This window comes from Aestuariibius insulae, from assembly GCF_040783535.2.
Classification (GTDB): Bacteria; Pseudomonadota; Alphaproteobacteria; order Rhodobacterales; family Rhodobacteraceae; genus Aestuariibius; species Aestuariibius insulae.
The window spans coordinates 113,752-567,184 of the sequence record NZ_JBFONW020000002.1 but is presented as its reverse complement, the minus strand read 5'-3'; the positions used below and the strand labels follow the sequence as shown (position 1 = coordinate 567,184).

The following is a 453,433-nucleotide window of genomic DNA, read 5'->3' as shown; positions in this document are numbered from 1 at the left end:
TCAAGGCCTGGGCGGACCAGGAGCCGGACTGGCGCTGCGATCTGCTCGTGCGCGGCAACCAGCGGATCGGTCAGCTCGTCAGCACGATCTGCGCCGCTGGCCGGGCCCGCGACACGTTCATAGGCACCAAGTCAGGCGTCGTGCGCGAGACCGCCGGACAGCCGGTCGAGGCTCTGCTGACCCCGCGCAACACAAGGGGCGGGTTCCGCGTCGAACATCGCAAGGTGGATGACTTCCATGCGCTGCGGGTCAAGGCTGTCTCGGAGCGGCTCGAATGGCAGGAAGACGAGATCATCGTCTATCGCGATGGCTACAGCTTCGAGACCGCCTCCAAGTTCCTCGACCTGTCCCTGATCGGCACGGTGATCGGGGAGAGTGAAGAGAACGCGGGCAACGCCTGGAAGCTGGCCCGTTACTTCATGGCCGAGCTGCTGCTGCGGCCCGAAGAGATCCAGATCCCGGTCGATCTCCATCACCTCGCCTTGCGCATCGGATCGAAGTTCCGCTTCCAGCACGATGTCCGGCTGAACGGCGTCGGCTCAGGCCGCATTCTGGAGATCGCGTCCGAGGGCGCCAGCACCCGGCTGACGCTCGACGAGGCGCTCGAGACCCCGGCAGGCGACTATCGGCTCTCGGTGTGGAATACCGTCTCCGAGCTGGTCACGGCGACGGCGGTGCAAGACCGCCCGCCGACATCAGTCAACGATTGGTGGCCTTATGATGTCGTCGAAGAATTAGCGATCGATGCGAATATTGCTCGGGGCGGCACGTGGTCTGTTCCGTCCAATAAGCAGTCCGCAAGCTACGTTTTGCAGATCCAGTCGGTTGAGATGCCTTCTGTTCCACTTTCCGAATGTCTTGCCGAGGTGGGAGGATTTGGGAGCGGTTTTGCAGTTTTTGTGGACGGCGATCTATTGGTCGCCCAAGCCGGTCAGGGAACCGAGCCAGGCGCGACTGGTCAGGCGCGCATAGAATTCGACTACTCGGCGTTCCGCGGGCATTCGGTTGACCTGACCGTCGAGATCGATACCGATCTCAATAGCCTGAGGCTTTGGATCGGCCGTCGTCTTGTTGCGTCCGAACTTGCTATCGGCGGTTCATATCTAGGCGGCAAGTGGACGGCAGGTAACGTCGGGCATTATCTTTCTGGTTTCACATCTTCAATGGTAGCGGGTGCTCCCAGGAACGACTGGACCGGACAAGCTGGTGATCTTCTAATCTACACCGAAGCAAAGGTCCCCGATCCTGTTCGCGGACCTGTTTGGATCTGCGACCGCGATATTTCCGGCGATATCGAGCCCTGCGATCTGACGGTCATCGAGCGCGTTGAGGACGCCGAACGCGATCTGATCGTCACCCGGATCGTGCCGGAGGCGGACGGCCAGGCAACCCTCTACGCGGTCGATGCGGCCCCGGAGATTCTGCAGGCCGATCAGGGCCCGATCCCGACCTATGATCCAGATATCAATACCGATCTGATCGGGCTGGAGGCTGGGCCGTCTTTCCCGAAGGTGCTGGCCGTCCGCTCGAACCTCGCCACTGCGGTCGTGCGGCGCGCCACTGCCGTTCCGCTGCCCCGGATCGGCGTCGCGACCCGTCCGCCCACGGCGCAGATCGGACGGGCGGTTTCCGCGCAAATCCGGTGGCGCAAGGTCGGAGATGGTCCCTGGGCGACCTCGGCCATCTTGCCCTGGGCGCCGGAGATCTTCACCGATCCCGTCCAGGAAGGGGCGTCCTACGAGGCCGAGATCCAGTTTCTCGACGATCAGGGACGGACGCGCGGCTTCGTGCCGGCCGGGATCTTAGAGGCCAGCGTGGCGCCGCTCTTCATCTTCCCTCCGTCAGGCTGGACCGCGAAGGCCGGGATCGACACCGTGACGCTGCAGGGCACTGCCTCGATCAACGAGGATTTTGCCGAGTTCCGGGCCTATGCGCTGACGGCGGCGGGCCAGCCGGAGGTCTTCGTCGCGGCCAGCGCCGCTCCGGTCATCGTTCTGCGCCCTGATCCCGCAATCGGCGCGACGGGCTATGTGATCCGCGAAGCGCTCAACACCGGCGCTCTGAGCGATCCAACACCGTTCCTGCCGGCTGTGCCAAACGGCGTGGCCGAAAGCGATCTGGTCAATCCGCTGCGCGACAAGATCGAGGACGCCCGTACAACGGCGGATACGGCCATCGCCGAGATTGATGTTGTCGAAGAGAACATCAAGGACGTGCTCAGCCTTGGCGCGGTTACGACGCCAGATGGCGAAATCATCGAACTTAAGATCGTACGATATACCGATCCGACGGGCGCCACGAGTGCCGCTCTGCAATTCGACGGGCAGCTCATCATCGACGGGACGGTCGGGGCGAGCGCCCTCGTCGTGTCGGATTTCAGCGGCAATCTGGTGCGCGATGCGCCGTTTTTCAGCGGCGACGTTCGGCCTTGGGATGTCCGATCCGCTCAGATCGAGCTTGTCGAAGGGCAGATCGGTGATGGCTATCCCGACAAGCATGTCCTGCGCTTTCCGGTCAATCCATCGAATCTGCGCGTCATCGTAGAGCCTTCCACGCCCTGCGAAGCCGGGGCTTTTTACTCTGTTCGGTTCCCGCTCTTTTGCGCCGGCTCCTGCCGTCTGTTGGTGTCCTTCCAGTTCAAAAAGGCGACCGGGGGAACATTTGCCACGAGGCTGGTCGGACCGAGCGCAGGGTCCTTCCCGGCCTGGACTGTCTTCGAGGGTCAGGTTCAAGCCCCGGCGGAAGCGGTTAGCATGCGGATCGATATCGTTCGAGCCGCTCACCCGGATGATGACGGCGAGGCTTTCTTCGGGCGCGCGATCGTGCGGCGCAAATCGACTGCAAATACGGTGATCCTGCCCGGGTCAATTACGACCGATCTTCTCGATGTGCAGGATCTTTCGGTCGAGCAGCTCGCAGTCTTTGGTGGCTCGCTGCAGTCGGACAATTTTCAGCCGCTGCCGAACTTGCGAGGCTTCCAGATCAATCGCGATGGCACCGCCTTTTTCGGCAGCGACGTGAGCATTCGAGGAGCGCTCAAGCGATCGGCCTTTGCAGGCGGCGAGCTGACCGTCCCGATCGAACCTCTCGATATCGAGTTCATCGATCAAAGCACGACGGACTTCCGCTTCAAGCGACCCGGTCTGGTCGATCTCTACGTGGTCGGAGGCGGAGGGAGCGGCGGTGCGGCTGTCGCGGATCTTGGTGTCAGGCAGGGGGTCGCGGGCGGCGGATCGGCAGGCGGCTGCGTTCGTCAATACATTATCGAGGCGAACACGACCGACACCTACATAGTGACCATCGGAGCCGGGGGTGCCGCTGTCTCGCAAAGCGGCAACGGCGCGACCTTCGGTCAGAATGGCAATCGAAGCCGGTTCCAGGGCGCTGGCCTCGATCTTATCGCAAATGGCGGCCGGGGCGGACGAGCGGCCACCTCGCAGAGCCTTCCGGTCGAGGTGAGCGGCGTCAGCGGGGGCACGGCGTCCGGTGGCGATGGCAATTTCCGGGGCGGCGACGCCGGCGGCGCGCTGTGCACGGTGGACGGCGATCTTGGAGCCGCGTCCAGCGGCGGCGCCTTGAGCTTCAACTTGCTCAACGCGGTTGCTGCCAGCCCGGGCGCGGTCAACGGGGCCGGAGATGACGGCAAGCCGATACCGGACATTCTCGATGGCGTTCAGAGCAGCCCGATCCCGTTCCTGCGCATGGGCGATGGCTACAACTTCCAAGGCGGCGATGCCCGCTTGCAGCGCAATGGCAGCAGCGTGACCAAAGGGGGCAACGGACGGCTCGGAACGGGCGGCGGAGGTGCAGTTGCGAATGGCGATAGCGGCGTCGCCGCCCAAGCCGAAAGCGGCGAAGGCGGGCGCGGCTTCGTCATCATCTTCTATCGCGGCGGGCTCGATCTGGCGGGAGGGAGCTGATGGCGGTCTATCGGCTCGACGGTCCGGACGGCAGTGCCCTCGAGGACAGGATGATCTGCGCTCCGGAGGAGATCGGCAAGTTCGAGATCGAAGGGCGCAGGGCGGTCCTGCTGCAAGACACCGGCAAGTCGGACACGGAGGCGCTCGACGATCTGCGGCGCCAGCGGGATCGGCTGCTGGCCGCAAGCGACTGGATAGAGTTCTGCGCCACGCTGCCGGCCGATCGGCGTCTGGACTGGCGCTGCTATCGTCAGCAGCTGCGGGACCTGCCGCAGACCGTTAAGACCCCGCATGATCCGGATTGGCCGGTGGTTAGGGCAGGGCGCCCGCAGACGGTCGTCGCGATAGGCGCCTGGCGCCGTGTGGCCTCCGCCCATCGCCGAGCTTTCCTGCAGGCGCTCACCCTCTATCCCGCGCCGGATGTCGGTACCGCGCCCTCGGACCAAACGCTGGCAGAGCTGTTGACCACGCTCATGCCAGCGCAGGAGGCCGTTCTGCGCGCGCTGGAGGACATCACGGTCTTCCAGCGCAGCCATAGCGACATGTCGGCCTTCGCCGCCGCCACGGGCCTGGACGATATGGCAATGGACGCTCTCTTCGCGCTGGCGATCGGCATCGAGGCCGAGCAGGTGAGCGACGCGGAAGAGGCCGACGACTTTCTGACCCTTTGGACCGAGGCAGGGCCGATATGACGGATGAAGAACGCGAGATGCTCGTCGAGGTGCATGAGCAGATGGGGGTTCTGATGCGCGATCTCTATGGCGTGCCGGAGGGCTCACCCGAAGATGTCCGCCCGCTGATCTATGAGATGCGGACGGTCGTGCGGGCGTTCCAGCGGGCGTCCTGGGTGACGCGGCTGCTGATCTGGCTTCTGCCGACCCTTGCCGGTCTCGGCGTCGCCATCCGCGAGATCACCAAATGGTTCGGCGGGCGGGGCTCGTGATGCAGTTCTTCAGACGATCCGCCTGGGACACGAAGGACGTTATCGCCGCCATCGTCGCTGTCGTTATGATCTTATATCTCGCCTCGCCCCTCTGGCCCTTCATGCAGGTGCAGCGGGTCGCCGTGGCGTTCCCATCGGTGTCCCTGACCCGAACCGTCACGCTGCCAATGCATATGCAGTTCACCGATCAGGTTGAGACGATCGACGGCCGACAAGTCGAGGACTGCGATGCCTCGGGCAGGGCGTTCTATGAAGCGCGGGGCAATCGTCCGGTCATCTTCGATCTGGCCTGCGAGACGCTGCCGTCTGGCAGCTACTTCTACACGCCTTGCTGGGTGCCGGCCGTCCTCAGTTTCGTCATGCGCCCGAGCTGCTCAGATCCGATCCCGTTCGACGTCCCATCGGCCGAACCGCTCGGCTGATCCACACCGCACCCCGATCCTATTCACCGGCCCGCCTCGCGCGGGCTTTTTTTGTTGGAGGAGAGCTATGGAACTGACGTTCAAAACTGCGATGGAGGTCGCATTCCACGAGGGGCTTGTCCGGCAGGCCTATAGGGACAGCGTCGGCGTCTGGACCTGGAGCGTCGGACTGACGAGCCAGACCGGGCACAATGTCCGGCGCTATATCGACAATCCGCAACCGTTGCGCCGCTGTCTCGAGGTCTTCGCCTGGGCGCTCGACAACTATGCCGAGGCCGTACGTGCCGAGTTCAAGGGGCACGATCTGACCGAGACTCAGTTCGCCGCCGCGCTGAGCTTCCACTGGAATACCGGATCCATCCGCTCGGCGTCCTGGCCGGATCACTGGAAGGCCGGAGAGGTCGAACAGGCCCGCAAAAGCTTCATGCTTTGGAACAAGCCGGCGGAGATCATCAAGAGGCGCGAAACGGAGGCGGATCTCTTCTTCGACGGCATCTGGGCCGGAGACGGCACCATGACAGAGTATACCCGGCTGACCGCCCGCCATACGCCCGTCTGGTCCTCCGCCAAGCGGATCACGATCGAGCCGATCCTGCGCGCTCTGCTCGGCGACCCGGCCGAACCCATCCCCGGCGAGACCAGCCTCTCGGACCGCGAGAAGCTCGACGCCATCCGCGACATCGTCGCGATCTGAACCACCCCCACCCCCAACCATCGAACCTAGAAAGGACTCCAGCAATGGATACTCTAAACGCGATCCTATCCTCCGAGGCCGTGATCACGGCAATCGCAACAGTCTTCGCGGCCCTCCTGACGCTCTTCATCAACCGCGCGGCCGGCGCCATCGAGGCCGCCTCCGGGATCCAGATTGAGAAGGGCCACCGCGAGGCTTTGCACGAAGCGATCCAGACCAGCGTCGAATCCGCTCTGCGCTACGGGCCGGACATGGCCCTGGCCAATCTGCGGGCCCATGTCGTGCACCATCTGAAGGAAAGCGTGCCGGACGCCTTGACGGCACTGACACCTGGAGATGGTGTCATTGATCGACTGATCGAGCGCTACGCGAACGAGGCGTTTGGCAAGCTGCAGACTGAACCAAGATAAAACCGCCCATCGCCCAGGTCGGGGTTAAGTCACTTCGAGCTGGGCCGTCGCCTGGCTTTATTATGGACGCGTCACGCTGTCTGATCCCGTCAGCACCATTCGTGCCGTCGTCCAGCCCATTGCACAGCGAGTCCTTCGGAGATGAGGACCTCCGCGACGGTTTGACCGTTGCGCAGCCTCAGACGCACTAGCGGCCGCCCGTAGCCACCCGTTCGGCCGCTATCTTCGACCGCTACGACGTCTCTCAGCAGTTCCTCCATTCGCCGTGTCGCGCTCTCTGCCAAGTCACGCTCAGACCGACAATCGGCGCGATGCCCACGCTCGGGCGCATCAATCGCCTCAAGCCGTAGATTGGCGCCGGTGGGCAGGCATTCAACGGTGTCGCCATCAACGGTCCCAAGGACGAGCGGCAAGGCGCAGAATGAGAGAAGCATGGCACAAGCCTTCCGAAATGTTTGTTAGCCGACGAATAATTCAGGCGCAGAACTAGCGCTCTAAGACCCTCAACGAAAAACCTTTCGATCGCCTAAAGCGGCGCTCGAAATTGACCCCAAAGGGGGCAGGTGCTGCGCCAACAGCACCCACCACGCAGCCAAACTTCAGACCGACTGCGCCGACGTTCCTGAAAGAACACGCCGCCCATTCCGCGTCAGGTGCAGGAGGGCGGTCTGATTCTGGAATTCCCATGACGAAAATGAGGCAAGTACCAGCGGCCAAACCTGTCGCCCCGTGGCTCGGCGGCAAGAAAATGCTCTCTAACCTGATCATCGAGAAGATCGACGCGATCGATCATGCCACCTATGTTGAGCCGTTCGTCGGCATGGGGGGAGTGTTTCTCAGGCGTACCTGGAAGCCGAAATGTGAGGTCGCCAATGACATCAACGGCGAGATTACCAACCTCTTCCGCATCCTCCAGCGGCACTATCCGCAGCTCATCGAGGTGATGCGGTTTCAGATCACGTCCCGAGCTGAGTTCGAACGTCTCCGGAAATGCGATCCCAGCACGCTGACCGATCTAGAGCGCGCCGCCCGCTTCCTATACTTGCAGCGGCTGGCTTTCGGGGGGCAGCTCGGCGGCGTCTTCGGCGTTGCGCCCGATCGCCCCTCCCGATTTAGCCTGTCGCGTTTGGAGCCGCTACTGGAGGCCGCGCACGCCCGGCTCGAGGACGTGATATTCGAAAATCTCGATTGGCGGGCCATCCTCGAGCGGTACGACGGGCGCAAAACCCTGTTCTACATCGATCCGCCATACTGGGGGCATGAGGCGGACTACGGCCGTGGGCTATTTGATAAAAGGGATATCCGGGAGATGGCGGACAGGCTGTCCAAGATCGACGGCACCTTCCTGCTCTCGATGAACGACACGCCTGAGGTACGGCGCCTGTTCGATGGGTTTCACTTCGAGGAGGCGAGGTTGACCTATACCATATCGAAACACGAGGCGAAGGCCGCGCCGGAACTGATTGTCTGCAACCGGGAGATCAGCGTCGGTCTGCTTTGACGCCCTAATGGCTTTCCAGTTGCTGCCGTGCCACTTCCGCGAAAAACGCGGATCGGTCATCGGCAACGGAATCGATCTGGTGGTTTTCGCTGGTGACAGAAACGTATGAGTTTTGGATCACTATTATCGGGTAGACAGGGCTTGAACCATTCCGCCCTCGAAGCTGGTAGACAGTTTGATGAAGCGCTTAAAGTCTTCGCGGAAGATGCAATCGTCGCCTCTCGCACCAAGCAAGCACCTGTCAAGTTTTATCGCGATTTCGTTCAGCTGGCCAAATTCCGAGATAAGATTCGTGTCGCCAATGCCAAGCTGTTCCATACCAACAATGAACGGCACTTTTGCTTCGCTGAATTGCCTATAGGCCGCCCGGTAGTCTGCTAGGTTTTCTGGTGTAGCGGACTGATCCGCTGGCATTCTGCTCACCGTAGCCCTGAGATAGGCCAATGATGCACTGAAGTCAGCCAAGTGGTCGTAACTAGTCTCCAAAAGCACACGCTGTCGGTCGCGGACCGCTTGTGAAGCGGAATACCAGCTTTCGATAGAGAATCCGATTATTCCAACGAAAACAAATGTCACAAATCCTTTGAAGACAACCAAGCAGTACTCTGAACTCATTAGCGCCTCCCTTCCTGATCGCGAGTTTATCAGAGATTCTAGCTCTTCTCACATTACCAGACTGGACTGGAATTTTTACAGATACTCCTTGCCAATACCTTCCGGTGAAAACGGTCCTCCCTGATCAGTATCAGTTGCTTTTCGCGATATAGGCGTAACCTTTCGCCTCGGCCTCGGGGCCAGTCATGCCGAACCCGCTGGCCTCGGTCGCCACCCAATCCATTGCGTCGTGCAGATCGGCGAAGGTAGCTTTGCGCTCCATGAAGTATGCGACGCTCTTTTTCATGTCAGTTCCTCTGCCTCGCTTTCGATGACAAAGATATAAGACCAATGTTTCACACGCACAAGTACGAAACGTACGAAACATATATTGACGCGTACGAAACAGATGCATAGCTTGCGGCGTATGAAACTGTCGTGCCACATATCGTCGAATGAAGATCGGCTACGGATACAAGCGAAAGACGCGCGCCTTGGAGGCAGTAGGGGCAGAGCGGGTTTATCTCGACGGAGAAAAAACGAACCGGGAAGAGCGACGGCATCTCTTTCGAGATCTACGGAGCGGGGACACGCTCGTCTTGCTTGCAATATCGGACCTCGGCGCTGGAAAAGGACTTCGAAACATGCGGTCTGAATTGAATGAACGCGGTGTCTCGATCGAGGTGGCTGAGGTCGCGATAGAACAGCCGCGGAAACCTACCGGTCGTCCGTCGTCTTGGCAACCGTCTGAGGATGAAGACGACCGGATCAGGTCGATGTGGGCCAACGTGTCTGTTGACGGCGGCTACGTGCTCGACATCGCATGTTCAGCGATGGGCGAGGACAAGAGCGACCGAAGGGCCCGTGAGCGTGTCCGTCAGCGGCTGCTACGGAGATATGGCTCTCGGAGGTAGCCCGCTTGAACGGCTGTCTTGCGGGGCTTTGCTGCCATCTATCCCCTAGCTCTGAAAGACCGCAGTCGGCCCAAAGCGTACACGATCCTTGCATACCCTGAAACACACGGCTCCCCCAAGGCGCGCGGGAAACGGACTCTTGCTTCAGGCGCAAGATGTGCAAGCTTAAAAGGCCATCGCGGAAATTTAGTTTGCACTATTTAGCAAGCCTACGACATTGCCCGTGCCCGGACCTCGCCGATAAAATCACCGACAGACCAAAGCCAGCTGCGCTGCGCCTCGGTGTAGCTGCCGTGAACAGGGGAGGGGACCACGAGCTGAAGGCTGGACGCCTCCATCTGATCTGTCTGCGGCTCCGAAATCCCCGGCTCCAGTGTCAGAAGGTGCTTGCGGCTGATCTTCTCGGCTTCCGCCAGAACCTGCCGCCAGCGGTCCTTGCAGGTCGATTTGGCTCCCAGCATCGTCAGACGGACGTCCCCATCGGCCGGAGCCGCCTGATAGGTCTCCAGATCGGGGAACAGGAAATCCGGCTTGTGTTTGTGTTCCGTGATCGCGCCCCGGACATGCCGGATGTCGTGCGCTCTGAGAACAGCGGCCATGTGGTTCTCCAGTGAATGCCCCATGCGGGATTTACGCCGGTTCTGGACACTCAGGGAAAAACTGATGAAGCCGTCCACGTCCGTGCCGTCCGCATTCGTGAACCCCGCCTCGATCCGCGAGGACACGACCCGGCGCTCCAGCCGCCGGAACAGGGCTTCTTCATGGTCCAGCCACGCGATGAGCGCGGCGTCCGGGTCATCCTCGGCGCGCACCTCGGGCAGGGTGAGGCGGGCCAGATCGGAAAACGCGGCCGTCTTCGGAAATGTTGTGCCGAACTTCTCAATGATACTGTCCAGCTTGTCGGCTTCGGGTTCTTCAAACTCGACGCCGATCTCGTCCAGAATGAAGCGTGCAGCAAAGTCCAGCTCCGGGTCTTCGTCGGAAAAACCTCGCGAGATGAATTCTTCGCCTTCAGGGCGCAGCCCAAATAACCAGAGAAGCTGTTGCTCACTTGTGGACCCTTCGGGGGCCACAATGAACCACAGGACATTGCCGTGGTCTTTTGCAAGGAACAGTGTGTCTCCGGCCTTCATAGCCTCTGTTATGGGATTTGAGGGATAATAGAGACGCCATTCGGCTGCACGGGGTTTATTGAGCCTTGTGTCATAGTGAGTGAACCAGCTCTCTTCACTGATACCGTCCTGATCACCACCCAGCCAGACATAAATGGCCGGTGATTTATGATGGGGTTCGGTGCCGAGAAAATCCTTCATAGCCTTCGTCGTATTTACTTCATGCTGATTTGATTTTTTTGGCTCTGCATCGACAGCAGATAGGCGTTTAACTCCGACGCCTTTAAAATAGTCAGACAGTTGCCCGCGCTTCATCGCCCTTTAACTCCATTGTTTTTAAATCTGATTTCAACCATATGGCGCATTGATCGACAACGCTGTCGAAGGGCAGGCGGGTCTTTCCCTTCAGCGCGCATTCCCAGACTGTGCCGATGCGCCAGCCCGCGGCCGCCAGCGCCTCGCACTGGTGCCGGTCGCGCTCGATGTTCGCACCGATCTTCTCGCGCCAGAAGTCCTCGCGGCTTTTCGGCCAGCGAAACAGGTGGCAGTCATGGCCGTGCCAGAAACACCCATGCACGAAGATCACCGCGTTGCGGCTGGTGAATACGAGGTCCGGCTTGCCGGGAAGGTCCTTACGATGCAGACGGAAGCGGAATCCGCGTCCGTGAAGCGCAGACCGGATCGCCAGCTCTGGCTTGGTGTTCTTCCCTTTGACAGCGGCCATCATCCGGCTTCGGACGGCGGCGGAAACAGTGTCGGCTGGCATTACGCGTTCGCCAGTGAGGCCTCCGGCATTTCCGGATGCTCGGCTGGCATTTCGCTGGCGGCGTAGGCGCGCCTCTCGTCCAGTGGAAGCTGTGCCTGGATGTTTCCGGGCACGTCCCGGCCGTCCAGCTCCATCGCTTCGGCGATCCGCGTCTGCATGAGCTGCGCGACGGCGTTCACCACCGGCACGACAACGGCATTGCCGAACTGGCGGTAGGCCTGTGTATCGGAGACGGGAATTTTCCACTCGGTCTGCCTGGGCTTCTCGAACCCCATCAGGCGGGCGCACTCACGCGGCGTAAGGCGGCGCGGGCGGTTGCCCTCCTGCTCGATCAGTATCTCGGAGCCGTCCTTGTAGTAGCGAGCCGACAGGGTGCGGGCCACATCGTTGGGGCCGAACAACGAGAAACCGAACCCGTTTCCGGCGCTGCGGTGTTTCTCCTTGTAGCCCTGAAGGTACGTCCACATGTGTTCGGTCAGCGTGTATTTCGGATCGACTGTCTTATCGAGGATCGAGCCGAGGGTAGGGCTGTCGCCTTCCGGTACGGCAAGCTGGTCGAAGTCGAACTCGATGCTGTGGTCCTTGAAGCCGACAATGAAGATGCGCTCGCGCTTCTGCGGCACCCAGGGTGTCGAGCTGATAACCTTGTGGAATACCCGGTAGCCCAGCTCCTTCTCCAGAACATGGATGATGGTAGCGAAGGTCTTGCCGCCATCGTGGCGCTCAAGATTCTTCACGTTCTCCAGCAGAAAGGCCGGGGGCCGGTGATGGTCGATGATTTTGGCCAGATCGTAGAACAGCGTGCCCTGCGTGTCGCAAAAGAAACCATGCGGACGGCCAAGGGCGTTCTTCTTGCTGACGCCCGCAATCGAGAACGGCTGGCACGGAAACCCGGCCAGAAGAATGTCATGGTCCGGGATTGTCTCCGGCGCATCCGCGTAGGGCCGCACATCTTCCGCGAAGACATGTTCGCTGTCGGCAGGCTCGGGGAAGTTGGCGCTGTAGGTCTCCCGGCTGAACCGGTCCCACTCGGCCGTGAACACGCAGCGCCCGCCGATGGCCTCGAACGGAAGGCGCAGGCCCCCGATCCCGGCGAAAAGGTCGATGAACCGGAACCCAGTGGGCCGTTCGCCGGTGCAGCGCGCATCGGCCGTCTGGCGCAGCTTCTCCAGCCGGAGCTGGTCGATCCGCTTGCCTTCGCCCTTCATATTGCGCCGGATCGTCCGGTCACTCACGCCCAGAAGTTCCGCCGCCGTGTCGATGTCGAGACCGGCGCGCTCCATAAGCTCTGCGAATTCTGTCCGTGGATGTGCGTTCATCTGCCTGCCTCTGCTCCGTGTCTGTTATTGACAACATGTCATAATCTGTCCCAGCGTCCTTTAGAAGCCTGTTTCTGACATTTGTTCGTATTTTGTTCTGATATCGCGTAATCGATCCGACGCTACAAGTGTTTGGTACCGGCTGAGTTGAGCTTGTCGCTAGCCTTCAAGCCGTGTGAAGGATATGTGTTGATAAGAGGCAGCAAATAGATGACGAGCAATGAAACTATAGATCTCAGAACAGCGGCTTCGCTTGACAGGCAAACCTTGATCAAGGCGACCGCCCTTCTCATGACTGTGGCGGCAAAGGATAACGCAGAAGTGCGTCGGGAGATCATCGGGTTGATTAACGCCGACGGTGAACTGGACGCTTGGAAAGACGCATTTGAAGCATACCCCGATGTTATGTGATGATTGCTTCGACGAAATTTTCGCAACGCTTGTTACGTAGTGTCTCTCGTCTCTACTAGTCTGAGAAGCCGCCATTTATGCGTCTTGCCGCATGAGGTGCTCTGGGCTCATGCCGGTCATTGGGGCCACCGCAGCATCCCCGTTAGGACAGCGGTTCATATTCCTCGAGGACGGCCCAGAGCCGACTTCTGTCGTATGTGCAGCGACAGGCCGCTCCCCATCCAAAAGAAGATGCTCGAGTGCCTCCAACCAAATGTCAGCTTCGCGACACTGCTTTTGTCGTTTGGTTGCTCCGCTGCCAATGCCTAAGGCTGTCGTTGTCTTTGTCTTTATCCTCGACTTGGACACGTAGAGGCGCAACTGCACCAGATCAGCCACAAAGACTGCTTGAGTCGCAGCTTGAGGGGGGGAAAGATGCTTGCAGTTGCAACTCATGGTTTTTTTTAGAATGAAATAGTTGGTGTGTGCATTAAGAAAGGGCTCGCGATTGTTTTTTCCGATTTGTTATTTGGGATATGGTGAGGGTTAGATGATCCGATTTCGGCGGGTTACCCTTCGGCCGCTCAATGCCTGGCTTGTAAATCAGCATCTATCTAGAATGCATAAGCGCTACGAATTGCGTGTATGGCGGGAAGTGAGCGCAAACCTCGCTCCCGTGCGTGATGAATTGATTGAATATTGCCAAGAGGCACTGGACGACGCCCGTGTCCGAATCCGCAAGGGTTTCGAGGATAGTCTCTCGCCCTTTGCTGATCCGCCTGACGATCCAGCCGCGCACTATCCGGCCATGCTCAACCGCATCACGCTGCAGGGCTATCTGGGGGAAACTTTGGCAGGCCTCGCTGTCGAACACTTTGGCGCCTTCAACAGGACTGACTGGCAAATTCCGGCATTCCTGTTTCGCTTCCACGATACCGAGTTCCAGCATCTCGATCTGATTAATGAGCGTCTGCTAGTGGGCGACGCCCATGATCCCGACGCGGTGGCGGAGCGCAGACCGGGCAGGACCGGTGACGACGCACTAGCCTTTCGTCTCAACGATGATGGCAAGATCACACACATTTTGTCGCTCGAGGCGAAGTGTCTGGTCAGGAGCAACACCGACGTCATGACTGACGCGCACGCAAAGCTCTCCGCAGGCCAGCGGCGTCCGAGCGGCGTCCGCGAGTTGATTACTCTCCTTTCCGAATACGAGACCGAGGAGGCCCAAGCCTGGGTCGAACGTCTGCTTGAATTCTATCACAAGGGGTACGAAACAGCGAAGAGGAGCGACGGGCTTGCCTATACTGTCGGCCATTCACCAAAAAAGCCGGCCACGCGCATTGGCTGGCTACCTGTTGACGCACCACATACGGCCTACACGGCAACCCGCAGATTCGACGCGATGGAATTCCAGCTCGAGGACCTCAATGGTCTTGTCGACATGCTTTACAGGGGGGAATGATGCCAAGTGAGGCTGTCACAGAAATTGCCCAGTCAATCCGGGAAACGCTCGCCGGATCGGCCCTCTCGCCGCTTCAGGCGAAGCTCTACAGCCAGCGTACCCGGCGTGACATGGGTGCCGATGGCCTTCCCTCATTCAGCGTTGCGGAGCTGACTGCACGGCTCGATGAGGCGTGTCTTCTGCTTGAAGTCGGCTGGCTCGAACGGTCCGGCGGTGACAGCCGCTTATGGCCGCAGGCCGTGAAGCGTGCGGCCGAGGTGCTCGAATGGATTTCGCATGCATCGCTCAAGCCTCCCGAAGCGCCGATCCATCTCCTATCGGCAGCCGCCTATCAGGTGGCTGGGTATCCTGCGATGGCGCTTGGGCAATTGCGGGCCATGCCGGCAGGCGAGCCATATTCCGCAATCCTGCGCGAATTTCTACGCGGGGACTTCGATGCGGCACTGACCGCGGTCCAAGATTTCTGGAAAGTGCAGCATGAGTTTGGGCCGGAAGAGGTGCTGCGCCCAGAAGTTATGGAGATAGATGGAACCAGCGCCACCCTGGTCGACCTTGAAGTCTCCACCGTGCGTCATGTCGTCATGTGCATTGGTACGATCTGCTCTTACCTGCGTACGGGTGAATCTGCCCTTGCCGAACGCGCGGTCACCAAGCTCGACGCGCTCGCCCACAGCTATTTGCACAGCCGTGATCCCTATTCCTATCTCCTCGCACGCCTGTGCGCAGGGGCTGCGCATGACTTCATTGGTGCTAGCCTTTGGCCGCATATCGAACGGCTGGCCGACGACATGAATTCCAGTACCCGGGCGGCGTTGACGCAATTTGCTCGCGCCGCCTTTGCCAATCGCAGGGCGCTGGTGTGGCCTGCGCAGCGCGAAGGTATCGATCGGCTCGCCGCAAACGACAGCTTCGTGCTCTGCACACCAACCGGCTCGGGAAAGACAACAATCGCAACGCTTGGGGCTGTGCAGGGCCTGTTCGCACCACGGGCCAATCCTCTCGCGCCCGAGAACCTCATCCTCTACCTAGTACCCTCACGCGCATTGGCCGCCGAAGTCGAGACACGCTTTGCTGAGGATTTGCGAGGCATTGCAGCCGAACCAGTCGTCGTGACAGGCCTTTATGGGGGCACTGACTGGGGCCCGACTGACGCTTGGGTGCAAATAGACCAACCGACGGTCGTAATTTGTACGTTTGAGAAGGCCGATGCGTTGCTACGCTACCTTGGCACCTTGTTCTTGGACCGCGTGCGTCTCATCGTGATCGACGAGGCTCATATGGTCGAGCAGGACCCGAGCCGCGCCGACGCCGTAGCCGATGGCACCTCGCGAGCCCTGCGGCTGGAACAGTTGAGCGCCCGCCTTTTAAGAGCACAGGACGACAAGGGCTTTCGCATCATTGCGCTTTCGGCCGTAGCGGCCAAGGCAGCGCCGGCCATTGCCTCTTGGTTGTCGACCGACACCGATGGCGGACCGATCAGTTCGACCTATCGCAGCACGCGTCAGATGCTTGGCCGCCTTGAAGTCACCTCCTCGGGTCAGTTCGACATCCGCTATGATCTAATGGACGGGCGAACCCTCGAATTTGAGGATGAGCGAACCGACGACCGACCCTATATCCCACGACCATTCCCTCGTGTGCCTGGCGGTGTGAACAAAGACTTGGGCGTCGAGAAATCCTTGCGTGGTCCTACCTTGTGGGCGGCACTCCATCTCGCGGCTGAGCGTCCCGACGGCACCAAGCCAACCGTGATGATCTCACTGACTCAGTTCGTCAGTGCATTCGCCGAAAGCTGCGCCGACCTGATTGAAACGTGGTTCGAAGATGGCGAGGAGCTTCCCAACTACTGGTCGGTCGCTGCCGACGATCTGCAATGGCAGAGCTGCCTCGCGGCCGCCAAAGACTATTTCACCAAAAAGTCCTTTGAATATCGCCTGCTCGTACACGGCATTGCGGTCCATCATGGCCGAATGCCGGGACTGTTGGCGCGGCGCCTGAAAGTGGCCATCGACCGGGGCAATGTCCGCGTCGTCATCGCTACATCGACTCTGTCGGAAGGCGTCAATATTCCGGTAAACACCCTGTTGATCCCAAGTGTCCACCGCTCAAACAGCGTGTTCACAGTGAACGAATTCTCCAACCTGATCGGTCGGGCCGGACGCCCAGGCGTCGCGACGGAAGGCAGTGCCCTCGTCGTACTGCCCGAGCGCGAGTATCACTGGCGGGGTAGGACGCGCGAACCGGCGTGGAACCGCACGTGGGTGGGCTATGAGCAGCTGGTTGATGAGCTGAAAGAAGCCACTGAGCTGGCATCCGGCGGCGACCTGTCGGTCGAGGAAGGCACTGCTAATAGTGCACTTGTCATCCTACTCACCAAATTGCGTGACGCCTGGGAGGATTTGAGCGGCAGCGACGATGACGACGAGTTTGCTGAATGGCTCGAAACAACCGCAGTGGTGGACAATGACGGCGCCGATGAGGCTAGTGAGACCCTGCTTGACACACTTGATAGCCTGCTTGTCGCTGCCGTCCAGGAAATCGAGCAGCTACGGGTTTCCGGATTAACCGCCGCCGATCTTGAGACCGAATTGACCGCCCTGTGGCGTCGGACATACGCACATGTTGCGGCCGATGAAGAAGATCGCCTTGCGCACACTTGGCTCGGACGCGGGCGCGCGATCACCAGCCTCTACCCGGACCCCGTCCGCCGCCGCCAGCTCTACAAGACCAGTCTCCCACCGCGGTCGGGCTCGATCTTGCTCGACCGCATCGAGGAGATCCGTGCTTTGCTGCAGGCTGGCAGCGATTATGCGGATCGGACGGCCGAAGAACAGTTTCAGTTCATTCGCTCGGTGGTCGCGCTGTTGAGCGAAGTCCCAGCGTTCAGGATTTCAACCAAGCTTGGCAGCATGAAAAAACCGTTCACCGACTGGGAGAAGCTGCTGCGTTGGTGGCTGTTCAAATCTAGCCTGCCTCGTCAACCCAAGCCGAAGGAGCTAGCGCCGTGGTTCGCGTTCGTCGCGGAAAGCTTCATTTATCGCGGCAATTGGGGACTGGGCAGTCTGGTCGGCGTTCTTATGGATCGCGGCGACGCCGACGGGCCGGTCGATGCACTAACGATGGATGATTGGCCACGCAGCGGTTTGCCTTGGATTGGTTTCTGGCTCAAAGAACTCGTCAATTGGGGGACTCTTGATCCCGTCGCGGCATTCCTGCTCGCCCGCGGCAACGCGAAAGACCGTGTGCAGGCCGAGGCTGACGCGCACGACTATTATGCCCAGCTAGACGAGGATACCGATCCGAACGACAAGCTCGATCCGCGGCGTATTCGCGATTGGCTTGAAACGCGCCGACAACCGGCACCCCGGCGAGCGGCAACCGCCAAGATCGAACTCGACGTCCTGCTTGAACGACCTGCCCGCGATTATCGCGCCAACACGCTGAACGTCTTGCCATTGGAAAACGACGGAAGTCTCAGTTGGATTGATCCCGCTGGTTATGTCGTCGCGCAGTGCGTGCAGCCGGACGATTGGGACGATCAGCACGTGCGCTACAGGTTTGAGCTAACGGTCGGTACATGCAAAGTGGTCGGCGAACCTTATCAGCCTCATCTTCGCCCGAAAGGCTAGGGAAGGGCACTTCGGCGAAAACCTTCATGGGAACCCAATCAGTTTGACCGGCCGTAGAACCCACGTCCGGTTTCAGCTTGAGCATGTCGACAGCTCTTCAAACAGAGGACGACCCCAAACCGGGCATTCGCACATACTGCAGCGAAAGTCGGCTTTCCGCCGGTGCCTGATCAGGAGCCTGCAAAGCTCAACGTTATTGAGTGAACTCATGCAACAAAGGTGAGAACTAAAGAACCTCACATAAGCCGGGTGTCCAGAAGCTGCCTTCCATCGAACGTTAACCACCAGCCTAGACGACCTCGCTCGGCAAATCCTTCGTCGGCAAGGTCGATTAGGATCTCCATCTCATGCTCATCGTCTGTCGTGTAACTAAGCCATCTCTCGTTTGCGTCTTTGAGCCTCATTAAAATTCTTAGCTCAAAGTCGCCGTCTAACTCATACATAACCTACCCCTGTGCTGGAGTGTTTACCTTTTGTTCTCGTTGCGAGTCAAGTCGTTCTACGTAGCTACTCAGGCGGCTTCTAGGCCTTTCAGCTACGAAGTGCGCACTGGTTCATTGAACCTGTTTGAACTGCGATCCCTTGGAGAACCGGCGAAAAAGTCTTGAATGAAAAGAGTGTGTTGGACCAAATATCAATTGCTTGACTGTTCCTTGCTCTGTTTACACCGAAGATGTCGGCGGTTCGAGCCCGTCATCGCCCACCATGATATTAAGAGCTTACCGGACAATCCTGAAGTTCCTATCGGTTCGACGAGCCGACGGGAGCGTTGATGTATCCGCAAAGATCGAAGCCCGATATCTCGGGAGACCATACAGCAGAGTAGCCTCCCTAATACGTGCACCATCTCGACTGATGAGCCCATAGATTGCGGAAAATCCAAGAATGACCTAATCCTGCTTTGCGGGATTGAGCCCGCATAAACACAAGCAACGTCTCTATTTTCAAACCAGCACCGACTTCCTTCCCCACAGTTTTTCCCGGAGAGTTCCTTTGAAATATGCCCTTTTACCTATGCGGGCCCCGTTTTTCGCGACAGTCATCTCGGTCATCCCAAGCGTCTCAACAGCGCAGGATTTCATCTGGGATATCACGCCTAGAGATAGGGCGGTGGTCGGAGGCTCTGGTGTTCTCGATCAGGGAGAGACGCCGAACTTCCAATCGCCCGATGGCCAGTCAGGACAAGTCTTTCCCGGTGGCGAGGGTATCGCCTTCACCGCGCGCGGAGAGGACGAGAATGTCGTGACTGTCCAGAATGAGGTGTCCGTGGCGGGTCTGCGGTTCGAGGTGGACGGCTACCAACTGACAGGCGACGGCCAAGCCAGCCTGGAGCTTGGTGAGGGCCCGGCCGACCTGATCCTGAACAACGGCTCTGGGGTCGCCATCGACGTTAGCCTTTCGGGTGAGATGAATGTTGTCGGCGATGGCACCCTGTCGCTTTCAGGAGACCAGTTCGAACTCGGCAGTTTGGTCGTTGGAAACGACGCGACGCTTCTATCCTCTGCGAACGGCAACACCGATGTCACCAACTTCGGTGAGACAAGCAATCAAGGGACGATCGGAAATCTGACCAATTTCGGTGTGTTCACGAACACCCCTGAAGGCCTCATCGCCGGTGAGGCCTTTAATGACGGAGGTCAAATGGATCTGGCAGGCACGATCGGGGGATCGCTCGTGAATGGCTCCAACGGCACGATCGAAGTGACGTCTGATCTGTTCATTCGCGAAGATTTTCTCAACGGTTCAGGATCTGCCCTAATCTCTGGCGGGGAAACTGAGGTTTTCGGCAGCGTCGTCAACGGAGACATTTTTGGCATCGCCGCCGGAGCGGAGTTGATTGCCTCGTCGACGACAAACGAAATTGGTGGCCGCCTCTTCATTGACGGTGTGCTGCAAAGCGAAACTGCGCTGCAAGCCGGATCGACAACGGAGCTCTCGGGCGCCATCGTCGGAAATGTTACGAATGACGGTCTTCTCATTGCCGGACCTCGCGCTGAAATCGAGGGGAGCCTTGCAAATGCAGGCAGTGTCACGCTTGCCAGTGGTCGCGCAGGCGACAGCCTGGCCATCAGCGGTGATCTTACCGGGAACGGATCCTATACCCTTGATTTAGATCTCAGCGGCGCGGGAAATGGCGACCGTATCGTCGTCGAAGGCGAGACAGTGGGTGAGGTGAACCTCACGTTCAACATAGTCGCGCAGCCGGACACCGCCGGACAGCAGAGAATCCTTGTTTTCGATATCGATGAGACGGCAGAGAACGATTTCACCTTCTCTTCCTCCGGGCTTCCGGCAAGCAACGGAACGAGCGTCTACTCGCTAGTAGAAGAGGGCGACCTCTTCGTGCTCGGTCAGGTCAGCCCCGGCGTGACGTCGATCGCGGCCAACCTTGTCCTGACCCAGTCACTGATCGGGGCCATCGTGAACCGACCGACAAGCCCTTTCGTTGTAGGACTGGGATACGAAGATCCCGATCCCTGCGGCGCCGGTGTCTGGACCCGATTTCAGGGCGGTCAGGCGGATGCCTCACCTGACGGATCCAATGGCGTCAGTCAGGTCCAAAGCACGGTGAGCGCCGACTATACTGGCTATCAGGCAGGCGGAGATTTCGCATGTTTCCGCAATCCTGAGGGCTGGGATCTGGCCTTTGGTGTGATCGGCGGGATCAATGACGGCACGATCGAGCAGCCGGTTTTCGGTATCGATCCGATGGACCCCGAGAGGATGAGCACGACGCTGACAAGCAATACGACAACAGACTTTTCGCAAAGCTATCTCGGCATCTATGGAACGGCCACGTCCGGTCGTCTGTCCGCCGATTTGCAAGTCCGGGCGGAACATACCGAGTTCGATATCACCAACGAAGGTGTCGACGGGCTTGATGGGATCGGGATCGACAAAGTTCGGCTCACCTCGGATGCCACGACAGTTAGCGGAGCGGTCAGCTACGCCTTTCCAGTCGGAGAAACGGCTTTTGCCATCATTCCCACGGCGGGCATGGCAATCACTCGCGGAACGTCGGGCAGTATCGATTTTGACGACGGGTCCCGCCTTGATATCGGAGATTTCAAAAGCGAAGTGGGTTTTGCCGGAGTGACCGGGTCGTGGAGCCGTGTCGATGAGGACGGCCAAGGTGCCTTAAGCACCTTTGTGACGTCGACCTATTATAACGACTTCTCCGATCCGGTTGTCTCTCGCTTCACATCGTCCACGGGGGAGCGGACGCGGATTGAGAACGATACGCTTGGCTCTTACGGCGAGCTGAGCGCGGGCCTGAGCTATCTGAGGTTGGCCGCACCGGACAATGCTGCGGGCGTCAAACAATATGCAGGCAGCGTCCGGGCCGATGCTCGCTTTGGCGATCAAATCGACAGTTGGGGGCTGACCGCTCAGATGCGTATCCAGTTCTAGGGCCTCTGGCTATCTTCGGATCTGGATCGGCGGGTCGGATGTCCTTTAGGTGAAGGTGCGTCACCGACGGCGATGCCTACCGCCATGATCCTTCGACGCTACGTCAATCACCCGAAAAACAAGGGTTTGGATCCAGCGTACCGGATTTACGGGACAGACAAGACGTTGAAGGACCCGGTATGTCTTCCTTACCTTTGATGGACAGGGTGGGGCAGGCGATGGGCCTTTCGATTATGACCGGCAGCGAGATTGAAGCGTATCTGGAGGATCATCTGGAAGCGCGGATGTCCCGCATGAAGGATCGCATTCGCGCGTTGCCGACCGAGACAGCAGCATCAGTCGCCTTGCAATTTGCGTCGGAGCTAACTGAATTCGCCGCTTACGAGCTGGCTGGTCGTTGCCCTAGCACAACCCTTTCGCGTCTTATCCTGACATCCGCCGAGCTTGAGCGGACGGCCGAAGATCCCAGTTTCAATCCCCATCCGAGCAGAGAAACCGACCCCTCAAGAGGTCTCCTTTAAGAGCGAGCCCTGACGGACTATCTGACTGGCAGCAGTTAGTCCGTCAGGAGCCTCGCCATGAGCTGGAACCCCGCCCTCGATCCTCATTGTCCGACCGGAAACGAAGTCGACGCGATCGAGACTGTCATCGTGCCGCGCGCCCGCGACCTGGGCGGCTTCGAAGTTCGCCGGGCCTTGCCGTCTCCGAGGCGCCAGATGGTTGGACCGTTCATCTTCTTCGATCAGATGGGGCCGGCCGAACTTGTGACGGGCGAGGGGATCGACGTGCGGCCGCATCCTCATATCGGTTTGGCGACAGTGACCTATCTTCATCGCGGCAAGATCCATCATCGCGACAGTCTTGGGACCGATCAGTGGATCGAGCCGGGCGCGATGAACCTGATGATCGCAGGCCACGGCATTACCCATTCCGAGCGGATGGATGGCCCTGCGCGAAAAGAACCTTCCTCTCTGTTCGGGATCCAGACCTGGCTCGCGGTTCCCAAGGACCACGAGGATCGAGAGGCCGCCTTTCTTCACGCGACGAAGGACGAGCTTCCGCTCCTTGAGGGAGAGGGGAAGGAGGTCCGCGTGATCCTCGGACGGGCCTATGGCGCTGATGCTGGCGTCGAGACGCCGTCAGAGACGTTCTATGTCGATGCACGCCTGGACGCTGGAGCAGGATTACCGCTCCCGGACGATCAGGAGGATCGCGGGGTCTACGTTCTAGAAGGGTCGGTCGAGGTTGCGGGCGATGTCTTCGAGGCTGGCCGCATGATCGTGTTTCGACCGGGCGACCGGGTGTCGTTGAAAGCGGGTGATGCAGGCGCGCGGATTATGGTGCTTGGGGGTGCGACCTTGGAGGGACCGCGATATATCTGGTGGAACTTCGTGGCCTCGTCGAAAGAGCGGATCGAAGCGGCCAAAGAAGCTTGGCGGGGTGAAGATTGGGCCCATGGCCGGTTCCAGCTGCCGCCTGGCGATGCCGACGAATTTATCCCTCTGCCCGACCGGAAAGGCCCCTGAGGTTTCATCACGTCTTTGGGCGTTTTTAGCGATATTTGACGTGTGATCGCGCTTGACGGGGTAGGGGGCCTCGGTTAGGTCCACCGTCACGTTACGGCACAGGTTGCCGCAGCGTGCAGCGGGCGGTTGTAGCTCAGTTGGTTAGAGTACCGGCCTGTCACGCCGGGGGTCGCGGGTTCGAGCCCCGTCAACCGCGCCACCGCTGCCATATAAGGGCGATCAAAGCCCACCCTGCGCGGTTGTAGCTCAGTTGGTTAGAGTACCGGCCTGTCACGCCGGGGGTCGCGGGTTCGAGCCCCGTCAACCGCGCCACTTCTCCCTTACCGAAATTGAACCAAACGGAGCGGGTGCGCCGCACGTCATTTATAATCGCGCCAGTGGCGAACGCGCCGCGATCCAGCATATGAAAAAAGCCGGGATCAGAGATCCCGGCTTTGCGTGTTTCGGACGTGAGGACTGCTTTAGAACAGGGTTGTGAGATGCTGGAGCAGCGGGGTCATCGCGATACCGGCGATCAAACCGACAAGGCTGCCTGTCGCAAGGCCGATCCGCTCGAACCGGGTCTTTGCGGGACCTACCAGCATGCCGCCAAGGGCATGCAGCATACCCAGAAGGCTGAGAACAAAGAGCGTCAGCAGAATATAGGTTCCCTGGGCGGCATACGGCGCCAAGGTTGTATTCGCCTTCATGAGGAACGTGACCGTTTCGCTTTGGGAGACGATGTAGGACGACCCGAAGAGCCAGCCGCTGCCGAAGACGAAAGAGGCGAGGCCCATCAGGCGGCTGCTTTCTTCTGCCGACTCTTCGATGCGCTCTACCTGGCCGACGTGGTCGTCGTGGCGGGAGGCCGCCATGGCAAGTGTTTCGCTCGCTCCGAAGGGTTTCGGGTCTGCCATCTTATCAAGACGATCGAAAAAATCAGCCATGTCCGTGTCCTCTGCTTGGTGTCCTGAGTTTGGTATGAGAGGCGTCTTGGGCAACAGAAGGTCGGGATCAGGGAAATTCCGGGCAAGCGCGGTCACGCCGTCGTCACAAATAAGGCGTTGTCGCAGTTGCAGAAAAAGTAGGTCATCCCCCGACTGATTGTCATAGGGTATCAGGAGGCCTTTTTCTGAGACAAGGCAGAGAGGATCCGGGCCCAGCTTCTGATCCCTTTATGAAAGCTGTCCATATCGTATTTCTCGTTCGGCGAATGGATCTGATTGTCGTTACGTGCAAACCCGGCCAGGAGAGCATCCATCCCCAGATAGTCCCGGAAGTAGCCGGCGATCGGAATCGAGCCGCCGGCACCGACAAAGGCGGCTTCGTTCGGCCATTCGTCGGACAGAGCTTGCCGGGCGGCCTCAAAGGCGGGATCGCTGGTCGACATGATGCTGGCGGGCGATGCCCCGTGGTCATGGAAGGCGGCCGTGCAGTCCGGAGGCAGGGCCTCCGTCACCATTTGCCGGAACGCCGTCCGAATAACATGCGGGTCCTGTTGTCCGACAAGGCGGAAGCTGACCTTGGCGGTCGCCTGAGAGGGCAGAACCGTTTTGAAACCATCGCCCGTATATCCTGAATTGAGACCGTTGATCTCGCAGGTCGGGCGAGACCAAATCATCTCAAGCGCTGTTCGATCCTGCTCGCCTGCAGGATGACTGAGCCCAACCTCGGACAGAAACGCGTCTGCGTTGAAGTCAAGCTTTGACCACTGCTCCGCAAGAGCCGGATCCAGCTCGGGCACGCTGTCATAGAACCCCGGAACGGTGACACGGCCGGTTTCGTCATGCAGGCTGGCGAGGATCTTGCAAAGGATGCGGGCCGGATTGGCCGCCGCTCCGCCATAGGCGCCGGAGTGAAGATCTCGGGATGGACCCGTGACGACGATCTCCTCGCCCAGAAGACCGCGCAACATCGTGGTGATGGCCGGGGTCTCTTTGTTGAACATCGTCGTATCACAGATCAGGGCAAGATCTGCGCGCAGCTCGTCGGCATTGTCCTTGAGGAAGGGGATTAGAAACGGCGATCCTGACTCTTCTTCACCTTCGAATAGCAGGGTCAGCTGGCACGGAAGCGCGCCATGCACGGCAACCCAGGCGCGACAGGCTTCGACGAACGTCATCAGCTGTCCCTTGTCGTCGGACGCACCACGTCCGCGGATCATATCATCTTCTATAATCGGCTCGAACGGATCGTGGGACCAAAGCTCGAGGGGATCGACGGGTTGCACGTCGTAGTGACCGTAAAAGAGCAGATGCGGTCCACCATCGCCGCCATGCCCGACAACCATCGGATGCCCTTCAGTCGGACGGGGAGACGCCTCGATTCCGAGAGTTTGGAGATCCGTTGCAAGCCAGGCTGCTGCGTCCGCGCATTTCTCGGCATAGGCGGGGTCGGTTGAAATCGAAGGGATGCGCAGGAAGGTCTGCAATCGGTCCAGCGCGGCAGGAAGGTCGGCGTCGATACGGTCAAGAACGGGCGTCAGCATGTCGGGAGGTCCTCTTTTCGGCAGCGGCGAGCGTAACGCTGCGTCGGCTGGTGTCCAGAGCGCGCCATGGCGTCCAATTGTAGCGTGTTGCCCTGCTGATTGTCGGCCTATATCTCGTCTGGAGGAAAACGAGGGATCGGTTTGAATTACGGGATACATCTCGATACGGCGATCGGGCGGCTGCACGACGAGGGCCGGTACAGGACCTTTATCGACATCGAGCGGCGGAAGGGCCATTTCCCCCATGCCACATGGCGCAGACCCGATGGAACAAGCCGTCCTGTGACCGTCTGGTGCGGCAATGATTATCTGGGAATGGGGCAGCATCCGGACGTCCTGAGCGCGATGCACGAGGCGCTCGATGCAACCGGGGCCGGATCTGGCGGGACGCGCAATATCAGCGGCACGACCGTCTATCACAAGGAGCTCGAGGCGGAGCTTGCGGATCTTCACGCCAAGGACGCCGCGCTTCTTTTCACGTCGGCCTATATCGCCAATGACGCAACCCTTTCGACCCTGCCGAAGCTCTTTCCGGGTCTGGTGATCCTCTCGGACGAGTTGAACCATGCGTCGATGATCGAAGGCATCCGCCGCAACGGCGGAGCAAAGCGGATCTTCCGGCACAACGATCTGGATCATCTTCGCAGTCTTCTGGAGGAGCTGCCAGAGGAAACACCGAAACTGATTGCGTTCGAATCGATCTATTCCATGGATGGCGATTTCGCTCCGATCGAGGCGATCTGCGATCTGGCCGACGAATTCGGAGCGCTGACTTACATAGATGAGGTTCATGCTGTCGGCATGTACGGCCCGCGCGGGGCGGGGGTGGCCGAGCGGGACGGTCTGATGCAGCGTATCGACATCATCAACGGAACTCTCGCGAAGGCCTATGGCGTGATGGGCGGCTATATCGCGACGAGCGCGAAAATGGCGGATGCAATCCGTTCTTATGCGCCGGGCTTTATCTTCACGACTTCACTTCCCCCAGTGGTCGCCGCGGGTGCGACAGCCAGCGTTCGGCATCTCAAGACGGATCAGGCTCTGCGCGATCTGCATCAGCAGCAAGCGGCCATTCTCAAGCTGAGGTTGAAGGGGTTGGGCCTGCCACTGATCGATCACGGATCGCATATTGTACCTGTGATCGTGGGAGATCCGGTCCACACCAAGATGCTGTCGGATATGCTGCTGACCGATAACGGGATCTACGTGCAGCCGATCAATTTTCCGACCGTTCCGCGCGGGACCGAGCGGCTTCGCTTCACCCCGTCGCCTGTCCATGGCCCGCTTGAGATTGAGGCGCTCGTCAAGGCTCTTGATGCACTCTGGTCGCATTGTGCGCTAAATCGCGCCGAACTGGCGGGTTGAATTGCCATCTCTGTATGCAACGTTTTTTGTGCTATGTTAGTTAGATAACGGGACGACCCTCTGATCGAATCGACAGAAACAGGTCGAACCGGGGCAGGCACGAGACGGAAAACAAAGATGATGGGGCGCGGCAGCAAACGCGACAGCAGCGATGCTGACACTGATATCAAGGGCTTTGACGCCTTTGATTTGCGTCTTGGCGACCTTATGCGCGGGGAACGGGCCACGCTTGGCAAGTCGCTTCTCGATGTGCAGCGGGAGCTTCGGATTAAGGCAGCTTACATCGCCGCGATCGAGAATTCGGATCCTTCGGCCTTTGATACTCCAGGATTTATCGCCGGTTATGTGCGCTCCTATGCGCGCTATCTGGGCATGGATCCCGAAGAGGCGTTCAACACGTTTTGCGCGGAAAGTGGCTTTACCACAGCCCATGGTATGTCGAGCGCTGCCTCGACGATCAAGTCAACACGAGGCGTGACGCCGGTGTCATCGGGCGCTGGCGCGGATATGTTTGCGTCTCCCTCGATGCCGTATCTTCCGGCCAGCGACCGGATGCTCAGCCGCATTGAGCCTGGAGCGATCGGGTCCGTTCTGGTGCTGCTCGCGATCATTGGCGGCTTGGGATACGGGGGCTGGACGGTTCTGCAGGAGGTGCAGCGGGTCCAGCTTGCCCCTGTGGAGCAACCACCGACTGTGATTGCGGAAATCGATCCGTTGGCCGGTCAGCCCGATGTGGCCGAAGATGTCACCAGCGCGGCGTTCGGTGCACCGAGTTCGGAAGCGCTGGACCGGCTCTACCGGCCCGAGGCCCTGGATGTTCCTCGCCTGGTGCCGCGGGATGGTCCGATCTCGACTATTGATCCTCGGATGACAGGAACCTTCGTGCCGCCCGAAAGCAGTCCGGAGCCGATGACGACAACCGCAGCGGCCGATCCGATCGGTCCCCCCCTTGCCCCAGCCGCGCTTGCCGAAATGCAGGGACCACCTGTAGCGCAGGTGACCGAAGATCCCATTCCGGGCGTGCGGATCGTTGCTGTTCGGGATGTCTGGATGCGGGTGAGCGCTGCGGACGGATCGGTCCTTCATGAAGCGATGATGCGGTCCGGCGACGAATATTCGGTTCCGATGACCGAGACTCCCTCTGTTTTGCGGACCGGGAATGCTGGTGCGACATATTTCATGGTGAACGGCGAGGCTGTCGGCCCCGTTGGAGCACCCGGAGACGTTGTCAGCGGGATTTCCCTTGCCGCGGATGCCTTGCAAAGCGGGTATGAAGTTGCCGATCTGGAAGCTGATCCCGATCTTGCGGAATACCTCGTTGCGGAACGCCAGGACACGGAAGCGTCGTCGCAATAGAGGTCTGGGCCGTTGCGGCCCCGTGTTCTGCAGACTATCTCTATTGCGAAGATAGCCGCGAAAGGCCGCTTTCCTATGTCGCTCAACTCCATTCGTCCGTGGCGCAATATCTACCGCCGGGAAAGCCGCCAGATCATGGTTGGCAATGTACCGGTCGGAGGGGATGCCCCGATTTCTGTGCAGACGATGACGAACACCGTTACGACGGACATCCCGGGTACTATTGCTCAGGTTCAGGCGGCGGCGGAAGCAGGGGCGGATATCGTTCGGATTTCAGTACCGGATGAAGATAGCTCGAAAGCTCTTAAGGAAATCTGTCGCGAGAGCCCGGTGCCCATCGTTGCCGACATTCATTTTCACTATCGCCGGGGGATCGAGGCCGCCGAAGCGGGCGCGGCGTGTCTTCGGATCAATCCCGGAAATATCGGCAGTCCCGCGCGTGTGAAGGAAGTGATCCAAGCCGCGCGCGATCATGGATGTTCGATGCGGATTGGCGTAAACGGCGGATCTCTCGAGAAGCATCTGCTTGAAAAGTATGGAGAACCTTGTCCCGAGGCGATGATCGAAAGCGGGATGGATCATATCAAGATTCTCGAGGACAACGACTTTCACGAGTTCAAGATCAGCGTCAAAGCCTCGGACGTTTTTCTTGCAGCAGCGGCCTATCAGGGCATCGCGGAGGCGACGGACAAGCCGATCCATCTGGGGATCACCGAGGCCGGAGGGCTAGTCTCTGGGACGATTAAGAGCGCGATCGGCCTTGGCAATCTGCTGTGGATGGGGATCGGCGACACGATCCGGGTAAGCCTGTCGGCCGATCCGGTCGAGGAGGTGAAGGTCGGCTACGAGATCCTGAAAAGCCTCGGACTGCGGCATCGGGGAGTAAATATCATCTCCTGTCCCTCCTGCGCGCGGCAGGGGTTCGACGTCATCAAAACCGTGGAAACATTGGAAAAACGGCTTGAGCATATCAAGACACCCATGAGCCTGAGTATCATTGGCTGCGTGGTGAACGGGCCGGGCGAGGCGTTGATGACCGATGTCGGATTCACTGGCGGCGGAGCCGGGTCTGGTATGGTCTATTTGGCGGGCAAGGCGAGCCACAAGATGTCCAACGATCAGATGGTCGAGCATATCGTTGAGGAGGTCGAAAAGAAGGCCGCCTTGATCGAAGCGGAAGCTGCGGCGAGCGATAAGGCGGCAGAGTAGACGCAGGTCTTAACAGGATCTAAATGCGTCATGCGGTAAGAAGTGCGCTCAAGCCCCGAAAGATCGCTGAATCACAATTAACACAGAGGTTTTCGGCAAATCGGACCTTCGGTATCCGGTCGGTATTGCGTCGGTATCCGGTCGGTGGATTTTTCGACACAGCGGGGCTAAGGGATCGAACGATCCGGTTCCAAGGCAACAGCGTAGACAATGGCTGTCTGAGCGGATGATTGTTCAGTCCATAGATCGGTTGGGACAGGGGCCAGGATACTGGGTGAAAGACGCCGATGTGCTCCTATAGAATGATGTCGCGCGGCGCGTTGATCGATGATGTCCGGCGCGGAGCGGGCACAGGGATGTCGTCCCCCAAGGACACGATCAGATCGTCGCTGCCGCGAAGGGAACGGCGGGTGAGCGGCGCTTGGTCGGAGCCATAGAGCAGAGGATCGAAAAGCCGCAGGGCGGGAAAGGCGAGACCGGTCAGAACCTCGATCGTCGTCAGGCGGACCTGCTCGAGCTGCGGCTCGAACGGGAGGGGGTTCGGATCGTCGTAATCGCGCTGCCATGTCAGGAACCCGGCGGCGCGCATGATCCCGTCAGCCTCGACCGCAATGATCTTCCAGAAGCCCGCCGGAATGCGGATCGGCTCTTCTCCCTCGGCATTGACGATCTGGGGATCGGCCTCGGTGAAGACCGGGCCGGTGAAGATGCAGGCGCGCTGCTCGCCGCTGTCCACGCGGGCCAGCATCCAGTCCTCGATCCGGCCCCAGGAGGCGCTGTGCAGCGTTTCGTGCTGGGGAGTGATGTTGGAGTAGTAGTCACTTTCAAGCTCGGCCCGGGCCGCCTGTTCGGGATCGCCCCAGGAGACGCTCTTTCGGCGGACGAGATGGCCGCGATCCCAGGGATTGTTCCGATAGCCGCGATCTGTGTCGATCTGAAGCGAGGCCGGTTCGATCTTGGGATCAAAGCGGTAGTCGCGCTCGGTCTGCTGGGCCGGTTGGAGCGCGGCTCCATCGATATTGTGTGCAGTGCAGGCGGCCAGACCGCGCTTTTGGTTGAAGAGGAGCGACATGCGGCTGTGGTCGATGAACCGCTGCTCGTAAGCCGCCGAGAGAACGGCATCCGATGGGAGAGGGAGCGGAAGGGTCTGTCCGGCGATGAAGTCAGGATCGTAGGGCATGGCGTCCTCGCCGCGTCAGATCTTGCGACGGGTCCCGGCGCGACGGCCGGGATGTTCTCTGCCCGCTCAAGTCGCGGGCCGGTGGGGCGGGGGGGCAGAATTTTCTAGAAAATTCTGTCTTGCAAAATCTTCTAGAAGATTTTGGCACCTGGCCCTACCCCTCGGCGCGGATCTCGTCGACCATCTGCTGCATCGCCGCGAGGGGCGCATAGCCGCGCAGCATGCGGTTCTCCATCACGAAGCTGGGCGTACCGGTCAGGCCCATTGCCTGGGCCAGCTCGCGGTTTTCGGTGATGATGCGCGAGACTTCGTCGCTGTTCATCCGGGCCAGCACCTCCTCGGTCTCGATCCCGAGCGTGTTGCCGAGCCGGGTCAGAGCGGGCTCTGTCACGTCGCCGCGCATGGTCATCAGCGCGTCCGAGACCTGTTTGTAGGCCTCGTCGCCTGCCACCAGACGCGTCGCGATGGCAAACCGGGAGGCGAGAACGGAGGCCTCCCCGAGGATCGGGAATTCCTTGACCACGATGCGGATATTGGGGTCGTCCTCGATCAGGGCGGCCACCTCGGGATGGGCGCGTTTGCAGTAGCCGCAGCGGTAGTCCAGAAATTCGACGATCGTGATATCGGGCTCCTCCGCGCCGCCGGACCAGCTATCGGGATCGTTGAAGAGCGAGTCCCGATTGGCGGCGATCAGATCGACATCGCGGGCGGCCTGCGCCTCGGCCTCGCGATCCTCGAGGACCTGCATCGCCTCGACCAGGACCTGCGGGTTTTCCAGCAGGTAGTCGCGGATCTGGGCGTTGAAGGCGGCCTTGTCCGCGTCGCTCATCTGCGTGAGATCGAGAGCCATCGCGGGAGCGGCGGTGGCAAGAAGGGCTGCGAGGGTCAGGGCGCGCATTGGCGAACCTCTCCTATGTCAGGGCTGGGATCTATTTGGCGGCTCTTAGCATGTCTTGGGCGCGTTGCCACGAGGCGGATCCGCGCGGCAGCAGGCCCGAGGCGCGTTCGGCATGGAGCGCGGCATCCTGCAAGCGTCCGCTCAGGGCGTAGCGTTCGGCGGTCACGAGCGAGGCCATGCCGTTGTTGCCCGCCTTGGCATAGGCCTGACCGAGATCGCGCAGGATGCGAGGATCCTCTCCGTCCCGGGCGCGGGCGCGTTCGAGCGCGTCGAGCGCCTGTCCCGGCTGGCCTGCGGCCAGAAGCGCCCGGCCGTAACCGCCGAGGATCAGCGCGTTGTTCGGGGCGAGCCGGACGGCTTGGCCATAGGCGGAGACGGCGGCGGCGGGCTGACGGCTTTCGAGGAAGATCTGGCCGCGCAGCTCGTGGGCGAAGGGATCGGTTGGCGCCATTGCGATCAGTTGATCGGCCAGCGCGAAGGCGCGGCGCGGATCGGGTTTGAGATGCTGGGCCACGGCGCGGCGCATGACGCCGATCTGGCTGTTGTCGTTGCGCGCCCGCCGGAGCGTCCAGGAGGAGTTGCGGGTGAAGGCCGAGAGTTTGCCTTGCGCGCGGGCAAACCAGTATTGCGCTGTCGGATCGGGCGCGCTGCGCGGCACGGAGGCGGCAAAGCCCGCCATGGCGCGGTGCCGGTCGCGGGTCAGCGGATGGGTCCGGGTATAGGCATCCTGGCGGCTGACCGAGAGCGCCTCCTGACCGCGGAAGATATCGAGCACTTCGACCGCTGCTTGCGGGTCGATCCCGGCGCGGACCATGTAGCGCACGCCCGCCTGATCGGCGGAGCTTTCCTCGGCCCGTGTATGGGCAAAGAAGGAGCGGCGCGCGGCCTCGGCCGTGCCTGCGGCGAGCGGGCCTGCCGCCTCGCCATTACCCGAGACGGCGGCGGCCGCGGCCAGAAGGATGCCGAGCCGGGCGGCGCGGGAGGCGGCGCGGACGTTCTGGGTGCGGCGGGCCATATGGCCATTGGCGATATGGGCGGCCTCGTGGGCCATGACGGCCTGAAGTTGCGCGGCGCTTTCCAGCTTCAGGATGAGGCCGGAATGGAGAAACATCGTCTGGCTGTCGGTGACGAAGGCGTTCAGCGAGCTGTCGCCGATCACCAGGATGCGGATCTGCGAGGCGCTGAGGCCTGCGGCGGACAGGACCGGTTTGGCCAGTTCCTTGAGCGCATATTCGATTTCGGCGTCGCGAATCAGGCTTTGCGCGCGGGCATGCGGCGCGGCGAGCAGGAGGGCGGCGAAGGCCAGCGCGATCAGGCGAAACATGGGGGAGATCTCCATCGGGGGCGCGGCGATTGACGGCGCGTCCCTTGGTTGAAAGAAGGCGTTTCGGGGCGAGAATAGGAGAGTGGGCATGCGGAACTCAAGGCGCTCCTGCGTCGATGGCTTCATCGTGATGGACGTGATGGAAACGGCGAGAGCGGCCGAAGCGGAAGGGCGGCACATCGTGCATATGGAGATCGGCCAGCCGGGAACCGGTGCGCCTGCGGGCGCGCGGGCGGCCTTGGCCGAGGCTTTGGAGGCGGGGCCGCTGGGATATACGGTCGGTCTGGGCCAGCCGGAGCTGAGAGCGCGGATCGCGCAGCTTTACGCCGAGTGGTACGGGGTATCGCTGGATCCCGGACGGGTTGTCGTGACGGCGGGCGCTTCGGGGGCGTTCATCCTGGCCTTTTCCGCCTTGTTCGATAATGGCGCGCGGGTCGGGCTGGGCACGCCTTGCTATCCGTCCTACCGGCAGATCCTGACGGCGATGGGGCTGGATCCGGTGTCTTTGCCTACGGGTCTGGAGACGCGGTATCAGCCGGTGCCGGATCAGGTGACGGAGGATCTGGACGGGCTGATCGTCGCCTCGCCTGCCAATCCGACGGGGACCATGCTGGACCGGGAGGCGATGGCGGCCTTGATCGAGGCCTGCACGGCGCGGGGGGTGTCGCTGATTTCGGACGAGATCTATCACGGGCTGCACCATGACGAGCGCGCGGTAAGTGCACTGGAGCTGACCGATGAGATCTATGTCATCAACTCGTTCTCGAAATATTTCTCGATGACCGGATGGCGGATCGGTTGGATGGTCGTGCCGGAGGATCATGTTCGCGTCGTCGAGCGGCTTGCGCAGAACCTCTTCATCTGCGCGCCCCATGCCAGTCAGGTGGCGGCGCTTGCGGCGTTGGAGTGCCGGGAAGAGCTTGAGGGGCACAAAGACGTCTATGCGCGCAACCGGAGTGTTCTTCTTGCGGCGTTGCAGGGAATCGGGCTGACGCGGTTCGCGCCGCCGGATGGCGGCTTTTACATTTACGCCGACGTGTCGGACTGGACGACGGATTCGCTGGCCCTCAGCGAGGAGATCCTGCGCGAGGCCGGGGTCGCGGTGACGCCGGGGTTGGATTTTGATCCCGATCGGGGCGGATCCTTCCTGAGGCTGTCCTATGCCGGGCCCGAGGCCGAGATCGCGGTCGGTGCGGAGCGGCTGGCGGCGTTTTTCAAGGCGCGGCGACCGGATTGAGCGCCTGCGGCGCACGACATGTTTTATCCGCCGGTGGCTGTGGCGGCGCCTCTTTGCCGGGCAGGGCGCCTCTGGTGCCTTCGGACCCTCCGGGGGAGGTATTTCTGGCAAGATGAGGAGGGGCGGACCTCCTGATGTCGGGGCTTTGCGCGAGGGGGCGCGTTCTGGCATAAGAGCGGCCTGAGAGCAGGGCGCGAGATCCTGCGGATATGAGGCAATCGATGCGGCTGGTCTGGGTGATGGCGGGTCTCTTTTACGTCTGGAGCGCTGCGCTTCGGGCCGATGGACCGGTGCGCCTTGAGGGCAGCCTTTCGGGTGTGGACGATCTTTGGCGCGGGGTGGAGGTAACGCTGGTGCTGGACCGGGCCGTGCCCTGGTCCGTCGTCGAGGCCGAGAATGGCCGATTGCTTGTGCGGATCGAGGGTCTGGAGCCAAGCGGGCCCCTGGGATCTCGCCGGATTGCGATGGTGCCGGACGGGGTGCTGGTGACGCTGGATGCTCCGCACCGGGTGGAGACGGCTGAGATGAAAGTGTCAGGCGGCGCGGCGCGGATCCGGATCGTTCTGCGGCCCGGGGCGGATGAGGGCGTTGCCGAGGCCGGAGGCGAGGATGCCGCCGGGTTGGTGGTGGCGATCGATCCAGGCCATGGCGGTCGCGATCCGGGCGCAGAGCGGGACGGGGTGCGCGAGGCCGATCTGATGCTGTCGCTGGCGCGGATGCTGGCCGACGAATTGCGGGCGCGCGGGATCGAGGCGGTGCTGGTGCGGCCGGGAGACATCACGCGATCTTTGCCGTCGCGGATCACGCAGGCAAGGGCTGCGGGCGCGGGGCTTTTGGTGTCGCTTCATGCCGATGCGCTGGACGGGGGCGGGGCATCCGGGGCCAGTGTCTATACGCTGAGCGAGAGCGGCGGCACGCGGGCCGATGCGCTGATGGCGCAGCGCCATTCGCGAGGCGATCTGATTTCCGGTCTGGATCTGGACGGGCAGGGCGACCGCGTCGCGATCGCTTTAATGGAGCTGACCCGGCGGGATGCGCTGGCGCGGAGCGAGGCCCTAGCTGGTCTTCTCGCGCGGCAGATGGACGCGGGCGGGGTGCCGATGAACTCCCGGCCCGTGCGGCAGGCCGATCTGGGGGTGCTGAAAGCCGCCGATATGCCGTCGGTTCTGGTCGAGGCGGGGTTCCTGTCGGATGCGGGCGATCGGGCACGGCTGGTCACGCCGGACGGCCAGCGCCAATTGGCAATCGCCCTGGCGGAAGGGATCGCGCGTTGGGCTGGAGATCCGGGCCACTGACATCTCTGCCGCAGGTGGCGGGAACCGGCCCGGGCGCGCGGCATCGTGTTTTGACCCGGCGGGCGCGCTGGGGTAAGACGCAGAAAACCAACATAGCAGTCTACAGGACACCGCAAATCGTGCTCCGTTTCATCTTCTCTACCATCGGCGGGATCTTTTCCTTCGTCGCGCTTGGCGTGCTCATGGCCGGTATCGGGCTGGGCGGTTTGTTCTGGGCGTTCAGCCGGGATCTGCCTTCGACGGATATGCTGGCCTCCTATTCGCCCAAGACGATCAGCCGGATCTATTCGGGCGAAGGGCGGATCATCGACGAGTTTGCGGTCGAGCGGCGGCTTTTCGCACCTGCCGAGGAGATCCCGGATCTGGTCAAGCACGCCTTCATCTCGGCGGAAGACAAGCGGTTCTACGATCATGCCGGTTACGATTTGGAAGGGATCGCGGCGGCGTTGCGCGATGCGGTGCGCAGCCGGGGCGAGGATGTGCGCGGGGCCTCGACGATCACGCAGCAGGTGATGAAGAACTTCCTGCTGGACGGATCACGGTCGATCGAGCGCAAGATCAAGGAGATCATCCTGGCCGCGCGGATCGAGGAGACGCTGCCGAAATCGCGAATCCTGGAGCTATATCTCAACGAGATTTTTCTGGGCCAGAACTCGTTCGGGGTGGCGGCGGCGGCGCAGACCTATTTTAACAAGTCGCTGGCCGAGCTGAACCTAGAAGAAGCGGCCTATCTCGCGATCCTTCCGAAAGCGCCGTCGAACTACCATCCCGTACGCCAGAAAGAGCGGGCCCTCGGGCGCCGGGCCTTCGTTCTGCGCGAAATGTGGGAGAACGGCTATATCACGCGCGAAGACTACGAGGTTGCCCGCGAGGCGCCGCTTAGGACGGTGCAGTCGGGGGATTTCGAGAGCTTCAAGGGCGATCTGCCGGAGCGGGATTACTTCACCGACGAGATCCGGCGGCAGCTGAGCCAGAACTTCGGTCAGGAGGAGTTCTTTTCGGGAGGCCTCGCGATCCGGGCGACAATCGATCCGGAGATGCAGGTCGAGGCGGCGACGGCCCTGCGCCGGGCGCTGGAGCTTTACGATCGCGGAACGAGCATCTGGCGCGGGACGGGCAAGACGATCCCCGAAGAGCAGCTGGGAGAGTGGCAGGCGGCGCTGAGCGAGGTGGATCTCGCCCGCGATATCGTGCTGGAGAATCCGTGGTATCCGGCGGTCGTGCTCGATGTGGCCGAGAACAGCCTGACCGTCGGGGTTGAAGGCCAGAGCGAGACCGGGACCGTGCCACGCGAGGACATCAAGTGGATAAAGGGCGATTTCTTCGAGAATTTCGCTCGCGGCGATGTCATTCACGTGCGGCAGGTCACGAGCGATGGCGCGTTTCAGAACTGGTCCGTGCGGCAGGTGCCCGAGGTGCAGGGCGGGTTCATGGCGATGGACGTCAATACCGGCCGGGTGATCGCGATGCAGGGCGGGTTCTCTTACCAGCATTCGGTCTTTAACCGGGCGACGCAGGCCAAGCGGCAGCCGGGATCGGCCTTCAAGCCGTTCGTCTATGCGGCCGCTTTGGACAGCGGGTACACACCGGCGACGATTGTCGTGGACGCTCCGATCGAGGTGGAGATCCCGGGCGGCGGGGTTTGGCGTCCGAAGAACGCGTCGAACAAGTTCTACGGGCCGACGCCCCTGCGGACAGGGATCGAGCAGTCGCGGAACCTGATGACGATCCGGCTGGCCCAGGAGATCGGAATGGGCGTCGTGGCCGACTATGCCGAGCGGTTCGGGGTTTACAAAAACATGGATGGCTTTCTGTCGAGCGCCCTGGGCTCGGAAGAGACGACGGTGTTCAATATGGTCGCGGCCTACGCGATGTTCGCCAATGGTGGAGAGCGAGTGGAGCCGACGCTCGTGGACCGGGTGCAGGATCGTTATGGCAACACGATCTATCGCCATGACCGGCGGACCTGCCGCGATTGCGATAATCCCGCTTTGCCTGCGGGGCAGGCTCCGACGATCGTCTCGAACCGGGACCGGGTGATGAACGACATCACGGCCTATCAGTTGACGTCGATGCTGGAAGGTGTGGTGCAGCGCGGCACGGCACGCAGTGCGGTGAACCTGTCGGTGCCGGTGGCAGGCAAGACCGGAACCACGAATGACGAGAAGGATGCGTGGTTCGTGGGCTTTACGTCAAACATCGCGGCGGGCTGCTATATCGGCTTTGATAATCCGCGCCCGATGGGTCGCGGTGCAGGCGGCGGGCGGCTATGTGCGCCGGTCTTCAACGAGTTCATGAAGGCGGCGACGGCGAAATATGGTGGCGAGAAGTTCCGGGTGCCCGAGGGCTGCGAGTTCATCAAGATCGACCGTTATACCGGATCGCGCCTTCCGGCGAGCGCGAGTGGCGGCAACGTGGTGGCCGAGTGCTTCCGGGGCGGGATCGATCCGGCCTTCGGGATCACCTTCGACGGCGGCTTCGTGATGGCAGCCGATGTGCCGCTTTTCGAAGAGGCAGGCGGCAGTGCGCGTCAGGTCACGACCTCGACCGGGCAGTCGGTCACAGTGGCGCCGAAGGCCAATTTCGGAACGCTCAGCTCGGGCGGGCTTTACTGACCGCAGGCGATTTGACCGCTCCGCGGGGGCGGTCTATCACACCGGTCTAGCCCTTCCCGAGGACCAGCCAAGATGCGCGCCGAGACACAATCGATCATTGCCGATATCGAGAAATCCCTGACGTTGTTGCGCCAGCGGATGGATCATGAGACGGCGGCGCACCGGCTTGAGGAATTCAACGCGCGCACCGAGGATCCGACGCTCTGGGACGATCCGGCGGCGGCGCAGAAGCTGATGCGCGACCGGCAGATGCTGGTCGATGCGATCGAGACGGAGCAGTCCATCGCGCAGGATCTGTCGGACAATATCGAGCTGATCGAGCTGGGCGAGATGGAGGACGATGCGGGCGTCGTCACCGAGGCCGAGGAGGCGCTGGCGGCGTTGCGCGAGAAGGCCGCGCAGAAGGAGCTGGAGGCGCTGCTCGACGGGGAGGCGGATGGCAACGACACCTTCCTTGAGATCAATGCGGGCGCGGGCGGCACGGAAAGCTGCGACTGGGCGTCGATGCTGGCGCGGATGTATGTCCGCTGGGCCGAAAAGCATGGCTACAAGGTCGAGCTGCAATCGGAAAGCTCGGGCGACGAGGCCGGGATCAAATCGGCGGCCTACAAGATTTCAGGACCCAATGCCTATGGCTGGCTGAAATCGGAAAGCGGGGTACACCGGCTGGTGCGGATCTCTCCGTTCGATAGCGCGGCCAAGCGGCACACGTCTTTCAGTTCGGTCTGGGTCTATCCGGTGGTGGACGACAATATCGAGATCGAGGTTAATCCGGCGGATATCCGGCTGGACACCTACCGGTCGTCCGGGGCGGGCGGGCAGCACGTGAACACGACGGATTCCGCCGTTCGGATCACGCATATTCCGACCGGGATCGTGGTGACGAGTTCTGAGAAATCGCAGCACCAGAACCGGGACATCGCGATGAAGGCGCTGAAATCGCGGCTCTATCAGCTAGAGCTGGACCGCCGGAATGCGGCGATCAACGAGGCGCATGAGAACAAGGGCGATGCGGGCTGGGGCAACCAGATCCGGTCCTATGTGCTGCAGCCCTACCAGATGGTGAAGGATCTGCGGACGAACCACGAGACGTCGGACACCAAGGGCGTTCTGGACGGAGATCTCGACAAGTTCATGGCCGCGACGCTGGCGATGGATGTGGCTGGGAAGTCCCGGGCCGAGGCGGCTGAGGGGTAGGGGGTTGAGTGGCGGTTGGGTCGCTTGTCACGTTCTTTATAGGACCCGTTGTGTGACCGCTGTGGGAATATCTGGCTTGAGCCCGAATCTACTTCCTCCACAAGCTATTCTTCTATCGTCTCGGCTGTCACGTTAGAAATTTCGTGGCGAAACTTCGATGATGAAAGCATATGGAAGATGGAACCCTCTAAGAGCAAATCAAAACTCCTTCGCGACATAAGGAATGCATTTGGCCAAGACAAACCTCCTAGTCGTCCTAAAAGCTGGGAAGATCTGACACATGACATTAGCTCAGCAAATTACTCGGAAGCGATTGAAGAAACTTATCGGTTCTGGTGGAAAAGCTGGTCTGAATTGGAGATGGCCGATTTTGACAAGTGTACATATTTATTTTCGTTCTTGCCAAAAGAACATGTTCCCTATTTTCTTGGCGCTCTTATGGAACTTTCTTTGAAGGAAGAGCCGTACTTTGATAACCTCCTAGAATTTTTTACTCTGTTCGATCCTTCTATTGCTAAAGGAAGCGAAAAGGAGCAGTTTCTGGCATTTAATAAACGCCAAATTGACCCTTTAGAAGAAAAACATCTGCGCATAATCTTTGCCTTTTTACAGTTTTTGGCGGCATCTGGACTAGAAGATGAACGCTCAGACTACATGCAAAAATTTCTTCTTGAGCAATTAGACTAGGATGCTTCGTCAATGCAAATGAGACATGTGAATATGGATTTCTGGAACAAAATTTCTCGGTGATTGAACGGCGGCTAAGTCTGCGCAACCGCCATCAAGCAAAGTTGGTTGGAGATTTCCTCTCATAAGTGGCGAGACGCTTAGCAGTTTAGATAGAGATCGATAACGATCAAACGGCTGATGCGATGCGCCTTGATCTGGATCATTGCTGCTCTGCCTTATCCTGAAGAGGATGAGGCATGACCGCCACGTCCTCTGCCCCCGCTGCCCGGTTGCCCGAGATCGGACGGCTCACCCTGCACGAGCTTTGGGCGTCGCTGGGTCAGGGCCTGCGCGATTTCTGGGCGGCTCCGCAATACGGGCTCTTTTTCAGCGCGGTTTACGTGCTGGGCGGGTTCGCGATGATCTGGCTGGGGGCGGGGCATGTGGCCTGGATCTTGGCGACGTCGCTGGGGTTTCCACTGATTGCGCCCTTTGCTGCCGTTGGGCTTTACGAGGTGAGCCGGAGGCTGGAGGCGCGGGAGGCGCTCGACTGGCCGGGGATCCTGGGCGTCGTCTGGGCCGAGCGCGGGCGGCAGATCCCGTGGCTGGGCGCGCTGATCGTGATTTATTTTCTGTTCTGGACGTTTCTGGCGCATATGATCTTTGCGCTGGTGATGGGGCCGTCGGCGCTGACCAATATCACCTCGTCGGTCGAGATATTCCTGACGCCGCGGGGGCTGACCCTGATCGCGATCGAGGTGATCGTCGGCGGAGTGCTGGCCTTCCTGCTATTTGCTCTGACGGTGGTGAGCTTGCCGCTGGTTCTGGACCGGGAGGTGGATTTCGTGACCGCGATGCTGCTGAGCCTGTCCTGCGTGCGGCAAAACCTTTGGGTCATGCTGGTCTGGGCTGCGATCATTGCGAGCCTCAGCTTTGTCGGGCTGGCGACGGCGTTTCTGGGACTGATGATCGTGCTACCGGTGCTGGGTCATGCCAGCTGGCATGTCTATCGGCGGGCGCTTTACGTACCGGTCTGAGCGGGCCTGGTCTGCGCGATGCCGATCCACGCGACGGCGGCAGCAATGGCCGAGAGCGCGGCGGTGATCCAGGCGATGGCGGCGAAAGCGGCGTTGGTGGCCGCCCCGTGGCCCGGTGCGTCGCTGGTGGCGCCGAAGCTGTCCGGGCCGTCATAGACACCTGCCGCGACCGCGCCCATCGCGGCAACGGCGATGAGGCCAGCCATGCGGCTGAGTGCGTTGTTGATGCCCGAGGTGGCGCCGGTGGTCTCATCGGTCGCGCTGGCCATGACGGCGGTCGAGAGCGGGCCGACGACAAGCGCCATGCCGAAGCCCATGAGACAGTTGAGAGGGAGGGTGACGGTCCAGAACGCCTCCCACGGGGCAGAGATGGCGTGGCCCGCGAAAGCGATGGCGACGAGGGCCGAGCCGGTGGCGATGAGCGGCCCGGGGCCGCGTTTGTCGGCTTGCGCGCCGACCCAGCCAGAGAGAAGGCCGATGAAGACCGAGAGTGGGGCGAAGGCGAGGGAGGCTTCGAGTTCGGAGTAGCCCCAGCCTGCGATGACGGTCATCGGCTGGTAGAAGAGGACCGCGCCGAGCGCGAAATAAAGGCAGAAGGTGGCGAGGTTCGCGGCTGAGAATTGGCGGTCGGAGAATAGGCCGAGCGGCATCATCGGATGTTTGGCGCGGCGTTCCTGCAGGATGAAGAGCATAAGGGCGAAGATGGCCCCGGTGCCCAGAAGGGCGGGGGAGGGGCCGGTCGCGCTTTGCAAAGTGGTAAGCGCCCAGGCGCCGAGGCCGAGGCCGAGGCTCGCGAAGGCCGCACCAAGCCAGTCGAGACGGTCGGAGCTGCTGGGGCGATCCTTGTTGATCTTGGTCATGAGGACCCAGATCAGGAAGGCTCCGAAGGGCAGGTTTATGGCGAAGACGATGCGCCAGGCTGCCTCGCCGCCGAACGAGAGGAGCGCGCCACCCAGAAGCGGGCCGAGCGCGGTGGTCAGCGCCGACGAGGCCGCCCAATAGCCGATAGCCTTGCCGCGTTCGTTGGATGGGTAGGCCTTGGCTATGAGCGCGAGCGATCCGGGGACAAGGAAGGCCGCACCGATCCCCTTTAGCGCGCGGCCCGCGATCAGAATCTCGGGTGAGGGGGCGAGCGCGCAGATCACCGAGGCAATCAGAAAGACGATCAGGCCCGAGGTGAAGACGCGGACCAGCCCGAACCGGTCGCCTGCCGCGCCGCCGACGAGGATCAGCGCGGAGAGCGGCAGCATATAGCCGTTCGAGATCCATGTGGCCTGCGCCAGCGTCGCGCCCAAATCCTCGCGCATGGCGGGCAGAGCGATGGAGACAATCGAGCCGTCAATGAAGCCTAGCGCGGAGGCAAGGATCGCCGCGGTCAGGATCCACGGACGCGCCTGCGGATCGCAGAAGGACGGATCGTGCGGGGTCGTCACGGCGGTGTCGGTCATGGGGCCTCGCTTCGGGCAATGGTAGCGGGCGTGGCTTCGAAGCAGGTGCGGCCTTCGGCCGGGAAGTCTGCGATGTCGCGAGTGAGGGGCGTGAAGCCGAGCGCGAGGAGAACGGCGCGGGAGGCGTCGTTGCCGGGGAGCGCGCGGGCCAGGACGGTGTCGATCTGCATCTCGGTTTCGGCGAGGGCGACGGCCTGCCGGGCGGCATGGCGGGCGAGGCCGCGTCCGGTGCGGGATCGGCAGATGCGGTAGCCCAGTTTGGGCAGGCGAGGGAGCGTCATCGGCAGATTGACCCGGCCGACAATTCGCGGTCCGTCGTGGACGAGACCGAACCAGCCCTGACCCCGGGCCGCCTCGTCCAGCAGGCTTGTGATCGCCTTAGTCAGCCCGGCCTCGGTCAGGTATCCATCGGGGCGGGGGCCAACCCATTTGGCGAAGAAATCGGCGTTGCGCTGTTCGAAGTCGAGTAGGGCCGCGTGATCGTCCATGGTCAAGGGCGCGACGCGGATCCCGCAATGCAAAACGGGCGCCGGAGGAAGATCCGGCACCCGTTTGCTGTCTGTCATATGCCTTGGCCGTCAGGCTTTGGGTTCTTCGGCTTTCTTGGCCGCGGAGGCCTGAAGCGGGTCGTCCTGACGCTGGACCGAGCCCTCGAAATGAGCGCCGCTTTCGATGGCGATCGTCTTGTGGATGATGTCACCCTCGACGCGTGCGGTGGCGGTCAGGCGGACCTTCAGACCGCGTACGCGGCCGACGATGCGGCCGTTGACGACCACGTCGTCGGCCATCACTTCGCCTTTGACGGTGGCGCCTTCGCCGACGGTCAGAAGATGCGCGCGAATGTCGCCTTCGACCTGGCCTTCGACCTGGATATCGCCGGAGGTCTTGATGTTGCCCTTGATGTGCAGATCGCCCGATAGGGTCGATGCAGGCGGTTTTGCCTTGGGCGTCGAGGATTTGTAATCAGGCGCCGGGGCGCTGCTGCCGCTGGAGGCAGGCGCCTTGGAGGCGTCGCCCTTGGCTGGCTGTGACGGTTGATCTCCGGTCTTTGCGCCCGGTTCGTTGATCTTGCTTTTAGAAAACATCTCGTCCCGCTTTTATATAGATCATGGGGTTTACAGGTCTGCCACCGACACGAACCTCGTAGTGCAAATGGGTCCCGGTCGACCTTCCGGAGTTCCCCATATCACCGATCCGTTCGCCGCGCGAGACCCTTTGTCCCGGCTGCACCCGGATACGGCTAAGATGCGCGTACCGCGTCTCGATCCCGAACTCGTGCTGGATCTTGACCAGCCGGCCATAGCCCGAGGCCCAGCCTGCCGAGATCACGACGCCGTCGGCGGTCGAATAGATCGGTGTGCCATGCGGACCGGCAAAATCGGTGCCGTTGTGCATCCGGCCCCAGCGCGGACCGAAGCCGCTGGTAAAGCGGAAAGCGGATTTGACAGGTGTATCGAAAGGCGCGCGTTCGGCGGCGATGCGGTAGAGATTGATCCGGTCCATCTTGGAGAGGATCCCGTTGGCGCGGGCGGCATCGGCGTCGTAGCTCGACCCGCTGGTCGAGAACTGGACCGGCGTCAGGGGCCCGCCCTGACCGGAATAGCCGCGGCGCACCTGATTGATAAGGTTGTCGGGGTCCATGCCAGCGGCCTTGAACATCTCGTCGAGCGGCTCGACCGAGACGAGCATCGCCTCTTCGAGCTGGCGGAAGATCTGGTCGTTCTTCTCGTGCAGAAGTTCCAGCTCCAGCTCGACCTCCGCGGCGCGTTCGATGGCAAATTCTGCATCTTCGGCGATCATATCCCGCTCTGCCGCGGTGCTGGCCAAGGCAGAGGACAGCAGATCGACGGTGCCGGTCATTTCGGTGGAGGCGGGGCCAGAGGGCGTACCGTTTTCGGCATTGGCCATCAGTTCCTGGCTTTGAATACGGGCCTGATTGCGCTCGCGCGAGGTGCGGCGAAGCGTGGCCTGAATGACCTCGATCCCGGTCTCGAGCTCCTTGCGGCGCTCTTCGGATTGCAGAAGCTCGGACTGCATAAGCGAGATCTGGGCGAGGGCATCGTCAAACCGGTCCTGCGCGGCGACCGCTTCTTCGGCGCTGGCATCGCGCTCGGAGGACATGGCGTTGAGCCGCTCCTCGTACACGCGCTGATCGCGGACGGCCTGGGCGCGGAAGTTGCCCGACCCGATCGAGTCCATCAGCAGGACGGCAGTCGCGAAGATCGACCATCCAACGACGAAGGCGCTGCCCGAGATGGCCAGCAGCTGGCTGGACGGTTTGAGCCGGATGAACCGGGTTTCGGTGTCCGTTCTGAGAAACAGCCGCCGTTCGGGCAGCATCTTTTCCAGTGAAAGATTAAGTCGGTCGATCAGTTTCCTGCGCACGCGCCGCCCTTTGCATTTGCCTGTCCCAAATATCCATGACCTTTCCCGGCCATCGTCTTTTTCGCATGCGTTTGCCCACATACGTTAGCCAATCGGATATCGTCTGAGGGGCATATCTGCAAGAAATTTGCGCAAAAACTGTGGCAGGTTGCCACAATGCGATTCATGTCAGCAACAATCTGCCGATGATTGACGGGCCCGGGTGTCAGGCGCGGTCGGACAGTGGCCAGTAGAAGTCGGGCGGCAAACCGGCTTCGGCGCGTTTTTCCTCATTAAACGGGGCCTTTGTGCCGCCGGGAAAGTAGCGGCGGACAAGAGCGTGAAAGGTGCCCTTAGGCTCAAGGTCGTGGCGTCCGCAGAGGAAGTGAAACCACTTCGATCCGTAGGCCACATGGTGAACTTCCTCAGCGTAAATCACCTCGAGTGCCTTAATTGTGTCATGATCTTTGGCGCGGCGGAAAATCTCGATCATGCCGGGCGTCACATCGAGGCCGCGCGCCTCCAGCACCATCGGCACGACGGCGAGCCGCGCCATGATATCCTCCACGGTATCCTCGGCGGCACGCCACATCCCGGCATGGGCGGGCAAGGCGCCATAATGGCTGCCGAGCGCCTCGAGCCGGTCGCAGATCAGGTTGAAATGCTTGGCTTCCTCGCAAGCGGCGCGGACCCAGTCGTCGAAAAAGCCGATGGGCATCGACATGTCGGGGAACCGCGCGATCAGGTCCCAGTGCAGATCGAGGGCGTTCAGCTCGATATGCGCGATCGCGTGCAGGATGGCGATCCGCCCCTCGGGCGTTCCGGGTTTGCGGCGCGGTACGTCGCGGGGATCGAGAAGCTCCGGCGCCTCGGGCCGCGCAGGACGCAGAGGCGGGTCTGCCCGGCCAAGCGCGACCTCCGTCTCCGCCTCCCGCGCAGTTTGCCAAGCCGCACCATGGCTCAGGGACAGAGCGGTCTTTGCGCGCCCGTCGGCCATGGTGAGGACCTGAACGGCCATCTCGCGCAGCGTGATCATAAGATTCTCATCTTGCCGAACAATACCTCGGGGATCCAAGGGGCAGCGCCCCTTGGCCGCGCGCCGGAGGCGCAAAAGCATCATATGCGCCGCAGGCGCGCATTTCGGTCACAGCGCCTTGACTGCTTCGAGCACTGCTTCGGCATGTTCCGACACCTTCACCTTGCGCCACTCTTCACTCAGCACACCCTCCGCGTCGATCAGGAACGTCGAACGCTCGATGCCCATATAGGTCTTGCCGTACATGCTCTTTTCCTTCCAAACGCCGTAGCGCTCGCAGACGTCGCTCTCTTCGTCCGACAGAAGTGCGACCTTCAATCCATGCTTGTCGCGGAACTTGTCGTGCTTTTTGACGCTATCCTTACTCACCCCGAGGATCACGGCGCCTGCCGCCTCGAACTCGCCCAGATGCTCCGAAAAGGCGATGGCCTGCTTGGTGCAGCCCGAGGTGTCGTCTTTGGGATAGAAGTAAAGGACCACCTTTTGTCCGCGAAAATCGCTCAACGACACCTCCTCTCCACCATCGCGGGGCAGGGTGAAATCGGGAGCGGCAGAACCGGTCTGTGGGATATCGGTCACGGGGGATCATCTCCTTGTTATCGCATGTCCGCCCGGGTGCGGTCATATGTCAGAATCGTTCTAGTCCGCCACGCGTGAAAAGAAAGCCATCCGGCAAGCCTGCCCCAGAGACACCATTACCCAGAGAGGCATCCATCAGGTCCTATTCCGAATTCGAGGCCGACAAGGCGGCAAAGCGGGATCCGGCATCGGAGCGGTCCGAGGCGGAGCCTGTCCCCTTGCCCGCGCAGGATCAACCGGCGAAGGCCGCCCCGCTGCCGCGCAGGCGATCGCGCGCGCCTGAACGGGCCGAGCAGGTGCATCGCTGGTGCCTTCGGCCGCTTCGGATCTGTCTGAGGGTCTCGCTTTTGGTTTTGGGCCTGCCGGTCGCGTTCGCCATCGCTGCCACGGTCTTGCTTCTGGGCCAGGAGATCCGCGCGCCCACCTGGGTCAAGGATGCGGTCTCGGAACGGGCGTCTGAGGTTTTAGGCAGCGGCAGCCTAGATTTCGGCAGTATATACGTGACGATAGCGCGCGATCTTCATCCGACTGTTCGGCTGTCGGATGTCACGCTGACCGATGGTGACGGGCAACAGCTGGCGCGGCTGCAATCGCTCGAAGCAGGCGTCAGCCCGCGCGGGATCCTACTGGAAAGCGCGGCACTTGTTCAGACGCTCGATCTGATCGGAGCGGAGTTTCAGCTGCGCCGTGCGCCCGAAGGCGATCTGGCCGTGAGTTTCGACAATCTGCAGGGCACCGCTTCGCAGACGCGAAGTTTGCCGGATCTTCTGGATAGCCTCGATGCGGTGCTGGACGCGCGCGCGCTGTCTGCCCTGACCGAGATCAATGTTCGCGGCGTGGTCATCAACTATCTGGACGAGCGGTCCGACCGCAGGTGGCTCGTCGATAACGGGCGGATCGATGTCGATCTGACGGAAGGGCGGCGGCTCTCGGCGGATCTGGCGCTTTTGTCGGGGCGTTCCTTCGCCAGCACGTTGCGGCTGACGCTGACCCGTCCGCGCGGCGCGCGGCAGACCGATGTCGCCCTGGCCGTGGACCGTATCCCGGCCGTCGATCTGGCAAGTCAGTCTCCGGCCTTGTCTTTTCTGTCGGTGATAGATGCCCCGATCACCGGAGCGGTTCGCGCGTCGCTCAGCCCGGCCGGTGAGGTCGAGGATGTCAGCGGAACGCTGGAGATCGGCGCAGGCGCTCTTGCCCCGGGGGCAGCGACGCCGATCCGGTTCGATGCGGCCAAGACGTATCTGCGGTTTGATCCTGCGGCAGGCCGGATCGAGTTCGACCAGATCGAGGTCACCTCCGAATGGGGCGATATCGATGCGACGGGAACGGCCCTTTTGAAGGATTTCGAGAACGGTCTGCCGAAGACGTTTCTCACGCAGATCAATCTTGGCGGGCTGAATGCCAATCCGGCGGGTCTGTTCGCGGATCCGGTCCGGATCTCGAGCGGGGTCGCCGATCTGCGCCTGTCGCTCGATCCGTTCCGGCTGGAGCTGGGGCAAATGACGCTGGTGGGACCAGCGGGCACGGCTCGCGCCTCCGGAGATGTCACGGCGGACGGGACGGGATGGGCTGTGGCGGTCGATGCCGAGGTCGAAGCGACGCAGACCGAGACCGTCAAGGCGCTGTGGCCCCCCGCGTTCAAACCCGGCACGCGGCGCTGGATCGTCAACAATATCGAAGCGGGAACGCTGACCGATGTCTCCGCAGGATTGCGGCTGCGTCAGTCCGAACCGCTGCGCTATGCGGTGAGCGCGCGGCTGTCGGATGCCAGGGTCCGTGTCGTCAAGGGGCTGCCTCCGGTCGAGGAGGGGGAAGGTTTCCTCACGCTTCAGGAGGACGGATTGCAGGTCGCTGTCGATGCAGGCGTTATTCGGCCTCCCGAGGGAGGCGTTCTGTCGGTGGCAGGATCGACCTTCGCGATCCCCGACATGCGGCTCAAGCCTGCCCCCGCGACGGCTATTCTGCGCACCGATGGCCCCCTGACGGCAACGCTGTCGCTGCTCGATCAGCCGCCGCTGGGCTTTCTTGCGAAGGCCGGACGCCCGGTTGCCCTTGGCGAAGGCCGGGCCCGGGCCGAGACCCGGCTGGATCTTCCGATCAAGAAGGGACTGACGATCGACGATGTTTCCTTCGCGACGACGGCCACGGTCGAGGATGTCTCGTCGGGTGTTCTGGTGCCCAACCGGATCATCACAGCCGAACGGTTGTCGGTCGATGCGGATAGGGGCGGTCTGGAGGTCAGCGGGCCTGTGCGGATCGATGGGGCCGCCGCCACGCTCACCTACGCGCAGCCTTTTACTTCCGGCGGGGTCCCGTCGGTCGAAGGGCAGCTCGCCCTGTCGCAACAGACGCTCGATGCGTTCGGGATCGGCCTGCCGCGCGGCACGCTTGGCGGGCTGGGGCAGGGGCAGGTGCGGCTGGATCTGCCGAAAGGCGCGGCGCCCCGGTTCCGGCTGACCTCGGATCTGGCGGGCCTGCGATTATCCGTGCCACCTTTGGGCTGGACCAAATCGCCCGGACAGACGGGCCGGTTCGAGATTTCCGGCACGCTGGCGTCGACGCCTGTCATTGACGGGCTGTCGCTGACCGCGCCGGGCCTCGATGCGGCGGGAACGCTGACACTGTCAGGCGGCGGGCTGGAGCGGTTGAGCCTTTCGCGGCTGCGTGCGGGAGGGTGGCTTGACGCGCCGGTGACGCTGACCGGGCGCGGCGCAGGGCGTGCGCCTGCGGTGACGATCCGGGGCGGGTCGCTGGATCTGCGCAACCTGCCTCAATTCGGCGCCTCAAGCGGCAGTGGCGGCGCGCCGATCACCGCGGCTCTCGACCGGCTGACGGTTACGAATACGATTGCTCTGCGAGACTTCCGGGCCGAGCTGGACAGTACTGGCGGGCTGTCGGGACGGTTCAGCGGCAAGGTTAACGGCAGCGCGGACGTGACCGGAACGCTCGGGCCGCGCAACGGCGGCACGGCGGTCCGGATCCGGTCGGACAATGCGGGCAAGGTTCTGCGGGCGGCGCAGCTGGCACCGGGCGCACGGAAGGGGTCGCTCGATCTGGTGCTCGTGCCGACGGGCGCGCGCGGGAGCTATGATGGTCAGCTTGCCATCAATGAGATCCGGCTGCGGGATGCACCCTCGGTCGCGGCTTTGGTCGATGCGATTTCCGTAATCGGGCTGATCCAGCAGCTCGATGGCAATGGGCTCCTTTTTTCGGAGGTCCGCTCGCGGTTTCGCCTGACGCCGAACCAGCTGATCGTAGCGGAGGCGTCGGCCATTGGGCCGTCGCTCGGCGTGTCGCTGGACGGCGTCTATGGGCTGGCGAACAAGCAGATGAACTTTCAGGGCGTGGCCTCTCCGTTTTATCTGGTGAACGGGATCGGGGCGGCGTTGACCCGGCGGGGCGAGGGGCTTTTTGGGATGAACTTCAACCTGGCGGGCACCCCGGCGCAGCCGCAGGTATCTGTCAATCCGCTTTCGGCGTTGACGCCCGGCATGTTCCGCGAGATTTTCCGGCGCCCAGCCCCGGATTTGACCCAGTGAAGCTAAGCGATTTTGATTTCGACCTTCCCGATGACCTGATCGCCACCCGCCCCGCTAAGCCCCGCTCTTCGGCGCGGCTGCTGCTGGCAGAGGGCGGCGGGATCGCGGATCGCGTGGTGTCTGATTTGCCACAGATTCTGCGGCCTGGGGATCGGTTGGTGCTGAACGATACCAAGGTGATCCCGGCACGGCTGTCCGGGGTTCGGGCGCGAGACAGCGCTCAGGGGCCGGTGGAGGCGCGGATCGAGGTGACGCTGCTTGCGCCTGCCGCCGACGGGAGTTGGACGGCGCTGGTCAAGCCTTTGAAGAAGGTCCGGGACGGGGAGGTGATCCGGTTTACCGAGGCTTTGTCGGCTGAGGTTGACGGGCGATCGGAAGGGCAGGCGCGGCTGCGGTTCTCGCTGAACGGGGACGATTTCGACGCCGCTTTGGCAGAAGCGGGCGCCATGCCGCTGCCGCCTTACATCGCCGCCAAGCGGCCAGCGGATGCGCAGGACCGGACGGATTATCAGACGGTCTGGGCCGCCCGGCAGGGGGCGGTGGCTGCGCCGACCGCATCGCTGCATTTCGACGACGCGCTGTTGGACGCGCTAAGGGAGCGGGGCGTGGAGTTCACCCATGTGACGCTGCATGTGGGGGCAGGAACGTTCCTGCCGGTGAAAGTGGACGATATCGCCGATCATAAGATGCATGCCGAATGGGGCGAGGTCAGTGCGGAGGCCGCCGCCCAGATTGAGGCGACCCGCGCGGCTGGCGGCCGGATCCTTCCTGTGGGCACGACGGCGCTGCGCCTGATCGAGACGGCGGGGCAGGGCGGGACCTTGCGTCCGTGGATAGGCGAGACCGATATTTTCATCACGCCTGGCTTTGAGTTTCGGATCACAGACGGGCTGATGACGAACTTTCACCTGCCGAAGTCGACGCTGATGATGCTGGTCTCGGCGCTGATGGGTCCTGACCGGATCCGGGCGATCTATGCCCATGCGATCGCCGAGCGCTACCGGTTCTTCAGCTATGGGGATGCGTCGCTGTTGTTGCCGTAGGGTGGAGGGTGACGCAAGTACTGCATGGCACAGTTACTGCTATGCGGAACTTTGTCACCATTCACATTGTCAACGCAAAGGGCCGCTTCCTTTTTTGTTAGCACGAGCATCCAGTGCTATGAAATAGTCATCCGACTAGGCTAGCTTTCGCGCATGGATCGTTTGAACTTACGGTTTCGACAGGCGCAAGCTGCATTTGACCTGAATTGGTTGCTGCAAGCTCAAGACGATATGGTGCTTGTTCAATTCGGCGGACAAGACTTTCCAAGGATCGTCCGGAAACAGTCGTGTCGTTTTGAGGATGAGGCTGACGCAAAGTGTTTTGAACAGCTTGCTGCCATAGCTTTAGACTCCCTAGAGGGAGCAGACATCGCAGTTGCCATGATCTTAGCCAATGATCTTCAAAAAGGTCGTTGGAACGGCCACACAAGAGATTTTGCCGATATCGCGGTAGAGAGAATTCGCGCCTCATCTCGGCCTTTGTGCTCGGCAATATTGCGCGGTTTGGACGCTCTCGACGACCTCTCTTATGATCGTAAGCCAATTGAGTACTTCTTGCACAATGAAACCAGACTAACACGCAAAAGAGAACAAATACTGCCTAAATTATGTGAGATTGCTCGGACAATGGACGAGCCGACGCAACAGAGCATTGCTGCTGCGGATTACGGTCATGATACCGATCAGCACCTACAAGCTTTGAAGGATGTGTTATCCTCGGAAACATGTCTGTTCCAGAAAGATGAGCTCTGGTATCCAAGCGAAGTTGTCGAACTCGTATCGCACGTGCAATCAACGCCTGGCTTTGTGCCTTGCACTGCATTGCTTTTGGCAAATGCGATACAAGGTAGAGACAACGTTGGCTGGTTTGAGTTTCGTTGGAGCAACTTGGCGACTGATTACAACGACCTTCCCAAAAGCACTCGCGCCCCGATTTTAGCAGGACTTCGATTTTTGTATGAGTCTGGCGAAGATTTTACGACCTATTCCAAAGCTAAGAACTACCACCCCGCTATTTCGCGCGAAGGCTTGATTGACTTTGTAGAATTGCCGGATGACGCGTTTTAGCCCCTCTGAAAGCGGCCATTCGTTTGCAATGTAGCATCCGTCATTTTGGGCTCGATTCCAGACCTTCGCCGTCTTCGACTTGTAGGCCTTTCGACAGGCGGGATATTAGATCTGAGAAAATAGGTTCCCCCTAGACCAGCGCTTCGAAGAGGCGGGCGACGGCTTCGGCTCCAGGGTCGTTGTGGCCGGCGAGTTTTTCTTCGGAGATGTAGCTGGCGCGGCCGGCCTTGGCGCGGGTGATTGTGGCGGTGTGGTCGGCTCCGGCGCGGGCGGCTTTGGCGGCGGCGGGCAGGTCCTCTTGCAGCGCCTCGAGGGCGGGGTCGAGGGCGTCGATCATCGTGCGGTCGCCCGGCTGCGCGCCGCCCACCTGCATGATGCGCTCGAGCCCGGCCTTGAGCGCGCCGACCGCGTCGCGACCGCTGGCGGAGGCGTCTCCGGCGGCGGTGAAGAAGATGGCGAGCAGAACACCCGAAGAGCCGCCCATCGTCTGGCTGAGTTCGAGGCCGATGGCGCGGTAAAGCTGCGTCAGATCTGCCAGCGGCATCCGGTCCAGTGCATCCTTGAGCGCCCGTGCGGCGGTGGAGAGCGTGCTGCCCGTGTCGCCGTCGCCGGATTTGGCGTCGAGCGCGTTCAGATCGGCCTCCTGCGCGATCAGGATATCGCAGCACCGTTCGATGAAGGCGCGGGTTTCGGCATTCTGTGACGGCATCGGCTGAATGGGAGAGAGACCGTCGGGCAGGGGAAGGATCTTTGGCTCTTTGACCGGCATGCATCCCGGCCAGGCTTGCGGTGCGACGTCTGCGGTGAGCTGGACCTCGGTTCCATCCAAAGGCAAAAGGGACACAGAAAATCCGCGCATATCGAGCGAGGTCATCAAAGGAGCAGGCCCGACCATCATGGTGATCCGGTCTCCGAGAGCGCTTTGCGTGAGTTCCTGGGCGAGGATGGACATCTCGAGAGGGGTGGCGCCGCCGAGGTTGTTGAGAAGCGCCACATGCGGGCCTGCGCCGACCTTGGGGGCGAGTTTGTCGACCACCTGCGCCATCGCGTCCTTGGCGGTTGTAAACTCGACCTGCTCGACGCCCGGCTCGCCGTGGATACCGAGGCCTAGCTCGGCCTTCCCTTTGGGGATGCGCGCTTCCCTTTCGGAGCCGGGAACGGTGCATGTGTCGAGCGACATGCCGATGGAGACAACTTTGTCGATCACATTCTGCGCAGCTTTGGCGATGGTTTCCAGATCGGCGCCGTCCTCTGCCATGGCGCCTGCGATCTTGTGGACGAAGAGCGTGCCAGCGACGCCGCGCGCCTGCGGCAGATCGGGCAAGGCGATGTCGTCATCGACGACGACCATCTCGACCTTGAGACCGAAGGCGCGGGCGCGCTCGGCTGCCAGCCCGAAGTTCAGGCGGTCGCCGGTATAGTTCTTGACGATCAGGAGGCAGCCCGCCTTGCCGGTCACCGCGAGGATGCCCGCCAGCACCGCATCAACCGAAGGCGAAGCGAAGACATCGCCGCAGACCGCCGCCGTCAGCATGCCGCGCCCGACGAAGCCTGCATGGGAGGGCTCGTGCCCCGAGCCGCCGCCTGAGACGAGCGCGACCTTGGAGCGGTCCCAGTCAGAGCGGACGACCACCTTGATATGTGGATAGCCGTCGACCCGGGCGAGGCTCTCTCCGCCCGCGCGCAGCATCCCGTCGATGGCTTCGGTGACCAACGTCTCGCGGCTGTTGATGAACTGGGTCATGGGGGATCTCCTTCAGGCGATGCGGGTACCGGCGGCATCGAAGTAAAGCGCATCGCGCGGTTGGATCGCGACAGTCTCTCCGCCCTTCAGGGGCGTATGCGGATCGGTCAGCGTGATGATGTCGTGCCCGTCGAGGGTCAGGTGCAGACGGGTCTGATCGCCCAGATGCTCGACCCGCACGACCTGCGAGGGTTTGCCCGCGCCATGTTCGATATGTTCGGGCCGGAGCCCGATCGTGGCGGCTCCAGAGGGGGCGCCGCCGAACATTTCCGCAGGCAGCGTGTTGATCCGAGGCAGGCCGAGGCGGCTGGCGACATAAAGGCTGACCGGGTTCTCGTAGATCTCGCGCGGGGTGCCGAATTGTACCAGCCGCCCGTTGTCCAGAACGCCGATCTGGGTGGCCATCGTCATCGCCTCAATCTGGTCGTGGGTGACATAGAGCAGCGTCGCGCCCAGGTCCGCCTGGATGCGCTTGAGCTCGATCCGAAGATCGCTGCGCAGCTTGGCGTCGAGCGAGCTGAGCGGCTCGTCCATCAGGTAGACCTGCGGATCGCGCACCAGCGCACGGCCGATCGAGACGCGCTGCATCTCGCCGCCCGAAAGCGCGGTGGCCTTGTTGTCGAGCTTGTGCGGGATGCGCAGGACCTCGGCGATCTCGGTGACCTTTCGCGCAATCTCGTCCTCGGGGGTCCTGAGGATCGGGGATTTTAAGGGAAAGGCGAGATTTTCCCGGACCGTGAGATGCGGATAGAGCGAGTATTGCTGGAAGACCATCGCCACGTCGCGCTGCGCCGGGGTGAGGTTGGTCACGAGCTGGCCGCCGATGCGGATATCGCCTGCATCGGCCTTTTCAAGGCCCGAAATTAGGCGCAGGGTGGTGGTCTTACCCGCGCCAGTGGGGCCGAGCAGGACGACGAAGGAGCCGTCGGCCACGGTCATGGTCAGATCTTCGACGCCGATCTCGCGGCCGAAGCGTTTGCTCACGCCGGTCAGCTGCACCTCAGCCATGGGCAAGCACTCCCTCGTTGAGGTCCGAGCGCAGTGCGCGCCCGCTTTGCCGATCAAAAAGGGTGATGGTCGCCGGATTGAAGCCGAGGCCGACGCGCTCGCCGACGCGCGCGGGCTGGCCCGACGGGGTGCGCGCTTTGATTTGTCCATCGGGCGTGTCCAGCGTCACGATCTGCGTGGTGCCCAGATATTCAGTCGCCAGCACCTCGCCGCGATAGTCCGAGCTATCGGTCAGCTCCACATGTTCGGGGCGCACGCCGAAGACGAGATCGCCATCCTTGGGCTCGCGCAGTTGCGGCATGCCAAAGCGGTGGCCCGAGAGCGTGACTTCCGTTGCGCCTGCCTCGAGAGACCCGTGAAAGCGTAGGAAATTCATCGGCGGCGAGCCGATGAACTCAGCGACGAACATTGTGGCGGGCTTGTCGTAGATGTCCTGCGGCGTGCCGAACTGCTCGATCACGCCGTGGTTCATTACCACGATCTTGTCGCCCATCTGCATCGCTTCGAGCTGGTCGTGGGTCACGTAAACAGTCGTCGCCCCCATTCGGTCATGCAGCGCGCGCAGCTCTTCGGCCATATGTTCGCGAAATTCGGCGTCAAGCGCGCCGAGCGGCTCGTCCATCATGAAGGCCTTTGGATCGCGCACGATGGCGCGGCCCAGGGCAACCCGCTGCCGATCCCCGCCCGAGAGCCCGCCGACAGGGCGGTTCAGGATATCCTCGATCCCCAGGATCCGCGCGACCTCGGCAACCTTCTCCTTGACGCGGGCCTTGGGCATACCCTGACTGATGAGGGGGTAGGACATGTTCTTGCGCACATTCATATGCGGATAGAGAGCGAACATCTGGAACACGAAGGCGATGTCGCGCTCACTCGCTGGTTTGCGGCCCACCTCTTCGCCGTCAATATAGATCTCGCCCGAGGTCGGCAGCTCGAGCCCCGCGATCATCCGCAGCGTCGTCGTCTTACCGCAGCCCGAGGGACCGAGCAGCATGAAGAATTCCCCATCCTCGATGGTGAAGGAGGAGGCTTTGACGGCGTTGAAATCGCCGAAATCCTTGCGCAGGTCCTTTATGACGATCTCAGCCATGCTCTAGTCCGGGAAATGGCTGACGATCAGGAACATCACGGTTCCGGTCAGGATGACGATGAAGGAATAGGTATAGGCCCAGAGAAAAAAGGGCTGCATCAGCATTACGACGCCCACGGCGATGAGGATTGAGGCCAGCATCTCCCACGGGCCGCGCACGAAAATTCGCGCGGCGGGATGGACGGGGCGGTCCGCCTTCTTCTGAGCCTCTGTCAGGCTGCGATCGGGATCGAAGGGAGAGGTCATGCCGGATCCTTCATCTTGTTCTAAATATGCAAGTCGACGGTTGTCATTTGCGCACCGCCCCGAAGGTGATGCCGCGAAGGAGATGCTTGCGCAGGAAGATGGTGAAGATCATGACCGGCAGCAGGAACAGCGTGGCGCCCGCGGCCACGGCGGGCCAGTCCTGGCCGCCGACGCCGATGATCGTAGGGATGAAGGGCGGCGCGGTCTGGGCTGTGCCTGATGTCAGCAGGACTGCGAAGGCATATTCGTTCCAGGCGAAGATCAGGCAGAAGATCGCGGTCGAGGCGATGCCCGTGGCCGCCTGTGGAAGCACGACTTTGTAGAAGGCCTGAAAGCGCGTGTAGCCGTCGATCAGGGCCGCTTCCTCGTATTCGCGCGGGATCTCGTCGATGAAGCCTTTCAGCAGCCAGACGGCGAGGCTGATATTGACCGCCGTATAGAGCAGGATCATCCCCAGATGGGTGTCCGATAGGCCAAGCTGGCGGAACATCAGGAAGATCGGAATCGCGACCGCAATGGGCGGCATCATCCGGGTGGAGAGGATGAAAAAGAGCAGATCATCGGCGAGCGGAACCCGGAAGCGGCTGAACGCATAGGCGGCTAGCGTGCCCAGAAAGACGCTCAGGAAAGTCGAGCCGAAGCCGATGATGACGGAGTTCAGGAACCGCTCGCCGTAGCGGGAGGGGCCTGCGATCACCATGCCCCGGTCTCGCACGATCTCTTCGTACCAGGTTTCGGGCGGGGGAAGGGCGGCCAGCGCCTCGTCCCCGATCCGGGTGCGGGTCGTGAAGAGGTTTACGTAGCCTTCGAGCGAAGGTTCGAAGAGGACCTTTGGCGGATAGCTGATCGCATCGGCAGGCGTCTTGAAGCCGGTGGCCACGATCCAGATGAGCGGCAGGAGGGTGATGATCGCGTAGGTGACGACGAGCACGCCGGCGATCCATTTATGGCGGGCAGGCGGTTCGGTGATCGAGTAGCTGCTCATCTCTCTTTCACCTTGTTCAGCGCTTTGACGTAGATCGAGGCCAGCCCGAACACCGTCACGAAAAGGATGATCGCATAGGCCGAGGCGTAGCCCGTTCGCCATTTCTCGAAGGCTTCGCGTTTGAGGTTGATCGAGGTCAGCTCGGTCACCGATCCCGGGCCACCGCCGGTCAGCTGCACGACTAGATCGAACATCTTGAAGTTCTCGATCCCGCGGAAAAGAACGGCCAACATCAGGAAGGGCAAGACCATCGGGACCGTGATCGTCCAGAACTGGCGCCACTTGCTGGCGCGGTCGATCTCGGCCGCCTCGTAAATGTAGTCGGGGATCGATCTGAGCCCGGCGAGACAGATCAGCATGACGAAGGGCGTCCACATCCATGTGTCGACGATGACGATGGACCATGGGGCCAGATTGACTGAGCCGATCATCTCGAAGCTTGAAGCGGGAATGCCGGTGAAGAACTCTACGATATAGTTAAAAAGCCCGATCTGCGGCTGGTAGAGGAAGGTCCAGAAGTTGCCGACCACGGCGGGCGAGAGCATCATCGGCAGGACGATGATCGTGGTCCATAAATCGTTGCCCTTGAACTTCTTGTTGATCAGATAGGCCAGAGTGAAGCCGATGAGGACCTGAAGGACGATCGTCCAGATCAGGAAATGCGCCGTCGCCTGCATCGTCAGCCAGATGTCGCTGTCCGTCAGGATCCGCTCGTAATTCCTCAGGCCCACCCACTCGACCTCGCGGTTCGGTCGGTTGGCGCGGAAATTGGTGAAGCTCAGCCGGATCGTCCAGATCAGAGGGAAGATATTCACCGCCAGAAGCAGAAAGATCGTCGGCGCAACGAAAATCCAAGCGATGGCCCGATCGCTGAGCCCACGGACCCGGCGGGCGACCGACGGCGGTGTGGCCCGGGCGGCGCGATCTATCGGGGTTTCGGTCATCTCGGGATCCGTTTGTCGAAGGGCAAGAGCTGCCCCGGGCTTGACCCGGGGCCTCTTCGTTCAAGTCATGTCAGGCGGCGAAGGGGGAGAGGCCCCGGATCAGGTCCGGGGCGCCTCCGGTCTGTGCGATCAGAGCTTGCCTTCATCCTCGAAGGTTTCGGTCCAATCCTCGATCAGCTTGTCGAGCGCCTCCTGCGCGGTGCCCTGATCGGCCACGATGTAGTCGTGCAGCCGCTTTTGCATCGCCAGAAGCAGCTCGGCATAGGCCGGTTCCTGCCAGAAGTCCTGAACGCTCTCCATCGCGACGAGGAAATCGGCGGCGAAGGGCGCGCTATCGACAAAGGTGTCGCTGCCAAGGACCGCGTTATGGGCCGAGTAACCGCCCAGATCCCACCATTGCTGCTGGATCTCAGGCTGCGCGAACCACTTGATGTATTCGAGCGCCGCCTCCTGCTTGTCGGAATAGGCGACGACCGAAATCCCTTGACCGCCGAGTGTCGAGGCCGGCTGGTTCTGCGGCGGATTGACGAAGAAGCCGATCTTGTCGCCGCCCACATCGGGATCGGCATAAAGGCCCGGGAAGAAGGCGAACCAGTTCATCGCCATCGCGACCTGACCGGATTTGAACGCGTCCAGCCCTTGCTCCATATAGCTGTCGGTATAGCCCGGCGGTGTCGCGGTTTGGTAGAAGGTCTTGTAGAATTCCAGCGCTTCGACTGCCTCGGGCGAGTTCACCGCGCCCTCCATATCGTAGGTGCCCGGCTCGTTCTCGTATTTGAACCCCCAGGCATAAAGCGCGCCGGTCGCGCCCATCGTGATCCCTTCGGAGCCACGCTCGGTAAAGATCGCGGCGCCATATCGGGTCTGCCCGTCGATCTCGCGGCCTTGGAAGAACTGGGCGATCTGGAGCATCTCCTGCTGGCTTTCAGGCTCGCGCAGGTCCTGGCCGGTCGCCTCCTTGTAGGCGGCCATGATGTCCGGATCTTCGAACCAGTCGCGGCGATAGAACCAGCCGTTGGCGTCGCCCATCGCGGGCAGGGCGTAATAGTTCTCGGATCCCTTGGGCCAGGTCGAATAGGCATAGACGGTCGCGGGCGCGAAATCGTCCATCGAGATCCCTTCGGAATTGAAGAAATCGTTCAGCTTGACGTAATGGCCGCTCTCGGCGCCGCCGCCGATCCACTGGCTGTCGCCGATCAGCAGATCGCAAAGCTGGCCGCCGGAGTTAAGCTCGTTGAGCATGCGGTCCGCGAAGTTGGGCCAGGGGACGAATTCGAAGTTCATCGTATGACCTGACGTCTCCTCGAACTGTTTGGAGAGCTCGACCAGAGCGTTGGCCGGATCCCATGCCGCCCAGCACAGCGTCAGGTCCTCTGCTGCGGCTCCGCTGGCCGCGGTTGTGGCGAGCGCGGTGGCCGCCATCAGTCTTGTGGATAATTTCATTGTAACTCCTCCCTGGTGTCACGGCCCGGGTCCAACCATGCCTCCTCGCATGTGCCAGCCCGGATTGATCAGATCGTATTTGAGCGGTGTCCCTTCCGTAAAGACATTTTTTGAGGAACGTACCTCATTTTTATCGGCGAGGAAATAACAGTTTCAAACTTTCCTTCTACGCCAGGTGCTTACGCTCATAAGGCGAGGTTGACCCACGCGCCATTTCGCTTCGAGGAGCGCACGCAGGCATCGACGAAAGCGACACCTTCGAGCCCCTCGGCAATGCCAGGAAAGACCACATCCGCATCCAGCTTTGTTCCCGATTGCCGCGCTCGAAGCGCGGCAGCGGCCTCGGAATAGAGGTTGGCGAAGCCTTCGAGATAGCCCTCGGGATGGCCTGCAGGAATTCGCGTAACCCGGCCCGCTGCTGCGCCCGTTCCGGCACCGGCGCGGGTCAAAAGCCGCACCGGCTCTCCGAAGGGGGCGTGCCGCAGGACATTCGGCGTCTCCTGCGCCCATTCGAGCCCGCCTGTCTCGCCGTAGACCCGAAGCCGAAGCGCGTTTTCGTTGCCGGGCGCCACCTGCGAGCACCAGAGCATGCCGCGTGCGCCGCCCTCGTAACGAAGCATGACATGGGCATTGTCGTCGAGCTGCCGGCCCGAGACGAAGCTTTGCAGATCGGCGGCGAGCGCTTCGAGCTTCAGGCCTGTCACGAAGCCTGCCAGGTTGAAGGCATGGGTGCCGATATCCCCGGTCGATCCGCCTGCGCCCGATCGGGCGGGATCGGTGCGCCAGGAGGCCTGCTTCTGGCCGGTTTCCTCGGTCGCTTCGGTCAGCCAGTCCTGCGGATATTCCACTTGCACGACCCGAACCGCCCCGATCTCACCCGCCGCGACCATCTCGCGGGCCTGCCGGACCATCGGATAGCCGGTGTAGTTGTGGGTCAGAACGAAGAGCGCATCCGAAGCCTCTGCCGTCTTGGCGAGCTTCTTGGCGTCGGGCAGGGTGGATGTCAGCGGCTTGTCGCAGATCACATGGATGCCGCGCTTGAGGAACTCGCGCGCCACGGCCGCGTGCATGTGATTGGGCGTGACGATGGCCACAGCCTCGATCCCGCTTTTCAGCCGCGCCTCGCGCTTGGCCATCTCCGCGAAATCGCCATAGACCCTGTCTTTGTTCAGACCCAGATCGGCGCCCGAAGCGCGCGATTTCTCCTCGGTCGACGAAAAGCATCCAGCCACCAACTCGAACTGATCGTCGATCCGGCTGGCAATCCGGTGCACGCCGCCGATAAACGCATCGCGCCCGCCTCCCACCATCCCAAGTCTGATCCGATCCGCGCCCTGTCGTTCCATAACCTATTCCTTCATCTGGCCAAAAGTACTCCGGGGGTCCGGGGGCTGGCCCCCGGTCCCGTCCGATCAATCTAGGCCCAGCATTCGCCGGTTGGCCGCGTCATCGGTGTTCGCGCCCGCGAAATCGTCAAAGGCCGTCTCTGTCACGCGGATGATATGGTCGCGCACGAAGGCTGCGCCTTCCCGCGCGCCGTCCTCGGGATGTTTGAGCGCGCATTCCCATTCGACCACGGCCCAGCCCTCGAAATCGTATTGCGCCAGTTTCGAGAAGACGGCGCCGAAATCCACGTGACCGTCCCCCAGTGACCGGAAGCGGCCCGCGCGGTCGACCCAGGATTGGTAGCCGCCATAGACGCCTTGCCTGCCGGTGGGGTTCAGTTCGGCATCCTTGACGTGAAACATGCCGATCCGCTCGTGGTAGATGTCGATATTGTCGAGATAATCGAGCGCCTGCAGCACGTAGTGGGACGGATCGTAGAGCATCTTCGCGCGGGCATGATTGTCCACGCGCTCGAGGAACATTTCGTAGCTGACACCGTCATGCAGATCCTCTCCGGGATGGATCTCGTAGCAGATATCGACGCCGTGCTCCTCGGCATGATCGAGGATCGGGCGCCAGCGCGTCGCCAGCTCGTCGAAGGCCATCTCGACCAGACCGGCGGGGCGCTGCGGCCACGGATAGACGTAGGGCCAGGCGAGCGCGCCGGAGAAGGTCGCATGGGCCGTGATCCCCAGATTGCGGGAGGCGGTGATCGCCTTCTTGACCTGATCGACGGCCCATTCCTGCCGGGCCTTGGGATTGCCGCGCACAGTCTCGGCGGCGAAGCCATCGAAGGCCATGTCATAGGCTGGATGGGCGGCGACAAGCTGCCCCTGCAAATGGGTGGACAGCTCCGTTACGGTCAGGCCCGCTTCGGCGGAGACGCCTTTGAATTCGTCGCAATAGTCCTTGGACGACGCGGCTTTCTCCAGATCGAAGAGCCGCCCGTCCCAGCTGGGCACCTGCACCCCGGCATAGCCGCACTCGGCGGCCCATTTGGTGATCGCCTCCCAGCTGTTGAACGGCGCCTCGTCGCCTGCGAATTGCGCCAAAAACAGCGCCGGCCCTTGCATGGTCTTCATTTCCGTCCTCCCTTGCGCCCTGTTCTCAGGGCAAATTCTCCCGGATCACAATGTCGATCCGGATCGTCTCCTGTGCTTCGAAAATCTCGGTTCCGTCGCATTTGGCGCGCAGCACGCGCAGGGCGCTGCGCACAAGATGTCCGACATTCTGGGCGATGACCGCATCGATATGGCCCTCGATCAGACCCGTTCGGGTCAATGGCGTCAGGTCATGGGCGATCATCACAAGATCTTTGGCCCGGCCAGAGGCGCGGATGGCCTCGATCAGCGGATCGCCGGTCGTGCCCATCGAATAGATGCCTGCGAGCTTCGGATGGGCGGCGATCGCGGCGGTGACGACGGTGCGGATGCGGGCGGGATCATCATGGGTTTCGATGGTGGGCAGAACGGAAAGGGTCGGGAAACCCTCGGACAGGACAGCGTCGAAGCCGAGCCGCCGTTCGATGCTGTCGCGTGCCAGCATGGAGGGGGTGACGACCAGGATATCGGCTTTGGCATCACTCAGGAACCGGCCCATCAGCGTGCCCGCGGTCCGGCCCGCCTTCAGGCTGTTGATCCCGACGAAATGGTCGCGATCCGAGTTGGGCAGGTCCGAGACGAAGGCGACGACGGCAATCCCCTTTGCCTTGAGACGGGCGATGGCATCGCGCAGTTGCGGTGTCTCAGGGGCCATGACGGCGAGGCCGTCGACGGTTTCAGGATCAAGCCGGTCGAGCACACCCGCGATACCGTGGGCGTCGCCGGTCGGGATGACAACATGGCGGGCTGTGATGCGGTCGGCCTGCTGCGCTTCGGTGGCTTCCGAAAGAGCGTTGGAGAGAGCCTTGACAAAAGGATCATCGCTGCCGGGCAGAGCGAAGACAAAGCGGTACTGTCGCTGGCGTGCCAAATTGGCTGCATGGGTGTCGCGCACATAGCCCAGCTTGTGGACGGCGGCTTTGACCCGCGTGACCGTCTGATCGCGGACCCCGGAGCGTGCGTTGAGCACCCGGTCGACGGTGGCCAGGCTGACCCCGGCTTCCTTGGCGATATCGTGAACCGTGGGCTTCGTCACATCGTCCTCCCAGACAGGGGAACGGTAGGCGACGGATCTGAGGTACGTCAATCATCTGGCGTTAGAGTGCGATGACTGGCGCCTGACGGGTGGATGTCGTAAGCGCGCCAGAATGGATTATCCTGCGCTTAGATTGAAACCGAAGGTCGATCCCCGTCCGCTGCGTCGGGGTTTCCCGTGGGTCTATGGCTCGGATCTTGTGATGGACCGGCGCGCGAAGGGACGGGTCCCGGGATCGCTTGCCGTGCTGGAGGACGGAGACCGCAAGCCCATCGGGCTGGTCGCGGTCAATCCGCAAAGCAAGATCACCGCGCGGCTGCTGGACCGCGATCCAGAGGCTGTGGTGGATCGAGTTTGGCTTGTCGCTCGGTTGGAGCGGTCGCTGTCTTTGCGGCGTCATCTTTACGACGCGCCCTATTACCGCTTGGTTCATGCGGAGGCGGATGGTCTGCCCGGTGTCGTGATCGACCGGTTTGGCGCGCTTTGCGTGGTGCAGCCCAATGCAGCCTGGGCCGAGGTGCTGATCGAGGAGTTGGCGCAAGCCGTCATGGATGTGACGGGCTGCGCGACCGTGTTGAAGAACGCGAGCGGGCGGGCAAGGAGCCTCGAAGGGCTTGACGATGTCTCGGGCGCCTTGATTGGCGAGACGCCCACTGGTCCCGTACCGGTTCCGATGAATGACGCAACCTATCTGGCGGATCTTGTCGGCGGGCAGAAGACCGGGATCTTCTACGATCAGCGTCCGAACCATGCTTTCGTCGCCGGTCTTTGCGATGGGGCGCGGGTGCTGGACGTCTTCTCACATGTCGGCGGCTTTGCCCTGGCGGCACTCGCGGCGGGCGCGCAGGAGGCTTTGGCGGTGGACGGATCAGCCCCGGCGCTGGAGCTGGCCGCTGGTGGGGCCAAGGCAATGGGGGTGCAGGACCGGTTCGCGACGCGGCAGGGCGATGCGTTCGAAATGCTCGCCGCATTGGATAAGGACGGTGAGCGGTTCGATGTGGTTATTTGCGATCCGCCTGCTTTTGCGCCTGCAAAACCTGCACTGGATGCGGGGTTAAGGGCGTATGAGAAAGTCGCGCGTCTGGCCGCTCCGCTGGTGAGGGAGGGCGGATATCTTTGCCTGTGTTCCTGCTCCCATGCCGTCGATCTGACGGCGTTCCGGACCGCTTCAATCCGGGGGGTCGGGCGGGCGCGGCGATCTTCGGCTTTGATCCATACCGGGTTTGCCGGGCCGGATCATCCGGTGCATCCGCAGCTTGCGGCGACGGGATATCTCAAGGCGCTGGTCTTTCGTCTGTGAAGGTTCTTCTTGATGCCTGCGTTCTTTATCCGACGGTCATGCGGGAGGTGCTGCTCGGGATCGCGGCGGAGGGGCTTTATCAGCCGTTCTGGTCGGCGCGGATCCTCGAGGAATGGGCACGTGCCGCCGAGCGGGAGGGGCTGGAGGCTCGGGCGGAGATCGCGATCCTGCGGGACCGCTGGTCCGGAGCAGAGCTGCCACCGGCACCGGGGCTCGAGGCGCGGTTATGGTTGCCGGATGAGAACGATATCCACGTTCTGGCGGTGGCAGTGGGCGGATCGGTCGATGCGATCATGACGATGAACGCTAAGGATTTTCCGCGCGGAACACTCGGAGAAGAGGGTCTGATGCGGATCGATCCGGATGGGTTCCTGCTACGGATGCTGGATGAGGACGAGGCCGCTGCGCACCGCGCCGCCGCGCGCGTTCTGGCACAGGCGCGGCGGCTCTCTGGAGAGCCGTGGGAGATGCGCGCGCTGATGAAGAAGGCGCGGCTCCCTCGGTTTGGCAAAGCGTTGGCGGCAGCTTAGGCCGGGAGCCATTTGGCCTCGTTGGCCTCGATCGCGGCGATCCGCTCATCGGTCTTGGGATGGCTGAGAAGCCAGGCGGGCATCGCGCCGCGGACGCCCATCAGGGTCTCGAGCTTGCGGAAGAGAGATTTCTGCGGCCCCGTTCCAAGGCCCGATTTCATCAGGAGTGCCGAGGCATAGGCATCCGCCTCGTATTCGTCCGAGCGGGAGAGGCGTGCGGCCAGCAAGGCGGTGATCGCGTTGGCGATCCACGGACCGATAAAGGGAATGAAGCGGCCGATCACCATGACGAGGACGGCACGCAGCGCGTTTTGGCCGGAAAAGTCGATCATCCGGCGGCGGGAATGGCCCAAGGCGACATGGCCGAGTTCATGTGCGATGACCGACGCCATCTCCTCGGCCGTGACCTCTCCGTTGCGGTATTTGCGGAAGAAGCCTCGGGTGATGAAGATCCGCCCGTCGGGTGCGGCCAGGCCGTTGACGGGATCGATTTCGTAGATGTGGACGCGGATGCGGGGCAGATCGAGCGCGTCAGCCATCCGGTCGGTGAGGCGGGAGAGCACCGGATCGGCAAGCTCGGTCGAGCGCTGATCCAGCTCGCGCTGAGTGCGCCAGACAGAAAAGCGGTACATCGCAAGGCCGTAGGCGACGACAAGCAGGATCGGCAGGATCTTTATCATGCGTGAAATATGGGGGCGGATCCGGAGAAGGAAAAGGGGAACTTCGCCGCAGCATCCCGGCTTGGCCTTTGGACCACGGCAGGAGCAAGCGAGATGCAGACATTCGGTACAGCGATCCTCGATGCGGCGGTGATGGTTGCGGTTCTTGTCATTCTGACGCGGCTGGCCGGGCTGAGATCATTTTCGAAGATGTCTGGCTTCGATTTCGCGATCACTGTCGCGATGGGATCGGTGCTGGCCAGTGTCGTCGTCTCGGGCTCGACGGGGATTTGGGCGGGAACGTCGGCGCTCATCGCGCTTTTTGCGGTGCAGTGGGTTGTTGCACGGGCGCGGGTGACCTCTGAGCGGGTGCGCAAGACCCTGGATAACGCGCCGCTTTTGATCATGGACGGCGATACCATGCTTGAGGAGAACATGCGGACCGCCGAGATTAGCCGCGGCGATCTGCTTGCGAAGTTGAGGGAGGCCAACGTCACCCAGCTGGCCCAGGTGCGTGCGGTCGTGTTCGAGCAGACAGGAGATGTCAGCGTTCTTCACCGCTCGGACGGAGATCTTGATGAGGTTCTTCTGGAGGGTGTCAGGCGGGAAGTGTGACCCTACGGCAATAGTTCAAATTGTTGGAACTTTTGCGGGAACGGCAATGTCTTCTTCTGGTTGAGCCAGCAACCGGGCGGAGAAGATCCGGCGGCGATGAGGTGAGTGAGCATGGCAAATTCAGAGAAGACAGCAGAATTCCTGGCCACGTTGAATGCGGCCTATCCTGTTTGCGAGAGCAAGAGCATTGATATCGAGCGGCTTCTGATCCGGCTCGCGGCAAGAGAGAAATGTCGCGAAAAGAGAGCGGAAGCGGCCTAGACCGCGTTTGCAGGCGCCCTGTCAACGACCCAAAAGGCGCATTCCGCGGTCAAGCCCTTCGAGGGTCATGGGCACCATGCGGTCCGCTCCGAAGATCTGCTGAACCATTCCGATGGACGGGGTGTAGGGCCAATAGCGCTCCTCGAGCGGATTGATCCAGAGGCTTCCGGACCATTGGTCGCGGGCCCGTTCCAGCCAGACCTGACCGGATTCCGCATTCCAGTGTTCGCTCGCTCCGCCGGGCATAGCGATTTCGTAAGGTGACATCGAAGCGTCGCCGACGAAGATGCATTTGTAGTCGGGGCCATAGGTTCGCAGGATCTCGTGCGTAGAGGTCTGGTCGTTCCAGCGGCGGCGATTGTCACGCCAGACGCCTTCGTAAAGACAGTTGTGAAAGTAGAAATGTTCGAAATGCTTGAACTCGGCCTTAGCGGCGGAAAAGAGCTCTGACGCGACCTTGGCATGGGGGTCCATCGAGCCGCCGATATCCACGAAAAGCAAGACTTTGACCGCGTTGCGGCGTTCGGGACGGGTCTGGACGTCAAGGTAGCCATGCTCGGCCGTGGCGCGGATGGTGCCGTTGAGATCAAGCTCCTCGTTCGCGCCGTCCCGCGCCCAGCGGCGCAGGCGTTTGAGTGCGACCTTGATGTTGCGGGTGCCCAGTTCGACCGTGTCGTCGAGATTGCGGAACTCGCGCTTGTCCCAGACCTTCACGGCGCGCTGGTGGCGGCTTTCCTTCTGGCCGATGCGCACGCCTTCGGGATTGTAGCCGTAGGCGCCGAAGGGCGACGTCCCGGCGGTGCCGATCCATTTGGAGCCGCCCTGATGGCGGCCCTCCTGCTCTTTCAGGCGCTCCTTGAGTGTCTCCATCAGCTTGTCGAATCCGCCGAGCGCCTCGATCTCGGCTTTCTCGGCATCGGTGAGGTGCTTTTCGGCCATCTTCTCGAGCCAGTCGGCTGGCAGATCGACCGCGGTCAGGACCTGATCGACGCTGATCTGCGACAGACCCTCGAAGGCAGAGGCGAAGGCGCGGTCGAACTTGTCGATATTGCGCTCGTCCTTCACGAGGCAGGTGCGGGCGAGGTAGTAGAACGCGTCGATATCGTAGGTCGCGAGGTTCTTCGACATCGCCTCGAGAAAGGTCAGATGCTCGCGCAGGGAGACGGGAACCCCCGTCTCGCGCAAGGTCTGAAAGAAGGGCAGGAACATCAGGTCAGGCTGCGCTCGACGATGATCAGCACGAAGAGGCCCACGAGGCCGATGATGATGGCGTAGACGCAAGCATATTGGATAATATCGGCCCGTTTTCCGCCGCGACGGGCTGCGACAGCTCCGCCGATCAGGGCTCCGAGGACAAGACCCGTGAGGGGAAAGATCATGGCACTGACTTTCTAACCGGGCGTCAGGTCGCTGATCGCTGTCAGGCGGGCCCGGACCGCCTCGGATCGGCCGAAGCCGTAGCGCGCCCAGGCAAGACTGTCCAGACGGGTGGCGGCGGCCTGGGGCCTTCGGCCGGCGAGATCCTCGGCCTCGGCCTGAAACATTAGAAGCGTAGAGAGAAGCGCCGCGTTTTCGTGGCTGCGGGCGATGGGGATTGCCTCTGATGTGATGGCCAAGGTGCGCTGCGCATCGCCGGATCTGAGCGCGAGAGCGGCCAGTTGCACGCCGACATGGGCTTTCTGCACGGCAGTCTCGGGTGCAGCGTAGCTGATCGCCGCCCGTTCGAAGGAGCGGCGCGCAGCCTCGGGGGAGGTCGCGAGCTGGAGCCGGCCGAGGACGTAATAGGAAAAGCCGCGGCGGGGACCGGTCCATCCGGCCTGGGTTGCGAGCGTAACAGCGTCTTGGGCGGCAGCGAGCCTACGAGGGCGGCCGCCTTCATCGCGCAGGGCACTTTCGATGCGGCCTTTCCACGCGCGGGATGGCTTGATGCGCTGATTTGCGGGAATGCCAGCGCCGCGCGGATTGAGACGGCGCAGCAGGGCGGGAAGACGGCGCGCGACATCATCGCGGATCATGCCGTTCGCAAGCTCCGGCGCGTAGATTGCGCGCAGCACGAGCATGTCGAACCCGGTCAGAACGGCATGCATGTTGTCATCGTTGAAGACGCTGTCGGGCAGACGGTAGAGATCGTTGAGCGGACCGAGCGCCTGGGCCATCTCTTCGTGCAGGCAGTCGCGGATCTCTTGCGGGGAGACGTCCGAGGGGACGAAGATGGCCGCGCGGCTGCGCGCGCGAAGCTGGGTCCAGTCGGTCCGGGCCGTGTTGCGGTGGGTGCGGAATTCGTCCCAGCTTGAGACGCCCGGGACAACGAAGCAGGCGGCATTCGGCACGGCGCGCTGGAGCCGTGTTTTCGGCATCGTCTCGATCGTGATGCTGGCTGTTCCGGTCGTCGGGCGGATGTCGAGCCGGGCTTCGGTTCTTAGCCGTGCGATCAAGCGGTCGAGATCGGGACCCAGCGTTGGCGGTGAGGCACCGATCACACGAACGGTGATCGGGCCGTCAAAGCGAGTGAGGCGCGGCACTGTACGCCCGGATTCCAACTCGAAGACCAGATCGAGGATGTCGCGGGCGATATCCTCGTTGGACCGGGTCACCGGGGGAGGTGCCTGCCGGGCAAAGGTTTTCATCGCGGGAAGAGAGCCGAGATCGGGCTGGACAGCGGCGCGGGTCGCTGTTCCGCCAAGCGGTGCGCAGGCGACGGTTGCGGCCAAACAGACCGATGCGATAGCTGCGCGTATAGGTGTCATCGGGCGGATCGCTGATATTTGAGGAAGGGAGTCAGTTCGCCTATGCGGTCGTAGAGGCGCCTGGCGGAGGTGTTTGAGTCCTGGGTGAACCAGTAGACGGAAGGCGCGCCCGCAGCGTCCGCTTGCTCGTAAACCGCTTCGATCAGGGCACGGCCGATGCCTTGGCCGCGCATGTGCGGGTCCGCATAGAGATCCTGCAGGTAGCAGACATTCTCGATCTTCCAGCCGTGCCGGTGGAACAAGTAGTGTGCAATGCCGACTGCTTCGCCGTCGTGGCAGGCGATGAGGCCACTATAGTCCTGAGGGTCATCACCAAGCAGACGCGCGAAGGTTGTGTCGTAGACGGCTCGCGGAACGGTCGTTTCATAAAACTCCAGGTAAGCCGTCCAGAGCCGATCCCAGTCGCTGCGATCAGCCGGTGCGAGCGGACGGATTACGAGGCCCGGATGTGCCGACATGAACGTGCCTTTTTCGTTTGCAACCGGTTCACCTAAACAGAAAGCGGCTGTTTGGCGGGATGGCTTTGTGCCGTTTTGTGCCGCTTTTTTGGGGAAGCGTTGCGGAAACGAATCAACTTGTCAGCGTTGGCCGCGCGCGATGAAGGCGAGGCGTTCAAAGAGATGCACGTCCTGTTCATTCTTCAGGAGCGCGCCGTGCAGTTTGGGCAGAGCGGAGGCGCCGTCGCGTTTGAGATCGTCCGCCGTCAGATCCTCGGCAAGGAGCAGTTTGAGCCAGTCGAGAACCTCGGAGGTCGAGGGCTTTTTCTTGAGGCCTTGCGTGTCGCGGATCTCGTAGAACTGAGTAAGCGCGGTGGTGAGCAGGGCGTTCTTGATACCGGGGTGATGGACTTCGACGATCTGCTTGAGCGTTGCCATGTCCGGAAAGCGGATGAAGTGAAAGAAGCAGCGGCGCAGGAAGGCGTCGGGCAGCTCTTTTTCGTTGTTGGAAGTGATGATGACGATGGGCCGGTGTCTGGCACGGATCGTCTCTCCGGTCTCGTAGACGTGGAATTCCATCCGGTCGAGTTCCTGAAGAAGGTCGTTCGGGAACTCGATATCGGCCTTGTCGACCTCATCAATGAGAAGGACGGTCCGTTGATCGGCGGCAAAGGCCTGCCAAAGCTTGCCCTTCTTGATGTAGTTCGCGACATCCTCGACCTTGGGATCGCCCAGCTGACTGTCGCGCAGGCGGCTGACAGCGTCGTATTCGTAAAGGCCCTGCTGCGCCTTGGTGGTCGATTTGATATGCCATTCGATCATCGGCAGACCCAGCGACGCGGAGACCTGCCGGGCCAGTTCGGTCTTGCCTGTGCCCGGCTCGCCCTTAACAAGAAGCGGGCGTTCAAGCGTCACCGCAGCGTTGACGGCGACGGTGAGGTCTTCGGTCGCGATGTATTGGTCGGTGGACTGAAACTGCATCGGGGCGGGCTTTCCTCGTTTGGAATTGGGGGCACCGTATCAGAGCGCCCGGGCGCTTCAACCGCTTGCGGACACACTGATTTGAGGGCGTGACAGTCCTTTGAAATGGGACTACACGGGCGCCAGTTTCGGAAGGGGAGCGTATGTCTGACAACGGGAGAGTGGCGGACATCGCAATAGCCAGGGGAGCCAGGATGAAAGCCGAGGTATTCTTGCCAGATGATTACCGGCCTGCTGAGAGCGAGCCATTCATGAACGAGCGACAGCTCGAATATTTCCGACGCAAGCTGCAAAACTGGAGAGGGGAGCTTTTGTCCGATAGCCGCGATACGATCAGCGGCCTTCAGGATAGCACGCGCAATATTCCCGATGTCGCGGACCGCGCGAGCGAGGAAACCGACCGGGCGCTGGAGCTTCGGACGCGGGATCGCCAGCGCAAGTTGGTTGCGAAGATCGACGCGGCGTTGCGGCGGATCGATGAGGGCGAATACGGCTATTGCGACATGACGGGCGAGCCGATTTCGCTAAAGCGTCTGGACGCGCGCCCCATCGCGACCATGAGCCTTGAGGCACAAGAACGTCACGAGCGGCGGGAGCGTGTTCATCGCGACGATTGATGCGGGACGGGCGGGCGGTGTCTGCCGCCCGTTGCTCAAAACCAGCCGGATCTAGAAAAGATAGTAACGGCTGGTGACGTGGGACAGGACTTCGTGGCTGCGCCAGTCCACGCGGTAGATCTCGTCTTCGATCTCCATGTAGATCCAGCCATCCTCGACCGGTTCGAGGCCGACATATTCCACATTGAAGACCATGTTGTATTCGCCGCGTTCCAAGACCACGCCGGGAACGACGGGAAGCGGTTTTTGCATCGCTTTGGGGACGACCGCGCAACGCGCACCGGTAGAGGACGTCGAACACAGGCCCGCACCGACCGGCGACGCGGTCCAGAGAAACATGGCAGCAACAGCAGCACCTGACAGAGCACGCAGCAGAATCATCGATCTTATCCTCGAGACGGCAGTCTATCACAGGAATGTGTCGACGTCGCGAGAGGTTCCATCGCGGTAGAGAAAAGAATTCCGATCATGCGACCAGTTCGACCCAGACCGGAACGTGGTCGGACGGCTTGTCCCGTGCGCGATACTCGGCGTCGATATCGCAGGCGGTCATCAGGTCCGCGCATTGAGGGGTCATCAAGACATGATCGATCCGGATGCCATCGTTTCGATCATAGGCGCCGGCTTGATAATCCCAGAACGAGTAGAGACCCGGCTGCGGATGGCGCGCGCGGATCGCCTCGGTGAAGCCGAGGTGTAGGATCCGGCGCCACGCGGTCCGGCTTTCCATGCGAAAGAGCGCGTCTTCTCGCCAGGCATCGGCGCGGGCGGCGTCTTCGGGCTGGGGAATGATGTTGTAGTCGCCTGCCATGAGCGCGGGCATTTCATCCGCGAGCAGCTCTATGGCGCGGGCCTTAAGGCGCTGCATCCAGGCGAGCTTGTAGTCGTATTTCGGCCCGGGAGCGGGGTTGCCGTTAGGCAGGTAGAGACCGCAAAGGCGGATTGCGGTTTCTCCGACGACCGTTGCTTCGATCCAGCGGGCCTGTTCGTCGGTCTCGTCGCCGGGCAGGCCGCGTACGACATCCTCGAGCGGGAGTCTCGACAGGATCGCGACGCCGTTGAAGCCCTTCTGGCCATGGGTTTCGACCGAATAGCCGAGATCCTCGATCTGCTCGCGGGGAAAGCCTTCATCGACGGATTTGATCTCTTGCAGGAGAGCGATGTCTGGCTGCGTTTCGGTCAACCAATCAAGCAGAGCAGGAAGACGAGCCTTGATGCCGTTGATATTGTAGGTCGCGATTTTCATGCGCGGAGCATGGCCCACGCGCCAGGAGCTCACAAGGCGCTATTACATTGAAAAGGATGTGCCGCAGCCGCAGCTTGAACTGGCGTTGGGGTTGTCGATGATGAAGCGCGCGCCGATCAGCTCTTCTGTGAAGTCGATCTTGGCATCGGTCAGGAAGGGCAGGGAGATGCTGTCGATCACGACGCGTTCGCCGGCCTCCTCGAGGATCAGATCGTCCTCTTTGGGCTCGTCCAGCGTGATCTCGTACTGAAAGCCCGAGCATCCGCCGCCTTCGACCGCGACGCGCAGGGCCTTTCCTTCGGCTGCGGCACCGATTTCAGCGAGGCGTTCGAAAGCGCGGGGCGTGACTTTGGGAGGGAGCGTGAGCATCGCGGGGCCTTGGGCTTTGTTTCGTGTTACAATATAGGCAGAGCAGTTCGGTGCCACAAGACGAGGCGATGCCATGATGGCCCCCTATGCCTGCGATCCCAGCCAGAGTCGGGGGCGGCTTTATCCCGAGGAGGAGAGCGATTTTCGCTCTTGCTTTCAACGGGATCGGGACCGGATCATCCATTCGGGTGCGTTCCGGAGGCTCAAGCACAAGACGCAGGTCTTCGTGGAGCATGAGGGTGATCATTTTCGCACGCGGTTGACCCATTCGATCGAGGTCGCGCAGGTGGCGCGGACGATTGCGGGCGCTCTGGGTCTAAACGGCGAGCTGACCGAGGCGGTCGCGCTGGCGCACGATCTGGGGCACACGCCGTTCGGGCATACGGGCGAGGATGCGCTGAACGCATTAATGGAGCCTTATGGCGGTTTTGATCATAATGCTCAGGCGGTGCGGATCGTCACGTCTTTGGAGCGCTCCTACGCGCGGTTCGACGGGCTGAACCTGACGTGGGAGACGCTGGAGGGGATCGCCAAGCATAATGGGCCGGTTCTGCCGCCTCTGCCGGTGGCTTTGGCCGATTATGCGGCGCGTGACGATCTGGAACTGACGACCCATGCGAGCGGGGAGGCCCAGGTGGCGGCCTTGTCCGATGATATCGCGTATAATAACCACGATCTGCATGATGGAGTGCGGGCGGGGCTATTCTCGGACGAGGATATCGCTGAGCTGCCCGTTGTGGGTGCAGCTTATGCCGAAGTGGACCGGCGCTATCCCGGGCTGGAGCGGCGGAGGCGGCGGCACGAGGCGCTGCGCAAGGTGTTCGGGGCCATGGTCAGCGACGTGGTTGCGGTCTCGCGGGCGGCGTTGGAGCAATCCGGGGCGCAGACGCCCGAGGATATTCGCGGTCTGGGGCGGCAGATCATCCGGTTCTCGGACGGGATGTGGGCCGATATTGAGGTCATCCGGGCGTTTCTTTTTGAACGGATGTACCGGGCGCCGGACGTGACGCGGATGCGGGCGGATGTCACGCGGGTGGTCGAGGATCTCTTTCCGATGTTTCTGCGGGATCCGACGCTGTTGCCCAAGGCCTGGCGGGCCGATGTGCTCGCGGTCGAGGACGAGACGGCTTTGGCGCGCATTGTGGCCGATTATATCGCAGGGATGACCGATCGGTTCGCGCTTGAGACGCATGAGAGGCTTTTTGGCTGAGGTTGCCGCTGGCATCCGCCTTAGAGCCGCGTTAATCGCGGGGTCATGAACGTATTTGCAGATATTCGTGCGCTTGTCATCGAAGCGCTTGAGACGCTGGCGGCAAGCGGCACGCTTCCGGGTGGTTTGGCCTATGACAACGTGGCTGTCGAGCCGCCGCGCGATGCGGGTCATGGCGATATGGCGACGAATGCCGCGATGGTACTGGCCAAGCCTGCCGGGATGAAGCCGCGCGATATCGCGGACGCATTGGCTCCGCTGCTGTCCGGGGATGACCGGATCTCTGACGCGAGCGTGGCGGGTCCGGGGTTCTTGAATATGCGGCTGGCCGATAGGGTCTGGCAGAATGTGGTGCGGGGAGTGCTGACGAACCCCGGTTACGGCCGGTCCGATGCGGGGCAGGGGCGGAAGGTGAACGTCGAATATGTCTCGGCCAACCCGACGGGTCCTTTGCATGTGGGCCACACGCGGGGCGCGGTCTTTGGCGATGCGCTGGCGTCGCTTCTGGATTACGCAGGCTATGAGGTCACGCGGGAATACTACATCAATGATGGCGGCGCGCAGGTCGATGTGCTCGCCCGGTCGGTTTACCTCCGGTATCTGGAGGCGCATGGGCAGGAGGTTGCATTCGAGGACGGGACCTATCCGGGTGAGTATCTTAAGGATGTCGGGCAGGCGCTGAAGGACAAGGTCGGCGATCAGTTCGTCGACAAGGGCGAGCAGTACTGGCTTGAAGAAGTGCGGGAGTTCGCCACCGAAGCCATGATAACGATGATCCGCGAGGATCTGGCTGCGATCGGCGTCGAGATGGATGTGTTTTACAGCGAGAAGTCGCTGTACGGGACAGGCCAGATCGAGGCGGCGATTGCCGATCTTGAGAGCAAGGACCTGATCTATCGCGGCACGCTGGAGCCGCCCAAGGGCAAGGTGCCCGAGGATTGGGAGCCGCGGGAGCAGATGCTGTTCCGGTCGACCGCGCATGGCGACGACGTGGATCGGCCGATCCAGAAGTCGGATGGCTCCTGGACCTATTTCGCGCCCGATATCGCCTATCACTACGACAAGATCTCGCGCGGCTACGATGCGCTGATCGATGTGTTCGGGGCCGATCATGGGGGCTATGTGAAGCGGATGAAGGCAGCGGTTTCAGCGCTGTCGGACGGGAAGGTGCCGGTCGATATCAAGCTGTGCCAGCTTGTGCGGCTCTTCAAGGATGGCGCGCCGTTCAAGATGAGCAAGCGGGCGGGTACGTTCATCACCCTGCGGGATGTCGTGAACGAGGTCGGCGCGGATGTGACGCGGTTCACGATGCTGACGCGCAAAAACGATGCGCCGCTCGATTTCGATTTCGCGAAGGCGGTCGAGCAGTCGAAGGACAATCCGGTTTTCTACGTCCAGTACGCTCATGCGCGGGTGCAGTCGGTTCTGCGCAAGGCGGAGATCGATGTAAGCGATGCCGCATTGGCCGATGCGGATCTGGGCAAGCTGGATCACGAGGCCGAGTTGGATCTGGCGCGGAAGATTGCCGAATGGCCACGGTTGGTCGAGATTGCCTCACGGACCAACGAGCCGCATAGGATCGCCTTCTATCTCTATGATTTGGCTGGTGTTTTCCACAGTCTGTGGAATCGCGGCAACGACGAGCCGTCCCTGAGATTCCTGCAAGAGGGCGATGAGGCCACAAGTCGGGCCAAAATCGCGCTTGCCCGCGCCACGGCGGTTGTCATTGCACAGGGCCTCGGTATCCTTGGTGTCACTCCTGCGGACGAGATGCGCTGAAGCGTACGGGACGCCGCCAGGACGAGGCAGTGTGACAAGGACCGGCGGAACCAGCCGCCGTGGTGAGATAAATGGCAGTTCAGACGATGACCGATGGGGCAGGGCTCCCGATTGGGGCGGGCCGGGTGGCGAATGTCGCGGGCGCGGTGATGTCCCTTGCGCTGATGATCGGCGTGGCGGTGTGGGGATATAAGCTTTTCGTGCGCGACGTGACCGGGATCCCGGTGGTCCGGGCGGTTGACGGGCCCATGCGTCAGGCTCCGGACAACCCGGGGGGCACGATTGCCTCGCATCAGGGCCTTGCGGTGAACGAGATTGCGGCCGTCGGTGTCGCCTCTGGTCCTCAGGATGCGTTGATGCTTGCGCCGGGGGCGCTTGATCTGTCGGGAGAGGATATCCCAAGCGAAGAATTGACGCCTGTCGTCGAGACCGCTGAGGTCGCGGAGCCGAGCGATGGGCCTGCGACGGGCCTGACCGCTCCGATGATCGTTGAAGCCTATGGACTGGAAGAAGCCGAGGTCCCTTCGGCTGTCGAAACCGCCGCTACTCAATCTGTGGCAGCTGTCGATCCGATCCAGGCCGTTCTCGAAGCTGTCGTTCTAGACGTGCCGGCCAGCATGATCGTGCCTGCCAGTGTGCCGGGTGTCGTACGCTCCGAACGCCCGAGAATGCGGCCTGCCGGTGCGCGTCTTCGTCCGGCGCGGGCAGAGGCTCCTTCGGCCGCGGCACCGGTCAGCGCGGACGCGGTTCCTGTCGGGGCTCATCTGATCCAGCTTGGCGCCTATGACAGCGAAGCTGTCGCCAAGAGCGAATGGACCCGGTTGTCGGGCCGGTTCTCGGATTATCTGACGGTAAAGTCTCCCGTTATTCAGGAAGCCGAGCGAGGGGGGCGGACGTTCTATCGCCTTCGTGCAGCGGGCTTTGAAGATATGAGCGATGCCAGACGGTTGTGCTCGGCCCTTAAGGCGGCGGGCGCGGACTGTATTCCGGTCGTTGCCCGGTAGATATGGGGCAAAGCGCCTTTATCACCGGTTGCGCCGGGCCGGGTCTTGGACCAGATGAAGCCAGCCTTTTTCGGGAGGCGGATCCCTGGGGGTTTATCCTTTTCGCGCGGAATATCGAGACACCGGATCAGGTTCGGCGTCTGGTCGGCGATCTGAGAGACGCGGTCGGGCGGAAGGCGCCGGTTCTGATCGATCAGGAGGGCGGGCGGGTCCAGCGATTGGGACCGCCGGTTTGGCGTCAATATCTGCCCGCTTTGGATCAGGTGCAGCAGACGGGCGGATCAATTCGCGCGATGTATCTGCGGCAGCGGCTGATCTCTCAGGAGTTGTTCGATCTGGGGATCGACGTCAATTGCGTCCCGTGTCTCGATCTTTTGATGGAGGACGCGCATCCGGTTATGGCGAACCGCCTCCTTGGGCGAGATGAGAGCGAGATCATCCCGCTGGCGCGCGCAATCATCGACGGGGGCCGGGATGGCGGTGTTCGGTCGGTCATCAAGCACCTGCCGGGCTATGGGCGCGCGACAGTCGACAGCCATAAGGATCTGCCCAGGGTCGATACGCCCTTGAGCCTGCTGAAAGAGACCGATTTCCAACCGTTTCTGCCCTTTGCCGACGAGGCGATGGGGATGACGGCGCATATCCTGTTCACGGATGTCGATGCGGAGCGTCCGGTGACGCAATCGCAGGCAGGGATCCGGCTGATCCGGGAAGAGATCGGCTTTGGGGGGCTCCTGATGACCGACGATATCTCGATGGAGGCCCTGTCGGGAGATGTCGCGGAGCGGGCGAGGCGATCGCTCGAGGCGGGATGCGATATGGCGTTGCACTGCAACGGCGCCTTCGGCGAGATCGAGATGGTCGCCGCGACTTGCGGACCGATGGGCGCGGAGGCGCAGCAGCGCGCGGATGCGGCGCTGGCAGAACCTCTGGTGCCGGTTGAGGATGACATCCCGGCGCTTTTGGCAGAATATGAGATGCTGTTGAAAGGCGTCTGATTTGGCCGAACCTGAAAGCAATGTGATCTCCGTTCAGGATCGGCTGGCTGCCGAGGCCCTGATCGTGGACGTCGACGGCTACGAAGGGCCGCTCGATTTGCTGCTGACGATGAGCCGGACGCAGAAGGTTGATCTTCGCCAGATCAGCGTTCTGGCGCTGGCGCAGCAATACCTCGCCTTTATCGAGACGGCGCGGGATCTGAGGATCGAGCTGGCCGCCGATTATCTGGTGATGGCCGCTTGGCTCGCCTTTCTGAAGTCGCGTCTGCTTTTGCCGCCTGACCCCGAAGAGGAGGGACCATCGGGTGAGGAACTGGCAGCCCATCTGGCCTTTCAGCTCGAGCGTCTTCAGGCGATGCGTGATGCCGCAGCCAAGCTGATGGCGCGCGATCAGCTGGGGCGGGATTTCTTTGCACGCGGGATCACCGAGGATGTCACGCGCGTGCGGCGCGTCACCTATACCGCCACGCTGATCGATCTGATGCAGGGCTATGCCCGGATCCGAACCAAGGACGAGTTCCGGCCCTTCGTGATGGACCGTGATGCGGTTCTGACCATGGAAGAGGCGTTGGCGCGGATGCGGCCCTTGATCGGCTTTGCGGGCGAGTGGACCGATATCGTCAGCTACCTGCCCGAAGGCTGGGAGATGGATCCGGCCAAGCGGCGGTCGGCGACGGCAGCGACCTTTGCAGCCTCGCTTGAGTTGGCGAAGGAAGGGCGGCTTGAGATCCGCCAGAGCGATACGTTCGCGCCCATCGAAATCCGGAGGCGGGATGGCAGAGACAGCTGAAGAGAGCCTTTTTGAGGCGCCGCCGATGGGCGAGCAGGAGCGGATGGTCGAGGCGATCCTCTTCGCCTCTGCCGAGCCGGTCACGATCCGGGAGCTGGCAGGGCGGATGCCCCATGGATGCCAGCCGACCGAAGCGCTTGTGCATTTGCGCAAGCGCTATGAGGGACGCGGCGTCGCGTTGATGAAGATCGGCGATGCCTGGGCGTTTCGAACAGCGGCGGATCTTGGGTTTCTGATGCAAAAAGAGACGGTCGAGACGCGCAAGCTGTCTCGTGCGGCGATCGAGACGCTGGCTATCGTGGCCTATCATCAGCCGGTCACCCGTGCGGAGATCGAGGAGATCCGCGGGGTCAGCGTCTCGCGCGGGACGATCGATCAGTTGATCGAGCTGGAATGGATCCGGTTCGGCCGACGCCGGATGACGCCGGGGCGGCCCGTGACATTCATCGTGACGGAAGCATTCCTCGATCACTTCGGGCTTGAGAATGCACGCGATCTTCCTGGCTTGCAGGAATTGCGTGCGGCGGGCCTTCTTGAGAACAGGCCGCCCCCGGATGCGGCGCAGCCGGGCGATGAGGAAGAAGACGAGGATCAGACGGATATGTTCGAGGACGAGGCTTAGATCGGATGAAAGCCGCCGGTTCTGTCGGCGCTCGCTCGCATCTCTTCATCCACGCTTTACTTATGTCGGGTATAGGAGGCGGTCATGAACGCAAATCGATTGGTCAACATGCTGGTGCGGCGTCTCGTGAACAGGGGCATCAATCGCGGCATCGGATATGCCGCGCGTCGGGGCAAGGCGCCGGGTCAGATGACGTCAGATGAACGGACGCGGGCGCAATCGTCCCAAAAGATGGGCAAGCGAGCGCGTCAGGCATTGCGTTTGGGACGGCGGTTCACGCGGTTCTAAACTGTTTGGCGAGCTTGAGGCCCTGGCCTTGATAGTTCGATTTGATGCCCTGACCGTAAAGCTGCTCGGGCAGTTCTGACATTTCCTCATAGATCAACCGGCCAACGATCTGTCCGTGTTCAAGCGCGAACGGGGCTTCGTGACAGCGCACTTCGAGCACGCCGCGAGAGCCTTGGCCTCCGGCGGATGCATGTCCGAAGCCCGGATCGAAAAAGCCCGCGTAATGGACGCGGAACTCTCCGACCATGGCGAGATAGGGGGCCATTTCGGCCGCATAGGTTGGTGGGATCGTGACGGCCTCGCGGCTGACAAGGATATAGAATGCGCCCGGGTCAAGGATAATGCGACCGTTTTGGGCGGTCACCGGCTCCCAGAACTCGGCGGCGTCGTAATGGTCGATCCGATTAAGATCGATGACCCCGGTATGCGGTTTTGCGCGATATCCGACAACGTCGCCACCCGACAGATCGACGGAGAATCCAAGACCATCGTTGATGACCGGGTCCGTATCGACAAGGGGCGTCGTTTTGTGAAGGGCTTTGAGCGCGTCGTCATCAAGCACGGTTTCCCCATCGCGAAACCGGATCTGGTTCAGTCGCTGTCCCGATCTGATCAGAACCGAGAACGAGCGCGGACAGATCTCGGCATAGAGCGGGCCCTTGTAGCCGGGCGGGATCCGGTCGAACTCAACCCCTCCGTCCGAGATGGCCCGGGTCAGAAGGTCGAGCCGTCCGGTTGAGCTTTTGGCATTCGCGACGGCCTGGATCGACAGCGGAAGGTTGAGGCTTTCCAGAAGGGGGACAAGATAGACGCAGCCCTTTTCCAAGACGGCGCCGTCCGTCAGGTCGATCCGGTGCATCTCGAATTCGGACAGACGATCCGAGATCGCGCGGCCTTCACCGGCCAGAAAACTGGCGCGGATCCGGTAGGCGGTGTCTCCGAGGCGTAGATCGAGGCTTGCGGGCTGGATCTGACCGTCGTCGAGCGGCGTGGCCGGTGCGATCGCTCCGGTATCGACAAGCGTCGAGATCTGTTGGCTGGGTAGGACACCGGGCATGGGCAGGACCTTCTGAAACACGAAACGCCCGGGCCTAGACGGCGACGGGCGTTTTCATATTGGTCGGGCTAGCAGGACTCGAACCTGCGACCTTCCGTCCCCCAGACGGACGCGCTACCAGGCTGCGCCATAGCCCGACTTGAGCGCCTTCATACTGGTTTGCGAAGCGGGGGCAAGCGCGAAAGGGCAGCATGTCAGCCGGACGCAAGCCGTGCGGAGATCTCGCGCAGGCCGGACAGATGCGGCGCGATCGCAGAGCGGTTTGCCTTCAAAGACGCGCGAGGTGTGGTCGCGAGTGTGGTCAGCAGACCGGAAGTTGCCTCGATATCGGCTTCGAGCGGATCGTCCGGAATGCTTGCGCCTAGAGGTTCAAGCTTTGCGGGGGCAGGTGTCTGTGGTTCGGCGGGGGTCGCCTCATCGGCGGGCTCATTCATGAAGGCAAAGAGCGGGCCGTAATCGATTGGCTCTTCCGTGGCAGGTGCGTCTGGTTCGATGACTGCCGGCGGATCCGCGACTTCGGGATCTGAATGGGTCTGCAGTGGAGCCTCGGACGCGGGAGCGGAGGGCGGCACTGCTTCTTTGGCGGGCTTTTCGACGGCTTTATCGATGGGCTTGGCACCATCAGCCTTCGCGCGCTTGGGGCGTTCGATCTGCGGCGCCTCTCCGACTGTCGGGTCGGCACCGAAAGCCGAGACGTGGCGCACGCCTTTGGTTTTGAGCAAGTCCTGCACGGCCTTGATCGTCATGCCGTCCTCGTGGAGCAGCTTTTGGATCCCGCTCAGCAGAACCATATCGGCCGGGCGATAATAGCGGCGGCCGCCCGCGCGTTTGACCGGCTTTATCTGGCTGAACTTGCTTTCCCAAAAGCGCAGCACATGCGCCGGAGCGTCAAGCCAGTCTGAAACTTCGCTGATCGTTCGAAAGGCGTCGCGAGCCTTGGGCATTCAATTCAGCTCTTGTTGCCTGTGGCGACCCGGTCCTTCATCAAATGGGAGGGCCGGAAGGTCAGAACGCGGCGGGGATGGATCGGAACCTCCTCGCCAGTCTTTGGATTGCGACCGACGCGGGCCGCCTTTTCGCGGACGGAAAAGGTGCCAAAGGACGAGATCTTGACGCTTTCACCGCGCACAAGCGCGTCAGACATATGAGTGAGCACGCTTTCGACAAGCTGGGCGCTGTCATTGCGCGACAGACCGACCTCGTTGAAGACAGCCTCGCTGAGATCCATGCGAGTAAGTGTCTTTTCGCCCATACCGTTTCCTCCTGCGGCCCTGACACCGGACCATGAAGGTTCGGTTTTTCCGAGTCAATCTCAACAACTTAGAAGAGGGTATTCGCGCGCAGACCTGCCGTAGAACCAGTTTGCTTGCCCCGCAGGTCGTTCAGACTCACCACCGCAGGACGACGGCGCCCCATGCGAGACCACCGCCGATTGCCTCCGTGACGATGATGTCACCCTGCTTAATGCGACCGTCCTGAACGGCGATCGACAAGGCAAGAGGGATCGATGCGGCAGAGGTGTTTCCGTGGTCGGCGACCGTTGTGACGACCTGCTCCATCGGGGTGCCGAGCTTCTTGGCCGTCGCCTGAATGATACGGATATTCGCCTGATGCGGGACGACCCAAGTGATATCGTCATGTGCCAGCTTCGCCTTCGCAAGAGCGGCTTCGGCGGTGGCGGCCAGCTTTTCGACAGCGTGCCGGAACACTTCCTTGCCCTGCATGCGCAGGTGGCCGGTCGTTTGGGTGGACACGCCGCCATCGACATAAAGCAGATCGCGATAGGTGCCGTCGGAATGCAGGTCAGTGGCGAGAATGCCGCGATCGCTCGTTTCTCCGGAGCTTTCCATGGCTTCAAGCAGCAGCGCACCGGCGCCGTCGCCGAAGAGAACGCAGGTGCCGCGATCGGTCCAGTCCATGATGCGCGAAAACGTCTCGGCGCCGATCACCATAACGCGGTTCGCCTGGCCTGACACGATCAACGCATCGGCCTGGGCGAGCCCGTAGACGAAACCCGCGCAGACCGCTTGCACATCGTAGGCAAAGCCTCGCGTCATGCCGAGCGCGCTTTGCACCATTGTGGCAGCAGAGGGGAAAGTCAGATCTGGCGTCGAAGTTGCAACGACGATCGCATCGATGTCGTCGGGTTCGAGGCCTGCCATATCGAGGGCCTGCCGTGCCGCCTGGGTGGCCATCTGCGACGTCGTCTCGCCTTCAGCGGCGAAATGGCGCCGCTCGATCCCGGATCTGGCGCGGATCCACTCGTCTGTGGTGTCCAGAAAGCCCTCGAAATGGCTGTTGGGCACGACGCGTTCAGGAAGGTAGTGGCCTATGCCAACCGGGACGGCGCGTCGGATCATGAAGAATTTGCCTTTGCCGTCTCGTCGATCGCGACCGCGGTGGCTTGCGCCACGCGCGCGGCCAGTCGGTCCGAGAATCCAGACTGGCCCAATTGATAGGCAAGATAAAGGGCAGAGCCGACGCCGGTGGCATCCGCCGATCCGTGGCTTTTCACGACCGTCCCATTCAGGCCAAGAAAGACACCGCCATTGACCCGGCGGGGATCGACACGTTTGCGAAACCGCTGAAGCGATGTGTAGGCCAGAAGGGCTGCGATGCGCGACAGCGGTGTCTTCTTGAAGGCTTCCTTCAGGAGCTGACCGATCAGGTTTGCGGTGCCTTCGCCGGTCTTGAGCGCGACATTGCCGGTAAAGCCGTCGGTGACGATGACATCGACGTTCTTGGAGGGGATATCACCGCCTTCGATAAAGCCCACATAATCAAATTCACCTTGCGGTGCCGCGCGCGCGATCATGTCGTTGGCGATCTTAAGTTCGGCGCGGCCCTTATGCTCTTCGGTGCCCACGTTCAGAAGGCCGACGCGAGGCCGCTGGATGTCCATGCCGTTGCGGGCATAGCTGGCGCCCATCAGGGCAAAGGTCAGAAGATCCTCGTGGTCCGCCCGAATATCAGCGCCGACATCCAGCATCACGTTGAAGCCGCCTTTGTTCAGCGACGGCCAGAGACAGGCGATGGCAGGGCGATTCACACCTTCCGCCTTGCGCAGTCGGACCATCGAAACGGCCATGAGCGCGCCGGTATTGCCGCAAGAGACGCAGACGGAGGCTTCGCCGTCGCGCACCGCCTCGATCGCGGCCCACATGGAGGTGCCTTTGCCGTGGCGCATGACCTGGGACGGCTTGTCCTTCATCTTGACGACACCGTCGGAGTGCCGGATCTCGACCTTGTCCTCGATCTTTCGCTTGGCGACCTGTTTTTCCAGCTGGGTCTTATCGCCGTGCAAAAGAACACGGGCGTCGGGATTGCGCTTTAGAAAACGCGCAAGGCCCGCAACAACCGTTGCAGGCCCGTTGTCACCGCCCATGGCGTCAACAGAAAGAGAGAAGGGAGCTGATGTGAAGCTGCCGTCTTGCATCGCCGGCCCGCCCAGAGCGGGCTTACGCCGCGTCTTCGTCGATGTCTATCTCATCGATCATGGAGACGACTTCCCGCTCGGCGTAGTGGCCGCAGGAGGGACAGACGTGGTGCGGGCGCTTGAGCTCGCCGCAATTGGAACATTCGTTCGGATTGGAACCCGACAATGCGTGATGGGACCGGCGCTGGTTGCGGCGCGCCTTGGAAATCTTGTTCTGAGGGACAGCCATGTCTCAACCTCGGGATGGGCAGGGCATTCGGCCCCGGCGTTTCTATTCTGGTCCAGCGAAATGAGGCGACAGAAAGCCGCCTGTTCGGGAGGCCGCGAACATACTGCGTTTCCGCCTCCGCGCAACCCTTTTTCGGAGGCAATGTGAGGCTGCTTATTTATCGTTATTTTTCAGCTGCTCGCGTAGGTCAGACAGACCCGCAAAGGGACGTGCATCCTCGTCTCGCATTGCCTGTTTGCCCGGTTCGGTAAAGGCGGCCTGACCGGTTTCGGCGCCCTCCTTACGAGGAAAGGGCGGGATCGCGAGCGCCAGGGCCTCGAGAATGATCGCGAAGACGTCGATTCGATCCGATAGCGGCTCGAGCGTGTCATCCTCTGGCATCTCAATCTCGGCGTTTGCCGCATCGGGCAAATCGGGCATGTGACGCGTGAATGTGCGCTCGATTGACTCGTCGATCCGTGTGGTCACGGGATCGAGGCTGATGCCGCAAGGCTGGACGATGGTCGCTCCGAGATCTCCGCTGAGTTGCCAGTCTGATCCCGCGACAGGTGTCAGTTGCCCGTCGAAGGTCAGCTTTTTCAGCGCGCTCAACCCCAGCTTTTCGGCGATAGCCGTCCGTGCCTCGGCCGTCGGAACCAGATCGATCCGGGTCGCGCGATTGGCGGGGAGATCGACAATGCGCAGAACATGCTCCGGCAATGACATGAGGGCATCCTTCTTGAACAGGCGGGCAAGCTTGATGTAGGGCAGATAAAGAGTTGGAACGAGCACGACAAGCGCACGTCCGGCGAAGATGATGCGCGAGAGGACGAGAATGAGCAGGGTCCGAAAGGCTGTGAGTGCGCTCACGCTGGTGATGGCAGCGCTGATATTAGCGGGGTGCGTGGCGCAGTTCCGCAATCATGGCTATGCACCGACAGACGCGGAACTTGGCGAGATCCTCATCGGCCTCGATACTCGCGACAGTGTGATCGACACGTTCGGCCCGCCGACAACGGGCGGCGTGCTGCAGGACAGTGCCGTTTATTACGTGGCCTCGCGCTGGCGCTACTACGGCGCGTTCGAGCCGCAGATCATCGACCGGCAGCTTGTTGCGTTTTCCTTTGATCCCGATGGCGTCGTCTCAAACGTGGAGCGGTTCACGCTTCAGGACGGGCGTGTCGTCGCGCTTTCGCGGCGCGTAACCAATAGCGGCGTGACCGATACTGGTTTCATTCGCCAGCTTCTGGGCAATCTGGGCCGGCTCGACAACACGGCGCTTTTCGGGAACTAATCCTCGGCTTCGAAGTCTAGAGCGACGCCGTTGATACAGTATCGCAGCCCGGTCGGCTGCGGCCCGTCCGGGAAGACATGGCCGAGATGTCCGTTGCACCGATTGCAGTGAACTTCCGTCCGGCGCATAAAAAACGAGCGATCTTCCTTCTCGCCAACATTTTCGCCGTCGATCGGCGCGAAGAAGCTGGGCCAACCTGTTCCGCTCTCGAATTTGGTCTCCGACTCAAAGAGCGGCAGCCCGCAGCCCTTGCAAAAAAAGGTTCCGGCCTCTTTCGGGAAGTCGTCATGGGTGCCTGCACGCTCTGTCCCGTGCTTGCGCAGAACGCGAAATGCCTCGGCGGACAGTTGCTCTTTCCACTCAGCTTCGGATTTTTCTATTTTATCCATGATCGTCATGATCCTTTGATACGTTCAGATCCTATGTAGCGGTGCGATGATGGCCGCCAAGATGGTGCAAGCGCGATGACACTCCTCAGACGGGGGCGGTTCACGGCCCGCCTCGCTGAAACGTCAGACGACCTGAAGCGGGCTCAGTCCCTGCGGCACCGCGCGTTCTTTGGCTGTGAGGGCCGGGATGCTGATGCCTATGACGAAAGATGCCAGCACGTGCTTGTCGAGGATGAGGGCGCTCTTGTCTGCTGTTTCCGGGTTCTGGGCCTGAAGGGCGGGTCTGAGATCGGAACGAGCTATTCCGCACAGTTCTACGATCTGAGCGCGCTTGAGGGGTTCGAGCGCCCGGTGATCGAGATGGGCCGTTTCTGCGTGGCATCCGAGGTGCGCGATCCCGATGTGTTGCGGGTGGCCTGGGGTGCGATGACGCGGCTGGTGGATGAGGGGGAATACGGGCTCTTGATCGGGTGCTCGTCCTTCAAGGGCACCGATCCCGCGCCCTATGCCGATACGTTCGGTCTGCTGGCGGGACGGCACGTGGCGCCAAAGCGCTGGCGTCCGGGGCGGAGCGCGCGGCAGGTCGTATCGCTGGGGAAGGCGCTGTTACCGGGCCGGGTTGGGGCCGCGACGCGGGCTATGCCTCCATTGCTCCGCACCTATCTGCGGATGGGCGGCTGGGTGAGCGATCATGCGGTGATCGACCGGGCCATGGGCACGCTTCATGTCTTTACCGGGGTCGAGGTCGACCGAGTGCCTCGGCATCGCGCCCGGGCGCTCAGGGCGATTGCTGGCTGAGATCGGTTGAACCTCGGCTGCTTGCGCTTTAGCTGACGCGGCATGGCGCGCGCACCTCTTCTTCAATTGTCGGACATCTCGCTCACTTTTGGAGGCGATCCGGTCTTCTCCGGCCTCGACGCGGTTGTGCAGCCAGGAGACCGCGTCGCGCTGGTGGGGCGGAATGGATCGGGGAAGTCTACTCTTCTCAAGGTGATGGCAGGTCTTGTTGAAGTCGATAGCGGTCAGGTCACCGTCCCGCCTGGAACGAGCGTCGGATATATGGAGCAAGAGCCGACGATGGACGGCTTTGCGACGCTTGGCGATTATGCGGCAAGCGGTCTGGACCCTGGGGAAGCCTACCGGGTCGAGATGGTGGCGGAGGGGTTGAAGTTCGATCCGTCCGGTAGCGTCAGCACCGCGAGCGGCGGAGAACGGCGGCGCGCGGCTTTGGCCAAGCTAATGGCCGAGGCGCCTGATCTTATGCTTCTGGACGAGCCGACCAACCATCTTGATATCGAGGCGATCGCCTGGCTGGAAGCGGAGTTGAAGGGCGCGCGCGCAGCCTTTGTTCTGATCTCCCACGACCGGGCGTTTCTGCGCGAGCTGACACGCGCAACCCTTTGGATCGACAGGGGATCCGTGCGCCGACAGGAGGATGGCTTTGCCGCCTTTGAGGCTTGGCGGGACAAGGTCTGGGAGGACGAGGATACCCAACGGCACAAGCTGGATCGAAAGATTAAAGCGGAAGCTCGTTGGGCGGTCGAGGGTATCTCTGCGCGGCGCAAGCGTAATCAGGGCCGTGTGAGGGCCTTGGGTGAGCTGCGGCAAGAGCGGGCGGATATGATCCGCCGTCAGGGGCCAGCCGCGATGGCGCTTGAGGCCGGACCAAAGAGCGGCAAGCGCGTGATCGAGGCGCGGGATCTGTCCAAGACGCTTGGCGGCAAGACGATTGTGACCGACTTCTCTCTACGGATCGGACGTGGCGACAGGGTCGCCTTTATCGGGCCGAACGGTGTCGGTAAGACGAGCCTTCTCAAGATGTTGCTGGGTGATCTGAAGCTTGATTCCGGGGAGGTTGTGCAAGGAACGAACCTTGAAATCGCCGTCTTCGATCAGACCCGCGATCAGCTTGATCCGGATATGTCGCTTTGGGAAAGCCTGACCGGCGACAAAGAGATGCGCGTGGCCGGTGCCGCCGATCAGGTGATGGTGCGCGGGCAGCCCAAGCATGTCGTAGGATACCTCAAGGAGTTCCTGTTCTCGGATGCGCAGGCGCGGGCACCGGTTCGGTCCCTGTCCGGCGGCGAGAAGGCGCGGCTTCTTCTGGCCAAGATCATGGCGCAGCAAAGTAACCTGCTGGTTCTCGACGAGCCGACCAATGATCTGGACGTAGAGACGCTGGATCTGTTGCAGGAACTGATCGGGGACTATGACGGCACGGTTCTGTTGGTTTCACACGACAGGGATTTTCTAGATCGGGTCGCGACGACGACCATCGCTATGGAGGGGAACGGGAGGGCCACTGTCTATGCGGGCGGCTGGACCGATTACATCGCCCAGCGTGGACCATCCGGCGGGGCGCAGGCCGCGACCCAGCGCAAGGGAGCAGAAAAGGCCAAACCTGCAGCGCAGGAAGACGCAAACGGGCTCAGCTTTACTGAACGCCACCGGCTTGAGGCCTTGCCTGCAGAGATCGAAAGGCTGGAGGCGGAGATTGCAAAGCTTGAAGGACTTTTGGGTGATCCCGAACTTTACACTCGCGAGCCGGTCAAGTTTGCCAAGGCGACAGAGGCACTGGTCGAGCGGCAAGGCCGTCTTGAGACCGCGGAAACCGATTGGCTTGAATTGAGCGAGCGGAGTGAGTGAGCGGGACAGAACCCCTCACCGCATCCTGAGCGCTCCATCAAGGCGGATCGTTGTGCCGTTCAGATAGTCGCATTCGATGATGAACCGGACCAGAGCGGCAAACTCCGCTGGATCACCGAGCCGTTCGGGAAAGGTCACATCCTTTGCCAGCTCGGTCATTACCTCGTCTCCGAGACCTTCGAGCATCGGAGTGCGAAAAATGCCCGGAGCGATGGCCATCACGCGGATCTTTGCCCTTGCCAGATCGCGGGCCATCGGGAGCGATAGTCCTGCAATGCCAGCTTTCGAAGCGGCATAGGCAGCCTGACCCTTTTGGCCGTCGAAGGCCGCGATGGAAGCTGTGTTGACGATAACGCCGCCACCGGCCGCCTCGATATGCGGCGCGGCGAGACGGGCGATGTTGAAGCTGCCCTTGAGGTTGATATCGATCGTGCGCGCGAACGTATCGAGCCTGTGTGGCCCCTCTTTACCCAGTGTCTTTTCCGCAGTCGCGATCCCGGCGCAATTTACGGCGACGTTCAGGCCGCCCATCGCCTGGGCAGCATTGTGGATCGCCGACGTGGACGAGGCCTCACTGGTGACGTCTGTTTCTTGAAAATGCGCGCCAAGCTCCCGGGCGGTGTCGGCCCCTGCGGGATCGCGGTCCAGGATAGTGACCTCGCCGCCTGCCGCGATCAGAGCTTTCGCCGTTGCCGCGCCAAGGCCGGATGCGCCGCCGGTGACAACGGCTCTGATGTTCTTCAGGTCCATCGCGCTGTCTTAGTCGCTCGAGAGCATATCGTCGATGCCTGCAGTCGCGCTTGTCTTCGTCAGCGCGCTGAAGTCTCCATCCAGCATCCCCTGGGCTGCCTCCATCATCGTATGTTGCATGGCGCGCGCGAGAGCCGCGCCGATCGACAGGCGCGCGATCCCGATATCGCCATAGGCTGAGCGAGTCTCTTTCGCGAAGTGGCCCGCGACAAGCGCATTCACAGGCGCTTTGACTGAGGCGGTCAGTCTGGCGAGCGCAGCCATATCAGCTGGCAGCGGCGCATAGAGGCAGTCGGCCCCTGCTGTCTCGAACGCCTGGAGGCGGGCCGTGGCTTCGGCCTCGTCATAGACGCCAATCATCAGGCCGTCAGCCCGCGCTGTCAGAACAAAGTCCCTTGGCAGGGCGCGAGCGGCGGAGGCGGCCGCGCGAATACGTTCGACCGCGAGGGTCTGGTCATAGGCCTTGCCGTCAATCAGTGCGACATCTTCGATGCAAATCCCGGCCAGCCCCGCTTCGGCGGCGAGGCGGACGGTTTCGGCGCAGGTCTCGGGCGCGTCGCCAAAGCCGTTCTCGAAATCGCCCTGTACGGGCAGGGGGGTGGCCGACACGATCTCTTCGGCATGGGCAAGCGCCTCGTCGCGCGTGACATGTCCGCCATCGGGGCGGCCCAGGACGTAGGCATGTGCGGCCGAAGAGGTGGCGAGCGCTTTGACCCCGAGGTGGGCCATGACCCGCGCCGTCCCCTTGTCCCAGACATTGACCATCAAAAACGGGGCGCCGGGTGTGTGAAGCGCGCGAAAGGTGGAGCCGGTATCATGGGGCATGGGATGGCCTTTGCTGTTGGGTCTGGCTCTGCTTAATGCGGCCGGGTCATCTGGCGCGGCCCGGATCTTGCGCAAAGCGGTGGCGGTACGTCAGGACTGTGCCGCGCGCGCCTAACCTTTTCCAGAGGTCGTGCTGTCTGCCATCAGATATCGCGGACCGGGTCCCAGGGTGCGTGCGGTATCGGCTGGATTGTGAAGGCCGCAGCGATCCAGTGACAGGCATCCGCAGCCGATGCAGCCGTCGAGCGTGTCGCTCAGGCGTTCGAGCCCGGCGATGCGGTCGTCGATCTCGGTGCGGAACTCCTTGGACATGCGGCTCCAGTCCGCGCGTGTCGGCGGGCGCCCATCGGGCAGAGTTTTCAGAAGGGCTGCAATCCGCGCAAGAGAAAAGCCAAGCTCCTGCGCGATCATCACGAAGGAGAGCTTGCGAATATCCGAGCGATCATAGCGCCTGTGGCCGCCGTGATTGCGCACCGGCGCGACAAGGCCCTTGGTCTCGTAAAAGCGGATCGCGGAGACGGCCAGACCGGTGCGATCCGCCAGATCGCCGATGGTGAGGCCTTGGGACGGGCGGGACATGGCTCTTGATCTCAACTTTGGTTGAGAAATTATCAATGATTCTCCAGACAGAGAATAGGAGAAAGACAATGGCATCCTTGGAACATGTAAATGTGACGGTCGTCGATCCTGCGCAAACGGCAGAGATGCTGTGTGATCTTTTCGGGTGGAAGATTCGGTGGCAAGGCGACGCGATGATGGGGGGACACACCAAACATGTGGGCGACGAGGAGAGTTATCTCGCGATCTATAGTCCCGGTGATCCGTCCAATGCCGAGGAGTTGTCTTATGGGACGCGCGGCGGGCTCAATCATATCGGCGTGGTGGTCGGCGATCTTGATGCGGTGGAAGAGAAGGTGAAAGCGCGCGGCTACAAACCCGAAAACCACGGGGACTACGAGCCGGGCAAGCGCTTTTACTTCACGGAGGAGAACGGGATCGAGATCGAGGTGGTCAGCTACGCCTGAGCCTTTTGGGTTTGCGACACCGACCGGTCCGCGGTAAGGATGCCTCATGAACGGCATCTGCATCATCTGCTGCATTATCCGCTGACATCCGTCGCGGGCCGCTCTTTCACGTTTTCCTTGATCGTTTGAGTTGCTAAGCCCGCGGCCACCCGCGCGTGAGGACGACCCATGACGATCCGGCTTTGGAACACCAAGACCAAGACCAAGGAGGTGCTTGCCCCCTTGGATCCTCAGAACGTGCGTATGTATGTCTGCGGGCCGACCGTTTATGACCGGGCGCATCTGGGAAATGCGCGGCCGGTTCTCGTCTTCGATGTGCTCTACCGGTTGCTTCGGCATGAATACGGGGCGGATCACGTCACCTATGTGCGCAACTTCACGGATGTGGATGACAAGATCAACGCGACCGCTCTGGCTCGCAAGGAAGCCGGTGCGGAAGGCACATTGGAAGAGCTGGTCCGCGAGCGGTCCGACGAGACGATCCGCTGGTATCACGAGGACATGGACGCGCTGGGCGCCCTTCGTCCGGATCATGAGCCGCGCGCGACCGAGTTCATCCCGCAGATGATTGCGATGATCGGGGATCTGATCGAGAAAGGGCATGCTTATGAGGCGGAGGGACACGTCCTTTTTGCTGTAGAGAGCTATTCCGACTATGGATCGCTGTCAGGCCGCGCGGTCGAGGACATGATCGCGGGCGCGCGGGTCGAGGTGGCTCCGTACAAGCGCAATCCGATGGACTTCGTACTTTGGAAGCCATCCGATGACGAGCTTCCGGGATGGGACTCACCCTGGGGCCGGGGCCGGCCCGGTTGGCATATCGAATGCTCGGCGATGGCGCATGAGCTGCTCGGGGAGAGCTTCGATATCCATGGCGGCGGGATTGACCTGCAATTCCCGCACCACGAGAACGAGATCGCTCAATCGCATTGCGCCGGGCACGGCTTTGCGAAGATCTGGATGCATAACGAGATGCTGCAGGTCGAAGGCAAGAAGATGTCCAAATCGCTGGGCAACTTTTTCACGGTGCGGGATCTGTTGGAGCAAGGGGTGCCGGGAGAGGTCATCCGCTTCGTGATGCTGTCGACGCATTACCGCAAGCCGATGGACTGGACGGAGAAGAAGCGGGAGGAGGCGGAGGCTACGCTCAAAAAGTGGCGTATGGCTGTTCGAGATGTAGAAATCGATATGACTGCTGAGCAAGCAAGCGATGCTTTGTCAGATGATCTTAATATTTCTGAAGTTATAGCTCGGATGCACAGCCTTTTCGCTCAACAAGAGTTTGAGGCATTGAAAGCGACTGGTTGTCTACTCGGATTACTACAAAAAGATCTTGAATCTAATGAGAAGACTACTGATGTCCTTCGAGATACAATAGCTCAGTCGGTAGAGCAGATCTTAACTAAGCGCTTTGAGGCAAAAAAAATAGGAAATTTCTCGCGCGCTGATGAGATTCGAAATCAACTAAAGCTTTATGGACTTGCGCTCCGGGATGCCCCTGAAGGGACAGAATGGGAACCTGATTTTAGTAGTGTGGAAATTAATCTTTCGAAAATCTCTCGAAAAGACGGAAACAAATTTTTTTCAGACCTAAAAAATAATACAAGAATTGAGCAAGAAATTCTAAATTCATTATCTAAGATAGGTCTTATTGGTCAACCTATCTTAGATAGTGGACACCAACCTGATGCGCTTATCCAAGACTTGTTGATTGAGGTTAAAAAAATAGGAGAGAGAGCATATGTTCATTATGTTCTTGTTCCTTTACTGGAAGAAATGATCGAAACTAGCGATGACTAAACAGCGCCTCTACCTCTACGACACCACGTTGCGGGACGGGCAGCAGACCCATGGGGTTCAGTTCTCCACGGCGGAGAAGCAGCGGATCGCGCGGGCGCTCGATGATTTGGGGATTGACTATATCGAGGGCGGTTGGCCCGGCGCGAACCCGACCGACAGCGCATTCTTCGAGGCCGCGCCAAAGGGCCGCGCCACGCTGACGGCGTTCGGAATGACGAAGCGGGCCGGGCGGTCGGCTCAGAACGATGATGTGCTGGCGGCGGTTCTCAATGCCGGAACGAAAGGCATTTGTCTGGTCGGGAAGGCGCATGACGTCCATGTCCGCGACGCGCTGGGCGTGTCGGGCGAGGATAATCTGGAGAACATCCGCGCCTCGGTTGCGCATCTCGTGGCGAGCGGGCGGGAGGCTCTGTTCGATGCGGAGCATTTCTTTGACGGGCTACGCTCGGATGCAGGCTATGCGATAGCCGCCTGCAAGGCGGCTTACGAGGCAGGGGCGCGTTGGGTCGTGCTTTGCGATACAAATGGCGGGGCGTTACCCGCCGAGATCGCCGCCGGAGTGCGTGCCGTGATCGATGCGGGGATCCCCGGGGATCACGTCGGAATTCACACCCATGACGATACCGGACAGGCCGTCGCCAATTCGCTTGCGGCGGTCGAAGCAGGCGCGCGGCAGATCCAAGGAACGCTCAACGGGCTCGGAGAGCGCTGCGGGAATGCCAACCTAACGACGTTGATTCCGACGCTGCTGCTGAAGGAGCGCTATGCGGATCGGTACGAGATCGGCGTCGGACGCTCTGCTTTGCGGGATCTCACGCGGGTGTCGCGGATGCTCGATGATATCCTGAACCGGATTTCGATGCGGCAGGCGCCTTATGTCGGGGCCTCTGCCTTTGCGCACAAGGCCGGGCTGCATGCCAGCGCGATCGCCAAAGATCCGGCGCTCTATGAGCATATCGCACCCGAGGCCGTCGGGAATACGCGCCTCGTTCCGATGTCCAATCAGGCGGGCCGTTCCAACCTTCGCACGCGCCTGAAGGCGGCCGGGATCGAGGTTGAGGCGGATGATCCTGCGCTGGGGCGGATCCTCGAGGCGGTCAAGGACCGGGAGGCGCGCGGTTACTCCTACGATACCGCTCAGGCCTCGTTCGAGCTGCTGGCTCGTGCTGAACTGGGAGAGTTGCCAGAGTTTTTCGAGGTCAAGCGCTACCGCGTGACCGTCGAGCGGCGCAAGAACAAGTATGACCGGATGGTGTCTCTTTCCGAAGCCGTCGTTGTCGTGAAGGTCGGCGATGCCAAGATGTTGTCGGTCAGCGAAAGCATGGACGAGACCGGCAGCGACCGCGGGCCCGTCAACGCTTTGGCCAAGGCACTCGCCAAAGATCTGGGGCCCTACCAGGCACTGGTCGAGGATATTCGGCTTGTCGACTTCAAAGTTCGGATCATGGATGGCGGCACGGATGCTGTGACCCGCGTTGTGATTGACAGCGAGGATGCCGAAGGACGCCGCTGGTCCACAGTCGGGGTCAGCGCGAATATCGTCGATGCCAGCTTCGAGGCGCTTCTCGACGCGGTGCGCTGGAAGCTGGTCCGGGACAGCCGATGAGCGTTGCGGCCTGCGCGGCCTTGGTCGAACGCGGCGATCCGGACCGGTTCCGGGCGGCGATGGTGGTGCCTGTGGCTGCGCGCGATGTGCTCTTTCCGCTCTATGCCTTTAATCTCGAGGTAGCTCGGGCGCCGTGGGTCACCCAAGAGCCGATGATCGCCGAGATGCGGCTGCAGTGGTGGCGCGACGTCCTGCAAGAGCTGGCTGGCGACGGGACAGCGCGGCGTCACGAGGTCGTAGATGCGATGGGGTTTATCGACGGTCCGGCGGCGGATCTGCTGGAGGCGCTGATCGATGCGCGCCGGTGGGACATCGAGAAGGCCGCCTTTAAGGATGCTGCTGCGTTCGACGCCTATATCCAGTCTACAGCTGGAAATCTAATGTGGACAGCGGCGCGCTCTTTCGGGGCGCCGGGCGAGACGGAGGGTGATGTTCGGCGGGTTGCCTTCGCCTCCGGTCTGGCGCGGTTTTTGCAGGCCGTCCCGGATCTGGAGGCGGCAGGCCGGATCCCCCTTGTGGATGGCCGGGCCGAGGCGATCGCGGCTCTGGCGGATCGGGCGCTGACCAATATGCCGCCCTTGCGCCGGGTCATGAGGCAGGTCGGAACACCTGCGCGTGCAGCCATTCTCGAGGCATGGCAGGCGCCTGCGCTTCTGGGGCAGGTTCGCGCTCGGCCCGGTTTGGTCAGTGAGGGCTGGATGGGACTATCGCCCTTCGGATCGAGCTTGCGCCTGATGCGATTGGGTTTTTCCTAGGATCTGCCGGTGAGCAGTCAGCTTGCCCGTCTGGGCTGCATCATCAACCAGATAAGCGCGCCGCCTGCGAGCACCAGAAACGGACCCATGGCGATATTGACGGCGCTCCAGCCCTCGGTGGCGGTTCCGCCAGAGCAATTCATCAGCCCGCCAGACGCCAGCGAGGCGATCGTGACGCAACCGAAGACAAGTCCGTCATTGAGGCCTTGGACCCGGCCGCGTTCGTGCGGCGCATGGGCGGCGGCGAGTATTGATGTCGCCCCGATGAAGCCGAAGTTCCATCCCAGTCCCAGAAGGACGAGGGCCGCAAAGAAGTTGGTAAGCTCGACGCCGGACAGGCCGACGACCCCTGCCGCGGCGAGGATCACAAGACCGGTCGCCACGATCTTGGTCGCTCCGAAACGTGCGATCAGATGACCGGTAAAGAAACTGGGCGCGAACATCGCGATGACATGGGCGGTCACGATGTCGGAGGCATCATTCACGGAAAAGCCGCATCCGACGACAGCCAAGGGTGTGGAGGTCATGACCAGGTTCATCAGCGCATAGCTGACCATTGCGCAAATCACTGCGACTGCGATGCGCGGTGTCTTCAAAAGCTCGAGACGGGACCGGGAGACGGGGCTCGAGGAAGTGACCGTCGGGGGCTTTGGAATGTCGAGAAAGAAGAACAGCGTCATGCCGATCAGGTTGATCGCGATGGCCACAAGATATGTGCCAAAGTACGGCACCGCCGTTAGATCGGCCGTCACCTTCACCAGTTGCGGGCCGATCAGTGCAGAGATCAGTCCGCCGGCCATAACATAGGAAATCGCTTTGGGGCGGAAGGCTTCGGAGGCGGTATCGGTCGCCGCAAAGCGGTAGAAGCCCTGCGCGGACATGTAGATCCCGGTGAGATAGGATCCGGCAAGAAAGATCCAGAAATCCGCGATCGAAAGGCCGTAGGCCGCGATGGCCGAGCCCAGTAGACCTCCGGCTCCGCCGATCAGGAAGCCGGGGCGCCGTCCAAACCGTTGCATGACCTGCGCGAGCCACGGCGCGGTCGTCATCGATCCGAAGACTATCATCGAAATCGGGAGAGTCGCGAGGCAAGGATTGGGAGACAGCGCCTGTCCTGCCAGACCGCCGACGACGAAGATCATCGTGATCTGACTGCCAAGAAACGCCTGAGCGGCGACCAGAACGGCAACGTTCCGTTTCGCGCGCTGATCGTCGATCTGGCTGTCGATGTCGGTCTGGGCGATGCTCATGGATGCATCGCTACGCCTGTCGCGGGGTCAGGGCAAGACGTCGATGAGATGCGCGAAGGATCCCGAAACACGGCCTTGGATTAGCCCCATCGCGGGACACTTCGTTCCTTCTGCATCCGTCGCATCGAAGAGGGGTGTGCCCTTGGCAGAGAGTGTTGTCGCATAGTGGAATTCATGCGCGCTGAATTGACCCTTGAAGGGGCCAGCCTGCGCCGAGACACGGCGATAGCCCAGATGAAGACGCCGTTCGGCGAAGCTTGTTCTGAGCTTGAGATGACCGGCCATCCGATGCGATGTGCCCCTTGCATCCGTAAGGGTCTCTCCGAGTACCATGTAGCCACCGCATTCGCCGTAGATCTCAGCGGTGCAAGATCTGAGGCTGTCCATGAAGGTTGCATTACCGGCAAGTCTGCCGGCATGGAGTTCGGGGTATCCGCCCGGAAGGATGACAATATCTGCCTCCGGGACGGCGTCGTTTGCCAGGGGGGAGAAGGGTCGGATCTCCGCGCCTGCGGAGCGCCAGTCAGAGAGCAGATGGGGATAGGCGAAGGCGAAGGCCTTGTCGCCCGCCATCGCGATGATCTGGCCTGGTGGAGGAAAACGGTTTGCCGCAGTGGCCGGGCGCGGCGCGGCGCGGGTCATCGCAGTGCCAAGCGCATCAAGGTCGATATGTGCTTCGACAAGATCAGCGGTAGCCTCAATGAACCGGTCGAGATCGGCCCGCTCGCCTGCCTGGACAAGGCCCAGATGACGGGACGGGTGGGCGAGGTCTGCCCTGCGGGGGATTGATCCGAGAACGGGGACAGGAAGCGTCGCGAGCGCCTGTCTTAGCAGTGCATCGTGGCGCGGGCTGCCGACGCGGTTCAGGACGATGCCTGCAAACCGAAGTGAGGGATCATGATTCAGAAATCCTTGCACCAAAGCCGCTACGGATTGTGACATCCTGCCAGCATCAACGACCAAGAGGACAGGCAGGCCGAGGAGCCGTGCTAGGTCTGAACTGGATCCGCGCCCATCCGGAGGCGCGCCGTCAAAAAGACCCATGGCACCTTCTACGATCAGCGTGTCCTCTCCGGCTGCCAGTGACCGGATGCGGCTCTCGGACATCGCCCAGGTATCGAGGTTCAGGCAGGGGGCGCCACAGGCTGCTTCGTGGAAGCGCGGATCGATGTAGTCGGGACCGGATTTAGCGCCGCTAATCTTCTCTCCTCGTCGCGCATAGGCCCGCAGGAGCCCTAGGGTCACTGTCGTCTTGCCGCTCCCGGAGGCGGGAGCGGTGACAATCAGGCTGGACATTGGCTTGGGCGGCTCACGCGCTTTCTGCCGCCTCGCCGCGGCCCAGCGGATCAAGATTACGCGGCGCGTCTTCGGCCAGCAGGCTTTGCCAGTCGAGCACTTGCCGCATGAGAACAGCGCGTCCGATGCAGATAATCGCCGGCGGCTCGAGCGCGGCCTCTGCAATAGCGCGGGGAGCGTCGCTCAACGTGGTTTCAAGAACGGTCTGCGTTAGGGTCGTGGCCGTTGTAACCACGGCCACCGGATCATCCGGCGGGCGTCCTCCGGCAATCAGCTGGTCCGCGATCTGCGCGATGTGTTTCATGCCCATATAAATCACGATCGTGCCTGCGCCTTGCGCGATCGCCCGCCAGTCGAGCGATGAGGGGGTCTGCCCGGATTGGTCATGACCTGTGACGAAGGTCACTGACTGGTTCACGTCGCGGTGTGTGACGGGGATGCCTGCATAGGCGAGCCCTCCGATCCCGGCGGAGATGCCCGGGATGATCCGGATCGGGATGCCGTGCTGCACCAACGTCTGAGCTTCCTCGCCGCCCCGCCCGAAGACGAAAGGATCGCCTCCCTTAAGGCGGAGCACGCGTTTGCCGTCGCGCGCAAACTGCACGAGGCGAAGGGAAATATCGCGCTGCTTGGCGGAGGGTTTGCCGCCGCGTTTCCCGGCATAGACAGCTTCGGCCTGAGGTGCCCAATCGAGGATCGCCGGTTCGACCAAAGCGTCGTAGACGACGACATCGGCCTGCCGCAGAGCATTGAGCGCGTGCAGCGTTAGAAGCCCCGGATCGCCGGGGCCAGCGCCGCAGAGCCAAACCCAGCCAGGATCAAGCGTTGGCCAATCGTAGGACGGAAGCGAGTCGGTCATGGGATCGTTATGACAAGCCTTTCCCGCCCGGGGAATAGCCGTGATTGCGCGGCGCGCAACGCTCCCTATAGTCGCGGCCCATGAGCCGCATACCCCAGGGAGAGCTGCGCCGGGGTTGGACCACCGGAGCCTGCGCGACAGCCGCCGTGAAGGCGGCTCTGGATGCGCTCTGGGGGGATGGATTTCCCAAGGAGGTCGGGATCGTGCTGCCGAAAGGCGAGACGCCGGTTTTTGCCTTGGCCCATCAGGCCGCAGGGCCGGGTTGGGCTGAAGTCGGGATCACAAAGGATGCGGGGGACGATCCAGATGTCACCCACGGAGCGCTTATCATCGCACGGGTCGAGGCGTCGCGCAGGGGAGTGCAGTTTCACGCAGGAGATGGCGTCGGACAGGTCACCAAGCCAGGTCTTCCCATCGTGGTGGGAGAGCCCGCTATCAATCCGGTTCCACGTCAGATGATGATCCGGGCCGTGGAAGAACAGGCTGCAAGATACGGATGTGCAAGCGATATCCATATCACGATCAGCGTTCCAGGCGGTCAGGCGCTTGCGCTCAAAACCTGGAACCCGAGACTGGGAATTGAGGGTGGCATCTCGATCCTAGGGACGACTGGAGTCGTACGTCCGTTCTCCTGCGCGGCTTGGATCGCTTCGATCCATCGCGGGATCGATGTCGCGCGCGCCGATGGTCTGGCCCATGTCGCGGGCTGCACGGGGGCGACAAGTGAGACTGCGGTTCAGTCGCTTTACGGCCTGCCGGATCATGCGATGCTTGATATGGGCGATTTCTTCGGCGGGATGGCAAAGTATCTTAAGCGAAACCCGGTAGAGCGGCTGACGGTCGGAGGGGGAATCGCGAAGCTGACAAAGCTGGCGCAGGGGGCCGTGGACTTGCATTCCGCGCGCAGCCAGGTGGATTTTGAAAGACTGGCGGTTGATCTTGGAGAGGACCGTGTGAAGCAGGCCAACACCGTTCTGGACGCATTGGATCTGGTAGGGCCGCCCTTGGCCGAGTGGGTCGCGACGCGGGCGTATGATCGGGTGGTGAAGGCCGTGGGCCGTCAGGTCGCAGCAGATGTGGTCGTGGTCGACCGGGCGGGGACAATCCTCGCACAGGCGGGCGCATGAAGGTTCTGTTGCTTGCAGGAACAGCAGAAGCCCGGGAGCTGGCTTCAAAGATGACCGAGGCCGGGATCGAAGGTGTCGCGTCGCTGGCCGGGGCCGTGCGCAGACCGGCGATGCAGGAGATGCCGACGCGGATCGGCGGCTTTGGCGGGGAAGCGGCGTTTGCCCGCTATCTCGAGGTCGAGGGGATGACGGCCGTAATTGACGCGACCCATCCTTTCGCGGCCCGGATTTCGGAACGGACCGAGCGTGTATGTGCGGAGCGCGGGATCCCGTATCTGCAGCTCTTGCGACCGCCCTGGGCGCCCTCGGAGGGGGACCGGTGGCACGATGTGAACTGCGAAGAAGAGGTCGCGGATCTGGTGCCGACCGGTGCGACGGTCTTTCTGGCCACGGGTCGCCAGACGCTCGAGCGGTTCGAGGGATTGGCCGGACAGGAAGTGATCGCGCGGCAGATCGATCCGCCGGACGGACCCTTTCCTTTTGCCGGAGGGCGGTTCCTAGTCGGGCGTCCGCCCTTTGCGGTGGAGGACGAAATGCGATTGTTTCGCAAACTCGGAGTGGACTGGCTGGTGGTAAAGAATGCAGGGGGTGAGCCGAGCCGGTCCAAGCTCGATGCGGCGCGGGCGTTGGGGATACCGGTGGCGATGATCGCGCGGCCACCTCAGCCGCCTGGAGACAAGGTTGAGACGGTGCAAGGCGCGATGGCGTGGTTGAGAGAGATCGAGCGTGAGTAGTGCCGGCACGGGCGCCTGCGCTCCTGCGGAGCGACACCCGCCCGCCCGGCCGCGCCCCGGGGCGTTCGAATGAGCGTTGGCCGCATCATCGAAGGGCCGGAGTGCATCGCGGACGGCAGCGCCGCGTTGGCGGTAAGCGATCCGCGTCTTGCAGACGCTTTGGACCGGTTCAGCCCGCTTCCGCTTCGGCGGCGGCCGGACGGATTTGCCTCGCTTCTTAGCATGATCGTGAGCCAGCAAGTCTCTGTCGCATCGGCGCGGGCGATCTGGGGGCGAATGCAGGATGCGAAACTCACCGGGCCGCGTAAGATTATGTGGGCGAGCGACGAGGACCTGCGTAAGGCGGGGCTGAGCCGTCAGAAGGTCCGCTATGCCCGCGCTCTGGCCGACGCGCGGATCGATTTCCGGGCGCTGCGCGAGGCACCGACCGATGAGGTGATTGCGGTGCTGACCGAGGTGCCGGGGATCGGTGTCTGGACGGCGGAAATCTATGCAATGTTTTCCCTGGGACGCGCGGATGTCTTCGCGCCGGGGGATCTGGCCTTGCAGGAAGGGGCGCGGATGCTCCTTGGGCTCGATGAGCGGCCCAAGGAGAAGGAGTTGCGTGCGATTGCCGAAGCCTGGAGCCCGTGGCGGTCTGTTGCGGCCCGGCTGCTCTGGGCGTACTACGCGGCGGAACTCAGGCGAGAGGGGACGATGTGACAAGAGCACTGGAGGCGGGCCGACGGGAGCCCCTGTCGGGCGAGATGCGGTCCATGGTCGTCTTCCTCCATGGTTATGGTGCCAATGGGGCTGACCTTCTGGGGCTCGCGGACCCGCTGGCCGAGCACATGCCCGATACCGCCTTTATCGCGCCTGATGCGCCGGAGGCCTGTGCGGGTGCGCCGATGGGGTTTCAGTGGTTTCCAATCCCCTGGATCGACGGCTCGTCTGAAGAGGAAAGCCGGTCCGGGATGATGCGGGCGGCGGAGGATCTAAATGCGTTTCTTGATGGCATCATGGTCGACGAGGATCTGCTGCCCGAGCAGGTCATGCTCTTCGGGTTCAGCCAGGGGACGATGATGAGCCTCCATGTCGCGCCGCGCCGGGAGGATCCGGTTGCCGGGCTGGTGGCGTTTTCGGGCCGCCTTCTGGGTCCCGAGCTCCTGGTGGACGAGGTCGTCTCGCGCCCTCCGGTTCTGCTAGTGCATGGCGATCAGGACGATGTTGTGCCGCCCGCCTCCCTGCCGGAGGCTGCCGAAGCTTTACAGGGTGCGGGGTGGCGCGAGGTTTATGCCCATGTGATGAAGGGGACCGGGCACGGGATCGCGCCGGATGGACTGAACGTGGCATTGGCCTTCATGCGGGAACGCCTGGGATATAACTGAGCTGCGCGGCTTGCCTCGCGAGCGCAAATGGCTTGTGGGGAAGGCTGTGGATACTCCCCGCGCTGTCTGTCATTGTTCGGTGACGTGGACGCGGTATCGGTCCCGTGACTGGCGCGAGATGTAGTGGGCCTTGCCCGAATCGAACCGCCATATATAGTTCTTCCAAAGGGGTGATGCAGGTCATGCAGATCGCCCCGATCAAGAAACGACGGGCCGAGGAGCAGTCGGGTATGGACGGTGATTTCAGGACGAGTTTCGTCCGTGAACCCAGCAATCTGAGACATCACCCCGCTTTGGTGCTCAACGCGGATTACAGGCCGCTGTCCTATTATCCGCTGTCGCTCTGGCCGTGGCAGGAGGCGATCAAGGCGGCGTGGCTCGACCGGGTCGATATCGTTGCTGAATATGACGAGGTGGTGCGCAGCCCCTCGACCCAGATCCGAATACCCTCGGTCGTTGTTTTGAAGGATTACGTCAAACCTCAGAAGCGCGTGGCCTTCACGCGCTTCAATCTTTTTCTGAGGGACGAATTCTGCTGCCAATATTGCGGGGCGACCGGCGATCTGACCTTCGATCACGTGATTCCGCGGGCGCGGGGCGGTGTGACGAGCTGGGAAAACGTTGTGGCAGCTTGTTCGAAATGCAACCTGCGCAAAGGCTCGCGCAGTCTGAGCCAGTCAGGCATGAACCTGCGCAAGCCGCCGCGGCAGCCCGCCTCCGAGCAGTTGCGTAATCTGGGGCGCAAATTTCCGCCGAACCATCTGCATGATAGCTGGGTCGATTTCCTCTATTGGGATGCCGAGCTGGACGCGTGATTGGTGCTGTTCTGACGCCTTTATCCTAACAAACCGTTTTGCCTGCGCACCGATGGCGCTAGACTTCTTGCGCATGGGCTGGCGGCATGGCCTCAAACGCGTATGTTTGCGCTAACGAAGAGAAGTGATTCAGGGGCAGCTCATGGTTTCGCGTGTCATTCCGGTCGATGATTTCGATCTCGTGATCTTTGGCGGCTCGGGCGATCTGGCCAAGCGCAAGATCCTTCCTGGCCTTTACCGGCGGTTCGTGGCCGGGCAAATGCCCGAGACGGCGCGGATCATCGGGGCGGCGCGCAGCGATTATTCCGACGACGATTACCGACAGGTCGCGCGGGAGGCTGTCGAGGAACATGTCAGCGAGGTCGACCAAGAGGTGCTGTCGGCGTTTCTGGGCCAGATCCACTATCTCGCGATCGATGCGAAAGGCGATAAGGGCTGGTCCGAGCTGCGCGATCTGATCCGGTTCGAGGTGATTAACGCCTTCTACTTCTCTGTCGCGCCTAGTCTTTTCGGAGATCTGGCAGAGCGTCTGCATTCCAACAAAATCGCCGACAAGAACAGCAGGGTCGTCGTCGAAAAACCCTTTGGGCGGGATCTGGAAACGGCGCAGGCGCTGAACGAGACGCTGGCCGCGCATTTCAAGGAGCGGCAGATTTACCGGATCGATCACTACCTTGGAAAGGAGACGGTCCAGAACCTGATGGCCGTGCGGTTCGGCAATGTCCTTTTCGAGCCGCTGTGGAAGACCCATTACATCGATCATATCCAGATCACCGTCGCCGAGGAGATCGGCGTCGAAGGGCGAGGCGAGTATTACGACAAGTCCGGCGCGATGCGGGATATGGTCCAGAACCATATGATGCAGCTTTTGTGCCTGATCGCGATGGAGCCGCCGAGTGTTTTTGGATCCGATGCTGTACGGGATGAAAAGCTTAAGGTTATCAGGGCATTGCAGCCCGTTTCGAACCACGAGATCGTGCGCGGCCAGTATGATGGCGGCGAGGGTTTGACCAGCTATCGGGAGGATGTGGACAACCCGCGCAGCCACACCGAAAGCTTCATCGCGCTCAAGGTGCATTGCGCCAACTGGCGCTGGGCGGGCGTGCCGTTTTACCTGCGGACGGGCAAACGGCTCAAGGCGCGTAGTTCCGAGATCACGGTGGTCTTCAAGGATCTGGCGCATTCGATCTTTGAAGGGGACGAGGCGCGGCATCGGAACATCCTGTCGATCCGCTTGCAGCCGAATGAAGGGATGGATTTGCAAGTGACGATCAAGGAGCCGGGACCCGGGGGGATGCGGCTGATCGATGTGCCGCTCGATATGACCTTTGCCGATGCGCTCGGTCCGGATAACGACGAGATTCCAGATGCTTACGAGCGGCTCATCATGGATGTGATTCGCGGTAACCAGACGTTGTTCATGCGCGGCGACGAGGTCGAGGCGGCCTGGGCCTGGACCGATCCGATCATCGAGGGCTGGCAGGAGCGCGGAGACGTGCCCAAACCCTATGACAGCTGTTCGGCCGGACCGGAGGATGCGATGATGTTGATGCATCGCGACGGACGGCGTTGGCGTGATATCAAGGGATAACCCTTGTCTGAGTAGGGCCGGTTTAGAGGTCACATCTTGAAAGAGGGTTAACGCCGCGCGCGAACGCGGTGCAGCGCAGGAGAGCCGCCATGGAATTCATCGAGTATCCCGATGTCGAGATGATGATGATCGATCTTGCCAACAAGATCGCGGGAGAGCTGAAGACCTGCCTTCTGGAACACGATTGGGCGTCCTTTGCCGTGCCGGGTGGGACGACGCCGGGTCCGATCTTCGATGTGCTCTGTGCGGCGGATCTGGACTGGAGCCGGGTCCATGTGATGCTGACCGACGAGCGCTGGGTGCCCGAGAGCAGCGAGCGCTCGAACACGCGCCTGATCCGGGAGCGGCTTTTGACCGGGCGGGCGGCTGCCGCGACGCTTGTGCCGCTTTATCGCGATGTGCCGGAACCGGAGGATGCGCTGGCTGATCTGGAGGCTGGCTTGGCCAAGGAGCTGCCGATTTCCGTCATGTTGCTGGGGATGGGGGCGGATATGCATACCGCATCGCTCTTTCCCGGGGCTGACCGGCTGGAAGAGGGATTGACGGGTGATGCGCTGCTGCTGCCAATGCGCGCACCGGGCGCACCCGAGCCGCGCGTGACGATGACGGCGAAGGTGCTCAAAGGCGCGATGAGCCGGCATATCGTCATCACCGGAGATGAGAAGCGCGCGGCGCTGGAGAGCGCACGGGGAATGGCGCCTGAGCAGGCTCCGGTGGCGGCGGTTCTTGCTGGCACGATGGTGCATTGGGCGAGAGATTAGCCCTTTTCATAATGGCTTAGGACAGGAGAGATCCGATGTGGGAAGCACTCAGGGCGCATCATAGGGATGTGGCGGATCGGCGGATCGAGGCGCTTTTCGATGGCGAGCGAGCAGAGGATTTCTCGGCTGTTCTGAGTGCGGGCGATGGGGATCTGCTGCTCGATTATTCGAAGACGAATATCGATGGGGCAGGACGCGCCGCTCTGATCGATCTGGTTGAGTTGGTCGGCCTTGCCGAGCGGCGGGCGGCGATGTTCGGCGGCGCGACCATCAACGAGACTGAAGGGAGGGCCGTTCTGCATACGGCTTTGCGCAACCTTGATGGCGGGCCGGTTGAGGTCGATGGACGCGACGTGATGCCGGGGGTGCTCGAGACGCTGGAGCGGATGGAGCGCTTCGCAAGCGACGTTCGGGAGGGGCGGTTCACGGCTTCGGGCGGCGCGATTACGGATGTCATCAATATCGGGATCGGCGGCTCGGATCTGGGGCCAGCGATGGCTGTCCGTGCGCTGGGGCCCTATCACGACGGGCCGCGCTGCCACTTTGTCTCTAACGTGGACGGCGCTGATATTGCTGGTGTTTTGCGCGTTTGCGATCCGAAGAGGACGCTGGTGATCGTCGCCTCGAAGACGTTCACGACCATCGAGACGATGACGAACGCGCGCACCGCGAAGGCCTGGATAGGCGAGGCGGTGAAGGATCCGGCGGCGCAGTTCGCAGCCCTGTCGACTTCGCAGGAGAAGACGGAAGCCTTTGGAATTGCAAGCGAACGTGTCTTCGGGTTCGAGGATTGGGTTGGCGGGCGCTATAGCGTTTGGGGGCCGATCGGTCTGAGCCTGATGATCGCGATCGGGCCCGAGGCGTTCCGTGCCTTTCTGCGGGGCGGGCAGGCGATGGACCGGCATTTTCAGGCGGCGGAGTGGGGGAAGAACCTTCCGGTTCTGCTGGCTCTGGTGGGGCTCTGGCACAACCAGATCTGCGGTCATGCGACCCGTGCGGTCCTGCCTTACGATGACCGGCTGGCCCGATTTCCTGCCTATCTTCAACAACTTGAGATGGAAAGCAACGGCAAGCGCGTCTCGATGGACGGCAAGCCGCTGGAGGTAGAGAGCGGATCCGTCGTTTGGGGGGAGCCGGGGACGAACGGGCAGCACGCGTTTTACCAGCTGATCCATCAGGGCACGCGGGTGGTGCCGTGTGAATTTATGATTGCAGCTCAAGGACATGAGCCGGAATTGCGGCACCAGCACGAGCTTTTGATTGCCAATTGCCTCGCGCAGTCCGAGGCCCTGATGACAGGGCGGACGTTGGAGGAGGCGAAGGAGAAACTGGCGGGCCGGTTCGAGGGGGAAGAGCTGGAGCGGCAGGCGGCGCATCGGGTCTTTCCGGGCAACCGTCCTTCGGTAACGATTGCCTATCCGAAGCTGACGCCGTTTGTGCTGGGACAGCTCATAGCCCTTTATGAACACAGGGTTTTTGTCGAAGGCGTGGTGCTGGGGATCAACTCGTTCGACCAATGGGGCGTGGAGCTGGGCAAGGAGCTGGCGACGGCTTTGGGGCCGATTGTCTCCGGCGAGGAAAGCGCGGACGGCAAGGACGGATCGACGGCGGGGCTGGTCCGGTTTCTGCGGGCTCAGGCGGAGTAGAGGCCGAGGTTAACGGCGACCCAGAGGCCGAAACGGCGGTTCGGTATCCGGTCGGTATTACGTCGGTATCTGATCGGTGGATTTTCGGCACGACCTTCGGTTAACGGACCGCACGGAAGGCGCGGCCCGGCAACGGCATGCATCCGGTCTGCCATCAGCCCTGGGCTGCGCCGTCGCGGGTGATCAGGGTCTGGCGGATCTCGTCCGACAGCGGGCGCTTGGTGCCGTCCTGTTCGAGGAGGACCAGAACCGCCGAAGAGGTGCAGCGCAGCGTGCCGCCCGAGAAGATCGCGTAGTCCATCGTGAAGGAGGTGCGGCGCATGGCGCGGGTGCGGCCGGTGACGACATAGTCTTCCTCGAGCAGCATCTCGGCGAGGTAGTCCGCCTCGACCCGGCGCAGGACGATGCGCGGATCGTCCGGGCCGTAGTTGGAGATGCCGTAGTCGCGGAAGTAGTGGATCCGGAACGTTTCAAGCCAGCGCAGATAGGCGGTGTTGTTGATATGGGCGAGGGCGTCCAGCTCTCCGAACCGGGTGCGGTCGGCGCGCCCGTAGCGCCAGGGCTCGGGGATCCCGAGCGCGCGCAGGGCCGGTTCGTCCAGAGGAGTGAGATAGGGGATATCAGTCAAATTGAGCGCCTCCGGCGCATTTCCATTTTTTGGCCGCCCCGCTGCGGAGCGGTGTCAGGGCAGGCATACCGGGCTGGAAGGGTGATGCAAGAGGGCAAGCCTGCCGCGCGGTGTCGGGAAAATGGCGCAGTGCCTTTGAAGAGCCGCGAAAACATCGAAATAAAGAGCAGACTTTGACATGGGTTGTCGCTAGATGCGCATCAATCACTGGGACGGGGCAGGACGATGATAGCGATCTGGATCAACTACGTGGCAGCGGCTTTGCTGGCCTATATCGTGCTTTTGAACCTTCGCCATGGATCGATCCCGAACTGGGGCGTGCTGGCGCTGGTGGGGCTTTTCGTGGTGAAGGTCATCGCCGGCTGGGGCGATTTCGTTCTGTGGCATCAGCTTGTCTTTGCGGCCTGCGCCCTTGCACTGGGTCTGGCCTTCTACGCGACCGAAGGGTTCGGCGGAGGCGTTGTGAAGCTGATGTTCGGCGCCTCGCTTTTCATGCCGCCCGCGCAATGGGCCTGGATGCTCTTTGCCTTCGTCGCCCTGACCATTCTGGTGACGGTCCTGTCGGTTCTTGTGCGCCGGACCATCGGAAACGAAGAGAGCAGCTGGGCTGTTCTGCAGGGAAAGATCGTGCCGATGGCAGTGCCCATCGCGATCACGGCCTGGATCGGAATCTTCGTCTTCTGATCCGTGCCGCGCTGTCAGATAATGGCGCCGCGCACCTTGGCTGAGACCCATTCGGAGATGACAACGGCGGCCAGGATCACCAGCAGGATGAGAGAGACCTGCGGCCAGGCCAATGTGTTGAGCGAGGCCTGAAGCTGCAGGCCAATACCGCCTGCACCCACGAGGCCAAGCACGGTGGACTCGCGGATATTGATGTCCCAGCGAAAGACCGCGATCCCGGCAAAGGCCGGCATGATCTGAGGGACGATCCCGTAGACCATGACCTGCCAGCGCGAGGCGCCCGTTGCGGTCACGGCCTCGACCTGGCTTTGATCGATCTCCTCGATCGCCTCGTAGAGCAGCTTGGCGCAAAATCCGATGGAGCGGATGGCGATAGCGATGATGCCTGCAAAAACGCCCGGTCCAATGATCGCGATCAGAAGAAGCGCCCATATCAGGGAGTTGATCGACCGGGTCGAGACGATGATCAAAAGCGCGATTGGCCGGATGAAGAGGGCCGAGGGCGTCGTGTTTCGCGCGGCCAGGAAGGCCGTGGGGACGGCGAGGATCAGTGCTCCGATCGTGCCGAGGGTCGCGATGTTGAGCGTGTCCCAGATCGGCTCCCACAAGTTGTCGATATAGGACCAGCGCGGCGGCGTGGCCCGGCCGAGAATGTCGCCCGCGATGCGCGGGGCGTCCCAGACGAAGAACCAGGTCGTCGCCTCGGAGATGCGCGACCAGCACCAGAGGAAGATCGCGATGCCGAGAAACCACATGAACCAGCGGGTGAGCGTCTCGCGTCTGTTGCGCAGGCGCCAGACGGGGCCGTCAGAGCTGTCGATGACCGGCATTACTGCACCCGCGCGCGGATCACGCCGCTGATATATTCAAGCGCCATCACGATTGCGATGATCAGCAGCAGAATGGCCGCTGCCGTGTCGTATTCGTAGCGGTCGAAAGCGGTGTTGAGCGTGGCTCCGATCCCGCCTGCGCCGACAAGGCCGAGAATCGCGCTTTCGCGGAAATTGATGTCGATCCGGTAGATCGACAGGCCGATCAGGCGCGGGATGATCTGCGGTTTGACGCCGTAGTCGATCCATTGCGACCAGCGCGCGCCGGTAGCGCGGATCGCCTCGGCCTGCGAGCGGTCCATGCTTTCGATATCCTCGGCCAGAAGTTTCGAAAGGAACCCGATGGTCGCGAAGGAGAGGGTCAGAAAGCCCGCGAGCGGGCCGAAGCCGAAGATCGCGACCAGCAGGATCGCGACGATGATCTCTTGCAGGGCGCGGGAAACGGCAATGATCCCGCGGCAGATCAGATAGACCGGGAGAGGCGCGATGTTGCGCGCGGCGCCGAGAGCGATGGGGATCGAGATGATGATGCCGACGACCGAGGAGGCGACGGTCATCACGATGCTTTCCAACATCCCGTTCCAGATCGCGTCGGAGCGGCTGATGAAATCGGGCTGGGTGAAGGCAAGAACGAAGGCGGCGCCTCGGTCCAGCCCTTCATAGACGCGGGTCCAGCTGACCTCGACGCTGGAGATGGCGGCGATCAGATAGGCGACAAAGCCGATGAGCAGCGCCCAGCGCAGCCAGGCGCGCTGGATGACCGGCGGGCGCCGCCAGCGCGTGCCGAGCAGGTCGTCAAGCTCGCGGTGCGTTTCGCCTTCGGCATAGGCGCTCATTCGGCGGCCTCGACCGCGTCGTCTTCGTCGACCTTCTCGATGGTCGCTTCCCAGTCTTCCTCTCCGTAGATTTCGGTGAGCTTTTCGGGGGTGAGGCCATCGGGCGGGCCGTCATAGACGATTTCTCCGAAGCGCAGACCGATGACCCGGGCGACGAACCTCTGGGCCAGCGCGACGTCATGGATGTTGATGATCGCGGCCAGACCGCGTTCGGCGCAGAGCTCGCAGATGAGCCGCATGATCTGGCGCGAGGTCTTGGGGTCGAGCGAGGCGGTGGGTTCGTCCACCAGCAAAAGGGCCGGATCCTGGATCAGAGCGCGGCAGATGCCGACGCGCTGGCGCTGGCCGCCCGAGAGCTGATCAGCACGTTTGTCGGCCATGTGCAGTAGGCCGACGCGGTCGAGGAGGCGAAAGGCTTCGTCCACGTCCTTTTGCGGAAAGCGCCGGGTGAGCGCCCGCCAGAAGCCGACATAGCCGAGGCGGCCCGACAGGACGTTCTCCATCACCGTCAGCCGCTCGACGAGGGCGTATTCCTGAAAGATCATGCCCATGCGCCGCCGCTCGCGCCGTAGGGCGGCGGGGCGCAGGGTGGTTAGGTTCGTCGTTTCAAGCATGACGGAGCCGGAGGTCGGCTCGACCAGACGGTTGATGCAGCGGATGAGGGTGGATTTGCCGGCGCCGGACGGACCGATCAGAGCGATGACCTGTCCGGGCGGCACATCGAGCGTCACCGCTTTCAAGGCCTTGTCGCCCGTCTTGTAGGTCTTGGTCAGGGCGTCGAGCCTTAGCATGGGCGATCCTTGCATGGTCTGTGCGGGCGGCCGTCGCGGACCGCCGCCCGTCTTGTCGTCAGGGCGAAAGGGCTGGTCGCCCCGCCGTCAGGAGCAGGTGTAGGAGACGCCGTTGGCCTCGTCGATCTGGCGGATCACCGACCAGAACTCCTGATAGGTCATCTCCAGGAACTGGGCTTCGCCGTTCTTTTCGAACTCTTCCTGAAGCGAGGTGCCTTCCCATTCGAAGGAGAAGAAGGCATCGCGGATCTGCTGCTGCAGCTCGGGGGTCAGGTTATAGGCCGTGCCGTAGCCCGTCGTCGGGAAGGTCTGGGATTTGTAGATCGAGATCAGCTGATCCTCGGTGACGACCTCGCGCTCGAGCATTCGGGCCAGGACCGAATTGGCGATGGCGGCGGCGGGATAGTCCTTGTTGGCCACGCCCAGGATCGAATTGTCGTGCTTGCCCGAGAAGACCGGCTCGAAATCCTCGCCCGCGGTCATGTCGAATTCGGAGGCAAGGATCGCCGACGGCGCCTTGAAGCCCGAATTGGACGTCTCGGAGGTGAAGGCGAGCTGTCCGCCGCGAATATCCTCGACCGCTTCGATGCCCGATTCCGGATGGGTCAGGATCTCCATCTCGTAGCCGAAGGAGCCATCCTCGCCAGCCATGATGGTGAAGGGCCGGAAGCCCGCGCAGTTAACGGCCAGAGGGTTGGAGCCGGTATTGAAGCCCGCGATATGCAGGCGGCCCGACCGCATCGCCTCGATCTGGGCGGCGTTGTTCTGGACGGGAAAGAACACGACGTCCTTGCCGGTCGCCTCTTCGAGATGGGTCAGGAAATCGGCCCATGCGGTCTCGTAGACGGCCGGATCCTCGACCGGCGTATAGGCAAAGATCAGGGTGTCCGGATCGATCTGGTCGGCCGGATCGGTGGGGATGTCTGCGATCAGGTCTCCATCGGCGTCGCAATAGCGATCGTCGAGATCCCCGCGCGGGCAATCCTGCGCCATGGCCGGTAGTCCGGTAAGTGCGAAGGCGCCAAGAGCCGCCGCTCCGATGAGGTGTGATTTCAACATATCTCTTCTCCCTAGACAGGTGCGGACGGGCCGCGTGCCCGCATTTGTCAGCGGGTCTCCGTGGGCGCATCTGACCCTTTATCGCGCCGGTGGCCAACCCTTTTTTGCCGCTGCAAAGCAGCATGGGAAACGGCTTGAATGGGCGGGGGTCGCCGGATCTCGGCGCGCCTTTCTTTCGGCTCTGCCGGGGAAGGCGGCTTGACGCTGTGGCAAGCGCCCGTTTTTCGCCCATTCGCACCGTTGCGTCACCTGCCCGATAGACCCGGGGGGCGGTCCTGTTCTACGCTTTGCGCAGGCCAATCCGGCCCATCCCTGTCATGCAAGGAGCCTTCCGATGATCCTCACCCGCAGAACCTTCCTTGCCGGAACCGGCGGCCTTCTTGCCCTTCATCCCTTTTCAGTGAGCGCGCAAGCGAACCAGGCGCATCTGAGGATCATGGAGACGACGGACATTCATGTGCATGTCTTCCCCTACGATTATTACGGGGACCGCGAGGTCGACACGGTCGGCCTTGCCCGGACCGCGAGCCTGATCGAGGAAATCCGCGCCGAGGCGACCAATTCGATGGTTTTTGACAACGGCGATTTCCTTCAGGGCAATCCGATGGGGGACTACATCGCCTACGAGCGGGGCATGAAGGAGGGGGATCTGCATCCGGTGATCGAGGCGCTCAACACGCTGGGGATCGACGCCTCGACGCTTGGCAATCACGAATTCAATTACGGTCTGGATTTCCTGATGAAATCTCTGGCCGGATCGAATTACCCGGTCGTCACCGCCAATGTTCTGAAGACGCGCGGCGCGACGCCTCTCGAAGACGACACGCTGGTGCCGCCCTATGCGATTCTCGACCGCGAGATCACGGATGGCGCGGGAGAGACCCATCCGATCCGAGTCGGTCTGATCGGATTTGTCCCGCCTCAGATCATGAGCTGGGATCGCAAGCATCTGGACGGCAATGTCGAGGTGCGCGACATCCTCGAGGCGGCGCGGGCCTATGTGCCGCAGATGCGCGAGGAGGGCGCGGATCTGGTGATCGCGCTGAGCCATTCGGGCATCGGCGCCGAGGGGCATGAGGATATGATGGAGAATGCCGCGATCCCGCTGGCCGGGGTCGAGGGGATCGACGCGATCCTGACCGGGCATTCGCATCTGGTCTTTCCCGGTCCCGATTATGCCGATTGGCCGGGGCTGGATAACGAGGCCGGAACGATAGGCGGCATCCCCGGTGTCATGGCCGGGTTCTGGGGCAGCCATATGGGGCTGATCGATCTGATGCTCGAGCGGGATGGCGATGGCTGGCGGGTCGCCTCCCATGATGTGGAGGCGCGCCCGATTTTCGAGCGCGGCGAGGATCGGTCGGTCACCGCACTGACCCAGAGTGACGAGGAGATCCTTGCCAGCGTCCAGCAGGAGCATGACGAGACGCTGGCCTATATCCGGCGCGCTGTCGGCAAGACGGACGCGCCGCTTCACTCCTATTTTGCCCTCGTCGCGGACGATCCGTCGGTGCAGATCGTCTCGAACGCGCAGACCTGGTACATCGCGCAGATGATGCAAGGGACCGAGCACGAGGGCCTGCCGATCCTGTCGGCGGCCGCTCCGTTTAAGGCCGGAGGGCGCGGGGGGCCGGAATATTATACCGACGTTCCGGCGGGCGATGTCGCGATCAAAAACGTGGCGGATCTGTACCTTTATCCCAATACCGTTCGCGCGGTCCGGATCACCGGGGCGCAGGTGAAGGACTGGCTGGAGCGATCGGCGGGCGCGTTCAACCGGATCGAGGCGGGCGCGGAGGATGCGCCGCTTCTGAATGCGGATTTCCCGTCCTACAACTTCGATATCATGGACGGCGTGACCTACCGGATCGATCTGAGCCAGCCGTCGAAATTCGACCGGGAGGGCGAGGTCATCAATCCGGAGGCCAGCCGGATCGTCGATCTGCGCTATCAGGGAGAGCCGATCGATCCCGCTCAGGAGTTCATCGTCGCCACGAACAATTACCGCGCCTCTGGCGGCGGCAGTTTCCCCGGAACCGGCGATACGGTCGTCTTCGAGGGACCTGATACGAACCGAGACGTGATCGTGCGCTACATTGTCGAGCAGGGGACGATCAGCCCGTCCGCCGATGCCAACTGGACCTTTGCGCCGATGGACGGCACCACGGCCGTCTTCGCGACCGGCCCGGCGGGGGCGCAGTACGCCGAGACCATCGAAGGCGTGGAGATCGAACCGGCGGGAGAGACCGAGGACGGCTTCGCGCTGTTCCGTTTGAGGTTGTGACGGGACGGGATAGGCTTTTCGTTGGCCCTGTTGTCGCTGTTTCGTGAAGAGCTTTACTCGGGCATCTTGGTAACCGCCTCTTTCCGGTCGATCCCCCTTTGGCGCAGCTCAAGGGGTCTGCATGGCAACCTGTGGGGGAGGGAGCCGCGCGCCTTGCTTTTGCGCCCGGTCCGATTCGTCTCCGGGAGATCGCGGTGAATGAGGGGAAGCCACTGCGGGGAAATTATTGATAGAGTGTTAATGCCGCCTGAAAAATGGGCGAATTAATTAATTTGAAGATCAATCTATGGAAATTGGTTCTTTCTGGCTCGAGGGAATGCTTTTTCGAGGGTCTTATTCTGTATTTTCAGAAGTCATACAGGTTGCCCAACCTCTTAACAAGTCGAGGTTTTTCGGTGTTCGGGCTGACTGCCTCTTTAATGTTCGTTAATCAGAATATTAACGAAAAAATTAAAACGGAAAATATGACATAGATTTGACGTTTTCTACTTGAGATTGGGTAATCGCCTGACAAGGATGCGGCATTGGTTGGAAGGGCTTTTGCTGGGATCTTCTGCGTCTTGTTATCTTCGGGCTTGTTTCGTGGCGGCTGGCGTTGCGGATCAGTGCTGGTCCGGGATGCGTTGCGGGACGTCTGAAACCTTCGCCCTTTCCGCGATTTCTAGTTGGGATTGAGCTGTTCGCTTGGATGCCTTCGGGAGTGGGGACGGGCGGGCTGCGTCCCGGTTTGGGCCGGGTCTTTGGAGTTCCATCCGTAGAGTAGGGCGAGGGGCTGTTGCCCCGGTGTGCCGGGCCGTCTTGCGGGCCGTCCGGATGGAGTGATGGAATGCAACGTATCATTATCGATTTCGAAGATCTTCGGGCAGGGGACATTGTCGGAGGTCAATTCAGCGCCGATGGCGTGACGATCCGGTCGGCCTCGGCCGAGCACCCGCCGATGGTCTTTGACAGCGACAATCCGACCGGCGGAGACCGGGACCTCGCGACGGATGAAAACGGGAATATCCTGATCCTGTCGGAAGACGGGGATCGCTGCGATCCGGACGACAATGCGGGGGGCGGGACCTTTGTCTTCGAATTCGACGCGCCGGTCCATGTCGAACGCCTGGACGTGATCGATATCGAAGGCGCCGGAAACGAGGTTCGGCTCTTTGATGCGGATGGCGTTCTGATTGCCAAACTGCCGTTGCCCGTGACCGGAAATGGCGGGGTCGGAACGCTAGAGATCGATGTGGACGGTGTCGCCCGGATGGATGTGGTGATGACCGGATCGGGCGCGATCGACAATGTGGGCTACCGTTTGCCGGATCCGGACGGGATCGTGTCGGGGACCGAAGGTGATGACCTCATCGACCGGGGCTATGACGGGGATTCAGACGGCGACCGGGTCGACAATGGCGACGCGATCCTGCTCGGTCATGGCCCTCATGACGATATGATCGAGGCGGGCGCGGGCCACGATACGGTCCATAGCGGCGCGGGTGCGGACCGTGTGGATGCGGGGTCGGGCGATGACACGGTGTATGGCGGGCGCGGCGATGACGTGCTCGATGGCGGAACCGGAGAGGACACGATCCGCGGCAATCAGGGCGATGACACGATCATCGGCGGCGCGGGCGCGGACACGCTGATCGGCGGGCGCGGCAGCGATACGTTCATCGGCGGCACGCGCGGCGATGTCGTTCGCGGCGGAGAGGACCGGGACGGATCGGATATCGACGTGCTGAATCTGAGCGATGTCGATTACGAGCGGATCGAATACACCTCGGACGACCGGGAATCGGGGCGCGTCATCTTTAGCGACGGGTCTGATCTGGTCTTCACCGGGATCGAGAAGATCACGCATTGCTTCACACCAGGCGCGCGGATCGCCACGTCCCGGGGCGAGCGGCGGATCGAGGATCTGAGGGAAGGCGACAAGATCGTCACGCGCGACAATGGTCTTCAGGAGATCCGCTGGATCGGGAGCACCCGGGTCGAGCGGCTGGATCTTGAGGCAAAGGCGCATCTGCGGCCGATTCTGATCAAGGCGGGCGCCTTGGGAGGCGGCTTGCCCGAGCGCGATATGATGGTCAGTCCGAACCACCGGATGCTGATGCAGGGCGCGGATATCCAGCTTTATTTTCAGGATGACGAGGTTCTCGTCGCGGCTAAACACCTGATCGGAGAGCGCGGGATCCGGCGGGTCTCGACCCCTGCGATCAACTATATCCACTTCATGTTCGACCGGCACGAGGTCGTGCTGTCCGATGGCGCCTGGACCGAGAGCTTTCAGCCGGGAACCCAGACGCTGGAGGCGATGGGCTCCGAGCAGCAACAGGAGATCTACGAGCTGTTTCCGGAGCTTGCGACGGATGAGGGCCGCGAGAGCTATTGCGCTGCGCGCCAGCTTCTCAGGGGCTATGAGGCGGAGCTTTTGCTGGGGTAGATGCTGCGGGAGTACGGCAAAGGGAAGGGGCCGCGATGGCCCCTTTCTCTACCGGGTCCTCGAGGCGCGCCAGTCGGCCCAGTCTTCGGGCGTGTCGAGATCCAGCCGGGCGCGATTGCCGGGGAGCGGGACAAGGACGGTTCGGTCCGTATGTCGTTTCAGGACGGGCTGGCCGCCTGTATCGCCTGTCAGCAGCTGGAATTCGGGGAATAGCTGTGCGGCGATTAGGATCGGATGGCCGGGATGCCGGTCCTGCGTCGCGCCGCGCCATATGAGGGCGTCCGACTCAAGCGTTTGAGCGGTGAGAACCGTCTCGATGTCGCTGGCGGTGATCTCAGGCAGATCGGCGAGGAGGAGAAGGGCCGCCGACGTGTCTTCGGGCAAGGCGCTGATGATGTTGCGCAATGTTCCGGACAGACCCTCGGCGCTGTCCGAGCAGGGAATTCGTGTTACCGGGTGATCGGCCAGCAAGGCGCTGCGGGCATGGTTCAAATCGGGCAGGGCGACGAATACGGGGTGCCCTGTGGCCAATGCCGCGTCGGTCTGGCGCAGGAGGAGGGGCCTGCCATCGATCCGCTCGAGCAGCTTGTCGCGCCCGCGCATCCGGGTGGAGGCTCCGGCGGCCAGAAGCAGGATCGGGATCGTCTTGGTCATGGCTATCACGCCCGCATGCGCGATCCATCGGGGTCGAAGAGCGGCTCGGTCAGCATGACGGCGGGGCGCATCTGGCCGAGGATCTCGATCTCGGCGGTCAGGCCGGGTTTGGCGGTCTCGGTCGGCACAAGGCCCAAGGCGACCGAGGTATCGCTGTGATGCGAGTATCCGCCCGATGTGCAGAAGCCCTGCACGCGGCCATCGATCCAGATCGGCTCATCGGCAACGACATCCGCGCCGTCGGCTTCGACCTTGAACGGAACGAGGATGCGCTTGGCCCCGTCAGAGCGCTCGCGTTCGGCAGCATCGCGGCCAATGAAGGCGGTGTTCTTCTTGAACGAGATGAACCGGTCGAGCCCGGTTTCCGCGGCGGTATAGTCGGGGGAATATTCGCGCAGCCAGGAGCCGAAAAACTTGTCGAGCCTGAGCGACATCATCGCCCGCATGCCGAACGGTGTGATGTCCATGGACTGTCCGGCCTCCCAAAGCGTGCTCCAGAGGGCGCGCTGTGAGGTGGGGTCGCAGTAGATCTCGTAGCCCAGATCGCCGGTATAGCTGACGCGCTGGACATGGGTGTCGGCCATCCCAACGGTCAGGCGGCGCACATCCATGAACCGCATGTCCGAGATGTCCGTCCGGGTGCAGGCGGAAAGCAGGTCGCGGGCGCGGGGGCCTGCAATCTGAAAGCCGTTCAGGTGATCGGAGATGTTCTGGATTTCGACGCCGTCCGTCTGGTTGGCCTTAAACCAGCGCCAGTGCATCCCTTGAGCGCCGTAGGACGCGGTCAGATGGAAGGTCGTCTCGTCCAGGCAGGAGACGGTGAAATCCCCGAAAAGGCGGCCTTCGGGCGAGAGCATCGGCGTCAGGGACACCCGGCCCGGCTGCGGGATATGGCCCGCGAAGATGCGGTCGAGCCATGCGCGCGCCTCTGGACCAGTGACGCGGTATTTGCCGAAATTCTGAATCTCGTTGATGCCGACGCTGCCCCGGACGGCCTTGACCTCGCGCCGGATCGCGTCCCAGGCGTTCGAGCGGCGGAAGGTCGGATCCTCGAAGGTCGGCTCGTCCCCTTGAGCGAAATAGTTCGGGACTTCGAGCCCGTATTGCGCGCCGAAGACCGCGCCAAGACCTTTGAGGATGTCGTACATCGGCGTGGTGCGGAAGGGGCGGGCGGCGGGCAGTTCCTCGTTGGGGTAGGAGACGGAGAAGCGGCGCTGGTAGTTCTCGATCACCTTCGGGACGGTATAGCCCGGCGTCGTCCAGTCGCCGAAGCGCGCCACATCGAGCGCCATGACGTTCCGCTCCGGCTCTCCCTCGATCATCCACTGGGCAAGCGTCAGACCGACGCCGCCGCCTTGCGAGAAGCCTGCCATGACGGCGCAGGCGGACCAGTAATTCCGGACGCCCGGGACGGGACCGACAAGTGGATTGCCATCGGGGGCGAAAGTGAAGGGGCCGTGGATCACCGATTTGATGCCTGCGGTTTCGAGGATTGGGAAGCGGTTATAGGCGAAGGCGATGCTGTCCTCGATCTTTTCGAACTGGTCGTTCAGCAGCTCGTGGCCGAAATCCCAGGGCGTTTTGTCGACGGACCATGGCTCGCAGGGCTGCTCGTAAAAGCCGATGCACAGGCCCTTGCCCTCTTGCCGTAGGTAGCTCTCGCCGCCCGGATCGATGATATGCGACACCTCGGTGTCGCGGGCGGCCAGTTCGGGGATCTCTTCGGTGATGAGATATTGGTGCGCCATCGGCAGCAGCGGCAAATAGAGCCCCGCCATCGCGCCGACCTCGCGCGCCCAGAGCCCGCCGGCATTGACCACGTGTTCGGTATGGATCGTCCCTTTCTCGGTGACGATGTCCCAGGTGCCGTCGGGGCGCTGGTTCGTCTCGAGCACGCGGTTGTGCAGGACGATTTCGGCGCCGCCCATCTTGGCGGCCTTGGCATAGGCCTGCGTCGTGCCGGACGGGTCGAGATGGCCGTCGAGCGGATCGTAGAGGCCGCCGAGGATGCCGTCGATATTTACCAGCTCGGCGCGCTCTTTGATCTCGGCGGGGGTCAGGATCTCGGTATCGAGGCCCATATAGCGGTGCTTGGCGCGTTCAGCTTTGAGCATGTCGAGCCGCTCTGGCGTGTCCGCCAGAGTGATGCCGCCGACATGGTGCAGGCCGCAGGAGACGCCGGTGAGTTCCTCGAGTTCACGGTAAAGGCCGATCGTGTATCCTTGCAGGGCGGCCATGTTGGTGTCGCCGTTGAGCGTGTGAAAGCCGCCCGCCGCGTGCCAAGTCGAACCCGATGTCAGCTCGGACCGTTCGATCAGCATGACGTCTGACCAGCCAAGCTTGGTCAGGTGATAGAGGACGGAGCATCCGACGACGCCGCCGCCGATCACGACAACGCGGGTGGTGGTTTTCATGGTGGCGGCTCCCCTTGCTGGTCCTTGCCCGACCCTAGGCGCGCAAAAGAGCGCTGAACATGTCTGATTGCGACATGAAGGGAGTCAGACGGACCTCGCCGGAGATTTGCGCGTTAATAGCGATGGACAGATTAATAACGTTACCGCGCACGCTTTTGCGTCTTGCGATTACCTACTGGCGCAAGCTTTGGGTTCGAACGGGTCTCATGGGGCTGCTGGCGCTTGCCGTCATCGCGTTTACGCAGGTGATCGAGCCCTTTATTCCCGACGCTCTGGCCACTTACGTTTCGGGGGATGCGGCGGACCGGCTGCTTGATCTGATCGCCAATGCGATGCTGGCGGCGACGATCTTTTCGCTGACGGTAATGGTCAGCGTTTTTCGGTCCTCGGCCTCGCAATGGACGCCCCGGATCCACCGGCTCATCATGCAGGATCCAACGACGCAGAATACGCTGTCGACCTTTATCGGGGCCTATGTCTATGCGCTGACCGGGATCGTCCTGCGGGAGCTGCATGTCTTCACCGACGATCAGGCATTCGTTCTGTTCGCGACGACTGTTCTGGTGCTGATCCTGATCGTCTATTCGCTGGTGCGCTGGACGCTGCATCTGCAGACCTTCGGTAGCCTCATCGCCTCGACCCGGCAGGTGGAGAATATCACCTGCCAGCAGTTCGAAGAGCGGCTGTCGATGCCGTGCCTCGGAGCCCATGCGCTGACCGAGGAGACCGAGATCCCCGAGGATGCGGTCGTCATCAAGTCGGACCAGACAGGATACATCCAACATATCTACGAAGAGGCGCTCGACGCGGCGGCAGAGCGGCATGGGTTCCATATCTACCTCACGCGGGAGATCGGATCCTTCGTCGTCGAGGGGCAGGAGATCGCTCTGGTGGCCGATCAGGGCGACCGCGACGAGGATCTTGAGGATGACAGGGACATCGCGGAGGTCGTCGGAGCGCATATCGTACGCGGGGATGTGCGGACCTACAATCAGGATCCGCGGTTCGGGCTGATGGTTCTGGGCGAGATCGCGTCCAAGGCGCTGTCGCCGGGGATCAACGATCCAGGCACGGCGATTGACGTCATTACCCGGCTGACGCGGCTCCTGATCGGATACCATGACGAGCGCAACAGCGAGGAAGCGCCGCAATACAAGCGGCTTTGGGTGCCTCCCTTGTCACCAGTAGAGCTGATCGAGGATGGGTTCGGATCGCTCGCGCGGGATGGATCGGCGATGATCGAGGTGCAGCAGAGGCTGCAGAAATCCCTGCAAGCCTTGATGGATCATCCGGACGAGCGAATGTCCAACGCCGCGTTCGAGGCGGCCCAGGTGGAGTTCGAGCGGGCGACGGAGGGTATGGAGTTCGCGCCTGACAAGACACGTTTGCGGGACGTAACCGATACGCGCGTGATCGAGGCGGTGGAGCGGCAGGATACCGCTCCGAGCCTGGTCAAGGAATGATGCGCGTATACTTGGTGCCCTCGAGCGTCGCGCCCGCGCGCAGACCGGTCTGGGCGAAGACGACAGCGATGACCGGGGCCGTCGTTGTCGTCGTTTCGGCGCGCAGCATCTCGGCCTGATCGGCGAAGGCATATTCGACATCCGCTCCGGCGGCCCAGCCGGGGGCGCGGCGGAAGTTGTAAAGCGCCTCATCCGTCATGAAGAACAGGACATGGGCGTATTGCTGCGCTCCGATCTGCAAACCGGCGGAGGCCGAGAGAGCGGAATAGTAGTCCACTGTCGTGTCCTGCACCCGCAAGGCGCCGCGTCCGTAGGCGCCGCCAAAGCCAAGCCCGGCTTCCGTCACGACAGGCATGACCAGGATTCCGCTGGATTTTTCAGCGATCTGCCGGGTCGAGGGGTATTCGCGGTACATGAAGGACAGCGTGCTGTCGGTGCGGGCGTCGATGACGTTGGAGCCCGAGCTTCCGATGCCGTTGCCGCAGGCGGCCAGGACGGTGGTTGCAGCCAGGGCGCCCGCTAGGACGCCGCGACGGGTAAAGGTATGCATAAGTCTGCTCTCTGCCAGTGGGTGCCGATCTTGATGATCGATCTGAGCCTACCATAACCTGTATTTCCAAGCCTGTCGATGCCTATGGGTAGGGGCGCGCGCACGGTTTTGCGAGGTCCGTGCGGTCTTGGCGCTATTCGGCCGGTTGCTGCGAGGGGCCGGGTTGGGATACGGGGCAGGAATGGAGTTGACCGACACGCACCGGGCCTGTCTTGAGGAGGTCCTCACCTGGCGCCGGGATGTCCGGCATTTCCGGACGGATCCGGTCCCGGACGAGGTGATGGGCCGGATCGAAGCGTCGGTCGCGCGTGCGCCATCGGTCGGGAACGCCCAGCCCTGGCGGTTCGTACGGGTCCGGAGCGAGGCGGCGCGAAGACGGGTTCTGGCGTCGTTCGAGGCCTGCAATCGCGCGGCGGCAGACGGCTACGACGGCGCGGCGCGGGCGGCCTATGCCGAGCTCAAGCTGGCGGGGCTGCGCGAAGCGCCGGTGCATCTTGCGGTGTTCACCGATCCCGAACCTGTCGAAGGGCGCGGGCTCGGGCGGCAGACGATGCCCGAGATGCTGACCTATTCGACGGTGATGGCAATCCATACGCTCTGGCTGACCGCGCGGGCCGAGGGTGTCGGTGTGGGCTGGGTGTCGATCCTCGATCCCGAGGCGGTGCGCGAGGCTTTGGATGTGCCTGCAGGCTGGCAGCTTACGGGCTACTTGTGCCTTGGATGGCCGGAAGAGCCCAGCGCGGTGCCCGAGCTCGAGACGCGCGGATGGCAGGCGCGGAGGCCGCCGGTCTGGCTGGATCGCTGAGCGGCTCCGGCGCGCTGGCGAGCCAGTTGAGGAAGATGCGGCGGAAGCGGTTCGGATCCTCGAGAAAGGGCAGATGGCCGGTATTCATCAAAAGCGCGTGGCCGTTCGGAAGTCCCTTGATGAGGCCAAGCTGATGGGCCGGCGGAACGACCGGATCCTGCGTGCCGATCACGCAAAGCGCCGGATGATCGATTTCGGCCAGCGTCTCGCGAATGCTGCGCCGCGCAAGCCAAAGCGCCATCAAACGCAGCGTCTCGGGGGGAACGGCGGCAAGCTCTCCGCGCATCCGGTAGGGCAGGAGGCTATCGGTGGCGGCAGGAGCAAAGACAGCCTCCATCCCGCGGCGGAAGCGGTGGGGATCCGTCAGCCAGTAGCGGCACATCCAGCCGAAGGTGAGCGGGCCAAGGATGGGCAGGCTGCTGATGCCGATCGACAGGCGGCGCGTGCCGTCCAGATCACCGGAGACGAGCGCTCCGATCAGGCACATGTCGCGCACCAGATCGGGATGCCGCCGCGCCAGAAGAAGCGAAATGAAGCCGCCGGTCGAATGCCCAACAAGGCGCACGGGGCAGTCCCCGAAGAGGCCGCGAAGGGTGTCGGCATAGCTATCAATGAAGCTGTCACCGGCAAGCGCCTCCCTGACGCCTTGCACCGTGTCGAGCGAGCTGTGCCCGGGCAAAGGCAGGGCAACCATTGGCGCGGAGAGCTCCGGCAGACCGTCGATCAGAGGATCCCAGATCGCGCTGGTCTCAAAAAGACCGTGAAGAAAAACGAGAGGCGTGCCTTCGCCATCCTGACGGTACCATTTGAGGGGAATATCGGGCTGCATGGGCGTCGTCTTGCGTATTTATTCGTATGAGGACTAACGCAAGACCGGACGGAATAGTTCAACGCCTGTTACAGGCAAACCAGGCAACAGGTCCCGGATCGGGTCGTGGACGCGGTCGAATCAAGAGGCGAGAGCCCGTGCCGCATCGATTGCGAAATAGGTGAGGATCCCGTCGCAGCCCGCGCGTTTGAAGGCGGTCAGGCTTTCGAGCATGACCGCCTCCCGGTCGAGCCAGCCGTTTTGGGCGGCGGCTTCGATCATCGCGTATTCGCCGCTGACCTGATAGGCGAAGGTCGGGGCTCCGAACGTGTCTTTGGCCCGCCTGCAGATATCGAGATAGGGCATGCCGGGCTTGACCATGATCATATCCGCGCCCTCCGATAGATCGCGCGCGATCAGGCGCAGCGCCTCGTCGGAATTGCCGGGGTTCATCTGATAGGTCTTCTTATCGCCCACAAGGCGGGCGGAGGCGCCGACCGCATCGCGGAAGGGGCCGTAGAAGGCCGAGGCATACTTGGCGGCGTAACTCAGGATCGTGACGTGGCGATGCCCTTCGGCCTCGAGCGCCTGGCGCATGGCGCCGATGCGGCCGTCCATCATGTCTGACGGGCCGAGGATATCGGCGCCTGCCTCGGCCTGCGCCAGCGACATCTTGACAAGCGCCTCGACGCTTTCGTCGTTCAGGATCTCGCCGTCCACGACAAAGCCGTCATGGCCGTTGACGTTATAGGGATCGAGCGCAACATCGGTCATCACGGCGATCTCCGGGACCGCGTTCTTGATCGCGCGGATGGTGCGGTTGACCAGGTTGTCCGGATCCCACGCCATGGCGCAGTCTTCGGTCTTCAGCTCCTGTTCGGTATAAGGAAAGAGGCAGATCGCGGGAATGCCGAGGGCCTGCGCCTCCTTTGCGGCCTGAACAATCCGGTCGGGTGTCAGGCGCGATACGCCCGGCATCGACGGGATCGGATCTTCGGCGTCCTTCCCCTCCATCACGAAGACCGGCCAGATGAAATCGGCGGGGCTCAGCGTGGTTTCCTGCGTCAGGTTTCGCAAGGCGGCCGTCCGCTTGAGCCTGCGAAACCGGGCGGCGGGGAAGGGGGCGGAGAGGGGCTGCATGGAGGACCTCGGAAGCTTTTGCGTGTCCTCTTTGCCTGACACGCGGCGGGCGTGCGCTCAAGGGGGTGGCGGTGGATCGGGGGCGCGGCTAGGGTCGCGCCGAGTTCCGCTGATCCAGGACGTCTGTTGTCTATTTATGAAATGATGGTCGAGCTGATCGACCTGCGCTCCTTCTCGAACCTGTGGTACTGGATCGCGCTAGCAGTCGTGTGGTCGAGCGCCAGCCATTGGATCATGGGCATTCCCTATGATCTGGTCCTGCGCGCGCGGCGGCAGAACCCGCAAAGCTACAGCGATCTGATGGATCTGGTGCGGATCAACACCAACCGCATCTACACGATCGTCGATATGGCGGGGCTTTGGCTGCTGGGCTTTGCCACCTTTGCCCTGTCGTCGCTGGCGGTTCTGGCCTTTCTCTTTTGGGTCGAGTTTGCGCAGGCCGTTTTCTTGATCGCCTTCCCGATCAGTTTCGTGGCGCTTCTGACGCTGCACACGGCCGAGATCATCCGCCGCGATCATCCCGAGGGAGAGGCTCTTTTCTCGCTTCTCGCGCGGCACCGGTTCTTTGTGCAGCTGATCGGTGTGGTCGCGCTTTTCGTGACCGCGATGTTCGGGATGTATCAGAACCTGTCGATCGGGCCGTTTGGCTGATGGGGCGTTGACTCCGCGCCGCTGCGGGGTAGGTGAGCGGCCATGTCCGATCCGTCCAAACTCACCGTCTCCGGCGCGCCGGAAGGCTTTGACGCCCGCCTGATCCTCAGGGAGCTGGAGCGCGGGCCGGTCTGCCACGTTGCGCGGGACGACAAGCGGCTTGAGGCGATGCGCTCGGCGCTGGCGTTCTTTGCGCCGAAGGTGCCGGTCGTGGTGTTTCCGGCCTGGGACTGCCTGCCTTTCGACCGGGTCTCGCCGAATTCGGACATCTCGGCAGCGCGCATGGCGACGCTGGCGGCGCTGGCGCATGGGATGCCGGAGCGGTTCGTGCTGCTGACCACGATGACAGCGGCGACGCAGAAGGTGCCTGCGCGCGAGGTGCTGAAGGAAGCGTCTTTCAAGGCGCGTGTCGGCGGGCGCGTGGACGAGGCGGCGCTCAAGGCGTTTCTGGTGCGGATGGGGTTCGTGCAGGCGCCGACGGTGACCGAGCCCGGCGATTACGCCGTACGCGGCGGGATCATCGACGTCTATCCTCCGGGAGAGACGGGGCCGGTGCGGCTCGATCTTTTCGGAGACGTTCTGGACGGGGCGCGGCGGTTCGATCCGGCGACGCAGCGGACGGTGGAGAAGCTTGAGGTCGTGGAGCTGGCGCCGGTCAGCGAGGTGATCCTCGACGAGGCAGCAATCACACGGTTCCGCCAGACCTACCGGATTGAGTTCGGCGCGGCGGGCACGGATGATCCGCTTTACGAGGCGGTGAGCGCGGGGCGCAAGCACCAAGGGGTCGAGCATTGGCTAGGCTTTTTCCACGAGCGGCTGGAGACCCTGTTCGATTACCTGCCCGGCGCGGTGGTGACACTGGACGATCAGGTGACGCCGTCGCGGCTGGCACGGTGGGAGCAGATCGAGGATCAATACGAGACGCGCAAGGCCGCGATGACGCAGCGGGGGATGGGGTCGGTCTACAAGCCCGCGCCGCCAGCGCTGCTCTATCTGGATGATGCGGCCTGGGAGGCGGCGGTGGGGGGGCACCGGCGGCTTCAGTTCGCGCCGCTGCCGCAGGCGACGGGGCCTGGCGTGATCGATGCGGGCGGGCGGATCGGGCGCAACTTCTCGCCCGAGCGGCAGCAGGAAAGCATCAGCCTTTTCGGAGCCTTGGCCTCGCATCTTAAAGAAAAGCTGGCCGAGGGGCCGGTCGTTGTCGCCTCCTATTCGGAAGGCGCGCGAGAGCGGCTGACGGGTCTGATCGAGGATGAGGGCGTGGCCGAGGCGATCCCGGTGCGCGACTTCAAGGGGGTCGAAAAACGCGGGCTGCATCTGGCGGTCTGGGCGCTTGAGCATGGGTTTGAAAGTCCGGACCTGACGGTGATTTCCGAACAGGACGTCCTCGGCGACCGGCTGATCCGGCAGACCAAACGCAAGAGGCGGGCCGAGAACTTCCTGACCGAAGCGCAAAGCCTGACGCCGGGCGATCTGGTCGTGCATGTCGATCATGGGGTCGGACGCTACAAGGGGCTGGAGGTTGTGACCGCGCTCGGCGCGGCGCATGAATGTCTGCTGCTGGAATATGCAGAGCAGTCAAAGCTTTACCTGCCCGTCGAGAATATCGAGCTGCTGTCGAAATTCGGCCATGAGGAAGGCCTGCTCGACAAGCTGGGCGGCGGCGCGTGGCAGGCCAAAAAGGCCAAGCTGAAAGAGCGGATCCGGCAGATCGCCGATCGTCTGATCCGGGTGGCGGCCGAGCGGGCGCTGAGGACCGCGCCGGTCATGGAGCCGCAGGAGGGGCTTTGGGATCAGTTCTGCGCGCGCTTCCCGTACGAGGAAACCGACGATCAGTTGTCGGCGATCGAGGACGTGCTGACCGACATGGCCAGCGGCCATCCGATGGACCGGCTGATCTGCGGCGATGTGGGCTTTGGCAAAACCGAGGTCGCGATGCGCGCGGCCTTTATCGCGGCGATGTCGGGGGTGCAGGTTGCGGTGATCGCGCCGACGACGCTTTTGGCGCGGCAGCACTATAATAGTTTTGCTGAACGGTTCCGAGGCTTTCCCATTCAGGTCCGGCCCCTGTCGCGGTTCGTCTCGCAGCGCGATGCGCAGCTGACGCGCGAGGGGATCTCGCGCGGGACGGCCGATATCGTGGTCGGCACGCATGCGCTTTTGGCGAAGTCGATCAAGTTCAAGAACCTCGGCCTTCTCGTTGTGGATGAAGAACAAAAATTCGGCGTCACGCACAAGGAGCGGCTGAAATCGCTGCGCACGGATGTCCATGTGCTGACGCTGACGGCGACGCCGATCCCTCGCACGCTGCAGATGTCGCTGAGCGGGGTGCGCGAGCTAAGCATCATCGGCACGCCGCCCGTCGACCGGCTGGCGATCCGCACCTATGTCAGCGAATTCGATGCGGTGACGATCCGCGAGGCGCTGCTGCGCGAGCATTACCGGGGCGGGCAGAGCTTCTACGTCGTTCCGCGCATCAGCGATCTGCCCGAGATTGAGGAGTTCCTGAAAGAGCAGCTGCCGGAACTGAGCTATGTCGTGGCGCATGGCCAGATGGCGGCCGGAGAGCTCGATGATCGGATGAACGCCTTTTACGACGGCAAGTTCGATGTGCTGCTGGCGACGACGATCGTCGAATCGGGTCTCGATATTCCGACCGCGAACACGATGGTCGTGCATCGCGCCGACATGTTCGGTCTGGCGCAGCTTTACCAGATCCGGGGGCGCGTGGGACGCTCCAAGACGCGTGCCTATGCGTATCTGACGACGAAACCGCGCGTGAAGCTGACGCCGCAGGCCGAAAAGCGGCTGCGGGTGCTGGGATCGCTCGACACGCTGGGGGCAGGCTTCACGCTGGCCTCGCAGGATCTGGATATTCGCGGGGCGGGCAACCTTCTGGGCGAAGAGCAGTCCGGGCAAATGCGCGAGGTGGGCTACGAGCTTTACCAGCAGATGCTTGAAGAGCAGATCGCCAAGATCAAGTCGGGCGAGGCGGAGGGGATCGTCGATGACGGGCAATGGGCGCCGTCGATCAATTTGGGCGTGCCGGTCCTGATCCCGGACGAATATGTGCCTGATCTTGATGTGCGGCTGGGCCTCTATCGCCGCTTGAGCGAGCTGACAACCAAGGTCGAGCTGGAAGGCTTTGCCGCCGAGCTGATCGACCGTTTCGGCAAGCTGCCCAAGGAGGTGAATACCCTCCTGCTGGTCGTGCGCATCAAGGCGATGTGCAAGCGCGCCGGGATCGCCAAGCTGGATGCGGGGCCGAAAGGGGCGACGATCCAATTCCATAACGACAAGTTCGCCTCTCCCGAAGGACTGGTGGAGTTCATCGGCGATCAACGCGGACAGGCCAAGGTCAAGGACAACAAGATCGTCGTGCGCCGCGACTGGAAGACGGAAGCCGACAAGATCAAGGGCGCCTTTGCCGTCGCCCGCGACCTGGCGGAGAAGGCGGGCGCGATCAAAGCCAAGACGCCCGCCGAATAGCGCGGAACCCGGCGCGTCCGGACCGGTTGAGCCGGTAGGACTTTCGCCCGGGGCATTTGATGTTTGGCACGATTGATTACCGCGATGTGTTTTATGCGGTCTTCGGGCTCGCCCTTCTGGGGCTGACGCTGCAGCCGACTTTGTCGCGCTACCGCATCGTGAACATGCCGCTGCTTTACGTCATGATCGGCACCGCGATCGGTCTGATCGGGCTTCCCGTGATCGATCCGCGTGTCGGCGGCCTGTCCACCGCGATCATCGAACATACGTCCGAGCTGATCGTCATCATCTCGCTGGCCGGGGCGGGTCTGGCCATCGACACGAAGGGCAGTTGGCGCAACTGGAACGCGACCTTCCGGCTCTTGATCGTGGCAATGCCGCTGACGATCCTCGCCATCGCGCTTTTGGGGATCTACACGCTGGGGCTGCCGATCGCGGCGGCGCTGCTGCTGGCCGCCTCGCTCGCGCCGACCGATCCGGTGCTGGCGCGGTCCGTTCAGGTCAGCCCGCCGGGGCAGGAAGAGGACCCGATGGAGGTGTCGCTGACCGCCGAGGCGGGGCTGAATGACGGGCTGGCCTTTCCTTTCGTTTATCTGGCAATCACCACGGCCACTCTGGGCTGGTACAGCATCGATGAATGGGGGCTGGAATGGCTCGGCTTCGATTTCGTCTACCGCGTCGCGGCGGGCTGGATCGTGGGGTATCTTTGCGGGATAGCGATGTCGCGGATCGTTTTCAGCGGCATGGGTGACGCCAATAGTGGCGGCTGGAACGCGATCGTCATGGTTCTGGCGTCAACGCTGATCAGCTATGGCGTGACCGAGGGTGTGGACGGCTACGGGTTCCTCGCCGTCTTTGCCTGCGCACGGGCCGGGCGAGACCGGTCGCGGGGCACCGATATGGAGAATTACGAGAAGTTCGTCCATCACGGCGCCGATCAGCTGGAATCCATCCTTCTGGCGCTGCTTCTGCTCTGGCTGGGCACGTTCGTCGGGTCGGGCGCGCTGGCGGGGCTGCGCTGGATCGAGGTCGCCTTTGCGCTCGGGCTGATCTTTCTGCTGCGGCCCACTACGGGCTTTCTGTCGCTGCTGGGCCTCAAATGCGAGAATATGGCCCGGCGCAACGTGGCTTTCTTTGGCGTGCGCGGGATGGGTTCGATCTTCTACATCGCCTACGCCCAGAACCACGCGGACTTTACGGACATCGATACGGTCTGGCGGATCGCCGTGCTGGTGATCGTGCTGTCGATCCTGATCCACGGTTATGCGGCCAATTTGGTGCTGAACAAGGCCGAGGAGGAAGAGGAGCATCCCTATCGCGAAGAGGAAAAGGCGTGAGAGACGGAAGCCTAATTTTTGAGAGTGCGGGACCCGCAGTGGCAGCAACGATGCCGAGGCTTGGAAAGATCGGCACAGTCGTTCCGATTTTGCCAAGGGCAGGTGTCGAACCGAGGCTGTCATAGCCAGCCATGGGTAGGGTGATGATAGGGCGTGGATCCGGCTTTAGTCCTTGACGAAGCGAAAGAAGATCCTGCCCAGACCGGCAATGCCAAGGAGCGTCGTCAGCAGATTGGAAAGCCTCTCGCGGTTCATGAGGCGGCGGCGTGCTGCTCCTTTATGTCGGCGATGACCTGCGCCCAAAGCTCGGGCGGCTGCGCGCCGGGGACGGCATGTTTGCCGCCGACGATAAAGGTCGGAACCGAATTCACCCCCATCTCGCGGGCCTTGGCGTCCCGCTCGCGGATACAATCGAGATCGGCATCGGAGGCGAGCAGGCGGTGGATCGTGGCCGCGTCGAGGCCGATGGCATCGGCGATATCGGCTAGCGTATCGGCATCCCCGATATCGCGACCGTTCTGGAAATACGCCTTGAAGAGCGCGTCAACGGCAGCGTTCTGCTTGCTCTCGATCCCGGCCCAGTGGATCAGCCGATGCGCATCGAGCGTGTTGGGTGTGCGGGTGATCCCGTCCAGATCCATCTCCACCCCGATGTCGCGGGCGTGATCCGCGATCCGGCCATAGACCTTGTCCGCCCCGTCCTTGCCGCCGAACTTTGCTTCGAGATAGGCGCGCCGATCTACGCCTTCGCGCAGCATGTCGGGGTTGAGCTGGAAGGGATGCCACTGGATCGCAAAGGGGTGATCGGGCGCGTCTGCCAGCGCGCGATCAAGCTGGGTCTTGCCGATAAAACACCAGGGGCAGATCGGGTCGGACAGGATATCAAGCTGGACGGGTTCGGTCATATTGGTCTTTCGAATTGATCGCGCAGCTGGCGGCGCAGGAGTTTCCCGTTCGCGCCGCGTGGAAGCGCCTCGAGACGGCGATAGAGACGGGGTTGTTTGTATCTGGCCAGACGCCCGGCTGCAAAACGGTTCAGCTCGTCCTCGGCGATATCCCCCGCGGCGCTGTAGATGGCGGCGATAATGGTGGTGCTGTCCGTCACGGGAACCTCGATGGCGGCGATATCGGTGATCTGCGGATGGCCGGAGAGCGCGGCCTCGACCTCGAGCGGGGAGACGCGCACACCGCCCGCATTCATCATGTCGTCGTCGCGGCCAAGATAGGCGATGGCGCCGTCCGGCTGCCGCTCTCCCAGATCGCCGGTGAGGAACCAGTCGCCGTCAAAGCGGCCGGCGGTCTCTTCTGGGGCGTTCAGGTAACCCAGCATGAGGCCGGGATCGGAGCGGTGGATGGCGATCGTGCCGGGATTTGCCTCGGCGCCGCCGGAGCGCAGCGTCACGCGGCGGCCAGGCTGGGGGTAGCCCGACGTGCCCGGCGGAGCAGGGCGGTCCGGGGAGCCGGAGAGGAAGGTGGAGCATTCGGACATGCCGAACGCCTCATGGACCTTCGTGCCTGTCGCCTCCTCCCATGCAGCGCGGACCGGATCCGGGAGCTTTTCTCCGGCGGAAAGGCCATGGCGCAGGTGCGGTAGATCGAGCGGCCCGGCCTCGCGCAGGAAGCGCCGATAGATGCCGGGTGCGGCGGCAAAGATCGTGGTCTCATGCCGCTTGAGAAGGAGCGGCAGGAGGCTGGCCTCCGTTCCCTCCTGAGGGACCAGCGCGGTTGCACCGATCGTCCAAGGATCGAGAAGGCCGGTGCCGAGCGTATAGGTCCAGTTGAAGGCGCCCGCATGGAGTAGCCGGTCCTCAGATCTCAGGCCATACCAGCCCTGATGCATCATCTGACGGGCCAGGATCGCGCGGTGGGCGTGGATGACGCCGCGCGGTTTGCCCGACGTGCCGGAGGTGTAGACGATATAGGCGGCCTGCTCGGGGTCGCCCATCGCATAAGGGGCGGCGGGCAGGCTCTGCCAATCTCTAAGCACGCTTAGATCGTATGTGGGAGTACCGCCGTCCGGGATAGGGCAGCTGCCGTCGGTCAGGATGGCGGCGGGCTCTAGATCGCGGGCGAGCGCCGTCATCTCGGGCCGGGTCAGTGCGGTGGAGGTCGGGACGGGGATCAGGCCCGCCGCAATGGCACCGAGATAGGCGACGGGGAAATCGGCGCTGTTTCCAAGGCGCAGAAGGACGCGGTCGCCTTGGTTCAGGCCGCTTTGCAGAAGGCCAGTGGCTGTGCCGCGCACGGCCGCTTCTAGGCGAGCATAGGACCAGCATTCAGCTTTTGCGGGCCCCAGAATGGCGAGCGCAGTCTTATCCGGGCAATCCCCAGCATTCGCGAGCACATACTGGGAAAGATTGAACGGGCTGGACATGGCACCGGGCTACGCCAGTCCGGTGCAGGGGTTCAAGAGCCTGCTATTGAGCGGCGTGCTGCGTCGCGGTCAGATAGGTGGTGCCGAGGCGATCCTCGATCATTTCCCCGGCTTCCTCTTCGGTCAGATCGTGCAGACCGGCCATGCGCGCAGCGAACCGGTCCGCATCGCCGTCGGCGGCCTTGACGTGGGTGGGACGCAGATGAGGAAAGGCCGGATGCAGCACTTGCATGGCAAGATCGGGGTCTCCTGCAATATCGCTCCAGGTCATCATCGGTCGTCTCCTCGGTCGTGGATTGGTCTGTCAGCCCGCCTTGCGGTCCATCGGGGGTTCGGGGATGCGATCGTCGCCGAAATCAGCATCAGCGCTGTAGACGTCTTCGCCCACTGGAATATTCTTGGCGCTGTCGAAGATCCGTTCGTTGTCGCGGGTCGGATCCATCTTGGCATCCGCCGGTTCTTCGCCTTCGGCCCAACCGCGCGCCTCGTCACGGGCGCCCTGCACGCTTTGCGAGGTCGCGATGGCGAGATATTCGGCAAAGCGGTCCAGATCGCCGTCGGTCGCCAGCACCTCGTCCTCATCAAGGCCGGGCCAGCGGGTCAGGACGCGCGGCGTGTAGGCGGCCCAGTTCTTTTCGACGGTCGTCCAGTCCATCCCGGTCTCCTTTGACATTCGATATTGAACGTCCCGGACGCGGGAGCGGTTCCGCCTAATCGTCCAGAAGGCGCGGAAGCACGATCGCGGCCACGAGGACCGCGAGGATCTGGACGAGGATATAGGCCGGAATATGGGCCGGGTTAATGCCCGCGAACGTATCGGACAAGCCGCGCGCGATGGTCACGGCAGGGTTCGCGAAACTGGTCGAGGCGGTGAACCAATAGGCGCCGGTGATATAGAGCGCGACAAGGACCGGAACGGCGTCGGGCCGGGCTTTGAGCCCGCCGAAGATCACAAGGAGCAGCCCGAACGTCGCGATCAGCTCGGATGCCCAGAGAGCGGGACCGGTACGGGCCGTGGTCGAGAACTGCCATATGGGCAGATCGAACATAAGATGCGCAGCCCAGACGCCGAGGAGGCCCGCCGCGATCTGCACGGCGACGTAAGCAGCGGCCAGACCCGGCGTGATCTCCTTGCGGATCAGGAAGGCAAGCGTGACGGCGGGATTGAAATGCGCGCCCGAGATGGGCCCGAGCGTCAGAATGATGACATAGAGGATGCAGCCCGTCGCGATGGCATTGGCCAGGAGCGCGATGGCGACGTTTCCGCCTGCCAGCGTTTCGCCCATGATGCCCGATCCGACGACGCCGATCAGCAGGAACGCGGTGCCGAGCGCCTCGGCGGAGAGTTTGCGGATCATGATGCGCCTCACGTCAGCCGGTCTGGCCGATGCGGGTCAAAAGCGCACGAAGCTCTGCCGCGTCAAGGGTTTCGATGGGCTGGGCAAGCAGGGCCTCTGCGCGGTGCTTGAGGCGAGCATAGGCCGTTCCGAAGGCGCCTGGCCAGTCGTCCTCCGGCGCGGCGGCGGGATCCTCGACCCCCCAATGGGCGCGGACGGGTGCGCCAGGCCAGATCGGACAGGTCTCGCCTGCGGCCGATCCGCAGACGGTGATGACGGCCTCCATCTCGGGCGCGTCCTCAGCCGCGAATTCGTCCCAGCTTTTTGAGCGCAGATGGGCGGTCTCGTAGCCTTGCTCCTCCAGCAGCTTGAGCGAGTAGGGATGGACCGCGCCCGCCGGGTCGGAGCCTGCAGAATAGGCCGTCACGCGCCCATCCGACAGATCATTCAGCAGCGCTTCGAGGAGGATCGACCGGGCGGAGTTGCCGGTGCAGAGGACGAGGATGTTCATGAGGGTCGATCGCTAGGGGAGATTTGTAACGCTTTCATGTCGGCCGCGCCGGGTGCAGAGATTTTTCGGGCGACGGTGGCCAGGATAGGCCGGTGGTCGGAGGGATGCGGATGGGCCGCCTCGGACGGGGGCAGCAGCGCGATGTCAAGATCGCCGGTATGCGCGATACGGTCGAGCGGCAGAAGAGGCCGCCGGGCCGGAAAGGTCTTCTCCGGCGTCAACAAAGTATAGCCGCGCGTGACGCGCCCCAGACCTGCCTTGCCGGACCATTCGTTGAAATCGCCGATCAAGATGGTCGGACGCGAGGGTAGGGCGGCGACCGCCTCCTTGATGGCGTCGATCTGCGCACGGCGGGACCGGCGCAGAAGGCCCAGATGAACACCGACGATGCGAAGCGGCCCGTCCGGCGCCTCGACATCGACGGTCACGGCGCCGCGCGGCTCCAGACCGGGCAGATCGAAGCGGTGGACCCCCAAGACGGGAAAGGAAGGCTTGGCCAGCATGGCGATCCCGTGCCAGCCAAGGCTTTCGCCATTCTCGGCGACGGGCAGCGGATGCAGGCCGGTCAGCGCCTCGATCTGGTCAAGCGGCAATGCAGAGGGACGGGCTCCCAGACGGTGATCGGCCTCCTGCAGGACGACGAGATCCGCCTGCAACGCATGGATCGCACGAAGCACGCGGGCCGGATCGCGCTTGAGATCCGTGCCAAGACCGGCGCGGATATTGTAGCTGGCCAGACGAAGGGGCTTTGCAGTTTCGGCGCGCATGACGGATATATACAGTATCCGAAGCCGATGAAGAGGCTTAACCCGTGCCCACAGATCGTCCCGCCATCGTCGCCAAGGTCCTGCAAGGCGCGCTTGTCGTCTCGGCGCTGGCTGGCGCGTTTGTCGGTCTTTGGTCGCTGGTCTTCGTCGCGCTGGCCGCGCTGGCGCTGACCTACCTGCCGCATTACGTCGCCCATCTGACAGGTGTCCGGCTGCCGCGCAGTTTCCTGTCGGCCATTGTCTTTTTCATCTTCGCGACCGTCTTTCTGGGAGAGGCCTTCGATTTCTATGAGCGTTACTGGTGGTGGGACATCGCGCTCCACTTCGGTTCGGCGGTGTCATTCGGGATGTTCGGGTTTCTCTTCATCTTCATGCTCTTCGAAGGCGACCGATACGCAGCGCCGCCGTTAGCTATCGCGTTCCTGAGCTTTTGCGTCGCCATGTCGGTCGGCGCGATCTGGGAAATCTTCGAATTCGCGATGGACCAGATCTTTGGCCTGAACATGCAAAAATCGGGCCTGATCGATACGATGTACGACCTGATCGTCGACATGGCCGGAGCGACCCTCGGCGCGACAGCCGGGTTCCTTTACCTCAAGGGACAGCAAATGGGCGGTCTGGGCGGTGCGCTCGAGGACTTCGTGCGCCTCAACAAACGCCTCTTCGCCAAAATCCGCGACCGCTAGGATCCGGCGTGGCGGCAGGGCCGCACTCGCGCAAAAGTCGAACCCCGTCTCAACCAATCACCGCTGAGGCTATGGCCTTCAAGGATCCGCACGGGCATCCAGCATCCGGCGGGGCGGATTTGAGAGCTGGATAGACATTTGTTTGAGACCTTTAGCATCGCCGTGCTTGCCCTTAGCGACACCGAACTGACGCTCCTGACCTTCGCGCTTCTTTTCGCTGGAAGCCTGATCGGTATACTCCTTCTGGACAACGGAGATCACCTTCGCCGGGGACCTTACTTTGCGTGGTACGGCTTTCTGACCTTCGCAATTGCCGGGGTGTCCTTTCTCTTTGTGTTCACGATCGACGCAGTCGTCGCGCAGCTTATCTGGGCTCTTTTCCTTCTTGCGGGGATCTGGCTTCTCATCGCCGGCGCCGTTCTTGGCCGTATGAGTGCGGCGCGTGCGCGCGATATGGGATGGAGCCGGTGGACCGGTCTCCTTTCGCTCGTGCCGCTTATCTGCCTGGTCTTGTTGTTCACGAAATCATCGGACCCGGACAGCGATGATCCTCACCTGCTTGCCGGGGTGCCCGGAGGGCTGATCGGCGTCGCGTTCTTCGGGATGGCGCGCGCGGCGGTTCCCTATAGCGAGACGCTGGCACTGAAGCGCGAGACACAGATGCCGCTCAGCGCGGCGGAGGAGGCGATCTATTTCGACTTTCACATCAGGACTTCGGGGATAGACACCTATCTTCAGAACATCGCCGATCAGGCGGTTCTTCCTGTCCAGGTCGATGAGGTCACGACATTAGCACAGATCGAAACCTCCGGGCATGTGATGACGCGGCTCTATCTGCTCGAGAAGGAAGAGACCGACATCGAGATGACCGATGACTGGGCTGCGGACACCGTAGAATATCTATGCGGTCACGCGTTCTTTTCCGCTTTGCTCGATGCAGGGGCCGTCATTCGCGAACGTTTCGCCTACGAGGACGGCGCTCCGATCGGTTTGATCGAGGTCTCAACCCAGGACTGCGCGAAACCTGTCTAAGCTAGAAGGCCGCCTTACCTACGCCGACCGCTGCGGATCCTGTGACCTTGACGGCCGTCGTTCCCGCCTTGGTCACGACCCTTGCGGGTGTGCAGGCGGTCAGCCAGACGAGCAAAAGGAGGAGGGCGCTAGTTCTCCTCATACCACCAGACATCGGGTTGCCAGCTGGTGCTGTCGCCGTAGATCGGGAGCGTCTCGGGGAACTTCAGCTCCTTGGCATGCGCGATGCGGCTGACATTGTACTGGTAGATCGGGATTACGTAGCGGCCCGCCATCAGCACCCGGTCGAGCGCCTTGGTGGAGGCGCGGAAATCCTCTTGGCTCTCTGAGTTCAGGAGCCGGTCGATCAGCGCGTCCACCACGGGATCCTTGACGCCGGCGGAGTTGCGGCCGCCCGGAGTCTCGGCCTCTTCGGAGCCGAAATAGAGGTACTGCTCGTTGCCGGGAGACAGCGACAGATCGCGCCGGTAGAACGTCATGTCGTATTCAAAGGCCGCCGTCCGCTCGGTATATTGCGCGGAATCGATCATGCTCACCGTCACATCCATGCCAAGCCGCTGAAGCGCTTCGACATAGATGTCGATGATCGAGGTGTTCTCCATATCGCCTTGCCGGAAAAGGATCTCGAAGGCGAAGGGCTCGCCTGCCTCGTTCTTGAGCGCGCCGTCCTGGATGGTCCATCCGGCCTCCTCCAGCCGCGCGAGAGCTTCGCGGGTGCCCGCCCGATTGCGTTCCGAGCCGTCTGAGACGGGCAGCGAATAGCCCTCCAGCGTGCCGGGCAAAAGCTGATCTGCGAAGGGGTCGAGGAACTCGGCGACACGCCCTTCGGCAGGCCCATGCTCCATCCCGAGGATCGAGTTCGAGAAATACGAGGTGATGCGGGGCTGCTCGCCGCCGGTAATCGTCTCGTTGATGAACTCGTAATTGAAGGCCACGATCATCGCATCGCGCACCCGCCAGTCGTCGAAGGGCGCCTTGCGGGTATTCATGACATAGCCTGTCATGCCCGAGGGCCGCTGATGCGGGATCACCGATTTAATGACGTCGCCGCTGTCGATGGCCGGGAAGTCGTACTGGCTGTCCCATTTGGCGACGTTGAACTCGCGATTTGAGTTGAGGATGCCCGCCTTGAACGCCTCGAACTGGGCAGTGCCGTCGCCGAAGAACTCGATCCGAATCTCATCAAGGTTATGGGTGCCGCGCCGGAACGGCAGATCGTTGCCCCAGTAATCGGGATCGCGCTTCAGTGACAGAACCCGCCCGGGCACCACCTCGTCGACCACATAAGGCGCCGTCGTGATCGGGATGACATCCACACCGCTGCGGGTGAAATCGGTGTCGTCCCACTGCGCCTTCTTGAGGATCGGACGCAGGCCCGTGATCAGCGCTAGCTCGCGGTTCTCCTCGTTGAAAGTAAAGCGCACGGACCGCTCGCCGGTCTGCTCCATGCTCTCGACCTTGGTCCAGAAATTGAGGTAACGCGGATGGCCCTCGGTGCCGAGCGTCTCGTAGCTCCACATCACGTCCTCGACCGTCACCGGAGAGCCGTCGGAAAAGCGCGCCTCCTCGCGCAGGGTGAATTCGACCCATTCGCGATTCGGCCCCGTCTCAATCGTCTCGGCCAGAAGACCGTAAAGCGTGAAGGGCTCGTCCCAAGAGCGGCCCATCAGGCTTTCCACCGCGAGAAAGCGAAGCTGCCAGGGGACAGTGCCGCGCCGGATATAGGGGTTGAGGCTGTCGAAGCTGCTGACCTCGCCAGTGACGATTCGCCCGCCGGTCGGTGCATCGGGGTTCACGTAGGGCAGAGACACGAAATCTGGGGGCAAAGCAGGCTCCCCATACATAGCGATAGCGTGGCTTGGCTCGGCGGCGGCGAGGTGAGGGAGTGACGTTAAGGAAAGAGCAAGACCGGCAGCACGGACGAGAGAATAAAATTTCGATGCCATCGCCCGGTGGCCTCCCCTTATTTCGTTCGGTTTTGCGACGACCCTAGACGGGCATCCCAACCTTTTCAAACTTTTAGCTTGGAAGCGGGCGGCGGATTGCTTATAAAGATGTCACTGCTCGATAGGTTTCTTGCCTGTATGAAACCTGCCTCAATAACTTAGCGCCCGCTTCGTGCGGGCGTTTTTTTTGGCGGTGGGAAAACGGGTGGCCGACCACAGCTCAGAGAACCGTGGCCTGCTCTTCGACGTCAAAAAGGGTAGACTAAGAAGTCGGGAGCCTCGGAGAAATGATCGACGGTCAAATCGTCCAGATCCGCCTTGGACAGACGGGCTGTGTAGTCTCCGCTTGTATCGGTCCAGACAATGTCCTCTCCAGACTGGATCGCGTTCGTCATAAAGAGGTCGTATTGCTCCTCGGCGGTTAGTTCTGATCGGCCACGAAGTGTGATCAGATCCTCGGTGGGGTCAAAATCGGTCACCGTCACGTTCCCGGCCGCAAAATCATTGTAGAACTGGAATGTATCCGAACCAGATCCTCCCGTCAGACTGCTTTGTTCGGCGTCAGTTCCGAAGAGATTTAAGGCGGCAAGGGTGTCGTTTCCACTTCCTCCAAAAAGCTCGCCCTTTCCATCAAGATTAGCAATCAGGTCATCCCCTTCATCGCCATAAAGAAGATTGTTCCCGCATCGTCTATGATGACATCTTCGCCTTTGCCCCCGCGAAGAATGTCGTCTCCGAGACCGCCGTCTAATAGATCATTTCCGTCTCCGGCATAGATCCGGTCATTCCCGCTATCCCCGAAAAGGCGATCCGCTCCATCGTTTCCCCAAATCCGGTCATCTCCACGTCCTCCGCGAATAAGGTCATCGCCGGTCTTGCCACCGATGCGATCGTTACCTTCTTCGCCTACGATCCAATCGTTGCCAGCGCCCCCAGCAATCCGGTCGTCTCCGGCACCTCCGTTAAGACTGTCGTCACCATCCTGACCATAGAGTTCGTCGTCACCAGCTCCTCCGAGTATAGTATCATCTCCGGTATTTCCCATGAGAACGTCATCATCTTCTCCGCCGAAGATAAGATCATCGCCGGCGCCCCCGCCGATGAAGTCACTGCCCGCCCCGCCTTCGATCCTGTCCCTACCGCCGCCACCGCGCAGATCGTCATTCCCGTCACCGCCGTAGATCAGATCCGAGCCGTCGCCGGCATGAACGAGATCATCGCCATCACCTGCGTAGATCGTCGTCTCGCCCCTCTCAATTCGGATGACGTCATCCCCGGCACCGCTCTCGATGGTACCTACCAAGGTTGAGATATTTATTTGGTCGTCACCTGCGCCAGTTGTGATGTCGTCTATGAAGCTCGGTGAAACGGACACGATGTTGTAATCGGCATCCGTAGACCCAAGAAACCCACCATACGCGATCTGCAGAACGAGGTCAGAACCGAGCGACTGTATCCCGCCGAACGCATCGAAGCCGAACCACTCCGGATCAAAGACAATGAGGTCTTCGACCGGCAAGGACAGATCCGTATATTGCTGCGCGATATCTGGAAGGGATGGGCGGTTTGGATCCAGTGCGAACAGGGCGATCCCTGTGATCGTTCCGGATTTCGGCAGTCCATCTTCATCGTAAACGATATCGATACCTGTAACTCGTACTCCGTGAGGGAAGGGTATCCCGGGTAACGAGAGTTCGTTCGTGAAACCTGTTGATGTCGCGTCAATAATCATGTCGTGTCTCCTGAGAAATAAGGTCCGTCAACAATCGGAAATGGGAAAATCGATTCTACCTAGGCGTGAGTGTCTGCGTTTGGCGGGAAGATGGAAGGTACCCGAGCCGAGTCTCTCGGCAATACTTCAAATGCTTGCCTCTACGAAACCCGCCTCAATACCCTAACGCCCGCGTCGTGCGGGCTTTTTTTCAGGCGTGCGGCGAAGTGGGCTCCGCCGCAACGCGATGGAGCTTTGAGTTCAGAAGAGTTCGTCTCGGCCGAAGTCTTCCATGAAATTATCGATGCTGAGATCGTCCAGATCGAGATTTTCGATGCGGGCCGTGGAATTGCCGGTGGTGTCGGTCCAGACCACATCGTCCCCGTCCTGAACGGCCCCCGCCAGAAAGAGGTCGAACTGTTCCTGAGCGGTCGTGTCCTCGCGCTGGACTGTATTCAGGATATCCTCTTCCACGTTGAAATCGACTACGACTGCGTTGGCATTATAGATACCTTCGTAGAACTGGAAGACATCGGCACCGGCACCGCCCTTGAGGCTGTCGGGAGCGTCGCCTTCGGAGTAGAAGTCGACAGCGACAAGCACGTCATCCCCGGGACCGCCTTTGAGGATGTCCGTGCCGCCGCCGCTTGCAAGGGTATCCCGACCGCCTCCTCCGATGAGAATATCGATTCCGTCGCCGCCGATGAGGGTGTCGCGCCCCTCTCCGCCGTTTAGTCGGTTGTTGCCATCGCCGCCTTCGCTGTCGAAGTTGCGTACGATGAGAAAATCATTGCCCGCACCGCCATAGAGTTGATCGTTTCCGGCTCCTGCGAGCATGAAGTCGTCGCCATTCTGGCCATAGAGCCTATCGTTGCCTAATCCCCCCTCCATGCGGTCATCTCCGACATTGCCCATGAGCGTATCGTTTCCCTCTCCGCCCACGAGAAAATCATTGCCGGCGCCACCGCCTACGAAATCGTCACCCAACCCGCCGAAGATCTGGTCTGCTCCGTCATTGCCGCGCAGATCGTCATTTCCGTCTTCTCCGTAGATGATGTCATCGCCCCTGCCACCAAAGACGCGATCGCCACCATCACCGGTTCGGATCGTATCGTTGCCAGATCCGGTTCGAACCGTGTCATCACCAGCACCTGTTTCAATGTCTTGTGGAAAGAAAGTGCGAGTGTCGATCAGTGTGACATCAGGCGCGTCATATCCAAGATCGGAGAGGACTGTCTGGAGCTGGAGGAAAAAGCCAGGGGTGTACCAGTCTGAACCGAGAAAGCTCAGATCCTCGATATCGACGCTGATGTTGGAGTAGCGTGCGGTATCGTTCGGCCCGTTAACGTCCCCGGAATTCGGTGCCGAGAACGATTCGTCGAAAACGGCGATTGTGGTAACGGTGCCCGAAATCGGGAGGCCCGCCTTGTCATAGACGATGTCAGTCCCGACCACCCTGACGCCGGTCAAGACTTCAGCGCCTGGCATGGACGTAACGTTGATAAAGCCCGTCGGTGTTGCATTGATAATCATGTGTCGTCTCCAGAGAAATGAAGGTCCGCAAACAATCGGGAGTGAAAAATCGAGTCTACCTGCGGGTGATCATCAGAACTTGATCAGGAGATGAAAGACCCTCGGGTGACTTTCTTCCGGGCGCTGCAAATTTGCCAAGCGAGGGACCCGCTCGCCAGGAGCGGGTCAGTCAGGGCGGGAAAGTGGCGGATCGGGCGTGACTTTCCCTGCCCGGTCGCGGCAAATGCCCCATATTCAAGCGTCAGGGCAGATCAAGGAGCGCCGCAATGAACCTCAAGGGAAAGACCGCAATCATCACCGGGTCCAATTCGGGGATCGGGCTGGGGGTCGCGCGGGAGCTGGCGAAGGCGGGGGCCGATGTCGTGCTGAACTCCTATACCGACAATGACGAGGATCACGCGCTGGCCAAGGAGATTTCGGACCAGACCGGAACGAAGGCGCGGTATATCCAAGCGGATCTGTCGAACGGGGACAAGGCGCGCGGGCTGGTCGAGGAGGCGGGGCGCTGCGATATCCTGATCAACAATGCGGGTATCCAGCATGTCGCCCCGATCGAAGAGTTTCCGGCGGCCAAATGGGATGCGATCATCGCGATCATGCTCTCCTCGGCCTTTCACACGGCGGCGGTCGCTTTGCCGATGATGCGCGAGGCGGGCTGGGGACGCGTGATCAACATCGCCTCGGCGCATGGTCTGACAGCCTCGCCCTATAAATCGGCCTATGTCAGCGCCAAGCACGGCGTCGTGGGCATGACCAAGGTCATCGCGCTGGAGACGGCCGAAGAGCCGATCACGGCCAATGCAATCTGCCCCGGCTACGTGATGACGCCGCTGGTCGAGAGCCAGATCCCCGACACGATGGAGCAATACGGCATGGACCGGGAGACCGCGATCCGCGAGGTCCTGCTCAAGCGGCAGCCGTCCAAGGAATTCGCCACCACCGAGCAGCTGGGCGGGGTCGCGCAGTTCCTCTGTTCGGACGCCGCCGCCCAGATCACCGGCACGACGATCAGTGTCGACGGCGGCTGGACGGCGCTCTAGCGCCTATTCGGCGGCGGTTGCAGCCTGCATCGGTTGGCCGATGCCCTGCGCAGTCAGGAAGGTTCGGATCTGATCGCGCGCGACCTCGGCCACGGGGAGCGTCTCGCCCAGATCGTGGAAGGTCATGGCAGTCACCGTGCCCGCGCCTGCTTCTTTGTCGGCGGGGCGGCGCCAGTCGGAATCGAGGTGATCGGACAGATGCGTGGTCGCGACCAGCTCTCCACTTCGGTAGTGGCGCAGGACGGGGTGAATGAACGGATCGGGCTCGCCCCCATAGGCGGTATGGGCGCGTTTGACATGGGTGGGCGTCGTGCCGAAATTGCCGAATTCCAGCGTCACCATCAGAAAATCGCGGGCAAGCGCGCCGTCCCGAACCCAGTCGACAGGCACGTCACGATAATGCGTGCCCGCCTCGGCTCCATCCGTCACGATCACATCGCCGAGAAAGCCGGGCTGCAAGAACATACCCGACGAAAGACTGATCCGGTCGATGATCGTGTCGATCAGGGCAGCCTCGTTCAGAGGCACACGGCTTGAGGGATAGGGCGTCCCGTTCACACGGCCCGCAATGAACTGCGTGAGCGCCGCGATATTGTGCCGGAAGCCGTGGACAAAGCCGGACATCGTCTTCTTGAAGTCGCGGCTTTGCATGACCGTCCCGGCGAACCAGAGGTTCTCCGCCGTCTCCGCCTCCCATTGCGCGGTCATCTTCGGGAATTTGCCGAAATGCTGCATGTCGGGCCGGATCGCCTCGTCAAAGATCTCCGCATCGAAGCGGAAGCCGGTGCAGCACAGGATGTGATCGTAATCGAGGACGATCTCGTGACCCTCGGCCGCCGTCATCTTCGCGCGCACCGTAAAGACATCGCCGTTTTTCTCGATCCGCATGGGTTCGGCATCGACGACGGCGTTCTGCGATTTCAGCTGATAGGTGTCGATGAAGTTGTTGTTCACCGCGCGGACATGGCCCACGAAATGGGTGTTCCAGGCGAACTTGATGGGATTGGGGCTCATCACGTGGATCGAGGCGGCATGTTCGATCAGCTGCTCGGCCGTCTCGAAAGCAGAGTTGCCCTTGCCCAGAATCAACACGCGCTTGCCGTTATAGCGGCTCCCGTCCTTGTCGAAGGTCATGTAATTGTCGGTTAGTTCGATCCCTTCGACCTCCGGCAGCCACGGCTTGGTGACGCCGGAGGCGACGATCACATGTTCCGACCTGAAGGCGCGGCCATCGGCGCAGGTCACGGTAAAGATCCCGTCCGCCTTAGAGATGCGGCTCACATCGGCATTGAAGGTGATGTTGCCTTCAAGCTGTTCGGCAAACCGCTCGAGGTATTCGACGTAAGTGTCTGCTTTGGGGAAGTATTTCGTCGTGAAGTCACCGACATTCAGACCTTCGTCGTTCAGCAGCGTATTCCAGTCATAGCGCAACCGCGCCTCGGGATCGGCAAGGCCGGTATGGACCTTGTTGATCGAGATGAAATTGCGGTGGCGCGGGAACTGGCGGAAGAACCCGCTCACAGCGTCTCCGCGTTCCAGAAGCTGCACGGAAAGGCCCTGTTTCCTCAGCAGGTAGCCTGCCTGAAGGCCCGCGGGGCCCGTTCCGACGACGATGCAATTCACCAATTTGCTCAAGATACGCTCCGATCCCTGTCTATCCCCGACAGTGTCCGGCGGGGTCTGCCAAAAGAAAAGAAACAACTGCAAGTTGTCAATTCCACGAAATGGGGAACGGAGCGGTCAAATGCGCGCAGGTCTTTTGCCCGGCCGGGTGGTCTTAATGCTGCGCGCGCTATATTGCACTGCAGCATGACGCATCCCCTGAAAATAAATCTGGCCCTGCAGGGCGGGGGTGCGCATGGCGCCTTCACCTGGGGCGTGCTCGACCGCATCCTCGCCGATGACGATATCGAAATCGCCGCCATCTCCGGCACCTCCGCCGGGGCGCTGAACGGGGCCGCTGTCAAATCGGGCATGATCTCTGGCGGCAAGGCGGGGGCGCGCGAAAATCTCGACTGGCTCTGGAGCAAGGTCGGCGCGGTCACCGATGACGTTTTGACGGCGTGGATCTCCTCGGTTTCTCCGACCTCGGCGGTGATGGCGCGTGCGCTTGAGACGACACCGGCCTATCAGGCGATGGATATGGCGATGCGGTTCTTCACGCCCTACACGTTGCCTGCCTTCGTCGACAATCCGCTGCGTCCGATCGTGGAAAAGTTCAGCTACGACAAGGTCTGCGCCACAGACGGCCCGGAGCTGTTTGTCTGCGCGACGAACGTGCGAACGGGCAAGATCCGCGTCTTTCAGGGCGAGGAGATCTCTCCCGATGCGATCCTCGCTTCGGCCTGCCTGCCGACGGTCTTCAAGGCGGTGGAGTTCGAGGATCCCCGCACTGGCCAGATCGAGGCGTTCTGGGATGGCGGCTATACCGGCAATCCCGCGCTCTTCCCACTCTACGAGCCGCATCTGCCCGATGATCTGGTGGTGGTGAACATCAATCCCATCGTGCGGGAAGAGGTGCCGCGCAATGCGCAGGCGATCCAGAACCGCATCAACGAGGTCAGCTTCAACACATCGCTTCTGCGAGAGCTGCGCGCCATCGACTTCGTCCGCCGCCTGATCGAAAGCGGCAAGATCGAGGACGGTCAGATGAAGCAGGTTCTGGTTCATATGATCGCCGATGATGCCTTGATGAACGACCTGAACGTGGCGACCAAGCTGATCCCGCAGCCCGCCATCCTCGCCCGGCTCAAATCGGCGGGGCAGGCGGCGGCGGACCGGTTCCTGACCGATCACAAGGCCGATCTGGGTCGGCAGAGTTCCGTCGATCTCAGGGCGATGTTCGATTGACCTTTGGGCCGGGATCGCGACAAGGTCGGCCCTGAGAGTGGCAGGACCCAAAGGAGACGACGATCCATGTCGCGACTAGCCGTTACCCTACTAAGCCTCGCCGTCCTGGCGGGATGCAACACCGTTCAGGGCGTGGGCCAGGATATCCAACGCAGCGGACAGGCGATCCAGCGGGCCGCCAACTAGGCCAGACCCGCAAGCAGCTTCGCCGCCAGCGCCCACATGACAAGGCCGATCCCGATATCGAGGATCCTCCAGGCGCGCGCCGATTGCAGCAGCGGCGCGAGAAGTCGCGCGCCGTAGCCCAGCGAGAAAAAGAACACGAAAGACGCCGTGACCGCTCCGATGCCGTAGGCCAGCCGCGGGCCGCCTTCGGCAAAGCCCAGCGAGATCGCCCCAACAAGGCCCAGCGTGTCGAGATAGACATGGGGATTGAGCCAGGTAAAGGCCGCGCCCGTTGCCAGCGTTTTCCACAAGCCCGCCGACTGCCCGGCTAGCGTCATCTCGTAATCGCCGATCCAGGCCGCGCGAAACCGCAGCGCGCCGTACGCCAGCAGGAACAGCGCGCCTCCAATCGCCATGATCCGGGGCAGGGCGGGGATCGCCTCGGTGATCGTGCTGAAGCCCGCGACCCCTGCAGTGATAAGCAGCGCATCCGACGTCGCGCAGAGCAGGCACAGCCAGAAAACATGCGTCCGAAGCAGGCCTTGTCGCAGCACAAATGCGTTCTGCGCGCCAATGGCCAGGATCAGCGAAAACCCCGTGACAAAGCCCGTGGCCGCCGCCGCGATCATCCGGAGGCAGGCACCGGATCGAGCAACTCGCGATCCCCGTTCGGATAGACCAGCCCGGCCGAGATCACGAGCTTTGCCGCATCCTCGACCGACATATCCAGCTCCACCACATCCTCGGTCGGCAGGAACAGCAAAAAGCCCGAGGTGGGGTTCGGCGTCGTCGGCACGAAGACCGACGTCATCTCATAGCCGCCCGCCTTGGCGCGCACCTCGCCCTTGGTCGTGGTCGAGATGAACCCGACCGCCCAGATGCCGCGGCGGGGATATTCGATCAGGCAGGCTTTCTCGAAGCTCGATTCGGTTTGGGCAAAGACCGTCTCGGCGATCTGCTTGACGCCGTTATAGATCGAGCGAACGACCGGCGTGCGCTGGACCAGACGCTCGGCCGAGCGGATGATCGACCGCCCGATCAGACCCTTGGCCATCCATCCGATGATGATCGTGAAGAGCAGGAAGACGATGACCCCAACGCCCCGAATCGAGGCGCGGTCGTCCACATCGACCTCGGGGCCAAGCCAGCGGCGCAACAGGATATCGGGCTGATAGCCGTCCGGGATCAGCGGCAGAACGAAGCCGTCGACCCAGCCGATCACCGTCCAGATCAGCCAGATGGTCAGGCCGATGGGCGCGATCACGACAAGACCGGCAAGAAAGTTGGCTCTGAGCCGGCCCAGGAACGTCGTGCGACGCTCCGGAGGTGGATCTGGCGTGAAAGGTTGTGTCATCGGACCGGTCTCGGCTCCCCGCGTTGCCGCCTATCTAGGCGAGCGAACCGCCCGGGACAACTGCACTTTCTGCTTTCCGCGTCTTGGTTTGCAGTTCTAGTGCAATCTCTGCCGCAAGACGCGCATTGTTGAGCACAAGCGCGATATTCGCCTCGAGAGAGCGCCCCTCCGTCAGCTCGAAAATGCGCTGCAGCAGGAAGGGTGTAACCGATTTGCCGCTGATGCCCTGCGCCTCGGCCTCGGCCTCGGCCAGCGCCTGCGAGATGATCGGATCGATCACCTCGCGCGGGATCTCGGTGGAGGCGGGGATCGGGTTCGCCACAAGCTGCCCCCCCGGCAGGCCAAGCGCCTGGCGGGCCAGATGCATCTGCGCGATCTCGGCGGCACTGTCGGCGCGCAGCGGCGCGGGCAGGCCGCTGTCCCGCGACCAGAAGGCGGGCAGGGCGTCTTGCCCGTAGGCAATAACGGGCACCCCGTTCGTCTCCAGCACTTCAAGCGTCTTGGGCAGATCGAGGATCGCCTTCGCGCCCGCCCCCACGACCGTGACAGGTGTCTGGGCCAGTTCGGTCAGATCGGCGGAGATGTCGAAACTCTGCTCCGCGCCGCGATGCACCCCGCCGATCCCGCCGGTCGCGAAAACTGCGATCCCGGCATGGGCGGCGGCAATCATCGTGGCCGAAACTGTGGTCGCCCCGGTGCCGCCGCGCGCCATGCAGGCGGCGAGATCCGCGCGCGACAGCTTGGCCACATCGCGCGCCTGCGCCAGCGCCTCCAGTTCGGGATCTGTCAGCCCGATCTTCAGCCGTCCGTCCATCACCGCGATCGTGGCAGGCACGGCGCCTGTCTTGTGGATCTGATCCTCGACCCGGCGCGCGGTCTCGACATTCTGCGGATAGGGCATCCCATGAGTGATAATCGTGCTTTCCAGCGCGACCACGGCGTCCCGATCCGGCACGATCCCCGGGGCCAGATCGACGGCGATCATAGGTCTTCTCCCGACACATAGCGGGCGGCGGCCTGCAGCGCTTGCGCCAGTGCATCCGTGCCGGTCGCACCGCCCAGCTCGGCCACGATATGCGCAGCCATCAGTGTATCTCCCGCCCCGGTAATGCGCTTGGCCAGAACGGCGGGCGGCGTGGCGCGAACGACGCCGTGCGGGCTCGACTTCGCGGCGGCACGGGCCCCATCGGTGACAAGGATCCGCGCGCCGGTCCCGCGAGCCAGCGCAGCCAGCGCCTCATTCGCGTCGGCCGCCTCGACACCCGACAGCGCATTGGCCTCTTCGAGGTTCAGATAAAGCGTTGCATGATCGCAGCCCAGAAAAGGCTTCAACCGGTGGATCTTGCCCGGCGAGGCAGGTGCGACTCTCAAATCGGCCTTTGCAAAGGCAGGATGCTCCGCGATCTGTGCCAGAAGCGAGGCTTTGAGATTGCCGTCCAGCGCGATGATCCCGGAATAAGGCGCAGCTTGCGTGGCGATAGGGCCTTTGACCAGCGGCGCAAGGATCGCATCGCCCGCTTCCTCGAGCGAATGGGCGTCAGCGATGGCGGCCGTCAGCTCTCCAGCCGCTTCGATGGCCATATAGGTGTCGGTGGGCTTGTCCGAGCGGTGGATGTGATCGGTGACCATCCCCAGCTCCCGCGCCCTTTGCACCAGCGCGTCCCCCGCATAGTCGCGCCCCAAAGCCGTCAGCAGAACCGGCGTCATCTTCAGCCTGGCCAGCGTCATCGCGATATTCATTGCCACCCCGCCCGGAAGCCGGGTGATGCGCCCGGGCCTGTCAGCGCCGAGCGGCATGGCGTCAGGATTTCGCCCGATCACGTCCCACAGGACCGATCCGATACAGATGATCTCGCTCATGAACGCCTCTTCGCCCGGCTGGCTGCCCCGTGCAAGGTCAGGACGGATCTGTCCCCGGAACGGCAAAGGTCAGCGACGCCCAGAGCGTCTCCCAGACCGCATCGGGGTTGGCGGCAAGCGCCGCTTCCAAGGGCTCGCGCAGGATCACCGCATCGGCCAGATAGCTGTGCCCCGGCCTGACCGGCAGCAACGCCACGCCTTCTGTATCGGTGCGGTGCAGCGTGATATCGACCGCGCCGTCCGGCGCCTTCTCGAACAGTTCGACCTGCGCATCGGGTCGCGGATCGCCGAGATAGAGCACCCGCACCGGCAGAACACCATCGAGCGGCGCGGTATAGGGATTGGCAAGCGCAACGATCTCGGTCTCGAGCCCCGATGGCGCATCCTCCCCGCCTCCATCGCCGACGGCGATCAGAGTGCGGGCATAGCGCGTGTAGCTTTCGACGAAATCCTGCTTGGGCAGATCGCGCGAATTGTGCAGCGCCGTGATCCCCGCGAAATCCTTATGCTCGGCAAAGGACAGGAACTTGTCGAACGTCTCGTAACGCACCTTGGCGGGCATCGAGACATAGGCCAGCGCGACCAGACCATCCTCCGCGTTATCCAGCTGCGCGGCGGGCATATCGCCTGGACGCCCGCCCAGCGGGTCGGTCCCGTTCCCCGCCGTGACCTCGAAGCGCTGGAACCTTTGTGGAAAAAAAGCGAACCGGGTGCCTTCGAATTCCTCTCCGTTGACGATATGAGCGGCAAGGGGATCGCCGGTCGCGACTTGATAGTCGACCGGTTCGATCCAGAATTCATGGGCGCTGGCCAGACCAGCCGGACACAAAGCGAGAAGGGCGGCAAGAATGCGCATGGGGATCTCCGATTTGACCAAGGCGAAGGTGGCTGCATGGCGGCTGGTGTCAACCGCTCTGTTGATCTGGATCGCCCTGTCCCGCGCCGCTTTTGCCCATGAGGTCTTTCCCAGCGTCGCCGATCTGTCCGTGGAGGACGGCGTCGCCACGATCGAGACGCGCCTCAACCTCGAAGCGATTCTGGCGGGCGTGGATCTCGACGGGCTCGAGGATACCGATGCCGCCGAAAATGCGGCCGACTACGACGCGCTCCACGCGCTGGACCCCGCCGCTTTGGAAGAGCGTCTGCGCGCCGCCTGGCCCAGTATTGCAGACAACATCACGATCACCAGCGGCGGTGCCCCGCTCGAGCCACGGCTGGAGGGTGTCGAGATCCCTCAGGTCGATAGTCCCGAGGAAACCCGGCTCTCAATGCTCACGATGACAGCGGATCTCCCCGAAGGCGCGCAATCGGTCAGCGTCGGCTGGGCGCGGGAATACGGCACACTCGTTCTGCGGCAGCAGGGGGTCGAGAACCCGGCTACCGAAACCCTGACCGGTGGCGAGATCTCTCCTCCCATCGCGCTGGAAGGCGGCGGTGCCGCCAGCGGAGGCTCCACCTTCCTCGAGTATATTTGGGTCGGCTTCGAGCATATCATCCCGCTCGGTCTCGATCATATCCTCTTCGTTCTCGGCCTTTTCTTCCTCGCCGCCCGCATCCGCCCTTTGATCTGGCAGGTCACGGCCTTCACGCTCGCTCACACGATCACCCTCGCAATGGCCGCCCTCGGGATCGTCCGCATCTCGCCTGACATCGTCGAGCCGCTCATCGCCGCCTCGATCGTCTATGTCGCGGTTGAGAATATCTTTGCCCGGGGCCTCACCCCGTGGCGGCCCGCGGTCATCTTCGGCTTCGGTCTGCTGCACGGTCTGGGGTTCGCCAGCGTGCTGGGCGAGTTCGGGCTGCCCGAAGGCGCCTTCATTCCCGCCCTGATCGGCTTCAACGTGGGTGTCGAGATCGGCCAGCTTGTGGTCATCGCTGTCGCCTTCGCGATCTCGATCCCGGCGCTGCGCGCTTCGCGGATTGCGGGGATGGAGACAGGGATCGTCGCGGGCTACATCGCCTTCGCCTTCCTGTGCTGCGCAGGCCTCGTGATCGGCGCGGATCCGATGCCCGAGTTCATGCAGGTCTACGTGCTGCCCTTCCTGCTGCCGCTTGCGGTCCTCGGCTTTCTCTGCGCCACCTGCGTCGCCGCCGCATCCGTCGGCACCGAAGCCTACCGCCAATTCGTCAGCATCCCGGCCTCCGCCGCGATCGCACTGGTCGGCATCTGGTGGGTCATCGAACGGACGCTGCTTTAGGAGGGGTCAGTTGGCTTGCAAAATCTGCGCCGGGTTAATGTAATCCCGCTCAAAAAAGTCTCTCCAAAGCGCCTCAATCGCGCCGTCAGCCGATAATCGATCAAATGCCTGCCGGACCTTCTCCTCTGTCTCGGACGCGTCCGCTGGAACGACGATCCAAACCGGAGCTATGAAAAGCTGATCTATTGAGATGGCGACTTCATATCCGGCGCCGATGAACTGATCTGCGACATAGGAGCTCGTCAGGACGTGATCGATCCCTTCGGGTGACGGAAGGCCCAGATGGAGAAGCGCATCGATATCAGTGGAGAACTCGACAAAGGTCACGTCAGTCCCTTCCAAGTCCGACCCGGGCACAAGGGCAACCTGACCGGTCAGGATCGCGGTTTTGTAGATGCATCCCCGACAGACCCCGATCCGATCGCCTGCAATCGGAAGCGCAGTGGCATTATCCTCCTCCGCCGGATCGTCTGGCTCACCCTTCGCCGAAACAAGAACGATCGTGTCATAGTAATAGGGACCAATGAATCGAAACCGCGTCTCTCGAGTAGGATCCCGAGACATCGAGGCGACGGCGAAGTCCCAGTCGTCCTGCCATTCCCCGCTTTGAATTGTGTTAAAATCGGTGGCGGCAAAGGTCAGATCTTCCCCGATCTCGTCAGCAATTACTCTGGCAACGGCCACGTCGAACCCATCGGGTTCACCGTTGCTTAGATAGGACAGCGGTTCGTAGTCGCTGTCGAACGGCACACCAAGGGGATCTGCAACGAGAGGCCCGGCCAGCAGGCAAGCGATCAGCGCGCTATTCCGGATCATCGGTATAGGCATCTACACTTTCATGGGACCAGTCTTTGAGAAGTGTAATGAAAGAGCCGAAGTAAAAGCCGATGATCAGTCCGCCCCAGTTTTGCAGCACATCAGGAATCGAGAAACCCGATTTGAAGATCGGCATGAGCGCCACGACGAAGATGACGCAAAGCGCGATAAGCGAACTTACGATTACGGCGGCATAAACCACGAAGCGTTTGGTCGCTTGGTCCAACCCGATATTAGCAGCACGAACCCTTTGGCGGCGCCTAGGAACACTTGTCATCTCTAAATTCCCTCTTCAATGCTACGTGCAAATTCATAAAGCTCAAAAATTCGAGCATCTGCATCCGATGTTGAAAGACGCAGACGGCTCTCGACGCGATCTCCCGCCTCGACATAGGCAGCCCAAAGCCCTTTCAGAAAAGGATCTGTCTGGATTGAGGCACGTAAAACCTCCTTCGGGCGACCGTCGCCGTAGCGGGTAACCCGTTCCAGACAATCCGCCCAATCCATGAAAAGCCGCCGCTGCGCCGTCCACGACATGCTAATCGCCTCGGCATGCCTTAATCCATTGGCAGAATTTTCCGCAGTTGATATGCAATCCTCATTGGCAGCATGAAGACCTGCTAGCGTCTGATACACTCTGACGACCGGCAGATCTGCATCAATATCAGATGAAAAATCGATACTTCTCAACATCTCGGTTCCAACTTGGATCGCGACATCGAGAACCTGGCCATGGTTGCCGTAGGGCCGGCGCAGGTTTTGGCTAAGAGACAGCGTCTCCAGAAGCTCGAGGTTTATGATCCACTTTTCCCGGTCGGTAAGGGCGGAAAACCCATCAAGCTCATTGAGATCATTGGATCCTGCGGGACTTCTGACCAAAGGGATGTCGTCGTAACTGAGGTTTGACCTCACCACTTTGAGATAGGCCAGATAATTGTCCAGCCTGGGATCATAGGTAATTGCTGTTTCCGCAGCGGATATAGCGCGTTGGAACGTCCTTTCATCAAGACTGCCATCACGAAGAGCTTTGCTGATTTCACTGCGGTAGAGACGGGCAAGGGATTCCGTCCGGTCCAGCTCAACAGTAAGGGGAAGGGGTCCTCCGAAATAGGACCTGTCTAGCCGTTTGACGATAAAGCTTTCCCCTCTTGGAAAGAAGACGGTTTCTCCGTCAATTCCAAGAGCTTCGATTTCAAAATGGGCGAAATCATCGATAAGGGAGGCATCGCCAAAGGACTCGTAGAAGTTATATCCAGTCCGGTCAGAACCCGGTAAATCTCCCAGTTTTCCATTAGGTGTTATCTTATCAATCCAGTCGTTACTCGTAAGCGAGGGCTTGTTTTGTGACACCGCGAGGTCGATACTTACTCTAGGAGCTTCAAATTGAGGTTCGTTGTACCCAAAATGCGCGATGCTTAACCTAAGATTAAATTTGTCATCGAGATTTTGGGCCTGTGCCGAATTAACTCCCGTCAGGACCGCCCCCGCGATCCAGATTGCTGGCCAGTTCATGGTCGGCACCCGCAGCCCGAGACTGTTCCGTCGCTATCCAACGTCTCCGCGCAACAGCTGCGACCTTCGGAAGCTTCACAGCAATAGACGGTTTGGTTTTTGTCCTTGATCGGCTGGCAGATGGGCGATCCATCATAAGCGGCGCCAAGATAAGTCGAAATAATCGAAATAAAAAATTGAATACTCACCGGTAAACCCTCCTCCGGCATGACACAAAAAAGTACAAAAGATTCAACTTGAGGCAGAAACTTAACAGATTTCTTCTATTCGAGCAAGGTTGGGCTGACGTGAGGTCTTTACTTGCAACTCCGATGTGATTGGCCTAAGGCGCGCACACTTCACAGGCGAAGGCGGGCTGATGGGAGAGACATCCCCTGACGTCCACCGGTTGGGCAACCGCCCTGATCCTTCGTCTCAGGTTCAAACCGGAAAGGTAAACAGACATGGCTCTTCCAGAGTTTTCCATGCGCCAGCTCCTTGAAGCAGGCGTTCACTTCGGCCACCAGACCCAGCGCTGGAACCCGCGTATGGAGCCCTATATCTACGGCTCGCGCAACGGCATCCACATCATGGACCTCACCCAGACGGTCCCGCTTCTCGATCAGGCGCTCGGCGCGATCCGCGACACCGTTTCGCGCGGCGGCCGCGTTCTGTTCGTCGGCACCAAACGTCAGGCGCAGCGGTCCATCGCCGAAGCGGCCGAGAAATCGGCGCAATACTACATGAACCACCGCTGGCTCGGCGGCACGCTGACCAACTGGCAGACCGTGTCGAAATCGATCAGCCGTCTCAAGCAGATCGACGAGGCGATGGAGCAGGGCTCCGACGGTCTCACCAAGAAAGAGCGCCTAGGCATGGAGCGGGACCAGGCCAAGCTTCAGGCGTCGCTCGGCGGGATCCGCGAAATGGGCGGCGTGCCCGATCTTCTTTTCGTCATCGACGTCAATAAAGAAGATCTCGCCATCGCCGAAGCCAACAAGCTGGGCATCCCGGTCGTCGCCATCGTCGACACCAACTGCTCGCCCGATGGCGTCGACTACATCATCCCCGGCAACGACGACGCGGCCCGGGCCATTGCGCTCTACTGCGATCTGGCCTCGCGCGCGGCGCTCGACGGCATGACCGCCCAGATGGGCGCGGCCGGTATCGATGTCGGCGAAATGGTCGAAGCCTCCGAAGAGCTGGTGGAGGAAGCCGATCCCGCTTTCGAGCCGGCCGATGCGCCCGCCAAAGAGGTGACCCAGCAGCCGATCTCGGACGAGGCCGTCCGCGATGACGCCGCCCAGCCCGAGGCGCCGCTCGACATCGAAAACAGCGAGCCCGGCGAAAAGGTCTAAACCGCCGCTCGTTATACGACTGTTACCGGACGGGCGCATGTCCCGTCCGGACCCAACTTCAGGAGAGAGACATATGGCAATCACCGCTGCACAGGTGAAAGAGCTCCGCGACTCCACGGGCGCGGGCATGATGGATGCCAAAAAGGCGCTGACCGAAACGGATGGCGACATGGAGGCGGCTGTTGACTGGCTGCGCACCAAGGGCCTTGCCAAGGCTGCCAAGAAATCCGGACGCACCGCCGCCGAGGGCCTCGTGGCCGTCAGCGTCGAAGACGGCAAAGGCGTCGCGGTCGAGGTGAACTCCGAAACCGATTTCGTCGCCAAGAATGCCGACTTCCAAGAGATGGTCAGCCAGATCACCAACGTCGCCCGCACCGTCGGCTCTGTCGAGGCGCTGAACGAAGCCGAAATCGGCGGCAAGCAGGTCTCTGCCATCATCACCGACAAGATCGCCACCATCGGCGAAAATATGTCCGTGCGCCGCATGCAGGTGCTCGAAGGCGAGACGGTTGTCTCCTACGTCCACAACGCCGCGGCCCCCGACATGGGCAAGATCGGCGTTCTTGTCGCGCTCAAAGGCGACAATGCCGCCTTCGGCAAGCAGGTCGCGATGCATATCGCCGCTGTGAACCCGGCGTCGCTGAGCGAGGCGGATCTTGATCCGGCGGTGGTCGAGAAGGAAAAGCAGGTCCAGATGGACATCGCCCGCGAAAGCGGCAAGCCCGAGCAGGTCATCGAGAAGATGATCGTCGGTCGCATGAAGAAATACATGGCCGAGGTCACGCTGGTGAACCAGCAATTCGTGGTCAACCCCGATCTAACCGTCGCCAAGGCTGCCGAAGAGGCGGGCGTCGAGGTCACCGGATTTGTCCGGCTCGAGGTCGGCGAAGGCATCGAAAAGGTCGAGGAAGACTTCGCCGCCGAAGTCGCCAAGGCCGCACAGGGCTAAGCCGTTTCAAGACTCAACGTAAAAAGCCGCCCGGTTCGCGCCGGGCGGCGTTTTCATGCGCTCCGCTGAAAAGAGGCGTCGTCCTCCGCCGCCTCCAGCAGATCGCCCGGCTGGCAGGCCAGAACGCCGCAGATCTTGGCCAGCGTCTCGAACCGGATCCCCTTCACCTTGCCTGATTTCAGCAGGCTCAGGTTCTGCTCGCTGATCCCGATCTCCTCGGCCAGCGCGCGCGACGTCATCTTGCGCCGCGCCAACATCACATCAAGCCGCACGATGATCTGCATCAGACAAAGGTCCGGTTTTCGTCCGAGAGCCGCGTCGCTTCGCTCATGACCCAGCCGATCAGTGTGACGAACCCGCCCGCGAACAGAAAGCCCAGCTCCGCATCCGACAGCCCGATGGAAAGCGTCCGCTCTCCGGCGGGGTTGGACCAGGTCAGGATGAGGATCTGCACCGTGCGCACGACAATCTGACTGACCGCCAGCGCGAGCAGGCCCAGCCCGATCCGGTGCAAGTGCCGGACAGTTTCAGGCACAAAGATGCGCGCCTCGCGATAGGCCGCAAGAAGGCAGCGCAGCTGGTCTAGGATCAGCATAATAATGATGAACGGGATCGCCCCGGCCAGCCGAACCATGGCGAGCTGGGTGTTCGAAAGCGGATCGGCGATCTGAAGGCCCGGAAATTCCGACGCGAGCGTATCGCCGGAGAACCCGCTGCTCGCGACAGCAAGGATCGCAACGAGCGGAAGCAGGACAAGGGCAGGGATCGTCGCCCAGTACAGCCAGGTCGACAGGCGGGCGATGCGGGTTTGAGCTTGCATGGGGAACCTCGATATGAATTATATGTTTATCGTAAAACATTAAACATACGTAGATCAAGGTGAAATATGCGCATTCCTCTCTTCGCTATAGCATTGGCCCTCTCCGCCTGCACGTCCGTCGTCCGCTCTACGGTGGCCGAACTTGAAACCCGCTCCCCGGTCGACACCGATCCTGCCGCGATGACCATCGTCGCAGACCTGCCGCCGGGACTGGGGATCGCCGAAGGCAGCCCGACCTTGCGGCTATCCGCTCTCCGGTCCGATACGGGCGCGCAGACCGAAGGGGTCTTCGTGCTGGCACGCGGCGGCGCCCCGGGGGCCGAGACATTTCGCGTCGCACCCGCCGATCTAGACCGCTTCCGCAGGCTGCAAGCGCAGATCAAGGATTGGAAGGCCGAGGCGGCATCAGAAACAAAAGGACAGCTCAACATGGGGGTCAAAGGCTGCCGCATCGGCGCAGGCCCGGTGCCCAGCGCGTCCCTCTCGATCGCGATGCAACTGGAAGAGGACGGCCCTGTCCTGCCGCTGATCCGTCCGACCCCGATCAAACGGGTCCTGCGGATCACCGGGGTCGAGGAGCTGCCGGATTGCTAGTCCGCGTCGGGCTCCACCGGCTTGAAGGTCAGCGTGAACTCCGCCCCACCCTCAGGGTGGGTGCGGGCTGCCAGCCGCCCGCTTAGCCGCTGGGTATAGACCTGACAGATCTTCATCCCAAGCCCGCGCGACAGCGTAGGATCGAACCCACCTGTCAGGCCAGGGCCGTAATCGCGCACCTGCAACACCAGATCGGCCCCCGCATCGCGCAGGGTGACATCGATCCGCGCCGATCCGTCGGCCTCGCCATGCTTGACCGCATTGCCGACCAGCTCGGTGGTCACAAGACCCAAGGCAATCGCCATATCGGCCGGTACGATGCGATCGGCGATATCCTCGCAGCGTATCTCTCCCGTGCCTTCGGTGATGGCGATGGTCAGATCCCGGCACAAAACGCGCAGATATTCGCTTAGCGAGATCTCCCGCATCCCGCGCGACAGATGCAGCTGATCGTGAAGCCGCCCGATCGTCGCGATCCTGTTGGCCGCGTCCGTGACAGCCGCGCGCGCCGCGCCATCCTCCAGATCGCGCAGCTGAAGCCGCAGAACGCCCGACACGAGGGCAAAGCTGTTCTTCACCCGGTGATCGATCTCGGCGGCCAGCAGATCCTGCTGCGCCAGCAGCCGGTCCTTTTCCTGCAACTCGCGCGTCAGACGCTCCGCGTAGGATTGAAGCTGCAGATCCCGCTCCGACAGCGAATTGGCATAGCGGATCTGCGGCGTGATATCGCGCGAGACGGCAAGGATGCGCTGCATCGCGCCATCGGGCCCCGAAACCGGCGTCACGGTCACATGCCACCAGCGATCGGTCATCCGCGCGGTCGGGCAAAACGCCTCGAACCGGGTGGTCAGCCCCAGACGCGCATCCTCGACGGCGGTCTCAAGCTGCTGGCGTGCCTCTTTCGGCCAAAGCGAAGTCCATAGTTGCCCGTCGATGGCATCGAAATCATCGATCTCCATCGCGGCCATGCCGTTTGCGTTCATAAAGGACAGCGTCCCGTCAAGCTCGATCAGCTTGATACAATCGGCAGAGCTGTCCAGCACGGACAGCGCGAAAGCGGCCGCCTGACTGTCCAGAAGGTCAAGAGCCCGGCGATTTGGATCAAGGCGCGTGGTGTCGTTCATCGTGGAGGTCATGCAAGCCTCCCTGCACAGGGCGAGATATAGAAAGACGTCTTGACCTATAGGGGGGCCGAGCCCTCTGACCCAAGACAATTAGTCTTCGATATGTGAACAAATCCTTAATAACTAAACTAGATCTGTTCGGTCAGAGGTGAAAACTCCCGCAATCGCGTCAATCGTGACCTTGCATCGCCCGGGGCGGCATCGTTTGATAGCGCTATCCGTTGGAGGAGAACGTCCCATGTCAACTTCCAGACCCGCGCCTGATGCGGTCGTTGACCTTTTCATCATCGGCGGCGGGATCAACGGCTGCGGCATCGCGCGGGATGCGGCGGGGCGGGGCCTGACCGTCCGCCTGGCCGAGATGAACGATCTGGCCTCCGGCACCTCCTCGGCCTCGACCAAGCTCTTTCACGGAGGCCTGCGCTATCTGGAATATTTCGAGGTCCGCCTCGTCCGCGAGGCCCTGATCGAACGGGAGATCCTGCTCAAGGCGATGCCGCATATCTCCTGGCCCATGCGCTTCGTGCTGCCCTATCACAAGGACATGCGTTTCGAAGGCGAGACGCCGACCTCCAAGCTGCTCAATACCGTGATGCCTTGGATGAAAGGCCGCCGCCCGGCCTGGCTGATCCGGCTGGGTCTGGCGATGTATGACAGCCTGGGCGGGCGCAAGATCCTGCCCGCCACGCGCACACTGGACCTGCGCAGCGCCCCCGAGGGCGCCCCGCTCGAGGACCGGTTCGAAAAGGCCTACGAATATTCCGATTGCTGGATCGAGGATTCCCGTCTCGTCGTTCTGAACGCCCGCGATGCCGAGGCGCGCGGGGCTGAGATTCTGACCCGCACCAAGGTCCTGTCGGCCCGCCGCACCGACGATCTGTGGGAGATCGAAACCGAAGCGGACGGCAAGACCCGCACCCACCGCGCCCGGATGCTCGTCAATGCGGGCGGCCCCTGGGTCGGCGATATCATTCAGCAGAAGGTCCGCCTGAACACCCAGGAAGGCGTCCGCCTTGTGCGCGGCAGCCATATCGTGACCAAGAAACTTTACGATCACGACAAGTGCTACTTCTTCCAGGGCGAGGATGGGCGGATCATCTTCGCAATCCCCTACGAGACCGACTTCACCCTGATCGGCACGACCGATGCCGATCACGAGGATCCCTCCATCAAACCCGTCGCGACGCCGGAAGAGATCGAGTATCTCTGCGCCTTCGCCAACGGCTATTTCAAGCAGGACATCACGCCCGAGGATGTCGTCTGGACCTATTCGGGTGTCCGGCCCCTTTACGATGACGGCGCCTCCAGCGCGACGGCGGCAACCCGGGATTATACGCTCAAGGTCGACACAAGCGGCGGCGTGCCGATGCTGAATATCTTCGGCGGCAAGATCACCACCTATCGCCGCCTTGCCGAAAGCGCGCTCGAGAAGATCGGCGCGCATTTCCCTCACACCCCCGGCCCGTGGACGGCAGGGCTTCCGCTTCCGGGAGGGGACTTTCCTGTCAAGGATGTGGACCGCCTGATCTCCGAGCTTGAGGCGCAGTACCCCTTCCTCGACCGCCGCTGGGCCCGCCGCCTGATCCGCGCCTATGGCACCGATGCCCGGCTCATCCTGGACGACGCCAAGACCGAAGACGACCTCGGCAAAGCGTTCGGAGGCACCCTGACCGAACGCGAGGTCGAGTGGCTGATGAAACGCGAATATGCGGAGACTGCCGAGGATGTGCTCTGGCGCCGCTCCAAACTGGGTCTGCGCCTCTCGAAAGACGAGGCCAAAGCGCTGGACACATGGATGACCAAAGCGCGCAAATCGCGCCGGTCTCTCGCTGCCGAATAACCGAACAGGCGGCTAGGAAATCTCCTGCTTTCCGTGCAGCAGCGCGTGGATATGGCTCGCCGAGCCGGTCAGCGCCGCGTAATCGTCCTCGATCAGCGAGACCGAGAAATTGTGCATGAAGCCCGCGAACCGGCCCTTGTCGCGGAACGCGTCGGCAAACCCGTATTCATTCAGGAACGGCCCGAAGGCGCGCGCCACGCCCCCCACCAGATAAACGCCGCCGAAGGGCAGGTGGATCAGCGACAGATTGCCCGCCACGGTGCCGAAGATCTTCGTAAAAACCCGGGCCGCATCGGCGGCGCGCCCATTCTTGTCCTGCGCGCACTCGTCCATGATGTCCTTGGCGCGCGCCTCCTTGGGATCGCCCGCCTCGTGGCCAAGCCAAGAATAGACCCGCTCCAGACCCCGGCCCGAAACGACATCCTCGACCGCTGGAAATCCATGCGCGGACGAGACGAAATTGCACAGCCGCAGCTCGGCCTCCGTGCGGATCGGCAGATTAGCATGGCCCGCCTCTGCCGGGGGAACGACGCGGCCTTCCTCGACATCATAGACCGGCGCCACGTTGAACCCCGTTCCGATGCCGATCACCAGCTTGGCGGCGTTGGGATTGTCCTGCCCTGACCCCTCAACGATGCGGTGCAGGTTCTCCTCGCGGATATAGCCCAGAGCATGCCCCTGCGCCTGAAGATCGTTGAGGATCGCGACCGTCTCGGACTTCGTCGCCCGCGCGATCGTGTCCTTGTCCATCGTCCAGTCAAGATTGGTCATCGTCGCGCGCCCGTCCCGCACAGGACCGGCCACCGCGACGCAAGCGGCGTCGGGATCGACCTCGGCCTCGTCGATATACTGGCGCAGGACGCTTTCGAGCCCCGGATAATCGGCATTGGAAAACCGCCGGATCGACCCGTCCCGGACCTTATGCCCATCGGCGAGGGCCACGCGCGTATTCGTTCCACCGATATCGGCAACGAGGCTAAGGGAAGTCTGGGACATGAAGCCTCCGAAACTGCGCCGCGATCAGCGGGACAGGGCGTCTTTGAGCGCGTGATAGGATGCTTTGGGGGTGCGCTTCAAGCTGTCCCAGTCCACATGGACCAGACCGAAGCGCTTGTCATAGCCCAGCGCCCATTCGTAATTGTCGAGCAGCGACCAGACGAAATAGCCCTTGAGCGGCACGCCCCCCGCCATCGCCTCGCGCGCCTTAGCCAGATGCTGGTCCAGATAGTCGATCCGCACATCGTCCGCGACCGCCCCATCCACCAGCTCGTCGGCATTCGCCATCCCGTTCTCGGTCACGTAAAGCGGCAGATCGCCGGTATACTCCTTGGCGGTGCGCAGCAGAAAATCATGCAGCCCCTGCGGATAGATCTCCCAGTCCATCAGCGTCTTGGGCAAAGGCCCCTCCACCTCTTTGAGCGACGGCCACGGCCCGTCCGTGGGCGCGATCAGCTTGCGGGTGTAGTAATTCAGCCCGCACCAATCGACCGGCGTGCCGATCACATCTAAATCGTCCTCCCACCCCTCGGGCAAATGCGCCCCCAGCCCGTCCAGCACCGTCTGCGGATATTCCTTGAGAAAGATCCCGCCGGTATAGAACCGGTTGTAATAGCCGTCATAGCGCTCTGCGGCGGCGGCGGCTTCTGCGCTGTCATCGGCAGGCGCGGCCCACTCGAAATTGCAGACCGCCCCCAGATTGCCCATGCCGAGGCCCCGCATCGCCTGAATGGCCGTCCCATGCGCCAGCAGGACATGATGCATCGCGCGGGCCGTGGCGCGGATATCGCGCAGACCCGGCGCGTGATGGCCTTCGAAATGGCTCATCCAGGCGACACACCACGGCTCGTTGATCGGCGCGACACCGGCCATACGGTCGCCGATCCGGCCCATGATCACCTCCGCAAACTCCCCGAACCGGGCGGCGATATCGCGGTTGGTCCAGCCCCCCTGATCGGCCAAAGCGGACGGCAGCTCCCAGTGATAAAGCGTCGCCCAGGGCTGGAGCCCCCGCGCCAGCATCGCATCGGTCAGCCGGTCGTAGAAATCGAGACCCTCGGGATTGGGCGTCTTGCCGTCCGGCATCACCCGCGCCCAGCTGGTCGAGAACCGGTAGGCATCGAACCCCGCCGCCGCCAGCAGATCCAGATCCTCCTCGTAGCGGTGATAGTGATCGCAGGCCCGCACGCCGTTTTCGGCCCGCACCACATTGCCCGGCGTCGCGGCAAACGTATCCCAATGGGTGGTCCCGGCACCGCCGAATCCGTGCCCTTCGATCTGGTAGGCCGAGGTCGCCGATCCAAAGACGAATCCGTCCGGAAAAGCGCTGCGAGGGGGGAGGTTCGACATGCTGGCGCCCTTTGCGACCGGATTTTCCGTTAGCGCTATCTTAGTTCAGGAAAAAATTAGGGTCAAAGCGGCCTTTTTTATAAAAGATGCTGCGCCTGCAAAGGGTTTGGCCCTGCATGGCCGGTTGACTCGGTCTATCGAGACTGCAACCCTCATTGCGTCTATGGGGGCGTGACACGACAGTTTCCGAGTGCGCCTGACAGTTGGAATCGCGGCACCTGAATGTTTGCGATCAAATGGGAGGATTATATGAAAACGACCTATCTGGCCGGTGTGGCCGCTTTGTCTCTGAGCGCGGGCATGACCCATGCGGCGGGCCATCTGGAGTTCGCTCCGGGTGACGGCGACTTCAACTGGGACAGCTACACCGCCTTCGCCGACGCCAATGATCTGAGCGGTCAGACGATCACCGTCACCGGTCCCTGGACCGGGCTCGACGCCGAGAACGTCGAAAAGGTTCTCGCCTATTTCGCAGAAGCGACCGGGGCGACCGTCAACTATTCGGGCTCCGACAGCTTCGAGCAGGATATTGTTATTTCCGCCCGTGCAGGATCGGCGCCCAACGTCGCCGTCTTCCCCCAGCCGGGCCTCGCCGCCGACATGGCCTCCCAGGGTCTTCTGACACCTCTGGCCGACGGCACGTCCGAGTGGATCGCCGAAAACTACGCGGCCGGCCAATCCTGGGTCGATCTGGCCACCTATGCAGGCCAAGACGGCGCCGAAAGCCTCTACGGCTTCTTCTACAAGGTCGATGTGAAATCTCTGGTCTGGTACAACCCCGAAGCCTTCGACGAAGCGGGCTACGACATCCCCGAGACGATGGAAGAGCTTAAGGCCCTGACCGACCAGATCGTCGAGGATGGCGGCACCCCGTGGTGCATCGGCCTGGGATCTGGCGCCGCGACAGGCTGGCCCGCGACCGACTGGGTCGAGGATATGATGCTGCGCACCCAATCGCCCGAGGTCTATGACCAATGGGTCGCCAACGAGATCCCGTTCAACGATCCCGCGGTTGTCGCCGCGATCGAGGAATTCGGGTATTTCGCCAAGAACGACGACTATGTGAACGGCGGCGCCTCCGCAGTGGCCAATACCGACTTCCGCGACAGCCCGACGGGTCTCTTCTCGATCCCGCCGGAATGCTACATGCACCGCCAGGCCTCGTTCATCCCGACCTTCTTCCCGGAAGACAGCGAATCCGACTTTTTCTACTTCCCGGCATACGCAGAGCAGGATCTGGGTCAGCCGGTTCTGGGTGCAGGCACGCTCTGGGCGATCACCAATGACAGCGACGCCTCGCATGCACTGATCGAGTATCTCCAGACGCCGATCGCGCACGAGACCTGGATGGCGCTGTCGGGCTTCCTGACACCCCATAGCGGCGTGAACACCGATCTCTACGCGACCGACACCAACAAGGCGCTCGGCGACGTTCTTTTGAACGCCACGACCTTCCGCTTTGATGGATCGGACCTGATGCCCGGAGAGATCGGGGCAGGGGCCTTCTGGACCGGCATGGTCGACTACGTGACCGGCACCGATGCCGAAACCGTGGCGACCGGGATCCAGGACCGCTGGAGCTCGATGAACTAAAGACAGATCCCGGCCTTCTCTTCAGGGGAGGCCGGGACACCCGCATTCCGGAGGAGAATGCGCGCCAAGAACAGGACGCCCCGGACCAACCGGAGCGCCAGCCAACATCCCGGGAGGAGCCCCCATGTCACCAATCGTGCAGGGTCTGATCACCATCATCGTCGGCGTGGGCGGGTGTGTGGGTTATTTCTTTCTCTCCAACCTCGTCCTCGACAAAGTGATCTTCCCGCCCCGGGGCGACGATGCGGGCCGCAACATCAACCGCGCCAACATGGTCCGGCCCTGGCTCTTTCTCTTTCCCGCGCTCTTCGCGCTCGGCCTCTACCTCGTCTATCCGGTGATCGGCTCTTTCGTGCGCTCGCTCTACAACCGCTCGGGCGACGAATTCATCGGCTTTGGTAACTACACGACCATGTTCGCCGAAGAGGGCTTTCAGACCGCGTTCTTCAACAACTTCCTCTGGGTGATCTTCGTGCCCGCCGCCTCGACCTTCCTGGGTCTGCTGGTGGCGCAGCTCACCGACCGGCTGAGCTGGGGGAACATCGCCAAATCGCTGATCTTCATGCCGATGGCGATCTCTTTCGTGGGTGCCTCGCTGATCTGGAAATTCGTCTATGCCAACGATCCCGATGTCGGCATCATCAACGCGATCCGCTTCGCCCTTGGCGCGTCCGAGCCGCTGGACGTCCTGCAGCTGTCCTTCTGGAACAACTTTTTCCTGATGGTCATCCTCGTCTGGATCCAGACCGGCTTTGCCATGGTCATCCTCTCGGCCGCCCTGCGCGGCATCCCCGAAGAAACGGTCGAGGCCGCGATCATCGACGGCGCGAACCCGTTTCAGGTCTTCTTCAAGATCAAGGTCCCGCAGATCATGGGCACCATCGTGGTGGTCTGGACGACGATTACGATCCTAGTGCTCAAGGTCTTCGACATCGTCTACGCCATGACCGGCGGCAATTTCGATACCGAGATTCTGCCCAGTTACATGATGGATTACATGTTCCGCGACGACGGGCGCGCCACCGCGGTCGCCTTCGTCATCATGATTATCGTTCTGCCCGTGATGATCTGGAACATCCAGAACGCCCGCAAGGAGATGCGCTGAGATGGACAATATCGCCGGCACCAAATCCTCGCTCTCCATCGTCACCAACCTGTCGGTGGGGTTCCTGGTCCTCCTCTGGCTGATCCCCACGATCGGTCTGCTGGTCTCGTCCTTCCGCGACCGCGACCAGATCACCGAAAGCGGCTGGTGGCGTTCCTTCTCGGCGGTCGAACAGACCTTCCGCATCCGCGCCGACACCGAAGACGTCCGCCGCGAGGGCGATCTTTACGTGATCGAAGGCAACATCTTCGCCGCCGACGAATTCACCGAGATCGAGGGCAACCAGCTCGACACGATCGCAGGCTTCGGCGGCACCTCCCGCGATCCGCAAGGCACCGAGCCGGGCGAGACGGCAGAGCTTTCCCGCGACCGGACCCTCACGGTGCAGGAGAATGGCGACTACCGCTACTCCTCCCCTGAAGAGATCGACCGCGAGCCATCGATCTACTTCGCGGCCCAGACCCCTCCGGATTTCAGTCTCGAGAATTACGAGACGATCATGAATTCCGACAATATGGACCGCGCGTTCATCAACACGCTGACGGTCACGATCCCGGCCACGATCATCCCGATCCTGATCGCCGCCTTCGCGGCCTATGCGCTCGCCTGGATGGACTTCAAGGGCAGGGGGCTGCTGATCGCGCTCGTCGTGGGCCTTCTCGTCGTCCCGCTACAACTGGCGCTGGTGCCTATGCTCACGCTGCACAACCAGATCGGCATCGGGCAGAGCTATATCGGCATTTGGCTCGCCCATACCGGCTTTGGCCTGCCGCTCGCGATCTATCTGCTTCGAAACTACATGGTCGGCTTGCCGCGAGACATAATCGAAAGCGCCAAGGTCGATGGCGCCACGGATTTTCAGGTCTTCACCAAGATCGTCCTGCCGCTCAGCTTTCCGGCGCTCGCCTCATTCGCGATCTTTCAGTTCCTCTGGACGTGGAATGACCTGCTCGTGGCCAAAGTCTTCTTGCCCTCGAACTCCGAATCCTGGGTCATGACCGTGAAGATCGCCGATGATCTGCTCGGATCGCGCGGGGGCGACTGGGGCATCCTTGCCGCCGCCGCCTTCATCTCGATTGCCGTGCCGCTCATCGTGTTCTTCACCATGCAACGTTATCTCGTCCGCGGCCTGCTCGCGGGATCGGTGAAATAGGATAAAGCTCGAATGAACACGATGGAGCAGCCCGTCAGGGCCGGCATGCAGGTCGACAAGGATTGGTGGCGCGGCGCCGTCATCTACCAGATCTACCCGCGCAGCTATCAGGACAGCAACGGCGACGGCATCGGGGACCTTCTGGGCATCGTCCAGCGGCTGCCCTATATCGCCTCGCTCGGCGTCGACGCGATCTGGATCTCGCCGTTCTTCACCTCGCCGATGAAGGATTTCGGCTACGATGTCAGCGATTATTGCGACGTCGATCCGATGTTCGGCACACTCGCCGATTTCGACGCGGTGATCGAAACCGCCCACCGCTTCGGCATCAAGGTGATGATCGACCTGGTCCTCTCGCATACCTCTGACCAGCATCCCTGGTTCGAGGAAAGCCGCCAGAGCACCGACAACCCCCGCGCCGACTGGTATGTCTGGTCAGACCCCGACCCCGACGGCACGCCCCCTAACAACTGGCTGTCGATCTTCGGCGGCCCCGCGTGGCAATGGGATGCCCGGCGCGAGCAGTACTACCTGCACAATTTCCTCGTCAGCCAACCCGATCTCAACTTCCACAACGAAGAGGTGCAGACCGCGCTTCTGGCCTCCACCCGGTTCTGGCTGGATCGCGGCGTCGACGGCTTCCGGCTCGATACGATCAACTTCTACTATGCCGACAAGGACCTGCGGGATAATCCGCCCTTACCGCCCGAAAAGCGCAACGCCAATATCGCGCCCTCGGTGAACCCCTACAATCACCAGGACCACGTCTATTCCAAGAACCGGCCCGAAAACCTCGATTTCCTGCGCAAGTTCCGCGCGCTGCTCGATGAATACCCCGCCATCGCTGCCGTTGGTGAAGTGGGCGACGCCCAGCGCGGTCTCGAGCTGCTCGGCCAATACACTGCGGGCGATCAGTTCGTACAGATGTGCTACGCTTTCGAATTCCTCGCCAAGGACGAGCTGACCGCGACCCGCATCGCCGAGGTCTTCGGAGAGCTGGACCACGTCGCGCAAGAAGGCTGGGCCTGCTGGGCCTTCTCGAACCACGACGTTATCCGCCACACGACCCGCTGGAACCTCACGCCCGCCGCGCACCGGCTCTATATGACGATGCTGATGTGCCTGCGCGGCTCCGCCTGCCTCTATCAGGGCGAAGAGCTGGGCCTGCCCGAGGCCGATGTCGCCTTCGAGGATCTGCAGGACCCCTACGGCATCGAGTTCTGGCCCGAATACAAAGGCCGCGACGGCTGCCGCACGCCCATGGTCTGGGAATCCTCGAACCAGAATGGCGGCTTCACGAATGGCGATCCCTGGCTGCCGATCAGCCACGATCACCTCAACCGCGCCGTCGCCTTCCAGGAGGACGATCCCGGCTCGATGCTGCACCACTACCGGCGGGCCATCTCGTTTCGCAAGGCGCACAAGGCCCTGACCAAGGGCACCCATGAAGGCGTCTTCTCCTATGGCGATATCCTGCAATTCACGCGCACCCACGAGGATCAGACGATCTTCTGCGCCTTCAATCTCAGCGACACACCGTCCGTCCACGGCATGCCCGCGGGCGACTGGATGACCATAGGAGCCGAGCTGGGAGGCGCGGCTCCGTCGCCGGATCACAGACTGCATCTGGGGCCCTGGCAGCCCTGCTTCGCGCTCAAGCGCGACACATAAGACCACGAACGGGAGGAACCGATGGCCGATCTCAAGCTCACCGATGTCGCCAAGACCTATGGCGGCACGGTCGACGTGCTCAAGGACATCAATCTCGACATCAAACAGGGGGAGTTGATCGTCTTTGTCGGCCCCTCCGGCTGCGGCAAGTCCACGCTCCTGCGCATGATCGCAGGGCTCGAACAGATCACCGGCGGCGAGCTGCAGATCGACGGGCAGGTGGTCAACAACGTGCCCCCCGCCCAGCGCGGCATTGCGATGGTGTTCCAAAGCTACGCGCTCTATCCGCACATGACCGTGCGCGACAACATGACCTTCGCGCTCAAACTGGCCAAGAAGTCGAAAGAGGAGATCGACGCCGCCGTCAACAACGCGGCCCGCATCCTCCAGCTGGAGCCCTATCTCGACCGCCTGCCCAAGGCGCTTTCAGGCGGCCAGCGCCAGCGGGTCGCCATCGGGCGCTCCATCGTGCGCGACCCCAAGGTCTACCTCTTTGACGAGCCGCTCTCGAACCTCGACGCCGCCCTGCGCGTCGCCACCCGGATCGAGATCGCCCAGCTCAAGGAGAGCATGCCCGAAAGCACGATGATCTACGTCACCCACGACCAGGTCGAGGCGATGACACTGGCGACCCGCATCGTGGTTCTGGCCAACAAGGGCATCGCCCAGGTCGGCTCTCCACTCGACCTCTACGAACGTCCCGAGAACGAATTCGTCGCCCAGTTCATCGGCTCTCCCGCCATGAACCTGCTCGCCGGAGAGATCGTCAGCACCGGAGAGGTAACCGGCGTCACCGTCCATGACGGGCAGGGGACGATCATGACCAATATCCCGACGGTGGACAGCGATATGGGCCAGCAGGTCAATGTCGGCATCCGCCCCGAGGATATGATCGAAGCCGAGGGCGACACCTACGCCTTCTCCGGCAAGGTCGACATCGTCGAGGCCCTGGGCGAGGTCACGCAGCTCTACTTCGAGGCGCCCAAATCCGATACCGACACTGATACGGTCATCGCCAAGCTGCCGGGCATCCACACCCAGATGCGCGGGCAAGAGATCCACCTGACGGCCCGCCCCGAAAAGGTGCATCTCTTCGCCAATGGCCGCTCGCTGCTCTATCGCTAGGCGATGCCCGCCCCGCGCAACCGTCTGAAATCCGCCCTCGCCGAAGGCCGCATCCAGCACGGGCTCTGGCTGGGTCTGGGCAGCCCGACCGTGGCCGAACTTGCAGGCGGCGCGGGCTTCGACTGGTGCCTGATCGACGCCGAACACGGGCCCAATACCGTGCCCACGATCCTGCCGCAGCTTCAGGCGCTCGCCGCGCAGGATTGCCCCGCCGTGGTCCGCGTGCCGACCGGAGAAGACTGGATCCTCAAGCAGATTCTCGATCTGGGCTGCCAGACCGTGCTCGTCCCTCTCGTGCATGGCGCGGATGAGGCCCGCAAAGCCGCCGCCGCCGTCCGCTATCCGCCCCAAGGCGTACGCGGCATGGGCGCAGCGCTCGCCCGCGCCTCCGATTACAGCCGCATCACCGATTACGTGGCGACAGCCAATGACCAGATCTGCCTCATCGTGCAGGCCGAAAGCCGCGCCGCGATCGAGGCGATCGACGACATCGCCGCCACGGACGGCGTCGATGCCGTCTTCATCGGCCCCGCCGATCTCTCTGCCGATATGGGCTATCCCGGAGAGCCCGAGGCTCCCGAGGTCGAAGAGGCGATCGATCACGCCATCGCCCGCATCACCGCAGCCGGAAAGGCCGCCGGCATCATCACCTTCGATCCGAACCGCTTCGCGGAATACGAAGGAAAGGGCGTGACATTCTTGGGCGTCGGCGGCGACACCACGATCCTGTCGTCGGCCCTTCAGGCCCTCAGGGGACAGATCGGCTAGAGCGGCCAAATTCTTCTAGAAGAATTTGCACCCCAGAATTTTCTAGAAAATTCTGCTCTTCAAAACCTTCTTGAAGGTTTTGGCCCCTCAGCACACGATCCGCAACGCTGCGCCCGAACAGCTGATCACCACATGCTGGCCGCACTCGACCATGTGAAATCCCCGCCGGCGCACCTCAAGCTCGAGCGCATCCATGCCGACCTCCCGAAAGACGTCCCGCTTGGAGCGCTTCACCACGCCCCCGCTCAGCGCCGCCTGGCTTCGAAAGATCTGATCGAGCCAATCCCGGCCCACGGGTTTGAGATAAGTCTGCCGCATGACCTTTCGTTACGGCAGGACGGTTAACCGAACCCTAAGCGCGCCTGCGCCGCCGCCCGTCCCGCCGTCCGCCACCCGCCGCTGCCGCCTGCGCGGCTTCGGGAAAGGGCACGCCTTCATCGACCTTATCGAGCACCCGCGAAAACCCGATCCAGGTCCCGCCGCCCGCATCGTGGTTCATCAGGTAGTTGGCCGCGCGCACCGCCTCCATCTCGACGGCCCGTACCGGGTTCATGATCGCGCTCGTCATGCCCGCCCCGATCGCCATCGTCAGGAAGGCCGAGTTGATCCCGTGCCGATGCGGCAGCCCGAACGAGATGTTCGACGCCCCGCAGGTCGTATTCACCTTCAGCTCGTCGCGCAGCCGCTTGACCAGCGAAAAGACCTGCAAGCCAGCGGTGCCCATCGCGCCAACCGGCATGACCAGCGGGTCGACCACGATATCATGGGCCGGAATGCCGAAATCGGCTGCCCGCTCCACGATCTTCTTGGCGACGGCAAAGCGCACATCGGGATCCTCGCTGATCCCGGTATCGTCGTTCGAGATCGCCACCACCGGCACGTTGTATTTCTTGACCAGCGGCAGGATCGCCTCCAGCCGCTCCTCTTCACCCGTCACCGAATTGAGCAGCGGACGCCCCTCGCTCATCTCCAGCCCCGCCTCAAGCGCTCCCGGCACACTGCTATCAATGCAGAGCGGCACATCCACAACGCCCTGAACCAGTTCGATCAACTGCTTCATCAGCGGCGGCTCGACAAAGTTGTTGTCCGCATAGCGCGGATCCTCGGCCATCTTGTTCTTGAAGACAGCGCCCGAATTGATGTCCAGCATCGTCGCCCCGCAGGCGACCTGCTCCACCGCGTCCTTCTCCACGGTCGAGAAATCCCCGAGCTCAAGCTGCGCGGCCAGCGCCTTGCGCCCCGTCGGATTGATCCGCTCGCCGATCACGCAGAACGGTTCGTCGAACCCGATGATGGCGGTCTTGGTCTTGGACTCGACGACGGTTCTGGTCATAGGGCACTCGCTGTTGCAGCGGTCTCGGCCGCGCCATGGACCCGGGCCCAATCGGCGCTCGCCGTGATCCCGCCAAGGGGGAAAAGGTGAAGGTGCGTGATCGCGAAATCCGGATGGGCGGCACGGTGGGCGGCCAATTCGCTGACGAAGTCGATGGGCTCATAAGGGGTCAGCAGCTTGGTGACATCCATCGCCCGCTTTTGCAGAACCGACAGGGACGGCCCAACGCCGCAGGCAATCGCGAACTTGATCAGCGTCTGCAGCTTGGCCGGTCCCGCCACGCCGATATGCACCGGCAGATCGATCCCGGCGGCGCGCAAGCCCGTCGCCCAGGCAATCACCGGACCCGCCTCGAAACAGAACTGCGTCGTGATCGCCATCTCGGCATCCGTGCGCTCCGAGAACGCCTGCTTCCAGCGCAGCGCCTCGGACACCGCCGCATCTCCGCCACCCGGATCGATATCCCGATTGCCTTCGGGATGGCCCGCTACATGCAGCCGTTTGAACCCGGCGCGGTCAAAGCAGCCGCTCTCCAGAAGCTCCATCGAATTGTCGAAATCGCCCGCGGGCGCACCGATCCCGCCGGCCAGAACCAGCGCCTGATCGACGCCGGCCTCGCCCTGATAGCGGGCGATCCAACCCTCGAGCGTGGCGCGGTCCTTGATGATCCGCGCCGGAAAATGCGGCATCACCTCAAAGCCCTCGCCCGCGATCCGCTTGGCCGTCCCGACCATATCCTCGATCGGCGTGCCTTCGAGATGCGCGATATAAACCCGGGTGCCCTGAGGCAGCAGTCCGGCAAAGCTTTCGATCTTGGCCGCCGTGCGCGGCATCACTTCGATCGAAAAGCCCTTGATGAACTCCGGCAGCTCGGGCTGCACCGGGGCAGGGCGCTCCACATCGGTCTTCCTGAACTTCAAAAATGCCATGCGGATCCCTTTCGCATCGGTCTCATGAGGCAGCCCATCCGTCGCCGTCGATCAGCGCCTTGATCCGGCCCGTATCGTAATGGGCCTCGATCCGCGCCGCCGCATCCTCCACGGTAAGCGGAGCGTCCCCGGGCAGATCCACCGGTCCCTTGCGCCATTCGGCGAGATACGCATCCGTGCCCGCCGCCCCGCTTTTCATCGCGGCGCGGTCAATCGCCTGTTCGAACCGCTCGGGCAGAGGCACCTTCGCCGCCCGCCGTCCCGATCCCGCGATGACCTGCGCCGGTATGTCGCGCCAGTAGACAACGGTGATCTCGCTCATGATTCCCTTCCTCTGGTTTCCTAGTCCTATCCGCTGAACCGGGCGCGCCGTGGCCCGATATCGACACGCCACCGAGGCAGAGCGACCTTTGCCCGCTCCGGCATGCCAGCGCGGCCTGCAAAGATCCACCTTGCGGCAGATGAAAGTCTCTCATGACGATCCTGAGCCGGTCAGCTTTCAGGCCGCGACGGCTTGATCGAACGGCGCGAGTGACATAGTCTTAATTTAACTTGAAATGGAGGGCGCGACGATGGCGCCCAGGCGTCCCGACAGCGCGGGCGCATTCCCGAAACCGGTCGAGAGCCCCGCGCCGAAACAACCTGACCCGAACGCCCTCTACGCGGCGCTCGATCTGGGAACGAATAGCTGCCGCATGCTGATTGCCCATCCCAAGGGCAGCCAGTTTCATGTCGTGGACAGCTTCTCCAAAAATGTGCAACTGGGATCGGGGCTCGAGAATTCGGGCCGCCTCAGCCGTGCCTCCATGGGCCGCACGATCAACGCGATCCGTATCTGCCGCCAGAAGCTCAACCGCCACAAGGTCAGCCGGATGCGCCTTGTCGCGACCGAGGCCTGCCGCCGGGCCGCCAATTCTGCCCAGTTCATCGATCAGGTCCGGCGCGAAACCGGCCTGACGCTCGACATCATCGAACCCGAGGAGGAGGCGCGCCTGGCCGTCATCTCCTGCGCGCCGCTCGTCTCCACCAAGACCGAGCAGCTGCTCGTCGTCGATATCGGCGGCGGCTCGACCGAACTGGTCTGGATCGACCTGACCAAGGTTCCCAAACCCGACCGCCCCCGCGCGATCATGCGGCTCCATTCCGGCTTCCGGCAGGATCCGGGGCCCTTTCCGGCGGCCAAGGTCGTCGACTGGATCTCCGTCCCCTTGGGCGTCGCCACGCTGCGCGATCAGTTCGCCGATGTGGAGGACGACACAGGCCGCTTCGCCCTGATGAGCTGGTTTTTCGAGGAAAAGCTCGCCGATTTCGCCCCCTACGCCTCCGAGCAGGTGCGCGAGGGCTTCCAGATCATCGGCACCTCCGGCACGGTCACGACCGTCGCCGCCTCCCATCTCGGCCTGCGCCGCTATGACCGGACCAAGGTCGACGGGCTGCGCATGACCTCTGACCAGATCGACACGGTGATCTCCAACTACATCTCCATGGGCCCCGCGGGCCGCCGCGCCGATCCGCGCATCGGACGCGACCGCCAGGCGCTTATCATGTCGGGCGCCGCGATCCTGCAAGCGCTCATGCGGCTCTGGCCCACCGACCGGATGTCCGTCGCCGACCGAGGCCTGCGCGAAGGTCTGCTCTATGCCCAGATGTCCGCCGACGGCGTGCTCGAGGACGGCCCCTACTAGTCCCGCACCAGCAGGTAGGCTCCGGCCCCGATCATCAGCCCGCCCGACGCGCCCTTGAGTGGCCGCTCCAGCGCAAACCGCCGCGCCAGCCCCGACGCGCGCCCCGCACCAAGCGCATAGGCCACCTTCACCCCGCCCACGGCCAGGACCGTGATCGCCACGAGGATCCACACATCCGCCGCCGTCAACGCCGTCAGATCCAGAAAGGCGGGCAGCAAACTGGCATAGAAAAAGATCGCCTTCAGATCCCCAAGCGTCAAAAGAAGACCCGACCCAAAGCTCGCCACCAATCCCCGCGCCCGCACCGGAGGAGGGACTACCGCCGCCGTCTCCCTCAGGCTCCGCAAAAGCCCGATCCCGAACCAGATCAAATACCCCGCCGCAAGGTATTTCAAAACCGCAAAGACCGCCCCCATCTGCTCCGCCAAAGCCGTCATCCCCAACACCGCCAGCAGGACAAACACCAGATCCCCCGCCACAACCCCGAGCGCCGCCGCCACCCCGCTCCGAACCCCTTTAGAGCCCGACTGAGCCACCACCAGCAACACGCTCGAACTCGGCAAAGCCGCGAGGGCGATCATGACGCCGAAGAGAGCCAGCACGCTTGCGAATGTCATTATCTCATCCTCCAACCGGCTGTCATGATCGCTTGCGAATGCCCCGTATCCTGTATCGCACCGTCCGCGATCGTCAGGCGAAGGCTCGCGACAAATCCGGACACGAACTTTACCTGATCTCGGCAAACACGCCAGTCAAGCTGCGTAAACCAGCGCGGTCCTCCGCCATGTCGCATCCCCTTTTTCACTTTTCTCTTTAAGGCGAATCTAGGAAAAGAAAGAAGGACTTCGCCGTGTATATGACCTTGGGTCAATCCGCCGAAGAATGTGTTGGTATCAGATGCGTCGTGATCTCGGTCTATCGCTCGCATTTTGTGTAGGAGTACGATCGAATGCCCAAGCTATTGCACCTTCAGTGCAGCGTCGCTCTCGCCTGTCTTGCCCTTTCCCCGCTTAACCCGACAACCCCTGCTGCAATCGCCAGCAGCATCCAGGTGTCTCCGGAGTCGGTTGGCACACAGATCGATGTCGCCGGTCGCCAGCGCATGTTGTCCCAGCGGATGGCGAAGTCCTTTTGCTACGCGGTCTCGGGGATCGACGAGGATCGGAGTATCGCAACCCTCGATGCAGCGCGGGACCTGTATCGACGCTCCCATGTCGCGCTTCGCCGTGGCGATGCCGAACTTGGTCTCTTTGAAGAGAATGACCCCAAGGTAAACGATGTCTGGAGCGCGGTGGATCTGCGCTGGATCAGAACCGACGCCGCGATCAACGACGCTCTCGCAGCCGAAAGCGTGACCGACGAAATGATGGCTGTTGTTGTCAAAGAAACCGGATCGATGCTCGGCCTGAACAACGATTTGGTCACAGAACTCAGAACCGCATATACGCGATATATCGGATCTTCGGACGGCTTTCAGAATACGCTGCTGATCGATTTTTATGGCCGTCAGCGCATGTTGTCGCAAAAGTTGGCAAAAGAGGTTTGCGTCGTCGCCCAGGGATACGATGTCCCGGATGCGCGCGACGCTCTGATCGAGACCCTGGAGATCTTTGAAACCTCGCTGACCGCCTTCATCGACGGGATGCAGGCCGCAGGGATCCCACCAGCCCCCACGTCTCAGATCCGCGACCAGCTCTTGACCGCCAAAAGCCATTGGGATCCAGCCAAACCTGTGGTCGAGGCCGTTCTGGCCGAAACCGACGTGCCTGACGAGGATCTTGCCAGGTTCGACGCCTCGATGGACGAGTTTCTCGTCGAAATGAACAAAGCGGTAGGGATGCTTGTCGACCATACAGCCTTAAGCGACCAGTGATCCCGGCGCGTCGGGCAGGATCACTTTAGCGTATTGCCAGAACCGCCAACTTTCCGATCCGGTTGATTACCAGCGTCGAGCAGTCTCGGATCAAAGACAATCCCGTGTAAATCGACGAACCGCAAGAGCTTCGACTTGAATCAGCAGAGAAGCTCGAAAAGCCTAGCAACTTTCCAATGTGTAACCGTAAAGGTCTGCTAGGAGCCCTAACTGACAGATGCTGCGGGTCGCATGAATGTCCGCATCGGAATGTATTGATCTATCGGCCGGATGCGGCGGTCGAACGGAGAACCGCAGAACAATGATTTGCGATTTTCTCCGCGGCTTCCTCCGGATTTAACTTGGTAACGTTCAATCGAAGAGTGTTAGGTAAGTCACCGCCGCGCAGCGGCTCTGATGAAGCGTGATTGCGTCGCGCGACCTCTGCACCCTGCAGCTTTCCTTTGCCCTTCCGCTCTGGTGACTGAATTCGCTTCATGTTTTCCTCTAAGTCGCAGGCGATGTGAACCACCACTAATGGCGGACGTTGGATGCTTCGCTCCTCGAACCTTTGCCATTCTTCTATGGCCCATTCCGTCTCGCCAGTCAGGACTGTGGTGAAGATTACTGGGATATCGGAGGGCAAGGCTGCAATGAGGTCGTCCGCTATTTCTTGGACGCGTCGCGCTGTTTCTCGAAATTCAGGAGTACGAAATTCTGTCAAGGCGAATGCGAGGTTGTAGAGTGTGTGTATATCGACAAGGCGCGCCCTCAAGCGCTTTACAAGTTCTCGCCCGATGGTCAGTTTACCAACGCCAGGATAGCCGTTCAGAACAATAATCATTTATCAAATGTACTGCTTGTTTTGGGATTTGGCCATTTAACAAAAGCGGCCTTTGGAGCAGCAGCAGCGAAAGCTCACTAAGTCCAATCGCCCGCCCCCTCACGAAATCGACTGGATCGCGGTAAACCCCTCAAACACCGGAGCCCCTTCATAAAGCTTTTTGCTTTGCCCAGCATCTTTATGTGCCGCGCGGAAGGCCTCGCTCTTGGTCCAGCCGGCGAAGTGATCCTCGCTCTCCCAGACGGTGTGCGAGGAATACAGGATCCGCCCATCCGTCTCGGGACCCTTGAGCATGTGGAACTCGACAAAGCCCGGGAGACCCTTGAGGTGACTGTCGCGGCCCAGCCACAGGTCCTCGAACGCCTCGGCATTGTCTGACGGGACGGTAAAGCGGTTCATGGCGATATACATCTAGCGGCCTCCAAGCCTATGGGGTCGGCGCCGTCCGCTACCATCCGGCATGGAGCGCAGTTCAGCGGTTCCGATCGATACCCGCCTAAAATAGTCGGAAAAGGAGGGTTTGGAAATAGCCCTACTCGGCGTCGCCGCCATGCCCCTCTCGCCATCCCGCCTCAACTCGCCTATCTCTGCCCCATGGCCAACAAACCAACCAAGAACAGCTCCGGACGCGGGCAGCGGGATCTTAAGACCAAGGTCAAGACCGCCCGCGGGCGCAAGCTCTCCTCGACGCTGTGGCTTCAGCGGCAGCTCAACGATCCGTATGTCAAACGCGCCAATGCCGAAGGCTACCGGGGCAGGGCGGCCTACAAGATCCTCGAACTGGACGACAAGGTCGGCTTCCTCATCCCCGGCGCGCGCGTCGTCGATCTGGGCTGCGCGCCCGGCGGCTGGTGCCAGGTTGCCGTCCGCCGCGTCAACGCGCTTGGCGAGAGGCCCAAGAAGCCGCAAGGCACCGTCCTCGGCATCGATCTGCAAGAGGTCGAGCCAATCCCCGGCGCCGAGATCCACCAGCTCGATTTCATGGAAGACGACGCCGACCAGAAGGTGAAAGACTGGCTCAACGGACAAGCCGATGTCGTCATGTCCGACATGGCTGCCTCCGCCTCGGGACACAAGCAGACCGACCACATGCGCATCATCGCGCTCTGCGAGGCGGCCGCCTATTTCGCCTTCGACACGCTCACCGAAGGCGGCACCTTCGTCGCCAAGGTTCTGGCAGGCGGCGCCGAAGGCGACCTGCAGAAACTGCTCAAGCAGAAGTTCACCAAGGTCGCCAATATCAAGCCGCCCGCCTCGCGCTCGGACAGCTCGGAAAAGTTCGTGGTGGCCACCGGATTCCGCGGCTAACCTCCCGCCAAAGACAGGGAGGCTTCCACATGACCCACATCCTCGCCATCGACCAGGGTACCACCTCGTCGCGCGCCATCCTCTTTAATGAGACCCGCCAGGTCAAAGCCATGGCGCAGGAGGAGTTCCCCCAGCATTTCCCCCGCTCCGGCTGGGTCGAACACGATCCCGCCGATATCTGGTCCACCACCGCCTCCACCTGCCGCGGCGCCATCGAACGCGCCGGGATTGGCCCCGAGGACATCGCCGCCATCGGCATCACCAACCAGCGCGAGACCACGCTCGTCTGGGACCGCGAGACCGGCCAGCCGATCCACAACGCGATCGTCTGGCAGGACCGCCGCACCTCCGCCTTCTGCGACGAGCTGCGCGAGGAGGGCTTCGAGCCCCAGATCACCCACCGCACCGGCCTGCTCGCCGATCCCTACTTCTCCGGCACCAAGGCCCGTTACATCCTGAAAAATGTGGACGGCGCCCTGCAAAAGGCCAAGGACGGCAAGCTCGCCTTCGGCACGGTCGACAGCTACCTCATCTGGAAGCTCACCGGCGGCGCCTCCCACGTCACCGACGCCACCAATGCCGCCCGCACCATGCTCTACAACATCCGCGAGGGCCGCTGGGACGCCACGATCTGCGAGCGCCTCGGCATCCCGCTCTCCATGCTGCCCGAGGTCAAGGACAGCGCCGCCCGCTTCGGCACCACCCGCGCCGATCTCTTCGGGCGTGAGATCCCGATCCTCGGCGTCGCGGGCGATCAGCAGGCCGCCACCCTCGGCCAGGCCTGTTTCAAACCCGGCATGCTCAAATCCACCTACGGCACCGGCTGCTTCGCGCTCCTCAACACCGGGGGCACCCTCGTCGCCAGCCAGAACCGCCTGCTCGGCACCATCGCCTACCAGCTCAACGGCAAACCCACCTATGCCCTCGAAGGCGCCATCTTCATCGCCGGCGCCGTTGTCCAGTGGCTCCGCGACGGGCTCAGGATCATCCGCGACGCCGCCGAGACCCAGCCGCTCGCCGAGACCGCCGACCGGACCCAGGAGCTCTACCTCGTCCCCGCCTTCACCGGCCTCGGCGCGCCCTACTGGGATGCCGAGGCGCGCGGGGCCATCTACGGGCTCACCCGCAATTCCGGCCCGGCCGAGCTGGCCCGCGCCGCCCTCGAAAGCGTCGGCTTCCAGACCCGCGACCTGCTCGAGGCGATGCAGGCCGACTGGCAGACCGATGGCGGCCCCGAGGTCCTGCGCGTCGACGGAGGCATGACGGCCTCCGACTGGACCATGCAGTTCCTCGCCGACATCACCGGAGCTCCCGCCGACCGCCCCGTCATCCGCGAAACGACTGCCTTGGGAGCGGCCTGGCTCGCCGGCATGCAAGCGGACCTCTACCCTGGCCCCGACGCCTTCGCCGAGCAATGGCAACAAGACAAACGCTTCGAGCCCGCCATGGACGAGGCCACAAGAGAGCGCCGCTACGCCGGCTGGAAAGACGCGGTAGGGCGGACGCTGACGGAGCGCGCGCCCTAACCCGGACCCACCCCGCGCCGCTGGCTACGTCAACTGCCCTCGGACCCGCCTCCCGAGCACCACCCCCGCCGAGCCCTGACCCCAGCCCACATCCCGAAACCGCCTTGGCTGCGCCGCGACCCCAGCCCATCTCCCCACGCCGCCCCGGCCTTGAGCCGGGGCCTCGATTTCAATGCGCGTTTCTTGATATTTAGTAGCAGCAGCGCAATCCTTGAGTCAGACGTGTTTTTCAAGGATATCAAAAACTATCGAGAATCGATCAAAATCAGCAGCGGTACCATTTTCACATAGCCAGTTGCAAAGGTTCCTCTTTTCATCTTTGTTAACTGACCACTCTTCAAGAGTTCTAGATTCTACCCCACGAATGGTAGTGCTTGAAGCAGCTGCGTGGTCAATAAATTCCACCCTGTGCTGCCGAGCCTTCCTTATTGTTTCTGTAGTAAAAAGATTCTCAATTCCTTTATCTATAATGGACTCCTGCTTCGGGATTGTTTTTTGCAGGGCTCGTCCAGATCTATTATTCTTGTAATTTACGTCGCAATCATATAATAATAAGACGGTTTGAGCTATATTTGTCCATCTTTCGTGCTGCATGTTTTTCCATATCTTATCTAGACCCTTAAAGCCATTACCATCCAAAATTTCGAACTTTTCTAAAACCTCAGTCTTATTAAGCCGCTCAGCTGCCTTTTTTATGTAATCGATATCTATCGCGCCTTCAACGATAAGAAGAGGTTGAGTGGCTTCTGAGATTCTTCTATTGAAATCTACCTCGAAGCGTTTTGTTCTAGATAGATATTGGAATGCCTTATCGAATTGAGAAAATCGCTCAACACCAATTTTTCTTCCACTAGGAAAATCAACCAACGTAAAGTTATCTTCACCGAAAAGTTTGTCCATGCCGAGGGGAAACAATGGCGAATGAGCTGACACGATGAACTGAATCTTTGGAAAGAGACTTATAAGATTTGGAAGAATGTCATGTTGAAGGTCTGCGTGAAGGTGCGCATCTACCTCATCAATCACCACAATGCCTTGCATATCATGCATAGATTTAGGGATGCCGCTTCCATCGGCGTAGCGTAATATTGTCGCAAAGATCCCAAATAACATCGATTGTCCAGAAGAAAACGCGTCTAAGCTTGGTAGTAGTACCTCATCACGATCGACTACCATTAACTTCCTAGTGCCAGCATATCTTCCAGTCCGAACCAGCCTCGCATTTGGTCTACCAAGTATCTTCCCTAGGAGAGAATTTATATTGGATAATGCGACGTAATTCCGAGTGGCCCTTCTTATTGCAATAGCTTGCTCGTTGGGCTCCATAAACATTGCAGCACTATCAATCATCTGATCAAATAGTACATCAACGAGCCAAGGGCGAATCTCATTAAGGCTTGATTGAACTAAGATAGGCTGTCGAAGAAGATTCTCATATCGATCAACAAAAAGAGAATCGTCTATTTTCTCATTATTAATAGACCAGTACGGCGATTCCGCTCTATTTGTTGGAAAGCTTACATAGCAGCCATCCCAGAATATCCTCTCAATTTCGTCTTCTGCACCATTAACAATTTTATGGCTGCCTTCCTTTGTCCAGTTAGGAGCTTGCGGAAAATCTATAAGTTTTTCCTGAATATCATCTTTCTCGAGCTGGCCGCATTTGCTCAAGTACGTTAAGTGATGTGTGCCTTCTTCAAATCGAATAAGGGCTAATTCATACTGGCTACCTGTCCGAACAGTTGCGCTGCCAATTACGCGATACCATACATGACCTCCGCGATCATTCCTAGGTGCGACATCAATAAATTTTTTGACTGCAATTTCAATTAGGGCATCAGTCATGAAGGCTAAAAAGTTAGACTTTCCTGATCCATTGACTCCAACAATTACCATCGGCTTTGGTGCGCCGGTGTTATTAAATTCGAATGCCAAGTTTAGATCTGCTAGTGGGCCACTGTTGATGATGAGAGTGTTTTTGACGTACATTTTGGACCCTAGCTCGTTTTCATCTAAAAATGTTTAGTACATTGCGGGCTTGCAACGGAAGGAAGTTTGGCATCTTACTAACGTCTTGGCCTAGACACGCCCCGAAGAAGCCTCCCATCAGCCAGAGACAGGCATCTCCGACGATTCCTACCGAAAGAATCGACCCCTCGGCACCCCAAACCGCAACATCCCCAAACCCACAACAAACCCACCTCACCCACACCCATTGTCCACAGCTCACACCCCCCGAAGCAACGGGCGGAGCCTTAACCTCCCCAACTTGCGTGAATCCACCGACCAGATACTGACGCGATACCGACCGGATACCGCACCCCCGATTTCGCCCGTTAACCAGAGCTGTCCGGGCCGTCCTCTCAGATCAGCCCCATCGCCAGACGCGCCGCGCCGACCGACGCTTCCGTCTGCTCCGCGCGCAGCACCGGACGCCCCAGGACCCGCGCCCGCATCTCGGTCCAGACCGGGTTCGCCGCCCCGCCGCCCGCCGTGAAAACGCGCGCCACAGAGGGCCCGCCGAGCCGTTCGATCGCGCCATAGCACTCTGCCTCGATCCGCGCGATCCCCTCGAAAATCCCTTTCAGGAACAAGGCGTTATCCTCAGGCCGGGGCGTCATCCGAGGCGCCAGATCCGGATCGTTCACCGGAAACCGCTCCCCTGGCGCCGTCAGCGGATAGTAATCCAGACCGCTCTGCGTCCCCGAATCGATCTGCTTGCTCAGCGCCGCGATCTCCTCCGGCGTGAAGTGCTCCAAAAGCACCCCTCCGCCCGTATTCGACGCCCCGCCGACCAGCCACATCTCGCCCAGCCGGTGCGAATAAAGCCCCAGCTCCGCCGCCTCAATTCGCTTTGAAGTCAACACCTTAACCACCAAAGTGGTCCCCAGAGACGTCACCCCGTCCCCCACATCCCGCGCTCCCGACGCAAGGAATGCGGCGATGCTGTCGGTTGTCCCCGCATGGAACATCAGCTCCGGCGACAACCCGAACCGCGCCGCAACCTCCTGATCTATAAGCGAAACCTCGGCGCCCGCCGGATGAACCTCGGGCAGCATCTCTGCCGAAATCCCCAGCTCCGAGAACCAGTCCGGCCAGCACTCGCCCTCCACATCATAGCCGGTCTTCAGCGCATTGTTCTGATCCGAGATCCCGCCCTTGCGCGTCAGCTGCGCCAGAACGAAATCCGCCTGATGCATCAACCACTTAGCGCCCTCGGCTTGTCCATGAAGCCGCAAGAACCTGGCCAGGGCAGACGCGCTTCCACGCCCGATATGCCCCTCCGGAGCCACTGCGGCAATCTGCCCCGCTTCAGCGTCAAACCCTTTGGAATTATACAACAATCCCTGCGTCACCGGCGCCAGATCTGCACCCGTTAGCACTATACTCCCCGACGTGCCATCAATCGCAGCCCGCCGAATCGCCCGCGGATCAACCCCCTCCTCACGCAACCCCGCAACCTGCCGCTCCAGACACTGCGCCACAGCGGCCCACCAATCTTCGGCCCGGACCTCATCACCAGCTCGCGCCACATGCGCCGCTCGCGCGGTCGACACCACGCGCGCCTGATCGTCCAGGACGGCCGTGCGCACGCCTGAGGTGCCGATATCGATGCCCAAGGCATAGCTCATGCCGGTCCCCGCGCGGCCAATGCCTGCCGGTACTTTTCGGCATCCCAGTCGAGCAATTCCGCCTCAGCCTCAGCTCCGATCGGAGAGACCGCCCAAGCCGGATCCAGCCGCGCCAGAACATCCGCAAGACAGATCAGCATGGCCCGCTGCGACGACGTCGCATCCTTGCGCAGCGCCACGCCTTGCCCCTTCAGAACGGCAACCGGCGCGTCCGCCATCGGCGCGCGGGGCAGGCCTGGTCCCAGAAACACCACGTGATCGGGATAAAGCGAGCCGGAACAGGCCAGATCGCGCAGCCGCGCCTCCAGCGCCAGCCGTCCCACCTCCGGCACCCAGATGAACTCATCTGGAGGTGCCGCAACAGGCATGTCCGCTGTCATCCCAAGGGCAGGGCGCGTCAATCGCCGTTCGACCTCGTCCATCAGATCGGCCACCTCGCCGGGCTCCGATCCGCAGCAGATCAGACCGTGATTGCCCAGAACGATGACCTGCGTCTCGGCGCTGACGGTCTGTGCAATCTGCGCAGTCAGCGGCAGGCCGGGTTTGGCATAGGGCACAAAGGCGACGGGCAAATCCCTCAGAAGATCCCGTGCGATCTGCAGCCCGTCCGGCGAGATCGCATGCGCAATCGTCGCCACCGAATGGGTATGGGCCACGACATCCCAGTCGAGCATCGCATGAAACGTCGTCTCGATCGAGGGTCGCAGACCGGTCTGCCCGATCACCGCCGCCTTGCAGGTGCCGTCACCGGCGCCGTGCGCCTCGGCCAAGGCTGCTGCCCGGTTCACCGGGACGAAGACGTCGCGCTCGAGCGCTTGGCCCAGCTCCATCCCTGAGGCTTTGATCCACATCACCTCCCCGATCTTGATCGAGGTGTTCCCCCCGGGGCCCTGAATGCGCAGAGGGTCGGCTCCCCATTTCGCGGAATAGGACACAAAATCGGAAGGAAGCGCGCCCGCCGTCATGCAACCACCTCGATCATGTAATCGGGCGGAGGATACCCGCTTTCAGCCACAAGCAGATCGAGATCGCCGAGCGGATCATCGGACCGAAACGACGCCGCATGGAGCCCGCCCAGCACCAGAGCAGACTGCCAGCCCGCGCCGGTTGCGCCCGCGATATCGTGTTCCAGCGAGTCGCCGACCATAAGGATCCGCCTCGGTGGACAGTCCAGCACCCGCTCGAGCGCACTATAGACCGGACGATGGGGTTTTCCGTAAAAGACGACCTCGCCGCCACGCTCGCGATAGTCATGCGCAACCGCACCGGGAGAGGGGACAATCCGCCCGTCGGCCCGAGGCGAACCTCGATCGGGGTTCGAGCAGTAAAGCGTCAGCCCTGACTGCCGTGCCTTGTCGATCTTGCGCTGCTGAGCGATCGTCGCCCCATCTTCGGGAAGGCCCATCAGCAGAACCGCGTCGGCCTCTTCAACGCGGTCGGTCAGGGTCAATCGCAGGCCTTCGGCCCATCGCTCCGCATCGCCATCCGATCCAGTAATAGCCAGAACCTTCTCGGCCTCGATCCGCCCGGCCTCGAAATCCTGCCACAACGCCTCGCCAGAGGTCATCACTGCCATAAACAGCGCAGGCGGATAGCCCATCGCCTCCATCCGCGCGGCGTTCAGATCCGCGCGCTTTCCCGAATTCGACAGCACCGCCAAGGGCAGATCTAACTTCGCCAACGCGTCCGGCACACCCAGATAGGGCGCGCTGCCATCATGCAGCACGCCCCATTGATCCAGAACGATCGCATCGATCTGATCGGTGATCTCGGACAGGCTGCGGATCAGCCGTGTCATCAGGCGTCTAGCGCGGCTCGTCGGGCTTGGGCGCCTCGAGACCGGCCAAATATCCCTCGACCTCCTCCGGGGCCAGCGCAGACGCCGTCTTATCCGATGTCCCGGCCGGCATATCCCCGAAATAGAAGGCAAAGCCCGGGATATGCTTGCGCCGCTCGCGCAGCTTCATGCCCTCGAACGGATAGACCTCGTGATCGCCGCAAGCCTTGTCGTGACAGGCGAGGATGTAATCCGCCCGCTTGTCAATCTCCTCGACCGACTGCCAGCCATCGACCGAATTGACGAACCGCGCTGGCACCCAGTAGCGCCACTTCTCTTCCTCGTTGGGCTCAAGGTTGCGCGCCTGAAAGATCGCGTCCCCCGCCACCACGATATCACCCGCCGAGGTCGTCACCGTCACGGCCATATGCCCGACCGAATGGCCCGGCGTGTGGAACATGGTGATGCCCGGGAAGACCTCCGTCTCCTCGTCGATCAGCTCGAAGGCGCAGCCCGCATAGGCCGGCTCGATCCCGAGGATCGGGCTTTCGTAGGTGCGATAGTAAAGGGGCAGGGGATTGTAGGCCATCACCATCTCCTTGCGCGGCGCGATGTAGCGCGCGTTCGGAAATTCGCGCATATTCTGCACGTGGTCCCAATGCAGATGCGTGAAGATGATCGCGTCGATCTCCTCGGGCTGCACGCCCAGCTTCTCGGGCAGGTGCTTATGCACTTCGGTGCAGCCGCGCTTTTCGCATTTATGGTGGTACTTGGTGGCGCGCGGCTCGTCGCACAGGCCCGTATCGATCAGGATTTTATGCTCGCCGGTATCGACGTAATAGCAATAACAGGGGTTCCAGATCTTCTGGCCCGCCGGGCCCTTCCAGAAAATATAGGTACCAAGGTCGGCCTCGAGCCAGCCAGTATTGATCGGATAAATCTTGGTGTCAGCGATTCCCATCGAGGGCCCTCCAGGTCAATTCCCGGAGATTTGTATACAGAAAATACCCTCTGTCTACAGTGAAACCGCTACAGGCCCAAAATTGCGGGGTCAGCCCCTCAATTCGCCGCCAGAACTCGCAGAAAGCTCGCCGCCATATGCTGGCGCATACCTTCGGCGGCGATGTTGGAGTTGGCGGAAAAGATCTTTTCGAGCAGATCGTCATGGCTCTCGGCAGAGGCAACCAGATCCCCGGCATCCGCGAACTTCTTGGCGCGGAACGGACCGGTCCGGCGCCGGAAATCCGCCGCGATCTCGAAGATGTAGGGGTTTTCGATCGCACGATAGATGGAAAGGTGGAACTCCTCGTTCGCGCGCAGATAGCGGGGCAGGTCGCCCGCCTCTGCCGCCGCCTTGCATTCGGCCTGCGCCACCTCGATCTGCGAGCGCGCCAAAAGCGTCAGCCGTTGCGAGGCAAGCCTTGCACATAAGGCTTCTATCTCGTGCATGGCCTCGAACATCTGGGCCAGTTCCTCGCGGGAATACTGCGCGACCCGCATCCCGCGACCCTCGCCGCTTTCCAGAACGCCCTGCGCTGCAAGTCGGCTCAGCGCCTCGCGGATCGGGGTACGAGAGACGCCGAACCGCTCGGCCAGCCGGGTCTCGTCCAGCCGCTCTCCCGCGGCGATCCCGCCTGCCGCGATCTCCTCGAGCAAGGCGGCCTCGACACGGTGCGCGGCCGATCCGCGCGGCGGTTTTTCTGACCCGTCCACCAGTCATTCCTTCCAAGATCAGCCTTACCCATATCAGCAGAACCGGCGGAAACCAAATGTAATCCACCTTTATGGATATTTTGCGTTGCTTTTGCATACAAACTATGCGCTCTTTTCGCGAGACGTGAGGGAGACAGGGGATCTATGCCCGAGATCAGGCTGGAAAATCTGCGCAAGGATTATGGCGCGGTCACTGTGATCGAGGATCTCAACCTCTCGATGGAGGATGGAGAATTCACGGTCCTTGTCGGCCCCTCGGGCTGCGGTAAATCCACGACCCTGCGCATGATCGCGGGGCTCGAGGTGGTCACCGAGGGCCGCATCATGATCGGCGACCGCGACGTCTCCCGGCTCGAGCCGAAAGAGCGGGACCTGGCGATGGTCTTTCAGGACTACGCGCTCTATCCCCATATGAACGTTGCAAAAAACATGTCCTTCGCGCTGCGCCTCGCACGCTATCACAAGGACGAGATCCACAAGCGCGTCAGCGAAACCGCCGAGATCCTCGGCCTGACCGACCACCTTCAGCGCAAACCGGCGGAGCTCTCGGGCGGCCAGCGCCAGCGCGTTGCCATGGGCCGCGCTCTCGTGCGCGATGCGGGCACGTTCCTCTTTGACGAGCCGCTTTCGAACCTCGACGCCAAGCTGCGCGGCCAGATGCGCGGCGAGCTGGCGTTGATGTCCCAGCGCATCAACAAGAACATGATCTACGTCACCCACGACCAGGTCGAGGCGATGACACTCGGCGACCGCATCGTGGTGATGAAATTCGGCAAGATCATGCAGGCCGGCACCCCCGAAGAGCTGTACCGCAAGCCGCAGAACAAGTTCGTCGCGGGCTTCATCGGCTCGCCGCCGATGAACTTTCTTCCCGCAGAGCTGCGCGATCACGGCGGCACGCTCCATGTCGAAGGGCAGGGGTTCTCTGTTCCGCTTTCGGCAGAACGTAGCGCGAGCCTGAAAAGCTATACCAACCAGAACGTCCATCTGGGCGTGCGCCCCAGCGGCTTTGTCGAATCCGATGCGCCCGGCGCCATCGAAATGCCGATTGTCCTATCGGAATATATCGGCGCGCAATCCGTTCTTATCTCCGAACTCGGCGGCCAGCAGGTCACGATCGAGCTCAATTCGCTCGAACCCGTCCGCATCGGAGAGACCCGTCACTTCACGATCGAACGCGAGGAACTGCACCTCTTCGATCCACAAACCGAGGCCGCGCTGTGACGCGTCTCACGCCAAAACCATCTGGGAGGATGACATGACTTTGACCTTCAAAACCTGCGCGGCCGCCCTGGCCGCCAGCGTCTCGCTCGGCTCTATCGCCGCGGCCCAGGACGTGCCCGCGCCCTATCAGCCCTATGCCGGAACCACGCTCGTCGTGAACTTCCCGGCCCACCCGCATTACAACGCGGCGATGAAGGTGCTGCCCGAATTTACCGAACAGACCGGCATCGAGGTCGAGGTCGACCAGCTGCAATATCTCAAAATGCGCGAGCGCCAGACGCTGGAGCTGACTAAGGACGAGGGCGATTACGACCTCATCTCCTACGTCGTCTTCTCCAAGGCTGACTATGTCTTTGCCGACCAGCTGGAGAATCTGGCTCGCTACTTCATGAACCCCAAACTGGCCGATCCGAACTATGATGCGGCCGACCTCATCGACGGCTACGTCCAGAATATCGGCGTCGCGGGCGGTCAGAAGGGCTATCTGCCGGGACCGACCGGATCGCTTTACGGCATCCCCTTCGGCTCCGAGACCTCCGTTCTGGGCTACCGCACGGACATCTTCGAAAAGCACGGGCTCGAAGTGCCCGAGACCTATGACGCGCTTCTGGAACTGGCCTGCCAGATCCCCGAGCTTGAGCCGGGCATGGGCGGTCTCGCCTCCCGCGCGGCCTCGGGTCACCAGGCGAGCCACGCCTTCCTTTTGCACCTGAACCCTCTGGGCGGCGGCATCTTCGATGACGCCTGGGAGCCGATCGTCAACAACGAAGCAGGCGTCGAGGCGGCTAACGCGCTGAAATCCATCGTCGATTGCGGCATCGAAGGCAGCCAGACCTTCGGCCCGTCCGAAGCTGCCGCGGCCTTCGCGCAAGGGGACTACGCCATGTTCCTCGACAGCATCGCCTTCGCCGCGACATTCGAGGACGAGACCAACAGCCAAGTCGTCGGCAATGTCGGCTGGGCGCTCCACCCCGAAGGCGTCAAGCGCGCCTCCCAGACCGGCGGCTTCGGCATCGCCATCCCCAAGAACGCCCAGAACAAGGAAGCGGCGTTTCTCCTGATGCAGTGGCTGACCTCGAAAGAGGCCGACCTGATGATCGCTATGGAAGGCGGCAACCCCTCGCGCTTCTCGACCTACGAGAACGCAGAGCTGAATGCCAAATATCCCTACGCGGCGACCTTCGGCGAAGCGCTGCAATATGCCGACCCCGACTGGCGCCCGATCATCCCCACCTGGGGCAAGATCAACGCCGATCTGGGCACCACGCTCAGCCAGATCATCACCGAGGATCTGGACGTGCAAGAAGGCCTTGACGGCGTCGCCGAACGCAGCCGCGCCATCATGGACGAGGCTGGCTACTACACCTGGAACTAAACCAAACGGGCAGGGCGGCCTCGTCGCCCTGCCATCCCCCGCCTGCCTGATGGGATGCCCATGAAAACCGCGCTCGCCAACCGGATGACGCCCTACCTCTTCCTGGCGCCCGCCGGGATCGTCCTGGTGGCGGCGCTTCTCTATCCGATCGGCTACATGATCTATGCGAGCTTTCTGGACTGGAACCCTAGCCAGCGCATCGGAGAGGCCGACTGGGTCGGTCTGCGCAACTACGTCAACCTTCTGGGCGACGCCGCCTTCCGCGAAAGCTTCGGGGTCACGATCAAATTCGCCGCCATCGTCGTCACGCTCGAGATGGTCCTCGGCGTCGGCCTCGCGCTCCTGCTCGACCGCAACCTGCGCGGCATGTCGATCCTGCGCACGCTCTTCATTCTGCCGATGATGATCGCCCCCATCGTGGTGGGCCTGATGTGGCGCTACATGTACCACCCCACCGTCGGCATCTTTAACCGCACGCTCGAAAACATCGGCCTGAGCTCGGTTCCCTGGCTCTCGGACGGGGGCTGGGCCTTCACATCGATCATCATCGCCGATGTCTGGCAGTGGACGCCCTTCATCTTCATCCTCTCGCTCGCCGCGCTGCAATCGCTGCCGCAATCGGCGATCGAAGCCAGCCGCATCGACGGGGCAAGCCCGTGGCAGACGATCCTCTACGTCAAGCTGCCGCTGATGATGCCCGTCCTGATCGTCACAGCCCTCCTGCGCCTGATCGACGCCTTCAAGGTGCTCGAGGTGATCCTCGTTCTGACGAATGGCGGCCCGGGTTTGTCGACCGAGATCCTGTCGCTCCGCATCGCCCGAACGGCCTCCGAATTCCGCGAGCTTGGCGTGGCCGCAGCCATGTCGAACTTCCTGCTTATCCTGCTGCTGGTCCTGACCGTGGCGATGTATCTCTACGGCAAGGCGGCCGAGCTGCGCGCGGCCCGCCTGCGCGCCGCCGCCGAGGAGGCCGCATGACCCAGGACCGCCAGAACCCCGCCTTCTACGCGCTGCTGACCGTGCTGATCCTCATGGCGATCGGCCCGATCCTGATGATGCTCATCACGTCGCTCAAGCTGAACGTGGACATCATGTCGGACACGTCGGGCCTGATCTTCATGCCGACGATCCGCAATTACGAAACCGCGCTCTGCGACATGCTCTGGTACGAGCCGGCCCATGTCGACCGCTGCGATCCGACCTTCGGCCGCGCGCTCGTCAATTCGCTGATCATCTCGATCATCTCGACCGCGCTGACGCTTATCATCGGCACGATGGCCGCCTATGCGCTGGTCCGCTTCCGCTTTATGGGCCGCGATACCGTATCGCTCACGACGCTGATGATGCGCATGGTCCCGCCCGCCGTCCTGCTCGTCCCGGTCTTCGGGATCTGGACCTTCCAGTTCGGCATCGACGGAACGCGCGCCGGGATCATCCTGATCTATGTCGCAATGAACCTGCCATTCGTGATCTGGATCTTACAGAGTTTCATTGTACAGGTGCCGATCCAGTTGGAAGAGGCCGCGCGCATGGATGGCGCCGGCCCCTTCCAGGTCTTCTTCCTCGTCGTCCTGCCGCTCATCAAGCCGGGATTGGCTGCCGCCTCGATCTTCACCTTCCGCATCGCCTGGAACGAGTTCCTGCTGGCCAACGCGCTTGCCGATCGCAGCACCCGCACGGTGCCCGTGACCATCGTCAACAGCCTGACCGAGTTCGAGATCGACTGGGGCGTGATCATGGCGACAGGCATGCTGCTCGCGATCCCGCCGATCCTCTTCACGCTCGTCGCCTCGCGCCAGATCATCACCGGAATGACCGCAGGAGCGGTCAAGGGCTGATGAGCGTTCTGCTGCTGGCCACCTATGATACCAAGCTGGAAGAGGCCGAGTATCTCATGGATGCGCTCACGGCCCTCGGCGTGCCGACAGAGCGCTGCGATATCTCGCTTAGGGCCGAGGGAGAGCATTGGTCCGGCGACGACAAGATCGCCGCGATGGAGCGTGCCGCGGCAGGCGCGCTCGACTGGATCCAGACCGCCCCACAGGAGGGCCGCCGCATGATCGCGGCCATCGGTGGCGGCACCGGCGGGCAGATTGCCCTTCGTGTCCTGCGCGAGATGCCCATCGAAATGCCGAAGGTCCTTGTCTCCACGCTGCCCTTCGATCCGCGTTACGCGCTGGCCGACAATGCAATCATCCTCGTGCCCACCATGGCCGATCTGTCGGGCCTCAATGCCACGGTGCGCCAGGCGCTCGACCGGGCCGCTGCCATCCTGCGCGGTCTCTACGATGCCAGCCTGCCCACCGGTCCCGCCAGCATCCAGCCCTCCATCGGCATCACCGCCCTCGGCGTCACCGGTCCGGGCACGGATGTTCTCATCAAGGATCTTCAAGCCGCCGGGGAAGAGCCGACCGTCTTTCATGCCAACGGCTTTGGCGGTGCGGCCTTCGCTCGGTGGTGCGGGGCAGGGGCCTTCAAGGCCGTCATCGACTACACCCCGCACGAGCTGACCCGCCTCCACGTGGCGGGCGTCCATACCGCCATGCCAACGCGTTTCACCGCCTATAAGGACCTGCCGCGCGTGATCCTGACCGGCGGCGTGAACTTCATCGGCGTGGGAGAGCCGCATCTGATGCCCGACGCCTATCGCGCCCGGCCCCACTATAGCCACTCGCCGCTTTTCACCCATGTCAAATGCACCGCCGACGAGGCGGTCCATTGCGCCACGATCCTCGCCGCGGCCCTGTCGGAAGGCACCGGCCCGCGCCGGGTCGTCATCCCCATGGGCGGCTTCTCTCACGAGGACCGCCCCGGCGGCGCTCTCGAGGATGCCGATCTGCGCCGCATCTTCGCCGATACGCTCGATGCCGCCCTCGGCGATCCCGTCGAACGGATCGACGCTCATATCAACGATCCCGCCTGCGCCCATCACGCGGCACAGGCCCTGTCCGATCTCATGGCAAAGGAACCCGCATGACCGCTCTCGACCCCAACGATATCGAAGCCAAGAAGGACGCCCTCATCTGGTCCGCCCGCCGCTGCTTCGATCTTGGCCTTCAGACCAATGCGGGCGGTAATCTCTCGATCCGGCTCAGCGGGGCGGATGCCATCGTCATCAAGCCCTCTGGCGTCGGCTTTGCCGAATGCACCCGCGACAATCTTCAGGTCGTGCATCTGGATGGCACGATCGAGCCGTCCTCCTTCAAGCCGTCCAAGGATCTCGACTTCCATCTCGATCTCTACCGGATCCGGCCCGACATCAACGCCATCGTCCATTGTCACAGCCCCTGGGCGACCGGCTTTGCCAGCGCGGGTCTCGAAATCCCCTGCCTGACCGTCCAGACTATTGAAAAGATCGGACGCATGCCTCTGATCCCGCTCTCCGCCAATGGCGGCCCTCAGACCGAGGTCGAGATCAGCCCGGTCTTCAAGGACCCTTCCATCCGCGCCGCCGTCCTCGCCAATCACGGCACCATCGGGGTGGGGCCGACACTCACCAAGGCGCAGTATCTGGCCGAGATCATCGAAGAGACCGCGCATATCGCTTTCGTCCGTGACACGCTCATGGCCGCCCACGGCAAGACCCAGGCCGACCTGCCGCAATACGGCACCGCTGCCGAAGCGCGCGCAGGCTGAACCCCGTTGCGCGGGGCTTTCGGCGTGCGCTGTGTTAATGCGGGGTCATGCCGAAAATCCACCGACCAGATACCGACGTAATACCGACGGGATACCGAACTGCCAAAATGTCGCAGCTCGGCCCCGTTAACGTCTAGGCCACTGGCAGGGCGCATCCTGCGACATCGCGCAGTTCGTCCGCAGCTGCGGCGCCGGTCGAGCGGATCTAATTGTGATGGGTAAACAATGCCTTATGGCGGAGAGACAGGGATTCGAACCCTGGGTGGGCTTGCACCCACAACGGTTTTCGAGACCGCCCCGTTCGACCACTCCGGCACCTCTCCGCGAAGGATCGTGCCGCGCGGCATAAAAGAGCAACCCCTAAGGTGCAACCGATTCTTGCCGACCCCTTTCACGTCTGCGTTTGAAACATTGGCTAACCGCCCGCAATCCCTTACATATCTGGCCAACACGCTCCCAAGGAGATTGCCATGATCCGCCATTTGACAGCTCTTGCCTTCGCATTCGGCACATCCACCGCCGCCTCTGCCCAATCGGTTCAGATGCAGCTCTACGAGATGCTCGACCTGCCGCAAGTCGTTGAAATCGCTCGCCTCGAAGGGCTCGACGTGGCCGAGGATATGGGCGAAACCCTCTTCGCAGGTGGCCCCAGCACCAGCTGGGACGCCCAGGTCGGCCGCATCTACACCCTCGATCCCATGATCGAAACCGTCCGCACCAATTTCACCGAGAACCTGTCCGACGAAGACGCGCAGATCCTCCTTGATTTCTTCGCCTCAGAGCCGGGCCAGACCATCGTCTCACTCGAGCTTGGAGCCCGCCGCGCGATGCTTGATGACGAGATCGAGGAGGCCAGCAAAAACGCGGCATCCGAGATGGCTGCCGAAAATGGCGAGATATATCAGTTAGTTGACCAGTTCATCTCGACCAATGATTTGATCGACAGCAATGTGGCGGGCGCGCTCAATTCCAGCCTCGCCTTCTTCCGCGGCCTTGCCGACGGCGGGGATCCCTCCGCCATGATGGGCGAGCAGGAAATGCTCGCTTCCGTCTGGAGCCAGGAGGGCGAGATCCGTGCCGACATGACCGAATGGATCTATTCCTTCCTCCTGATGGCGTACCAACCGCTCGAGGAAGAGGATCTCGAAGCCTATATCGCGCTCAGCGAAACCGACGCCGGATCTGCCCTCAATGGCGCGATCTTTGCCGCCTTCGAACCGCTCTTCGAACAGACATCTTATGCCCTGGGACGTGCTGCGGCGCAGGCCATCACAAGTCAGGATATCTGACCCGCGAACGGGGCTTGACAGACCCATCCCTTGCCCCGATAAGCCGCAGGGCCTCGCAAAGCGGGGCCTTTCGCGTTTTGCGATATGATCAACGAACGCCCTAGAACGGGCGCGCTGTCCGAGGGTGATCCAATCAGGATCGCGAATACCGCTCAAAGCGGAACCCGAGAGACGCGGGATATGAAGGAAAAATAGATGTTTGCGGTTCTCAAAACCGGCGGCAAGCAATATCGGGTTTCCAGCGGCGACGTGCTTCGCGTGGAAAAGATTGCTGCCGATGCGGGCGAAAAAGTGCAGTTCAATGATGTTCTCATGATCGGCTCCACGATCGGCACTCCCCTCGTTAAAGGTGCTGGCGTGCAGGCTGAGGTGATCGAGCAGATCAAGGGCGAGAAGGTCATCCACTTCGTCAAGCGCCGCCGGAAGCATGGCTCCAAGCGCACCAAGGGCCATCGCCAGCAGCTCACGCTTTTGCGCGTTACCGATCTGCTCGAGAACGGCGCCGACAAGTCCGGCGTCAAGGCCGCGATCGGTGCCGGCATTGCAGGCTGGACTGGCGTGAAGTCCGACAAGGGCGATTACGCGGGCAACCGCGGCGAGCAGTCCGAGATGAAAGCGCGTGTCGCGACCGGCAAGGCCAAGGAAAAGGTCGCGGCCAAGACCGAGACCGCCGAAGCTGGCCCGACTTCCAAGCCTGGTAACCTGCTGACTGAAGCGCGCGACGGCAAGGCCGATGATCTCAAGAAGATCTCCGGCGTCGGCCCCGCTTTGGAGAAGAAGCTGCACGCCAATGGCGTCTTCCACTTCGACCAGATCATGGCCTGGGGCCCTGAAGAGGTCGCTTATATGGATGATCAGCTGTCCTTCAAAGGACGCATCGAACGTGATAACTGGATCGCGCAGGCAACCGAATACGCCGCCGCATCCAAAGACTGAGGATAAAGACCAATGGCACATAAAAAAGCAGGCGGTAGCTCCCGTAACGGCCGCGACTCCGCAGGTCGGCGTCTTGGCGTCAAGAAGTTCGGCGGCGAATCCGTGGTTCCCGGCAACATCATCATGCGTCAGCGCGGCACCAAGATGTGGCCGGGCGAGGGCGTCGGCATGGGCCGCGATCATACGATCTTTGCGACCGTGGAGGGCAACGTGTCCTTCGCCAAAGGTCTAAAGGGTCGCACCTTCATTTCCGTCCTTCCAGCCCAGGAGGCCGCGGAATAAGCCGAAACCATAAGGTTTAGACAAAACCAGGGATCGGCTCACCAAGGGCCGGTCCTTTTCTTTTTCTGACATAGAAAAATCAGGGTCCGGTCCATCAAAGCGCAAGAAACTGCGCATCAATCCAAGAGGAATGAATGGACTAGTACAATGACTGTCACCGGACGCGATCTGATCGACCTCGGCTTCGAGCAGGGCAAGGCCCTTGCTGGCGCTCTGGCTTACGTGAATGCCAACGGGATCGAGGGCGATGCCCTCGTCGCATGGGCGGCTGCCAACAAGCCCGCGCCCCGCATCGTCCTGCAGGATGCCCCCGCAATCCGCTTCAACCTCGAGGCGGAGACCGAGCTGGAGCAGGAGAATGTCGACAAGGTCCGGCAGAGCATGGACGTGCTGATGCGCACGCCCACCTTGCGTGCAGGCGCCGTTATGCCCGATGCCTGTCCGGCCGGACCTGATGGGACGATCCCCGTCGGCGGTGTCGTCGCGGCCCAGAACGCGATCCATCCCGGGATGCATTCGGCCGACATCTGCTGTTCGGTGATGATCACCGAATTTGAAAATGCTGAGCCGAAGGACATTCTCGACGCGGTCCATCAGGCAACACATTTCGGCCCTGGCGGCCGCCCGAATGGCATGCGCTACACGATGTCGCCCGATCTCTACGACGCCTTCCGGGCGAACGGGTATCTGCGCGACAAGAAGATCCTTCAGGCCGCTCAGGAGCATCTGGGCACGCAAGGCGACGGAAACCATTTCGCCTTCGTTGGCCGCTCCAAGGCGAACGGAACGACCTGTCTCGTCACGCATCACGGCTCTCGCGGGCCGGGGGCGGGTCTCTACAAGCTTGGCATGAAAGACGCCGAGCGCTTCCGCAAGGAGCTGTCGACAGGCGTGCTTAAGCAGAACGCCTGGATCCCGGCGGACAGTCCCGAAGGCGAGGCTTATTGGGACGCCCTCCAGCTGATCCGTAAGTGGACGAAGGCCAACCATAACTGCTTGCACGCGGCCACCGCGCGGATTGCGAATGCCGATATGAAAGATCGGTTTTGGAACGAACACAACTTCGTCTTCCGCAAAGGCGATCTCTACTGGCACGCCAAAGGCGCGACCCCGATCGATGACGAGATGCTGCCCGATACCGGCGGCATTCAGATCGTGCCGCTGAACATGGCAGAGCCGGTTCTGCTGATCCGGTCCAATCCGACCGAGGTGAACCTCGGCTTCGCGCCCCATGGGGCAGGGCGGAACTACTCCCGTTCCGCGCATAAGCGTGCCATGGGCGGGCGAACCGAGGCGGAGATCTTCGCCGAGGAAACAAACGGCCTCGACGTGCGCTTCTACAGCGGCAATGTCGACATCTCCGAATTGCCCTCGGCCTACAAGCCTGCGGCAACCGTGCGCGATCAGATGGCCCGCTACAAGCTGGCCGATGTTGTCGACGAGATCGAACCCTACGGCTCAATCATGGCGGGCGACTGGGAGCGGGACGCGCCGTGGCGCAAGAAGGCCCAGGCCAAGCACGCGGCCCGGGCGCGGCTCGAAGACGAGGCAAGAAGGCGGTGAGCGTCGCGCTCACCCCTTTGATGGTGTTCGCGGCCTCTCAGGTCGCGACACCCGGTCCCGCCAATATGATTCTTCTGGCCACCGGCGCGCGCTTCGGCCTGCGCCGGGCGGTGCCGTTCGTGGCCGGTGTGGCCTTGGGCAAGCAGCTGATCATCTGGCCCGCAGGTTTTGGCCTGCTGGCTTTGGCTGAGCAGGCGCCGTTTGTCTTCGCAGCGCTCAAATGGGCGTCGCTGGCCTATATCCTCTGGCTCGCCTGGCGAATTGCGGGAACGCGCCTGAGCCCCGGGCAGGCAGATGACGCGCCACCTAGCTTCATCGCGGGTCTGATCGTCCATCCCCTGAACCCGAAGGCATGGGCAATGATCATAGGCATTTTCACGAACTTTATCCCGCAAGGCACAACGCCTCTGCTAGGAACCGCCGTGGTAGCCGCTGCGCTTCTGATCGTTCAATTGATCTTCCATCCGCTCTGGACCTTCGCTGGAGAAACCGTCGCGCGGGTCATCGCGGGCCGCCCCGCCGAGCGATGGCTGATGGCTGCCCTTGCCCTTCTGACGCTGGCCAGCGTCGTCTACGCCCTGATCGGGAGTGTGTGATATGACTGTTCTTCTGAGTACCCCCGCCCAAGCAACCATCGAAACCGATCGCCTGACGCTGCGGCCCCTACGCGCCAGCGATGCCGGGCTGATCGATCTGCATGCGGGTGATGCACGTGTCGCCAATATGACGACTTCGATCCCGCACCCCCTTCCTCCGGGCGCCACGGCAGCCTTGCTGGCCCGCGCCAGGGCAGAGGACCGGGTCGAGGATGTCTGGGCGCTTGATGGCAGCCGCCGCGGTCATGCGGAGCTTCTAGGCCTCATCGGCCTGACCCGGCTTGACCGTGACCAGTCCGAGATCGGCTATTGGATCGCGCCTGCCTTCTGGAAGACCGGCTATGCCAGCGAGGCGGTGCGCGCCCTGATCGCGGGAAATCCGCATCAGAACACGCATATCTTCGGCTCTGTCTTTCAGGACAATCCGGCCTCGGCCCGCGTTCTGATGCAGGCCGGTTTCGACTATCTGGGCGACGCAGAGGCGTTCTCGGTGGCGCGCAACACCCTTGTGCCGACCTGGACCTACAGTCGAAAGCTGGACCCGTGACGCCCGTCCTGCGGACGCCCCGGCTCAAGCTGCGGCCTCTGCGGCATTCGGATGCGGAACGGATCAAGGAGCTGATCGGAGAGTATGAGGTGGTCCGCTGGCTCTCCCGGCCGCCTTATCCCTATGCGCTCTCCGATGCGCAGGAGTTTCTCGACGCCGTTGTCACAGAAGATGGATCGGGTTTTGTTTGGGCGATTGAGAGAGACGGTCGCCTCATCGGAACGATTGCGACGAATGAGGGTCTTGGCTATTGGCTCGCGCGCGAGGCTTGGGGACAAGGGATTGCCACCGAGGCCGGAGATGCGGTCGTGGATGCCTATTTCGACCTGACCGAGGAGGAAGATCTCTCATCGAGCTATATGGCGGGCAATGCGGCATCGGCGAATGTCCTGGCCAAGCTCGGGTTTCTCGAGACCGGACCCAAGACTCTCGAAAGCCGGGTTTTTGGGAAAAAGGTGGAGGGGCGCGCCCTGACGCTAAGCCGCGCCCGCTGGCAGGCACGGCGCGCCTTCCGGATCGAGACCGACCGCCTGGTCATTCGCGAAATCCACGATGCCGATTGGCCGGATCTGGTGCGAATTGGTGGCGATGCCCGTGTTGCGCCTATGCTAGCCAGCGTCATGACCCCGTGGCCTGAAGTGCAATGTCGCCGCTGGATCGCCGCCGGGCGATATCACGGACGGCCCGGTTTTCGCGCAACGGTCCTGACAAAGGACGCGCGGGTCATCGGCTGTTTTGGCTTCGGCAAGTCTCCGGAAGTTGAGCATCAGTCCTGCGCCTACTTCATCAATCCACATTACTGGGGCCAAGGCTATGCGACCGAAGGCATGCGGGCATTCCTTAGCTTCTGCTTCGGGCAGTTCGAGATCGATCTTATCGAGGCGGATCATTTCGATGACAATCCGGCCTCTGGCGTCGTTATGAACCGCCTCGGTTTCGAGAAACACCGCCATCTGGACGAACGCTGGTCAGCGGCACGGCTTGAGCCTTCGCCCGCAACCGAGTACCGCCTGACGCGGACAGCATTCGAGGCGCTCACATGAAATTTCTCGACCTCGCCAAGGTCTATATTCGATCCGGCTCGGGCGGGGCGGGCTCCGTCTCGTTCCGGCGCGAGAAATACATCGAATATGGTGGCCCCGATGGCGGTGATGGCGGTCGTGGCGGCGACGTCGTGGTTGAGGCGGTCGATGGTCTGAACACGCTTATCGATTTCCGCTACCAGCAGCATTTCTTTGCCAAGAACGGGCAGCACGGGATGGGCCAGAACCGCACCGGCCGCTCGGGCGAGGATATTGTGCTGAAAGTGCCCGTCGGGACCGAGGTGTTGGACGAGGACGAGGAAACGGTCATCGCCGATCTGACCGAAGTAGGCCAGCGCGTAAAGATCGCGACGGGCGGCAATGGCGGTTTCGGCAATCTCCATTTCAAAAGCTCCACCAACCAGGCGCCCCGCCGCGCCAATCCCGGCCAGCCGGGGATCGAGCGGACGATCTGGCTGCGGCTCAAGCTGATCGCGGATGCGGGCCTTCTTGGCCTGCCCAATGCGGGCAAGTCGACCTTTCTCGCCGCCACCTCAAATGCTCGGCCCAAGATCGCGGATTATCCTTTTACCACGATGCACCCGAACCTGGGCGTCGTCGGGGTCGACGGGAAGGAATTCGTGATTGCCGATATCCCCGGCCTCATCGAGGGCGCGTCCGAGGGGAAAGGCATCGGCGACCGCTTCCTCGGTCATGTGGAACGCTGCGCGGTCCTTCTGCATCTCCTCGACGGCACGTCCGAGACCATCGCCGACGACTACCAGACGATTATTACCGAGCTCGAGAACTATGGCGGCGATCTTGCGGCCAAGCCCCGCATAACTGCGCTTAATAAAATCGACGCTCTCGACGACGAAGAGCGGGAGGCTGCGCGCTTTGCCCTCGAAAAAGCGTCAGGCAGGCGCGTTTATCTCATGTCGGGCGTCAGCAAGGAAGGCGTTCAGAACGTCCTGCGCGTTCTTCAGGCCGAGATCGCGGAAGGTCGACAGGCCGAACAGGCCCCCGCCGAGGATGAGCCTTGGCGTCCCTGAACATCCGGGAGGCGCGCCGCTTGGTCGTCAAGATCGGATCGGCCTTGCTCGTGGATCAGGCAGCGGGACTGCGCCGCGACTGGCTGAACTCCCTGGCCGAAGACATCGCCGCGATCCGCAGCCGGGGCACCGATGTGATTGTCGTCTCGTCAGGCTCCATTGCCCTGGGCCGCCGCCTGCTGGAGCTCTCGCCCACCGATCTTGCGCTCGAACAATCCCAGGCCGCTGCTGCCGTCGGCCAGATCCACCTTGCACGCGCGTATGAAGAGGCGCTGGCGCCACACGGCATCAGAACGGGTCAAGTCCTTGTAACCCTGGAGGATTCGCAAGACCGCCGCCGTTATCTCAACACCCGCGCAACGCTCGAGCAGCTTCTCAAGCTGGGCGTCACCCCTATCGTGAACGAGAATGACACCATTGCCACCGACGAGATCCGGTATGGCGACAATGACAGGCTTGCCGCTCAGGTTGCCGTCACGGTCGGCGCCGATCAGCTGGTGCTCCTTTCGGATGTGGACGGCCTCTATACATCGAACCCTTCGATCGATCCCGAGGCCACGCATATCCCCGTCGTCGACCGGATCACGCCCGAGATCGAAGCGATGGCAGGCGATGCTATCTCGGGGCTGTCAAAAGGCGGAATGCGGACCAAGCTGATGGCCGCCCGCATGGCATCGGACGGTGGATGCGCCATGGCCATCGCTTTAGGAAGCCACGACAACCCTTTGCGGCAGATAGAAAATAATAACCGCGCCACCTGGTTTCTCGCGCAGACCGATCCACAAGCCGCGCGCAAAAGCTGGATTGCCGCGATGAAATCCAAAGGCGCTGTCGCCGTCGATGACGGAGCACAGCGCGCCCTGCGCAATGGCAAAAGCCTTCTTCCTGCTGGCGTCACCAATGTCACCGGATCCTTTGGAAGGGGCGACCCTGTCGCGATCCAAGGCGCGGACGGCGCATCGCTTGGCGTCGGCCTCAGCCGCTATACCAGCGTCGAGGCGGCCGCGATCAAGGGCTTGCAGACCCGTGACCTTCCGGCGGTTTTGGGATACGACGCACGGGCCGCTCTGATCCACCGCGACGACATGGTTCTGCAATGATAACCTGGGCCGCTCTGGCCAGATGAGGATGCGATGAAGGATTTTTCGGATATTCACGAGATGATGGCCGATCTGGGCGCGCGGGCCAAGGCTGCGGCAACTGAGCTCGCCATGGCTTCCTCCGAACGCAAATATGCTGCCCTGCTGGGCGCGGCTGAGGCCGTCTGGACGCGCCGCGACGCGATCCTCGACGCCAATGCCGAGGATATGGAATTCGGGCGCGAAAAAGGTCTGACACCCGCGATGCTCGACCGGCTCGAGCTGAATGAAGACCGTCTGCGCGGCATCGTAGACAGCCTGCGCGCTATCGCCGAACAGGCCGATCCGGTCGGCGCGATCATCGCCGAATGGGAGCAGCCCACCGGCCTCAAGATCAAGCGGATCCGAACCCCCCTCGGCGTGATCGGTGTCATTTACGAAAGCCGGCCCAATGTCACTGCCGATGCGGGGGCGCTTTGCCTCAAAGCGGGCAACGCTGTCATTTTGCGAGGCGGATCAGAGAGTTACCATAGCTCCAAGGCGCTGCACGCCTGTCTGGTCGAGGGTTTGAAAAGCGCAGGCCTGCCTGCGGATGCGATCCAGCTTGTCCCGACCCGCGACAGGGCGGCGGTCAGCGAGATGCTGGGCATGGTCGAGACGATCGACGTGATCGTCCCTCGCGGCGGCAAAGGACTGGTGGGTCTGGTCCAGCGCGAGGCGCGAGTGCCGGTCTTCGCCCATCTCGAGGGGATCTGTCACACCTATGTCGGCAAGACCGCAAAGCCCGACATGGCCCGCGACATCATTCTCAACGCCAAGACACGCCGAACGGGGATTTGCGGTGCGATGGAATGCCTGCTCATCGATTGGCGGTTCTATACCGAGCACGGACCATTCCTTGTCGAGGCTCTGCTTGAGTCAGGGGTCGAAGTGCGCGCTGCTGGCGAGCTCGCCAAGATCGAAGGGACGATACCCGCGCAAGACGATGACTTCGGCCAGGAATTCCTCGACATGATCGTCGCGGTCAAGCTTGTGGACGGGCTGGAGGAGGCCATCACCCATATTCGCCGCTACGGATCGAACCACACCGATTGCATCCTCAGCGAGGATCCGGTTGCCGTCGAGACTTTCTTCAACAGCCTCGACAGCGCCATCCTGATGCACAACGCCTCCACCCAGTTCGCCGATGGCGGCGAGTTCGGGATGGGGGCAGAGATTGGCATCGCCACCGGCAAGATGCATGCGCGTGGCCCTGTCGGAGCCGAGCAGCTTTGCAGCTTCAAATACGTCGTCTCTGGGAACGGTGCGATCCGGGCCTAAAGCAGGGCCCGGATGCGCGTCTCTGTATGTTCGAGGTGAAGCCGTCTTCCGCTCTCGCGGATCAGACCCGGCAAAAGCGCGAACTGGACCTGAGAGGCGGGAATATCCATGATGCCTTTCGGCGCAGCCAGCGATGACCAGAGCGCCGTGTCGTATTTCAGCTTCTTCGCCTCAGCCTCGATCCGCCATCCTCCATCCCGTTGGACGACCGATACGGATCCGCCAAGAGGCATCGCGCTTTCAAAGCAAAGCAAAAGAAGGAAGATCAGCCGAACCTCTTCCCGGGACAGATCCGCCTCCGACTGCCAACGATATTTGAGCCGTCCGGATTTCTCGAGGATTGCGAGAGTCTCTGACGCTTCGGGCGCGCCGATCCTCTGCTCCTTCGAAGCTGCCCCGAATGCGATGCGGAAGAACCGGATCCTCGCATTCGCATTCTCGACGCTTTCCCGGATCAGGGCGATTTCCGGCGTCTCACCCTGACCCGACATCTCGAGCAGTTCGACGCCGTTTAGGATCGCGCCGACCGGACTGACCAGATCATGACAGATCCTCGAGCCCACAAGCGCGACAAGGCTGGACGGAATGCTTTGCGAAGTGTCAGACATGGATGGCAGCAACCGAGGACAGATCGATGACGGGCATCACATCTATAATGGAGCCGGGCATGCTTGTCCGGCATCCCGATCGCCCCGACTGGGGAACGGGACAGGTGCAATCGAATATCGACGGCAAGGTCACGGTCAACTTTCCGGACCTCGGCAAAACCGTGATCGATGGGGACAGGGTGTCACTGGAAATCGTATTCTCTCCTTAGCTTCAAAGAATTCTTGCACAAACACAACTCAGAGTAGCGGTGCCGCCCCCCCTGTCAATTGGCGACTATAGGTAAAGCAGCGGATCCAGTTGCCATCGGGTCCGCCGCATTCTAGAAGGCGGCGCCTTTAGGATCATGAACGGACCGGGAGCGAGAATGGCGGCGACAACGCCTCACTTCGAGACGCGCTTTGCCACGACGTCGGAGGAGGTCGAGGCGGCCCAGCGGCTTCGCTACGACGTCTTCGTGACCGAACTGGGCGGCGACGGGCCGCTGGTCGATCACGACAGGCGGCTTGAACGCGACATCTACGATCCCTCCTTTCGGCATCTCCTGCTCTTTGACCGGGCCCGCGCCGAGGACGATCAGGTCGTGGGCGTCTACCGGATCATGACACCCGACGGTGCGCAGGCCGCCGGGCAGTTCTATTGCGACGATGAATACGATCTCGCCCCGCTTCGGACCTCGGGCCGCAAATTGCTCGAGCTGGGGCGGTCCTGTGTTCATCCCGATTATCGCGGTGGATCCGCCCTGTATGAACTCTGGAGTGCGCTGGCCGATTTCGTTCTCGAAGCCGAGATAGAGATCCTTTTCGGCGTCGCCAGCTTTCACGGAACGGATCCCGCCGCCCTTGCACAGCCACTCTCCTTCCTCCACCACCGACATCTCGCGCCCGAAGCCCTGCGTGTCACCGCCAAGCCAAGCGGCTTTCAGCGAATGGATCTCCTCCCCAGGGAGGCAGTCGACCGCAAGACGGCGCTCCTCCAGATGCCGTCGCTGATCAAGGCCTATCTGAGGCTGGGTGGCCGGGTCGGACTGGGAGCCTATATCGACCAGGATTTCAACACGACCGACATCTGCCTCATCATGGATACTGAAGCGATGAACGCGCGGCAAAGGGCGCTCTATATCAAAGAAAGCGCTGAATGACGCAGGCGTGGTATTCCGAAACCACACCGCCCGAGATCCCGAGCCCCGGCCTGACCGGCTGGCTTCGGATCGTGCCACGCGCAGCCGTCCTGCTCGTTATCCTCTCGGTGGGGCTTGCTCTCCTTGTGCTGTTAAGGCTGATCGAACGCCCGCTGAATGGTCTGCGCCGCCCCGTCACGCCCTACATCACCCAAGGGGTGTGCCGCCTGTCACTCCTGATCATTGGCCTGCGTCTGATGGTTCATGACCGATCAAAGGGCTCGTGCGGGACGATCGTGGCGAACCATGCCTCCTGGCTCGATATCTTTGTGCTCAATGCCGTTCACCGGGTCTATTTCGTCTCGAAATCCGAGGTTGCGAACTGGCCCTTCATTGGATGGCTCGCCCGCGCCACTGGGACGGTGTTCATCGACCGAGATCGCAAGACAGCGGCGCGGCAAAGGGATCAGCTCAGGGAAAGGCTGGAGGCCGGTCATCAGCTTGTCCTCTTCGCCGAAGGCACCTCAACCGATGGCCGCCGGGTCCTGCCGTTCAAATCTAGCCTCTTCGACGCTTTCCTGACTTCAGGGCGCAGAGCCGAGATCGTGCCGACCTCTGTCGTCTACCGCCCGCATCACAAGGTCGATGACAGGCTTTACGGCTGGTGGGGCGATATGGAGTTTGGAAGCCATCTGCTTCGGATCCTCGCCATGCCGCACAAAGGGCGGGTCGATGTCGTCCTGCACCCGCCTATTATCATCGACGAGATGGCCGACCGAAAGACCCTGGCTCGCACGGCCGAAACCGCCGTACGACACGGGCTCGAGGAATACCTGACCTAGCCGATTGCCTTGTGAAGAGTGCGCAAGGCCGCAAGCGGATCGTCCTGCTCCCAAACCTCTGGTCCCAGGGCGAAGAAGTCCACGAAAGGCGACAGCCGCGCGATATGATCCTCGGTGAGACCGCCCTCAGCGACGACGGGAAGTTCGATCATTTGCGACCACCACTGAAACAGGTCGTCTTCGGCTTGAATTCCATCACCCAGCGGTGCATCCCCGACCGGCCCGAACGAGATGTAATCGGCCCCGCGTTCTCCCGCGCTCATCCCGTCATGGCTGGAGGCGTGGCAATAGGCGCCGACGATGGCATCCGCGTGCAGCGTCTTGCGCACAGCGATCACCGACCGCGCCCCGTCTGTCAAATGAACGCCGTCCAGCCCCAGCCGCTCGGCCAGAACCACATGCCGATCCAGAACAAGAGCGATGTCGCGGGTATGAAGCTCTTCGCGCAGCGCATCCGCCGTGCGCGAGATGCGATCCTCGTCTTCCGTCGCCAACGACAGCCGCATGCAGGCGACGGGAATCTCGTCCAGGCAGGCTTTGAGATCCTTTAGAAACCGCGACAGCTCAAGAACCGGAGGCGTGATGAGATAAAGCTGAGGCTGCTGAACGGGATCCGGCATCGCGGGCGTGTCACTTTCTTGCGAATTGGCCTGTCGTAACGAAGGGTTGCGAACAAGCCAAGGCCTGCTTAGAGGCAGCGATCATGCCAACCTCGTCCCCGCAGCCCGCCTTTGTCCTGATCCGCCCGCAGATGGGCGAGAATATCGGCGCGGCCGCGCGCGGCATGTGGAATTTCGGCCTCGACCGGATGCGTGTCGTCGCTCCGCGAGATGGCTGGCCCAACAGCAAGGCGGTGGCGATGGCCAGCGGCGCCGGGCGGCTTCTCGATGACGCGCAGCTGGTTCAGACCACGGCCGAGGCTGTCTCCGATTGTCATTGGGTTCTGGCGACGACAGCCCGCCCGCGCGGTCTGACAAAGACCGTACTGACGCCCGAACGCGCGATGACCGAAGCGCGCGACAGGATCGCAGCGGGAGAGCGTGTGGCAATCATGTTCGGCCCCGAGCGGGCGGGGATGGAAAACGACGACATCGCGCGCGCCAATGCCATCGTCTCGGTTCCGGTCAACCCTGACTTCGCCTCGCTCAACCTCGCGCAATGCGTATTGCTGATGGCCTATGAGTGGCGCCGCCAGACCGCCGAAATAATCCACGAGCAGACCGAGGCTGCAGGCGACTGGGCCTCCCAGGTCGAGATCGAGGCGCTGGCCTCCCATTACGAGGATCGCCTTGAGACCGCCCGGTTTTTCTTTCCCGACACCAAGGCCGAGGGAATGAAGACCAATCTGCGCAACCTCTGGAGCAGGATGCCGCTCACCCGGGCTGACGTTCAGATCCTGCATGGTATCCTGCGTCAAATGGTGCGTTGGAAAGAGCGAGACGATTGACTTGCTGCTTTTGGAGGCGAGGCCTAGGTACGGGTGAACAAACGTTAAGTAGAGCAGCATGGCGAAGAACCGCAGTATTTTCGAAGATGTCGGCGAGACGCCCAAGGCAGACGTCGCGGCACCCCAGCCCGGACTGATCGACAAAGAGCAGGACAGGGGCCGCGGCGCGATCCGCATCTGGCTCTTCGTCCTCTTTGCCCTCGTCGTCCTGATGATCGCCGTGGGCGGGCTGACCCGCCTGACCGATAGCGGCCTCTCGATCACCGAATGGGCGCCGGTCACCGGCGCGGTCCCACCGCTTTCGGCGGAAGACTGGGCCTCAGAGTTCGACAGATATCGCCAGATTCCTGAATATCAGGAGCAGAACCGCGGCATGTCGCTGGCCGAATTCAAGGTCATCTATTGGTGGGAATGGGGCCACCGACAGCTTGGCCGCTTCATCGGGCTGGTCTGGGCCATAGGCTTCGTCGGGTTTCTCGTCACTAAACGCATGCCAAAAGGCTGGACCAGCAGACTGTTGCTGCTTGGCGCGCTTGGCGGTCTGCAAGGCGCCATCGGCTGGTGGATGGTGTCTTCGGGACTTGAAGAAGGGATGCTCGATGTCGCCTCCTACCGGCTCGCGACCCATCTGGGGCTGGCCTTCCTGATCCTGGGGCTCATCGGCTGGTACGCCTTCCGCCTGGGCCGGTCCCAGCGGGATCTTTTTCAGGCAAGACGCGCGCGCGAAAGCGGGCTTTTCGCGCTGGCGGGCGGACTTGTCGCGCTGGCCTTTCTACAGATCCTTCTGGGCGCGCTCGTGGCCGGGATCGATGCGGGCCGCAACTACACCGACTGGCCCCTGATGGCCGGCGGCTTTCTTCCGCCTCAACCGTTTGAGCTGACGCCTATCTGGCGGAACTTCTTCGAAAATGACGGCCTCGTTCAGTTCATGCACCGGATCAGTGGCTATGTTCTGTTCCTTGCGGGTCTTTTGATCTTTTGGCGGGCCCAGCGGTCCCCCTATGTCGCTACCCGGCGCGCCTTTGCAGCAATGGTGGCCCTCATGGTCGTTCAGATGCTGCTCGGTATCGTGACTGTCATGTATTCCGCCCCATGGCAGCTTGCCATCCTTCACCAGTTCGCAGCGGTTATCCTCTGGATCCTGATCCTCAGGGCGCGGTTCCTTGCGGGCTATCCTCCGGAACAATCCGTGCGAGGTGCGATCCAATGAGCAGTTTCGAGAATTTGATGGCCTTCCAGCGCGAGACTGAGGCGCTAGCGCAGATCGCGGGCCGTCTGGGCTGGGACCAGGAAACCGTCATGCCGCGCGGCGCGTCCGAGCAACGCGCCGAGGAGATGGCCGCCATAGACAGCGTCCTTCATGCAAGACGCACCGATCCCAAGGTTGCCAACTGGCTGGAGACCGCAGAGGCCCAGACCTCTGTCGAGCAGGCTCAGCTCAGAGAGATCCGCCGCGCCTTTGACCGCTACACCAAGGTTCCGCCCGACCTGTCGGCCGAGATCGCCCGCACGACCAGTCGCGCGCAAGGGATCTGGGCGGCCGCGAGAGCTGAGGAAGATGTCTCCGCCTTCCTCCCGACGCTCAAGACCGTGGTCGATCTCAAGCGGCAAGAAGGGGCGGCGCTTGCGGGTGGCGGTGCGGTCTACGATGCGATGCTCGACGACTACGAGCCCGGGGCGACCGCCCAGATGCTCGAGCAGATGTTTGGCGCGCTCAGACCGCGTCTTGTGGATCTTAGGGACCGCATCTTCGAGGCCGCGCCTGGCCCCGAACTGACCGGCACTTTCGTCGAAGAGGATCAGCTCGCGCTCTCGACAAGGCTGGCCGAGGTCTTTGGATACGACTTCCAGCGCGGCCGCATCGACAAGGCGGTGCATCCGTTCTCATCAGGATCCGGCGATGACGTGCGCATCACCACGCGCACGAATGCCACCGACCCGTTCAACTGTTTTTACTCGACGATCCACGAGGTCGGTCACGCCGCGTATGAGCAGGGGATCGATCCGGCATATGCGATGACCCCGCTGGGCCGCGGGGCGTCTATGGGTGTGCATGAAAGCCAAAGCCGGATCTACGAAAACCAGCTTGGGCGCAGCCAGGCCTTCACCGGATGGCTCTACGGGCAGATGACGGACCGCTTCGGCTCCCTGTCGATCAGTGGCCCCGAGGCGTTCTATGCCGCCTCCAACCGCGTGCATCGCGGCTATATCCGGACCGAGGCAGATGAGGTGCAGTACAATCTGCATGTCCTTTTGCGCTTTGATCTGGAACATCGCCTTATGACCGGCGATTTGGCTGTCGAGGATCTGGAAGCCGCATGGAACGACCGGTTCGAGGCCGATTTCGGTTTCGCGGTCGACAAGCCGTCAAACGGCGTCTTGCAGGATGTACATTGGTCGGTCGGGCTCTTTGGTTATTTTCCGACCTATACGCTGGGCAATGTCTATGCCGGATCGCTGCACCGGGCCTTGCGAGAGGCGGTGCCTGATCTAGACGACCGGATGGCCCAGGGCGATCTGAGCGCCGCAACAAGCTGGCTACGCGGAGCCGTCCAGCAGCACGGCGCGCTGATGCTGCCGCGCGAGGTCATTGCCCAAGCGACGGGCACCGCACCCAGCGAAGCGCCGCTTCTGGACTATCTGGAAGAGAAGTTCAGCGCGCTTTACGGGCTTTGATCGAAAGGAGCAGCTGACGCTGCACGTGACTCTTTGCGCTCGCCGCGCGGGCGTGAGGGACGCTGTCCCTCACACTCCCTGGGATATTTGAGGAGGCAAAGAGATCAGGCCCAGTCCGGCGGGCGTTTTTCGAGAAAGGCTGTGATCCCTTCTTCGGTCCGCGCATCGAGCATGTTCTTTGTCATGACCTGAGCCGCATGATCATAGGCCTTCTCGACGGTCATCTGCGCCTGATCATAGAAGGTTCGCTTGCCGATCCGAAGCGCTGAGGTGAGTTTCGCGGCGAGTGTCTCGGCCAGATCCTTTGTGGTCGCCTCGAGATCCTCAGCGGAAACACTGTGATTGATAAGGCCGATTCGGCAGGCCTCGTCAGCGGAGATGAATTGACCTGTGGTGAGCATCTCGAAGGCCTTCTTTCGACCGATAGCGCGGGTCAATGCCACCATCGGTGTCGAACAGAAAAGGCCGATATTGACGCCGTTTACGCCAAAGCGCGTGTCGTTTGTTGCCACTGCCAGATCGCAGGTCGCTACGAGTTGGCAGCCGGCAGCTGTTGCAATCCCGTGGACTTGGGCGATCACCGGTTGGGGCAGGGATTGCAGACCCATCATAACCTTGGCGCAGCGATTAAAGAGGTCACGAAAGGCCGCTGCCCCGCCATCGGCGCTTTGTCTCTTGGCCTGCATTTCCTTCAGGTCATGGCCCGCACAAAAGGCCTTGCCGGCGCCGGAAAGAATGACAACGCGCGGCTCGTGATCCAGCGCCAGGCTGTCGATCTGATCCTGGAATGCCTCCAGCATGTCATCGGACAAGGCGTTCAGCCGTTCAGGGGCCGTCATTGTTAGATGAGCGATCCCGCCCTGATCGCGCCGTTCGAGCAATGCCATCTTGTCCTCCCGTCAATGCTGCGAAACTCTAGGACGCGCAAAGGATCGGGGGAAGAGCGATGACAATCCGGATGGACAAGGCCGCTTTGACGGAGTTTCTGAAGACGGCCTTTCCGCAGGTTCATGGGGATTTCCAAATTGACGCTGTGAGGTCAAATAGCGTGACCGTGCGGCTTCTGACCGCCGAGCGGCATCTGAGACCCGGCGGGACGGTGTCCGGGCCGAGTATGTTTGCCTTGGCCGATGTGTCGATCTATCTGGCGATCCTGTCGCGGATCGGGCCTCGGGCACTCGCTGTCACCACCAATTGCACGATCGACTTCATGCGCAAGCCGGCCGCGGCGGCGGAGATGATCTGCGAAGCGCGCCTTCTAAAGCTGGGGCGGGTTCTGGCGGTCGGGGATGCGATGCTATTCAGCGACGGGATGACGGAGCCCGTTGCACGGGCAGGGCTGACCTATTCGATCCCTCCCGGAGCTGCGATATAGTGGGGTATATTAATACCTAATTCGTAAGTGATTGTTCTAGCGTATAATTCTGGGCCCGTGGGTACTTGACCCGCATCTTGGCATGTCTATAACCCTCCCATCTTATACCAGGGGCCAGAGGGCCCATCGATACGGGTGACCTTATGAAAACCTACACAGCCACTCCCGGCGATATCGACAAGAAATGGATCCTGATCGATGCTGAAGGCGTCGTTTTGGGCCGTCTTGCTTCGATTGTTGCCATGCGCCTTCGGGGCAAGCACAAGGCGACGTTCACGCCCCATATGGATATGGGCGACAATGTCATCGTCATCAACGCGGACAAGGTCCAGCTGACCGGAAAAAAGCGTGATAAACCAAACTATTGGCACACCGGCTATCCGGGCGGGATCAAGAGCCGGACGACCGGACAGATCCTTGATGGCGCACATCCCGAGCGGGTCGTCATGCAGGCGGTCAAGCGGATGCTTCCGGGCAACAGCCTGAGCCGTAAGCAATTGACAAACCTGCGTGTTTTCGCGGGCTCCGAGCATTCGCATGATGCACAAAACCCCGAGGTTCTTGACGTGAAGTCGATGAACTCCAAAAACACGCGGGAGGGTTAACCATGGCTGAGCAGGTGACCACACTAGACGAACTGGCCAAGGCCGTGACCGAAGATATTGGAGGAGTTCAGGGGGTTGCGCCTGAAACTTCAACCCCTCGCGAGCCGGTGCGGGACGAGCTGGGACGCTCTTACGCCACGGGCAAACGTAAAGACGCCGTCGCACGCGTCTGGATCAAGCCGGGCTCCGGCAAGGTCAGCGTCAACGGCAAGGAGATGGACAAGTATTTTGCCCGTCCCGTTCTGCAGATGATCCTGCGCCAGCCGTTCTCGGTGGCTGGTGTCGACGGTCAGTTCGACGTGATGGCGACCGTCAAGGGCGGCGGTCTTTCGGGTCAGGCGGGCGCCGTAAAGCACGGAATATCCAAGGCTTTGCAGCTTTATGATCCCTCGTTGCGCGGCGCTCTCAAGGCCGCCGGGTTCCTCACACGCGACAGCCGCGTGGTGGAGCGCAAGAAGTACGGTAAGGCGAAGGCGCGCAAGAGCTTCCAGTTCTCGAAGCGCTGATCGAGCCTTCGTTTCGGACAGGAAAGGCCGTCCTTCGGGGCGGCCTTTTGCATCTGGCGGGTTTATCTTCGTTATCAAAATCCGCAGGGTTTTTAACCAACCTTTCTGTGCGGTATCCGGTCGGTATCGCGTCGGTATTTAATCGGTCTCAATTGTGGCATGCCGGGTGACTGTTCATCATCCAAAGGCCAATGGCCGCGCCTGAGTGGAATTATTGTCGGTTCAAAGACAAACGGGACGTAGCGGCCTACCGCCTCTGACTGAGATATTGAGCCAGACTGGAGCCTAGTCGATCAGGTTCTCGGCGATCCGCTTATTGAAATCCTCGGTCGTGTTGCCGGACGGATAGGGGGTCGTTGGGACCGGAACCTTCAGGAAAGTACAAAGCGGCTCCCAGCCGGAGCCGACGGGGTAGACCAAAAGGCGCTCTGGCGGGATCTCGTCGATGATGGCAGCGTTATGGGCCTCGAAGACGGATTTGGCGTGGTCCGGATCGTGGACACGCCCGTCGAAGACGCGGTCGAACATAGTCTCGCACCACTGGGCGATATCATTGCGATGCGGCGGGCTGTGCTGCCCTTTTTGGGCGACGAAGGGCAGGATCGTTTTGGTGAGGCTTTTGTACCAGCTATCGGCGTCCCGCAGGCTGAGGATAACCTTGGCCTCGGGGAAGGCCGCCGTGATCTCCCGCCAGTAGGTCGCGCCGGGCCAGTCGGCCTGAGACTGAAAATCCTCGAAGATCGCGGGCCAGTCGGGCTCAGCTCCGTCCTGAATGGCGCGCCATGGGTCGATGAGATCGGCACGGGCGCGGATCTCGACCATGTGGTGGCACGGGCCGAAGCCCAGCTCGATCAGGGCGAGGCGCAGGCTCTCGGTGCCGGTGCGGCCCATGCCGGGGCAGATGATGGAGAGAGGCATTATTCTTCCTATAGACTTGCCATATCAAAGGCTGTATGTAACCTTAGGGTTACATGTATATTCTTTCAAAAGTATCATAGCCGATGCGGAGGTTTTCAAGATGTCAGAAGCACGTGCACTGATTGCCATCGTTTCGGCGATAATGCTTGTCCTGTTTTTTCTAATGAGTGTCGGCGAAGTTAGCGCGCTGTCGGCATTCGGCATCCAAGGGCGAACGCCAAAGACAGAGATTTTAGAAGCGGCTATCTTTATTTCTCTTTTCTTCCTTTTAAGATTTTTCTCGCAGGATCTTATAGAGGCTTCTAACTCAGAAGAGGCGATTGAATCTAACAAAGATAAAAAGTTTGACGAAGATGAGTTCCAAAACGATCTTTTTTGGAATATTTTTTATCGAGGTCTTTTTTCTCTCTTATTGCTCCGCTCGATCTTTCTTGAGCATTTTGGAGAGAATACGCTATCTAGACATTTTTTAAACTTTTCGTCTGAGGGGAATATATCAACTATAATTATTTTGATTTTCTTTTTGATCTATGTAATCCTTCATAATCTTGATCTACTTCCCTCCTTTCTTAGAATTCCAATGAGAAAATTTATGGGGTTTAAGCATGACGCTCCATACCGGGGTGATGAGCGCCTTGTTGCAAGTCAATTGTCTGCAACCACCCTTTCGTTAAATATCTCAGCTTGTATTGTCATTGCATTGATTATATTCGAAGAGGCAGGTCTTTCTCAGGCTCCTCTCTGGGCTTATGCTCTCTTTATTGCATTTGTTTTCAGGTTTTTTCGGGATCTTCTTATATACCAAATGGAGCGGCAAGGCTGATTTGAACGAATGAAACTGAGAAATAACCTCAGGAAGATTCGTCTGGAACAGAATATTACGCAGCAGAAATTGGCGGACGCCGTCGGGGTTTCGCGAAAAACGATAAATACAATAGAAAATTCAGTGTTTATTCCCTCAACGATTATCTCATTGAAGATATCGCGAGTCCTTGGCTCAAGTGTGGAAGACATTTTCTTTTTAGATGAATAATCCGTCCTCAATTTTTTTCTGTCCATACTCGAGAATGGACAGATAAACGCACGCCTTTACAGGCTGCTTGCGCTTTCCTCACTCATCCGGCGGAATAAGCCCCAGCCCCCGCAAATAGACCCCGATCCCCGTCTCGAGCAGGTCTTCGGGCGGGAAGGGGGAGCGGGTGCCGGGGGAGCCTCGGGCGAAGAGCTCGACGACGCCGTGGGACATGGCCCAGATATGGGCGGAGAACATCTCGGGCGGGGGGCGCTTTTCGGCCGGAATGTGCTCGGACAGCTGCGCGGCGGCGCGGTTCAGGATGGCGCTGCTGCGCCCGGCGGCGGCGGCCAGCTCGGGCGTGCGCTGGACCGAGATGCCGGATTCGAACATCGCCATGTAATGGCCCGGGAACTTGCGCGCGAAGGCGAGATAGGCGCGGCCCGTCGCCTCGAAGGCGGCGAGGGCAGAGGGCTGGCCGTCCGCGTAGGCGTGCTCCATCAGGTCGGCGAAGATCGCGTAGCCCTGGCGGGCGCCCTCGGCTATCAGGTCTTCGCGGCCCGCGAAATGCCGGTAGACGGCGGCGGGGGTGACGCCTGCGCGTTTGGCGGCCTCCGACAGGGTGAAGCCGGTCGGGCCCTTCTCCTCGACCAGCTGGAGGGCGGCTTCGACGAGGGCGGATTTGAGGTTGCCGTGGTGATAGCCGCGTTTAGGCATGCAGCGCCGCGTGCCAGAGGTCCGGGCCGCCGGTGATCTGGCTGTCGATCGGGTGGACGACGCTGTCATCGCGGCCGTCATAAGGGATCTGCGACAGGATCGCGCGCAGGACCTGAACGCGGGCGCGGCGCTTGTCATCGGCGCGGATGACGGTCCAGGGGGCGGCCTCGGTATGGGTGCGGTCGAGCGTCTCGCCGATGGATTGCGTGTAGCGGTCGTAAAGCGGCAGGCCTTTAACATCGATGCCCGAGAGCTTCCATTGCTTGAGCGGATCACCCTCGCGGTCGAGCATGCGGCGCAGCTGTTCGGCGCGGCCCACGGTTAGCCAGATCTTGAAGAGGTGAATGCCGTCCTCGACCAGCATCTGCTCGAACGGGACGACCTGATCGAAGAAAAGGGCGCGCTCATCGGGGGTGCAGAAGCCGAAGACATCCTCGACCACGCCGCGATTGTACCAGGAGCGGTCAAAGAGCGTGATCTCTCCGGCGGCGGGCAGGTGTTGAATGTAGCGCTGGAAGTACCACTGGCCCGCCTCGCGCTCGGAGGGTTTGGGGAGGGCGGCGGTGTGGACGCCGCGGGCGTTAAGGTTCTCGCGGAAGCGCTTGATATTGCCGCCCTTTCCGGCAGCGTCCCGTCCTTCGAAGATGGCGCAGATGCGGGCGCCGCTGGAGCGGGTCCAGGATTGCAGCTTGACCAGCTCGATTTGGAGGGCTGCCATCGCGTCCTCGTAAGCGTCCTTGTTCCAGCGGGTCTCGTAGGGGAATTCGGGGTCGAGGACGGCGTTCTTCTTGGCGTCCTTGATCTGCTCGCGCACCCAGGCGGGGGCGTCGGTCCGGGCATAGTCGCTGATCGCGCCGTCAAAGGGGAGGGACATGTTGCGGCCTTTCACTTCGGGCCTACACATATGGCGATGTCAGGGGCTTAGCGCAATCCGGCGCGTGAGGCGGCGCGGTCGATGGCGGCGATCACCTCGTCCGGGGCGACGTGGTGGGGCATATGGCCGACACCGTCGATGAGGCGCAGCTGCGCGCCTTCGATCTGCTCGTAAAGTCGGACGGAGTGGATTTCGGGCGGGACGATCGGGTCTTCGGCGCCGTGCAGGATCTCGACCGGCATGTCGATGGTCGGATAAAGCGGGGACATCTCGACCACGTCGGCCTTGAGCGTGTTCACCTGGCGGGCATTGGCGCGCAGCGTGCTGCGACGGATTGACAGGTCCGCGCCGACGAAATCGAGATAACCCTCGGGGACCGGGTTCGGCTGAAAGATCGCCTCCACGATGCCGGGCAAAAGCCGGTCGCGCGGGGCATAGGCTGCGACAAGCGGCGGGATGACCGCGCCGCCGAGGGAGGAGCCGTTGATCTTGTAGAGCGGACCCAGATCGCCGGGCCAGGGGTTCGTCGCGCCCGAGACGATGACGAGAGCGGAAGGATGATCGGGGAATTCCAGCGCCCAGGCCAGCGCGACGGCCCCGCCATAGGAATGGCCCAGAACGATGGGATCCTCGACGCCAAGCGCATCGGTCGCGGCCTTGAGCATCCGGGCCTGCTCGCGCGGGCTTTCGGCATCGGCGAGGAAGGCCTCGTTATAGCGCGGATCGGCGCGGTCGCTCCAACCCAGCCCGGGCCGGTCAAGCACGATGACGCGGTAGCGATCCGCAAGGCGTTGCGCAAAATCGAAGGTGAAATCGCGGGTATTGCCCGAGGCGCCGTGGATCAGCACCAGATCGGGGCCGCGCCCGCCGACGACCGCATGGACCTGGCGACCGCCGCCGACATCGATGAGCTGCCCGCCTGGCGGAAAGCTGATGGCGGCGCGCGCTTCCTTGCGGTCGGCGATGCGGTCGGTGATGGCGGCGCATCCCGTCAGGGCGAGCAGGGAGGACAGCGCGAGGGTCAGGGCCAATTTCATATCCGGGTCAGCTGCCGATCAGGGTCATGTCAAAGTGGGTGGTCTGGTATATCTCGTTGATCCAGTTGCCATATAGAAGATGCGCGTGGCTTCTCCACCGGTTGAGCGGCGCCCTCGCGGGATCGTCATCCGGGAAGTAGTTGAGCGGCGTCTGGATCTGCTGGCCTGCGACCTGCGATTGCGCCAGATCGCGGTCGTATTCCTGCTTGAGCGTGCCGCTGTCATACTCGAAATGGTTGAGGATATAGATCGCGCGATGGGCCGGATCCTCGATCAGGCAGGGGCCGGTCTCGTTGCTGCCCAGAAGCTGCGTGACGCCTGCGGGCAGATCCTTTGCGCGGATTTCGGTCCAACGCGAGACGGGGACGACGCAATCATCCGAGAAGCCGCGCAGATAGGGCGAGTTCGGCGCAAGATTGGCATGCCGGAAGCAGCCGAAGAGCTTGGCGTCCAGCATATGCTTGGGCACGCTGTGGAAATGGTTGAGCATCGCCATCCCGCCCCAGCAGACCCCGAAGGTGGAATGCACGTTGGTCTGCGTCCAGTCCATCACCTCGGTCAGCTCGTCCCAATAGGTGACCTCTTCGAAGGGGAGGTGTTCGATCGGCGCGCCGGTGATGATGAGGCCGTCAAATTTCTCGCCCCTGACGTCCTGAAAGGGGCGATAGAATTCGGCCATATGCTCGGAGGCGGTGTTGCGCGTCTGGTGTTCGGACATGCGGATGAGGCTGAACTTGATCTGCAGCGGAGTCGCCCCGATCAGACGCGCGAACTGCGTTTCGGTCTGGATCTTCTTGGGCATCAGATTGAGCAGCCCGATCCGAAGCGGGCGGATATCCTGCCGCGCCGCCTGATCTTCGGCCATGACCATGACGCCTTCCTCGGTCAGGACGTCGAAGGCAGGCAGGGAGGCAGGCAATGTGATCGGCATGGAACGTCTCCGGTGGTCGGAACGTCCGAGATAGGCGGGATGGGGGGGATGCTCAAGGTGGGGGGAAGCGGCAGAAGATTGGAAGATTTGCTGTAGTTAGCAAGTTGCATGACTGTTAGTCATCAAGAGCCTCATTGAAGATCCTAACAAGATCATGCTTCTTTCCAATTTCAGTTCTACAATCAAAGGCCGGTACGCCACCTTCAGGCTTGAGGTGCCAGTCCCACTTCTCGATAAGCCAGTCAATTTTTCGGAAGACAGCAGGTTTATCAACAATTCTACGGTGTGCCTCTTCTAGTTTCTCTTTAATATTCTTTGCGCGAACCTCTGTAAGGAAAGGTCTTTCCGTTTTCGAATCATGCGCGGCCCAGATGAAGGGAGCGAGTGACCAAACACCATCGCTATCACGAATAAGGAATCTATCTTCCTTGCTGCTTTCCGCACTCTGATCAAAAAATTGAACAGCGCTTTCGCTCAGCGCGATCCTTGGAAAAACCGCGAGCTTACTCTCAACCTCATACGCCTCGACAATCGCGGGTCCCCAAGGTGCCGTTTTTTTTCTTGAAATCTGACCATGAGACATTCCGCCTCGTATCCAAACCCCAATTTCCATTAGGCTAAGTGTCAGCTTAGCCAGCTCGATTGTTAGCTTTGAAACAGCAGATGGCTCAGGAGAAACAGAAATTACGATGCAATCCGAGAAGATATGACTGTGATATCCGTCTATGCTTGGTTCGGGGCACACACGATCCGGACCATGCAAACCCATATTTTCAATTCTAGTCAAAGCTTTATCAACACGCTCCGCCATTTCTCCAGCGGGAGAACGTTTTGCTTCAGAAATCATGTCAGCAAAACCGAGTATGTCTATGAATATCACAAAGCGTTCTTCGAAGACCGAACTCATACTTTTCCTCTCAAGCACAATAGGCGATCAGTCATCAAAGCTCCCGCCTTACAATCGCCCCCGACACCAACTCCTCCAAATCCTCCGGCCCCCGCACCCGCGCCACGTCATCCGCGCTGACCGTCACGCCCCATTTCGCCATGGCCTCGTAGCGGGGCTGGCGGTCTTTGATGACGCGGGCATAGGCCCAACGGATGAACGCGTCGGGGTCGACGGTGGCCTCGCGGGCTCCGGTTTCGGCCAGATAGGTGCGCCAGGAGGCTTCGAGTTCGTGCGGGCGGTAGTAGATCGGTTTGGGGGCGGCGTCGAAGCGGGTGATCAGCTCTTCGGTATGGGCGTCGCTGCCCTTGATCCAGACGGGGAGCATGTGGGCGCTGAGCGCGGTCATCACGGGATCGGCGGGGTCCGCCGGGTCGACGACCTCGCAGATGGAGCCTCCGCTATCGCAGACGAAATGGGGGTAGCCGTAAAGCTGCTCGGCGCGGTCGATGAAGGGGACGGTGTCGAGGAGCGCTGCGATCTCGGCTTCGCGGTGAGCGTTCTGGCGGCGGCGGTATTCGTCCCAGTCTAGCCCGCCCTTGGCCGGATCGCCCGGTTTGCCCAGCCAGGCGGAAAGGGGGGCGAGGTTCGAGAAGGTGATGTTGGAGGCGATGTAGATCGAGTCCGTGCGCAGTAGCTCGGCCAGGAAGGGGACCTGCATCGCATGCGCCTTGGCGTTGTCGGCGATGCGCTCGCCCAGGTAGCGGGTGCCGATGCGGTAGTCGACGGAGTAGTGGAACCACTTCCCCGTGCGGCGGAGCATGTCCGAGATGTGGGTCTTGCCGAGGCCCGACATCCCGAAGAGCAGGATACGCTTTTGCGGGGCGTCGTGCCAGGCCTGTGCGGTGTCGTAGAGCATGTCCCGGTTAGCGCGAGAGAGGGCGGTTTTGTCAATAGGCTCCGGGTCTTGGGCGGGCTGTGGGGCGTTTGCGGAACAGGCGCCCGTCGAGGATCAGAAGGCCGAGGGCGAGGAGGGCGAAGCCGAGATAGGCTTGCGGCGGGAGGGTTTCGTCGCGCACGATGGCGCCGAGGGTGATGGCGACGGGCGCGATCAGGAGGGTGCAGAGCAGCAGGTTACCGCTGCCTGCTGAGCTGAGGATGCGGTAGTAAAGGAGATAGGCGCCTGCGGTGGCGATGACGGCGTAATAGGCGATGGCGGTCCATGTGTCCGGCTGGAGCGCGAGGGAGATGGGACCCTCGACCAGCCATGCCGCGGGCAGGGTCACGAGCGTCGATCCGGTGAGCATCCCGGCGGCGGCGACCTCGGGGCGCAAGCCGGAAAGGGTCAGGCGCGCCCAGACGCTGGCGGCGGCGTAGCTGATCGTGCCGCCGATGATGGCCAGCTGCGCGAGCGAGCGGATGTCGAAATTCACTAGGTTGCCCAGACCGATGGCGGTCGCGACACCGAGAAAGCCGATGGTCACGCCGAGGGCGCGGCGCGGCGTCAGTCGCTCGTCCCGGAAGGCGATAGCAGCCGCGAGCACGCCGAAGATCGCGGTCGAGGCGTTGAGGATCGAGGTCAGGCCGGTTTCGATATGGAGCTGTCCCCAGGCCATCAGGCCGAACGGGATCACGTTATTGAGTAGTCCCATGACGAAGAAGGCGCCCCAGATCCGTGGGTCGCGGGGCAGGGCGTCGCGGCGCAGTGCGATGTAGATCCAGAGGACCAGCATAGCCCAGAAGGTCCGGTGGGCGACGGAGGTCAGCGGACCGACCTCATCAAGCGCGATACGGATCGACAGGAACGAGCCGCCCCAGATCAGGGCGAGCAAGGCAAGCTGGATCCAGGCGCCGGTGGAGAGGGTCTTTTGGTCGGTCATGCCCGCAGCCTACGGGGCAGGCGGGCCGAGAGCGATCCGAAACATGCGCATGAAAACGGGCGGCCCCTAAAAAAGGGCTGCCCGTCTGTTCGTTCGCAAGACGGCTTAGAAGCGGAAGCCGATATTCAGGCCGACCGCTACGGCGGAGTTGTCCGAGAAATCGGTATTGGAGCTGTCTTCCGCATCGCCAAGATTGACGAATTCGACACCACCCGTGAGCTTGATATCCTCGTAGTTATATGTGCCGCCGAAGCCAACGCTCGTCAGACCATCCGTCGGGGCAAGGCGGGAAGCTTCCTCGCCATTGCCGGGCTCATGTTTCACGCGGACAAAGGCCGAGAAGTCCTCGGTCAATCTGCGACCGACACCGAGCGTATATTCCATCGCATCGTCATCGATGCCCGTGACGCGGCCACCGGTCGCGTTGAGATAGGCGTCGGGCTGGACTTCCCAAACGGACCATTCCGACCAGCGGATCGTGCCGAACAGCAGCGTGTCCTGTGCAATGCCGGTCTGGAAATCGAGAGCGATGGTTTGCGGCATCTCGATCTCGGTCGTGGTATCGTCGTCGCTCAGATCAGGACGACCGGCGAAAACTTCTTTGGTGTCGAATTCGTATTCAAGGCTGGATTCGTAAGTCAGCGCGACACGAAGTGCGATCTCCGGGCGTTCGTAGGCGACGCCTGCGACATAGCCGACCGCTCCGTCACGCTCGGTTCTGGCCGTGTAAGTGACGTCCGTGGGGCTCAGGGCCGTTCCGCCAAGGCGGGTCGCCTCCGCTCCAAGCTCCTGCGCTGTGGCGAGATCGCCCGCCGCCGCAGCGGCCTGAGCCTCGGCCTGCAGTTCTTGCGCGCGGTTTCCGGCAGCGCCGCGGACGAGGATGTCTGGGATCATGATGTCAGGCTGGGATTCGACGTAACGCAGGCCGCCATAGACCGAGAAATTCGAATTCAGAGCATAGCGCAGCAGAACGGCGGCCTGACGGCTTTTCCACTCTGCCTCGAGGCCGGTGTAGACGCCTTGCGAATACTGCGCGTCCGCGCCGTAGGGCCGGTTCAGGAAGAAGCCAAGGCTTAGCTGATCGTTCAACTGGTTCTTGTAGGCCAGACCGACAGAGAAGTAGTCGTTCGACATATCGCCCGTGCTATCGGATCCGCCAAGAGCGGCGAGATCATCGTCATAATCACCGGTTACATCGGTGGACACCGTGGACCACTGCAGTTCGAGATAGTCACCCGGCTCGTACATTGTCGAATAGGAAAGGCGGTTGCGCTCGATCCCTGCCGCACTGACGGCGGAGGCCGTCATCATGAGTGCTGCGCCGACCGTGAATACTCGTTTCATGTGGGTGTCCCTGTCCTGAAAGTGCCCTGCGATTGAGCACCACCATAGGGATGCGGCATTTTAACGGTCAATTGTGACGCCAAGTCACGCTTATTACCCGAAAGCCCTGTCACATTTTAGCAATATTACCCGCCCGATTTCCGGCGCTCGCCCTCAGATTGAGCAAATTCGCACATATGATGATGGCGGCGCCGGCGAGGACGGCCAGCTCGAGCGCTTCGCCATAGACGGCCCAACCCACGACGGCGATCAGCGGAAGCCGGGCGAAATCCATCGGCATTACGATGGTTGCGAGGGCGAGCGTCAGGGCTGTCGTCAGGCATAGATGCGCGCATAGACCCGCGATCCCGATCAGGACCAACCAGGGTCCGGTTTGCAGATCCGGCAGGGCGATGTCCCCGTCATAGCCCGCGCAGACCAGGCCAAAGACGACCTGCGTTGCAGTCAGGTAAACCAGGATCTCGGTCAGGCTTTGGGTCCGCGTCAGCTTGCGCGTCAAAAGGTTGGTGATCGCGAAAAAGATCGCCGCACCCGCGGCTGCGAGCGTTCCGATATCGAGAGTGCTGGCAGACGGGCGCGTGACCAGCAGGATCCCGGCAAAGCCGATGGCGCCCGCCAGCAGGTTCATCGCGGTGAGGCGTTCGCGCAAGATCAGCGGCGTCAGCAGCATCGCCCAGATCGGCGAGGTGAATTCCAGCGCAAAGACCTGCGCGAGCGGGATCAGGGCGATGGCCGCGAACCAAAGGTTCTGGCCGGTGAAGTGAAAGACGTTCCGCACCAGATGCGCCCCCGCCTTGGAGGTGCCGACCGTCGCGATGGATCCTGTGAGGGTTGCGATGACAAGGACGATCGGCAGACCCGTCAGGCTTCTGTAGAGCATGATTTCGAACGTATCGAGAATCCCGCCCAGCTGCCGTCCGGCAATGGCCATCGTCGTGAAGGACAGGATGGCGCCGACCATCCAGAACGCCGCTTTGATCGTCGGGGACATGGCCGCGCGGTCAGTCGGACCAGAGGCAGCAGGCCGGCATCGACATCGGCCCGTCCATCGTCGGCACCCGCACCTCGAGCCGGACCGGCAGTGTCGCGCTTAGCGTGCGGCAGCGCCGGGTCTCGATCGTCACATCGAAGGCGGATCTGGCGGTGATCAGGCTGTGATCGGACCGCGTCGCCACCGGGGGAAGTGGCGGATCCAACGTGAAGGTGCCGTCGCCCAGATAATCGAAGGCGACCTCGCTTCCGTTCTCGATCGTCAGGCTGAAGCCAGGATCCGAGCCATGGCAGAGCAGTTTGCGCGCCTCGGCTGTTTGCGGCCACGCAACAAGAGCCGCGAGCCCGGCAAGGATCGCGGTCCGCACGGCAATGAACAGATAGCGCGGCGCGTGGCGCAGCATGACCCCTCCCCAGATGGCCAGATGATGGATACCGGTCGCCTCTCCCGTATCCGTCCTTGCCGATACTGCCTGCCTGCCGCTGGGGCAATAGGTCGATCCGGGGTCAGCCGAACTTTGCCGCCCTCAACCGCGATTTCGGCGCGCTCGAACTGGCCGGTGCGCAGAAGATCCGCGCCATCCGGGGAAGGCGCAACTCACGGATCGTTACAGATCATCGATCGTCAGCGTCACGCGGTCTCCGGCGAACCAGCTATGCCCGTATTCCACAGGCACGCCGTCCGGATCGACGTTGATCCCAACGGTTCTGAGGATCGGATCGCCCTCGGTGACCCGCAGATGCAGCGCCTGAGTGGCATCTGCGGCCGTTGCCGTCAGCCGGGTGGAGGCGCGGGTGTAATCCTCGACCCCGTGCCGGGCCAGCGCGCTCGTGACCGAACGGGTCTCTTCGAGCGCGGCAAGAAGACCGGGAAAGCGCGCCGCTGGAAAGACGCTGCGAAAGACCGCGATGGGCTGGCTGTCCGCGAGCGACAGCCCCTCATAGGCATGGACCTCGGCCTCTTTGGGCAGCTCCAGCGCTTCACGCTCGCTCGGGCCGGCGAGGCGCGTTTCCATGTTCAGAATCTCCTTGGCTGGGATACGGCCCGCGGCGGCGAGGTTCTGGTGAAAGCGCATACGCCGCCCGATCGGATACTCCGTTGGCACCTGCGCCACGAAGACGCCCGCGCCGCGCCGCGCGTGGACGAGGCCGTCCTCCGCCATGGATTTAAGCGCGTGGCGCACCGTATGCCGGTTCACCCCGAACCGGGATGCGAGTTTCACTTCGGTCGGCAGCTTGTCTCCGGATCTGTAGTGACCGTCCGCGATCTCCTGCATCAGCACGGCGGCAATCGATTTCCAGATCGGCGTTCGGGTCATGGTATTGTGAGACCTGTCTCGAGATAAGGATGGACGGGCAGATCGCATGGATCTATTGTTTGTCTAGTTGTATAGATAACTCGGGAATGTGTCTAGATGACCCCAGAACCCCATCCCATGAGCGCCGGACGCTTGATCGCTGTCGTGGGCCCATCGGGTGTGGGCAAGGACACTGTGATGGAGGCGCTTTGCCGCGCCGAGCCGCGCCTGTCTCTGGTTCGCCGCATGATCACCCGGCCTGAAGAGGCGGGCGGCGAGCGGTTCAACGGCATCGATGAAGAGACATTCCGCATGATGGAGCGGGCAGGGGAGTTTGCCCTGTCCTGGGGCGCGCATGGCCTTTTCTACGGCGTCCCCCGCATGATCGAGGCGGATCTTGCGCGCGGCGCGCATCTTTTGGTCAATCTCTCGCGGGGCGTCCTGGGCGAGGCGAGGTCTCGCTTTCCGGATCTCGAGATCCTGACCCTGACGGCCAGTCGCGCCGTTCTGGAAGAGCGGCTGATCGCCCGGGGCCGCGAGAGCTGGGCCGGGGTCGCCAGTCGCCTGGACCGGCCCCAACCGATACCGCCGGAGGGCGCCGTTCTCATCGACAATTCAGGGCCGCTGGACAAGACGGTTCGCATGGCGCTGGAGCAGCTCTATCCGGTCAGCTCGACCCGGCTCAGCTCATGAAACAGTCCGTCCTCCGATGCCTCGCCCATGACTGCCAGAGCGCCGATCCGGTAGGGCTTCGCCAGATGGGGCGCGATCAGCGGCTCGACGCGACGAAGCAAATCCGCACATTCCGAAGGGGCCAAACGACCACTGAGCGTCAAATGAAAATTGAAATCATCGAAGATGTAAGGATAGCCCCAGTCGAGCATCTGCTTGTCCTGCCGGGGGCTCAGCCCCGCCTTGCGGCGCCGGGCGATATCGCCATCCGTCAGCGGGGCCCGGAACGGATCGAACTGCCGCACGACATCGGCGGCCAGCGCGGCCAGCTCGCGGCTCTCCGTCTTGGGTCGAAGCGCCAGAAATCCGTGATCCACGCTCAGCTCCAGCCCGTCCAGCACCACCGCCGCACGATCCCGCGCGAACCCCTCGAGTGCCGCCTCGAGCGCCGCGCGGTTCTGTCCGTCTACCATGCGAAACGGAGCCTTGACGGTGCCGTGAAATCCGTATTTGCGCGGTGTCGCGGTCACCCCCGCGACATCAATCCCGTCCAGATCCAGATGGTCCATGGCGCGCCCGGCCCGGCTGTCCCATCCCAGCCAGCGGGCCGCGAACTCGAACAGATCTCCCGGAGGCGGCGTGTAGAAAATCGTATATCTGGCAAACACTTGACCCCTCCGATCCTGCCCATTCCTGCCAAAGGCGCGTGACAGATCCATGACATATGACCTCGTTCTCTCAAATGCCAAACTCGTCCTGCCGGGCGAGATTTTCCAAGGCAGCCTGCGCGTGGCCGATGGCGTCATCGCCGATATCTCCCCCGGCTCGTCCCGGACCCCGGGGGCGGTGGATTGCGAAGGTGACTACATCTGCCCCGGCCTGATCGAGCTGCATACCGACAACCTCGAGCGGCACATCACGCCGCGCCCCAATGTCGACTGGCCGCACCGCGCTGCGATCCTCGCCCATGACCGAGAGCTGGCAGGCACCGGTATCACGACCGTCTTTGACGCCATCCGCGTCGGATCGATCCTGTCGAACCAGAAGCGGCGCTACGGCAAATATGCCCGCCAGATGGCCAACGAGATCCTCGAGATGCGCGCGGCGGGTGCCCTCAAGATCAGCCACCACCTTCATCTCAGGGCCGAGATCTGTTCCGAGACGCTGACCGAGGAGCTGGACGAATTCGGCGAGGCCGACCGGATCGGCATCGTCTCGATGATGGATCACACCCCCGGACAGCGCCAGTTCCGCGATATCCAGAAGTTCGAGGATTACGTCTGCGGCAAGCACAACTACGACCGGGCGGAATTCGGCGACTATGTCGATTTCCTCTATACGCTTCAGAACAAATACGGCGCCGCCCATGAAGCCGCGACCGTGGCCGCCGCCAGCCGCTTCGGCGCCACGCTGGCCAGCCATGACGACACGACGCCCGAACAGGTCCGCGTCAGCAAGGACCATGGCGTGACCATCGCCGAATTTCCGACCACGATCGAAGCGGCACAAGCCTGCCGTGAGGCGGGCATCGCCACAATCCTCGGCACGCCCAACCTCGTGCGCGGCGGCTCTCATTCGGGCAATGTCGCGGCCAAGGATCTGGCCGAAATCGACCGGCTCGACATCCTGTCTTCGGATTACGTGCCCGCCTCGCTGCTGCTCGGGGCGACGATGTTGGGAGAGATCTGGGGCGATCTGCCCAGGGGCATCGCGACCGTGACGTCGACCCCTGCGCGGTCCGTCGGCCTGACCGACCGCGGAGAGCTTGTGCCAGGCCAGCGCGCAGATCTCGCCCGCTTTGCCATCGCGAGCGGCACCTCCATCGTGAAATCCGTCTGGTCGGCAGGCAGGCAGGTCGCCTGATCCTACTCCGCCGGGGTCTCCACCGGGGGGATATCGATCACCGTCACGCTTTGCCGGTCATGATCGTCGATCACGAGGCGCACCAGATCGCCCGTCTCGCAATAGCGGATTGTCACGCGCTCCAGCGGGATCTCACCGCTTTGGGCCGCGCCCGCGGGGCAGGGGTCCGTGCTCTCGTCGGCTAGACCAGGTCCCGGCATCAAGGCCAGCATCAGAAGGAGCGCCCGCATCTCACTGCCCCTCCTTGCGCTGCTCGATCGTGTAGCCGCCGCCCTGATCGGTCGGCCCGCTATAGGACATCGAAAAGCTGTGCCCGTCACCGACCTGCGTGATCGTGACCGCATAGCCGTTGCCGGTCTGCGTCAGATCCACGCTGTTGCCGTTCCCGGTCTGCGTGATCTTGGCGGTCAGCTGATAGCCCGATTGCTCCATCCGGATCTCGTTCTCGTCGCCGTCCTGCTGGAATGTCGCGGTCAGACCGGTTCCGCCCTCGACGCTATGGCTCGAGGCGATCACGTTGCGATCACCGCTTTGCTGCGCCTTCAGCCCGATCGTGTTGCCGGGGCCGTCCAGCGCGATCTCGACCTCTCCGGCCTCGCCCTGCTGCGCGACGGTCGCGGTGCGGCCCGTGCCCTTGCCCGAGACGGTGACGATGGCGGAATTGTCCGACCCGCCGCTTTGATCGACGTCGACAGTGTCAGTCCCGTTCTGGGGATCGCCGTTGCTCAGCTCCAGCCGCGCGGTATTTCCTGACGAGCCCTGATCGATTGCGGCGACGATCCCGCCGGAGGTCTGCACGATCTCGGCCGAATTGCCCTGCGCTCCCTCGCTTGAGGAGATCTGCGCCTTGCTCGCCGGGCCGGATCCACTTTGCTGGATAACCCCTCGATTACCCGATCCGTTCTGCGAGATCTGCGCTTCCAGCGTCTGCCCGTCCTGAGCGATCTCGCCGCTATTGCTCGTGCCGGGCTGGGTGATCGTGGCCTTGTGCCCTGCGCCGCCTTCATCGCCGCTTTGCTCGATCCGGGCAGAGTTCTCCTGCTGCGATTGATCGATATCCGCGACGTTGAGCCCGCGCGCGCCGGTCTGGATGATCTCGGCGCTATTGGCTTCGGTGCCCGCCACGGATTGGTCGATCCCGGCCTCGTTGCTGCCGCCATTGCCGCTTTGATCGAGCGTAGCGGTGTTCTTCGTGCCGTTCTGATCCACATCCGAGATATGCCCGCCCGTGCCGCCTTGCGTGACGTCGGCCTCGTTTTCAGAGCCGTCCTGAGCGACATTTGATTTCTGGGCCACACCGGTCTGATCGAGCATCGCTGCATTCTGAACGCCGGGCTGCGCGACATTGGCGACATGTCCGGTGCCGCCGCTCTCGCGCCTCTGCGTGACCTCGGCGCTGTTGGCATTGCCGCTTTGATCGACATCGGCGGTATCGGTGCCGGAACTGGCCGAGATGGATTGATCGACCTTCGCCTGATTGTCCTTGCTGCCATCGGTCGATTGATCGATTGCACCGGTGCTGCCGCCACCGGATCCTGCCTGCACGACCTCCGCGCGCTGGTTCTGGCCGGTCTGGTCGATATCGGCCTTGTTGGAGCCGCCATCCCCGCTTTGCGAGATGATCGCCTGAACCCCGCTCGAGCTCTCGCCTTCCTGCGCGATCTGGGCGTTGTTGCCGCCGCCGGTCCCGTCTTGCGTCGCCTCGGCGCTGTTGCCCGCGCCCTTTTGATTGACCGTCGCGATATTGCCTTCGCCCTCGGTGCTCTCATCGATCTGGCGCAGGGTCACGCTGTGCCCGCTGCCCGCCTGGGTGGCAGTCGCCGAATGCTGCCCGCCCGCGCCGTCCTGCACGATATCGACGCTTTGCCGGTCGCCGGTCACATCCACATCCGCCGCGTTCGGTTCGGATCCTGACTGGATCACCCGGCCTGACCGCTCCTTGCCCGCCTTGGCCGAATAGGAGGCTTTGTGCCCCGTCCCGCTTTGGCTGACATGGCCGGTATCGCGTACGCCATCGGCCAGCGTGACCTCGGCGATCAGCCGCTTCCCCGTCTGGGCGATCTGGCTTTCCTGTTCGTTGCCGTAGAGCGTGTGCGTCTGCTTGTTGCCGTCCGGGGCAGGGCTCAGCGGATCGTCGGGGGCGATCGCGCCACCCTCGACCTGATTGCCGGTCTGACGCCCGATGGCCCGGTTGCCGACGCCGTTCTGCTCGACCAGGGCGACGCTGCCATCGCCGCGCTGATCGATGTAAAGGATCCCATCCTCGGCCATCGCGCCGTTCTCGCCTTGCAGGATTCGCACCATGGATCCGTTCGCGCCGCCTTCGGGATCGGTCTGATTCAACGACGCCTCGTTGTTGCGCCCGACCTGATCGACCGTCGCGGTCGAGGCCCTGCCGTCCTGATAGATCCCGGGCGCCTGGGGCGCGAGATCGAGCGTCGTTCCGTCAAACATCTCGAAGCTGTCCGCCCCGTCGATGGCGCGGAGCGGCCGGTTCTCCGCCCCTTCCTGCCGCACCCAGGCGGTGCTGGTCTGGCGCGTTTCGTCATCCGCTTGAACGACCGGAAACTCGTCCTGCGCAGCAAGCGTCGCGGGCCAGAGCGCGGCCCAGGCGGTGGTGAGCAAAAGCGTCTGTCTCATGGCGGTCCTCAATGGTCCCGGCGCTCTTCGCCGAGCGTCAGGTTCTTGACCGGATCGTCGACCTGGCTGGCCCAGAAATCCGTGCAAAATTGCTCGAACTTGCGGCCCAAAGCCATCGCCTCGCGCGCATCGTTCCAGCCGTCATCGGCGGCCGACAGATCCTCCTTGGCGTCCTCGTCTTCGTCCTCATCCTCCTCGTCCTCAGAGGCCCCATTTTCCTCGGATTTGGACGCCTTCTTCTCCTTCTTCTTCTTTTTCTTGGAGGTCTGCTCGTCCTGCTCCTCCTCTTCTTCCTCCTCCTCGCGTTCCTGATCCTCGCCCTTCTCATCCGGCTGCACCTGCTCGGGCGCGGGGCCCAGAAGGCTCTCGATCCGGTCGTATTCTTCAAGCCGGCGCGCATGCCGCTCCTTCTGCTGGCGCGCCAGGTCGATCACATCGGTCGGCGCCACGATCCCGGCGAAGTAAAGCTTAAGCATCCCAGGATCATTCATCGGCTCACGTAGCCAGGTGCGCAAAGCTGCCTCTCCGGCAGGGGTGATCGTGTAGGAGGTGCGGGGCCGCCCGTAGGTCCGCTCTGCCTGTTCGTAAAGCAGCCCCGCCGCCGCGAGCCGCGCGGATTCGGCAAAGAACGGATCGCGGTCCTGATCGGCGTAGCTGTCGGCGTCGTGCTGGCGCACGGAGGCCACCATGTAGATCGTCAAAAGCAGGATGCAGGCGACGATGAGGATAAGGATAAGCATCTTCGACAGTCTCCTAGGTCAGTGTTGAAAGGGGGGCGATCAACCCGCTGATGCTGGGCTCCGAGAAGGTCCGCATCAGCCACGGCCAGACCAGCGCGACGACGATCCAGCCCAGCAGAAGCGCCAGCAGAAGAAGGGCGATGAAGCCCTGGTTCTTGATCTTCATGTCGCGACCTCCTTGAGGTATTTCTCCTGTTCGGTGGCCGCCCGATCCGTGTTCACGCGCCAGTCCTCGGCAATGTCGTTCCAGAACTCGAGGCAGGCCCGCTCGAACCGGATCCCGACCCGCGCAGCGGCCAGCGCGTAGCGCCATTCGGGCCGGTTCACGAGAAGCTGTTCGAGCCGTTCGTATTCCGCCAGCCGCGAGCGGTGGATCGTGCTGCGCTGCGACACCGTCTTGTGCGCATCAAAGGGCCCGACGAGCCCCGCGAACTGGTTTTCCAGAAACCCCGGATCATTCGTCGGCTCGCGCAGCCAGGCGCGCAGACCGGCCTCCCCGGCGGGGGTGACGGTATAGGTATGCTCTTCGTCGCCATCCCGGTCGCGCTGCGAAAAGAGCAGGCCCGCAGAAACCAGCTCGTCCGGTTCGGCATAGAAGGGCGCGCGGTCCTGGTCGAAATAGTTTTTGGCGTCGAACCGTCTGAGAGCGGCGACAAGCACGCTCACCAGAAGGATCACGAAGCCGACGATTAGAACAAGATCAAGCATGGGAAAGCTCTCCTTTCATCGATAAATCAACCATCTGCAGCCCGCGGCGCATCCTGCCGCGCGGCCTCTTCCCTGCCGGTGACATTTGAGGCAGGCGTTGCCTCAGGCGCGGGCGCCTCGCCCGAGACCAGTGCCGCCAGCGCCTCGTCCATCGTGTCGCGCATCACCACGCGGTCGCCATGGACGATCACGACCTTTTTCAGCTCCGGCAGACTGGACAGTTGCGCGCCAAGAAGCTGCGAGACCGACGATTTGTCCGCCTGTACGAAAAGCGGCTGCACGTAGATCACAGCGTCTCCCAACGGCAGGGTCAGCAGCTTGCCGCGCGAGACGCGCGACCCCGACTGCATGCGAAGCGTCGTCCAGGCCGAGATCCGCACGTCCTGATCGATCCGCGCCTGCGCCTGCGAGGGGCCCAGAACGGTGGTCGTCGGCGGGAAGGCGTAGGAGACCAGATCGCCCAGCCGGTTCCCGTCGCTGAAGCCCGCCAGATACCCGGTCAGAACGTTCCTGCGGTCGGGGCTGAACGGCTGGACGATGACGAATTCCTCGTTCTCCTCCTCGGGCAGCTGCATATGCATCCAGTAAGGGCGCATATCGGCGCGGCGCCCTTCATGGTTCGGCTCCTCGCGCTCGCGCCGGTCCGAGATGAAGGCGGCATCGGGCGGGATGCGCCAGGCGGCCTCGCGCGAATAGAAGGCCTCTGGCGTCTGCATGTGATAGTCGGACCAGATGACCGCCTGAACGCGGAACAGATCATGCGGATAGCGGAAATGGCGCTGCAGCCCTTCGCTGGCCTCCTCCATCGGCTTGAACGTGTCCGGAAAGACCTTCTGCCAGACCTGAAGGACCTTGTCCTCGGGGTCGACGACGTAAAAATCGACGCTGCCATGATAGGCGTCTACGACCGCCTTGACGCTGCCACGGATATAGTTTGCGGTTCCCGACAACCCAGCTTCGGAGCGGATGAATTCTTCGGGGATCAGCGTGCTGCCGCCTTGCTTGGGCTGCGTGACCTGCGTCAGATCGGTCAGGTTCACGCGCCGTGAATAGGGCATCATGTCCGAGACCGTGTAGACGTCGATGATCCAGTGAATGCGCCCGTCGACCGCGACGGGATAGGGGTTTCGGTCGACCTGCATGTAAGGCACCAGCCGCTGCACCCGGTCGCGGATCTCGCGGTGCATCATCACCTTGTTGTCGCTGTCCAGCAGCAGCGTCAGAGCGAGCCGCAGATCCCAGAACCGGATAGCGAAGACAAAGCGGTGCAGCAGGTGGCGCATGACGATGCCGCCATCGCCGCTGTAATTGTTGAACAGAAACCCGACCTGATCTCGCGGGCACTCTTCGGGGGAGGCATCGGCCCCGGTGCCCGCCGGACGGGCCGTATCGAAAAGCGTGTTCGACTGGCTGGGATCGTCGATGAAGTCGGTCGGGCAATCGCGCTGATTGCCGGAGCTTTGGTTTGGGCGGTCCGGGGCGTTCTGTCCGTCGGGTCCGCTCCTCGGCTGACTGGCCGGATCGAGCGGGCGGTTCAGCTCCAGCGTATCGGTATCGACAAAGGAATAGTCGGGCGAGCGCTCTCCGTAATAGATCCGCGGATTGGCAACCGCGATCTCCTCGACCCCCGCAGTCGGCAGATCGCGGGTCAGGAAATGCGGCATCCCGGCTTCGGTCGCGCGGCTCACATCCGCAGAGACCAGCCCGTGGCCATGGGTGTAGATCATCTTCTGCGCCTGCCAGCGGCGCGAATTGTCGGGCAGGCGGCTGACATTGACCTCGCGTGCGGCGATCATCACCGGGCGAACCTCGCCGTCGATCTCGTAGCGGTCGACATCGACATCAGGGAATTCGTAATAGGTTCTAAGCGACTGCAATTCCTCGAAATTGATCTGCAGCGTCTCGGGATCCCAAAGCCGGATCCGGTCCAGCGTGGCTTGATAGGTCTCGAGCGTCTCGGGCGTCATCGCGGCATTGCCCGGAGTGGTCCGGCGCGTCACCGCATCAAGCCCGAACCCGTAGCGCGTGAACTCCAGATGCTTCTCGATATAGGAGGATTCCCGCTCCAGCTCCTGCGGCTCGACGATCAGCAGCTGATAGATCTTGGGATAGAACCGCGCCGCCGCCAAACCGATCAGGAACAGCCAGATCAGCGCGATCGTCGGCAGGATCCATCCCGGTTTGCGGATATTGATCTGAAAAAGGACAAAGCCTGTCACCACGCCCGTCGCCACGAATTTGTAGGCGACAAGGCTGGCATTGGCATCCGTAAAGCCAAGACCGGTGATCACGCCGCGTTCCGAATAGCTTAGAAGGTGAAGTTCGAGTATCAGGCCCCATCCCAGCATCACGATCAGCATCAGCAAAAGCAGCGAGAAGTGGATATTCACCTGGCCCGGGATCTTTGCGCCCGGCGCCTGAGGGCGCAGTCCTCCGAAAAGGTAGCTGGTGATCGCCGTCAGCAGCAGAACGACCAGAAGTCCGATGAAGGCCCAGCGATTGACGAGCGTGTAGAAGGGCAGATCGAACATGAAATAGCTCAGATCCCGCCCGAACTGCGGATCGACCCGGCCCCAGCTCTCTCCATGCGACCAGAGCAGGTAGGTGTCCCAATGAACATGGGTCTGCAGGGCGATGAACAAACCGCAGAACAGAGCGATTGAGATCGTGAGAGCCTTCCAGAAGGGCGACAGGGCTCGGCGCCAGCGGTCAACCCGCGTCTCGTCCGACGAAATAACCCGATCCGCCGGGGCCAGCTTGCGCGCCAGTGTCATGTTCGCGCCGACGAAAAGCGTCATCAGGACAAGCGGGAACATCCCCATCCAGAACATCGTCTTGAAAAGCGTCAGCAGCACGTCGAGATAGCCGATCGCCTCGTACCAGAGCACTTCGGTATAGGCCCAGACCGACAGCAGGATCGCGAGGATCAGCAGGATGAAGCAGATGACATAGATCAGCACCTGCTTGTTGAGCGCGCCCAGGATCAGCATGACCGCGCCCTTGGCCATTAAGGTGTTGGATGTGCTCATGTCAGCCTCGGAGGTCTGCCGGTGAGCGCGCGCCGGGCTTCCTTGGCCGCAGCGCGGATCGCTCTCTGGTCGGTTTCATCTGCAAGAGCGCGGATGCTCGTGCGCTGCACCCGCTCGATCTGTTCGGTCAGGGCCTGCTTGTGCCGCTCGTTCTCGGTGGCGCGCGCCACATTGGTCAGCATCCGCAGCAGGGCCTTCATCACCGACCGGTCCGACGGCGCCGCCTCGCAGATCGGCGCCACGGCATCATCGAGATAGGCGGCGAAATCCATGCCCGGGACGATCACGCGGGTCGTGCCGTCCTCATCCGCGAAGGCACGGATCCCGACCTCGCGCTTGATCAGCTCCACCAGCACCGATTCCAGCGACTGCATCGCCATGCAGGCCGTCGTCGGATCGTTCACCGCCGGCGACAGGGCCCGCAGCGCGATGTCGACAAGCTGGGTGATCCCGAAACCGAAATCGTCCTGAAACGTCCGCTCATGCCCGACCTGAAACACCGATCTGAGATCCGGGCGGATGTCCTTTTCGATATCAGGCAGCTCCTCCTCCGGATCGCAGGTCCAGATCCAGCCGAAGGGCGTGCCGCTCGAGATGCCGTCGCCATTATGGGTGGTAAAGCAGATCACGACGTCATGCGTGTGCGCCAGATCGACCAGATCCGTGCCGTCGATCCGCTGGACCGTGCCGACCTCCTCGGACCGGATCGGAAGCGCGCGAGGCGGGATCTCGGGCGGTTCCATCATCATCTTACTGTCGGTTTGCCGCTCCATCACGCGGTGGAGCGATTCCAGCGTTTGAACCTCGATATCGCGCAAGATCTTTTCGACCCGCATCGCGTGGATGATGTGATGGATGAAGTGGATGAACGCGCCGACGCAGCAGATCACGAGGAAAAAGCAGATCGTCACTGCAAGGTTCGGCACGTGATCGTTATCTGCCGCGATCGAGCGGATGATCGCCAGCGAATAGACGAAGGTGAAGATGAAAACGCCCAGCACCAATTGCGTGGTCACATCCCGCAGGAACTGCGCGGGCAGGCGGGGCGAATATTGCGATCCCGCGACCTGCAGGACGACCACCATGATCGAGAAAACCAGCGTCGCCACGGTCAGAGAGCTTGAGGCGACCATCTGCACCATATCGCGCGCCCCGGTCGGCCCGCTGGTGGTCAAAAGCCCCCCGATCCGGAACGGCGTCGTGTATTCGACTGTGCTGACATACCAGGCCGTCCCGATCGCGCCGATCGCGGACATGGCGGGGATGATCCAGAACGCATTGAGCAGGAAGACCCGGATCTTGCCCAGCAACGTGGGGATATTGATGTTGTTTCCGTTCATTCGGCAGGCTCCGCATGGCGCAGCGCCTGAGGACGCTGCTTGGGACCGTTGCTGATGACAGCAAGGGTGGAGGACCGGCCCGGACGGACGCGGCTCGAATAGCCAAGATCAGTGCGGATCGCCCGTTCGAAATCGAAGAGCCGCAGCACGTAAGGCAGCCATTCGCGGTAGTTCTCGTAGGTCTCCGGCGCGAGCGGATCGATCTCGACCCCGGTGGCGCGGGACGTCTCGTCGCAATCGCGCAGGAACATTTCGACCCAGGTATCGGGCACGCCCAGATGCGGGCTTTGGGCCGCACGAAACTGCTTGTAGGACACCGGTTTGGCCGTGGTCCGAAGATGGACCGGCACGTAGCGGTCCTGCAGATCCTCGACCAGCTCATCAAGGCCGACCTCAAGCGCCTTGAGGTTCGGGCTGGTCCGCGCGCGATGCCCCTCCGGCAGGCACCAGCGCAGGGCTGTCACGATCCGCCGCAGCGCAAACAGCGTGTGCGGCACGCCGCGATAGATGCGGATGGGCCGGAAGTAGTACAGCACCGGATAGCGCCGTAGCCCCTCATGCAGCGTCGAGACGCCATCGTTGATTTGGCGCAGCCAATGCTCCAGCTCGCGCGGCTCTCCAGCCTCGAAATGCCAGGACAGCGCATCGAGCGGACGGTCGGGATCGGGGATCCGGTTGCGCAGGAGCGAGGCGAATTTGTTGTAGGCCATCACAGCGCCATGAACGCTCAGAAAATAGGTGATCGTGAAGGTCAGAACCAGATTTCCGAGGATCGCCTCAAGCGCGACAGTCAGCGAATAGGGCATGTTCGACGGGCTGACCTCGACAAAGCCGATGGTCGACAGTGTCACCCAGCTTAGCCGGAAGGCGCCCTGCAAACTGGGCTGCGATCCGCCTCCGGTGATCAGATCCTGATGCGACAGCCCGCCGAAATAGACCAGCGTGAACCCCAGCACGATGCCGAAGATCCAGACCCCGATAATCAGCGGAATCATCAGCGGCGCGGCAAGCGCCAGCATCTGCGGCCGCGCCACGGGCGGCATGATCCGCGAAAAATGCCGCCAGCCCCACCAGAAGATCCGGTAGATGCGGCTCGACACGACGCTCAGACCATTCGCGTCCAGAACGGTCAGAAAAATGTCGAGGAGGATGATGCCTAAAAGCAAAATTCCGGCAAGCGAGATCAGCAAGACGCACCTCCTATCAAGAGCGTGGTTCAGGCAGAACAGATCAACTCGTAAAAACGGGAAACGAACACTCACCATGCCGTTCCCGCAGCGCCAGGGCGCGAGGGAACGGTCAACACCTACGTCAGAATGACCGACGATGACGGCAAGCGGTGAGAGGTCACCACCTGAAGGAGAGATCAGACACAAATCTATGTCTGCCTTTCCTGCGTTAATAATTAACAGTCTGTGGATAAGTTCCTAAAATGATTCAGAAATAAGAGGATATCCGCCACCCTTCTGTGGGTAACTGGCCTGTTAACCTTTATTAACATACTCAACTCAAAGTAAAATATTCTGCCTACTTTCCTGGCGATATGCATGAAAAAAGCGCGCCTTCAAAAGGCGCGCTTTCCATTTCTGACCGGCGGTTGGCCGGGTGTCTTATGACTTACGCAAAGAAGAAGAAGTCCTGCAGCACCAGCTCTGAATCGGTGCTTTCGAACGAGATGACCGCGTCCAGACCGCGCTGCTCGATCACGGCATCGGAGAACGTGATATCTCCGTTCTGAAGCGCCTCGAACGTGTCGGTGCTCGACAGCTCGAGCCGGTCGAACCCGTCGATCAGAAGCAGCTCGTCCTGACCGTTTTCGAAGTCGGTGATGACATCCTGGCCGCTGTCGGCGGTGAAGAAAAAGATGTCCGAGCCGCCATCGCCGGTGAACGTGTCGTTGCCCGCGCCGCCGTTGAACTGGTCGGCACCCGCGCCGCCGCGCAGCATGTCGTTGCCGTCGCCGCCCACGAGGATATCGCTGCCCGCGCCACCATAGAGCTCGTCGTTCTGGCTGCCGCCGCGCAGCTCGTCCTGGCCTTCGCCGCCGCGCAGGATGTCGTCCCCGCCATCGCCGTAAAGCACATCTCCCGAGCCGCCGCCGCGGATCTCGTCAGCCTGACCACCGCCGCGGATCTCATCGGCACCGCCACCGCCGAAGATCGTGTCTTCGCCGCCATTGCCGTTCAGAACATCGGCGCTCTGGCCGCCGCGAATAATGTCGTTCCCGTCGCCGCCATCGATCCGGTCGGTGCCGCTGTCTCCAAAGAGGATATCATTCCCGCTGCCGCCGTTGATCGTGTCATTCCCGGCGCCTCCGCGGATCTCGTCATCGCCTCCGCGCCCCTTCAGAAAATCGGCGCCCGCCAGACCCAGGATGAGATCTGCGCCACCGGCGCCATCAAGGTTATCGGAACCGCCATTACCGCGCGCTTCATCGTCACCATCACCACCTGTCCAGAAGTCATCCATATCGGTGCCTTCGAACATCATGCTCATCATCTGGGTCATATTCATGAGATTGGTCCTTTGTTTTGGGCCCTTTGGCCCCCCTCCGGGGCAAGAGCCGTCTTGACGGATGCGACATCGCATCCTCGGCAGAAAAAGCGACGGCCCCGCACCCATCGTTCCCAAAAAGGTTAACGGGTGGCAGATATCCGCTCAGGTAGAGCGTCAGATGCGCTGTTTCACTCTGCGCGAGAGAGGCCGTGCCGCGAAATATCCCAAACTGCCAAGGCGATGCCCGGCGCCCGGTCGCATCAACAGACATGATGCCGCAGGAGCGGCCGCCGATCAGCGCGCGCAAAAAACTTCGGACAGTCGCCAAGGATCGCCATAGGCTCTGCGTCAAAGTCTCAATAGCAATAGATCTGACAAGGACAGGACGCCCCATGCGCCTCACGACCACAGCCCGCCGCCGCGCCGTCGCCACGCTTATCGCCGCCTTGCTTTCCAGCACCGCGCTCGCCCAGACCGAGGGGCCCGACGTGGCCAATGTCGATCTCGGCCAGTCGGGCGTCGCGCTTTACACGCTCACCCAGACCAACCCCGGAGAGGACGTCTCAATTACCGTGCCGCGGGCCCATGCCGACGACGTTCTGGCGTCCCTGATCGTGCGCGATCCCGTCGGCCGCGTCATCGGCATCACCACCGCCACGCCCGCCGATCTGCCCGAAAGCCTGCGCGGCACCCCCTTCGCGGGCGGTCTGCCCTCGGGCATCACCGCGCTGTTGCGGGCGATGACCGGCAAATCCGTGACCATCACCACGGCGACCGAAGAGGTCACGGGCATCGTTCTGGGCCTGTCCGAACGGAAGGAAGTGCAGGGCGAGACGACGATCACCCATCCCGCCGTCCTCCTCCAGCAAGAGAGCGGCGCGCTGACCGAGCTGATCCTGCGCCCCGGCGCCTCGGTTTCCATCGACCCCGAGATGGGCGATCCGCTGCGCGCCGCCGCAGGCACGATCAATACCGGCGAGGCGGTCAAGACCTTCGATCTTGCGCTCGACAGCGACGCCCCCCGCGAGATCGAGCTGTCCTACGTCACTGAAGCGCCCGCCTGGAAGAACTCTTGGCGTCTGCTGCTCGAGGAGGGGCGCCTGCAGGGCTGGGCCGCCGTCGAAAACGTCTCGGGTCAGGACTGGACCGATATCGATCTGACACTCAGCACCGGCAGCCCGGTCGCCTATAGCCGCGATCTGCTGACGCCTTTGCGGATTGGCCGCCTCGATCCGCCGAACCTGCTCGCAGACCGCCCAAATGTGCGGCTCGATACGGGATTTGCAGCGCCTGCGCCTCGGCAGAGGACCGGAGTAGCCCTCTCTGGCAGTGCGGAGATGGGCATCTTTTCCGGGTTTACCGGGGCAGATATCGCCGTCGAAGAAACAATGATCATGGCTCCGCCCGCCCGCGCGGCCACCGAACTGCGCGGTATCGGTAATGTCCGCTACGCCGTCCCCGAACCCGTTGACCTTGAGGCGGGGCGCACCGCGAACCTTCTCTATATCGACCTCGAGATCGATCCGCAGATCCGCGCGCTCTATCAGCCCGGCCAATCCGACCAGATCCTTCTGGCGGTGGAGCTTAGCGCCGATCAAGCGCTCGCCCCTGGCCTCGTCTCCGTCCGTGATGCCAACGGCTTTGTCGGCGATGCGCCCTTCGCGGGCCTTGCCTCTGGCCAGACGCGGTTCCTGCCCTATGCTTCTGCGCCCAACGCCACCGTGGTCCGCGACGAGGCTGATACGGGCACCCGGATCGATTTCCGGGCGGTCGACGGCATCCTGCGGGTCGAGGTCCGCACCCAGCGCCAGACCCGCTATACCGCGACTGTCCCGGAGGGAGTTGAGATCTTCGCGGTCGAGCATCCCAAAAGCAGCGGACGCTTCATCGAGGCCAATGGCGAGTATGAGGAAAACGCAGGCTTCATCCGCATCTCCCGCGAGGTCGAGGAGGGCGCGGCGGATATCTCGGTGACCGAAGAGACCCGCCTGCTTCAGCAATTCTCGCTCGACTCGAACGGCTTGCGCAACGCGCTCTCCATCACCGCAATCGGCAGCGCCGAGATTGAGGAGGCTGACCGCGCGGTCCTCACCGAGGCCAGCACGATCATGGAACGGATCGAGGAGGCGCAGCAGCGTCTGGGCGATCTGACCGCCGATTACGAGCGGCTGACCGATGAGCAGCAGCGCCTGCGCGACAATCTCCGCGCCGTCCAGCTGGCCGAACTGCGCCGCCGTTACGAGACCGGTCTGATCGAAACCGAGGACGAGATCGAAACGACGCTCGATGCGCTCGACACGGTCCGAAACGAGCTTCGCGAGGCCGAAGCCGAGCTGGGCGACGTCCTTCGCAGATTCTCCTGACGAAAAGGATCCCCGGCCCGCGCAGAAGGCGGGCCGGGGATCCGACTTCAAATCGACGTCCCAGCCCGCCTTGCGCCCCGGCTTTTCGATTCGCGCAAGTCTGGAAAAGCCGACTTTGCGCCAATTCCCCTGCAATCTATGATTAGAACTGCCCGGTTTTTTTAGGGGCAATAGTTCTGAGTGCTTTTTTGTGTGAGGTTTTTTATGTCGATTAATCGAAAGGCGGGCTCTTTTGCCGCCCGCGTCTCTGCTGCCGAATTCGCACGCGATCGGGAGCATCCCTGTCACAAGGCCAATGGTGACGAAGTCACCTATTCCGGCGCCCATTTCCCGATGAGCTTCACGAAAGGTCTGTCGCACGATCCCGATACCGGGCTCGTTAAATATCCCCAGCATTTCATCGCGTTTCGAACTGCGATTAATGACGGTCATATCGATGCGTTCAACACACGGGTGCCCGTTCCGCCTTTCTCCGGGCAAACGGCCTTTGGCCGCCGCCAGTGGGAGGCGCCGACCGCCGGGATCACCTACGATCTGGAAGGACCCGACGCGCAATCGGTCACGATGGCCCCGGCGCCCGAGCTTGGATCCGACGAACTGGCCTTCGAGATGGCAGAGGTCTACGAGCTGGCCCTCCTGCGGGACGAGCCTTTTCATGCCTTCGATGCGGATGGCGGCAGTGCCGCGCTGACGCAGGCGCGCGACAGGCTCAACAGCTACAGCTACGCGGCCGCCGGGTTCCCCAACCGGCCCCGAAAGACCGATGAGGCGGGCCTTCTGGATCGCGACACGATTTTCCGCGGCTCCTCTCCGGGTGTCGAAGTCGGGCCCTATGTCTCGCAGTTCCTGCTGATCGGAAACCATATCGACGGTATCGCGAATATCGATGACGGGCAGATCCTTTACGGGGTGCAGCGCATCGATCAGCGGGTTCCGGTCGCCGCAGAGGGCGACGACTACATGCAGACCTGGTCGGACTGGCTGACCGTGCAGAACGGCGCGGATGTGCGCGGGCCGGGCGATCCGGGGCAATCCTTCGTTCCGGGCGCCACGCGATTCATCCAGACCCCGCGCGATCTGGCCACCTATGTGCATTTCGATGCGCTTTATCAGGCCTATCTGAACGCCTGCCTGATCCTTCTGGCCACGAATGCGCCGCGCGATCCGGGCTTCGCGCATCTCGCGGGGGGCCGCAACAGCTTCCCCTCCAGCATCTATAATGCCGGTGCGGATGTGGACGTGAACGGGGACGCGATTGCGATGGCGGGCTTTCAGCCCAATGCGGGAGGCTTTGCCCTGTACGGCGGACCGCATATCCTGTCGATGGTCACAGAGGTGGCGACACGCGCGCTCAAGGCGGCCCGCTATCAGAAGTTCAACCTGCATCTTCGCCTGCGGCCGGAAGCCCTTGCCGCGCGGATGTCGACCAACCACATGCCCGATGCCGCCTTCCCGCAGCTGGGCGGACGGTTCGGCGAGATGCGGGCGGGCATTCAGCCCACCGTCGATGCGATCAACGCATATAATGGCAATGACGACGCGCTCCTGCCGATGGCCTTCGCCGAAGGCTCACCGATGCATCCGTCCTATGCGGCGGGGCACGCGACCGTTGCGGGTGCCTGCGTGACGGTGCTCAAAGCGTTCTTCGACACCGGCGCGGTGTTCGTCACGAACGCAGATGGCGACAGCGCCGCGACCGGGTTCCGCCATGCGACGGCCGAAGATGTCCCGGTCGCCTACGAGGCCTTCAACAACGGCGCGGACCTGCGCCCGGTGCCCCATCCCCTCGCGGCGCCGCTGACCCTCGAAGGAGAGCTCAACAAGCTGGCGGCCAATATCTCGATCGGGCGCAACATGGCCGGGGTCCACTACTTCTCGGACTATTACGACAGCCTGCGCATGGGCGAGGCGATTGCCATCGGAATGCTCGAAGAGCAGGCCTTGTGCTATCCGACCGACCCCTTCGTTCTGTCGGTCCGGACCTTCGACGGCGACACCGTCCCTATCGGCGCCCGCTAGATCGCGCCTTGCCCGGAGCGCGGGACCTCCCCCGCGCTCCACCCATCACTCGCGCATCCATCCCCCCGCGAATGAGACATCCTCGCCCCCCGCAATCGCCCGCGCCCGCTCCAGCTCCGCAACAAGGGCCCGGGACCGCAGCTGTCCCATCCGCACCCCCGCCTCGGGCCAGAACGCCCGCACGACAAGGGTGCCGTCCGCCCGCTTTGCATCAATCCGCCCGATGACCCGGTCGCCTTGCAGCACCGGGAAGACGTAGTACCCATATTGCCGCTTGGCCTCGGGGACGAAGATCTCGATCCGGTAGTGAAAGCCGAAAAGACGCTCCGCCCGCGCCCGGTCGCGCAAGGCCGGATCGAACGGCGACAGAAGGCGCACCCGCGATGACGGCTCGGGCAGGTCCGCTGCACTCTCCAGGATAGACTCGGTCGTAAAGCTGCGGCGGACCGAGCCGTCCGCCATCACGATCTCCGCCTCCAGGATCCGGCCCGAAGCCGCCGCCTCGGCGCACCAGGCCTTGGCCTGCGGGCGCGGGACGATGTCGAAGAAGGCGGCCAGCTCCCCGCTCGTGGCAAAGCCCAACCGCTCTAGCGCCTCGGACATGGCCCAGTCGATGATCTCCGCATCGCTCCTGCGGCTGTTGAGATGCTCGGCCGGGATCACCCGCTCCGCCAGATCGTAATATTTGCGAAAGCCCTTGCGGTGACAGATCGCCAGCCGCCCCGAACGCCAGAGAAATTCCAGCGCCGTTTTGGACGGATGCCAATCCCACCATCCGGTCGAGGATGCCTGCGTCTCGCCGCCAAGATCCGCCGACGACACCGCACCGTGATCCGAGATAGAGCGCAGGACCGTGTCGATCTCTCCGTCCCATCCAGCGCGGCGCGTCTGCGACCAGCGCGCCCGCATAACGGCCTCATCGCGCGCGAATTTCAGGCGCCACATCGGATAGAACGGCATCGGAATGATCGACGCATCATGCGTCCAATGCTCAAAGGCCGTGCGGCGGGCCGAAACGAGGCGCTCCAGCGCCGCCGGGCGGTATCGACCGCGACGCGACCACAAGATCAGATCATGGGCGCGCGCCAGGGTGTTGACGCTGTCCACCTGAACGAAGCCCAGAGCGTGCAGCACATCCTCCAGATCCGCGCCGCGTCCCGGTCCCGATCCGGACCGCAGCAAAAGATGCCGGTCCAGGAACAGACGTCTTGCGCGAGTATTGTCGAGAACCGGGCGTGTCATGGCTCGCCCATGTTGCGCGGACAAGGGCCGCTTTCAATCCCCGTCAGGGGAGGAAAGGGCAGGGCAGTGATGCTCCGGCCCGGAGGCCTCCGTCCAGGAGACGGTGGAGAGCCGATCCCGCTCCAGCTGGCGCCGCTCGGCCCGCGACAGCGCCGCCAGAGCGTAATTGGGTCCAAGCCCCTGGCGCCGCGCCCGGTCCCAAAGCCGCGCGCAGGAGCGGGCCGACCACGGCAGCGCCGCCTGCGCCATCCAGCGCCGCAACTCGGGGGCCAGCGCATCGTAAGAGCGCATCGGATCGCCCGAGCGCGCCCGGCGGCGCAGGCTCGTAGCGCCAAGGTTGCGGCTCATGTCGCGTCCTCCGGCAACCGAACAAGGCGCGGGGCAACGGCCCCTTGGGCAGCCCGCATCAGCCCCGCAGCCTCAGCCGGCCAATGCCTGCTGCGCGGCCTCGTCGGCGCGCCGCCAGGCCGGGAAAGGGTCGGGATAGTCCGGCAGGTCCCCCGGCCCAGACGCGGCCAGCGCGGGCACAAGGCAGGTATCGAGCCGCGCTTTCAGATGCGGCCAGTCGATCCCCGCCCCGATAAACACGATCTCCTGACGCCGGTCGCCCCAGGGCTCCTGCCAATGGGCGGTCATATAGGCCCGTGCGCTGTCATGATCGGGGCGGCGCGCCTCCGGAACCGTGGCCCACCACTGACCCAGCGGGGTGATCGAGGACAGCGCCCCGGCGAGCGAGAATTCAGCCACCCAATCGGGCCTGCTGGCAATCCAGAAATGCCCCTTGGCCCGGATCACGCCCGGCAGATCGCCGGTCAGAACCGCGAGGATCTTTTCGGGAATGAACGGCTGGCGCGCCCGGTAGACGAAACTCGCCACGCCGTATTCCTCGGTTTCGGGGACGTGATCAGCAAAGCCGTAAAGCTCCTTGGCCCACATCGGATGCTCATGCGCACGCTCGAAGTCGAACAGCCCGGTGCCCATGATCGCCTCGGCCGGGGCGGCCGACTGGTCCGTCTCGATGATGCGCGCATCGGAATTGAGCGCGCGAATGATCTTGCGGGCGGCGTCGACCTTCTCCGGCCCGGCATCGGAGACCTTGTTCAGCACCACCACATCTGCAAATTCGATCTGGTCGGTCAGCAGATGCACCAGCGTCCGCTCGTCCTCCTCGCCCTCTGGTCCGGTCAAGGATTCGCCCCGGTCGCGCAGGAAATCATGGCTGGAATAGTCCTGCAGCAGATTGACCGCATCGACGACCGTCACCATCGTATCGAGCCGTGCGACATCCGACAGGCTGTCGCCGACCTCATCGCGGAAGTCGAACGTGGCAGCCACGGGAAGGGGCTCTGAAATGCCGGTGGATTCGATCAGCAGGTAATCGAACCGCCCCTCGGCGGCGAGCTTGCGGACTTCGGCCAGCAAATCGTCCCGCAACGTGCAGCAGATGCAGCCGTTCGACATCTCGACAAGTGTCTCGTCGGTGCGGCTCAGCTCCGATCCGGCGCGCACCAGGTCGGCATCGATATTCACCTCCGACATGTCGTTCACGATCACCGCGACGCGGCGGCCTTCGCGGTTGTTCAGCACGCGGTTCAACAGCGTCGTCTTGCCTGCGCCAAGAAAGCCGGACAGGACGGTGACGGGCAGGCGGGAATCGGTCATGGGGCCTCGCGGGTTCGATTATATCAGGTAACTACGCCAGTTGCTCGACATAGGCAATCGGTGAAGTTACCTTACCGGCAGGAGATCACCGATGAAGCGCAACAGCCGACTGTCCCTTGCCTTGCATTCGCTGGGCCATATGGCGGGCGATCCCGAACGGACCCGCACCTCGGCCGATATCGCGGCCCATGCGGGCACCAATCCGGTCGTCGTCAAACGCGTTCTGGGCCGATTGCGCGCCGCTGGTCTCCTGATTGCCGAAAGGGGCCATGCGGGCGGCTGGCGGCTCGCGCGGCCACCTCATGAGATTACGCTGGCGGATGTCTATCTGGCGCTGGACGAACGTCTCGCCCCCGCCGCCGAAGAGGCAGCGCCCCGCTGCGCGGTCGAGCACGCGCTCGAGCAACGCATGGCAAGCCTGATGGACGAGGCCGAAAGCGCTTTGATCTCCCGCCTTCGGACACTGACAATCGCGGCGGCGCGCGAGCCGGTCGAGTAGCCCGCAGGCTTTATCCGGACCGGCGCGTGAGAATGGCTGGTCCGGGATGTTCGCCTTTCGCCATAGGCGTCGCTTCCCTCATCCGCTCCCGGCAAGCAGCGTAGCGTTGCCACCTGCGGCCGTCGTATCGGTGCAGACATGCCGCTCCAGAATGAACGGAGCGGTCTCATCCGGCGATGTCACAAGCGGCAGGATCGGCCCCCCGCGCGCGGCCAGTGCCTGGCGGATCGCCCGCAAACTCGCCTCATCTGCGAAAGAGGCGACCAGTGCGATCCCGCCCAGATGCTGCAGATCCTCCGGCGCGAGCCGCCCGTCCAGTGCGCCCTGACCCGAGGCTCCGTGCGCGACCGTAACCGCCACGCAGCCATGGGCCATCGCGCTCTCCCTCTGTCGCGCCGCATCCTCCACCGTCGGCCCCAGACATAGTGCGATCCCGCGCGGGTAGCGCCTCAGACGATTGCTCTCCCCGGTTGGCCCGGGCATCCACTCTTCGGCGGTCCAGTTGGCGGGAGGCGACACCGCATCGACCAGGGCCTGCACCGCAGGCAAAGGCACCGCCTCTCCTTCCGGCACCGCCCCATCCGCGCGCGGCGCGCCGTAGAACCGTGCCACATAATCCGGCCCGCCCGCCTTCGGCCCGGTCCCCGAAAGCCCTTCCCCCCCAAAGGGTTGCGAGCCCACAACCGCCCCAATCTGGTTGCGGTTCACATACGAATTGCCCGCCTCGATCCGCTCCGTCACCCGCGCCGCTCGCGCCGTGATCCGCGTATGCAGCCCAAAGGTCAGTCCGAACCCCCGCGCGTTGATCGCATCGACCACCGCGTCGATCTCGCCCCCGCCGAAGCTCGCCACATGCAGCACCGGCCCGAAGACCTCACGCGCCACATCGGAGATCCCGCCCACGCGCACCAGCGCCGGCGCGAACAGATGCCCCGCACCCGCTACAGGCCCCTGCGCGATCAGCCGACCCTCGGCCCGGGCAGCCTCGACATAGGCGGTGAACCCGTCCCGCACGCCTGCATCGATCACCGGCCCCACATCGGTCGCCAGCTCCCAAGGATCGCCGACCGCAAGCTCCGCCATCGCGCCCTGAAGCATCGTCAGGAACGGCTCCGCGACATCCTCCTGCACATAAAGCACCCGGCAGGCCGAACACCGCTGTCCCGCCGACTGAAACGCCGAGGCGACGACATCGCGCACCGCCTGTTCGGGCAGGGCGGTCGAATCCACGATCATCGCGTTGATCCCGCCGGTCTCTGCGATCAGCGGCGCGCCCGGGTCCAGGGCCTCCGCCATCGCCCGGTGGATCGCCTGCGCCGTCTCGGTCGAGCCAGTGAAGCACACCCCATCCACCCGCCGATCCGAGGTCAGCGCCGCCCCCACATCGCCCGCACCGGGGAGCAGCTGCAAAGCCTCGGGCGGCACGCCTGCCTCGTGCAGCAGCCCCACCGCCAAAGCCGCGATCAAAGGCGTCTCTTCGGCGGGCTTGGCGATCACGGAGTTGCCAGCAGCCAAAGCCGCCGCGATCTGCCCGGTAAAGATCGCCAGCGGGAAATTCCACGGGCTGATGCAGGCGAACACCCCGCGCGGCGCCCCCTCCCGCGCCTCGCCGGCATAGTAGCGCAGGAAATCCACCGCCTCGCGCAACTCCGACACCGCGTCGGGCAGCGTCTTGCCCGCCTCCTGCGCCAGCAGCGCAAAGATCTCCCCGAACCGTGCCTCATAAAGATCCGACGCCCGGCGCAGCACCTCCGCCCGCTCCGCCACCGGCGCATCCCAGACGCGGGCGGCCGCTAAAGCCGCCTCGACATCCGCAGGGCTCGCCAGCGTCACCGTTCCGACCGCACCGCTCCCGGTCGGCGACACCGCTTCGATCACCTCACCGCCAGAGCCTTCGGCCGCCACGATCGGCCCAACCTTCCACCGTGCCCCCCGAAACGGCGCGCGCGCCGCCTCGATCCCGGCCAGCGCCACCGGATCGGTCAGATCCCAGCCCCGGCTGTTGCTGCGCGGCGCGAACAGGGCAGGGGGCGAGACCACGCTTGTCACCGGCGCTTCGGCATCCTCGAACGGATCGGCCGCCACCCGCTCGGGCGGCACGCGTTCGTCCACCACCTGATTGACGAAGGAGGAATTCGCCCCGTTTTCAAGCAGCCGCCGCACCAGATAGGCCAGAAGCTCCCGGTGCCGCCCGACGGGCGCATAGATCCGGCACCGCGTCCCGCGCTTGCGCTTGACCGCCGCATGCAGCGCCTCGCCCATGCCGTGCAGCCGCTGGAATTCAAAACTCCGCAGATCCTCCGCCATATGCAGGATCGCCGCGACCGTATGCGCGTTATGCGTCGCGAATTGAGGATAGATCCGGTCCGTCATCCCCAGCAGCTGCCGCGCCACGGCGATATAGCTCACATCGGTCGCTGATTTGCGGGTGAAGACCGGGAACCCGTCCAGCCCCTCGACCTGCGCCAGCTTGATCTCCGCATCCCAATAGGCGCCCTTGACCAGCCGCACCATGATCGACCGATCCAGCCCCTCGGCCAGCGCATAAAGCCAGTCCACCACATAGGGCGCGCGCTTGCCGTAGCCCTGCACGACCACGCCGAATCCGTCCCATCCGGCGAGGCTCTCGTCGCCCAGGACCGCCGCGATCACGTCGAGCGACAAATCCAGCCGGTCCGCCTCCTCTGCATCGATATTCAGACCCATCCCGGCCGCCTTGGCCTGCTGCGCCAGATCCAGAACGCGCGGCACGAGCTCTTTCAGCACCCGCGCGCGCTGGCTTTCCTCATAACGCGGATGCAGCGCTGACAGCTTGATCGAGATCCCGGGATTATCCCGCGTATCCTGCGCCTTGCAGCGCTTCGTTAAAGCAGATATCGCCCCTTGATAGGACGCAAAGAACGCATCCGCATCCGCCGCCGTCATCGCCGCTTCGCCCAGCATGTCGTAGGAATAGGTGAAGCCGTCCCGCTCCAGTTTCTCCGCCCGCTCCGCCGCCTCGTCGATGGTCTGCCCCAGCACGAACTGCCGTCCCATCTCGCGCATCGCTCGCGTCACGGCGGCCCGTACCAGCGGCTCTCCCAGCCGCCGCGCCGCCGAACGCAGCAGGCCGCCCGCCTCGTCCTTGCTCAGGATCCGCCCCGTCAGGGCCAGACCCAGTGTCGAGGCATTGACCAGCATCGATCCCGAATGGCCGAAATGCTCGATCCACTCGCCAGGCCCGATCTTGTCCTCGATCAGCGCATCGACCGTCTCGGCATCGGGCACGCGCAGCAGCGCTTCGGCCAGACACATCAGCGCCAGACCCTCATCGGTCGAAAGACCGTATTCCGCCAGAAAGACCTCCATCAGACCCGGCCGCGCGTGATCGCGCAGATCGCGCACCAGCGATGCGGCATCGGCGACGATCTCGAGCCGATCCGCCTCGGGCAGCGCGGCCTGCTCCGACAGCCACCGGACCTGCTTCGCTTCGGGCGCCCGGATATGCGCGCGGATCTCGGCTCTCAATGCGGTCAGGTCGGGGGCAGGGGGGTCAGCTTGAACATTCATCGGGCGGCCTCCTCGAATTGGACGCGGCCAGATTAGCAGAAAAAGGCAGGGCAAGGCGTCCAACTTGCGGCGTCCGGCTTGCCATTTCGCCTGAATATCAGCAGGAGATCGGATCAAACGGACCGGAGACCGCCCATGAACGCTCCAATCGACCCGATCGACCAGCGCATCATCGACGCGCTCGCCCACGACGGCCGGATGTCCATCGCCGCACTCGCCGCCGAGGCGGGCCTGACGAAGACCCCGACCCAGACCCGTCTAAGACGCCTGCGCGAGGAGGGCTACATCCTCGGTTTCCGCGCTATCCTCGATCCATCAAAGCTGGGCCGTGATCACGTCGCCTTCGTGGAGGTCAAACTCGACAAGACCGGAGAGAACGCGCTTGCTGCCTTCAACGCCGCCGTCCGCAAGATTCCCGAGATCGAGACCTGCCATCTGATTGCTGGCGCCTTCGATTATCTGCTCAAGGTCCGCACCCGGGATATCCGCGCTTACCGCACCGTCCTCGGCGAACGCATCTCGTCGTTGCCGCATGTCGGAAGCACGTCGACCCATGTGGCGATGCAAGCCGTGAAGGACGAGATTCTCTGATCGCAAAAAAGCGTTGCATCGCGGTTCTGTCGTGCTCCGCGTTAACCAGGGGCGCAACGCAAATCCACCGACAGGATACCGACGCAATACCGACCGGATACCGACATGCCGATTTGTCGCAGTTCGCCGTCATTAACCATGGGGGAGGGCGGACGGTACCGGCCCGGGAAGAACCGGCACCGCCCTTGAAAATCGGACACATCCGGGGAGGGACATCCGATCAAATCCAGCCGGTCGGCCAGCGGGAAAAATACCGCCACCGATCCGACCGCCGGTCACCCGACTAGAGCCGTAGAGCCCTGAAATTGCAGGGGTTCAGCCCAATGTTCCAGGCCTTAGGCCACCACTCGCGGAACATGGGCAAAGTCGCATTTAACGTGGCGTCACGAAAGTGAGGGAAACCTTACCTCGCAATTCCGTCCACCGGGTCCAGAACGAACATCTGGTTCTGAAACGCCGCCTTCAGCACCGCCTGCGCCGTCGTCTCCACATCCAAAGCATCCCGCGCCAATCTCAGGTGTTTCTCCACAGTCGCCGCCGTCAATCCGAGCAGAAGGGCGATGTCTTGCGTCGTCTTTCCATCGCCGACCCACTGCAAAACCTCGCGCTGGCGGCGGGTGAGGGGGCGGGAGCCGACATAGGGAAGTGTGAGCAATTTCAAATGCATAACGTTATTCATGATAACGATGTCCTTGCCGTGCTCGGTCCAGGTCTGATCGATCTCCTCTTGCGACAGACCCTCCTGGCCAGTCAGGGCAATCCCGCCCTTTGACCGCTCGACAACCGACTTGAAACTGATCGTATATCCGGTCCGAACGCCCATCTTATGGTTGTAATCGATTACGCGGCGCTCGCTGGCCGTCAGATTGCCCGTGCGGACCATCTCGTCCATCCAGCGCCAGCTGCACGCGCCTTCGTTCTCCAGCGCCCATTGCACCATAGGCCCATGAAAATAATGGCCTTCGTCGATGAAAGTGGTCATGTAGTCGGTGCTGTGGTTGGTCAGTAGCACCATATCCTGCGGATCACCCAAAGAGGTGCTCGTGCGGTAGCGAGTATAGCCGTAGATCAGCCGGTCAAATCCGTACTCTGCCATCCTGTCGCAGTGAATATCCCAAAGGGTTTCAACGGTTTGAGCGTTGGTGGCGTCGCGGAGATATTCTCTTAAGCTCATGATTTCTCAACAAAAGATAAAAGCGCATCTATAGCCAGAATATACGAGAGCTCTCCGAAGCCTGCAATCTGTCCAATTGTGACAGGTGCAATCATAGATTGATGGCGAAACGGCTCTCTGGCGTGGATGTTCGAGAGGTGAACCTCAACAACCGGCACGTTTATCGACCCGATCGCATCGCGCAGGGCCACGGATGTATGAGTAAGGGCTCCGGCATTGAAAGCGATGCCTTTATAGCGTCCTTCGGCCTGGTGAAGAGTGTCGATCAGAACGCCTTCGTGGTTCGACTGAACGCAGTCAAAATCCGTCCCGCGCGACTTCGCATGATCGCGGCAAGCAGCTTCGATCTCGGCGAGGGTCCGAGAGCCATAGACATCAGGCTCGCGATGACCGAGGCGATTCAGGTTCGGACCATTCAGAAGAAGAAGATCGGGCATAACAACATCCTTGCTCGGCAAAGGGTTATCGGCACTATGGTAGGGATGTCGAGGCTAGATCGGCAGGGTTGATCGGCTTAGGCTTTATCCCATAATCATTATTATGTTAAGTAAGCTAGGGTCGCTGAAGAGGCAGCGGAGGAAACCAGTCTGGCACTGTCCCATCCGCGGCGCGGTGTTCCATTGCGTAGATCCATGATGTTGGGCTGGCCCAATCCCACGGCACAGATGTCAGATCGACTGTTGGGTCTGTGAATTGCTGCATGGGACGACCGTTCAGTGACACCTGAACATCAGCATAGACAGCAACATCGCCGTGGCCACCCTCAGCCCAGATCTCCTCAAGCTGCTGAGCGAACATATACGTGATATCCGGCCTTGCGAGGACATTTCTGGCCTGCCTTCGGCTCATGAGTTTGTAGGGATCTGCGATCCACTCTTCACCAGATGGCGCAACGATCCTGAATGTGCCTTCGCTGACGCGTGCATAGATCCGCATACGCCATGAAAATCTGTGTCCATCGCCTGTCCATCCGACGAGATTATTGAAGAAGATCTGACGCTGAGGAACATAGATCTGAACGGCAAACCAAAGCGTTAGAGCCATGAGACCGATTGTACTCAGCCGGAAGCCGGTACGTTCTTCGCTCGGTATCGAGGTGACTTGGCCCTCGCCGTCGCGGGATTTTCCAGTCACGCGCCGCCAGAGCTGCTCCGGCCAGTCGGGTGCGAAGAAGATCGTCGTCAAAGCCAAGGTAATCCAAGGGAAAATCCCAATATTGAAGAGCTGCGCGTTTGACCAGTGAAAGAAGGCGTAGACCAAGAAGATTGCGAGGCGCGTTCGCTTCCAGAGAAGCAATGGCGCACCGATGATGTGAAGCGCCACCGTTCCCCAGGACGCCACGATGAAAGCCCACTCGTATTGGAATAGAAATCCAAAAAAAACATCGTCACCACGGTCGCTTAGCCACAGACGTAAAGGTTCTCCCCGCAGCCAGTCATCGGTGATCTTGACGATGCCAGCATAGATCAGGATGATCTCGGTCTGCGTCTTCAGAACGGTGAGCGGCCATCTGGGGATGAGGGTGCTTTTAACGCGGGGGAACAACCAGGCATCGATCGAAAAGGCGCGGTTGGCAGGCATGAATGCCAAGAGGATCCCGTAGAGGATCACCATATAGTTGTGATTGAGGTATTGAGCCCGGTCGAGCAGGAAGAAATAGGCAAATATCACTGTCAGAAGGACAATCGAGACACGGTAGAACAAACCCGCGGCGACCATCACTCCGAAGAGCCCTACCCCGCCCCACAGGATATGGATCCACGGCTCCGGAAGAGGCTGAGCGAAGGGAACGAACGGAAAGGTGAACTCGGTGATAACGTAGTAACGCTCGATCCGCTCGTAGTTGACGTAGCGCCACCAATCCCATGCCAGGATCAGACCGAATGCGATCCGGACAACCACCAGTGACTGGATGCTGATGGGTGTTTCGAGATAGGCGCGCAAACGCTCTAATCTTGTGGATTGAGAGGCCATGTGCGCTCCTCGATCTTTCGTATTGGATTTTTCCGTCCCGATTGCCTCTTTCATTTCCCAAACTGCGAAGCATCGCAAGCGGCCTCTGGGATGGGCGCGCCAGGTGTCGGAGGATTAATCTCAGGCGAGGACTTGCATCACGCGAAGGTTCCTCGGACAAATCGCCGAAAGCTTTGGGAAAGATCGCCAGATGACACTCGTAAAGAACGTGCCTTGGGATGAACTGACGCTCGGGATGGAGGCGCAGGTCCGCCGCCTTTGCGTTGCTGATGATCTTTACGTCTTTGCGCATGCCAGCGGCAATCTCAATCCGATGCACCTGCCAAAAGAGGATGGCGACGGCGACGGGGTGCCCGAAGCTGTCGCGCCGTCCTTATGGATCGGTGCGCTGATCTCGTCGGTGCTTGGCAATCAGCTTCCGGGGCCAGGCACGCTTTACCGGGCGCAGAACCTGCGCTTTCTCGACAGAGCAGAGGCCGGGGATGAGCTGATCGCATGCGTTCGCTGCGTGGAGAAAGGGCCGGACCGCATGGCGCGGTTCGAGACTTGGGTCGACCGGGCCGACGGAACGCGCATTTGCGAGGGTGAAGCTGAGGTGACCGCTCCTGAACGCGCAATGAGCTATGCGCCGCATGAAGTGCCGGGCCTGCTTGTCCAGCGGCATGTGCATTTCGATCGGCTGCTTGAACAGGCAGAGCCCCTACCCCCGATCCCGACCGCCGTCGTCGCGCCTGAAGGTGCAAAGTCACTTGGAGGTGCGATCCTGGGCGCGCGCCACACCTTGATCGATCCGATCCTGATCGGGTCGGCCGAAAAAATCGCGGCTGCGGCCAAGGAGCTGGGCGAGGATATCTCCCGGTTCGAAATCATCGACGAAAGCGATCACAAGAAGGCTGCCAGACGCGCAACCCAACTGGTTCACGAGGGACGCGCTCGCGCGCTTATGAAAGGCCATCTGCATACCGATGAGCTGCTGCGTGCGATCGTGAACAAGGAGACAGGCCTAAGAACGGGCAGACGGCTGAGCCATGTCTTTGTAATGGACGTTCCGGGGATCGATCATCTTCTGATGGTGACCGATGCGGCGATCAATATCATGCCGGATCTGAAAACGAAGGTGGATATCGTTCAGAATGCGATCGATTTGGCTCGATCCCTTGGGAACGAGGTTCCAAAGGTTGGTATTCTCTCTGCTGTCGAAATCGTCAATCCGGCGATACCATCGACGCTCGATGCAGCCGTTCTGTCAAAGATGGCGGAGCGAGGACAGATCGTCGGCGGCATTGTCGACGGACCGCTTGCGATGGACAACGCGGTCAGTCTAGAGGCCGCGAAAACGAAAGGGATCAAGGGATTAGTGGCAGGACGGGCCGAGATCCTAGTGGTGCCGAACATGGAAGCGGGCAACATGCTGGCCAAGGAACTGACCTATGTCGCACATGCGGAAGCGGCGGGTCTTGTGATGGGAGCCTCGGTGCCGGTCATTCTGAACAGCAGATCCGATGACGATGACGCACGCCTGGCCTCCTGCGCGGTGGCCGCGCTTTATAACGCGTCCCTTGGCAGATGACTGATCTTATTCTCGTTCTGAATGCAGGATCGTCCTCGCTTAAATTTGCTGTCTATACGGCAATGCCGGACATAGAGGAGGTTCTGGACGGTCAGGTTCACTCGCTCGGAGCTGAGGCCGAGCTTGAACTGCGTCAGGCTGGCGATACCGAGACGACGCATCTGGGCCAGGCCGATCACTCTGCGGCCTTGCATGCCATCCTCGATGTTCTGTCGTCTGTTCTGGAGCGAGGCAGAATCTCGGCAATCGGGCACCGCGTCGTCCATGGAGGGGCGCATTTTTCGGCGCCCGTCGAGCTGACGTCAGATGTCCTTGCAGAGCTTGAGGATCTCGTGCCCCTCGCTCCGCTACACCAGCCGCATAATCTCGCGACGATCCACGCATCAATCGAAGCTTTTCCTGACGCGCTGCAGGTTGGATGCTTCGACACGGCCTTTCATCGCACTCAACCCTGGGTTAACGATACCTATGCCCTGCCCCGTGAGTACTACGACGAAGGTGTTCGGCGGTATGGGTTTCATGGATTGAGCTACGACTTCATTTCGAGCGCGTTGCAGAAAATAGCCCCGGACATCGCTTCAGGGCGGGCCATTATTGCGCATCTTGGCAATGGAGCGTCGATGTGCGCGCTAAAGGACGGCCGCAGTGTCGGATCAACCATGGGATTTTCGGCGCTTGAGGGCCTTCCCATGGGTACGAGGAGCGGGCAGATTGATCCCGGCGTCCTCCTCTACCTCATGGACGAGAAATGTATGTCGGGCGAGGAGATTTCAGAACTTCTCTACAAGGAAAGCGGCCTTAAGGGGCTTTCAGGATCAAGCGGCGATATGCGGACGCTCGAGAGGTCAAAGGATCCCTTGTCTGACAAAGCCATCGATTACTTCTGTCACCGTATTCAAAGAGAAATCGGATCTCTGATGGTCGATTTAGGCGGCCTCGATGGTCTTATCTTTACAGGCGGCATCGGAGAGAACTCTGCTCTTGTCAGAGCGCGGGTTTGCGACGGGTTATCCTGGCTTGGTATCGATATCGATCAGAGCAGAAACGCGAAACACGAGACCGATATCGGGACCGGTCGGGTGAGGGTCCTGCGTATTGCCACGGATGAAGAGCGTGTGATCGCTCAAGCGACATTCAATCTGCTCTGAGCGCGGCTTGCGTGCGCCTGTCGCTTGGGGGTATAGCGGCCCATGTCTCCATGGCCCATAAGCGCATGACCTCAACTCCCCATCAACGTATTGAAACGCCCGCCGTATCCTTTGTTATTCCTGCCCTTAACGAAGCAGGTGCGGTTCCGCAGTTGATCGATGGATTGCGAACAACGGCCGGTGAAGCGTTCAGCTTTGAGATCCTGATCGTCGACGATGGCTCTAATGACGATACGGTCGATCTTGTCCTGCAGGAGCGCGAATCTGATCCCCGGATCCGGCTACTCAAGAATCGAGAAAATGCAGGGCAGAGTGCAGCCGTCCATAACGGAACCCTCCACGCCAAAGCGCCTATCGTCTGCACCTTGGACGGAGATGGACAAAATCCTCCGGAGGACGTCCTGAGCGTCTGCGCGCCGCTATTGGCGGCGGGTAGATCCAAGCAGCTTGGGCTTGTCGCTGGCCAACGCGTTGCGAGGCAAGACACGCTTTCGAAACGGTTGGCATCCCGATTTGCGAATGGTCTACGCTCGCGTCTTCTCAAAGACAGCACGCGAGACACCGGTTGCGGTTTGAAGGCGTTCCGGCGGGATGCTTTCCTGTCGCTTCCGTATTTCAATCACATGCATCGCTACCTCCCGGCTCTCTTCCAAGCGGCTGGCTGGGAGATCCGTCTTGTCGACGTGAGCCATCAGGCACGACTGGCCGGAAGTTCAAAATATTCCAACCTTCAAAGAGGTTTAGTTGGCATCGTTGATCTATTCGGGGTCATGTGGCTCTTGCGCCGCCGTAAACTTGCCGAAGCCGATGAGGTCTTGACTGCCCATGAGATGCAGGCGCGCTGATGCAGGCTCTTTATGATTTTTTGGATGTGGATAGTGCCGTCGAATTCTGGTGGGTCATGTTCGGCCTGTCGGGGCAGCTTCTCTTCATGTCCCGCTTTATCGTTCAATGGATCGCATCGGAGCGGGTCGGAAAATCCGTGATGCCGATTGCCTTTTGGTATTTCTCGATCAGCGGCGGGATCGTCCTCTTTTGCTATGCAGTCTACAGGCAGGATCCGGTCTTCATCCTCGGACAATCCATGGGGCTTATCATCTATCTCAGAAATCTATGGCTGATCCGATCCGAGCGGAAAAGAGATGTCGCGGGATAAGGGCTGGGTCGGACCGGCCCTTCTTTTAATTTTGCTGGTGACCGGAGCTCGAATCGTGACGCTCTGGTTTGCGGAAGCTGACCTGTTTGTCGATGAGGCCCAGTATTGGTTCTGGGGTCAGAATCTTGACTTTGGATACTATTCCAAGCCGCCGATGATTGCCTGGGTTATTCGTGCCGCCACGGAGCTTGCGGGAAGCGATGCGCCATTCTGGGTGAGGGTCCCTGCCCCGCTCCTTCATGGTCTGACGGCGTTCCTGATCGGGGCGCTTTGTGCGCGTCTTGCCGACAGAACAGTCGCCATCTGGGCCGTTGCTACCTACCTGACCTTACCTATCGTTGCTGTTGGCTCCGTTCTGATATCGACGGATACTGTGATGGCGCCGTTCCTCGTCGGAGCGTTTCTGGCCTATTTCCGGGTCCTACGAGATGGCGGTGCCGGATGGGCCTTTGTCGCAGGGATGCTTTTTGGTCTTGCAATGATGGGGAAATATGCAGGCTTCTACGGCCTGCTCGGGATCTGTCTTGCAGCTGTCTTTGTCAAAGCGGCCCGGCCCGGATGGGCGAATATGTCGATCGTTCTGGGGGCGTCGGTTCTTTTTCTAGGTCCGAACATCTGGTGGAATTTTGCCAATGATCTCACGACGGTCGAACACACGCTCGATAACGTGAGCTGGGTACGGAAAAGCGATCCTCTTTCTATCGATGTCGGTGGCCTTCTCCTCTTTCTCGGCGGACAGCTGATTGCCTTTGGGCCGATTCTTTTCATCGCGCTGATTGGCGCGGCTTTGACAGAGAAAGGATGGCGTTCCGGGTGGCTGGTCTGGCTGTCCCTTCCCGTTCTTCTTGTCGTTTGCGCTCAGGCCCTGCTGGCCGAAGCCTACGGCAACTGGGCGTTCGTTGCCTATCTGGCGGGAACGGCCCTGGTTGTGATGTGGCTTTTGGACCGCGCCCCGGCTTTGCTTGGTCTGTCCGTCGCTTTAAATGCGTTGTTGGCGAGCTTCATCGCGCTGGCGCCCGTCTTTCCCGATGCCTTGGCGTTTGGGGACCGTCCAAGCCTTATGGCACGGTATATGGGCCGGGACGAATTGAGCCGCAGCATATTGGATTTGGCAGACCAAGAGGGTGTCGAAGCGGTTGTCGCATCCAATCGCGATATTTTGGCGGATCTTTTCTATACCGGTCGGGATCAGACTATCGATATCTATTCATATGACGATGGCGGCCGCCCTGATCATTTCTACGAACAGAACTACGCGGCCCCAGCCGAGCTTGGAGCTCATATTCGGATCGGGAAGAGAGATCCCGGTTGCGGCTCTCAGCTTGCGGATTTGTCGCCCGAGGATGGCGCCTATGCAGGCGATAGCGTTCTCGCATTCTTGTGCGAGTGACCTGAACTCTTTCAGGCTTTAACCGAGCGCGTATCCCGCGCCGCGAACCGTTCGGAGAGGATCTGATCTGCCGTTTTGCATCAGGGCTTTTCTCAATCGGCCAACATGGACATCGACGGTTCTGGTATCGACATAGATATCCTTTCCCCAAACGCGGTCGAGCAAAAGGTCTCGTGACCAGACCCGGCCCGGCTTTTCCATGAGGGTTGCCAGAAGGCGAAACTCCGTCGGGCCCAATTTGATCTGTTCGGAGCCCCGGCTTACGCGGTGGGTTTCGGCATCCAGGGTGATATCCTCGAATTCGAGTATTTGCCCTACCGTCGCCGGTCTGACGCGGCGCATCTGGGTGCGTACGCGTGCCATGAGTTCGACCACGGAGTATGGTTTGACCACGTAGTCATCCGCACCCGTCTCGAGACCGCGGACTTTGTCCACCTCTTCGGACCGTGCCGATAACATAATGATTGGGATCGACCGGGTCTCGGGCCTTTGTTTCATCCGGCGGCAGATCTCGATGCCGGAGACATTCGGCAGCATCCAGTCGAGGACAATGACATCCGGGTTCTCTTCCTCGATCAGAAGCAAAGCTTCCTCTCCGTCCTCCGCCTTGCGAACGGCAAAGCCTTCGGCCTCGAGATTATAGGCGAGAACCTCGCGCTGTGCCGGTTCGTCTTCGACAACCAGAACCTGAGGCTGCGGACCGCTCATGGCACTTCAGCCTCGGTAGCGAAGGGAGTTTGGTCGTCCTTCGGTCTCGCGTCCTCTGGGAGTTCGCCGGTCACGAGATAGATGACCTGTTCGCAAATGTTGGTGACGTGATCGCCCATCCGCTCCACGTTCTTTGCAATGAAATGGAGGTGCATGCAGGGAGTGATGTTGCGCGGATCCTCCATCATGAAGGTCAGGAACTCGCGGAACAGAGCGTTGTACATCTGATCCACGTCCAGATCGCGTGCACGAACATCTTCCGCCAAGCTCGCATCTCTTCGAACGAATGCGTCCAGAGCATCCTTGAGCATCCCCTGAACTTCTTTCGCCATGCGGCGGAGGCCAGCCTCCGATCCGTCCATACGCGGCATCTCGGCCAGGACCGAGGTCCTTTTGGCCATGTTCTTCGCGTAGTCCCCTACCCGCTCGAGATTGCCGTTGATTTTCAGAACCGAGAGGATCATCCGCAGATCGGTTGCGACCGGCGCTCTTTTGGCGATTGTCGTGGCTGCGATCTCGTTGATCTGCTCTTCGAGCGCGTCGATCCGTTTGTCGTTCTTGCGGACCTCTTCCGCCAATTCAACGTCTCGCGTTTCCAAAGACCGGGCTCCATCGAGAATGGCAACCTCGACAAGGCCGCCCATCTTCATGATCAGAGCCAAGATCTGTTCGAGATCCCGATCGAAGGCGCTTGCGATATGCTGGCCGGTATCTGAGTTTGACATGACCTGCGTCCTCAACCGATTTTGCCGGAGATGTAGCTCTCCGTGCGATTGTCTTTGGGTCTGTTGAAAATCGTATCCGTATCGTCATATTCGACGAGATAACCAAGATGGAAGAAGGCCGTTTTCTGACTGACGCGGGCGGCCTGCTGCATCGAGTGCGTTACGATCACCAACGAGTAATTCTGGCGCAGCTCATCGATCAGTTCCTCGACCTGCGCGGTGGCGATCGGATCGAGAGCCGAACAGGGCTCGTCCATCAGGAGAATCTCTGGCTCTGTCGCGACGGCGCGGGCAATGCAAAGCCGCTGCTGCTGGCCTCCTGATAGACCTGTACCGGGCGCATCCAGGCGGTCTTTGACCTCGTCCCAGATTGCGCCACGGCGCAGCGCCTTTTCAACGATGTCATCAAGATCTGCCTTGTTCTTGGCCAGACCGTGGATCTTCGGTCCGTAGGCAACGTTGTCGTAGATCGATTTTGGAAAGGGGTTCGGTTTCTGAAAGACCATCCCGACTTTGGCACGGAGTTGGACGGGATCGACCTTCTTGTCGTAGATATCCTCACCATCGATCCGGATGTCGCCCTCGAACCGCGCAATATCAATTGTGTCATTCATCCGGTTGATACATCTAAGAAAAGTAGACTTGCCGCAGCCCGATGGCCCGATAAATGCGGTCACGGTCTTGTCTTGAATATCGACGTCGACATCTTTGATGGCGTGGTTGTCGGCATAGTAGACCTGCACATTGCGGGCAGAGATCTTGGTGTCGTTTTGCGTGCTCATGGCACTGGTCATAACATGCATGTCTTCCAAGGGATAATCCTCCTACCAGCGGCGTTCAAAGCGGCGGCGGAGGAAGATCGCCACGGCGTTCATGAAGACGAGAAAGACAAGGAGCGTTATGATTGCTCCTGAAGCGCGTTCGACAAACGCTGGATCCGCGCGCTGGGTGAAGTTGTAGACCTGAACCGGGAGCGCGGTTGCCGGGTCAGTAAAGCCTTCCAGCCCCAAGTCAGGATATTCGCGCACGAAGGCAACCATACCGATCAGCAAAAGCGGCGCTGTTTCGCCCAACGCCTGCGCAAGACCTATGATCGTCCCTGTCAGGATACCAGGCGCCGCAAGCGGCAGGACATGATGGAATACGGTCTGCATCTTCGAAGCGCCCACGCCTAGGGCAGCGTCCCTGATCGAAGGTGGGACCGACTTTAGTGCAGCACGAGTTGCAATGATGATCGTTGGGAGCGTCATCAGTGTGAGGACCAAACCGCCGACCAAAGGAGAGGATTGCGGCAGACCAGCGAAGTTGATGAAAATGGCAAGCCCCAGGATACCGTAGACAATGGACGGAACGGCGGCGAGGTTGGCGATATTCACCTCGATGATGTCGGTGAACCTGTTCTTGGGCGCGAACTCCTCGAGATAGATCGAGGCAGCGACGCCGATTGGTAGTGCCAACACCAGCACGACGATCATCATGTAAAGCGACCCGATGATCGCAACACCAAGCCCGGCCGCTTCGGGCCGGTTTTCCGAGGCGTCCGGGTTGGTGAGGAAGTCCCAGTTGAACCGCTTTTCGATGACGTCGTTTTCGACGAGCAGATTTGTGAGAATGAGCTGATCCGGCGTCACGTTTGAATCACGTGTCGCACTTTCCATCGAGACGCGGTCCTTCAGAAATCCATCGATCCGACCGTTTGCGAGAAGATTGAACGTCACACTCTCGCCGATGAGATCCTGATTGCTTCTGACGAAATCGAGAAAGGTCGCAGGAGCCTCGCCCGATATCATCCGACCGATATCCGCATCAGGCATATCCACCGGGCGGAGGTTCAACGCGTCGACCTCTGCGAGGAGGGCCTGCTCGAGTATGGGTTTGACAGTGAACGTCGTGATCGAGTCCAGTTGCCCATCTCCGTCCTTATCTAGCGCCTCTGCAGATAAGGGGACATCGATCGTGATAAACGCCTGCTGAAAGGACGAGAGGCCATTCAGCAGGATGGATGTCAGAAGAAGTACAAGAGCCGCGAATGCTATGCCTATGGCGCCAAGACCATAGGCCTTAAAGCGGGCCTCGGCGGCGTTCCGGCGCTTTGTTCGCTTGTCTTCGGTGAGCAGTGATCCCCTGCTCTCGGGCGCCGATGATGCGGTGTCGGTCATTCATACTGCTCCCGGTATTTGCGCACGATCACGAGAGCGATGACGTTCAGGCCAAGCGTCATTACGAAGAGCGTCAGGCCAAGCGCGAATGCAACCAGCGTCTCAGGCGAGGCGAAATCGGTGTCCCCTGTCAGCTGGCTGACGATCTTGACCGTCACGGTGGTCATCGCTTCGAACGGATTGAGCGAGAGCCTTGCAGCCGCGCCCGCCCCGAGAACCACAATCATCGTCTCGCCGATTGCCCGGGACGCGGCAAGAAGGATCGCCCCGACGATACCAGGCAGGGCAGCCGGTATGATCACCTGCCGGATCGTTTCGGATTGGGTCGCACCCAACCCCAAAGATCCATCGCGCAAGGATTGCGGGACGGCGTTGATGATATCGTCCGACAAGGAGGATACGAATGGAATGAGCATGATCCCCATCACCAAACCGGCCGTCAGCACAGAGGAAGCGCTGTCGCCGAAACCGGTTGGCTGCGCAAAGTAGTCGCGGAGAAACGGGCCGACAGTCACGAGCGCAAAGAGGCCATATACGATTGTGGGAATACCCGCGAGGATCTCAATCGCCGGCTTTGCGATCGATCTAAGTCGTGGCCCTGCGTATTCCGACAGATAGATCGCAGCAAAGAGCCCGACTGGAACCGCGACGAGCAAAGCGATGAAAGAGATGTAAAGAGTGCCCCACAACAGGGGGAGGATCCCAAGATCGGAGTTGCCGCGAAAGTTGGGCGACCACGTCGCTGAGAAAAAGAAATCTGTCCAGCTATATTGCCGGAAAAAGTTGATCGTCTCGAACAGCAAGGAGAGGATGATGCCGACTGTCGTCAGGATCGCAATGGTCGACGCAAAGATCAGGATCCCCCTGACCGTTGTCTCAACTGTATTTCGCGCTCTGAAATCTCTGTCGGTCCGTAGATAGGCAAATGTCAAACCGCTAGCTGCGAGGGTCAGAACGACCAACGTCATGATCAAGTTGTACCGCGCATCAAGCAACCGATACTGCTGAGCGGCGGTCAAGGTGGTCTCTGTCACGTTTGAACCAAGAGCGACGCCGACTTCTCCCAACAGGTCGCGGACGTTTGTAAGCTCGACCCGCATATCGCGAGCTGTCTCTTCGGTCATCTGACCTTCGTCGACCGCCGTTGTCAGTCCATCGGCAACCCGCCTGATATCGCTCATCATCAATGTACGCGATGAACCCGCCGAAATGGCATCGTCGGAAATGGAGCGCGAGACAGCGGTATTGATGAGGATTGGCTGTAGAACAAGCCAAACGATCATCAATAGGAAGGCTGGGATGCACGCGAAGATGAACGCGTTGGAGCCGTAGTAGAATGGAAGGGAGTGTAGGTTTCTCGCATCGCCATCGGCCGACAGAAGCGCCCTGCGCCGAACGACGAAGAAGCCAGCGATCCCGATGGCGAGAAGGACCAGAACAAGGGTCGGTGTGGACATCAAGGCGCCTCGGATCCGGTCAAATCTGCGTCGTCATCGTCGTTTGGAGCTGGGCGGATGCGTCAGACGCGTCCGCCCAGTTAAGTCTTACATCGATTCCGACATTGTCGTCTCGCTGTCGATCTTGCCTTGGGTCTCGGCTAGTTCCGGATCAGCGACCAGCCCATATTGAGCAAGAGGTCCGGACGGTCCTGCAATCTCGTCCGATACGAAGAAGGCCGCGAATTCCTTCAGGCCGGGGATCACGCCGATATGGGCCTTTTTGATATAGAAGTAGAGCGGGCGAGACACCGGATAGTCGCCGGCAGCAATGGTTTCAGTCGTCGGCTCGACGCCGCCCATGGTCGCGACTTTCAGCTTGTCGGTGTTGTTCTCGTAGAATGCGAGACCGAACACGCCGACGCCGTTCGGGTTGCTGTCGATCCGAGCGAGTGTCTCAGTATAGTCGCCATCAATATCGACGGCGACGCCGTCAGAGCGGACTGCCATGCAAGCTTCTTCGGTTGCATCTTCGTCGCCGCCATTGATCTCCATGATCTGTTCCATCGCGCCGCTGTCTTCGCAGCCCTGCAGGATCACCTGCTCTTCGAAGACTTCGCGTGTGCCGTGCTTGGTTCCCGGAATGAAGGCGATGATTTCCGCATCGGGCAAACTGTCGTCGATCTGGCTCCAGTTCGCGTTCGGGTTCGCAACCATCGCGCCGTCCTGAGGGATCTCGGCGGCCATCGCCCGATACCACTGCGCGGGCTGGAATTCGGTGAAGGCGGGACCATCGGTTTGGCTGGCAAAGACGATACCGTCATAGCCGATGCGAACTTCGATGATGTCGGTCACGCCCGATGCGGCGCATACCTCAATCTCGCCTTCGCGGATCGGCCGGGACGCGTTCGCGATATCGATCGTGTTTTCACCGACACCTTCACAGAAGCGCTTGAGACCCGCGGAGGAGCCACCTGATTCAACGACCGGAGTGGGGAAGTCGAAGTTCTCGCCAAATGCCTCGGCGACGATCGAGGCGTAAGGTAGCACAGTCGAGGATCCAGCGATCTGGACATTCTCGCGCGATTGAGCAGAGGCCATAGTGGCACACGCAACAATCGCCAGCGACGAAACGGTAAGCTTCGTGAAGGACATGAAGAACTCCTGTTGTGTCAGATTGCGGCTAGGCAGTTAGCCGTCAGATCGTGGAATAGGTCTGCGCAGATTCTCTTTTGTGACAGTATTGTAAGAGTTTTATGACAGGCGGTCGCTCTTGATCCTCAAGGTGTTACTGGCAGGATAATAGAGAACTGACTGCCCTTGCCTTTCTCACTCTTGATGCGAAGTCGGCCCCTGTGTCTGTTCACGATATGCTTGACGATAGCCAATCCAAGCCCCGTTCCGCCAAGTGCACGGGAGCGATGGCTGTCGGCACGGTAGAAGCGCTCTGTCAGACGGGGAATGTGAAACGACGGGATCCCCTCGCCATCGTCAATCACATCGACCCGGACGCCCGGCCCCAATAGGACCGATTCCTCATCTGACACCGAAAGTCGTACCGTTACGTGTCCGCAATCCTTCCCGTATTTGACGGCGTTCTCGATCAGATTTGTGAAAACCTGTCTTAGTTGATCCGTGTCTCCGGGTATCATCATCTGCTCGTCAGGCAGCAACATGTTGATGGTGCTATCCCGTGCGCGAGCGACCGGCTCAAGAGCTGCAGCGGACGATCTGACAACTGAGCACAAGTCGACAGTTTCGGTTGGCCGGAGACGTTCGTCCTGCTCCACCCGGCTTAAGGACAAAAGATCCTCGACCAGCCGCGACATACGGCTCGCTTCCTTCTCCATTATACCCAGGAATTTTCTCTGAGCTTGAGGATCGTCCTTTGCGGCCCCTCCGAGCGTCTCGATAAAGCCGAGGAGAGCTGTGAGTGGAGTTCGCAATTCATGACTGACATTCGCCACGAAATCGCGGCGCATTTGCCCGGCGGTCTCCATCGCCGTCACATCTTCGAAGGTCAGCACGATCGAGAGTCGATCCTTCGCGGAGGTCGGCGCGACAGAAACGGCCCATGTGGTATCCCGCCCGGCCTCACCACCAAGATAGCGCGAAGCCGTGGGTTTGCGGTCCTTGAAAGTCTGTTCAATGGCATCGAGAAGTGCCGGTTGGCGCAACGCGGTGATGTAATGTCGTCCGATTTCGACCGAACCAAGAAGCTTCATCGCGGGATCGTTAGCGACTACGATCCGCTCATCATCACCGATGATAACGACAGGGAGGGGAATAGCCTCCGCAAAGCCCATCAATGTATCCATCGAGAACACAGTCCTGTCGCGATGCGTCGTGGCGTCGCATCAGATTGTACAGCTCGCCTCTCTATAGGTGAGGGGCATGTTTCAGCTATTTGTATTGCCCCGCTTACGCCATATCGTAGCCGCGGGGTTCAAGCAGAAAGATGAAACCGCTGTTTAACTGGAGTTTGCGCGACGTGTCCGACACTCAAGATCCCCCCGTCATGCTCGTCATTGGGGACATGAACAGGTGGCGCCGTGATGGCCGGCGACTTCCTGAGGCGTCTGGAATTCATTTCGTGGGTTTCCAAGCGCTAGACGAGGCGTGCCTTGAGGAAAAGCAGCCAGATATTGTGCTATCTGGACTGCTTGGCCCCGGCTTTGATGTGATCGATGTTGCGACAAAGCTTGAGATGTTTGAGTTCACAGGTCGCTACCGCGCTCTTTGCGACGATGTTCCGTCAGTCGACATAATTGTCACCGAGGTTCGCCAGCAGGTTCCCGGCATTGATTTCGACATCCTCGTTCTCAACGACGATCTCCGGGTCAGAGAACAAGCCTAAACGCTTGCATCGATCGCTGCCGACAGTTCTTCGATCAGGAGGTCGGGATCTTCGATTCCGACCGAGACCCGAAAGAACCCCTCCGAAATTCCAAGAGCGGCTCGCTCGCTTTCGCTAAGGGCGCGGTGAGAGGAGCTTGGCGGATGGGACAGCGTGGTTCCGATATCGCCGAGGGTTGGGGCAAAGGCGATGTTCGGCGCGGCTTTGGTCAGTGCGTTGGCCTGAGTCCTGCCTCCATCGATGATGAAACTTACCATATTTCCCCCCTGCCCCTTCAGCAGCTTCTCAGCTCTGTCGAAGTCAGGATGATCAGGCCGACCCGGATAGAGAACTTTCGTGACATGGCGATGTCCTGCCAATGCATCGGCGAGCCGCGCCGCATTCTCCTGAGCGCGATCGAAGCGCAATTCGAAAGAGTGAAGACCGCGCTCTGCAAGCCAGCAATCAAAAGGGCTCGGCGTCAGCCCAAACGTGGCCCAGATGCCTTCGATTGCCTCCAGCCGTTCGGGATCCTTCGCGGCGACGTAGCCGAGCGTCACATCCGAATGCCCCGCCAGCAGCTTTGTCACAGAATGGACGACCACATCCGCGCCATACTCGAAAGGCCTGAAGCTTCGCGGCGTTGTGAACGTATTGTCGACGATCAGCAGTGCGCCGATGTCTTTTGCAAGTTGCGAGATCCCAGAGATATCTGCAATTCTTAATGTCGGGTTCGAGACCACTTCGATGAGGATTGCTTTGGTATTGGGTTTTACCGCCGCCCTCATCGCCTGAGCATCGGTCGGATCGGCAAGACCGGTTTCAATCCCGAGCGCTGGCAGTTCCTGCGCCATCATCCTCAAGCAGCGTCCGTATAGTTGATTGCCGCCTAGCACATGGTCGCCAGCCTTCACGCAACCTAGGAGGGCACCCGTGATAGCAGCCATGCCGGATCCAAAAATCAGACCGCCTTCGGCTCCTTCCAGCATATCAATCTTGTGCGCCAAGACGTCGGCATTGGGATGCCCCTCTCTGGCATATACGTATCCCGGGGCCGTTCCGTCGTACTGCGCGTCAATCGCATCCGGAGAGGCGCTCCGGTAGACGACCGATGGCATGAGCGGCGTCACCAGAGGGACTGAACTCGAATGAGGAACAGGCGTTCGGCGGACAATAGACTGCTTTTTCCTCATTCGATGACCTCGAGTTTCTGCCGGAACAAACGCATTCGTTCCTGATAGTGAAGAGCCGAGGCTTTGAGCGCCTGAATAGCTTGATCGTCGAGAGAGCGAATGATCTTTCCAGGTGCGCCCAGAACAAGCGAGCCATCCGCGATTTCCTTTCCCTCCGTAATCAACGCACCAGCGCCGATGAGGCAATTCTGACCGATCCGGGCACCATTCAGGATCGTCGCGCCCATGCCGACGAGGCTGTTCGGCCCGATCACGCACCCGTGCAACATCGCCTTGTGCCCGATGGTACATCCCGGACCGATCTCGATGGGAAAGCCCATATCCGTGTGAAGAACGCAGTTTTCCTGAATATTTGTGCCTGCTCCAACGTGGATCAGTTCGTTATCCCCCCGCAAGGTCGACCCGAACCAGACCGAGACGTCCTTCTCAAGTTGGACATCCCCGATGACATTGGCATCCGGTGCAATCCAGACGTCTTCCACAATCTGGGGACGCTTGTCTCCTAGGGCGTAAACGGTCAAGCCGACTCCTCCTCGAACTGGGACTGGAGATCTCGAACATGAGCGAGAAGATCCGGTTGCTGGCTTCGTCTTAGCCGTTCGGCACTGACGATCGTCTCCAACTTCTGCTGCGTCAGATCCAGATCGTCGTTTATGAGAACGTAATCGTAGCCGTCCCAATGGCTTATCTCGTCCCAGCTTTTCTGCATCCGTTTGGCGATAACGTCCGCGCTGTCCTGTCCCCGAGCGATCAGTCGTCGCCGCAGCTCTTCAATTGATGGCGGTAGCACGAAGATGGACAGAACATGCTGGTTCAGCGCTGAGTTCGCAATCTGTTGAGCGCCCTGCCAGTCAATGTCGAAAATGACGTCTCGACCGTTGTTGATTGCCTCTTCAACGGGCGCCTTCGGGGATCCATAAAAGTTGCCGAAGACATGCGCATGTTCAAGCATCTGACCGTCGCTCACAAGCTTGCGAAAGGCGGTATCATCGATGAAATGGTAGTCCCGCCCATCCATTTCCCGAGGGCGCGGATTACGAGTGGTCGCGGAGATCGAGAAGGTCAGGGAAGGGTCCCATTCCCGCAGACGTTTGGTGAGCGTCGATTTTCCTGCCCCGGACGGCGATGACAAAACGATCAGAAGTCCGCGTCTAGCCATTCTCTATTCCACATTCTGGATTTGCTCACGCATCTGCTCGATAGCTGCCTTGAGATCAAGGCCGACTTGCGTCAGCGAGGTCCTGTTCGACTTCGAGCAAAGCGTGTTGGCTTCGCGGTTGAATTCCTGCATCAGGAAATCGAGCTTTCGACCGACAGGACCGGACATTTCAAGCAAATCTTCGACAGCCTTCACGTGGGCATCCAGGCGATCAAGCTCCTCGGTAATATCCCCTTTGATGGCCAGAAGTGCAGCTTCCTGAGCCAGTCGATCAGGGTCGACGACATCGCTCGCGCTCATCACCCTTTGCAGGGCATCCTGTAGGATCTGTCGGCTGGTGTCTCGACTGTCATCGGCAATTCGCCTCGCCTCAAGAATGTAGGCTTTCATCTGTTCTGCTTGATCTGCGATCACCCCTTTAAGGGCTGCACCCTCACGAGCCCGCATCTCGAGAAAGCTATCCAGAAGAGGTGACAGGCTGCTTAGGATAGCATCAGTATCAGCTTCGATGGCGCTTTCCTGGTCGTCCACGACGAGGACGCCTCGTCGTGATAGTAACTCAACGGGGTCGATGGGTGCGACAGGCAGCCCGGCCTTCTCCAGTCGCTTAGATACATCGGATGCGTGCGAAATAAGCACGTCCAATGCGGGGTCGTTCAGCCGTGTCGGCTCAACATTGACAAGGCGCGAGACTTTCAATGAAAGCGAGATCGATCCGCGATGAAGCCGAGACGCGACGTATTTTCGCGCGGCGGGATCGAGAACCTCCAGACCGTCCGGAAAGCGTAACCGCAGATCGAGCCCTTTCGCGTTGACGCCTCGCAACTCCCAAGACCATTCGAGATGCGATGTCTCATCTCGGTGCGTCGCATAGGCCGTCATAGAATGGATCACTGAACGAAAGACTCCCCGTTGGTGTCATTGAGGTATCGGCAAAATCGGGAGGACCGCAAGTCTGCTCCGATTAACCACTTGATGCAAAAACAGGAGAAATTTTAGACAAACCGGGACATATTAACGCTTGAGTAAGGATTTGGGACGCACCTTCGGCATGTCGAACATCGGGGGTCGGGCCTCGTACAAAGTGTTTCGACGGTAAGGGACGATATCATGAACCATGCTAAATCCTCCGCGACAAATGTCGTGGACCTCGAGCGTTATCGCGATCCAGACTCATTGCCGGTTCTCAATCAGATCGAGGAATACTGGAGCAGTCTTCGCACCGGAAGCCACCTTCCACAGCGGAGTGACATCGATCCGCGGGAATTAGGTGGGGCTCTTGAATCCTCGTTCATTCTGGAGCGGATCGCCCCCGGGGTCGGCCGGTTTCGCGTTGCCGGGCAGAAAGTCTGGTCCATTATTGGAATGGAAGTCAGAGGCATGCCTCTCACGAGCCTTTTCGATACGAGCTCCAGAAGTCCGATTTCCGCCTATTTCGAGGATGTGTTGCGCGGCCCGTCAAAGGCAGTTCTTCCGATCAAGGCAGTTCCTCTACGACGCGGCCGCTCCGTATCGATGAAGATGCTATTGCTTCCGCTTCAGGGCGAGAATGGGACTGCGGATCGGATTTTAGGCGGGCTTGAGCCATGTCAGGCCGTCCCGCAAGCCCCTCATCGTCTTAGGTTGAGCAGTGGTAAAGTGACATGTGATCTAATTGAAGACGGTCGGTATATCTCAATCGAGCACCGCGGCTTTGCGGAGGATCGTTCGGAATTCACACCTTCGGCGTCTCAGTCGGAAACCGACACGCCGAAGTTGAGATTGGTCTGAGTTCAGAAGATGCCTGAGTCAGGATCCGGTCAGTGCCAATCTGGTATTGCGCGAAGCTGAAAGCTCTTCTGCTACCAAAAAGGCGAGTTCGAGTGACTGGGACGCATTCAACCGTGGATCACAGGCCGTATGATAGCGGTCGGATAGATCCTCGTCCGAAACAGCCCTGACACCGCCCGTGCATTCAGTGACGTCCTGTCCTGTCATCTCGAAATGAACGCCTCCCGGGATGGTGCCCTCGGATGTATGAACGGAGAAAAACTCTTGAACTTCTCTCAACACGCTTTCGAACGGGCGGGTTTTATACCCGGATGCGGATTTGATCGTGTTGCCATGCATCGGGTCACACGACCAGACGACGTTGGCACCTTCCTCCTCGACCGCCTTGATCAGACGGGGAAGATGATCGCCGACCGATCCTGCCCCGAACCGAGCAATCAGTGTGAGTCGGCCGGCCTCATTCTTCGGATTGAGCGTTGCCAGCAGTTGCTTGAGATCATCCGTCGTCATGGACGGTCCGCATTTCAACCCGATCGGGTTCATTACGCCCCTGGCGAATTCCACATGGGCGCCATCGGGCTGCCGGGTCCGATCTCCGATCCAGATCATATGGCCTGACCCAGCAAGCCACTGACCTGAAGTGCTGTCCACACGCGTTAAAGCTTCCTCGTATTCGAGCAGGAGCGCTTCGTGGGAGGTATAGAATTCGACAGTCGACAGCTCGCTATTGGTCTCCGCCGAAAGGCCAGCAGAGGCCATGAAATCCAGCGTATCCTGAATGCGCGACGCCATCTCGCGATAGCGGCCGGCTTCTTCACCATCGGTAAAGCCGAGCGTCCAGGAGTGAACCCGGTGTACGTCCGCAAAACCGCCTGTCGAAAAGGCCCTCAGCAGGTTGAGCGAAGCCGCAGCTTGAGTATAGGCCCGCAACATTTTGTCAGGGTTGGGGATTCGGGCTTCTGACGTGAACGGCAGCTCGTTGATGATATCGCCTCGGTAGCTGGGAAGCTCGGTCCCATCCTTGACCTCCGTCGGTGCCGAGCGGGGTTTGGCAAATTGCCCGGCCATCCGTCCGATCTTTACCACCGGCACTTTGGCGCCATAGGTCAGAACCATCGCCATCTGAAGCATGACTTTGAATGTATCGCGAATATTATCCGCGGAGAATTCGGCGAAGCTCTCAGCACAATCGCCGCCCTGCAGAAGGAACGCGTCTCCCCGGCTGGCGGCAGCGAGCCTTTGGCGAAGCGTACGCGCCTCTCCTGCAAAAACGAGCGGAGGATAGGTCGACAGACGTGCTTCAACAGCGGCCAGAGCCTGTGCATCCGTGTAATCGGGCATCTGCACCCTGGGTTTCTTGCGCCAGTCGCTCTTGTGCCAATCTGCCATCGGCCCTCCCCTTCAAGATACATAACGGTTTCGACATGTCGGTATATCTCGCACTGAGAGGTATTCCAACGCGGAAAAAACGACACCACCTGCTCGTTTCACTTGTGGATTTTTTCAAAAGCAGGTCAGGCTGCCCTGCGAGACACTTTAAGTAGGATAAGGACGATGGCCGGACCGATTGCCGCCGGGGTCGTTTTCGACCCGCCCACCCCGAAACGGTTCGTATTCGTTCTCTTCGAGGGCTTCTCCCTTTTGTCCTTCGCCTCGGCGCTGGATTGCATCAGAATAGCAAACCGGGTCTCCCAGAAGGACCTGTATCAGTGGATTTTTCTGACTGAGGAAGGAGCCGGTATCCGATGCTCGGCAGGCACTGAAATCCTGGCAGATGATGAGCTTATCGAGCTGAGCCGCGACGATGTCGTGATCCTGTGCGGCGGGGTCAACATACAAAATGCGACGACCAAGAAGATCCTGAGCTGGCTCAGGAGAGAGGCCCGGCGCGGCATCACTATCGCCGGGTTGTGTACCGCCGCTTATGCAATGGCGCAGGCCGGGCTGCTGAACCGGCGAAGGGCCACGATTCATTGGGAAAATCAGGACAGCTTCACCGAAGAGTTCGAGGATGTGACGCTGACCAAGTCGGTTTTTGTCGTCGACGACAATCGGTATACGACCGCCGGGGGAACGGCGTCCATCGACCTGATGCTGAAGCTGATTGCGGAAGATCACGGAGAGGATCTTGCCGCATCCGTTGCCGATCAGCTTATCTATTCATCCATTCGAACGGATCAGGACACCCAAAGGCTTTCCGTTCCAACACGGATCGGCGTGCGGCATCCGAAGCTGAGCCGCGTGATCCAGATGATGGAAGCCAATATCGAAGAGCCGATCAGTCCTTCGATCCTGGCGCGCGATGTCGGCATGTCGACCCGTCAGCTTGAGCGGCTCTTTCGGCGCTACCTGAACCGATCGCCCAAACGATATTACATGGATCTGAGGCTGCAAAAGGCGCGTAACCTGCTGATGCAAACCGACATGAGCGTGATTAATGTCGCGCTTGCCTGCGGATTTGCCTCCCCATCGCATTTCTCGAAATGTTACCGGGCGCATTACGAGATCACCCCTTATCGGGAACGGGGCGCGCAGGCAGGTCGGCTTTCGATTTGAAAGGTTGGCCCCTAAAGAATCGGATGTAAAAGCAAGCATTCGTTGATGCTTTTCATTTGTAGACCGTCTGCTTAATCTCCATTCCATAAATAACACCTCAGACAGGGAGACGAGGGATGAAGCGGATACTACTGGGAAGCGCGGCAAGCGTTCTGGTGGCCGGTGCGGCATTGGCTGAAGGTCATGCTGAGGAGGTCAAACTCGGGATCATTCTGGGCTACACGGGGCCGATTGAATCCTTGGCCGGCCACATGGCGGACGGAGCCGAAGAGGCGATGTCGGAAGTGACTGAAAGCGGGCTTCTCCTGGGCGGCGCCACGGTGACGCCCGTCCGTGCCGATACCGGCTGCATCGACAATGCTCTGGCCACCTCGAACACGGAACGTCTTATCGCGGAAGGGATTTCCGGGATCGTCGGCGGTGACTGCTCTGGCGTGACGGGTGCGATGCTGCAGAATGTAGCAATCCCCAACGGGATGGTAATGGTTTCACCATCGGCCACCTCCCCTGCCCTGACGACGGTCGAGGATAACGATCTTTTCTTCCGCACCGCTCCGTCCGATGCGCGTGAGGGCGAAGTTATGACCGAAGTGTTAATGGATCGCGGGATCGAAAGCGTTGCGTTAACCTATACGAACAACGACTACGGCAAAGGCTTGGCCGATGCCTTCCAGACCGCCTTTGAAGCGGCGGGTGGCGAGGTGACCATTTCAACGGCGCACGAGGACGGAAAGGCCGATTATTCAGCTGAGGTCGGTGCGCTGTCGGCGGCGGGTGGTGATATCCTCGTTGTGGCTGGTTATCTTGATCAGGGCGGTCTTGGGATCATTCGGGCGGCGCTGGATACCGGGGCTTACGATCAGTTTGTTCTGCCCGGCGGTATGGTCGGTGACAGCATCGTCGAGAATGTTGGAGCAGATCTTAACGGCTCGTTCGGTCAGATCGCAGGGTCCGGCGGTGATGGCGCGGCGAAGATGACGGAGCTTGGTGAAGCTGGCGGCTATGACGGCACGTCGCCTTATACGCCCGAAAGCTATGATGCGGCGGCGCTGATCATGTTGGCCATGCAGGCTGCAGGTTCGATGGATCCGGCGGATTACGGCCCCATGATCACCTCTGTTGCCAATGCGCCGGGCGAAGAAATCTATCCCGGAGAGTTGGCGAAGGCGTTGCAAATCCTCGCAGATGGCGGCGAGATCGACTATGTTGGCGGCTCTGCCGTGGAACTGATCGGACCGGGTGAAAGCGCGGGCACTTATCGCGAGATCGAGGTCAAGGACGGCGCGATCGAGACTGTCGGCTTCCGCTGATCAAAGGCGAAATACCATCGAGGCAGCCCGGGGATCTCCGGGCTGTTTCAGTGTGATAGGGACTATTTGTCAAGTATGATCACTGTTGAGACCCTCGTGAAAAGCTTTGGCGGTTTCAAAGCCGTCGACGGGGCATCCCTGACCATTGCCGAGGGGTCAATCACCGGATTGATTGGGCCTAACGGCGCCGGAAAAACCACACTTTTCAATGTGATCGCGGGCAATCTGAAACCGACTAGCGGACGCGTTTTGATGCAGGGTGAGGACATCACTGGGCTGCCGCCGCATGAATTGTTTCACAAGGGGCTGCTCAGGACGTTCCAGATCGCCCATGAGTTCAGCTCGATGAGCGTGCGCGAGAACCTGATGATGGTGCCTGCCGCGCAGACCGGAGAGACGATCTGGAAGGCGTGGCTGAGCCGGGGCCGGATCCGTGAGGAAGAGCGTGCTCTGGCGCAAAAGGCTGATGAAGTGCTTGATTTCCTGACGATTTCTCATCTTGCGGAGGAGAAGGCGGGCAACCTATCAGGCGGGCAGAAAAAGCTGTTGGAGCTGGGCCGGACGATGATGGTCGATGCCCGGATTGTCTTTCTGGACGAGGTCGGAGCGGGGGTGAACCGAACGCTTCTGGGAACGATTTCCGATGCGATTCAACGGCTTAACCGGGAGCGTGGATATACGTTTTGCGTGATCGAACACGATATGGATTTCATCGGAAAGCTCTGCGATCCGGTTATCGTTATGGCCGAGGGGCATGTGCTGGCCGAGGGCAAGGCGTCTGAGATCATGCAGAACGAGGACGTGATCGAGGCCTATCTGGGCACCGGGCTCAAGAACAAGGTGGCGGCTCAGGCATGAAAAACGGGGGTTCGGTATCCGGTCGGTATTACGTCTGTATTCCGTCGGTGCGAATAAGGCAGAAATGTGGCGCTGTAGCCGTTGAAATGTTGAAGCGCTCCAGTCGCCGACCCGCGATCTGCAAGACCGCTGAGGGGTATGATCCATCCTCCTCACGACTTGTGCGGAACTGACATGACTGGAGACGAGGCGGAGCCGATGCTGATCGGCGATATGATGACGGGCGGCTATGGCAAAGGCGCCGATATCCTTCACGAGTGCACAATCGCCGTCGATGCCGGGCAGATCGCGGTGATCGTTGGTCCGAATGGCGCGGGCAAATCGACGGCGATGAAGGCTGTCTTCGGGATGCTGACCGTCCGGGAGGGGGCGGTTCGGCTGGACGGCGAGGATATCACCGCGCTGACGCCGCAGGACCGGGTCGCCAAAGGCATGGCTTTCGTGCCGCAGACCTCGAATATCTTCACCTCGATGACGGTCGAGGAAAACCTTGAGATGGGTGCCTTCCTGCGCCGGGACGGGATCGCGCAGACGATGGAGCAGATCTATGAGCTGTTCCCCATCCTACGGGAGAAACGACGGCAGGCGGCGGGCGAGCTGTCCGGCGGGCAGCGCCAGCAGGTTGCGGTGGGCCGGGCGCTGATGACAGAGCCGCGGGTCTTGATGCTGGACGAGCCAACGGCGGGTGTGTCGCCGATCGTGATGGACGAGCTGTTCGACCGGATTATCGAGGTGGCGCGCACCGGGATCTCGATCCTGATGGTCGAACAGAATGCGCGGCAGGCGCTGGAGATTGCGGATAAGGGATATGTGCTAGTGCAAGGGCGGAACGCTTATACCGGCACAGGGGCGGAGTTGATGGCCGATGACGAGGTCAGACGGAGTTTTTTGGGTGGGTGAGACGCTTTGGAATGCCGGGTTGCTTGCGGCACTTGTTTCATGTGCGGGTGCGGCGTCCGCGCTGACCTGTACTTTCGAAGACGGAGGAGTGGTTGAAGTCTCCGATGCATCAGGTGAGGGGGGTTTGAGTAATGATCCGTCGCTCGATGCTTTGAAACGTGGAGATAGGCTCTCTGTCATGCACAGCATGAATATCTCTGAACTAACCCCCGTCACTGCACAAAGCGCGTATGTGTCAGAACGAATGTTTCGAGGGCACTTTACCGTCGTTACCGTTGAGAGGCTTGGCCCACCTGATTTCGACGAGGATCGTGGATATCGAGCACTGAGGACGGTCTTTGGACTGAAGTCCGAGACCGGACCCACTTCCAACTCTGTCAAAGGATATTGTAAAGATTGACCAAGTCTGTCCGATACTCCGTAGTCCGCCTTAAAGCATTGCCTTCCTTGTTCTTCACGCGGGAACATCGGGTTCAGATCTTCGCAATGAGCTCGTGGCCGCAGTCGAGCTGCGCAGTTTTTCTTAAGGTGCGGGCATGACGGACATTCTCAACGCGCTCGTCGTTTTGGCGAATTTCGTCCTGATCCCGGCGACGGCCTATGGCGCTCAGCTGGCGCTTGGTGCGCTGGGGGTCACGCTGATCTATGGGATCCTGCGGTTTTCGAATTTCGCCCATGGCGACACGATGGCGTTCGGGGCAATGGTCACGATCCTGGGGACCTGGGGGCTGCAATCGGCCGGCATCACGGGTGGGCCGCTGCCGACCGCTTTGATTGCGTTGCCGCTGGGGATCGCTGCAACAGTACTGCTGCTTCTGGCAACGGACCGGTTCGTCTACCGATTTCACCGGGCGGCGGGATCGCCTCCGACAATGTTCGTGATTGTCTCGTTGGGCGTGACCTTCGTGATGAACGCGATCGTGCGGTTCATCATCGGCGTGGACGACCAGCGGTTCGCCGACGGGGAGCGGTTCGTCATCAGGGCACGCGAGTTCCGCGAGATGACAGGGCTGGATGAAGGACTTGCGATCAAGACGACGCAGGTTCTGACGCTCGTGGTTGCGGCGATCTGCGTGGCGGCTTTGTTCTGGTTCCTGCAGAAGACGCGAACCGGCAAGTCAATGCGAGCCTATTCGGACAATGAGGATTTGGCGCTGCTGTCGGGGATCAATCCCGAGAGGGTCGTGCGGGTCACCTGGCTGATCGTGGCGGTGCTGGCGACAGTGGCGGGAGTGCTCTATGGGCTGGACAAGTCGTTCAAGCCCTTCACCTATTTCCAGCTGCTCCTCCCGATCTTTGCCGCCGCCATCGTAGGCGGGCTGGGCAATCCAGTTGGTGCGATCCTTGGCGGGTTCGTTATCGCCTTTGCCGAAGTGACGATCACCTATCCTCTTAAGAAAGTGCTCGGCTATCTGATGCCCGAGAGCCTTGAGCCGGACGGATTGGTGCAGCTTCTGTCGACCGACTACAAATTCGCGGTGAGCTTTGTGATCCTGATCGTGGTTCTGCTGATCAAGCCGACGGGCCTCATGAAGGGGCAGACGGCATGAGGGGCGTGGGGCTTTATCTGCTGGTCGGAGCGTTGATCGTCGGGACCGGCTTGATGCAGGGCTGGAACACGGCGCTGCTGATCCTGAATATGGGGCTCGTCTCGGCGATCATGGCGCTTGGGGTGAACCTTCAATGGGGGATCGCAGGGCTCTTCAATATCGGCGTGATGGGATTCGTGGCTTTGGGCGGTCTGGCGGCGGTGATCGTCTCGATGCCGCCAACGACAGAGGCCTGGGCGGCTGGGGGCTGGCAGATTGTGGGCGGACTTGCCATGGGCGCGGCAACGGTCGTTGCTGCGGTGTTCGTTTGGAAACGGGCGCCTGCGCAGTGGAGGATCTGGGGAACGGTGGCCGTGGTGATCGCGGGGTTCGTCCTTTACCGGCAAGTGATGCCGGGCGGAATGGCGGCGGTGGAGGCCGTGAACCCGGCGGGAACGGGGTATCTGGGCGGTCTGGGGCTGCCGGTTCTTATAGCCTGGCCTGCGGGCGGGCTGCTGGCAGCCGGGGCGGCCTGGATCATCGGCAAGACGGCGCTGGGGCTGCGGGCGGATTACCTGGCCATCGCGACGCTTGGGATCGCAGAGATCATCATTGCTGTGCTCAAGAACGAGGACTGGTTGAGCCGGGGCGTCAAGAACGTCATCGGAATTCCGAGGCCTGTGCCATACGAGGTCGAATTACAGGCCAATCCCGACTTCGTGGCGACTGCGGAAGGCTTTGGGCTGACGCCGATCCTGGCCTCCTCCCTTTGGGTCAAGCTGAGCTATACGATGCTCTTTGCGGCGGTCCTGATCGTTTTGCTCGTGCTGGCGCAGGCGGCGCTGAAATCGCCCTGGGGCCGGATGATGCGGGCGATCCGCGACAACGAAGTCGCTGCCGAGGCGATGGGGAAGGACGTGAAGGGGCGGCATCTGCAAATCTTCATCCTCGGCTCGGCTATTTGCGGACTGGCGGGCGCGATGATGACGACGCTGGACGGGCAGTTGACCCCAGGGACCTATCAGCCGCTCAGGTTTACCTTTCTGATCTGGGTGATGGTGATCGTCGGTGGCTCGGGGAATAACTTCGGAGCGGTGCTGGGCGGCATCCTGATCTGGTGGCTTTGGGTTCAGGTGGAACCGATTGGGGGCTGGCTTCTAAGTGTCGTCAGCGCCGGATTGCCCGACGGAAGCCTCGTTCAGGAGCGATTGCTCGCTGGAGCGCCGCATATGCGATATCTTACGATGGGACTTGTTCTGATCTTCGTGCTGAGATTTGCACCCAGGGGCCTGATCCCGGAGCGTTGACCGGGCTGGTCCGGAAGGGGGCGCTGCCCCCTTGCCTCCGGCGGAGGTATTTAGGGCAAGATGAGGATATATGCCCCATCTTGCCCGGGGAGAGCGGTCGCGAAGTGCCATCGTCCTCACCTTGCACGGCCATCGGCTCCTCAGCCTGTTCCGTGATTTAACGTTCGGGTATTAATCTTAATAAGTTCTTACCTCATCTTGCTGAAAATACCTCGGGGTCTGGGGTGGCGCCCCAGTCAGATCGAAAAAGCGGCGAGCGGACAGGTTATGAAGTCCAGATCGACTGGGCGCCGACAAAAGATGAAATGCGGCGCAGCCGCTCCTTTAGATCAATCGGGCTTGCGCAACCGCTCGATCAGGGAGGATGTGTCCCATCGGCCGCCATCCATGCGTTGGACGTCCTTGTAGAACTGATCGACTAGCGCCGTGACCGGGAGCGAGGCACCGAGTTCATCCGCCGCGTCCAAGCAAATCCCGAGATCCTTGCGCATCCAGTCGACCGCAAAGCCATGATCGAACTTACCGTCCAGCATTGTCTCGTGCCGATTTACCATTTGCCAACTGCCAGCGGCGCCCTGGGAGATGACTTCAACCACTGCGCGGCCGTCAAGGCCGGCGACCTCTGCAAACGCCAACGCTTCGGAGAGGCCTTGGACCAGACCGGCTATCGCGATCTGGTTGCACATCTTCGTCATCTGCCCTGCGCCGCTGGGACCAAGGCGTCGGCAGATCTTTGCATAGGTCCCTATGATAGCTTCTGCGCGGTCATAGGCCCCTTGGTCGCCTCCACACATGACCGAAAGCTGCGCGGTCTCCGCCCCAGCCTGCCCGCCCGAGATCGGGGCGTCGACAAAGCTGATCTGTCGTTCATCGGCCGCAGCATAAAGCTCACGCGTGACGGCTGCCGAAACCGTGGTGTGATCGACAAAGACCGTTCCCGGAGACATCGCACTGAAGGCGCCAGTCTCGCCTAGGCAGACCGAGCGCAGATCGTCGTCGTTTCCAACGCAGGCCATGACGAAATCCTTGCCCTTGGCGGCGTCGGCCGGGCTGTGCGCCATCTCTCCCTCATGCGCCTTCGTCCAATCGAGCGCTTTCTCTGTCGTTCGGTTGTAAACGGTGACCTCGTGACCGGCAGCCGCAAGATGGCCCGCCATAGGGGCGCCCATGACGCCAAGTCCCAGAAATGCGATGCGTGCCATGCGGTTGCTCCTTGCTCCGTCCGAAATTAGAAAGCGACCCTATCGGCCCCGCTCTTGCGGTCAACCGCCTGTCTAATCAATCAAAGGTCCTGCCCATGGTCACGCTTTTCCGCTGGCTTCTACGTTTTGCCACCGGTCTGGTCGTCCTGGCGGTCGGAGCGCTCGCGCTGGTCTACTTCTTCGCCTCCCGGTCCCTTCCCGATTACAGCGCGGATCTGGAGGTGGCGGGGATCGGAGCTGAGGTCGAGATCGTTCGCGACAACGCGAATGTGCCGCATATCTTCGGCGCCTCGGATGCGGATGTGTTCTTTGCACTAGGCTTTGCCCATGCGCAGGACCGGCTTTGGCAGATGACGATGCTGCGGCGCACCGCGCAGGGGCGTCTGAGCGAGCTCTTCGGAGAGCGGACGTTCGAGATCGACAATCTGCTGCGACGGCTTGATCTTTACCGCATTTCAGTGGCTTCGGTCGAAGATCAAAGCCCCGAGACGCGCGATATGCTGAGCGCCTATGCCGCTGGGGTGAATGCCTGGATCGGCGAGGTCAATGCAGGCGCAAGAGGTCGCGGCGCGCCGGAGATGTGGCTTTTCAGCCATCCGATTTCGCCCTGGCAGGACGCGGATAGCATCGCCATCATCAAGCTGATGGCCCTGCAGTTGGCCAGCCATGGCAGCCATGAGGTTCTGCGGGCGCGCACTCAGCTTTTGGTGCCGCCGGAACGGCTCCACGATATTCTTCCTGAAATGCCTGGCGACGGGATTGTCGCAGCCCCGCCCCCGCCGGAGAGAACGGACTGGATGACGTCCCTGCCCCGCTACGCAGCCGCCGCTTCGGATCCTGTCGATGCCTTGTCTCCTGTTCGGCCCTTGGAGCTGGCGGGCGCCTCGAATGCCTGGACAGCCGCGCCTGACCGATCGGCGGCGGGGGCGACCCTTCTTGCAAACGATCCTCACCTTCAGCTGACGGCGCCGTCCTTCTGGTTCCTGGCGCGGCTCGAGCTCGAGACGGGCGGGGTCATCGGAGGCACTATCCCCGGCGTTCCGGTCGTTCTGAGCGGCCGCAGCGCGAACCTGGGCTGGGGTCTGACGACAAGTTATCTCGACGATCAGGATCTGTATATCGAACGGCTCAATCCCGATAATCCGAACGAATATCTCACCCCCGACGGGTTCAAGCCCTTCGTCACCCGCGACAGCATCGTCCAGATAAAGGATGCTCCGGCGCGCACTTTGCGGTTGCGTTGGACGGAGAACGGACCCGTTCTGCCTGCGGAGACCTACGATAGCGGTCTCGTGACGCCTGAAGGGCATGTGATGTCGATGGCCTGGACAGCTTTGTCGCCGGACGACACGTCGCTGACCGCCGCCCGCCGTTTGATGTCGGCTCGAAGCGTCGAGGACGGCGTGGCGGCGTCTGAGCTTTATATTGCGCCGTCCCAAAATCTCACCCTGTCGGATCCGGGCGGCATCGCGCTCAAGACCATCGGGATCATGCCGCGGCGGCGCGAGGATCATCAAAGCCAGGGCCGGATTCCGTCCCGGGGCTGGCTGGAGCAGAACCGGTGGGACGGGATGCTTGACTACGCCGATGCCCCGGAATTCGTCGATCCCGAGGAGGGGATTCTCGGGAATACCAACAACATGGTCGTGAACCGTCCGTTTCCCAACCATATCAGCTTTCGGTACGGCGATACGCAGAGGGTTAATCGCTGGTCCCGTTTGATGCAGATGCGGCGGGTTCATACGCGCGAGAGCTTTATCGAGGCGCAGCTGGATACGGTCAGCTTCACCGCGCGGTCGCTGCTTCCGCTGATCGGGGCGGATTTGTGGTTTACAGGAGATGCCGCACCAGACGGAACGCCCGAGCGCATGCGCCAGAGGGCGCTTGAGCTTTTGGGCAACTGGAACGGCGAGATGAACGAGCATTTGCCTGAGCCGCTGCTCTATGCGGCCTGGATCCGGTTCCTGCAGGAGCGGCTGATCCGGGACGAGCTGGGCCCTGTCGCGCGCGAATACACGCATGTTCAGCCGCTTTTCATCGAGCGGGTCTTTCGCGACACCGGAGGTGCATCGGCCTGGTGCGATGTCGTGCAATCCGCGCGGGTCGAGACCTGCCCGGAGATCGCGCGGCAGGCGCTCGACGATGCGCTGATTTGGGTTGGCGAGACCTATGGCACCTCGCTGGAGAGCCTGCGCTGGGGGGATGCGCATACCGCGACGCACGACCACCCGGTTTTGGGTGAGACGCCGATCCTACGGTGGTTCGTTAATATCCGGCAAAGCACTTCGGGCGGGGACAATACGCTGCTGCGCGGCCGGACGGCGGGGAGCGGCGAGCATCCGTTCTACAATGTGCATGGGGCGGGGTATCGGGGGGTTTATGACTTTGCCGATCCCGACAGTTCGGTCTTTATCATCTCAACCGGGCAGTCGGGGCATCCGCTGAGCCGCCATTACGACGATCTCGGGGAGCTTTGGCGCCGGGGCGAATATATCCCGATGTCGCTCGACCCGGATCTGGCGCGGGCCGCATCGGTGGGAACGACGATTTTACGGCCCGTCGCGGATGATCGTTAGCAGATTGTTAACACTTCTCGCGTAACCCGAGCTGACCAGTTGTTCGGGTTTTGTTCAGTGCGCATCTTGATCTTTCTCCTAGCTGTCCGCACGCCGTTCGAGGCTGTCTGGAAAGGCCTCTTTTTCTTTATGCAGATCAACGGGGTGGCGCTGCTTGTTGAGATCACGCTGCATGGTCCGTTCTACATGCCGATCTGGAAACGGTCCTTACTGACGCTGACCGCGTCGCTGCCGTTTATCATCCTCGCATTCTACGTGATCACCTATCTCGACAAGCTTCAAAGAGAGATGAAGGTGATCGCAGCGACCGATATGCTGACGGAGCTGCCCAATCGACGCTCGTTTTTCAAGAAGGTGGAAAAGGCGTTCGAGGCGAACCGCAGCGGCGTGCTGTTCATCATCGATGCGGATCATTTCAAGGCGATCAACGACACGCATGGACACCAGATCGGGGACGATGCGCTGGTTGCGATTGCGGACCGGCTTAGATCCGTTTTGCGAAAGACCGATGTCGTGGGCCGGATCGGCGGGGAGGAATTCGCGCTGTTTCTGCCCGGTCTTTCCGCGATCGAAGCCTCTGGCATTGGAGAGCGTCTGACCGACCCGATTTATGTCACTCACGGGGACGAGGCGCACCCCATTCAGGTCACGCTGTCGATCGGCGGCGTGCAAAAGACGCCCGATGTCTCGTTCACGGATGTGATGCACCGGGCCGATCTGGCGCTTTACAGGGCCAAGGAAGAAGGACGCGCGCAACTCGCGATGTGGGATGCGGGTCTGTTGAGGGCCGCCAATCAGGACGAGTTTGCACCGGCGGCCATGGAGCGGATCGCCTAGAGCGTGTCGAAGCGGTCTTTCTGGCGCTGGGTCCAGCGCACATCGATATCCCAACCCGCTTCGCCTGCCCGTTCTTCAAGCACGACGCCCTCTTCGTGAAGCCAAGCCAGCGCCCGGCCTTCCGGATAGGTCAGATGCAAAGTTTCAGCCATCTCGGGTGCCCGCAACTTAGCGGAGATATCGGAAAGCAGCGCATCCAGTCCTTCGCCGGTGACGGCCGACAGGAGAGCGACATCTTCGGAGCGCTCTGCTCGGGTTTCGAGAATGGCGCGATCTTCGGCATCCAGCAGATCGATCTTGTTCCAAACCTCGATCTGCGGGGTGCCCTCGGCGATGCCGAGACTAGAGAGAATGCCTGCGACATCCCTTGCCTGCGCCTCTGTTTCGTCGTGGCTAATATCGCGGACATGCAGGATGAGATCGGCGGCGGTGACCTCTTCGAGAGTGGCGCGGAAGGCGGCGACAAGCTCGGTCGGCAGGTCAGAGATGAAGCCTACCGTGTCAGAAAGGATCACCTCGTCCGAGTTGGGCAGCTCGATCCGGCGCATGGTGGGGTCGAGCGTGGCAAAGAGCATGTCCTTGGCCATCACCTCGGCCCCTGTCAGCCGGTTGAAGAGCGTGGATTTGCCTGCATTCGTGTAACCGACAAGGGCAACGATCGGGAACGGCACCTTGGCGCGGGCGGCGCGGTGCAGCGCGCGGGTCTTTTCGACCTTGGCCAGCTGCTTGCGCAGGCGACCCAGCTGATCATCGATGGCGCGGCGGTCCGCCTCGATCTGGGTTTCGCCGGGGCCGCCGACGAAACCGAGGCCGCCGCGCTGGCGTTCAAGATGGGTCCACGCGCGAACAAGACGGGTGCGTTGATAGGAGAGCGCGGCCATTTCGACCTGCAGGACACCTTCGCGGGTGCGGGCGCGATCCGAGAAGATCTCGAGGATGAGGCCCGTCCGGTCGAGGAGTTTGACCTTCCATTCGCGTTCTAGATTGCGCTGCTGGACCGGGCTCACGGGGCCGTCGATCAGGACAAGCTCTGCCTCGGCGTCATAGAGAGCCTGCTTGAGCTCTTCGATCTTGCCGGTCCCGAAAAGCAGGCCGGGATGGGGTTTGGGCAGGCGCACGACTTCGGCCCCGGCCACGACGAGATCGGGCAAGGCGGCCGCGAGCGCAACGGCCTCTTCAAGCGCGGGTCCCGGGGGACGCCTGCGCTCATCGGTTCGGATATCGGGATGGAGTACGACGGCCCGGGTGGGCTGCGCGCGTCTGTCCCTTGGATCTTCCGTCAGGACCTATTCTTCCCCGTCATAGAGGTTGATTGGCTGGGAGGGCATGATCGTGGAGATTGCATGTTTATAGACGAGCTGGGACTGCCCGTCCCGGCGCAAAAGCACGCAAAAGTTGTCGAACCATGTGATCACTCCCTGAAGTTTCACCCCGTTGATCAGGAAGATGGTGACCGGGACCTTAACCTTCCTGACATGGTTCAAAAACGCGTCCTGCAGGTTCTGTTTATCACTCGCCATGTCTGAAAAACCCCCGTTTTATTCAGTCTTTTGCTCTTGCGGGCCGCGGATCGGCCGAACGTCGACAACTCGGGCACTATGTCGTGGGGTCAAATGAGATTCCAGCCAAAAAAGCAAATGCTATCCGCATGTTGGAGCGGATAGTCACGCCCGCCAGACCTGAGGGTTCAGGAGCGCTATGATCGCAAGGGTTTCGAGCCGTCCAAGCACCATGGCGACGGCGAGCACGATCTTGGCCGGATCGGGTATGCCGGTATAGGAAATCGGGACCTCTCCGGCGACAGAGGCGAGCGGGCCAGTGGTCGAGAGGGCCGAAACGGTGAGGACGAGAGCGGTTTCGAATTGCACTCCGAAGAGAGATAGCGCGATCATCACGGCGGCGACCGAGAGAGCGAAAAGCATGAAGAAGATCCACGCGATATAGGCGCCCTGCCGCCGGATGCGGCGGCCTGTGACCCCTGCCCCGCCGATGGAGGACGGGTGCACCAGGCGGTCGATCTCGCGGCGGCCATGGCGCAAAAGCGCGTAGATCCGCAGGAGCTTTACGCCGCCTGCGGTGGTCGCGACGCCGCCGCCGATCAGGGCGAGGCCGACGAGGATGAGGCCCGGCGTTTCCAGCCCGGACCAGAACCGGGCGGTATCCCAGGAGGCGCTTTCAAAACCGGTCGTCGTCAGGAAGGACAGGACGGTGAACAGACTGCCCCAAAGCGCCTGGAGTGCTGCGACGAAGCCCCCTTGGGTGACGCCTTCGATCGAGCCAAGCCAGTGGCGCAAGAAGAGGACTGTCGGGAGGAGAAGAACAAGGCCCATGCCGAGCCGGAATTCAGGGTCCTGAAAGACGGGGGTCTGATCCTCACCCAGCAGGCCGCGACTGAAGGTCAGCCGGGACAGGGCAAAGATCATGAAGCAGAAGATCGCGATCTCTCCCGGAAGGCCTGCTTCGGCGCGGATCAGGCCGCCGGTGGGGGAGATGCCAGAGGTCGCGAGCGTGGACATGGCGTGGCAAATCGCGACGAGCGGGCGTTCTCCGGACAGAAGAAGCGAGATGCAGAGCGCGAGGGTCAGCAGACCGTAGATCGGGGCGAGCTTGATGGAATAACGGGTCAGGCGCTCGGACGGGTCGGCGATGCGGGCGATCTGCTCGTAGCGGCGGGCGCCCTCGCCCACTTCGGCAGTGGCGCGGATCTCGAATCCGCCGAGATTCATCGGGGCGAAGATGGCAATGGCGGTGCTCCAGATCAGAAAGCCGCCGAGCCAGCCGACGAGCGCGCGCCAGAGGTGCAGGGACGGCGGTAGGCGGCCGGGCGCGTCGTAGAGCGTCGCGCCCGTCGTGGTGATCGAGGAGACCATTTCGAACCACGCATTGAGAAAGCGCGTGTTTCCAAGGGCTTCGTAGAAAGGGACCGCCAGAAAGACCGGCAGTGCGATGAACGCCGCCAGAAGCGACAGAAGCTGTGAGCGCGCCACATTAGGGGGCGCATAGTTCGACATGGCGACGCCGATTAGGCTTGTCAGGAGCCCCAGAAGGATCGCCGCATAGAGAAAGCTGCGGGAGGTGTCGTAGTCGCGCAAGCCATAGGCATGGATCGCGGGGATCATCATGGCGATCGCCGCCAACCCCATCAGGAGCACAAAGAACGGCAGGCGGAGCATGCGTTGCATCGGCGTCAGAAGAAGTCGATCGAGACCTGAAGCAGGCGCTCGACCTCGGGGACGTCAGCGGCCATGGCGAAGATCGCGATGACGTCGCCTTCGTCAATGCGGGTGGATCCGGTCGGTTTAACGAAGGTCTCGCCTTTCATAACCCCGCCGACAAGCACGCCTTCGGGGAAGTCCACGTCGCGCAGGCGCTGGCCGGAGATGGGCGAGGTCGAAAGAACCTGCGCCTCGAGCAGTTCGGCCTCGGCATCACCGATGGAGTAGACGGCACGCACACGGCCATGGCGGATATGGCGCAGGATCGAGCTGACGGTGGTGGCGCGGGGGTTGATATAGGCGTCGATCTCGAGCTGGGACATGAGCGGGATCAGCGTCGGATCATTGATCAACGCGATGGTCATCGGGCAGCCCTGCCCTTTGGCGCGCACGGCAGTCAGAAGGTTCGTCTTGTCGTCATCGGTCACGCAGAGGACTGCGTCGGCCTTTTTGATATTGGCCTCGTCCAGCAGCGCCACGTCGAGGCCGTCGCCGTTGAGCACGATGGTTCGTTCGAGCGCGTCGGCGGCGAGTTCGGCGCAGCGGCGGTTTTTCTCGATCACCTTGGCGCGGATACGATCCTCGCGGCCCTCAAGCGCGCGGGCGACGGCGAGGCCGACATTGCCGCCGCCGATAATGAGGATACGCTCCTGCTTGCGCTGGGTCTTGCCGAAGATCTCGAGCGTGCGCGAGACATCGCGGCTGTCGGTGAAGATGTAGCAGTCGTCGCCTTCGAAGATCTGATCGCCCGCCTCCGGAGCGAAGAGGCGCCCTTTGCGGCGGATGCCGACGACCACGGCGCGCAGGGTCGAGAAGAGATCGGTCAGCTGGCGCAGCGGCGTGTTGGTAACGGGGCAATCGGGATCGATGGTGATCCCCATGAGCGTCGCCTGGCCCTCGAAGAAGCTTTCGGTGTCGAAGGCGGCGGGGGCTGCGAGACGTTGCAAGGCAGCCTCGGCCACCTCCTTTTCCGGGGAGATGACCACGTCGATGGGCATGTGATCGCGTCGATAGAGGTCGGAATAGATGGCCGTTAGATAGCTTTGCGCGCGCAGGCGGGCGATCTTGCGCGGGATGGCGAAGACCGAATGGGCGACCTGGCAGGTCACCATATTGACCTCGTCCGAATGGGTCGCGGCGATGATCATATCGGCGTCGCGGGCCCCGGCCCGGTCGAGGATATCGGGATAGCTGGCGAACCCGGCAATGCCCTGCACGTCGAGCGTATCGGTCGCGCGACGGACGAGGTCGGCGTTGTTGTCGACCACCGTGACGTCGTTTTGTTCACTGGCGAGATGGCGGGCGATCTGCCAGCCGACCTGTCCGGCGCCGCAGATGATAACTTTCATGAACGCTCCCGAGGCGGCACCGTTCGACCGTGGTGCCAGAGCGGGCCTGCCGGGTCAATCATCGCCGTCCTCGCCGTCAAGGAAGCGGATCAGCCGCTCGGTGAAGGCTTCGGGCTGTTCGCGCATCGGCCAGTGACCGGTTTCCATTAGGTGCAATCTGCTGTTCGGAACCAAGGTCACCGCCTCTTTGGCGTGGCGCACCGGCACGATGCGGTCACGGGTGCCGTGGATGAAAAGGGTCGGTTGCCGGATTTCGGGGAGCCTGCGAATGAGCGAGCCGGTGAGTTCGGTCGGGGTGATTTCGCGCGCGAAAAAGGCGTCGGCGCTGCGGCGCTGGCCCTGATCGCGAGCAACATCCTGAACGGCTGCGATCGTGTCGGGGGTGACGCGGGCGGGATCAGCGTAGCTGGCGCCCAGGCCGATACGTGTGAGGAACGGGCTGGCGGCGGCGGCCTGATAGATAAGCCCGGCGGCTGGAGAGCGGGAAACGGCCCAGGCTAGTTCGTGAAATGGGGCTTTGTCCATCAGGCCGTAAGCGCAGACCGGAACGAGTTTGCGCACCTTTTCCGGCGCATCGAGCGCAAGCCTGAGGGCAGCTCCGCCGCCCATGGAGACACCGGAGATGTCGCATTGCTCCACGCCGATCTCATCGAGAAAAGCGATGAGCCAGCGGGTCAGGTCAGCCAGATCGTAGGGGCCGTCGAAGCCTTCGCTTTCGCCGTAGCCGGGTAGATCGGGGACGATCACCCGGCGGGTCTTGGCGAGGATCGGGAATGTCAGCCGCCATGTCAGTTCGGCATGATCGAAACCCGCGCCGTGGAGCAAGACGAGCGGAACGCCACCCTCGCCCTGATCGACATATCCGACCCGGCGTCCGTCTACTTCGCAAAAGTGGTCGGCGAAGGGCATCTAGCTTTCGACATGGGCGACGCGGGCGCCGGCCTTGTTGGAGGTGACGACGCCAAGGGACTTGAGTTTGCGGTGAAGGGCCGAGCGCTCCATTCCCACAAAAGAGGCGGTGCGGCTGATATTGCCGCCAAAGCGGTTGATCTGGGTGAGCAGGTATTCCCGCTCAAAGAGCTCACGGGCTTCGCGCAGCGGCAGGGTCGCCAGGCTGCCGGAAAGCACGACGCGGTCCTCATCGGGCGCGCGTTCTTCGGTGGAGGGAAGCTCTTTGGCCGTGATATCGCCGCCATTTTCGCCAAGGATCAGAACACGTTCGACGATGTTCTTGAGCTGCCGGACGTTGCCGGGCCAGACCATGGTTTGAAGAAGCGCACGAGCGTCTTCGGCCAGGGGGCGTTGCGGCAGGCCTTGGGTCGTGTTGAACCAATCGACAAAATGCTCCGCCAGCAGTGGAATATCCTCGCGCCGGTCCTCGAGGGCCGGAACATGGATCGGCACGACATTGAGACGGTGGTAGAGTTCCTGGCGGAAGCGGCCTGCATCAATCTCGGATGGCAAGTCCTTGGTCGTGCTGGAAATAACGCGCAGATCGACGCGGACCTGTTCGGAGCCGCCAACGCGTTGAAATTGCTGTTCGACCAAGACGCGCAGGATCTTGGACTGGGTGCCGGAGGGCATGTCGGCGATTTCGTCGAAATAGAGCACGCCTCCGTTCGCCTCTTCGAGGAGACCCTTCTCGATGCCGCGTTCGGGGCTTTCGCGGCCAAAGAGCACCTCTTCCATCCGGTCGGGTTCGATGGAAGCGGAATTGACCGAGATGAAGGGCTCGGTCGCGCGCAGGGAGTTGTTATGGATATAGCGGGCCGCGATTTCCTTGCCCGTACCGGCAGCACCAGTGAGCATAACGCGGCCGTTGGACTTGGTGACCTTGTCGAGCTGGGATCTCAGAGCCTTGAACGCAGCGCTTTCGCCCAGCATTTCGGCGGCATGCGTCTCTCCGCGCTTGAGCTCGACATTTTCGCGGCGCAGGCGGGAAGTTTCCATCGCGCGGCGTATGACTACGAGAAGCTGGTCGATGTTGAAGGGCTTTTCGATGAAGTCGTAGGCGCCTTGCTTGATCGCGGCGACAGCAATCTCGATATTGCCGTGGCCCGATATGATGACGATCGGGATGCCGGGGTGGTCGCGCTTGACCGATTTAAGGATATCGATCCCGTCCATGTCGCTGTCCTTGAGCCAGATGTCGAGGATCATCAGCGCGGGCGGTTCTTTGTCGATTTCCGCCATACATTCGTTCGATGTGCCGGCCAGACGCGTTGAATAGCCTTCGTCGATCAGGATCTCGGAAATCAGCTCGCGGATATCCCGCTCGTCGTCGGTAATCAGGATGTCGCCCATACTTTGTCCTCACTCTGCTCTATCTGGGGGATGTCGGGGATCAGCGGGAGACGAATGGTCGCCCGCGCCCCGGGGCGGTCGGAGCCGCCGAATTGGGGGGCGTCGCTGAGCGTCAGCTGGCCCCCGTGTTCTTCGATGATTTTCTTGACGATGGAGAGGCCAAGGCCGGTACCCTTGTCGCGGGTGGTCACGTAGGGTTCGAACAGGCGGGCGCGGTCCTCCGGAAGGCCGGTGCCGTTGTCGTCTATCGTGAGTGTCGCGGTGTCGTCTTCGCGCGTGAAGGCGATGCGGATCTCAGGGCGGTAGCCGTCAGGCGCGCCTTTTTTCTCCAGGGTTTCAATGGCTTCCCCGGCATTCTTTATAAGATTGGTGAGCGCCTGGGAGATCATTGTGGCGTCGATCTGGGCAAAGGCCTCGGGATCGGTGATCTGCAGATCAAAGGTGACGCCTGGCTGCCCGGATTCCTGCAAGGTGACGGCGTCGCGGAGGATCTTAACCACGTCGTGGCGCGCGCGGTCGGGTTCGGGCATGCGGGCGAATTTGGAAAACTCGTCAACGATGCGGCGCAGATCGCCGGTCTGGCGAACGATGACGTCGGTCATCTGGTCGAGCTTGTCCGCATCTTCACCGGCCGAGGCGCGGAACTTGCGTTTGATGCGCTCGGCCGAAAGCTGGATTGGGGTGAGCGGGTTTTTGATCTCGTGTGCAATGCGGCGGGCCACGTCGCCCCAGGCGGCCATGCGCTGGGCGCTGACCAGATCGGTGACGTCGTCGAAGGCCACAACGAAGCCTTCCAGCCTGCGATCCTCGGAGCGCCGCTTGCCCATTCGGACAAGCAGCGTTTCCTGCATGCCGCGCCGTGTCAGATTGATCTGGTCCTGCGCCACCTCGACGCCTTTGCGGCGGACTTTGGCAAAGAGCGGCGCGAATTCGGGGACAGCATCTGCCAGCGACATGGCTTCCTGCGCGGTCCCCACGCCCAGCAGGCTTTCAGCGGATCGGTTCACGAAAGCGACGCGCCCTTTTGCATCAAGACCGACGACGCCAGAGGTAACGGAGGACAGCACGCTATCGAAGAGGCGCCCGCGCTCCTCAATCTGGCGGGTATTCTCCAAAAGGGCTTCTCGCTGCCCTTTGAGCTGGGTCGTCATCTGATTGAAGAGACGACCGAGCATCGCGATCTCGTCGTCGCCCTCTTCTTCCCGGACGCGGACGTTCAGATCGCCGCCGCCGACGCGCTGCGCGGCGCTGGCCAGGCGACCCACCGGGCGCGAGAGGCGTTCAGCGAACCAGAGGCCGAGCCATGTGGCCGCAAGAATCAGAAGAGCGGCAAAGCCGAGATAGAGAAGACCGAACTGGAAAAGAAGCGCGCCGCGATCCGATTCGAGCTGGCGGTATTCGGCAACGGTTTCACGCGTCTCATCGACCAGCTTGAGGATGTTCCCGTCCACGTCGCGGCTGATGTAGAGGTAGCTCTGGCCGAGCGATCTAAGGGGGACGAGCGCACGAAATTCATTGTTGTCCCAGTCCTCTATGATGATGCCGCCTTGCGCGCGCGCTTCGGCCAGCTGTTCGGGCGTTGGGGGTTCGTAATAGAAGAGGTACGATCCTTCGCCGCGAAAGCGGATGGCGGCATTCTCGTCGATGACGAAAGCTTCGCTGAGGCCGCGCTGGATGCGGCCTTGATAGGTTTCAAGGAACTGACGGAACTGGCCCGCAGTGAGATTCTGCTGCGATCTTAGCTCTTCATCCAAGGCGAGGACGAGCCGGATGGCATCTTCGCGAAGGCCCGCCCGTTGCTCTTGTTCATAGGCTTCGGCGGCAGCGCGGGAATTGCTGAGAACGAGGCTGACGCGGTCGGAGAACCAGCCCTCGAGGCCGATCGTGATGGTGACGACGGAGAAGACCGCGACAAGCACGGTCGGGATGAGAGCTACGACAGCGAAGACACCCGTCAGCCTGAGATGAAGACGGGATCCCGCCGAACGCGCCCGGCGGGCGGCAACCATGCGCACCACACGCCGCGTTAGAAGCGCTGTGATAACAAGGACATAGATGAGATCGGCCAGTAGGATGATAAGCAAGCCATCCCGGGACACACCTGGATCGAGCGGATAGAAGACGGAGAATGTCAGGACCGCGAGGATCGGACCCAAGAGGATAAAACCGAGCGTCAACACGGTCTGGACGGAGCGCCGGCGCCGCCACCGGTTGAACCCGGTCAGTGAAAATCCCTGTAGGGCGCGTTGCACGCGTCTTGCCCGCTTTCCTCGATGGGAGCCATTGCCCCCGGTGCCGCCGATCTGTGGCTTCGGAGAGACATGCTTCCCGTGCCACTTTGCTGTTGCGGTTTTACATCAACTTACGGCGCCGTGTCACGCGGATATCGAGGTCTGTGATCTTCTTTCTGAGGGTATTTCGGTTAATTCCGAGCAGATCGGCGCATTTCGCCTGATTTCCGCCGGTTGCATCAAGAGCAATTTCGAGGAGCGGAAGCTCTACCTCGCGCAAAATCCGCTGGTAAAGGCCGGGTGGCGGCAGCACTCCGCCATGCAGATCGAAGTAGCGCCGCAAATGGCGCGCGACGGAGGCGGAGAGCTTTTCGCTGTCGCCGCTGCGCAGCGGCTCCATCGCGGGCTGCGAGCCGAGAACGGCCTCGACCTCGGTGCGGGTGATCTCTCCTTCAGTGGCGGTCACGACAAGGCGGCGCACGGCGTTTTCAAGCTGGCGGACATTGCCGGGCCAGCTGTAGCGGCGCATCAGCGTCAGCGCATCGGAGGACAGAGTGCGCGGTGCTGAGCGGTCTTTTTCGGCACGGGCCAGAAAGTGATCGGCAAGAAGCGGGATATCGTCGACGCGTTCGCGCAAGGACGGTACCTCGATCGTCACGCCGCCGAGACGGTAGAAGAGATCCTGTCGGAAGCGGCCTTCCTCCATGCGGTCCATCAGGTCGGTCTGCGATGTTGCCATGATCCGAGGCGCGCTGTCGCCTAACGCATCGAGCATGCGCACGATGCGTGCCTGCGCCTCGTCGTCGAGATCGCTCACCTCATCAAAGAGGACCGAGCCACCCTTGGCGCGGGCCATCAGCGATGAGGGGCCGTCCGCCCCTTCCAGATCCACGCCCGACACGGTGATGAACGGCATCGAGCGACGGTCCGAGAAGTCGTGAATGGCGCGGGCGATTAAGGATTTGCCGGTTCCGCTTTCGCCGGTGATCAGAACCGCAAGGTCGGTATTCATCACGCGTGCCACGAGACGGTAAAGAGCCTGCATGGCAGGGGTGCGGCCCACGAGGGGGAGGTCCTGAGAGTCGTTCGGCGCAGGCTCTGCGCGCGGGGGCGTGGCGACGCGCTTGACCTCGAGCGCGCGGGCGGCGCGTTTCATCAGATCGGGCAGATCGAAGGGTTTGGGCAGGTAGTCGTAGGCTTCGGCCTCGGCCGCCTGAATGGCCGTCATGATCGTGTTCTGGGCCGAAATGACGATGACAGGCAGGCCCGGGCGCGCCTCGGAGATCTTGGGGAGCTGGTCGAGCCCGTTGCCGTCGGGCATGACCACGTCCGAGATAACGAGATCGCCCTTCCCTTCATCCACCCACCGCATGAGCGTGACCAGAGAGGAGGTCGCATGCACCTTGCAGCCCGCGCGGGTCAGCGCCTGGGTGAGAACGGTGCGGATCGTGCGGTCGTCGTCGGCGACAAGGACAGTTCCGTCCATGGGGATTCCTCCTAGGGAGTGGCGCCCGGCGGGGCGAGTGGCAATGCGATACGAAAGACGGTGCGTCCGGGATGGCTGTCGACGCTGATCCAGCCGCCGTGATCGGCGATGATCTTGGAGACGAGCGCGAGCCCGAGGCCTGTCCCGTTCTCTTTTCCGGAGACGAAGGGGTCGAAGATGTTCTCGGCAATCTCGGCGGGAAGTCCCGGGCCATCGTCGATGATCTCGATCTGGAGCGGCAGCTTGGCCGAGGAACCGTCGGGTTTGCGCATCCGAAGCGACATGTCAAAATAGGTGTGGAGACGGATCTTCCCGCCTTCAGGCTGAGCTTCGGAGGCGTTCTTGAGAAGGTTGAGAAAGACCTGAAGCAGCATGTCTCCATCGGCCCAGGTGGAGGGTAGCGACGGGTCGTAATCCTCGATCAGCATCATATGCGAGGCGAACCCGACGATGGCGGAGCGTCGGGCGCGGTCGAGAACGTCATGAATGTTGACCACGGTGCAAGCTGGCGGTCTGAGATTGCCGAATTGCTCGACCTGATCGAGCAGCTTCACGATGCGCCGGCTTTCCGTGACGATTAGATCGGTCAGCTCGCGGTCTTCAGGCTCCAGGTTCATTGAGAGGAGCTGCGCCGCGCCGGTGATGCCTGCGAGGGGATTCTTGATCTCGTGGGCGAGCATTTCAGACATGCCGATGGCCGTCTTGACGGAGGTTGTGGCCGAAGTGCGACCCGACAGGAACGACGTCACCTCGCGTGGGGCAAAGAGCACCAGCATTTGTCCGTCGGAGTTCTGCAAGGGCGCGATCCGAATGTTGCAGAGCATCGCCTCACGCTGCGGCGCGCCCACATCGATGTCGTTGATATGAAGTGAGGCGAGGTTGTCGCGGGCGCGGGCCATCGGCTCGGAAAGATCGGTTTTGACGTAAAGCTGCGCCCAGACGGGGCGGCCCTTGAGACCCTTGCGGGACTGGTTGAAGAAATCCTCGGCCGCGGCATTGATATCGACGATGATATCCTCGCGATCGACGACGATCCCCGGGACCGGCAAGGATGACCAAAGATCCTCTGCGATCATGCCGCGACCTCTTTGGTCTGATGCAGGGCGTCGGGCAGATCGCGCAGAACAGCGGCGGGATCGGTTTCTGTCAGCACAGCGCGACGGAGCGGGGCGGGCGTGGCGGCCTGATCCATGTACCATCCCAGATGTTTGCGGGCGACCCGGCGCCCCAGCGTGCTGCCGTAGAACGACAGCATATCCTCGTAATGGGAGGCGACCATATCGACGAGCGCGGCGCCTTGCGGGATCGCGGGCGCGGGTTCGTTATTGAGGGCCGCCGAGATCTGGGCGATCAGCCAGGGGCGGCCCTGCGCGCCGCGTCCGACCATGACGCCGGCGGCCCCGGACGCGTCGAGGGCGCGGCGTGCCGACGCCGCCCCATCGATATCGCCATTGGCCAGAACGGGGATCTGCACCGCCTCGCGGACGGCGCGGATCGCAGGCCAGTTGGCGCGGCCCTTGTAGAACTGGCATCGCGTGCGGCCATGGATCGTGATCATCGCGATCCCGGCGGCCTCGGCCCGGCGGGCCAGGTCCGGGGCGTTGAGCGTCGCGTCATCCCAGCCGAGCCGGGTCTTGAGCGTGACCGGGATCGAGACCGCGCTGACGACAGCGTCGATCAGGCCGAGTGCATGGTCGAGATCGCGCATCAGGGCCGATCCTGAATAGCCGTTCGTGACCTTCTTGGCCGGGCAACCCATGTTGATATCGATAAGGCGGGCCCCCTGCCCTTCGACCATGCGGGCGGCCTCGGCCATCCAATGCGCCTCGCGGCCAGCCAGCTGTACGGCGGTCGTCTGCCCGCCCAGATCCAGCTCGGCCCGTTCGCGGGTGCCGGGTCTGGCCTGCACCATCTCTTGGCTCGCGACCATCTCGGAGACGACCAGATCGGCGCCAAAGCGGCTGACCAGCCGCCGGAACGGCAGATCGGTGATCCCCGCAAGCGGAGCGAGGGCCACGAACGGACCCTTGGTTGTATCTGCCACTCGAATGGTCAGGTGCCTAATCCCTAAGCGCTTTCGCCCGGATGTATCGCGGGGGGGATCCGCCAGCAACGCGTGGGACCGACCTCGCTTTTGGAAAAGTATATATGCCTAAATTTTAGGCGAACCAGCGCCGATGCGCCGGATGTTTGCACGTCTGGATTTCCCGCCTTAGACAGCGGACATGACTTCGACCGCCTCTCCCGTCACGGCAGCTGTGCTCGTCGCCGCCGGCCGGGGACTCCGCGCGGGAGGCGGCGTGCCCAAGCAGTGGCGATTGCTTGGGGATCGTCCGGTGGCGGCGCATTCGGCGCAGCTTTTAGCAGATCACCCGCGCTTGTCGCGTGTCGTTCTTGTGGTGCATCCGGACGATCTGGAGGCAGCGCCCTGGGCGACGGATCTGGGGCTTGAGATCGTGCCGGGTGGAGACAGCCGGAGCGCATCGGTGCGCGCGGGCCTCGAGGCGCTGGAGGGTCAGGCGCAGAATGTGCTGATCCATGATGCGGCGCGGCCCGGGCTGACGGCCGAGATTGTCGATGCGGTGATCGATGCGCTTGAAACGGCGCCAGGGGCGGCGCCTGCCTTGGCGGTGACGGATGCGCTTTGGCGCGGGACCGAAGGCCGGGTTGCGGGAGTTCAGGCGCGAGACGGGCTTTGGCGCGCACAGACCCCACAGGGCTTTCACTTGGAGGCGATTCTGGCCGCGCATCGCGCAGCGACGACACAGGCGGCAGACGATGTGGAGGTCGCCCTCGCGTCAGGTCTTGAAGTTGCGATTGTGCCGGGGGATGAGCGCAACCGAAAGATCACCGAGGCCGCCGATTTCGAGCTGGCCCGGCAATTGATGGGATCCGGAATGGATATCCGCACGGGCAACGGCTTTGACGTTCACAGGTTCGGCGACGGCGACCGGGTGGTTCTTTGCGGCGTCGCAGTGCCTCATGCGCGCGGGCTGGCGGGGCATTCGGACGCCGATGTCGGCCTGCATGCTTTGAGCGATGCGATCTACGGGGCGCTGGCCGCAGGCGATATCGGTCAGCATTTCCCGCCATCGGATCCGACCTGGAAGGGTGCGGAGAGCCGGATTTTCCTCAGCCATGCGGCCGATCTTGCGCGCGAACGCGGGTTTGCGATCACGCATCTGGATTGCACGCTGATTTGCGAGCAGCCCAAGATTGGACCCCATGCAGAGACGATGCGCGGGCGCGTGGCCGAGATTGCGGGGATCGACATGGAACGGGTCAGCGTGAAGGCGACGACCTCGGAACGGCTTGGGTTCACCGGGCGCGAGGAAGGGATCGCGGCGCTGGCCACCGCGACACTGGTGGCCGGATGATCCGCATGATCGCCACTGTCGGAGGAGCCGGGTATCTCAGACCCGCGCCGGGGACCTGGGGTTCGCTGGTCGCTCTGCCTTTGGCGGCGCTCCTTTACGCAATTACCGGACCCTGGGGCGTTCTGATTGGCGCGATCGTGGCCTTTGGGTTGGGTCTTTGGGCAACCGGCGAGATGACCAAAGGGATGACGGATCACGACCCGTCGGAGATTGTCATTGACGAGCTGGTCGGGCAGTGGATCGCTGTGCTGCCGATTTTGTTCGGAGCAGCCGCTGCCGGGGCGCCTGCTATGGCGCTTTGGCCGGGATGGATCGCGGCCTTCGCGTTGTTCCGGTTGTTCGACATCTGGAAGCCCGGTCCCGTTGGATGGGCGGACCGGCGCGGAGACGCGCTTGGCGTGATGATGGATGATGTGATCGCGGGTGTGTTTGCCGCGATCGGAGTGACGATCCTCGCGGGGATCTGGCATGGGATGGTTTTATGAAGGAAATCGAAGCGTTGCGGGCAGAGGTCGTTCAGCTGGCCAAGGAGAAGAATGTCTGCGTGACGACAGCAGAAAGCTGCACAGGAGGGCTGCTCTCGGGGGCGATCACGGCGGTTCCAGGAAGCTCCGCCGTGTTCCGGACGGGGTTTGTGACCTATTCGAATGCAGCCAAGTCGGATCTGCTCGGGGTCAAGGCCGAGCTCATCAAGCAGATGGGCGCAGTGTCCGAAGAGGTCGCCGAAGCGATGGCGGTGCGGGCGCGCTATTTGACCGAGGCCGATATCGCGATCTCAACGACAGGGATCGCAGGTCCGGGCGGATCGGAGCACAAGCCTGAGGGGCGAGTCTGCTTTGGCATTGCCGCGCCCGCGGGAACTGGCACGGAAACGGTGGAATTCGGCGCTGTCGGGCGGGCCGAAGTGCGGCTGCGGTCTGTGGAGCATGCGCTTACCCGGTTGCGCGAGGTCCTTCAGGCGATCTGAGGATTGCCGTCAGGGCATCGAGATCGAGTTCCGTCGCCGACGTGATGGACCATAGGACGCTTGCTTTCGCCTCTCCGATAAGAGCTTCGGCCTTAGCGCGGACGTCTGCCTGGCGCTGCTCGAGCGGGCGTAAGGTCAGCAGGTCGTGCCGGGCTTCGAGAGTTCCGATGCGAAGATCTGCCTCGGTTTCGGAAAGAGTGTCATCGCCCGTCACCTCGACTCGATCGCGCAAGGCGACGAGATTTGGAGCTTGGATGATCTCAGGCTCGAAGGCGTCTAGCCCTGCCAGATCATGGCCCGTCAGCGCCATGGCAACTGTAAGCGTGAGGCTGAACTTGGCTTCCAGCCGGGTCTGCGGGCAAGCGATGTTGCAGACGGTCAGCCAGCGAGGATGAACGGATAGCTTGATTGGCTCCGCTTCGGGGATGGGGGCGTCCTTTGAAAGCGCGCGAGCCGCTTCGATCGGCGCATGCGTGCCGTGGCAACAGGCATAGAGTTTGTGACTGACTGTCTCGAAGCGCCAGAGCGATCCAAGGGCCTCGAGGGCGGATGGATTGGCCTCGCCGTGATGGGTGGGGCCGAAGCCTTGATCGGTCTCCAGCGCGTTGGAATGGGCGGTCAAGCCAGCTTTGGCCATGAGCGCGGCCTCGACTCCGGCGGAGGCCGCCTGCCCCCCCTGCAGCGGTTTGGCCATCGTTCCGAACTGCGCCTTGAGGCCGGCCGCGCGACTTGCGGCATGGCCTAGCGCCCAGCGGGTCCGTGTCTCGTCCAGTTTGAGAAGCCGAGCGACAGCGAGCGCGGCGCCGAATGTGCCGGAGGTGGCGGTCTGGTGAAATCCGGCCTGGTAATGCGCGCGGCCGAGCCACTCGCCAATGCGGATGGAGGCTTCAGCTCCGATTAGCGCAGCCTCGAGCGCCTCGGTGCCGGTCGCGTTGGTGTGTTCGGCCACGGCGAGCGTTGCGGGGATGATGACGGCGCTGGGATGACCGATATGGCCGAAATGTGTGTCGTCGAAGTCGAGCGCGTGAGACGTCGTGCCGTTGACGAGCGCGGCGGCCCGGGGGCTGACCTGACCGCCGCCGAGGATCGAGGCGCGCCCTTGGGTCCGCTCCTGCCCGGTCAAATCGCGCAGCTGCCGCGCGACAGGCTCGTCGATGCCGGCAAGGCCGACAACGGCCCAATCAAACAGCGAGAGCCGCAGGATCGAAAGGGCCGCCTCGGTCGGCGTGCTTTCAAGTGTGAACCGGACCAGCTGATCGGTGACACCCTGCCCAGATGCAGTGGTCACGCCTGTCCGTAAAGCTTGTGGGCGCGGCGTTCGAAGGCGCGGACCACGCGCTGCATCGCTTCGTTGAAGAAGATGCCAGCTGCGCCTTGTAAAAGCCTATTCTTGAATTCGAAATCCACGTCAAAGCTGACCTCGCAGCCTTTTTCAGCCTCGCGAAACTTCCAGGTCGATTCGAGATAACGAAAGGGACCGTCGATATATTCGGTGTCGATCTGCTTTCTTTCAGGCCAGAGCGTCACCTTGGAGCCGAACCGTTCGCGGAAGACTTTGAAGGAGATGACCAGATCGGCCAGCATGACCTCGTGATCCCCTTTGTCCTCGGTCGAGCGGATCCGCGCGGCGGCGGTCCAGGGCAAAAATTCCGGGTAGTCGCCGACATCGGCGACCAGATCGTACATCTGTTCAGGCGTATAGGGCAGAACGCGCGTCTCTGAATGGCTGGGCATGGGCGGCCTTGTCGGTGGTCAAAGGATAGTCCTTTTGTCATAGAGTGATGGCCTGCGAATCCAAGGGGCGGGACGGACCGACCGATGCCAGAGACAAACTATGCCATCGATCAGATGATCTCGGCCAAGGAGATCGCGGCGCGGGTCGAGGCCCTGGCGGGCGAGATCAATGCGGAGTTCAAAGGGACAGATCAGCTGGTCGTTGTTGGGCTTTTGCGAGGGTCCTTTGTGTTCATCGCGGATCTTGTGCGCGAGCTGGCGTTGCCGGTTGAGGTCGATTTCCTCGAAGCCTCGTCTTATGGAGATGCGATGGAAACGAGCCGGGAAGTGCGTATTCTCAAGGATTTGCGGGGCGCTATTGAAGGCCGGGACGTGCTTGTCGTTGAGGATATCGTCGATACCGGGTTCACACTGCACCATGTTTGCGGATTGCTGGAAAGCCGCAATCCCGCGCGGCTCAAGACCATCGCCTTGCTCGACAAGCCATCGCGCCGGGAGGTCGAGATTACGGCGGACTGGACCGGATTCGAGATCCCCGACGAGTTCGTCGTTGGCTACGGGATCGATTATGCGCAGCGGGATCGCAATCTGCCATTCATCGGCAAGGTTCGGCTCTGATGGATCCGCGATGGCTCATGTCGGCCAAACGGTGGGTGCAAAATCCGCCATCCCGCAAGAAGGTCTATGCGGTGCTTGGCATCATCGCCTTTTGCGCCTGCCTTTATGGACTTGAACAGGCCGGCGCTTTGCCGGACTGGATGCAGGCCGAACGCGGCGCGCGTATTCCGCGCTAGCCGAGCGCCTTCAGACGTGCCTCGCGCAGGCGGGCGAAATCCTCCCCGGCGTGGTAGCTTGACCGGGTGAGCGGTGTGGCGGAGACCATTAGGAACCCCTTTCCATAGGCCGCTTTCTCATAAGCTGCGAACTCTTCTGGCGTCACGAATCGGTCGACGGCATGGTGCTTGGGCGTCGGTTGCAGATATTGGCCAATGGTCAGGAAATCGATATCGGCGGCGCGCATGTCATCCATCACCTGCATGACCGCCTGACGGTCCTCGCCGAGGCCGACCATGATGCCGGATTTGGTGAACATGCTCGGGTCCAATTCCTTGACGCGCTGGAGGAGCCGCAGGGAATGGAAGTAGCGCGCGCCGGGGCGGACCTCGGGATAGAGACCTGGGACGGTTTCGAGGTTGTGGTTGAAGACATCCGGTTTCGCCTCGACAACGACTTCGAGGGCTTCAGGAGCGCATTTGATGAAATCCGGCGTCAGGATCTCGATCGTGGTGCCGGGCGATTGGCGGCGAATGGCGCGGATGGTCTGGGCGAAATGCTCTGCGCCGCCATCCTCGACATCGTCGCGGTCGACGGAGGTGACGACGACGTGGTTCAGGCCCAGCTTTTTGACCGCATCGGCGACGCGGCCCGGTTCGAACACATCGAGCGCCTCGGGCGGCTTGCCGGTGGCAATGTTGCAGAAGGTACAGGCCCGCGTGCAGACCTCGCCCATGATCATCATGGTCGCATGGCCTTGGCTCCAGCATTCGCCAACATTGGGGCAGCCTGCTTCTTCGCAGACAGTGACGAGGCGATGCTCGCGCATGATATCTCGGGTCGCCTTGTAGCCTTCGGATGTCGGTGCCTTGACGCGAATCCAGTCCGGCTTTTTGGGCTGCGCCGCATCGGGGCGCCGCTGCTTTTCCGGATGCCGCTGGGCGGGAATGGTCAAATCGCGGGGCGCCATGGGAGATCCTTTTGTCACCTAGCTTCTATCTAGCCAGACTTGGCTTTTTTGCCAATGCCGCCCGCGGGACCCTGGCATACCTTTCTTGCATGAGAGATCAGCTCCGCTCCTGCATCGGCCATCAATCCGGCGAGATCGGCGGCCCACTCTGTCGCGGAGCTTCCAGTCCGATAGACCAGTGCGATCCTGCGCGACGGCTGAGGTTTGCGGAACCGCAGAACCATGAGGTCGGGCGCGGCTGCCAATTCGGTGCGTAGCGCCAGTTCGGGCAAAAGTGTCAGGCCGAAGCCGCCCGCGACCAGACCGCAAAGGGTCGAAAGAGAGGATGCGCCCAGATCGACCTGCCGTCTTGAGGGGAGCTTGCAGATCTCAAGGGCCTGATCGGCAAGGCAATGGCCTTCATCCAGCAACAAAAGCCGATCGGGATCGATAGCAGTTGGACGTAAAGCCTCGGCTCTGGCTCCCCATCCTGACAGTGCCGCCCGAGATCCCGCCAATACGAAGTGATCTTCGAGGATATCCGTTGCAGCCAATCCAGGCTCAGCGACTGGGAGAGCCAGAACCGCTGCGTCGAGCTGACCGCGCCTTAAGGCATGAATGAGAGCATCGGTCTGCGCTTCGCGGATGCGGATATCGAGCGTCAGATCTCTCGCTCGCAGGAGTGCAAGTGCGGGCGGGAGAAGGTATGGCGCGATTGTCGGGATCATGCCGATCTGGAGCCGTCCGGCGAGGCCGTTGCGCCAGCGGACGGCCTGTTCAAGATCGCCCACTTCGGCCAGAATGCGGCGGGACCGGTCCAGAACGTCCTGCCCTGCGCGCGTGAGGCGAATTTCGCGCGGCATCCGCTCTACGAGATCGACGCCGAGAAAGACCTCCAGTTCCTTGATCTGAGTCGACAAAGCGGGCTGACTGACATGCACCTTATCGGCGGCGCGACCAAAATGGCCGGCCTCGGCCAAGGCAGTGAAGTAACGCAATTGCTTGAGAGAAAGAGCCATAAGAAAAGGTTATCGCAACTAGAGGAAAATGCAACTTTCCTTTATCCTCCCGCTATGGGATTTTTACTTAGATCGATTCTAGAATTCTTAGGTTGAGGAGAGGCTCATATGACTGACAAACCCATCCTGACAACAACTGGTGGAGCACCGGTTCCGTCCAATGACACGTCGAAGACAGCCGGACCGCGGGGTCCTGTCCTTCTTGAGGATTATCAGCTGATCGAGAAGCTTGCGCATCAGAACCGCGAGCGGATCCCCGAGCGGGTTGTTCACGCGAAAGGATGGGGTGCGCAAGGCATATTTAAGGTCACGCATGACATCTCGAAATACAGTTGTGCGAAGATCTTCTCGAAGGTTGGCAATAGCTGCGACGTCCTGTCCCGCTGGTCCACAGTTGCGGGCGAGTCGGGCGCGGCCGATACCGAACGCGACGTGCGGGGCTTTTCGCTGAAGTTCTACACAGAGGACGGCAACTGGGACATGGTCGGGAACAATACCCCGATCTTTTTCGTGCGGGACGCCTACAAGTTCCCCGATTTCATCCGTACCCAGAAGAGGCATCCCAAGACCAACCTTCGCTCGCCGGAAGCGATGTTCGATTTCTGGGCGGCGCAACCGGAATCGGTTCATCAGGTCACGATCCTGATGTCTGATCGCGGCATTCCGACAAATCCGATGCATATGAACGGTTATGGATCGCATACGTTTTCCATGTGGAATGCAGATGGAGAACGGTTCTGGGTGAAGTTCCACTTCAAAACCCAGCAAGGGCACAAGCACTACACCAATGCCGAGGCGGAGGCTCTGATCGGGAAGACCCGCGAGAGCTATCAGGAAGATCTTTTCAACGCGATCGACCGCGGAGATTTCCCGAAATGGACGATGTTTATTCAGGTCATGCCAGAGGCAGAGGCCGGTCAGCAGTCCTACAATCCATTCGATCTGACTAAGGTCTGGCCGCATGAGGACTATCCGCTGATCGAAGTGGGTGAAGTCGAGATGAACAAGAACCCTGAGAACTATTTCCAGATGATTGAGAACGCGGCCTACAGCCCCTCGAACGTCGTTCCGGGGATCGGCTACAGCCCGGATAAGATGCTGCAGGCGCGGGTGTGGTCCTATGCCGATGCGCACCGCTATCGTCTTGGCACCCACTATGAAGCGTTGCCCGCCAACGCGCCCCATGCCGCGAATGTCCAGCACTATCACAAAGACGGCCCGATGCGGTTCTTCACGAATGATTTTGGCAATGCCGATGCATATTATGAGCCAAATCAGTACGGCGGCCCGGTTGCTGATCCTTCAGTGATGGAACCGCCGCTCAAGATCGATGCCGATGCTTTCCGCTATCCTCAGGAGGTCACGGACGAAGATTTCGTTCAGGCGCGTGAATTGTACCTGAATGTCCTCGAGGAGGATGAGAAGGAGCGGATGTACGAGAACTATGCCGCTGCGATGGGCCCCTGCTCGAAGGACGTGAAGGAGCGCTGGTATGCCGTTCTGGAGCGCGTTCATCCCGACTACGCCGCTGGGGTTCGCGCCGCAAACGATCGGCTCGATACCGATGTAAATGCTGTGCCGATTACGGATGACACACAGATCGAAGCGGCCGAGTAAGCTTCCTTGATGGCGGGCGTTGATATCGCCCGCCACCCAACCGGTTATCTCTGTCCGTATTTCATCGTTTCGTCTGATCGACGTTTGGAATGGACATCGTTTTTCGCCAGATCATCCAATCATCTGAGCGCTTTCGCCTGCCTCGGCGTAGTGCAGCTTGAGACGCTGTAGCGCGATCCGAAGTACGACTTTACCGGAGCGCGCAGACCATCCCATACGGCGCTCTGCCTCCTCCATGCCTTCCATCATGCAGCAGCATCGCAGGACGACGTCGCCGAGACCGGGTCCAAGATCTTCGAGCGCGGAGCGGACCCTGCGGCGGGCTGCCAAGCTGGCGTTTTCACCTTGAGCGGGATCGGTCCCCTCTTTCTTACCCAGGATGGCTTGATCGAGTCCTTCCGCCCCGGACTGGCCAAGCTGCGCGAGTTCGTAGTCCTCCCGAAGACGTTCTCCCGTCCGGACGAGATCTTCACCAAGAAACGGCTTGCCATCCTTATCGCGTCGGCGGGACAGGCCGACCAGTGGACTTTCGAGTGGGATCTGCCGACTTCTATGCGGTTTCCTTTCGCTTGCGCCCTCAAACTCGACCGCAGCGTCTTCGAACCCCTGGGCGCGGTTCTCTTTTTCCGCCAGCTGTTTGCGATAACCCTGCCGGCCGGTGGGCGTGATTTGATACCGCGACACGCGAGCTGCCGAGTCGTGACCTCCAGAGACGGCGATCCAGTCTTTCAACGCCAGGGATTCGGCCACACTGCGGTCCACAATCGCTGTGCGTTGGGTCATTCCCTTGGCCGTCTCCTTTAGGACGACAGCCTTCTCCATCTCACGGGCGACAGCGAGGACGGCACCGCTGTCGCAGAGCGTGCGTAGAACGGTCATTTCCTCCTGCACAAGCTTCTGGGCCTCGGCTGCGTCGTTGGTCTCAACCGACAACTCAAAGCGGTTTGCTGCGCTTCTGGCGGATTTGACCCGTTCCAGATGCTGCTTGCCAAGCTTGCGCAGCGCATCGTCGATCAATGGGTCATCGCGGCGGGTCTCGAAGCGTCTGATTTGCCGCAAGACGGTCGACGCATGACAGCCTGCATCACGTGCAAGCGCACGGATCGACTGGCCGTTTTCGGTATGACACAGATAGTGCCGGGCTGCGTCTGGCACCCATGCCGGAAAGTATGACGGATCATTCGTCAATGCAGCAGAAGTCATTGTAGTCTCCCATCCCCCTACACTCGCCCGATGCCCCCACCGGATCCCCGCGACTGCAGTAGCTCAACTGAAAATTGTATCTCTTTAGAACGGTTAACAAAGCGTTCATGAATGCAGACTGGTGGCCAAAGTATAAACAATTCTGAACCGACCGTTCTCTGCTCATCGCGGGCGCAACGGGGGGTCGGACCATGCGAGAGTGGATCCGTTCAACGATCGCAATAGGGGACCAGAATGCTTGATATACTGACGATGATCCGGGGACTTAAACGACCGGCTCTGATTGTCCGGGCCGCGCGATGCGGTGTCGATTGCTATGCACGCAACATCGACTTGCGTCGTTTGCTCGGTGTGGATGTGGTGCCCTCGCCCGGCGAGGCATTAATGGATCTGATGGAGATAGAGCGGGATCTGAACGACCTACGGCGCGGCGCGGATGCATCCTACGGCGTAGCGGCGCATGTCGACGTTCTGATCGCGATCATGGGCGAGGCTCGCCTGCTTCAGGGCAGCGCAGAGGGTTGAGGATCAGTGCTCGGATCGGAGAACCGCTTTGCGATCCTCGACGAAGGCAACGAGGCGCGCTTCAATCTCGGGATCAAGAGGTGGAGGTGTGTAGGCGTTGAGCAGCGTCTGGACCCGGGTCGCTGCCAGACTTCTGGTATCGGGTGCCCCATCTTCGGCCCAGGTCTCGTAAGGACGGTGGTCAAAAAGATCGCTGCGCCAGAACGCATCCTGGAAGTGAGCCTGAGTGTGAGCGCAGCCAAGATAGTGGCCGCCTGGTCCGACTTCGCGGATGGCATCCATCGCCTGCGCCTCTTCGTCGGCCGAGACGCCTGCGGCCAGTTTGTGAAGGGCTCCAAGCTGGTCGGCGTCCATAACGAACTTCTCGAAAGACGCGACGAGGCCGCCTTCGAGCCATCCGCAAGAATGCAGCATGAAGTTCACGCCTCCCATCAGCGCGGCATTCAATGTGTTCGCGCTTTCGTAAGCCGCTTGAGCGTCGGGCAGTTTGGATCCGCAGAGCCCGCCGCCGGATCGGAAGGGCAGGTTCATACGGCGGGCCAGCTGCCCTGCCCCGCAAAGGATCTGCGTGGCCTCTGGCGTGCCGAAGGTTGGCGCGCCGCTGTTCATGTCGATCGATGTAACGAAGGTGCCGAAGATCACGGGCGCGCCCGGGCGGACAAGCTGGGAATAGGCGATGCCCGCCATAACCTCTGCCAAGACCTGCGTGAGTGTTCCTACGACGCTGACCGGGGCCATCGCCCCGCCGACGATGAAGGGGGAGATGATGCAGGCTTGATTGGCCGCGGCATAAACCTCGAGGGCGCCCATCATCGTGGCGTCGAAAGTAAGTGGGGAATTGATATTAATGAGAGAGGTCAGCGCCGTCCGGTCGTTCAGCCCGCCAAAGAGGATATCGCATAGATCAACGCTGTCCTGAGCCCGCGATGGATCGGTCACGGATCCCATGAAGGGTTTGTCCGACAGCGTCGCATGGGCCATCAACATATCCAGATGACGTTCGTTCACAGCGATATCGGTCGGCTCGCAGACCGTGCCGCCGGAGTGATGGAGCCATTTCGACATATAGGCCAATTTCACGAAGGTGCGGAAATCCTCCATCTGTGCATATCGCCGCTCTCCCGTGGCATCGCGCACGAAAGGCGGGCCATAGACCGGCGCCATAACGAACCCATCGCCGCCGATTTCCACGTTTCGTTCCGGATTGCGGGCGATCTGGGTAAAGCGCTCGGGCGCGGTTGCGCATAGTTTGCGCGCAAGGCCCTTGGGAAGCCGCACCCGTTCTCCATCGACGGAGGCGCCAGCCGCGCGCCATCGCTCGAGAGCTGCCGGGTTGTCGGCGAAGGTCACTCCGATCTCTTCGAGGACCGTGTCCGCATTGGCCTCGATAAGATCGAGCGTTTGCGCAGAAAGCATCTCGTTCAGCGGGATTTGCCTTTGAGGGACGGGTGCTGCCTCGATCCGGATGCCGCTTCGGGCGGCACGGCGTGCGGCGCCTCCTCCACTGCGTCGTTTGAGTGCCTGGCTCATTTAACCGTCTCCCCTCGTCCAAGCCAAGGCTAAGCAGCGGGATGCTTAAATGACCGGGGGTTTGCGGCGGTTCGCGCGCGAAAGCGACATCTTCCTCGCTTCTCTTCGATTTGCGGGCCATTCAGAAAGTTGGATGTCTCGGAGCTGTCCTGATTGCACGACTGCCGCCCCGCCTCTATGAGGCATCATGTCCAGATCAGAGCACCAGCGCCTTCTTATCATCGATTTCGGCAGCCAAGTGACGCAGCTTATTGCGCGCCGCCTGCGAGAGCTGAATATCTACTGCGAAATTCATCCTTTTCACGACGTGACCGCCGCATTTCTGAAAGCGTTCGAGCCGCGGGCGGTGATCCTCTCTGGCGGGCCCGCCAGCGTCACCGATAAGGATGCGCCTCGCCCCCCTTCGGAGGTCTTCGATCTTGGCGTTCCGGTCCTGGGCATCTGCTATGGCCAGCAGGTCATGATGGACATGCTGGGCGGTCGGGTGGAACGCGGAGATGGCACAGCGGAGTTTGGCCGAGCTTATGTGACGCCGATGGAGGACCGGATCGATCTGCTGACGGGCTGGTTTCTGGATACGCGCGAACAGGTTTGGATGTCTCATGGAGATCACGTGTCGGAGATCGCGCCCGGATTTGAGGTCTATGGCACGTCGCCAAACGCGCCTTACGCGATCACCGCTGACCTAAGCCGCAATTTCTTTGCGGTGCAGTTCCATCCGGAAGTCCATCATACGCCGAACGGTCGAACGCTTTATGAGAACTTTGTCCGTCTGGCGGGTTTCACCGGCGATTGGACGATGGCCGGTTATCGCGACGAGGCAATTGCCCGGATCCGAGAGCGGGTCGGTGATGCGAAGGTCATCTGCGGTCTGTCAGGCGGGGTAGATTCATCGGTTGCCGCCGTTTTGATCCATGAGGCAATCGGCGATCAACTGACCTGCGTGTTCGTCGACCACGGTTTGTTGCGCCAGAACGAGGCCGACGAGGTCGTGGCGATGTTCCGAGATCACTACAACATGCCGCTTATCCATGCGGACGAGAGCGATCTTTTCCTGGGAGAGCTTGATGGCGTGTCCGATCCGGAAACCAAAAGGAAAATTATTGGGCGTCTCTTCATCGACGTTTTTCAAAAGCACGCAACCGAGGTTGGCGGAGCGGAATTCTTGGCGCAGGGAACGCTTTATCCGGATGTCATTGAAAGTGTGAGTGTCTCGGGCGGACCGTCCGTTACAATCAAATCGCATCATAACGTCGGCGGGCTGCCAGAAAAGATGGGGCTCAAGCTGGTTGAGCCATTGCGTGATCTCTTTAAGGACGAGGTACGGGCACTTGGGCGGGAGCTCGGCCTGCCCGACAGCTTTATTGAGCGGCACCCCTTTCCAGGGCCGGGCCTTGCCATTCGGTGCCCCGGGGAAATCACCCGCGAGAAGCTTTCGATCCTGCGGCGGGCGGATGCGGTCTATATAGATCAGATCCGAAAACACGGTCTTTATGACGAAATCTGGCAGGCCTTCGTCGCGATCCTTCCCGTGCGGACCGTTGGGGTTATGGGAGATGGCCGTACCTATGATTTTGCCTGCGCCTTGCGGGCGGTCACCTCGGTCGACGGCATGACGGCGGACTACTACCCGTTCAGTCATGAGTTTCTTGGCGAGACGGCGACCCGGATCATCAATGAGGTCCCTGGGATCAACAGGGTGACATATGACATCACGTCCAAGCCGCCCGGCACGATTGAGTGGGAATGATATCGCGAGGCGGCAGCATTGTCTGAACTTCCTTCGACCATAGTAGGACATGAGTTTTTTTGCGCCGGCGCAAACGCGGCCTTGCCGCGGGTAAGGTCGTCATGTCAGCCTAGCTCCATATTTGACACGGAGCTTTTCGATGACCCGCTTTCTTGCTTTCTGGCTTTCGACTCTCTTCCTCCTCGTCTCGAGCAGTCTTCTTAAAGCCGAAAGTCCGGTGCCGGATGTGCGTGCCGTCTATGATCGCGGTGTTGATCTGGTCGGGCGGGATCTCGCGAATATCTTCGACACGACCCTGGAGGCCTGCGAAGCGGCTTGCACCGCGGATGCAGAGTGCACCGCCTTCACGTTCAATCGCCGGTCCAATGCCTGTTTCCCCAAAAGCGACGTCATCGATGCCGTTCCCTACGAGGGAGCTGTTTCGGGGCGAATGATAAAGGCCTCCCCCGAGGTTCTGGCCAATTTGGATGCCCGCGTCGCGGAGTTGTCCTTTCTCCAGCCGGGAGATCTGGAAGGTGCGCGGAGCTTTGTGAGCGGCTTGAGCTGGCCGCTTCGACGGTCGAGCGCTCAGCAAAGGGCTGCCGCGCTGACGGCGTTGCGGACGGATCAGGCTGAGGCTTGGCTTTCCTTTGCGCGAGCGGCGAACCGTACCGGAAGCGATATCAAAAGCGCCGTCTTGCCGGCGACGATTGTCGCTTATCTGCGCGCTGGCTCGCCTGAAAGCCGTCGCGAGATCCTTGTCCTCATGGCGTCGGTTCTCGAAGATCGCGGGCGCGGGCGCGATATGATCCCTGCCCTGCGCCTTGCACAAAGCATCACGTTTACCCAGCCAACCGAGAACGAGCTTGATCTCGCAATCGGGAAATACGGCTTTCGTGTCGCCGATACGCAGGTCGAGAGCGATACGGCAACGCCCCGGATCTGCGTGGTCTTCAACGAGGATCTTATTCGGGCGGGAACGGACTATACCCCTTTTGTGCAGTTGCCCGAACCGAACTTGGTCGTGTCGGTGAACGACGGTCAACTTTGCGTCGATGGTGTTTCGCATGGAGGGCGCTACCGTGTGGTTTTGCGGGAGGGTCTGCCTGCTGCCAGCGGGGAGACGCTGGTGCGACCGGTCGAGCTTGCCCTTTATGTGAGGGACCGTAGTCCCTCCGTGCGCTTTCTAAGTCGAGCCTACGTTTTGCCGCGGATGGACGACGTCGCGATCCCGATCGAGACCGTGAACGCAGACGAGATCAATCTGACGCTTCGGCGGGTCGATGATCGCAATATCATCCGTGCAATGCAGGATGGTCTTCTTGGACGTCCGGTTTCAGCCCAACCGGACAGCTATCTCTCGGACCGGATCGGCGTGGATGTGTGGTCGGGGACGGCGGCGGTCGAGATGGATCTCAATCGCGATATCCTCACGCGGATCCCATTTGGTGAAGCGCTCGAGACCGAGCCTGCGGGTCTCTATGTCCTCACAGCATCGACCATTGATGCGAGCGAGGAGGATCTTGCTGCAACCCAGTGGTTCGTTCTGTCCGATCTTGGCGTTGCGACCTATCTGGGCAATGACGGCCTGACCGTGATGGTCCGTTCTCTTGCTACCGCGAAGACTGTAGAAGCGGCGCGTGTCACGCTGATTTCGCAAAGCAACTCGGTGCTTCGCTCGGTCGAGACCGATGCGGATGGTGTGGCCCGTTTTGCAAACGGTCTGACACGGGGGGTGGGAGGCAATGCCCCCGCTCTGGTCACTGTCGAGCGAGGCAATGACCTGACCTACCTGTCGCTTTCGGAGGCGGCGTTTGATCTATCGGATCGCGGAGTCGAAGGACGCGAGCCGAGCCCGCCGATCGATGTCTTTGTCGCGACCGACCGGGGTGCCTATAGGGCGGGTGATACAATCCATGTGACCGCACTCATGCGGGACGAGACGACCAAAGCGCTTCCTGGTATCCCGCTCACTGCGATCCTGACCCGCCCAGATGGCGTGGAATATTCGCGCGTGACGGCAACCGAGGATGCCGCGGGCGGTCACGTTTTTGGCCTGCCCGTCGCGAGCACCGCGCCACGCGGGACGTGGCGGATCGATTTTCTTGCGGATGAGGATGCACCACCACTGGCCCGCGCGACCGTCCTGGTCGAAGATTTCCTGCCGGAGCGGATCGATTTTGAGATGAGCCTGCCCGACCGGGTTCGGATCGGCGACGTCCCGGAGCTGAAGATCGAGGCGCGCTATCTTTTCGGCGCACCGGGAGCGGATCTTGGCATCGAGGGTGACGTCCTTTTGCGACCGACCGAACGTCTTGAGGGCTATCCCGGATATCGGTTCGGACAGTATGACGCTGCCTTCGATGCACAGTTGAGCTATCTTGAGGGTGCAAAGACTAACTCCGCCGGGATCGCCACGCTTCCTGTTGAGCTACCCGATGTCGGCGCATCGCAGCCACTGGAGATGCGCGTAACTGCGCGGGTCACCGAAGGGTCCGGCAGGCCAGTCGAGCGGCAGGAGATCGTACAGGTTCTGCCTGATCAGGTCATGATCGGTATCCAGCCGCTCTTCGACGATGTGATCGAAGAGGAAACGGAGGCCCGGTTCGATCTCATCGCCCTCACTCCGGATTTGCAGGCTGCGGATATCGATGTTCAATGGTCCATCAACAAGGTGATGACGCGCTATCAGTGGTATTCCCTGAATGGGCGTTGGAATTGGGATCCGGTGACAACCCGAACCCGCGTTGCGAGCGGGCGTGCAACCTTGGGCAGTCTGCCGATCCAGATCGGCGGCGTTGTCGATTGGGGCCAGCACGAGATTGTGGTCGAGGCAATCGGTGATAGCTACAGCATGGCCTCGAGCGACTTTTATGCCGGCTGGTATGCTCCCGCGTCGGCTGGCGATACGCCGGATCTGCTGCAGGCCTCACTCGATGCGGAAAGATATGCCATTGGCGATACGGCGAAGTTCCGCATCGTGCCGCGATATGCCGGAACAGCTGTGGTGACCGTCATGTCGGATCGCGTCATCTCGATGACGAGTGTCGACGTGGACGAAGGCGAGACGATCATCGACCTTCCCGTTACCGAAGAATGGGGGGCTGGCGCCTATGTAAGCGCGTCGGTCATCCGTCCGATGGATGCGGCGGCAAAGCGAAACCCCGCCCGAGCGCTTGGCTTGGGCTATGCCGCGATAGAGCCTGGCGCCAAGGCCCTGGCCGTGTCGTTGACAGCGCCAGATGTGATGGAGCCGCGCGGTCCGCTCGAAATCGGTATCAATATCGATGGGATCGCAGAGGGAGAGACCGCCTACGTCACGCTTGCAGCCGTGGATCTGGGGATCCTGAACCTGACGCGGTTCGAGGCACCCGACCCGCAGGAGCATTATTTTGGACAGCGCAAACTGGGTGTGGAGCTCAGGGATATGTATGGGCGTCTGATTGACGGTCTGAATGGAGGGATGGGAACCGTAAGATCCGGGGGCGACGCGATGTCCCAAGCTGGTCTGCAAAGTCCGCCGCCCACCGAGGATCTGGTCACTTTTTTCAAGGGGCCTGTCGTAATTGATAGCAATGGGCAGGCCAGCGTTAGCTTCGATCTTCCGGCATTCAATGGCACGATCCGTCTTATGGCGGTTGCCTGGACGCCAACAGGGGTTGGGCAGGCTCAGCACGATGTGCTGGTTCGCGATCCGGTTGTGGTGACGGCTAGTGTTCCACATTTTCTCGCGCCGGGTGACGAGAGCAGAATGCTGCTTGAAATCGTCCATGCCGAAGGACCCCATGGAGAGATGGGCCTTGCAGTTGATGCGATGGGTGTCGCCCTCGGCGATGATCTTCCTGGCACCTTCTTGCTTGAAGAGAAAGGCACGCAAGTCTTCGAGATTCCGATTACAGCTCTCGATCCCGGCACACACGAACTGACCGTGACGCTTACAACGCCCGAGAACCGCGTTCTCACGAAGACGATCCGTATGCCTGTGGTCGTTAATGATCCGGAAGTCAGCCGGATCAGCCGATTTACCTTGGCTGCCGGACAAACGTTTACCTTTGACGACGAGGTCTTCGCCGGACTGGCAACTGGAACCGGCAAGGCAACGCTGTCGGTCGGACCGCTCGCGAGGTTCGACGCCCCCGGTCTTCTGAATGCGCTCGATCGATATCCCTATGGATGTACAGAGCAGATCACGTCTCGCGCGATGCCCCTTTTGTACCTGGACCGTGTTGCAACGACGATGGGGCTTGCGACACGCGATCAGATCGAAGTCCGGATTCAAGAGGCAATTGCCGAGGTGACGGCCAATCAGGCCGCGAACGGATCCTTCGGTCTTTGGAGGCCCTCCCGCGGGGATCTGTGGCTCGATGCCTATGTTACGGATTTTCTGTCTCGCGCCCGGACCGCCGGTCACGAGGTGCCAGATGTCGCATTCCGCAATGCGATCGATAATCTACGCAATTCGGTAAACTACTATCCCGACTTCGACAGCGGCGGCCAAGATCTGGCTTATGCGCTGATGGTACTAGCGCGTGAGGGGAACGCGTCTGTCGGGGATCTGAGATATTATGCGGATCAGAAGGTCGCAGCGTTTGGCTCGCCTCTTGCCGTTGCGCAACTTGGTGCGGCGCTTGCGCAATACGGGGACCAGCCCCGGGCGGATCTGCTGTTCGGACGAGCGGGCGCCCAGATTGAACGCGAAATCGCCAGACAGGAGCGCCGCGACTGGCGGAGCGATTACGGAACGGTTCGGCGAGATACTGCTGCGGTTCTGACCCTCGCGGTAGAGGCGGGAACCCTTGCGGTCGATCGCGATGTGATGACCAACAGGATCGGTCTTTCGACTGCTCGCGCTTCCACTCAGGAGGCGGTCTGGACCCTCTTAGCGGCGAATGCTCTGGCCGATACGCTCAGCGCGACCGCGATCACAGTTGACGGTGAGGTTCCTGACGGGCCTATCGTGCAACTGCGCGACGATCAGACCCAGGAAGATCCGGTGCTGATTTCGAACACCGGGCCAGAATCGACTGAGCTGACTGTCACAACCTTCGGTGTGCCCGTTGAGCCCGAGCCGGCAGGCGGAAACGGCTACTCCATTGACCGCGCTTACACGACGCTCGATGGGCAGCAGGTGGATCTTTCGGATGTGGAAGTCGGCACGCGACTGGTTACCATACTAACCATTCAACCGTTTGGACGGCAGGAAGCACGTTTAATGATCGACGATTCCCTGCCCGCCGGTTTCGAGATCGATAATCCGAACCTACTGCGCGGCGGAGATATTGAGGCGCTGGACTGGCTCGATCTGACCTCCGCGCGAAACACAGAGTTCCGCACGGACAGGTTCCTTGCGGCGGTTGATTGGAGATCCGACAAACGTTTCCAGCTTGCCTATATCGTGCGCGCTGTCTCACCCGGAGAGTTTCATCACCCCGCCTCGTCGGTCGAGGATATGTACCGGCCGCAAATGCGCGCGCGCACTGCGGCAGGCCGGGTAACCATCCTGCCGTGAGACGGTGGATCTTCAGCCTGGCGATCGCCCTGTTTGCGATCGCCGCCGTACGCGATGGGCTGGATCGGTGGATCGACGCCACGGTGCTGCCGCCGCTTGAGGCATCGTCAAGCGTTGAGGTTCTGGATCGGGAGGGGCAGCTTCTGCGAGCCTATACGATGCAGGATGGGCGGTGGCGTTTGCCGGTTCGGTTAGAAGACGTCGATTCGGGTTATCTCGAGATGCTGATCCGATACGAAGACAAACGGTTTTACGCTCATCAGGGAGTGGATCCGATTGCGATGCTTCGATCCGGCGTTCTTGCTCTGCGCCATCGAGAGATCACCTCTGGCGGCTCGACGTTGACCATGCAGGTGGCCCGGCTTCTCGAGGATGGCAGCACCGGGCGATGGGAGGGAAAGCTCCGACAGATCCGCGTCGCCTTGGCGCTCGAGCGGGTGATGAGCAAGGATGAGATCCTGACGCTCTATCTGAACCATGCCCCGTTCGGTGGAAACATCGAGGGGGTACGCGCCGCGTCTCGTGCCTATTTCGACAAACCGCCCAAACGGCTGACCGTTGCGCAGTCGGCCTTGCTCGTCGCGCTTCCGCAATCGCCCGAGGCGCGCCGTCCGGACCGCGCCGCCCTTTCGGCAACACACGCCCGCGATGCGGTCCTTTCTCGCCTGCACGATGCTGGTCTTCTTGATGAAAGCGCATTGGCCGAAGGCATCCGCCTGCCCGTTGACGGGGTGCGGCATCCTTTTCCGACGATCGCGCCCCATCTTTCCGATCGGGCGATTGGAGAGGATACCCATGCGCAAAAGCATCATTTGACGATAGACAGGGATTTTCAGATTAGTCTCGAAGCGCTTGCGTCCCAAGCCGTGACGGGGCGGTCCGATCGGGTGCAGGTTGCCATTCTGGCGATGGATCACCAGAGTGGACATGTGCTGGGTCATGTCGGTTCGGCGGCCTATCGGGCTGATGGACGCTCCGGTTTCATTGATCTGGCGATGGCCGTACGATCTCCTGGATCCACCCTGAAGCCTCTAACCTACGGTTTAGGATTTGATCAGGGCTTAATCCATCCGGAGACGTTGATCGCGGATCGCCCAACGGACTTCGATGGATATCGGCCGCAGAATTTCGACGGTCGTTATCGAGGAGAACTGCGGGTTCGGAAGGCCCTGCAACACTCGTTAAACATTCCCGCCGTTGCAGTGACGCATGCGATGGGTCCACAACATCTGACGGCCGGTCTGAGGCGCGCCGGTGCCGATGCGGTCGTTCCGGGTGGAGAGCCGGGCTTGGCTGTAGCGCTTGGCGGTGTCGGGCTGAGCCTCACGGACCTTGTTCGGCTTTATGGAGCGATTGGCAATGAAGGTCGGGCTGTCGATCTGCGCTGGCGTGACGAGCCTACTCCAGGCTTTATCGCTCACCGGGTTCTGAAGCGGGCGTCGGCTTGGCAGATCTCAGATATTCTGCTTGATGTGCCGCGACCCGTCGGAGTGCGGTCTGCCGGGATCGCCTACAAGACAGGAACCTCTTACGGGCATCGCGATGCTTGGGCGATCGGATTTGACGGCCGGCACGTGGTCGGTGTCTGGATGGGGCGCGCCGATGGAACGCCGGTACCCGGCGCGTTTGGAGGAGATCTCGCGGCGCCGGTTCTTTTCGCGGCATTTGCGCGCCTTAAACCGAGCGTCGATCCGATTGCTGCGGCGCCCCCCGAAACGCTCACAGTCGAAACATCACAACTGCCACAGCATCTTCGGCGCTTCGACGGCTCGCATCATCTAAGGTCAAGCGGCCCGGCTATTTCGTTTCCTCCAAATGGAGCAATCGTGGATGGCGATTTCCTGATAGCTAAGGTGGAGGGTGGTCAGGCGCCTTATGTCTGGCTGGCGGATGGACGACCTGTCGGGCGCACCCACCGGAACCAGTTCGAAATCGATCAGCGTGAAGAAGGGTTTTTGTCGCTGACAGTTATCGATGCCGCTGGTCGGACAGATGGATCCAGGATCCAGTTTCGATAGGCGATTATCTCATCTGCACGAACCCCGTTGTGAACGGGAGTATCCGTGTTCCCACGACGGCCGCGATGGCTCCAATTAACGACTCCCTTTCGCTTGCGCAGAAAGCAATTGCTGCATCTGCAAAATCAACGCATTATCTGTCCATGCCTGACAGACTTTCGATCATCGTTGTCGAACCGGATCGTCATCGCGCGCTCATGATTGTCGATAGCCTTCGTGAGGCTGGAGATAATGATATCCACGTCATTTCCGAGATCTCCAGTCTGCCACGCAGGATATCGGAGCTGTCTCCAGACGTGGTGATAGTTGATCTAACCAACCCAACACGGGACATGCTGGAAGAGCTGACGCTTGCATCCTCTCCGCTTGAACGGCCTGTCGCGATGTTTGTGGATCAAAGCGATGACAGTTTGACAAAGGCGGCGATTGAAGCAGGCGTGTCGGCATATGTCGTAGATGATCTGCGCCCTGATCGGCTCAAACCTATCATCTCGGCCGCGATTACGCGATTCAACATGTTCCGCCGAATGCGTGAGGAATTGGCCGAGACGAAACGCGCTCTTGAAGAGCGCAAGGTGATCGATCGGGCCAAAGGGCTTTTGATGAAGGCCCGAGATATCAGCGAGGATGAAGCCTACGCAATCCTACGCAAATCAGCCATGGATAAGGGCAAGAAGATCCCGGAGATCGCCGCCGCTCTTGTGACTGCTATGGATTTGCTCTCGTGACCCTTACGCGGCTCTCCATCGCCTTTATTCCGCTCACGGATGCCGCCCCGATCATTGCTGCCGAGGAGATGGGCTTTGCCCGTGAGGAAGGGCTCGCCTTCAATCTGGTTCGTGCGCCGTCGTGGTCTTCATTGCGTGATATGTTGACGTTCGGCAGCGTCGAAGCGGCACATCTTCTCTCGCCTGTCCCCGTCGCCATGGCACTTGGGCTTGGGGGGGTTGCTTCGCCAATCTCTGCGCTGATGGTCCTGTCGATGAACGGCACAGTCATAGGCGTCAGCCGCCCGCTCGCAGACGCGATGGCACAGGGTGGACATGACTTCGATTTCAAGAACACCGCGCGCGCGGGCAAGGCCATTATAGCGGCATCGAAGGGACGGCTTCGCATTGGCGTGCCCTTTCCGTTCTCGATGCAGGCCGAGTTACTCTATTACTGGCTATCAGCTTCGGGCCTGCCTGCGCCGCAAGGTGTCGAGATCAGGACGGTTCCCCCTCCCCTTATGGCAGACGCTCTTGCAGCTGATGAAATCGACGCATTTTGTGTCGGAGAGCCTTGGGGCTCCAAAAGCGTCGAGGCTGGCTCAGGCGAACTTCTTCTACCTGGGCGGGCGATCTGGTCGGCGGCGCCGGAGAAGGTTCTTGCGGTACGCACTGACTGGGCTCATTCCGAGCCCGGTCTTTCGGCTCGCCTGATGCGTGCGGTCTGGAAAGCCTGCCGTTGGCTTGGAACCGGAGGCGGTGAGACCACGGCGGCCGAAATGCTTGCCCGTCCCGCCTATCTTGATTTGGATGCGTATATCATCGATCGCGCGCTCACCGGGCGCCTTACGATCAATGCACGCGGAGACACGCGCGATTGCGCTGGCTTCGTCGAGTTCTATCACGGTGCTGCGAATTTCCCGTGGAAGAGCCAAGGCGCTTGGATCGCCCGCCAGATGGCGGCCCGGCTTGGCCTGGACCGGGACGGAGTGAGCGACCCGGCCCGCGCTGTGTTCCGAACCGATCTTTACCGGCGCGCTTTGGCAGGAGCAGGTGCAGTATTGCCTGGCGCCTCCGAAAAAATTGAGGGGGGAATCGCCGAAGGAACCGCCGTCGCCGCTCAAAGCGGCCGTCTTCTCCTTGGTGAAAACCGGTTCTTCGACGGTCGAGTTTTTGATCCAGTCACATCAGACTGACTAAAATTAGGGCATTCACTGCCCTCAAAGGTGCCGCAGCGCAGAAATTTATCAGGGCAGACGCGGAGACGCTTGCACTTCCGCGGCGTGCCTTCTCAAATTCAGAGTAGAGAGCAACGGCGTTCTCCTTTCCATACCCATTACAGGGCAGACCGAGCAAAGCCGCTCGACCCTTCCGACGCCAATCAGGCGCAGGATGGTCAGGCGGCTTTTTTGTTGTTGCGCTACGGCGCGATCCAGCCAGGGGAACAGACCCAATGAGATATCTATTGAGCGCCGCATTCGCGGTTGTCACAGGCACCAGCGCCTCTGCGCAGATGCTCGAGCTTGAAAAGGACGAGCTGACCTTCGGCTTCATCAAACTGACCGACATGGCTCCGCTGGCCGTGGCGTACGAGCAGGGCTATTTTCTCGACGAAGGCCTTTTCGTGACGCTTGAGGCGCAGGCGAACTGGAAGGTCCTGCTTGACGGCGTCATCGACGGCCAACTTGATGGCGCGCATATGCTGGCCGGACAGCCGTTGGCTGCCACGATCGGCTTCGGCACCGAGGCGCATATAATTACGCCTTTCTCAATGGATCTGAATGGCAACGGTATCACCGTTTCCAATGAGGTCTGGGCGATGATGAAGCCGAGCATCCCGACGATGGAAGATGGCCGCCCACAACACCCGATTTCCGCCGAAGCATTGGTACCAGTGGTCGAGCAGTTCAACTCGGAGGGCAAGTCCTTCAACATGGGCATGGTCTTCCCGGTCTCGACCCACAATTACGAGCTGCGCTACTGGCTTGCTGCTGGTGGTCTGCATCCCGGGTTTTACAGTCCCCAGGACATCACCGGTCAAATCGGCGCCGATGTGCTCCTTTCAGTAACACCACCACCGCAGATGCCAGCCACGCTCGAGGCTGGCACGATCCACGGCTATTGTGTGGGCGAGCCCTGGAACCAGCAGGCCGTCTTCAAGGGGATCGGCGTGCCGGTTATCACCGATTACCAGATCTGGAAGAACAATCCCGAAAAGGTCTTCGGCATCACGGCAGAGTTCGCTGAGGAGTACCCCAATACCACGCTTGCGGTGACCAAGGCGCTGATCCGTGCTGCGATCTGGCTGGACGAGAATGACAATGCCAATCGCGAGGACGCGGTCGAGATGCTGTCCCGGCCCGAATATGTGGGCGCCGATGCCGAGGTGATTGCCAATTCCATGACCGGCACCTTCGAGTTCGAGAAGGGAGACGTTCGCGAGATCCCGGACTTCAATGTCTTCTTCCGCTACAACGCCACCTATCCGTTCTATTCGGACGCCGTCTGGTATCTCACGCAGATGCGCCGCTGGGGCCAGATCGCCGAGCCTAAATCCGACGCTTGGTACAATGAGGTTGCCCGCGATGTATACAAGCCGGAGATCTACCTCGAAGCCGCGCGTCTTTTGGTTGACGAAGGCCTCGCCAACGAAGCCGACTTCCCTTGGGACAGCGACGGCTACAAGGCCGCCACGCCGTCCGAGGATATCATCGACGGCATCCCCTATGATGGCCGGAGTCCCAACGCTTATCTCGACAGTCTGCCGATCGGGCTGAAGGGCGAGCAAATCGTCGTCGGTTCCGAAGTTCAGGGCTAGGCATCGCGATCCGGCCGCCTTGCGCCCTCTCGCGGGGCGGCCGAACCAACCGCACGGATTGCATCACAGGCAGGGCAAACCATGACCGCAATTGACCCCAATATTCTAGATGAGCAGGCCCGCGACGCCCGTCGTGCTATCTGGTTCACCCGCATAAACAAGGCTGACAAGTGGTTTACCGTGCTCGGCCTCGGATGGCTCACACCGGTCTTCAAGGCCGCCGCCGGTGACAATCCCAAAGCCCAGGTCGGAGAAATCTGGCGCCTTCTTGGGGTCCCTCTCGTGGCTATCGTAGGGTTCCTCTCTCTTTGGGCTATTCTCGCCCCGCAGGTCCAGACCTCCCTGGGGGCCGTCCCCGGTCCTATGCAGGTCTGGGAGCAGGCCGTGAATCTTCACGAAGATGCCGTCAGAAAAGGCGAAAGCCGCGAGAGATTTCAAGAGCAGGTTGTCACGCTCAATGAACGGCGCGTGGCCAATGGTCAGGAGCCGGTCGAACGGGCCTATACGGGCGCACCGACCTATTACCAGCAGATCAGGACCTCTATCGCGACCGTCTTCTTCGGCTTTCTCATCGCGACGGTGGTGGCTGTGCCATTGGGGATCGCAGCCGGTCTTTCAAGAACAGCAAATGCCGCCCTCAATCCGCTGATCCAGATTTTCAAACCGGTCAGCCCTCTCGCTTGGCTGCCGATCGTCACCATGATCGTCTCGGCGGTCTACGCAACCAATGACGGGCTCTTCGCCAAATCCTTCCTGATCTCTGCTATCACCGTCACGCTCTGCTCGCTCTGGCCGACGCTAATCAACACTGCGCTCGGGGTGGCCAGTATCGACAAGGACCTCGTCAACGTCTCCAAGGTCCTAAAGATGGGCACATGGACCAAGATCACCAAGCTGGTCCTGCCCTCTGCCCTGCCGCTGATCTTCACCGGCCTGCGCCTGTCGCTGGGGGTCGGCTGGATGGTCCTGATCGCCGCCGAGATGCTGGCGCAGAACCCCGGTCTGGGCAAATTCGTCTGGGACGAGTTCCAGAACGGCTCCAGCCAGTCGCTCGCCAAGATCATGGTCGCGGTTCTGACCATCGGCGTGATCGGCTTCCTCCTCGACCGGCTCATGTACGCGATCCAGGCCGCCTTCACCTTCACGAACCACAGGTGACCCGCGCTCAAGCCGCGAAACGGTAGCGCAGAAAGGGAAATGTCATGAGCCTCCTGAAACTGGACAGCGTCTCGAAAAGCTACGGCCATGGCACCGGCCGCACCGATGTCCTCACAAGCATCGACCTCGAAGTTGCGGAAGGCGAATTCCTCGTCCTCCTCGGCTTCTCCGGCACCGGCAAGACGACGCTGATCAACTTGCTCGCCGGGCTCGAAACCCCGACCACCGGACGCGTCACGTTCAAGGGCGCGCCCGTCACCGGCCCGGGCCCAGAGCGCGGCGTGATCTTCCAAAGTTACTCGCTCATGCCGTGGCTGACGGTCAGTGGAAATGTCGGTCTGGCCGTCGACACAATCTTCCCCGGCCTCTCCCGCAAGGAGCGTGCCGAGAAGGTCGCCCATTACGTCCAGATGGTTGGCCTCTCCCACGCCGCTACCCGCCGCCCGGCAGAGCTCTCGGGCGGCATGCGTCAGCGAGTAAATGTTGCGCGTGCTCTGGCGATGAACCCCGAGGTCCTGCTTCTCGACGAGCCGCTCTCGGCGCTCGACGCGCTCACCCGGGCCAATCTCGCCTCCGAGATCGAGAGCATCTGGGAGGCCGACAAGAAGACCTGCGTTCTCATCACCAACGATGTGGACGAGGCGATCCTGCTGGCCGACCGGATCATCGCAATCAACCCGGACGGCTCTCTGGGCGAAGAGTTCAAGGTCACCATCCCGCGACCGCGTGACCGCAGCGCCATGAACCATGACGAGACATTCAAGACGCTACGCGGCGACGTCACGAAATACCTCATGGATGTCGGCATCGAGGCCAAGGTCGAAGGCACACGCATTCTGCCCAGCGTCACGCCCATCCACGGGATCCCCACAGCCGTGGCGGACGCGCAAAAAGGCATGATCGAGACCCGCTTTCTCGATTTCAGCCAGCTTCACAAGGTCTATCCAACGCCCAAGGGCCCGCTCACCGTGGTCGAGGATTTTGACCTCAAGATCGACCGGGGCGAATTCATCTCCCTTATCGGCCATTCGGGCTGCGGCAAGTCCACGGTGCTGACCATGGCGGCCGGTTTGAACGACATCTCCAAGGGCGCCATCAAGCTGGATGGCCGCCACGTGGAAGGCGCCGATCCCGAACGCGCCGTGGTCTTCCAGTCGCCGTCGCTCTTCCCATGGCTCACCGCCAAGGAGAACGTGGCCGTGGGCGTGGACCGCGTCTATCCCCGCGCCTCCCGCCAGGAACGGCAGGATGTCGTCGAATACTACCTCGAACGGGTGGGGCTGGCCGACGCAATGGACAAGCCCGCCCTCGATCTGTCGAACGGCATGAAACAGCGCGTCGGCATCGCCCGCGCCTTCGCCCTCTCGCCCAAGCTGCTCCTGCTGGACGAACCCTTCGGCATGCTCGACAGCCTCACCCGCTGGGAGCTTCAGGAGGTCCTGATGGAGGTCTGGTCCCGCACCAAGGTCACGGCGATCTGCGTCACCCATGACGTGGATGAGGCGATCCTGCTGGCCGACCGTGTGGTGATGATGACGAACGGACCGCAGGCCACGATTGGCAAGATCACCAAGGTCGACCTGCCGCGCCCCCGGACCCGCAAGGCGCTCCTCGAGCATCCCGACTACTACGCATACCGGCAGGAGGTGCTCGATTTCCTCGAAGAATATGAAAACGGTGCAACTCCCAAACCGAAACCCAGTCAGACCGCAATCGCGGCGGAGTAGACCCAATGGAAACGCACCAGATCGCCCTCGTCAAAGACAGCTTCGAGAAAGTCGTCCCAATCGCCGATACCGCAGCCGAGATCTTCTATGCAGACCTCTTCGAAACCTCCCCAGAGGTGAAACCCTACTTCGCAAATTCCGATATGCGCGCACAGGGCCAAAAGCTCATGACAACCCTCGGTGTCGTCGTGCGCAGCCTCGATAACCTGCCAGCCGTCCTGCCCGCGGCCCGCGACCTCGCCATTCGCCATGTCGGGTATGGCGTGCAAGCGGAAGACTACGGCAAGGTCGGCGCTTCACTGCTTCGGACCCTCGAAAAGGGGCTGAGAGAGGCCTTCACCCCAGACGTCAAAACCGCCTGGACCGAAACCTATAGCGCCTTGTCTGGCGTTATGATCGACGCCGCCTACGGCCCTAAGGAGACCGCACCATGACCCAGAAACTCGTCATAATCGGCGCTGGCATGGCCGCAGGCCGCCTCGTCGAAAATCTCACCGACATGTCCTCAAGCAGCGAAGCGATAGGACAAGATAAAAACGCCGGTTGGGACATCACCCTCTTCAATGCCGAACCGCGCGGCACCTATAACCGCATCATGCTCTCTCCGGTCCTGTCCGGAGAGAAGACCTATGACGACATCGTCACCCACGACGCTCCGTTCTACCAAGAGCACGGCGTCACCTGCCGCTTCGGCGAGCGTGTCGATGGCATCGACCGCAGCGCAAAGATTGTCCGCGCACCGGGCGGCAACGTGCCCTATGACAAGCTCATCATCGCCACAGGTTCGAACCCCTTCATCATTCCCCTTCCCGGCCACGATTTGGACGGGGTGATCGCCTACCGCGACCTCGAGGATACCGAGCGGATGATGGCGCTTGTAGGCGGCACCAAAGCGGTCGTCATCGGCGGCGGCCTTCTCGGGCTTGAGGCTGCGGCGGGGATGCATACGCGCGGCATCGACGTGACCGTCGTGCACCTGATGGGCCACCTCATGGAGCGGCAGCTTGACGAGGCCGCAGGCTACCTGCTCCGCAAGGAGCTTGTCGGACGCGGCATCAATGTCCTCGTCTCAACCAACTCAAAAGAGATCCTCGGACGGGACGGCAAAGTCACCGCCCTGCGGCTCGAGAACGGCACCGAGATCCCCTGTGATCTGCTGGTCATGGCCGTCGGCATCCGACCCTCCACCGCGCTCGCCGCAGAGGCCGGCCTGGCCACGGGAAAAGGCATCCATGTCGACGACCAGATGATCACCAGCGACGAAGATATCCTCGCCATCGGCGAATGCGTCGAACATGAGGGGCAAATCTTCGGCCTTGTCGCGCCGCTTTATGATCAGGCAAAAGTCGCCGCTGCCACGCTGACAAGCAAACCCGCCGCCTTCGAGAACCGCGAGACAGCAACAAAGCTCAAGGTCACCGGCTGCGATCTTTTCTCGGCGGGCGACTTCGCAGAAGGCGAGGACCGAGAGGACATCGTCTTTCGCGACCCGGCGCGCGGCGTCTACAAGCGCCTCGTTCTGCACGAAAGCCGCGTTATCGGCGCGGTCATGTACGGCGACACCGCCGATGGCGGCTGGTTTCACGGCCTGATCAAGAACAAGACCGACATCACCGACATGCGCGAGACGCTCATCTTCGGGCCTGCCTATCAAGGGGGGGCCGCGCTGGACCCTATGGCGGCCGTTGCAGCCTTACCGGCTGACGCAGAAATCTGCGGCTGCAACGGCGTGTGTAAAGGTCAGATCGTTGAAGCTATCGAAGACGGCGCAGGATCGCTCGACGCGGTGCGCGCGACGACCAAGGCGTCCGGGTCCTGCGGGACCTGTACGGGGCTGGTGGAGCAGCTTCTTTCTGTGACACTGGGGGACGAGTTCAAGCTGCCCACCGCCCAACCTGTCTGCGGCTGCACGGACCTCACTCACGAGGATGTCCGGCGGCTTATCAAATCGCGCGAGCTCAAAAGCCAGGCCGCCGTCTGGCAAGAGCTTGGCTGGACCACGCCAAATGGCTGCCATGTCTGCCGCCCCGCGATCAACTACTACCTGCTCGCCGACTGGCCGGTGGAATATCAGGACGACCCGCAATCGCGCTTCGTCAACGAACGCAAGCACGCCAACATCCAAAAAGACGGCACCTTCTCGGTCGTCCCGCGCATGTGGGGCGGTCTGACCAATGCGCAGGAACTGCGCGCCATCGCCGATGCCGCCGACAAATACAACGTGCCGACCGTCAAGGTGACCGGCGGTCAGCGCATCGACCTTCTAGGCGTTCGTGGAGAAGACCTGCCCGCTATGTGGGCCGATCTGGGCCGCGCCGGGCTTGTCTCGGGCCATGCCTATGCCAAGGGCCTGCGCACCGTGAAAACTTGCGTCGGCACCGATCACTGCCGGTTCGGCACCCAGAATTCGACCGGCCTCGGCGTCCGGCTCGAGAAAAAGCTCTGGGGCTCCTGGACGCCGCACAAGGTCAAGATGGGCGTCTCCGGCTGCCCCCGCAACTGCGCCGAGGCGACCTGCAAGGATGTTGGCATCGTCTGCGTCGACAGCGGTTTCGAGATCGGCGTCGGCGGCGCGGCAGGCATGGATCTGAGGGAGATCCAGCCGCTGGTCAAAGTCGCCACCGAAGCCGAAGCCATGGAGTGGACCATCGCCTTCGTCCAGATCTACCGCGAAAACGCCAAATATCTCGACCGGCCCTATAAATGGATCGCAAAGGTCGGCCTCGATTGGGTGCAGGAGCGCCTCGCCGACGAGGCCGAACGCGCCCGGCTCATCGCAGCCTTCGAGCTTAGCCAAACGATCTACCAAAAAGATCCCTGGGCCGAACGCGCCCGCGCCGAGGAAGCGCATAAATTCGCGCCTCTCGCCGATCTCACGCTGGAGGCCGCGGAATGAGCTGGATCGATATCGGCGCGCTCGGCGACATCCCCATCCGGGGTGCGCGCAAGGTCAAGACCCGCGCGGGCTGCATCGCCATCTTCCGCACCGATGAGACGACCATCTTCGCGACCTCCAGCACCTGCCCGCACAAGGGTGGCCCCCTCGAAGAAGGCATCGTCCACGGCACAAGCGTGACCTGCCCGCTTCACAACTGGGTCTTCGATCTGGAAACCGGCGAGGCGCAAGGCCCGGACGACGGCCGGATCGCCACCTACCCCGCCAAGGTCGAGGAGGGCCGCATCCTGATCGACGCCGCCCTGCTCGGCCAGAAAGCCGCCTGATGGACGGCGCGAGCCACCCGTCGGTACGCTCCACCTGCCCCTATTGCGGCGTCGGCTGCGGCGTAAAACTGCGTGCGGACGGCGCAGGCGGGCTCAGCGTCAAGGGCGACCCCGATCATCCAGCCAATCGCGGGCGGCTCTGCTCCAAAGGCCACGCGCTCGGCCAGACCGTGGGTCTCGAGGACCGCCTCCTGACCCCGCACGTCCACGGCACCAAAGCCAGCTGGGACGAGGCCCTCACGCTGGTGGCCCAGCGCTTCTCGGACACCATCGCCAAACATGGCCCGGACAGCGTCGCCTTCTACGTCTCCGGACAGCTTCTGACCGAGGATTACTACGTCGCCAACAAGCTGATGAAGGGCTTCATCGGCTCGGCCAATATCGACACCAATTCGCGTCTCTGCATGGCCTCGACCGTCGCGGGCCACAAGCGCGCCTTCGGCACCGATACGGTCCCCGGAACCTACGAGGATCTCGAGCAGGCCGATCTCGTCGTTCTCACCGGCTCCAACCTCGCCTGGTGCCATCCGGTCCTCTACCAACGGCTCGCCGCCGCCCGCAAAGAGCGCGGCACCAAGATCGTCGTCATCGACCCCCGCCGCACCGCGACCTGCGACATCGCCGATCTGCATCTCAAGCTAAAACTCGGCACCGACGTCGCGCTCTTCAACGGCCTCCTCGCGCATCTCGGCAAAACCGGTGCGCTCGACGCCCAATTCCTCAAGACCCACACCTCCGGCATCGACGAGGCCATCACCGCAGCCTCCGCAGACGACCCCGCAACGACGGGTCTCGACCCAGCCGACATCGCCCGCTTTTACGCCATGTTCGCGGCAACCGAGCGCACCGTTACCGTGTTCAGCCAAGGCGTGAACCAGTCGACCAGTGGCACCGACAAGGTGAACGCGATCCTCAACTGCCACCTTGCCACAGGCCGCATCGGCAAGCCCGGCATGGGCCCTTTCAGCGTCACCGGCCAGCCCAATGCGATGGGCGGACGCGAGACCGGCGGCCTCTCCAACATGCTCGCCGTTCATCTCGATCTCGAAACGGCAGAGCACCGCACGGCCGTCCAGACGTTCTGGTCCGCGCCCCGCATCGCCAAACGCCCCGGGCTCAAGGCGGTCGACATGTTTCAGGCGGTCGCTGAGGGCCGGATCAAGGCGCTCTGGATCGCCTGCACCAACCCCGCCGTCTCGATGCCCGACGCAGATGCCGTGCGCGCGGCGATCAAAGGCTGCGACTTCACCGTCGTCTCCGACATCACCGGCCAAACCGACACCGCGCGCCTTGCCCATGTCCTGCTGCCCGCCACCGGCTGGGGCGAGAAGGACGGCACCGTCACTAATTCCGACCGGACCATCAGCCGCCAGCGCGCCGCCCTGCCCGCGCCGGGCCTCGCCCGCCCCGACTGGGCCATCTTCACCGAGGTCGGTCGCCGCATGGGCTGGCAAGACGCTTTCGACTACGCCGCCCCGTCCGAGATCTTTCGCGAGCATGCCGCGCTCTCCGGCATCGCCGCACGACTGGGCCGCGACTTCGACATCTCGGGCCTCGCCGATCTGACCGACGCCGATTACGACGCGCTCGCCCCGACGCGCTGGCCTGTCACCGCCGCGCGTGCAGGCGGACGGTTCTTTGGTGACGGGCGGTTTTTCACCCCGGATGGCCGCGCCCGGATCCTACCGGTCCGCCAGCGCGCCCCCGCCGCCAAGCGCACGGCCCGCTATCCCTTCCGCCTCAATACCGGGCGCACCCGCGACCAATGGCATACGATGACGCGCACAGGCCTCGCGTCGCGTCTCGCGCGTCACCTCGCCGAGCCCTTCCTGCAACTCCACCCACAGGACGCCACCGCGCTCAACCTGCACCCAGCCGACATCGCCCAGGTCCAAAGCCCGCACGGCACCGCCCTCCTGCGCGTTCTCATCAGCGACGACGCTACCCTCGGCGCGCCCTTCGCCCCGATACATTGGACCGGCGAAACAGCGCCCGCCGCCCGGATCGACACGCTGATCGCACCGGCCTGCGACCCCATCTCGGGCCAACCTGAAAGCAAGGCCAGCGTCATCGCGATCGAGCGTTTCGACGCCGCTTGGTACGGTTTTGCCGTCGCCGCCAACAAGCCAAACCCGGATGCCGCCTACTGGGCGCGGGTCCGCACCGATCTCGGTTGGCGGCTAGAGCTGGCAGGAGCCACCCCCGAGACCGACTGGCCTGCCCTCGCCTGCCGCCTCTTCGGCCTTCAAAGCGATCCTCAGATCCTCACCGACAGGGCAAGCGGCCTCTCCCGTCTCGCCTTTGCCGATCCTCATGGCCGCCTGACCGCCGCCCTCTTCGTTTCGCCAGAGCCTGTCGCCGTCGCCCGCGATTACGTCGCCGGGCTGATCGGCCAGCCCCTCGGCAGCGTTCTGGCCGCCCGCCCCAGCGGCGCCTCCCCCGATCCCGGACCGACGATCTGCTCGTGCATGGGGGTCGGCGCCAACACGCTTCTGGCGGCAGCTAGTGAATGCGGAACCGATCTGGACAGGGTCTGCGCCGCCACTGGCGCAGGCCAGACCTGCGGCTCTTGCCGCTCTGAAATCACCAGCCTTATCAGCCGCTTCGCCCTGCGCGACGCCGCCGAATAGCGAGGGACCGCAAATGAAATCCTTTCCCATGTTCATTCGCACCACCGGCCGCCGCGTGGTCATTGCCGGGGGCGGCGAACAGGCGGCCCAGAAAGCCCGCCTGATCCTCAAGACCGACGCCCAGATTGTCCTCGCCGCACCCGAACTTGACGCCGAGCTGCGCGGCCTCGTTGCTCAGAACCGGGCCACCCACGACGCCTGCCCCATCGCTCCGGAGACCTTCGCGGGCAGCGCGCTCACCTTTATCGCCACAGGATGCGCCGGAGCCGATGCCGCGCTCCATGCGCTTGCCAAGGCGGGCGGCGCGACTGTCAATGTCGTCGACCGGCCCGAACTTTGCGACGCTACTACGCCCTCTATCGTGGACCGCGACCCCGTCGTCGTCGCCATCGGGACGGAAGGAACCGCCCCGGTGCTTGGCCGTACGCTGAAAACGCGGATTGAAACGCTCCTGCCGCCCCGCATCGGCGGGCTTGCCGCCTTGGCCGGACGGCTGCGCGGCGCCGTGGCCGAGCAACTGCCGGAAAACACCCGCCGCGCCTTCTGGGCCTGGGTCTTTGGCGGCGCGCCGACGCAGCTTCATCGTGCGGGAGCAGAAGCCGACGCAGCCGAACTTATCAAATCCGCAATCGCAATGCGGCGCGTGCCCGAGGATGCGGGCAAGGGTCATATCTCGCTTGTCGGGGCTGGCCCAGGCGCGCGCGATCTCTTGACGCTCCGGGCTGTTGAGCGTCTGCAGGAGGCAGACATCATCTACTACGATCGCCTTGTTGATCCGGATGTGCTGGAACTGGCCCGGCGCGATGCGGAACGTGTCTTCGTCGGCAAAGAGGTAGGTGCCTCGAAATGGCCTCAGGACCGGATCTGCTCCCTCATCATTGCTGAAGCCCGCAAAGGTCGCCGCGTTGTTCGGCTGAAGTCAGGTGATCCGTCGATCTTTGGTCGTGCGACCGAAGAGATGGAGGCTGCCCGCGCGACTGGTATCCCTGTCGAAATCGTCCCGGGCATCACTGCGGCAAGCGCTGCTGCCGCAAGTCTCTCCCGGAGCCTTACGGAGCGCGGCGAGACCGACACGGTTGTCATCGCAACGGGGGCCTGTCGCCCAGGCGATCCGGCCCCCGATTGGGCCGAGCACATGCGGCCCGGCACAACGCTTGCGATTTATATGGGCGTGCGCACCGCAGGCACGATCTCGAAAGCTCTTAGGGATCGCGGAGCTCACTGCGATACCCCTGTCGACATTGCCTGCGATGTATCCCTGCCAACTGAGCATCTCATAGAATGCAAACTGAAAGACCTTGAAAGCGCCTTGAAAGATCATTCGGTCACCGGCAGGTCTCTTATCCTTGCGCGCTTCCCAAAGATGGCAGTCGCAAAGCGCGCAAAAGCTGCATAGCTCTGAAGCCCGCTGCCTAGTCGATGAGCCCACTTGAGAGTTCGTAGCGAGACAAGCTACGTCTATGAGCTGCCATCTTAGTGGTATATTCTTTCCGCGATGTATCTGGCCATCTGCGCAAGTTTTCGACCAATCGGATTGAGAAGAGGCGAGAAGACGCGCATGCCTCCTATCTGTATGGTTTTTCTTTTGTTATATTATAAGATACATCCAGAGCATGTAGGGAGATGTTCGATTGAGGAAGCAGGCTGTCGTTCGGCAAGATGATGTTTTGACCCTTTTGAAGGATGGCAAGACGCCAATGACTGCCTATCAAATCCTTGAAAAGCTTCAGATGCATGAGCCCGGCATTGCGCCGCCGACAGTCTATCGCGCCCTCTCTGCCCTGACCGATCAGGGCCGCGTTCATCGGCTTGAGTCTAGTAGGGCTTTCGTGTGTTGCCAATGTCATCATGAGGATGGTGTTCCGGTTCTTGCCGTCTGCGGAGATTGCGGATCGGTCGAAGAACATGACGGAGGTGAGCTTGTGGCGAAACTTCAAGAACTCACGAGGAAAAGTGCCTTTCGGGCTGATCGACATATTGTCGAAATTCGAGGGCAATGTGCGAGTTGCAGAGATTGATCATCTACATAAATGCAGTCTGGATCCCATGAAAAAACATACCCTTACCGCCATCGTCTTTTTCGCAACCAGCCCAGTTCTGGCCGAAGACACACGTCAACTCGATGCTCATGAACACGGCACCAGCACCTTCGACATGGCGATCGATGGCAGCACCGTTACTGTAGACTTCCATGCACCCGGCGCGGACATAGTCGGCTTTGAATATGCCGCCGAGAGTGACGCGGATCTTGCTGCAATTGAGACGACGCTCGAAACGCTCAAGACACCGCTTGATCTGTTTGTCTTTCCAAGTTCAGCAGCTTGTACCGTGACGGAAGCTCGCGTTGATTTGGAGAGCGAACACGACGACCATGAAGATCATGGACACGATCACGATCATGACGCGCATGATCATGCAGATGCAGATCACGAAGCGCATGCTGAGGAAGCCGGTCATACCGAATTTCATGCCAGTTACGTGTTCGATTGTGAGAACTCTTCTGCACTGACAGAGATTGACTTTGCCTTCTTTGAGGTCTTCCCAAATGCGAAGGAGGTGAATGTGCAGCTTATTACGGCGTCAGGCGCGCAAGCTTACAATGTGGAATCTGCCGAACCCCAGCTCAGTCTCGGGCGCCAGGACGTGTGACCGAAACGGTACTGAAGCTGTCAGACGTCGCCTATCAGTGGAAGGGTTCGGGCGGCTTTTCCATTGAGGTGCCTCGCTTAGAGGCAAATAAGGGTGAGACGATTTTACTACTAGGTCGAAGCGGGTCGGGAAAGTCGACGCTTCTGTCATTGATCTGTGGTATTGTTTTACCAAGCAGTGGCAGCATAGAGATTGCGGAGACTGAGTTGACAGCTTTGTCTCGTGGAGCACGGGACCGGCTTCGCGCAGAGTATATCGGGGTCATTTTTCAGCAGTTCAATCTGCTCCCTTTTGGAAGCGTGATGGACAATATCTTGTTGCCCCTTCGTTTCGCCCCAGAGCGTCGAAAACGAGCGGGTAACATCGCAAACGAAGCTTTGCGATTTTGCTCTGCACTTGGTCTCCCTGACGGCATCGAACATTTATCAGCGGAAAAGCTTAGTGTCGGTCAGCAGCAGCGTGTTGCTGTCGCACGCGCTTTGATTGGCTACCCTCCCTTGATTGTCGCCGATGAACCAACATCTGCGCTTGATGTTGATAGTCAGGCTGGCTTCCTGGATCTGCTATTTCAACAGATCAAGGAACACGGCACCTCTCTTTTGATGGTAAGCCACGATCCTCGTCTAGGTGAGTTTTTCGACCGCGTTATTAACATGGAAGATATTGCCAAAGTCGGGCGGGTGCCCGCGTGATTGCAAGGCTTGCTCTTGCCTCTCTTATTGCTCGGTCAATGACTGTGGGAATGACTATTCTTGCCATTGCTCTTTCAGTTGCCCTGTTTCTGGGTGTCGAAAAGGTACGCACTGGCGCGAAGGCGAGCTTTGCCGATACGATATCGGGAACCGATCTGATCGTTGGCGCAAGATCCGGATCGGTTCAGCTTTTGCTTTATTCTGTCTTCCGAATTGGCAATGCCACAAATAATGTGACGTGGCAAAGCTATCAAGACATCGCATCTCGGCGCGAAGTTGACTGGATCGTTCCGATTTCCTTAGGTGATAGTCACAGGCAATTTCGCGTCATGGGTACGGATCCGGCCTTTTTTGAGCATTACAAGTATCGGCAGGGCAGATCGCTCGCTTTTGCTCAAGGGAAGATCATGGAGGATCTTTTCGATACTGTCATCGGAGCCGAAGTGGCCGCGACTTTGAACTACAGTATCGGAGATCCGATTGTAGTCGCCCATGGTCTGGCCTCGTTTACTGAACACAAGGATCAGCCGTTTCAGATTTCCGGAATTCTTGAGAGAACCGGGACACCGGTAGATCGAACGTTGATCGTAAGTCTGGAGGCCATAGAAGCTATTCACGTTGACTGGCGAAGCGGATCCCAAATTCCAGGCCAATCCACACCAGTTGATGTCATTCGACAAATGGATTTAACGCCAAAAGCTGTGACAGCAGCTCTGGTCGGCGTCGAGAGCCCGCTACAGACCTTTGCGCTCCAGCGAAGCATAAATGAGTACCCTGAGGAGCCCTTGCTGGCGATCTTGCCAGGTGTTGCACTGCAAGAACTCTGGAGCATTGTGGGGATTGCCGAAACAGCGCTTCTTGCTGTCTCGGCCATGGTGGTTGTCACGGCGCTTATCGGAATGATGGCAACGATTTTTTCCAGCCTGAATGAGCGACGGCGCGAGATGGCAATCTTTAGGGCTATGGGCGCGCGCCCCCGCACTATTATGAGTATGCTTGTTTTTGAAGCGATGATGACAGCGGCTATCGGCGCTCTTCTTGGTCTGGGGTTTCTCTATATCGGACTGATAATCGCGCAACCTCTTGTCGACCAAGCCTTCGGTCTTTGGCTGCCGATAGAAGCACCTGGGAGCTACGAGATTGTAGCGATCCTCGCAGTAATCTTCGCTGGCGCAATCGTGAGCCTCGCTCCTGCGCTTAGGGCCTACAGAATGTCCGTCGCTGATGGCATGATGGTAAAGAACTGATGACTGGAGCGAAGTACCCCGGATGCCGACTCGCAGAACCCTTTTAACACTACTCTCTGCCTCGTTTATGACGCCAAGCTTGGTGCGTGCGGCAAGCCCGCGAGAGATCATGTGGGAGGACCTAATCCCGCCCGGTGTGCCCTATTCCGAAATCATCGGTGAAGGCGAGCTTGACGAGATCAATGATACCTGGAACCCGATTTATGATGCGAATGGGGTGAAGTTGAACGAAGAGCTGGATGGGGCCTACATCAAGATGCCAGGATTCATCATTCCGCTGGATCTCAGTTCTGAAGGCGTAACCGATTTTATGCTAGTTCCGTATATTGGGGCTTGTATCCATGTTCCTCCCCCCCCCGCAAATCAGCTTGTCCTCGCTCATACGGAGCAGCCTTGGCCGGGAGATCGATTATGGGACGCGGTATGGGTGATCGGCACGATGCGGACCCAGCTTCAGTCAACGGACCTGGGTCAGACGGGCTATGCGATCACAGCTGATGAGATGGAAATTTATGAATGGTAGGATCGGCTACGATCACCATTTGGATCCTGGGCTTTCGATAAAGGTTAAAGTCTTCGATGCGTCAGGCTCAAGATTTGCTATATAGTGCGAGATCTTTGCGAGATAAGCGGATCTTCGATAGCTACTGCGCGATTAATGTGTCTGAAATCAAGATATCGACAAAAGTCCTGAGATGATCTGATCGGGAGCCAAGACCTTGCACGCAGTTCGCTCAAGCAAGTGGCGCACCCGAGAGGATTCGAACCTCTGGCCTCTGCCTTCGGAGGGCAGCGCTCTATCCAGCTGAGCTACGGGTGCACTCGCATCGCTATATGGGATAGAGCCAAAGTCGACAATCGCAAATTCAAGACGACGCCCTATACCCGGCCAATCCGGTTAGGCGAAAAGCTCGTGGCAAAGCTCCAGCGCTTCCACCAGGACATCGACTTCTTCTCGGGTGTTGTAGAGACCAAAGCTTGCTCTGCAGGTTGCTGGAACCCCGAGGTGATCCATCAAAGGCTGAGCGCAGTGATGTCCAGCCCGAACTGCGATCCCCTTCTTGTCAAGAACCGTCGAGATATCATGCGCATGAGCCGCACCATCAAGTGTGAAGGAGAAGATCGCGCCCTTGTCAGGTGTCGTTCCTTGAACGTTTAGCCAGTTGAGGCCAGAGAGCCTCTCTGTCGCGTAGTCCCGAAGGTTGTCCTCGTGGGCCGCGATCCGGTCCATTCCAAGAGATGTCATGTAATCAAGCGCTACGCCAAACCCGATTGTCTGAACGATGCCTGGAGTGCCCGCTTCGAACTTCATCGGCGGATCATTCCAGCTCACGTCTTCTTTTGTCACCTCGTGAATCATATCGCCGCCGCCCATGAAGGGCTGCATTTCGTCCTGCCGCTCTTTGCGAATGTAAATTGCGCCGGATCCGGAGGGACCGTAGAGCTTGTGGCCTGTAATTGCATAGAAATCGCAGCCAAGATCTGTCACATCGACCTTATGATGGACGGCCGCCTGCGAACCGTCGACCAATACAGGGACACCCTTTTCTCTTGCGCCATCGCAAATCGCCTTCACGTCGACCTTGGTGCCTAGAACATTCGACAGATGAGAAATAGCGATCAATTTTGTGCGCGGCGTAATGGCATCTAGGACCCTTTGTGGATCAAGTGCTCCGGCCGCATCCACGTCCACCCAAACCAACTTCACGCCGTTCCGCTCTCGAAGCAGATGCCAAGGTACTATATTCGCATGATGCTCCATAACGGTGAGAATGATCTCATCGCCCGTCTTCATCCGCGGGGCAGCCCAACCATACGAGATGAGATTGATGGCCTCGGTCGTTCCAGTAGTGAGTACGATCTCTACTTCGGAAGGTGCATTCAGGAATCTGGCAATCTTTCCCCGGACCGCCTCATAATTTTCGGTCGCGAGATTTGAGAGGTAGTGCAAACCGCGATGCACATTGGAATATTCCATCGAATACGCAGTGTTGATAGCGTCGATCACAACCTGCGGTTTCTGAGCGGATGCGCCATTATCGAGATAGACAAGCGGCTTGTCATTCACCATCCGGCTCAGGATAGGGAAGTCTGCTCGGATCGCTTCAACGTCGTAACTCATGGGGCCCCTCCGGGAACAGAAACCCCTATCAGGGTCAAAATAAAGCCAAGTCCAAGCGCCATGCCGACGAAGGCAAGGATCAATAAGACACCTGCCTGCGCCAAACTCTGAAATCCATGTAGGACATTCACGAAATTAACCATGACCCAGATTGCCACGCCCATAGCGAGCACGGTGATCCCGCTCGCCAGGGTTGGCGTAACCAAGGCAATTGGAAGCTGCAACATCTGAAGAACAGTCGTGAAGAACTGGAACCAGACAACAAGTGTCAGGGCTGCGGCAAAGCCGCCAGATCCTCCCATCGCAAGACCAAGATAGTAGATTACAAAAGCCAGCGCGATTGTCACTGATGCAACGATGACCCCCATGACCATTGGACCAGCTGCGATCATTCCCTCTTGGGATGTAACCGGGAGAACCAATTGCCAAACGGCAACCGCAAGCACACTCAAGACAGCGACAAGCGCCAGAGCTGTCCAAATCGCCTCGCCGGAAAGACGTAGGTCAATCAGCCGTCGCGCCGCGTACGATGGTCTTATAACCGTTTCTCGTAGGAGCTGTCCTACAACAGGCGAGCTTAGCAGCATTAGATGGTAGCCTCCTGCGTTTCAGCCTCGACTAGTCCCGACAACCAGATCCAAGCGAGACCCAACAACCAGATAAAGCCGGTCAGTGAGGCTTGTGGGCCGGGTCCAATAAGTCCCATCGTCAAACCATAAAGCAGGGCCGCTGGGGTGGCGGCTAGAAGCGCCCAGAACAATGCAAGACGTGCGGAGAACCAATTTCCACGACCGCCGAGCATCCTTGCGGCGATGTGCGACAAACCGGCAAGGCCATAGAATGCAAGCGGCCAGATGATGAGCCATGCCATGAACTCGTATGCGACCAGTCTATCTAGATCGATGCTATCCAAATGGGCGGTCCTCGCGAGGCGGGGGAGCTGCGCGATAAAGATCAAGAAGCAACTGATCATGAGGTAGGCGATCGCCCTGTCTTCCCGATGTCCACGGGCAAGAAGGCCCCGGACGATTGTCCGAGGCGATCTCCAGCTTCTGAATATATCGCGGAAGACAGACACTAGCTGCTACGACGGGCGAGCCAAGATTCGAGGCGGAAACGCAGATCGTCTGCGAGGGCCTCATCCTCGATTTCATCCAGCGCTTCCGCCAGGAAAGCCAAGGTTAGGAGATCGGTTGCCTTTGCCGTCTCAATGCCTCGTGAACGAAGATAAAACAACGCCTCTTCATCAATCGCTCCAGAGGTCGATCCGTGGGAACAAATGACGTCATCTGCATAGATTTCGAGTTCTGGCTTAGCCAGAAACTGGCTGTCGCCGTCTAGTAGAAGCGATTGACTAATCTGGTAGCCATCCGTCTTTTGAGCGCCTTCCTTAACTAGAATCTTGCCCTGAAAGACACCAACCGCCCCATTTCGCAGAACTTTCTTGAAAACCTGGCGGCTCTCGCAGTTGACAGCATCATGAGTGATGAAAATGGTGTCGTCGTGATGAAAATCGTTGCCATCACCGACTGCAGCGCCAGCGACATGTGCAATCGCGTCGTCACCGGTCAGTTCGATCACGCATTCGTTTCGCGTCAGCACTCCATTCGCCGTTAACGTGAAAGACTTGAAAGAGCTCTTCGTCCCAAGACGCGCGAACATGCCTGTAATGGCGCGACGCTCATGATCTCGACCCTGTGCACGCACATGGTGAAACTTGCCGCTATCGGCGATATCGGCTTCCATCACCTTGTTAAACCGGGCGGCGGCTGGACCGGTTTCCAGGATGGTAAGCTCTGCTCCTTCCTCAACCTTGACGACATGATGCAGAATTGCGTCTGACTGCTTGTTCTTATGGTGATAGATCAAATTGATCGGCTTTGAGACCTGACCTGTCGCTCGTATCACGATACCGTCGGTAGCAAAGGCCGTATTGAGCGCCGCCAGAGGCCGCTCGACCGGGGACTGACCGCGAGCTTCAAGAACGCCGTAGAGATCCTTCGCCCAATGGATGTCATGGTTAAAGACATCTGATAGCCGAAGAATTTCTAAATTCTCCATCTCGAGCGGGTCCGAAGCGTCGGCGTCAAAAACCCCGTCGACAAACACAACCTTAAGACGATCGATCTCTCCAAAGACGGCTGTCTCATCCGTTTCGAGGAGAGCCGCGGGTTTAACAGACATATCTACCAACGAAGCTGGATCACTGAACTTCCAGTATTCATCGCGTTTATGTGGAAGGCCCATATCTAAAACCCTGTCGCGCGCGGCAGAGCGGCTTTGGTTGGCCCAGACCGAGCCATTCTCGAACTTGAGGCCCGAAAGACGTGTCTGGGTCGTCGATTGCTTCAATTCACGCAAAGCCTGCATCACGCACTCTCCGCTAGAAGATCGCCGTAGCCATTGTTTTCAACCTCGAGCGCAAGCTCGGGACCACCGCTTTGCACGATCCGACCATCTGCCATGATGTGCACGACATCAGGTTTGATATGGTCAAGAAGTCTTTGATAATGAGTGATAACCAGGAAAGAGCGACCTGCATCCCGAAGCGCATTGACCCCGTCCGACACAAGCTTCATCGCATCGACATCGAGCCCGGAATCTGTCTCGTCGAGAATACACATCTTTGGCTCTAGAACCGCCATCTGCAGGATCTCGTTGCGCTTCTTTTCTCCCCCGGAAAAGCCAACATTGACCGGTCGTTTGAGCATATCGGCGTCGATCTTCAACGCTTTGGCCTTCTCGCGGATCAGCTTCAGAAAATCGGCTGCCGATACCTCGTCTTCCCCGCGGGCGGCTCGCTGTGAATTTACCGCTGTGCGCAGGAAGGTCATGTTCCCGACGCCTGGGATTTCCACCGGGTATTGAAAGGCGAGGAACAGACCAGCTGCAGCCCGCTCCTCCGGCTCCATTTCAAGGACATCCTCGCCGTCTAGCGTGGCAGATCCCGCCGTAACCTCATAGCCATCGCGGCCGGATAAAACGTAGCTGAGCGTAGACTTACCCGATCCATTCGGACCCATGATCGCGTGGACTTTGCCCGGCTCTATCTCGAGATCGACGCCCTTGAGGATTTGCTTCTCCTCCTCTTCAAGTCGAACGTGAAGGTCCTTGATCGTCAGCATAGTGCTCTCCTGCTTGTCATCGAACGGCGTCGCGCCAAAAGAAATCGCTCCGCATACGGACTGGGATCCGTGCAGAGCGTGTTGTGTTGGATATAGGGGAATGCCGCGGATGCGGCGAGGGTCAAAGCCGGTAGGTCAGCGATCCCAGAACCAGCGTGCCAGGCTCCGCGCTTGCCTTCACGCTGCTCACCCATTCGGGAGAAAAGACTTGAAGGAAGACGTCCGGCGCAAGCCAGACCGCGTTGTGCAAGGCGGCCGCGCCCAGAATGACGGTTCCGGCCTGCATCAAAAGGGACAGAAACCCACGCCGCCCAAACATCATCCGCACGGTCAGAAGCAAGAAGAGCGGGAAAGCCACCACAATGATGGGCATATAACCCGCCGCGTAGGCCAAGACATCTTCGGGTGCGTAAATTTCCGCCTGAAAAAGCGCGTAACGCGCGATCAGAAGAACCGCGACTCCGACGATGACGGACCGAACGAAAGACGGCGGAGACGGCATCGACTTCTTCGCTCCGGCCTTCTTGGTGACGGTGAAGCCGGTATTGGGATCTTTCCAACGACGATTTCGACCACTCTCGATGCGCTTCATGCGCTTTGCAAAAACTTTCTGCTGAGTTGCAAAGGTGGTTGATGTCATGATGCGCCCGTCCGTCGACCTGTCTCGTACCGATTAATCCGCGGTCGTGGCGAAAAAGGGGCAGCGACAAGGCGCACGCACGGCAGCGCGTCACGCGATTACGGTGGTCGGCTGAACTGGCGAGGATCACAAGGTCACTCCCGTCTAACCCGGACCGCCGTCCCGGAGGCAGAGACCATTAGCATGTTATTGATAACCTCGTAATCGAGATCCACGCCCACGACCGCATTCGCGCCTTTTTCAGCTGCACGCTCTTCAAGCTCGCGCATTGCCGTATCGCGCGCCTCCCCCAGGGATCGCTCATACGCGCCTGAGCGGCCTCCGACGATATCGGTGATCTGGGCAAAGACATCGCGAAAGACATTCGCACCAAGAATAGCCTCTCCAACCACCACGCCGTGATAAGATAGAATGGTTTGACCTTCGATTGATGGTGTCGTTGTTACAATCATCGCATCATCTTCCTCATGCTCCTCGGGCCGCTGTGCCGGGATCACAGTTGAACCGCACCAGCTTCGATAAGCCTTGCAGCCATAGGGCCAACCGCGAGACCAACAAAGAAGCTGGCCAAGATGCGCCAACGGCGTGGGCTTCCCCTGCCAACAAGGGCAAGCAGGATACCACTTAGCAACATCACAACGATTAGCAGAGCGGTCAGCGCCAAAAAACCGAGTGATCCAAGAAAGATTGGACTTTCAAATGGGGTGCCGCCATTGGCCTCAGCGATTGCGTCATAATGGAGGTTTAGGAAAGCCAAGACTGAAGAAAAAACGCCTCCCCAAACGAAACCTATAACAATCGGGTTCATGACAGATCTCCGTCTGCTTTCAAGACCTGACACTGATGCCGCCGCTGGGCTGCATCAATGTAGCGCTCCGCTTGTTTGGACTACCCGACCGAGCCTTCCAATGAGATGGCAACCAACTGCTGCGCTTCCATTGCGAACTCCATGGGAAGAGCCTGAAGGACCTCCTTGCAGAACCCGTTCACCACCAGCGCCACGGCCTCTTCCTCATCCATTCCTCGTGACCGGCAATAGAACAGTTGGTCGTCATCCACTTTGGATGTCGTCGCCTCGTGCTCCACCCGGCTCGAGTTATTCTTCACTTCGATATAGGGAACCGTATGCGCCCCGCATTTGTCTCCGATCAACAGACTATCGCATTGGGTATAATTGCGAGAGCTTTTCGCCTTCGGATGCATCGAGACGAGCCCGCGATATGTATTCTGGGCCTTGCCCGCGCTGATCCCTTTGGAGACAATCCTGGATTTCGTATTTTTGCCCAAATGAACCATCTTCGTACCGGTATCGGCCTGCTGCATGTTGTTAGTGATTGCGATTGAGTAGAACTCACCTTGGCTGTCATCACCCCGCAGAATGCAGGATGGATATTTCCAGGTCACGGCCGAACCGGTCTCGACCTGCGTCCACATCACCTTAGAGCGCGCTCCACGGCAGTCGGCGCGCTTGGTTACGAAATTGTATATGCCACCCCGTCCCTCTTCATCGCCTGGATACCAGTTCTGGACAGTGGAGTACTTGATCTCGGCGTCGTCCAAAGCCACGAGTTCAACACAAGCGGCGTGCAATTGCGCAGTGTCGCGTTGGGGCGCGGTGCACCCTTCAAGGTAAGACACGTAAGAGCCCTTATCCGCGATGATCAGCGTTCGTTCGAACTGTCCGGTATTCTCGGCATTAATCCGGAAATACGTCGATAGCTCCATTGGGCATTTCACGCCTGGCGGGATATAGACAAAGGATCCATCCGAGAAGACAGCAGCGTTGAGCGTGGCGTAATAATTGTCGGACTGCGGGATGACACTGCCCAGATACTGCTTGACCAACTCCGGGTATTCTCGAACCGCTTCGCTTATCGAACAGAAGATTACACCCGCTTTCTTCAGCTCGGCCTGGAAGGTCGTGCCTACTGATACGCTATCAAAGACCGCATCCACGGCGACCTTTCGGTCCTCAGGCGCAGGCTCCACGCCGGCCAGGATCGCCTGTTCTTTGAGAGGGATCCCAAGCTTGGCATAGGTCTCCAGGAGCTTTGGGTCCACTTCGTCCAAAGACTTGGGCTTGACCTCCATGCTCTTGGGGCGTGCGTAATAGTACTGATCCTGAAAATCGATCTTCGGATAATGAACCATTGCCCATTCCGGCTCGTCCAGCTTAACCCAGCGCCGATAAGCCTCAAGACGCCAGTCCAGCATCCATTCGGGCTCTTCATTCTTCTCCGAGATCAGACGGACGATATCCTCGTTCAGCCCCTTGGGAGCGAACTCCATTTCAATCTCTGTCTCCCAGCCGTGCTTGTACGCACCCGAAAGCTTGGCGACCGCATCCACGGTATCTTGATCGACACCTTCTTTGACATCCACATCCATGATCGCCATTTCGTTCTCCTCTCAGGCCGCCTTTGACCTGTGCTTCTCGTATCCCCCGATCCACGCCTGCGCGAACCGCATAACATCCTCTTCGGTCGTCGTTGGACCTAGCGACACGCGTATCGCGCTCGCGGCTTCGGCCTCATCATATCCCATGGCTTGCAATACCCGGCTCGCCTTCACTTTTCCGGACGAACACGCCGATCCCGCACTAATTGCAAACCCGGCAAGATCCATTGTCATCACCTGGGTCTCTCCGCGCCAACCGGGCGCGATGAGACAGGTTGTGTTCGGTAGCCGCTCCACATCCCGTCCTATAAAAATAGTACCGGGTATGCGGGCCTCAATAGTAGTTTCTAGAATATTTCTAAGTTTCGCGACCCGGTCCCATACCCCCGCCTCAAGATCTTGCACTGCCGCGTTGGCGGCAGCTCCAAATCCAGCGATGCCGACCACATTCTCGGTTCCAGACCGCCGCCCCATCTCTTGACCGCCACCGCGAATGACGGCCTTAGCATCGTCCCCGGTGAAGTTGATGAGCGCTCCAACTCCCTTGGGACCGCCAAGTTTATGTGCAGATAAGATCACATAGGACGGACGCGCGCGTTCCGGGTAGTTGACTGGAACCTTACCGGCCATTTGCGTGATGTCGCAGACGACCGAGTAGGGGACCGTCCCTGCACGAGCCGCATTGACTTTGTTATTGGAGGTGACTTCGCCGTTATGCGCCATCAAGCCGGTCTCGCTGTTTGCGGCCGAGATGGCAACCAAGGCAACTGGATTTCGATCAGCCGACCACTCTGGTCCAGCCAACCCCGCGATCCAATTAAGAAATTCAGAGATACCAGACGTATTCCATGTTCCGTCCGCGCGGTGAAAGGCCGGAAGCACGGTCTCGCTCCAAACTTCGAGGCAGTCGTGCTCAGTCGGCAAAGCAGCAAACACGCCGCCATGAAGGTCCTTTTGCGCGACGGCCAAAGCCGCTGCCTCGGTCGCCGAACTTGTAAAGACCACCTGGGTCGCCTCGCACCCGACGAGTTCCGCCACCTGCCGGCGCGCAAGCTCGACAATCGCCTTCGCCGTCCGCCCTTCAGCATGCACAGATGACGGATTGCCCACTGCCTCCATGGCCACGATCATTGCCTCCCGCGCCTCTGGCCGCAAAGGCGCCGTCGCATTCCAGTCAAGATAGACCCGTTCCCTCACGTCCTATTCTCACTTTGCGAGAAATACCTCGGGGAGGATGAGGGGCAGCGCCCCTCATGCCCGCGCGGCGAGCGCAAAAGCATCTGATGCGCCGAAGGCGCTCCGATAAAGTCAGCCATCGACCACTTCCAGAAGAGCTGGAACAGCAGGGCATGGTGTCAACTCGTTCGCGACGACGTCTGACAGACGCGTCTGGTGCAAGAACACATAGACATGCGCGGACAGCCCCTCCCACAGACGGTTTGTAAGAGACTGTGCTTTGGATCCCGAGGCGGCACCGGAGGCGCCAGCACCCTTATGCATCGCACTTACGGTCTCATCCACTGCGCCTAGGATATCGACAACACGGATCTCGGATGGCCCCTTTGCCAAACGGTATCCACCACCTGGTCCGCGCACGCTTTCGACCAAACCGGCTTTGCGCAATTTGACGAAAAGCTGCTCAAGGTAGGGGAGGGAAATGTCCTGTCCTTTCGCGATCTCTCCAAGCGAAACCAATTGACCATTCGGACGGATTGCCAGATCCGTCAGAGCCACCATCGCATATCGTCCCTTGGTGCTGAGCTTCATTCTACCAAAACCCCAAATCGTCCCACAAAATCGGCGCATATTGACGTGCGCCCACCCCGCCATTAACTCGATGCAGCCTAGGCAGGGCAGACCGCTTCTTAGAACCGTTCTAAAGAACCTGAGTGAAGTCGTCAATAATCGCCCTGCCCGGCTCCACACGCGAAGGACGCCCATGCCCGAAGTCATCTTTCCCGGCCCCGAAGGCCGCCTCGAAGGCCGCTATCATCCGCAAAAGGACCGCGACGCGCCGATCGCCATTGTACTGCATCCTCATCCGCAATTCGGCGGAACGATGAATAACCGCGTTGTCTACAACCTGCACTACGCCTTTCATAAAATGGGCTTTACAGTCCTGCGTTTCAATTTTCGCGGGGTCGGCCGGTCGCAGGGCGAATACGATCAGGGTGTCGGCGAGCTCTCGGATGCCGCTTCGGCTCTCGACTACCTGCAGTCGATGAACAACAATTCAAAACATTGCTGGGTCGCGGGATTTTCCTTTGGAGCATGGATCGGGATGCAGCTTCTGATGCGCCGCCCCGAGATCACGGGCTTTATCTCGGTCTCTCCGCCGGCCAACATGTACGACTTCTCGTTCCTGGCGCCTTGTCCATCCTCCGGCCTGATCCTGTCAGGCACTGCGGACCGGGTCGCGCCGCCGCAGGACACCCATGCGCTTGTGGGTAAGCTGCACGAACAGAAAGGCATCACGATTACCCATACCGAGGTCGAGGGTGCGGGTCATTTCTTCGAAGATCCTCATATGGACCCTATGATTGACACAGTGACCGACTACGTCACGCGGCGATTGACGGAAACGACACGGTAGTCACATGGGTATTCTCGAGGATATCGCAGACGATCTGGCTATCAGGTCGCTTATGGCGTCAGAGGAGTCTGACGAGGAAAAGCTCGTGGATGAAATCACAAAGCTTCTCGGCGCCTCGTCACAGACGCTCGAGGAAGCCTACAAGACGTCCATTCGCGTCCGCCGGGCCGAATTGCGGGTTCGGACCATGCTTGGCGATCCCGGCATGTTGCCTTCCGGGGGGGCGGTCGTTGTCGCAGGCACATCCGCTCCCGCGCAGGCAGGCTTGCCGACGATGTCCAACTTTGGCGGAGCGCCGACCTGGCCCGAAGAGATCACGCTCGAAGGAACGCATGTCAAACTTGTTCCGCTATCTGTCGGTCATGCCGAAGGCCTTGCAGAGGCGATCAAGGATGGAGAGCTAAACAAGCTATCTTACACGACGATCCCGGAACCTGAGGACGTCGAGGAAGAGATCGCCCGCCGCCTCACACTACAGCGCAAGGGGAAGATGCTCCCCTTTACGCTGATGACACCGGACGACCGGCCAGCGGGTATGACCACTTATCTCAATATTGAAGAAGAAAATGCCCGCCTCGAGATCGGGGCCACCTTCATCCGGAAGTCCTTGCAGAGGACGGCTTTGAACACCGAGGCTAAAAAACTCCTTCTCTCTCATGCTTTTGAGGATCTCGACTGCATCGCGGTTGAACTTCGAACGGATCGCCGGAATCGGCAGAGTCGCTCGGCGATTGAGCGGCTCGGCGCGCGCCTTGACGGTATTTTACGCGCTCACATGAAGATGCCCGACGGCTCTCTGCGCGACTCCGCGGTTTATTCGATCACAGCCAGCGAATGGCCGACGATCAAAAGCCACCTTGAGGAAATGCTCGCCGAAAAGACCGACGCCTGATCAGGTCATTCGAGAATCAAGGGATTGCCTGTCACACGTGGCTCGGGCAATTCGTCATCCATTGCCTGTTCCCCTGCTGTATCGAGCTGAATGTCCTCGGGTTCCTCCGCTAAAGGATCTGTACTCAGGTTACCCGTGCAGGCGGCCAGCAGCACAGTGGAGAACACCACAATCACTCTCATGATGTCGCTCCTTTTACATGCCTGGCTGCAATTTCCGCGACACGGTGACCAAGATGCTCGGCGGTTGCCAAATCTGAGGCCATTGGCTCTTCCTCAGGCGGCACGTTCCCGGCCTGCGCGCCTGCCCCCATGTAAAACCCCAGGCGGTTCAAATTGCCTGCATCATCGCTCGGATGCTCCGGCTTACCGGGCGGCAAACCAAGGCTGACCCAGATCATCGAGTGCTGGCAGGCAAGTGTAACCATCCGGATCAAAGCGCCTGACTTGTCTCCGTGAAGGCTTGACGAACAGGAGAATCCGGCAGCCAGTTTGTCTTTCCACTTGCCATCAAACCAGACCTTGGAAGTTGCATCAGCAAAGCTCTCGAATATGCCAGAGACGCTGCCCATATAGGTCGGCGATCCGAAGATAATCGCGTCTGCTTTCTCCAAGGTCTCCCATGGCCCGCTTTCGCTATCCGTCAGATCGTCCGCCTTTAGCAAATCGACAGTTGCCCCGCCTGATAGCGCGCCGGCCTGAACGGCCTCTGCCTGCTTCTTCGTATGTCCGTATCCGGAATGATAGACGATAGCGACATGTGCCATGATAGCTCCTTAGATTGGGTAGTCGGGCGTTATCCATTCGTTCATGAACGTCGTCGCAGCCAGTTGGCTCCATCACGCTTTCTCTTTCGCCCTCATGACCCTGTATCGTCATCTTGCGTATACTGCGGCATACCGTCTTTCCCTGCTGAACGAGATACGCTAGACGGCGCCAACGCCACCGCAAAAAGGGGACGGAACCCATGTCCAAGATCAAAGTAGACAACCCTGTCGTCGAGCTCGACGGCGATGAGATGACCCGCATCATCTGGAATTTCATCAAGAAAAAGCTGATTCTGCCGTATCTTGATGTTGATCTGCTTTACTACGATCTCGGCATGGAAGAGCGGGATCGCACGGACGATCAGATCACCATCGATGCAGCCGAGAAGATCAAGGAAGTCGGCGTTGGCGTAAAATGCGCCACGATCACTCCTGACGAAGCGCGGGTCGAAGAGTTCGGCCTCAAAAAGATGTGGCGGTCGCCCAATGGCACGATCCGGAACATCCTCGGCGGCGTGGTTTTTCGGGCTCCGATCATCTGCAAGAACGTTCCGCGCCTCGTTCCCGGCTGGACGCAGCCCATCGTGATTGGCCGTCACGCATTCGGCGATCAATATCGTGCGACCGACATGCTCTTTCCTGGTAAAGGAACGCTGTCGATGAAGTTCGTGGGCGAAGACGGCGAAGTGATCGAGCACGAGGTCTTCAAAGCCCCCTCCTCCGGAGTTTATATGGGGATGTATAACCTGGACGACAGCATCCACGACTTTGCACGCGCGTCGTTGAACTATGGTCTGAACCTTGGATGGCCCGTTTACCTCTCGACAAAGAACACAATCCTCAAAGCCTATGACGGGCGCTTCAAAGACATCTTCCAGAAGGTCTACGAAGAAGAATTCGAGGACAAATTCAAGACGGCGGGGATCACCTACGAGCACCGCTTGATCGACGATATGGTTGCGGCGGCCATGAAATGGTCCGGCGGCTTCGTCTGGGCTTGCAAGAACTACGACGGCGATGTGCAGTCCGATACCGTGGCACAGGGCTTTGGCTCGCTCGGCCTGATGACCTCGCAGCTGATGACGCCCGATGGCAAGATCGTGGAAGCCGAAGCCGCTCACGGTACCGTGACCCGCCACTACCGCCAGCACCAAAAGGGAGAGGCAACTTCGACCAACTCAATCGCCTCGATCTATGCTTGGACCGGCGGGCTCAAGCACCGCGCCAAACTCGATGATAACGCCCAGCTTCAGACCTTCGCTGAAACTCTGGAAAAGGTTATCGTCGATACGGTCGAAAGCGGATATATGACGAAGGATCTCGCTCTTCTTGTCGGTCCAGACCAGAAGTGGCTTACGACTGAAGGCTTCCTCGAGAAGATCGACGAAAACCTCAACAAAGCGATGTAGAGCGCTGACTTCGCGCTCTAACCATGAATGAAAGAGACCGGCGGCCTTGGGAACCCAAGGCGGCCGATCTGACTTGCTCCTGACAAGGAGTAACGATGACCGACTTTTTCGATCAAATCTGGGCTTTTCTTCCTGGCCCTATGCGTACCCAACTTGAAGGCTACGTTACAGGTTTTTGGAAGGTCCTGCCTCAAATCGTGATGGCCCTGATCTTTTTGATCGTTGTCTGGCTCATCGCAAAGCTGGTTCGATGGGCGATACCGCGTTTGATGGCACGCGCCCGGTTCCGCCGCGCCCTGATCGACGTCGCTGTCATGGTTGCAACTGTAGCGATTTGGCTCTTCGGGGTCCTTATCGCAGCAACCATCGCGTTCCCGACCATCACTGTAGGCAAGATCTTTACGGCCGCAGGGGTCGGCGGCCTCGCCATCGCTTTTGCGGCGAAGGACACGCTTGAGAATTTCTTTGCCGGCCTCATGCTTTTGATCCGCGAGCCATTCTCGAAGGGGGACTTCATTGATTGCGAAGGCTTTGAAGGCCAGGTCGAGGATATCACCATACGCGAAACCCATGTGCGCCAGACGGACGGTCAGGTTGTTGTCGCTCCCAACTCGATGTTCTTCAAGAACCCGGTCACCATCCTGACGGCTGGCGAATTGCGCCGTACGACCGTCATCTGCGGTGTCGCCTACGGTGAAGACGTGGATAAGGCTCGCACGATTATCGAAGATGCCGTGAAAGCTGTGGATAGTGTTCGCGATGATATCAAGGATGTCCAAATCTTCGCACAGGAGTTCGGCGCGTCCTCTATCAATTTTGAGGTGACCTGGTGGACTGGATCTACCCCGCTTGATATCCGCCAGAGCCGCGACGCAGTCGTTTCTGCCGTAAAACGAGCGCTCGATGATGCCGGAATTGAAATTCCGTTCCCTTACCGAACGCTCACGTTTAAAGAGCCTCTTCCCATCCGAACCGCGCCGGGTGAGCAGATGCCGCAAGCTGCCGAATGAGATCTATTCCATGCACGCGGCAACGCTTTCGCCCACAGAAACGAGAAGATCTGCATAGAGATCTAGTCCGGGGGTAAGCGTTCTTCCGATTGGATCCACAGTCACGATCTTTAGGTCAGTGCCTTCTGTAACCGTCTCAACCATGGCCATCGATGTTTCCTGGTCGACTAGCAGACAAGCAACATCGTCTCTTGCGGCGGCCTCGCGCAGCTCGCGAATTTCATCGGATGTTGGTGCGATGTCTTCGCTATCGCTCAAACCGCCTGCAAAAGAGAGACCATACGCATTTTCAAAGTACTGAAGATTGTCGTGGCCGACCATGATCTTTAAGTCAGATGCTCCGATCATGACCTGTACTTCTGCATCGACCTCAGTAATCCGGCTTTTGGCACGCTCGAGGTTCGTTTGATAGATTTCAGCATTCTCGGGATCTAACGACGAAAGCTCTTCCGTGATCGTGTTAAGCCAAGAGATGGCATTTGCTGGATCAAGCCAACCGTGAGGATCTACTCCTTCATGTGAATGATCGTGGTCTCCATGATGGGTCCGGCTCTCGAGGACGAGATCTCCCTCGCGTCCCCCGAGGCTTCGAACAGTGGCGTTAGAGGCGACATTTGTCAGCGCGTCAGACAGCCACGGTGTAAGGTCCGGCCCGATCCAGAATACCAGATCTGCATCTTGCAAGGCATTTGCCTGAGCGGGTGTGAGCGCGGCGTGATGAACGTCCTGCGATCCTTCTAGCAATAGTTCCGGTGTTGTAACCCCATTTGTAACCATAGCCACAAGGGATTGAACCGGTGCGATATCCGTAACGATTCGTGGAGTATCCGCGGCTGCATTCCCCGCAAACGCACACAAAATTAGACCCAACCGGTTCATCAGACTTGCTCCATGTTATGATATAACATAGCGTCCGTATCTTCTCGTTCCCGACCGGGCAAGCCAAATGTCGCAACTCAGTTTTGTAGAACACGATCATCGCAATTGTATTGCATCGGGGCTTACGGTGGCTGAACATCTTTGTTTGAAGAAAGATATTTGGCTCACTCCTATCCGGCGGCGAGTGTTCGAGATTCTACTGACCGAGCATAGAGCGCTTGGGGCCTACGAGATCCTCGAACAACTCACGAAAGATGGCCTTTCCGCCAAGCCACCTACAGCTTATCGGGCGTTGGACTTTCTGACACGCCATGGACTGGCACATAGAGTCGAGCGCCTGAATGCCTATATCGCGTGTCCGTCCCCCGATAAACGGCACGACCCTGCCTTCTTAATCTGTACAGATTGCGATCATGTGGCGGAGACTACTGTTCCGCCAGGAGTAGTCGGAATTGCTGAAGGGACGGGTTTCGATATCAAGAAGACCGTCATAGAAGCGACTGGCCTCTGCCCTAAGTGCCGGACGTCTTAACCATGAGCATCATTGCCGCTGAAAATATCACGATCCGTCATGGCGCGCGCATTGTGTTGAAAGATGTGAGCATGTCGATCAGCGAACGTGAGATCGTTACTATCGTTGGTCCGAATGGTTCTGGGAAAACAACACTCCTACGCGCATTGATTGGATCGCAACCTTTGACGCAAGGGAGCATTCGACGGGCATCCAATCTTCGTACTGGCTATGTTCCGCAAGGTCTTCATGTCGATCCGGCTCTCCCCATCACCGTTGCGCGGTTTTTGTCCTTGCCTCGTCGTCATGATGCCGGGACAATAAAGGAAGTTCTTTCTCAGTCGGGCGCAGATGGTCTTCAGAATCGCGCCCTTTCCGAACTTTCCGGAGGGCAACTTCAGCGTGTTTTGCTCGCGCGCGCGCTCCTAGGCCGTCCGCAACTCCTACTTCTGGACGAGCCCACAACCGGCCTCGATCAACCGGGATCTGCTGCATTTTACCGTCGGATCGAAAGCCTGCGGCAAGAGATTGGATGCGCCGTCTTACTTGTGAGCCACGAACTCCATGTCGTGATGAGCGCCTCAGATCGCGTGATTTGTTTGAATGGGCATGTCTGCTGCGAGGGGCAACCTGATGCCGTGGCATCTGCGCCAGAGTACAGAGCGCTTTTCGGCAGCGGCACCGGTGGTGCTTTAGCTCTCTATCGTCACGATCATGATCATTTTCACGACCATTCCCAACACTAGGATGCTCGATGACTTTCTAATCCGCGCCTTCCTCGCAGGGATTGGCACAGCGCTTGTCGCCGCGCCGCTTGGCTGCTTTGTCGTCTGGCGTCGAATGGCTTATTTCAGCGATGCGACGGCCCATTCCGCCATGCTTGGCATTGCAATCGCCGTTGCTCTTCAGGTCAGCCCCGCCTGGGGCGCGTTGTTGACCGCTCTTGCAATCGCTATGGCGCTTACCGTCTTTTCAGGACGCACAATCGCTTCGGATACAGTTCTTGGGGTTTTCGCTCATGGCGCGCTTGCCGCAGGAATAATCGCCACCACGCTTCTGCCTGGCCGTCGCATTGATCTCGAGGCGCTTCTATTCGGCGATATTCTTACTGTTTCGCGTTTCGATCTGGCGTTGATCTGGATAGGCGCGGCTTTGGTTCTTCCTTTCTTCGTTTGGCGCTGGAATGCACTTTTGACCGCGACCCTTGATCCTGATCTGGCCAGGGCGTCGGGACTTCGTCCGGAAAGAGAACAGATGGGTCTGACCTTCGCGCTTGCTGTAGTCATTGCGATCTCGATCGAGGTGATTGGTGTCCTGCTGATCGGGGCACTTCTCGTCATACCTGCCGCAGCTGCGCGGCCCCTCGTCAAAACGCCAGAGCAGATGGTTTTGGGCGCTTTTGCAATCGGGCTTGTCTCTATTGTCGGAGGCCTCCAGATTGCGGCAATTCAGAATTTTCCGGCAGGCCCCACAATAGTCTGCACAGCCTTGATTTGCTTCATTCTAACAGCCCTCATGGCGCGCCTTTCACAGAAATGAACACGGCGCTTGCGCTAGGGAGCCTTTGCGTCCTTGCGTCAGCGGACTAGGCTAGCGCGGGAAACAGCTACCGGAGATCTCGTCATGCCACTCAATAATACTGAAGACCGCTATGGCAGCATCTCGAAGCTCTTTCATTGGTCGGTCATGCTGCTGATTTTTACGCTGATCCCATTGGGCATCTTTGCCAATCGGCTGGCCCATGCCGCCGAGACCGATCCAGCGGCCTACGGTCGTCAAGCTGCGTTTTGGTTTTCGCTCCATAAAACACTTGGCGTTACGTTACTCGCGCTCGCAATTTTACGAATTCTGTGGACGTTGACACAGACCAAACCAGCCCCGCTCCATTCCGAGCGAAAGGTCGAAACCTTTCTTGCCGGAACAGTTCATTGGCTTCTCTACGCTTCTCTCATTCTTGTCCCGTTGGCAGGCTGGGTTAGCCACGCGGCCTCCGCCGGTTTTGCTCCGATTTGGTGGCCCGCTGGCCAAGGGCTTCCGCTTGTTCCGCAATCCACCGCCGTCAAGGAGATTGCAGGCAACCTTCACATCATCTTTGAGAGGGTCTTGGTGATCGCCCTTTTTCTCCACATCGCAGGGGCTCTGAAGCATCACTTCATCGACAAGGACGCAACGCTGCGCCGGATGTGGTTCGGAAAAATCGAGGTGCCTGATCTATCTCTATCCCGTCACATATCGAGGCGTAGTACCGGTCTAGCCGCTGTCGCGGTCTATCTCATCGCGCTCGGCGTTGGCGCAGGAATGGGGCTTTATAGAGTCGAAGCCGCACCTGTCAGCGCAGTCGCGACACCCAGCGAAGCATCACGCACCAATGGACAAGGCAACTGGCAAGTACAAGGCGGCGCGATCAACATAACCGTCCAGCAATTCGGATCTCCGGTCGAAGGACAGTTCGGCGAATGGTCGGCCGAGATTGACTTCGACGAAACGACTGGAAGCGGAACGGTTGAGGTCGATATCGACATCTCCTCCCTATCCCTTGGATCCGTGACAGATCAGGCAATGGGGCCATCCTATTTCGACGCTCAGGCGCATCCAGAAGCCACCTTTAGAGCTGATATTTCCCCGGCCGAGACAGACAACGCCTATCTTGCCAACGGGACGTTGACCCTGAAAGGAAGCGAGATACCAACCTCCCTGCCCTTCACATTGATAATCGATGGCGACACCGCGCAGATGGAAGGCTCTCTAACGCTTGACCGACGTGAGTTCAGTATAGGCGGAGATGATCCTGATCCCGGGTATGAAGTTCCAGTTGTCATCACACTGACAGCGCAACGCGGCGCTACCTGAGCCAAAGAAAAAGCCGCCTCGCGATAAGACGGCTTCTTCGATTTCAAAAGATGGATGGGTTACTCGGCTTTTTCCGCCTCAAGTGAGATAATCACTTCGACCTCATCACTGACAGCAGGGGCAAACGCACCAACGCCAAAGGCTTCGCGGCTCAACGTCGTCGTCGCATCAAAGCCGAGCCAAGGCTTTTCGGCCATCGGGTTCACATCCGCTTTGTTGAGTGTCGTGGCCAGAACGACCTCGTTCGTGATCCCGTTCATCGTCAGGTTACCAGTGATGTCAGCAGTGTCGTCGCCGGTCACAGTAATCGATGTGCTCTCGAAAGAGACCATATCATTTCCGCTTTCCGCTTGAGCCGAGGCGTTAAAGAAATCCTCGCTCATAAAGTGTTGGTCGCGCTGCTCCCATCCTGTGAACATCATCGTCACCGGCATCGAAACGTTGACGCTTGAGTTCTCGGGATTTTCCTCATCGAACATGATTTCGCCCTCGAAACCTGAGAACATGCCGTAGGTCGTCGAGAAACCGAGATGGTTGTAGCTGAAAACAACCTGACTATGGCTCGAGTCGAGTGTGTAGGCCTCGGGCTCAGCAAAGGCGGGTGACGTGAATACCAGCGTAGCGGCGGCAGCCAAAGCGGTGCGGATCATGAAGAACTCCTTTCAGGAAGCTGGGGCAATGTCATAGATGTGATGTCGGTCAATTCTCTGACAAGGCAAACCCCCGGATGCGCGCATAACATGTTCGTCAAAGCACACCGCTCTGCCGATGTCTGCCCGGCTTCAGGGCTTCAAACCGGGCAGCTCGCCTTACGCTTTATTCGTAGCGATGCTCAATTGTGATCGGAGGTTCGTCGCCAACAGTGATTTCGCGGGCGTAAAGTTCCGGACGCGGCAGAAGATCATCGTCCATAATGCCTGTAACCGTCACCTGCTCTCCGACGTCAGCGGGAACCCAGTTGGGGCCGACATAGACCCGCAGACTGCCAGTGGAGTCCCGGATCCGAAACTCATCAGTATCCATGACACGGTCAACTGTGCCTTGGACCGTCACAGTCTGCCCTCGCTTTACATCCTCGATCGAGGTGATGTCGCTCGCGGCAAAAGTGGCGATTGGCAGAGAACACAGTGCAAGAGTTGAAACGAGACGGAGGTGCATGGTGATGAGATCCTTCTCTAATGAGTTGCAATACTTTATAGATGGGATCTGTATTGTCTGACAAAAGATGTCAGAAATCTATTCTCTAGCGATATAGCGCAGTTGGGCGAAAACGCGCCTAGCTCAAAGGAAAGCTGCCCTTAAAACGACAATCCTCCCCGCTTGCGTGAGCAAAGCGGAGAGGACGTCTCACGAACCTGTTCCGCTTCCCCACGGAACGATCCGGAGATCCCGCCTTTAAGCGGCTACTCGCAGCTGCGCGCGTTCAGCTTTACGGGCCCGGGCCCAGCCGCCCATGAGGTCCGCACCAATCCGATCGCGCAATTCTGCGAGGTGATATTCCTGGCCCGACGCAACGAGAAGCGTCTGGTTCGTGTTCCGATACCGCATTAACAGCCGCACTTGACCATCCCGCCGTTCGGAGCGGTCAATAAAGACTTGGCTCATCGCGCAAAACCCGTAGCGATCTGCAACTGTTGAGCTCCCTCGTTTCGTCCGTAGAACTTCGCGGATTTCGGAATTCACGACGTCGATCTGAAGTTCGGGCAGAGATCCGCGCGTGGCGAAGTAAAAGAGGAATGCCGCGATGGATGCCAGCATCAGGGAAGCCCCGACCTTCATAACCGCCATCTCCGCACCAAGAGCGGAACCGGGTACTGTCCAAAGTCCGATAGCTGCAACGGCCAGACTAAGCCCTATGAGTGAAGCGATGGACTGTACGATATGGGCGACGACAGGAGCGGCATCAATTGAGCGGATGGTATAGCCCCACTCCTTTTCCAAGACCGTGAACCCTGACATGACAGCCGGGTCTGGTGTCATATTGATGGTCTGTTCGGGATTTCCGAATGCAGGCAGGGCAGTCATGGCTTCCGCTCCTTGATGGGTCGTTCTTCATACACCGTGGCAACAGAGGTCGGAGTTTACGGTGGCGGAAACATGACGGCTGCGAGGTATTAAGGGGCCTCTTTCGGGACCGCATCGCCACAGGAGGGGCAAAGTCACGACGGGGTTGCGCGCTTCGCGATCTTGGCTATAAGCGCATCTTCTTCCGCGAGATTTCTTTGCTGCGCAGTCTCTCGTGGGTTCGGGAGCGGAAGTTATCATCCCCGACCCTTTGAAATGCGCTTGAAAAACGGAACACTGCTCATGCCTCTTTACGAGCATGTCTTCATTGCGCGTCAGGATTTGTCCAACACGCAAGCTGAAGGCCTCATTGAACATTTCGGGACCGTCCTCGCGGATAACGGCGGCAAGGTCGTCGAAAATGAATACTGGGGCGTCAAGACGATGGCCTACAAGATCAACAAGAACCGCAAAGGGCACTACGCCTTCCTGCGATCGGACGCGCCGGCGCCCGCCGTTCAGGAGATGGAGCGTCTGATGCGCCTGCATGACGATGTTATGCGTGTTCTGACGATTAAGGTCGACGAACATGACGAAGGCCCCTCGATCCAGATGCAAAAGCGTGACGAGCGTGACAGCCGCCGCCGCGACCGTGACCGCTAAGGGAGACTGAACAGATGGCTACGAAACCTTTCTTCCGCCGCCGTAAGTCCGACCCGTTCGAGGGCGATAACGCTCCGACGATCGACTATAAGGACACGAAGCTTCTGCAGCGCTACATCTCGGAGCGCGGCAAAATCGTGCCCTCCCGCATCACCGCCGTTGGCGCCAAGAACCAGCGCAGGCTCGCCCAGGCCATCAAGCGCGCCCGGTTCCTCGCCTTGCTGCCATACGCTGTAAAGTAAGGACAGATCATGGATATCATCCTACTCGAACGCGTCGCCAAGCTTGGCCAGATGGGCGAAGTCGTCACTGTCAAGGAAGGCTACGCACGCAACTTTCTTCTGCCGCAGGGCAAGGCTCTTCGTGCCAACGAGGCGAACATCAAGCGCTTTGAGAGCGACAAGGCCCAACTTGAGGCGACCAACCTCGAGACCAAGAAAGAAGCCGAAAGCCTCGCCGCCAAGCTCGATGGTGAGACGTTCATCGTGATCCGCTCTGCCTCGGACAGCGGCGCGCTCTATGGCTCCGTTTCAACCCGGGACGCGGCCGATGCCGCGACCGAAGCGGGCTTTTCTGTCGATCGTAAGCAGGTCGCCCTGAACGCTCCGATCAAGGAGCTTGGCATTCACGATGTTCTCGTGAACCTTCACCCCGAGGTTGATGCGACGATCAAGCTGAACGTTGCCCGTTCTGCCGAAGAAGCCGAGCTTCAAGCGCAGGGCAAATCGATCCAGGAGCTGGCCGCCGAAGAGGAAGCCGCTGCGGAATTCGAGATCGAGCAGCTTTTTGACGATATCGGAGCAGCCCAGCTTGATGAGCTTGAGACCGAGGTCGAACAGCAGACGGACCAGCCCGCTGTTCTTGAGAAGTCAGAACTCGATGAGAAACTCGAGGATTAACCTCCTAACACTCTGTTAGAAAACGAAAAGGCGCGCCAACAAGGCGCGCCTTTTTTTGCGACAGAATACTCGCATACTCTTAAAAAGACGGCGCGCACTCATACCAGATAGTCCGCAAGGGATCACCCAATCACCATTCAACATGCGCCGCTTGTTTGGCCGTAACAGTGGCCGAACACGCTAAAATCGTTACCTTCCAAAAAACCGTTACCGTTCCGTAAACACTGCGGTAGCACCATACTAGGCTACTAATTCGCCTACCCACTCATCCGATCCTACCGATGGCCGTTAAACTCTCCTGACCATACGTAAACATTAACCTAGGATGAGCGGGATTGCGCGTGAATACTCCGTCAATCGAATGGCAAATTCTGACGAAAGAGCGTCAAAGGTCCGTTTGATCCAAGAAAATCAGGGCCAAGTCGCATCTACCTAGTGCAGTTGGAAAAATGCATTCGCACCCTTCGAGCGAAGTTCCACAGCGCCCTCTTGCTTTGAACAAACTGCATGGCGTGACACCATGCGGGGTGCCCCTACCCTCGCGTCCACAGAGTTATCGTAAAAGAAAAGGCCGCCCAGACAGGCGGCCTTTCAAATCGCAAGAAGGGAAAGGCTTACGCCTCGTCTTCTGCTTCCATCTCCTCGACAGCTTTCTGAAGGTCCTCTTTCGAGACTTCCTTCTCCGTCACTTTTGCTCCCTCAAAGATATGGTCCACCACCTTGTCCTCGAAAAGTGGTGCACGAAGCTGCTGTTGCATTTGCGGATTGTTCTGAACAAATTCGAAGAACTGACGCTCCTGACCGGGATATTGACGCGCTTGGTTCATCACCGCTTGCGTCATCTCGGCGTCGGATACTTCCACCTTGGCCTTCTGCCCTACATCGGCAAGGAAAAGTCCCAGCTTCACGCGGCGCTCTGCCAGCTCTTTGTGTTCGTCGGTCGCTTCGATCTCCGGATGGTCGTGCCCTTCGACTTCGGGATTCTCCTCATGCCACAGCTGATGCGCGATCTGTCCAGCTTCGGCATCAACGAGTGACGGCGGAAGCTCGAACGAAACCTTCTCGTCAAGCACATCGAGCAGTTTACGTTTGGATACGGCTCGCGCCGCGCCTTGGTACTCAGCTTCAAGCCGCTCCGAGATCTGCGCCTTGAGCGAGACCAAATCCTCTGCGCCGAACTGCTTGGCCAACTCATCGTTGATTTCGGCAGCTTTAGGCGCCTTGACCTCTTTTACGGTTACGTCGAACACGACCGCCTGCCCGGCGAGGTCGGCAGCTTGGTAATCCTCGGGAAACGAGAGCTCGACCGCCTTCTCCTCGCCTGTTTTCAAGCCGATAAGCTGTTCCTCGAAGCCGGGAATGAATGAATTTGATCCAAGCACGAGGGGATAGTCCTCAGCAGTTCCGCCCTCAAAAGGCTCACCGTCCTTCTTCCCGACAAAGTCGATTACAACCTGATCGCCATCCTTGGCTTTAGAGCCCTTCTTACGAGCCTCGAAGTTCTGTGCCGTCTCGGCCAGATTCGCGAGTGCCTCGTCTAAGGAAGTGTCATCAGCCTTCACAACCATGCGCTCGATCTCGATATCCGAGAAATCCAGCTCCGGAACATCGGGAAGCGCCTCATAAGACAGGGCGACCTCGACATCGTCGCCCTCCTTCCAGTCTTCATTGGTCATCTCGACCTTCGGCTGCATCGCAGGGCGATCGCCGCTATCCTCGAAATGCTTGGACATGGCGCCATCGATGCTCTCCTGCATCGCCTCGCCCATCAGACGCTGGCCGAACTGCTTTTTCAGCAGCGCCATAGGCACCTTACCCTTCCGAAACCCCTTCATCTCGATCGTCGGCTGGGCCTCTTCCAGCTTTTCATTCACTTTCGCGTCGAGCTCGCCTGCGGTCACGGTGATCGCATAGCCGCGCTTGAGGCCGTCATTGAGGGTCTCGGTGACCTGCATCTTTGTTCCTTTTCGTTGTCTTGGTGCGGATGAAGGGACTCGAACCCCCACGCCGTGAGGCGCCAGAACCTAAATCTGGTGCGTCTACCAATTCCGCCACATCCGCATGTCGCTAGAGGCCAGCCCCAACAGGGCAAGCCCGAATTGCGGGGTATCTAACAAAGCAGACTGCCGGATGCGAGTGTCTTTTCGGTGGGAATGGCAGAAAAGACTCACTTCAAAACTTCCTCATCCAGAGGCCTCAATCCTGACCAGATCTCTAATAAAGTGAAAGTCGTAGGCAGTAGACAGGAAACGCCATGAATCCGAAAACGGACAGGCTCCAAAGCAGTCAAAACGCGCCCTTCCCCAGCGGTGCAGAAACGAAACTCGAAGACGGTCTTCTTGAAGGAGCCATCGTGCTCACTGTCGACGGGGCGATTCCCGTCGAGGATTTGGCCCCCGGCGATCGTATCCTAACCCTTGACGGCGGCACCGCCACGCTGGTCGACATCGAGGTGACCGAGATCGAAAAGCCCGCGCTCGCCGTGTCGAACGAGGCACTTGGCAAGGGCAAGCCCGAAGGCGACATTCTTTTGGCGGCCGATGCCAGGATCAGTCTGGGCGACTGGCGAACCAAAGCGCTCTTTGGGACGCAAGACACGACGATTTGCGCCAGTCGGATCGCCGACGGCGAACAGATCCGCAAGCTGTCACCCATGCGCTGGCGTATGTTCAACCTCCGCTTCACCGCAGATGAGATCATTTATGCGGACGGTCTTGAGGTAACGGCTCCGTCGGTCGCCTAACTTATACACGCGACATCGCCTCGACCGAGGCGATGTCGACCTTCCCACCTTCCTCAGTCTTGACGCATCGTAACGTCGCGATGCGCTCCCTCTAGCTTTCTGCATCGCAGCGCGATAGGAGGCCGCCAACTCTCCTCTTTTTTCCGATTATCAAGGCGCCCCATGGATCTCCGCAACGTTGCGATTATTGCTCATGTCGACCACGGCAAAACCACCCTTGTCGACGAACTTCTCAAGCAGTCCGGGGCCTTCCGCGAGAATCAGGCTGTGGCCGAGCGCGCTATGGACAGTAATGATCTCGAACGCGAACGCGGCATTACCATTCTCGCAAAGGCGACATCGGTCGAATGGAACGGCACGCGCATAAATATCGTCGACACACCCGGTCACGCCGATTTCGGCGGCGAGGTGGAGCGTATCCTCTCCATGGTTGACGGCGTGGTCTTGCTGGTTGATGCAGCCGAAGGTCCGATGCCACAAACCAAGTTCGTAACCTCGAAGGCCCTCGCCCTCGGCCTGCGTCCGATCGTCGTGCTCAACAAGGTCGACAAGCCAGATGCCGAACCGGACCGTGCGCTGGATGAAGTTTTTGACCTTTTCGCCAATCTTGGCGCTGATGACGACCAACTTGATTTTCCGACACTCTACGCGTCGGGACGTGCGGGCTGGGCCGATGACAGTCTTGAGGGTCCGCGTAAGGACCTGACCGCGCTGTTCGATCTAATCGTGGCCCACATCCCTGCGCCCCGCCAGCAAGCCGCTCAGAATGAACCTTTCCGAATGCTGGCCACAACCCTCGGTTCTGATCCCTTCATCGGTCGCCTGCTGACGGGGCGTGTAGAAAGTGGAACGCTCAAGGCAGGGGCGACCGTAAAGGCTCTGTCACGCACCGGGGACAAGATCGAACAGTTCCGCGTGACCAAGATCCTGGCCTTCCGCGGTCTTGCCCAAACCCCTATCGACGAAGCGCAGGCCGGAGACATCGTCTCTCTTGCGGGCATGACCAAGGCGACGGTTGCTGACACAATCTGCGATCCATCTATCGACGTGCCGCTCCCCGCCCAGCCCATCGATCCGCCGACCATTACCGTCAGCTTCGGTATCAATGACAGCCCGCTCGCGGGTCGCGACGGCAAGAAGGTTCAGTCCCGCGTCATTCGCGAACGCCTGATGAAAGAGGCGGAGTCGAACGTTGCCATCAAGGTCACCGACACACCCGGCGGCGAGGCCTTCGAAGTCGCGGGCCGCGGCGAGCTTCAGATGGGCGTTCTGATCGAAAATATGCGCCGCGAAGGCTTCGAGCTCTCGATCTCACGCCCTCAGGTCCTGTTCCGGGAAGAAAACGGCGCCCAGCTCGAACCGATCGAGGAAGTTACGATCGACGTCGACGACGAATATTCCGGTGCGGTAATTGAAAAGCTCACCGGTCCCCGCAAGGGGGATCTGGTGGAGATGAAGCAGCAAGGCGGTAAGACCCGCATCATTGCCCATGTCCCCTCACGCGGCCTGATCGGCTATCACGGCGAATTCCTGACCGATACGCGTGGCTCCGGCGTGTTGAACCGTGTCTTCCACGACTGGGCGCCGCATAAGGGTTCAATTCCCGGCCGTCGCCAGGGTGTTCTGATCTCGATGGAGAATGGCACTTCGGTCGCCTATGCGCTTTGGAATCTTGAAGATCGCGGTAAGATGTTCATCGGCGCGCAAGAGCCAATCTATACCGGAATGATCATCGGCGAGCATAGCCGCGACAACGATCTCGAGGTAAACCCGCTCAAAGGCAAGAAGCTGACCAATGTCCGCGCCTCGGGCACGGACGAGGCCGTTCGTTTGACCACGCCGATCACAATGAGCCTGGAACAGGCCATCGCCTATATCGACGATGATGAACTTGTCGAGGTCACGCCGAATGCGATCCGCCTGCGCAAGCGCCATCTTGATCCGCATGAGCGCAAGCGTGCCGCGCGAGCTGCAAGCTAAACTACATCTAAGGTAGTCCGGTATTCCGGACTATTCGACCGCAACGAGAAGAGCCAAAGTCTCTCCACGTCCGATGTTGGACGCGTTTGTACCAGTGGAGAAACCCAATGGCTTCTTTTGTTCAAGACTTTCAGATCATCCGCGAAACCCCTCTTCTGATCGGCGACGGCGCCCCTGCCGGCGACCGCGAAGAGCGCGAGATTCCCTTTAATATGCATGACATCCAGACCAATCAGCCTTGCATCCTGCATTTCGAGGTACGCGGTCTGGTCGTTGCAACCGAGAACCCGGTTGTCGAGATAAACAATCGCAAAGTCGGAGAGATCGACCGCTTCCATCTCCGCAGCAAGGGAAGTGATGGAGAGAACCATTTCTGGCTCCACCAAAGCCTTATCGTTCCGGCCAGCCGCGTCATCAACGGACGCAACACGCTTGAGATAACGGCTCCCGGCTGGCGCGACTCCAACACAAGCGATCGCTATGATGATTTCCAGATCCGGAACATCGTGATCTTCTACCGCACTCACCTCGCGGCCCAGACGATCAGCGCCTAAACTCAACGCTCTGGCGGCACCTCTGCGGCCAGAGCGCCCTCGCTTTAGAGGACGGTGGGCGGGGCGATGCGGGCATCGCCCACGAGCGTCGTCCCTGCCGTCCCTCAGTCGTCGGTCTCGACCACCACAATCTCGCGCTCCGACGCCGCCCGCGCCCATCCGAGCGCTTCTTGATACCGTGGATCGTTATAGGCGGCCATTGCCGCCTCGACCGATGGGAACCGCGCCACGACATTGCGCGCGCGGCCCTGCCCTTCAAGCTGCTCTACCCGTCCGCCGCGTGCAATGAACGTCCCGCCGTGGTCGGGGATCACCTCCGATGCAACCTTTATATATTTCCTGTAGGTGTCCGCATCGGTCACATCGACCCGCGCGATCCATAACGCCGCCATTTCTTAGCCCTCCACAGCTTCCCCAGCGACGATCCGCTCTGCCGCCGCGATCGCTTCAGCCGACCGGCTGACATCCTTGCCACCTCCCTGCGCCAGATCCGGGCGCCCGCCGCCGCCCTTTCCGCCCAGCTCGGCAACGGCCGCGCGCACCAGGTCCACCGCCGAAAGCTGCCCGGTCAGATCCGACGTCACACCGGCGGCGACGGCAGCTTTTCCACCGCTATCGGCGATCAGCAGAACCGCACCCGAGCCGATCTGTGCTTTGTATTCATCCACGAGGGCAGGCAGGTCTTTTCCTGTTACGCCATCCATAACCTGCCCGCGGAAGGAGACACCTCCGATATCCTTCGGTGCAGGCGCTTCGACAGCGCCGCCTGACATTGCAAGCTGCCGCCGCAGTTGTGCAACCTCGGACGTCAACGCCTTGCGCTCATCGAGCAACGTTTTCACCCGCTCCGGCACGTCGCTGGCCTGCGCCTTCAGCGCCAGCGCGGTCTCGGCCAGCCGCCGGTCCTGATCGGCCAGGTAAACGCGCGCCGCCTCCCCGGTCAGCGCCTCCACGCGCCGAACGCCCGAGGACGACGCGCTATCGCCCAGCATTACGAAAAGCCCGATCTCGCCCGTCCGCCCGACATGCGTGCCCCCGCACAGCTCGATCGAATAGCTCTGGCCGTCCACGCCCTTGTCAGAGCCGCCAAGCGTGCCCATCGACACGACCCGAACCTCATCGCCATATTTCTCGCCAAAGAGCGCCTGCGCCCCAAGATCGCGCGCCTCGTCCGGGGTCATCAGCCGCGTCTCGACCGGCGTGTTCTGCCGGATCATCGCATTCACCTCGGTCTCGACCTCTGCGATCTCGCCCAGCGTCAACGCCGTTCCATGGCTGAAATCGAACCGCAGCCTGTCCGGCGCGTTTAGCGACCCCCGCTGCGCCACATGATCCCCAAGCTGCCGCCGCAGCGCCTCGTTCAGCAGATGCGTCGCCGAATGGGTGCCGCAGACATCCGCCCGGCGCGCGCTATCAACCGTCAGCGTCACCGTATCGCCCACAGAGAGGGCGCCCCCGACCTTGCCGTGATGCACGAACACCCCATTCGCATGGTTCTGCACATCCGCAATCTGCACGGCCACACCCGACCCGCTCGTCATTAGGCCGGTATCGCCAACCTGACCGCCCGCTTCGGCGTAAAACGGCGTCTGGTTGACGACGATGGCCACCGTCTTGCCCGCGCCCGCGCTCTCGACCTGCGCACCATCCTTGACGAGCGCCTGCACCACAGCCTCGGCAGTCAGCGTCTGATAGCCCAGAAATTCCGTCGGGCCCGCGGCATCACGCACATCGAACCACACGCTTTCATCCGCAGCCGCGCCCGTGCCCTTCCATCCGGCCCGCGCCTGCGCTTTCTGCGCGGCCATCGCCGTCTCGAACCCCTCCACATCGACCTCGCGCCCCTGCTCGCGCAGCGCATCCTGCGTCAGATCCAAAGGAAACCCGTAGGTATCATAAAGCTTGAACGCCGCCGCACCCGGCAAGGTCGCCCCGTCCGGCAAGTCGCTCAATTCGTCTTCCAGCAACCTCAAGCCGCGCTCGAGCGTCTGGCGAAATCGCGTTTCTTCTGCCTTGAGCGTTTCTTCGATGACCGTTTGCGCCTGCCCCAGTTCTGGATAGGCGGCCCCCATGAGTCGGACAAGGTCCGGCACCAAGCGATGCATGAGCGGGTCAGCCGCTCCAAGCAGATGCGCATGGCGCATCGCCCGACGCATGATGCGACGCAGGACATAGCCACGTCCCTCATTGGACGGCATGACACCTTCGGCAAGCAAAAATGATGTAGAGCGCAGATGATCCGCTATCACCCGATGATGGCTGATATACGCCTCGCTGATATCCGTGCTTGTGGCATGGGCCGAGGCGTCGACTAACGCTCGCATCAGATCGGTTTCGAAAACGTTGTTCGTTCCCTGCAAGAGCGACGAGATGCGCTCGAGTCCCATCCCCGTATCGATCGACTGATTGGGCAACTCGGTTCGGCTGCCGTCCTCGAACTGCTCGTATTGCATGAAAACGAGGTTCCAGATCTCGATAAAGCGGTCGCCATCCTCCTCTCTTGATCCTGGAGGGCCGCCCCAGATTTGATCGCCATGGTCAAAGAAGATCTCGGATGACGGCCCACACGGCCCCGTTGGACCCATCATCCAGAAATTATCGTCTGTTGCGATCCGGATAATCCGATCGTCCGGAAGACCCGCCACCTTCTTCCAAAGATCCGCCGCTTCGTCGTCAGTATGATAGACGGTCACCAGCAGCTTTTCTGCCGGGATTTCAAGCTCCTTAGTTAAGACCTCCCAAGCATAGGGAATAGCGGTTTCCTTGAAGTAATCCCCAAATGAGAAATTCCCGAGCATCTCAAAGAATGTCAGATGCCGCGCCGTGTAGCCCACATTGTCGAGGTCATTGTGCTTGCCGCCCGCACGCACGCATTTCTGCGAGGTCGTCGCACGTTTGTAATCCCGTGTCTCGGCGCCGGTGAATAGATTTTTGAACTGCACCATGCCCGAATTTGCGAACATCAATGTGGGATCGTTGCGCGGCACAAGCGGAGAAGAGGGAACCACCGCGTGATCCTGCGCCTCGAAATAGCCTAGAAATGTGCTACGGATATCGTTCAGCGACGGCATATGGACGGTCTCGCACGAAATGGAAAAAATGAGCTTGCACGGAATAGCCACCCCCAGGCCTTTCGTAAAGGCGGCAGGACGGGCAGCCCGTCAAACCAGGTAAGTCATTCCTACAAGAAAGGAACTCCGTTGGACATTTTGATCTCGGTCGGTCTGCCCCTTGGCCTTGCCTTCATCATGTTTTCGCTTGGCGTGGGGCTGACTGTCGGTGACTTTGTCCGGGTCAGCCAAAGGCCTGGCGCCTTTTTTGTCGGCGGGCTCAATCAGATGATCCTGCTGCCGCTGATTGCGTTTTTCTGCATTCGTCTTTTCGTTCTCACCGACGAGCTGGCCGTAGGTGTCATGATCCTGTCGGCTTGCCCCGGAGGAGTGACCAGCAACATCATTACCCGGCTGGCCAAAGGCGATGTCGCCCTTTCGGTCTCACTCACCGCTGTTATCAGCTTAGCCAGCGTGGTGACGGTCCCGCTCATTCTTGCCTTTGCGCTCTCGACATTCATGGGGGCCGATGCGCCGCCGGTGAACATCGCGGCAACGGCGCTCACGATGTTTGCATTGACCGTCGTTCCGGTTCTGCTCGGTCTGAGTGCGCGCCACATTGCTCCAACGCAGATTGTTAAAGCGGAACCTTATCTGGCGCGGGCCGCCACGATTCTCTTCGTTCTGATCATCTCTTCGGCACTTGCCGCAAGCTGGTCGCTCTTTGTCGCGAACATTCCTCGTCTTGGACCCGTCCTTGTGCTTCTCCTTACGCTTCTCACGGCAATCGGATTCGCTCTTCCCCGATTTGCGGGGCGAACGAAAACCGAGGCGAAGACGATCTCGATCGAGACCGGGGTTCAGAATGGCACTCTTGGTATCGCTATCGCGAGCCTTCTCATAGGCGAAGAGGCCGGGTTCAGTGCTTACGCACTTCCGTCTGCCGTTTATGGTATTGTGATGTATCTCATCATCGTCCCGGTCATTCTCGTCTATCGCCGGATGGACTAGGACGCCGCTGAAGGCTTGGTCGACGCTCGAGATGCGTCGCTCCTCGATCGCGCGTTGAGCTGAACGTTCCCTAAACCAGCCAGATCATCGATTGCCCAATCCCGCGTCGTAAAACTAGAAAGAGGCAGCCCGTCGGCCGCCCCTTCCGGCAATATTCTCCGCATCCTTGTCAGTTTGCGTCGGCCCTTTCGGGAGTTGGCCATCTCCAATCGGTTAACCCTCGATTAGGGCGTCATCCTCATTTCGCTCACCTGGCGGCACGTCGAAATCCAGCCCATGAGCTGCGCGGATCTTATCTTCGATCGCCAGCGCAATCTGACTATTCTCTTTTAAGAATGTCTTGGCGTTCTCTCGCCCCTGCCCGATCCGCTCATCACCATAGCTGAACCAAGCTCCCGACTTCTCGACGACACCGGCTTTAACCCCAAGATCGAGCAATTCGCCCATCTTCGAAATGCCTTCGCCGTACATGATGTCGAATTCGACCTGCTTGAAAGGCGGCGCCACCTTGTTCTTGACGACCTTTACACGCGTCGCGTTGCCGACCACCTCGTCACGATCCTTGAGGGCCCCGATCCGGCGAATATCCAGACGCACCGAGCTATAGAATTTCAGCGCATTTCCACCTGTCGTTGTCTCCGGGCTACCGAACATGACGCCAATCTTCATCCGAATCTGGTTGATGAACACAACGGTGCAATTCGTGCGGTGGATCGACCCGGTCAGTTTGCGCATGGCCTGGCTCATCAGGCGGGCATGAACACCCACGCTGCTATCGCCCATATCGCCTTCAAGCTCGGATTTCGGGGTCAGCGCAGCGACCGAGTCGACGACAATCATGCTGACCGCACCGGACCGCACGAGAGTATCGACGATTTCGAGCGCCTGTTCACCCGTGTCAGGCTGAGAAATCAGCAGTTCATCAAGATTGACACCGAGCTTACGCGCATATTGCGGATCCAACGCATGCTCTGCATCCACAAATGCGCAAACACCGCCCTTCTTTTGTTCCTCAGCAACACAATGCAGGGTCAGTGTCGTCTTGCCTGACGATTCAGGACCATAGATTTCGACGATCCGCCCCTTCGGAACACCGCCAATCCCCAAAGCAATATCGAGACCGAGCGATCCTGTGGACGTCGCTTCAATCTCCTGAATGGCGTTGCCGTCGCCGAGCTTCATGATCGAGCCTTTGCCGAACTGCCGCTCGATCTGTGCAAGTGCGGAATCCAACGCCTTTTGCTTGTCCGCGCTCTTTTTGTCCGTCATTTGAAGGAGGTCCGCTACTGCCATGTCCTGTTTCCTTATTTCACGCTGTCGGTGGACCGACAATCGCTGGTTTGTTCTGCTCTTGTTCTGCTGCTTATGAGAACAAAAGAAGATCATATCAAGCGAAAATCCACGCCTTCCAGTTTCCGAGCTTTTGGTTAAAGACTTCTTACCTGGAGCTAGTAGATCCACCCTCTGTGAAGGAGACTTCGCCAAATGCTTGTTTTTTGGGAACAAAACCTTGTTCTTCTTGCGGTCCCAAAGACCGGATCAACGGCGCTGATGTCCGGGTTGCGAAAGCATGTGACGATGATGGTCACGAACCCGCCCCATCTCAAACATGCACCATTCTATCGCTACCAGCGGTTCCTCCATCCCTACTTCAAACAGGCGGGTGGCAAAACAATGGAGACAGCAGCTGTAATCCGTCATCCGGTGGACTGGCTGAGCAGCTGGTATCGCTATCGCTATCGAGATGATCTCGTAGGCAAGAAAAACAGTACTCGAGGAATCAGCTTCGATGAATTTGTTCTTGAATACGCTAAAACAGAGGATCGAAAGCCTTTCGCACAGGTCGGATCACAATATCAATTCGTACGAAATAGCGAAGATGAAGTCGGCGTGACATTTCTTTTCCAGTACGAGGACCAATCTCGCTTCCTGTCCTTCCTGAAACGCCGCTTAGACACAGAGATCGAGCTGCCGATCAAGAATGTGTCCCCCAAGTTGGACCTCTCGCTCTCAACTGAGGTGGAGGCGGAGCTTCGTCGGGCCAGGCCAGAGGAGTTCACGACCTGGGAAACTGCAGGTCTCTCCTCTGACGAAGAGTAGGCAATTCAGCAGAGCTGCTGTTCTACCGTAACCGTCAGATCGTTGAGCGAGAACGGTTTTGGCAAGAAGACTGAGTGTGGAATTGCCTCATTGGCATCGCTAAACGCGTCTTCTGCGTAACCAGATACAAAAACAACTCGCGTTCTGGGGCGTGTCTTCAGTGCTTCCCGCACCCAACTGGGTCCATCAAGGCCGGGCATTATTACATCGCTGACAAAGACGTCGACACGCAGCTCTGGATCCGACAACATCTCCAATGCCGTTTCCGCGCAATCAGCCTCAAGCACGGTATAGCCGCGCATTCGCAGCGCGCGGGAGGCAAAGGCCCGAACGGGCGCCTCATCCTCAACTAATAATACGACACCATCAGTCGCCATACCCATAGGAGGCAGCGTGAGTTCCGGCGCGGGATTACTCTTCGGCGCAGGCTTATCATAGGCCGGCAAGAGCATAGTGAAGGTTGTTCCTCCGCCCGCAGGGGAATCCACAAAGATAAATCCACCGGTTTGCTTCACAATGCCGTAGACCGTCGACAGGCCAAGCCCAGTCCCCTCTCCTACTCTTTTCGTGGTGTAGAAGGGCTCGAAGATCTTCGGCAATTTCTCGGGCGCTATCCCGGTGCCTTCATCATGAACTTTCACCGCGACATAGTTCCCAACCGGAACAATCGCGCGATCTCGTTCGAGAGGTGTTGCGAGGGTTACACTCTCGGTCTCAATGCGGATCTCACCACCATTTGCCATCGCGTCCCGCGCGTTGACAACAAGGTTCATCATGACCTGCTCCAATTGCCTTTTGTCAGCACGGATCGGCTGGAGCCCAGGGTCATGGCTGAGCGAGAGCCTAATCCGCTCCCCCACCAGCCTGTTGAGAAGATGTGTCAGATCCGACATCGTGTCGCGGATATCCAGAACCTCGAGCCGCAAGTTCTGTTTGCGAGAGAATGCCAAGAGCTGCCCCACGAGGCTTGCTGCTCGGTTGGCATTTTGATTGATCTGGATGAGGTCGCCGTAGTCTGGGTCGCCCTGATCGTGACGCAACAGAAGAAGATCGCAATGTCCTGAAATCGCAGTCAGAAGATTGTTGAAATCATGTGCCACGCCACCCGCAAGCTGGCCGATCGCTTGCATCTTTTGACTCTGAACGAACTGTGCCTCTAGCGTCTTTAGCTCGGTTACGTCTTTCATAACGGCGATAAGAACCGTTTCGCCTAGCTCAACCATAGGGCTCAATGCCACCTGGACGAAGGTTTCCGCTTCGTCGCAGCTTGCCCGCAGAAATTCCGTCTGGTTCGCACCCTGTCCGCGAGCTGCCTGCTCCACCCAGTCTTGCAATGGACGACCGAGGCCCTCGACCAGATCGGAAAACCGCATGCCCGAAGATATCTCGCTACGCAGGAGAGTTCGGGCCTCCCGGTTCGATGCAAGAACCAGACCTGTCGTATCCAACTTCAGAAGCGGCACGGGCAACGCTTCTATCCCCGCCCAATCGGATGGCCCGCTATCGGACTTAGAGACTTCGATGATATGGACGTCCTGTCCTCCATCATCCCGATCATTTAAGGCGATAACACAAGGGACATGTCCGCTTGGTGTCCGGATCGCGTTCAACCGCCCATGCGCCAGCGGCATGTCCGCAAAAACACGATTAGGACTATACGTAGGGTTTGGGAAACGACTCTTCATCGCTGCATTCACATGGATGATATCGCCTGCCGAATTAAGACGGAGCGCCGGCAGAGCTCCCTCTTCCTGTGCGGTACGGGACAACTGTCGCGAATCTGTTAAGCGCCAGAGTAAACCGGCCTCCCCTGCACGGTGGACACTCAACCGTGCAGACCCGTCCTGCGTCATGATTTCTTCGACGGCATTGCCATCGGCTCGCGCTCGGCTTTGCAACTGGAACAGGCTGGCTGCTGGATCTGCGAAAAAGGAACTGAACGCGTCGAGTAGCGTTTTCTGGCCCTCAGCGCCGAAAAGCATCTGCGCTGCCGCGTTTCGATAGACGACCGTCGTATGCGCATCAGTGACGATACACGGAGCTGGATCGGCCTCGGCGATCTGCGCGGCGGAGGTAACTAGATCCTTCTGCCGTAACTTGTTTCTCCGATCTCGGAGGAGAAACCAGAGGCCAAGAAAGCAGGTCAATGCCCCGACACCAATCAACGTAAGTGCCGCCGCGGGATCCGACATAAGGACAGCTCCCAGCAGAAGGGTGATCCCGGCAGCTAGGGCAAACGATACCATCGAGTTACGCGAATTCGTCTGACCAGCAATAGAAGAAAGATCTTGGGACACGGGGGCACTCCACTCACAAAACAACGGTGCCCTGTTTGCCCCCAAACCTGACGATCCGCCTTACACAACCAAGCATGAACCGCTTAGTTAAATCACGCAACCGCCGGTTCTGCCTCCCCCAAAATAGCGAGGTAGAAGCCGTCGCCTTTGGATGACGGTTCAAAATAATGCTCTTCTCGCAACACAAACGAAGGATTGCGAGATAGAAAGGCGGCAATCTGCGCTCCGTTCTCTTCAGCGAAGATTGAACAGGTTGCGTAGGCCAACGTCCCTCCCGGCGCCGTCAGATCAGCTGCCTCATCAAGAATATTCGCTTGTGTCGATACCAGCTCAGCCAATTGTTCCGGCGTTAGCGTCCACTTGCCTTCGGGATTGCGCCTCCACGATCCACTGCCAGAACAGGGAACGTCGCAAACCACGGTGTCAAATTTTCCGATAACGTCATTCACGACGGTCACTTCGACCCCCGCCCGTTTAGCTCGCGAGGGCAGATCAACCATACGGCCCGGCGCTATATCATGGGCGAAAAATGATGCCTCCACTCGGGCGGCCATTGCCAAGGTCTTGCCCCCTCCGCCCGCGCAGAAATCAAGGATCCGCCCACCCTCGGGTATCGGAACCAAATCGCTTAGAGCTTGCGAAGAGGCGTCCTGTAATTCGATCAGCCCATCTAGATAGGCAGCGGACTGCTTCAAACGGCGCGCATTTCCAACCACTTCGAGAGCGTTCATGACCTTCTGATGAGGCACTGCCTGAACCCCGTCATCCGCCAACATACGTATCGCATCCTCCGGGCTTCCCGCTCGCCGATTGACCCGAGCGAAAACCGGTGCCCTCTGTCTTAGAACGGACCAGACCGCGTCGCGTCGTGACGGTTCGATCTTGTCGTAAACCCAATCAGGCACATCCGCCTGAACGGCCGGGGAAAGCGCCTCCCATGGAGCGCCGAACTCTTCGGGTGATACTGGCGCCGGTGCGTATCCTTGACCGCTAAAAACAGCACCCAGATCAACCCCATCTTGGCGCATCAAACCGATCAAGAGCCCACGACAGGTACAGGCTCCGCCCATCGCAGCAGCAGACCGCCGCCGCCGTAAAACCGAGAAAACCAAATCGCGGATTGCAGCACGATCCTTTGATCCGGCAAAGCGGCTCCTTCTCGTCCAGCCGATCAAAGCTCGATCTGCTGTCTCGCCTGCCAGAATTCGATCAATGATCTCGATCGCCGCTGCAACATGCGCGCCGGGCGTCATCTACATTGCTCGATAATTCGGTGCCTCACGCGTGATCTGAACATCATGGACATGGCTTTCCCGAAGGCCGGCACCCGTAATTTTCACAAACTGGCACCGGGTCCGCATATCCTCAACCGTTGCGCATCCGGTATAGCCCATCGCCGCGCGCAAGCCGCCAACGAGCTGATGGATCACGGCACCGGCAGATCCTTTGTAAGGCACCTGCCCTTCGATCCCTTCTGGCACAAGCTTGTCACTCGCTGCATCTTTCTGGAAGTACCGGTCTGCGGACCCCCGCGCCATGGCGCCCAGCGATCCCATTCCGCGATACGATTTGAAGGATCGTCCCTGATAGAGAATAACTTCCCCAGGACTTTCATCGGTTCCTGCGATCATCGATCCGACCATCGCGCAGGACGCTCCAGCGGCAATTGCTTTTGCAAAATCACCAGAGAATTTAATTCCCCCATCCGCAATCACAGGGATTTCACCCGCGCCACGAGCGGCATCGATAATCGCAGTGAGCTGAGGAACACCCACACCCGCGACCATTCGCGTCGTGCAGATTGATCCAGGTCCGATCCCGACTTTTACCGCATCAGCGCCCGCGTCAATTAGGGCCCGTGCACCCTCCTCCGTAGCGACGTTTCCAGCGACGACTTGTACCTCGTTGGAAAGTCGTTTGGCGCGCTCCACTGCCCGTGCCACACCCTCCGAGTGACCATGAGCGGTATCGATCACGATCATATCGACCCCTGCATCGACCAGAGCCTCCGACCGCTCGAACCCGGCATCCCCGACCGTGGTCGCGGCGGCAACGCGCAGGCGCCCTAGTCCATCCTTGCATGCGACCGGGTTCAGGACCGCCTGCTCGCTATCCTTGAGCGTCAAAAGCCCAGTGAGCTTACCAGCGCCATCCACGACCAGAAGTTTCTCGATCCGACGTGCCTTCATCAAGGATCGAGCTTCGTCCAGATCTGCCGGCTCGTGAAGCATCGCCAAATTGTTCGATGTCATCATCGCCGAAACCGGTGTTGCATCGTCCTCAGCGAACCGCATATCGCGATTGGTCACGATCCCGACAACTTTTCCATCGCCGTTGACCACTGGAAATCCAGTGACGCGATACCGCTCCTGCAGCGCCTTCGCATCTGCCAAAGTTTGATCGGCACGCAACGTGATCGGATTGTAGACGATCCCACTGACGAACCGTTTCACACGCCTGACTTCTCGGGCCTGCACGTCGATATCCAGGTTACGATGGATGACACCTATTCCACCGGACTGCGCCATGGCGATTGCCATACGGCCTTCCGTCACTGTGTCCATCGCCGAGGAGAGAAGAGGGATGTTCATGCTGATGTCCCGGGTCACCCGCGTACGAGTATCCGCCGTCGCCGGCAAAACCGACGATGCCGCGGGCACCAGTAGGACATCATCAAAGGTAAGCGCCTCACGAATCTCCATGCTCTGTCTCCCGGCATGCTACGTTTGGCGCGTCCCTATCTCACGAATACCTGCTGCCGGAAAGGGGGATCGGAAGCTCTCGCCATATAATCCACAATCTGACAATCTGGACGCGCTACCTTCGACAAGATGCACCTGCTAGACAGAACGCTGTTGTAGACCGGTCCGCATAACACTTGCCATCTTCAGCGGGGTGCTAAACGCACCCACCGCCTGTCTCTAACTCGCAGAAGAAAACGCCGGGTCTTGCTTCATCCCATGCACCTTCTTCACCCGGGAGGATATGTCTCGCACCTAATGTCGCGCCCCTCTAGCCTCCGTTCTCCCAACACGGCATAGATCAGCACATGACCGACCCTCTTGTTATCTTCACTCCATCTGGAAAGCGTGGCCATGTTGCCGCCGGTACGACCGTCCTTGACGCGGCTCGCCAGCTTGGCGTCGATCTAGATAGCGTTTGCGGAGGGCGCGGCATTTGTTCGAAATGCCAGGTTCAACCCGGTATAGGTTCGTTCCCGAAACACGGTATTGCCGTCGCGGACGATGCCCTGTCGGACGTCAACGCAGTCGAACAGCGCTATGACGAAAAACGCGGCCTAAAACCGGGCCGCCGCCTCGGATGTCAGGCCTGCATTCAGTCTGACGTTCTGCTCGACGTTCCTCCAGAAAGCCAGTTGCATAAGCAGGTCGTACGAAAAGCGGCAACACAGAAGGACATCCGGCTCGATCCGGCGATTCGGCTTGTTTATGTGGAAGTCGCGCAACCGGACATGCATGATCCGTCCGGCGACCTAGAGCGCTTGAAATCCGCACTTCAAGATCAATGGCAGATTGAGGACCTTCGAATTGATCTGACCCTTCTCAAAACGCTCCAGACAACTTTGCGGAAAGGCAATTGGACCGTTACCGCAGCTCTCTATCAGACCGAGGGCCCGCCTCGCCTCGTTGCCCTTTGGCCAGGTCTCTACGAGGGCCCGGTTGCAGGAATTGCTATTGATCTGGGCTCTACCACGATAGCCGGTCATCTATGCGATCTACGCTCCGGCAGCGTTCTAGCTTCATCAGGTTTGATGAATCCTCAGATCCGGTTTGGCGAAGATCTCATGTCTCGTGTCAGCTACGCAATGATGACGGAGAACGGCGCAGACGAGATGACCCGTGCTGTCCGGGAAGGCCTTGGCGATCTCGTTCGTGCCTTAGCGGCAGAAGTAGGCATTCCGCCCGAGGTCATCCTCGACGTCACTTTGGTCTGCAATCCCGTCATGCATCACCTTCTGCTGGGGATCGACCCGTATGAGCTGGGTCAAGCTCCTTTCGCTCTTGCCACCGCCGATGCGCTTACCCTTACCGGAGGCGATCTCGATCTGCCAACAGCTCCGACTGCTGGTGTTTATATTCTCCCTTGTATCGCGGGCCATGTGGGTGCGGATGCGGCTGCAGTTGCACTCTCCGAAGCACCGGATCAGGCCCAAGAACTCACGCTGATCGTTGACGTCGGCACGAATGCGGAAATTCTGCTTGGCCACAAGGGACGGGTTCTTGCGTGTTCCTCGCCCACTGGCCCTGCCTTCGAAGGAGCGCAGATCTCTGGCGGTCAACGCGCGGCGCCGGGTGCAATCGAGCGGGTCGAGATTGACACAGCCAGTAAGAAGCCTCGCTTCCAAGTCATCGGATCGGAGCTTTGGTCGACTGATCCAGCGTTCGATCACCCCGTGACCGGTATTTGCGGCTCCGGCATTATCGAAGTCATTGCCGAAATGCGTAGGGTCGGACTTCTCGACGCCTCCGGTCTCATCGGTAGCCGTGAGCGAACCGGCTCGGACCAGATCCTGCCAGACGGACGGACCCATGCATTCCTTCTTCATGACGGAGAGCCGCAGATCATCATTACGAACAGCGATATTCGTGCGATCCAAATGGCCAAGGCTGCTCTTTATGCTGGCGCACGTTTGCTCATGAATAAGTTCGAGACCGACACCGTGGATCGGATCGTGCTCGCTGGTGCCTTTGGCGCACACATTTCTCCCGAACATGCACTCATCCTTGGCATGATCCCCGACACCGATCCCTCCAAAATCACGTCGGCTGGCAATGCAGCTGGCACAGGTGCTCGAATTGCCCTTCTTGATAAATCCTCTCGTCCAAAAATAGAGCGTCTGGTCCGTCAGATCGAGAAGATCGAAACAGCGATCGAACCCCGTTTTCAGGAACACTTTGTTGCGGCCTCCGCAATTCCGAATTCGGCCGATTCGTTCGCTCTCACAAGAGCTCGCGTTGCCCTGCCCGAACCTCGCTTTCAAGCTGGAGGAGATCGGTCCCGTCGGCAAAGAAGAGCCCGAAACTCGTCATCCCAATAAGAGAGCTCAAATAGACTAACGAGCTGATTGCCACTATCAGCGTACTCTATCTGATCGGCACCGTCTGGGCGAAGACGACCTGAGATCCGACTTATCTTATAGGTGAATGCTCACTGTGCCTGTCTCTGTATCCTCAGCAGCAATTCGCAGTGAAATGGCCGAAGCTATCGCTGATAAAGACAGACACACTGCTATGTTGAATGATGCAAATGGCGGAGCGGAAGGGATTCGAACCCTCGAGACGGTTTCCCGCCTACACACTTTCCAGGCGTGCGCCTTCGACCACTCGGCCACCGCTCCGCTGGAGGGTGTAGCAGCGTTCTTTGAGAGGATACAAGCCGGACTTGGCGTCCTGTTTCGTCTTTACTCGTCCCTGCTCATGTCCCGTTCGACCGTCTTTGCAGAGAGATGACTAGTCCGAGGCGGATGTCAGCGTTTCGGGATTGCGGATCCACAGATCGCGCTGCGCGAAGGGGATTTCTATCGCTTCTTCCGCAAATCTGCGCGCAATTTCATGGCAGAGGTCGGACTGGACGCTCAGGAGCCAGTTTACGTCCCGAAGAATGGCCCTAATCTCAAAATCGAGGGAGTCAGCTCCAAAACCGCGCATGAGAATAGCGGGAGGCGGATTCAGGATCACCATTGGATGAGCTTCGGCAATCTCGCGAAGGACAGCTTCCACCTTTTTCGTGTCAGTCCCATAGGCTACCCCGACCGGAATGATAACACGTCCAACATTGTTTCCATGCGTGAAGTTCGTAACCGTACCGGACACGAGATCAGCGTTAGGCACGATCACATCCGTTCGATCAAAGGTCTCAATTCGTGTTGACCGGACCGAGATCCGCCGAACATAACCCATTTGAGTGCCGACCTGAATCCAATCGCCTTCGCTGATTGGCCGTTCGATCAGAAGGATTATTCCTGAAACGAAGTTGGAAACGACAGTTTGCAGACCGAACCCGATTCCAACGGAAAGAGCTCCCGCGACAATGGCGATATTTGATAGATCGATACCGGCGCTTGTGATTGCGACGAGAGCGGCAAGAAAAATCCCCACATATCCGGTTCCGGCGACGATGGCATTGGAGCCACCGATATCGAGCCTCGTTCTGGGAAGGACAGTTGTGCGTAACGCACTTTGAAGCAGGCGAGTTGCAGCGTAGCCAATTCCGAAGACGACCGCGAACCAAAGAAAATCGCTTGGACGGATGCGGGTCTCTCCAAGCGCGAAACCTTCCCTGATTTGCGCCCAGAGTTCGGTTAGATCAGCGATCCGCGCACCCCAGATCAGAGCGAAGATCGGCAGGCAGCCAAGTACAATCAAGAACCCTATCAGGACGGGCATAAGCGCATCGCGGGCGCCATTATCTGCTCCAGTTACGAGGGCGTAAACATCATAGACAAGGCGGATCAGAACGACGAGAAGGCCGACCAACGCAAGCGACAGGACGGTTGGCGGAAGGATTGCATCCGCTGCAGTTCCATAACCGAGACCGGCTAAAACGGGTGCAATAACCGCGATCGCCATCGCAGCACGTCCGATGAACCGTTTGATGCTGTCACGCAGATTTCCCTCGGACGGCTCCTCCTCGGACGTGGAGGCTTGGCGCGAGAGCTGGACGATGATCTGACCAATCCGGAACAGAATGACGCCGATCATGACCAGAAGAGGAAATTGCAGAACGGCAACCGTTTCCGGCGAAAAGTCGGCTCGATCCGCCATGATAGCCAAGGTGCCAGCACCGAAAAGAAGCAGTGATAGAATGAGTAGATAGCTGCGCATTTCCCGCGTCTGCGGACGGGTCATCTCGAACGCGGGCTGCTCAGAAGGATCAAGTGGGCGCTTTGGGAAAAGAGCGTTGCTGAACCACCGCGCGATGATGATTAGAAATCCCAAGGCCGGGATCTCATCAATCAGTGCCGCTCCTCGAGGGCCGAATAATGACATGGCCTCAAGCGCGTTGGTAACGGCAAATAATCCTGCCATCGGAAGAATGATCTGCCCTAAGGAAAGTACAAACCGCCAGACGCCGCGCCCGCGTGAGCTGCGCGCCACAACGAGACCGGCAAGCCTCTCCATCCAAATCCTCCCGCGCATTAGGAGAACAAGGGCTGCCGCAAGATATGCGAAGGTCAGTGGAAGCCTGTCGCGAAACAACTGCCGCGTTGCCGGTGCTGCAAGCGAAGCACGGACTTCTGACGCGATGCCAGATAGATAACTACCGAGAGCACCAAACGCCTCCGGCCAGTGAACCGGGTTAAGCGGGGAAGGCCCAACTTCAAGCAGGGCTTCGGTCTGACGATCGCGGATGATGCTATCGATTTCGCCGATAAGACCGTCTGCTCGAATGAATGCTTCCTCAGCCTCGATGACGGGGCGCCTGAGCGAGACAAGCTGACGTTCTAGATCGTTGCGGCGGGCCGCCACATCTTCTGGCTCGGTTTCTCCGTCCGCCGGTGCGGGGCCGAGAGCGCGAATTTGACTTCTAACCGTATCGATCCGCGCAGCATTCGTGCTCTGCGCCTGAAGAAAGAGATCCCTTTGCCGTGCCAGCTCGGCGCGCAACGTCTCGAGCGCGGTCGTCGACGCCTCGTCTTCTTGAATGATCGCTTCGGCTTCCGCGGCAGTGCTATCCCAGCTCGCAAGCAGATCGACATCGTCGCCGTCCTGAGCCCAAGCCAAGCTGCCTGAAAAATGAAGAACGACGCAGAAAAGCGTCAGAAGCCGTCTCATGCGTCCTCAAAGACCTCTGGCAAAGCCGAAGGCCCTTGATCGAGCCAGTCAGGCACCGGAAGACCTTTGTTGCGCAGGAATTCTGGGTTGTAGACCTTAGATTGATAGCGGGTTCCGTAATCGCACAAGATCGTCACGATTCGGTGCCCCGGGCCCATCTCGCGGGCCATGCGCATTGCGCCAGCTACGTTCACACCGGATGAGCCGCCGAGGCAAATACCCTCTTCTCGCAGCAGATCAAAGATAACTGGCAATGCCTCAGCGTCGGAAATACGAAAGCTCATATCGGGAGTGAACCCTTCAAGGTTAGCCGTTATACGCCCCTGCCCGATCCCTTCAGAGATCGAAGACCCGTCAGACTTTAGCTCTCCCTCCGTGTAAAAACTATGAAGTGCAGCCCCATCAGGATCAGCGAGGCCAATTTTGACGCCCTTTGGCTGAAGAAGCGAGGCGACACCCGCGAGCGTGCCACCAGACCCGACGGCACAGATGAATCCGTCGACCTGACCATTGGTCTGCTCCCAGATTTCGGGCGCGGTTGTTTCGATATGGGCCTGGCGATTGGCTGTGTTGTCAAATTGGTTGGCCCAAATCGCGCCGTTAGGCTCGCGTTTCGCCAGCTCCTTCGCCAAGCGACCAGAATATCGAACATAGTTATTGGGGTTGCGATAAGGCGCGGCGGGAACTTGCACAAGTTCGGCCCCCGCAAGCCGTATCATGTCCTTTTTCTCTTGGCTTTGGGTCTCCGGAATAACGATTACAGTCTTGAAGCCCATCGAAGCGCCGACAAGCGCGAGGCCGATTCCTGTATTTCCTGCCGTGCCTTCAACTATCGTTCCGCCAGGTTTGAGTTCGCCGCGCGCGACGGCATCCTTGATGATATAAAGCGCAGCGCGATCTTTGACCGACTGGCCAGGATTCATGAATTCGGCCTTCCCGTAGATATCGCAGCCGGTCGCCTCAGAAGGTCCGTTTAGACGAATAAGAGGCGTGTTTCCGATGGCTGCAGCGAGGTCAGGAAGCAAGGTCATGTCGGTGCCTTTCGCGATATGCACTCCGGTGTAGGCGGCGGCCCCGTGTTCTTCAAGCCGAGGCTTGAAGCCGCGCCCGATGCCGCGCCAGCCAGAGCAGCATCATCGCAAGCGGAGCGACCCGGATCTCTCCTTGATCAAGCTTGTCCAACGCATCATCCGTTGAAAGAACGTGAACGCGAATATCCTCGCCCTCCTCGGCCAATCCACCCGTCCAACTATCAAGCTTTTCCAGCGTGCAGTGCCCGAGAAAACAGTGAAAGAAGTCGCTTGATCCGCCTGGAGATGGATAGACTTGTGCAATTGGTACGAGGTCCGTCAGTTCGATGCCGGCTTCTTCGCGCGCCTCTCTGTGGGCGGTTTCCTGTGGATCTTCGGCTGGGTCTACTAGACCGGCAATCGGCTCCAGAAGCCACGGATTGGGGTCGATGCGAGCGATGGGTCCAACGCGCACCTGGTCTATCAAGATCAACCTGTCATTGACCGGGTCCTAGGGAAGGACGAGGGCCGCGTCGAAGCCAACAAAAACCTCTCTGGTGATCTCATCAGATAAAGTCCCTCGGACTGTCTCATGCCGGAATCTATACTCATCGAGCCGATAAAACCCCAAATGTCGGTTGGTCCTGATCAATGGCCCAAGCATACGGCCAGACTGTTGCGAAGACCTTTGTCCGAGATAAGCCGACCAGGCGCGAGCGCGGATCGTTGAAAACCGTTTCTTCAGCTCATCGGACGAGATCTTATCGCGAAGTTCCATAACCTCCCGCGCAGCATGAACCGTGGTTTCTCCCCACATTTCCACCCATTCGTTCAGCGACCATGTTTCAGAAGAAGCCAATTCGGGTCCGGCAGGCCGGTAGACGCAGGCCGCGGCAGATCCTGTATCGGCCACAACGTCCACATCTTCGATCCGGTAGTCAAAAAGCGCTTCGTAGAAGTCGAGAGCCTGCCGCTGCGCAGTAGTCAGGTTGTAACAGAGGGCTCCCAAGGCTCGCGCCCCGGGCTGAGTCATAAGGATAGGATGAGCCTCGCCTGAAGCAGGCTGGACCGCGTGATCGACGAATTCACAGTCAACAAGACGATAGTGATCGCTGCCGATGATCACCTCCAGAAGCGGGCGATATCTCAGCGTTCCAAAAAGGAAGAGAGGTTTAGGGGAAGCGGCTGCCAATAGCTTCGGTCACCAGGCCAGCGATGAGACATCCAACAATGGCAGGAATGATGTATTCCGAAATCAGCATCGGTTGAGCGTATTCCATCATCTGTTCAAAAACCGCAACGACAGCCTCGGTCGCGTTATCGTAGCGAAGGCGAAGGGATTCATGGTACATATCCGTTCCGCTGTGGACAAAAAGTGCCCAGAAGATGATCGTGACAAGCGTGGTCAGACCGTAGCTTATGGCGGCAGTCAAACCTCCACCGGCCCGTTTGCCGGCGACGACCCAGCCCATGACAACTCCGATGAACGTGTTGATTGGTATCATCGCACCCGGCGCGGCACCTTCCGGCAGAAGCGGAACGTAAAGAACGGATAGGTAATATGCCAAGGCACCAAAGCAGATGGCTCCGGTAAGACGGCCAGCGGTAGGCATCGGACTGCTCCCCTCGTCGACGACTGCCCAATTCGGTAAACCTGAACTTTGACCGAAATCTGTTGAAAATCAGGCGGAGCGGGTCAGTGTGATCTGTGTCACATCGCAATTACCGCTATGAAAGGTCGCTGCGCAAGAGCAGAGATAAAAGTTCCACATGCGCCGAAAGCGCCCGTCGAACCCCATATCAGCGATCTGATCCCAGCGTTCGTTGAACGTATCGTGCCAGCGGCGCAGCGTCTGACTGTAACTTTCTCCAAACTCGACCGAGTGAGCGAGCTTGAGACCGGCAGCCTCGACCTGATCAAGAAGCGCACCCCGAGACGGGAGCATTCCGCCCGGGAAGATATACTTCTGCACAAAATCAACACCTTTGCGATACACCTCCCAACGGGCATCTTGAACAGTGATGATCTGCAGCGTCGCGCGGCCGCCGGGCTTAAGACAATCGTTCACTTTGCTGAAATAGGTCGGCCAGTACTTTTCCCCGACGGCTTCGAACATCTCGATTGACGCGATACCATCGTACTTCCCCTGCTCGTCGCGATAGTCCTGCATTCGAATTTCAACTTGATCCTCCAAGCCAGCCTTTCGAATACGATCGCGTGAGAAATCGTACTGTTCCTTGCTGATAGTCAGCCCGGTAACTTTAAGGCCACGTTCGGCGGCCGCGTATTCCGCAAAGCCCCCCCAACCGCATCCGATCTCGAGGACATGATCGCCCGGCTGCGCCCCCATCTCGTCGACCATCGAGACATATTTTGCCCGCTGCGCGGCTTCGAGGCTTTCCTGACCGGTGTCGAATTTCGCCGACGAATACGTCATCGTCGGATCCAGCCAAAGCGAATAAAAGTCGTTTCCAAGATCGTAATGGCGGCTGATGTTCTTCTTTGCCTGCCTCTTTGTATTGGAGTTCAGCCAGAAGCGGATCTGCTCAACTGCCCGTGCGATCCGTTGTCCCGGAAAGCCGTCATAGACGTCATCTCCCGCCGCATGCACCAAGTCTTGAAACGCAAGCAGATCTGGCGTGGACCACCACTCATCCAGATAGGCTTCGCAAAAGCCAAGATCCCCATCCCGGATCGTCCTCGCGAAAAGCTCGCGATTGTGGACCGTAAATTCAGCAATCGGTCCCGGCGCTTCGCCTTCGATGCGGAACCTGCGACCGTCTTCCAGCACGATATCAAGACGCCCCTTCTTGAGCGTCTTCAGGACGTCGAAGACAAGCCCGAAGTATCGTGGCAGGTCTCGCTGCCCGCGCGTTGTGGTCAAAATCATTACTGCTCCCTTGGACGTCTTTGACCTGCTTTTCGCTATGAACAGGTCTTGCTCTTTTCATAACGACCCGTGCATCAAAAGTCGCGATTTTCATAGGCATTCAATGCACGTTTGCGCCCGTCTTCCGCCGTGACGATAGGATCAGGATACGGGTCGGACGCACTCATAGACCATTGCTCTGGAATAGCATGAAAGTAGTCGAGAGCGGTCTGTGGTGGATCACCCTGTTCTTCGGCGATCCAGGCAGACACATAAGCGCGATCCTTGTCGAACTTATCGAGCTGGGTAACCGGGTTGAAAACACGGAAATAAGGGGTCGCGTCTGGACCCGAACCTGCCGACCACTGCCAGCCAAGCGCATTTGAAGCCGGATCCCAGTCGATAAGGTGCTCTTCGAACCAGTCGAGACCGATCTTCCAGTGACACAGCAGATGTTTTGTCAGGTATGAGGCGACAATCATTCGAGCACGATTGTGCATCCTGCCGGTCACGTACATTTCACGCATTGCCGCATCGACGAACCGGATTCCGGTGCGTCCTTGCTTCCAAGCCTTAACTTCCCTGAGGCGCTCATCGGTTTTCCATGGGAAGGCCCCCCACTCCTCACGCCAGCTGCTGTGAACGATATGGGGTGTGTGATGGATGAGGTGATAGGCAAACTCGCGCCAGACCAGCTCTTTCAGCCAGGTTTCGGCGCCTGCCTTGCCCTCTTGTCGCGCCTGCATTCCAGCGTGCCAGCAGCTGCGCGGAGAGATCTCTCCGTAGGCGAGGTTCTCGCTTAGGTTCGATGTCCCGTTTTGTGCGGGGAGATTGCGGGCCTCAGCGTAGTTCGAAATACCATTTACGATGAAGGCGCCTAGGCGCGAAGCGGCCGCGCTTTCCCCAACCATGCAATGGGAGCGCACGATATCTGCGCCTCTTTGCATATCAGCGGACATCTCCCAGCTCGCTAGGATTTCGCTCGACGGCCAAGTCTGCGGCGCGGGTATTCGTGAAGGCGTAGGGAGCGTGCTGCCAATCTCCGTGTCTTTGACCGCGCGCCACATGGGAGAGTAGACTTTATAGAACCCCCCGGACTTTGTTTCGACCTGCCATGGCTCGAACAACAGATGGCCTGAGAAGCTCCGGGCGTCGATCCCATCCTGTTTGAGCGCCTCCTTCACCTTGATATCGCGAGCCTTCGAAGCGGGATCGTAGAGGCGTGACCAGTAGACGGCACCTGCATCCGTTTCTTTGATCAGATCCCGCAAGCACTGAAGAGCCTCGCCGCGTCTAAATATGAGGCGTGACGCCTTGCTCTCGAGACTTTTGTTCAGGACCTTCAGGCCAAGCCCCAATCGGAAGCGCGGGGCCGCCCCCTGCCCTTCAGCAACCTCGTCGTACAAGAAAATCGGTATGACAGGCCGGCCGCTTTCGCAGGCGGCTGTCAATGCAGGGTGGTCGCCGAGACGCAGGTCCCGGCGAAACCACGTCAAAACAGGTTTTTTGTCGGTCATTCAGATCCTCAGCGAACGCGTCGCCGAACACCTAGTGCGAGACAAGGCGCGTCAACCGGTGCCACGCCTTTCGCTGACCAGACCTTTGAAGATCGCGTAACACATGACAAGTAGAACCAGCGTGAACGGCAACCCTGTCGAGATGACCATAGATTGAAGCGACTTCAATCCGCCCACGGAAAGAAGCAGAACGATCGCGACCGCTCCTTCGAAAATGCACCAGAACACACGCTGTGCCACCGGAGCATCAATCTTGCCACCTGCGGTAATCGTATCGATGACGAGCGATCCGCTATCGGAGGAGGTCACGAAAAAGACGATGACCAGAACGATGCCGATGAACGAGGTAATTTGCGCAAGCGGTAGCTGATCGAGCATCTTGAAGAGCTGGAGCGGTAGATCGGCATCTTGCGCAGCCGTGTATCCGTCATTCGCAACCTGAAGGATTGCCGTTCCACCGAAGACGCTCATCCAGAGAACGCAGACCAGACTTGGGATCAGCAGCACACAGGTGACGAATTCGCGGACTGTCCGGCCCCGGCTGACGCGGGCGATGAACATGCCGACAAAAGGCGACCAGCTGATCCACCAGGCCCAGTAGAACGAGGTCCAACCCTGACTGAAGTTCACATCCTCACGCCCAATCGGATTGGAAAGAGCCGGAAGATACTGAACGTAAGCGACAAGCGAGTCCCAGAAGATCGCCAACAAGGCGAGGGTCGGGCCAACGAGCAGAACGAAAAAGAGGAGCAGGAAAGCGAGCCCCATATTTAACTCTGACAGGACCTTCACCCCGCCGTCGAGACCGCGAACGACAGACACCAGAGCGACAGCCGTAATCACAGAAATCAGGATGACCTCCGTTGTCGGACCTGTAGGGATACCAAAAAGTTCGTTCAGGCCTGCATTTGCCTGCGTCGCACCGAAGCCAAGCGAAGTTGCAAGTCCGAAGAGCGTCGCAAAGACAGCGAGCGTATCAATGATGTGACCCGGCCAGCCCCAGACGCGGTCGCCAAGAAGCGGATAGAACGCAGACCGGATCGTCAGCGGCAGACCCTTGTTGTAAGTGAATAGCGCCAACGCGAGAGCCACGATCGCATAGATCGCCCACGGGTGCAGACCCCAGTGAAAAATCGTAGCAGCCATGCCAAGACGCATGGCCTCAGCCTGATTATCCGCGGCGCCGGCCAGTGGAGACCAGTCCGTACGCAAGCCCGCTTCATCTACCGCGGCTCCACCCATCGCCGTGGAGAAATGGCTCATCGGCTCGGACACACCATAGAACATCAGCCCGATGCCCATGCCCGCGGCAAAGAGCATCGCGAACCAGCCAAGATAGGTGTAATCGGGTGTCGCCGCCGCGCCCCCGAGGCGCACGCTGCCCCAAGGTGTCACGATTAAGAAAAGGCAGAACAAAACGAAGATGTTCGCCGAACCCAGGAAAAACCAGTCAAACCCCTTCGTGACGCTATCGAAAAGCCATGTGAAAAGCGCCCCAGACTGCTCTGGCAAGGCTAGTGTGTAGAACACAAAAGCCACGATTGAGACACCAGAGATCAGGAAGACCGGATTGTGAATGTCGAAGCCGAACGGGCCGACGCTTCCTTCCACATTGTCCTGCCCGATCTCGTAGTCGGTTTCGACCAGCAGTGCAGTATCTGTCGGTGGCGGTATCCCTTGGTCGGTAGCGTCGGTCATCGAGATCTCCCTTTATTGGCACCGAGCGTCGTCTTACCCGGGCAGGATGGCTTCTCTTGCGGAAGCCTCTGGGCGCAGTATCGGGCAGCTTAACAGAAGGGTGGAGAGCGCGATACCGCCTAAACCGGACAAAAGCGACAGCTCAGATCTCAACGACGACACGCCCCTTTACCTGACCTTTCAGGATATCAGCCCCCAATGCGGGCAGGTCTTCCAGCGTGGCTGGCTGAATCATTGCTTCGAGTTTCTCCATCGCCAGGTCGGTTGCGATCCGCTCCCATGCGCGCAGGCGGTTCTCGTAAGGCTGCATGACGCTGTCGATCCCTAGAAGGTTGACCCCTCTCAAGAGAAACGGGATCACCGTCGCGGGCAACTGTGGACCGCCCGCCAGTCCCACGGCAGCGACACTTGCACCATAACGCATTTGTCCCAGAACCCGGGCCAGCATTGTGCCGCCCACCGCATCGATGCAGCCGGACCAATTTTCGCTTTCAAGCGGGCGTTTAGTGGTCTCGTTCAGCTCGTCCCGCGCGACGATCTGGTTTGCCCCGAGATCCTTGAGGTAATCCGCATTGTCCGGGCGCCCGGTGACGGCAGCAACCTTGTAGCCCAGATTGGCCAAGATAGCGGTCGCGACAGAGCCGACACCGCCGGAGGCGCCCGTAACCAGAACCGGCTCAGGGCCATCAGGGGTCAGGCCGTGATCCTCGAGCGCTATTACCGCCAGCATTGCAGTAAACCCGGCTGTTCCAACCGCCATCGCCTGACGGGTCGTTAGCCCGTTCGGGAGCGGAACCAACCAGTCGGCCTTAACGCTGGCCTTCTCTGCGTAACCGCCCCAATGAGCCTCGCCGACGCGCCAGCCTGTCAACACCACCTTGTCGCCTGCGGAGTATCTGTCATCAGACGAGTGTTCGACCGTCCCTGCGAAATCAATGCCCGGCACATGCGGGTAATTGCGGACGAGGCCTCCGCCCGTCCCTATGCACAGACCATCTTTGTAATTCACGGTTGAGTATTCGACCTGCACGGTCACATCGCCCTCGGGAAGGCGGCTTTCGCCGATCTGCTGGACGGAGGCAGAGGTTTTGCCGTCGTCGTCTTTCTCTACGATCAGTGCTTTCATAGGTCTCTCTCCCTCAGATCCAGAATTCATCGCGAATGCTCGCCTCGCGCGGGCCGTCTTGCGTGTGAGCGGTGAGCGTGGTGCCGGGCGTCCAGTGGGTCATCCGAACCATCCCTATCGCGATACCCGTGCCGAAGTCCGGCGAGACGGCTGCCGAGGTGACCTGCCCAACACGTTCATCTCCCGCCGTCAGCGGCCAGACCCGATCGCAAGGCGGTAGCTCGCCCTTGATCTCGATCGGGCGGATCTGGCGGGACGGGCCATCCTTCGCAACCCTAAGCAGCGCGTCGCGCCCGACACAGCCAATGGCCGTCTGGGTTGAACAGAACCGGCCAAGACCACATTCGTGCGGCGTATTTTCCCGCGTCATGTCATTGCCGTAGCTCAGAAGACCACCTTCGATCCGTTCGATCCCATTCGGGCAACCGGCACGTACGTTTAGATCCCGGCCCGCTTCCATAAGAGCATTCCAAAGAGGCATGCCCAGATCGGAGCCTTCGACATAAACTTCAAAGCCGCCCTGCTTGGAGTAACCGGATCGGGCGACGGGGATCTGGCGGCCTTGGAAGTTGAACATACCAAAGCGAAAAAAGCGAATATCCCGGACCGCATCGCCAAAAATCCGCGCCATAAGATCGTCTGCCTTCGGCCCCTGCACTGCGAGCGGGGAGACGTCAGGTTCATCGACCAACACGTCGAGCCGGTAGCCATAGGCGATGCCCTTTACCCAGTAGAGCAGATCGCTGTCGGCCACCGAGATCCAGTAGCGATCATCAGCCAGCATCAGACCGACCGGATCATTCAGCATGCCGCCCGTCTCGTCGACCATCGGCAGATAATAACACATTCCGGGAAGCATCCCGCGCAAATCGCGTGGGGTCAGCATCTGCATCAGTTTGCCTGCATCGGGTCCACGCAATTCCACCTGACGTTCGACGGCAACATCCCAGATCTGAACGTTCTCTTTAAGGTGCCGATAATCCTCCTCAACGCTTTCGAAGACAGTCGGGAGAAGCATGTGATTATAGACGGTATATGCCTTAATTTCCGCGGCCTCGACGCCTTCAGAGAACGGCGTCCGCCGCAACCGGCGCGAGGGAGAAAGAAGCGCCATGGTCAGTCGCCGTCAGGCATGAAGGGCAGATCTGTGACGTAGCCCTCATCACCGGAAGCCGTCAGCATCGCGTGGATCTGCCCCCGATGATGGGCTTGGTGATTAAAGATCTGAACGACGCAAAGAGCCTTGGTGCGCGTAATCTCTCGCCCGATCGAGCCGGAATACCACGTCAAATCGCCCTCGAGATCGTGATCCGAAAGTTTTGCGGCCCATCGCTTAATGCGCTGATCCATCGCGTCCCGGGCGGGAAGCCAATCTGACAGGTGCCCGGTCAGGCGCAGGCTGTCGGCAATACTACCGGCGGGCCGCTCGCCCCCGTCAAATCGGGCGACCCAGACGCCATCGGCCCAGAGCAGATGATTGATCGTTGCAAAGATCGACCCGAAAAACGCTCCGCGGTCACGTCCAAGCTCTCCGGGCGGCAAACCCCCAAGCGCGTCGACCAACTGCTTGTTCTGCCACGCATTATAGGCAGCCATCGTCCGGCAATACTCAGCCCCGATCAAGGCTTGGGTCCTTGCCAGGAGATCGGGCAGATCTCGGCGGAGAGACCGCCGAAGTCCCAGACGCGGCCATAGTCCCGCACTCTGGATTTCAGACCCTTGGCCGCGATGATGTCGGGCCCCATCCAGTATTTCGAATTCGAGATCATCACGGGGTGATCGGCGTCCTTGCCCGCGATCATCTCGATCTCCCCCTGGATCTTGCGGCCAATATAAAGCCCGCGTTTGTTTCCTTCTCGGACGATCTCGACCTTTTCGCGCTCGGCCCCGATGATTTCCGAAACAAGCATCGTAAAGAGGCCTGTCGTACCTCCCGCAGCACCCGAGAAGATCTTGAGCAGACCGTTATAGGCCTTCTGGGACGCCCGCTCATCGACATAGGCGGCCACCTTCCAGTTGCCCTCGGCCATCCGGCCTGGGATGTCGACAAGGAGACCGACGTTGAGACCAGCTAGGCTTTCACCCTCGAAATGACCCTCGTCGATCGCGATAGCCATCCAGGCATGGCACGTGCCCTCGGTGGGGGGATGGGCGCCGAGTGAGACCACACAGGGACAAAAGACGGTGCAGGAGCAGTTGAGGAAAAGCTCTCCCTCGATTTTCCAATCCGTGGGCTGCAGCTTGCGGCGCTTCGGGTTGTCCATCCGCTGATCGATCCGCTGGCTCACCGGGAGCTTATCAGCAGGAGTTCTTTGTTTGTCAGCCATCAGCCTCTCTCTCACTCAAAAGACCACTACGGCAAGGCCCGCCGCGATCAAGACGCCTCCCAGCGGCTTTGTCACGTAGCGACCGATCTGCGGCAGCTTTTCAAGAACCATGAACATCGTCGCGAGCCCCATCCACAAGAGGCTCATAACGCCTCCGACAAATCCCAGCATCATGAAAGCCCAGCAACATCCAACGCAAAAGAGCCCCAGCGCAAGTCCCATGCGCAAGCCGCCGACCGCCCCTGGCCGCCAATGACCAAGAAAAAATGTCATCGGAGCATGGCAAACGCCGTGGCAGATCTCTTTTGTGCGGGAAAACTGAAAAGCGCCTGCAAACACAAGCAGACTGGCGGCAAACCATTTCTGTTGCGCAATGCCAAGCCCGTCGATCCATCCGATACTGATCAGCACAACCTGCACGGCCGAGATAGCAGCAGCGCCCGCGATCCAGATCGCCATGTATCCGACCAGAAGAGCGCTCCAGCCAGCTCGGCTGCCATTCGCACTTCTGATGAGATCCTCATAGGCCTTCAGCGTCGGCACCATTGTTGGCAGCATCATCGCGGCCATCATGATCGACCACATCGGAAAAAGCGCGCCGAACGCCGTCATCGGCATCATGTTCGGACCAACCGGCCGCCCAATCCAGTCGACGCCGCTCATCCGGGCGGACATGAACATTAAAACCCAAGCCAATAGAATGGCGGCAAAAAAGACGACCCAGCTGACTGTTCGCCGGATCCAGTGGGAGGACGTGTCTATGGTCTGCATCGCATCTCGTTCCTGATCGCATCACCGTTATCGGAGCGATGCGCGCTGACAAGAGGTTTCAGCGGGCAGTCTTACCTGAATGACACCATGCGGGCATTAAGGCGGGGCATCTTGCCCTCCTTCGAGAAAGAGATACCTCTGGCCCTGACGGGCAAGGATTGGAGCCGACGATGGAGATGATCAACTACCTGCTGGCATTGCTCAGCATCGGGTTTGGGATCCTTGGCTGGCTCGCGCCTGCTTACACAATGGATGTTGTTGATCTGTCCGACGGCGGCTCGACGATGGGCCGGTCCGAAGTGCGCGCCGCGTCCGGCGCTCTTTTCGTCGGGGTTGGTGTGGGTGCGCTGATTCTAGGCACACCAGCAGCCTACATGATGATCGGATTTGCCTGGGGGGGCGGCGCTGTCGGACGGGCGACTTCGCTGATCCTCGACGGGACCACAAAGAAGAAGTGGGTTTTCTTTGCAGTGGAAGCTGCCGTCTTCGTCGTTGCCGTCTGGAACAATATCTAGACGATCTAATCAAACCAGCCCTTTTCAGCACAGGTCCAACGGCCTATATGTCTTCTGTCCTTCGGGACTATGGACATAAACGCGCTCGTAATAAGCGGATCGGACCCGGGGGCGGTACCCGGCGGCTCCACCAATATCCTTCATTTGGGGATCATGGGGCCGAAACAGGATCGACGAACGTCTAAAGGGGTTTGCTTTGTCCCGGTGAGTTACCACCGTTATCGGTACATTTAAGCTAGTTGCAAATGACAACAAAGCTCCGATGGCCCTCGCAGCGTAAGCTGTGCGGAATATCGAAATCCTAAGTCCTAAGGCTTTGCAGCTTTAGGCGGGGTTCGCAGGCACCTGGCAACAGAAGCCTGCACTTTCACCGATATATTTTTCTCAAGAGCGCAGCTTAACCGTCTGTTAAGGTTAATGAACGCATTTTTCGAAGTCCTCCCTTGAAGACTTGGTTAGGGCGCGCTCGATGAACGATCATACCCCATCAGTCTTAATTTTCGATGAAGCAGTTTTTCTTGACAGCAACGGGACACTTTGCGACCCCTGCGCTTGGGGTTTGACGCGACATCACCCCGTCAGGCGGGACGCCCAAGGGTCGCATCCGTGGTGTTGTGCCAAAAGGATGTCTTTCATGTCCCCTCTCTCGCCTTCCCGTCTTGCCGATCTAATCGCAGGCGGCGCTAGTATCACCATTCTAGATCTTTGCCTGCCGGAAGATTTCGCTCTTGATCCGCGCCTCATTCCAACCTCCGTTCGGATGGATTGGACAGCTCTGGAGGCCAGCGGCCGGGTCATCACCGTTTGTCAGCGTGGGCTGAAGATCAGCCAAGGAGCAGCAGCGCTTCTTTGCGCTCGCGGAGCCGATGCAACGTTCCTGGACAGTGGAGCCATTGGCTGGGCAGCAAGCGGCCTTCCCATGATACCAGTTGAAAACTTACCACAAAGCGGCCTTTGGACCGTTGCGGATGGTCCGATAGCCGATATCGCAGACTGGATCTTGCAAGGCTTTCTGCACGGGCAAACTCTTTTGCGCGTCGAAGCTGAGGTGGCCGAAACCGTGGCCGAACGATGGGACGCTCCGTTGATCGAAGATCTTCCATCATTCCTAGACGCTATTGGACTGGCAACGCCCGCCCTGCTCCACGTGGTCGACGCTGCGCAGAATGACTGCGCCCCACTTTCACTTGGGCGCCTCATAAAGGCAGGGGATCCGTCACGGGTTCTCGATGCGGCCTATCGTGCCCTTCGATCGGGGGGAGACCTGTAATGGGCGCGAAACCAAGCCTTGGCGACATCACCCGGGTCGGCCTTCGTATCGGACTTCTGTCCTTCGGCGGGCCAACTGCCCAAATCGCGTTGATGCACAAGGAGTTGGTCGAAGACCGCTCGTGGCTGACCGAAGACCAATTCCTGCGGGCGCTGTCCTTTTGCATGCTCTTACCAGGGCCTGAGGCTATGCAGCTCGCGACTTATGCTGGCTGGCGCATCAAGGGGATCCCGGGTGGCTTGATTGCCGGTGGGCTGTTTGTGCTTCCCGGTGCGGCAGTCATCATGGCTCTGGCGCTGCTCTATGCCGAGTTAGGCGATGTGCCACTCGTGCAGGCAGCCTTCCTCGGGATTAAGGCGGCTGTTGTCGTCATCGTAGCGCAAGCGCTGCTCAAGATCGGAAGAAAGGCTCTCACAGGACGGTTGCAGCGCGCGGTAGCAGTCCTGGCATTTGTCGCACTCTTCGTCTTTGCTTTTCCCTTTCCCCTTATCATCCTCGTCGCTGGCGCACTCGGAGCTGCAACGGCCACCGACACACAAACCACCCAGGTCGGTCCGGTCCCGATCCGGCGCGCCCTGTCGGTGTTCGCTATAGGTGGCTTGATCTGGGTAGCGCCTCTGGGTCTCGCAGCCCTTATGGGTGCGGATCTTCTGGTCAGTGCCTGGATGTTTTTCTCGAAGCTGGCCATCGTGACCTTTGGGGGGGCCTATGCCGTGCTTGCCTATATGACGCAGGAAGTGGTTCAAAATCTCGGCTGGCTTACCACCGAAGAGATGATCGACGCCTTGGGCCTGGCAGAAACGACACCCGGCCCCCTTATTCTCGTCACCCAGTTCGTTGGAGCACTCGCCGGACTCAAGGAGGGCGGCGTATCGACCGCATTCGCGATGGCTGCGATTACACTTTGGGCCACCTTCGTACCTTGCTTTATCTGGATCTTTGCAGGCGCTCCCTACATCGACTGGTTGGCGGGCCGACCTCGCCTTACCGGCGCTTTGAGCATGATCACGGCAGCGGTTGTCGGAGTAATCGCCAATCTTTCCTTGTGGTTCGCCATTCATGTCCTTTTCGCACGCACAGTGATCCTCGAGGCTGGACCGATCCGGACGCTCTTGCCTGAATGGCCCAGCTTTGATCCCGCCGCCTTCGTTCTGATCATGCTCGCCGTAGTTTTCCTGCTGCGGTTGAAATGGTCGATCCCGGTTACTTTGGCCGCGATGGCAGGCGTTGGGGTCATCATCGGCGTTGTCTGACGGCCCTCTTCCATCCGATCCCGAATCCCCTATGCTTGATACAACTGTACGAGGAGCTGCCCCTCCCATGTCTCGCCGGATCGACTATGGAAACCTAATGCACCGCGCCATGCGCGGTCTGATTCAGCAGGTTCTGGAGAATGTGGCTGCCGAAGGGCTTCCAGGAAATCACCACTTTTTCATAACCTTCGACACCATGCATCCCGATGTCGAAATCGCCGATTGGCTGTCAGATCGCTATCCCGGCGAGATGACGGTTGTCATGCAGCACTGGTTTGACGGCCTCGAAGTTACGGATGAGGGGTTTTCGGTGACGCTAAACTTCGGTGACCAGCCGGAGCCACTTTACATCCCCTATGACGCAATCAAGACCTTCGTGGATCCGTCCGTGGAGTTCGGATTGCGGTTCGAGACGCAGGACAGCGAAGACGGCGAGGTCGAGGCCGCGCCGATGATTGAGGCTGCCCCGGATCCCGATCCAGATGAAACGGACGAACCGCGCGACGCTGAGATTGTCAGCCTCGACAGTTTCCGCAAATAGATTGCACCCCGCCCTGCCCTCTCGTAGATCGCAGGGGACCTTTCAAGACCGGGGAGCCTTCAGATGACCGACACGCGCACCGAGACCGATAGCTTCGGCCCGCTGGAGGTGCCCTCTGACAAATATTGGGGCGCGCAGACACAACGTTCTTTGATGAATTTCCCCATCGGTTGGGAGAAGCAGCCGGTTGCGATCATCAGGGCTTTGGGCGTGATCAAGAAGGCCTGCGCACAAGCCAACAAGGACCGCGGAAAGCTTGAGGATCGCATCGCAGATGCCATGATCGAGGCGGCGGGCGAAGTGGTCGACGGCAAGCTGGATGCGCATTTTCCGCTTGTGGTCTGGCAGACGGGATCGGGCACACAGTCGAACATGAACGCAAACGAGGTCATCGCGAACCGGGCGATCGAGATCCTCGGAGGAACGATTGGATCCAAGGATCCCGTCCATCCGAACGATCACTGCAATATGGGGCAATCCTCGAACGATACCTTCCCGACGGCGATGCATATCGGGGTGGCGATGATGGCGCGCGATGTCCTGCTACCGGGGCTCGAGACGCTCCATAAGGCGCTGGAAGCTAAGGTCGCGGCCTTCGAGGGGATCATCAAGATCGGGCGCACGCATACGATGGATGCGACGCCGCTCACGCTGGCGCAGGAATTCTCGGGCTATGCCCATCAGGTCGCCATGGGGATCGAAAGGGTGAAAGCCGCGCTTCCCCGGATTTACGAGTTGGCACAAGGCGGAACGGCTGTTGGCACAGGTCTGAACACGCCCATCGGTTGGGGCGAGGACGTCGCGGACCGGATGGCCGAGATCACCGGCCTGCCCTTCGTGACCGCGCCCAACAAGTTCGAAGCGCTGGCCGCCCATGACGCCATGGTCGAGATATCGGGTGCTCTTAAGGTCGTGGCGGTCTCGCTCTTCAAAATCGCCAACGACATCCGTCTTCTGGGGTCCGGGCCGCGCTGCGGTTTGGGGGAGCTGAGGCTGCCGGAGAACGAACCAGGCTCATCGATCATGCCGGGTAAGGTGAACCCAACGCAATGTGAGGCACTCACTCAGGTCTGCGCCCATGTGTTGGGCAATGATGCGGCTGTGGGCTTTGCCGGATCGCAAGGGCATTTCGAGCTCAACGTCTATAAACCGATGATGGCCTATAACGTGCTGCAATCCATGCAGCTTCTGGGCGATGCGGCTGTGGCCTTTACCGACAATTGCGTCAGCGGGATCGAGGCGGATGAGACACGGATCGACAAGCTGATGCGCGAAAGCCTGATGCTCGTGACCGCCTTGGCGCCCGAGATTGGCTATGACAACGCAACGACGGTGGCCAAGACAGCCCACAAAAACGGCACGACGTTGAAGGAAGAAGCGGTGAAGCTGGGCTTTGTCGACGAAGAGACCTTTGACAAGGTCGTCCGGCCCGAAGAGATGATCGGGCCGAAATGAGCGTCGTCAGTCTGAACCAGCGCCGTACGGCGAAAGCCAGGGTGGACAGAAAAGCCAAGGCGGATGAGAATTCGGTTCGCTTCGGCCGGACCAAGGCCGAACGGGAGCTTGAGACCGCGCAAGAGCGAACGGCGCAGGCCAAACTCGACGGGCATCGCCGCGAGCCGGAATGAGCGGGCGGCCCGTCAAGCGATCCCTGACGCTGCGCGGACACCGGACAAGCGTTTCACTGGAAGATGAGTTCTGGCGCGCCTTCCGCGAGATTGCCGCCCGAGACGAACGCGCGATCAACGAGCTAGCGGCCGAGATTGATGCGGCACGCGGCGATATCGGATTGGCCTCCGCGATCCGGATCTACGTCCTTAAAGATGCTCAGGCGCACTAGTCGCGCGGTGTCAGGCGCAGCCAGATACCATCCTTCGCGCGGACCGTAAGATGGGCGACAGGCACCGGAATCCGATCCGCGACAGCCTCGATCTTGAACCTAGCGGTGATCATCGCCAGAAGCAGCACGCCTTCTGCCATGGCAAATCCCGCCCCCGTACAGACCCGGCGGCCTGCTGAGAATGGGATGTAGGCGTTCCGCTGACATTCCTTGCCATTCTCCGTCTGCCAACGGGCCGGATCGAAGGCGTCCGGATCCTCCCAAAGGCGGTTCTGACGATGAAGATGCCACGGAGAAAGGACGATCTGCGATCCCGTGGGCACTGTCCGGTTTCGAAAAGTCTCCGGTCCGGAGGCCTCACGCACCATCATCGGCACTGGCGGATAGAGGCGAAGCGCCTCTCGAAATACGTCACGCGTGACCTTGAGCTTGGAGAGGTCTGCAAAGGCAGGATCGCCTCCCAACGCCTGTCCTTCGGCGGCAATTTTGTCCTGCCACTCCGGCGCTTCGGCCAGAAGATAAAGCGTCCAAGCCAGCGCGGAGGCGCTGGTCTCATGTCCTGCGAGAAAGAAGATCGCGACCTGATCGACCATCTCCTCGGTCGAAAAGGTATCGCCGGTTTCCGGATCGCGCGCGGTCATGATCTTGGTGGCCAGATCGTCGGGAGCGGCTCCAGCCTCGATCGCCGCCGCTCGCTCGGCGGTCAGATCGGTGATGAGCCGGCGGATCTTGCGGGCACTCGCGCGGGTCTTGCCGCTAAAGAAACGCGGCACCCATCTGGGGACAGGCACAAAGGCGGCGAGGTTCAGGATAGGCTGGCTGCGCTGATAGGCCTTGAATTCATGGAAGACTTCTGAGGCGATCTGATGATCGATGGGGATCGAAAAGAGCGTGCGGAAGATCACATCGGCGGCGGCATGACTGGTTTCGGCCTCGATCTCGAACGGGGTGCCGTTTGCCTGTCCCTCTAATCGGCTCACGGCGGCACGGGCGGCGTCCACCATCGCGGGGAAGGTATCGCGAAGGCGCCCGCCCTCGAAAGCCGGATCGATGAGGCGGCGCTGGCGTTCCCAGATTGCCCCGTTCGTCAGGAAGACGCTGTTTCCTAAAAGCGGGCGCAGCCCTTCGCCGATGCGTTCCGATTTCGGAAAATCCTCAGGCGCCTCCTTGAGGACGCGGCGAACCAGCGACGGATCATTGATCATAAAACTGCGGAAGAACGGAGTTTTGAACTCTGCCATCCAGGCCCGATAGAGACGCTTGGGCTGGGCGGAGAGGATGTCCTGCCGGAAAAGCTGCAGATACCGCCAGAGCGACACACGGTCGGGTCGCGCCGGCGGCTTTGGAGGGATCATGCGGCTTTGGACGTATATTTCGAAGCGGCGACGTCGATGCGGGAACTTGAGGATTCGCGATCCACATAGCGGTCGGCAAGCGTCTGAGGTCCGGCGGTGATCTTGAAGTAATCGTAGTCGCGCGGTTTGTCGAAAGCGCAAAGGTATTGGAAATGCAGCCGGAAGAAGCGCCAGCGCAGCTTGGACCAAGTCTCTTCGCTGAGTGACATGGTGAAGGCAGCCGACATGACGATCGGCCATTTCTGACTTTCGGACGCCATGCCGGAGACCGCGACCGGATCGCAAAGCGCGAAGCAGCAGCCATCACCGGGGGCGGTGACGTCGAGCCAAAAGATCTCCTCGCGCTGTGACAGGAAGGCGAGATCTGCCCGAAGCTGTCCGCCGCGCGGCAGAAAGGTAATCATGGGCACGACCTCGCCCAGCGTCAGAAGCGCCAGCTTTGGACCGTTGGCCGGAACCGACCCGTTGCGGATCAGATCGGAGAGGATCGAGATCGCGAGATGCGCGCCGGAGGAGTGGCCAACCACGAGAACCTCGTCGACCTCGTCGGTCAGCGCGGTTGCGATCACCCCGCGAAACGCGTCCATCCGGTCCTGCAGATCGGGCGGGGTCGCGCCTTTGAGACTGGCCGAATAGGCGTAGTCGTGCATCAGGTAATAGGCGTAGAGGCGGTGATCCTGCGACTTGAACCAGCGCAGGATCAGGGCGGCCCCAGCCATAAAGAGCCCCCAGCCTGCGACCCAGGTCATCCAGGCCCAGCCACCCTGAAGCCAGATCGGCCAATCGATGCCCATGGAGCTGTTGATCGAAGATCCGATCCCGCTGACGATGGAGAGCAGGATTGAGGGGATCAGGCAGGCTACGACGAGCTGCAGCAACAGCATGCCCACCGGATAGAGAGCGGCAATCACCGGCCCTTTGCGCAGCCACATCATGCGGCGCAGCGCGTCGGAGGACAGGTAGGTCCAAGAGGTACGGAAAAGTTGTTTGTACGTCGCCCAGATCGTATCTGGCATGGATTTGCGGACAATATCAGACCAGACCAGCACCTCGATATCGGCGCGTGAGGTCTGACCTTCCATCTGTGCTGCGACACCCCAGCCATAGCCGTCCTCGCGCGCTCGCTCGGTCATCTCGATCTGGTAGCCCGAGATCTTGGCCTGAAGAGCGCTTTCGGTGCGATAAAGCTCGCGGTATCGCCGGGCGGGGAATGGATCGTAGCCGGGGATGTAGAAGACCCGGCGGCGACGGACGGGATTGGACATGTCGTTCGGAACGCCTCTTGTTGCAGGCGCAGCATAGACAGGTCTTCGCCTTCGGGAAAAGGGGTCAGCCGAACGTTGCGAGCGCAGGGAAGCGTTCAAGCAACCACCACGAGAAGGCGGTGAACTGTCCGGTGACCATCATCAGACCCACCGTCCAGAGAAGAAGGCCGCTGATCCGCTCGATCCGGTCCATGTGCCGCTTCATCCAGGACATCGCTCCGGTCAGCCTTGGAAAGAAGGCCGCGACGAGCAAAAATGGGATACCGAGGCCAAGCGCGTAGAAGGCCAGAAGGGCCGTTCCGCGGGTGATGCTGGCTTCGGAGGCGGCGAGATTGAGGATCGTGCCAAGGATCGGACCGAGGCACGGTGTCCAGCCAAAGGCGAAGGCCAGCCCCAGCACATAAGCGCCGATGATAGATCCGCCTTTGTCCTCGACATCCATCCGGGCCTCCTGATCGAGAAAGCGGATCCGGTAGATCCCGAGGAAATGCGCCCCGAAGATCATAATGATGATGCCTGCGCCGATAACGAAATAATCCTGATATTGCAGGAACATGCGCCCCAATGCTGAAAACGCGAGACCCAGCAGTAGGAAGACCGTCGACAGGCCCAGCACAAAAAGACCGGCCGCCATCAGAACGCGGCGCCGCGCGGCGCGCGATTCGGCCATGTCCGTCACGCTGACCCCGCCCATATAGGCCAGATAAGGCGGCACAATCGGCAAGACGCAGGGGCTGAGGAACGACAGCAGTCCCCCCGCCATCGCGATCAGGATCGCGGGCAGGAGCGTGGCATCGAGAAGGGTATTGGCGTCGAGCATAAGATCCGCTTACGCGGGATTTTGCGCGGCGTCACCCGTCCGGCCGTCACGAGAGCGTGGACGGCCTGTAACATCCCGGCTAGATCAGGGGTCATGTCCTATGATGATGATCTCGATGCGGCGGGTCTGCTCTGCCCGCTTCCGGTTCTCAAGGCGCGCAAGCGGCTGGCCGGATTAGCGAAAGGTCAGGTCCTGCGCGTCCGAGCTGACGATCCGGCGGCCGTGGTCGACATTCCGCATTTTTGCAGTGAGGCCGGGCATCTGTTGCTCGAGCAGGATCTTGAGCAGGAGCCGCAGATCTACCTGATCCGCAAAGGGGGGTAGAGGCCCCGGCTCAAGGCCGGGGCGACTTTGTACGGGGCGTTTAGCGACCTAAGGACCACCAGCCGCGGCGCTTGGGTTTGTCCGCGGCATCCGCTTCGGCGCTGGCATCTGCTGTGACGGGCTCCGGAGCCGGTTCAGGCGCAGGTTTAGCCTTTGAAACGCGGGTTCGGCGGCGCTTGGGCGGCTCTGCCGTGGCCTCCTCTGCGACAGGCTCGGGTTTGACCTCGTCCACGGCCTCAACGACCTCTTGTGGCGTGGCATCCTGAATGGTCGCTGGCTCTTCGGAGACTGCTACAGGCTCAGGCTCTTTCGGAGCTTCGCTGGCTTCGGGAGCGACGTCCGCCTCGACCTTGTCCGCCTTGGGTTTGCGGGTCCGGCGACGGCGCTTGGGTTTCTCTTCTGGGGTTTCCTCGCCTGCCGGTGCGTCTTCTGCGTCGGTCGCAGGCGATGCCTCCTGAGCCTCCATAGCGGTTTCGGCTTCTGCATCAGCGTCCGCAGGAGCCTGCTCTTCAGCCGCTCCATCCTGCTGGTGCTCTGAGGATGGCCCATCTGCGTTGCCGTTTCCGCGACGACGGCGACGGCGGCGGCGGCGCTTCTTAGGCCGCTCTTCCTCGTCAGAAGTCTCAGCGGTCTCGGCGACCTGTTCCTCTTCGTCCTGCTCCACCTCGGGCTCTTCCTCGAGATCCGACATTAGCGATGCATCGCCCGAGACGAAATTGACCGGCGCTTCGGCGACAACGCGCGTTGCGGTCTTGAACTTTTCGAGCTGGAAGTCAGGCGAGATGATCGAAGGATCGCCCTCGATCCGGACGGACAGGCCAAAGCGGCCCTCGATCTGCGCGATGTTCTCGCGTTTTTCGTTGATGAGATAGTTCGCGATGGAAACCGGCGCCTTGACCAGGACCTCCTTGCATTTGCCGCGCACCCCTTCCTCTTCGAGCTGGCGCAGGATGGCGAGAGCGGTGCTGTCGTCCGAGCGAAGAAGGCCGGTGCCGTGGCAATGGGGGCATGGCTGTGTCGTCGCCTCGAGCATGCCGGGACGCAGGCGCTGGCGCGACATCTCCAGCAGACCGAAGCCAGAGATGCGGCCCACCTGAATGCGGGCGCGGTCGGTTTTCAGCTTATCTTTCAGACGTTTCTCGACCGCCGTGTTGTTACGGCGCTCGTCCATATCGATGAAATCGATGACGATCAAACCGGCCAGATCGCGCAGGCGCAGCTGGCGAGCAACCTCTTCGGCGGCCTCCAGATTGGTCTTGAGCGCCGTCTGTTCGATCGAACCTTCTTTGGTCGCGCGGCCCGAATTGACGTCGATGGCGACGAGCGCCTCGGTCACGCCGATCACGATGTAGCCGCCCGAGGGGAGCTGCACCGTCGGGTTGAACATAGCCGCGAGCGTGGTTTCGACCTGATAGCGCGCAAAAAGCGGCAGGCCGTCGCCGTAGCGTTTCACGTTCTTGGCATGGGACGGCATGATCATCTTCATGAAGTCCTTGGCCGTCCGGTAGCCTTCCTCGCCCTCGACATGGATCTCGTCGATGTCGCGATTATAAAGATCGCGGATCGAGCGTTTGATCAGGTTGCCCTCTTCGTAAATCTTGGCGGGCGCGATGGATTTGAGCGTCAGCTCGCGAATCTGTTCCCACAGCCGCTGGAGATATTCGTAGTCGCGCTTGATCTCGGACTTGGTGCGCTTGGCGCCTGCGGTCCGGACGATCAGGCCCGCGCCGTCGGGCACTTCGATTTCGTTGGCAATTTCCTTCAGCTTCTTGCGGTCAGCGGCATTCGTGATCTTGCGAGAGATGCCGCCGCCACGAGCGGTGTTCGGCATCAGAACGCAATATCTGCCCGCAAGAGACAAATAAGTGGTTAAGGCAGCGCCCTTGTTACCGCGCTCTTCCTTGACGACCTGTACAAGGAGGATCTGGCGAACCTTGACGACCTCCTGAATCTTATATCGCTTCGGGCGGGCTTTGCGGACCGGACGGATGTCCTCGCTGTCATCCTCGTCCGCGACGGATTCGATGTCGTCGTCTTCCGCGTCCTCTTCGGAGGGCGGCTGGGTGATCTCTTCCCTGGCCTCGGCCGGGGAACCATTCTCAGACGGCTCCTCAGTCGTAGCTTCTTGATTCTCGGAGGTTTCTTCAGCCTTCGCGCTTTCGGCGGCGGCCTCGCTTTCCTCGCGGCTTTCGATCTTGATCGGAACGAAGCCTTCGGGCGGCATGGTTAGCTCGAGCGGCTCGTTGACCTTGTCGGGATCGGGCTCTTCGAAGGTTTCCATCCCGTGGATGTCTTCGGTGGTGACCGCGTCATCCGCCTTGGTTTCAGCCGCTTTCGTGCGACTGCGGCGGCGGCGCTTGGGCTTGGGTTTTTCCTCTTCCTCCTCGCGCTGGCTTTCGGCGTAGGCGCGTTCCTCGGCGATCAGCGCTTCGCGATCGGCGACGGGGATCTGGTAGTAGTCGGGATGGATTTCCGAGAAGGCCAGAAAGCCATGGCGATTGCCGCCATATTCGATGAAAGCGGCCTGCAAAGACGGCTCTACACGGGTGACCTTGGCAAGGTAGATATTGCCGGCAAGTTGCCGTTTTTGTTGGGATTCGAAGTCAAACTCCTCGAGCTTGTTCCCGTCTACCACCACGACGCGGGTTTCCTCCGCGTGGGTGGCGTCGATTAGCATTTTCTTTGGCATGATGTCCGTTCGCACACGCCTCCCGCCTGCCCGATGGGGGCGAGAAAAAGGGAGGGGCATGTCTGATTGGGGCGAGATACGCGCCGTCGACGGAGGGGGCCGGTGCGGCCCCTGCCCTGTCGATCTGTCTTTGCGCGCGTTCCATCGCGGTTCTTCTCCGACGCGACCGGCCTTTGGCGGTGCGCCCAGTTAAATACCTGATTTCCTTGGAATATCAGGCGGTTCGTGAGCGGCGCAAAATCCCTGTTCAGGGGAGCCGCCTAATCGGTCCGGGGCGGGACGAAAGATCCATCACAGCCGCCGGCGAAACTCATACGGGCCGAGTTCGGCCTCTTCGCCTACTTAAGGGGGCGATATGGCAAATGACAATGGGCAATGTGTGAATGGGCGGAGACCGGGCGCGGCGGTGGCGATTTCGACTCGAAGGTTAACAGCGATTTTTGCCCGAAATCGGGCCTGCGGCATCCGGGCGGCATCACGTCGGCATATGGGAGGAGGCAGTGACGCGCCCTCCCGGGGTTAATCCTGCGCACGGTGCGATAACGATTTGGATCAGACGGCTTGCGGCCAGCGACTCATAAGCGGGGGCTTATGGGCTGCGAAATCCGGGTCTAGGCCGCCTGGGAGCGGGCCTGTTCGGGAGGATGCAGATCCGCCGGAAGCGGGGTCTGGTCGAGCCAGGCGCGGACGGTATGCGTGAAAAGCGCCTCATGGCTGGCGGGCCAGCCGTGACCGCCCGGTGCGATGAGGCCGATGGCGCCTGGCACCTGCCGGGGGATCTGGGCGACGGCCTTTTTGATCGTCTTCTGCTCTTTTTCGCCGGCCATGATCAGGCAGGGCGTGCCGATCTCGGTCAGGCGGTCGCGGATGTCGAAGCGGACGGCGATGCGGCTGATGGCGCGCAGGGTTGCGGCGTCGGAGGGGGCGTCGTCGGAGGGCCACCAAGAGGAAGTCTCGGGGATGCCGAGCGACTTGAAGGCCTGCCGGCGCGGCCAGGCAAAGGTCATGAGCGGCGCGATGAGATCGCCGAGCGGGATCATCCACCACGCGCCTTTGAGCGGTTCGATCTGAAAGCTGGTGAGCAAGGCCCGCTCGACCCGGTCCGGGTGGCGTAAAAGCAGCATCATGCCGGTATAGGCGCCGAGCGAATAGCCCATCACGGGAAGCGGGTCGGTGATCCCGGCTGCGTCAAGCGCGCGGGCGACCTCGTCGGCGGCGGCCTCGATGGTGGTCAGCGGGATATGGGCGCTGTCCCCGAAGCCGGGAAGATCCGGGCAGATGACGCGGTAGCCGGGAAGCGCCTTGGCGAGCCCCTCCCAGTTTCTGCCGGTCGCGTTGCCGGGATGAAGGAAGAGAACGGGAGGGGCGGATTCCGCGCCGTATATATTTAGCTTCAGCATGAATGGCTCCGATAAAAAAAGGGCGGGAGCCACGTCCCACCCTGTCTTTCATCTATGAGACGTGCGCTGCCGTTTTTAGGGCCGCGCGCCCTGCCCTAGAGATAATCGGCGCGCTGGAGGCCGTATTTCGCCATCTTCTCGTTCAGGGTCCGGCGGGGCAGTTGAAGCTCTTCCATGACGTTGACGATGGAGCCGCGGTGGCGGCGCATCGTGTTGTCGATCAGCATACGCTCGAAGGCTTCGACATATTCCTTGAGCGGTTTGCCCTCGGTCGTCATGACCGGCTGGGTCTCTTCGTTGTCGGCCATCAGCAGGGATGCGATGGTGCCCGTGCCGCGCCGGTTTTGCAGGACGGCGCGTTCGGCGACGTTGATCAGCTGGCGGACATTGCCGGGCCACGGGGCCTGGAGAAGCTGGGCGGCTTCTTGCGCTGAAACCTCAGGGGCATCGCAGCCATATTCGTCCGAGAATTGCTCGGACAGGCGGGTGAAGAGCGACAGGATATCCTCGCCGCGCTGGCGCAGTGGCGGGACGGTGATCTTGAGCGCGGCGAGCCGGTAGTAGAGATCGGGGCGCAGCGCATCCTCGCAGGTGCGGCCCTCGTCCTGAAGGTTGCAGATGGCGACGATGCGGGTTTCGGCAGGCGTGCCCTGATCGTTGATCACCTGCAGAAGGCGCGCCTGAAGCGCGGGGCTGAGCGCCTCGATATCCTCGAGAACCAGCGTGCCGCCGCGCGCCTCTTCGACGAGGGGGAGCGGATCGTCGGCCTGGGCCGGGCCGAAGAGCTTTTTGGAGAGTTGCTCTTCTTCATAGGCGCCGCAGGAGAGCAGCAGGAACTTCTTGGTGGCGCGCGCGCCGACGGCATGAAGCGCGTGGGCCACGAGCGTCTTGCCGGTCCCCGTCTCGCCGTCGATCAAGACATGGCCGTCGGCCTGGCCAAGATCGAGGATATCCTCCTTGAGGCGCTGCATGACGGGGGACGCGCCGATCAGCTTTTTCATGATCGCGCTGCCATCGGACAGCTCGCGGCGCAGCGCGCGGTTGTCGAGCGTCAGGCGGCGGGCCTGCGTGGCTTTTTTGGCCAGCTCGGTCATCCGGTCGGGATTGAAAGGCTTTTCGAGGAAATCGTAGGCCCCGACGCGCATCGCCTCGACCGCCATGGGCACATCGCCATGGCCGGTGATCATGATGACGGGGAGCGCGCTGTCGACGCTCATGATGCGCTTGAGGAAGGCCATTCCGTCCATGCCGGGCATCTTGATATCCGAGACCACGACGCCGGGATAATCGTTGCCGAGCCCCTTGAGCGCATCTTCGGCGGAGGGAAAGGTTTCGGTGTCGAAGCCGGAGAGCGCCAGCCATTGGCTGATCGATTGGCGCATGTCCTGTTCGTCGTCCACAATCGCTATTTTCATAGCCTGTGCCATTGGAGTTACTCCGCTGCTTGTGCCCCGGCCTGATAGACCGGGAGCCGAACTTCAAAGACCGCCCCGCCGTCGGGGACATTGCGTGCGGTCAGTCGTCCACCGAAGTCGTTGACGATGCCGGAGGAGATGGCAAGGCCAAGTCCGACGCCGTCGCCGGGCTGTTTGGTGGTGTAGAACGGCTCGAAGAGGCTATCGAGATCCTCGATCCCCGTGCCGTTATCGCGGATGCCAAGCGTCACCGTCTCGCCTTCGGCCAGAAGGATTTCGATGGCGGCGTCCTTCTGGCCCTTGGTGGCATCCAGCGCATTGCGCAGAAGGTTGATGATGACCTGTTCCAGCCGAAGCCTGTCACCCAGCACAATGACCGGATGATCGGGTAACGTGCGGGTGATCGCGACGTCCCGCTCGCGCAGTTGCGGCTCCATCATCGCCAGCGCCGAAGAGATGGCGGCCCGTGTATCCATGGGCTCGAACGCCTCGCCGCCCTTGCGCGCGTAGGATTTGAGCTGCCGTGTGATCGCGCCCATCCGTTCGATCAGATCGTCGATCCGCTGGAAGGAGGACAGCGCCTCGTCACTGCGCTTGCGCTGGAGCAGCAGCTTGGCACCGGCGAGATAGGTTTTCATCGCAGCGAGCGGCTGATTGAGCTCGTGGCTGACGGCGGCAGACATCTCGCCCAGGGCCGCCAGTTTCGAGGTCTGGGCGACCGTTTGCTCCGCCGTCTGGAGGTCCTTTTCCACCTTCTGACGTTCGGCGATTTCCCGCTGGAGCCGCATGTTCAACTGGCGAAGCTCTGCCGATTCGCGCTGGAAGATCGCGAGCCGGGACGCGGTCTTTCGGCTGGTCATCCAGAAGAGCAGCGCGAGCAGAATCGCAAAGCCCATGATCTCGAGCGCGAGAACCGAGTTCACCCGCTCGCGCACGCCCGCATAGGTCTTGAAGGAGGCGATCTTCCAGCCCTGGAACGGCACGCGCGCCTCGGTGCGCATGACCGCATCGCCGCGCAGATAGGCCTCTCGCGGGAGCACGGACCAGTCGACGGTCGAGCGGATCGCCCGTTCGATGGCCGATGGCGCCGAGGCGCGGTTCAGCGCCTCATCGACGCTCAAGCCGCGCCAGCGCCCTTCGGTCGCAAGGATGATGCGGCCGCTGCTATCGGTGACGAGGACTGCGTCATTGGTGCTGGCCCAGGACCGCTCGAGCCGGGCGAGATCGACCTCGACATAGATAACGCCGACCGCGTTGCCCGCGAAATCGACCCGGCGCGAATAGATGAAGGCATAGCCCGGTGTCTCCCGCTCGGCGACGTTGAAGACCGTCCATTCGGCACGCAGCGCGCTGACGAAGAAGGGCGCCTGCCGGTGGGTCTCTCCCAGCCGGGTGCGGTCGGTGGAGGCCACGACCTGCCCGTCCCGGTCGAGCAGCATCAGCGAGGCGGCCGCGCTTTCATCGGTGAAGGACAGCAGCCGCTGGGTCGTCTGGGAATAATCGCCGGAATTGAGCGCGCCGATCAGCGTCGGGTTCTGGGCCAGAAGCTGCGGCGTGTTCTGGGCGCTGCGCAGCTCGGCCACCAGATTGCCCGCATAGAGCGTCAGATCGATCTCGGCGCGTTGGCGCGTGCGCTCGGTGAAGCGCTCGGTCAGCATCACATTGGTGAACCAGATCGCCGCGATTGCCGCGATAAGCAGCACCACAAGGGCAATCCGCTGAGGCCAGACCCGAGGGCCAGGCCGGGGGGCAGGCAGTTCCGACATTGATCTATGCTACGCCCGCGGGGCCTTTGGCTCAAGCGTCGGCAAGCTGCGCGGTCAGCGCGGCAAAAAGAAGCGCACCGTCCTGCCCGCCGAGGGCCGCATCGGCGGCGCGTTCGGGATGGGGCATCATTCCCAGGATGCGGCGGTTTTCAGACAGGATCCCGGCGATGTCGCGCACCGATCCGTTGGGATTGGCGGCATAGGTGAAGGCGATGCGAGCCTCGCCCTCGAGCCGGGCGAGCGTTTCGGGATCGGCCTGATAATTGCCGTCGTGATGGGCGATGGGGATGTCGATCCCCTGCCCGTCCTTGTAACGGGCGGTAAAGGGGCTGTCCGTCGTGGCGACCGTCAGCCGCTCGGTCCGGCACAGGAAAGTGAGCCGCGCATTGCGCATCAGCACGCCGGGCAAAAGCCCTGTTTCGGTCAGGATCTGAAAGCCGTTGCAGACGCCGAGCACGTAGCCTCCGCGCTCGGCATGGGCGCGCAGGGCCGAACAGATCGGCGCATTGGCCGCGATGGCCCCGCAGCGCAGATAGTCGCCGAACGAAAAGCCACCCGGGACGGCCACCAGATCGGTGCCCTCCGGAATGCGGTCGTCCTTGTGCCAGACCATAGTGACATCGGCCCCCGCCTGATGCAGGGCGACGGCCATGTCGCGATCGCAGTTGGAGCCCGGGAAGACAAGGACGGCGGCTTTCATGGGATGTCTCTTCAGTTGAGGAAATCGGTGATAACGGCAGTGCCGGGCGGTGCAGGCCCGTTGAACAGCGCCAGTTCGTCGCTGACATCGCTCAGTCGCACTTCGCGGGCAATCAGCGGCGTAATATCGACGCGGCCCGCCTCAATCAGGCCCAGCAGGCTGGGATAGCGCCAAGGCGGCATGCCGCGTGTGCCGTAAAGCGCGAGGTTGCCCGCATAGACGGCGGCCATGTTGACCTCCATCCGGGCGGTGTGTCCAACGGGCATGCCGACTTGAACGTGGCGGCCCAGCGGGCGCAGGCACTCCAGCGAGGCATTGACGGTCTCAGGGATGCCAAGTGCCTCGACGCTGACATGGGCGCCGCCGCCGGTCGCCTCGCGGATCTCGGCGGCGATATCGCCCTGCCGGGCGTCAAAGGCCGCCTCGGCGCCAAGGGCGCGGGCCAGATCCAGCTTCTCGGGCACGATATCGACGACAGCGACGCGGGCGCCAAGCGCCTGGCCCAGGATCAGCGCCGAAAGGCCGATGCCGCCGGTGCCGTGAACGGCGAGCCACTCACCCGCCTGAAGCGCCGCGCGCCCGGTCAGCGCATGCCAGGCGGTGGTCACGCGGCAGCCCAGACCGGCGGCCAGCTTGGGCTCGAGGCTGTCAGGCAGGCGCGATAGATTGTGATCGCGCGGCACGGCAATGTATTCGGCAAAAGCGCCCGGCTCGATGAACCCCGGAAGGCGCTGGTCGGGACAGGTCGTCTGCTCTCCTGCGCGGCAGGAAGGGCAGGTTCCGCAGGCCAGGATGAACGGCGCGATCAGCACATCTCCCTTGTCGAACTGCGCATCCGCTCCGGCCTCGACCACCTCGCCGCAATATTCATGGCCGCCGATCTGGCCGGGTTTGACGCGCGGATGCTCTCCGGTCCAGCCGTGCCAGTCGGACCGGCAGATGCCGCAGGCCAGCACCTTGAGGACAACGCCATCGGGCGGGCAGTCCGGATCGGACACGTCCTCGATCGAGAGCGGCGCGTTATACTCCCGCAGGACCGCCGCGCGCATCAGGCGGCGTCCGGCCCGCCGCGCTCTTCGGCGCCTGAGGTTGGAACGGGCGCGCCGGGCAGCTCGATCCGATAGCTCTCGATGACGGTATTGGCGAGCAGCTTGCGGCACATCTCATCGACCTGCGCCTCGGTCGTGCCCGGGGCCAGATCCAGCTCGATCACCTTGCCCTGCCGCACGCCGGTCACACCTTCAAAGCCAAGCGATCCGAGCGCATGGCGGATCGCCTCCCCTTGCGGATCGAGCACGCCGTCTTTCAGCATTACATGAACTCTGGCCTTCATCTCGCCCCCTTCGCCTGCAGCGGTGCGAACCGCCGCCCTTTCATCTTGTCATAAATATGCAAAATCCCACGCCTCAATTGATCAGCGTCGGCCGGGTCATGGGAGTGGCATTGGCCGGAAGCACGCCCAGACGGCGGGCGACCTCGGTATAGGCGTCGGCCAGATCGCCCAGATCGCGGCGGAAGACATCCTTGTCGAGCTTCTGGCCGGTCTCGATATCCCACAGGCGGCAGCTGTCGGGGCTGATTTCGTCGGCGACGATCAGGCGCTGGAAGTCGCCGTCCCAGACCCGTCCGATCTCGATCTTGAAGTCGACCAGCTTGATACCGACACCATACATCAGGCCAGACATGAAGTCGTTCACGCGCAGCGCCAGCGCCACCATATCGTCGAGATCCTGCTGGGAGGCCCAGCCGAAGGCGAAGATATGCTCTTCGCTGACCAAAGGATCGCCCAGCTTGTCGTCCTTGAGGCAGAATTCCACGATGGGACGCGGCAGGGTCGATCCCTCTTCCAGTCCCAGCCGCGTCGCAAGCGTTCCGGCGGCCAGGTTGCGCACGATGACCTCGAGCGGGATGATCTCGACCTGGCGGACAAGCTGCTCGCGCATGTTCAGCCGCTTGAGAAAATGCGTCGGCACGCCGATGGCGCCGAGACCGGTCATGAAGAATTCGGACAGACGGTTGTTCAGGACGCCCTTGCCTTCGATCACGTCGCGCTTTTCGGCGTTGAAGGCCGTCGCATCGTCCTTGAAATACTGGACATAGGTGCCGGGCTCGGGCCCTTCATATAGGATCTTTGCCTTGCCTTCATAGACTTTCTTGCGTCGTGCCATCCGGGCTCCCTCGATGTCGCGGGCGACCGCCGCGAACCGCTGCGTGATACGCGCTTGTCCCCTTGCGGGCAAGCGCCCGGAGGGTCATATCTGGGGATAGCAGCAGTTCTGACCGGGAGCCCGACCACATGTCCAATTTCAGCGACCGCGAAAAGGCGTTCGAGAACAAATACGCCCATGACGCCGAGATGCAGTTCAAGGCCGAGGCGCGGCGCAACAAGCTTTTGGGTTTGTGGGCCGCTGAGAAGCTTGGCAAATCGGGCGATGATGCGCAGGCCTATGCCCGCGAGGTGATCAAGGCGGATTTCGAAGAAGCGGGCGACGAGGATGTCTATCGCAAGGTGTCGGGCGATCTGGGCGACAAGGCCCCGGAGGCCGAAATCCGCGCGAAGATGAAAGAGCTGATGGCCGAAGCGAAGGCGCAGATCCTGTCCGAGGCGTGAGCTTTGAGCGGGGTGAAGAATTTTAGCTAAAATTCTTTCTTCTTTGGGGGGCAAAATTCTTCTGCGAAGAATTTTGGCGCCTGTTGCCAGCCTCATGTTCGTGTTGAAAATTATGAGCTGGATTTGATCCCGCAGACATGTCACCCGGGCGCCATGACCGATCTTCTGACTTCTCTTCTGACCGACCGCGACTGGCTTCTGGCCGATGGCGCGACGGGGACCACGCTCTTCAATATGGGGCTCGAGGCGGGTGATGCGCCCGAGCTTTGGAACGTGGATCATCCGGACCGGATCACCGCGCTTTATTCCGGCGCCGTCGAGGCGGGAAGCGATCTGTTTCTGACCAATACCTTTGGCGCCAATGCCTCGCGGCTGAAGCTGCACAGTGCGGAGGGCCGCGTGGGCGAGCTGAACCGGGCGGGGGCCCAGATTGGCCGCGATGTCGCGGACAAGGCGGGGCGGCCGGTTGTCGTGGCGGGTTCAGTGGGGCCGACCGGAGAGATCATGGCGCCGATGGGTACGCTCACCCATGAGGATGCGGTCGAGATCTTCCATGAGCAGGCCGAGGGGCTGAAGGCAGGCGGCGCGGATGTGCTTTGGGTCGAGACGATCAGCGCGGCCGAGGAGATGAAGGCGGCCGCCGAGGCGTTTGCTCTGGCCGAGATGCCGTGGTGCGGCACGATGAGTTTTGACACGGCAGGCCGCACAATGATGGGTCTGACCTCGGCCAAGATGGCGCGGATGATGGCGCGGCTGCCTAATCCGCCCGCCGGTTTCGGAGCCAATTGCGGGGTCGGCGCGTCGGATCTTCTTAGGACGGTTCTGGGCTTCGATGGCGCCGAGCTGCCGGTGATCGCCAAGGGCAATGCGGGCATTCCGAAATACGTGGACGGGCATATTCACTACGACGGCACGCCCGAGCTGATGGCCGATTATGCGGTGCTGGCGCGCGATTGCGGCGCGCGGATCATCGGCGGGTGCTGCGGGACGACGCAAGAGCATCTGCGGAAGATGCGGGCTGCTTTGGAGACGGTGCCGACGGGTCCCAGGCCCGATCTTGCGACGATCGAGGCGCGGCTGGGCGGATTCTCTTCGGCGTCGGACGGCACGGATGGAGCCGGGCCACCCGCCCGCAAAACGCGGCGGCGGGCGCGGGCCTGACTTTCCTGCCTATCGGCGAGGGTCGGATCTTGAGTATTTATGGCCAGATGAAGGGAGATCCGCGCGGTGCCCTGTCAGAAGAGGCTCAGCTGATCGCCGGCGCGCGGCGGCAAGGCGAAGAGATCCGTTCTGAGCGGCGGCAGCTGGCTGGCCAGACCGTTGCGGCGCGCGGCGATGGCGAAGCGGTGGGTCATCAGGCGGGCCCAGTGACCCTGCCCCGTGAAACGCTTGCCCCATTCGGCATCGTAGAGCTTGCCGCCGTGAAGCTCGCACACGCGGTTCAGGATGCGGTTTGCACGGTCCGGGAATTGCTCGGTCAGCCAGTCGGAGAAGAGACCCGCAACCTCTTGCGGCAAGCGCAGCAGGATCGAACTGGCGGCGATTGCGCCATGGGCAGCGGCGGCCTTGAGGATGGCCTCGACCTCATGATCGGTGAGCGCGGGAATGATCGGAGAGACCATGACGCGCACGTCGCAGCCCGCCTCGGTCAGGGTGCGCATCGCCTTCAGGCGGCGGGCGGGGGACGGCACGCGCGGCTCCATCGCGCGGGCGGTTTTGGCGTCGAGCGTCGTGACCGAGAGGCCGACGCGGGCAAGGCCCTTGCGGCCCATCCGGCCCAGGATGTCGGCGTCGCGTTCGATAAGTGTGCCTTTGGTCGCGATGGCGACAGGGTGGTTGTAGGCTTCGAGCACTTCGAGAATGGCGCGCATGATGCCGCGATCGCGTTCGATCGGCTGGTAGGCGTCTGTATTGGTGCCGATGGCGATCGTGGCGGGCCGGTAGGAGGGTTTGCGCAGCTCGCGCTCCAGCACGTCGGGGGCGTCGGGCCGCGCGATCAGGCGGGTTTCGAAGTCGAGCCCGGGCGACAGGCCCAGATAGGCATGGGTGGGGCGCGCAAAGCAATAGATGCAGCCATGCTCGCAGCCCCGGTAGGGATTGATCGACCGGTCGAAGGAGATATCGGGCGAGGCATTGCGCGTGATGACCGTGCGCGGCGTCTCGTCGGTGACCTCTGTCCGGAGCGGCGGCAGGTCTTCGGGGATGTCCCAGCCGTCATGGGCGGCTTCGCGCGCGATGCGCTCGTAGCGGTTGGTTTGATTGGTGAGCGCGCCGCGGCCTTTGCGGCGGTCGGCGGGAACGGGGACGGGAGCGGCAGCATCAGACATGGGGATAAACTGGAACGAAATGAGAACATCTGCAAGCGAAAGTCGGGGATGCAGCGGGTCATGTCGCAATTTGTCGCGTGGCGGAGGGGCCCCTCGCCCATGACTGATGGTGTAGGGTGTTGGACCGGATCGGTGAGGACAACGTGATGGCGGAAGACGACGACGATATCGTTCTGAGCGAACTTGAGGATGACGAGCTTGTCCAGCAGATGTTCGACGACCTCTATGACGGCCTGAAGGAAGAGGTCGAGGAAGGCGTCAATATCCTGCTCGGGCGCGGCTGGGAGCCCTACCGGGTTCTGACCGAGGCTCTGGTCGGCGGCATGACCATCGTCGGTAATGATTTCCGCGACGGGATCCTTTTCGTGCCGGAGGTCCTTCTGGCGGCCAACGCAATGAAGGGCGGCATGGCGATCCTCAAGCCGCTTCTGGCCGAGACCGGCGCGCCGCGTGTCGGCAAGATGGTGATCGGCACTGTGAAGGGCGATATTCACGATATCGGCAAGAACCTCGTCTCGATGATGATGGAGGGCGCCGGGTTCGAGGTGGTCGATCTGGGGATCAACAATCCTGTCGAGGCCTATCTGGAGGCACTGGAAGCCGAGGGGGCCGATATCCTCGGGATGAGCGCGCTGCTGACGACGACGATGCCTTACATGAAGGTGGTGATCGATGCGCTGGTCGAGAAAGGTCTGCGCGAGGAGTATATCGTGCTGGTTGGAGGCGCGCCGCTGAACGAGGAGTTCGGGCGCGCGATCGGGGCGGATGCCTATTGCCGGGATGCGGCCGTTGCCGTGGAGACCGCCAAGGAGTTCATGGGGCGCAAGCACAACCAGATGGCAGCAAACTAATTCAATTTGTCTGAATAAGGCGAAAATGCGGCAATAGTTTTGCAACTTTTAGGCTGCTACCTATCTTTCCTATTGAGAGCGTCTTGTGACGCATCAGGCAGGAGGAAGGATCGCCATGTTTTTTCAGACTTTTTTCATGATGCTGTTCATTGCGTTTCTGTCGACCTTTTCAGGTGTGGCCCTGTTTTTCGGTGTGATCTCGGCCATCATCGGCGGTCTTCTCGCCATCGGATCGATTGCATTTCTGCTTTATCGGGCCGATCGGCTGATCCATCGGCAGGCCGTTCGGGTCTCCGTCGAGCGGTAGGACCTGCAGCGGGACCGCTCCGCTACAGGCCAGGGTTATCAGGCTCTGGGCGCCTCGAGATAGGCGATGATCCAGCCCGCGACGATCCCGTAAAGGACGTGACCGGCCAGAGCGACCCAGGCGATGCGGGTGAAGTTCAGGAAGAACGGCACGCCGTCCGCAATGGCGGTGATCCCGCCGATGGCGAAGACCCAGAGGCCGAAGCCGTAGACGGCAGAGGCAAGGAACCACCCGGTCTGGCCGGTGACCCGCTCCCAGATCGGTCTGAAGATGAAGAGATATCCGACCGGGTATCCGATCAGGCCGACGATCACGAGATGCATGAAGATCCCCTCGGGACGGCCATTGGGAAGGCCGAATGTGCCCAGAAGGCTGCGGGCGAGACCATCGGGCGACAGGTTGCCGAGGCCGATCCAGGGCGCGATGACCTGACCCCAGATGTCGAAGGCGACGGTGGCGACCGAGCCGGCGATGATCATTAGCATCAGCGTCGATCCGGCGAGAGCGGGGAACGCTCCGGGTGTGCGGGTCTGGGGGGTCATGGCGAGGTCCTTTGCAGTGCGAGTGGCGTTGGGTACGGTGCAAGACATGGATCGGGGACGGCCCGTTCGGCAACGTGGGGTGCGACATTGTGACGGCATGGTGACGGATGTTTCAAACCGGGGTGCCGGGCCCGCGCCGCTTGATCTTCCGGAAGATGGCACGTTGCGCGAGACCGGTCTGGCGCCGTCGGGCGCGGGGCGGATCCTGATTATCGCCTGCGGAGCGCTGGCGCGAGAGATTGTTGAGCTTCGGCGCGTAAATGGCTGGGATCATGTGGATTTACAGTGTCTTCCTGCCATCCTGCACAATCATCCAGAGCGGATCGCTCCGACGGTCGAGGCGGCTGTGACGGAGCATCGCGCGGCCTATGAGGCGGTCTTCGTGGCCTATGGCGATTGCGGGACCGGAGGGGGGCTGGCGGCGCTGTGCGAGAGGCTCGGGGTCGAGATGCTCGAGGGGCCCCATTGTTACAGTTTCTTCGAAGGCAATGCGGAATTTGCGGCCCGCGATGAGATGACGGCGTTCTATCTGACCGATTTTCTGGTGCGCCAGTTCGATGCCTTCGTGTGGAAACCGCTGGGTCTGGACCGGCATCCGGAGCTTCGGGACATGTATTTCGGGAATTACGAGAGCCTCGTCTATCAGGCGCAAACGGAGGATCCGGCTTTGACGGCCTTGGCGGAGGATCATGCAGCGCGGCTGGGACTGCGGTTCGAGCGACGGTTTACGGGTTATGGGGATCTGGCGCGCGAGCTACAGGCGTTCGCGGCAGGCTGAGAGCGGGAGGTCCCGGCTCAAGGCCGGGACGCGGGGTGCGGGGTGTTTGGCGATGCGCCAAGTATTGCAACCGGGTGACCGCCGCAGTTGCTAGCGCAACCGCTTACCGGCACGCGTCACATGCGGAGCATGTGACGTAGAGCTCCCGTGTCAGGCCCGGGACGGGACAAGGAAGCTAGGTTGCCCTGTCACTCCGACGCGGTGATGTTTGCCAGGCCGCGCAGGCGGTCGACCATGGCGCGCAGGCCGTTCGAGCGTTGGGCGGACAAGTGATCGTTGAGGCCGAGACGGGCCAGTTCGGCGGGCGCGTCGACGCGCAGGGCCTCTTCGGCGCTCAGACCCGCATAAAGGGCGTGCAGGATCGCGATCAGGCCGCGGACGATCATCGCATCGCTTTCGCCTTCGAAATCGAGGGTGGCAGAGGGTCCCTCCCCCTCGATCCGGGGGACGATCCAGACCTGCGAGGCGCAGCCATTGACCTTGGTCGCGGGCACTTTGAGCGCATCGTCGAGCGGCGGCATCGCTTTGCCCAGTTCGATCACGTGGCGATAGCGATCCTCCCAGTCATCCAGAAAGTCGAACGTCTCGGCAATGTCTTCGAAGGCGGCGGTGGCCATGGGGTCGTCTCCTTTGGAGCGCCAGATGTAGGAGGCTTCCCTGTCGGCGTCCATATGGCGGTTTGACCACGCCTGCGCTTTTCAACGCAGATCGGATGAGGTAGCCCGGTCGGGCAAAAACGGGCGAGGACGAGAATGCGCGGTTTGATCTGGTGTGTGATGCTGGGAGCGGCCCTGTCGGGCTGTGCGCGTATTCAGGAATCACGGTTCAATCCGCTGAATGTCTTTTCGCCGCCGCCACCTTTGCCGGTGGAGGGGCGCAATGCGCTTTTGCCGGAGGGCCCGCAACTGGAGGCGCTCGATCCGCGCGGGGCGATCGAACAGATCACGCGCGTGGCGCTGGAGCCGGTGCCCGGCGGTGCGATCCTGCGCGCAACCGGGGTGGCCGAGGTGCAGGGCGCCTATGATGCGGAGCTGGTCCTGATCGGCCAGGATGGCGCGACGCGGGTCTATCAGTTCCGCGTGGACCGCCCGGTGGAGACGCAGGTCGGATCGGCTTTGTCGCGGCAGATCACGGTTGCCGCGCGGCTGACCAATCAGGAGCTGGCCAGCGTCGGCGCGATCCGCGTCGAAGGGCGCCGGAACGCCGCGACGGTGGGGCGTTAGCGCAGCGCCTCGCAGGCAATGCCATCCCGGTCGCGATCAAGGCCGTGTGGATCGCTGTTTCCGTTCTGCTCATAGAACCTTTGCGCCTCGCCCCAGGAGGAGAAATCGCTGCAGTTGCGGTCGATAAGGCCGCTGCGTGGGGCGGCGGAGCGGGAGGACTGGCTTGAGGAGCGGTGGCAGTGATAGGGGCGCGATCCGGCATGACAGCCTTCGGCATTCAGGCCTCCGGAATGGGCATAGGACGGGCCTGTCTGTACAGACATCGCAAGGAGCGCGGCAGTTAGATAACGGATCATCTCAAAGTCTTTCGCTTGAAAAATCTTGGTTAATGAAACGTTAAGATGTGACCCCCTTGCGGCGAGGATGTGACTATCTGAGGTAGAGGGCTGGGTTTGGGGTGAAGCTCTCGTCACCGAAGGGGGCGAGCCGTCCAGTAGACGGATCGAGAGTTGAACGGGCGGAGCCCGGAGGGTCAGGCGGTTGTTCTGGGGTGGAGGGAGAGGTCCCGGCTCAAGGCCGGGACGTAGGCGGGCCGTGAACCCAGGATTGCGACCGGGTGACCGTCGCAGTTGCTTTGCAACCGCTTACCGGCACGCATCACATGCGGGAGCATGTGACGTTGGCTCGCGTCACTGCTTTGCAGTGACGTCTACCACCCGAACCGTCTGCCCCTTGGCGGCGAGAGCGATCTCTCCGTTGCACAGGCGTAGGGCATCTTCTCCGAAGACCTGTTTGCGCCAGCCGGAAAGGGCGGGCACGTCGCGGAGGCCTCCGGCGATGGCGTCGAGATCGGCGGCGGTCGCGATGAGCTTTTGCGCGACGCCTTCGTCTTCGGATTTGGCCTTGAGCAGGACGCGCAGCAGGTCGGCGAGTGCGGGGTTCACCTGCAGCTTTTCGCGGGAGCGGTCGGGCTGGGGGAGATCCTCGTTCGGGGTCTCGAGCCCGGCCTCAATGGCGGCGAGGATGCCGTCGGCGATCTCGCCCTTGCGGGCCTCGCGCAGCAGCAGGCGCGAGCGGCCGAGATCCTGATGGGTTTTGGGTTTGGTCGAGGCCAGTTCGATCAGGGCATCGTCCTTGTAGACCCGGTTGCGGGGGATGTCGCGGCTTTGGGCATAGCCTTCGCGGAAACGGGCGAGTTCGCGCACGAGACCCAGAAAACGCGGCGAGTTGGTGCGCGTCTTGACCCGTCGCCAGGCATCGGAGGGGTCGGTATGGTAGGTCGCAGGATCGGTCAGGACGGCCATCTCTTCGCGGACCCATTTGGTGCGGCCGTTCTCGGCCAGCTGATCGCGGAGCTTTTCGTAGATCACGCGCAGATGCGTCACATCGCCGACCGCATAGATCTTTTGCGCGTCCGACAGAGGCCGGCGCGACCAGTCGGTGAAGCGGGAGGACTTGTCGAGGCTTTCGCCCGCCAGCTTGCGCACCAGCGTCTCGTAGCCGACCTGTTCGCCAAAGCCGCAGACCATGGCGGCGACCTGCGTGTCAAAAAGCGGCTTTGGAATGATGCCGCGATCGACATGGAATATCTCGAGATCCTGGCGGGCGGCGTGAAAGACCTTGGTGACGCCTTCATCCTCGAAGAGCGCATAGAGCGGATCGAGAGAGAGCTCTTCGGAGAGCGGGTCGACCAGAACGGCGCTGTCCTCGTCCTCTCCGGGATAGGCCAGCTGCACCAGGCAGAGTTTGGAATAGTAGGTACGCTCGCGCAGGAACTCGGTATCAACGGTGACATAGTCGTGCCGGGCGGCGGCCTCGCAGAAGGTCGCGAGGGCGTCGGTCGTGGTAATCGTCTGCATACAGGTCCTTTCACGCAAGGCGTCCCCTTTAGCGCGGGAATTGCGTTTAGGGAAGATCGAGCCGGATGCGGTCGCCTTGCGCGACCCGGCGGAGCACCTCTGGATAGAGCCTGTGTTCGAGCGGAAGGAGCCGGAACGCGAGGGTTCCAGGCGTGTCGCCGGGTTCGATGGGCATGCGGATTTGGCCGAGTATGGGGCCTTCGTCGAGATCCGCTGTCACCTCGTGGACCGTCGCGCCGTGATGGCTGTCGCCCCCGGCGAGCGCGCGGGCATGGGTGTGAAGGCCGGGATATTTCGGCAGCAGCGACGGATGGATGTTGAGGATCCGGCCGGGCCATTTGCCGACGAAGGCGGGGGTGAGGATGCGCATGAAGCCCGCGAGGCAGATCAGGTCGGGGCGTGCCTTTGTGAGCGTGTCGTGGAGCGCGGCCTCGAAGCTTTCGCGGTCCCGGAAGGCGGTGTGATCGAGCGTGACGGTGGGGATGTCCATAGCGGCGGCGCGGGCCAGCCCCCCTGCCCCCGGCACGTTGGACAGGACGAGGACAGGCCGGGCCGGGTGATCGCCGGTCATGGAGCGGGCGAGCGCCGTCATGTTGGAGCCGCCGCCCGAGATCAGGATCGCGACGCGCAGGCTCACGTCAGGGTGAGGCCCGGCGTGTCAGTGACGTGGCCGAGGCGGTGGACGATCTCGCCTTCTGCTCGCAGGAGCGCCGCGATGCGGTCCGCTTCTGATGCGGCGACGGCGAGGATCATGCCGATGCCGCAGTTGAAGGTCTTGAGGCGCTCGTCGCGGTCGAGGCCGCCTTCGGTGCTGAGCCAGTCGAAGACGGGCGGCAGATCCCAGGCGGCCAAATCAACTATGGCGCCTGTGCCGTCCGGCAAGAGGCGCGGCAGGTTCTCGGTGATACCGCCGCCGGTGATATGGGCAAGGCCGTGCACGCCGCCTGCCTTGATCGCGGCGAGGGCCGGTTTGACGTAGAGGCGCGTGGGGGTCAGGAGCGCTTCGCCCAGAGGCTGGTCGGCGAAGGGCGCGGGGGCGTCCCAGGCGAGGCCCGTGCACTCTACGATTTTTCGGACGAGCGAAAAACCGTTGGAATGGAGGCCGTCGGAGGCGAGCCCGAGGAGGACATCGCCGGGAGCGACGCCGTCGGGCAGCGCCCTGCCCCGCTCCATCGCGCCGATGGCAAAGCCTGCAAGATCGAAATCGCCGGGCGCGTAAAGGCCCGGCATCTCAGCCGTCTCGCCCCCGATCAGGGCGCAGCCGGAGCGCTCGCAGCCTGCCGCGATGCTCTCAACCAGCGCCGCCGCCTGATCGACATCGAGCGCGCCGGTGGCGAAGTAGTCGAGGAAAAAGAGCGGCTCGGCGCCCTGGCAGATCAGATCGTTGACGCACATGGCGACCAGATCGATGCCGAGCCCGCCCATCTGGCCGGTCTCGATCCCGATCCGGAGCTTGGTGCCCACGCCGTCGGTGGCGGCGACGAGGATCGGATCGCTGAAGCCTGCCGCCTTGAGATCGAAGAGACCGCCGAAGCCGCCCAGACCGTTCATCACGCCGGGGCGGTTCGTGCGTTTGGCGGCGGGTTTGATACGGTCGACAAGCGCGTTGCCCGCCTCGATATCGACGCCCGCATCGGCATAGGTGAGGCTTGGCTTGCCGGTCATGTCCATCTCCCCGCTCGGTTGGAGCGGGGCGTAGCGCAGCGGGTGCGGGGGCGCAATGTGTGACGCGAAAAGGGCGTTTGAACCGGGTCTGCGCCGGATTTCCGGGCCGAAACCCGGTGGATCTTGTTGCATTTCTATCTTTACAGGCTGTTTTTGCCGAGGTCCGGTATCCCCGACTTGATCGACTCGCGACCTAACGTCAGTGTGAGGTGGTGCGATATTCGCAGCTGCTGCGGATCTTTCCTGTTTTTCTTTTGTTTACCCCTCTGTGCGAGGATTTTGATATGCGCGTTTCTGCACTTGCCCTTTCAACGCTTCTCTGGACCGGTTTTGCCGTTGCAGAAGGAGACATGCCGGTGGCCGAGGATCTCGACGGCCCTTGGACCCTGCTCCCCGCCGATGCCGATATTGAGGCGTTGATGGCCCCCCTGACCCCCGAGGATATCGTGAGGATGGCCGATCTCGATGGCGATCCGACCGTTTTGACCGACGACGAGGCGGAGATGATCCGTGTTCTGGGCGCTGTCCTGCTTGGCGTTCCGGTCGAAGAGTGATCGCTCCGGCTTGACCGGACGGGCCTGCCTGATAGAGGACAGGTACGGTCGGGCCTGTAGCTCAATTGGTTAGAGCAGAGCGCTCATAACGCTTTGGTTGGGGGTTCAAGTCCCTCCGGGCCTACCAGTTTCTTTATATATAGATGAGGCTCGCTTGGGCGCCTCTCGTCAGGTCTCGTGATATATGTCAGTTTCGCCGCCAGACTTTCCGAGAAGAAACGGCAATGGCGGGATGAAGTCCATCCAACCGCTGCTCACGCACATGGGCGATCAAGATCCGACTTCCCGTCCGGGCTCGGGGCAGTCTTGCGCCGTGTCAGTTCATCGTGGGAGAAGCATTGACTATGTTTGAACAATGTTTATGAACAATGTTTAAGTTAAAGATTTCTCAGACAGGACTTTGAATATGACATCGGCAATTGGACCCTCCGTTCGACTTCTGCTTTTCCCTTTGGCATTTGCTCTTCTGGCAGGATGCGTCAACGAAGCGCTTGAGGCAGATCCCTCTGCCGCAGTGACGATCACACCAAAGATGCGGACCGATAATGGCATAGATGTTTATCGGGGACGCAGTGATGTACTGTTCCGCGGACCGCGAATGATTACTGTCGTCACGAGCATTGGCCTATTGCCTGTGAAAGGCGCGTCCTGTCTGCTTAAGAACGATCTGTTTGAGGCGCGGTTCACGACCCCGGCTTACGTTCGTTTGCCGGACTACGGGCAGACCTCTCCCCTTGCAATAGTGACCTGCGAGCTTGATGGGAGACGAGGCGTGGAAACGCTCCAACCCATCAATCTGTCAGCCTTTGAGAGAGATCTGCGAGCGTCTCGCGTTGGGCAAGGTTTCCCCGGATCGAACAGCGGTCTGACCATCACATTTCCTATTGGTCCGCGGGAGTTCCCGTCTGACCAGTGGGGGTATCCGGATATATTTGAAGTGACCTTGCGATAAAAGGGGCCCGGCTCAAGGGCTAAGGCGCAGCACCAGCTTGTCATCGCACGAAAAAAGGGGCGATCGGGTGATCGCCCCAGTTTGCGCAGTCTTTCGTCGGTTTACGCGGCAGCGGCGCGGTTGAGGCCGCCAGTCGCGATTTCCGTCATGCGGCGGTCGCCGTCGTAGGCACTGTCGAGGCATTTCTGCAGCGTCGCGACATCGTCGGTCGCGCCGATGCGTTTGGCGAAGGCGAGAAGCGTGCCGTAGCCAGCGATCGCGTAATGGGCGAGACGCTGGTACTGGCTCGCGATCATCGCGTCGCGCGTGTCGTTGTCGCCGAAGTCGGCATCGATGCCGTGGGCGCGCGCCTCTTTAACGAGGCCTTCGGTGCCTTTGCAGAACTCTCCGTCCGGATCGATGTCGTGCCGTTTGCACAGCTCGGCGATGTCATTCATGCCGGTCTCGAGGCCCTCGACACCTGCTTCGAGCGCCTCTTTCAACTCCGAATTGGTCGCGGCTTCGGCCAGATCGGAGGTGATGGGCTTGGACTGCTTGCAGGAGCTGTAGAGATCCTGAAGTTGGTCGTGATAGACATCATGAAGCGAATTGAGCGCCATGGAAATTCTCCTTTGCAGTTCGTGTTCAGTCAGGAAATGCAAGGGAACGGGCGATCGTTCCAAATCAGTTCAGACTGCGACAACAAGGTCCACCCGGAGCCCGCCAAGATCCTCGCTGTCACCCAGACGGAGCATCCCGCCATGGGATCGCGCGACATCCGCGGCGATGGCCAGACCCAGCCCGACGCCGCCGCCTTCGTTCTGGTTGCGGGCCGGATCGAGGCGGGAAAACGGCTTGAGGGCCTCTTCGCGCTCTGCCTCCGGGATGCCGGGGCCGTCATCCTCGACCGTCAAGCGGAGCGCGCGGTCGGTGAGCGCGTAGCTTAGCCGGATGCGGGTCGCGAACCGGTCGGCATTGGTGATGAGATTGCCGAGGGCTCGGCGGATGGCGAGAGCGTTCAGCGGGACCTGCCCCTCACCTTCCATCGTGCCCAGCGTGACAGGCCGCCCCGCCCGCGTCGCATCGGCATAGATCGCCTCGACAAAGCTGCGGGGATCGACAGGTTTGCGGCCATCGGCGGCGACGCCGCGCGCGAAGTCGAGATAGCCGTCGAGCATGTCCTGCATCTCTTGCACGTCACGTTTGAGCGGTTTGGCTTCCTCGTCATCGAGCAGCGACAGGCCGAGTTTGAGCCGCGTGAGCGGTGTGCGCAGATCGTGGCTGACGCCCGAAAGCATCATCGTGCGCTGCTGGATCTGCCGCTCGATCCGGCCGCGCATGTCGAGAAAGGCGTTGCCGGCGGCGCGCACCTCGGTGGCGCCCGAAGGGCTGTAGCGGGTCAGGCGGCCCCGCCCGTAATCGGTCGCCGCATTGGCCAGCCGGTTGATCGGCCTGAGCTGGTTGCGCAGGAAGATGGCGGAGATCAGCGTCATCAGGGCGCCCAGCACGACCATGACCACGAGCAGCTGATGCGGGTTCGAAGCCGAGACGCGGCGGCGGGAAAAGCTAACCTCCATCGGCCCGCGAGACGTGTCGAGCCAGACATAGACGCGCCGGTTCACGGTGACATCGGCGGCAAGAAGATCGGGCAGTCCGTTGCGCAAAGTGGCGACGACAGCGCGGCCCGACAGATCGAGGGAGCGGAACTGGTCCTGCATCGGTGTCTCGCCCGCGGGCAGGACGATGTCGAAGTTCAGCGGCTCGGCGACGGATTGGGCCGCAGGCAAGGCGCGGCCTGGCGGCGCGCCTTCCAGCGTCTCGGTCAGATGGCGCAGCTCGAGCACGACGGAGCGGGTCATCTGCTCGGTGACGTCTGCGAAGTGGCGCTGAATGAACACGACAGAGATTGCCAGTTGCAGCGTCAGCACCGGCAGGACAAGGATAAGCGCGGCCCGGCCATAAAGGCTGCGGGGCATGTAGTGCTTGAGCCAGCCGAAAAACATGGCCACAGGCTTAGCCGGGCTTGCGGCAAGGGGGAAGATGCAGATGAGCGATACCGCAGGGCACCCCGGCATCGGCCAAAGCGTGGAGGTCGCCAAGGATATCCGCTGGATCATCGCGCCGAACCCGTCCCCGATGACGTTCTGGGGCACGAACAGCTATCTGATCGGACGGACGGATCTGGCAATTGTCGATCCGGGGCCAGAGGATCCTGCGCATCTGGAGGCGCTGCTGGCGGCGGTTGGGCCCGGGCAGAGGATCAGCCATATCTTGGTGACCCATTCGCATCTTGATCATTCCCCCCTCGCCCGCCCTCTAGCCGACCGGACAGGCGCGCCGGTTCTGGCCTTCGGACCGAGCGAGGCCGGGCGGCGCCCGGTGATGGAGCGGCTCGCCGAAGCGGGTCTTGCTGGCGGGGGCGAAGGGATCGATGCGGCGTTTCAGCCGGACCGGAGGCTCGCGGATGGCGACACGGTTTCGGGGCCGGATTGGATGATCGAGGCGGTGCACACGCCGGGGCATCTGAGCAATCATCTGTGCTTTGCCGTGGGCGACGTGCTGCTGACGGGCGATCATGTGATGGGCTGGGCCAGCTCGCTCGTCTCGCCGCCGGATGGGGATCTGACGGCCTTCATGGCCTCCTGCGAAAAGCTGCGCGGCCGGTCCGACAAGCTCTATCTGCCGGGCCATAGCGCGCCGATCGAGGATCCAGCGGCGCGACTGGACTGGCTGATCACCCATCGGCGCGCTCGCGAGGCACAGATCCGGAACGCCTTGTCCAGTGGAGCACAGTCGGTGAGAGACATTGCGCGTGCCGTCTATACCGATACACCTGCGGCTCTCCTGCCTGCGGCAGAGCGGAATGTCTTTGCCCATCTCATTGATATGGTTGAGAGAAACCTCGCCCTCTGCGATGGATCACTAGCGGTGGACGCGCGGTTTCGGCTGGCCTGAGAGGCCGCGTCTTTTCGCACAGAAACCCTCTGGACGGGGCGGACGGCCATTGCTATACGGCCCGGCGTGGTCCGGCGTAGCTCAGCGGTAGAGCAGTTGACTGTTAATCAATTGGTCGTAGGTTCGATCCCTACCGCCGGAGCCAAAAAATCTTATTTAAACGAATACTTAGACGCCGCCCTCTTTTGTGGCGCGGCTCGGTTTTCAGGGCATCGTGGCGGGCTCGTGATCTGGATATCGTGTGATGGCGGGTCTGGAATTCCTCCACTTTCGGTAACTGGTCCCCGTGCGATATCCGCGTTAAGTGCGATAGACGTATAAGGGAGGGAGTGGCGCATGACGCTGGTGGCGGCGGCTGGTCGACTGGAGCGGGTCGAATCGCTCGAGGCGCTCTGGAGCGGGATCACCGATGCGCTGGCCCCTTATGGCTTTTCATTTTTCACCTATCTGACCCAGCGGCCCAACGATCTGCCGCCCGTGCTCAAGACCAACATGCCGTCGGTCTACCGGAGCTTTGCGGCAGCGGCCGATCCCTTTCTGACCTGGTGCTGCTCCAGCTACGAGCCGAGCTATACCGGCGTGGCGTTCCTTGACGACTATCCGGATATGAGCGCTGAAGATCGGGCCTTTATCCTCGAGGCGGGAGAGGTTGGGTTTCGGTCGGGGCTCGCCATTCCGGTGCGGATCGAAAGCTCGGATCTGACCGGCGGGTTCAATCTGGGGACCCGGCTTGACCGCGAGGGGTTTCTGCAGCAGGTCGCCCCCCATGCGGAGGCCGTGCAGCTTTTTTGCCTTCTGATGCACCGCCGGATCGAGGAATTGCAGAACAGGGCCCGCGCCGAAGGGCGCGGTCTGGCCGATCTGAGCGACGAAAAGGCCATGATCGCGCGGGCCAACCAGATGACGCAGCTCAGTCCACGGGAACGTGAAATTCTGTTCCTGCTCTCGCGCGGTCTGTCGCGCAAGGAATGTGCCCGATTGTGCCAGATTTCTCCCAATACCGCTTCCGATTACATCAAGAGCTTGTACCGCAAACTCGATGTCAGCAACCGTGTCGAAGCGGTTCAGGCGCTGATGACCAGTGGCACGGAATCCCCGGATCACGATTAATTCCGGCGCGTTGACGGAACTTTGACATCGATGGGTCCGTTCCGGTGCTAACATGAAATCGCGGATGGGGCGCGCCAGACCGCCTCACCGTTGAGGCAGGATCGGAGTAGAAGGTTATGGTTACGACAGTTAAACTCCCGAAGGATCAACCTCCCAAGCCACGCGGCTCGGAGAAAGAGCGGCCGAAGCCGGTGAAGTTCACCGATTTCGCCAGCATCTAAAGTCCTTCATCCGATTGGCAGGACGCGGTATTACAGCGTCATGGCTGCGATCGGAACCTTACGAAATCTTGGCCCCGCGATGGAGCGGGACTTTGCGAAATGTGGCCTGACGACAGCTGAAGAGCTGATCGCGCTGGGTGCCGATGACGCTTACGCGCGTTTGATCTCGGCGGGGATCCGGCCGCATTTCATCGCCTACTGCGCCCTTGCCATGGGCCTTGAGGGGCGCGATTGGCAGGACCCGTCCGCTGCTGAAAAGGTCGATCTGCGGCGCCGGTTCGATGCCATCAAGGCCGAGCAGACGCAGGTTCCAATAGGCATAGAGGCGGAGCTCGACCGGATCGGAACCGGACGGCGCTAGGGAACCGGCCCCCTGCCCTTTGGCGTTTGGCCGGTATGGAACAGCAGATACATGACCCCGAACTCGACCGGCTGGAGCGTCTTGCGGCGCAGATGGACAGTGCGTTTCGCATCCCTCTGACGCGGATCCGCGTCGGTTGGGACAGTATCCTCGGTCTGATTCCGGGGATCGGCGATGCAGCCGCGCTCGCCCCTGCGGGATACATCCTTTACCGCGCGCATCAGCGCGGTACGCCCAAGCCGGTTCTGGCCCGGATGGCCGGGAACGTGGCCTTGGATGTAGCCGTCGGAGCGATCCCCGTGGTCGGAGACTTGTTCGATGTCGGCTTCAAGGCCAACCGGCGCAATGTCGCGCTTCTACGTAAGCATCATGAAGAGATGCTGCAAACGAAAATGGCCTCCACCCCGGTTCAAGGCGAAGGCCATCTATCCTCGCATCACCCCGCCATTGGCGAGGCAGACGCGCGTTAGCCGACCAGTTCGAGGCCCGAGAAGAAGAAGGAGATTTCTTCTTTCGCGGTGTCGGGCGCATCCGAGCCGTGGACAGAGTTTTCACCGACGCTTTCAGCGAATTCGGCGCGGATCGTACCGGCGGCCGCATCGGCAGGGTTCGTGGCGCCCATGACTTCGCGGTTCTTGGCGATGGCGTTCTCTCCTTCAAGAACCTGAACGACGACCGGACCGGAGGCCATGAATTCGGTCAGCTCACCGAAAAACGGGCGTTCCTTGTGAACAGCATAGAACTCGCCGGCCTGATCCTGTGTCAGATGGATCCGCTTTTGCGCGACGATGCGCAGGCCGGCCTCTTCGAATTTGGTGTTGATCTTGCCGGTCAGGTTCCGCTTAGTGGCGTCCGGTTTGATGATGGAAAGCGTGCGTTCGACAGCCATGTTTGCCTCTTTCGTATGTCGGGGCCGCGCCCCGTGGAAATCGGCGCCCGCCTAGCATGGGGCTGGATCGATGACCAGACATTGACGCGCCCCGCCGCCTGCGGCACTGACCCGCCATGCTGCGCATTGACGATATCACCTATTCGGTCGAAGGCCGCCCCCTGTTCGAGGGCGCGTCTGCCGTGATCCCCGAGGGACACAAGGTGGGCCTTGTAGGGCGCAACGGAACAGGCAAGACGACGCTGTTCCGCCTGATCAAGGCCGAGCTGACGCTGGAAGGCGGATCGATCTCCCTGCCGCGCGGCGCGCGGATGGGCGGTGTCAGCCAGGAGGTGCCGGGATCGGAGGTGTCGCTGATCGACACGGTGTTGGAGGCTGACACCGAGCGGGCCGCGCTGCTGGCCGAGCACACCGAGGATCCCGCGCGGATCGCCGAGATCCAGACACGGCTGACCGATATCGACGCCTGGTCCGCCGAAGGGCGCGCCTCGGCCATCCTAAAGGGGCTTGGCTTTACCGATGCCGAGCAGCGGATGCCGTGCAGCGCCTTTTCGGGCGGCTGGCGGATGCGGGTGGCTTTGGCGGGTGTCCTTTTCGCGCAGCCCGATCTGCTGCTGCTGGACGAGCCGACGAACTATCTCGACCTCGAAGGCGCGCTGTGGCTGGAAAGCTATCTGGCGCGCTATCCCCATACCGTTCTGATTGTCAGCCACGACCGGGGTCTGCTGAACCGGGCGGTGGGCGGCATCTTGCATCTGGATGAACGCAAGCTGGCCTATTACACCGGCACTTACGATCAATTTGCGCGCCAACGGGCCCAGCAGCGGGCCATTCAGGCGGCGCAGGCCAAAAAGCAGGACGCGCGCCGGGCGCATCTGCAAAGCTTTGTCGACCGCTTCAAGGCCAAGGCCTCCAAGGCGAAACAGGCGCAGAGCCGGGTCAAGATGCTGGAAAAGATGGAGACGATCCGCGCGCCCGAGGATGCCGCGCGCACGGTCTTTACCTTTCCCGAACCCGAAGAGCTGTCGCCGCCGATCATCCGCGTCGAAAACGGCACGGTCGGCTATGACGGGGCCGAGGTGCTCGGGCGTCTGGATCTCAGGATCGATCAGGACGACCGGATCGCGCTGCTGGGGCGCAACGGCGAGGGCAAGTCGACGCTGTCCAAGCTGCTCTCGGACCGGCTCGAGACGATGGCAGGCCGGATCACCCGCGCCTCCAAGCTGCGGATCGGGTATTTCGCACAGCATCAGGTCGATGAGCTGCGGATCGAGGAGACGCCGCTGCAGCACCTAATGCGCGAGCGGCCCGAGGCCGGTCAGGCCAAGGCGCGGGCGCGGCTCGCAGGCTTCGGTCTGGGCGCGGCGCAGGCCGAGACCGAGGTCGGACGGCTTTCGGGCGGGCAGAAGGCGCGGCTCTCACTGCTGCTGGCGACGATCGACGCGCCGCATCTGCTGATCCTCGATGAGCCGACGAACCATCTGGATATCGAAAGCCGAGAGGCGCTGGTCGAGGCGCTGACCGCCTATTCCGGCGCGGTGATCCTGGTCAGCCATGACATGCATCTGCTGGAACTCGTGGCCGACCGGCTTTGGCTGGTGAAAGACGGGCGCGTAACACCTTACGGCGAGGATCTGGCCGCCTATCGCCGGTTCCTTCTGGCAGGCGACAAGCCTCCGAAGGCGGAGAAGCCCGCGCCTAAACGCCCGAAGCCATCACGCGAGGCGATCCTCGAAATGCGGGCAGAAGTCCGCAAATGCGAGGCTCGCGTTGAGAAGCTGGAAGAGATGCGCGAGAAGCTCGCCAAGAAGCTCGCCGATCCGGCGATGTACGAGGCTGAGAAGATCGGCGAGACCGAGGTCTGGCAGAAGAAATATGCCGAGGTGATGGACGGTCTGGGACGCGCCGAGACGCTGTGGCTAAGCGCGCAGGAAAAGCTCGAACGCGCCGAGACCGCCGCATGAGCATGGAGCTTGCCTTTCTCGTCACAGCCTTCACGGCGCTCTTCGTGGTAATCGACCCGATCGGGCTCGCTCCCGTCTTCGCCGCGCTGACCCAAGGCCTGTCCCCGGCGCAGCGGCGCAAGATCGCGGCCCGCGCCTGCGCGGTGGCCACCGGGATCCTGTTGATCTTTGCCTTTCTGGGCGAAGCGGTTCTGGAATTTCTCGGCATCTCGATGCCTGCCTTCCGGATCTCTGGCGGGATCCTCCTTTTTCTGACGGCGCTCGACATGCTGTTCGAGCGACGGCAAACCCGGCGGCAATCGCAAGGCGATGCCCCGGAGGAAGAGACGGGACAGGATCCATCGGTCTTTCCCATCGCCATTCCGCTGATCGCAGGGCCCGGTTCCATCGCCACGATCATCCTTCTGGTCGGAGAGGCGACAACAACGCTCGATGCGATGCTCGTGGTTGCCATCATGCTGGTCACGGTGGGCCTCGTCTTCGTTCTGTTTCTCGTGGCGGGCTATCTCGAGCGGCTTCTGGGCAAGGTCGGGATCAACGTGGTCACGCGGCTTTTGGGGATGCTGCTCGCCGCGCTCTCCGTGCAGTTCGTTCTCGACGGCCTGGCCTCTTTCGGTCTGGGCGGGAGCTGATTATATCGAGTTCCATGACTGGAGATCAGATCGCCTCAATCATCTATCTTGTGCTGCTCGGGACCGCCGTGGGCGGCTGGTTTCTGGTGTCCTCGCGCGATCAGATGAACAAGACGCTGCAGCATGCGGCGATCTGGGGGCTGATCTTCGTGGGCGTTATCGCAGGCTACGGTCTTTGGGGCGATCTGGGACCCACACGCTTTGCCGCGCAAAGCGTGGGCGAGGACGGCGCGATCAGCGTGCCGCGCTCGCGAGACGGGCATTATTACCTCACGCTCGACATCAACGAGGAGCCGATCACCTTCGTCGTCGATACCGGCGCGACCGAGATGGTGCTGACGCAGACCGATGCCGAGCGTGTGGGGATCGCGCCAGAGACGCTCATGTTTCTGGGCAGCGCGAACACGGCCAATGGCATCGTGCGAACCGCTCCGGTCACGCTGGACCGGGTCGAGCTTGCGGGCATCCCCGACTATGACGTGCGCGCCTGGGTCAACGAAGGCGAGATGCGCGAGTCGCTTCTGGGGATGGGCTATCTTCAGCGCTTCTCCCGGATCGAAATCGCAGGCGACCGGCTGATGCTCGAGCGGTAAAACTCTTCGTCGAAGAGTTTTGGCCAAGGAATGACGGCTCCCGCCCGGGGGGCAGATTTTTCTAGAAAAATCTGACTTCAAAATCCTTCTAGAAGGATTTTACCTCTTCCGCTCCCAGCGTCCGCTTTCCTGGGACCAGTATTGCGCTTCGATTTCTGCCGCCGTCAGTGCTTTCCACTGCACGCGCGCCTGATCAAGCGCGGCGCCGTCGGTTCCGTCGAAGATCACGCAGACCCGCTCCATTGCCGCGCAATCTTCGGGTGTGACCTCCGCGCCGCTCACCGTCATCAGACAGGCGGCACCGTTCGGTGTGTCCATTGCGGTCGTCAGCAGCACCGGCTGATCCGCGTCATGCGCGCCATCCGCGATCCCATGGGCCGGAAACTCTTCCGCCGGGCCGGACCAAAGCGCCTTGTCCAGCGCCTCCAGACGGTCAGCTTCCCCCACCCGGACCGCGACGCGCCAGCCTGCGCCGCGCGCTCGCGCGACAAGCTGAGGCAGTGCCGTTTCGAGAGGCTGATGCGTCAGATGATAGAAATAGGCCGCGCCCATTACCCTTCGTAGCGATCCGCAATCAGCCGGTCGAGCGCCAGCACGCCCCATCCCGTCGCCCCTTTCGGAGCAAGCGCAGTGCCGTCCTTGCGGCTGGCGACGCCTGCTATGTCCAGATGCATCCACGGCACATCGTCCTTGACGAACCGCTGGAGGAACTGTGCCGCTGTGATCGATCCGGCGGGGCGTCCGCCGATATTTTTCATATCAGCGATGCGGCTCTTGAGCTGCCCATCATAGGCATCGGCCAGCGGGAGCTGCCAGGCGCCTTCCCCTTCGGCCTGCGCCGCTTTGAGAAACGCATCAGCGAAGGCATCGTCATTGGCGAAAACGCCCGCCTTTTCGTTGCCCAAGGCGATGATAATTGCTCCGGTCAGCGTCGCCAGATCCACAATGCCGGACGGCGAGAACCGCTCTTGGGTGTACCACAGCACATCGGCCAGGACGAGGCGGCCTTCAGCGTCAGTATTGATGATCTCGACCGTATCGCCCTTCATCGACGTCACGACATCGCCGGGGCGGGTCGCGGTTCCTGACGGCATGTTCTCAACGAGGCCGACGAGGCCGACGACATTAGCCTTGGCCTTGCGTTTGGCGATCGCCTTCATGACGCCCGCGACGGTGCCCGCGCCGCCCATATCCATCGTCATGTCTTCCATCCCGGCGGCCGGCTTGATGCTGATCCCGCCGGTATCGAAGACAACGCCTTTGCCGACCAATGCCAGCGGCGGCTCGTCCCCGCCGCCCTGCCACTCCATCACGACGACCTTGGATGGCGAGGCGGATCCCTGCCCCACGCTGAGCAGCAGGTTCATGCCCAGCTCTTCCAGCTTCTCTTCGTCCAGCACCTCGACCTTGACGCCCAGATCCGACATTTCGGCCAGCCGGTCCGCGAATTCGGTCGTGGTCAGGACATTGGCGGGCTCGTTAACCAGATCGCGGGTGAAGAAAACGCCGGAGGCCAGCGCATCCACGCGCGCCGCATTGACCGTCTCGGGTTTGCCCAGCATCAGCGTGATCGGCTCTGCGCCATCCCCGGGTTTGGATTTGCGGATGTCGAAGTCGTAACCGCGCAACACCAGACCGAGCGCCAGCGCCTCGGCCTTGGCGACGCTGTGCCCCAGCACCAGAAGCGGCCCCTTTCCGCGCGCCGCTGCGATCGCCGCCCCCGTCTTGCGCGCCGTCAGCGCATCTGCGCGCGGATCGAGCTTGGCAATCAGAACGCCGGTTGCCGCAAGGCCCGACGGATAGGCGATGGTCGTAACGTCGCCCGCCGACATCTTCTCCCATTCCTTGCCGTCGGTCAGGCGCGCGATAGCGCCCTTCATCCGGCTGTTGACCCGCCGCGCGCTGGGGTTGAGCGTGCCGTCCTCGGCCACGAGAACCGCGATGCGTCCGTCATGATCGGCAACGGCATCGAGATCGGTTTCTTTCACGTCGAGGGTCACGGGATCGGTCATCGGGTCATGTCCTTTCGCATCAGGCGGGGTCCTGCCCGAGGGCTTATCCGGTCGGGCCCGGCAATCGCAATAGCGGTTCACCTCGCAGCGGAAATCGGCTAGCGAAAAGAGCCAGTCAGACGAAGGACCCCTGCCCCTTGGCGCGCATCGATCGCTATATGCTGTCCCAGCTGATGGTGCTTTTCGGGTTCTTCAGCCTGATCCTCGTGCTGGTCTATTGGGTGAACCGCGCGGTGATCCTCTTTGACCAGCTGATCGCGGATGGCCAGTCGGCGGGCGTTTTCCTCGAATTCACCGCGCTGTCGCTGCCCAATGTGATCCGGCTGGTTCTGCCGATCTCGGCCTTTGCGGCCTCGGTCTATGTGACGAACCGGATGACCTCAGAAAGCGAACTTGTTGTCCTTCGCGCGACCGGTCACAGCGCGATGCGTCTGGCGCGGCCCGTCCTGGTCTTCGGGCTGATCGTCACCCTTTTGATGAGCGCGCTGGTCCATATGCTGACCCCGCTGTCGCTGTCGCAACTCAACGATCGCGAGGCGGAGATCGCCGAAAACATCACTGCGCGCCTTCTGACCGAGGGCACCTTTCTCAACCCTGCGGACGGTCTGACGTTCTACATCCGCGACATCACTGCGGAGGGTGAGCTTCTGGACGTCTTCCTCTCGGATACTCGCAATACCGAGGAGCACGTCACCTACACCGCCGAACAGGCCTATCTGCTGCGCACCGAAACGGGGCCGCGCCTGGTGATGGTCGCGGGTCTGGCCCAGACGCTGCGGGTCGCCGACCAGAGGCTCTTCACCACCAGTTTCTCGAACTTCACCTATGAGATCGGCGGTCTGATGGGCTCCTCCGAGCGCAATCGTCGCAACGTCCGGGAGATCTCGACCCTCACGCTCTTCGAGGCGTCCGGCGAGACGCAGGCGCTGACCCGGCGCAGCGCGCCCGAGCTGCATCGGGTGGCCCATATCCGGATCGTGGAGGCGAGCCTTGCGACCGTGGCGGCCCTCATCGGGTTCGCGACACTGCTGACGGGGCGGTTCTCGCGGTTCGGGGTCGGACGGCAGATCATCCTTGCGATCTTTCTGCTGATCGCGGTGAAGGCACTCGAAAGCACTATTCTGGGGCTGACCGAAGACAACGATCAGGCCTGGCCGCTGATCTATCTGCCAGTTGCGGTCGGCCTTGGTATCGCGGGTGTCCAGCTTGCCAGCGCGTCGCGATTGCGGTCCAGGCTGTCGGTGCGACCGGCATGATCCTGCATCTTTATTTCGCCCGCCGCTTCGCGCGCAGCTTTGCCGGTGTCTTTGCGATCTTTTTCCTGATCCTCGCCTTCCTCGATCTGATCGACCAGCTCGGAAAGTTTGCGGGTGAAGGCGCGGGCTTTGCCGCGATCATCGGGCTGACCCTGCTCAACACGCCGGAGGGATTATACCGTATCCTGCCGCTGATCACGGTACTGGCGACGATTGCCCTGTTCCTGTCGCTCGCGCGGTCGTCCGAGATGGTCGTCACCCGCGCGGCCGGGCGGTCGGCGTTGCGCAGCCTGATCGCGCCGGTGATCGTCGCCTTTCTCATTGGCGCCTTGGGGGTCGCGATCTTCAATCCGATCGTAGCGGCGACCAGTCAGGAATACGAACGCCGGGCCGATACGGTAGAGCGGGGCGGCAGTTCGATCCTCACCTTGCGCGACGAGGGGCTGTGGCTACGTCAGGGCAGCGGCGACCGGCAGACGGTCATCCGCGCCGAACGTGCATCGCTTGACGGAACCGAGCTTTTCGAGGCGTCTTTCATTGTCTTTGCCGAAGCGATCGGGCCGATCCGCCGGATCGAAGCCGATCGGGCCGTCCTGACCGATGGCGCCTGGGAACTGGAAGACGCGAAATCCTGGCCGCTTGTCTCGAGCCTCAATCCCGAAAGTGCCGCGACCCTTCACGACCGGCTCAGCCTGCCATCGACGCTGACGCGCGACCAGATCCGCGACCGTCTTGGCACCCCCTCCTCGATCCCGATCTGGGATCTTCCCGATTTCATCGACCAGCTTGAACGCGCAGGCTTTTCCGCGCAGCGTCACGAGGTCTGGTTCCAGATGGAACTGGCCTTGCCCGTCTTCATCGTCTCGATGCTGCTAGTCGCGGCAGGCCTGACGATGCGCCACCAGCGCGGAGGCCGCACGGGCATCGCCGTTCTGACCGCCGTGATGCTGGGCTTCGGGCTGTATTTCCTACGCAACTTCGCCCAGATCCTGGGAGAGAACGGCCAGATCCCCGCCCTTCTGGCGGCCTGGATCCCGCCGGTTGCCGCCATCTGTCTGGCTCTTGGCCTGCTGCTGCATCTCGAGGACGGATGATGCGCGCGCTTCTTGCCCTTTGCTTGTGTCTTTTGCCGTGCCTTGCCCAGGCGCAGGGAGCGGCGACACTCGTGGCAGATCGCGTCTTTATCGAAGGCGAGGAGCGCCTGATCGCCGAAGGCAATGTCGAGGTGCTCTATGACGGCACCCGCCTCACCGCGACGCGCGTGATCTTCGATCAACCCAGCGATACGCTGACCATCGACGGGCCTATCGTCATCGAAACACCGGACGGCACGATCCTTCTGGCCGACCAAGGGCAGATCCAGCCGACGCTCGAAAACGGCTTGCTGCGCGGCGCGCGGCTGGTGCTGGACCGGCAGTTGCAACTGGCCGCCACGCAGATCGACCGGGTCGAAGGGCGCTACAGCCAGCTTTACAAGACCTCCGTCACCTCCTGCACGGTCTGCGGCACACGCGCTCCGCTTTGGTCGATCCGGGCCGAGCGCATCATCCATGACGAGCAGGAACGGCAGCTTTATCTGGAGAACGCGCAGTTCCTGATCCGGGGCGTGCCGATCCTGTGGCTGCCCCGCGCCCGCCTTCCCGATCCGACGCTCGAGCGGACGACCGGACTGCTGGTGCCCGAGCTTCGGTTCAGCAGTGAGTTGGGCACCGGGATCAAGCTGCCCTATTTCATCACGCTGGGCCGCAGCCGCGATCTGACGCTGACGCCGTATCTCGCGCCCGGCACGCGCACGCTGGAATTCCGCTACCGCCAGGCCTTTCGGTCCGGCGATCTGACCATCGAAGGCGCAGTCACAGACGACGACATCCTGCCCGAGGAAGGGCGCGGATATCTGTCGGTGCTGGGCGAGTTCGAGATCGGCCCGAAGACCGATCTTCTCTTCGATATCACTACCGTGTCCGACAACGCTTATCTTCTGGATTATGGCATCAGCCGATCGGACACGGTCGAAAGCCGGATCGAGCTTGTCCGGACAGAGCGCGATCTTTTTGCCTCCGCCGCGCTCGTCAATCTCGAATATCTCAGGGACAATCAGAACAATGCCGACGAGCCTAACCTGATCGGCGATCTGTTCGTAGAACAGCGCCTCTTTCCGGCCATGGGCGGCGAGCTGCGCGCCGGTCTTGATGGGCGGCTTCTTTATCGCGCATCGGATGATCTGGGCGTCGAAGGGCGCGATCTGGTCCGGCTCGGCACGTCTCTGTCCTACCGGCGCGATACCGTGACCGCCGCCGGGCTTCGATTGACGGCCGAAGGCGCCCTTTTCGCGGATTATTTCAGCGTCGGTCAGGACAACGATGTGGAGCAAAGCGCGCTTCGTCTGACACCGGTTGTCGCCGCCACGCTGCGCTATCCGCTAAGCCGAACGCGCCCGTCCGGCGCCACAGAGCTGCTGGAGCCCGTGGCGCAGATCGTCTGGTCGGACAGCGGCAATCAGGATCTGGCCAATGAAGAAAGCACACGGGCCGATCTGGACGAGGGAAACCTCTTCGCGCTCGACCGGTTTCCGGGCGGCGATCTGCGCGAGGACGGGCTCCGCGCCAATCTGGGGGTCAGCTGGACCCGCTATAACCCGCGCGGCTGGTCGTCTACCCTGACCCTCGGGCGCATCCTGCGGGCCGACGACGCGCCTGCCTTCAGCGACACGTCGGGCCTGAGCGGGCGCCAGTCGGATTGGCTCCTCGCCGGGCAGATCCGGTTCTCGGACGCTCTGACCCTGGCCAGCCGCTCTCTTGTGGAGGACAGCTTCGACTTTGGCGCCTCGGAAACCCGGATCGACTTCGACGGCGCCTTCGTCGATCTGTCCGCGAGCCATATCTGGCTGGCCGCGGATCCGGAAATCGACCGGAACAACGCCGTCTCGGAATGGGCCATGGAGGCCGCCTATCGGATCTCTCCCAACTGGGAGCTGTCAACCGATGCGCGCTATGATATCCGCGCCGACGATCCGGTCGAGGCCGGTCTGGGGCTGGTCTACCGCAACGAATGCGTGGAGGTCGACCTTTCCCTCTCGCGCCGCTACACAAGCTCCGATACGGTCGATCCGACCACTGATTTCGACATAACGGTCGGTCTGCGCGGCTTTTCCGCAGGCCGGTCCGCAGACGGCCCTGTGGGTCGTTGCCGCAACTGACAGGGGCCCCGATGCACCGCTTGATCCTTGCCTTGGCCTTGTGCCTTTCCGCCCTTACGGCGAGCGCACAATCGCAATTCTCTCCGGCACTTCTCGTCAATGACGACGTTATCACCAATTTCGAGATCGAGCAGCGGATCCGCTTTCTCGAACTGGTGCGCGTACCCGGCGATCCGGCAGAGGTCGCGCGCGAGCAGCTGATCAACGAGCGGCTGCAATTGCAGGAGATCCGGCGTGTCGGGATTGAGATCCCGCCCGAGGATGTCACCGATGGCATCGACGAATTTGCGGGCCGCGCGAACCTGACCGGCGACCAGTTTCTCGAGATCCTGGCCTCTGCCGGGATCGACAGCAGCACGCTCCGGGATTTCGTGACCGCCGGGATCGGCTGGCGGATCTATGTGCGCGGCCGCTTCGGTGCTGACGCCCGCGTGGAGGATCGCGAGATCGACGATGCCGTGTCGACGGGCGGCGGCGCGGGGCGCGGGTCGATCCGCGTGCTGATCTCGGAGATTATCATCGCGGCGCCGCCGCCTCGTGCCGCTGCCGCGCAGGCCGAAGCCGAGCGGATCAGCCAGCTGACCAGCCCCGACGCATTCTCGGCTGCCGCCCGGCGCGTCTCTGCCCTGCCCTCACGTGGGCGCGGCGGGCGGCTTGACTGGCAGCCGCTGACCGATCTGCCGCCCGCGATCCAGCCGTTGATCCTGCAACTGGACCGGGGTGAAGTGACCGATCCGCTGCCGATCCAGAACGGCATCGCCCTTTTTCAGCTACGCGATATTGAGGAGGTCGACGCGCCTGCCCCCCAATACGGGGCTATCGAGTTCGTCGAGCTGGCGCTGGCCGCAAGCCCCTCCCAGGCCTCCTCTCTCGTGACGCGAGCCGATACTTGCGACGATCTTTATGGTCTGATCCCCAATGCCAGCGAAGAGCAGTTGCGCCGCGAGATCCTGCCGCCCGCGCAGATCCAGACCGATATCGCGCTGCAATTGGCCCAGCTCGATCCCGGTGAGATCTCCTTTGCTTTGGGCGCGCCCGAGGGCACCAGCCGACTGGTGATGCTCTGCGGGCGCACGCCGGTGCTGGACGAGGGTCAGGAGATCGACCGGGAAGCCATTCGCAACCAGCTGGTCTCGCGCCGTCTGGGTGGGCTGGCCGAAGCGTTTCTGGCCGAACTGCGCGCGGACGCGTCTATCCGCGAGCCATGAGCCCGCCTCTCGCCGTCAGTTGCGGCGATCCGTCCGGAATAGGCCCCGAGATCGCGGCCAAAGCCTGGGAGGCACTGCGCGTGGAGCTTCCGTTTCTCTGGATCGGCGATCCCCGGCATCTGCCGCTGGGCCTGCCGTTTCAGATCGTGGAGGAGCCTGCGCTCGCGCCCGCCATTTCCGCCGAGGCGCTGCCAGTTCTGCCGCTTGCCTTCGCCGAAATCGCCCCGCCCGGCGCGCCCGATCCAGCCAATGCGCAGGGGATCGTGGAGGCGATCGAGCGCGGCGTCGCGCTTGTCTCGGGCGGGGACGCGTCTGCGCTGGTGACCGCCCCGATCAACAAAAAGGGTCTGCAGGACGGCGCGGATTTTGCCTTTCCCGGGCATACGGAGTTTCTCGCCCATCTGGCCGGCGTCGATCATGTGGTCATGATGCTGGCCTGCGACGCGTTGAAGGTCGTGCCCGCCACGATCCACGTCCCTCTGGCCGACGTGCCCGATGCCCTGACGGCTGAAAGCCTGACGCAAACCATCCGGATCACGCATAAAGACCTGATCCGTCGATTTGGAATTGCCGTGCCGCGGATCGCTGTGGCGGGTCTCAACCCCCATGCGGGCGAAGGCGGACGGATCGGAACGGAGGAGGTGGATTGGATTGCGCCGCTTCTGGAGAAATTGCGGAGCGAGGACCTTGATCTGGTCGGGCCGCTGTCGGCCGACACGATGTTCCACGAGAAAGCGCGCGCGGGCTATGACGCCGCGATCGCGATGTATCACGATCAGGCGCTAATTCCCATCAAGACGATCGATTTTGCGGGTGGGGTCAATGTCACGCTCGGTCTGCCTTTCGTGCGCACCTCGCCCGATCACGGGACGGCTTATGACATCGCGGGCACCGGCATGGCCGATCCAACGTCGATGATCGCAGCGCTGCGCCTGGCGGATCGTATGTCGCGCCGGGCGGCGCGCGGGTAGATGCATATTTATGACAAGATGAAGGGAACGGGTTCTTCCGACACGGCAGCGTTAACCTTAATGTCTTGTGAAGAATGGGATTGGCGGCATGGCCGCGATTGACGATCTGCCGCCTTTGCGGGAAGTGATCTCGGCCCATGGGCTGTCGGCACGCAAGGCACTGGGGCAGAATTTTCTGCTGGATCTGAACCTGACGGCAAAGATCGCGCGACAGGCGAGCGATCTGGCCGGATCGGATGTGTTTGAAATCGGACCGGGACCCGGGGGGCTGACGCGCGGGCTTTTGGCCGAAGGGGCGCGGCATGTTCTGGCAATCGAGAAGGATGCCCGCTGCCTGCCCGCCTTGGCGGAAATCTCGGCGCGCTATCCCGGGCGGCTGACGGTGATCGAGGGCGATGCGCTCCAGATCGATCCTCTGGCGCATCTGACGCCGCCGATCCGCGTGGCGGCGAACCTGCCCTATAACGTCGGAACGGAGCTTCTAGTCCGGTGGCTGACGCCTTCGGTCTGGCCGCCATTTTGGGAGAGTCTGACGCTGATGTTTCAGCGAGAGGTCGCGCAGCGCATCGTGGCCGAGCCGGGGAGCAAGGCTTACGGGCGGCTCGCGCTTCTGGCGCAATGGCGCAGCGACGCGCGGATCGTGATGGATCTGCCGCCGCAGGCCTTCACGCCGCCGCCCAAGGTCAGCTCGGCTGTGGTGCATCTGACCGCCCTGCCCGAGCCGCGTTTCCCGGCGGATGCGCAGGTGCTGCAGCGGATCACGGCGGCGGCATTCAATCAGCGGCGCAAGATGCTCCGCGCCTCTCTCAAGGGGCTGGCGCCCGATATTGAGGATCGTCTGAAAGCCGTCGGGATCGCGCCCACAGACAGGGCCGAGCAGATCCCGCTCGAGCAGTTCTGCGCCTTGGCGCGAGAGCTGGCCTAGGCCTATTCGGCGGCTTCGGGAGCTGGCGGCGCGCTGTCTTCGCTTTTGGGTTTACGGCGGCGGCGCGGCTTGGGCTTGTCCTGCGCCTCGGGCGTTTCCACCAGACCGTTATCGTCGGTGCCTTGCGGTTCGATCACATCGGCATCGCTGACCTGAGCGGGCTGCGGCACATCCGGCTGCGTTGCGCGTTCAGGCTGTTGCTGCGCTTGATTGCGATCGCGGTCGGCCTGCGCCTGACGGTCGCGTTCGGCCTGCCGCTCGCGTTCGATCTGGCGTTGGCGATCCTGCTCTTCGCGGCGGCTTTCCTGCTCGCGCATCGCTTCAGCCAGCATCCGCGTATAGTGCTCCGCGTGCTGGGCGAAATTCTCGGCATCCACCCGGTCACCGGACAGATGGGCGTCGCGGAAAAGCTGGTTGTACTTGTCGATGATCTGCTGCGGCGTGCCGCGGACCTTGCCTTCGGGACCGGAGCTGTCGAAGACCCGGTTGACGATGTTACCCGAAGGCCGGTTGTTGTTGTTCCGGTTCTTCCCGCGCGAGCGTGATTTCGAAGATCTCATGGAAAGCTTTCGTTCAGCTGTTACCTGTTCCGCCCGGCCCTGCGCCCTTCGTTGAATGAAGGAGCACGTGATGTCATCTGCGATGGCCCGGCGACAATTCGGAGAGAGGGCTCAACGCCCGGTCTCGTCCGATAGATATGAAGTAAGCGCTTAGTGAGCCGTGAGGCAAGAGGCAATTTGCAAAAAGTCGATCCTTTGCGCCAATCGGATCAAGTTCAGGCGATAAACCTGCCGGAAATGACGCGATTTCGCCCATCGAGGTCAGGATGACGTGTAATTTCAGTGAAACCGGCTTCTTTGAACAGAGCCGTCACATCTTCGGCTTGCGTCGCGCCAACCTCGACCATTAGTGCCCCGCCAGGCTCCAGATGCGCAGGCGCGCCGCGGATGATCTTGCGATAGGCGCTCAGCCCGTCCGCCTCGTCGGTCAGGGCCATGCGCGGCTCGAAGCTGAGTTCGGGGGCGAGATCCTCCATTTCGTTCACCGCGATATAGGGCGGGTTCGAGACGATGAGATCGAAGCGCCCCATCACGGCATCATACCAGTCAGAGACTGCGAACTCCGCCTGTCTGGTCAGATCGAGCCGGTCGCGATTGTCCCGCGCCACGGTCAGGGCCGCCTCCGACAGGTCGGTTCCCAGCCCCGTCGCCTCCGGGCGATCTGCCAGTACACTCAGGATGATAGCGCCCGATCCTGTTCCAAGGTCGAGCACCCGGTCGAACGGACGGCCTAACGCGGCAAGAACCAGCGTCTCGGTTTCGGGGCGCGGATCGAGCACATCGGCGGTGACGCGGAATCGGTGCTTGTAGAAGTCCCGATAGCCCACCAGATGCGACATCGGCTCGCGGGCAATGCGGCGCGCAACGAGGCTCTCGAACCGGGAGAGCATTGTGCCATTCGAGATATCATCGTGATCGGTATAACGGCGGGGCATCGCGGCCCGCCAAAGCATGCGCGCTTCCCGTACGGCCCCTTCGATCCCGGCCTTGCTCAGCCGGGATGCCGCCTCGGTCAGCGCCTGCTGATCCATCACACCATTTCGGCGAGCAAGGCGGCTTGGGCGTCGGCGATCAAGGCATCGATCACTTCGTCCAGATCGCCCTGCATCACCTGATCGAGCTTGTAGAGCGTCATGTTGATCCGGTGATCGGTCATCCGCCCTTGCGGGAAGTTATAGGTGCGGATCCGCTCGGACCGGTCGCCGGAGCCGACCTGCCCTTTGCGCGCCTCGGACCGCTCGGCGTCGACGCGGCTTCGCTCGAGATCATAAAGCCGCGTGCGCAGAACTTGCATCGCGATCTCGCGGTTACGGTGCTGGGATTTCTCGGAAGACGTCACCACGATCCCGGTGGGTGCATGGGTAATCCGCACCGCCGAATCCGTGGTGTTCACATGCTGGCCGCCCGCGCCGGAGGAGCGCATCGTGTCGATGCGCAGATCGGAGGCGTTGATCTCGATATCCACATCCTCCGCCTCGGGCAGAACGGCCACGGTCGCGGCGCTGGTATGGATACGCCCGCCGCTTTCGGTCGAGGGAACGCGCTGCACACGGTGCACGCCGCTTTCGTACTTCATCCGCGCAAAGACCCCCTCGCCCGCGATCCGGGCGGTCACCTCCTTGATGCCGCCAAGCTCGGTCGCCTGCTCTTCGATGATCTCGAAGCGCCAGCCCTTGGCCTCGGCGTGGCGTTGATACATCCGCAAAAGATCGCCCGCAAAAAGAGCGGCCTCGTCTCCGCCTGTCCCGGGGCGGATCTCGATCATCGCAGGCCGGGCATCGGCGGCGTCCTTGGGGAGCAGCGCCAATTGCAGCTTGTGTTCGGCCTCGGGCATGGTGGCGCGCAAGGTGGGAAGCTCCTCCTCGGCCAGGGCCTTCATTTCGGGATCGTCCAGCATTGCCTCGGCATCGGTTAGGTCGGTCTGAAGCTGGCGGTAGCCCTCGATCTGGTCGACCACGGGCTTCAGCTCCGAATATTCGCGCGCCAGATCGGCGATCTCACCGCCATCGGCGCCGCCGGCCATCTTCGCCTCCAGAAACTGAAAACGGGCGACGATCTGTTCGAGCTTGTCCTGCGGTATCATCCGGCTGATCTGTCCCATCATGTGAAGCGGGTCAAGCCAGCGCTTCGAGAGGAACGCCGCCGTCTGCGACAAGAAAGAAAATTGCCTCAGGCGCGTCCTATGTGATATCTTCATAGGATGAGATTTGCGTTTCTGCTGATCCTCTTCGCCACCCAAGGCGCGGCCCAGTCCGAGGGAACCACGCGCTCTGATCCCTGTTACTGTACCGATCGGGAGGGCAGTCGGATCGATCTGGGCGAACAAACCTGCCTTTTCGTCGATGGCCGATCCTTCATGGCGCAGTGCCAAATGTCACTGAACGTGCCGATCTGGCGCGACATCGGCGAAGCCTGCGTGGTCGGCGAGCGTCAGCTCGACGCGCCCGCATCCGTCAGTCCAAGCTGATCCAGCCAATCGCGGATCCGCGCCTCGTTTACGCCCATGTCGGCTTGCCCGAACCGCAGCCTGCCATGGAGGACCAGCAGATCCGTCTCGCCCTCGCCTTGGGCGATGTAGATTGTGGTATAGTCGGGAAAGCCCATGATCTGCGAGCGGGTTTCATAGGTGATCATCCTGTCTTCCACGCGTCCGGCAAAGCGCGTCGTGCGCGGCGTGGCCAACGCGATCTGATTGAGCCGGGTCAGCGCCGCTTCGGGATCCTCGACCACGCGGACGGCCCTGAAACTGCCGGTGCCTGGATAGTCCCCGGCTGGGCCCGGATCGCTGCGCTGGTGCCAGGCGTCTTCGGTGGTCGGAGCGAGCCGGATATAAGCCATCCCTGGGACAACGAGCAGGATGAGAACGATGAGGATAATGCGCATGACGCCTCCTGGATGGGTGAGACTCAGGACATAAGCCATGCCCGGTGATTAGGGAGAGCCGGGAGCAGGAATTCTTTTGAGCAGCCGGTAGACCCGAAAAACCACCGTTCAGTTACCGACCGAATACCGACGCGATACCGATGGCCCGATCACGCCCTGTCGAGGGCCAGCCGATGGCAATATAGGCACATCAGCTCTGTCGCCGCATGGGCGCCCGCAATCGCCGTCGCCCCGGTCGGATCATAGCCAGGAGAGACCTCGACCACATCGCCGCCGACCATATTTATCCCCTTGATATCCTTCAGGATTATATCCGCCTGACCTGAACTTAGCCCGCCCCAGACGGGCGTGCCTGTCCCGGGGGCAAAGGCGGGATCCAGGCAATCGATATCGAACGTCACATAGGTTTGCGCATCACCGAGAATATCCTTTATCTTCAATGCCGTAGCCGCGGGCCCCGCCTCGTGGACCTCCCTGGCATCGATGGTATGAAAGCCCAGATCCTCGGTATTCGTTGTCCGGATTCCGACCTGCACCGACCGCTCCGGCACGATCAGTCCTTCCTTGACGGCTTTGTAGAACATCGTGCCGTGATCGATCCGGGTCGCGTCCTCGTCGGGCCACGTATCGCTATGGGCATCGAATTGCAGCAGCGATAAAGGCCCGAACTTAGCGGCATAAGCCCTTAGGATCGGCAGAGAAATCGAATGATCTCCTCCAAGCACGAGAGAGGCCGCACCCCCCTCGAGGATCGAACGAATATGCTGCGTAAGCCGCTCTGGGAACTCTTCCACGCGGGCATAGTCAAAGGCCAGATCGCCATAATCGATCACGTTGAAATCGCTCAGCGGATCGACATCCCATCCATAGGGCGGATCGAAGGGCTGCAGGCTCGACGCCTCGCGGATGGCCCTCGGCCCGAACCGGCACCCCGGACGGTTCGTCACTGCCTGATCGAAGGGTACGCCTGTCACCGCCAGATCCACGCCGCTTAGATCCTTGGTGTAAGCTCTTCTGAGAAAAGACAAAACACCGCCGAACGCGTTCTCGTAGACAAGGCCAGTACGACGACCCTTCAACGCGACATCGACCTCGCCTCTAGCATCCTCAAGCGCCATCTGGTTCTCCCCGTGCGGCCTTGTTATGCCAGCCAAAGAACCCCAATCGCACGAGGTCCGCAATGTCCGATGAGCCGCTGATCCACGATCCCGACGGAGGGTTGCCGCGCCTTGTCCGGATCATGCAGCGCCTCCGCGATCCCCAGACCGGCTGTCCTTGGGATATCGAGCAGGATTTCGACACGATCGCCCCCTATTCGATCGAGGAGGCTTATGAGGTCGCCGACGCAATTGAGCGGCGCGATTGGGATGACCTGAGGGGCGAGCTGGGAGATCTTCTGCTTCAGGTGATCTATCACGCTCAAATGGCTGACGAGAAAGATCTTTTCAGCATCACGGACGTGATCCGCAGCGTCTCTGACAAGATGGTGGCGCGTCATCCGCATGTCTTCGGCGACGAGACCCGCGACAAGAGCGCGGAGCAGCAAAAAGCCGATTGGGAGACGATCAAGGCGACCGAACGAGCGGATCGGGCGAAGGCCGGCGTTCTTGATGACGTGGCTTTGGGCCTGCCCGCGCTTTTACGCGCGCTCAAGCTGCAAAAGCGGGCCGCGCGCGTGGGCTTTGACTGGACCGAGATCGATCAGGTGCTCGCTAAGATCGACGAGGAAACCCGCGAGCTGGCCGAGGCGCGGGACACGCTGGATCCAGCCAAGATCGAGGATGAATTTGGGGATCTTCTCTTTGTCATGGTCAATCTCGGGCGGCATCTGAAGCTTGACCCGGAAGCCGCCTTGCGCGGGACAAACGCCAAATTCGTTCGGAGATTTCAATATATAGAACAGCAGCTTGAAGCCATAGGCTCGAGCCCAGCAGAGGCAAGCCTGGAAGAGATGGATCGGCTCTGGACCGAGGCGAAGCGGGCGGAATAGGACGTGATCCGCCCCTCGACAGATGTCGCAGCCGCTCGCCTGCGGTCCGGCCTTGCCCGGCCCCATGAGGCAGGATAGCCCTTGGCCGCATGACACCAAGACCGATCCTCATCGACACCGATCCTGGACAGGATGACGCCGTCGCCATCCTTCTGGCGCTAGCCTCTCCCGAGCTTGAAGTGAAGGCGATCACCGCCGTGGCTGGCAATGTCCCGCTCGCGTTGACGAGTGCCAATGCGCGAAAGGTTTGCGAACTAGCCGGTCGGCCCGAGATCGCGGTCCATGCCGGATGCGACCATCCGCTTGAACGCCCTCTCGTCACCGCCGAGCATGTGCATGGCAAAACCGGCCTTGATGGCGCGGATCTGCGCGCGCCGGTTATGGCGCTTCAGGACAAACATGGCGTCGATGCGATCATTGATCTGGCGCGCGAGGTGGATGGCCTGACCATTTGCGCCCTGGGTCCTCTGACCAATGTCGCAACCGCCCTCACCCGCGCGCCCGACGTTGCGGGGCGGATCAGGGAGATCGTCCTGATGGGAGGCGCCTATTTCGAGGTCGGCAACATCAGCCCGGCGGCGGAATTCAACATCTTCGTTGATCCCGAGGCCGCCAAGGCCGTCTTCGACTCGGGCTGCAAGATCACGGTTTTGCCGCTGGACGTCACCCACAAGGTGCTTGTCACAACGGACCGCATCGCCGCCTTTCGCGCGATGGAAACACGGATCGGCGACGCCATTGCGGACTGGACAGGCTTTTTTGAGCGGTTCGACAAGGAGAAATACGGCTCGGACGGCGCGCCACTGCATGATCCGTGCGTCATTGGCTGGCTTCTCTGGCCAGAGCTGTTCTCGGGCCGCCAGATCAATGTGGAGATCGAGACCACCTCAGAGCTGACGCGCGGTATGACCGTCGCCGACTGGTGGGGCGTGACCGACCGGGCAGTCAATGCGATGTTTATCGGGAACGTGGATGCGGGTGCGTTCTTCGCCCGCATGACAGACCGGCTGGCCCGGCTGTGAGCGCGCAGCTTCAGCTGGCCAAGCCGGAGCATATCGCGCCGCTTCTGTCACTCGTCGCCCGGTTTCACGAGGAGTACGGGCTCGAGACGACCGAAGAGCATCGCCGCGCCGCGCTCGAGCCGCTTCTGGAGGGTTCGCCTCACGGGGCCATCTACCTGATTGGCCCAGCCCGCGCGCCTGTGGGTTATCTAGTGGTCACCTTTGGCTGGTCGGTAGAGTTCGGCGGGCTGGACGGGTTCGTCGACGAGATCTTCGTGCGACCCTCCGTGCGCGGGCGCGGAATTGGAACCGAGGCGCTGCTGGCCCTTGGCCGGGCTCTGGCAGGGACTGGTCTGCGGGCGCTTCATCTCGAGGTCGATCGGTCGGATGAGGCCAAACAACGCCTCTACGGCAAGGCTGGATTCAGGCTGCGCGACCGATATGCGTTGATGACGCGGGTCTTCTGAGGCGTCCGCGCCTATATAGCCGATATGCAGATCGACTTCGACAACAGCTACGCGCGGCTCCCCGATCGGTTCTTCACCCGGCTGGATCCGGTTCCAGTGGAAAAGCCCGAGCTGATCGCCTTCAACGACGCGCTGGCGGTAGAGCTTGGTATTGACCAAGCCGGATCGGACGAGGCGACGCTTGCATCGATCTTTGCGGGCAACCGGATCCCCGATGGTGCGGATCCTCTGGCGCAACTTTACGCGGGCCATCAGTTCGGCCACTGGAACCCGCAACTGGGGGATGGGCGCGCAATCCTTCTGGGAGAGGTCGCAGGCCGCGACATTCAGCTAAAGGGATCGGGACGCACGCCCTACAGCCGCTCGGGCGACGGGCGCGCCTGGCTAGGGCCGGTCTTGCGCGAATACCTCGTCTCCGAGGCGATGGCGGCGCTTGGCGTGCCGACGACGCGCGCTTTGGCTGCCGTGACGACCGGAGAACCCGTCCTACGCGAGCGGGTCTTCCCGGGCGCAATCCTCACCCGCGTCGCCTCGAGCCATCTGCGGGTTGGCACGTTCCAGATCTTTGCCGCGCGCGAAGATCACGAGGCGCTGGCCGCGCTCGCCGACTATGCCATTGCCCGCCATTATCCCGAAGCAGACGGCCCCGCCGGGCTGCTGGCCGGGGTGGTTGCGGCGCAGGCGGAGCTGATCGCGCACTGGATGTCGCTGGGCTTCATCCACGGGGTCATGAATACCGACAATTGCGCCATTTCGGGCGAGACCATCGACTATGGCCCCTGCGCTTTCATGGACGACTACCACCCTCAGACCGTCTTTAGCTCCATCGACCAGCAGGGACGCTATGCCTATGCCAACCAGCCGCGCATCGCGCTGTGGAACCTCGCGCAGCTTGGCACGGCTTTGCTGCCGCTGATGCCTGACCAGACACAGGCCGTCGAGGAGTTCACCGAGATCGTGAACGGGTTTGGCGCGCTCTATCAGGCGGCCTGGCTCCAGCGGTTCGGCGCAAAGATCGGCCTTTCGCAGCCAACGGTCGAGGATGCCGATCTGATTTCTAAGCTTCTCACGCATATGGCCGAGACAGGAGCGGATTTTACCAATACGTTCCGCACACTAGCCGCCTGCGACACGCTAGATACCGAATGGCAGGCTGAGTGGCAGGAGCGGCTGGCCGAAGAGCCTGACCCCGAAAGCGTCATGCGCTCCGCCAACCCTGCCATCATCCCCCGCAATCACCGCGTCGAGGCGATGATCCAAGCGGCTGTTGCCGGGGATTACGGGCCGTTCCACGCGTTGAATGCAGCGCTCAAGACACCGTTTGCGGATCCCGAGGACACCACGCTGACCGCCCCGCCAGAGCCGGAAGAGCGGGTTCAGGCCACTTTCTGCGGGACCTGAGCGCGCACGGTCCGGTTGATCAGGATGAGCCCCACTGCCACCAGCGCGAGGGCTGCGAAGATCACCGGACCGACTTCTTCGTCCAGCAGCCACCAGCCGAGGAATACGCCGAAGACCGGTGCGAGAAAGCTGAAGGAGGCGACGCTCGAGGCCGGGTAAATCGACAGCAGCCACAGCCAGAAGACGAACCCCGCCGTCACGATAACCACGATCTGGAAAGCCAGCCCCCAAAGGTGGATCGGTTGCAGATCCCGGATAAGCTCTCCGAACAGCGGCGAGATCAGCAGCAGGATCGGCGCCGAGATCGCCACCTGCCACAAAAGCTGCGTCTGCGCCGGAACCTCGCGCAGTCGCGTGGCCTTGGCGATGAACGCGATCCCTGCCCAGCAGATTGCCCCGCCCAGCGCGAAAAGATCGCCCAAAAGGGATGCCGTGCCAGCCTTGGGCCGCTGCAGGATGGCCAAGGCCGCCCCGCCTAGAGCAAGCGTGAGACCCAGCACTTTGAGCGGCGTCATCCGCTCGCCCGGAATGAACAGATGCGCCAGGATCGCGAGCCAGACCGGCATCGTGTAGAAGATCACGCTGGTCCGCGAGACCGTCGTCAGATCAAGCGCGACGAAGAGAAAGATGAACTCTACCGCGAAACACAGCCCGATCAAGATCCCGGGCACCGCCGTGCCGGGATGCAGCGTGAGCGGTCCGGACCGAAGCCGGATCCAGAGCCACAGCAGCACCATCGCCCCGGCCGAGCGCAGGCCCGCGAAAAAGACTGGCTGCAGCCCGTCATTCACGACCGCGATGATGACCTGGTTGAGCCCCAGCAGCGCCGAAAACCCAATGAGGGAGATCGCGCCGAACGCATCCATGCTGTCGCGTTTTTCCATGGGACGGAGAGGACTTAGTCCCGGCACCGAAGTCAAGGGATGTGGAACCGAACCCTAGGCTCGTCCGTTCGACGAACACGTAACGGAGAGTACCGCCATGTCCAGAGGCCGCAGCGCCACGCATCCGCGTCAGATCCCGCTCAAAGGCTGGAAGGATATCGCATTCCGCGTGAAGGACGAGATCGACGCCGACCGGGTCGGGCTGATCGCGGCAGGCATCGCGTTCTACGGCCTGCTCGCGCTCTTTCCCGGACTGGCCGCTGCCATGGCCATTGCCGGTCTGCTGACCGAACCTGCGATGATCGTGGACGAGCTGGAACGCCTGGGCCAAATGCTGCCCGATCAGGCCGCCGAGATCATCCTTGATCAGGCCTCCTCCGTTGCTGGTAGCCGCGAAGGCGGATTGGGCCTTGCCGCCATCGGGGGTATCCTTCTAGCGATCTACTCCGCCTCAAAAGGCATCAAGAGCCTTATTCAAGGGCTCAACATCGCCTATGACGAGGAAGAGACACGCGGCTTCTTCAAGCTGACGGGATTGACACTGGGCCTCACGCTTTTCGTTATCGTGGGTCTTCTGCTGAACCTGGCGGCCACGCTTGTTGTGCCCGCCATCTTGTCCTTCGTCGATTTCGGACCCGGTTTCGAGATTTTCGTGCAGGTGGTCACGGCCGCCGTTCTCTTTGGACTCACGGTCTTCGCCTTGGGCTTTATGTACCGGCACGGGCCTGACCGGGATACGGCGGAATGGCAGTGGATCACTCCCGGGGCGGTTGTCGCGTGCCTGCTTTGGGCGCTCGGCTCGGTTGCATTCGGCTTCTACGTGTCCAACTTCGCCAGCTACAACGAAACCTTTGGCACGCTCGGCGGCGTCATCGTTCTGCTGATGTGGCTGTGGCTCTCGGCCTATATCGTGCTCTTCGGCGCCGAGCTGGATTCCGAGATTGAAGCCCAGACACGCGTCGACAGCACCACCGGCCAGCCGGAGCCGCGCGGAGAGCGCGGCGCCGTCAAGGCCGATGTGCTGGGAGAAAGCTCCGCCTAAGCCGCCTTGGGCTTGCGGCGCCGCCGCTGCGGTTTGCCTGCGGGCTTGCCGCCACCGCCATTTGGACGGCCTCCGGGGCGACCGCCGCCGGGACGGCCCCTGCCCCCTCCGCCGCCGCGCTTGGGCTTGGCTTCCTCGTTCTCCCACGGGCGACCCGAGGCGACGGGGATCGGCATCTTCATCGCCTTCTCAATCGCGCGAAGCTCGCTCATCTCGTCCGGCGCGCAGAACGCAATCGCCGCGCCTTCTGCGCCCGCACGCGCCGTGCGTCCAATCCGGTGCACATAGTTCTCGGGCACATTGGGCAGATCGTAGTTATAGACATGCTTCACATCCGGGATATCGATCCCGCGCGCGGCCACATCCGTTGCCACCAGAACCGTAACCTTGCCCGCCTTGAACGCGGTGATTGCCCGGTCGCGCTGTCCCTGGCTCTTGTTGCCGTGGATCGAAGCTGCGGCAAAGCCTGCCTTTTCCAGCGACTTGTATAGCTTTTCCGACCCATGCTTGGTGCGGCCAAAAACGATCGCCCGCTCGCCGTCATGCTTGGAGAGCAGGTCGATCAGCAGCTCGGACTTGGAGGCCTTCGCCACGTAGTGCAGGGACTGCGCGATCTTGTCGGCAGCCTTGCCGGGAGGGGCCACTTCGACCCGCACGGCATCGCGCAGATAGGCGCTGGCCAGCTCGTTCATCTGCTTGGGCATCGTGGCCGAGAAAAGCATCGTCTGACGCTCGTCCGGCAAAAGCGGCGCGATCTTGCGAAGCGCATGAATAAAGCCGAGATCCAGCATCTGATCGGCCTCGTCGAGAACAAGGAACCGCGTCTCGTCTAGACGCACGGCCTTGCGGTCGAGCAGGTCGATCAAACGACCAGGGGTTGCCACTAGCAGATCGACGCCACGCTCGAGCCGCCGGATCTGGCCGACGATCCCGGCCCCGCCGACAACGAGCGCGACCTTAAGATGCGTGCCTTCCGTATAGGCGCGCAGATTGTCCGAGATCTGCTTGGCCAGCTCGCGCGTCGGCGCGAGAATCAGGCCCCGCGCCGTCTTAGGCGCAGGCTTGCCGCCATCGCCCAGAAGCGCGTCGATCATAGGCAGACCAAAGGCCGCCGTTTTGCCGGTCCCCGTCTGGGCAAGGCCCATGACATCGCGTCCGTTCATCGCATGCGGAATCGCCTGGCTTTGAATCGGGGTCGGTTTGGTAATGCCCTGTTTCTCCAAGGCTTTGATCAGTCGGGGCGCAAGCCCCAGCATATCGAAATCCATCAGTATCCTTCTGCCCGCCCTTCTCGGACGGACCACGCCATAACGGCGCAAAGAGGGGCGCGCACGTACTCGGCCCGGGACCTCGTGTCCCCTGCCCGACATGGCGCCGGACCCCCCTGCGTGACTGTGGGAATCGTTGTGGCGTCGGATCGTTCCGTACCGTTTGCACGGACTGCTCACGCGGCAGTCCATCCGTCGCCTTGCGCGTCACATGGGGATAGATGACCTGCAAGTCAACCACTGGTCTTGCCTGCGCGCAGCCTTTACACCGGGTGCGACCTTTAAGAGCCGTGCCGATGTCCGAGACGATCCTCACCCGATGCGAAGCGCGCGGTCTGCGTATGACAGACCAGCGCCGCACCATCGCCGCCGTCCTTCAGGATGCGGACGACCATCCCGATGTCGAAGAGCTTTATGCCCGCGCCTCGGCCCGCGATCCCCGGATCTCGATCGCGACGGTCTACCGGACGGTCAAGCTGTTCGAGGAGTCGGGGATCATCGAAAAGCACGAATTCGAAGGCGGACGGGCGCGCTACGAGATCGCGGGCGGCGATCACCATGACCACCTGATCGACATGCAGTCCGGGGAAGTCATCGAATTCGTCGACCCCGAGATCGAGGCGCTTCAGGAAAAGATCGCCGAAAAGCTGGGATATCGCCTGAAAGGGCACCGGCTCGAGCTTTATGGCGTGCCGATCAAATCCTGACGTCCCCAGGGTGATGAGCCCCATCACGATCGCTGATTTGTCACCGCCCTACTGACCCTCTAGGCAGGACGGAGACTTCCTGAGGATCTTTCACATGGAAAACCTTCGCGGTGCCCTTCTGATGGTGGCGGCCATGGCCTGCTTTGCGCTGGAGGATATGTTCATCAAGCTGATGGCAGGCTCTATGCCGGTCGGCCAGATCCTGATCCTGCTGGGCGTCTTTGGCTCACTGATCTTCGCCATTCTGACGCGGCTAACCGGCGGGCGCGTCTTCTCGAGCGCCCTGCGCCATCCGGCGGTGCAACTGCGCTGCCTCGGAGAGCTCATTGGCACGATGGGGTTCGTGACGGCGATTGCACTGACGCCCATCTCCTCGGCCTCCGCGATCCTGCAGGCGACGCCGCTGGCGGTGACGCTGGGCGCCGCAATCTTTCTGGGCGCCGATGTCGGATGGCGGCGCTGGACCGCCATCGCGGTCGGCTTTGCGGGTGTCCTTCTGATCATCCGGCCCGGCGCAGGCGATTTCGAGCCGCTCTCGCTCTTTGCTGTGCAAGGCGTGATCGGCCTTGCGATCCGCGATCTGGCGACGCGGCAGGTGCCAAAGGACATCTCCTCGATGCAGCTTTCCACCTATGCCTTTGCGACGGTCGTTCCCGCCGGCGCGATCATGATGCTGGTGGTGAATGACACAGCAGTTGTGCCTAGTCAGGGTGACTGGCTCTTCGTCGCGGGCGCTGTCGCGATTGGCGTCATGGGCTATTACTGGATCGTCGGCGCCATGCGTGTGGGTGACATCGCGGTCGTCACGCCCTTCCGCTACACCCGCCTCGTCTTCGCGCTCATCGTCGGCATCCTCGTCTTTGGTGAGCAGCCCGATGCGCTCACCTATATCGGATCGGCGATCATCGTCGGCTCAGGGCTTTACACCCTTCTGCGCGAGGCGCGCGCCGCCCGGCGACCTGCCGCTTCCCTGTCGCGTCTGTGACGGCTAAGAGGAGCGCATTGTCACTTCTGTAAAAGGACCGCCCCCATGAGCTTTATCGTCGATATCCACGCCCGCGAGATCCTCGACAGCCGGGGCAATCCCACGGTCGAGGTCGATGTGGTCCTCGAGGACGGCACGATGGGCCGCGCCGCTGTCCCATCCGGAGCGTCCACCGGCGCCTATGAGGCGGTCGAGATGCGCGACGGGGATAAGGACCGCTACAAGGGCAAAGGGGTTCGCAAGGCCGTCGCTGCCGTGAACGGAGAGATCGCCGAAGCGCTTGCCGGGATCGATGCAACCGAACAGACCGCCATTGACGAAGCGATGATCGAGCTGGACGGCACCGACAACAAATCCCGCCTCGGCGCCAACGCGATCCTCGGCGTCTCGCTCGCCGTGGCCAAGGCTGCCGCCGATTTCACCACACAGCCGCTCTTTCGCTATGTCGGAGGTACCTCCGCCCGCACCCTTCCCGTCCCCATGATGAACATCATCAATGGCGGCGAACATGCGGACAACCCGATCGACATTCAGGAATTCATGATCGCCCCTGTTGCAGCAGAAACGATGAGCGATGCGGTCCGGATCGGCGCCGAAGTCTTCCATACGCTCAAGAAAGAACTGTCGGAGGCCGGCTATTCCACCGGCATCGGCGATGAAGGCGGGTTTGCCCCGAACCTCAGCTCGACCCGCGACGCGCTCGATTTTATCCTGCGCAGCATCGAGAAGGCAGGCTACGCGCCCGGCGATCAGGTCATGCTCGCCCTCGATTGCGCCGCCACCGAATATTACAAGGATGGCGCCTATCACATGGAGGGCGAAGGCAAGGTCCTGACCTCCGACGAGAACGTCGCCTATCTTCAACAGCTCGTGGCCGATTACCCGATCTTTTCGATCGAGGACGGCATGTCCGAGGATGACTGGGACGGCTGGGCGGCCCTGACCGAGGTGCTGGGCGACCAGGTCCAGCTTGTCGGGGACGATCTTTTCGTCACCAACCCCGCCCGCCTGAAGGACGGGATCGAAAAACGCTCGGCCAACTCGCTGCTCGTGAAGGTCAACCAGATCGGCACCCTGACCGAAACTCTGCAAGCCGTCGATATGGCCCATCGCGCCCGCTTCACCTGCGTGATGTCCCACCGTTCAGGCGAAACCGAGGATGCCACCATCGCCGATCTCGCCGTCGCGACCAATTGCGGCCAGATCAAAACCGGCTCGCTCTCCCGCTCCGACCGGCTGGCCAAGTACAACCAGCTTTTGCGCATCGAGGAGATGCTGGGCGAAAGCGCCATCTATGCGGGCAAGTCGATCCTGAAATGACGGTCGAGGCTTTCGCCAAGGCCGTTGGCGGTGCTCTCATCCACATCACTGCCGCATCGAACCTACCGCTCATCCAGGAATACGGGCTGCGACCGGCAGCCCGTCTTGCTCAGTTGGCGGGAATAGATCCGCATAGCATTATTTTGCGCAAAGACCGCGAATGCCTGTCGATCTTGGATCGCACCGCAACCCTGAACCATCAACTCCCGATCCGGCACGGATTGAACGCGGCCCGCAAGATGCTGGACGGATACACGCCCGAGGAGTGGGCAAAGCAGCTGGACGAGCGGGTTTTCTTCTGGCCCAAATCGCAAGGCCTCGACTTCGCCAAAAGCGTCAAAGCGGATTTGCCCATCCACGCGTTCGAGCTTGACGCGAAACTCTTTGCCGATCTTTTCTGGGCCGATATCGATCTTTGTCCGATCAACAGCGGAAACTTTACGCAAGGCGGAGCCAATGCACCGAGAGGCGATTGGATCTACACGCCGCTTTCGGACGGGCTCGAGGTGTTTCGATCCAAGCGGATCAAACGGGGCCTTAAGAAATGGCGCGATAGCATCAAGGAAATCTCTGTAAAACGTTCGATCGATCCCCAGACACTGGTACACCTCGGCGGGCAAACCACTCTCTAAGAAAGACGCCCCGCTTCAAAAAAGAAAAAGGGGCCAACCGGCCCCTTTCCCTCTAACTCAATGAAGCGTGCGGCTTAGTTCCACCAGCCTTCGTCAACGCCTTCCATCTCCTCGAGCTGCTCTTCTGTCATGCGTGTGACATAGGCATAGCTCTGGTCATCGACGGCGATCAGCTTCACGTCCTCGACGGGGATCATCACGTGCTTGTCGGCGATATCGAGAAAGCCACCGATTTCGGCTACGATGCCGATCATCTGGCCGTCCTTCGACAGGATGATATCCTCGATCTCACCGATGTCGTTCCACTCGGTGTTGACCTCGTCATAGGTCTCGTTCTGGCCCCAGGTCGCGTCATCCATCTCGCTGCTCATCACGTAGATCTCACCACCGGTGATATCGCGCGTGCGGATCAGGTTTTCGTTGTCCATGGAGGCGTGACCTTCGGCATAGGCCAGGCCAGCGGACATCGTAAGGGCTGCGATTGCGGTCATAGTGCGTTTCATGATCTGCTCCTCTTGTTGCAGTACATCACTGAAATGAAAATCGAGGGGCAGACGTTCCAAAAAAGATGACGGATACCGCGAATATTTCCGCCAAAGCGGCTAAAATTATCAAACAGTTGAGCCTTGCGCCTCATCCTGAAGGCGGCTGGTATCGGCAGACATGGATCGCGGATGCGCAAGAGGGGGAGCGCCCCTCCGGAACCGCTATCCTCTTTCTTCTTGCGGATGGCGAAGCCAGCCATTTGCACAAGGTCGATGCGACCGAGATCTGGCTCTTTCATGCGGGCGCACCGCTTGAGCTGAGAACCAGCCCAAGTGATGAGGGCCCGTCGGACAAGGCGCTCCTCGGCCCCGATCCGCTGGACGGCATGTCGCCTCAGATCATCGTGCCCAAGGATCACTGGCAGGCCGCGCGCACCACAGGGGAGTACACGCTTGTCTCCTGCACCGTCTCGCCCGGCTTCCGGTTCGAAGGCTTCACTCTCGCGCCGCCCGGCTTTGACATCCCCTAGCCCATCGCGCGCACCAGCCAGAGCGTCACACCCGGCGCGGCCACCAGAACGCCCACGCGCAGCAGATCGGAGGCGACGAAAGGCAGAACCCCGCGATAGGTCTGCCCGATCGGAATGTCGCGCCCCACCTGATTGATGATGAAAAGGTTCAGCCCCACCGGCGGCGTGATCAGACCGACTTCGACCACGATCAGCG

At 61.1% G+C, this 453,433-nt stretch carries 434 protein-coding genes, 9 tRNA genes, 1 other RNA gene and 3 pseudogenes (1 of these 447 cut by a window edge); 214 read left to right on the top strand and 233 right to left on the bottom strand.

Features of this window, described 5'->3' with window-relative positions; all coding sequences use genetic code 11:
* The 6 genes from AAD018_RS09080 to AAD018_RS09055 all read left to right on the top strand — a co-directional run.
* The coding region (locus tag AAD018_RS09080) for a glycine-rich domain-containing protein (RefSeq protein WP_412005224.1) at positions 1-3,920 on the top strand (3,920 nt) is incomplete at its 5' end.
* Positions 3,920-4,612 (top strand): phage tail assembly chaperone, encoded by a 693-nt coding sequence (locus AAD018_RS09075; protein ID WP_412005223.1) that lies wholly within the window; start codon positions 3,920-3,922, stop codon positions 4,610-4,612. The genes AAD018_RS09080 and AAD018_RS09075, both read left to right, overlap by 1 nt.
* On the top strand, positions 4,609-4,863 hold the full coding sequence (locus AAD018_RS09070) for a hypothetical protein (RefSeq protein WP_367315176.1): 255 nt from the start codon (positions 4,609-4,611) through the stop codon (positions 4,861-4,863). The genes AAD018_RS09075 and AAD018_RS09070 overlap by 4 nt, the downstream gene beginning before the upstream one ends.
* Positions 4,863-5,285, top strand: a complete 423-nt coding sequence (locus tag AAD018_RS09065; protein WP_367315175.1) for a hypothetical protein — start codon at positions 4,863-4,865, stop codon at positions 5,283-5,285. The genes AAD018_RS09070 and AAD018_RS09065 overlap by 1 nt, the downstream gene beginning before the upstream one ends.
* A gap of 67 nt (positions 5,286-5,352) precedes the next feature.
* Positions 5,353-5,979, top strand: a complete 627-nt coding sequence (locus AAD018_RS09060) for a lysozyme (protein ID WP_367315174.1) — start codon at positions 5,353-5,355, stop codon at positions 5,977-5,979.
* A gap of 44 nt (positions 5,980-6,023) precedes the next feature.
* The gene (locus AAD018_RS09055) at positions 6,024-6,389 is read left to right on the top strand and encodes a hypothetical protein (RefSeq protein WP_367315173.1); all 366 of its coding nucleotides are present in this window, start codon (positions 6,024-6,026) and stop codon (positions 6,387-6,389) included.
* 89 nt (positions 6,390-6,478) lie between these two features.
* Here AAD018_RS09055 and AAD018_RS09050 read toward each other — a convergent pair whose 3' ends face one another.
* Positions 6,479-6,823 carry a thermonuclease family protein gene (locus tag AAD018_RS09050; protein WP_367315172.1) on the bottom strand — a complete coding sequence of 115 codons (345 nt, stop codon included), beginning with the start codon at positions 6,821-6,823 and terminating at the stop codon, positions 6,479-6,481.
* A 260-nt stretch (positions 6,824-7,083) separates the two neighbouring features.
* Here AAD018_RS09050 and AAD018_RS09045 point away from each other — a divergent pair, with 260 nt between their 5' ends.
* A complete protein-coding gene (locus AAD018_RS09045; protein ID WP_367315219.1) occupies positions 7,084-7,890 on the top strand; it encodes a DNA adenine methylase in 807 nt (268 codons plus the stop codon).
* Positions 7,891-8,013: 123 nt separating this feature from the next.
* Here AAD018_RS09045 and AAD018_RS09040 read toward each other — a convergent pair whose 3' ends face one another.
* The 5 genes from AAD018_RS09040 to dcm all read right to left on the bottom strand — a co-directional run bounded on the left by AAD018_RS09040 (position 8,014) and on the right by dcm (position 12,559).
* On the bottom strand, positions 8,014-8,505 hold the full coding sequence (locus AAD018_RS09040; protein ID WP_367315171.1) for a hypothetical protein: 492 nt from the start codon (positions 8,503-8,505) through the stop codon (positions 8,014-8,016).
* Positions 8,506-8,635: 130 nt separating this feature from the next.
* Complete coding sequence (locus AAD018_RS09035) at positions 8,636-8,791, bottom strand: hypothetical protein (protein ID WP_367315170.1); 156 nt, start codon at positions 8,789-8,791, stop codon at positions 8,636-8,638.
* Positions 8,792-9,607: 816 nt separating this feature from the next.
* Complete coding sequence (locus AAD018_RS09030; RefSeq protein ID WP_367315169.1) at positions 9,608-10,711, bottom strand: type II restriction endonuclease; 1,104 nt, start codon at positions 10,709-10,711, stop codon at positions 9,608-9,610.
* Positions 10,712-10,802: 91 nt separating this feature from the next.
* Positions 10,803-11,237 carry a very short patch repair endonuclease gene (locus tag AAD018_RS09025; RefSeq protein ID WP_412005222.1) on the bottom strand — a complete coding sequence of 145 codons (435 nt, stop codon included), beginning with the start codon at positions 11,235-11,237 and terminating at the stop codon, positions 10,803-10,805.
* A gap of 38 nt (positions 11,238-11,275) precedes the next feature.
* Complete coding sequence (gene dcm, locus AAD018_RS09020; protein WP_367315167.1) at positions 11,276-12,559, bottom strand: DNA (cytosine-5-)-methyltransferase; 1,284 nt, start codon at positions 12,557-12,559, stop codon at positions 11,276-11,278.
* 246 nt (positions 12,560-12,805) lie between these two features.
* On the opposite strand from dcm, the gene AAD018_RS09015 reads away from it, so the two are divergent.
* The 8 genes from AAD018_RS09015 (at position 12,806) to AAD018_RS08980 (ending at position 23,328) form a co-directional block, all read left to right on the top strand.
* A complete protein-coding gene (locus AAD018_RS09015) occupies positions 12,806-13,006 on the top strand; it encodes a hypothetical protein (RefSeq protein WP_367315166.1) in 201 nt (66 codons plus the stop codon).
* Positions 13,007-13,604: 598 nt separating this feature from the next.
* Positions 13,605-14,450 (top strand): hypothetical protein, encoded by an 846-nt coding sequence (locus AAD018_RS09010; RefSeq protein WP_367315165.1) that lies wholly within the window; start codon positions 13,605-13,607, stop codon positions 14,448-14,450.
* Positions 14,450-18,079, top strand: coding sequence for a DEAD/DEAH box helicase (locus AAD018_RS09005; protein ID WP_367315164.1), 3,630 nt, complete (start codon positions 14,450-14,452; stop codon positions 18,077-18,079). The genes AAD018_RS09010 and AAD018_RS09005 overlap by 1 nt, the downstream gene beginning before the upstream one ends.
* Before the next feature lie 1,014 nt (positions 18,080-19,093).
* Entirely contained in the window at positions 19,094-21,490 is a 2,397-nt protein-coding gene (locus AAD018_RS09000) for an autotransporter outer membrane beta-barrel domain-containing protein (RefSeq protein ID WP_412005221.1), read from the top strand.
* 233 nt (positions 21,491-21,723) lie between these two features.
* Positions 21,724-22,011, top strand: a complete 288-nt coding sequence (locus AAD018_RS08995) for a hypothetical protein (protein WP_367315162.1) — start codon at positions 21,724-21,726, stop codon at positions 22,009-22,011.
* Positions 22,012-22,068: 57 nt separating this feature from the next.
* Positions 22,069-23,016 (top strand): pirin family protein, encoded by a 948-nt coding sequence (locus AAD018_RS08990; RefSeq protein WP_367315161.1) that lies wholly within the window; start codon positions 22,069-22,071, stop codon positions 23,014-23,016.
* A gap of 122 nt (positions 23,017-23,138) precedes the next feature.
* Positions 23,139-23,215, top strand: a tRNA-Asp gene (locus AAD018_RS08985).
* 36 nt (positions 23,216-23,251) lie between these two features.
* A tRNA-Asp gene (locus AAD018_RS08980) sits at positions 23,252-23,328 on the top strand.
* Between the two features lie 149 nt (positions 23,329-23,477).
* Here the strand turns inward: AAD018_RS08980 and AAD018_RS08975 are convergent.
* Both AAD018_RS08975 and AAD018_RS08970 read right to left on the bottom strand, forming a co-directional pair.
* Positions 23,478-23,942: a hypothetical protein gene (locus AAD018_RS08975; RefSeq protein ID WP_367315160.1), complete on the bottom strand. Its 465-nt coding sequence runs from the start codon at positions 23,940-23,942 to the stop codon at positions 23,478-23,480.
* 170 nt (positions 23,943-24,112) lie between these two features.
* A complete protein-coding gene (locus tag AAD018_RS08970) occupies positions 24,113-25,483 on the bottom strand; it encodes a M20/M25/M40 family metallo-hydrolase (protein WP_367315159.1) in 1,371 nt (456 codons plus the stop codon).
* 141 nt (positions 25,484-25,624) lie between these two features.
* Here AAD018_RS08970 and hemA point away from each other — a divergent pair, with 141 nt between their 5' ends.
* The 4 genes and pseudogenes from hemA (at position 25,625) to ispG (ending at position 29,413) form a co-directional block, all read left to right on the top strand.
* Positions 25,625-26,848, top strand: a complete 1,224-nt coding sequence (gene hemA, locus AAD018_RS08965; protein WP_367315158.1) for a 5-aminolevulinate synthase — start codon at positions 25,625-25,627, stop codon at positions 26,846-26,848.
* Between the two features lie 117 nt (positions 26,849-26,965).
* Positions 26,966-27,223: pseudogene (locus AAD018_RS08960) on the top strand (helix-turn-helix domain-containing protein); the annotation flags it as partial.
* Positions 27,221-28,204, top strand: coding sequence for a DUF4115 domain-containing protein (locus tag AAD018_RS08955; RefSeq protein ID WP_412005228.1), 984 nt, complete (start codon positions 27,221-27,223; stop codon positions 28,202-28,204). The pseudogene AAD018_RS08960 and the gene AAD018_RS08955, both read left to right, overlap by 3 nt.
* Positions 28,205-28,279: 75 nt before the next feature.
* Entirely contained in the window at positions 28,280-29,413 is a 1,134-nt protein-coding gene (gene ispG, locus AAD018_RS08950) for a flavodoxin-dependent (E)-4-hydroxy-3-methylbut-2-enyl-diphosphate synthase (protein WP_367315156.1), read from the top strand.
* 295 nt (positions 29,414-29,708) lie between these two features.
* On the opposite strand, the gene AAD018_RS08945 is transcribed toward ispG, so the two are convergent.
* The 3 genes from AAD018_RS08945 to AAD018_RS08935 all read right to left on the bottom strand — a co-directional run bounded on the left by AAD018_RS08945 (position 29,709) and on the right by AAD018_RS08935 (position 32,815).
* Positions 29,709-30,593: a DNA/RNA non-specific endonuclease gene (locus AAD018_RS08945; RefSeq protein WP_367315155.1), complete on the bottom strand. Its 885-nt coding sequence runs from the start codon at positions 30,591-30,593 to the stop codon at positions 29,709-29,711.
* Positions 30,594-30,747: 154 nt separating this feature from the next.
* Positions 30,748-31,491 (bottom strand): DsbA family protein, encoded by a 744-nt coding sequence (locus tag AAD018_RS08940; protein ID WP_367315154.1) that lies wholly within the window; start codon positions 31,489-31,491, stop codon positions 30,748-30,750.
* Between the two features lie 31 nt (positions 31,492-31,522).
* On the bottom strand, positions 31,523-32,815 hold the full coding sequence (locus tag AAD018_RS08935; RefSeq protein ID WP_367315153.1) for a M48 family metalloprotease: 1,293 nt from the start codon (positions 32,813-32,815) through the stop codon (positions 31,523-31,525).
* An 88-nt stretch (positions 32,816-32,903) separates the two neighbouring features.
* Here AAD018_RS08935 and AAD018_RS08930 point away from each other — a divergent pair, with 88 nt between their 5' ends.
* The 6 genes from AAD018_RS08930 (at position 32,904) to AAD018_RS08905 (ending at position 40,865) form a co-directional block, all read left to right on the top strand.
* Complete coding sequence (locus tag AAD018_RS08930) at positions 32,904-34,052, top strand: pyridoxal phosphate-dependent aminotransferase (protein WP_367315152.1); 1,149 nt, start codon at positions 32,904-32,906, stop codon at positions 34,050-34,052.
* A gap of 209 nt (positions 34,053-34,261) precedes the next feature.
* Positions 34,262-35,347 (top strand): N-acetylmuramoyl-L-alanine amidase family protein, encoded by a 1,086-nt coding sequence (locus AAD018_RS08925; RefSeq protein WP_412005220.1) that lies wholly within the window; start codon positions 34,262-34,264, stop codon positions 35,345-35,347.
* A gap of 119 nt (positions 35,348-35,466) precedes the next feature.
* Positions 35,467-37,962 (top strand): penicillin-binding protein 1A, encoded by a 2,496-nt coding sequence (locus AAD018_RS08920; RefSeq protein WP_367315150.1) that lies wholly within the window; start codon positions 35,467-35,469, stop codon positions 37,960-37,962.
* A gap of 72 nt (positions 37,963-38,034) precedes the next feature.
* Positions 38,035-39,159: a peptide chain release factor 2 gene (gene prfB, locus AAD018_RS08915; protein ID WP_367315149.1), complete on the top strand. Its 1,125-nt coding sequence runs from the start codon at positions 38,035-38,037 to the stop codon at positions 39,157-39,159.
* Between the two features lie 177 nt (positions 39,160-39,336).
* Positions 39,337-39,846 (top strand): DUF6714 family protein, encoded by a 510-nt coding sequence (locus AAD018_RS08910; protein WP_367315148.1) that lies wholly within the window; start codon positions 39,337-39,339, stop codon positions 39,844-39,846.
* A gap of 239 nt (positions 39,847-40,085) precedes the next feature.
* Complete coding sequence (locus tag AAD018_RS08905) at positions 40,086-40,865, top strand: DUF2189 domain-containing protein (RefSeq protein WP_367315147.1); 780 nt, start codon at positions 40,086-40,088, stop codon at positions 40,863-40,865.
* Here the strand turns inward: AAD018_RS08905 and AAD018_RS08900 are convergent.
* The 6 genes from AAD018_RS08900 to bcp all read right to left on the bottom strand — a co-directional run bounded on the left by AAD018_RS08900 (position 40,850) and on the right by bcp (position 46,283).
* Positions 40,850-42,313, bottom strand: coding sequence for an MFS transporter (locus AAD018_RS08900; protein ID WP_367315146.1), 1,464 nt, complete (start codon positions 42,311-42,313; stop codon positions 40,850-40,852). The genes AAD018_RS08905 and AAD018_RS08900 overlap by 16 nt on opposite strands.
* Positions 42,310-42,879 carry a GNAT family N-acetyltransferase gene (locus AAD018_RS08895; RefSeq protein ID WP_367315145.1) on the bottom strand — a complete coding sequence of 190 codons (570 nt, stop codon included), beginning with the start codon at positions 42,877-42,879 and terminating at the stop codon, positions 42,310-42,312. The genes AAD018_RS08900 and AAD018_RS08895 overlap by 4 nt, the downstream gene beginning before the upstream one ends.
* Positions 42,880-42,891: 12 nt before the next feature.
* Complete coding sequence (locus tag AAD018_RS08890) at positions 42,892-43,398, bottom strand: bactofilin family protein (protein ID WP_367315144.1); 507 nt, start codon at positions 43,396-43,398, stop codon at positions 42,892-42,894.
* Complete coding sequence (locus AAD018_RS08885; RefSeq protein ID WP_412005219.1) at positions 43,388-44,653, bottom strand: DUF5930 domain-containing protein; 1,266 nt, start codon at positions 44,651-44,653, stop codon at positions 43,388-43,390. The genes AAD018_RS08890 and AAD018_RS08885 overlap by 11 nt, the downstream gene beginning before the upstream one ends.
* A 250-nt stretch (positions 44,654-44,903) precedes the next feature.
* Entirely contained in the window at positions 44,904-45,713 is an 810-nt protein-coding gene (locus AAD018_RS08880) for a ferritin-like domain-containing protein (RefSeq protein ID WP_367315142.1), read from the bottom strand.
* Positions 45,714-45,821: 108 nt separating this feature from the next.
* Positions 45,822-46,283, bottom strand: a complete 462-nt coding sequence (gene bcp, locus AAD018_RS08875; RefSeq protein ID WP_367315218.1) for a thioredoxin-dependent thiol peroxidase — start codon at positions 46,281-46,283, stop codon at positions 45,822-45,824.
* 83 nt (positions 46,284-46,366) lie between these two features.
* On the opposite strand from bcp, the gene AAD018_RS08870 reads away from it, so the two are divergent.
* The 3 genes from AAD018_RS08870 to AAD018_RS08860 all read left to right on the top strand — a co-directional run bounded on the left by AAD018_RS08870 (position 46,367) and on the right by AAD018_RS08860 (position 51,942).
* Positions 46,367-49,831 (top strand): YhdP family protein, encoded by a 3,465-nt coding sequence (locus AAD018_RS08870; RefSeq protein WP_367315141.1) that lies wholly within the window; start codon positions 46,367-46,369, stop codon positions 49,829-49,831.
* On the top strand, positions 49,828-50,874 hold the full coding sequence (gene queA, locus AAD018_RS08865; RefSeq protein ID WP_367315140.1) for a tRNA preQ1(34) S-adenosylmethionine ribosyltransferase-isomerase QueA: 1,047 nt from the start codon (positions 49,828-49,830) through the stop codon (positions 50,872-50,874). Before AAD018_RS08870 ends, queA begins: the two co-directional genes overlap by 4 nt.
* Before the next feature lie 153 nt (positions 50,875-51,027).
* Positions 51,028-51,942: a hypothetical protein gene (locus AAD018_RS08860; protein WP_367315139.1), complete on the top strand. Its 915-nt coding sequence runs from the start codon at positions 51,028-51,030 to the stop codon at positions 51,940-51,942.
* Positions 51,943-52,072: 130 nt separating this feature from the next.
* Here the strand turns inward: AAD018_RS08860 and AAD018_RS08855 are convergent, their stop codons facing one another.
* From AAD018_RS08855 to AAD018_RS08810, 10 genes are all read right to left on the bottom strand, one after another.
* Positions 52,073-53,686 (bottom strand): dihydroxyacetone kinase subunit DhaK, encoded by a 1,614-nt coding sequence (locus tag AAD018_RS08855; RefSeq protein ID WP_367315138.1) that lies wholly within the window; start codon positions 53,684-53,686, stop codon positions 52,073-52,075.
* A gap of 12 nt (positions 53,687-53,698) precedes the next feature.
* Positions 53,699-54,694, bottom strand: a complete 996-nt coding sequence (locus tag AAD018_RS08850) for an ABC transporter ATP-binding protein (RefSeq protein WP_367315137.1) — start codon at positions 54,692-54,694, stop codon at positions 53,699-53,701.
* Positions 54,687-55,784 carry an ABC transporter ATP-binding protein gene (locus AAD018_RS08845; RefSeq protein ID WP_367315136.1) on the bottom strand — a complete coding sequence of 366 codons (1,098 nt, stop codon included), beginning with the start codon at positions 55,782-55,784 and terminating at the stop codon, positions 54,687-54,689. Before AAD018_RS08845 ends, AAD018_RS08850 begins: the two co-directional genes overlap by 8 nt.
* A gap of 3 nt (positions 55,785-55,787) precedes the next feature.
* Entirely contained in the window at positions 55,788-56,030 is a 243-nt protein-coding gene (locus tag AAD018_RS08840) for a hypothetical protein (protein ID WP_367315135.1), read from the bottom strand.
* 43 nt (positions 56,031-56,073) lie between these two features.
* Positions 56,074-57,015 carry a carbohydrate ABC transporter permease gene (locus AAD018_RS08835; protein WP_367315134.1) on the bottom strand — a complete coding sequence of 314 codons (942 nt, stop codon included), beginning with the start codon at positions 57,013-57,015 and terminating at the stop codon, positions 56,074-56,076.
* Positions 57,012-57,959: a carbohydrate ABC transporter permease gene (locus AAD018_RS08830; protein WP_367315133.1), complete on the bottom strand. Its 948-nt coding sequence runs from the start codon at positions 57,957-57,959 to the stop codon at positions 57,012-57,014. The genes AAD018_RS08835 and AAD018_RS08830 overlap by 4 nt, the downstream gene beginning before the upstream one ends.
* A 129-nt stretch (positions 57,960-58,088) precedes the next feature.
* Positions 58,089-59,402 (bottom strand): extracellular solute-binding protein, encoded by a 1,314-nt coding sequence (locus AAD018_RS08825; RefSeq protein ID WP_367315132.1) that lies wholly within the window; start codon positions 59,400-59,402, stop codon positions 58,089-58,091.
* A 185-nt stretch (positions 59,403-59,587) separates the two neighbouring features.
* Positions 59,588-60,748, bottom strand: a complete 1,161-nt coding sequence (locus tag AAD018_RS08820) for a Gfo/Idh/MocA family protein (protein ID WP_367315131.1) — start codon at positions 60,746-60,748, stop codon at positions 59,588-59,590.
* A 66-nt stretch (positions 60,749-60,814) separates the two neighbouring features.
* Positions 60,815-61,870 carry a sugar phosphate isomerase/epimerase family protein gene (locus AAD018_RS08815; protein WP_367315130.1) on the bottom strand — a complete coding sequence of 352 codons (1,056 nt, stop codon included), beginning with the start codon at positions 61,868-61,870 and terminating at the stop codon, positions 60,815-60,817.
* A 25-nt stretch (positions 61,871-61,895) separates the two neighbouring features.
* Positions 61,896-62,924: a LacI family DNA-binding transcriptional regulator gene (locus AAD018_RS08810; protein ID WP_367315129.1), complete on the bottom strand. Its 1,029-nt coding sequence runs from the start codon at positions 62,922-62,924 to the stop codon at positions 61,896-61,898.
* A 112-nt stretch (positions 62,925-63,036) separates the two neighbouring features.
* Between AAD018_RS08810 and AAD018_RS08805 the strand changes: the two genes are divergently transcribed.
* The gene (locus tag AAD018_RS08805; RefSeq protein ID WP_367315128.1) at positions 63,037-64,224 is read left to right on the top strand and encodes an RSP_2647 family RNA methyltransferase; all 1,188 of its coding nucleotides are present in this window, start codon (positions 63,037-63,039) and stop codon (positions 64,222-64,224) included.
* Positions 64,221-64,754 (top strand): RSP_2648 family PIN domain-containing protein, encoded by a 534-nt coding sequence (locus AAD018_RS08800; protein WP_367315127.1) that lies wholly within the window; start codon positions 64,221-64,223, stop codon positions 64,752-64,754. The genes AAD018_RS08805 and AAD018_RS08800 overlap by 4 nt, the downstream gene beginning before the upstream one ends.
* Here AAD018_RS08800 and AAD018_RS08795 read toward each other — a convergent pair.
* Positions 64,751-65,434: a M48 family metallopeptidase gene (locus AAD018_RS08795; protein WP_367315126.1), complete on the bottom strand. Its 684-nt coding sequence runs from the start codon at positions 65,432-65,434 to the stop codon at positions 64,751-64,753. The two genes, AAD018_RS08800 and AAD018_RS08795, sit on opposite strands and share 4 nt — an antisense overlap.
* A 93-nt stretch (positions 65,435-65,527) precedes the next feature.
* Here AAD018_RS08795 and AAD018_RS08790 point away from each other — a divergent pair, with 93 nt between their 5' ends.
* Positions 65,528-66,028, top strand: a complete 501-nt coding sequence (locus AAD018_RS08790) for a DUF421 domain-containing protein (RefSeq protein ID WP_367315125.1) — start codon at positions 65,528-65,530, stop codon at positions 66,026-66,028.
* Positions 66,029-66,310: 282 nt separating this feature from the next.
* Here the strand turns inward: AAD018_RS08790 and AAD018_RS08785 are convergent, their stop codons facing one another.
* From AAD018_RS08785 to AAD018_RS08765, 5 genes are all read right to left on the bottom strand, one after another.
* Positions 66,311-67,498 (bottom strand): vWA domain-containing protein, encoded by a 1,188-nt coding sequence (locus AAD018_RS08785; RefSeq protein ID WP_367315124.1) that lies wholly within the window; start codon positions 67,496-67,498, stop codon positions 66,311-66,313.
* A complete protein-coding gene (locus AAD018_RS08780) occupies positions 67,498-67,668 on the bottom strand; it encodes a hypothetical protein (RefSeq protein WP_367315123.1) in 171 nt (56 codons plus the stop codon). Before AAD018_RS08780 ends, AAD018_RS08785 begins: the two co-directional genes overlap by 1 nt.
* A gap of 12 nt (positions 67,669-67,680) precedes the next feature.
* Positions 67,681-69,036, bottom strand: a complete 1,356-nt coding sequence (locus tag AAD018_RS08775; protein ID WP_367315122.1) for a DUF2927 domain-containing protein — start codon at positions 69,034-69,036, stop codon at positions 67,681-67,683.
* Positions 69,033-69,494, bottom strand: coding sequence for a GNAT family N-acetyltransferase (locus tag AAD018_RS08770; protein ID WP_367315121.1), 462 nt, complete (start codon positions 69,492-69,494; stop codon positions 69,033-69,035). The genes AAD018_RS08775 and AAD018_RS08770 overlap by 4 nt, the downstream gene beginning before the upstream one ends.
* A gap of 120 nt (positions 69,495-69,614) precedes the next feature.
* The gene (locus AAD018_RS08765; RefSeq protein WP_367315120.1) at positions 69,615-70,454 is read right to left on the bottom strand and encodes an AAA family ATPase; all 840 of its coding nucleotides are present in this window, start codon (positions 70,452-70,454) and stop codon (positions 69,615-69,617) included.
* Between the two features lie 194 nt (positions 70,455-70,648).
* On the opposite strand from AAD018_RS08765, the gene dksA reads away from it, so the two are divergent.
* A complete protein-coding gene (dksA, locus tag AAD018_RS08760; protein ID WP_367315119.1) occupies positions 70,649-71,071 on the top strand; it encodes an RNA polymerase-binding protein DksA in 423 nt (140 codons plus the stop codon).
* A gap of 51 nt (positions 71,072-71,122) precedes the next feature.
* Here dksA and AAD018_RS08755 read toward each other — a convergent pair whose 3' ends face one another.
* The 3 genes from AAD018_RS08755 to AAD018_RS08745 form a co-directional block, all read right to left on the bottom strand.
* Positions 71,123-71,452: a hypothetical protein gene (locus tag AAD018_RS08755; RefSeq protein ID WP_367315118.1), complete on the bottom strand. Its 330-nt coding sequence runs from the start codon at positions 71,450-71,452 to the stop codon at positions 71,123-71,125.
* Between the two features lie 85 nt (positions 71,453-71,537).
* Entirely contained in the window at positions 71,538-72,317 is a 780-nt protein-coding gene (gene xth, locus AAD018_RS08750) for an exodeoxyribonuclease III (protein ID WP_367315117.1), read from the bottom strand.
* Positions 72,318-72,359: 42 nt separating this feature from the next.
* Positions 72,360-72,686: a HesB/IscA family protein gene (locus tag AAD018_RS08745; protein ID WP_367315217.1), complete on the bottom strand. Its 327-nt coding sequence runs from the start codon at positions 72,684-72,686 to the stop codon at positions 72,360-72,362.
* Positions 72,687-72,759: 73 nt separating this feature from the next.
* Between AAD018_RS08745 and AAD018_RS08740 the strand changes: the two genes are divergently transcribed.
* The 7 genes from AAD018_RS08740 to AAD018_RS08710 all read left to right on the top strand — a co-directional run bounded on the left by AAD018_RS08740 (position 72,760) and on the right by AAD018_RS08710 (position 79,377).
* A complete protein-coding gene (locus AAD018_RS08740) occupies positions 72,760-73,896 on the top strand; it encodes a deoxyguanosinetriphosphate triphosphohydrolase (RefSeq protein ID WP_367315116.1) in 1,137 nt (378 codons plus the stop codon).
* 45 nt (positions 73,897-73,941) lie between these two features.
* The gene (gene argS, locus AAD018_RS08735; protein ID WP_367315115.1) at positions 73,942-75,675 is read left to right on the top strand and encodes an arginine--tRNA ligase; all 1,734 of its coding nucleotides are present in this window, start codon (positions 73,942-73,944) and stop codon (positions 75,673-75,675) included.
* Between the two features lie 71 nt (positions 75,676-75,746).
* Positions 75,747-76,679 (top strand): SPOR domain-containing protein, encoded by a 933-nt coding sequence (locus AAD018_RS08730; RefSeq protein ID WP_367315114.1) that lies wholly within the window; start codon positions 75,747-75,749, stop codon positions 76,677-76,679.
* A gap of 2 nt (positions 76,680-76,681) precedes the next feature.
* On the top strand, positions 76,682-77,677 hold the full coding sequence (locus AAD018_RS08725) for a glycoside hydrolase family 3 N-terminal domain-containing protein (protein ID WP_367315113.1): 996 nt from the start codon (positions 76,682-76,684) through the stop codon (positions 77,675-77,677).
* Position 77,678: 1 nt separating this feature from the next.
* Positions 77,679-78,467 (top strand): segregation and condensation protein A, encoded by a 789-nt coding sequence (locus tag AAD018_RS08720; protein WP_367315112.1) that lies wholly within the window; start codon positions 77,679-77,681, stop codon positions 78,465-78,467.
* Positions 78,451-79,089 (top strand): SMC-Scp complex subunit ScpB, encoded by a 639-nt coding sequence (gene scpB, locus AAD018_RS08715; RefSeq protein ID WP_367315111.1) that lies wholly within the window; start codon positions 78,451-78,453, stop codon positions 79,087-79,089. The genes AAD018_RS08720 and scpB overlap by 17 nt, the downstream gene beginning before the upstream one ends.
* Before the next feature lie 84 nt (positions 79,090-79,173).
* Positions 79,174-79,377, top strand: a complete 204-nt coding sequence (locus AAD018_RS08710) for a hypothetical protein (protein WP_367315110.1) — start codon at positions 79,174-79,176, stop codon at positions 79,375-79,377.
* Here the strand turns inward: AAD018_RS08710 and AAD018_RS08705 are convergent.
* The 8 genes from AAD018_RS08705 to AAD018_RS08670 all read right to left on the bottom strand — a co-directional run bounded on the left by AAD018_RS08705 (position 79,364) and on the right by AAD018_RS08670 (position 84,948).
* Positions 79,364-80,434 carry a 2'-deoxycytidine 5'-triphosphate deaminase gene (locus AAD018_RS08705; RefSeq protein WP_367315109.1) on the bottom strand — a complete coding sequence of 357 codons (1,071 nt, stop codon included), beginning with the start codon at positions 80,432-80,434 and terminating at the stop codon, positions 79,364-79,366. The genes AAD018_RS08710 and AAD018_RS08705 overlap by 14 nt on opposite strands.
* 60 nt (positions 80,435-80,494) lie before the next feature.
* Positions 80,495-80,571, bottom strand: a tRNA-Pro gene (locus AAD018_RS08700).
* Between the two features lie 57 nt (positions 80,572-80,628).
* The gene (locus tag AAD018_RS08695) at positions 80,629-81,378 is read right to left on the bottom strand and encodes a MerR family transcriptional regulator (RefSeq protein WP_367315108.1); all 750 of its coding nucleotides are present in this window, start codon (positions 81,376-81,378) and stop codon (positions 80,629-80,631) included.
* Between the two features lie 5 nt (positions 81,379-81,383).
* Complete coding sequence (gene ihfA, locus AAD018_RS08690; protein WP_367315107.1) at positions 81,384-81,686, bottom strand: integration host factor subunit alpha; 303 nt, start codon at positions 81,684-81,686, stop codon at positions 81,384-81,386.
* Between the two features lie 136 nt (positions 81,687-81,822).
* Positions 81,823-82,794 (bottom strand): beta-ketoacyl-ACP synthase III, encoded by a 972-nt coding sequence (locus tag AAD018_RS08685; RefSeq protein ID WP_367315106.1) that lies wholly within the window; start codon positions 82,792-82,794, stop codon positions 81,823-81,825.
* The gene (gene plsX, locus AAD018_RS08680) at positions 82,791-83,870 is read right to left on the bottom strand and encodes a phosphate acyltransferase PlsX (RefSeq protein ID WP_367315105.1); all 1,080 of its coding nucleotides are present in this window, start codon (positions 83,868-83,870) and stop codon (positions 82,791-82,793) included. The genes AAD018_RS08685 and plsX overlap by 4 nt, the downstream gene beginning before the upstream one ends.
* 22 nt (positions 83,871-83,892) lie before the next feature.
* Positions 83,893-84,099, bottom strand: coding sequence for a 50S ribosomal protein L32 (rpmF, locus tag AAD018_RS08675; RefSeq protein WP_367315104.1), 207 nt, complete (start codon positions 84,097-84,099; stop codon positions 83,893-83,895).
* 153 nt (positions 84,100-84,252) lie between these two features.
* Positions 84,253-84,948 carry a YceD family protein gene (locus AAD018_RS08670; RefSeq protein WP_367315103.1) on the bottom strand — a complete coding sequence of 232 codons (696 nt, stop codon included), beginning with the start codon at positions 84,946-84,948 and terminating at the stop codon, positions 84,253-84,255.
* Here AAD018_RS08670 and AAD018_RS08665 point away from each other — a divergent pair.
* Positions 84,935-85,372: an outer membrane protein assembly factor BamE gene (locus AAD018_RS08665; protein ID WP_367315102.1), complete on the top strand. Its 438-nt coding sequence runs from the start codon at positions 84,935-84,937 to the stop codon at positions 85,370-85,372. The two genes, AAD018_RS08670 and AAD018_RS08665, sit on opposite strands and share 14 nt — an antisense overlap.
* Here AAD018_RS08665 and msrB read toward each other — a convergent pair.
* A complete protein-coding gene (gene msrB / locus AAD018_RS08660) occupies positions 85,369-85,761 on the bottom strand; it encodes a peptide-methionine (R)-S-oxide reductase MsrB (protein ID WP_367315101.1) in 393 nt (130 codons plus the stop codon). The two genes, AAD018_RS08665 and msrB, sit on opposite strands and share 4 nt — an antisense overlap.
* 75 nt (positions 85,762-85,836) lie before the next feature.
* On the opposite strand from msrB, the gene AAD018_RS08655 reads away from it, so the two are divergent.
* Both AAD018_RS08655 and AAD018_RS08650 read left to right on the top strand, forming a co-directional pair.
* Entirely contained in the window at positions 85,837-86,559 is a 723-nt protein-coding gene (locus AAD018_RS08655; RefSeq protein WP_367315100.1) for a GNAT family N-acetyltransferase, read from the top strand.
* 42 nt (positions 86,560-86,601) lie between these two features.
* Positions 86,602-88,407, top strand: coding sequence for an ABC-F family ATP-binding cassette domain-containing protein (locus AAD018_RS08650; protein ID WP_367315099.1), 1,806 nt, complete (start codon positions 86,602-86,604; stop codon positions 88,405-88,407).
* A 15-nt stretch (positions 88,408-88,422) separates the two neighbouring features.
* Here the strand turns inward: AAD018_RS08650 and AAD018_RS08645 are convergent, their stop codons facing one another.
* From AAD018_RS08645 to soxR, 3 genes are all read right to left on the bottom strand, one after another.
* Positions 88,423-89,157 carry an SDR family NAD(P)-dependent oxidoreductase gene (locus tag AAD018_RS08645; protein ID WP_367315098.1) on the bottom strand — a complete coding sequence of 245 codons (735 nt, stop codon included), beginning with the start codon at positions 89,155-89,157 and terminating at the stop codon, positions 88,423-88,425.
* Between the two features lie 9 nt (positions 89,158-89,166).
* Positions 89,167-89,982 (bottom strand): isocitrate lyase/PEP mutase family protein, encoded by an 816-nt coding sequence (locus AAD018_RS08640; RefSeq protein WP_367315097.1) that lies wholly within the window; start codon positions 89,980-89,982, stop codon positions 89,167-89,169.
* 111 nt (positions 89,983-90,093) lie between these two features.
* Positions 90,094-90,561 (bottom strand): redox-sensitive transcriptional activator SoxR, encoded by a 468-nt coding sequence (gene soxR, locus AAD018_RS08635; protein ID WP_367315096.1) that lies wholly within the window; start codon positions 90,559-90,561, stop codon positions 90,094-90,096.
* A gap of 68 nt (positions 90,562-90,629) precedes the next feature.
* Here soxR and AAD018_RS08630 point away from each other — a divergent pair, with 68 nt between their 5' ends.
* The 4 genes from AAD018_RS08630 to AAD018_RS08615 all read left to right on the top strand — a co-directional run bounded on the left by AAD018_RS08630 (position 90,630) and on the right by AAD018_RS08615 (position 95,168).
* On the top strand, positions 90,630-91,007 hold the full coding sequence (locus AAD018_RS08630; RefSeq protein WP_367315095.1) for a VOC family protein: 378 nt from the start codon (positions 90,630-90,632) through the stop codon (positions 91,005-91,007).
* Positions 91,008-91,175: 168 nt separating this feature from the next.
* Entirely contained in the window at positions 91,176-92,807 is a 1,632-nt protein-coding gene (cysS, locus tag AAD018_RS08625) for a cysteine--tRNA ligase (RefSeq protein WP_412005218.1), read from the top strand.
* Positions 92,800-94,413 carry a citramalate synthase gene (gene cimA / locus AAD018_RS08620; protein ID WP_367315094.1) on the top strand — a complete coding sequence of 538 codons (1,614 nt, stop codon included), beginning with the start codon at positions 92,800-92,802 and terminating at the stop codon, positions 94,411-94,413. Before cysS ends, cimA begins: the two co-directional genes overlap by 8 nt.
* The gene (locus AAD018_RS08615; RefSeq protein ID WP_367315093.1) at positions 94,410-95,168 is read left to right on the top strand and encodes a squalene/phytoene synthase family protein; all 759 of its coding nucleotides are present in this window, start codon (positions 94,410-94,412) and stop codon (positions 95,166-95,168) included. Before cimA ends, AAD018_RS08615 begins: the two co-directional genes overlap by 4 nt.
* Before the next feature lie 17 nt (positions 95,169-95,185).
* On the opposite strand, the gene AAD018_RS08610 is transcribed toward AAD018_RS08615, so the two are convergent.
* The 3 genes from AAD018_RS08610 to cobA are packed head-to-tail and all read right to left on the bottom strand — an operon-like array spanning position 95,186 to position 98,573.
* Positions 95,186-96,418: an MFS transporter gene (locus AAD018_RS08610; RefSeq protein ID WP_367315092.1), complete on the bottom strand. Its 1,233-nt coding sequence runs from the start codon at positions 96,416-96,418 to the stop codon at positions 95,186-95,188.
* A 27-nt stretch (positions 96,419-96,445) separates the two neighbouring features.
* Complete coding sequence (locus AAD018_RS08605) at positions 96,446-97,714, bottom strand: cobyrinate a,c-diamide synthase (protein ID WP_367315091.1); 1,269 nt, start codon at positions 97,712-97,714, stop codon at positions 96,446-96,448.
* A 13-nt stretch (positions 97,715-97,727) separates the two neighbouring features.
* On the bottom strand, positions 97,728-98,573 hold the full coding sequence (gene cobA / locus AAD018_RS08600) for a uroporphyrinogen-III C-methyltransferase (protein ID WP_367315090.1): 846 nt from the start codon (positions 98,571-98,573) through the stop codon (positions 97,728-97,730).
* Between the two features lie 80 nt (positions 98,574-98,653).
* Between cobA and AAD018_RS08595 the strand changes: the two genes are divergently transcribed.
* From AAD018_RS08595 to pgi, 8 genes are all read left to right on the top strand, one after another.
* A complete protein-coding gene (locus AAD018_RS08595) occupies positions 98,654-99,700 on the top strand; it encodes a cobalt-precorrin-5B (C(1))-methyltransferase (RefSeq protein WP_367315089.1) in 1,047 nt (348 codons plus the stop codon).
* Complete coding sequence (locus AAD018_RS08590) at positions 99,697-100,434, top strand: cobalt-precorrin-6A reductase (RefSeq protein WP_367315088.1); 738 nt, start codon at positions 99,697-99,699, stop codon at positions 100,432-100,434. The genes AAD018_RS08595 and AAD018_RS08590 overlap by 4 nt, the downstream gene beginning before the upstream one ends.
* Before the next feature lie 69 nt (positions 100,435-100,503).
* Positions 100,504-101,136, top strand: a complete 633-nt coding sequence (locus AAD018_RS08585) for a DNA-3-methyladenine glycosylase family protein (RefSeq protein WP_367315087.1) — start codon at positions 100,504-100,506, stop codon at positions 101,134-101,136.
* On the top strand, positions 101,133-101,801 hold the full coding sequence (locus tag AAD018_RS08580) for an alpha/beta hydrolase (RefSeq protein ID WP_367315086.1): 669 nt from the start codon (positions 101,133-101,135) through the stop codon (positions 101,799-101,801). The genes AAD018_RS08585 and AAD018_RS08580 overlap by 4 nt, the downstream gene beginning before the upstream one ends.
* Positions 101,802-102,031: 230 nt before the next feature.
* On the top strand, positions 102,032-102,616 hold the full coding sequence (locus AAD018_RS08575) for an HNH endonuclease (RefSeq protein ID WP_367315216.1): 585 nt from the start codon (positions 102,032-102,034) through the stop codon (positions 102,614-102,616).
* A gap of 142 nt (positions 102,617-102,758) precedes the next feature.
* Positions 102,759-104,207 (top strand): glucose-6-phosphate dehydrogenase, encoded by a 1,449-nt coding sequence (gene zwf, locus AAD018_RS08570; RefSeq protein ID WP_367315085.1) that lies wholly within the window; start codon positions 102,759-102,761, stop codon positions 104,205-104,207.
* A gap of 89 nt (positions 104,208-104,296) precedes the next feature.
* Positions 104,297-104,968 (top strand): 6-phosphogluconolactonase, encoded by a 672-nt coding sequence (pgl, locus tag AAD018_RS08565; RefSeq protein ID WP_367315084.1) that lies wholly within the window; start codon positions 104,297-104,299, stop codon positions 104,966-104,968.
* A 35-nt stretch (positions 104,969-105,003) separates the two neighbouring features.
* On the top strand, positions 105,004-106,614 hold the full coding sequence (gene pgi / locus AAD018_RS08560; protein WP_367315083.1) for a glucose-6-phosphate isomerase: 1,611 nt from the start codon (positions 105,004-105,006) through the stop codon (positions 106,612-106,614).
* Positions 106,615-106,768: 154 nt separating this feature from the next.
* Here the strand turns inward: pgi and AAD018_RS08555 are convergent, their stop codons facing one another.
* Complete coding sequence (locus AAD018_RS08555; RefSeq protein ID WP_367315082.1) at positions 106,769-107,242, bottom strand: acyl-CoA thioesterase; 474 nt, start codon at positions 107,240-107,242, stop codon at positions 106,769-106,771.
* 225 nt (positions 107,243-107,467) lie between these two features.
* Here AAD018_RS08555 and AAD018_RS08550 point away from each other — a divergent pair, with 225 nt between their 5' ends.
* Positions 107,468-107,926 carry a prepilin peptidase gene (locus tag AAD018_RS08550; RefSeq protein ID WP_367315081.1) on the top strand — a complete coding sequence of 153 codons (459 nt, stop codon included), beginning with the start codon at positions 107,468-107,470 and terminating at the stop codon, positions 107,924-107,926.
* A gap of 14 nt (positions 107,927-107,940) precedes the next feature.
* Here the strand turns inward: AAD018_RS08550 and phnE (AAD018_RS08545) are convergent, their stop codons facing one another.
* The 4 genes from phnE (AAD018_RS08545) to phnD all read right to left on the bottom strand — a co-directional run bounded on the left by phnE (AAD018_RS08545) (position 107,941) and on the right by phnD (position 111,442).
* Positions 107,941-108,756, bottom strand: a complete 816-nt coding sequence (gene phnE / locus AAD018_RS08545) for a phosphonate ABC transporter, permease protein PhnE (protein ID WP_367315080.1) — start codon at positions 108,754-108,756, stop codon at positions 107,941-107,943.
* On the bottom strand, positions 108,756-109,592 hold the full coding sequence (gene phnE / locus AAD018_RS08540) for a phosphonate ABC transporter, permease protein PhnE (protein WP_367315079.1): 837 nt from the start codon (positions 109,590-109,592) through the stop codon (positions 108,756-108,758). The genes phnE (AAD018_RS08545) and phnE (AAD018_RS08540) overlap by 1 nt, the downstream gene beginning before the upstream one ends.
* Complete coding sequence (gene phnC, locus AAD018_RS08535; protein ID WP_367315078.1) at positions 109,589-110,383, bottom strand: phosphonate ABC transporter ATP-binding protein; 795 nt, start codon at positions 110,381-110,383, stop codon at positions 109,589-109,591. Before phnC ends, phnE (AAD018_RS08540) begins: the two co-directional genes overlap by 4 nt.
* Positions 110,384-110,470: 87 nt before the next feature.
* Positions 110,471-111,442: a phosphate/phosphite/phosphonate ABC transporter substrate-binding protein gene (gene phnD, locus AAD018_RS08530; RefSeq protein ID WP_367315077.1), complete on the bottom strand. Its 972-nt coding sequence runs from the start codon at positions 111,440-111,442 to the stop codon at positions 110,471-110,473.
* A 334-nt stretch (positions 111,443-111,776) separates the two neighbouring features.
* Here phnD and AAD018_RS08525 point away from each other — a divergent pair, with 334 nt between their 5' ends.
* Both AAD018_RS08525 and AAD018_RS08520 read left to right on the top strand, forming a co-directional pair.
* The gene (locus AAD018_RS08525; RefSeq protein ID WP_367315076.1) at positions 111,777-113,726 is read left to right on the top strand and encodes a bifunctional 2',3'-cyclic-nucleotide 2'-phosphodiesterase/3'-nucleotidase; all 1,950 of its coding nucleotides are present in this window, start codon (positions 111,777-111,779) and stop codon (positions 113,724-113,726) included.
* 826 nt (positions 113,727-114,552) lie between these two features.
* Entirely contained in the window at positions 114,553-116,154 is a 1,602-nt protein-coding gene (locus tag AAD018_RS08520; protein WP_367315075.1) for a Hint domain-containing protein, read from the top strand.
* Between the two features lie 48 nt (positions 116,155-116,202).
* On the opposite strand, the gene AAD018_RS08515 is transcribed toward AAD018_RS08520, so the two are convergent.
* Positions 116,203-116,808, bottom strand: a complete 606-nt coding sequence (locus tag AAD018_RS08515) for a nucleotidyltransferase family protein (RefSeq protein WP_367315074.1) — start codon at positions 116,806-116,808, stop codon at positions 116,203-116,205.
* Positions 116,809-116,813: 5 nt separating this feature from the next.
* Positions 116,814-119,222, bottom strand: a complete 2,409-nt coding sequence (locus tag AAD018_RS08510; RefSeq protein WP_367315073.1) for a GcvT family protein — start codon at positions 119,220-119,222, stop codon at positions 116,814-116,816.
* Between the two features lie 122 nt (positions 119,223-119,344).
* On the opposite strand from AAD018_RS08510, the gene AAD018_RS08505 reads away from it, so the two are divergent.
* Positions 119,345-120,685, top strand: a complete 1,341-nt coding sequence (locus tag AAD018_RS08505) for a DUF2254 domain-containing protein (protein ID WP_367315072.1) — start codon at positions 119,345-119,347, stop codon at positions 120,683-120,685.
* Here the strand turns inward: AAD018_RS08505 and AAD018_RS08500 are convergent.
* The gene (locus tag AAD018_RS08500; protein WP_367315071.1) at positions 120,675-121,235 is read right to left on the bottom strand and encodes a lipid-binding SYLF domain-containing protein; all 561 of its coding nucleotides are present in this window, start codon (positions 121,233-121,235) and stop codon (positions 120,675-120,677) included. The two genes, AAD018_RS08505 and AAD018_RS08500, sit on opposite strands and share 11 nt — an antisense overlap.
* A gap of 181 nt (positions 121,236-121,416) precedes the next feature.
* On the opposite strand from AAD018_RS08500, the gene bluB reads away from it, so the two are divergent.
* Positions 121,417-122,040: a 5,6-dimethylbenzimidazole synthase gene (gene bluB / locus AAD018_RS08495; RefSeq protein ID WP_367315070.1), complete on the top strand. Its 624-nt coding sequence runs from the start codon at positions 121,417-121,419 to the stop codon at positions 122,038-122,040.
* On the opposite strand, the gene AAD018_RS08490 is transcribed toward bluB, so the two are convergent.
* A complete protein-coding gene (locus AAD018_RS08490; RefSeq protein WP_367315069.1) occupies positions 121,934-122,869 on the bottom strand; it encodes an alpha/beta fold hydrolase in 936 nt (311 codons plus the stop codon). The genes bluB and AAD018_RS08490 overlap by 107 nt on opposite strands.
* Positions 122,870-122,989: 120 nt before the next feature.
* Positions 122,990-123,988: a porphobilinogen synthase gene (gene hemB / locus AAD018_RS08485; RefSeq protein WP_367315068.1), complete on the bottom strand. Its 999-nt coding sequence runs from the start codon at positions 123,986-123,988 to the stop codon at positions 122,990-122,992.
* Between the two features lie 126 nt (positions 123,989-124,114).
* On the opposite strand from hemB, the gene AAD018_RS08480 reads away from it, so the two are divergent.
* From AAD018_RS08480 to AAD018_RS08470, 3 genes are read left to right on the top strand one after another with little or no spacing between them, the layout of a single operon-like run.
* The gene (locus AAD018_RS08480) at positions 124,115-124,639 is read left to right on the top strand and encodes a component of SufBCD complex (protein WP_367315067.1); all 525 of its coding nucleotides are present in this window, start codon (positions 124,115-124,117) and stop codon (positions 124,637-124,639) included.
* Between the two features lie 42 nt (positions 124,640-124,681).
* A complete protein-coding gene (gene mfd / locus AAD018_RS08475; protein ID WP_367315066.1) occupies positions 124,682-128,128 on the top strand; it encodes a transcription-repair coupling factor in 3,447 nt (1,148 codons plus the stop codon).
* A gap of 59 nt (positions 128,129-128,187) precedes the next feature.
* Positions 128,188-129,465: a cation:proton antiporter domain-containing protein gene (locus AAD018_RS08470; protein ID WP_367315065.1), complete on the top strand. Its 1,278-nt coding sequence runs from the start codon at positions 128,188-128,190 to the stop codon at positions 129,463-129,465.
* Between the two features lie 251 nt (positions 129,466-129,716).
* On the opposite strand, the gene AAD018_RS08465 is transcribed toward AAD018_RS08470, so the two are convergent.
* Genes AAD018_RS08465 through AAD018_RS08435 form a run of 7 tightly spaced genes read right to left on the bottom strand, consistent with a single transcriptional unit; the run spans position 129,717 to position 134,454 of the window.
* A complete protein-coding gene (locus tag AAD018_RS08465; RefSeq protein WP_367315064.1) occupies positions 129,717-130,370 on the bottom strand; it encodes a DsbA family oxidoreductase in 654 nt (217 codons plus the stop codon).
* A complete protein-coding gene (locus AAD018_RS08460; protein WP_367315063.1) occupies positions 130,367-131,839 on the bottom strand; it encodes a class I adenylate-forming enzyme family protein in 1,473 nt (490 codons plus the stop codon). The genes AAD018_RS08465 and AAD018_RS08460 overlap by 4 nt, the downstream gene beginning before the upstream one ends.
* A 43-nt stretch (positions 131,840-131,882) precedes the next feature.
* On the bottom strand, positions 131,883-132,113 hold the full coding sequence (locus tag AAD018_RS08455; protein WP_367315062.1) for a hypothetical protein: 231 nt from the start codon (positions 132,111-132,113) through the stop codon (positions 131,883-131,885).
* Positions 132,114-132,143: 30 nt separating this feature from the next.
* A complete protein-coding gene (locus AAD018_RS08450) occupies positions 132,144-132,494 on the bottom strand; it encodes a hypothetical protein (protein ID WP_367315061.1) in 351 nt (116 codons plus the stop codon).
* 55 nt (positions 132,495-132,549) lie between these two features.
* On the bottom strand, positions 132,550-133,200 hold the full coding sequence (locus tag AAD018_RS08445; protein WP_367315215.1) for an aquaporin: 651 nt from the start codon (positions 133,198-133,200) through the stop codon (positions 132,550-132,552).
* A 10-nt stretch (positions 133,201-133,210) separates the two neighbouring features.
* Complete coding sequence (locus tag AAD018_RS08440) at positions 133,211-133,687, bottom strand: arsenate reductase ArsC (RefSeq protein WP_367315060.1); 477 nt, start codon at positions 133,685-133,687, stop codon at positions 133,211-133,213.
* The gene (locus tag AAD018_RS08435; RefSeq protein ID WP_367315059.1) at positions 133,684-134,454 is read right to left on the bottom strand and encodes an endonuclease/exonuclease/phosphatase family protein; all 771 of its coding nucleotides are present in this window, start codon (positions 134,452-134,454) and stop codon (positions 133,684-133,686) included. The genes AAD018_RS08440 and AAD018_RS08435 overlap by 4 nt, the downstream gene beginning before the upstream one ends.
* A gap of 44 nt (positions 134,455-134,498) precedes the next feature.
* Between AAD018_RS08435 and AAD018_RS08430 the strand changes: the two genes are divergently transcribed.
* A complete protein-coding gene (locus AAD018_RS08430) occupies positions 134,499-135,140 on the top strand; it encodes a hypothetical protein (protein ID WP_367315058.1) in 642 nt (213 codons plus the stop codon).
* 162 nt (positions 135,141-135,302) lie between these two features.
* Positions 135,303-136,172 (top strand): DUF805 domain-containing protein, encoded by an 870-nt coding sequence (locus AAD018_RS08425; protein ID WP_412005217.1) that lies wholly within the window; start codon positions 135,303-135,305, stop codon positions 136,170-136,172.
* Between the two features lie 128 nt (positions 136,173-136,300).
* On the opposite strand, the gene AAD018_RS08420 is transcribed toward AAD018_RS08425, so the two are convergent.
* The 4 genes from AAD018_RS08420 to AAD018_RS08405 all read right to left on the bottom strand — a co-directional run bounded on the left by AAD018_RS08420 (position 136,301) and on the right by AAD018_RS08405 (position 141,362).
* On the bottom strand, positions 136,301-138,118 hold the full coding sequence (locus tag AAD018_RS08420) for an extracellular solute-binding protein (RefSeq protein ID WP_367315056.1): 1,818 nt from the start codon (positions 138,116-138,118) through the stop codon (positions 136,301-136,303).
* Between the two features lie 248 nt (positions 138,119-138,366).
* Positions 138,367-138,597 carry a hypothetical protein gene (locus AAD018_RS08415; RefSeq protein WP_367315055.1) on the bottom strand — a complete coding sequence of 77 codons (231 nt, stop codon included), beginning with the start codon at positions 138,595-138,597 and terminating at the stop codon, positions 138,367-138,369.
* Between the two features lie 164 nt (positions 138,598-138,761).
* Positions 138,762-139,850 (bottom strand): calcium-binding protein, encoded by a 1,089-nt coding sequence (locus AAD018_RS08410; protein ID WP_367315054.1) that lies wholly within the window; start codon positions 139,848-139,850, stop codon positions 138,762-138,764.
* Between the two features lie 240 nt (positions 139,851-140,090).
* Positions 140,091-141,362, bottom strand: coding sequence for a calcium-binding protein (locus AAD018_RS08405; RefSeq protein ID WP_367315053.1), 1,272 nt, complete (start codon positions 141,360-141,362; stop codon positions 140,091-140,093).
* Between the two features lie 266 nt (positions 141,363-141,628).
* Here AAD018_RS08405 and AAD018_RS08400 point away from each other — a divergent pair, with 266 nt between their 5' ends.
* On the top strand, positions 141,629-142,402 hold the full coding sequence (locus tag AAD018_RS08400; RefSeq protein WP_367315052.1) for a 3-hydroxybutyrate dehydrogenase: 774 nt from the start codon (positions 141,629-141,631) through the stop codon (positions 142,400-142,402).
* Between the two features lie 3 nt (positions 142,403-142,405).
* On the opposite strand, the gene AAD018_RS08395 is transcribed toward AAD018_RS08400, so the two are convergent.
* Positions 142,406-144,037 carry an NAD(P)-binding domain-containing protein gene (locus AAD018_RS08395; RefSeq protein WP_367315051.1) on the bottom strand — a complete coding sequence of 544 codons (1,632 nt, stop codon included), beginning with the start codon at positions 144,035-144,037 and terminating at the stop codon, positions 142,406-142,408.
* A 174-nt stretch (positions 144,038-144,211) separates the two neighbouring features.
* On the opposite strand from AAD018_RS08395, the gene AAD018_RS08390 reads away from it, so the two are divergent.
* Positions 144,212-145,252 (top strand): patatin-like phospholipase family protein, encoded by a 1,041-nt coding sequence (locus AAD018_RS08390; RefSeq protein ID WP_367315050.1) that lies wholly within the window; start codon positions 144,212-144,214, stop codon positions 145,250-145,252.
* A 66-nt stretch (positions 145,253-145,318) separates the two neighbouring features.
* Positions 145,319-145,438 (top strand): entericidin A/B family lipoprotein, encoded by a 120-nt coding sequence (locus tag AAD018_RS08385; protein ID WP_367315049.1) that lies wholly within the window; start codon positions 145,319-145,321, stop codon positions 145,436-145,438.
* Here AAD018_RS08385 and AAD018_RS08380 read toward each other — a convergent pair.
* The 5 genes from AAD018_RS08380 to AAD018_RS08360 are packed head-to-tail and all read right to left on the bottom strand — an operon-like array spanning position 145,435 to position 149,487.
* On the bottom strand, positions 145,435-146,046 hold the full coding sequence (locus tag AAD018_RS08380; protein WP_367315048.1) for a LysE/ArgO family amino acid transporter: 612 nt from the start codon (positions 146,044-146,046) through the stop codon (positions 145,435-145,437). The genes AAD018_RS08385 and AAD018_RS08380 overlap by 4 nt on opposite strands.
* Complete coding sequence (locus tag AAD018_RS08375; RefSeq protein ID WP_367315047.1) at positions 146,043-146,771, bottom strand: DUF502 domain-containing protein; 729 nt, start codon at positions 146,769-146,771, stop codon at positions 146,043-146,045. The genes AAD018_RS08380 and AAD018_RS08375 overlap by 4 nt, the downstream gene beginning before the upstream one ends.
* A 34-nt stretch (positions 146,772-146,805) precedes the next feature.
* Positions 146,806-147,756: a pseudouridine-5'-phosphate glycosidase gene (locus AAD018_RS08370; protein ID WP_367315046.1), complete on the bottom strand. Its 951-nt coding sequence runs from the start codon at positions 147,754-147,756 to the stop codon at positions 146,806-146,808.
* On the bottom strand, positions 147,753-148,631 hold the full coding sequence (locus AAD018_RS08365) for a PfkB family carbohydrate kinase (protein ID WP_367315045.1): 879 nt from the start codon (positions 148,629-148,631) through the stop codon (positions 147,753-147,755). The genes AAD018_RS08370 and AAD018_RS08365 overlap by 4 nt, the downstream gene beginning before the upstream one ends.
* Before the next feature lie 37 nt (positions 148,632-148,668).
* Positions 148,669-149,487 (bottom strand): DUF4198 domain-containing protein, encoded by an 819-nt coding sequence (locus AAD018_RS08360; RefSeq protein WP_367315043.1) that lies wholly within the window; start codon positions 149,485-149,487, stop codon positions 148,669-148,671.
* Between AAD018_RS08360 and AAD018_RS08355 the strand changes: the two genes are divergently transcribed.
* Positions 149,480-150,829, top strand: a complete 1,350-nt coding sequence (locus AAD018_RS08355) for a HupE/UreJ family protein (protein WP_367315042.1) — start codon at positions 149,480-149,482, stop codon at positions 150,827-150,829. The genes AAD018_RS08360 and AAD018_RS08355 overlap by 8 nt on opposite strands.
* Positions 150,830-150,835: 6 nt before the next feature.
* On the opposite strand, the gene AAD018_RS08350 is transcribed toward AAD018_RS08355, so the two are convergent.
* From AAD018_RS08350 to AAD018_RS08340, 3 genes are read right to left on the bottom strand one after another with little or no spacing between them, the layout of a single operon-like run.
* The gene (locus tag AAD018_RS08350) at positions 150,836-151,645 is read right to left on the bottom strand and encodes a transporter substrate-binding domain-containing protein (RefSeq protein WP_367315041.1); all 810 of its coding nucleotides are present in this window, start codon (positions 151,643-151,645) and stop codon (positions 150,836-150,838) included.
* Positions 151,632-151,922: a hypothetical protein gene (locus tag AAD018_RS08345; protein WP_367315039.1), complete on the bottom strand. Its 291-nt coding sequence runs from the start codon at positions 151,920-151,922 to the stop codon at positions 151,632-151,634. The genes AAD018_RS08350 and AAD018_RS08345 overlap by 14 nt, the downstream gene beginning before the upstream one ends.
* 2 nt (positions 151,923-151,924) lie before the next feature.
* Complete coding sequence (locus AAD018_RS08340) at positions 151,925-153,157, bottom strand: hypothetical protein (protein ID WP_367315037.1); 1,233 nt, start codon at positions 153,155-153,157, stop codon at positions 151,925-151,927.
* A 443-nt stretch (positions 153,158-153,600) separates the two neighbouring features.
* On the opposite strand from AAD018_RS08340, the gene rpsB reads away from it, so the two are divergent.
* Both rpsB and tsf read left to right on the top strand, forming a co-directional pair.
* On the top strand, positions 153,601-154,494 hold the full coding sequence (gene rpsB / locus AAD018_RS08335) for a 30S ribosomal protein S2 (protein ID WP_367315036.1): 894 nt from the start codon (positions 153,601-153,603) through the stop codon (positions 154,492-154,494).
* A gap of 73 nt (positions 154,495-154,567) precedes the next feature.
* Positions 154,568-155,443: a translation elongation factor Ts gene (gene tsf / locus AAD018_RS08330; RefSeq protein WP_367315035.1), complete on the top strand. Its 876-nt coding sequence runs from the start codon at positions 154,568-154,570 to the stop codon at positions 155,441-155,443.
* Positions 155,444-155,496: 53 nt separating this feature from the next.
* Here tsf and AAD018_RS08325 read toward each other — a convergent pair whose 3' ends face one another.
* Together AAD018_RS08325 and AAD018_RS08320 are read right to left on the bottom strand one after the other, a co-directional pair.
* On the bottom strand, positions 155,497-155,727 hold the full coding sequence (locus tag AAD018_RS08325) for a helix-turn-helix domain-containing protein (RefSeq protein WP_367315034.1): 231 nt from the start codon (positions 155,725-155,727) through the stop codon (positions 155,497-155,499).
* A complete protein-coding gene (locus AAD018_RS08320) occupies positions 155,727-156,263 on the bottom strand; it encodes a DUF2975 domain-containing protein (RefSeq protein WP_367315033.1) in 537 nt (178 codons plus the stop codon). Before AAD018_RS08320 ends, AAD018_RS08325 begins: the two co-directional genes overlap by 1 nt.
* A 66-nt stretch (positions 156,264-156,329) precedes the next feature.
* On the opposite strand from AAD018_RS08320, the gene AAD018_RS08315 reads away from it, so the two are divergent.
* Positions 156,330-156,857, top strand: coding sequence for a hypothetical protein (locus AAD018_RS08315; RefSeq protein ID WP_367315032.1), 528 nt, complete (start codon positions 156,330-156,332; stop codon positions 156,855-156,857).
* On the opposite strand, the gene AAD018_RS08310 is transcribed toward AAD018_RS08315, so the two are convergent.
* The gene (locus AAD018_RS08310) at positions 156,854-157,993 is read right to left on the bottom strand and encodes a sensor histidine kinase (protein ID WP_367315030.1); all 1,140 of its coding nucleotides are present in this window, start codon (positions 157,991-157,993) and stop codon (positions 156,854-156,856) included. The two genes, AAD018_RS08315 and AAD018_RS08310, sit on opposite strands and share 4 nt — an antisense overlap.
* A 226-nt stretch (positions 157,994-158,219) precedes the next feature.
* Here AAD018_RS08310 and glpD point away from each other — a divergent pair, with 226 nt between their 5' ends.
* Positions 158,220-159,821, top strand: a complete 1,602-nt coding sequence (gene glpD / locus AAD018_RS08305) for a glycerol-3-phosphate dehydrogenase (protein ID WP_367315029.1) — start codon at positions 158,220-158,222, stop codon at positions 159,819-159,821.
* A gap of 12 nt (positions 159,822-159,833) precedes the next feature.
* Here the strand turns inward: glpD and AAD018_RS08300 are convergent, their stop codons facing one another.
* The gene (locus AAD018_RS08300; RefSeq protein ID WP_367315028.1) at positions 159,834-160,817 is read right to left on the bottom strand and encodes a glucokinase; all 984 of its coding nucleotides are present in this window, start codon (positions 160,815-160,817) and stop codon (positions 159,834-159,836) included.
* Between the two features lie 24 nt (positions 160,818-160,841).
* Positions 160,842-162,167, bottom strand: a complete 1,326-nt coding sequence (locus tag AAD018_RS08295) for a GH1 family beta-glucosidase (RefSeq protein ID WP_367315027.1) — start codon at positions 162,165-162,167, stop codon at positions 160,842-160,844.
* A 249-nt stretch (positions 162,168-162,416) separates the two neighbouring features.
* Between AAD018_RS08295 and AAD018_RS08290 the strand changes: the two genes are divergently transcribed.
* The 6 genes from AAD018_RS08290 (at position 162,417) to AAD018_RS08265 (ending at position 169,582) form a co-directional block, all read left to right on the top strand.
* Entirely contained in the window at positions 162,417-163,760 is a 1,344-nt protein-coding gene (locus AAD018_RS08290) for an ABC transporter substrate-binding protein (protein WP_367315026.1), read from the top strand.
* A gap of 124 nt (positions 163,761-163,884) precedes the next feature.
* Positions 163,885-164,865 carry a carbohydrate ABC transporter permease gene (locus tag AAD018_RS08285; RefSeq protein ID WP_367315025.1) on the top strand — a complete coding sequence of 327 codons (981 nt, stop codon included), beginning with the start codon at positions 163,885-163,887 and terminating at the stop codon, positions 164,863-164,865.
* A 1-nt stretch (position 164,866) separates the two neighbouring features.
* The gene (locus tag AAD018_RS08280) at positions 164,867-166,018 is read left to right on the top strand and encodes a carbohydrate ABC transporter permease (RefSeq protein WP_367315024.1); all 1,152 of its coding nucleotides are present in this window, start codon (positions 164,867-164,869) and stop codon (positions 166,016-166,018) included.
* A gap of 12 nt (positions 166,019-166,030) precedes the next feature.
* Entirely contained in the window at positions 166,031-167,689 is a 1,659-nt protein-coding gene (locus AAD018_RS08275) for an alpha-glucosidase (protein ID WP_367315023.1), read from the top strand.
* A gap of 21 nt (positions 167,690-167,710) precedes the next feature.
* Entirely contained in the window at positions 167,711-168,814 is a 1,104-nt protein-coding gene (locus tag AAD018_RS08270) for an ABC transporter ATP-binding protein (protein WP_367315022.1), read from the top strand.
* Positions 168,815-168,817: 3 nt separating this feature from the next.
* On the top strand, positions 168,818-169,582 hold the full coding sequence (locus AAD018_RS08265) for an HpcH/HpaI aldolase family protein (protein ID WP_367315021.1): 765 nt from the start codon (positions 168,818-168,820) through the stop codon (positions 169,580-169,582).
* A gap of 87 nt (positions 169,583-169,669) precedes the next feature.
* Here AAD018_RS08265 and AAD018_RS08260 read toward each other — a convergent pair whose 3' ends face one another.
* From AAD018_RS08260 to AAD018_RS08245, 4 genes are read right to left on the bottom strand one after another with little or no spacing between them, the layout of a single operon-like run.
* Positions 169,670-169,900, bottom strand: coding sequence for an N-(5'-phosphoribosyl)anthranilate isomerase (locus AAD018_RS08260; protein WP_367315020.1), 231 nt, complete (start codon positions 169,898-169,900; stop codon positions 169,670-169,672).
* A gap of 34 nt (positions 169,901-169,934) precedes the next feature.
* Positions 169,935-170,915: a methyltetrahydrofolate cobalamin methyltransferase gene (locus AAD018_RS08255; RefSeq protein WP_367315019.1), complete on the bottom strand. Its 981-nt coding sequence runs from the start codon at positions 170,913-170,915 to the stop codon at positions 169,935-169,937.
* On the bottom strand, positions 170,912-171,844 hold the full coding sequence (locus tag AAD018_RS08250) for a methylenetetrahydrofolate reductase (protein ID WP_367315018.1): 933 nt from the start codon (positions 171,842-171,844) through the stop codon (positions 170,912-170,914). The genes AAD018_RS08255 and AAD018_RS08250 overlap by 4 nt, the downstream gene beginning before the upstream one ends.
* A gap of 22 nt (positions 171,845-171,866) precedes the next feature.
* A complete protein-coding gene (locus AAD018_RS08245; protein WP_367315017.1) occupies positions 171,867-172,166 on the bottom strand; it encodes a virulence factor in 300 nt (99 codons plus the stop codon).
* A 250-nt stretch (positions 172,167-172,416) separates the two neighbouring features.
* Here AAD018_RS08245 and AAD018_RS08240 point away from each other — a divergent pair, with 250 nt between their 5' ends.
* A complete protein-coding gene (locus AAD018_RS08240) occupies positions 172,417-173,529 on the top strand; it encodes a Ppx/GppA phosphatase family protein (RefSeq protein ID WP_367315016.1) in 1,113 nt (370 codons plus the stop codon).
* Here the strand turns inward: AAD018_RS08240 and AAD018_RS08235 are convergent.
* A complete protein-coding gene (locus tag AAD018_RS08235; protein ID WP_367315015.1) occupies positions 173,526-174,146 on the bottom strand; it encodes a LysE family translocator in 621 nt (206 codons plus the stop codon). The genes AAD018_RS08240 and AAD018_RS08235 overlap by 4 nt on opposite strands.
* A gap of 332 nt (positions 174,147-174,478) precedes the next feature.
* On the opposite strand from AAD018_RS08235, the gene AAD018_RS08230 reads away from it, so the two are divergent.
* On the top strand, positions 174,479-175,402 hold the full coding sequence (locus AAD018_RS08230) for a type IV pili methyl-accepting chemotaxis transducer N-terminal domain-containing protein (protein ID WP_367315014.1): 924 nt from the start codon (positions 174,479-174,481) through the stop codon (positions 175,400-175,402).
* Between the two features lie 259 nt (positions 175,403-175,661).
* Here AAD018_RS08230 and AAD018_RS08225 read toward each other — a convergent pair whose 3' ends face one another.
* Positions 175,662-176,225, bottom strand: a complete 564-nt coding sequence (locus AAD018_RS08225) for an AAA family ATPase (RefSeq protein ID WP_367315013.1) — start codon at positions 176,223-176,225, stop codon at positions 175,662-175,664.
* 99 nt (positions 176,226-176,324) lie between these two features.
* On the bottom strand, positions 176,325-176,636 hold the full coding sequence (locus AAD018_RS08220) for an antibiotic biosynthesis monooxygenase family protein (RefSeq protein WP_367315012.1): 312 nt from the start codon (positions 176,634-176,636) through the stop codon (positions 176,325-176,327).
* Positions 176,637-176,819: 183 nt separating this feature from the next.
* Here AAD018_RS08220 and AAD018_RS08215 point away from each other — a divergent pair, with 183 nt between their 5' ends.
* Both AAD018_RS08215 and glpK read left to right on the top strand, forming a co-directional pair.
* Complete coding sequence (locus AAD018_RS08215; RefSeq protein WP_367315011.1) at positions 176,820-177,533, top strand: RlmE family RNA methyltransferase; 714 nt, start codon at positions 176,820-176,822, stop codon at positions 177,531-177,533.
* 29 nt (positions 177,534-177,562) lie between these two features.
* On the top strand, positions 177,563-179,059 hold the full coding sequence (gene glpK, locus AAD018_RS08210; RefSeq protein ID WP_367315010.1) for a glycerol kinase GlpK: 1,497 nt from the start codon (positions 177,563-177,565) through the stop codon (positions 179,057-179,059).
* 216 nt (positions 179,060-179,275) lie between these two features.
* On the opposite strand, the gene AAD018_RS08205 is transcribed toward glpK, so the two are convergent.
* The 6 genes from AAD018_RS08205 to AAD018_RS08180 all read right to left on the bottom strand — a co-directional run bounded on the left by AAD018_RS08205 (position 179,276) and on the right by AAD018_RS08180 (position 186,181).
* A complete protein-coding gene (locus AAD018_RS08205; protein ID WP_367315009.1) occupies positions 179,276-181,048 on the bottom strand; it encodes an AAA family ATPase in 1,773 nt (590 codons plus the stop codon).
* 374 nt (positions 181,049-181,422) lie between these two features.
* The gene (locus tag AAD018_RS08200; RefSeq protein WP_367315008.1) at positions 181,423-182,691 is read right to left on the bottom strand and encodes an FGGY-family carbohydrate kinase; all 1,269 of its coding nucleotides are present in this window, start codon (positions 182,689-182,691) and stop codon (positions 181,423-181,425) included.
* Positions 182,688-183,656 carry a class II aldolase/adducin family protein gene (locus AAD018_RS08195; protein ID WP_367315007.1) on the bottom strand — a complete coding sequence of 323 codons (969 nt, stop codon included), beginning with the start codon at positions 183,654-183,656 and terminating at the stop codon, positions 182,688-182,690. Before AAD018_RS08195 ends, AAD018_RS08200 begins: the two co-directional genes overlap by 4 nt.
* Entirely contained in the window at positions 183,653-184,489 is an 837-nt protein-coding gene (locus tag AAD018_RS08190; protein ID WP_367315006.1) for a TIGR01459 family HAD-type hydrolase, read from the bottom strand. The genes AAD018_RS08195 and AAD018_RS08190 overlap by 4 nt, the downstream gene beginning before the upstream one ends.
* 7 nt (positions 184,490-184,496) lie before the next feature.
* Positions 184,497-185,429 carry an N-acyl homoserine lactonase family protein gene (locus AAD018_RS08185; protein WP_367315005.1) on the bottom strand — a complete coding sequence of 311 codons (933 nt, stop codon included), beginning with the start codon at positions 185,427-185,429 and terminating at the stop codon, positions 184,497-184,499.
* A 98-nt stretch (positions 185,430-185,527) separates the two neighbouring features.
* The gene (locus tag AAD018_RS08180) at positions 185,528-186,181 is read right to left on the bottom strand and encodes a GntR family transcriptional regulator (RefSeq protein ID WP_367315004.1); all 654 of its coding nucleotides are present in this window, start codon (positions 186,179-186,181) and stop codon (positions 185,528-185,530) included.
* Positions 186,182-186,325: 144 nt separating this feature from the next.
* On the opposite strand from AAD018_RS08180, the gene AAD018_RS08175 reads away from it, so the two are divergent.
* Genes AAD018_RS08175 through AAD018_RS08150 form a run of 6 tightly spaced genes read left to right on the top strand, consistent with a single transcriptional unit; the run spans position 186,326 to position 192,416 of the window.
* Positions 186,326-187,405, top strand: coding sequence for an ABC transporter ATP-binding protein (locus AAD018_RS08175; RefSeq protein WP_367315003.1), 1,080 nt, complete (start codon positions 186,326-186,328; stop codon positions 187,403-187,405).
* 34 nt (positions 187,406-187,439) lie between these two features.
* Positions 187,440-188,780 carry an extracellular solute-binding protein gene (locus tag AAD018_RS08170; RefSeq protein ID WP_367315002.1) on the top strand — a complete coding sequence of 447 codons (1,341 nt, stop codon included), beginning with the start codon at positions 187,440-187,442 and terminating at the stop codon, positions 188,778-188,780.
* Positions 188,781-188,840: 60 nt separating this feature from the next.
* Positions 188,841-189,758, top strand: coding sequence for a carbohydrate ABC transporter permease (locus AAD018_RS08165; RefSeq protein ID WP_367315001.1), 918 nt, complete (start codon positions 188,841-188,843; stop codon positions 189,756-189,758).
* On the top strand, positions 189,755-190,618 hold the full coding sequence (locus AAD018_RS08160) for a carbohydrate ABC transporter permease (RefSeq protein ID WP_367315000.1): 864 nt from the start codon (positions 189,755-189,757) through the stop codon (positions 190,616-190,618). Before AAD018_RS08165 ends, AAD018_RS08160 begins: the two co-directional genes overlap by 4 nt.
* Entirely contained in the window at positions 190,618-191,757 is a 1,140-nt protein-coding gene (locus AAD018_RS08155) for a Tm-1-like ATP-binding domain-containing protein (protein ID WP_367314999.1), read from the top strand. The genes AAD018_RS08160 and AAD018_RS08155 overlap by 1 nt, the downstream gene beginning before the upstream one ends.
* The gene (locus AAD018_RS08150) at positions 191,754-192,416 is read left to right on the top strand and encodes a class II aldolase/adducin family protein (protein WP_367314998.1); all 663 of its coding nucleotides are present in this window, start codon (positions 191,754-191,756) and stop codon (positions 192,414-192,416) included. The genes AAD018_RS08155 and AAD018_RS08150 overlap by 4 nt, the downstream gene beginning before the upstream one ends.
* Positions 192,417-192,649: 233 nt before the next feature.
* Here AAD018_RS08150 and AAD018_RS08145 read toward each other — a convergent pair.
* Positions 192,650-192,739 (bottom strand) — tRNA-Ser (locus AAD018_RS08145).
* Between the two features lie 147 nt (positions 192,740-192,886).
* Between AAD018_RS08145 and AAD018_RS08140 the strand changes: the two genes are divergently transcribed.
* The 10 genes from AAD018_RS08140 to AAD018_RS08095 all read left to right on the top strand — a co-directional run bounded on the left by AAD018_RS08140 (position 192,887) and on the right by AAD018_RS08095 (position 202,102).
* Positions 192,887-193,705 (top strand): DUF2059 domain-containing protein, encoded by an 819-nt coding sequence (locus tag AAD018_RS08140; protein ID WP_367314997.1) that lies wholly within the window; start codon positions 192,887-192,889, stop codon positions 193,703-193,705.
* Positions 193,706-193,900: 195 nt separating this feature from the next.
* Positions 193,901-194,641, top strand: coding sequence for a 50S ribosomal protein L21 (locus tag AAD018_RS08135; RefSeq protein ID WP_367314996.1), 741 nt, complete (start codon positions 193,901-193,903; stop codon positions 194,639-194,641).
* Between the two features lie 12 nt (positions 194,642-194,653).
* The gene (rpmA, locus tag AAD018_RS08130; protein WP_367314995.1) at positions 194,654-194,923 is read left to right on the top strand and encodes a 50S ribosomal protein L27; all 270 of its coding nucleotides are present in this window, start codon (positions 194,654-194,656) and stop codon (positions 194,921-194,923) included.
* 147 nt (positions 194,924-195,070) lie between these two features.
* Entirely contained in the window at positions 195,071-196,486 is a 1,416-nt protein-coding gene (locus tag AAD018_RS08125) for an RtcB family protein (RefSeq protein WP_367314994.1), read from the top strand.
* Entirely contained in the window at positions 196,483-197,082 is a 600-nt protein-coding gene (locus tag AAD018_RS08120; protein WP_367314993.1) for a LysE family translocator, read from the top strand. Before AAD018_RS08125 ends, AAD018_RS08120 begins: the two co-directional genes overlap by 4 nt.
* A 1-nt stretch (position 197,083) precedes the next feature.
* Positions 197,084-197,629 carry a GNAT family N-acetyltransferase gene (locus AAD018_RS08115; RefSeq protein ID WP_367314992.1) on the top strand — a complete coding sequence of 182 codons (546 nt, stop codon included), beginning with the start codon at positions 197,084-197,086 and terminating at the stop codon, positions 197,627-197,629.
* A complete protein-coding gene (locus AAD018_RS08110; RefSeq protein WP_367314991.1) occupies positions 197,626-198,672 on the top strand; it encodes a GNAT family N-acetyltransferase in 1,047 nt (348 codons plus the stop codon). Before AAD018_RS08115 ends, AAD018_RS08110 begins: the two co-directional genes overlap by 4 nt.
* Complete coding sequence (gene obgE / locus AAD018_RS08105) at positions 198,669-199,703, top strand: GTPase ObgE (protein WP_367314990.1); 1,035 nt, start codon at positions 198,669-198,671, stop codon at positions 199,701-199,703. The genes AAD018_RS08110 and obgE overlap by 4 nt, the downstream gene beginning before the upstream one ends.
* A complete protein-coding gene (gene proB / locus AAD018_RS08100) occupies positions 199,691-200,803 on the top strand; it encodes a glutamate 5-kinase (RefSeq protein ID WP_367314989.1) in 1,113 nt (370 codons plus the stop codon). Before obgE ends, proB begins: the two co-directional genes overlap by 13 nt.
* Positions 200,804-200,836: 33 nt before the next feature.
* Positions 200,837-202,102 carry a glutamate-5-semialdehyde dehydrogenase gene (locus AAD018_RS08095; protein ID WP_367314988.1) on the top strand — a complete coding sequence of 422 codons (1,266 nt, stop codon included), beginning with the start codon at positions 200,837-200,839 and terminating at the stop codon, positions 202,100-202,102.
* On the opposite strand, the gene AAD018_RS08090 is transcribed toward AAD018_RS08095, so the two are convergent.
* Positions 202,099-202,710, bottom strand: a complete 612-nt coding sequence (locus AAD018_RS08090) for a histidine phosphotransferase family protein (protein WP_367314987.1) — start codon at positions 202,708-202,710, stop codon at positions 202,099-202,101. The genes AAD018_RS08095 and AAD018_RS08090 overlap by 4 nt on opposite strands.
* 26 nt (positions 202,711-202,736) lie before the next feature.
* On the opposite strand from AAD018_RS08090, the gene AAD018_RS08085 reads away from it, so the two are divergent.
* From AAD018_RS08085 to olsA, 3 genes are all read left to right on the top strand, one after another.
* A complete protein-coding gene (locus AAD018_RS08085) occupies positions 202,737-202,919 on the top strand; it encodes a DUF3553 domain-containing protein (protein WP_367314986.1) in 183 nt (60 codons plus the stop codon).
* Positions 202,920-203,075: 156 nt separating this feature from the next.
* The gene (gene olsB / locus AAD018_RS08080) at positions 203,076-203,849 is read left to right on the top strand and encodes an L-ornithine N(alpha)-acyltransferase (RefSeq protein ID WP_367314985.1); all 774 of its coding nucleotides are present in this window, start codon (positions 203,076-203,078) and stop codon (positions 203,847-203,849) included.
* Complete coding sequence (gene olsA / locus AAD018_RS08075) at positions 203,846-204,670, top strand: lyso-ornithine lipid O-acyltransferase (protein WP_367314984.1); 825 nt, start codon at positions 203,846-203,848, stop codon at positions 204,668-204,670. The genes olsB and olsA overlap by 4 nt, the downstream gene beginning before the upstream one ends.
* On the opposite strand, the gene AAD018_RS08070 is transcribed toward olsA, so the two are convergent.
* Positions 204,667-205,290 (bottom strand): thiamine phosphate synthase, encoded by a 624-nt coding sequence (locus AAD018_RS08070; protein WP_367314983.1) that lies wholly within the window; start codon positions 205,288-205,290, stop codon positions 204,667-204,669. The two genes, olsA and AAD018_RS08070, sit on opposite strands and share 4 nt — an antisense overlap.
* An 83-nt stretch (positions 205,291-205,373) precedes the next feature.
* On the opposite strand from AAD018_RS08070, the gene AAD018_RS08065 reads away from it, so the two are divergent.
* Genes AAD018_RS08065 through AAD018_RS08055 form a run of 3 tightly spaced genes read left to right on the top strand, consistent with a single transcriptional unit; the run spans position 205,374 to position 208,793 of the window.
* Positions 205,374-206,117, top strand: a complete 744-nt coding sequence (locus tag AAD018_RS08065; protein WP_367314982.1) for an RNA methyltransferase — start codon at positions 205,374-205,376, stop codon at positions 206,115-206,117.
* Positions 206,118-206,175: 58 nt separating this feature from the next.
* Complete coding sequence (gene ctaA, locus AAD018_RS08060) at positions 206,176-207,327, top strand: heme A synthase (protein WP_367314981.1); 1,152 nt, start codon at positions 206,176-206,178, stop codon at positions 207,325-207,327.
* Positions 207,324-208,793: a carboxypeptidase M32 gene (locus AAD018_RS08055; protein ID WP_367314980.1), complete on the top strand. Its 1,470-nt coding sequence runs from the start codon at positions 207,324-207,326 to the stop codon at positions 208,791-208,793. Before ctaA ends, AAD018_RS08055 begins: the two co-directional genes overlap by 4 nt.
* A gap of 104 nt (positions 208,794-208,897) precedes the next feature.
* Here AAD018_RS08055 and AAD018_RS08050 read toward each other — a convergent pair whose 3' ends face one another.
* Positions 208,898-209,680, bottom strand: a complete 783-nt coding sequence (locus tag AAD018_RS08050) for an enoyl-CoA hydratase (protein ID WP_367314979.1) — start codon at positions 209,678-209,680, stop codon at positions 208,898-208,900.
* 59 nt (positions 209,681-209,739) lie between these two features.
* On the opposite strand from AAD018_RS08050, the gene AAD018_RS08045 reads away from it, so the two are divergent.
* The 3 genes from AAD018_RS08045 (at position 209,740) to rpsI (ending at position 211,279) form a co-directional block, all read left to right on the top strand.
* Positions 209,740-210,168 (top strand): PaaI family thioesterase, encoded by a 429-nt coding sequence (locus AAD018_RS08045; RefSeq protein WP_367314978.1) that lies wholly within the window; start codon positions 209,740-209,742, stop codon positions 210,166-210,168.
* Between the two features lie 143 nt (positions 210,169-210,311).
* The gene (rplM, locus tag AAD018_RS08040; RefSeq protein ID WP_367314977.1) at positions 210,312-210,773 is read left to right on the top strand and encodes a 50S ribosomal protein L13; all 462 of its coding nucleotides are present in this window, start codon (positions 210,312-210,314) and stop codon (positions 210,771-210,773) included.
* A gap of 2 nt (positions 210,774-210,775) precedes the next feature.
* Positions 210,776-211,279, top strand: coding sequence for a 30S ribosomal protein S9 (rpsI, locus tag AAD018_RS08035; protein ID WP_367314976.1), 504 nt, complete (start codon positions 210,776-210,778; stop codon positions 211,277-211,279).
* Positions 211,280-211,564: 285 nt separating this feature from the next.
* Here the strand turns inward: rpsI and AAD018_RS08030 are convergent, their stop codons facing one another.
* A complete protein-coding gene (locus AAD018_RS08030) occupies positions 211,565-212,197 on the bottom strand; it encodes a sulfotransferase family protein (RefSeq protein WP_367314975.1) in 633 nt (210 codons plus the stop codon).
* Between the two features lie 100 nt (positions 212,198-212,297).
* On the opposite strand from AAD018_RS08030, the gene AAD018_RS08025 reads away from it, so the two are divergent.
* Together AAD018_RS08025 and AAD018_RS08020 are read left to right on the top strand one after the other, a co-directional pair.
* Complete coding sequence (locus AAD018_RS08025; RefSeq protein ID WP_367314974.1) at positions 212,298-213,020, top strand: hypothetical protein; 723 nt, start codon at positions 212,298-212,300, stop codon at positions 213,018-213,020.
* Between the two features lie 9 nt (positions 213,021-213,029).
* On the top strand, positions 213,030-213,230 hold the full coding sequence (locus AAD018_RS08020) for a helix-turn-helix transcriptional regulator (protein ID WP_367314973.1): 201 nt from the start codon (positions 213,030-213,032) through the stop codon (positions 213,228-213,230).
* A 78-nt stretch (positions 213,231-213,308) separates the two neighbouring features.
* On the opposite strand, the gene AAD018_RS08015 is transcribed toward AAD018_RS08020, so the two are convergent.
* The 11 genes from AAD018_RS08015 to phnF all read right to left on the bottom strand — a co-directional run bounded on the left by AAD018_RS08015 (position 213,309) and on the right by phnF (position 223,187).
* Positions 213,309-213,926, bottom strand: coding sequence for a TetR/AcrR family transcriptional regulator (locus tag AAD018_RS08015; protein ID WP_367314972.1), 618 nt, complete (start codon positions 213,924-213,926; stop codon positions 213,309-213,311).
* Positions 213,919-214,800, bottom strand: coding sequence for a polyphosphate kinase 2 (gene ppk2, locus AAD018_RS08010; protein WP_367314971.1), 882 nt, complete (start codon positions 214,798-214,800; stop codon positions 213,919-213,921). The genes AAD018_RS08015 and ppk2 overlap by 8 nt, the downstream gene beginning before the upstream one ends.
* A 47-nt stretch (positions 214,801-214,847) precedes the next feature.
* Positions 214,848-215,831: an alpha/beta fold hydrolase gene (locus AAD018_RS08005; RefSeq protein WP_412005227.1), complete on the bottom strand. Its 984-nt coding sequence runs from the start codon at positions 215,829-215,831 to the stop codon at positions 214,848-214,850.
* Positions 215,832-215,844: 13 nt separating this feature from the next.
* On the bottom strand, positions 215,845-216,768 hold the full coding sequence (locus AAD018_RS08000; protein WP_367314969.1) for a homoserine O-succinyltransferase: 924 nt from the start codon (positions 216,766-216,768) through the stop codon (positions 215,845-215,847).
* Between the two features lie 115 nt (positions 216,769-216,883).
* Entirely contained in the window at positions 216,884-217,675 is a 792-nt protein-coding gene (locus AAD018_RS07995) for a hypothetical protein (RefSeq protein WP_367314968.1), read from the bottom strand.
* A gap of 34 nt (positions 217,676-217,709) precedes the next feature.
* A complete protein-coding gene (locus AAD018_RS07990) occupies positions 217,710-218,573 on the bottom strand; it encodes an ATPase (protein WP_367314967.1) in 864 nt (287 codons plus the stop codon).
* Positions 218,574-218,604: 31 nt separating this feature from the next.
* Positions 218,605-219,534, bottom strand: coding sequence for a DMT family transporter (locus tag AAD018_RS07985; protein ID WP_367314966.1), 930 nt, complete (start codon positions 219,532-219,534; stop codon positions 218,605-218,607).
* A gap of 105 nt (positions 219,535-219,639) precedes the next feature.
* Positions 219,640-220,878: an outer membrane protein transport protein gene (locus AAD018_RS07980; RefSeq protein ID WP_367314965.1), complete on the bottom strand. Its 1,239-nt coding sequence runs from the start codon at positions 220,876-220,878 to the stop codon at positions 219,640-219,642.
* A 109-nt stretch (positions 220,879-220,987) separates the two neighbouring features.
* On the bottom strand, positions 220,988-221,869 hold the full coding sequence (locus tag AAD018_RS07975) for a DMT family transporter (protein ID WP_367314964.1): 882 nt from the start codon (positions 221,867-221,869) through the stop codon (positions 220,988-220,990).
* Between the two features lie 10 nt (positions 221,870-221,879).
* Positions 221,880-222,272 (bottom strand): hypothetical protein, encoded by a 393-nt coding sequence (locus tag AAD018_RS07970; protein ID WP_367314963.1) that lies wholly within the window; start codon positions 222,270-222,272, stop codon positions 221,880-221,882.
* Positions 222,273-222,476: 204 nt separating this feature from the next.
* Positions 222,477-223,187: a phosphonate metabolism transcriptional regulator PhnF gene (gene phnF / locus AAD018_RS07965; protein ID WP_367314962.1), complete on the bottom strand. Its 711-nt coding sequence runs from the start codon at positions 223,185-223,187 to the stop codon at positions 222,477-222,479.
* Between the two features lie 117 nt (positions 223,188-223,304).
* On the opposite strand from phnF, the gene phnN reads away from it, so the two are divergent.
* Positions 223,305-223,859, top strand: coding sequence for a phosphonate metabolism protein/1,5-bisphosphokinase (PRPP-forming) PhnN (gene phnN / locus AAD018_RS07960; protein ID WP_367314961.1), 555 nt, complete (start codon positions 223,305-223,307; stop codon positions 223,857-223,859).
* Here phnN and AAD018_RS07955 read toward each other — a convergent pair.
* The gene (locus AAD018_RS07955; RefSeq protein WP_367314960.1) at positions 223,826-224,506 is read right to left on the bottom strand and encodes a DUF1045 domain-containing protein; all 681 of its coding nucleotides are present in this window, start codon (positions 224,504-224,506) and stop codon (positions 223,826-223,828) included. The two genes, phnN and AAD018_RS07955, sit on opposite strands and share 34 nt — an antisense overlap.
* A gap of 49 nt (positions 224,507-224,555) precedes the next feature.
* Here AAD018_RS07955 and AAD018_RS07950 point away from each other — a divergent pair, with 49 nt between their 5' ends.
* Entirely contained in the window at positions 224,556-225,701 is a 1,146-nt protein-coding gene (locus AAD018_RS07950) for an alpha-D-ribose 1-methylphosphonate 5-triphosphate diphosphatase (protein WP_367314959.1), read from the top strand.
* Positions 225,702-225,703: 2 nt separating this feature from the next.
* On the opposite strand, the gene AAD018_RS07945 is transcribed toward AAD018_RS07950, so the two are convergent.
* The 9 genes from AAD018_RS07945 to AAD018_RS07905 all read right to left on the bottom strand — a co-directional run bounded on the left by AAD018_RS07945 (position 225,704) and on the right by AAD018_RS07905 (position 236,672).
* On the bottom strand, positions 225,704-225,931 hold the full coding sequence (locus AAD018_RS07945; protein ID WP_367314958.1) for a hypothetical protein: 228 nt from the start codon (positions 225,929-225,931) through the stop codon (positions 225,704-225,706).
* Position 225,932: 1 nt separating this feature from the next.
* A complete protein-coding gene (locus tag AAD018_RS07940) occupies positions 225,933-228,341 on the bottom strand; it encodes a hypothetical protein (protein WP_367314957.1) in 2,409 nt (802 codons plus the stop codon).
* Between the two features lie 8 nt (positions 228,342-228,349).
* Positions 228,350-229,081, bottom strand: coding sequence for a PadR family transcriptional regulator (locus AAD018_RS07935; RefSeq protein WP_367314956.1), 732 nt, complete (start codon positions 229,079-229,081; stop codon positions 228,350-228,352).
* Positions 229,082-229,094: 13 nt separating this feature from the next.
* Complete coding sequence (locus tag AAD018_RS07930) at positions 229,095-229,247, bottom strand: hypothetical protein (RefSeq protein WP_367314955.1); 153 nt, start codon at positions 229,245-229,247, stop codon at positions 229,095-229,097.
* Positions 229,244-229,789 carry a hypothetical protein gene (locus AAD018_RS07925; protein ID WP_367314954.1) on the bottom strand — a complete coding sequence of 182 codons (546 nt, stop codon included), beginning with the start codon at positions 229,787-229,789 and terminating at the stop codon, positions 229,244-229,246. The genes AAD018_RS07930 and AAD018_RS07925 overlap by 4 nt, the downstream gene beginning before the upstream one ends.
* Positions 229,790-229,815: 26 nt before the next feature.
* On the bottom strand, positions 229,816-232,818 hold the full coding sequence (locus AAD018_RS07920) for a UPF0182 family protein (RefSeq protein WP_367314953.1): 3,003 nt from the start codon (positions 232,816-232,818) through the stop codon (positions 229,816-229,818).
* A complete protein-coding gene (locus tag AAD018_RS07915; RefSeq protein ID WP_367314952.1) occupies positions 232,815-234,158 on the bottom strand; it encodes a DUF2254 domain-containing protein in 1,344 nt (447 codons plus the stop codon). Before AAD018_RS07915 ends, AAD018_RS07920 begins: the two co-directional genes overlap by 4 nt.
* Positions 234,155-235,348 (bottom strand): hypothetical protein, encoded by a 1,194-nt coding sequence (locus AAD018_RS07910; RefSeq protein ID WP_367314951.1) that lies wholly within the window; start codon positions 235,346-235,348, stop codon positions 234,155-234,157. The genes AAD018_RS07915 and AAD018_RS07910 overlap by 4 nt, the downstream gene beginning before the upstream one ends.
* Before the next feature lie 427 nt (positions 235,349-235,775).
* Complete coding sequence (locus AAD018_RS07905) at positions 235,776-236,672, bottom strand: calcium-binding protein (RefSeq protein ID WP_367314950.1); 897 nt, start codon at positions 236,670-236,672, stop codon at positions 235,776-235,778.
* A 374-nt stretch (positions 236,673-237,046) separates the two neighbouring features.
* On the opposite strand from AAD018_RS07905, the gene AAD018_RS07900 reads away from it, so the two are divergent.
* Together AAD018_RS07900 and AAD018_RS07895 are read left to right on the top strand one after the other, a co-directional pair.
* Entirely contained in the window at positions 237,047-239,017 is a 1,971-nt protein-coding gene (locus AAD018_RS07900; RefSeq protein ID WP_367314949.1) for a DUF4139 domain-containing protein, read from the top strand.
* 204 nt (positions 239,018-239,221) lie between these two features.
* Complete coding sequence (locus AAD018_RS07895; protein WP_367314948.1) at positions 239,222-241,036, top strand: vanadium-dependent haloperoxidase; 1,815 nt, start codon at positions 239,222-239,224, stop codon at positions 241,034-241,036.
* A 45-nt stretch (positions 241,037-241,081) separates the two neighbouring features.
* Here AAD018_RS07895 and AAD018_RS07890 read toward each other — a convergent pair whose 3' ends face one another.
* From AAD018_RS07890 to AAD018_RS07880, 3 genes are all read right to left on the bottom strand, one after another.
* On the bottom strand, positions 241,082-242,278 hold the full coding sequence (locus AAD018_RS07890; RefSeq protein WP_367314947.1) for a winged helix-turn-helix domain-containing protein: 1,197 nt from the start codon (positions 242,276-242,278) through the stop codon (positions 241,082-241,084).
* Positions 242,279-242,311: 33 nt separating this feature from the next.
* Positions 242,312-242,626 carry a DUF6525 family protein gene (locus AAD018_RS07885; protein WP_367314946.1) on the bottom strand — a complete coding sequence of 105 codons (315 nt, stop codon included), beginning with the start codon at positions 242,624-242,626 and terminating at the stop codon, positions 242,312-242,314.
* A gap of 72 nt (positions 242,627-242,698) precedes the next feature.
* The gene (locus tag AAD018_RS07880) at positions 242,699-243,940 is read right to left on the bottom strand and encodes a GTP-binding protein (RefSeq protein ID WP_367314945.1); all 1,242 of its coding nucleotides are present in this window, start codon (positions 243,938-243,940) and stop codon (positions 242,699-242,701) included.
* Positions 243,941-244,031: 91 nt separating this feature from the next.
* Here AAD018_RS07880 and AAD018_RS07875 point away from each other — a divergent pair, with 91 nt between their 5' ends.
* Positions 244,032-244,439: an Rrf2 family transcriptional regulator gene (locus AAD018_RS07875; RefSeq protein ID WP_367314944.1), complete on the top strand. Its 408-nt coding sequence runs from the start codon at positions 244,032-244,034 to the stop codon at positions 244,437-244,439.
* Between the two features lie 78 nt (positions 244,440-244,517).
* Here the strand turns inward: AAD018_RS07875 and putA are convergent, their stop codons facing one another.
* Positions 244,518-247,988: a bifunctional proline dehydrogenase/L-glutamate gamma-semialdehyde dehydrogenase PutA gene (gene putA / locus AAD018_RS07870; protein ID WP_367314943.1), complete on the bottom strand. Its 3,471-nt coding sequence runs from the start codon at positions 247,986-247,988 to the stop codon at positions 244,518-244,520.
* 135 nt (positions 247,989-248,123) lie between these two features.
* Between putA and AAD018_RS07865 the strand changes: the two genes are divergently transcribed.
* Positions 248,124-248,579, top strand: a complete 456-nt coding sequence (locus tag AAD018_RS07865; RefSeq protein WP_367314942.1) for an Lrp/AsnC family transcriptional regulator — start codon at positions 248,124-248,126, stop codon at positions 248,577-248,579.
* A 403-nt stretch (positions 248,580-248,982) separates the two neighbouring features.
* On the opposite strand, the gene AAD018_RS07860 is transcribed toward AAD018_RS07865, so the two are convergent.
* The 3 genes from AAD018_RS07860 to AAD018_RS07850 all read right to left on the bottom strand — a co-directional run bounded on the left by AAD018_RS07860 (position 248,983) and on the right by AAD018_RS07850 (position 251,727).
* Positions 248,983-249,753 (bottom strand): helix-turn-helix transcriptional regulator, encoded by a 771-nt coding sequence (locus tag AAD018_RS07860; protein ID WP_367314941.1) that lies wholly within the window; start codon positions 249,751-249,753, stop codon positions 248,983-248,985.
* Positions 249,750-250,190: a type II 3-dehydroquinate dehydratase gene (aroQ, locus tag AAD018_RS07855; protein ID WP_367314940.1), complete on the bottom strand. Its 441-nt coding sequence runs from the start codon at positions 250,188-250,190 to the stop codon at positions 249,750-249,752. Before aroQ ends, AAD018_RS07860 begins: the two co-directional genes overlap by 4 nt.
* A 115-nt stretch (positions 250,191-250,305) precedes the next feature.
* The gene (locus AAD018_RS07850) at positions 250,306-251,727 is read right to left on the bottom strand and encodes an HTTM domain-containing protein (protein ID WP_367314939.1); all 1,422 of its coding nucleotides are present in this window, start codon (positions 251,725-251,727) and stop codon (positions 250,306-250,308) included.
* 190 nt (positions 251,728-251,917) lie between these two features.
* On the opposite strand from AAD018_RS07850, the gene AAD018_RS07845 reads away from it, so the two are divergent.
* From AAD018_RS07845 to AAD018_RS07825, 5 genes are all read left to right on the top strand, one after another.
* The gene (locus AAD018_RS07845; RefSeq protein ID WP_367314938.1) at positions 251,918-253,297 is read left to right on the top strand and encodes a bifunctional enoyl-CoA hydratase/phosphate acetyltransferase; all 1,380 of its coding nucleotides are present in this window, start codon (positions 251,918-251,920) and stop codon (positions 253,295-253,297) included.
* Complete coding sequence (locus AAD018_RS07840; protein ID WP_367314937.1) at positions 253,294-254,445, top strand: acetate/propionate family kinase; 1,152 nt, start codon at positions 253,294-253,296, stop codon at positions 254,443-254,445. Before AAD018_RS07845 ends, AAD018_RS07840 begins: the two co-directional genes overlap by 4 nt.
* Before the next feature lie 65 nt (positions 254,446-254,510).
* Complete coding sequence (locus AAD018_RS07835; protein ID WP_367314936.1) at positions 254,511-255,290, top strand: glycosyltransferase family 2 protein; 780 nt, start codon at positions 254,511-254,513, stop codon at positions 255,288-255,290.
* Entirely contained in the window at positions 255,290-255,601 is a 312-nt protein-coding gene (locus AAD018_RS07830) for a lipid-A-disaccharide synthase N-terminal domain-containing protein (protein WP_367314935.1), read from the top strand. The genes AAD018_RS07835 and AAD018_RS07830 overlap by 1 nt, the downstream gene beginning before the upstream one ends.
* A 55-nt stretch (positions 255,602-255,656) precedes the next feature.
* Positions 255,657-256,991 (top strand): ArnT family glycosyltransferase, encoded by a 1,335-nt coding sequence (locus tag AAD018_RS07825; RefSeq protein WP_367314934.1) that lies wholly within the window; start codon positions 255,657-255,659, stop codon positions 256,989-256,991.
* Positions 256,992-257,009: 18 nt separating this feature from the next.
* On the opposite strand, the gene phoB is transcribed toward AAD018_RS07825, so the two are convergent.
* The 7 genes from phoB to AAD018_RS07790 form a co-directional block, all read right to left on the bottom strand.
* A complete protein-coding gene (gene phoB / locus AAD018_RS07820; RefSeq protein ID WP_367314933.1) occupies positions 257,010-257,699 on the bottom strand; it encodes a phosphate regulon transcriptional regulator PhoB in 690 nt (229 codons plus the stop codon).
* Positions 257,696-258,424: a phosphate signaling complex protein PhoU gene (gene phoU, locus AAD018_RS07815; RefSeq protein ID WP_367314932.1), complete on the bottom strand. Its 729-nt coding sequence runs from the start codon at positions 258,422-258,424 to the stop codon at positions 257,696-257,698. The genes phoB and phoU overlap by 4 nt, the downstream gene beginning before the upstream one ends.
* A gap of 11 nt (positions 258,425-258,435) precedes the next feature.
* The gene (gene pstB / locus AAD018_RS07810; RefSeq protein ID WP_412005216.1) at positions 258,436-259,206 is read right to left on the bottom strand and encodes a phosphate ABC transporter ATP-binding protein PstB; all 771 of its coding nucleotides are present in this window, start codon (positions 259,204-259,206) and stop codon (positions 258,436-258,438) included.
* Between the two features lie 42 nt (positions 259,207-259,248).
* The gene (gene pstA / locus AAD018_RS07805) at positions 259,249-260,583 is read right to left on the bottom strand and encodes a phosphate ABC transporter permease PstA (RefSeq protein WP_367314931.1); all 1,335 of its coding nucleotides are present in this window, start codon (positions 260,581-260,583) and stop codon (positions 259,249-259,251) included.
* Entirely contained in the window at positions 260,580-262,040 is a 1,461-nt protein-coding gene (pstC, locus tag AAD018_RS07800; RefSeq protein ID WP_367314930.1) for a phosphate ABC transporter permease subunit PstC, read from the bottom strand. The genes pstA and pstC overlap by 4 nt, the downstream gene beginning before the upstream one ends.
* A gap of 87 nt (positions 262,041-262,127) precedes the next feature.
* A complete protein-coding gene (locus AAD018_RS07795; protein ID WP_367314929.1) occupies positions 262,128-263,174 on the bottom strand; it encodes a substrate-binding domain-containing protein in 1,047 nt (348 codons plus the stop codon).
* Between the two features lie 125 nt (positions 263,175-263,299).
* On the bottom strand, positions 263,300-264,337 hold the full coding sequence (locus AAD018_RS07790) for an ATP-binding protein (protein WP_367314928.1): 1,038 nt from the start codon (positions 264,335-264,337) through the stop codon (positions 263,300-263,302).
* 140 nt (positions 264,338-264,477) lie between these two features.
* Here AAD018_RS07790 and AAD018_RS07785 point away from each other — a divergent pair, with 140 nt between their 5' ends.
* Positions 264,478-264,876 (top strand): hypothetical protein, encoded by a 399-nt coding sequence (locus tag AAD018_RS07785; RefSeq protein ID WP_367314927.1) that lies wholly within the window; start codon positions 264,478-264,480, stop codon positions 264,874-264,876.
* On the opposite strand, the gene AAD018_RS07780 is transcribed toward AAD018_RS07785, so the two are convergent.
* Genes AAD018_RS07780 through AAD018_RS07765 form a run of 4 tightly spaced genes read right to left on the bottom strand, consistent with a single transcriptional unit; the run spans position 264,873 to position 268,089 of the window.
* Entirely contained in the window at positions 264,873-266,048 is a 1,176-nt protein-coding gene (locus tag AAD018_RS07780; RefSeq protein ID WP_367314926.1) for a trans-sulfuration enzyme family protein, read from the bottom strand. The genes AAD018_RS07785 and AAD018_RS07780 overlap by 4 nt on opposite strands.
* Positions 266,045-266,569: a gamma carbonic anhydrase family protein gene (locus tag AAD018_RS07775; protein ID WP_367314925.1), complete on the bottom strand. Its 525-nt coding sequence runs from the start codon at positions 266,567-266,569 to the stop codon at positions 266,045-266,047. The genes AAD018_RS07780 and AAD018_RS07775 overlap by 4 nt, the downstream gene beginning before the upstream one ends.
* Positions 266,566-267,207, bottom strand: coding sequence for a guanylate kinase (gmk, locus tag AAD018_RS07770; protein ID WP_367314924.1), 642 nt, complete (start codon positions 267,205-267,207; stop codon positions 266,566-266,568). The genes AAD018_RS07775 and gmk overlap by 4 nt, the downstream gene beginning before the upstream one ends.
* 3 nt (positions 267,208-267,210) lie before the next feature.
* Complete coding sequence (locus tag AAD018_RS07765) at positions 267,211-268,089, bottom strand: YicC/YloC family endoribonuclease (RefSeq protein WP_367314923.1); 879 nt, start codon at positions 268,087-268,089, stop codon at positions 267,211-267,213.
* Positions 268,090-268,317: 228 nt separating this feature from the next.
* Between AAD018_RS07765 and AAD018_RS07760 the strand changes: the two genes are divergently transcribed.
* Positions 268,318-268,977 carry a PAS domain-containing protein gene (locus tag AAD018_RS07760; RefSeq protein WP_367314922.1) on the top strand — a complete coding sequence of 220 codons (660 nt, stop codon included), beginning with the start codon at positions 268,318-268,320 and terminating at the stop codon, positions 268,975-268,977.
* Positions 268,978-268,995: 18 nt separating this feature from the next.
* On the opposite strand, the gene AAD018_RS07755 is transcribed toward AAD018_RS07760, so the two are convergent.
* Positions 268,996-270,366 carry a class II 3-deoxy-7-phosphoheptulonate synthase gene (locus tag AAD018_RS07755; RefSeq protein ID WP_367314921.1) on the bottom strand — a complete coding sequence of 457 codons (1,371 nt, stop codon included), beginning with the start codon at positions 270,364-270,366 and terminating at the stop codon, positions 268,996-268,998.
* 165 nt (positions 270,367-270,531) lie between these two features.
* Here AAD018_RS07755 and AAD018_RS07750 point away from each other — a divergent pair, with 165 nt between their 5' ends.
* The 6 genes from AAD018_RS07750 (at position 270,532) to AAD018_RS07725 (ending at position 277,437) form a co-directional block, all read left to right on the top strand.
* Positions 270,532-271,533, top strand: coding sequence for a GlxA family transcriptional regulator (locus AAD018_RS07750; protein WP_367314920.1), 1,002 nt, complete (start codon positions 270,532-270,534; stop codon positions 271,531-271,533).
* A 116-nt stretch (positions 271,534-271,649) separates the two neighbouring features.
* Positions 271,650-272,843, top strand: coding sequence for an ABC transporter substrate-binding protein (locus AAD018_RS07745; protein WP_367314919.1), 1,194 nt, complete (start codon positions 271,650-271,652; stop codon positions 272,841-272,843).
* A 75-nt stretch (positions 272,844-272,918) separates the two neighbouring features.
* On the top strand, positions 272,919-273,701 hold the full coding sequence (locus AAD018_RS07740; protein WP_367314918.1) for an ABC transporter ATP-binding protein: 783 nt from the start codon (positions 272,919-272,921) through the stop codon (positions 273,699-273,701).
* A 174-nt stretch (positions 273,702-273,875) separates the two neighbouring features.
* Entirely contained in the window at positions 273,876-274,601 is a 726-nt protein-coding gene (locus AAD018_RS07735; protein ID WP_367314917.1) for an ABC transporter ATP-binding protein, read from the top strand.
* 536 nt (positions 274,602-275,137) lie between these two features.
* On the top strand, positions 275,138-276,151 hold the full coding sequence (locus AAD018_RS07730) for a branched-chain amino acid ABC transporter permease (protein WP_367314916.1): 1,014 nt from the start codon (positions 275,138-275,140) through the stop codon (positions 276,149-276,151).
* Positions 276,148-277,437 (top strand): branched-chain amino acid ABC transporter permease, encoded by a 1,290-nt coding sequence (locus tag AAD018_RS07725; RefSeq protein ID WP_367314915.1) that lies wholly within the window; start codon positions 276,148-276,150, stop codon positions 277,435-277,437. The genes AAD018_RS07730 and AAD018_RS07725 overlap by 4 nt, the downstream gene beginning before the upstream one ends.
* Positions 277,438-277,766: 329 nt before the next feature.
* Here the strand turns inward: AAD018_RS07725 and AAD018_RS07720 are convergent, their stop codons facing one another.
* Positions 277,767-278,639, bottom strand: coding sequence for an NAD(P)-dependent oxidoreductase (locus AAD018_RS07720; RefSeq protein WP_367314914.1), 873 nt, complete (start codon positions 278,637-278,639; stop codon positions 277,767-277,769).
* Between the two features lie 95 nt (positions 278,640-278,734).
* Here AAD018_RS07720 and AAD018_RS07715 point away from each other — a divergent pair, with 95 nt between their 5' ends.
* Both AAD018_RS07715 and AAD018_RS07710 read left to right on the top strand, forming a co-directional pair.
* Positions 278,735-281,215 (top strand): penicillin acylase family protein, encoded by a 2,481-nt coding sequence (locus AAD018_RS07715; RefSeq protein WP_367314913.1) that lies wholly within the window; start codon positions 278,735-278,737, stop codon positions 281,213-281,215.
* Between the two features lie 66 nt (positions 281,216-281,281).
* Positions 281,282-282,052 (top strand): GGDEF domain-containing protein, encoded by a 771-nt coding sequence (locus AAD018_RS07710; RefSeq protein WP_367314912.1) that lies wholly within the window; start codon positions 281,282-281,284, stop codon positions 282,050-282,052.
* On the opposite strand, the gene hflX is transcribed toward AAD018_RS07710, so the two are convergent.
* The 10 genes from hflX to dusB form a co-directional block, all read right to left on the bottom strand.
* Positions 282,049-283,335, bottom strand: coding sequence for a GTPase HflX (hflX, locus tag AAD018_RS07705; protein WP_367315213.1), 1,287 nt, complete (start codon positions 283,333-283,335; stop codon positions 282,049-282,051). The two genes, AAD018_RS07710 and hflX, sit on opposite strands and share 4 nt — an antisense overlap.
* Before the next feature lie 3 nt (positions 283,336-283,338).
* Positions 283,339-283,572: an RNA chaperone Hfq gene (hfq, locus tag AAD018_RS07700; RefSeq protein ID WP_367314911.1), complete on the bottom strand. Its 234-nt coding sequence runs from the start codon at positions 283,570-283,572 to the stop codon at positions 283,339-283,341.
* A gap of 144 nt (positions 283,573-283,716) precedes the next feature.
* Positions 283,717-285,234: a TrkH family potassium uptake protein gene (locus AAD018_RS07695; protein ID WP_367314910.1), complete on the bottom strand. Its 1,518-nt coding sequence runs from the start codon at positions 285,232-285,234 to the stop codon at positions 283,717-283,719.
* A gap of 5 nt (positions 285,235-285,239) precedes the next feature.
* On the bottom strand, positions 285,240-286,616 hold the full coding sequence (gene trkA, locus AAD018_RS07690; protein ID WP_367314909.1) for a Trk system potassium transporter TrkA: 1,377 nt from the start codon (positions 286,614-286,616) through the stop codon (positions 285,240-285,242).
* Between the two features lie 54 nt (positions 286,617-286,670).
* A complete protein-coding gene (locus AAD018_RS07685; RefSeq protein WP_367314908.1) occupies positions 286,671-287,525 on the bottom strand; it encodes an alpha/beta fold hydrolase in 855 nt (284 codons plus the stop codon).
* Positions 287,526-288,920, bottom strand: coding sequence for a nitrogen assimilation response regulator NtrX (gene ntrX, locus AAD018_RS07680; RefSeq protein ID WP_367314907.1), 1,395 nt, complete (start codon positions 288,918-288,920; stop codon positions 287,526-287,528).
* A complete protein-coding gene (locus AAD018_RS07675) occupies positions 288,905-291,172 on the bottom strand; it encodes a sensor histidine kinase NtrY-like (protein ID WP_367314906.1) in 2,268 nt (755 codons plus the stop codon). The genes ntrX and AAD018_RS07675 overlap by 16 nt, the downstream gene beginning before the upstream one ends.
* Before the next feature lie 100 nt (positions 291,173-291,272).
* Positions 291,273-292,637, bottom strand: coding sequence for a response regulator (locus AAD018_RS07670; RefSeq protein WP_367314904.1), 1,365 nt, complete (start codon positions 292,635-292,637; stop codon positions 291,273-291,275).
* An 11-nt stretch (positions 292,638-292,648) separates the two neighbouring features.
* Positions 292,649-293,713 carry a two-component system sensor histidine kinase NtrB gene (locus AAD018_RS07665; protein ID WP_367314903.1) on the bottom strand — a complete coding sequence of 355 codons (1,065 nt, stop codon included), beginning with the start codon at positions 293,711-293,713 and terminating at the stop codon, positions 292,649-292,651.
* The gene (dusB, locus tag AAD018_RS07660; RefSeq protein ID WP_367315212.1) at positions 293,710-294,687 is read right to left on the bottom strand and encodes a tRNA dihydrouridine synthase DusB; all 978 of its coding nucleotides are present in this window, start codon (positions 294,685-294,687) and stop codon (positions 293,710-293,712) included. Before dusB ends, AAD018_RS07665 begins: the two co-directional genes overlap by 4 nt.
* Positions 294,688-294,862: 175 nt before the next feature.
* Between dusB and AAD018_RS07655 the strand changes: the two genes are divergently transcribed.
* From AAD018_RS07655 to AAD018_RS07645, 3 genes are read left to right on the top strand one after another with little or no spacing between them, the layout of a single operon-like run.
* Positions 294,863-296,014 carry a bifunctional 2-C-methyl-D-erythritol 4-phosphate cytidylyltransferase/2-C-methyl-D-erythritol 2,4-cyclodiphosphate synthase gene (locus AAD018_RS07655; protein WP_367314902.1) on the top strand — a complete coding sequence of 384 codons (1,152 nt, stop codon included), beginning with the start codon at positions 294,863-294,865 and terminating at the stop codon, positions 296,012-296,014.
* Positions 296,011-296,499, top strand: coding sequence for a phosphatidylglycerophosphatase A family protein (locus AAD018_RS07650; protein ID WP_367314901.1), 489 nt, complete (start codon positions 296,011-296,013; stop codon positions 296,497-296,499). Before AAD018_RS07655 ends, AAD018_RS07650 begins: the two co-directional genes overlap by 4 nt.
* Positions 296,496-296,981: a CinA family protein gene (locus AAD018_RS07645; RefSeq protein WP_367314900.1), complete on the top strand. Its 486-nt coding sequence runs from the start codon at positions 296,496-296,498 to the stop codon at positions 296,979-296,981. Before AAD018_RS07650 ends, AAD018_RS07645 begins: the two co-directional genes overlap by 4 nt.
* Here the strand turns inward: AAD018_RS07645 and AAD018_RS07640 are convergent.
* Together AAD018_RS07640 and AAD018_RS07635 are read right to left on the bottom strand one after the other, a co-directional pair.
* The gene (locus AAD018_RS07640) at positions 296,947-298,269 is read right to left on the bottom strand and encodes an MmgE/PrpD family protein (RefSeq protein ID WP_367314899.1); all 1,323 of its coding nucleotides are present in this window, start codon (positions 298,267-298,269) and stop codon (positions 296,947-296,949) included. The two genes, AAD018_RS07645 and AAD018_RS07640, sit on opposite strands and share 35 nt — an antisense overlap.
* On the bottom strand, positions 298,266-298,715 hold the full coding sequence (locus AAD018_RS07635; protein ID WP_367314898.1) for a type II toxin-antitoxin system RatA family toxin: 450 nt from the start codon (positions 298,713-298,715) through the stop codon (positions 298,266-298,268). Before AAD018_RS07635 ends, AAD018_RS07640 begins: the two co-directional genes overlap by 4 nt.
* Positions 298,716-298,799: 84 nt before the next feature.
* On the opposite strand from AAD018_RS07635, the gene hpt reads away from it, so the two are divergent.
* Both hpt and AAD018_RS07625 read left to right on the top strand, forming a co-directional pair.
* A complete protein-coding gene (hpt, locus tag AAD018_RS07630) occupies positions 298,800-299,333 on the top strand; it encodes a hypoxanthine phosphoribosyltransferase (RefSeq protein ID WP_367314897.1) in 534 nt (177 codons plus the stop codon).
* The gene (locus AAD018_RS07625; protein WP_367314896.1) at positions 299,333-299,509 is read left to right on the top strand and encodes a hypothetical protein; all 177 of its coding nucleotides are present in this window, start codon (positions 299,333-299,335) and stop codon (positions 299,507-299,509) included. Before hpt ends, AAD018_RS07625 begins: the two co-directional genes overlap by 1 nt.
* Here AAD018_RS07625 and lipA read toward each other — a convergent pair.
* Positions 299,506-300,459, bottom strand: a complete 954-nt coding sequence (gene lipA / locus AAD018_RS07620; protein ID WP_367314895.1) for a lipoyl synthase — start codon at positions 300,457-300,459, stop codon at positions 299,506-299,508. The genes AAD018_RS07625 and lipA overlap by 4 nt on opposite strands.
* Positions 300,460-300,488: 29 nt before the next feature.
* Positions 300,489-301,457 carry a hydrogen peroxide-inducible genes activator gene (locus AAD018_RS07615; protein WP_367314894.1) on the bottom strand — a complete coding sequence of 323 codons (969 nt, stop codon included), beginning with the start codon at positions 301,455-301,457 and terminating at the stop codon, positions 300,489-300,491.
* Between the two features lie 108 nt (positions 301,458-301,565).
* On the opposite strand from AAD018_RS07615, the gene AAD018_RS07610 reads away from it, so the two are divergent.
* The gene (locus AAD018_RS07610) at positions 301,566-303,074 is read left to right on the top strand and encodes a catalase (protein ID WP_367314893.1); all 1,509 of its coding nucleotides are present in this window, start codon (positions 301,566-301,568) and stop codon (positions 303,072-303,074) included.
* Positions 303,075-303,185: 111 nt separating this feature from the next.
* Here the strand turns inward: AAD018_RS07610 and AAD018_RS07605 are convergent, their stop codons facing one another.
* Positions 303,186-304,277 carry a DUF6456 domain-containing protein gene (locus AAD018_RS07605; RefSeq protein WP_367314892.1) on the bottom strand — a complete coding sequence of 364 codons (1,092 nt, stop codon included), beginning with the start codon at positions 304,275-304,277 and terminating at the stop codon, positions 303,186-303,188.
* Between the two features lie 234 nt (positions 304,278-304,511).
* On the opposite strand from AAD018_RS07605, the gene AAD018_RS07600 reads away from it, so the two are divergent.
* A complete protein-coding gene (locus AAD018_RS07600; protein ID WP_367314891.1) occupies positions 304,512-304,802 on the top strand; it encodes a DUF6477 family protein in 291 nt (96 codons plus the stop codon).
* 3 nt (positions 304,803-304,805) lie between these two features.
* Here the strand turns inward: AAD018_RS07600 and AAD018_RS07595 are convergent, their stop codons facing one another.
* Positions 304,806-306,332 carry a trimethylamine methyltransferase family protein gene (locus AAD018_RS07595; RefSeq protein WP_367314890.1) on the bottom strand — a complete coding sequence of 509 codons (1,527 nt, stop codon included), beginning with the start codon at positions 306,330-306,332 and terminating at the stop codon, positions 304,806-304,808.
* A 187-nt stretch (positions 306,333-306,519) separates the two neighbouring features.
* On the opposite strand from AAD018_RS07595, the gene guaA reads away from it, so the two are divergent.
* The 18 genes from guaA (at position 306,520) to AAD018_RS07505 (ending at position 332,961) form a co-directional block, all read left to right on the top strand.
* On the top strand, positions 306,520-308,082 hold the full coding sequence (gene guaA, locus AAD018_RS07590) for a glutamine-hydrolyzing GMP synthase (RefSeq protein ID WP_367314889.1): 1,563 nt from the start codon (positions 306,520-306,522) through the stop codon (positions 308,080-308,082).
* 139 nt (positions 308,083-308,221) lie between these two features.
* On the top strand, positions 308,222-313,570 hold the full coding sequence (locus AAD018_RS07585) for an alpha-2-macroglobulin family protein (protein ID WP_367314888.1): 5,349 nt from the start codon (positions 308,222-308,224) through the stop codon (positions 313,568-313,570).
* Positions 313,567-315,588 (top strand): penicillin-binding protein 1C, encoded by a 2,022-nt coding sequence (pbpC, locus tag AAD018_RS07580; protein WP_367314887.1) that lies wholly within the window; start codon positions 313,567-313,569, stop codon positions 315,586-315,588. Before AAD018_RS07585 ends, pbpC begins: the two co-directional genes overlap by 4 nt.
* A gap of 143 nt (positions 315,589-315,731) precedes the next feature.
* A complete protein-coding gene (locus AAD018_RS07575; protein WP_367314886.1) occupies positions 315,732-316,316 on the top strand; it encodes an ANTAR domain-containing response regulator in 585 nt (194 codons plus the stop codon).
* Positions 316,313-317,491: an ABC transporter substrate-binding protein gene (locus AAD018_RS07570; RefSeq protein ID WP_367314885.1), complete on the top strand. Its 1,179-nt coding sequence runs from the start codon at positions 316,313-316,315 to the stop codon at positions 317,489-317,491. The genes AAD018_RS07575 and AAD018_RS07570 overlap by 4 nt, the downstream gene beginning before the upstream one ends.
* A 257-nt stretch (positions 317,492-317,748) precedes the next feature.
* Positions 317,749-319,113 (top strand): CmpA/NrtA family ABC transporter substrate-binding protein, encoded by a 1,365-nt coding sequence (locus tag AAD018_RS07565; protein WP_412005215.1) that lies wholly within the window; start codon positions 317,749-317,751, stop codon positions 319,111-319,113.
* A gap of 81 nt (positions 319,114-319,194) precedes the next feature.
* Positions 319,195-320,271: an ABC transporter permease gene (locus tag AAD018_RS07560; RefSeq protein ID WP_367314884.1), complete on the top strand. Its 1,077-nt coding sequence runs from the start codon at positions 319,195-319,197 to the stop codon at positions 320,269-320,271.
* Between the two features lie 44 nt (positions 320,272-320,315).
* Complete coding sequence (locus tag AAD018_RS07555) at positions 320,316-321,998, top strand: ABC transporter ATP-binding protein (RefSeq protein ID WP_367314883.1); 1,683 nt, start codon at positions 320,316-320,318, stop codon at positions 321,996-321,998.
* Positions 321,999-322,003: 5 nt separating this feature from the next.
* Positions 322,004-322,432 (top strand): globin family protein, encoded by a 429-nt coding sequence (locus AAD018_RS07550; protein ID WP_367314882.1) that lies wholly within the window; start codon positions 322,004-322,006, stop codon positions 322,430-322,432.
* Complete coding sequence (gene nirB, locus AAD018_RS07545; RefSeq protein WP_367314881.1) at positions 322,429-324,894, top strand: nitrite reductase large subunit NirB; 2,466 nt, start codon at positions 322,429-322,431, stop codon at positions 324,892-324,894. The genes AAD018_RS07550 and nirB overlap by 4 nt, the downstream gene beginning before the upstream one ends.
* Positions 324,891-325,220 (top strand): nitrite reductase small subunit NirD, encoded by a 330-nt coding sequence (gene nirD, locus AAD018_RS07540; RefSeq protein ID WP_367314880.1) that lies wholly within the window; start codon positions 324,891-324,893, stop codon positions 325,218-325,220. The genes nirB and nirD overlap by 4 nt, the downstream gene beginning before the upstream one ends.
* Entirely contained in the window at positions 325,220-327,850 is a 2,631-nt protein-coding gene (locus AAD018_RS07535; RefSeq protein WP_367314879.1) for a nitrate reductase, read from the top strand. Before nirD ends, AAD018_RS07535 begins: the two co-directional genes overlap by 1 nt.
* Before the next feature lie 13 nt (positions 327,851-327,863).
* Positions 327,864-329,246, top strand: coding sequence for a siroheme synthase CysG (cysG, locus tag AAD018_RS07530; RefSeq protein WP_367314877.1), 1,383 nt, complete (start codon positions 327,864-327,866; stop codon positions 329,244-329,246).
* Positions 329,247-329,547: 301 nt separating this feature from the next.
* A complete protein-coding gene (locus tag AAD018_RS07525; RefSeq protein WP_367315210.1) occupies positions 329,548-329,868 on the top strand; it encodes a Fur family transcriptional regulator in 321 nt (106 codons plus the stop codon).
* A gap of 28 nt (positions 329,869-329,896) precedes the next feature.
* A complete protein-coding gene (gene zrgA, locus AAD018_RS07520; protein ID WP_367314876.1) occupies positions 329,897-330,499 on the top strand; it encodes a zinc uptake protein ZrgA in 603 nt (200 codons plus the stop codon).
* The gene (locus tag AAD018_RS07515) at positions 330,496-331,191 is read left to right on the top strand and encodes an ABC transporter ATP-binding protein (RefSeq protein WP_367314875.1); all 696 of its coding nucleotides are present in this window, start codon (positions 330,496-330,498) and stop codon (positions 331,189-331,191) included. The genes zrgA and AAD018_RS07515 overlap by 4 nt, the downstream gene beginning before the upstream one ends.
* On the top strand, positions 331,188-332,438 hold the full coding sequence (locus AAD018_RS07510) for an ABC transporter permease (protein ID WP_367314874.1): 1,251 nt from the start codon (positions 331,188-331,190) through the stop codon (positions 332,436-332,438). The genes AAD018_RS07515 and AAD018_RS07510 overlap by 4 nt, the downstream gene beginning before the upstream one ends.
* A 22-nt stretch (positions 332,439-332,460) precedes the next feature.
* A complete protein-coding gene (locus AAD018_RS07505; RefSeq protein ID WP_412005214.1) occupies positions 332,461-332,961 on the top strand; it encodes a DUF3299 domain-containing protein in 501 nt (166 codons plus the stop codon).
* 220 nt (positions 332,962-333,181) lie between these two features.
* Here the strand turns inward: AAD018_RS07505 and AAD018_RS07500 are convergent.
* The 12 genes and pseudogenes from AAD018_RS07500 to iscR form a co-directional block, all read right to left on the bottom strand.
* Positions 333,182-333,258 (bottom strand) — tRNA-Arg (locus AAD018_RS07500).
* Positions 333,259-333,336: 78 nt separating this feature from the next.
* On the bottom strand, positions 333,337-334,560 hold the full coding sequence (locus tag AAD018_RS07495) for a cysteine desulfurase (protein WP_367314873.1): 1,224 nt from the start codon (positions 334,558-334,560) through the stop codon (positions 333,337-333,339).
* Complete coding sequence (locus AAD018_RS07490) at positions 334,557-335,147, bottom strand: YIP1 family protein (protein ID WP_367314872.1); 591 nt, start codon at positions 335,145-335,147, stop codon at positions 334,557-334,559. Before AAD018_RS07490 ends, AAD018_RS07495 begins: the two co-directional genes overlap by 4 nt.
* Entirely contained in the window at positions 335,147-335,473 is a 327-nt protein-coding gene (locus AAD018_RS07485) for a YIP1 family protein (protein WP_367314871.1), read from the bottom strand. Before AAD018_RS07485 ends, AAD018_RS07490 begins: the two co-directional genes overlap by 1 nt.
* 164 nt (positions 335,474-335,637) lie before the next feature.
* Complete coding sequence (locus tag AAD018_RS07480) at positions 335,638-336,930, bottom strand: SufB/SufD family protein (protein ID WP_367315208.1); 1,293 nt, start codon at positions 336,928-336,930, stop codon at positions 335,638-335,640.
* The gene (sufC, locus tag AAD018_RS07475) at positions 336,930-337,685 is read right to left on the bottom strand and encodes a Fe-S cluster assembly ATPase SufC (protein ID WP_367314870.1); all 756 of its coding nucleotides are present in this window, start codon (positions 337,683-337,685) and stop codon (positions 336,930-336,932) included. Before sufC ends, AAD018_RS07480 begins: the two co-directional genes overlap by 1 nt.
* Before the next feature lie 121 nt (positions 337,686-337,806).
* Positions 337,807-338,325 (bottom strand): hypothetical protein, encoded by a 519-nt coding sequence (locus tag AAD018_RS07470; protein WP_367314869.1) that lies wholly within the window; start codon positions 338,323-338,325, stop codon positions 337,807-337,809.
* 134 nt (positions 338,326-338,459) lie between these two features.
* On the bottom strand, positions 338,460-338,777 hold the full coding sequence (locus tag AAD018_RS07465) for a heavy metal-binding domain-containing protein (protein WP_367314868.1): 318 nt from the start codon (positions 338,775-338,777) through the stop codon (positions 338,460-338,462).
* 41 nt (positions 338,778-338,818) lie between these two features.
* Positions 338,819-339,133 carry a hypothetical protein gene (locus tag AAD018_RS07460; RefSeq protein ID WP_367314867.1) on the bottom strand — a complete coding sequence of 105 codons (315 nt, stop codon included), beginning with the start codon at positions 339,131-339,133 and terminating at the stop codon, positions 338,819-338,821.
* Between the two features lie 80 nt (positions 339,134-339,213).
* The gene (sufB, locus tag AAD018_RS07455; RefSeq protein WP_367314866.1) at positions 339,214-340,722 is read right to left on the bottom strand and encodes a Fe-S cluster assembly protein SufB; all 1,509 of its coding nucleotides are present in this window, start codon (positions 340,720-340,722) and stop codon (positions 339,214-339,216) included.
* Between the two features lie 12 nt (positions 340,723-340,734).
* Positions 340,735-341,850, bottom strand: a pseudogene (locus AAD018_RS07450) (cysteine desulfurase family protein); the annotation flags it as partial.
* 180 nt (positions 341,851-342,030) lie between these two features.
* The gene (gene iscR / locus AAD018_RS07445) at positions 342,031-342,489 is read right to left on the bottom strand and encodes a Fe-S cluster assembly transcriptional regulator IscR (RefSeq protein ID WP_367314864.1); all 459 of its coding nucleotides are present in this window, start codon (positions 342,487-342,489) and stop codon (positions 342,031-342,033) included.
* 172 nt (positions 342,490-342,661) lie between these two features.
* Between iscR and AAD018_RS07440 the strand changes: the two genes are divergently transcribed.
* Complete coding sequence (locus AAD018_RS07440; protein ID WP_367314863.1) at positions 342,662-343,315, top strand: alpha/beta hydrolase; 654 nt, start codon at positions 342,662-342,664, stop codon at positions 343,313-343,315.
* A gap of 4 nt (positions 343,316-343,319) precedes the next feature.
* Entirely contained in the window at positions 343,320-344,207 is an 888-nt protein-coding gene (locus AAD018_RS07435; protein WP_412005213.1) for a GNAT family N-acetyltransferase, read from the top strand.
* 5 nt (positions 344,208-344,212) lie between these two features.
* On the opposite strand, the gene AAD018_RS07430 is transcribed toward AAD018_RS07435, so the two are convergent.
* Positions 344,213-344,389, bottom strand: a complete 177-nt coding sequence (locus AAD018_RS07430; protein ID WP_367314861.1) for a hypothetical protein — start codon at positions 344,387-344,389, stop codon at positions 344,213-344,215.
* A complete protein-coding gene (locus AAD018_RS07425) occupies positions 344,386-344,973 on the bottom strand; it encodes a flavodoxin family protein (protein ID WP_367314860.1) in 588 nt (195 codons plus the stop codon). The genes AAD018_RS07430 and AAD018_RS07425 overlap by 4 nt, the downstream gene beginning before the upstream one ends.
* Positions 344,974-345,173: 200 nt before the next feature.
* On the opposite strand from AAD018_RS07425, the gene AAD018_RS07420 reads away from it, so the two are divergent.
* The gene (locus AAD018_RS07420; RefSeq protein WP_367314859.1) at positions 345,174-346,382 is read left to right on the top strand and encodes an NADP-dependent isocitrate dehydrogenase; all 1,209 of its coding nucleotides are present in this window, start codon (positions 345,174-345,176) and stop codon (positions 346,380-346,382) included.
* A 95-nt stretch (positions 346,383-346,477) separates the two neighbouring features.
* Complete coding sequence (locus tag AAD018_RS07415) at positions 346,478-347,392, top strand: mechanosensitive ion channel family protein (RefSeq protein ID WP_412005212.1); 915 nt, start codon at positions 346,478-346,480, stop codon at positions 347,390-347,392.
* 3 nt (positions 347,393-347,395) lie between these two features.
* Here the strand turns inward: AAD018_RS07415 and AAD018_RS07410 are convergent, their stop codons facing one another.
* Complete coding sequence (locus AAD018_RS07410) at positions 347,396-348,271, bottom strand: zinc ABC transporter substrate-binding protein (protein ID WP_367314857.1); 876 nt, start codon at positions 348,269-348,271, stop codon at positions 347,396-347,398.
* Positions 348,272-348,338: 67 nt separating this feature from the next.
* Between AAD018_RS07410 and AAD018_RS07405 the strand changes: the two genes are divergently transcribed.
* The 4 genes from AAD018_RS07405 to AAD018_RS07390 all read left to right on the top strand — a co-directional run bounded on the left by AAD018_RS07405 (position 348,339) and on the right by AAD018_RS07390 (position 351,632).
* Positions 348,339-348,803 carry a Fur family transcriptional regulator gene (locus AAD018_RS07405; RefSeq protein ID WP_367314856.1) on the top strand — a complete coding sequence of 155 codons (465 nt, stop codon included), beginning with the start codon at positions 348,339-348,341 and terminating at the stop codon, positions 348,801-348,803.
* A gap of 2 nt (positions 348,804-348,805) precedes the next feature.
* On the top strand, positions 348,806-349,528 hold the full coding sequence (locus AAD018_RS07400; protein WP_367314855.1) for a metal ABC transporter ATP-binding protein: 723 nt from the start codon (positions 348,806-348,808) through the stop codon (positions 349,526-349,528).
* Position 349,529: 1 nt separating this feature from the next.
* A complete protein-coding gene (locus tag AAD018_RS07395) occupies positions 349,530-350,321 on the top strand; it encodes a metal ABC transporter permease (protein ID WP_367315206.1) in 792 nt (263 codons plus the stop codon).
* Positions 350,322-350,405: 84 nt separating this feature from the next.
* Entirely contained in the window at positions 350,406-351,632 is a 1,227-nt protein-coding gene (locus AAD018_RS07390) for a cytochrome b/b6 domain-containing protein (RefSeq protein WP_367314854.1), read from the top strand.
* A 59-nt stretch (positions 351,633-351,691) separates the two neighbouring features.
* Here AAD018_RS07390 and AAD018_RS07385 read toward each other — a convergent pair whose 3' ends face one another.
* From AAD018_RS07385 to AAD018_RS07375, 3 genes are all read right to left on the bottom strand, one after another.
* Positions 351,692-352,282, bottom strand: coding sequence for a YceI family protein (locus tag AAD018_RS07385; RefSeq protein WP_367314853.1), 591 nt, complete (start codon positions 352,280-352,282; stop codon positions 351,692-351,694).
* Positions 352,283-352,448: 166 nt separating this feature from the next.
* Positions 352,449-352,790, bottom strand: coding sequence for a hypothetical protein (locus AAD018_RS07380; protein WP_367314852.1), 342 nt, complete (start codon positions 352,788-352,790; stop codon positions 352,449-352,451).
* Positions 352,791-353,027: 237 nt separating this feature from the next.
* Entirely contained in the window at positions 353,028-353,657 is a 630-nt protein-coding gene (locus AAD018_RS07375) for a hypothetical protein (RefSeq protein WP_367314851.1), read from the bottom strand.
* Between the two features lie 282 nt (positions 353,658-353,939).
* On the opposite strand from AAD018_RS07375, the gene rpsF reads away from it, so the two are divergent.
* The 3 genes from rpsF to rplI are packed head-to-tail and all read left to right on the top strand — an operon-like array spanning position 353,940 to position 355,198.
* Positions 353,940-354,299: a 30S ribosomal protein S6 gene (rpsF, locus tag AAD018_RS07370; RefSeq protein ID WP_367314850.1), complete on the top strand. Its 360-nt coding sequence runs from the start codon at positions 353,940-353,942 to the stop codon at positions 354,297-354,299.
* A 14-nt stretch (positions 354,300-354,313) separates the two neighbouring features.
* On the top strand, positions 354,314-354,541 hold the full coding sequence (rpsR, locus tag AAD018_RS07365; RefSeq protein WP_367314849.1) for a 30S ribosomal protein S18: 228 nt from the start codon (positions 354,314-354,316) through the stop codon (positions 354,539-354,541).
* A 9-nt stretch (positions 354,542-354,550) separates the two neighbouring features.
* Positions 354,551-355,198, top strand: coding sequence for a 50S ribosomal protein L9 (gene rplI, locus AAD018_RS07360; RefSeq protein ID WP_367314848.1), 648 nt, complete (start codon positions 354,551-354,553; stop codon positions 355,196-355,198).
* 614 nt (positions 355,199-355,812) lie between these two features.
* On the opposite strand, the gene tig is transcribed toward rplI, so the two are convergent.
* Positions 355,813-357,153: a trigger factor gene (gene tig, locus AAD018_RS07355; protein ID WP_367314847.1), complete on the bottom strand. Its 1,341-nt coding sequence runs from the start codon at positions 357,151-357,153 to the stop codon at positions 355,813-355,815.
* A gap of 21 nt (positions 357,154-357,174) precedes the next feature.
* Positions 357,175-357,259: transfer RNA gene (locus tag AAD018_RS07350), tRNA-Leu, on the bottom strand.
* 193 nt (positions 357,260-357,452) lie between these two features.
* Between AAD018_RS07350 and AAD018_RS07345 the strand changes: the two genes are divergently transcribed.
* The 3 genes from AAD018_RS07345 to AAD018_RS07335 all read left to right on the top strand — a co-directional run bounded on the left by AAD018_RS07345 (position 357,453) and on the right by AAD018_RS07335 (position 360,475).
* Positions 357,453-357,941: a Hint domain-containing protein gene (locus tag AAD018_RS07345; protein WP_367314846.1), complete on the top strand. Its 489-nt coding sequence runs from the start codon at positions 357,453-357,455 to the stop codon at positions 357,939-357,941.
* Positions 357,942-358,103: 162 nt separating this feature from the next.
* Positions 358,104-359,921, top strand: a complete 1,818-nt coding sequence (typA, locus tag AAD018_RS07340; protein ID WP_367314845.1) for a translational GTPase TypA — start codon at positions 358,104-358,106, stop codon at positions 359,919-359,921.
* A gap of 107 nt (positions 359,922-360,028) precedes the next feature.
* Positions 360,029-360,475, top strand: a complete 447-nt coding sequence (locus tag AAD018_RS07335; RefSeq protein WP_367314844.1) for a hypothetical protein — start codon at positions 360,029-360,031, stop codon at positions 360,473-360,475.
* Positions 360,476-360,579: 104 nt separating this feature from the next.
* On the opposite strand, the gene AAD018_RS07330 is transcribed toward AAD018_RS07335, so the two are convergent.
* Together AAD018_RS07330 and alaS are read right to left on the bottom strand one after the other, a co-directional pair.
* Positions 360,580-360,867 carry a DUF1330 domain-containing protein gene (locus tag AAD018_RS07330; RefSeq protein ID WP_367314843.1) on the bottom strand — a complete coding sequence of 96 codons (288 nt, stop codon included), beginning with the start codon at positions 360,865-360,867 and terminating at the stop codon, positions 360,580-360,582.
* 3 nt (positions 360,868-360,870) lie between these two features.
* Positions 360,871-363,546 (bottom strand): alanine--tRNA ligase, encoded by a 2,676-nt coding sequence (alaS, locus tag AAD018_RS07325; protein WP_367314842.1) that lies wholly within the window; start codon positions 363,544-363,546, stop codon positions 360,871-360,873.
* A 129-nt stretch (positions 363,547-363,675) separates the two neighbouring features.
* Here alaS and AAD018_RS07320 point away from each other — a divergent pair, with 129 nt between their 5' ends.
* Positions 363,676-364,536, top strand: a complete 861-nt coding sequence (locus AAD018_RS07320) for a bile acid:sodium symporter family protein (RefSeq protein WP_367314841.1) — start codon at positions 363,676-363,678, stop codon at positions 364,534-364,536.
* A gap of 213 nt (positions 364,537-364,749) precedes the next feature.
* On the opposite strand, the gene recA is transcribed toward AAD018_RS07320, so the two are convergent.
* On the bottom strand, positions 364,750-365,829 hold the full coding sequence (recA, locus tag AAD018_RS07315) for a recombinase RecA (protein WP_367314840.1): 1,080 nt from the start codon (positions 365,827-365,829) through the stop codon (positions 364,750-364,752).
* A gap of 192 nt (positions 365,830-366,021) precedes the next feature.
* On the opposite strand from recA, the gene AAD018_RS07310 reads away from it, so the two are divergent.
* Complete coding sequence (locus AAD018_RS07310; protein WP_367314839.1) at positions 366,022-366,636, top strand: gamma-glutamyl kinase; 615 nt, start codon at positions 366,022-366,024, stop codon at positions 366,634-366,636.
* A gap of 5 nt (positions 366,637-366,641) precedes the next feature.
* Here AAD018_RS07310 and AAD018_RS07305 read toward each other — a convergent pair whose 3' ends face one another.
* The 3 genes from AAD018_RS07305 to guaB form a co-directional block, all read right to left on the bottom strand.
* Positions 366,642-368,882, bottom strand: coding sequence for an ATP-binding protein (locus AAD018_RS07305; protein ID WP_412005226.1), 2,241 nt, complete (start codon positions 368,880-368,882; stop codon positions 366,642-366,644).
* A 143-nt stretch (positions 368,883-369,025) separates the two neighbouring features.
* The gene (locus tag AAD018_RS07300; protein ID WP_367314837.1) at positions 369,026-370,186 is read right to left on the bottom strand and encodes an RsmB/NOP family class I SAM-dependent RNA methyltransferase; all 1,161 of its coding nucleotides are present in this window, start codon (positions 370,184-370,186) and stop codon (positions 369,026-369,028) included.
* Positions 370,187-371,635 (bottom strand): IMP dehydrogenase, encoded by a 1,449-nt coding sequence (gene guaB, locus AAD018_RS07295; RefSeq protein WP_367314836.1) that lies wholly within the window; start codon positions 371,633-371,635, stop codon positions 370,187-370,189.
* 347 nt (positions 371,636-371,982) lie between these two features.
* Between guaB and AAD018_RS07290 the strand changes: the two genes are divergently transcribed.
* Positions 371,983-373,992 (top strand): ASKHA domain-containing protein, encoded by a 2,010-nt coding sequence (locus tag AAD018_RS07290; protein ID WP_367314835.1) that lies wholly within the window; start codon positions 371,983-371,985, stop codon positions 373,990-373,992.
* A 210-nt stretch (positions 373,993-374,202) separates the two neighbouring features.
* Here the strand turns inward: AAD018_RS07290 and AAD018_RS07285 are convergent.
* From AAD018_RS07285 to AAD018_RS07220, 14 genes and pseudogenes are all read right to left on the bottom strand, one after another.
* Positions 374,203-374,292 (bottom strand) — tRNA-Ser (locus AAD018_RS07285).
* A gap of 112 nt (positions 374,293-374,404) precedes the next feature.
* Entirely contained in the window at positions 374,405-376,729 is a 2,325-nt protein-coding gene (locus AAD018_RS07280) for a DUF3772 domain-containing protein (protein WP_367314834.1), read from the bottom strand.
* Positions 376,726-377,760: a cysteine synthase A gene (locus AAD018_RS07275; RefSeq protein ID WP_367315205.1), complete on the bottom strand. Its 1,035-nt coding sequence runs from the start codon at positions 377,758-377,760 to the stop codon at positions 376,726-376,728. Before AAD018_RS07275 ends, AAD018_RS07280 begins: the two co-directional genes overlap by 4 nt.
* Before the next feature lie 52 nt (positions 377,761-377,812).
* Positions 377,813-378,238 (bottom strand): annotated as a pseudogene (locus AAD018_RS07270) (NUDIX domain-containing protein); the annotation flags it as partial.
* A 12-nt stretch (positions 378,239-378,250) separates the two neighbouring features.
* A complete protein-coding gene (locus AAD018_RS07265) occupies positions 378,251-378,931 on the bottom strand; it encodes a gamma-glutamylcyclotransferase (RefSeq protein ID WP_367314833.1) in 681 nt (226 codons plus the stop codon).
* The gene (locus tag AAD018_RS07260) at positions 378,912-379,352 is read right to left on the bottom strand and encodes a TrgA family protein (RefSeq protein ID WP_367314832.1); all 441 of its coding nucleotides are present in this window, start codon (positions 379,350-379,352) and stop codon (positions 378,912-378,914) included. Before AAD018_RS07260 ends, AAD018_RS07265 begins: the two co-directional genes overlap by 20 nt.
* A gap of 69 nt (positions 379,353-379,421) precedes the next feature.
* Entirely contained in the window at positions 379,422-380,630 is a 1,209-nt protein-coding gene (locus AAD018_RS07255) for a class I SAM-dependent methyltransferase (RefSeq protein ID WP_367314831.1), read from the bottom strand.
* Positions 380,631-380,704: 74 nt separating this feature from the next.
* The gene (locus tag AAD018_RS07250) at positions 380,705-382,126 is read right to left on the bottom strand and encodes a cryptochrome/photolyase family protein (protein WP_367314830.1); all 1,422 of its coding nucleotides are present in this window, start codon (positions 382,124-382,126) and stop codon (positions 380,705-380,707) included.
* 51 nt (positions 382,127-382,177) lie between these two features.
* Positions 382,178-383,824, bottom strand: a complete 1,647-nt coding sequence (locus AAD018_RS07245; RefSeq protein WP_367314829.1) for a BCCT family transporter — start codon at positions 383,822-383,824, stop codon at positions 382,178-382,180.
* Positions 383,825-383,966: 142 nt separating this feature from the next.
* Positions 383,967-384,950, bottom strand: coding sequence for an acryloyl-CoA reductase (acuI, locus tag AAD018_RS07240; protein WP_367314828.1), 984 nt, complete (start codon positions 384,948-384,950; stop codon positions 383,967-383,969).
* A 13-nt stretch (positions 384,951-384,963) separates the two neighbouring features.
* Positions 384,964-386,064, bottom strand: a complete 1,101-nt coding sequence (locus AAD018_RS07235) for a dimethylsulfoniopropionate demethylase (protein ID WP_367314827.1) — start codon at positions 386,062-386,064, stop codon at positions 384,964-384,966.
* A 2-nt stretch (positions 386,065-386,066) separates the two neighbouring features.
* Complete coding sequence (locus AAD018_RS07230; RefSeq protein WP_367314826.1) at positions 386,067-386,573, bottom strand: DinB family protein; 507 nt, start codon at positions 386,571-386,573, stop codon at positions 386,067-386,069.
* Positions 386,570-387,277: a DUF1326 domain-containing protein gene (locus AAD018_RS07225; protein WP_367314825.1), complete on the bottom strand. Its 708-nt coding sequence runs from the start codon at positions 387,275-387,277 to the stop codon at positions 386,570-386,572. Before AAD018_RS07225 ends, AAD018_RS07230 begins: the two co-directional genes overlap by 4 nt.
* A gap of 15 nt (positions 387,278-387,292) precedes the next feature.
* Positions 387,293-388,048, bottom strand: coding sequence for a DUF2182 domain-containing protein (locus AAD018_RS07220; protein WP_367314824.1), 756 nt, complete (start codon positions 388,046-388,048; stop codon positions 387,293-387,295).
* A 170-nt stretch (positions 388,049-388,218) separates the two neighbouring features.
* Here AAD018_RS07220 and AAD018_RS07215 point away from each other — a divergent pair, with 170 nt between their 5' ends.
* From AAD018_RS07215 to AAD018_RS07180, 8 genes are all read left to right on the top strand, one after another.
* Positions 388,219-388,563 (top strand): DUF4345 family protein, encoded by a 345-nt coding sequence (locus tag AAD018_RS07215; RefSeq protein WP_367314823.1) that lies wholly within the window; start codon positions 388,219-388,221, stop codon positions 388,561-388,563.
* Positions 388,564-388,580: 17 nt separating this feature from the next.
* Positions 388,581-388,929: a transfer-messenger RNA gene (gene ssrA, locus AAD018_RS07210) on the top strand.
* A gap of 268 nt (positions 388,930-389,197) precedes the next feature.
* Positions 389,198-389,833 (top strand): rhodanese-like domain-containing protein, encoded by a 636-nt coding sequence (locus tag AAD018_RS07205; RefSeq protein WP_367314822.1) that lies wholly within the window; start codon positions 389,198-389,200, stop codon positions 389,831-389,833.
* Positions 389,833-391,086, top strand: coding sequence for a chromate efflux transporter (chrA, locus tag AAD018_RS07200; protein ID WP_367314821.1), 1,254 nt, complete (start codon positions 389,833-389,835; stop codon positions 391,084-391,086). The genes AAD018_RS07205 and chrA overlap by 1 nt, the downstream gene beginning before the upstream one ends.
* Before the next feature lie 67 nt (positions 391,087-391,153).
* Positions 391,154-391,627, top strand: coding sequence for an SspB family protein (locus tag AAD018_RS07195; protein WP_367314820.1), 474 nt, complete (start codon positions 391,154-391,156; stop codon positions 391,625-391,627).
* 63 nt (positions 391,628-391,690) lie between these two features.
* Positions 391,691-393,082 (top strand): class II fumarate hydratase, encoded by a 1,392-nt coding sequence (fumC, locus tag AAD018_RS07190; RefSeq protein WP_367314819.1) that lies wholly within the window; start codon positions 391,691-391,693, stop codon positions 393,080-393,082.
* A complete protein-coding gene (locus tag AAD018_RS07185; protein WP_367314818.1) occupies positions 393,079-393,255 on the top strand; it encodes a DUF4169 family protein in 177 nt (58 codons plus the stop codon). The genes fumC and AAD018_RS07185 overlap by 4 nt, the downstream gene beginning before the upstream one ends.
* Positions 393,252-393,467, top strand: coding sequence for a ribbon-helix-helix domain-containing protein (locus AAD018_RS07180; RefSeq protein WP_367314817.1), 216 nt, complete (start codon positions 393,252-393,254; stop codon positions 393,465-393,467). The genes AAD018_RS07185 and AAD018_RS07180 overlap by 4 nt, the downstream gene beginning before the upstream one ends.
* Here AAD018_RS07180 and AAD018_RS07175 read toward each other — a convergent pair.
* The 3 genes from AAD018_RS07175 to AAD018_RS07165 all read right to left on the bottom strand — a co-directional run bounded on the left by AAD018_RS07175 (position 393,464) and on the right by AAD018_RS07165 (position 396,907).
* On the bottom strand, positions 393,464-394,822 hold the full coding sequence (locus tag AAD018_RS07175; RefSeq protein WP_367314816.1) for a cytochrome P450: 1,359 nt from the start codon (positions 394,820-394,822) through the stop codon (positions 393,464-393,466). The genes AAD018_RS07180 and AAD018_RS07175 overlap by 4 nt on opposite strands.
* The gene (locus AAD018_RS07170) at positions 394,819-396,087 is read right to left on the bottom strand and encodes a hypothetical protein (RefSeq protein ID WP_367314815.1); all 1,269 of its coding nucleotides are present in this window, start codon (positions 396,085-396,087) and stop codon (positions 394,819-394,821) included. Before AAD018_RS07170 ends, AAD018_RS07175 begins: the two co-directional genes overlap by 4 nt.
* A 64-nt stretch (positions 396,088-396,151) precedes the next feature.
* Positions 396,152-396,907 carry a cytochrome c biogenesis CcdA family protein gene (locus AAD018_RS07165; protein WP_367314814.1) on the bottom strand — a complete coding sequence of 252 codons (756 nt, stop codon included), beginning with the start codon at positions 396,905-396,907 and terminating at the stop codon, positions 396,152-396,154.
* 93 nt (positions 396,908-397,000) lie between these two features.
* On the opposite strand from AAD018_RS07165, the gene AAD018_RS07160 reads away from it, so the two are divergent.
* Entirely contained in the window at positions 397,001-397,231 is a 231-nt protein-coding gene (locus tag AAD018_RS07160; protein WP_367314813.1) for a sulfurtransferase TusA family protein, read from the top strand.
* Between the two features lie 40 nt (positions 397,232-397,271).
* Here the strand turns inward: AAD018_RS07160 and AAD018_RS07155 are convergent, their stop codons facing one another.
* The 8 genes from AAD018_RS07155 to purC form a co-directional block, all read right to left on the bottom strand.
* Positions 397,272-399,920 carry an Rne/Rng family ribonuclease gene (locus tag AAD018_RS07155; RefSeq protein WP_367314812.1) on the bottom strand — a complete coding sequence of 883 codons (2,649 nt, stop codon included), beginning with the start codon at positions 399,918-399,920 and terminating at the stop codon, positions 397,272-397,274.
* A 611-nt stretch (positions 399,921-400,531) separates the two neighbouring features.
* A complete protein-coding gene (locus AAD018_RS07150) occupies positions 400,532-401,320 on the bottom strand; it encodes an alpha/beta fold hydrolase (RefSeq protein ID WP_367314811.1) in 789 nt (262 codons plus the stop codon).
* Positions 401,321-401,415: 95 nt separating this feature from the next.
* Positions 401,416-402,747, bottom strand: coding sequence for a sigma-54-dependent transcriptional regulator (locus AAD018_RS07145; protein ID WP_367314810.1), 1,332 nt, complete (start codon positions 402,745-402,747; stop codon positions 401,416-401,418).
* Between the two features lie 5 nt (positions 402,748-402,752).
* Positions 402,753-404,501 carry a sensor histidine kinase gene (locus tag AAD018_RS07140; protein ID WP_367314809.1) on the bottom strand — a complete coding sequence of 583 codons (1,749 nt, stop codon included), beginning with the start codon at positions 404,499-404,501 and terminating at the stop codon, positions 402,753-402,755.
* 31 nt (positions 404,502-404,532) lie between these two features.
* Positions 404,533-405,201: a phosphoribosylformylglycinamidine synthase subunit PurQ gene (gene purQ, locus AAD018_RS07135; RefSeq protein WP_367314808.1), complete on the bottom strand. Its 669-nt coding sequence runs from the start codon at positions 405,199-405,201 to the stop codon at positions 404,533-404,535.
* 11 nt (positions 405,202-405,212) lie between these two features.
* Complete coding sequence (locus AAD018_RS07130; protein ID WP_367314807.1) at positions 405,213-406,250, bottom strand: zinc-dependent alcohol dehydrogenase family protein; 1,038 nt, start codon at positions 406,248-406,250, stop codon at positions 405,213-405,215.
* A complete protein-coding gene (gene purS / locus AAD018_RS07125; RefSeq protein ID WP_367314806.1) occupies positions 406,250-406,534 on the bottom strand; it encodes a phosphoribosylformylglycinamidine synthase subunit PurS in 285 nt (94 codons plus the stop codon). Before purS ends, AAD018_RS07130 begins: the two co-directional genes overlap by 1 nt.
* A 73-nt stretch (positions 406,535-406,607) precedes the next feature.
* Positions 406,608-407,369: a phosphoribosylaminoimidazolesuccinocarboxamide synthase gene (gene purC, locus AAD018_RS07120; protein WP_367314805.1), complete on the bottom strand. Its 762-nt coding sequence runs from the start codon at positions 407,367-407,369 to the stop codon at positions 406,608-406,610.
* A gap of 128 nt (positions 407,370-407,497) precedes the next feature.
* Between purC and AAD018_RS07115 the strand changes: the two genes are divergently transcribed.
* A complete protein-coding gene (locus AAD018_RS07115) occupies positions 407,498-407,812 on the top strand; it encodes a DUF1476 domain-containing protein (RefSeq protein ID WP_367314804.1) in 315 nt (104 codons plus the stop codon).
* Positions 407,813-407,965: 153 nt separating this feature from the next.
* The gene (gene bmt / locus AAD018_RS07110) at positions 407,966-408,973 is read left to right on the top strand and encodes a betaine--homocysteine S-methyltransferase (RefSeq protein ID WP_367314803.1); all 1,008 of its coding nucleotides are present in this window, start codon (positions 407,966-407,968) and stop codon (positions 408,971-408,973) included.
* Positions 408,974-409,047: 74 nt separating this feature from the next.
* Here the strand turns inward: bmt and AAD018_RS07105 are convergent, their stop codons facing one another.
* Positions 409,048-410,139, bottom strand: a complete 1,092-nt coding sequence (locus AAD018_RS07105) for a PA0069 family radical SAM protein (protein ID WP_367314802.1) — start codon at positions 410,137-410,139, stop codon at positions 409,048-409,050.
* Between the two features lie 146 nt (positions 410,140-410,285).
* On the opposite strand from AAD018_RS07105, the gene AAD018_RS07100 reads away from it, so the two are divergent.
* Positions 410,286-410,990 carry a corrinoid protein gene (locus tag AAD018_RS07100; RefSeq protein WP_367314801.1) on the top strand — a complete coding sequence of 235 codons (705 nt, stop codon included), beginning with the start codon at positions 410,286-410,288 and terminating at the stop codon, positions 410,988-410,990.
* Between the two features lie 115 nt (positions 410,991-411,105).
* Complete coding sequence (locus AAD018_RS07095; protein WP_367314800.1) at positions 411,106-411,297, top strand: hypothetical protein; 192 nt, start codon at positions 411,106-411,108, stop codon at positions 411,295-411,297.
* Positions 411,298-411,335: 38 nt separating this feature from the next.
* Here AAD018_RS07095 and AAD018_RS07090 read toward each other — a convergent pair whose 3' ends face one another.
* Positions 411,336-411,839 carry a hypothetical protein gene (locus AAD018_RS07090; protein WP_367314799.1) on the bottom strand — a complete coding sequence of 168 codons (504 nt, stop codon included), beginning with the start codon at positions 411,837-411,839 and terminating at the stop codon, positions 411,336-411,338.
* A gap of 97 nt (positions 411,840-411,936) precedes the next feature.
* Here AAD018_RS07090 and AAD018_RS07085 point away from each other — a divergent pair, with 97 nt between their 5' ends.
* Positions 411,937-412,617: a DUF1638 domain-containing protein gene (locus AAD018_RS07085; protein ID WP_367315204.1), complete on the top strand. Its 681-nt coding sequence runs from the start codon at positions 411,937-411,939 to the stop codon at positions 412,615-412,617.
* A 188-nt stretch (positions 412,618-412,805) separates the two neighbouring features.
* Here the strand turns inward: AAD018_RS07085 and AAD018_RS07080 are convergent, their stop codons facing one another.
* Positions 412,806-413,234 (bottom strand): SufE family protein, encoded by a 429-nt coding sequence (locus AAD018_RS07080; protein WP_367314798.1) that lies wholly within the window; start codon positions 413,232-413,234, stop codon positions 412,806-412,808.
* A 135-nt stretch (positions 413,235-413,369) separates the two neighbouring features.
* Between AAD018_RS07080 and AAD018_RS07075 the strand changes: the two genes are divergently transcribed.
* Positions 413,370-413,840, top strand: a complete 471-nt coding sequence (locus AAD018_RS07075; RefSeq protein WP_367314797.1) for a hypothetical protein — start codon at positions 413,370-413,372, stop codon at positions 413,838-413,840.
* Here the strand turns inward: AAD018_RS07075 and AAD018_RS07070 are convergent.
* The 4 genes from AAD018_RS07070 to purM form a co-directional block, all read right to left on the bottom strand.
* Entirely contained in the window at positions 413,837-414,136 is a 300-nt protein-coding gene (locus tag AAD018_RS07070; protein WP_367314796.1) for an excalibur calcium-binding domain-containing protein, read from the bottom strand. The genes AAD018_RS07075 and AAD018_RS07070 overlap by 4 nt on opposite strands.
* A 333-nt stretch (positions 414,137-414,469) precedes the next feature.
* Positions 414,470-415,639, bottom strand: coding sequence for a ribonuclease D (rnd, locus tag AAD018_RS07065; protein ID WP_367314795.1), 1,170 nt, complete (start codon positions 415,637-415,639; stop codon positions 414,470-414,472).
* Between the two features lie 46 nt (positions 415,640-415,685).
* Positions 415,686-416,276 (bottom strand): phosphoribosylglycinamide formyltransferase, encoded by a 591-nt coding sequence (purN, locus tag AAD018_RS07060; protein WP_367314794.1) that lies wholly within the window; start codon positions 416,274-416,276, stop codon positions 415,686-415,688.
* A complete protein-coding gene (gene purM / locus AAD018_RS07055; RefSeq protein WP_412005211.1) occupies positions 416,273-417,310 on the bottom strand; it encodes a phosphoribosylformylglycinamidine cyclo-ligase in 1,038 nt (345 codons plus the stop codon). Before purM ends, purN begins: the two co-directional genes overlap by 4 nt.
* Positions 417,311-417,588: 278 nt before the next feature.
* Here purM and AAD018_RS07050 point away from each other — a divergent pair, with 278 nt between their 5' ends.
* Both AAD018_RS07050 and AAD018_RS07045 read left to right on the top strand, forming a co-directional pair.
* Entirely contained in the window at positions 417,589-417,858 is a 270-nt protein-coding gene (locus AAD018_RS07050) for a hypothetical protein (protein WP_367314792.1), read from the top strand.
* Between the two features lie 50 nt (positions 417,859-417,908).
* Positions 417,909-417,985: transfer RNA gene (locus AAD018_RS07045), tRNA-Ile, on the top strand.
* Positions 417,986-418,911: 926 nt separating this feature from the next.
* On the opposite strand, the gene AAD018_RS07040 is transcribed toward AAD018_RS07045, so the two are convergent.
* Positions 418,912-419,409 (bottom strand): DUF892 family protein, encoded by a 498-nt coding sequence (locus tag AAD018_RS07040; RefSeq protein WP_367314791.1) that lies wholly within the window; start codon positions 419,407-419,409, stop codon positions 418,912-418,914.
* A gap of 69 nt (positions 419,410-419,478) precedes the next feature.
* Positions 419,479-420,792, bottom strand: a complete 1,314-nt coding sequence (locus tag AAD018_RS07035) for an ATP-binding protein (protein ID WP_367315203.1) — start codon at positions 420,790-420,792, stop codon at positions 419,479-419,481.
* 37 nt (positions 420,793-420,829) lie between these two features.
* Here AAD018_RS07035 and AAD018_RS07030 point away from each other — a divergent pair, with 37 nt between their 5' ends.
* The 5 genes from AAD018_RS07030 (at position 420,830) to AAD018_RS07010 (ending at position 423,906) form a co-directional block, all read left to right on the top strand.
* Complete coding sequence (locus tag AAD018_RS07030; protein WP_412005210.1) at positions 420,830-421,744, top strand: MBL fold metallo-hydrolase; 915 nt, start codon at positions 420,830-420,832, stop codon at positions 421,742-421,744.
* Positions 421,745-421,814: 70 nt separating this feature from the next.
* Positions 421,815-421,889: transfer RNA gene (locus AAD018_RS07025), tRNA-Asn, on the top strand.
* 191 nt (positions 421,890-422,080) lie between these two features.
* Complete coding sequence (locus tag AAD018_RS07020; RefSeq protein WP_367314789.1) at positions 422,081-422,854, top strand: helix-turn-helix transcriptional regulator; 774 nt, start codon at positions 422,081-422,083, stop codon at positions 422,852-422,854.
* Positions 422,855-423,115: 261 nt separating this feature from the next.
* Positions 423,116-423,436, top strand: a complete 321-nt coding sequence (locus AAD018_RS07015; RefSeq protein WP_367314788.1) for a TfoX/Sxy family DNA transformation protein — start codon at positions 423,116-423,118, stop codon at positions 423,434-423,436.
* A 35-nt stretch (positions 423,437-423,471) separates the two neighbouring features.
* Positions 423,472-423,906, top strand: a complete 435-nt coding sequence (locus tag AAD018_RS07010; protein WP_367314787.1) for a DUF4112 domain-containing protein — start codon at positions 423,472-423,474, stop codon at positions 423,904-423,906.
* On the opposite strand, the gene ndk is transcribed toward AAD018_RS07010, so the two are convergent.
* The gene (gene ndk, locus AAD018_RS07005; protein ID WP_367314786.1) at positions 423,903-424,325 is read right to left on the bottom strand and encodes a nucleoside-diphosphate kinase; all 423 of its coding nucleotides are present in this window, start codon (positions 424,323-424,325) and stop codon (positions 423,903-423,905) included. The two genes, AAD018_RS07010 and ndk, sit on opposite strands and share 4 nt — an antisense overlap.
* Positions 424,326-424,441: 116 nt before the next feature.
* On the opposite strand from ndk, the gene AAD018_RS07000 reads away from it, so the two are divergent.
* Genes AAD018_RS07000 through AAD018_RS06990 form a run of 3 tightly spaced genes read left to right on the top strand, consistent with a single transcriptional unit; the run spans position 424,442 to position 427,514 of the window.
* Entirely contained in the window at positions 424,442-426,289 is a 1,848-nt protein-coding gene (locus AAD018_RS07000; protein WP_367314785.1) for an ABC-F family ATP-binding cassette domain-containing protein, read from the top strand.
* A gap of 2 nt (positions 426,290-426,291) precedes the next feature.
* On the top strand, positions 426,292-426,921 hold the full coding sequence (locus AAD018_RS06995) for a MarC family protein (RefSeq protein WP_367315202.1): 630 nt from the start codon (positions 426,292-426,294) through the stop codon (positions 426,919-426,921).
* Positions 426,922-426,935: 14 nt separating this feature from the next.
* On the top strand, positions 426,936-427,514 hold the full coding sequence (locus AAD018_RS06990) for a retropepsin-like aspartic protease family protein (RefSeq protein WP_367314784.1): 579 nt from the start codon (positions 426,936-426,938) through the stop codon (positions 427,512-427,514).
* A 99-nt stretch (positions 427,515-427,613) separates the two neighbouring features.
* On the opposite strand, the gene AAD018_RS06985 is transcribed toward AAD018_RS06990, so the two are convergent.
* A complete protein-coding gene (locus AAD018_RS06985) occupies positions 427,614-428,066 on the bottom strand; it encodes a DNA polymerase III subunit chi (RefSeq protein WP_367314783.1) in 453 nt (150 codons plus the stop codon).
* Positions 428,066-429,526: a leucyl aminopeptidase gene (locus AAD018_RS06980; RefSeq protein ID WP_367314782.1), complete on the bottom strand. Its 1,461-nt coding sequence runs from the start codon at positions 429,524-429,526 to the stop codon at positions 428,066-428,068. Before AAD018_RS06980 ends, AAD018_RS06985 begins: the two co-directional genes overlap by 1 nt.
* 137 nt (positions 429,527-429,663) lie before the next feature.
* On the opposite strand from AAD018_RS06980, the gene lptF reads away from it, so the two are divergent.
* From lptF to rsmA, 6 genes are all read left to right on the top strand, one after another.
* Positions 429,664-430,782 carry an LPS export ABC transporter permease LptF gene (lptF, locus tag AAD018_RS06975; RefSeq protein ID WP_367314781.1) on the top strand — a complete coding sequence of 373 codons (1,119 nt, stop codon included), beginning with the start codon at positions 429,664-429,666 and terminating at the stop codon, positions 430,780-430,782.
* Positions 430,779-431,876 (top strand): LPS export ABC transporter permease LptG, encoded by a 1,098-nt coding sequence (lptG, locus tag AAD018_RS06970; protein WP_367314780.1) that lies wholly within the window; start codon positions 430,779-430,781, stop codon positions 431,874-431,876. Before lptF ends, lptG begins: the two co-directional genes overlap by 4 nt.
* The gene (locus AAD018_RS06965) at positions 431,876-433,978 is read left to right on the top strand and encodes an LPS-assembly protein LptD (RefSeq protein WP_367314779.1); all 2,103 of its coding nucleotides are present in this window, start codon (positions 431,876-431,878) and stop codon (positions 433,976-433,978) included. The genes lptG and AAD018_RS06965 overlap by 1 nt, the downstream gene beginning before the upstream one ends.
* Positions 433,979-433,989: 11 nt before the next feature.
* Positions 433,990-435,186 (top strand): peptidylprolyl isomerase, encoded by a 1,197-nt coding sequence (locus AAD018_RS06960; protein WP_367314778.1) that lies wholly within the window; start codon positions 433,990-433,992, stop codon positions 435,184-435,186.
* Positions 435,183-436,157 (top strand): 4-hydroxythreonine-4-phosphate dehydrogenase PdxA, encoded by a 975-nt coding sequence (gene pdxA, locus AAD018_RS06955; protein WP_367314777.1) that lies wholly within the window; start codon positions 435,183-435,185, stop codon positions 436,155-436,157. The genes AAD018_RS06960 and pdxA overlap by 4 nt, the downstream gene beginning before the upstream one ends.
* 88 nt (positions 436,158-436,245) lie before the next feature.
* A complete protein-coding gene (rsmA, locus tag AAD018_RS06950) occupies positions 436,246-437,082 on the top strand; it encodes a 16S rRNA (adenine(1518)-N(6)/adenine(1519)-N(6))-dimethyltransferase RsmA (RefSeq protein ID WP_367314776.1) in 837 nt (278 codons plus the stop codon).
* Between the two features lie 2 nt (positions 437,083-437,084).
* On the opposite strand, the gene AAD018_RS06945 is transcribed toward rsmA, so the two are convergent.
* From AAD018_RS06945 to prfA, 3 genes are all read right to left on the bottom strand, one after another.
* Entirely contained in the window at positions 437,085-437,642 is a 558-nt protein-coding gene (locus AAD018_RS06945) for a DUF4167 domain-containing protein (RefSeq protein ID WP_367314775.1), read from the bottom strand.
* Positions 437,643-437,857: 215 nt separating this feature from the next.
* Positions 437,858-438,673, bottom strand: coding sequence for a peptide chain release factor N(5)-glutamine methyltransferase (prmC, locus tag AAD018_RS06940; RefSeq protein WP_367314774.1), 816 nt, complete (start codon positions 438,671-438,673; stop codon positions 437,858-437,860).
* The gene (prfA, locus tag AAD018_RS06935) at positions 438,673-439,725 is read right to left on the bottom strand and encodes a peptide chain release factor 1 (protein WP_367315201.1); all 1,053 of its coding nucleotides are present in this window, start codon (positions 439,723-439,725) and stop codon (positions 438,673-438,675) included. Before prfA ends, prmC begins: the two co-directional genes overlap by 1 nt.
* A gap of 117 nt (positions 439,726-439,842) precedes the next feature.
* Between prfA and AAD018_RS06930 the strand changes: the two genes are divergently transcribed.
* Positions 439,843-440,109, top strand: coding sequence for a hypothetical protein (locus tag AAD018_RS06930; RefSeq protein WP_367314773.1), 267 nt, complete (start codon positions 439,843-439,845; stop codon positions 440,107-440,109).
* Here AAD018_RS06930 and AAD018_RS06925 read toward each other — a convergent pair.
* The gene (locus AAD018_RS06925) at positions 440,073-440,525 is read right to left on the bottom strand and encodes a DUF1499 domain-containing protein (RefSeq protein WP_367314772.1); all 453 of its coding nucleotides are present in this window, start codon (positions 440,523-440,525) and stop codon (positions 440,073-440,075) included. The two genes, AAD018_RS06930 and AAD018_RS06925, sit on opposite strands and share 37 nt — an antisense overlap.
* 149 nt (positions 440,526-440,674) lie before the next feature.
* Positions 440,675-441,643, bottom strand: a complete 969-nt coding sequence (speB, locus tag AAD018_RS06920; protein ID WP_367314771.1) for an agmatinase — start codon at positions 441,641-441,643, stop codon at positions 440,675-440,677.
* 62 nt (positions 441,644-441,705) lie between these two features.
* On the opposite strand from speB, the gene mazG reads away from it, so the two are divergent.
* The 4 genes from mazG to AAD018_RS06900 all read left to right on the top strand — a co-directional run bounded on the left by mazG (position 441,706) and on the right by AAD018_RS06900 (position 445,384).
* Entirely contained in the window at positions 441,706-442,515 is an 810-nt protein-coding gene (gene mazG / locus AAD018_RS06915) for a nucleoside triphosphate pyrophosphohydrolase (protein ID WP_367314770.1), read from the top strand.
* Between the two features lie 89 nt (positions 442,516-442,604).
* Positions 442,605-443,537, top strand: coding sequence for a nucleoside hydrolase (locus AAD018_RS06910; RefSeq protein ID WP_367314769.1), 933 nt, complete (start codon positions 442,605-442,607; stop codon positions 443,535-443,537).
* Complete coding sequence (locus AAD018_RS06905; protein WP_367314768.1) at positions 443,534-443,983, top strand: GNAT family N-acetyltransferase; 450 nt, start codon at positions 443,534-443,536, stop codon at positions 443,981-443,983. Before AAD018_RS06910 ends, AAD018_RS06905 begins: the two co-directional genes overlap by 4 nt.
* Positions 443,984-444,007: 24 nt before the next feature.
* The gene (locus tag AAD018_RS06900) at positions 444,008-445,384 is read left to right on the top strand and encodes a protein adenylyltransferase SelO (RefSeq protein WP_367314767.1); all 1,377 of its coding nucleotides are present in this window, start codon (positions 444,008-444,010) and stop codon (positions 445,382-445,384) included.
* Here AAD018_RS06900 and AAD018_RS06895 read toward each other — a convergent pair.
* Complete coding sequence (locus AAD018_RS06895; RefSeq protein ID WP_367314766.1) at positions 445,360-446,268, bottom strand: DMT family transporter; 909 nt, start codon at positions 446,266-446,268, stop codon at positions 445,360-445,362. The genes AAD018_RS06900 and AAD018_RS06895 overlap by 25 nt on opposite strands.
* Positions 446,269-446,365: 97 nt before the next feature.
* Here AAD018_RS06895 and AAD018_RS06890 point away from each other — a divergent pair, with 97 nt between their 5' ends.
* Complete coding sequence (locus tag AAD018_RS06890; protein ID WP_367314765.1) at positions 446,366-447,310, top strand: YihY/virulence factor BrkB family protein; 945 nt, start codon at positions 446,366-446,368, stop codon at positions 447,308-447,310.
* Here AAD018_RS06890 and AAD018_RS06885 read toward each other — a convergent pair.
* A complete protein-coding gene (locus AAD018_RS06885; protein WP_367314764.1) occupies positions 447,307-448,578 on the bottom strand; it encodes a DEAD/DEAH box helicase in 1,272 nt (423 codons plus the stop codon). The two genes, AAD018_RS06890 and AAD018_RS06885, sit on opposite strands and share 4 nt — an antisense overlap.
* A gap of 296 nt (positions 448,579-448,874) precedes the next feature.
* Here AAD018_RS06885 and AAD018_RS06880 point away from each other — a divergent pair, with 296 nt between their 5' ends.
* The 4 genes from AAD018_RS06880 (at position 448,875) to AAD018_RS06865 (ending at position 452,222) form a co-directional block, all read left to right on the top strand.
* Complete coding sequence (locus AAD018_RS06880; protein ID WP_367314763.1) at positions 448,875-449,285, top strand: Fur family transcriptional regulator; 411 nt, start codon at positions 448,875-448,877, stop codon at positions 449,283-449,285.
* 94 nt (positions 449,286-449,379) lie between these two features.
* The gene (locus tag AAD018_RS06875) at positions 449,380-450,270 is read left to right on the top strand and encodes a DMT family transporter (RefSeq protein ID WP_367314762.1); all 891 of its coding nucleotides are present in this window, start codon (positions 449,380-449,382) and stop codon (positions 450,268-450,270) included.
* 45 nt (positions 450,271-450,315) lie between these two features.
* Positions 450,316-451,590, top strand: coding sequence for a phosphopyruvate hydratase (gene eno / locus AAD018_RS06870; RefSeq protein ID WP_367314761.1), 1,275 nt, complete (start codon positions 450,316-450,318; stop codon positions 451,588-451,590).
* Positions 451,587-452,222, top strand: a complete 636-nt coding sequence (locus AAD018_RS06865) for a DUF7002 family protein (RefSeq protein WP_367314760.1) — start codon at positions 451,587-451,589, stop codon at positions 452,220-452,222. Before eno ends, AAD018_RS06865 begins: the two co-directional genes overlap by 4 nt.
* Before the next feature lie 74 nt (positions 452,223-452,296).
* On the opposite strand, the gene AAD018_RS06860 is transcribed toward AAD018_RS06865, so the two are convergent.
* Entirely contained in the window at positions 452,297-452,725 is a 429-nt protein-coding gene (locus AAD018_RS06860; RefSeq protein WP_367314759.1) for a PRC-barrel domain-containing protein, read from the bottom strand.
* Between the two features lie 65 nt (positions 452,726-452,790).
* On the opposite strand from AAD018_RS06860, the gene AAD018_RS06855 reads away from it, so the two are divergent.
* The gene (locus AAD018_RS06855; protein WP_367314758.1) at positions 452,791-453,237 is read left to right on the top strand and encodes a cupin domain-containing protein; all 447 of its coding nucleotides are present in this window, start codon (positions 452,791-452,793) and stop codon (positions 453,235-453,237) included.
* On the opposite strand, the gene AAD018_RS06850 is transcribed toward AAD018_RS06855, so the two are convergent.
* Positions 453,234-453,433 carry the 3' end of a TRAP transporter large permease gene (locus tag AAD018_RS06850; RefSeq protein WP_367314757.1) on the bottom strand. It continues 1,153 nt past the right edge of the window, so the window shows 200 of its 1,353 coding nt (coding positions 1,154-1,353); the start codon falls outside the window, past its right edge — the gene reads right to left on this strand; the stop codon is at positions 453,234-453,236. The genes AAD018_RS06855 and AAD018_RS06850 overlap by 4 nt on opposite strands.

Coding starts and splice junctions, on each gene's coding strand:
- AAD018_RS09075 (WP_412005223.1), top strand. CDS start 3,920: ATGGCGGTCTATCGGCTCGACGGTCCGGACGGCAGTGCCCTCGAGGAC.
- AAD018_RS09070 (WP_367315176.1), top strand. CDS start 4,609: ATGACGGATGAAGAACGCGAGATGCTCGTCGAGGTGCATGAGCAGATG.
- AAD018_RS09065 (WP_367315175.1), top strand. CDS start 4,863: ATGCAGTTCTTCAGACGATCCGCCTGGGACACGAAGGACGTTATCGCC.
- AAD018_RS09060 (WP_367315174.1), top strand. CDS start 5,353: ATGGAACTGACGTTCAAAACTGCGATGGAGGTCGCATTCCACGAGGGG.
- AAD018_RS09055 (WP_367315173.1), top strand. CDS start 6,024: ATGGATACTCTAAACGCGATCCTATCCTCCGAGGCCGTGATCACGGCA.
- AAD018_RS09050 (WP_367315172.1), bottom strand. CDS start 6,823: ATGCTTCTCTCATTCTGCGCCTTGCCGCTCGTCCTTGGGACCGTTGAT.
- AAD018_RS09045 (WP_367315219.1), top strand. CDS start 7,084: ATGAGGCAAGTACCAGCGGCCAAACCTGTCGCCCCGTGGCTCGGCGGC.
- AAD018_RS09040 (WP_367315171.1), bottom strand. CDS start 8,505: ATGAGTTCAGAGTACTGCTTGGTTGTCTTCAAAGGATTTGTGACATTT.
- AAD018_RS09035 (WP_367315170.1), bottom strand. CDS start 8,791: ATGAAAAAGAGCGTCGCATACTTCATGGAGCGCAAAGCTACCTTCGCC.
- AAD018_RS09030 (WP_367315169.1), bottom strand. CDS start 10,711: ATGAAGGATTTTCTCGGCACCGAACCCCATCATAAATCACCGGCCATT.
- AAD018_RS09025 (WP_412005222.1), bottom strand. CDS start 11,237: ATGATGGCCGCTGTCAAAGGGAAGAACACCAAGCCAGAGCTGGCGATC.
- dcm (WP_367315167.1), bottom strand. CDS start 12,559: ATGGAGCGCGCCGGTCTCGACATCGACACGGCGGCGGAACTTCTGGGC.
- AAD018_RS09015 (WP_367315166.1), top strand. CDS start 12,806: ATGACGAGCAATGAAACTATAGATCTCAGAACAGCGGCTTCGCTTGAC.
- AAD018_RS09010 (WP_367315165.1), top strand. CDS start 13,605: ATGCATAAGCGCTACGAATTGCGTGTATGGCGGGAAGTGAGCGCAAAC.
- AAD018_RS09005 (WP_367315164.1), top strand. CDS start 14,450: ATGCCAAGTGAGGCTGTCACAGAAATTGCCCAGTCAATCCGGGAAACG.
- AAD018_RS09000 (WP_412005221.1), top strand. CDS start 19,094: ATGCGGGCCCCGTTTTTCGCGACAGTCATCTCGGTCATCCCAAGCGTC.
- AAD018_RS08995 (WP_367315162.1), top strand. CDS start 21,724: ATGACCGGCAGCGAGATTGAAGCGTATCTGGAGGATCATCTGGAAGCG.
- AAD018_RS08990 (WP_367315161.1), top strand. CDS start 22,069: ATGAGCTGGAACCCCGCCCTCGATCCTCATTGTCCGACCGGAAACGAA.
- AAD018_RS08975 (WP_367315160.1), bottom strand. CDS start 23,942: ATGGCTGATTTTTTCGATCGTCTTGATAAGATGGCAGACCCGAAACCC.
- AAD018_RS08970 (WP_367315159.1), bottom strand. CDS start 25,483: ATGCTGACGCCCGTTCTTGACCGTATCGACGCCGACCTTCCTGCCGCG.
- AAD018_RS08955 (WP_412005228.1), top strand. CDS start 27,221: ATGGATCCCGAAGAGGCGTTCAACACGTTTTGCGCGGAAAGTGGCTTT.
- ispG (WP_367315156.1), top strand. CDS start 28,280: ATGTCGCTCAACTCCATTCGTCCGTGGCGCAATATCTACCGCCGGGAA.
- AAD018_RS08945 (WP_367315155.1), bottom strand. CDS start 30,593: ATGCCCTACGATCCTGACTTCATCGCCGGACAGACCCTTCCGCTCCCT.
- AAD018_RS08940 (WP_367315154.1), bottom strand. CDS start 31,491: ATGCGCGCCCTGACCCTCGCAGCCCTTCTTGCCACCGCCGCTCCCGCG.
- AAD018_RS08935 (WP_367315153.1), bottom strand. CDS start 32,815: ATGTTTCGCCTGATCGCGCTGGCCTTCGCCGCCCTCCTGCTCGCCGCG.
- AAD018_RS08930 (WP_367315152.1), top strand. CDS start 32,904: ATGCGGAACTCAAGGCGCTCCTGCGTCGATGGCTTCATCGTGATGGAC.
- AAD018_RS08925 (WP_412005220.1), top strand. CDS start 34,262: ATGAGGCAATCGATGCGGCTGGTCTGGGTGATGGCGGGTCTCTTTTAC.
- prfB (WP_367315149.1), top strand. CDS start 38,035: ATGCGCGCCGAGACACAATCGATCATTGCCGATATCGAGAAATCCCTG.
- AAD018_RS08910 (WP_367315148.1), top strand. CDS start 39,337: ATGGAACCCTCTAAGAGCAAATCAAAACTCCTTCGCGACATAAGGAAT.
- AAD018_RS08905 (WP_367315147.1), top strand. CDS start 40,086: ATGACCGCCACGTCCTCTGCCCCCGCTGCCCGGTTGCCCGAGATCGGA.
- AAD018_RS08900 (WP_367315146.1), bottom strand. CDS start 42,313: ATGACCGACACCGCCGTGACGACCCCGCACGATCCGTCCTTCTGCGAT.
- AAD018_RS08895 (WP_367315145.1), bottom strand. CDS start 42,879: ATGACAGACAGCAAACGGGTGCCGGATCTTCCTCCGGCGCCCGTTTTG.
- AAD018_RS08890 (WP_367315144.1), bottom strand. CDS start 43,398: ATGTTTTCTAAAAGCAAGATCAACGAACCGGGCGCAAAGACCGGAGAT.
- AAD018_RS08885 (WP_412005219.1), bottom strand. CDS start 44,653: ATGCTGCCCGAACGGCGGCTGTTTCTCAGAACGGACACCGAAACCCGG.
- AAD018_RS08880 (WP_367315142.1), bottom strand. CDS start 45,713: ATGATCACGCTGCGCGAGATGGCCGTTCAGGTCCTCACCATGGCCGAC.
- AAD018_RS08860 (WP_367315139.1), top strand. CDS start 51,028: ATGGATCGTTTGAACTTACGGTTTCGACAGGCGCAAGCTGCATTTGAC.
- AAD018_RS08855 (WP_367315138.1), bottom strand. CDS start 53,686: ATGACCCAGTTCATCAACAGCCGCGAGACGTTGGTCACCGAAGCCATC.
- AAD018_RS08850 (WP_367315137.1), bottom strand. CDS start 54,694: ATGGCTGAGGTGCAGCTGACCGGCGTGAGCAAACGCTTCGGCCGCGAG.
- AAD018_RS08845 (WP_367315136.1), bottom strand. CDS start 55,784: ATGGCTGAGATCGTCATAAAGGACCTGCGCAAGGATTTCGGCGATTTC.
- AAD018_RS08840 (WP_367315135.1), bottom strand. CDS start 56,030: ATGACCTCTCCCTTCGATCCCGATCGCAGCCTGACAGAGGCTCAGAAG.
- AAD018_RS08835 (WP_367315134.1), bottom strand. CDS start 57,015: ATGAGCAGCTACTCGATCACCGAACCGCCTGCCCGCCATAAATGGATC.
- AAD018_RS08830 (WP_367315133.1), bottom strand. CDS start 57,959: ATGACCGAAACCCCGATAGATCGCGCCGCCCGGGCCACACCGCCGTCG.
- AAD018_RS08825 (WP_367315132.1), bottom strand. CDS start 59,402: ATGAAATTATCCACAAGACTGATGGCGGCCACCGCGCTCGCCACAACC.
- AAD018_RS08820 (WP_367315131.1), bottom strand. CDS start 60,748: ATGGAACGACAGGGCGCGGATCGGATCAGACTTGGGATGGTGGGAGGC.
- AAD018_RS08815 (WP_367315130.1), bottom strand. CDS start 61,870: ATGAAGACCATGCAAGGGCCGGCGCTGTTTTTGGCGCAATTCGCAGGC.
- AAD018_RS08805 (WP_367315128.1), top strand. CDS start 63,037: ATGGATTATCCTGCGCTTAGATTGAAACCGAAGGTCGATCCCCGTCCG.
- AAD018_RS08795 (WP_367315126.1), bottom strand. CDS start 65,434: ATGATAAAGATCCTGCCGATCCTGCTTGTCGTCGCCTACGGCCTTGCG.
- AAD018_RS08790 (WP_367315125.1), top strand. CDS start 65,528: ATGCAGACATTCGGTACAGCGATCCTCGATGCGGCGGTGATGGTTGCG.
- AAD018_RS08785 (WP_367315124.1), bottom strand. CDS start 67,498: ATGTTCCTGCCCTTCTTTCAGACCTTGCGCGAGACGGGGGTTCCCGTC.
- AAD018_RS08780 (WP_367315123.1), bottom strand. CDS start 67,668: ATGATCTTTCCCCTCACGGGTCTTGTCCTCGGAGCCCTGATCGGCGGA.
- AAD018_RS08775 (WP_367315122.1), bottom strand. CDS start 69,036: ATGACACCTATACGCGCAGCTATCGCATCGGTCTGTTTGGCCGCAACC.
- AAD018_RS08770 (WP_367315121.1), bottom strand. CDS start 69,494: ATGTCGGCACATCCGGGCCTCGTAATCCGTCCGCTCGCACCGGCTGAT.
- AAD018_RS08765 (WP_367315120.1), bottom strand. CDS start 70,454: ATGCAGTTTCAGTCCACCGACCAATACATCGCGACCGAAGACCTCACC.
- dksA (WP_367315119.1), top strand. CDS start 70,649: ATGAAAGCCGAGGTATTCTTGCCAGATGATTACCGGCCTGCTGAGAGC.
- AAD018_RS08755 (WP_367315118.1), bottom strand. CDS start 71,452: ATGATTCTGCTGCGTGCTCTGTCAGGTGCTGCTGTTGCTGCCATGTTT.
- xth (WP_367315117.1), bottom strand. CDS start 72,317: ATGAAAATCGCGACCTACAATATCAACGGCATCAAGGCTCGTCTTCCT.
- AAD018_RS08745 (WP_367315217.1), bottom strand. CDS start 72,686: ATGCTCACGCTCCCTCCCAAAGTCACGCCCCGCGCTTTCGAACGCCTC.
- AAD018_RS08740 (WP_367315116.1), top strand. CDS start 72,760: ATGATGGCCCCCTATGCCTGCGATCCCAGCCAGAGTCGGGGGCGGCTT.
- argS (WP_367315115.1), top strand. CDS start 73,942: ATGAACGTATTTGCAGATATTCGTGCGCTTGTCATCGAAGCGCTTGAG.
- AAD018_RS08730 (WP_367315114.1), top strand. CDS start 75,747: ATGGCAGTTCAGACGATGACCGATGGGGCAGGGCTCCCGATTGGGGCG.
- AAD018_RS08725 (WP_367315113.1), top strand. CDS start 76,682: ATGGGGCAAAGCGCCTTTATCACCGGTTGCGCCGGGCCGGGTCTTGGA.
- scpB (WP_367315111.1), top strand. CDS start 78,451: ATGGCAGAGACAGCTGAAGAGAGCCTTTTTGAGGCGCCGCCGATGGGC.
- AAD018_RS08710 (WP_367315110.1), top strand. CDS start 79,174: ATGAACGCAAATCGATTGGTCAACATGCTGGTGCGGCGTCTCGTGAAC.
- AAD018_RS08705 (WP_367315109.1), bottom strand. CDS start 80,434: ATGCCCGGTGTCCTACCCAGCCAACAGATCTCGACGCTTGTCGATACC.
- AAD018_RS08695 (WP_367315108.1), bottom strand. CDS start 81,378: ATGCCCAAGGCTCGCGACGCCTTTCGAACGATCAGCGAAGTTTCAGAC.
- ihfA (WP_367315107.1), bottom strand. CDS start 81,686: ATGGGCGAAAAGACACTTACTCGCATGGATCTCAGCGAGGCTGTCTTC.
- AAD018_RS08685 (WP_367315106.1), bottom strand. CDS start 82,794: ATGATCCGACGCGCCGTCCCGGTTGGCATAGGCCACTACCTTCCTGAA.
- plsX (WP_367315105.1), bottom strand. CDS start 83,870: ATGCAAGACGGCAGCTTCACATCAGCTCCCTTCTCTCTTTCTGTTGAC.
- rpmF (WP_367315104.1), bottom strand. CDS start 84,099: ATGGCTGTCCCTCAGAACAAGATTTCCAAGGCGCGCCGCAACCAGCGC.
- msrB (WP_367315101.1), bottom strand. CDS start 85,761: ATGGATAAAATAGAAAAATCCGAAGCTGAGTGGAAAGAGCAACTGTCC.
- AAD018_RS08655 (WP_367315100.1), top strand. CDS start 85,837: ATGACACTCCTCAGACGGGGGCGGTTCACGGCCCGCCTCGCTGAAACG.
- AAD018_RS08650 (WP_367315099.1), top strand. CDS start 86,602: ATGGCGCGCGCACCTCTTCTTCAATTGTCGGACATCTCGCTCACTTTT.
- AAD018_RS08645 (WP_367315098.1), bottom strand. CDS start 89,157: ATGGACCTGAAGAACATCAGAGCCGTTGTCACCGGCGGCGCATCCGGC.
- AAD018_RS08640 (WP_367315097.1), bottom strand. CDS start 89,982: ATGCCCCATGATACCGGCTCCACCTTTCGCGCGCTTCACACACCCGGC.
- soxR (WP_367315096.1), bottom strand. CDS start 90,561: ATGTCCCGCCCGTCCCAAGGCCTCACCATCGGCGATCTGGCGGATCGC.
- AAD018_RS08630 (WP_367315095.1), top strand. CDS start 90,630: ATGGCATCCTTGGAACATGTAAATGTGACGGTCGTCGATCCTGCGCAA.
- cysS (WP_412005218.1), top strand. CDS start 91,176: ATGACGATCCGGCTTTGGAACACCAAGACCAAGACCAAGGAGGTGCTT.
- cimA (WP_367315094.1), top strand. CDS start 92,800: ATGACTAAACAGCGCCTCTACCTCTACGACACCACGTTGCGGGACGGG.
- AAD018_RS08615 (WP_367315093.1), top strand. CDS start 94,410: ATGAGCGTTGCGGCCTGCGCGGCCTTGGTCGAACGCGGCGATCCGGAC.
- AAD018_RS08610 (WP_367315092.1), bottom strand. CDS start 96,418: ATGAGCATCGCCCAGACCGACATCGACAGCCAGATCGACGATCAGCGC.
- AAD018_RS08605 (WP_367315091.1), bottom strand. CDS start 97,714: ATGTCCAGCCTGATTGTCACCGCTCCCGCCTCCGGGAGCGGCAAGACG.
- cobA (WP_367315090.1), bottom strand. CDS start 98,573: ATGACCGACTCGCTTCCGTCCTACGATTGGCCAACGCTTGATCCTGGC.
- AAD018_RS08595 (WP_367315089.1), top strand. CDS start 98,654: ATGAGCCGCATACCCCAGGGAGAGCTGCGCCGGGGTTGGACCACCGGA.
- AAD018_RS08590 (WP_367315088.1), top strand. CDS start 99,697: ATGAAGGTTCTGTTGCTTGCAGGAACAGCAGAAGCCCGGGAGCTGGCT.
- AAD018_RS08585 (WP_367315087.1), top strand. CDS start 100,504: ATGAGCGTTGGCCGCATCATCGAAGGGCCGGAGTGCATCGCGGACGGC.
- AAD018_RS08575 (WP_367315216.1), top strand. CDS start 102,032: ATGGACGGTGATTTCAGGACGAGTTTCGTCCGTGAACCCAGCAATCTG.
- zwf (WP_367315085.1), top strand. CDS start 102,759: ATGGTTTCGCGTGTCATTCCGGTCGATGATTTCGATCTCGTGATCTTT.
- pgl (WP_367315084.1), top strand. CDS start 104,297: ATGGAATTCATCGAGTATCCCGATGTCGAGATGATGATGATCGATCTT.
- pgi (WP_367315083.1), top strand. CDS start 105,004: ATGTGGGAAGCACTCAGGGCGCATCATAGGGATGTGGCGGATCGGCGG.
- AAD018_RS08550 (WP_367315081.1), top strand. CDS start 107,468: ATGATAGCGATCTGGATCAACTACGTGGCAGCGGCTTTGCTGGCCTAT.
- phnE (WP_367315080.1), bottom strand. CDS start 108,756: ATGCCGGTCATCGACAGCTCTGACGGCCCCGTCTGGCGCCTGCGCAAC.
- phnE (WP_367315079.1), bottom strand. CDS start 109,592: ATGAGCGCCTATGCCGAAGGCGAAACGCACCGCGAGCTTGACGACCTG.
- phnC (WP_367315078.1), bottom strand. CDS start 110,383: ATGCTAAGGCTCGACGCCCTGACCAAGACCTACAAGACGGGCGACAAG.
- phnD (WP_367315077.1), bottom strand. CDS start 111,442: ATGTTGAAATCACACCTCATCGGAGCGGCGGCTCTTGGCGCCTTCGCA.
- AAD018_RS08525 (WP_367315076.1), top strand. CDS start 111,777: ATGATCCTCACCCGCAGAACCTTCCTTGCCGGAACCGGCGGCCTTCTT.
- AAD018_RS08520 (WP_367315075.1), top strand. CDS start 114,553: ATGCAACGTATCATTATCGATTTCGAAGATCTTCGGGCAGGGGACATT.
- AAD018_RS08515 (WP_367315074.1), bottom strand. CDS start 116,808: ATGACCAAGACGATCCCGATCCTGCTTCTGGCCGCCGGAGCCTCCACC.
- AAD018_RS08510 (WP_367315073.1), bottom strand. CDS start 119,222: ATGAAAACCACCACCCGCGTTGTCGTGATCGGCGGCGGCGTCGTCGGA.
- AAD018_RS08505 (WP_367315072.1), top strand. CDS start 119,345: ATGGACAGATTAATAACGTTACCGCGCACGCTTTTGCGTCTTGCGATT.
- AAD018_RS08500 (WP_367315071.1), bottom strand. CDS start 121,235: ATGCATACCTTTACCCGTCGCGGCGTCCTAGCGGGCGCCCTGGCTGCA.
- bluB (WP_367315070.1), top strand. CDS start 121,417: ATGGAGTTGACCGACACGCACCGGGCCTGTCTTGAGGAGGTCCTCACC.
- AAD018_RS08490 (WP_367315069.1), bottom strand. CDS start 122,869: ATGCAGCCCGATATTCCCCTCAAATGGTACCGTCAGGATGGCGAAGGC.
- hemB (WP_367315068.1), bottom strand. CDS start 123,988: ATGCAGCCCCTCTCCGCCCCCTTCCCCGCCGCCCGGTTTCGCAGGCTC.
- mfd (WP_367315066.1), top strand. CDS start 124,682: ATGTCCGATCCGTCCAAACTCACCGTCTCCGGCGCGCCGGAAGGCTTT.
- AAD018_RS08470 (WP_367315065.1), top strand. CDS start 128,188: ATGTTTGGCACGATTGATTACCGCGATGTGTTTTATGCGGTCTTCGGG.
- AAD018_RS08465 (WP_367315064.1), bottom strand. CDS start 130,370: ATGACCGAACCCGTCCAGCTTGATATCCTGTCCGACCCGATCTGCCCC.
- AAD018_RS08460 (WP_367315063.1), bottom strand. CDS start 131,839: ATGTCCAGCCCGTTCAATCTTTCCCAGTATGTGCTCGCGAATGCTGGG.
- AAD018_RS08455 (WP_367315062.1), bottom strand. CDS start 132,113: ATGATGACCTGGAGCGATATTGCAGGAGACCCCGATCTTGCCATGCAA.
- AAD018_RS08450 (WP_367315061.1), bottom strand. CDS start 132,494: ATGGACTGGACGACCGTCGAAAAGAACTGGGCCGCCTACACGCCGCGC.
- AAD018_RS08440 (WP_367315060.1), bottom strand. CDS start 133,687: ATGAACATCCTCGTCCTCTGCACCGGCAACTCCGCCCGGTCGATCCTC.
- AAD018_RS08435 (WP_367315059.1), bottom strand. CDS start 134,454: ATGCGCGCCGAAACTGCAAAGCCCCTTCGTCTGGCCAGCTACAATATC.
- AAD018_RS08420 (WP_367315056.1), bottom strand. CDS start 138,118: ATGGCATCGAAATTTTATTCTCTCGTCCGTGCTGCCGGTCTTGCTCTT.
- AAD018_RS08410 (WP_367315054.1), bottom strand. CDS start 139,850: ATGATTATTGACGCGACATCAACAGGTTTCACGAACGAACTCTCGTTA.
- AAD018_RS08405 (WP_367315053.1), bottom strand. CDS start 141,362: ATGATTATCAATGCAACACCGACGGGCTTTATCAACGTTACGTCCATG.
- AAD018_RS08400 (WP_367315052.1), top strand. CDS start 141,629: ATGAACCTCAAGGGAAAGACCGCAATCATCACCGGGTCCAATTCGGGG.
- AAD018_RS08390 (WP_367315050.1), top strand. CDS start 144,212: ATGACGCATCCCCTGAAAATAAATCTGGCCCTGCAGGGCGGGGGTGCG.
- AAD018_RS08385 (WP_367315049.1), top strand. CDS start 145,319: ATGTCGCGACTAGCCGTTACCCTACTAAGCCTCGCCGTCCTGGCGGGA.
- AAD018_RS08380 (WP_367315048.1), bottom strand. CDS start 146,046: ATGATCGCGGCGGCGGCCACGGGCTTTGTCACGGGGTTTTCGCTGATC.
- AAD018_RS08375 (WP_367315047.1), bottom strand. CDS start 146,771: ATGACACAACCTTTCACGCCAGATCCACCTCCGGAGCGTCGCACGACG.
- AAD018_RS08370 (WP_367315046.1), bottom strand. CDS start 147,756: ATGATCGCCGTCGATCTGGCCCCGGGGATCGTGCCGGATCGGGACGCC.
- AAD018_RS08365 (WP_367315045.1), bottom strand. CDS start 148,631: ATGAGCGAGATCATCTGTATCGGATCGGTCCTGTGGGACGTGATCGGG.
- AAD018_RS08355 (WP_367315042.1), top strand. CDS start 149,480: ATGCGCATGGGGATCTCCGATTTGACCAAGGCGAAGGTGGCTGCATGG.
- AAD018_RS08360 (WP_367315043.1), bottom strand. CDS start 149,487: ATGCGCATTCTTGCCGCCCTTCTCGCTTTGTGTCCGGCTGGTCTGGCC.
- AAD018_RS08350 (WP_367315041.1), bottom strand. CDS start 151,645: ATGATCCGGAATAGCGCGCTGATCGCTTGCCTGCTGGCCGGGCCTCTC.
- AAD018_RS08345 (WP_367315039.1), bottom strand. CDS start 151,922: ATGACAAGTGTTCCTAGGCGCCGCCAAAGGGTTCGTGCTGCTAATATC.
- AAD018_RS08340 (WP_367315037.1), bottom strand. CDS start 153,157: ATGAACTGGCCAGCAATCTGGATCGCGGGGGCGGTCCTGACGGGAGTT.
- rpsB (WP_367315036.1), top strand. CDS start 153,601: ATGGCTCTTCCAGAGTTTTCCATGCGCCAGCTCCTTGAAGCAGGCGTT.
- tsf (WP_367315035.1), top strand. CDS start 154,568: ATGGCAATCACCGCTGCACAGGTGAAAGAGCTCCGCGACTCCACGGGC.
- AAD018_RS08325 (WP_367315034.1), bottom strand. CDS start 155,727: ATGCAGATCATCGTGCGGCTTGATGTGATGTTGGCGCGGCGCAAGATG.
- AAD018_RS08320 (WP_367315033.1), bottom strand. CDS start 156,263: ATGCAAGCTCAAACCCGCATCGCCCGCCTGTCGACCTGGCTGTACTGG.
- AAD018_RS08315 (WP_367315032.1), top strand. CDS start 156,330: ATGCGCATTCCTCTCTTCGCTATAGCATTGGCCCTCTCCGCCTGCACG.
- AAD018_RS08310 (WP_367315030.1), bottom strand. CDS start 157,993: ATGACCTCCACGATGAACGACACCACGCGCCTTGATCCAAATCGCCGG.
- glpD (WP_367315029.1), top strand. CDS start 158,220: ATGTCAACTTCCAGACCCGCGCCTGATGCGGTCGTTGACCTTTTCATC.
- AAD018_RS08300 (WP_367315028.1), bottom strand. CDS start 160,817: ATGTCCCAGACTTCCCTTAGCCTCGTTGCCGATATCGGTGGAACGAAT.
- AAD018_RS08295 (WP_367315027.1), bottom strand. CDS start 162,167: ATGTCGAACCTCCCCCCTCGCAGCGCTTTTCCGGACGGATTCGTCTTT.
- AAD018_RS08290 (WP_367315026.1), top strand. CDS start 162,417: ATGAAAACGACCTATCTGGCCGGTGTGGCCGCTTTGTCTCTGAGCGCG.
- AAD018_RS08285 (WP_367315025.1), top strand. CDS start 163,885: ATGTCACCAATCGTGCAGGGTCTGATCACCATCATCGTCGGCGTGGGC.
- AAD018_RS08280 (WP_367315024.1), top strand. CDS start 164,867: ATGGACAATATCGCCGGCACCAAATCCTCGCTCTCCATCGTCACCAAC.
- AAD018_RS08275 (WP_367315023.1), top strand. CDS start 166,031: ATGAACACGATGGAGCAGCCCGTCAGGGCCGGCATGCAGGTCGACAAG.
- AAD018_RS08270 (WP_367315022.1), top strand. CDS start 167,711: ATGGCCGATCTCAAGCTCACCGATGTCGCCAAGACCTATGGCGGCACG.
- AAD018_RS08265 (WP_367315021.1), top strand. CDS start 168,818: ATGCCCGCCCCGCGCAACCGTCTGAAATCCGCCCTCGCCGAAGGCCGC.
- AAD018_RS08260 (WP_367315020.1), bottom strand. CDS start 169,900: ATGCGGCAGACTTATCTCAAACCCGTGGGCCGGGATTGGCTCGATCAG.
- AAD018_RS08255 (WP_367315019.1), bottom strand. CDS start 170,915: ATGACCAGAACCGTCGTCGAGTCCAAGACCAAGACCGCCATCATCGGG.
- AAD018_RS08250 (WP_367315018.1), bottom strand. CDS start 171,844: ATGGCATTTTTGAAGTTCAGGAAGACCGATGTGGAGCGCCCTGCCCCG.
- AAD018_RS08245 (WP_367315017.1), bottom strand. CDS start 172,166: ATGAGCGAGATCACCGTTGTCTACTGGCGCGACATACCGGCGCAGGTC.
- AAD018_RS08240 (WP_367315016.1), top strand. CDS start 172,417: ATGGCGCCCAGGCGTCCCGACAGCGCGGGCGCATTCCCGAAACCGGTC.
- AAD018_RS08235 (WP_367315015.1), bottom strand. CDS start 174,146: ATGACATTCGCAAGCGTGCTGGCTCTCTTCGGCGTCATGATCGCCCTC.
- AAD018_RS08230 (WP_367315014.1), top strand. CDS start 174,479: ATGCCCAAGCTATTGCACCTTCAGTGCAGCGTCGCTCTCGCCTGTCTT.
- AAD018_RS08225 (WP_367315013.1), bottom strand. CDS start 176,225: ATGATTATTGTTCTGAACGGCTATCCTGGCGTTGGTAAACTGACCATC.
- AAD018_RS08220 (WP_367315012.1), bottom strand. CDS start 176,636: ATGTATATCGCCATGAACCGCTTTACCGTCCCGTCAGACAATGCCGAG.
- AAD018_RS08215 (WP_367315011.1), top strand. CDS start 176,820: ATGGCCAACAAACCAACCAAGAACAGCTCCGGACGCGGGCAGCGGGAT.
- glpK (WP_367315010.1), top strand. CDS start 177,563: ATGACCCACATCCTCGCCATCGACCAGGGTACCACCTCGTCGCGCGCC.
- AAD018_RS08205 (WP_367315009.1), bottom strand. CDS start 181,048: ATGTACGTCAAAAACACTCTCATCATCAACAGTGGCCCACTAGCAGAT.
- AAD018_RS08200 (WP_367315008.1), bottom strand. CDS start 182,691: ATGAGCTATGCCTTGGGCATCGATATCGGCACCTCAGGCGTGCGCACG.
- AAD018_RS08195 (WP_367315007.1), bottom strand. CDS start 183,656: ATGACGGCGGGCGCGCTTCCTTCCGATTTTGTGTCCTATTCCGCGAAA.
- AAD018_RS08190 (WP_367315006.1), bottom strand. CDS start 184,489: ATGACACGGCTGATCCGCAGCCTGTCCGAGATCACCGATCAGATCGAT.
- AAD018_RS08185 (WP_367315005.1), bottom strand. CDS start 185,429: ATGGGAATCGCTGACACCAAGATTTATCCGATCAATACTGGCTGGCTC.
- AAD018_RS08175 (WP_367315003.1), top strand. CDS start 186,326: ATGCCCGAGATCAGGCTGGAAAATCTGCGCAAGGATTATGGCGCGGTC.
- AAD018_RS08170 (WP_367315002.1), top strand. CDS start 187,440: ATGACTTTGACCTTCAAAACCTGCGCGGCCGCCCTGGCCGCCAGCGTC.
- AAD018_RS08165 (WP_367315001.1), top strand. CDS start 188,841: ATGAAAACCGCGCTCGCCAACCGGATGACGCCCTACCTCTTCCTGGCG.
- AAD018_RS08160 (WP_367315000.1), top strand. CDS start 189,755: ATGACCCAGGACCGCCAGAACCCCGCCTTCTACGCGCTGCTGACCGTG.
- AAD018_RS08155 (WP_367314999.1), top strand. CDS start 190,618: ATGAGCGTTCTGCTGCTGGCCACCTATGATACCAAGCTGGAAGAGGCC.
- AAD018_RS08150 (WP_367314998.1), top strand. CDS start 191,754: ATGACCGCTCTCGACCCCAACGATATCGAAGCCAAGAAGGACGCCCTC.
- AAD018_RS08140 (WP_367314997.1), top strand. CDS start 192,887: ATGATCCGCCATTTGACAGCTCTTGCCTTCGCATTCGGCACATCCACC.
- AAD018_RS08135 (WP_367314996.1), top strand. CDS start 193,901: ATGTTTGCGGTTCTCAAAACCGGCGGCAAGCAATATCGGGTTTCCAGC.
- rpmA (WP_367314995.1), top strand. CDS start 194,654: ATGGCACATAAAAAAGCAGGCGGTAGCTCCCGTAACGGCCGCGACTCC.
- AAD018_RS08125 (WP_367314994.1), top strand. CDS start 195,071: ATGACTGTCACCGGACGCGATCTGATCGACCTCGGCTTCGAGCAGGGC.
- AAD018_RS08115 (WP_367314992.1), top strand. CDS start 197,084: ATGACTGTTCTTCTGAGTACCCCCGCCCAAGCAACCATCGAAACCGAT.
- obgE (WP_367314990.1), top strand. CDS start 198,669: ATGAAATTTCTCGACCTCGCCAAGGTCTATATTCGATCCGGCTCGGGC.
- AAD018_RS08095 (WP_367314988.1), top strand. CDS start 200,837: ATGAAGGATTTTTCGGATATTCACGAGATGATGGCCGATCTGGGCGCG.
- AAD018_RS08090 (WP_367314987.1), bottom strand. CDS start 202,710: ATGTCTGACACTTCGCAAAGCATTCCGTCCAGCCTTGTCGCGCTTGTG.
- AAD018_RS08085 (WP_367314986.1), top strand. CDS start 202,737: ATGACGGGCATCACATCTATAATGGAGCCGGGCATGCTTGTCCGGCAT.
- olsB (WP_367314985.1), top strand. CDS start 203,076: ATGGCGGCGACAACGCCTCACTTCGAGACGCGCTTTGCCACGACGTCG.
- olsA (WP_367314984.1), top strand. CDS start 203,846: ATGACGCAGGCGTGGTATTCCGAAACCACACCGCCCGAGATCCCGAGC.
- AAD018_RS08070 (WP_367314983.1), bottom strand. CDS start 205,290: ATGCCGGATCCCGTTCAGCAGCCTCAGCTTTATCTCATCACGCCTCCG.
- AAD018_RS08065 (WP_367314982.1), top strand. CDS start 205,374: ATGCCAACCTCGTCCCCGCAGCCCGCCTTTGTCCTGATCCGCCCGCAG.
- ctaA (WP_367314981.1), top strand. CDS start 206,176: ATGGCGAAGAACCGCAGTATTTTCGAAGATGTCGGCGAGACGCCCAAG.
- AAD018_RS08055 (WP_367314980.1), top strand. CDS start 207,324: ATGAGCAGTTTCGAGAATTTGATGGCCTTCCAGCGCGAGACTGAGGCG.
- AAD018_RS08050 (WP_367314979.1), bottom strand. CDS start 209,680: ATGGCATTGCTCGAACGGCGCGATCAGGGCGGGATCGCTCATCTAACA.
- AAD018_RS08045 (WP_367314978.1), top strand. CDS start 209,740: ATGACAATCCGGATGGACAAGGCCGCTTTGACGGAGTTTCTGAAGACG.
- rplM (WP_367314977.1), top strand. CDS start 210,312: ATGAAAACCTACACAGCCACTCCCGGCGATATCGACAAGAAATGGATC.
- rpsI (WP_367314976.1), top strand. CDS start 210,776: ATGGCTGAGCAGGTGACCACACTAGACGAACTGGCCAAGGCCGTGACC.
- AAD018_RS08030 (WP_367314975.1), bottom strand. CDS start 212,197: ATGCCTCTCTCCATCATCTGCCCCGGCATGGGCCGCACCGGCACCGAG.
- AAD018_RS08025 (WP_367314974.1), top strand. CDS start 212,298: ATGTCAGAAGCACGTGCACTGATTGCCATCGTTTCGGCGATAATGCTT.
- AAD018_RS08020 (WP_367314973.1), top strand. CDS start 213,030: ATGAAACTGAGAAATAACCTCAGGAAGATTCGTCTGGAACAGAATATT.
- AAD018_RS08015 (WP_367314972.1), bottom strand. CDS start 213,926: ATGCCTAAACGCGGCTATCACCACGGCAACCTCAAATCCGCCCTCGTC.
- ppk2 (WP_367314971.1), bottom strand. CDS start 214,800: ATGTCCCTCCCCTTTGACGGCGCGATCAGCGACTATGCCCGGACCGAC.
- AAD018_RS08000 (WP_367314969.1), bottom strand. CDS start 216,768: ATGCCGATCACATTGCCTGCCTCCCTGCCTGCCTTCGACGTCCTGACC.
- AAD018_RS07995 (WP_367314968.1), bottom strand. CDS start 217,675: ATGAGTTCGGTCTTCGAAGAACGCTTTGTGATATTCATAGACATACTC.
- AAD018_RS07990 (WP_367314967.1), bottom strand. CDS start 218,573: ATGCTCTACGACACCGCACAGGCCTGGCACGACGCCCCGCAAAAGCGT.
- AAD018_RS07985 (WP_367314966.1), bottom strand. CDS start 219,534: ATGACCGACCAAAAGACCCTCTCCACCGGCGCCTGGATCCAGCTTGCC.
- AAD018_RS07980 (WP_367314965.1), bottom strand. CDS start 220,878: ATGAAACGAGTATTCACGGTCGGCGCAGCACTCATGATGACGGCCTCC.
- AAD018_RS07975 (WP_367314964.1), bottom strand. CDS start 221,869: ATGTCCCCGACGATCAAAGCGGCGTTCTGGATGGTCGGCGCCATCCTG.
- AAD018_RS07970 (WP_367314963.1), bottom strand. CDS start 222,272: ATGCTGCGCCACGCGCCGCGCTATCTGTTCATTGCCGTGCGGACCGCG.
- phnF (WP_367314962.1), bottom strand. CDS start 223,187: ATGACCCGAACGCCGATCTGGAAATCGATTGCCGCCGTGCTGATGCAG.
- phnN (WP_367314961.1), top strand. CDS start 223,305: ATGAGCGCCGGACGCTTGATCGCTGTCGTGGGCCCATCGGGTGTGGGC.
- AAD018_RS07950 (WP_367314959.1), top strand. CDS start 224,556: ATGACATATGACCTCGTTCTCTCAAATGCCAAACTCGTCCTGCCGGGC.
- AAD018_RS07945 (WP_367314958.1), bottom strand. CDS start 225,931: ATGCGGGCGCTCCTTCTGATGCTGGCCTTGATGCCGGGACCTGGTCTA.
- AAD018_RS07940 (WP_367314957.1), bottom strand. CDS start 228,341: ATGAGACAGACGCTTTTGCTCACCACCGCCTGGGCCGCGCTCTGGCCC.
- AAD018_RS07935 (WP_367314956.1), bottom strand. CDS start 229,081: ATGCTTATCCTTATCCTCATCGTCGCCTGCATCCTGCTTTTGACGATC.
- AAD018_RS07930 (WP_367314955.1), bottom strand. CDS start 229,247: ATGAAGATCAAGAACCAGGGCTTCATCGCCCTTCTTCTGCTGGCGCTT.
- AAD018_RS07925 (WP_367314954.1), bottom strand. CDS start 229,789: ATGCTTGATCTTGTTCTAATCGTCGGCTTCGTGATCCTTCTGGTGAGC.
- AAD018_RS07920 (WP_367314953.1), bottom strand. CDS start 232,818: ATGAGCACATCCAACACCTTAATGGCCAAGGGCGCGGTCATGCTGATC.
- AAD018_RS07915 (WP_367314952.1), bottom strand. CDS start 234,158: ATGAACGGAAACAACATCAATATCCCCACGTTGCTGGGCAAGATCCGG.
- AAD018_RS07905 (WP_367314950.1), bottom strand. CDS start 236,672: ATGAATATGACCCAGATGATGAGCATGATGTTCGAAGGCACCGATATG.
- AAD018_RS07900 (WP_367314949.1), top strand. CDS start 237,047: ATGCGCCTCACGACCACAGCCCGCCGCCGCGCCGTCGCCACGCTTATC.
- AAD018_RS07895 (WP_367314948.1), top strand. CDS start 239,222: ATGTCGATTAATCGAAAGGCGGGCTCTTTTGCCGCCCGCGTCTCTGCT.
- AAD018_RS07890 (WP_367314947.1), bottom strand. CDS start 242,278: ATGACACGCCCGGTTCTCGACAATACTCGCGCAAGACGTCTGTTCCTG.
- AAD018_RS07885 (WP_367314946.1), bottom strand. CDS start 242,626: ATGAGCCGCAACCTTGGCGCTACGAGCCTGCGCCGCCGGGCGCGCTCG.
- AAD018_RS07880 (WP_367314945.1), bottom strand. CDS start 243,940: ATGACCGATTCCCGCCTGCCCGTCACCGTCCTGTCCGGCTTTCTTGGC.
- AAD018_RS07875 (WP_367314944.1), top strand. CDS start 244,032: ATGAAGCGCAACAGCCGACTGTCCCTTGCCTTGCATTCGCTGGGCCAT.
- putA (WP_367314943.1), bottom strand. CDS start 247,988: ATGAATGTTCAAGCTGACCCCCCTGCCCCCGACCTGACCGCATTGAGA.
- AAD018_RS07865 (WP_367314942.1), top strand. CDS start 248,124: ATGAACGCTCCAATCGACCCGATCGACCAGCGCATCATCGACGCGCTC.
- AAD018_RS07860 (WP_367314941.1), bottom strand. CDS start 249,753: ATGAGCTTAAGAGAATATCTCCGCGACGCCACCAACGCTCAAACCGTT.
- aroQ (WP_367314940.1), bottom strand. CDS start 250,190: ATGCCCGATCTTCTTCTTCTGAATGGTCCGAACCTGAATCGCCTCGGT.
- AAD018_RS07850 (WP_367314939.1), bottom strand. CDS start 251,727: ATGGCCTCTCAATCCACAAGATTAGAGCGTTTGCGCGCCTATCTCGAA.
- AAD018_RS07845 (WP_367314938.1), top strand. CDS start 251,918: ATGACACTCGTAAAGAACGTGCCTTGGGATGAACTGACGCTCGGGATG.
- AAD018_RS07840 (WP_367314937.1), top strand. CDS start 253,294: ATGACTGATCTTATTCTCGTTCTGAATGCAGGATCGTCCTCGCTTAAA.
- AAD018_RS07835 (WP_367314936.1), top strand. CDS start 254,511: ATGACCTCAACTCCCCATCAACGTATTGAAACGCCCGCCGTATCCTTT.
- AAD018_RS07830 (WP_367314935.1), top strand. CDS start 255,290: ATGCAGGCTCTTTATGATTTTTTGGATGTGGATAGTGCCGTCGAATTC.
- phoB (WP_367314933.1), bottom strand. CDS start 257,699: ATGAGCGGTCCGCAGCCTCAGGTTCTGGTTGTCGAAGACGAACCGGCA.
- phoU (WP_367314932.1), bottom strand. CDS start 258,424: ATGTCAAACTCAGATACCGGCCAGCATATCGCAAGCGCCTTCGATCGG.
- pstB (WP_412005216.1), bottom strand. CDS start 259,206: ATGAGCACGCAAAACGACACCAAGATCTCTGCCCGCAATGTGCAGGTC.
- pstA (WP_367314931.1), bottom strand. CDS start 260,583: ATGACCGACACCGCATCATCGGCGCCCGAGAGCAGGGGATCACTGCTC.
- pstC (WP_367314930.1), bottom strand. CDS start 262,040: ATGTCCACACCGACCCTTGTTCTGGTCCTTCTCGCCATCGGGATCGCT.
- AAD018_RS07795 (WP_367314929.1), bottom strand. CDS start 263,174: ATGTCCTTCACGAAGCTTACCGTTTCGTCGCTGGCGATTGTTGCGTGT.
- AAD018_RS07790 (WP_367314928.1), bottom strand. CDS start 264,337: ATGGATACATTGATGGGCTTTGCGGAGGCTATTCCCCTCCCTGTCGTT.
- AAD018_RS07785 (WP_367314927.1), top strand. CDS start 264,478: ATGAAACCGCTGTTTAACTGGAGTTTGCGCGACGTGTCCGACACTCAA.
- AAD018_RS07780 (WP_367314926.1), bottom strand. CDS start 266,048: ATGAGGAAAAAGCAGTCTATTGTCCGCCGAACGCCTGTTCCTCATTCG.
- gmk (WP_367314924.1), bottom strand. CDS start 267,207: ATGGCTAGACGCGGACTTCTGATCGTTTTGTCATCGCCGTCCGGGGCA.
- AAD018_RS07765 (WP_367314923.1), bottom strand. CDS start 268,089: ATGACGGCCTATGCGACGCACCGAGATGAGACATCGCATCTCGAATGG.
- AAD018_RS07760 (WP_367314922.1), top strand. CDS start 268,318: ATGAACCATGCTAAATCCTCCGCGACAAATGTCGTGGACCTCGAGCGT.
- AAD018_RS07755 (WP_367314921.1), bottom strand. CDS start 270,366: ATGGCAGATTGGCACAAGAGCGACTGGCGCAAGAAACCCAGGGTGCAG.
- AAD018_RS07750 (WP_367314920.1), top strand. CDS start 270,532: ATGGCCGGACCGATTGCCGCCGGGGTCGTTTTCGACCCGCCCACCCCG.
- AAD018_RS07745 (WP_367314919.1), top strand. CDS start 271,650: ATGAAGCGGATACTACTGGGAAGCGCGGCAAGCGTTCTGGTGGCCGGT.
- AAD018_RS07740 (WP_367314918.1), top strand. CDS start 272,919: ATGATCACTGTTGAGACCCTCGTGAAAAGCTTTGGCGGTTTCAAAGCC.
- AAD018_RS07735 (WP_367314917.1), top strand. CDS start 273,876: ATGACTGGAGACGAGGCGGAGCCGATGCTGATCGGCGATATGATGACG.
- AAD018_RS07730 (WP_367314916.1), top strand. CDS start 275,138: ATGACGGACATTCTCAACGCGCTCGTCGTTTTGGCGAATTTCGTCCTG.
- AAD018_RS07725 (WP_367314915.1), top strand. CDS start 276,148: ATGAGGGGCGTGGGGCTTTATCTGCTGGTCGGAGCGTTGATCGTCGGG.
- AAD018_RS07720 (WP_367314914.1), bottom strand. CDS start 278,639: ATGGCACGCATCGCATTTCTGGGACTTGGCGTCATGGGCGCCCCTATG.
- AAD018_RS07715 (WP_367314913.1), top strand. CDS start 278,735: ATGGTCACGCTTTTCCGCTGGCTTCTACGTTTTGCCACCGGTCTGGTC.
- hfq (WP_367314911.1), bottom strand. CDS start 283,572: ATGGCGAGTGATAAACAGAACCTGCAGGACGCGTTTTTGAACCATGTC.
- AAD018_RS07695 (WP_367314910.1), bottom strand. CDS start 285,234: ATGCAACGCATGCTCCGCCTGCCGTTCTTTGTGCTCCTGATGGGGTTG.
- trkA (WP_367314909.1), bottom strand. CDS start 286,616: ATGAAAGTTATCATCTGCGGCGCCGGACAGGTCGGCTGGCAGATCGCC.
- AAD018_RS07685 (WP_367314908.1), bottom strand. CDS start 287,525: ATGCCCTTCGCCGACCACTTTTGCGAAGTAGACGGACGCCGGGTCGGA.
- ntrX (WP_367314907.1), bottom strand. CDS start 288,920: ATGGGCGACATCCTGATTACCGACGACGAGCGGGATATCCGCGAGCTG.
- AAD018_RS07670 (WP_367314904.1), bottom strand. CDS start 292,637: ATGGACGGAACTGTCCTTGTCGCCGACGACGACCGCACGATCCGCACC.
- AAD018_RS07665 (WP_367314903.1), bottom strand. CDS start 293,713: ATGATCGCAGAGGATCTTTGGTCATCCTTGCCGGTCCCGGGGATCGTC.
- AAD018_RS07655 (WP_367314902.1), top strand. CDS start 294,863: ATGACTTCGACCGCCTCTCCCGTCACGGCAGCTGTGCTCGTCGCCGCC.
- AAD018_RS07650 (WP_367314901.1), top strand. CDS start 296,011: ATGATCCGCATGATCGCCACTGTCGGAGGAGCCGGGTATCTCAGACCC.
- AAD018_RS07645 (WP_367314900.1), top strand. CDS start 296,496: ATGAAGGAAATCGAAGCGTTGCGGGCAGAGGTCGTTCAGCTGGCCAAG.
- AAD018_RS07635 (WP_367314898.1), bottom strand. CDS start 298,715: ATGCCCAGCCATTCAGAGACGCGCGTTCTGCCCTATACGCCTGAACAG.
- hpt (WP_367314897.1), top strand. CDS start 298,800: ATGCCAGAGACAAACTATGCCATCGATCAGATGATCTCGGCCAAGGAG.
- AAD018_RS07625 (WP_367314896.1), top strand. CDS start 299,333: ATGGATCCGCGATGGCTCATGTCGGCCAAACGGTGGGTGCAAAATCCG.
- lipA (WP_367314895.1), bottom strand. CDS start 300,459: ATGGCGCCCCGCGATTTGACCATTCCCGCCCAGCGGCATCCGGAAAAG.
- AAD018_RS07615 (WP_367314894.1), bottom strand. CDS start 301,457: ATGGCTCTTTCTCTCAAGCAATTGCGTTACTTCACTGCCTTGGCCGAG.
- AAD018_RS07610 (WP_367314893.1), top strand. CDS start 301,566: ATGACTGACAAACCCATCCTGACAACAACTGGTGGAGCACCGGTTCCG.
- AAD018_RS07605 (WP_367314892.1), bottom strand. CDS start 304,277: ATGACTTCTGCTGCATTGACGAATGATCCGTCATACTTTCCGGCATGG.
- AAD018_RS07600 (WP_367314891.1), top strand. CDS start 304,512: ATGCTTGATATACTGACGATGATCCGGGGACTTAAACGACCGGCTCTG.
- AAD018_RS07595 (WP_367314890.1), bottom strand. CDS start 306,332: ATGAGCCAGGCACTCAAACGACGCAGTGGAGGAGGCGCCGCACGCCGT.
- guaA (WP_367314889.1), top strand. CDS start 306,520: ATGTCCAGATCAGAGCACCAGCGCCTTCTTATCATCGATTTCGGCAGC.
- AAD018_RS07585 (WP_367314888.1), top strand. CDS start 308,222: ATGACCCGCTTTCTTGCTTTCTGGCTTTCGACTCTCTTCCTCCTCGTC.
- AAD018_RS07575 (WP_367314886.1), top strand. CDS start 315,732: ATGCCTGACAGACTTTCGATCATCGTTGTCGAACCGGATCGTCATCGC.
- AAD018_RS07565 (WP_412005215.1), top strand. CDS start 317,749: ATGAGATATCTATTGAGCGCCGCATTCGCGGTTGTCACAGGCACCAGC.
- AAD018_RS07560 (WP_367314884.1), top strand. CDS start 319,195: ATGACCGCAATTGACCCCAATATTCTAGATGAGCAGGCCCGCGACGCC.
- AAD018_RS07555 (WP_367314883.1), top strand. CDS start 320,316: ATGAGCCTCCTGAAACTGGACAGCGTCTCGAAAAGCTACGGCCATGGC.
- AAD018_RS07550 (WP_367314882.1), top strand. CDS start 322,004: ATGGAAACGCACCAGATCGCCCTCGTCAAAGACAGCTTCGAGAAAGTC.
- nirB (WP_367314881.1), top strand. CDS start 322,429: ATGACCCAGAAACTCGTCATAATCGGCGCTGGCATGGCCGCAGGCCGC.
- nirD (WP_367314880.1), top strand. CDS start 324,891: ATGAGCTGGATCGATATCGGCGCGCTCGGCGACATCCCCATCCGGGGT.
- AAD018_RS07535 (WP_367314879.1), top strand. CDS start 325,220: ATGGACGGCGCGAGCCACCCGTCGGTACGCTCCACCTGCCCCTATTGC.
- cysG (WP_367314877.1), top strand. CDS start 327,864: ATGAAATCCTTTCCCATGTTCATTCGCACCACCGGCCGCCGCGTGGTC.
- AAD018_RS07525 (WP_367315210.1), top strand. CDS start 329,548: ATGACTGCCTATCAAATCCTTGAAAAGCTTCAGATGCATGAGCCCGGC.
- zrgA (WP_367314876.1), top strand. CDS start 329,897: ATGAAAAAACATACCCTTACCGCCATCGTCTTTTTCGCAACCAGCCCA.
- AAD018_RS07505 (WP_412005214.1), top strand. CDS start 332,461: ATGCCGACTCGCAGAACCCTTTTAACACTACTCTCTGCCTCGTTTATG.
- AAD018_RS07495 (WP_367314873.1), bottom strand. CDS start 334,560: ATGAGTTACGACGTTGAAGCGATCCGAGCAGACTTCCCTATCCTGAGC.
- AAD018_RS07490 (WP_367314872.1), bottom strand. CDS start 335,147: ATGCTGCTAAGCTCGCCTGTTGTAGGACAGCTCCTACGAGAAACGGTT.
- AAD018_RS07480 (WP_367315208.1), bottom strand. CDS start 336,930: ATGCAGGCTTTGCGTGAATTGAAGCAATCGACGACCCAGACACGTCTT.
- sufC (WP_367314870.1), bottom strand. CDS start 337,685: ATGCTGACGATCAAGGACCTTCACGTTCGACTTGAAGAGGAGGAGAAG.
- AAD018_RS07470 (WP_367314869.1), bottom strand. CDS start 338,325: ATGACATCAACCACCTTTGCAACTCAGCAGAAAGTTTTTGCAAAGCGC.
- AAD018_RS07465 (WP_367314868.1), bottom strand. CDS start 338,777: ATGATTGTAACAACGACACCATCAATCGAAGGTCAAACCATTCTATCT.
- AAD018_RS07460 (WP_367314867.1), bottom strand. CDS start 339,133: ATGAACCCGATTGTTATAGGTTTCGTTTGGGGAGGCGTTTTTTCTTCA.
- sufB (WP_367314866.1), bottom strand. CDS start 340,722: ATGGCGATCATGGATGTGGATGTCAAAGAAGGTGTCGATCAAGATACC.
- iscR (WP_367314864.1), bottom strand. CDS start 342,489: ATGAAGCTCAGCACCAAGGGACGATATGCGATGGTGGCTCTGACGGAT.
- AAD018_RS07440 (WP_367314863.1), top strand. CDS start 342,662: ATGCCCGAAGTCATCTTTCCCGGCCCCGAAGGCCGCCTCGAAGGCCGC.
- AAD018_RS07435 (WP_412005213.1), top strand. CDS start 343,320: ATGGGTATTCTCGAGGATATCGCAGACGATCTGGCTATCAGGTCGCTT.
- AAD018_RS07430 (WP_367314861.1), bottom strand. CDS start 344,389: ATGAGAGTGATTGTGGTGTTCTCCACTGTGCTGCTGGCCGCCTGCACG.
- AAD018_RS07425 (WP_367314860.1), bottom strand. CDS start 344,973: ATGGCACATGTCGCTATCGTCTATCATTCCGGATACGGACATACGAAG.
- AAD018_RS07420 (WP_367314859.1), top strand. CDS start 345,174: ATGTCCAAGATCAAAGTAGACAACCCTGTCGTCGAGCTCGACGGCGAT.
- AAD018_RS07415 (WP_412005212.1), top strand. CDS start 346,478: ATGACCGACTTTTTCGATCAAATCTGGGCTTTTCTTCCTGGCCCTATG.
- AAD018_RS07410 (WP_367314857.1), bottom strand. CDS start 348,271: ATGAACCGGTTGGGTCTAATTTTGTGTGCGTTTGCGGGGAATGCAGCC.
- AAD018_RS07405 (WP_367314856.1), top strand. CDS start 348,339: ATGTCGCAACTCAGTTTTGTAGAACACGATCATCGCAATTGTATTGCA.
- AAD018_RS07400 (WP_367314855.1), top strand. CDS start 348,806: ATGAGCATCATTGCCGCTGAAAATATCACGATCCGTCATGGCGCGCGC.
- AAD018_RS07395 (WP_367315206.1), top strand. CDS start 349,530: ATGCTCGATGACTTTCTAATCCGCGCCTTCCTCGCAGGGATTGGCACA.
- AAD018_RS07390 (WP_367314854.1), top strand. CDS start 350,406: ATGCCACTCAATAATACTGAAGACCGCTATGGCAGCATCTCGAAGCTC.
- AAD018_RS07385 (WP_367314853.1), bottom strand. CDS start 352,282: ATGATCCGCACCGCTTTGGCTGCCGCCGCTACGCTGGTATTCACGTCA.
- AAD018_RS07380 (WP_367314852.1), bottom strand. CDS start 352,790: ATGCACCTCCGTCTCGTTTCAACTCTTGCACTGTGTTCTCTGCCAATC.
- AAD018_RS07375 (WP_367314851.1), bottom strand. CDS start 353,657: ATGACTGCCCTGCCTGCATTCGGAAATCCCGAACAGACCATCAATATG.
- rpsF (WP_367314850.1), top strand. CDS start 353,940: ATGCCTCTTTACGAGCATGTCTTCATTGCGCGTCAGGATTTGTCCAAC.
- rpsR (WP_367314849.1), top strand. CDS start 354,314: ATGGCTACGAAACCTTTCTTCCGCCGCCGTAAGTCCGACCCGTTCGAG.
- rplI (WP_367314848.1), top strand. CDS start 354,551: ATGGATATCATCCTACTCGAACGCGTCGCCAAGCTTGGCCAGATGGGC.
- tig (WP_367314847.1), bottom strand. CDS start 357,153: ATGCAGGTCACCGAGACCCTCAATGACGGCCTCAAGCGCGGCTATGCG.
- AAD018_RS07345 (WP_367314846.1), top strand. CDS start 357,453: ATGAATCCGAAAACGGACAGGCTCCAAAGCAGTCAAAACGCGCCCTTC.
- typA (WP_367314845.1), top strand. CDS start 358,104: ATGGATCTCCGCAACGTTGCGATTATTGCTCATGTCGACCACGGCAAA.
- AAD018_RS07335 (WP_367314844.1), top strand. CDS start 360,029: ATGGCTTCTTTTGTTCAAGACTTTCAGATCATCCGCGAAACCCCTCTT.
- AAD018_RS07330 (WP_367314843.1), bottom strand. CDS start 360,867: ATGGCGGCGTTATGGATCGCGCGGGTCGATGTGACCGATGCGGACACC.
- alaS (WP_367314842.1), bottom strand. CDS start 363,546: ATGCCGTCGCTGAACGATATCCGTAGCACATTTCTAGGCTATTTCGAG.
- recA (WP_367314840.1), bottom strand. CDS start 365,829: ATGGCAGTAGCGGACCTCCTTCAAATGACGGACAAAAAGAGCGCGGAC.
- AAD018_RS07310 (WP_367314839.1), top strand. CDS start 366,022: ATGCTTGTTTTTTGGGAACAAAACCTTGTTCTTCTTGCGGTCCCAAAG.
- AAD018_RS07305 (WP_412005226.1), bottom strand. CDS start 368,882: ATGGTATCGTTTGCCCTAGCTGCCGGGATCACCCTTCTGCTGGGAGCT.
- AAD018_RS07300 (WP_367314837.1), bottom strand. CDS start 370,186: ATGACGCCCGGCGCGCATGTTGCAGCGGCGATCGAGATCATTGATCGA.
- guaB (WP_367314836.1), bottom strand. CDS start 371,635: ATGGAGATTCGTGAGGCGCTTACCTTTGATGATGTCCTACTGGTGCCC.
- AAD018_RS07290 (WP_367314835.1), top strand. CDS start 371,983: ATGACCGACCCTCTTGTTATCTTCACTCCATCTGGAAAGCGTGGCCAT.
- AAD018_RS07280 (WP_367314834.1), bottom strand. CDS start 376,729: ATGAGACGGCTTCTGACGCTTTTCTGCGTCGTTCTTCATTTTTCAGGC.
- AAD018_RS07275 (WP_367315205.1), bottom strand. CDS start 377,760: ATGACCTTGCTTCCTGACCTCGCTGCAGCCATCGGAAACACGCCTCTT.
- AAD018_RS07260 (WP_367314832.1), bottom strand. CDS start 379,352: ATGCCTACCGCTGGCCGTCTTACCGGAGCCATCTGCTTTGGTGCCTTG.
- AAD018_RS07255 (WP_367314831.1), bottom strand. CDS start 380,630: ATGATTTTGACCACAACGCGCGGGCAGCGAGACCTGCCACGATACTTC.
- AAD018_RS07250 (WP_367314830.1), bottom strand. CDS start 382,126: ATGACCGACAAAAAACCTGTTTTGACGTGGTTTCGCCGGGACCTGCGT.
- AAD018_RS07245 (WP_367314829.1), bottom strand. CDS start 383,824: ATGACCGACGCTACCGACCAAGGGATACCGCCACCGACAGATACTGCA.
- acuI (WP_367314828.1), bottom strand. CDS start 384,950: ATGAAAGCACTGATCGTAGAGAAAGACGACGACGGCAAAACCTCTGCC.
- AAD018_RS07235 (WP_367314827.1), bottom strand. CDS start 386,064: ATGGCGCTTCTTTCTCCCTCGCGCCGGTTGCGGCGGACGCCGTTCTCT.
- AAD018_RS07225 (WP_367314825.1), bottom strand. CDS start 387,277: ATGGCTGACAAACAAAGAACTCCTGCTGATAAGCTCCCGGTGAGCCAG.
- AAD018_RS07220 (WP_367314824.1), bottom strand. CDS start 388,048: ATGCAGACCATAGACACGTCCTCCCACTGGATCCGGCGAACAGTCAGC.
- AAD018_RS07215 (WP_367314823.1), top strand. CDS start 388,219: ATGGAGATGATCAACTACCTGCTGGCATTGCTCAGCATCGGGTTTGGG.
- AAD018_RS07205 (WP_367314822.1), top strand. CDS start 389,198: ATGTCCCCTCTCTCGCCTTCCCGTCTTGCCGATCTAATCGCAGGCGGC.
- chrA (WP_367314821.1), top strand. CDS start 389,833: ATGGGCGCGAAACCAAGCCTTGGCGACATCACCCGGGTCGGCCTTCGT.
- AAD018_RS07195 (WP_367314820.1), top strand. CDS start 391,154: ATGTCTCGCCGGATCGACTATGGAAACCTAATGCACCGCGCCATGCGC.
- fumC (WP_367314819.1), top strand. CDS start 391,691: ATGACCGACACGCGCACCGAGACCGATAGCTTCGGCCCGCTGGAGGTG.
- AAD018_RS07185 (WP_367314818.1), top strand. CDS start 393,079: ATGAGCGTCGTCAGTCTGAACCAGCGCCGTACGGCGAAAGCCAGGGTG.
- AAD018_RS07180 (WP_367314817.1), top strand. CDS start 393,252: ATGAGCGGGCGGCCCGTCAAGCGATCCCTGACGCTGCGCGGACACCGG.
- AAD018_RS07175 (WP_367314816.1), bottom strand. CDS start 394,822: ATGATCCCTCCAAAGCCGCCGGCGCGACCCGACCGTGTGTCGCTCTGG.
- AAD018_RS07170 (WP_367314815.1), bottom strand. CDS start 396,087: ATGTCCAATCCCGTCCGTCGCCGCCGGGTCTTCTACATCCCCGGCTAC.
- AAD018_RS07165 (WP_367314814.1), bottom strand. CDS start 396,907: ATGCTCGACGCCAATACCCTTCTCGATGCCACGCTCCTGCCCGCGATC.
- AAD018_RS07160 (WP_367314813.1), top strand. CDS start 397,001: ATGTCCTATGATGATGATCTCGATGCGGCGGGTCTGCTCTGCCCGCTT.
- AAD018_RS07155 (WP_367314812.1), bottom strand. CDS start 399,920: ATGCCAAAGAAAATGCTAATCGACGCCACCCACGCGGAGGAAACCCGC.
- AAD018_RS07150 (WP_367314811.1), bottom strand. CDS start 401,320: ATGCTGAAGCTAAATATATACGGCGCGGAATCCGCCCCTCCCGTTCTC.
- AAD018_RS07145 (WP_367314810.1), bottom strand. CDS start 402,747: ATGGCACAGGCTATGAAAATAGCGATTGTGGACGACGAACAGGACATG.
- AAD018_RS07140 (WP_367314809.1), bottom strand. CDS start 404,501: ATGTCGGAACTGCCTGCCCCCCGGCCTGGCCCTCGGGTCTGGCCTCAG.
- purQ (WP_367314808.1), bottom strand. CDS start 405,201: ATGAAAGCCGCCGTCCTTGTCTTCCCGGGCTCCAACTGCGATCGCGAC.
- AAD018_RS07130 (WP_367314807.1), bottom strand. CDS start 406,250: ATGCGCGCGGCGGTCCTGCGGGAGTATAACGCGCCGCTCTCGATCGAG.
- purS (WP_367314806.1), bottom strand. CDS start 406,534: ATGAAGGCCAGAGTTCATGTAATGCTGAAAGACGGCGTGCTCGATCCG.
- purC (WP_367314805.1), bottom strand. CDS start 407,369: ATGGCACGACGCAAGAAAGTCTATGAAGGCAAGGCAAAGATCCTATAT.
- AAD018_RS07115 (WP_367314804.1), top strand. CDS start 407,498: ATGTCCAATTTCAGCGACCGCGAAAAGGCGTTCGAGAACAAATACGCC.
- bmt (WP_367314803.1), top strand. CDS start 407,966: ATGACCGATCTTCTGACTTCTCTTCTGACCGACCGCGACTGGCTTCTG.
- AAD018_RS07105 (WP_367314802.1), bottom strand. CDS start 410,139: ATGTCTGATGCTGCCGCTCCCGTCCCCGTTCCCGCCGACCGCCGCAAA.
- AAD018_RS07100 (WP_367314801.1), top strand. CDS start 410,286: ATGGCGGAAGACGACGACGATATCGTTCTGAGCGAACTTGAGGATGAC.
- AAD018_RS07095 (WP_367314800.1), top strand. CDS start 411,106: ATGTTTTTTCAGACTTTTTTCATGATGCTGTTCATTGCGTTTCTGTCG.
- AAD018_RS07090 (WP_367314799.1), bottom strand. CDS start 411,839: ATGACCCCCCAGACCCGCACACCCGGAGCGTTCCCCGCTCTCGCCGGA.
- AAD018_RS07085 (WP_367315204.1), top strand. CDS start 411,937: ATGGTGACGGATGTTTCAAACCGGGGTGCCGGGCCCGCGCCGCTTGAT.
- AAD018_RS07080 (WP_367314798.1), bottom strand. CDS start 413,234: ATGGCCACCGCCGCCTTCGAAGACATTGCCGAGACGTTCGACTTTCTG.
- AAD018_RS07075 (WP_367314797.1), top strand. CDS start 413,370: ATGCGCGGTTTGATCTGGTGTGTGATGCTGGGAGCGGCCCTGTCGGGC.
- AAD018_RS07070 (WP_367314796.1), bottom strand. CDS start 414,136: ATGATCCGTTATCTAACTGCCGCGCTCCTTGCGATGTCTGTACAGACA.
- rnd (WP_367314795.1), bottom strand. CDS start 415,639: ATGCAGACGATTACCACGACCGACGCCCTCGCGACCTTCTGCGAGGCC.
- purM (WP_412005211.1), bottom strand. CDS start 417,310: ATGGACATGACCGGCAAGCCAAGCCTCACCTATGCCGATGCGGGCGTC.
- AAD018_RS07050 (WP_367314792.1), top strand. CDS start 417,589: ATGCGCGTTTCTGCACTTGCCCTTTCAACGCTTCTCTGGACCGGTTTT.
- AAD018_RS07040 (WP_367314791.1), bottom strand. CDS start 419,409: ATGGCGCTCAATTCGCTTCATGATGTCTATCACGACCAACTTCAGGAT.
- AAD018_RS07035 (WP_367315203.1), bottom strand. CDS start 420,792: ATGTTTTTCGGCTGGCTCAAGCACTACATGCCCCGCAGCCTTTATGGC.
- AAD018_RS07030 (WP_412005210.1), top strand. CDS start 420,830: ATGCAGATGAGCGATACCGCAGGGCACCCCGGCATCGGCCAAAGCGTG.
- AAD018_RS07020 (WP_367314789.1), top strand. CDS start 422,081: ATGACGCTGGTGGCGGCGGCTGGTCGACTGGAGCGGGTCGAATCGCTC.
- AAD018_RS07015 (WP_367314788.1), top strand. CDS start 423,116: ATGGCTGCGATCGGAACCTTACGAAATCTTGGCCCCGCGATGGAGCGG.
- AAD018_RS07010 (WP_367314787.1), top strand. CDS start 423,472: ATGGAACAGCAGATACATGACCCCGAACTCGACCGGCTGGAGCGTCTT.
- ndk (WP_367314786.1), bottom strand. CDS start 424,325: ATGGCTGTCGAACGCACGCTTTCCATCATCAAACCGGACGCCACTAAG.
- AAD018_RS07000 (WP_367314785.1), top strand. CDS start 424,442: ATGCTGCGCATTGACGATATCACCTATTCGGTCGAAGGCCGCCCCCTG.
- AAD018_RS06995 (WP_367315202.1), top strand. CDS start 426,292: ATGGAGCTTGCCTTTCTCGTCACAGCCTTCACGGCGCTCTTCGTGGTA.
- AAD018_RS06990 (WP_367314784.1), top strand. CDS start 426,936: ATGACTGGAGATCAGATCGCCTCAATCATCTATCTTGTGCTGCTCGGG.
- AAD018_RS06985 (WP_367314783.1), bottom strand. CDS start 428,066: ATGGGCGCGGCCTATTTCTATCATCTGACGCATCAGCCTCTCGAAACG.
- AAD018_RS06980 (WP_367314782.1), bottom strand. CDS start 429,526: ATGACCGATCCCGTGACCCTCGACGTGAAAGAAACCGATCTCGATGCC.
- lptG (WP_367314780.1), top strand. CDS start 430,779: ATGATCCTGCATCTTTATTTCGCCCGCCGCTTCGCGCGCAGCTTTGCC.
- AAD018_RS06965 (WP_367314779.1), top strand. CDS start 431,876: ATGCGCGCGCTTCTTGCCCTTTGCTTGTGTCTTTTGCCGTGCCTTGCC.
- AAD018_RS06960 (WP_367314778.1), top strand. CDS start 433,990: ATGCACCGCTTGATCCTTGCCTTGGCCTTGTGCCTTTCCGCCCTTACG.
- pdxA (WP_367314777.1), top strand. CDS start 435,183: ATGAGCCCGCCTCTCGCCGTCAGTTGCGGCGATCCGTCCGGAATAGGC.
- rsmA (WP_367314776.1), top strand. CDS start 436,246: ATGGCCGCGATTGACGATCTGCCGCCTTTGCGGGAAGTGATCTCGGCC.
- AAD018_RS06945 (WP_367314775.1), bottom strand. CDS start 437,642: ATGAGATCTTCGAAATCACGCTCGCGCGGGAAGAACCGGAACAACAAC.
- prmC (WP_367314774.1), bottom strand. CDS start 438,673: ATGGATCAGCAGGCGCTGACCGAGGCGGCATCCCGGCTGAGCAAGGCC.
- prfA (WP_367315201.1), bottom strand. CDS start 439,725: ATGATACCGCAGGACAAGCTCGAACAGATCGTCGCCCGTTTTCAGTTT.
- AAD018_RS06930 (WP_367314773.1), top strand. CDS start 439,843: ATGAGATTTGCGTTTCTGCTGATCCTCTTCGCCACCCAAGGCGCGGCC.
- AAD018_RS06925 (WP_367314772.1), bottom strand. CDS start 440,525: ATGCGCATTATCCTCATCGTTCTCATCCTGCTCGTTGTCCCAGGGATG.
- speB (WP_367314771.1), bottom strand. CDS start 441,643: ATGGCGCTTGAGGATGCTAGAGGCGAGGTCGATGTCGCGTTGAAGGGT.
- mazG (WP_367314770.1), top strand. CDS start 441,706: ATGTCCGATGAGCCGCTGATCCACGATCCCGACGGAGGGTTGCCGCGC.
- AAD018_RS06910 (WP_367314769.1), top strand. CDS start 442,605: ATGACACCAAGACCGATCCTCATCGACACCGATCCTGGACAGGATGAC.
- AAD018_RS06900 (WP_367314767.1), top strand. CDS start 444,008: ATGCAGATCGACTTCGACAACAGCTACGCGCGGCTCCCCGATCGGTTC.
- AAD018_RS06895 (WP_367314766.1), bottom strand. CDS start 446,268: ATGGAAAAACGCGACAGCATGGATGCGTTCGGCGCGATCTCCCTCATT.
- AAD018_RS06890 (WP_367314765.1), top strand. CDS start 446,366: ATGTCCAGAGGCCGCAGCGCCACGCATCCGCGTCAGATCCCGCTCAAA.
- AAD018_RS06885 (WP_367314764.1), bottom strand. CDS start 448,578: ATGGATTTCGATATGCTGGGGCTTGCGCCCCGACTGATCAAAGCCTTG.
- AAD018_RS06880 (WP_367314763.1), top strand. CDS start 448,875: ATGTCCGAGACGATCCTCACCCGATGCGAAGCGCGCGGTCTGCGTATG.
- AAD018_RS06875 (WP_367314762.1), top strand. CDS start 449,380: ATGGAAAACCTTCGCGGTGCCCTTCTGATGGTGGCGGCCATGGCCTGC.
- eno (WP_367314761.1), top strand. CDS start 450,316: ATGAGCTTTATCGTCGATATCCACGCCCGCGAGATCCTCGACAGCCGG.
- AAD018_RS06865 (WP_367314760.1), top strand. CDS start 451,587: ATGACGGTCGAGGCTTTCGCCAAGGCCGTTGGCGGTGCTCTCATCCAC.
- AAD018_RS06860 (WP_367314759.1), bottom strand. CDS start 452,725: ATGAAACGCACTATGACCGCAATCGCAGCCCTTACGATGTCCGCTGGC.
- AAD018_RS06855 (WP_367314758.1), top strand. CDS start 452,791: ATGACGGATACCGCGAATATTTCCGCCAAAGCGGCTAAAATTATCAAA.